The organism is Halorientalis pallida, assembly GCF_049605515.1.
Taxonomy (GTDB): Archaea; Halobacteriota; Halobacteria; order Halobacteriales; family Haloarculaceae; genus Halorientalis; species Halorientalis pallida_A.
In genome coordinates this window covers 1,638,478-2,091,419 of the sequence record NZ_CP187158.1, presented here as the reverse complement: position 1 = coordinate 2,091,419, position 452,942 = coordinate 1,638,478, and the positions used below count along the sequence as shown (strand labels likewise).

Here is a 452,942-nt window from a genome sequence, read left to right as displayed (position 1 = left end):
GATAGACGGGATCGAGACGGCCGCGCTCGCGGACGTCTCCGTCGCGGTCGCGCCCCTGCGGACGGCAATCGAGGCGATCAGCGATCAGACGAACCTGTTCGGGGACCTCGTCGGTATAATGCGACCCTATTTCGAGGGGACCGTGCTGTTCCTCGACGGGCTGGAATCGTACCAGAACGGACAGTTCGGGACGGCTGCGTCGGTGCTGTCACGTGCGGAAGCGAAGTTCCAGACCGCCTCGTCGCGGGCCGACGCCATCGAGGCCTCGGAACTGGATCTGGACGCGGCGCAGGGGCTCTCGGAGATTCGCTGTCAGGTCGACGCGTTCACCGCCGCGGCCGACTACTTCGAGCGCAGTGCCGACGCCTTCGCAGCCGGAACCGACCAGCGTGGGGAGGACCTGGCCCAGCAGGGGGAGGCGGCGCTGGAACGATGCGAGTCGACCGATTCGGGCGGCTCCGCCATCTGAGGATTCAAACGGCTGGCCGCCGAACGCCCGCCATGGACCCCGAGGACCTGCGCGACGAGATTCCTGCCGTCGACGACACCGTCTACCTGAACACCGGCGCGAGCGGCCCCAGCCCGCGCCCGGTGGTCGAGGCCGCGACCGACTTCCTCGAACGCCACGAGTACGACGCCCACGCCGCCGGCGAACCCTACGGGATGGCCTACGACGAACTCGGGGCCGCCCGCGAGCATATCGCCGAGTTCGTCGGCGCGGACCCCGACAACCTCGCGTTGACCAACAGCACCGCCGACGGACTCTCCCGGATCGCCGCCGCCGTCGACTTCGAAGCCGGCGACACCGTGGCGTACACCGACCTCGAACATCCGGCGGGTATCCTGCCGTGGGAGCGGGCCGCCGACGTGTACGGCCTCGACACCCACGTCCTCGAAACCGAGGCCGGCCGCGTCGAGATGGACGCGGTGAAGGACGCGGTTTCGGAAGCCAGTCTGCTCTGTCTGAGTTCGCTCTCCTGGAACTACGGGACGCGCCTCCCAGTTTCGGAAATCGTCGACGTGGCCCACGACGCCGGGGCGCGGGTGGTCGTCGACGCGGTCCAGTCGCCCGGCCAGCACCCCGTCGACGTGACCGAGTGGGGGGCCGACGCCGTCGCGGGTGCCGGCCACAAGTGGTTGCTCGGACTCTGGGGCGCGGGCTTTCTGCACGTCGATCCCGCGTTCGCCGCGGAACTGGAGCCTCGGCGGGCCAGTTACCGGAGCGTCGACGACCCGAGCGCACCGGGCTGTGACCTGTCGGCCGGTGCCCAGAAACTGGAGATCGGCACCGTCTCGCCCGCGCCCCACGTCGCGCTCGGGACGGCCATCGACCGAATTCGGGCCGTGGGGCTGGACACCGTCCAGGCACGGATCGAGCGGCTCACCGACCGGCTCAAGGCGGGGCTGGGCGACCGCTGCCTCTCACCCCGCGAGTACGAGTCGGGGCTCGTCACGTTCCGCGCCGACGACCCCGAAGCGCTGGTCGAGTGCCTCGGCGAGGACGGCGTCGTCATCCGGTCGCTACCCGACGGGACCGTCCGGGCGTCGATCCACGTGTTCAACACGGCGGCCGACGTGGACCGGCTTCTCGGGGCGCTCTGACTGGGTGATCGGAACTGATAATTCGTACCGAATGTTTAATTCCCTCCTGACGCTGAATCAGGTAGAGCGTACCGGCGGGCGGCTCGCGGGGCACGCGGGGGTGGCCCGCCGGCGACGATATTCACTATGGCATCCGACGCGGAGACGGCTTCACGCGAGCGGGCACGCACGGCGGTCGCCCTCTTGGCCATCGCCGGGTTCGTTCTGGTCGCCCTCGTCTTGCCGGCGGTGGGGGCCGACGCGCCCGGGCGGTCGTTGCTGCCAGGCAACGCGTCCGGCGAGGCGGAACCGGCCGACGGGAGCGGCGCACTCGGCGAAGTTCTCGCCGGTCGGGCCGGCGGGTCCGCGGGCGGTGGCGCCGGCGGGCAGGCCTCGCTGGTCGACGGCCTGATGGGCTCGCTCTCGGGGGCCGGCGCGTCGCAAGGGGCGGGGACCGGCAGACGGAGCCCCGGAACGAGCGGCGGGAGCGGCTTCGGCGCGCTCGACCCCGGCCAGCGGACCGGCGTCGGCTCGCAGGGGTCACCGCTGTCGGACAGCCTCCGGAGCCAGTCCTCCGAACCGCACTTTCTCGTGCGGAGTTCCGCCGCGACCTACTGGCGGACCGGGGCCTACGCACGGTACACTGGAACCGGCTGGACTGACCAGGGACGGGCGACTCGCGCCTACTGGCCGCGTAGCCCGGGGGTCGCCGCGGACGACCGTCGCACGATCACCCAGGAGTACCGCCTCCTCCAGTCGGCCTCGGCGCTCCCGGCGGCCTGGGAACCGGTCGACGTGGACGGCCCACGCACCGAGAACGTCCGGCTGACCGGCCAGGGCGGCCTGCAGTACAGGGGCGACCGACTCCCGGCGAACTCGACCTACACGGTGACCAGCGCGGCACCGCCCCGGGACCCCGCCCGACTCCGGGCCGCCGGGACCGACTACCCCGACGGCATCGCAGAGCGGTACACTGCCCTCCCCGACTCGACGCCCGACCGCCTCCGGTCGTTCACCGACGACCTGACGGCCGACGCCGAGTCGCCCTACGGCGCGGCCGTCGCCATCGAGCGCTGGCTCGAGGCCAACAAGGAGTACTCGTTGAACGCCAGCCACGAGGGCGGGAACGTGGCCGACCAGTTCGTCTTCGAGATGGACCGGGGCTACTGCGAGTACTTCGCCAGCACGATGGCGGTCATGCTCCGGACCCAGGACATCCCGGCGCGCTACGTCGTGGGCTACTCGACGGGCGAACCGCGCGCCAACGGGACGTACCTCGTGCGCGCGATGAACGCCCACGCCTGGGTCGAGGTGTACGTCCCCGACACTGGCTGGGTACGGTTCGACCCCACGCCCGGCCGGAGCCGACTGGCCAGCGAGTTCCGCGCCTACCAGCGCGCCGCCGAGAACGGGAACGCCGAGGCCGCCGCCCGCCGCTTCCTCGAATCCGCCAGCCGCGAGGACGGTGGCAACCCCTTCCGCCCGAACGAGGGCGGGGGATCACCCGGCGGCCGGTCGCCCTCGGACGGTCAGTCCGGGACCGGCGACGGTGGCAACGGGACCGACGCGAACGCCACGGAACTGGCCGAGACCTACAACCACACCGAGTCGGGCAGTCCGGGCGAGACCTTCGACGTGGACGGCGCGTCGAGCGTGCAGGTGTCGCTGGTGTCCGATCCCGTCCCCGGGCAGCCCGTCGCCGTCCGCGTCGAGCGTGACGGTGAACCGCTGGCCGACGTGGCAGTCGCGTTCGACGGCCGGCGGATCGGCACGACCAACGCGTCGGGGCTGGTCACGGGGACGGTGCCCTTCTCGGCGACACTGGACGTGACGGTCACGGTGCCCAACGAGACGGCCGCGCCCGCCGGGAGCGCCGCGCTCGCCCTCGCGGACCCGACGGGAACGCCCCGCCAGCGCGCCGTGGAAAACGAGACCAACACGACCCGTTCGTTCGACGTGCCCACGGACATCCGCGTGGGGATCGACGGCGAGTCCGGGCCGGGCGAGACGGTGACGGTCAACGCCACCATCGCCGGCCGCCCGGTCGCCGGGGCCGACGTGTCCGTCAACGGGAGCGCGGCGGGAACCACCGACGCCGACGGCCGCCTCGACGTGTCGCTCCCGGTGAGCGAACACGCGTCGGTTCGGGTCGAACGCGGCGAGGCCGCGGGCAACCGGACGCTCGAACTCGCCAACCTCAGCGTCGCCGTGTCGGGCTTTGCCCTCCCCGGACTCGCGGTCACCGTCTCGGTCACCGACGGCGGTGAGCCGGTTTCGGGCGCGACGGTCGGCGTCGGTGGCTCGTCCGTCGAAACAGGTGAAGACGGCACAGCGACGGTCTCGCTCCCCCTCGCGACCGGGGCCACGGTGACCGTCGAGACGCCCGCCGGTCTCACCGAGACCCGGCCCGTGCGAATGCAGTTCCTGACGGCCGCGCTCGTCTCCCTCCTCGCGCTCGCGGTCCTCGTCGGAGCCTACCTGCTCCGCCGACGCGCGGTCGCGGCCGGGCGGTCCCTGCGTGAACAGGTCCGGGTCGCCCTCTACTGGCTCTCGGGTGCGTTCGTCTCGGCGCTGGTCGCGCTCGCCGTCCGCGGCGAGGCGCTCCTGGCCGCACTGCCCGCCGTCCTGCGCCGTGTCCGCGACGCGCTCGCGACGCTGGCGCACGAACTCGCGGCCGCCGTCCGTGCCCGTCGGTTCGACCTCGCTCGTCTCCCCGGACCGCAGACCCTCCTCGCCCGACTGCTGGCCGCGCTCCGGGGGCTGCTCGCCGGGGTTCGTGACTCACTGCCCGGCGGTGACGGGGCGACCGAGCCCGGCGGGGCGACGGCGACGACGGCCGACACGACGCCGGACGAACCGGCGGCCCGCGAACGGGTCCGGCGCGCCTGGCGGGAGTTCCGCGCGCAGGTGCCCGTCGCCGATCACCGGACGAAGACGCCCGGCGAACTCGCCCGGGCGGGCGTCGACGCCGGCTTCCCCCGAACCGCCGTCCGGACGCTTCGGGACGCGATCCGGGACGTTGAGTACGGCCGGCGCGACCCAGCCGAGTACGTCGACGACGTGGACGACGCCCGGCGGGAACTGCCGCCCGCGTCCGACGACGACCCCGAGAGTGCGACGGCGACCGACGGTGGAGCGCCGGGGGAGGCGAGTGACGCGAGCGAACCCGACGGAGGTGAGCGGTCGTGATTTCCCGGACGCGCCTGCTGGTCGGAGCGGCGGGGGTCGTGTTGCTCACTGCGGCCGTCCTCGTCCTCGCGCCCGGCCTCCTGCCGATCCCGCGTTCGCAGTTGACGGCCGCGATGGACGCGCTGACCGGGGCGGTCGGGCTGGCCGGCCTCGCGGTCGTCGCCGGGCTGATCGCCGTCGTCCAGGGGCTGTGGTCCTCGACGACGGCTTCTCGCCCGCCGCCACTCCCCGTGGACGGTGACCCCACGGCGCGAGACGTGCCGGGGCCGGTCGTCGGCGAGACCTTCGACGGGCGACTCGCGGCGGTCCAGCAGGTCGACGGTCGCTCGGCCGACAGCGAGGCGGTCGTCCGCGAGGACCTCCGCCGGCTGGCGACAGACACGTACCAGCGCACCCACCGGTGTGACTGGGAGACGGCCGCCCGCGCCGTGGAGACGGGGGCCTGGACCGACGACCCCGCCGCCGCGGCATTCGTCGGTGGTGCCGACGCGCCCGACGTGCCGCTCCGGCTCTGGTTCAACGACATGCTCAGCGAACACGGTGCCTTCCACCGCCAGACGATCCGGACGCTCCGGGCGATCTACGCGCTCGAAGCCGCGACCGAGGGCGATGTCGAACCGGCGACCGAGCGGACCTGGACGGCCGACGAGACGACCCCCGACGCGGCCGCCGAGCGGGCCGGCGCGGGTCATGACGAGGTGACCGACGCGTGATGCGCGTCGCCCGCTGGCACGGCGCGCTGGTCGGCGCGCTCTTTGCCAGTGCCCTCGGCCTCTACGTCGGCGACCACGTCTTCTTCCTGGTCGCCACCATCCCGCTCGCGTACGTCGTCTACGGCCACGTCACCGGTCTCGGGCCGCCCTCGCTGGCCATCGAGCGGACGTTCGACGCCGAGCAGGTCGACCCCGGCGACACCGTGACCGTCGAACTCACGGTCGAGAACACCGGCGACCGTCCGATTCCCGACCTCCGGTTGGTCGACGGCGTCCCCGAAGACGTGGCGGTCGCCGACGGGTCGCCGGCCGGGGCCGTCGCGCTCCGCCCCGACGAGTCGGCCACCGTCTCCTACGCGGTCCGACCACCGCGGGGGGCCCACGAGTTCGGGACCGTCGCGGTCCGGGGGCGCAGTCTCGCCGGCACCGTCACGGGGACGACGACGCTCGCGCCCGACGGCGACGAGACCCTGCGGTGTACGACGCTCCTCGACGAGTTCCCGTTGCAGGACCTGACGACCCCCTTCGCGGGCCAGGCCCCGACCGACACCGGCGGCGACGGCATCGAGTTCCACGCCATCCGGGAGTACCGGCGGGGCGACCCTCTCTCACACGTCGACTGGCGACGCCTGGCTCGCACGGGCGAACTCGCGACCGTGACCTACCGACAGGAGCGGGCCGCCGCCGTCGTATTCGTCGTCGACGACCGGCCGGCCGCGCGGTGTCAGCCGCCCCAGGGCGGTCCGTCGGCGCTCGATTACGTCCTCTACGCCGCCTCCCAGGGCCTGGTGACGCTCACGGCCGAGGGCCACCGAGTCGGCGTCACGACGCTCTCGCCCGGCAACGACCGCGACTGGGTCTCGCCGGGCCGGGGGGCCGCCACGGAGTCGGCGGCGGACGACCTCTTCGACCGGGTGCAGGGCGACGGCACCGAGGCGGCCGCGACCGACGCCGCGCGGACGCCCGTGGCCACCGACGGTGCCGGCGCGGAGACCACTCGGGAGGGGCCCGAGGACGCCGCCGACGAGGCCGGCGCGACCGGCGACCCCGAGGCCACGGCGCTGGGGCTTCGACTCGCGGAGTGGTTGCCCGCGCACGCGCAGGTCGTCCTCTGCACGCCGCTGGTCGACGACGTACCGGTCGACGTGGTCGAAACGCTGCTGTCGAACCGTCACGCCGTGACCGTCCTCAGCCCGAACGTCACCGGGGCCGGCGACGGCCACCATCCCACGCCGGGGCAGGCGGTGGTCGACGTACAGCGCCGGCTTCGGCTGACCGACCTCGAACGGCTGGGCGTCTCGGCCGCCGACTGGCAACCAGGCACGCCGCTCCAGGTGGCACTCGCGGACGTGCTGACGACCACGCGCGGGTGGGACCGATGAGCGACGAGCGAGCCACCGACGGCGGCTCTCGCGCCCGCGACGAGGCGGTGTTGCCGCGCCTCGGCACCGGCGACGGGGTGGTCGCGACGCTCGCCGAGACCGCCGCGGGAATACAGCTCTCGGCGCTTGCCGGTGGCGTCGTCGCCGTCCTCGCCGCGCTGGTCGTCGGCTGGCAGTTGCTCGGCGTTCGGCTCACGGTAGTCTCGTCCGTGTCGGGCGTCCTGCTGGCGGCCGGGCTGTACGCGCTCCGGAGCGAGCGCGTCTCGGTCCTGTTCGCCGCCGGCGCGCTCCTGACCCCCGCGTCGATGGGGCTGGCCATCGCGCTCGGCGTCGGCGTCGCGTTCGGACTCGACGTGGGCCAACCCGCGGGTCACCTCGCGAGCGTGACCGTCCTCCTGCTCGTGGGAAGCGGGTTCGGTGCGGTGCTGACCGCCGTCCCCCTCGACGAGGGGGAGGTTCTGGCGGGGTCGTTCATGCGGTTCGTCGGCATGCTCGTCCCGCTGACCGTCGCGCAGGTCGTCGTCGTCGCCATCGCCGCCTGGGAGTCCGTGGTCCGCTCGCTGGCCCGACTGGTCGTCGACAGCCCCGAGCCACTGCTCGCGCTCGGGCGCTCGCTGCTGGCCCCGACCGGCAGCGCGGCCCTGCTGACCCTCCTGCTGTACGGCCTCTTGCTGCTCTTTCTGTTCCGGCTGGTCCTGCGGTCGATCCCCATCGTGAAACTGTTCCCGCCGCGCCAGCGGCCGATGGCGACGGCCAGACTCGACCGACTCGTGGGTCGGCTCGGGTGGGCCCTGCTGGCGGCAACCGCCGGTGCGATCGTCCTGTTCGCCGTCGCGGTCGTCGCCGGCGTGGCCACGCCCGCGGCGCTGGCCGACCGGTTCGGAGCGGTCGCGACCCCCGTCGTCTGGCTGTTGACGACCGTCTGGGTCCGCGCCCTGCTCGTCCTCGCCATCGGGGCGATGGCGGCAATCCTCGTCAGCGAGCGCCTCCGGCGGCGCGTCCGCCGGCTCTCCGAAGCAGACCTGCTCCGGCAGGGGACGCCGCCGCTGGGCGCGTTCGTGACCGCGCTCCTGTTCGGTGTGGTCGCCGACCTGCTGCTCAGCAGCGACGAACTGCTCGCGCGTGCCCCCGCGACCCTCCGCCCGACCGTCGAGTCACTGCTGGGCGGGGGCGTCGTCACGGCCGTGCTGGTGGTCGCGTTCGGCGCGCTCATCCTCGCCGGAATCGCCTTCGTCTCCCTGTCCGTGCTGGTGAGTTCGCCGATCCTCCCCGAGCGGGCGCTCGGTCCCACCGTCGCGAGTGCCGCCGTGTTCGCGCTGGCCCTGTTGCTCGTCCTCTTTGGCGGCTCGTCGCTGGTCGCCTTCCTCGCGGTCGCGGCCGCACTGATCGTCTGGGACACCGGCGAGTTCGCGACCAGTCTCCGCGAAGAATTACCGAGCGGTGCGGCGACGACGCGGGGCGAACTCGTCCACGTCGGCGCGAGTCTGGTCGTCGGCCTGCTGGCGGTCGTCGGTGCCCTCCTGCTCGCACTGCTGGTCGCCAGCGACCTGCTCGTGCCGTCGGTCCCGGACACCACGCTCGCGGCCGGCGCGGTGATCCTCGCCTTCGGCACGACCATCGTCCTGCTGTCGTCGCTCCGGGAGTAATCAGTCCTCGACGGTCGGCACCGGCACCCGGTCGAGCACGTCCTGCAACACCGCGCGCTTCGAGACCGACCGGACGCTCGATTCGGCGGTCAACACGAGCCGGTGGGCGAACACCGCGTCGGCCACCTGCTTCACGTCGTCGGGCACCACGTAGTCCCGGCCGGCGATGGTCGCGTACGCGCGGACGGCCTCGAACAACCGCTGGATGCCCCGCGGCGAGACGCCCACCTCCACGCGCTCGTCCGTCCGCGTCGCCCGACCGAGATCGACCACGTACTCCCTGACCTTTTGCTCGACGGTCACCGACTCGGGGACCTCCTGTAGCTCCCGCACCGTCGCCGGATCGACCACCGGCCCGACGCTCGGTGCCTGCGCGGTGCGACTCGCCCGCCGATCCAACAGTTCGAGTTCGCCGTCCCGCTCGGGGTAGCCCATCGAACTCTTGATCATGAAGCGGTCGCGCTGGGCCTCCGGCAGGGCGAACGTCCCCTCCTGTTCGACGGGGTTCTGCGTCGCCATCACGAAGAACGGCTCCGGGAGCTGGTAGGTCTCGCCGTCGACGGTAACCTGCCGTTCCTCCATCGCCTCCAGCAGGGCGGCCTGAGTCTTGGGCGGCGCGCGGTTGATCTCGTCCGCGAGGACGACGTTGGCGAAGATCGGCCCCTCGGCGAACTCGAAGCTCCCGTCGCCCTCGTTGTAGACGTTCGTCCCGGTCACGTCCGAAGGGAGGAGGTCGGGCGTGAACTGCACGCGCGAGAACTCCAGGCCCAGCGCCGTCGCGAGACTGCGCGCCGTGAGCGTCTTCCCCACGCCCGGCACGTCCTCGAACAGCACGTGTCCCCGTGCCAGAATCCCCGTCAACACCCGCTCCAGAAAGGTTCGGTCCGTGATGACCGCCGACTGTACCTCGTCGAGTACCGCCGTACACTCCCCGGCGGCGTCTGTCACGTCCATGCTATCAAGTGTAAACTCGTCACCATGAATGTTCGTGCTGTGTCCGAACGACGGCCGCCCCGACCCCGATCACGATTCGCCGACGACGACCTCGTCGTCACGGACGCGCTCCAGCCGACCGACCAACTCGTCGATACCCTCGTTGACGCGTTCGAGTCGCTCACCGATGTCCTCGGCCGGCACCGCGCCCTCCGGCGTCGGCTCGATGAACCCGTCGTTTTCCAGCATCCGCAACGAGTACCGCACCTTGTGCTCGGGGACATCCGTCCGATCCGATAGCTTGACGATCCCGATCGGTCCGTCCGCGATGACCGCCTGCAGGATCGTCAGATCTCGGCGCTCCTTCTCCACTTGGTTCCTGAGTCGCTCGTCCATACTGGGGTGTCTTCACAGGGGTACCCACGCGCGACATATAATTCTTGTATCTCCCTCGAATCCGGAACGTCACTGTCTGGCACACTTGCAGGCCCTACCGACGACAGGCGTCCCGGCGACCCGCTCGCTCGTTCGGCGGCCTCCCTTCTGTCGGCCGCCTGCTACTCGTCCACCGGCGTCCGCCGCAACTCGTCGATCTGGTCGCGCAAGGCCCCCAGCTCCGACTCCAGTTCCTCCCGGCGGTCGATCAGCGCGCTCAACTCCTCGGTGTTCACAGGTTGATCGCTCTCCAGCGCCACGTCCAGCGCGTCCGTCGTCGCCCGCACCAGGAAGTGCGCGATCTGGAGGATCTCCTCGGGCGACTCCCGGCCCTCGTACAGTTCCATCTCGCCCGACAGGGGCGTGTACTCGACCAGCGGCACCTCCTCCTCGCCCTGATAGGTCGTCGCCGTACTCAGACTCGTCACCGGGTTGTGCCGCTCCTTGGTCTGTTCCGAGCGGACGATGCTGAACTCGTCGGCCAGGTTTCCGTAGGTCTCTTTCAGGTCCCGGAGCTTCCCACCCGTCTCCACGTCCATCTGGGCCTCGACGTCCGCGAAGAACTGCGCCGATCCCCCGAGACTCAACGCCACCGCGAAGAACGCTCCCTGAGAGTGCTCGGCGAACTCGCGCAACCGCTCGCGGACCGTCTCGTGTCGCCCCTCGGCCGCCAGCTTCTGCAGATCGTCGAGAAACGCGCGGGTCCCCGCCTCCTGCTGGAGGAAGTCCTCGACCAGCGCCTTCGGCATCTCCCGCGGCGCGTCGTCCCGGCTGTTCATACCCGACGTATCGTCGCCCAGCACTATACGCTTTGGTCCGTGTTCTCAGCCGTGGGAACGGGGGTGCAAGTCATGCAGAGGGAATCGTTCCGTCGAACTCGTACTCTTCGGCCCAGTTGATCGACGGATGGTCGATGTCCGCCTCGAACCGCAACTCCATCTTCTGTGTCGTCGCCTCGGTGATGTCGATCCAGTACAGTGTCTCGTTCGGTGGATACCGAACGAGGAATGCGTCGATCCGATCCTGATACGTCTGCTCGTGGTACTGACCGTTCGCCGTCGTCTGGGAGTGCGTATTGAACCGGATCGTCCGCTCCTTGTTTGACCAAGCCGTCTTGCACTGCACACGATACAACTGCTCCCCGTCGTCGACGATCAGATCGTATTTGTCGTTGTCTCCGAACGGAATCGAGACGCTGTAGCCGGCCGCGAGCAACTCGTGAATGATCCGCGCCTCGGACTCGTCTCCCGTGGACTTCGTGGCACCCATTGGGATCACTTCTGCTCGTTTTGGGTAATAAACAGTTGGCCGTGTAGGCCTGGAACAGTGGCTCGAACAGCGGCGTCAGCAGAAAGCACCCGGAGCGGGCGTGCGCGGTTCCACCGCGCACGCCGACCGACGGAGTCGGTCGGAATTTGAACCGGGTGAAGACCCGCTTCGCTCGTCTTCCAGGGTTCAAATCCCACAGACCGTTTTCCGAACACGGCTCACTCGTCGCTCCGCTCCTCGTTTCGTGTGCCCCGAAAAACGCCCGGAGCGGGATTTGAACCCGTGCGGAGACGGTCCCGCTCACTCACCACGTTCGCTCGCGGGCGTGCGACTCCTTGTTTTCAAATCCCGCGTGGGGTATTTTCCGCTCACGGTGGCGAGAACACGCTACGCGGTTCTCGCCGGGTAGTTCGCGGGAAAAGTACGCCCGGAGCGGGATTTGAACCCGCGTCACAACCGTGACAGGGTTGTATGATGGGCCACTACACCATCCGGGCGAACGCATCTCATCGTATCCGGGTTGCAGTATTAAGGCTTTCCAATGCGACCGGCGTCGTCACCCGTTCCCACGACCCATCGCCGCCCGACGGCGTGTGAACGATCCACAATAACCCAAACTCCTATGTGCGCAGTTCCCGTACTGTGTGGTGAGCACGCTCGCGCCGCCACCGGCGGCGGGAGGTCGCATAGCGGCGCTCGGCGGATTTTGACAAGTCTTAAATGCTCCCCACCGCAAGGACGCTGTAGTATCTCGTGACAGCAACCTTCTCCAGCCAGTCAGGCCACACATGGTAGACGTAAGCGAACACGAACTCGTACCGGACCACAGCGTCCTCGCAGAGGAGGAACTCGAGGACGTGCTTCAGGAGTACAACATCGACCGAACAGACCTGCCGAAGATCAAGCGTGCGGACCCGGCCCTCCCCGACGAGGCCGACGTGGGCGACGTCATCGAGATCGTCCGCGACTCCCGCACCACGGATCAGGCAGTCGTATACCGTCTCGTGGTGGAATAAATGAGAATCGACGACAGACGCGCGATTTCGCGTGAGTACTTTTCGAGAGAACGGCTCGCAGAACACCACTTCCGGTCGTTCAACGCCTTCCTCGACCGGGGGATGCAGGAGGTCGTCGACGAGAAGGCGACCATCGAAACCGACATCGGCGACAAGGAGGGTGAGGAGCCGGTCTACGTCGAACTCGGCGACGTGCGCGTCGTCACGCCCCGCGTTCGGGAGGCCGACGGGAGCGAGGAACTGCTCTATCCCCAGGAAGCCCGGCTCCGGAACATCACCTACGCCGCGCCGGTGTTCATGGAGATGCGGATCATCAAGGGCGGCAAGGAGGAAGAAGAACACGTCGTCGACCAGACCGAGACAAAGATCGGCCGGATGCCGATCATGGTCGGGTCGAACAAGTGTAACATCTCCGGGTTCACCGAGAACGAACTGATCGACATCGGCGAGGACCCGGCCGACCCCGGGGGCTACTTCTGTGTCAACGGCTCCGAGCGGGTCCTGATGACCAGCGAGGACCTCGCCCCCAACAAGATCCTCGCCGAGTACGACACCAAGTACGGCGACGAGATTCAGGTCGCCAAGACCTTCTCCCAGCGGCGGGGGTACCGCGCCCTCGTGCTCTGTGAGCGGACCCGGAACGGCATCCTGGAAGTCTCCTTCCCGTCGGTCTCGGGGAGCATCAACTTCGTCACGCTCGTGCGTGCGCTCGGTCTCGAATCCGACGAGGAGATCGTCCACCGGGTCAGCGACGACCCCGAGATCGTGAAGTTCATGCTCGAAAACCTGGAGGCCGCCGAGGTCCAGACGACCGAGGAGGCCATCGAGACGCTCGGGAAACGCGTCGCCAGCGGCCAGGGCAAGAACTACCAGCTGAAACGCGCCAACTACGTCATCGACCGGTACCTCCTGCCCCACCTCCACGAGGACGGGGTCGACGAGGAGGAGGTCCGGATCAACAAGGCGTACTACCTCTGCCGGATGGCCGAGGCCTGCTTCGAGCTGGCGCTCGGTCGGCGCGAATCCGACGACAAGGACCACTACGCCAACAAGCGCCTCAAGGTCAGCGGCGACCTGATGAAGGACCTGTTCCGGACGGCGCTGAACAAGCTGGCACGGGACGTGAAGTACCAGCTCGAACGTGCGAACATGCGGAACCGGCAGTTGTCGGTTTCCACCGTGGTTCGCTCGGACGTGCTGACCGAGCGGCTCGAACACCCCATCGCGACGGGCAACTGGGTGGGTGGCCGATCCGGCGTGTCCCAACTCGTGGACCGGACGGACTACATGGGGGTGCTCTCCCACCTGCGCCGCCTGCGCTCGCCGCTCTCGCGCAGTCAGCCCCACTTCGAGGCGCGTGACCTGCACGCGACCCAGTGGGGGCGGATCTGTCCCTCCGAGACGCCGGAGGGGCCCAACTGTGGGCTGGTGAAGAACTTCGCCCAGGCCATGGAGCTGTCACAGAACATCGAGGACGAACAGGAGCTGAAACACGAACTCGCGTCGATGGGCGTCGAAGGCATTCCGGGCATCGAGTCCATCGAACAGCAGCCAGCGGACGACTAATATGAGTCAAGGACGAGACGCGAAAGTATACGTCAACGGCAGTCTGGTCGGGACACACCCCGAACCGGAGAAGCTCGCAGAGGACATCCGACAGGCCCGACGGCGGGGCGACGTCAGCGAGATGGTCAACGTCTCGGTGAAGGATCGCACCGACGAGGTCATCGTCAACGCCGACGCCGGCCGGGCGCGCCGCCCGCTGATCGTCGTCGAGGACGGCGAACCCCTCATCTCCGACGAGGAGGTCGCCGCGGTCAAGGCCGGTGAACTCGGCTTCGACGAACTGGTCGACCGGGGCTACATCGAGTTCATCGACGCCGAGGAGGAGGAAGACATCCTCGTCGCCGTCGACGAGGACGACGTGACCGAGGACCACACCCACCTCGAGGTGGACCCCCAGCTGATCTTCGGGATCGGTGCAGGGATGATTCCCTACCCCGAACACAACGCCAGCCCGCGGATTACCATGGGGTCGGGGATGATCAAGCAGTCGCTGGGACTGCCCAGCGCGAACTACCGGATTCGGCCGGACACGCGCCAGCACCTCCTGCACTACCCCCAGCTCTCGATGGTCAAGACACAGACCACCGAACAGATCGGGTACGACGACCGGCCCGCGGCCCAGAACTTCGTCGTCGCCGTGATGAGCTACGAGGGGTTCAACATCGAGGACGCACTCGTGCTCAACGGTGGCTCCGTGGACCGGGCGCTCGCCCGCTCTCACTTCTTCCGGACCTACGAGGGCGAGGAACGCCGCTACCCCGGCGGCCAGGAGGACCGCTTCGAGGTCCCGGAGGACGACGTGCGCGGCGCGCGCGGGGAGGAAGCCTACACGCACCTCGACGAGGACGGTCTCGTCAACCCCGAGACGCAGGTCGGCGAGAACGACGTGCTGCTCGGGAAGACCTCGCCGCCCCGATTCCTGGAGGAACCGGACGACATGGGTGGGCTCTCACCGCAGAAGCGCCGGGAGACCTCCGTCACCATGCGCTCCGGGGAGTCCGGGGTCGTCGACACCGTCACGCTCATGGAGGGCGAGGACGGTTCGAAGCTCTCGAAGGTCAAGGTGCGCGACGAGCGGATCCCCGAACTCGGGGACAAGTTCGCGTCGCGACACGGCCAGAAGGGTGTCGTGGGCCACATCGCACCCCAGGAGGACATGCCCTTCACCGAACAGGGCGTCGTGCCGGACCTGATCCTCAACCCGCACGCACTGCCCTCCCGGATGACGGTGGGCCACGTGCTGGAGATGCTCGGCGGGAAGGTCGGCTCGCTGGAAGGGCGACGAGTGGACGGGACGCCCTTCACCGGCGAGGACGAGGAGGAACTCCGCGACTCGCTGGAGGAACACGGCTTCAAGTCCAGCGGCAAGGAGATCATGTACTCCGGCGTCACCGGGGAACAGATCGAGGCCGACATCTTCGTCGGGACCATCTTCTACCAGAAGCTCTACCACATGGTCTCGAACAAGCTGCACGCCCGTTCGCGCGGGCCGGTGCAGGTCCTGACCCGCCAGCCCACCGAGGGGCGCGCCCGCGAGGGCGGGCTCCGTATCGGTGAGATGGAACGGGACGTGTTCATCGGACACGGCGCGGCCATGACGCTGAAAGAGCGCCTGCTCGACGAGTCCGACCGCGAGTGGATCTACGTCTGTGCCGAGTGTGGCATGACCGCCGTCGAGAACGTCGAGCAACGGCGCGTCTACTGTCCGAACTGTGAGGAGGAGACCGACATCCACGAGGTGGAGATGTCCTACGCGTTCAAGCTCCTGCTCGACGAGATGAAAGCGCTCGGGATCGCACCCCGGATCGAACTGGAGGACGCAGTATGAGTCAGCACGCACCCAAAGAGATCGGCGAACTCAGCTTCGGGCTGATGGACCCCGAGGAGTATCGGGACATGAGCGCCACGAAGGTCATCACGGCCGACACCTACGACGACGACGGGTTCCCCATCGACATGGGCCTGATGGACCCGCGCCTGGGCGTGATCGACCCCGGACTGGAGTGCAAGACCTGCGGGAAACACTCCGGGTCCTGTAACGGCCACTTCGGCCACATCGAACTCGCGGCCCCGGTCATCCACGTCGGGTTCGCGAAGCTCATCCGTCGGCTCCTGCGCGGGACCTGTCGGGACTGTTCGCGGCTCTGTCTCAACGACGAGGAACGCGAGGAGTTCACGAGTCGCCTGCGCCGCGCCCGCGAACTGGGCAACGACCTCAACGACGTGACCAAGGCGGCCATCCGGCAGGCCCGCAAGAAGGACCACTGCCCGTTCTGTGGCGGCCAGCAGTACGACATCAACCACGAGAAGCCGACGACCTACTACGAGGTCCAGCAGGTGCTGACCTCGGAGTACCCCGACCGGATCGCGGAGGCGATGGAGCCCGACCCCGACGACGAGGACGACCGTGGGACCTCCCCGGTCGAACTCGCCGACGAGACCGGGATCGACCAGAGCCGGATTCAGGAGATCCTCTCGGGCGAGTTCCGGCCGCGCGAGGAGGACCGCAAGGCCATCGAGCGCGCGCTGGACGTGGACCTCACCGAGGAGGACATGAACAAGCTGATGCCCAGCGACATCCGGGACTGGTTCGAGGACATCCCGGACGAGGACATTCAGGTCCTCGGCATCAACGCCGAGCGCTCCCGACCCGAGTGGATGATCCTGACCGTCCTGCCGGTGCCGCCGGTGACCGCGCGGCCCTCGATCACGCTGGACAACGGCCAGCGCTCCGAGGACGACCTGACCCACAAGCTGGTCGACATCATCCGGATCAACCAGCGGTTCATGGAGAACCGCGAGGCCGGTGCGCCACAGCTGATCATCGAGGACCTCTGGGAACTGCTCCAGTACCACGTCACCACCTTCATGGACAACGAGATCAGCGGGACGCCGCCAGCCCGGCACCGTTCGGGCCGCCCCCTGAAGACCCTCAGCCAGCGGCTGAAGGGCAAGGAAGGTCGATTCCGTGGCTCGCTGTCCGGGAAGCGTGTCAACTTCTCCGCGCGGACCGTCATCTCGCCGGACCCCACCCTCTCGCTGAACGAGGTCGGTGTGCCCGACCGGGTCGCGACCGAGATGACCCAGACGATGAACGTCAACGAGCGGAACCTGGAGGAGGCCCGTCGCTACGTCTCCAACGGGCCGGAGTCACACCCCGGCGCGAACTACGTGAAACGGCCGGACGGCCGTCGCCTCAAGGTGACCGAGAAGAACTGCGAGGAACTGGCCGAGAAGGTCCAGCCCGAGTGGGAAGTCTCCCGACACCTGGTCGACGGGGACATCATCATCTTCAACCGGCAGCCGTCGCTGCACCGGATGTCGATCATGGCACACGAAGTCGTCGTGATGCCGTACAAGACGTTCCGGCTGAACACGACGGTGTGTCCGCCGTACAACGCGGACTTCGACGGCGACGAGATGAACATGCACGCCCTCCAGAACGAGGAAGCCCGCGCGGAGGCTCGCGTCCTCATGCGCGTGCAGGAACAGATGCTCTCGCCGCGGTTCGGTGAGAACATCATCGGCGCGATCCAGGACCACATCAGCGGGACCTACCTGCTCACCAACCAGAACCCACGCTTCAACGAGACGCAGGCGCTGGACCTGCTCCGGGCGACCCGGATCGACGAACTGCCCGAGCCCGACGGCACCGACGACGCCGGCAACGAGTACTGGACCGGCCGGACGGTGTTCTCGGAGCTGTTGCCCGACGAACTCAACCTCGAGTTCACGTCATCGGCCGGCGACGACGTGATCATCGAGGACGGCCAGCTCCTGGAGGGGACCATCGACGAGGACGCCGTCGGGGCGTTCGGCGGAGAGATCGTCGACACCATCGCCAAGGTGTACTCCAAGACCCGGGCCCGCATCTTCGTCAACGAGGTCGCCTCGCTGGCGATGCGCTCGATCATGCACTTTGGCTTCTCCATCGGGATCGACGACGAGTCGATCTCGCCGGAAGCCGAAGAGCAGATCGACGAAGCCATCGGGAACGCCTACGACCGCGTGCAGGAACTCATCGAGACCTACGACCGGGGCGAACTCGAATCCCTGCCGGGTCGGACGGTCGACGAGACTCTGGAGATGAAGATCATGCAGACCCTGGGCAAAGCGCGTGACAGCGCGGGTGACATCGCCGAAGAACACTTCGACGACGACAACCCCGCCGTGGTCATGGCCGAGTCCGGTGCGCGTGGGTCGATGCTGAACCTGACCCAGATGGCCGGCTGTGTCGGCCAGCAGGCGGTCCGTGGCGAGCGGATCAACCGTGGCTACGAGGACCGCACCCTCAGCCACTACAAGCCCGACGACCTCTCGGCGGAGGCCCACGGCTTCGTGGAACACTCCTACCGGGGCGGCCTGAACCCGCGGGAGTTCTTCTTCCACGCGATGGGTGGCCGCGAAGGGCTGGTCGACACGGCCGTTCGTACCTCGAAGTCCGGCTACCTCCAGCGGCGGCTGATCAACGCCCTCTCCGAGCTGGAAACGCAGTACGACGGCACCGTCCGGGACACCTCGGACACCATCGTCCAGTTCGAGTTCGGCGAGGACGGCACCAGTCCGGTGAAGGTGTCCTCGGACGAGGACAACGACATCGACGTGGATCAGATCGCCGACCGCGTGCTCGACACGGAGTTCGAGAGCGACGAAGCCAAACAGCAGTTCCTCGGCCAGGAGCGTTCCCCGACGAACCTCTCGGAACACGCCGACGACTGGTGGATGGCCCAGAGTGACGACTAACCATGAGTGAAATAGACTACGACCCACAGCAGAAGTTCGACGGCGTCGACGACGACATCGAGGCCGTCGTCGAGGACACGGAACTGCCCCGGCGGCTGAAGACGAAGGTCTACCGCTCGGTCGACGAGCGCGGCGCGGACGTCGAGGCCGCGGACCAGATCGCCAAGGCCGTCGAGAACCGCTATCTCGACACCCGCGTCGATCCGCTCGACCCCGTGGGAACCGTCTCGGCCCAGTCCATCGGGGAGCCCGGGACGCAGATGACGATGAACACGTTCCACTACGCGGGCGTCGCGGAGATCGACGTGACCCAGGGCCTGCCCCGGCTCATCGAGCTGGTGGACGCCCGAAAGGAGCCGGACACGCCGATGATGACGGTCCACCTCGAAGACGAGTTCGCCGAGAATCGGGAGCGCGCCCACGAGGTCGTCTGGAAGATCGAGGCCACGCGCATCCTCGCGCTGGGTGACATCTCCACGGACGTGGCCGACATGCTCGTCCGCGTCGACCTCAACCCCGATACCTTGCAGGAGCGCTGGCCGACGGTGGACAACCTCGCCGAGATCGTCCAGGAAATCTCCGAGACCATCGAGTCGAAGCTCGGCGTCGACGTGGTCCAGCTCGACGAGACGGTCATCGAGTTCGGCCCCGACGAACCCAGCTACCGGGAACTCCTCCAGCTCGTGGAGGACCTCCGGGAGATCGTCTTCAAGGGGATCGAGGACATCGACCGGGTCGTCATCCGCCGCGAGGAGACCGAGGAGAGCGAGGACGGCGAGTTCGTCCTCTACACGGAAGGGTCGGAACTGGGTAACGTCCTCGGGATCGAGGGCGTGGACGCCAGTCGGACCACCTGTAACAACATCCACGAGATCCACCGCAACCTCGGCATCGAGGCCGCCCGGGAGTCGATCATCGAGGAGACGATGAACACGCTCGAAGAGCAGGGGCTCGACGACGTGAACATCCGTCACCTGATGCTGGTCGCGGACATCATGACCAACGGCGGTGGCATCCAGTCCATCGGTCGCCACGGGATCTCCGGGAGCAAGGAGTCCGTCCTCGCACGGGCGGCGTTCGAGGTCACGGTCAACCACCTGCTCGACGCCGCGATCCACGGCGAGGTCGACGACCTCAACGGCGTCACCGAGAACGTCATCGTCGGGAAGCCGATCAAACTCGGCACCGGCGACGTGAACCTGCGGATGGGGTCGGAACCGGCTCGCACCGACGGCACTGGCGAAGGGGCCGACTGACCGCGATGACCATCTCGCTCTCGGACCGTGAACGCCAGTTCCTCGCCCGCTTCGAGGACGAGGTCGGCGTCACCGTCCGGGACTGCGTGGTCGACGAGGACTACGACCGCGTCCTCTTCGTCGTCGAGGCCGGAGAGATGGCCGAAGCTATCGGTCCGGGCGGCCGCAACGTCGAACGAATCGAGGAGGACCTGGGCCGCAACGTCGAGTTGATCGAGGACGCCGACACCGCCGAGGCGTTCGTGGCCAACGCGCTGGCCCCGGCGGCGGTGTACAACGTCACGATCAGCGAGAACGAGGACACGGTCGCCTACGCAGAAGTCGACCACGACGACACCGGCGTCGCCATCGGCAAGGACGGCAAGAACATCGAAGCCGCCCGCCGGATGGCCGAGCGGCACTTCGACGTGGACGATATCCAATTAACGTGACGGCGTCGTGGTACGCCGTGACGCGTTTTTTCGGGACGAAAGAAGATGCTTAAGTAGCTCCGCTTGATATTCGACGGTACTATGGCGAACGGCAAATACGCCGCGCGCAAGCTCCGGAAGGACCGCCAGAAGCATCGGTGGTCCGACTCGAAGTACGCGCGCCGAGAGCGGGGACTTCGGGAGAAGTCCGACCCCCTGGAGGGCGCACCTCAGGGTCGCGGTATCGTGCTCGAAAAGACAGCTGTCGAGGCCAAACAGCCCAACTCCGCGGTCCGGAAGTGCGTCCGCGTTCAGCTGATCAAGAACGGCAAACAGGTGACTGCATTCTGTCCGGGTGACGGTGCTATCTCCTTTATCGACGAACACGACGAGGTCACCATCGCCGGGATCGGTGGCGCGAAGGGTCGCGCGATGGGTGACCTTTCGGGTGTCAACTACAAGGTCGAGAAGGTCAACGGCGTGTCGCTGATCGAACTCGTCCGCGGGAACGCGGAGAAACCGGTCCGCTAACCATGAGTGAGGCACCCGAGCCGGAGTCCCCTGCCGGCACCGACGACGAGGAGAGCGCGCCCGCGAAGCTGTTCGGGCAGTGGGAGGTCACGGACATCGAGTACTACGACCCCTCCACCGAACGCTACATCACGGTCACGCCCATCGCCCACACGATGGGTCGCCACGCCGGCAAGCAGTTCAAGAAAAGCGAGATCTCCATCGTGGAGCGGCTGATCAACCGGCTGATGCAGACCGACGAGAACACGGGCAAGAAACAGCAGGCCACGCGCATCACGCGTGAGGCCTTCGAGATCGTCAACGACCGGACCGAGGAGAACCCGGTCCAGATCCTCGTCCAGGCCGTCGAGAACAGCGCGCCCCGGGAGGAGACCGTCCGCCTGAAGTACGGTGGCATCTCCGTCCCGAAGGCCGTCGACGTGTCGCCCCAGCGCCGGGTCGACCAGGCACTGAAGTTCCTCGCGGAAGGCGTCTATCAGGACTCGTTCAAGACGCCGACCGACGTGGAGGAGGCACTGGCCAACCAGCTCGTCGGCGCGGCCAACGACGACGTGAGCACCTACGCCGTCAACCAGAAAGAAGAGAAAGAGCGCGTCGCGGCAGCCGCTCGCTGACCACGCGGTTCCGTCTTTCCGACGCCGTCACGAATTCGGGACGTGTCCGGATGCCTTCTTGCAAGCAAATTCTCCACACTCGAGAGCCATCTGTAATAAACAGCCGTCTATATCCGGGGAAATTGTAAGCATCCTGTCTCTATCCAGTATCGAGGTAGTGGCAGCGACGCCAGGACGAAGTGTGGTGTGTTACGCGTACGCGTCAGGGGACGCGCGCGAGAGGGAACGAGAGTAACTCGCAGGTAGTGGGGCCTGCGGACGGGACTGCGCTTCAGTCCCACTGTTGGGGGTCGTGCCACCGCGCTGACAGTCAGCGTGTGAACAGACGGAGCAAACTATGGGATTTGACAAGGGAACAATACCTAACGCGACGGTCGTAACGGTCTCCCTGTTAGCCGTCGTCGGGCTACTCTTGGTGGGTGCCACACCGGCAGCCGCCCAGTCCGACGACCCCGGATTCTCCTTCGACGACGACGGAGGCGACTTCGGGTTCAGTAACGGGGACGACGACAGTGATTCTCCCGGGTTCGACTTCGGTGACGACGGTGACGGACCCGACTTCGGGGGCGACGACGGTGACGATGGCCCCGGATTCGACTTCGGTGACGACGGTGACGAGCCCGACTTCGGGGGCGACGACGGTGACGATGGCCCCGGATTCGACTTCGGTGACGACGGTGACGGACCCGACTTCGGGGGCGGTGACGGCGACGATGACGGCCCTGACTTCGGGGGCGGTGACGATGGCGACGACGGGGACGACCAGCCTAACGTCACGTTCGTCCCGACGGTCGACAGCACGAACTCGCCGGTGACGGAAGGCGAGACGCTGACGGTCGACGCGACGGTCGAGAACACCGGCTCGGGCGACGGCCTTCAGACGGTGACGCTCACCGTCGATGGCCAGGTTCGTGACAGTCAGCAGGTCAGCCTCTCGGGCGGCGAGAGCACGAGCGTCTCCCTCTCCTGGCAGACTCAGGACGGCGACGCCGGTGATTACACGGCATCGGTCAACACGGCGACGCAGGTCGCACAGACCAGTGTCACTGTCGACCCGGCTCCGAGCGCGGACCCGGCGAACTTCCAGGTGTCGAACCTGCAAGCGCCGTCCGACGCGACGGTGGGTGACACGATCACGGTCTCTGCTGACGTCCAGAACACGGGCGACCAGCAGGGGACCCAGACTGTCGCCTTCGGCGTAGACACGAACGACGATGGGGCGCTCGAAACACTCGCGTCCCAGGACGAGACGCTGGCCAGCGGGGCCAGTACGACGGTGACGTTCGACGTGAACACCAGTGCGCTATCGGCAGGCACCTACACGCACGGTGTGTCGACGGCCAACGACACGGCGACGGCGGAGATCACGCTGACCGCGCCGCCGGTCGAACAGCCGCCGAACTTCCAGGTGCAGAACCTGGACACGAACTCGCCGGTGACGGAAGGCGAGACGCTGACGGTCGACGCGACCGTCGCGAACACGGGCGACCAGCAGGGTACGCAGACGGTGACGCTGTCGGTGCTGGGCACGTCGGACGACCAGCAGGTGACGCTGGCCGGCGGTGCGAGCCAGATCGTCACGCTGTCGGTGCCCACCGAGACCGGTGACGCCGGCTCGGGTACTGCGACGGTGACGACCGAGAACGACACCATCTCGACGAGCGTGCAGGTCAACGCGCCCGACGCGCCCGCGAACTTCCAGGTTTCGGGTGTCAACAGCAACTCGCCGGTCAACGAGACCGAGACGCTGGACGTGACCGCGACCGTCCAGAACACCGGTCAACAGCAGGGCACCCAGACGGTGACCCTGGACGTTGCCGGCGCACAGCGGGACAGTCAGACTGTCCAGCTGGCCGCCGGCACGAGTCAGGACGTGACGCTGTCCTGGACGACCCAGAGCGGTGACGCGGGCGATTACACCGCGACGGTCGCGAGCGCGAACGACACCGGCACGACCAGCGTGTCGGTGAACGAGCCGGCCACGCCGGCCAACTTCGCGGTCTCGAACGTCGGCAGTAACTCGCCGGTCAACGAGACCGAGACGCTGGACGTGACCGCAACCGTCCAGAACACCGGTGATCTCGAGGGCACTCAGACGGTGACTCTCGATGTCGCCGGTGCACAGCGTGATAGCCAGAGCGTCCAGCTGGCGGGCGGTGCCAGTACGACGGTCACGCTGTCGTGGACGACGCAGAGCGGTGACGCGGGCGACTACACCGCGACGGTCGCCAGTGTGGATGACAGCGGCACGACCAGCGTGTCGGTGAACACGGAGCCGGAACCGCCGGCGGAGCCGATTCCGTTCACGTCGTACGTGCGCGGTGACGAGAGTTACCTGCACACGGGGACGCCGGACAACGACCGGGCGATCACGTACCCGGTCTGTCGGGACGGTCAGCCCCAGCCGGCCGACCAGCAGCCGTTCTACCTGCCGACGCCGGACTGTATCACGGTCGACGGGACGCTGTTCCCCTCGAACAACACCTGGGAGGGCGACATCCAGTTCCCGCCCGCGCGGGACTCGGTCAACGGCACCTCCCTGGGGACCATCTACTTCGAGGCCGACATCACGCAAGTCGGCGAAGCCGGTGGGACCCTCAACCGGGACACCGGCAAGATCACGCTGAACACGACGGTCGACATCGGCGTGACCATCTGGAACGTCGACAACGCCCAGGTCGGCTGGGAGAACCGCGGCGATCCGGTCTCCGAGCCGAGTTGTACCATCCCGTCGGTGACGCTCTCGCTGTCGACGGAGAAGAGCTTCCAGACCGGCTCGCCGTTCCCGAGCACCAGCACGGTGTCGGGCGAACGGCTCGACGACAACAACGTCGCCAAGCTGGTCTCGGACGACTTCGACGTCGGGAGTGCCAACGGCTGTGGGACCGTCCTCGGATTCATCCCACTCAACGGTCAGATCAACGGCGAACAGGGCATCCCCGCCGGTCCGGGTGACAACGAAGTCGCCTACGACATCGAGTACGACTTCGGTAGCTAGAGCATCGAGCCGCAACCACGACCCTATTTTTTCGCGGTGTGCAGTTCGGATCGAGCGGACGCACTGCCTCTACCGGGACTCGTCGCGACGGACACGACGGCCCGTCAGTCGGTCTGCAGCCGACCCCACCAGTCGTTCGTGTTCCTCCGGGGCACCTCACGTTCTCCGCGGGCACTCGGGAGCTGTCTGGCATTTTTGGTAACCTGATATCAGGTTAAATTATGACACCTGCATAAGCTGTAATAAATAACCGTCCATATCCGGGGAAATCCTAAGCATGATGTCCGTATCCAGTATCCCCGTAGTGGCCACGACGCCAGGACGAAGTGTGGTGTGTCACGCGCACGCGTCACGAGACGTGCGCGCAACGAGGGAACGAGAGACGGCCCGCAGGTAGTGGGGCCTGTGGTCGGGACTGCCCTCCAGTCCCACTGTTGGGGGTCGTGCCACAGCGCTGACAGTCAGCGTGTGAACAGACGGAGCAAACTATGGGATTTGACAAGGGAACAATACCTAACGCGACGGTCGTAACGGTCTCCCTGTTAGCCGTCGTTGGACTACTTCTCGCGGGTGCCACACCGGCAGCCGCCCAGTCCGACGACCCCGGATTCGCCTTCGACGACGATGGAGGCGACTTCGGGTTCAATAGCGGGGACGACGACAGTGATTCTCCCGGGTTCGATTTCGGCGGCGGTGACGACGCCGGTGAGCCTGGATTCAGTTTCGGTGGCGGTGACGATACCGGCGGGCCTGGGTTCGACTTCGGCGGCGGCGACGACGCCGGTGAGCCTGGATTCGACTTCGGCGACGGCGACGATGGCCCCGGGTTCGACTTCGGTGACGGCGACGATAGTCCCGGGTTCGACTTCGGTGACGACGGTGACGAACCCGACTTCGGCGGCGGCGACGACGGTGACGACGACCAGCCCAACGTCACGTTCGTCCCGACGATCACCGGCACGAACTCGCCGGTGACGGAGGGTGAGACGCTGACGGTCGACGCGACGATCGAAAACGTCGGTACGGGCGATGGGTTCCAGACGGTGACGCTCACCGTCGACGGGCAGGTCGAAGACAGCACGCAGTTCACCCTCTCGGGCGGCGAGAGTACGGATGTCACCTTCGAGTGGCAGACGACTGCGGGCGATGCGGGCGACCGGACGGTCTCGGTCAACACGGCGACCCAGGACGCACAGACCACCGTCACTGTCGACTCGGCTCCGAGCGCGGACCCGGCGAACTTCCAGGTGTCGAACCTGCAAGCGCCGTCCGACGCGACGGTGGGTGACACGATCACCGTGTCGGCCGACGTCGAGAACACGGGCGACCAGCAGGGGACCCAGACCGTCGCCTTCGGCGTCGATACGGACGACGACGGCACCCTGGAGACGCTGGCGTCCAAGGACGAGACGCTGGCCAGCGGAGCCAGTACGACGGTGACGTTCGACGTGAACACGGGTGCGTTGTCGGCAGGCACCTACACGCACGGTGTGTCGACGGCCAACGACACGGCGACGGCGCAGATCACGCTGACCGCGCCGCCGGTCGAACAGCCGCCGAACTTCCAGGTCCAGACTCTGGACACGAACTCGCCGGTGACGGAAGGCGAGACGCTGACGGTCGACGCGACCGTCGCGAACACTGGTGATCGCGAGGGGACCCAGACGGTGACGCTGTCGGTGCTGGGCACGTCGGCCGACCAGCAGGTGACGCTGGCGGGCGGTGCGAGCCAGATCGTCACGCTGTCGGTCGCCACCGAGACCGGTGACGCTGGCCAGTACTCCGCGAGTGTCACGACCGAGAACGACACGGCGTCGACGAGCGTGCAGGTCAACGCGCCCGACGCGCCCGCGAACTTCCAGCTCTCTGGAACCAACAGCAACTCGCCGGTCAACGAGACCGAGACGCTGGACGTGACGACGACGGTCCAGAACACCGGTCAACAGCAGGGCTCGCAGACGGTGACCCTCGATGTCGCCGGCGCACAGCGTGACAGCCAGACTGTCCAGCTGGCCGCCGGCACGAGTCAGGACGTGACGCTGTCGTGGACGACCCAGAGCGGTGACGCGGGCGACTACACGGCGACGGTCGCCAGCGCCAACGACACTGGCACGACCAGCGTGACAGTCAACGCGGAATCGGAGCCGCCGGCGGAACCGATTCCGTTCACGTCGTACGTGCGCGGTGACGAGAGTTACCTGCACACGGGGACGCCGAACAACAGTCGGCCGATCACGTACCCGAGCTGTCGTGACGGCCAGCCCCAGCCGGCCGAGCAGAAACCGGACTATCTGCCGACGCCGGACTGTATCACGGTCGACGGGACGCTGTTCCCCTCGAACAACACCTGGGAGGGTGACATCGACTTCCCGCCCGCGCGGGACTCGGTCAACGACACCGCGCTCGGTACCATCTACTTCGAGGCCAACTTCACGCAGGTTGGCGAAGCCGGCGGGACCTTCAACCGGGACACCGGTGAGATCACGCTGAACGCGACCATCGACATCGGCGTGACCATCTGGAACATCGACAACGCCCAGGTCGGCTGGGAGAACCGCGGCGATCCGGTCTCACAGCCGTCCTGTACGATCCCGTCGGTGAGCATCTCGCTGTCGACGGAGAAGAGCTTCCAGACCGGCTCGCCGTTCCCGAGTACCAGCACGGTGTCGGGCGAACGGCTCGACGACAACAACGTCGCCAAGCTGGTCTCGGACGACTTCGACGTCGGCAGTGCCAACGGCTGTGGCCAAGTCTACGGCTACATCTCCCTCGACAACCAGATCAACGCCGAACAGGGCATTCCCGCTGGTCCGGGTGACAACGAAGTCGCCTACGACATCGAGTTCAATCCGGAATCCGGGAACTGAGACAGCGACTCCGAAACCGCTCTTTTTTTCCGGCAGTTCGGGCCGATAGGACGGACTGACTCCACCGGACCGTTGTGACGACCACGCTGATCGGCCAGCCGGTGTCGGCCGAGCATCGTCAGTCGTTCATGTTCGTTCGGGATACATCTTCTTCTCTGCCCAGACTCGGGTGCTGTCTGGCAGTTTTCGGCACCCCGCTCGTCGATTAAATCGCACGAGCTGAATATCATGTAATAAATGCCCGTCTATATCCGGGGAAATACTCAGGGTCGATACAGTATGTGTGTTGCAATGACGTGGTAGCAACGGATGAGGCGGTGACCTCTCCCGCTACGTCGCCTGCGTTCTCGTGGGGAGAAGTCGCAGGCGGCGTACTCCCGTGGTGTTGGGGCCCGGTGCCTGCATACGTGCCGGGTTATCTGGGGGGAGATCGATGAAACGTCGCACGCCACGCGTCACATACGAACGAGAGTGAGAATACAACATGTACGATAAAAGCATACTCGCAAAGAGTACGGGTGCATCGCTTGGGGTGGTTGCCATCGTTGGCATGCTCTTCCTCAGCACAGGCACCGCATTCGCAGCGCCAGTCGCAGGTATCGGTGGGTTCACGATCGAAGCGAACTCGATTACGGGTGACAACCTGATCCTCTATCCGGGTACCTCCCAGGCGGAGAACACGACCGACATCTCCGGGAGCCAGTCGCCCCAGTTCCAGGATCAGTACCCTGTCGGCATCGTCGAGCTGACGAACACCGAGATCGACGGCCTCGAACTCACGAAGGTGTTCGACCTGCAGAACTTCACGAAGCCGAAGAACGTCAACCAGCCGCTCCTGCCTGGCAAGGCTCGGATCAAGATTATCTCCGACTCCAGCCAGAACGTGACGACGAACTCCATCATCATCAAGACGCCGCAGATCGCCGCTGACAAGGCGAAGTTCTCCGGACTGGAAGTCAAGGAGAACACGGTCGACAACCCGACCGAAGTCACGAGCTGGCTCGAACTGCGCACGCAGGAAGAAGCCGAGAGCCCGATTCCGGAAGGACAGGGCCTCCAGTTCGATAGCCGCTACAACTACTCCGGTGGCTCGAGCCCCGGTCTGGTCCTGCAGGATCCGTTCATCCGTGCGACCTACCTCGCCACGGACTCGATTACGATCCCCAACCTGCGTCTCGAAGTCCAGTACAACCCGGACAACGACGACGTCTACGAGTGGGCCAGCTAACGACAGCCAACTAACCAACCAACCGTTTTTTATAACGCAGTAGCCGCGAGATTTTAGTGCGACAACACGAAAGAGATAGAAACAATGTCTGTTCGAGCAAAACTCTGGCACACGGTTCCGGGTCCGATCCGCCGTCGTATCGACGACCGTCGAAGTCGGTTCAGCGAGTGGCGGGATGGCCGCCCGTTCATGGGCGCACTCCTGTTGATGATCGGGGGACTGATCATCGGGTGGGTCCCGATCCAGTTCGCGACCGAACTGGCTATCATCGGGGGCTCGTTCACCGTCATCGGACTCGTGTTCGCCGTCATGGTCTTCCTGACCGGTGCCTTCGTGATGGCCCGGCCACAGATGTCGACAGTCTTCGGCGTGATCGGAATCGCGCTCTCGATCCTCTCGCTCATCGGTGCGCTCGGGGGGCTGTTCGTCGGCATGCTCATCGGGATCGCTGGGGGTAACCTCTGCGTCGCCTGGCGTCACCCCGACCCGGACCAGAGCACGACCACCAGTACGGGAACCGGCAGCCCGGACGCGGGTGCCAACGAGGACGTGCAGTTCAGCTGGCAGGGCGACCAGTAACCAGATGGACTCGCCGGGCGTCGATTTCGGCCGTTTCGCCGATGTCGGAACCCGTCGCCGGGACTATTATTAAGGCCCGTCCATATCCGGGGTAAGGTTCAGCATGGAATCTTGTATTGATTGGAGCAACGCGCCTTTGAGCGGGCGAGGGGGTTGGGGACTGCCCGTGGGACGGCACACAACGAGCGATTGTTAACTATGTACAACCGGAAACGCATCGCGCGGGGGGCTGGAACCGCCGTTGCGACATGGGCACTGATCGGACTGTTGATAATGTCGACTGGCGTCGCGTACGCGCTACCGCTGGCCGGCGTGGGTGGGTTCAACATCACGGCGTCGGAGATCACTGCGGACGATCTGGTGTTGTACCCCGGCGTCGGGAACACTGACTCGGAGGAGAACTTCCCGCAGACGGTGGTTCGGCTTTCGAACACGGACATCCAGCAGTTCGCGTTGACCAAGGACCTCGATCTGGGATCGGTACAGATGTTCCCGCTCCCGGGGACGTTACGGATAAAGTTCCTGTCGCCGGGTGGGACCGACGGCGGGAACGTGCTCGTGAAATCCACCGCACTGGGTGCCGACAAGGCGACGTTCAACGGCTTTCTGACCAACGACACCAACGCCTCCGACGCGCGTGGCCGCTGGCGCATCAGATCGAACGGTCCGGTCACGCTCGAGGGCACGGACCGTAGCGGTGTCCGGATCCGGGCGCACTATCTGGCGGCCGACCGTATCTCCATCACGGATCTCCGGTTTTTCGCCTGTTACGACGCCGACAACGACGGGACGTTCGAGTGGGGGCCGTGTAGCGCCGATACGAGTTCGGGCGGCGGCAGCGGCAACACCGCACCGAACGCCGACGCGACTGCCAGTTCGACGACGGTCGGTACCGGTGACACGGTCTCGTTCAACGGGTCGGGATCGAGCGATCCGGACGGGTCGATCGAGTCCTACGAGTGGGACTTCGGCGATGGCACGTCCGCCACGGGTCAGCAGGCCGACCACACCTACGACGAGCCGGGTGCGTACACGGCGCGGCTGACGGTGACCGACGACGACGGCGCGACGACGATCGACTCGGTGACCATCGTCGTCGAGGGCAACGATCCGCCGATGGCGAGTCCGACCGCGTCCTCGACGACGGTCGAACCGGGGCAGTCGATCACCTTCGACGGCTCGGGGTCGAGCGATCCGGACGGTACGATCATATCCTACGAGTGGGACTTCGGCGACGGGACGACCGCGACGGGTCAGCAGGTCACGCACACGTACGCCGACTCGGGCAGTTACGCGGCGACGCTGACGGTGACCGACGACGACGGCGCGACGGCCTCGAACTCGGTCAGCATCACCGTGCAGGGCAACGACTCGCTGATCGCCAGCGCCTCGGGGAGTCCGAGCGAGGTGCTGACCGGCGAGCCCGTCACCTTCGACGGCTCCGGGTCCTCGGCCAGTAACAGCACGATCACGTCCTACGAGTGGGACTTCGGCGACGGGACGACCGCCACGGGCCAGCAGGTCACGCACACGTACGACACGGGCGGTGAGTTCACGGCGACGCTGACGGTGACTGCCGACGACGGCGACACCGCGACCGACACCGTGACCACGACCGTCACCGACAACGACTCGCCGACCGCCGTCCCGTCGGTCGAGAGCACCACGACCGAGGTCGGCGTCGCACTCGCGTTCAACGGCTCGGGGTCGAGCGATCCGGACGGGTCGATTGCGTCCTACGAGTGGGACTTCGGCGATGGCGGGACGGGCACCGGCGCGTTCACGACCCACGCCTACAGCGCACCCGGTGAGTACACGGCGACGCTGACGGTGACCGACGACGACGGTGCGACCGACACGTCGAGCGTCACCATCACGGTCGACGAAAACGACGCGCCGACCGCGAGCGCGTCGGCGAGTTCGACGGACGTTTCGACCGACGACACGGTCACCTTCGACGGGTCGGGATCGAGCGATCCGGACGGGTCGATTGCGTCCTACGAGTGGGACTTCGACGGTGACGGCACCGTCGACGCGACGGGCCAGCAGGTCGACAAGTCGTTCTCGTCGACCGGCGACAAGACGGTGACGCTGACGGTGACCGACGACGACGGTGCGACCGCGACCGACACCGTGACCGTCACCGTCGACTGTCCGTGGTACAACCCGCTCTGTGACGCGTTCTAACCGCCGACCATTCGTTTCCGTGTATGATCTTCCCGAAAGACAAAAGCGGATCCAGGGTGCAGTTCCGCTGGCATGGTAACGTCGTCGGGGGGCGGATCGTCGGTGCGGGACTGGCTGGCTGATCCACGGGGTGAGTTTCGCCGCTGGCGACAGCCGCGACCGATACTCGGGAGCGTGCTGTTGTTGCTGGGGGCCGCGATCATCGGGTGGGTCCCGATCCAGTTCGCCGCCGAGTTGCTGTTCATCGGCGGTGCGTTCACCGTCGTCGGCCTGTTTTTCGCCTCGATCGTGGCGTTTTGCGGGCTCGCGGCCCTCGCGAAGCCGGAGTTCGCGTCGATCTTCGGCGTGTTCGGCATCGCCTTCGCCACGCTCTCGCTCGTCGGGGCGCTCGGTGGGTTCTTCATCGGCATGATCATCGCCACCGCCGGGGGCGTCCTCTGTTACGCCTGGGAACCGCCGGCGGAGTTCGGCATCGACGTGAAGACGGTCTCCGAGGCCTCGGAGTTCATCTGGGGCGGGACCTCCGAGTTCATCTGGGGCGGCACGTCGGGGTTCATCTGGGGGAAGACCTCCGAATTCATCTGGCAGACCGACGACGAGAGCGACGACGGGAGCGAGACCGAGGACAAAGACGGGGCGGAGGACGATCTGGGGCTCGGACTCGATCTCGCCGAGGCCGACGGCGCGTCGACGGCAGAGACTGCCGACGCGGACGACGATATCGAGACCGGCGATCTCGACGACCGGTTCAAATTCTAGGACAACTGTTTTCACGCCGTCACTGCCAGGGCGTCTATGGACGACGGTCGGGGTGGCGGGCGGCGGGAAACCGCGCGCGAACTGTGGGTGGCGTTCGATGGCTGGCGTCGCCAGCGACCGTTCTGGGGTGGAACCTTGTTGATCGTCGCCGGGCTCCTGACGGCGTATCTGCCTGCGGCCTACGACGAGTTTCTGCTCTTTGCCGCCGGCTCGTTCACGGGGTCGGCGCTCCTGTTCGGTGGGTCGCTCGTCGTCTGTGGCCTGCTCGTGTTCGCCGTGCCGTCGCTGTCGTCGGTGCTCGGTGGGCTGGGCATCCTCGTCGCGACGGTGTCGCTGTTCGGTGCGCTCGGGGGGTTCGTCGTCGGGTCGGTGCTGGGTGGACTCGGCGGTGTCCTCGCGTTCGCCTGGACGCCGCCCGGCGAGCGTGACGCCAGCGACGACCGGTAGGCGATCAGTCGGCCGCCTGCGGTTCGTCGATGGCGTACTCCCGGGTCACGTCGACGAGGGCCTTGCGGTACTCGCTCTCGCCGGGGTCGTCGGCGAGCGAGCGGAACCGCTCTTTGAAGCGCTCGAAGCGGATGCCCGGCGCGTCCTGCGCGGCCGCGTGCGCGAGGTCGTACAGCCGGTGGTCGCGGGAGACGAGGCCGTGGCGCTCGACCAGTGCCAGGGCGAAGGCGGCGTTGACGGCGGTGATCTCGGGGTCGGCCGCCGGGGTGAGCCGGGTCCAGTTCGTCGGGTCGGCCGGGCGGTCGGCCAGCGCCGTCGCCAGGCTCGATTCGAGGAAGGCCACCAGTTTGTCCGCCGGAGCGACCGACAGGGTCAGGTCGTCGGCGTAGATGTCCTTCATGTGGTTGGCGATCTGGTAGCAGTGGGTGAGCTTCCGGCGCTCGACGCTTCGGCCCGAGAGGGCGAGATAGAGCGCTTCCTCGGTCGACTGGGTGTGGGAGGGGTGGGCCTGTTCGTTGCGGTGCATGTGCGCGAACTCGTGGAGAGCGAGTTCGCGGGCCATGGCACTGCTGGCGGCCTGTTGAGAGATCGAGAGGTCGTGCCCCTCGGCGTCGTGGCTCGTCCAGGTGCGTTCGTCGGGGTCCTCGCGCACGTAGACCCAGACCGGGCGGTCGAGATCGTACTCGGTCTCGAAGAGGTCACGTGCGCTGAGAAACGGCTCCGTCGGCCCAGTACCCTGCACGCGAACGTCCATGTCTTCCCGTGGTACGGGAGCGACGCGTATCACTTTTGCGGGCGGTCCGATGCCTGCGGGCGGTTTCGCGGCCCTGCCGTCTCCATCCCCGTGACGCCGCCCGGTTTCGGGTGGAACGGTCGCTCCGCGGGGAGTTTCCGGCGGGTTCGGCCGCTGGGGCAAACCACTTCACTTTTGACCCTGCTTCCGATACGGTTGGGTATAATGGGCCGACGCAAGAAGATCGTACAGGAGTGCGAACGGCTGATGGACGAGCCGGAGAACATCCGGAACATCGCCATCGCCGCGCACGTCGACCACGGGAAGACGACACTGACGGACAACCTGCTGGCCGGTGCGGGGATGATCTCCGACGAGACGGCCGGCGAACAGCTCGCGATGGACACCGAGGAGGACGAGCAGGAACGTGGGATCACCATCGACGCGGCGAACGTCTCGATGACCCACGAGTACGAGGACACCAACCACCTCATCAACCTGATCGACACGCCCGGCCACGTCGACTTCGGGGGCGACGTGACCCGCGCGATGCGTGCCGTCGACGGCGCGCTCGTCGTGGTGGACGCCGTCGAGGGTGCCATGCCCCAGACCGAGACGGTCCTGCGGCAGGCACTCCGCGAGGGCGTCAAGCCCGCACTGTTCATCAACAAGGTCGACCGCCTCATCTCGGAACTCGAAGAAGGTCCCCAGGAGATGCAGGAACGGCTGACCGCGGTCATCCGCGACGTGAACGACCTCATCCGCGGCATGACCGAGGAGATGGACGACATCGACGACTGGACCGTCTCCGTCGAAGACGGGACCGTCGGCTTCGGCTCTGCGCTCTACAAGTGGGGGGTCTCCATGCCGTCGATGCAGCGCACCGGCATGGACTTCGGCGACATCATCGACCTCGAACAGGCCGACAAGCGCCAGGAACTCCACGAGCGGACGCCCCTGGCCGACGTCGTCCTCGACATGGTCTGTGAGCACTTCCCCAACCCCATCGACGCCCAGCCGATGCGTATCCCGCGTGTCTGGCGTGGCGACGACGAGTCCGACATCGCCGAGGGCATGCGCCTGGTCGACGAAGACGGCGAAGTCGTCCTGATGGTTACCGACATCGGCGTCGACCCCCACGCCGGGGAGATCGCCGCCGGTCGTGTCTTCTCCGGGACCCTGGAGAAGGGCCAGGAGCTGTACGTCTCCGGGACTGCGGGCACAAACCGTATCCAGAGCGTCGGCATCTACATGGGCGGCGAACGTGAGGAAGTCGACGAGGTTCCCGCCGGGAACATCGCCGCCGTCACCGGTCTCAAGGACGCCATCGCCGGTTCGACAGTTTCGAGCGTGGAGATGACGCCGTTCGAGTCCATCGAACACATCTCCGAGCCGGTGATCACGAAGTCCGTCGAGGCCCAGCGCATGGACGACCTGCCCAAGCTCATCGAGACGCTCCAGCAGGTCTCGAAGGAAGACCCGACGATCCAGATCGAGATCAACGAGGACACCGGCGAACACCTGATCTCCGGGCAGGGTGAACTCCACCTCGAAGTCATCACCCAGCGGATCGAGCGCAACCAGGGCATCCCGGTCCACACCGGCGAACCCATCGTCGTCTTCCGCGAGGCACCACAGCAGCAGTCCCGCGAAGTCGAGGGCATCTCGCCCAACCGTCACAACCGGTTCTACATCTCCATCGAACCGCTCGACGAGGACGTCGTCGAGACGATCAAGCTCGGCGACGCCTCGATGGACATGCCCGAACTCGAGCGCCGTGAAGCCCTGATGGAGGCCGGCCTCGACAAGGACGCCGCCCAGGAAGTCGAGCACATCCACAACACCAACATCCTCATCGACGACACGAAGGGGATCCAGCACCTCAACGAGACGATGGAACTCGTCATCGAGGGCCTTGAGGAGGCCCTCGACGACGGGCCGCTGGCCGCCGAGCCCGTGCAGGGCGCACTGATCCGCCTGCACGACGCCCGGCTCCACGAGGACGCCATCCACCGCGGTCCGGCACAGGTCATCCCCGCCGTTCGGGAGGCCGTCCACAACGCCCTGATCGACGCCGAGATCCGCCTGCTGGAGCCGATCCAGGAGGTCCGGATCGACGTGCCCAACGACCACATGGGTGCCGCGTCCGGCGAGATCCAGGGTCGTCGTGGCCGCGTCGACGACATGTACCAGGAAGGCGACCTGATGGTCGTCGAGGGCGTCGCGCCCGTCGAGGAGATGATCGGCTTCTCCAGCGACATCCGGAGCGCCACCGAGGGTCGTGCCTCCTGGAACACCGAGAACGCCGGCTTCCAGGTCATGGCCGACAACCTCCAGCCGGACCAGATTCAGGAGATCCGCGAGCGGAAGGGCATGAAGACGGAACTGCCCGAGGCTATCGACTACTTCTAGCCCACTTTTTACGTCGGGGGGTTCGCCGGGCGAACCCCCCATCGCAAAAACTTGGGGAAAAACTGCCGCGAGCGCGGCTCTGCCGCGCTCGCGGATGCTGCGCTCGTCGCTCTTCCGCACCGCACCGCAACTGCGACCGCACCGCTCAGCAACTGCCACTGCACTTGACCAACTTTACCCCGTCGCGGCCCCTATCTCGTGGTATGTCGCTGCTCCATCAGGTGCTGGACATCCTCATCGGCGGACTGATCGCCGGGCTCACACACTTCATGCTGAGTTTCGTCATCGCCGATCCGAACCTCCCAGTGACTATCGGCGTCATCCTCGCGAGCATGTACTACTTCTCGCGGAATCCGTGGGGAGCGAGTCGCGAGCAGGGAAAACAGTGGAACGAGCGGATCGACGCGATGTACGAGAAAGTCCTGCCGTGACAATTTCGGATTCGAGGGGGTTCGTGGTGCCGATTTTTTGGAACTCCATCAGGAAACCGGATCGCGGTTCTCGGCGTCCTGCCGATGTGTTGCGTTCGCACTGACGCGATAGCGATACGATTGTGTGAACCAGTCGGCGTGAGCACTGGTTGCGGTTGCGTTTGCTGGGGAATCCGAGTAGCCTGTACACGTGACGATTGCCTCGTACCCCCACTGCCGCTGTTCCAAACTGTCGACGCGACAGTTGACGACCACGTCAGTGTCCTCGCCCATCCACAGTGAGTTGTAGACGTAGCGAGACTCGTGGGTTTCGACGTACTCTCGAACGGCCGCTTCTGTGGCCGGTGACGGTGGTTCGGGTCGCTCTTTCGTCCCTTCGGGAAAGTCGACCTCCCCTGCTGGAAGCGGCGTACCGGTCTCCGAAGAGTGTCCGAGACAACCAGCGACCGAAATCATACCCGTACAGAGCGCAGAGAGAAGCGTCCGCCGTTGCATGCTGCTATCATTACGATTGCTGGACAAGTGCTTTGTGTGGAGTCACGCCACCCCGCGCGACCCGCCGGTGAAAAAGGGGGGTCTTATGTCGATCCGTGTGTCAGATGGTGGTATGACCAGTGACGGGACCGGAGACCGGTCGCGGCGGTATCTACCAGACGACGGACTGTGCGGAGCGGGGGTGACCGGAACATGAACGACGCACACGGCGACGAGGTCCACGCCTACACGATTCGGCTGGAACTCGTCGACGAACCGGGCGAACTGCTGCGGGCGCTCGGCCCCATCGCCAACAACGGGGGGAACCTCCTCTCGATCTTCCACGAACGGGGGAACCTGACACCGCGGGGGCACATCCCGGTCGAGGTCGATCTGGAGGCGACGCCCGAGCGGTTCGACGACATCGTCGAGGCGCTGCGGGAGGCCGGCGTCAACGTGATCCAGGCCGGTGCCGAACAGTACAGCGAGGAACTCACGGTGATAATCGTCGGCCAGCTCGTCCAGACGGATCTGTCCGATACGCTCTCTGCGATTCAGGACGGGACCGACGCCTCCGTGACCGACGTGTCGCTGTCCGCGCCGGAGGGAACGGAGAACGGTGCGAGCGCCCGGCTCCGGCTGGCGACCCAGAGCGGCGAGACCGACAGCGTCCTCTCGGCGGTCCGGTCGGTCGCGAGCGAGAAGGACCTCCGTGTCATCGAGCCGCTCACGGGAGGTGGTGAAGCGTGAGACTCGCCATCGTCGGTGCCGGGGCCGTGGGGCGCTCGGTCGCGGAACTCGCGGGCGGGTACGGACACACCGTCGCCGCCCTGGCGGACTCGGGGAGCGCCGCGGTCGACGCCGACGGGATCGACGTGGCCGCCGCGCTGGAGCGCAAACGCGAGGACGGACAGGTCGGGACGGCCGACCCCGAGGACGCACTCGACGGCGAGTACGACGCTCTCGTGGAGGCGACGCCGACGACGCTGGGTGACGCCCAGCCCGGCTTCGGCCACGTTCGGACGGCGCTGGAGCGGGACCGCCACGTCGTGCTGGCCAACAAGGGCCCGGTCGCCGAGCGCTACGACGAGGTCCGCGAACTGGAAGCCGAGAGCGCGGGCGCGGTCCGGTTCGAGGCGGCCGTCGGCGGGGCGATCCCCGTACTCTCGACGGTCGAGGACTTCGGCCCGGACAACATCGTCGCCGCGCGCGGGGTCCTCAACGGCACGGCGAACTTCGTCCTGACCCGGATGGCCGCCGAGGGACTGGACTACGAACACGTCCTCGCGGAGGCCCAGGACATGGGCGTCGCCGAGGCCGACCCCTCCTTCGACGTGGAAGGGACGGATGCGGCGCTGAAGTGCGTGATCCTCGCCAACGTCCTCGCACAGGGCGAGCGGACCTACCGGCTCGAAGACGCCGAGGTCGACGGGATCACGGACGTACCCGGGAGCGCGCTGGAACTGGCTCACGAGGACGGCCGGACGGTCCGGCTCATCGGCGAAGTCAGTGGGGACGGCGTGCGCGTGGGACCGCGCCTCGTCTCGGAACACGGCGACCTCGCGGTCGGCGGGACGACCAACATCGTCCAGCTGGAGACCGACCACGCCGGCCGGCTGAACCTCAGCGGCCGCGGTGCGGGCGGCCCCGAGACCGCGACCGCGGTCCTCTCGGACGTCGGGCGACTGCCCGAACTGTGAGCGATCAGGCCCCCGATTCGAGGGCCGATTTCCTTCCCAGTCGTGTGACAGTCTCCCAAAACGCAAGACGGCGGCGGGACGGCGAACGTCACCTATCGAAATCGTTTTAACTGCCTCCACCAAAAGAGTCCGATATAGCGCCTCTGCGCGTGAGATAATCAATGAGCGACAAACCGCACCAGAACCTGGCCATCATCGGCCACGTGGACCACGGGAAGAGTACGCTGGTCGGACGACTCCTCTACGAGACGGGGAGCGTACCCGAGCACGTCATCGAACAGCACAAGGAAGAAGCCGAAGAGAAGGGCAAGGGTGGCTTCGAGTTCGCCTACGTCATGGACAACCTCGCCGAGGAGCGTGAGCGCGGGGTCACCATCGACATCGCCCACCAGGAGTTCGACACGGACGAGTACTTCTTCACCATCGTCGACTGTCCGGGTCACCGCGACTTCGTGAAGAACATGATCACGGGCGCGAGCCAGGCCGACAACGCCGTGCTCGTCTGTGCGGCGGACGACGGCGTCCAGCCCCAGACACGCGAGCACGTCTTCCTGGCCCGCACCCTGGGTATCGACGAGCTCATCATCGGCATCAACAAGATGGACCTCGTCGACTACGAGGAAGGTCGCTACCGCGACGCCGTCGACGAAGTGACGGAACTGCTCAAGCAGGTCCAGTTCAACGTCGACGACGCGAAGTTCATCCCGATCTCGGCGTTCGAGGGCGACAACGTCGCCGAGGACTCGGACAACACGCCGTGGTACGACGGCCCGAACCTGCTCGAGGCACTCAACGACCTGCCCGAGCCAAAGCCGCCGACGGACGCCGACCTCCGGCTTCCGATCCAGGACGTCTACACGATCTCCGGGATCGGTACCGTGCCGGTCGGCCGCGTCGAGACGGGGACCCTCAACACGGGCGACAACGTGTCGTTCCAGCCCTCCGACGTGAGTGGCGAGGTCAAGACCATCGAGATGCACCACGAGGAAGTGCCCAAGGCCGAACCCGGTGACAACGTCGGGTTCAACGTCCGCGGCATCGGCAAGGACGACATCCGCCGTGGCGACGTCTGTGGCCCGGCCTCGGACCCGCCGAGCGTCGCCGAGACGTTCCAGGCACAGATCGTCGTGATGCAGCACCCGAGCGTCATCACCGCGGGCTACACCCCGGTCTTCCACGCGCACACGGCACAGGTCGCCTGTACCATCGAGTCCATCGACAAGAAGATCGACCCCTCGACCGGCGAGACGGCCGAGGAAGATCCGGACTTCATCCAGTCGGGCGACGCGGCGGTCGTCACCGTCCGTCCCCAGAAGCCCCTCAGCATCGAGCCGTCCTCCGAGATCGAGGAACTCGGCTCCTTCGCCATCCGTGACATGGGTCAGACCATCGCGGCGGGCAAGGTCCTGAGCGTCCAGGAGCCCTAACGCATGCAGCAGGCTCGCGTCAGGCTCGCAGGCACGAGTCCCGAGGATCTGGACGACATCTGCGACGACGTCCGAGAGATCGCCTCGAAGACGGGCGTCAAGCTCAGCGGCCCGGTGCCGCTCCCGACCAAGACGCTGGAAGTTCCCGCCCGGAAGTCCCCCGACGGTGAGGGGACCGCCACGTGGGAACACTGGGAGATGCGCGTCCACAAGCGGCTGATCGACATCGACGCCGACGAACGCGCACTGCGGCAGCTGATGCGGATTCAGGTGCCCAACGACGTCTCCATCGAGATCGTCCTCGAGGACTGACGAACCGGATCGCCCGCGTTCGTTCCGGTGGACCGGCCACCGTCTCACGCGCGAGGCTCTCGCGCTTTCGAGGACCGGAACGTATAACGGCGTCGCCGCGCAACTCACGACTGCGGGCTCGTAGATCAGCGGTAGATCGCTTCCTTCGCAAGGAAGAGGCCCTGGGTTCAAATCCCAGCGAGTCCATCCCACTTTTTACTTCGTCGGGTCGCGGCGAAGCCGCGACCGCTCCTCGCAAAAACGTGGGGAAAAACGACCTTCTCGCTCGCTTCGCTCGCGAGAAGTGAACCGCCTCGCTCCGCTCGGCGGATGCTTGTTCAACAGCCAGCAAACTCGTTTCTGGCGAGTCCACTCAACATTTCACATCGTCGCTGGCGGTTAGCACTGGCCGCCAGCGAGGCCATCGGCCCCGCCCGGCAGATGTTCGCTGACCGCCAGTCGACTCGTTTCCAGCGAGCCAATTCGTTGCTGTGCCAGGTCCCGCTCTCCGACGCACTGGCTTGCTTCGACGGCCACGGCCGACTTCGGTCACTATGTGATTTGCAAACACTGCACTTAATTTACCAGGGGTTCACAGTTGGAGGCATGTCATCCGACGCCGATCAGGGGGAGCGGGCGGCGGGCGAGGCGACAGGGACGAGGACACCGGCGAACGCGCCGCTCGCGCCGTATCCGCCGAATCTCGATCCGCCGTGGTTGCACTTCAAGGGAATGATGGCGGATCTGATCGACTTCGGTGAGCGGGCGCTGGCCACGCGTGATGTCTGTCGCGTGCGGATGCTCGGTCGTGGCGACCAGTACGCCGTGGGGCATCCCGATCACATCAAACGCGTCCTCGTCACGGAACGGGAGAAGTTCCGCAAATCGCAGGACTTCCGCATCGCCTTCGGAGAGGGGTTGTTGACGGTCGAGGGCGAGGAGTGGCGGGCACAGCGGGACGCGATGCAGCCGCTGTTTACCCGGGATAGCGTGCTGGGCTACGCGGACGGCATCGTCGAACAGGTCCAGCGGCGGGTCGACCGCTGGTCGGACGGGCAGCGGCTGGACCTCCAGCGGGAGTTCACCGACCTGGCGCTGGATGTCCTCTTTGCGACGGTGCTGGGGCGGGAACTCGACCTGGACGGTGACCGGCGGTTGCGCGAGAGTGCGGAACACCTCCACGAGTGGTTCCAGCCCACGTCGTATCTCCTGCCCGAGTGGATGCCGACGCCCGCACGCCGTCGGTTCAAGCGGGCAAAGCGGACGCTCGAAGCGGAGGCCGAGCGCCTCCTCGACGAACGGGCCGGAGAGGCACCGGCCGATCCCACCCAGGCCGAGGACCTGCTGTCCCTGCTGGTCGGGTTGCGTGAGGCCGGGGTCGCGGATTCGGGGATGCTGACCGACGAGCGGTTGCGAGATCAGATGGTGACCATCGTCTTCGCCGGTCACGACACCACGACGACGACGCTGACGTTCAGCTTCTGGGCGCTGGCGAACCATCCCGAAATTCGCGAGCGGTTCCACGCCGAGATCGACGCGCTGGACGGGCCGCCGACGGTCGACGACCTGGACGACCTGCCGGTCACCGAACGGGTCGTCACGGAGACGTTGCGACTGTATCCGCCGGTGTACCAACTGCCCCGGATGACCAACGAACCGGTCGTCTTCGACGGGTACCGGGTGCCCGAAGACGAAATGATCGGGCTGGCGATCCGGCACGTCCAGCGCGATCCGCGGTTCTACGACGACCCCGATACGTTCCGGCCGTCGCGGTGGGACGGGGACCTCCGATCCGAACTCCACGACTTCGCGTACGCGCCGTTCGGCGGTGGCCCGCGCATCTGTATCGGTCGGCAGTTCGCGCTGCTGGAGGCGAAACTGACGCTGGCGACCATCGGGCGACAGTACGACCTGGGCTGGCTGGGTGAGAACGACGCCGACGGCGAACCCCCGGTCTCGCCGGAGATGACTCTCCGGATGGAACCGGGCCAGGAGTTCCTGGTGACCGAGCGCTGACTACTGTTTCTCGAAGCGGTGCATCACGATCTCGGAGTCGTCGTCCCACTCGAAGTTGTCGTGGGCGCGTTCGAGGATCTGTTTGTAGTGATCGAGGTCGCGTGCGCCCTCGGCCCGGGCGTCTTCGTCGGTCATGTCGCCGAGCGTCCGGTCGTCGACGGCGACGACCTCGAAGGTCGTGCCCTCGATCTCGAAGGTGTCGCCAACCTCGGCGTACTGCTGGCCGCGGTGGATCTGGGTCACCTCGCCGTCGAGGGCCTGGCTCTGCATTCGGTCGCTGGGGAGCAGCGTAGTGGGTTCGAGTTCGGACACACAGAGGAGAGGGGCTGGCGACCCAAAACGGTTCAGCTTGCGGCACCGGGTTCGATCAGTCGACCAGGCCGTACCCGCGCCGGAACAGCTCCACGTCGAGGGCGACGACGGCCAGGGTCAGCACGGAGAGGACGGCCAGGGACTCGTTGGGCGGGAGTTCGGCCGCGCCGAAGAAGCCGTAGCGCACCCCGTTGACCATGTAGACCATCGGGTTGAACAGCGAGACGGTGTAGGCGATGCCCTCCAGCGCGTCCAGCGAGTAGAAGACGCCGCCGAAGAACACGAGCGGGCGCAGGATGAACTGGTTGAGGACGGTGAGGTAGTCGAAGTCACGCGCCCACAGCCCGCCGACGACGCCGAAACTCGCAAAGAGCAGGCAGATGACGAGCATGAACGCCACCAGGTAGAGCGGGCGGGCGACGGGCACGCTGGTGAACAGTAGACCGATGAGGCCGATGATGATCCCGACGACGAGGCCGCGCAGCGCCGACGAGAGGATGTAGGCCAGCACCATCGAGGTGTAGGGCAACGGCGAGGTCAGCACTTCGTGGATGTACTCGTTCCATCTGCCGTGGAAGATCGAGAACGACGAGTTCTCGAAGGCGTTCGAGATGGCACCGAGGACGATGAGGCCGGGGAGGATGAACGCGATGTACTCGATCTCCCGGCCGTCGAGGACGAACGAGTCGATCCGGCCGCCGAGGATGACGCCGAACACCGAGAAGTAGAGGACGTTCGTGATCGCCGGCGGGAGGAACGTGTTCCGGGGCCGCCGGACGAACCGCAACACCTCGCGGTGGAACAGCGTCCGGAAGCCGGTCGGGAGCAGGCGGTCGAGGAGGCCAGGGCTGGCGGCTGATTCGCCCGCGGTTACTCCACCGTCGCTCGCCACCCCGACGTCGTCGTCCCCGCTCATGCTTCCACCGTGCTCTCGGTGCGTGTCATGTCGACGAACACTTCTTCGAGCGAGGCACGCTCGATGTCGACCTCGGTGACGGTGTAACCCGCCGCCTCCAGCTGGCGGAGCAGGTCGGGAACGACGGAACTCCCGCGGGCGGCGGTGACGACGAGGTCGCCGTCCTCGATCCGGGCGTCGTGAACGTCGGGCAGGTCCAGTTCGGGCGCGGTCGTGGGCGTCGAGCGCAGCGAGACGCTGATGCGGTCGGTGCCCCGGTCCATCAGTTCGTCGGGGCTGGCCTCCTCGACCTTGCGGCCCTCGTCCATGATCGCCACGCGGTCACAGAGGCGTTCGGCCTCCTCGATGTAGTGGGTGGTCAGCAGGATGGTCGTCCCGGCGTCGTTCATGCGGTTGATCACGTCCCAGAGGTCCCGGCGCAACTGCACGTCGACGCCGGCGGTCGGTTCGTCGAGGATCAACAGGTCGGGATCGGACACCAGTGCCCGAGCGAGCATGAACCGGCGCTTCATCCCGCCGGAGAGCCAGTCGAATCGCGTGTCCCGTTTCTCGTAGATACCGACGGTCTTGAGCGCCTCCTCGGCCCGACGGGTGGCCTCGCCCGAGGGGATGCCGTGGTAACCGGCCTTGTGTTCGAGGACCTCCTGGATGGGGAAGAACCGATCCACGTTGTACTCCTGGGGGGCCAGGCCGATGGCGTCGCGGGCCTGCTGGTACTCCTCGCCCACGTCGTGGCCGAACACGGCCGCCTCGCCGTCGGTCCGGTGGGCCAGACCCACGAGGATGTTGATGAAGGTGGTCTTGCCTGCGCCGTTGGGTCCGAGGAGTCCGAAGAACTCCCCGGCCTCGACCGAGATGTCGAGACCGTCGAGCGCCCGCACGTCGTCGTACTCCTTGACGAGGTCGCGGGCTCGAATGGCCAGTGTCATTACCCACTGTCAGCGGTTCTGGCCGGGTAAGCCCCACGTTCTCGGGTCGCCGCCCGGCCGCGAGGATCGCCGCCGAACGGCAAGTAACGTGCATCGAATCCGGTTCCGAAGGCCGGAACATTGATAAGACTTGGCAGATATTGAGAGACCAAGAGACCGAACCGAGTCAGCACCGGCCACACTGCTGGGCCGTCGCGTTGCTGGCCACAAGGGGGGACGGCACCATATCGACAGCGTGCACAGTGTGCGCTGGCGGACGCGACGACGGAGGGGATCCGTCGACGACCAGGGGATGGTCGGGGGGCTCGTGTCGGTCGGACGGTAGAACAATGTACGATACCAAACGGCTAGCCAGCGGCGTTGGCGTGTTGCTTACGTTGTGGGCCTTGGTCGGGCTGTTGATACTGAGTACGGGGGTGGGCGTCTCGGTGCCGCTGAGCAGCACTGGGGGATTCAACGTATCGGCCGACTACCTGACAGCGTCCGAGGCGACCGTCGTGCCCGCCAAGACCAAGATCGTCACGCCATCGGTGTTGTTCGAGGTAGAGCGCAGTTACATCCGCGATCTGAACTTACAGAAGACGCTGAACGTCAGCGACGTGCCGGGACTCACGGGACGGTTACAGATACAGATCCGGAGCGAGGAAGCGACGGCGGAAGGCGTCGCGTTCAAGACCGACCGGATCACCGCACAGACCGCGACCTGGCGCGGGTTCGTCCTCGACGAACGGACGGGGCCGAAGATCTTCGACCGGTTCAAAGCCTACGCCGGGCCGAATCCGAACCAGGCACCCAACACGAACGACCCGCTCCAGATCGAGGGCAGCGACGCGGGTGCCATCAGGCCGAGCGACGGCGACCCGGCCTTCGAGTTACGCGGGGCGAAGATCACGACCTCGACGCTCTCGGCGGATCAGATCCAGCTCTCGGATCTCTCCCTGCGAGTGCGCTACGACTTCAACAACGACGGTGAGTTCGAATATGGCGCGTGACGACACGACCGACGGCGAGGGGGCGACGACCGACAGCGATCCGTCGTCCGGGCGTCCTGACGGGCCTCGCGCCCGCTTCGACCGGTGGACTGCGACCAGACCGACGCTCGGCGCGACGCTTCTGGGGCTCGGGAGCGCCGTCCTCGGCTGGCGCGTCCTCGCCCAGCTGTCGGCGGTCCCGCTGGGACGTATCACACCGGTCGGCTTCGCCGGCGGCACCGCACCGTTCGTCGGCGTCGTCCTCGGGCTGTTCGTCCTCGCGAGGCCCGAGAAGGCCCGCCTCGCCGGCGGTGCCGGCTTCGGGCTGGTCGGGTTCACGTTCGCCGGCCTCCTGCTCTCGGGCGTTCCGCTCGCCCACCCGGAACTGGCCTTCACCGGGTTCGTGATCGGCGGGATCGGCGCGGTGATCTGTCTGGCCTGGGACCGAACCAGTACCGTCCGCATCGAGCGGGGGCCGGCCTTCCGTGCCGGCCGCGCCGCGCTGGTCTGTGGCCTCGTGCTGGCGCTGGCGTTCACCGCCGCACCGGCCGTCTCCGGTGACACGTTCCCCGCCCAGTCGGACACGCTGGACGGATTCGTCGTGAGTCAGTCGTCGCTCGACGCCGGCCTGTATAGCTACCAGACCGACTGTGACACCGATCCCGGCTTCGCCATCGGCGGCGAGGACTGTCTCGACATCACCGTCGACAGCACGAGCCAGGAGAACATCGACCGGGCCGCACGCCAGCAACTCGACAGCACGAGCGTCGCCGACGTGGAGATCAACGACTTCCTCATCTACGAGAACCTCTTTACGGACCTGCGTGGCGGCCGGAACGTCTACTTCGAGCTGACGGCCTCACAGGCCGTCGCGTCGAGTGAGACCGACAACGGTCGCGCCATCGACGTGTACATCTCGGAGTTCCGCTCGGAGAAGCTGACCGCCCGGCTGGACCTGATCGAGTTCCCCGGGACGCCCGGCATCCCGGCGGACAACATCGCGTACTGGAGCTGTACGCCCCACAACGACAGCGGCTTCGGGACGATCAACGACATCCGGCTCGGGCTGGACACCAACCCGCGGCTGACCGACGGGCGCGACGTGTCGCTGCTGGCCCACCAGCTGGGCAGTTCCGAGACGGTGCTGACCGACTTCAAGCTCAAGATCGGCGCCGAACTGGGTAACAAGAGCGGGGTCCGCGAGCCCATCCCGGCCGACGACGGGCCGACCACCGCACCCTCGAACTGCCTGTGACGCCCGACGGCTCGGAACTCGATGGCTCCGACGGCGTTTTGACCGCCGCGGACGACGACGCCGACGTGGAGACGATCACGTTCACGGAGTGGCGTCGGGCCCGCCCGTTCGCCGGGGCCATCTTGCTCGTGGCCGGCGGGTTGCTCGTCGCCTGGCCGTCGCTCCAGGTCGTGTTGAGTACCCAGCCGTACGACGCCTACCCGACCTCCAGTCTCGGGACCGTCGTCGGCGCGGGGATCGTCTTCGTCGGCGTGGCGGTGCTGTTGCGGCCCGAGCGGGCGCGGGAACTCGGAATCGCAGGGCTCGTGCTCGCGTCGGTATCCTTCCTGGTCGCGTTCGGCGGGTATCTGATCGGAATGCTGGTCGCGAGCGCGGGCGGGGTCCTCTGTTTCGCCTGGCGACCGACCGAGGAGTACGAGCGGCTGATTCTGGACGCGGAGAACGACAAAGAGACGTAGCTCAGCGGCCGAGTTTCTCGCGGCTGATCTTGACGCCGCGGGGCGTGATGATGATCTGATCCTCGTCTTTCTGGACGATGTCGCCGCCGACGCCGCGGGCGACCTGCTGGAGTTCGTCCGTGATCTGCTCCATCGTGCGGTCCTGCGTCGTGTGTCGCGTGATGTCGGCGACGACGATGTCCCCCGCGTACACCGCGTCCTTGATGTCGATGACGTCTTGCTTCTCGCTGATCTTGGCGATGTGCATCTGCGTGTCGGCCTGTGCCTCCGGCGCCTGGACGCCGTCGAGTTCGACGTAATCGTCGGTGCGACGCGTCGACCCCGACTCACCCAGGAGTTTGTTCATGAAGCCCATACCCGCGAAACCGGCGCGCAAAAGTATAGGTTTTTCGTCAGACATACCTACGCGAACTAGCATTTCCGGCCGTCTGGGCCGTCAGACCCGAGAAACGACGGTTCCGGGTGTCGGTCACTCGTCAGACGGGACGCTCCCGATACCCGCTCAGACGGAGAACTCGTACAGATCGTCGCCGACGTGGTGGATACTGTCGACGACCTTGCCCTCGTCGCCGACCATGTCGTCGCCGTCGGTGCGGGCCCGGCCGACCGCCAGCACCTTCCCGTGGTTCTCCTCGGCGATGGCGACCAGGTCGCCGGCCGCGATGCTGGAGTCGGCTTCGGTGATCCCGGGGCGCATCACGTCGGCACCGTCGCTGACGAACGAGATGGCGCCGGCGTCGACCGTGACGACGTTGCGCTCGGGCGGGTACTCGTTCGCGCCGCGGACGGTCAGGAACGGTTCCTGCTCGCCGTGCTCGTCTTCGATGTAGACGACCGCGGGCTCGCCGTCGACCAGCACGAGATCGTAGTCGGTCCCCTCCAGTTCGACCTTCTCGTGGGTGTCGGCGTCCATGGTGACGCCGAGTTTCGCCTCCAGCGCGGACTCCAGTTCGTCCACCGCGTCGGCACGGAGGTGGTGCCGTGATTTCACCTGCATACCCCCCACGTCGCCCGCTCGCCGCATAAATCGCCCGCTCTCCCCGCCGTGGTTATCATGCATGATATTGGGTAGCAAAGCCTTTTATTTGTGTTCGAGTTAGCTAAAATTGGATGGCACGCTGGTCGCAACCGAGTCACGTCGGGCGAGTACGGAGCGTCGAGTCGCGTGAATCGCCGGCCAGGAGCCGTGCCACCGAGGTGAGCCAGGAATGAGTGTCGTCGATAGAGCCGCACAAACCGACGAGGGCCAGTTCGACCAACTACCGGAGTTCGAGTTGGAGTGTATGTACGACGACTGGGACGAGCCGACGGAGGTGACGATCTTCTCGACCGCCGACGAGGACAGTCTCTACACGGCCTGGCTCACAGCGGACCGGGACCACGCCGTGTCGCTCGCCGACCTGCGGTAAGCGACTCGTTCTCCCACTCGAAAAGGGCTAAGTACTCACCGGCCGAACGGGCGTGCATGTGGGGTTCCCGGCGGAACCGGGACGGCGCGCAGGTCACCTGCATCGCCTGCGGTGACTCGGTCGCCCGGAGCGACGCACGCGAGTACGACAAACACGGCGACCGCTGGAACCGCGAGGACAAGGAGTTCGAGTTCCTCTGTAAACACTGTTATCGCGACCTCTGTCACCAGCCACGCGACGGGCTGGAGTCACTGCTCGTCGAGAGCCGCGCCGGCCACAGCGACCGGGAGGAGTTCATCGCGACGTTCTACGACCTGCTGGCCGACCGCGGTGACTCCCCCGAAGGCCGGGAGTCCTAGCGACGGGCGTCGACACGACTAACTACCGGGTTCCCCTACCGGGCCCCATGAGCGACCAAGCAGAGGCCGGCACTGCGGAAGGCCAGGGCCCCGTCGAGATCGACGAGGAGCTGGCCCGCCACCTCGCCAACAAGCGCGAGGAGTTGTTCGAGAAGTTCGACATCCGCGACGACTTCCCGCCAGCCGTCCGCCAGGAGGCCGAGGAACTGACCGACGACGTGCAAAGCGAGGTCGAGGCCGAACTCGACGACCGACAGGACCTCCGGGAGATGACCACCTGGACGACCGACCCCGTCGACGCCCAGGACTTCGACGACGCCATCTCCATCGACGTGCGCGACGACGAGATCGTCCTCTGGGTCCACATCGCCGACGTGACCCACTACGTCAACCCCGAAACCGAGATGTGGTCGGAGGCACTCAAGCGTGCCAACACCGTCTACCTGCCCGCCTACACCATCCACATGCTCCCGCCGGTGCTGGCCGAGACCGTCTGCTCGCTGGTCCCCCACGAGGACCGCCTGGCCCACACCGTCGAGATGCACCTCGATCCCGAGACGCTCTCCTACGAGACCATCGACATCTACAAGTCCGTCATCCGCAGTGACGCCCGGCTGACCTACGCCCAGGCCGAGTCCCTGCTCGACGACCCCGAGAGCGCCGACGACCTGCTTGAAGACCCCGAGGTCGACCTCGCGACCAAGTGCGAACAGGTCTGGGACCTGGCCGACCGGCTCCACGAACAGCGCAAAGAGGACGGCTCCCTCGTTCTCAACCCCCGGCGGGACCGCGCCCACACCATCATCGAGGAGTGCATGCTCAAGGCCAACAAGGCCGTCACACACACCCTCCAGTGGGACCGTGGCCTCGAAGCGATGTACCGGGTTCACCCACAGCCCACGCCCGACCAGTGGAACGAGGCACTGCAGGAGATTCAGGATCTGAACGGCGTCTCGGTGTCGGCCAGCCACGAGGACCCCCGCAAGGCCGTCAACGAGACCCTGGAAGAAGCGCCCGAACGCCAGCTCAACCAGATTCAACGGGCCGTCATGAAGGTCATGCCCCGCGCGAAGTACATGAGCGATCCCTTCGGCGGCCACCACGCGCTGAACTTCGAGATCTACGGTCACTTCACCAGCCCCATCCGCCGGCTCTCGGACCTGGTGAACCACTGGATCGTCTACACCGACGAGGTGGTCGCCGACCTCGGGGACCTCTGTTCACACGCCTCGGACAAGCAGAAAGACGCCGAACAGTGCGAACGCGAGTACCGCCAGTTCCTCGAAGAAGTCGGGCTCGACCCCGCGGCGGTCAACAACCGCGGGCTGGAAGTCGTGGAGGAAGACGACTAACCCAGCCACCCGACGGCGTCCAGCGCGAGTACGAGCGCCGCCAGAAAGACGTGTTCGCCGTCGATCACGAACCCGTAGAACAGCGGCCCGCGGTCCCGGGTCGCCAGCGGGACGTACGCCCCGACGTAGGCGTTGAACGCCAGCAAGAGCAGAAATCGGTGGGGGAGCAGGGACGTCCAGACGAGCGCGACGACCGCCGCCGCGGCCGCGAGGTTCACCAGTTGCGCGACCCGTCGCGTCGTCGCCGGGCCGTACCGCACCGGAACGGTGCTGATCCCCTCACGGCGGTCGCCGGGGATGTCTTTGATGTCGAAGACGACCGCCGCGGTCGTCAGCATGACCGTCACGTAGCCGGCGAAAAACACGAGCGTGGGCTGGAGCCGCCCGACGTAGACGCCGACGCCCAGCGGGACGATGCCCCACGAGACACCGACGAGCAGGTTCTTCACGAGGAACAGTCGCTTCAGCCGACCCAGCGAGTACAGACCCACGACGGCCGCGGGGAGCCAGAGGAACGGCGCGCCCGGCAGGCCCCGGACGAACGCCAGCCCGATGGCCCCGAGATACAGCGCCGCGCCGACCGCGGCCAGGGGCCGGCCGTACCGTCGGGTGAACGCCGCCCGACCGGGGACGTTGCGCTCGTCCTCCGCGAGGTCGGTGAGCCGGTTCCAGCTGTAGACGAACAGCGTGGCCGCGAAGACGATACAGATCGGCACGGGGTCCAGCGGGTACCGACAGAGCCGGCTGGCGGTCACGGCGACGCTCGCGGCCGCGAGCGCGATGAACACGTTGCTGTGGACGACGACGGCGATCGCACGGCTCACCGCCGGCCACACCGGCCCGAACCCCACGGTGTCACTCGTCATCGTCGGTCGAGAGGGGCCACGACGCGCGTGCCACGTGTGTTCGGGGGTCGCGACCAAACTCTCTCAGCCGAACGGATTCGGGACGCAGCTCGGCGGGAAACGACCGGCAAGCACCGGAACTAAATTATCGTATATAGAGCCGAAAATTAATTACGTGCGGCCCCGAGTGGACAGTCTACGATGGGGACGAGTAGCATGGGGGCGTCGCGGATCGAGGAGTACTACACGGAGAGCCACTTCGATTACAAGTTGCTCTGGGCGCTGGAGGACAGTCACGGGCTCCACGCGGGGTACCACGACGGGCGCGACCAGTCACACGCCGAGGCCATCGAGAACATGAACCGGGAACTGGCCGACCGGGCGGGGATCGGCGCGGACGATCACGTCCTCGACTGTGGCTGTGGCGTCGGCGGGAGCAGCGTCTGGTTGGCGACCGAACGGGGCGCGACGGTCACGGGCGTCGACATCGTCCCGTTGCAACTCCGGGAAGCTCGCAAACTGGCCGCCGAGGAGGGCGTCGCGGATCGGGCCACGTTCACACGCGGGGACTTCACCGACCTGCCGCTGGCCGACGACTCGGTCGACGTGGTCTGGGGTATCGAGGCGATCTGCCACGCAGATGATAAGACCGAGTTCATCGAGGAGGCCGCGCGCGTCCTCCGACCGGGCGGGCGTCTGATCGTCGCCGACGGGTTCCGCGCGGTCGATGCGATGACGCCCGGCGAACGCGAGTCGATGAACCGGTGGCTCGACGGCTGGGCGGTGCCGAACCTGGCGACGCTGGACGGCTTCGGTACGGCGCTGTCCGATGCCGGGTTCGAGACCGTCGAGACCGCCGACGAGACCGAACAGGTGCTGCCGTCCTCGCGGCGGCTCTACTGGGCCAGCCGGCTCCTCCGGCCGTTCGGCCGCGTCGCGAGCGCGGTCGGCCTGCGCAACGAGACGCAGGAAGACAACCGGCGCGCCGCCCGCTACCAGCACGAGACGCTCACGGACGGACTCTGGCAGTACGGGATCGTCTCGGCAAAACGGTAGGACCTCAGACGTTGTCGGGGGTTTCGGCGTCGTCTTCGACGGAGCGTTTCATCGAGTCACGCCGGCTCTTGGCGTCCCGACCCGTACACTCCTCGAGGAAGTCGTTTTTCGCGTCGACCGCGTCGGCCGCGGCGTCGGCCTTGCCCTCCGCGATGACGTCTTCGGCGGGCCGTTCCTCGAAGTCCACACCCAGCTTGTCCTTCTTGCCGTCGTACTCGACGGTGCCAGCGGTGATACGCTCGAAGACCGGGTTGTCCGGATCTTCGACGACGTAGAGGTCGCTGCCCTTGTACTCCTCGGTCCCCGACACCTCACCGAAGAAGTCCTCGATCTTGGCCTTCATATCCGGTACTCGCTCTTCGAGGTGCTCGCCCCGACGCATCTTGTACTCCCGCATGAGAGAACGTTTGGACAGGGTTCGGTTTACTCTTTTCGCGTCGCGTCCTCGGCCCGATGTTCGAGACTCCCCCGGTGACAGGACGGACAGAAGTCGCCCGCACGCAGCGAGGACTCCTCGACGAGCGTCGTGAACTCACACTCCGGACAGTAGAACTCGCCCTCCGGGACGGTGACCGTCGCCGCCCCCGCCGGTTCCACGTCGCTGTCGATCCGCTGGGTCAGGCTCTCGCCCGGTTCCCAGTCCTCACCGTCGCCCTCGTCCTCCTCGGGCCAGTCCACCTCCGGTGCCGTCGCGGATTCTTCCTCGTAGCCGTACTCGTCGGGCCACTCCTCGGTCTCCGGTTGCTCGGCCGCCGGCTCCGGTTCCTCGCTGTCCTCGACCGCCTCCGTGGCGGCCTGCTCGATCTCCGCCGGGTCCGGTTCGGCCTCCTCGGGCGCGGCCTCGTCCTCGGGCCACTCCCCGGGTTCGCGCTCCGGTTCCTCGTCGTCGTCGAGGATGACCGCGCCGTCGTCCTCGGCCGCCGACTCGTCCTCGACCCCCGTCTCGCCCGCGGTGGCGATGTCCGGTTCGGGCTCGGGTTCCGGTTCGGGCTCGTCGTCCGTCGCCGTGCCGTCACTGTCGCCGCCGGCGTCGAGCAGTTCCGCGTCGTCCTCGGCCGCGCTCATGTCCGGGCCGGGCGGGGGTGCCTGGGCGTCCGTTTCGGCCGCTTCGGGCTCGTCCGGTTCCGGCTCCGGGGTCGACGCCGGCGCTGGTTCGGCCTCGGTGTCGTCCTCGTCCGAGGCCGCCAGCGAGGTCACCTCCTTGTTCTCCGAGACGACCCGCCGCTTGCCACACCGCTCACAGACCTCGACTTCCTCGATGGTGATGACGACTTCGCTACCCTGTTCCTCGCGTTCCTCCTCGACCTCCGTCCCGCTGAACTTGTGCCCGAGTAGCGAACACTTGATAGCCATTGACACGATACTGGTCGCCCGCCAATCTTAAGCCTACTGCTTGGGTGTCTGACACCTGTCACTGCCGGCGAATCACGCCAGCAGTGACCGGACCGCGAATGATGGGCCGCTGGCACGTCTGTCCTGGCTCCCGCGGCGTCTCGAAGTCTTAAGACCCACCCGGCCGAACGGGTCCATATGAGAGCCAAGCGGGAGTACCGCGACCGTGACGAGACCCAGGTCGCGATACTCGACGCTCTCGCGGACCGCCGCGACGACGGGATGACGGTGTTCGAACTCCGGTCTCGGGTGGACGCGGACATCGACGAACTGGAGACGGCCCTCGCCGACCTCAAATCCGACGGGCTGATCGAGGCCACCGAGGAGGACGACCGCACCGTCATCCTCCCCGAGAACCACGCCATCGGCCAGTACGACCCCGACGACGAGCCCTCCCTGCTCGACCGGATCCGGTCCTGGCTCGGGCGCTGACGAATCCGGCAATTTAACGCCGCCGAGCGTCCATCGTCTCACAATGACTGTTCTCGAGGCCGTCCACGAGGCCCACGGTGCGACCTTCCGCGAGCAGGGAGGCCGTCGCGTCGTCGATCACTACGGTCGTCCGGAGCGAACCCACGCCGCCGTCCGCCGCGTCGTCGGCGTCTGTGAGTTCGGCTACGGCGTCGTCACCGTCACCGGCGACGACCGGATCGACTTCGTCGACAACGCCGTCTCCAACCGCGTCCCGTCGACCGACGGCCGGGGCGTCTACGCCCTCCTGCTCGACCCCCAGGGCAAGATTACGACCGACATGTACGTCTACAACGCCGGCGAGCGCCTGCTCGTGTTCACGCCGCCGGCCCGCGCCGACCCCATCGCCGAGGACTGGGCCGAGAAGACCTTCATCCAGGACGTGGAGATCGAAGTCGCCACCGACGACTTCGCCACGTTCGGCGTCCACGGCCCCAAGGCCACCGAGAAGATCGCCAGCGTCCTCAACGGTGCAGCCTCGCCCGACGAGGGCCTCGCGTTCGTCCGTGGCTCGATGGCCGACACCGGCGTCACCGTCATCCGTGACGACGGCCTGGCCGGCGAGGAGGGCTACACCGTCGTCTGCACCGCCGACGCCGCCGAAGACGTCTTCGACACGCTGGAGAACCGCGGCATGAACGCCGCGCCCTTCGGCTACCGCACCTGGGAGTCGCTGACGCTGGAAGCCGGCACGCCGCTGTTCGACACCGAACTCGAGGGCGAGATCCCCAACGTCGTCGGCGTCCGCAACGCACTGGACTTCGAGAAGGGCTGTTACGTCGGCCAGGAAGTCGTCTCCCGCGTCGAGAACCGCGGCCAGCCCAGCCGTCGCCTCGTCGGCCTGACCGCCGATGCGGTCCCCGAGTCCGGCGCGGCGGTCTTTGCCGGCGACAGCGCGGTCGGGGAAGTCACTCGCGCCGTCGACAGCCCGACCCGCGAGGAACCCGTCGCGCTCGCACTGGTCGACTACGACACCGCGGGCGACCTCACAGTCAGAATCGACGGCGAGGAACGGGCCGCCACCGTCGTCGACCTGCCCTTCGTCGAGGGCTCCGACGAGTCCGCCCGACTCCCGACCTACCCCGACGCCTGACGAACCGTTCGGCACAGCGACACGACGCCGGAACGTACTTGTCGAGTGACAGTGAATGTCTACCAATGGCTGGTCGCACCGACGGTCGCGGTGTCGTCGACGACTTCCGGGAGATCATCGACGTGGCCGGTGTTCCGGTGTACACGCTTGATCCGGACGGCTACCTCACGTTCGTCAACGCGACGCTGTGTGCCGAGTCGGGCTACACTCGCTCGTCGCTGATCGGGACGCACGTCTCCGAGTTTCTCCCCGAGCGCGACGTGAATCGGTGTCAGCGGGCGATCCGCGATCTGCTGGAGACCGGGGGCCGGACCCGCGAAGTCACCGTCGCGGTCGAGACCCAGGACGGCGGGTGGGTGACGGCGACGCTGGTCCTCTCCTTGCTCCCGCTCTCCAACGGGTTCCGTGGGACCGTCGGCGTCGTCCGCGACCTCGAACCCGGCCGCCCCGGCTAGCGCGAGAGGAGTGCCCGCAGTTGCTCGGTCGAAAAGAGCGTCGTCGGTCGATCCATGTGGACGGCGATCTCGCCCGAGAGCGCCCGCATGCCGGCGCGCTGGATCGGCTCCGGCACCGAGTAGCCCGCCCGGACCAGCTTCCCCAGTCGAATCTCGGTCCGCAGGTCCGCCCGCCAGGCGTCCTCGTAGTCGCCCAGCGTCCCCGGATCGGCGGGGTCGATCTCCCGGGCGGCGTGGTCGGCGGCCGTCATGCCGTAGAGGATGCCGCCGCCGGTGAACGGCTTGGTCTGGGCGGCCGCGTCGCCCAGCAGGAAACTCCGTCGGCCGGTGACTCGCGGTGGCGGGCCGATGGGGATCAGTCCCGAACACCGGCGGTCGGTCTCGACGCCGTAGGCGTCGGTGAACTCCTCGAACCGTGCCCGCACGTCGGCGCCCGGTGGCGTCGCGAGGCCGTACTCGACGCCGGCCTCGCCGCGGGGGATGCGCCACGCGAAGAACTCGGGGACGGTGAGATGCACGTCGACGAAGTCGTCGTGGTCGGGGTCGTCGGTGAACCCGAGGACGCCGTGGAGTAACTCCTCGGGATCGGGGAGGTCGAGTTCCGACCGCACGCGGGACTTCGGGCCGTCCGCGCCCGCGACCATGCGCGCCTCGTAGGTGTCGGTGCCGTTCGGCCCGCGCGCCCGAACCCGCACCGCGTCCCGTCCCTCGGTCACGTCGACCACCGTGTGTTCCTCCCGGAGGTCCGCGCCGGCGTCCCGCGCCGCCTCGGCCAGCGTCCGGTCCAGCCCGACCCGGTCGATGACGTTCGAGACGACCTCGTCCTTGTAGAAGGGGTGACCCTCGCTGTCGGGGCCGCCCGTGTGGAACCGCGCGCCGTACACCTCGTTCTGGAGGAGGTCGTCGCGAGCGCCAGCTGGGGTGTAGTCCCAGATGTCCGTACTGACGTGGCCCGAGCAGGCCAGGGGTTCGCCGACCCGCCCCTGCTCGAAGACGAGTACGTCGGCCCCGTCCGCGGCGGCCCGGCGCGCGAACCGCGAGCCCGCCGGTCCGGCCCCCACCACCACGAAATCGTACATACCTATTCGATGCCCGGCGACGCCCATATACCTTCTCGGTCGCGTCCGAGGCTTTATAGCCGGAAACGGAACCAGCCCTGGCCATGGTCTGACGTTCGCCGTGGCACGGTCCGCCGTCGCGCGACCGCCCGTGTCACGACCCGCCGCGGTCGCCTGTTCGCTACTCACCGTCGGAGACGGCTGTGTCGACGTTGCCGAAGACGAACCGCGTCCCCTGGTCGTACTCGCGATCCAGCGTGACGGTCCAGCCGTGGGATTCGGCCATCGTCCGGACGATGGAGAGTCCCAGGCCCGTGCCGTCGCCGCTGGTCGTGTAGCCGTACTCGAAGATGTCGTCGGCGTGTTCCTCGGGGATGCCGGGCCCGTCGTCGGCGACGTAGAAGCCGTCCGCGGTCGCCCCGACCTCGACTGTCACGTCGGGTGGGCCGTGTTCGACAGCATTCCGGACGACGTTCTCGAAGATCGTCAGGAGCTTCGAGCGGTCAGCCTGGAGCCGGCGGTCGTCGGTCACGGTCAGCGTCGCGCCGTCGGTGTCGACGTTCGCCCAGGCGTCGCAAGCGGTGGCTTCGAGGTCGACGGCCCCGGTCTCGTCGACGGTTTTGCCCTCGCGGGCGAGCGTGAGGATGTCGTCGACGATGTCTTCCATCCTGTCCAGCGAGTCCTGTGTCGAGGTGATCCGGCCCTCGGCGCGGTCGCGGTGTTCGGGTGTCACGTCCCACTCCTCGAGTTCCAGCGCCAGCGCCTCCGTCTGGCCACTGGCGACCGTGATCGGGTTGCGCAGGTCGTGAGAGATGGTCGTCGCCACCTGATCGAGACGTTCGTTCTGCTTCTGGAGTTGCCAGCGCGACTGTTCGAGATCCGTCACGTCGCGAAACAGGATCGCGTACCAGCCGACTGCTCCCGACCGACCGCGGGTGATCGGCGTCGTCGTGACCGAGTAGTGGTGTTCGGTCCCGCCACGAGCGAGCGTGATGCGGTCGGTCGTCCCCGCTTTGCCGCCTGCCGGCAGTTCGATCCGGTCGGCGAGCGAGGGGAACGCCGCGGCGAAGGGTGCACCCTTCTTCTCGGGGAGGGCCGGCCAGGTGTCCAGCGCCGCGGCGTTGTAGTCGACGAGGCGACGGTCGTCGTCCAGGACGAGCACCGGGTCCGTGAGGTGTTCGACGACTGCGTTGCGTGCGACGGGCAACACGTCGAGCAGGTCGAACCGGAACAGTCCGAACGTAGAGAAGACGACGTAGGGCAGTGCGCCGAACGTGGCGTGGTGTAAGCCGTCGGCAGGCAGGAGACCTGCCTGGCCCAGCAGTTCCGCGACGCCGATGGACAGCCCACCGAGCAGGATCAACAGGACCTGGGTTCCCGAGCCAGTGCCCGTCGCCAGCAGATAGTTCGTCAGGACGAACCAGCTGTACCCGATCAACCCCAGCAAGACGGTGAGGATGACGACCAGGCCGACACCGTGTTCGATGACGACGTACGGGAAGGGGTCGGTCACGACGACGAGATCGGTCCACAGCAGGTTCGTGACGCCGAGGAAGTTCAGTGGTGCCAGCACGAACAGGCTCCCCATCACCCCGACCAACGTGGCCTGGACGCTCCGTCGCTCGTGGAACTCCCGGCCGGTGTAGATCGAGACGAAGACGATGTACGCCGCGAACGACGCGAACAGCAACAGCGCCTCGACGATGGCGACGAGCCGCTGGAGCTGGGGGTCTCGAAGCAGGAGGTGGAGGAAGGTGCTGGCCATCCAGAACGCGCCGACGCCGAGGACGCCGGCGAACCACCTGGCACCGCGGCGCTCCCAGCGGTTCGAGTAAATCCAGTAGAGCAGCGACGACCCCGTGACAAGCGTCACTATCGGCCAGGCGAGATACGCGAGCCACACCACCGACGATCCCACAGTGTCTGAACGTCGGTGATCCGCTACATGAAACCTCGACCGATATCAGCACGTGATAACGTGGGTCACGGTCGGATTCACGGCTCAGTCGCTCGGTTCCGCCATCGCCGGTCCGCTCCACCACTCACCGTCGAACCCCGTGAAAACGAGCCGGGTCCCCCGCTCGTACTCGCGATCCAGTGTGACGGTCCAGCCGTGGGATTCTGCCATCGTCTTGACGATGGAGAGACCCAGCCCCGTCCCACCGTCACTGGTGGTGTAGCCGTACTCGAAGACGTCGTCGGCGTGTTCCTCGGGGATGCCGGGACCGTCGTCGGCGACGTAGAAGCCGTCGACGGTCGGGCCGACCTCGACGGTCACGTCGGCGGGCCCGTGATCGAGTGCGTTGCGGAAGCAGTTCTCGAAGATCGTCAGGAGCTTCGAGCGGTCGGCCTGGAGCCGGCGGTCGTCGGCGACGGTCAGCGTGGCGTCGTCGGTGTCGACGTTCGCCCAGGCGTCGCGGGCGGTGGCAGCCAGCGCGACGGGTTCGGTCTCGTCGACGGTCTTGCCCTCGCGGGCGATGGTGAGGATGTCGTCGATGATGTCTTCCATCCGGTCTGTGGCGTCCTCGACGCTCTCGATTTCGTCGTGGAGTTGCTCGCGCTCCGTGGCCTCGATGTCCAGGGCGTCGATACGGGTCTCGATCAGTTCGAGGCGACCCGTCGTCACGCTGATCGGGTTGCGGAGGTCGTGGGAGATCGTCGATGCGACCTGATCGAGGCGTTCGTTCTGTTTCCGGAGTTGCCAGCGGGACTGTTCGAGTTCCGTGATGTCCCGCAGGAGGATCGAGTACCAGCCGGTCTCCTCCCGGCTACCCTTCGAGACGGCCGAGACGGTGATCGAGTAGTGACGGTCCTGCCCGTCGTAGGTCAGCGAGAGTTGCTGTGTCGTATCCTCCGCCCCGGGCGGGACGGTGACGGTCTCGCACAGCGCCGGACAGACCCGCTCGAAGGCCGCCGGCACCTCCTCGGCGACCCCGGGCCAGACGTGCGTGGCCGCCTCGTTGAAGTCGACGACGCGCCGACGGTCGTCGACGACCAGCATGGGGTCCCTGAGGTCCTCGATGACGGTGTTGCGCGCCACCGGCTTCACGTCGAGCAAGCCAAAACGGAACAGCGAGACGGCGGTCAGCAGGTAGAAGGGGAGCAGGCCAAACGCCGCGTGGCTGAACCGGAGCGGGAGAGCGGATGTGTATTGACTGATGGCGTCGAGCGTCATGATCGACAGCGCACCGATGATGAACAACGTCAGTTGCACGCTGGACTGGCGACGCGTGGCCAGCAGATGATTCACCATCAGGTAGATACCGTACGCCGCCGGCACCTGAATGAGGACGATAATCGCCGCGAACACCGGCCCACGCTCGACCACGAGGTAGGGGAACGGCTCGGCAACCATCTCGAAGTGTGCGAACAGGAGCTGATGCGATCCGTTCGTCGGTGCGAGCACCAGATACACCACGACCGCCGCACCGAACAACCCCTGGACGGCTCGCTTCCGGTGGAGGTCGTTCCCGGTGTACGTCGAGACGAACACGACGAACGCCCCGACGGTCAGGATGGCGCTGAACGCGCCGAGCACGTAACTTACCCGTCTGCCCGCTGGTCCGACGGGGAGCAGGAAGACGACGATAGTCAGTGCCCAGGCCAGGCCCGTCCCGAGCATGAGCAGGAACCACCGGGCCCCGTCCCGATCCCACTGCCGGGTGTACACCCAGTAGCCGACGGCTGTCTGGGTCACCGCAGTCACAACGAGGACCCCGACGTAGATCGCCCACAGCCCGACCCGACTCTCCGCCATGGGCCCCATTCAGGACTGTAGTATTTCAAGTGTTGTCCCGGTTCTCAGTGCTGAAAGACGAGCAGGCCGAACCCGGCCGCTCGCGGGTCGTCCCTCTCACGGACTCTGCCCGTTCGAGTCGCGGTCGAAGACCGCGCACTCCCCGCTCGCGTGTTCGGGAATCCTCACTTCGTTCGGATTCCCTAATCGTCCCCAGCCCCAGTCGCTTCCGCGTCGCCCTCTGCGACCGCCGGCTCCCGGTCGCTTCGGGGCCCCTCCAGTTCGACCGCGGGCAACAGGTCACGCAGGTATCGCCCGGTGTGGGACGCCTCGGTACGGGCGACCTGTTCCGGCGTCCCCGTGGCGACGACTTCGCCGCCGTTCTCCCCGCCCTCGGGCCCGAGGTCGACGATGTGGTCGGCGTTCTTCACGAGGTCGAGTTCGTGTTCGATCACGACCACCGTGTTGCCGTCGTCGGTCAACCGGTGGAGTACGTCGATCAAGCGCCGCTCGTCTTCGGGGTGGAGGCCCGTCGTGGGTTCGTCCAGCAGGTACAGCGTCTCGCCGCTGTCTTTCTTCCCGAGTTCCTCGGCCAGTTTCACGCGCTGGGCCTCCCCGCCGGAGAGCGTCGTCGAGGGCTGGCCCAGCCGCATGTAGCCCAGGCCAACGTCTTTCAGGAGTTTCAGCCGCCGGCGGATCTGCGGGTGACTCTCGAAGAAGTCGTAGGCCTCGGCGACGCTCATCTCCAGCACGTCGGCGATGGTCTCGCCCTTGTAGGTCACGTCCAGGGTCTCGTCGTTGTAGCGGGCCCCGCCACACTCCTCGCAGGGCACCTGCACGTCGCTGAGGAAGTTCATGTCGATCTTGACGGTGCCCTGCCCGCCACACTCCTCACACCGGCCGCCCTTGACGTTGAACGAGAACCGCCCTTTCTCGTAGCCGCGCTGTTTGGCCAGCTTGGTGTCGGCGAACAGCTCCCGGATGTGGTCGAAGACGTTGGTGTACGTCGCCGGGTTCGAGCGCGGGGTCCGCCCGATGGGCGACTGGTCGATCAGCCGGACGGTCTCGATCTGGTCCAGCCCCTCGATGTCGTCGTGGTCGCCGGGATCGACGGACGTGTTGTCGTTCATCCGGCGGGCCAGTCCCTTGTAGAGTACGTCGTGCATCAGCGTGGACTTGCCCGACCCGGAGACGCCCGTGATGGCCGTGAAACAGCCGACGGGGAGGTCGACGTCCACGTCGTCGAGATTGTGCTGGCGCGCGCCACGGATCGTAACCGTCCCGTCGGGGTCGCGCCGTTCCCCGGGCACGTCGATGAACCGGTCGCCGTCGAGGTAGTCGCCGGTGATCGACTCCTCGCAGTCCTTGACTTCCTCGACGGAGCCGTTGACGACGACCTCGCCGCCCTGCTTGCCCGGGCCCGGCCCCATGTCGATGATGTTGTCGGCCCGCCGCATCGTCTCGGTGTCGTGTTCGACGACGAGCAGGGTGTTCCCGAGGTCCCGCAACTCCTCGAGCGTGTTCAGCAGGCGGTCGTTGTCCCGCTGGTGGAGGCCGATGGATGGCTCGTCCAGCACGTACAGCACGCCGACCAGCCCGGACCCGATCTGTGTCGCCAGTCGGATGCGCTGGCTCTCGCCGCCCGACAGGGTCGAGGCCTCCCGGTCGAGCGTCAGGTACTCCAGGCCGACCTCGCACATGAACCCGAGGCGGGCGCGGATCTCCTTGAGGATCTCCTCGGCGATCTTGGTGTCGCGCTCGTCCAGCCCGTCTTCCATCCCCTCGAAGTGGTCGAGGGCGTCGCCGATGGACATGCGGTTGACTTCGGTGATGCTCGTGTCGGCCACCAGCACCGCGCGGGACTCGGCCTTGAGTCGGGTCCCCTCACAGGCCGGGCAGGTGGTGACGGCCATGTACTCCTCGATGTGCTCGCGGGCGCGGTCGCTGTCGGTCTCGACGTGGCGACGCTCCAGGTTGTTGATGACGCCCTCGAACCGCTCGGTCTTCTCGCGGGTGCCGTTCTTGGTCGTCCACTCGAAGTGCACGAGGTCGTCGGTGCCGTAGAGGAACTGCCGCTGGATCGACTCGTCGAGGTCCGCCCACGGTGTGTCCAGGTCGACCCCGAAGTGTTCGGCCACGTTGTCCAGTTGCCGGGAGTAGTAGGTCCGGTTGTAGCTCCATGGCTCGAAGACGTTCTTCAGGGGCTTTTCCGGGTCCTGGATCACCAGGTCCTCGCTGACCTCCTTGGTCGAGCCGATCCCCTCACACTCCGGACACGCACCGTGGGGCGAGTTAAAGGAGAAGCTCCGGGTCTCGATCTCGGAGATGTCGATGCCGCAGTGCGTGCAGGCCAGATCCTCGGAGAACTCGACGACGAGGCGGTCCTCGGCGGCGTCCTCGCCGTCTTCGTCGGCATCGGCGAGGTCCCCCGTCGAGCGTGCGCTCGCGCCGCCCAGTTCGGCGTCCTCGGGCGGGTCCGGCAGGATCACCTTCAGAACCCCCTCGCCCTCGTCGAGGGCGGTCTCGACGGAGTCGGTGATCCGCGAGCGCGCGTCGTCGCTGACCTTCACGCGGTCGACCACCACGTCGACGGTGTGGTCGTAGTTCTCGTCGAGGTCGGGTCGGTCCATCGTCAGGTCGTAGCTCTCGCCGTCGACCTCGACGCGGGCGTACCCCTCGCTCACTAGTCCTTCGAACAGGTCCTCGAAGGCTCCCTTCTGGTCGCGGACGACGGGCGCGGCGATCTTCGCGCGGGTGCCCTCCGGCAGGTCGAGAATCCGGGAGACCATGTTCTGGGCGCTCTGCTCGCCGACTTCCCGACCACACTCGGGACAGTGGGGCGTGCCGACGCGGGCGTAGAGGAGGCGCAGATAGTCGTGGAGTTCGGTGACGGTGCCGACCGTCGAGCGCGGGTTGTTGGCGGCGTTTTTCTGGTCGATGGAGATGGCGGGGGAGAGCCCCTCGACGTTCTCGACCTGGGGTTTGTCCATCTGGCCCAGGAAGTTGCGGGCGTAGGCGCTGAGCGATTCGATGTAGCGCCGCTGGCCCTCCGCGTAGACCGTCTCGAACGCCAGCGAGGACTTCCCCGACCCCGACAGCCCCGTCACGACCGTCAACTCCTCGCGTGGAATCGTCACGTCGACGTCCTTGAGGTTGTGTTCCTCGGCCCCGCGGACCTCGATGTGCTCTCTGGTCATTGTACGCGGTCAGGGCCCGGTCCAGTGAAACCCTGTCGGTTCCCGCCAGCGGGGGGTTCGAGGAAAAGGCTCATGCAGACGGGATTTGACGGCCAGGTATGGCGACCGCGAGCGAGTACGACATCGAGGGGCTGGCCCTCACCGACGACAGCTACACCGTCGAACAGAGCCTGATCCGCAACAAGTACAAGGCGATGGATTCGAGCGGTGGCGTCGTCCTCCGGGGCAAACAGAAGCTGTTCAAGCTCAAGGAGAAGTTCCCGTTCGTCGACGACCAGGGCGAGGACGTCTTCGAGGTCGAGGCCACCGGCATGCTCGACGTGGCCGGCAACTACGTCCTGCGTGACTCCCGGACGGACGAGGACCTCGTCGTGCTGGACAACGACTTCTCGATCTTTCAGGACACCTGGACCATTCGGGACGCCGAGGACGGACACGAACTCGCTCGCATCGACTCCCGGGGTGCCGTGGTCACCCTCGCGCGGAACCTCCTCCCCTTCGGCTGGCTGATCCCCCACAAGTACGAGATCACCGACGCGTCCGGGGCCCACGTCGGCACCATCGAGGGCCAAATCTCGTTCCGGGACCGCTACGAGATCACCATCGACGACGCGAGCGCGGTCCCGAAAGAGCCCATCGTCGCCGCCGCGATGGTGATCGACGCGATCCAGGGGAACTGACGCCCGTCCGCCGTTATCGCTCGTGGAAATCGGGATCGGCTGGTAGTGGCCGTCTCCTCCGGAATATCATCGGTGAAAACACGTTCTCACTGCCTGTAGCACCCTTTCCGTGCGCGAACGGTAGCCCTGCTTTATTGTGGCCCGTCTCGTTCTCGACGATAATGCCAGCGACAGTCTATGCAGTTGCCGGCGGCAAGGGCGGTGTCGGCAAGACGACCACGGCGGCGAACCTCGCGGCGACGTTGCGGGCGACGGGCCGGGAGGTCGTCCTCGTGGACGCTGACCTGGCGATGTCGAACCTCCAGGGAATCATCGGCATCGACCACGAACCGACGTTACACGACGTGCTCGGCGGGAACGCCGACCTGGAAGACGCCATCGTCGGCGAGTCGGCCGACGCGCTCGACGCGGCCGGCAGACTCGACGTGTTACCCGGGGCCAGCGAACTCGACGCCTTCGCGGCCGCCGATCCCAGCGGGATCACGGAGGTCGTCGACGTACTGGCCGGTCGGTACGACGCCATCGTCCTCGACACCGCCAGCGGCGTCTCCCGGGAGAGCGCCATCCCCATCGAGGCGGCCGACGAGACCATCGTGATGACCACGCCGGATCGCGCCGCAGTGCTGGACGCGAAGAAGACCGCCGATTTCGTCCGCGGGCTCGACTGCTCGGTCGCCGGCCTCGTCGTCTCCCGGACCTGTCAGGGGCTGACCGACGAGGAGATCGTCGACATCGTCGGCACCGACCATCTCGCGACGATCCCCGACCTCGACGTACCCGGTGCCGACCCGCTGATGCCCTACCGCACGCTGGTCGTCCGGTTGCTCATCGGCCACGACGTGGCGACCGATCCCGCTGCAGTGCTGGACATCGAACCCGGGCAGACGCCCCGGATCACCAGTACGCTGGAACCGACGCCCGAGAAATCGGCGACGAGCGTCGAAGTGAGTACCCCGGCGGCCTCTGCCGGTGGCGACGACGTGCCGGAGGAGCCCCCCGTCGACGGCGGCGACGAGTCGGCCGCTGCCGGAGGGTCGACCGACGACGCCGAGAGCGAGGAGCAGGAGGGTCGCTTCGGTCGGTTCGTCGACGCGATCGGTCGGTAACCGTCCCTATTCTCCGCTGACTGCGCCGATTACCGCCTGGCCACACAGGCTCCCGCCGACGCCACAGAGCAGGCCGTAACAGAGGAGGTACACCAGCGTCCCGGCGCGGGACGGCTGGTAGAGGATGTTGTCGACCTGCAGGGAGAACGCGAAGGTGCCGGCCAGTGCGATCAGGACGTACCCCGTGGCGATGGCCATCCCGGTCGCGAGTGTGGCCCCCATACTCCGCCGGATCGGGACCCGGAAGAACGTAAACAGCGCGCTCGCGACGGTGAGCACGATTGCGGGGTAGAACCGCAAGAGCAGTGTGTGCTCGACCATCGGCAGGTAGTTCTTCGTCAGCGGGATGCTGTCGGGCAGCGCCGTCGTCAGGCCGGTCACGACGACGTTGTGCGCGTTGTAAAACAGGAAGCCGACCCGGACCGGCAGGTTCCCCTCGGGCAGCGACAGCGACCCCGCGACTGCCACCGCGAACAACCCGAGGTAGCCGAGTACGAACGCCCCGAACCCGGCGCTGAAGGCTGGGAACCAGGGAAACATCTCGAACCAGAACTCGACGCGCACGTCCAGCGGTAGCTCCTCCCGGTCGACGCCAGCCTCCCCAACTGGCACGGCGACCCGCTCCTCCTCCGTGGCCCTCGGTTCTTTGACCGTCACATTGTCTCACATTCACGTAATCGGAAAAAAGAGTTCCGCCGTCAGACGCGTTCCGGCAACCACCCGCCCGACACCTCGACGTTCGCGCCGCTGCAGTAGTCGCTGTCCGGTGCGAGGAAAAAGAGCGTCGGCTGGATCAGGTCGGCAAACGCCGCAGGGCGGCCCCGCGGAAGGTCGTCGGGGAACTCGTCGGAGTTCTCGACGACGTACGGCGAGACCGCGTTGACCGTGATCCCGTCGTCGGCCGTGTCGGCCGCCAGCATCCGCGTGAACATCAACACGCCCGTCTTCGCCACGAAGTACGGGAAGTTCTTCGGACTCACCAGCGCCCGCTCGGCGCTGGCGTACCCGATATTGACGATCCGCCCGTCTCCCGCCTCGCGCATCCCCGGTAGCGCCCGCTTCGAGCAGAGGTAGGTCCCGTCGAGATTCGTCTCCAGCACGGTCCGCCAGGTGTCGAAAGCCATCTCCTCCCAGTGGACCGGCGCGAACGCGCCCACGTTGTTCACAAGCACGTCCACCGTCCCGAGACGCTCCTCGACCGCCGAAAAGAGCGCGTCCACCTCGTCGGGGTCGGTCACGTCGGCCTGCACCGTCGCCGCGTCGACGCCGTCCTCGCGGGCGCGCTCGGCGACTGCCTCGGCGGCCGCGTCGCTCGTCCGGTAGTGAACCGCCACGTCGGCCCCGCAGGCCGCGATGGCGAGCAACAGTTCCCGCCCGACGCCTTTGGCGCTCCCCGTCACGAGTGCCGTCCGCCCCGAGAGATCGGGTGTGAGCATACCCCCGATAGGGCCGCCGGGCGCTTAATCGGCCCGCCCCGCGGCCGCCGCCGGTCAGTCCTCGGCGGTCGAGTCCGCGTCGGCAGTCGGCTCCGTGGGCTCTGCCTCGGTCTCGTCCGGGCTGTCTTCGCCCGCCGACTCCGCATCGCCGTCGGCGGTGGTCGCGTCACCGTTCCCGCTGGCCGTCGCACCGCCGTTGGCCGCGGCGTCCGTTCCGTCGTCCGACGAACCGATTCCCAGCAGGGATTCGGTCAGTGACGTGTCCTCGGCCGATGCGGCCACGTCGGGGTTGGGCGTCCCGGTAGCGGGTTCGGGCCCCAGATCCGGCGAGGGGCCGCCCCCGCCCGTGGTCGCCGCCGCCCCCTCGTCGTAGCCGACGAAGCGGTCCCACAGCACCAGCGCCGCCGGGAGGACGAAGATCGACGTGAGGAACGAGTAGACGATGCTCACCGCGGTCAGGATGCCGAACTGTCCGATGGCGGGGAACAGCGCCAGGCCCAGCACGCCGATGCCGAAGACGGTGGTGAGCATACTGCCCAGCAACGCACCGCCGGTCCCCCGGACCGTCCGGTCCAGGGCCGTCACGAGGTCGTGTTCCCGGCGCTCGTCGGCGAAGCGGTGGGTCACGTGGACGGAGTAGTCGATCCCGAGCCCGATGGTGATCGCCAGCATCGTCGCCGTGATGGCGTTGAACGGAATCGCGGCGAAGCGCATCGTCGCCGCCACCAGCGACACCGTCGTGATGATCGGGATGACGTTCGCGATGCCGAGCGTCGCCCGTCCTTCGAGGACGTAGTAGACGAGCAACAGGAACAGCGTCGCCCCGAGCAGGGCCAGCGCCAGGCTCTCTACGGCCGACATGAAGATCACGTCCGAGACCGCCTGGAAGACGACGGTCTGGCCGGTCGCCACGGCGTGGAACCGGAAGCCGTCCGCCATCTCGCGGGCGTCGGCGGTGATCTCGCCCTGTTCCGCGCCGGACTCGACCGTGTAGACGACGCGCGTGGCCCGGCGGTCCTCGGTCATGTAGTTCAGCGCCTGCCCGCGGGCCGGCGAGGACAGCAGGGCGTCGTACACGTCACCGAGGTTCTGGTCGGGAATCCCGTTGTCGTTGCGGTCGTTGCGGTCGACCAGCCGGGCGAACGACTCGTTGCGCTGGGCGCGGTCCTGGATCACCGTGACGATGCTCGTCGAGTCGGCGTGGCGGCCGTCGTCAGTGATGATGGTGTCGGGCGGGTCGTCGCCGGCCCTGTGGATACTCTCCAGGGCTGTGGGTTTCTCTAACCGCCCTTCGACGTACATGGTCACCGAGTCCGACTGGGTGGAGTCGAACTTGTCTTCGAGGAAGTTCGTCGTCTCCGTGACGGTGTACTCGTGGGGGCGGAACGGCTCGGGCAACTCCATCACCCAGTCGGGGTTGTCCTCCGGCGGGAGGAAGTCCTCCTGGGCGAAGGAGGTGGAGACGCCGGTGGCGTAGTAGCCCGCGCCGGCGGTCCCGAGCAGGATCAGGATCAGGAAGATGGCGGGCGCGCGGTTGGCGATGACGACGCCGATCCGGAGGACGCTCCCGAGCGCCGACCCCTCGGAGCCCATCGGCGTCTGGCTGAACGTGGGGATCGGGTACTTCTCGCGTTTCCGGTCCATCCACACCTTCGCCGCCGGGAGGAAGATCCCGAAGATCAGGAAGGTGAAGACGATGCCGACGCTGGCGACGACCCCGAAGTCACGGATGGGGCCGAGGTCGCTGATGAGGTTGGCGGCGAAGCCGATGACCGTCGTCCCGGTGACGATGAAGAAGGCCACGATCAACTGGTCGGTCGTGACCCGCATCGACTCCTCGATGGAGTAGTCGTGGGCCCGCTCCTCGCGGTAGCGGTTGATGGCGTGGATGCCGAAGTCGATCCCGACCGCCAGCAACAGCGGCGGCACGGCGATCAGCATCTGGCTGAACGGGATGCCAGCGAGGCCCATGAACCCGAACGTCCAGATGATCCCCATCACCAGCGAGACGACGCCCAGCAGGAGGTCCATCAGGTCCCGGTACGCGATGATCAGGAAGAACGTGATGAAGATCACCGCGGCGGGCACGACGATCAGCAGCGAGTCGAGGATGACGTTCGAGAACTCGCTGGCCAGCACGCCCGACCCGAACACCTGGATCGACCCCTCGACGGTCGACACGACGAAGATCGACTGCTCCTGGATCGGCGTCAGCGGACTGGTGCCGCCCTGACCCGACCCGGAGGAGAGTCCGGCGGGGACCTCGTGGCTCACCGAGCCGATAGTCGCGGTCGCGGTCGCGGACTCGGGGTTGAAGTCGTTGCTCAGAAGGCCCGAAAACTGCGGGCTCCGCTCGGCCGCCCGCGCGACCGCCCGGTCGATCTCACCGGCGGTCGCGCCCTCGACGGCGTCGATCTGTTCGTCCAGCGTCGTCGCCGTCGGATCGAGCTGTGTGGCGACGATGCGGGCCGCCCCGCCGGTCGAGATCACGCGCAAGGAGTCCCGTTCCTGGAGTCGCTCCTGGGCGCGCAACATGTTCAGCAGCGACTCCCTGTCGAGGACGTTCCGGTTGTGCTGGATGAGCGACGTACTCCCGGTGTCGGCGGCGAACGTGGGGGAGAACTTCTCGTTGACCTGGGTGAAGGCCTCCTCGGCCGGGAGGCCGGTGGTGAACTGCGAGGTCCCGGCAGAGGTCCCGACGCTACCCAGCCCCATCGCGAACACGGCTGTCACGAGGAGGAACGCGAGGATGATCCGGCCGGGCCGTTCGACGATGGTCTCGTCGATCCGGTCGATGACGCGCTGGTGATCCATGTTAGCGGAAGCGCATGTAACCGCCGATAGCGACGACGAGGACGACGCCGACGCCGACGAGCGTCAGCGGGAAGCCGCCGCCGCCACCGCTCCGTTCGCGCACGTCGATCGGGACGCGGTAGCGGTCCGAGAGCAGCGTGTCACCGTCCGCATCGTCGTACTCGAAGTCGATCGACAGCGGGTACTGCTTGGGCAGTGCGCCGCTGGCCCCGACGTTGAAGCTGATCGTCGTCGACTCGCCCGGGCCGAGTTCGTCGATGTACGCCTCCGAGTCGGAGACGCTGATCGGGCTGTCGGCGAACATCTTCGCCGAGATGGCCGACAGCGTCTCGTTGGCCGTGTTGGTGACCTCGACGCCGATAGTCGTCGAGCCGCCGTTCTCGACCGAACCGTTGACGATACTGACGGCGAAGGCGTCGGAACCGGGGGCCACGTCGACGCGGGTCGGCAGGTCGTCGCTCGTGCGCGCGTCACCGTCGCCGTCGCGGTACTCGGCGACGAAGACGAACTGCTTGGGGCCGCTCGTGGCGGCGTCGCTGACCTCGATGTCGAGGTCGAACTCCGCCGACTGGCCGGGTTCGAGCGTCCCGACGGAGTACTCCTTGTCGGTGGGGCTGAGGTTCTGGAGCTGGCTGGTCAGCCGGACGACCACGTCGTCGGCGACCAGATCGCCGTCGTTGCGGATCGTCCCCGAGAGCGTGCCGTCCTCACCGACGCGGAGCGAGGACTCGACGTTCGACAGCTCGAAGTTCGTCTCGGGTAGCGGGACGACACCCATCGAGAGTCCGTCGGACTGGTGGGCCACGCCGTCGCTGTCGTCGTAGCTGGCGGTCGCGCGGAAGGCGTAGCGCTGCTGTTCGGCGTCGGACGAGGCCTTGACCTGGTACTGGATGGTCTTCCGTTCGCCGGGTGCCCACTCGCCGGCGTAGCGGGTGGCCGAACTCGACTGGCCGAAGGTGAGGTCGCTGTTCAGCGATTCGAGTTTGACGCTCGTGTCACTGGCCGTCTCCGTCCCGGTGTTCTCCATGGTCACGCCGACCGTGCCGCTGGAGCCGACCTGCACGTCGGACTCGGTGTCGACGATCTCGAACCGGGCGCTGTCCTCGATCCGGAGCGTGACCTGGAACGTATCGGTCTCGCTTTTCTCGTTGTAGCTCCGCAGGCCCGTGTCGGACTGGGTGATCCGTGAGTAGTACTCGTAGTCGACCTCCGCCGTCAGGGTGTAGGTCCCCGGTTCGGCGTCCTCGGCGACGGCGATGTCGAACGGCACTTCGGTGGAGGCTTCACCGGGCAACTGCCCGACGGTCTGCCGGTCCGTCTCGATGGACACCGGTGCCTTCCCGGACTGCAGGTCGACCGTCATCCCGCGGGCCTTGGTGACCTGTGACTCCAATCCACTGGCCGAGCCGTAGTCGACCTCTCCCTGGTTGTTGATCTGGAGGGAAAGCGTCGTGTCTTCCCCGGAGACGACGGTGTTGTCCCCGATAGACGCCGACAGCTCCGGATTCCCCGACACGACGAATCCGCCAAGCGCCGGCATCGGTACCAGAAACAGTGCGACGACTCCGAGAACCGCGAGTTGTGTTCCTCTCATGCTTGATTGAACGTTCAGTCAGTTCGCGTACTTGATTGAACGTTCATTCAACACAAGTATCTTTCCATTCGGTACCAGCCTCGTTGCTCGATGGGGAGAGTCGAAAGGCTATTAGTCGGTGATTGAATATTCAGTCAACAATGCCGAACCGGACGGACCTGTTCGAGCCGGACCCCGACGACACGCGCGAGGCCATCATGAAGGCCACGTACGATGCACTCTCGAAGCACGGGTACGCGGACCTGACGATCCAGCGCATCGGCGACGAGTTCGACAAGAGCAAGTCCCTGCTGTACCACCACTACGATAGCAAAGACGCACTGCTGGTCGACTTCATGGCCTTCATGCTGGAACGGATGGAGGGAACGATTCCGCTGGAGGAGGCCGACGCCGCCGACGACCGGCTCCAGATCGGGTTCGACCACGTGTTCACCGACTTTCTCGCCGGGGACAACGAGGAGTTTCACCGCGCCATGACGGAACTGCGGGCACAGTCGGCCCACGACGACGCCTTCCGGCAGCAGTTCACGAGAAACGACCAGTTCTTCAAATCGCGGGTCGAGGACGTGCTGGAGGAGGGCATCGAGCAGGGAATCTTCCACGACGTCGACACCGAGCAGGTCGCGACGATGATCGTCACGATCATGCAGGGAGCGATGTTTCGGGCGACGACGAGCACGGAACCCGACCTCGACGCGGTTCGTGCGGAACTGGAAGCCTACGTCGAGACACGTCTCCTCGCCGACGGGTCCTGAACGGCGATCACCGGGTTACTCCGGTCGCTCCCGCCCGGCCCTCTCTTTCCACGTCCGCTCCTGTGCCCGCTCGGCGGCGTGACGCTGGCCGTCGGCGACCACGTCGCGGGCCTCCCGCTCGAACCCCTCGATCTCGTCGAGAAACCCCTCCTGGAAGCTCTCCAGCACGTCGTAGGACCACCGGTCGTCGTCGATGACGCCGTGGGGCAGATACCGGTCCCGCACTGCGTCGGCCAGATCGTCGTAGCCACACTCCCGAAGGAGTGGTTCGGCCTCCGCGAGGTGGTCCATCGCGTGCCCGGTATTGTGGTGAAACTCGACCAGATGCCCGTGGGCCCGGTGGAGCCACTCCAGCCCGAGTTCGACCTGGTGTAACGCCGCCCGTTCGTCCTCGGTCAGGTCCGCCGGTGCCGTCGATCCGTCCGGTGCCATGTGTTATGATACCACACCACGCGTGTTGAACCTGTCGCGGCGAGTGGCCACCACAACCCATAGGTGTCGGTGCCCCCAGGTTCGGCTATGCGCCGCCGCCAGTTCCTCGCCGCGACGGCCGGTGTCGGGATGGCTCCGGCCGCCACCGGTCGCCCCCGCCCGCAATCGTCGTCCTCGTTCGCACCGCTCGGGACGCTCGAACTCCCGGGTCTCGCCGAAACCGTCGTCACCGACGACGGCACCACGGCCGTCGCGGCCGTCTCCGACGGGTTCGCGACCGTCGATCTCGCCGACCCGACCGCCCCCAGCCTGCTGGCCGAGCGCCGCGACATCCTCGCCGACCGCGCGGACGGCCCCCTGCGCAACGTCTGGGACGTGAAATGCGACGGCGACACGCTCGCCGTCGTCGGCCCCGCCAACGCCAGCCGGGACGCCATCGAGGCCGCCGTCTTCTACGACGTGAGTGATCCCGCCGACCCCGAGCGACTGGGCGTCCACGAGACGCGGTATCCGATCCACAACTGCGACATCGCCGACGGCGTGGCCTACCTCACCGCCAACAGCGCCGGCAGCGTCGGCCTCGCGACGGTCTCGGTCGGGGCCGACCCGGAACGACTGGGCGGCTGGGCGCTCACCGACCACGACCAGCGGTGGGCCGACGTGCGATACGCGCTCGCGAACCTCCACGACGTGTACGTGCAGGACGGCTTGGCCTACCTGGCCCACTGGGACGCCGGCACCTGGATCGTCGACGTGAGCGACCCGGCGACACCCTCGCTGGTCTCCCGGGTCCGCGGCCGGTCGGTCGAAGACCTCCGGGAGTACGGGCGCAACGCCGCCCGGCGAGACGGGTTCCGACGGCCGGGGAACGACCACTACGTCGCCGTGAACGACACCGGCGACCTGCTCGGCATCGGGATCGAGGCGTGGTTCCAGCCCGGCCCCGGTGGCATCGTCCTCTACGACGTGTCCGACGTGGCGAACCCCCAGCGGCTCACCCGGATCGACCCGCCGCCGGTCCCCGAGGGGGAGAGCGCCGGCTACTCGAACGGCGTCTGGACGACCGCCCACAACTTCGGGTTCGCCGGCGACCGACTCTACACCGCCTGGTACCAGGGCGGCGTCAAGGTCTTCGACGTGAGCGACCCCGCGAACCCCACCGAAGTCGCCGCCTGGCGCGACACCGACGACGCCTGCTTCTGGACCGCGTGTCCGGCGGGCGATTTTCTGGTCGCTCCCAGCGTCGACCAGCCGCCCGGAGTCGACATCACCGAACGGCTCTACACGTTCCCCGATCCCGGGTCCGGCCTGACGCCCGCGGACGGGAGCGAATCCCCGACCGCGGGCGCGACCGACACGGCGTCGGGGACCGGAACTGCGACCACGACCGACGCGAGCGGCCCCGGATTCGGCGTGCTGGCGGGGCTGGCTGGCCTCGGACTGGGTGCGTGGCGGGCGACCCGAGACCGAACGGAGTGAGGGATCGGGTCCGGACGAACGGCGAGTGAAACGAGCCGTGAGCCACGCGCTGGAACGACCACCGACTGAGCCCTACAAGGCGTTCTCGACCGCGCTGGCCACGCTCCGGGCTTTCTCGGCCAGGTCCTCTGGCACGTCCCCCGATTCGACGGCGGCGTCGAGTTCGTCGTCGTCGACGCGCTCGACCCGGCCGTCGCCGTGTTTCACCACGTCGACGTGCAGGTCGACGTAGCGCACGGTGTCGGGGAACACCTCCACGGGCGTGCAGACGTTGACGTAGGTGCCTTTCCGGCGGTCCTCGGCGTCCCGGTAGACCGTCGCGTACCACCAGCGGCCCTCCTTGAACTTCGTGACGGCCACGTCGCCGGCCTCGATGGGTTCGCCGATGGCGTCTAGCCGCCCGCCGGGCGAGAGTTCCCGCGAGACCGTCACGGTCCCGTCGGGGTCGGACGCGGCCACGTCGCCCCGGCCGAGGCTGATGTAGCGGCCGTCGGGCTTGCCGTGGCCGATCTCGACCGAATCGCCCTCGTGGGGGCCGAACTGCCGGGTCACGACGCCGAAGGGGAAGTCGAGTCCGTCGCCGTCCCCGCCGTCCGTCGAGCCACAGATCGCCTCCGCGAAGTCGACGGCGGCGCTCGCGCGGTCGTCGCCGGCCTTGATGCGGTGGTGGCCGGGCATCGTCGGCACCACGTCGCGCCGGCGTTCGTCCAGCGCGAAGCGGGACTCACGGCCGAACCAGACCCACCGTGTCGCCGTCCCGTCCCAGCGTCGCCCGACCGTCTCCCCGGGATCGGGGGCGTCGGCCAGCGCCTCATCCAGCGATTCGGCGCGCTCGTTGTGGGCCTGCAGGGCGTCGGCGAGCGCGTCGAACTCCGCGTCGTCGGACAGGTGTCCCCAGCGGACGCCCCAGCCGTCCCGGGGGTCCGCCGAGATGAGGTCGACGATGTCCGCCGGGCCGCCGCCGCGGGTGGTCGAGCCGCCCCGGACCAGTTCGGCCAGCGCGCCCGCGAACCCGAGTTCCGTGTCGAGGACGGGTCTGTTCGAACCCCAGGGCGGGGCGGGTTCACGCACCTGCACGCGAACCCGGTCGTCGGTCTCCACGCGGTCGTCGGCGCGTTCGTAGGGCAGGAAGCCCTCCGCGTCGTCGCCGAGGCGGACGACCGCGCCACTCCCGAGCGTCTCGGTTACGCGGCCGTCGAACACCGCGTCGCGCGGCGCGGGGTCGGTCCAGACGAGGGTGTCCCGCCCCACGTCGGCGAGCAGATCCGCCAGCGTCGCCACCGCCTCGGGGTCGCCGGCGACGCCGACGCCCTGTCGGTCGCCCGTCGTTTCGACGCTCGCGTCGGCGTGAATCGGCGGGAACGAGCCCTCGAAGCGGTCGGCGATGGCGTCGGAGGCCTGGACCACCGACAGGTCCCCGCGGTCGGCGAACGTCCCGGTCAGGGCCGTGCTGTAGATGCCGCGGACGCGGACGTTCATAGCGCGTCGGGATCGGTCGTGAACCGCACCCGGTCGTGGACGGTCGGGCCCAGACTCAACTCGACGGTCTCGTCGGTGAGGATGCGGCCGCCCTCGACGTAGACGCCCCAGCCGTCGAACTTCAGGTAGCCCCGCAGGTCGTCGGCGTGGGTGTAGAGGTCGACGTACTCCACGTCGTGTTCGACGACGTCGCTGGCGCTGTGGGCGATGTCCATGTCCGAGTGGACGGTGTCCAGTCCGTCGAAGAAGTCCTCGATGGCCTCGGCCGTCTCGGCCGTCGCCTCGACGACGCGCTCGGAGGCCGCGCCGATCTCCTCGGTCGACAGGCCGGCCTCGCGGAGCGCCTGCTGTGTCCGCTGATCGAAGTGCATGCCCGGCCGTTGGCGGGCCGGGGTCCTAAAGAATCAGGTTCAGGATCTGCACGAGGACGCCGAAGAAGGCGCCGAAGGCGACGACAGTCTTCGGATCGATCCGGATCGCGTTGTTGTCCTCGGCGTCGAAGTACCGGACCAGCCCGGCACTCGACATCAGCCCCCCGCCGTCGTTGCTGCTCATACCCGACAGTGACCGGTCACCCGGGGTAAGTGTTTCGCCTCGATCCGACTTTATGAACTACCCCAATTGACCGGCTACTTAAAATAGTTCAGATACGGCAGAGAACGCTCACCCTCTGACATACGTTACTGTGTGTCACTGGGGGAAGCGATGACAGACGAGACCACTCACCAGGACGAACAGGATCGGGACTCGGGACTGAACCGGCGGAGCGTGCTGAAGGCCACGTCGGCGGCGGCGGTCGGGACGGTCGGGTTCGGCGCGGCCAGCGGGACGGCCACGGCCGCGGAGGCAGAGGAGGAGTTCCTCGGAAACTGTCTGGCCGACCTGCCGGCGGCACCCGAGGACGCACCCATCGTCGACCTGACCGGCGACGGACTGGCGACGCGTGGCGCGATGCCGTCGGGCGAAGACGAAGTGCTGTTTTACATCCACGGCTGGCTCGAAGACGCCTCGGGCGGCGGCGAGAACCAGGGGCAGGCGCTGGCGAACGCGCTCGACGCGAACGGGTACGGCGCGCCGGTCGTCTCGGTCCTGTGGGACTCGAACACGCTGAACTGGTGGGGCGGCAAGGACGCCGCCGAAGCCGCCGGCGAGGGGTTCGCGGGCTGGCTCGACGGCTACATGAGCGACAACCCCGACACCACGGTTCGGGTCGTCGGCCACTCGCTGGGCGGCCGCGCCGCCTACGCGATGCTCGACGCACTGGACGGCTCGGTCGCGTCGGTGTCGGCCATCGGTGCGGCGAACGACCCCGAGACCGTCTGTGCGGACGGCCGGTTCGGCGACGGCATCGCAGGGTCGGCCGACGCGGTGTACAACTTCCACTCGAAGAACGACGACATCGTCTGTAGCGCCTACAAGCTCCTGGAGATGACCGAGGGCGTCGGCTGTGTCGGCGCGGAGTGTGACGGCGGCTGGTTCGACGACGGATCGACACCGGACACCTACGCCGACGTGGACGTCAGCGACGCCGTCTTGAACCACTGTGACTACTTCCGGCCCGACAGGGGCTGTGTCCCGGAGATCGTCGACCGGTTCGACGACGGGACGGCGGCGGAGAGCGACGACGAAGACGACGGCTGGTGGTAGGCGGGCTATCGGCCGTCTGCAGAACCGGCGTCACCGTATCTCGGCGAGCGTGTCGCGGAACTCACCCATCGCGCGGTCCGAGACCGTCGCGTCGACGAGTTCGCTCTCGATCCGGCGGAGGTGTTTGCCGACCGCGCTGGCCGAACAGTCCAGATCGGCCGCGATGTCGTCGTAGGTCGCTTCGCGCGGCGACTCGTAGTAGCCCTTCTCGACGGCGACCAGCAACACCTCCCGCTGGCGCTCGGTGAGGCCCGCGAACCGCCGGTCGGTCCCCGGATCGTAGTCGCCGATGCGCTCGATGGTCACGTCGATCTCCTCGCGCGTCGCCGCGATCTGTTCCTGGAGTTGCTCTTTCGCGCCGATCACGGACACCCGGAGACTCGAGATCGACGGGTCGACGAACTCCAGCGGGAAATCGAGGTGGGTCGCGTAGGAGTCGTGGAGTTCGAGCAGGTTCCTGATGAGGTCGCTGGGGTGGTAGTGGACCTGGAGCATCACGTGGTCGCCGGCGTCGGACACCTGATAGTCGATCACCTTGTCGCCAGCGCGTGCGAGACTCTCGTCGATCTGGTCGCGGGTCGCCTCCGCCTCGTACAGCATCACTGCCGTCCCGTCGGTCAACAGGCTCAGCTCCTGTATCGACCGGAGAACGACCCCGCACTCCCGGAACACCACCTCCCCGGGGTCGAAATACCCCCGCTCCGGCGTCAGCGCGTACGTGACGTATCTCACACTCCGTGTAGTGGGAACCGCTTCAATAGTGATTGTCCTCGTTTCGAGGCTCAATACGTCCCCCGTCGGCGACCGACGCCTGATAAAAAAGTTCACGTGAAAAGCAGAAAATTAAGGATAAATACGAGCTGATAAAATACTGTGGTGTGTCACACGGGCGTCCGCCAGCGATGCGGGATCGTCCGGCGACCGGTGTCCTGAATCCCCTACCGGCTCGTCGGTGCGACCCAGCGAGCGCGTCCGTTCGTGCGACCGGCTCCGCGGTGCGATCACGGGACCTGCCGCGGTGTCGGGTGCTGACACCACGTCGCGTCTGTTCCCCACGCAGGCGTCCCGACTCTCACTTTTCGGGCGCGACGGTGCCGATCAGTTCGCGCCGTCGGCGTCGGCTTCGACGCCGGTTTCGGGGACGACGCCCGTCAGGAGTTCGCTCTCGATGCGCCGGAGGTGCTGGCCGACGGCACCCGCCGAACAGTCCAGATCGGCGGCGATGTCCTCGTAGGTCACCTTCCGTGGCACGTCGTAGTAGCCCTTCTCGACGGCGGTCTGTAACACTTCGCGCTGGCGTTCGGTGAGCGTCCCGAACTCGCGGCTGGCCGCCGGTTCGTAACTGCTCACCTGTTCGATCGTCACGTCGATGGCCTCACGGGTCGCCGTGATCTGGTCTTGCAGTTCCGATTCGGGCCCCAGAAGCGAGATTCGCAGGCTCGACGTGTCCGTGCGGACGAACTCCAGGGGATACTCCAGATGGGTCGCGTGCGACCGGTGGAGATCGAAGAGACTCCTGATGGCATCGCTCGGATAGTAGTGGACCTGGAGTCGCCGCGTCCCCTCCCCACCCGCGGTGTCGTAGCCGATCACCTTCTCCCCGGCCTGGGACATGCTCTCGTGGATGTCCTCAACGTCGGCCGACACTTCGTAGAGCGCCACGAACGACCCGTCGGTGAGGATACTGACGTCCTCGATGGTGCGGAGAATCACCCCGTGATCCCTGAATACCTCCTCCCCTGGATCGAAGTACCCCCGATTCGGCGTGATGATGTAGGACGCGAACCGCATACGCGCCACTTTCGTGACCCGTCGAATAAATGTTCTGTCGTGCCAGTCGCGTTCACGGGCGCAGTCCGGCGGCTCTCCCCTCGTCCGGGTCGCCTCGGCAGTGAAAACGCTTATCGGGAACCGTGGGTTACATTCGCCGTAGATCTATGACAGTCACGCTCAAGGACTTCTACGCGGACTGGTGCGGTCCGTGTAAGACCCAGGACCCCATCCTGGAGGAGCTGGAGACGGAGTGGGAAAGCGTCGAGTTCGAGAAGGTAAACGTCGACGAGGAGCAGGACGTGGCCAACGAGTACCAGGTCCGGTCCCTGCCCACGCTCATCGTCGAGAACGACGACGGCATCGTCGACCGGTTCGTGGGCGTCACGCAGGCCGACGACATCGAGGACGCCCTCGAGAAAGCCGGCGCATAAACTGACGACGATCCGATTTTCCGGGTCCCCGCCTAGAGGACCTGTCGCTGACAGGTGCCACAGAGGTTCTCCTCTTTCACGTCGACCTCCCGAACGGTCGGCGAGAAGTTCATGACACAGCGTTTGTTGTCGCAGTGTTCCAGGCCGAGCGTGTGGCCGATCTCGTGGACGACCTCTTTGCGGACCCGATCACTGAAGATGTCCTCCGCGGAGCGATTCGAGAAGCCGCCGTCCGAGGAGGTCTGGAGCCGATACGTCGAGATGACGCTGCCATTTCCGTCGAGATAGGCGAGCCCGAAGACGTAGTTGCGCCGCCGATAGAACAGGTCTTTCGGGGTGATGGCGATGTTTTTCTCCCCCGAGCCGACGTGGCTGGCGAGTTCGATGAACTCCTCTGCGCGGAACTGGTCCCGATTGGCGTCGTAGGACCCGTCAGGCACCGGCTGGGCGTCGTGGACCGTGACCTCGCAGTCGTAGACGGTCCGCAATCCGGCGGAGGCTTCCCGCTTGACCGGGGCGTCCACCTCGCCGACCGGCACGATGTCGACGTGCATGCCAACGCATATGACCGGGCCGCCCATAAACATCCCGCCGTGTCCGACGCTCGTCACGCCGCCCTCGTCGACAGGTTGGCCACCGACGACACCCTCGTTGAGGTGGGAATCGGCAACCGTCCCGCCGTCGCCGCCGCGCTCGCCGACCGGGGCTGTACCGTGACCGCCACCGACGTGTCCGACCGCGAGGTGCCCGCGAGCGTCGAGTTCGTCCGCGACGACGTGACCGACCCCGACCCCGCCGTCTACGCCGACGCCGACGCGATCTACGCGCTGAACTGCCCGCCGGAACTCCACCGGCCGGTTCGTGACGTGGCCCGTCGGGCCGACGCGGACTTCCGCTTTACCACGCTGGGCGGCGACCCGCCGCTGGTACCGGTCACCCGCGAGTCCCTCCCCGGGACCGGCGAGACGCTGTTTCTCGCCGAGGACAACCGACCCGGCTGATCGTGTGGTGTGATGGCATACGACGCCCTTCGTGGCTCGACAGGTCAGAAGCGGTTTTCAAGGCGGCCCCTCTTGGAACGGGTATGCAGGTAGACGCGGTCGTGCTCGACATCGACGGGGTACTCGTCGACGTCGCCGACTCCTACCGCCGGGCCATCGTCGAGTCTATCGAACACGTCTACGGGGACACGGTCGACCGGGCGGCCATCCAGCAGTTCAAGGACGCCGGGGGCTTCAACAACGACTGGGAACTCACCTACGCGGCGGCGCTGTACGTGCTGGCCACCCAGTACGGGCTGGACCGCGATCTGGAGTCGTTCACCGACATGATCGCCGCGACCGGCGGCGGCCTCGACGCCGCCGAGACGGTCGTGGTCAACGCCGTCGGCCCGGCCGAGCGCGAGCGCATCTACGACGCCTGGGACTGTGAGCGCCTGCGCGAGGTCTTCCAGCAACTCTATCTCGGGAGCGACCTGTACCGCGACCTCGAAGGCGGGGACCCCGACATGGACACCGAGGGGTTCATCAACGACGAACCGAAGCTCGTCGACCCCGAGGCGCTCTCCCGCCTCCAGCGCAACTTCGACGTGGGCGTGCTGACGGGTCGCCCCGCCGCCGAGGCCGACATCGCGCTGGAGCGCGTGGGCCTGGACGTGCCCGACGACCACCGCTTCACGATGGACGACTGGGAGGAGGGGAAACCCCATCCGCGCGCGCTGACGACGCTCGCCGAGCGGTTCGGGGCCGACGCCGTCGCCTTCGCCGGCGACACGCTCGACGACGTGCGCACCGCCGTGAACGCCGCCGAGGCCGACCCCGACCGGAGCTACTACGGCGTGGGCGTCCTCACCGGCGGCCTCACCGGCGAGTCCGGCCGCGAGAAGTACGAACGCGCGGGGGCTGACCTGGTGATCGACTCCATCAACGATCTGCCCGGTCGGCTGGCGGACTGACGGCGGCAACGTCGGCCGCTCGCGCAACGCTTTTCGGGGTATCGCCGTACCTACGAGTATGCAAATCGCACTGCTTGGCGGCACTGGCGACATCGGGGAGGGACTGGCGCTTCGCTTTGCCTACGACACCGACCACGACGTGTTGATCGGCTCCCGCGAGGCGAGCCGCGCCGAGACCAAGGCCCGGGAGTACGAGACCGAACTCGACAGCCGCGGCGTCGAGGTCGACGTGGCTGGCCACGACAACGCCGCCGCCGCCGCGGCCGCGGACGTGGTCGTCCTCGCGGTCCCGGCCTACCACCTCGCCGACACCGTCGACGCCATCGAGGACGAGATCGACGAGGAGACCGTCCTCGTCACCCCCGCCGTCGGGATGAAACGCGACGAGGACGGCTTCCACTACAACCGCCCCGGCGCGGGTAGCGTGACCGCGCTGGCCGCCGAGGCCGCCCCCGAGGACGTGCCCGTCGTCGGCGCGTACCACAACCTGCCGGCGGCCCGACTGGCGAACCTGGACGCCGATCTCGGCATCGACACGGCCATCGTCGGCGACGACGCCGACGCCGTCGACACTGTGACCCGCCTGACCGAGGAGGTCGAGGGCCTGCGCGCCGTCGACGCCGGCCCGCTGGCAAACGCCGCCGAGATCGAGGCGATCACGCCGCTCCTGATCAACGTCGCCAAGAACAACGACGGGCTGCACGACCTGGGCGTGCGGTTCCGGTAGCCGCTCCGGTCGATTCGAATCAGTCGGGGTCGAGCGCCGTACTCACTCCGATAATTTCATACCAAACGAAATAAAATTATCTGCCAGCGAGCCATGGCCGTTCCGTGTTCGGCGTGTGGGCGAGGCGTCGATGCGTGCCACAGCTGTCCGGACTGTGGCGAGGAGTACTGCACAGAGTGTCTGCTCCCGGACGAGCACGGCTGTCCTGGGTACCAGGGTTCGGTGTCGTCGAACGCGGCCCACGACTCACCGACCGGCGAGAGCGGCACCGACGGAAACGGGACGGCCCGCCCAGCGGGAAACGGGTCGAGTCGAGTCGACGGGAACGGGCCGGTTGGAGCTGATCCGGACGAATCACCCCTCGGATGCCCGGCCTGTGGCGTGGTCGACGCTTTTCTCTACGAGTGCCCCGCGTGTGGCGTGAGCCACTGCGCGGACTGCCATCCCACCGAGGCCCACGGCTGTGCCCCGACGGAAATAGACAGCATCTGAGCGGGGACAGCGCGGGACGAACTAGATGTCCAACACCACTGGCTGGAGGTTCCGTCTGTCGAGATACCGCTCGATGTGCGGGTGACGTTCGCCGATCTCCGCTGGCTGGTGGGCGTCCGAGCCCACCGTGATCGGAATGTCGTACTCGGCCAGCACGTCCAGGAAGGCGGGCGACGGGTGGAACTCGCCGTACTCGTCGAGCGCGCGGCCGGCGTTGAGCTCCGGGATCGTCCGCGAGTCGGCGAAGGCTTCGGCGACCCGTCGGTAGTCGGCCTCGGTCGCGAGGTCCCGGAGCGCGGGGTTTCGCTCCACGAGGTCGACGTGGGCCGCCACGTCGAACAGTTCCGACTCGATCAGGGCCACGAGGTAGTCGAAGTAGCGGTCGACGGCGGCCTGCCGGTCCGTCGCGGACTGGTCGGCGAAGTAGGGTTCGACGTGGACGTTGACGCCGTCCAGGTAGTGGACGCTGCCGATGGTGTACTGGAAGTCGGCCTCGTCGAGGAACGCCCGGATCGCGTCTTCTTCCTCGGGGTGGTAGTCCATCTCGACGCCGTCGTAGATTTCGATCTCTGACTCCTCGCGGAGCCGCTGGATCGCCTCCCGACGGCGTTCGTAGGTCTCGTCGAGGTTGAACCCGAGCAGGTGTTTCTGCTCGGCGATCTCCTCGCGGTCCGAGACGTTGCAGTGGTCGGCGATCCCCACGCCCGCGAGCCCGGCCTCGGCGGCCGCCCGGACCATCTGGAACAGGAAGCGCCCGTCGGAGTACGTCGAGTGGACGTGGTAATCCCGATCCATCTGACGTGTGTGCTACCGCCGCCCGCTCCATAACCCCCCGTTGCGTTTCAGCGTTCGATGTAGGCCGTATCCGTGCCGGTTGGGTCCGCGTGCTGGACGGCCGAGACCACCACGCCTTTTTGACAGGTCCGACAAAGGCCGCCCGTGAACGCGCTCGAACTGTGGATTCGACTGGCGGCGGGCCTCGCGTTGATCCTCGCGAACGGCTTTTTCGTCGCCATCGAGTTCGCCCTGACTCGCGTCCGACAGTACTCCGAAGCGGAGTTCGACAAGCCCGGCTTGCGCCGCGCCTGGGAGATGACCGACGACCTGGAGATCTACCTGACCAGCTGTCAGGTGGGGATCACCGCCTCCTCCATCGCGGTCGGGATCGTCGCCGAACCGGCGCTGGCGGCCATCTTCGAGCCGTACTTCGCCAACACCGCGCTGGCCTCCATCGGGGCCGGCGGGATCATCGCCTTCCTGATCATCAACCTCCTGCACCTGACCCACGGCGAACAGACGCCGACGTACCTCGGCGTCGAGCGGACGAAGTTCGTCACCCGCTGGGGCGCGACGCCGCTGTACTGGTTCGCCTGGCTCATCTCGCCGATCATCAAGGTCGGCGACGGCATCGCCAAGTGGACCCTGAAGCTGTTCGGCGTCGAGATGACCGGCGCGTGGCTCGAAGCCGAGGAGGAGATCATCGAGTCCCGCGCGGACCTGCGCAACCGGCTGGACTACCTGCTCGAACAGGGGGACCTCTCCGAGGAACGCCGCGAGGAGATCCGCAACGCCCTCCGGGTCGGCGAGGAACCCATCAGCGAAGTCATGACGCCCGTCGACGACGTGGTCTTCCTCTCGACCGACGCGTCCGTCGCGGAGAACCTGGACCGGATCGGGTCCAGCCCACACACTCGCTTCCCGCTGATCGGCGAGGGCCCGGAGGACTTCCTCGGCATCGTCTACGTCCCCTCCGTCGTCGACCGGATCGACGACCTCCAGGCCGGTGACACCTCCTTCGAGGAGATCGCCGCGCCGCCGATGACGATGGCCCCCGAGACGATCATCAGCGACGCCGTCGACCAGTTCCAGGCCGAGAGCCAGGAACTCGCACTGGTCCTCTCGGAGGGCGAAGTCGTCGGCCTGCTCACCGCGACCGACGCCCTCGAAGCCGTGATGGGCGACATCGAGGACCCCCTCGACGAGGCGGCGGACCTCTCGGCCGAAGACCGACGGCTGGACTAGTCCAGTCGCCGCCCGTCCCGCGGACAGAACTCGTACGCGTCGGCGGTCGTCCGGAACCCACACTCCGGGCACTCCCGGACGCGCTCGGCGTCGTCGCCTCCCCCGCCGTCGCGGAACAGGAACGGGACGAAGGGGAGAAACAGGAAGAACACGAACGACTCGAAGTACCACCAGAGCGCGACACTGACGACGAGGCTCACCGCGACGCCGACCGCCGCCGTCACCGTCCGCGACCCGACCATACCCTGGCCTACGCACGTCACGGCGAAAAGGTGGCGGTGGGCGACGGTCGATCCCGGTGTGCCAGCTCCAGCGTGTCTCCGTTCGAACTCGTCCCAATTAATATGTAATTCCGGTCGACATCTCCCACCGTGACTCTCTGCGAGCGCGTCTGGGACGAACTGGTGGGGCGGTACGGGGCCGACCTCCGTGCGGTGATCCGGTACCACCCGATGGAGTACGAGACACACATGCGCGACGACGTTCGGGCGCAGTACACCGACAGCGACGTGCAGGCGTTCGTCGACGAGGCCATCGTCAACCAGCTGAGTCTGGAGTCGAAAGTCGACGAAGTCGACCTCGGGCCCTTCCACGGCCTCGTCCGGATCTTCGACGACGCGTGGGTCTTCATCTGGCCGGACAGTCTCGACGAGAAGTCGGGCTTTCTCGTCACGCTCCAGCGCGAGGGCTCGGCCGTCGGAATCGACGCTATCGAGGAGATCGATACGTACCTGACCGAGGAGATCGAACCGCGGATTCCGCCCGTTCAGTCGGTATAGTAGTACTCGCCGTCGTTTTTCTGCTGGCGGTCGAGTTGACTGCCGGGCTTGTTGACGCGGGGCCGTGAGGTCCGTTCGTCGCGGCGGAAGGTCACGTCGAGGTTGGCGAGGAACTCGTTCATCCCCTCGCGCATCCCCTTGGGCGCCGAGGCCCGGCCGTGTTCGGCGGGTTCGCCGTCGAAGACGAGCAGGCGGTCGGCCAGCAGGTCGATCATGTAGATGTCGTGGTCGATGACCAGCGCCGTGGCGTCGTGAATCTCGGTGTACCGCCGGATGGCGTCGGTCGCCAGCACGCGCTGTTCCACGTCCAGGTGGGCCGAGGGTTCGTCCAGCAGGTAGAGATCGGCGTCCTTCGAGAGACAGGCCGCGATGGCGACCCGCTGGCGCTCCCCGCCCGAGAGGTCGGTGAGGTTCTGCTCCATCACCCGTTCGAGCTGGAGCGGCTGGGCGATCTCGGTCTGCCAGTAGGACGACCCGAAGTCGTCGGTGATCGAGCGGAGGAACGCGTCGACCCGCATGTGCTGGTCGATCTCGATGTACTGGGGCTTGTAGGAGATGTCCAGCTGTGCGTCGACCTCGCCCGAATCCGGTTCGAGCCGGCCGGCGAGCAACTGGGCGAACGTCGACTTCCCGATCCCGTTGGGACCGACGACGCCCAGCACTTCGCCCTCGTGGATCTGGCCGGACTCGGCTTCGAGGCTGAACTCGCCGTCGCCGTAGGACTTGGTGAGTTCGGGGTACTCGGCGACCACCTGGCCGCTGGTGACGGTCCGGGGCGCGTGTTCCTCGAACTCGATGGCCTCCTGGCGGATGCGCATGTTCTCGTTCTCCAGGTAGCCCGAGAGGTACTCGTTGATGCCGTTGCGCACCGATTTGGGCGGCGTGATGATACCGAACGCGCCGGGACTCCCGTAGGCGAGGTGGATGTTGTCCGCGAGCAGGTCGAGGATCGCGAGGTCGTGTTCGACGACCAGCATCGAGCGGTCCTCCTCCTCGGCGAGTTCCCGGACGATCCGGGCGGCGGTCACGCGCTGGCCGATGTCGAGGTAGGGGGTGATCTCGTCGAGGAAGTAGAAGTCGGCGTCCCGGGCCAGCGTGGCGGTCATGGCCACGCGCTGGAGTTCGCCCCCGGAGATGGAGTCGATGTCCTGATCCAGTACCGCCTCGATACCGAACCGCTCGACCAGATCGTCCAGGGCACCGCGCTCGTCGGTCCGCTCGAGGAGTTCGCGGGTCTTCCCGTCGAACTGGTCGGGAATCTGGTCGACGTACTGGGGCTTGCGCGCGACGGTCACGTCGTCGTCACGGAGGTCTTCGAGGTAGTCCTGAAGTTCGGTGCCCCGGTACTCGTCCATGATGGTGTCCCAGTCGGGCTCCTGGTTGAACTCGCCGAGGTTGGGCTGCATCTCGCCGGCGAGGATGTGGACGGCGGTGGTCTTCCCGATGCCGTTCGGGCCGAGGATGCCGGTGACCTGCCCTTCCTCGGGGGCGGGGAGGCCGTAGAGGGCGAAGGCGTTCTCGCCGTAGCGGTGGACGGGTTCCTCGTCGAGTTCCTGGGGGAGGTTGATGATCTCGATGGCGTCGAACGGGCACTTCTCGACGCAGATGCCACAGGACTCGCCGAGACAGAGCTCCTCGCTGATCGAGATCTGGTCGGGGCCGCCCTCGTAGAGGTCGTCGTCCTCGTAGCGCTCGTCGCGGGTGACGATACACTCCTCCCCGGTCCGGTTCGGCGGACAGAAGTTCGCACACTCGTAGTTACACCGGTCGGGCTGGCACCTGTCGAGGTCGACGACGGCGATGCTGTCTTCGGCCATGTTAGAAGGGGAGCGATGTGTTCGCGGTCAGCAGGACGCCCCAGGAGACGAACCAGAGCGAGAAGGTCATGAAGCCGACGTAGAGGTAGTCTTTCGCTCCGAAGTCGTCGACGTCGATGCCCAGCAGTTTCAGAATCGGGAACTGGACGAGGATCGCCCCGAGGACGACCAGCAGCGCGGTGTCGTTGGTCGCGGCCACGGCGGGGTCCATCCCGGCAGTCGCTGCCGAGGAGGCGACGGCCGCCCCGATCCCCGCAATCGAGGCCAGCGTCGTCACTTTCAGCCCGCGGACGTGGGCTGCCCGCCGTTCGGCCGTGTCCGTTGCCATACCAACGTCTCCGCCATCGGGCCCCAAAAACCGTTCGTTGTCGGGTCGCTCTCCCCGGGCGGTCCCGGTCGGCGTCGCGGTTCGGCGCGCACCGACACATGCCGAACGGCCGCGATGGGGCTGGATTCGGACTGTTCGGTCAGTCTGTGCATCAATCTTTATGGACCAGGCGCGCCACCGTCTACGCGATGGCAGAATCCGATGGGGAGACTATCGCGGACCTTCCGCCGAGCGCGAAGCTCGTGTACAAGGTGCTGGAGTACAACGGGCCGCTCACCCAGAAGGGGATCGTCGAAGAGTCCATGTTGTCCGCGCGGACCGTCCGGTACGCCCTGGAACGGCTCGAGGAGGTGGGGGCTGTCGACGAGGACGTCTACTTCGCCGACGCCCGGCAGAACCTCTACGAGATCGTTGACGACGTCGAGGAACAGCCCTCCGAAAGTACTGAATCGGCCGTCTCCGACTGACTCACTCGTTGCAGTCTCCCGACGGGACGCCCGGCACCTGTTTTCCGGTGCCCGTCCCGTCAGGTTCCCGCCTGCCCCGTGAGCCACTGGTACTGCGTCGCCGCCCGCGCCAGATAGTTGTAGTACGCGAGATAGAGCCCGGCGACGATCAGTCCAATCGCGCCGGCCGACGCACCCAGCAACACGAACAGCGCGGCCACCACGAACCCGGCGACCAGCGCCTCGCGCGCCGCCTGCTCGACGCCGTACCAGAGCGCACCGAACGCCCCGACGACGAGCAGACCCGTCCCCACGCCGCCGAACAGCACCCGCGTCGCGATGGCCCCGAAGACGAACACCAGCCCGACCAGATCGTTCGCACTCGTCGTCGCGGGATCGCCCGCGACCATCCCGAGGAGGACGATCAGCGCGATGAACAACCCGACGCCGCGGTAGAAGTTCGAGAGCTTGCGCCGGTACCGCTCCGAGGCCGGGAGCGTCCGCCCGCTCTCGGCGGTCCCGTCACTCGGGGCCGCTCCGCCCCCGCCACTGCTGGCCTCGGCACTCCGGAACCCCTCGACGAAATTCGCCGCCGTTCCCCCGAGCAGGTAGCAGAGCCCGCCGACGACGGTCCCGGCCGTACCGCCCATGAACAGCCAGATCGACTGATCGGCGGTGAGCCCGATGGTGATCGGCACCGACAGGTCCGACGCCGACGTATTGACGTACCCGATACCGCCGACGACCAGCGCGACGAACGACACGAGGACGATCACGGACCCGAGCAACGCGATCCCGCGGGAGACTTGCTGGAACACGTGCTTCCAGTCGTCCATGCCACTAACTACCAATGAACAGAACATAACGTCCCGGCGCGTTTCGACGCGCGCCATCGACCGCCCGACGCCGCCTCGTTGCAGGGTGTCTCTGCCCTATTTTTACGCTCTCACGGGCGCGTCGCTCCCTCAATCGGCGTCGGCCGTCGCCTGTTCGCCTCTCTCCTTGACTCGCTCGACGACGGCGTCGACGTCCTGCCGTTTCTCGCCGAGCGCCGCCCCGAGCAAGGCACCCATCGCGGCCCCCGTACTCGCCGCGTTCCGACTGATCAATCCCCCGACTGCGCCGCCCACGGCACCGCCGATAGCTGCGTACCGGGCACGACCGAGTGCGCGTTTGATGCGTCCCATATCACTACAGACGACGCTCCAGCGGATAAAACTCGCGGCCCCCTTTTTTCGGGTGCCTCGCGTCGCTCGGCACCGCTCGTCGAAAAAGCTGGAGCAAAGAGCCGGACCCTCGGCCTCGCGCCGGTCCGACGACGTGGCGGCGATCCGCAACTGCACCGTCCTACGACGGAATGACCGCAATCCACCTTTTACTGCGTCGGGTTGCTCCCGCTGGTCGCAACCACTCCTTGTAAAACGTGGGCGAAAACTGCCGGACGCTCGGCCTCCGGCCTCGCGCCGGTCCGGCGACGTGGCGGCGATCCGCAACCGCACCGTCCTACGACGGAATGACCGCAATCCACCTTTTACTGCGTCGGGTTGCTCCCGCTGGTCGCAACCACTCCTTGTAAAACGTGGGCGAAAACTGCCGGACGCTCCCTGCGGTCGCGTCCGGTTCGACGACCTCACTCTACGACGGAATGACCGTGATCGTCTTCCCGCGGTCGATAGCCTGCTCCAGTTCCTCGGCGATGGCGCTCCCTCGCGAGACCTGGATCTCTCCGCCCCGGGAGACCGTGGCGGTGAACAGGTACTTCCCGTCGGCCTGGACCTCGACGGTCTCGCCGGCGTGGCCCTCCATCGGGACGATCACGTGCCGGGACGTGACTTCGGGGGTGACGATCTGGCCGGGCTGGCCGCCGCCACCGCCCCCGCCGCCACTGCCGGCACCGCCCGACGCGCCGCCGGGTTTCTCCGAGAGCGTCCGCACGTCGATGTCGATCCCCAGCCGGTTCTCGATGTCGGAGATGCGACCGCCGCCCTTGCCGATGACCTGTGAGATGTCGTCGTCCTCGACCCAGACGACGGCGGTGTTCGGTCCCTTGAGGTCGACCTCGACGTGGCCGTGCGCGACGGAGCGGATCTCCCGTTCGACCTCCTGTTTGGCGATGCGGTCGACGCCGGAGTCCTGCCCACCGCCCTCGCCGTCCTCGCCGAGCGGGACGGTGACGACCTGCCGGTTGAACGTGTAGATCTCGTACTCGGGCTGACCCGTCTCGAAGTCCCGGATCATGATGACCGGGCGCGCGAGGTCTTCCTCCATCAGCCCTTCCGGTACTTTCACCTCCGTCGTCACGTCGTAGACCTTCTCGACGCGGCCCTCCTCGATGTAGACGACGGTGTCGACGACCTGGGGGATCATCCCCAGTTCCACGCGGCCCACCAGCCGCTGGAGCGAGTCGATGGCCCGCGTCGCGTGGACGACGCCGATCATCCCCACACCTGCGAGGCGCATATCGGCGAAGACCTCGAAGTCGTCGGTCTTGCGCACCTCGTCGTAGATGGTGTAGTCGGGCCGGACCATCAGCAGGGAGTCGGCGGTCTTGGCCATCTCGCCGCCCAGTTCCGTGTACTGGGTGATGTTCGGGCCGACCTGCAGGTCCCGCGGCTTCTCCATGGTCTTGACGGCGAAGTCGGCGTCGGCGAGGAACTCGGCGACCGCCTGGGCGAACGTGGACTTCCCGGCCCCGGGTGCGCCGGAGATCAGGACGCCGCGCTGGTGGTCGGTGAGCCGCTCGCGGAGTTCGTCGGCGAACTCGTAGTCGTCGAGGTCGGTCTTGACGATGGGCCGGACCGCGGTGATCTCGTGGCCGTCGGCGAACGGCGGGCTGGCGATGGCGATCCGCATGTCCCGGAACTGGACGATGGTCATGCCGGGTTCCGAGAGTTCGATGAACCCGTCCGGGCTGGCGCGGGCGCTGTTCTCTATCTCCTGGGCCCACTCCTTGAGCTGGGCCTCCGTCGAGGGCTCGTCGCGGATCTCCTCGTAGTGCATCTCGCCGAGTTCGCCCCGCTTGGCCATCGGCGCCACTCCGGTCTTCAGGTGGACGCTCATCGTCGTCTCGTCGAGGAACTGCTCGATGGAGAGGGTCTCGACGGCGGTCTCCTCGACGATGGGCTCGACGTACTTGACGGCGATGCCTTTCGCCGTGGCCACCTCGCTCTGGACGATGTCGGAGGTGAACAGCGTCGCGTCGTGTTCGGCGGCGGTGTCGCGGATGATCGCGTCGATCTCGCCTTCTCCGGCGTCACCGATCTCGTCGGCGTCGGGGCGGCGACCGACGTATTCGAGGTCGATCTCGCCCGCGTCGGCCAGGTCAGCCAGCGCCTGGAGTTCGGTCAGTCCGTCCCAGCCGCTGTCGCGGCCCTCGTTGGCCTGTGACTCCAGTTCGCCGACGACGGCTTCCGGCACGTAGATCGTCGCGCCGGCGAAATCGCCGGCTTCGACGTGGTCGGACACGCGGCCGTCGATGACGACGCTGGTGTCCGGTACAACGTTCATACCCACAATAGGAGCGGGTCGCCTCATAAGGGTCGTGATGCTGTCGGCCGAGCGGGCGGCCGGGCACAATACTGATTCGACTGGGGTCGTGAGAGAAGGTAATGCCCAGCGAGGACGACGACGGGCCACCCGTCGACGACGCCATCGACGCCGCCGAGGACGCAGTCACGACCGCTGCGCAGGGTGCCGAGGAAGCGGGCGAGACGATCTACGACAAACTCCGCCAGTGGTTCGTCACCGGTGCGGCGCTGATCGTCCCGCTGGTCGTCACGCTGCTGGTGATCGCGTTCGTCCTGAACTTCATCTCGAACACGCTGGACCCGCTCGTGGACGCGGCCCGGTTCGTCGGCGTCGGCCCCCAGTTGCAGGAACTCGTGCTGGAAGCGGCCGCGATCTTCGTCCTCGTCGCGCTGGTGGTCCTCCTCGGATTCCTCGCCGACATCACCGAGCGGAACTTCGCGACGGTCTTTCACACGGCCATCGAGGTCGTTCCGGGTGTGGGCGGCCTCTACCGGAGCTTCCGGCGGATGAGCGACGTGTTCGTCGAGAGCAACACCGAGAGCTTCCAGGAAGTGAAACTCGTCGAGTTCCCCAGCGAGGGGTCGTACTCGCTGGCCTTTCTGACCGCGGACACGCCCGACGTGATCCAGGACTCGGCCGGCGAACTGGAGATGCAGACGCTGTTCATGCCGCTGGCACCGAATCCCGTCATGGGTGGCTTTCTCATCCACCTCCCGCCCGACCGCGTCCACGAGATCGGCATGACCGTCGAGGAGGCCGTCGAGGCCATCGTCACGAGCGGCGTCTCCGTCGACATCAGCGACCGGAACCGCGGCCGGGACCACTCGCTGACGATGGACGAACTGGGATCGCTGGGCGAGGCCGACCCCGTCGACGAGTCGTTCGACGGCGACGACGACATCCCGGACGAACACCGGCCCTGAGCTAGATCTCCTCGATCTCGAAGTCGGCGGCGTAGTAGTCCAGCGCGAGGACGACGACCGCACCGACGACGGAGACGCCGAGGAAGGTGATCGCCACGTCGACCGTGAAGCCGACCTCCCCCCGGACCGTCGCGACGGGCGCTCGGAGCGCCCCCACGACGAGCGCGACGAGGAAGGCCAGCGTCACCTCGCGGTTGCGATCCAGCGCGTACCTCACGGCCCGCGAGATGGTGAACAGCCCGATCAGTCCGCCGGCGATGAACGTCACGACCACGGTCCCCGGCTCGACGAGCGCGTCCACCGACCCGCCCGTCGCGAGCCCGGCGAGTCCGTCGACGAACGCCGAGAGCGTCTCGGACAGCCTGGCGTGTTGCCCGAGGATGACGAGAATCAACGACCCCGAGAGCCCGGGGAGAATCATCGCGCTCACGGCCACCGTCCCGGCCACGAAGACCAGCGGGAGGCCGCCCCCGAACAGTTCCTCTGCTTGCCCGGACATCAGGAAGGCCAGCAGGAAGCCCGCGACGGCGGCGACGCCGGCGCTCACGGTCCGGATCGAGATGGCTCGCAGGAGGACGACCGCGGAGGCCGCGATCAGCCCGAAGAAAAAGCCGTAGAGGACGACCGGATTGGTCCGGTTGAGGACCGTGACGATCCGGGTGACGATCACGACGGCGGTGAGGATGCCCAGCAGCAGGATGAGCAGGAACCAGCCGTCCACGTCGTCGAAGATCGCCTCGGCCCGGCGGACGGAGATCCCCCCGTCGAGGGGGGTGAGCGCCTTCAAAAAGCCAAGCACCGCCCGCGGCGTGACGGCGGTGATGGCTGTGATGAGTCGTTCGTAGATCCCCACGATCAGCGCGATGGTCCCGCCAGAAACCCCCGGGACGGCGTCGGCACTCCCCATGAAGATCCCGATCAGGTACGTCGACGCCCACTCGCGAAGCGGCGGCACCGACGCCCCGAGCCGCGGGGTCTCGTCGGTCGCGTGGTCCGGCGATGACGGCATTCACTCGCAGTTCCACGAACAGCGTCTTGTCTCTTGGGAAACGGGTCGCGGCGCGCCGCGCTTATGCCCCGGCCGCCCGCACCGACGGGTATGGACGCCATCGAGTTGACCCGGGACCTGGTCGCCATCCCGAGCCACGACTCCGAAGCCGCCGCCGGCGACTACATCGCGGACTGGCTCCGCGACCACACCGACGCCGATGTCCGCCGCGACGACGCCGGCGCGGACGAGAAACGCGGCGGCAATGTGATCGCTCGCAAGGGCTCGGGCGAGCCCACGCTCGCGCTGGTCGGCCACCACGACGTGGTGCCGCCGGACGACTCACAGGTCGACGGGGACGAGTACGTGATCGAAGAACGCGACGGCCGCATCTACGGCCGCGGCACCGCCGACATGAAAGGAGCCCTCGCGGCGGCGATGGTGGCCTTCCGTGACGCGGACCCGGCCTGCGAACTCGTCTTCGCCTCCTTCGTCGGCGAGGAGGTCGGCGGCGTCGGCGCACGTCACGCCATCGAGAACGGCTTCGCGCCCGACTACGCCGTCGTCACGGAGGGGTCGACGGGCTACTCCGGGCCACAGACCACGGACGTGGCGGTCGCGCACAAGGGCCGCCGCGGGAGTACGATCACGGCCCGCGGGGAGGCCGCCCACGCCAGCGAGGTCGAGCAGGGCGCGAACGCCATCTACCGCGCGACCGACGCGGTCGACGTGGTGCGGGACCTCGATTTCCCGTCGACCGACGTGCTGGGCCACTCGATGTCCGGCTCGGTCGCTGTCACCGAGATCGAGGGTGGCTCGGCGATGAACGTGATTCCCGAGCGCTGTGAATTCACCGTGGACGAGCGCACGGTTCCGGGCGAGCGCGCGCCACTTTCGCGGGTCGAGGATGTCGAGGGCGTCGAGTGGACCGTCGAGCAGGACCTGCCGCCGATGGCCTGTGGCGACGCCCAGTTCGCCGACGCCGTGCTCTACGCGGCCGACGACGCGCAGGAGAACACGCCCGAACACGTCGTCAAGCCCCACGCGACGGACGCGGGATGGTTGTCCGACGCAGGGACCGACTGCGTGATCTGTGGCATCGCCGAACCCGGCGAGGCCCACACCGCGACGGAGAGCGCGTCGCTGGCGGTGATCGAACGCTGTGAACGGATCTACCGCGGGCTGGCGGACTCGTTCACGGGGTAGAAGACATTTATTCGTTGCCGCGGAAGGGCGGATCGATGACACGGCGCAGGGCCGTCCTCCGGTCGCTCGCGCTCGCCGGGACCGGCACGTTCGCGGGCTGTGGCGGGCTCGGCGGTGAGGCGACGCCGACGCCGTCGGAGCGGGTGGAACGCGGCGCGGCCGAACCCGTGTCGATCAGCCGAACGTACGACCGGGGCCGGTACGCCTACCTCGACGCACAGCACGCGGTGCGGTACCCGGCGACCGCCAGCGCCGGGACGCCGATCCCGACGGGGACGCCCGCGTATCCGGAGCAGTACGCGACGACGCCGTTCGAGCGATGGGGGCGACTCCGGACGGCTGCGATCAGCGCCGGACGCGTCGCGACCGCGCTGGAGACCCGGTTCTCGGGAACGATCGAGACGGGCTCCGGAGCCGCACCCCACGGGGACGAAATCGTCGCGTACGTGTCCCTCACGACGGTGCTGGATCGTGGCGGCCGGGTCGATTTCACCCCCGAACAGGAGTTCGGGCCGGTCGTCGACGCGACCCCCGAATCGGTCCACGCGACCGTGCGGCTAGCCGATCAGGAGTACTCGCGGACGGTGCCCGTGTGGGTCGAAGAACGGACCATCCGCCAGACGAGCTAGAACAGATCGCTCGGATCGGCGTCGGTTTGGTCCTTCCGCTCGACCGCCAGCGCCTCCAGTGCCGCGCCGAGGTCGGCCTCGTCGGGCAGGGCGTGGATCTCGCAGGTGAACTCCACGTCGTCGGTCTGGAGCGTCGACTCGATGGTGAAGGCGTGGGTCTGGAACGGCCCCAGTTGCTCGGTGATGATCTCGACGAAGGCCATGTTCATGTCGCCGACGTACTCGGGCGGGGTGTGTTCGACGCCGGTTTCGAGGACGTTCGCCCAGCCGTCGATGAAGCCGCTGGTCATGATGTTCCCTAACTCCTCGATGGCGCTCTCGTGCATGCCGGTGAGCCCGTCCTCGTCGGGATCGACGGGCATCATCTCCTCGGCGATGTTCTCGGCGGATGCCTCGTCGAACAGGATGACCAGCGATCCGCTGGGCGTGCCGTCGAACTCGACGGTCGTGCCGACGTAGTCGCCGTCCTCCAGCTGGGCGGCGATGTCGTCGATGGGGGTGAACGTGATCCCGGCGATCTCCGTGCTGGTCTCGATGCCTGTCATCTGGGTCACGCGCTCGGCCGCCGCCTCGGTGCCCTCCTTGGTCAGGTCGCTGAACACCGACAGCTTCTCCAGCGGGATCTCGTCGGCCCCTTCGGCTCCGTCGTCGAAGCCGAACAGGTCGTCCTCGTCCCCGGGATCGAACGAGCCGGAGTCGTCACCCGTCGCGTCGTCGGTGCCGAAGCCACCGGCGTCGTCGCTCGCGCCGAACGCACCCTCGGTGCTCCCGCCGAAGGGGTCGTCGTCCGCCGTCGCGTCGGCCCCCTCGCCCTCGACCGTCTCGTCTACGGTCGCCGGTTCGGGTGTCGCGGTGTCGGCGTCCGCGCTGACCGATCCCTCGTCTCCGCCGGGGACGATCAGTTCGTCGGTGTCGGCGTCCTGACCGTCGATCTCGTCGCGCTCGGCCTCGGAGAACACGGGGTCGAGCGCCGAGCGGTCGGGCGCGAGGTAGATGTCGATGCGGCCCTCGCCCGACCGCCAGGTGATCGAACTCTGGAAGACGAGCGTGCTGTCGGTTTCGGGGCCGGTGGGGTCGAGCTGGAGGGCGTCGGCGTCCGGATCGTCGAGGTACGTCGGCGCGGTCATCGAGAGGCCGGCACCGAGGTGGTCGCCCCAGTCGGTCGTGAACGACCCCATCATGATGTTGGCCATCTCCTTGAGCCCCGCAGAGGCCATCGAATCGTCGGCTTCGCCGGGGACCAGCGCCTCGACGACGGCCTCCGTCGCCGGCTGGTCGAACAGCAGGAGGGCCGTCCCGGAGAGTTTCCCCTCGATGTCGAAGCGCACGACCTCGTAGCCGCCGCTGTCGATCCGCTCGATGACGTCCTCGTGGTTCACCAGCAGGATCTTCGTCGTCCCGATGGCGGTGCTGGCGGCCGTCATGTCCGTGAGCGCACCGTTGGCTCGCTCCGTGCCGTCACGCGTGAGCAGATTCAGTTCCTCCAACGCGTCGATGTCGATTTTCATCGTTGTCCCCAGCGGCCGGGTCCCGCCGACACTCCATCGACCGGGCCTGTCACTCTATCTCACGAACCGCCTTGAATAGCTGTTACGCCGTGATTATCAAGTCTGGAACTGGTGTGGGGGTGCCTGCCGGGGAACCAACCCTTTTGCCGCGTCGGCCGAAGGTCCGCGCATGGCAACGGATCAAACCGAACAGTCGGACGTGTACGAGTCCCTCACGGCGCACGTCCGCCGGATGACCAACGTCGGCAACGCCGCCGGGGTCCTCAACTGGGATCAGCAGGTGATGATGCCCGAGGGCGGCACGCCCGCCCGCTCACAGCAGACCGCCGCGCTGTCGGCGCTCCACCACGAACTGCTCACCGACGACGACCTGGCAGAGTATCTGGAGACGCTGGACGGCCGGGACCTGGACGGCGACCGGGCCGCCGTCGTCCGCGAGGTCCGCCGCGAACACGAGCGCGCGACCCGGGTCGACGGCGACCTGGTCGAGGAGATCTCCGAGACCACGTCCAACGCCCTCCCGAAGTGGGAGCAGGCGAAGGCCGAGGACGACTGGGACGAGTTCGCCCCCACCCTCGAACGGATCGTCGAGTTGAAACGCGAGTACGCCACCCAGATCGACCCCGACCGCGACCCCTACGAGGTGCTGTTCGAGGAGTACGAGCCCTACCTCGGGATCGACACGGCCGAGCGCATCCTCGAACGCCTGCGCGAGGAACTGGTGCCGCTGATCGACGAGATCGAGGCCAGCGACGCCGACCTCGCCGATCCCTTCGAAGGCACCTATCCCGAAGAAGACCAGGAGGCCCTCGTCCGCGAGGCACTGGACACCCTCGGATACGACTGGGATCGGGGGCGACTCGACACCGCCGCCCACCCGTTCTCGATGGGGACGCAGTTCGACGCCCGCGTGACGACGCGGTTCAAACCCGACGATCCGCTCGACGCGCTGGGCTCGACCATCCACGAGTTCGGCCACGCGACGTACACCCTCGGTCTGCCACAGGACGAGTACGGGACGCCGCTGGGCCAGTCCCGGGACCTCTCGGTCCACGAGTCCCAGTCCCGGCTCTGGGAGAACCACGTCGGCCGCTCCCGACCGTTCTGGGACCTGTTCGGGCCGACGGTGAACGACCACCTCGGGACCGACGTGTCGCCCCGCGAGCTGTACGAGGCGGCCAACCAGATCTACCCGGACAACCTCATTCGGGTGGAAGCGGACGAACTCACCTACCACCTCCACATCATCCTCCGGTTCGAGATCGAGCGCGACCTCGTCCGCGGTGATCTGGAAGTCGACGAGATTCCGGGGGTCTGGAACGACAAGATGGACGAGTACCTCGGCATCCGGCCCGACACCGACGCCGAGGGTTGTCTGCAGGACATCCACTGGACCCACGGCAACTTCGGCTACTTCCCCACCTACTCGCTGGGGAGCGTGCTGGCCGCCCAGCTCTTTGCGGCCGCGGAAGACGACCTCGGCGATCTGGACGAGGACATCCGGAACGGGGAGTTCGACGACCTCCACGACTGGCTCACCGAGAACGTCCACCGGCACGGCTGTCGGTACACGACCGACGACCTGATCGAGGAGGCCACCGGCGAGGCGTTCACCGCCGACTACTTCGTCGACTACGCTCGCGAGAAGTTCGGCGACCTCTACGGGCTCTGAGCGCGACACCCGCCGGGCCGTCTCGGGCCGCGCCGATATCCCGATTCCGGGCTACGTACGCCCGTCGAGCGCGTTTGTGGTCGAGTCGGTCCGGCATCTTTTCAGGCTCGGTCACTTACTATGGGTAATGTACACTGTGCGCGCTGACGGGCCGAGACCGAACATCGCGCCCCCCGAAGACGTCCTCGATACCCTCGACGAGGTCTACTACTATTTGTCACCGGACGGCCAACTGCGACAGTGGAACGAGCGCCTCTCCGAAGTCACCGGGTACAGCGACGCGGAGATCGCGGAGAAGTCCGCCATGGAGTTTTTCGGTCCCGACGACGCCGAGACCATCGCCGACGCCATCGGGACGGTCGTCTCCGAACAGCGACAGGTGATCGTGGAAGCCGACTACCGGACCAAAGACGGCGAGTTCGTGCCCTACGAGTTCTCGGGCAAACCCGTCGTCGAGGACGGCGAAGTGACCGGCGTCATCGGTATCGGTCGGGAGATAACCGAACGCCGCCAGCGCCAGCGGCGCCTGGAGACGATCACCGACAACATCCCGATCGTCCTGTTCGCGATCGACGGCGACGGCGAGATCGTCCTCTCCCGCGGGAAAGGGCTCGCCACTCTCGGCCTCGAACCCGACGCCGTCGTCGGCGAGTCGGCGTTCGACGTCTACGCCGACAACCCAGCGCTACTCGCGGATATCGAGCGGGCACTCGGTGGCGAGGCGTTCCGCTCGACCGTCGACGTCGACGGCGCCGTCTTCGAGACGTGGTACCAGCCGATAACGGAACGGGGAGAAGTCACCAGAGTCGTCGGCGTCGCACGGGACATCACCGCGAACAAGAACTACGAGAACCGGCTCGAACGGCAGCGGGACGGTCTGAAACTGCTGAACCGGATGGTCCGCCACGACATCCGCAACGACCTGCAACTGATCCTGCTGCACCTCGAACGACTCGAAACCAACGTCGAACCGGCCCACGGCGACCGCGTCGGGACCGCCATCGAATCGACGCAGAACGCCATCGCACTCACGCGGACCGCCCGTGACCTGGCGGACGTGATGCTACAGTCCGAGTCGTCCCTCGAACGGGTTGACTTAGCCGAGGCCGTCGAGACGCCGCTCGCCGACGTCCGCGCGTCGTACCCGGAGGCGACCCTCGCGATCGAGGGGACGCTCCCGAACACGGCCGTCCTCGCGGACGACATGTTACACTCCGTCGTCCGCAACCTGCTGACCAACGCCGTCCAGCACAACGACACGGACGCCCCGACGGTGACTGCCTCGGCCACCGAAACGGACGAGGAGGTCGTCCTGCGGGTCGCCGACGATGGGCCGGGCATCCCCGACGGCCGGAAAGACGAGGTGTTCGCCCGTGGCGAGAAGGGCCTCGAGAGCGAGGGGACGGGGATTGGTCTCTATCTCGTCCGGGAACTCGTCGACCGGTACGGCGCCCAGGTAGCGATCGAGGACAACGACCCCGAGGGAACGGTGTTCTCGGTCACTCTCCGGCGGGCGGACTGACTCCAGTTCGCCATCTGTGACTGTTCGACCGCACGCTTAACCGCCCCGCCCGCCAAACCCGGATATGAGCGACCTCAATCTCGACCCCACGCAACTGGACCGGTACTCCCGGCACATCATCATGGACGACGTTGGGCCCGAGGGCCAGAAGGCGCTGCTGGACGCCGACGTACTCGTCCTCGGGGCCGGCGGCCTGGGCTCGCCGATCATCCAGTATCTGGCGGCCGCGGGCGTCGGCAGGCTGGGAATCGCCGACGACGACGTGGTCGAACGCTCCAACCTCCAGCGCCAGATCGTCCACGCCGACGCCGACGTGGGCCGGCCGAAAGTCGAGAGCGCCGCCGAGTTCGTCGCCGACCTCAACCCCGACGTGACCGTCGACGCCCACGAGACCCGCGTGACCGCCGACAACGTCGACGAGTTGATCGCCGACTACGACTTCGTCGTCGACGGCAGCGACAACTTCGAGACGCGCTTTCTCGTCAACGACGCCTGCACGCTCGCGGGTGTCCCCTTCACCCACGGCGCGATCTACCGCTTCGAGGGCCAGATCACCTCCTTCACCGAGGGCCGCCCCTGTTACCGCTGTCTGTTCCCCGAAGCGCCGCCGGCCGGCGAGATTCCCGACTGCTCGGAGGCTGGAGTACTGGGCGTCCTCCCCGGAACCGTGGGCTGTATCCAGGCCACCGAGACCGTCAAGTGGATTCTGCAGGACGCCGGCCTCGCCCCCGAGGCCGACACGCTCGACGGCCGGATGATATTCTACGACGCGATGGACATGACCTTCGAGGAAGTCCCGGTCCAGCCCAACCCCGACTGCCCGGTCTGCAGTGACGACCCCGCCATCTCCTCCGTCCAGGACGTGGAGTACGTCGAGACCTGCGCCATCGGCGCGGACTGAGCCAGCGACGGGGCCGTCGGAACGACCCACCTGCATCTAGTTTTCATTTTCTATAACTGGGCGCGTATATTTATCATGCATTTCCGGCAACCTGTAGGCAGTCAGGTGGTCCCCCTCGATGTCAATCTCATCACTCGAAACTGAACTGCCGGCGTTCGGACTCGAAAAGCCCGGCTACGTCGAGTCGGTGTTCGCACTGGTGTTCGTCTGGGGTTTCGGCGACGCCGTCTCGACGCTGATCGCGCTGGCCTTCACCGGCGACGTCGGGATGGAGGCCAACCCCTTCGTGCGGCAGTTGCTCGCCCACCACCCCCTGCTGATGCTCGCGATGAAGGCCGCCGTCGCGCTGATCGTCGGCGTCACGCTGTTGACCTACCGCGACACCATCGAGCGAGTGCCGCTGTGGCGCTCCTGGATCCTCACCGTCACGGGTCTCGGGACCCTTATCGTCGTCACGAACGTCTACGTCGGGCTGTCGGCCATCTGAACCGCCACCACTTCCTGCTCGAAGCCCTCGCCCGTCCAGCGCCACGACCCGACGAACGGTTCCGCGCCGCCCAGCGCGACGATCACGTACGAGTAGCCCGCCCAGGTCGCCTGCCGCTCGTCCGTCCGACTCGGTGCCGGCGGCCCCGCCGGGTGCGAGTGGACGAACCCGACCACTTCCCGGCCCGCGTCCTCGATGGCCTGCATGTGTGCCAGCTGTTCTTCGGGATCGAGTTCGTAGGCCGTCCGCGGGGCCTCGGCGACGTTTGCGGCCCGCCGGTAGCGGTCGGCGTGGCTCGCGGGCGCGGCGCGCCCGCTCGCTCGTTCCGAGGGCTCCTTCCAGTCGCCCTCGCGTGCGCCCCCGAGCACCCCACAGCACTCCTCGGGGTCGCGCTCCCGAGCGTGCGCGATGATCTCGTCGTACACCCCGCGGGTCAGTTCGAGCATCTCAGGCCAGCACGCCCGGGAACGGTCGGACGACCGAACTCGGCGGCACGTCGAACAGATCCGGGTGTACGCACGCCGCCAGGTGTTCGAGCGTGTCGACCAGCCGCGGCCCGGGCCGGTTCACGTAGTGGTGCCCGTCCATCGCGAAGGCCCGCCCGTTCTCCACCGCGGTCAGGTCAGCCCACCCGTCGCGGTCGAGCAGGTCGTCGCGGTTGCGCTCGGTCTGGTCCAACTCGAACCCACAGGGCGCGGCCACCAGCACCTCGGGGTCGTACTCCCGAACCTCCTCGAACTCCCGGGGCTCGGACCGCGCGCCCGGGTCGGCCATGCCGTACGCGCCGCCCGCCAGCTCGACCATCTCCGGAATCCAGTGGCCCGCGACCATCACGGGATCGAGCCAGTCCAGCACCGCCACGCGCGGGCGCTCGTCGGCGGCCGCCGCCGTTCGCTCGACCGCCGTGACGCGCTCGCGCAGGTCCGCGACGAGTTCCGCGGCGCGCTCGCTCGTCCCCGTCGCGTCCCCGATCCGGCGGATGTCAGCAAACACGTCGTCGAGACTGTGGGGGTCGGTCGTGAGGACGGCGGCGTCCAGATCCAGCCGTTCGACGGCGTCACGGACCAGCACCTCGTCGACGGCACACACGTCACAGATACCCTGTGAGACGATCAGATCGGGGTCCAGTCGTTCCAGGGTGTCGAGGTCGATCTCGTAGACGCCGTCGCCACTCGCCTCGGCGTCGGCGACCTGCTGGTTTATCTCCCGACTGCTCGCCTCGGGGTCGACCCGCGAGCGGTTGACGGCGGGCACGTCGGCGGCGGCTGGCGGGTGGTCACACTCGTGGGAGACGCCGACGGGTTCCAGCCCCAGGGCGTAGACGATCTCCGTCGCCGAGGGGAGCAGCGAGACGATGCGCATGGGGCGGCTACGGCCCCCGTCCTGAAAAAATCAGAGATCCCGGGGCTTGTCGATGGGGTCGTCGACCTCGTCGGCGTGGCCGATCACCCACTCCAGCGGGACCAGCTTGGTTCGCTTGCCAACGTCGAGACGGATCTTGTCCGGTTCGTTCTCGCGGTGCTGGTGTTCGATGGGCGGCGCTTCCGCGACGATGCCTTCGGTCGTGTAGCCGTAGACCGTGCTGTCCTGCCCGCCCTCGTAGTAGAGCAGGTGGTCGCCTTCGACGTACCGCGAGGCTCTGGCCACCGCTTCCGCCGACGGCTGTTCGGTGGAGACGTCCCGGTCCGACGGGTCGACCAGCAACGCCTCGTCCCCGGCGTCCGGTCGCTCGCCGCCGCGACGCGCGAGCTGTTCCTCGACGACGGTGAACCCGACCACCTCCGCAATGTCGCGTTCGTCGGCCCACTCGGTCAGTGCCGCCGACACCGCGTCGGTCGTCAGCTCCGAACGGGACTCGGCGGCCAGCGTCGACCGCTCGACGAACCGGTCTCCGCCCGCAGTCTCGTACTCGACGACGAGCCGAAACGTAACCTGTTCGCCACGCGAGACGACTCCGATCTCGAACTCACTCCCGGCTATTGAAACCTTGCCCATGCGCGTTCACTCTGCCTCTCCGCAAGATTTTGCGTTCTGGTTAATATGGTTCCGGATTGTATCACATCCACGAAGCTAAATGCCCGGCAGGGCAAGTCCCGGTGATGACGGCGACCGAATCCGGGACCTATCGGGTCTACGGGAGCGACCGCGGCGAGGGGGAGTTGAGCTTCGTCGAGCAGGGGACCGAACAGCCGACCTACGTCCGCACCGACGGGTACGACGACCCCCTGGCCGACGCCGTCGCCGACCTCCGCCCGGGCAACCTCGTCGAGGCCACGCTCGACTGGAGCCAGGAACCGGCCGCCATCACCGACCTGACCCTCCTGAACCGCACGCTGCTGTTCGTCGCCGACGACACGCCGGACATCTTCGAGCGTGCCAGGGAGGCCTTCCAGCAGGCTCGCACCGAGGAGATGCCGATCTACCCGACACAGACGTTCGACACCGACGGCGAACCCAACGGCGTCCTCTACGTCGTCGCCAGACAGGCCGGCGAGCGCGACCTGTTCGCCGAGTTCTGTGACGGCCGCAAGACCATCGAGCCGATGCTCGGAAAGATCGAGGCCGGCGGCGTCGACCCGCCCTACGAGGTGTTCTGCATCCGCCCCGCGACCGAACCCTTCTTCGTGATCTACATCGCGCTGGACGCCGGCGGCCTGCTCGCCGAGACGCTCCACGACGAGTACGATCCCGAACACCCCTGACCGCGCCCCAAGAGCCAAACATCGTTCGGCGCTAGGTGGGCTATGTCCACCCCCGAGGAGATCTACGAGCGCATCGAGAACCGCCTCGTGAGCCACGGCATCTACGTGACCGACTTCGAGCGGGGCGACCCCCTCGAAATCACCTACGAGACCGTCCACGCCGGGGCAGACGGGACCGTCCCCGACCGGGACATCGGTCGCCTCTGTAACGTCCTCCGGGAGTTCCGCGAGGAGGGCTGGGAGCCGGTCGACCTCCGGGCGGTCGTCACCGACCTCGACGGCGAACGGCTGGGGTCGTGGGAGGCCGAGGCCGCCTGGTTCCGAAAGCTGGGGCGCGACGAGATCAGCGAAACCGAGTTCTCACAGCGGGTGCTGGAGACCGTCGACACGGCCTGACCGCTCCACCGAAAGGAGTAACTGCCGGGCGCTCGCCTCCCTCTGGCATGAACGTCCCCGTCGTCTGGGAGAACCGCGTGCGCTTCGAGGAGACCGACATGCAGGGCGTCGTCTTCTACGCCAACTACGTCACGTTTCAGGACGAGACCTTCTCCGCGTTCCTCCGGGAAATCGGATACAGTTACCAGGACGTGGAGACGGCCGGGTGGGACGTCCACGTCGTCAACGTCGACATGGACTACCGCGGGCAGGCCACCTTCGCCGACGAACTGGTCCACGGCTACCGCATCGAGCGCCTCGGCGAGTCGAGCATGACCGGCGAGTACGTCGCCCGCCGGGCCGACGACGAGGAACTCCTCGCCGAGGGGACCGTCACCCACGTCGCCGTCGACAGTGAAACCGGCGAGCCGACCCGCATCCCCGACGCCTTCCGCGAGGCCGTCGCCGCGTTCCAGGACACCCCGCCGGAAGAGAGCTAACACACCGGTTTCGGGTCGATTCCCATGTCGTCCAGCGTCGCCACGTAGTCGTCGTACGCCGCCGCGACGGCCGCCTCGGCCGCCGTCGCGGCCCGTTCCCACTCGTCGTCGGACTCGCAGAGATCCGCCAGCAGCGCCAGCCCCGCGTCACGGCGGTCGTCGGCCTCGCTTCGGACCGCACGGATCAGATCGGCCCGTCGCTCGTCGGCCTCGTTGACGAAGAAGTTGACCGCCTGCAAGAGGATGCGGTCCAGCACGAGCGAGGCGCCGACGAGGCCGGCCGCCGCTCGCTCGCCGTCGCCGTCCTGCCCGCCGACCCCCGTTTCGACGCCACTTTCGTCGGGCACCGCATCCAGGTCCGCGTCGAGGCGGTCGGCGTGGTCGCCCGCGGTCTCGGCGGCCGTCGCGAACGCCTCGGCGACCCGTTCGTCGTCGGTTTCCTCGCTCCACCGCCGGAACGCGTCGGCGTGGAACAGTTCGGTGGCGGCCAGCACGCCCAGCACGGTGTCGGTGTCGAGGTCGGCCCCGGTCGCGGCCAGCAGGGCCTTGTCGGAGCCGAGCCGTTCGAGGGCCGTCCGCTCGTTCTCCCGCACTCGGTCGAGAAACTGCTGTCCGTCCATACCCTCCGTTGGACAGCCGGCGGTTTAGCTTTCCGGGCCCCGTCACGATCGTTCGTCGCCCCCCAGTCCCGGGCCGTTTATTCACCACGGCGGCCTACCCACGGCCATGAGCGACTACCCCGAACCCGACGTGGCCGTCGAGTCGCGGTCGCCGGAGTGGCTGGCCGACCGACTGGCCGCTGGCGACCCCGTCCGCCTGCTCGACGTGCGCAACCGCGACGCGTTCGACGACTGGCAGATCGCGGGGCCGTCGGTCGAGGCCACGCTCGTCCCGTACATGCAGTGGCTCCAGGCCGAGGTGCAGGACAGCGTCGCCGACCGCGCCGCCGAAATCGACGGTGAGGGCCCGATCACCGTCGTCTGTGGCAAGGGCGAGGCGAGCGCCTACGTCGCCGGCCTGCTCACCGAGGCCGGACTCGACGCCCACAACCTCGCCGAAGGGATGCAGGGCTGGGCCCGCGTCGCCCGCACCGTCGAACTGGCCGGCGATACCGCGACGGTCGTCCAGTTCCAGCGGCCCGCGAGTGGCTGTCTCTCCTACCTGATCGTCGCCGGCGACGAGGCCGCCGTGATCGACCCGCTCCGGGCGTTCACCGACCGCTACGTCGACGCGGCCGCCCAGCGGGACGCCGAGATCACGACCGTCGTCGACACGCACATCCACGCCGACCACGTCAGCGGCCTCCGCGAACTCGCCGCCGAGACCGGGGCGACGCCAGTCCTGCCCCGGCTGAGCGTCCAGCGCGGCGTCGAGTACGAGACCGAGACGATCATCGACGGCGAGGAACTCGCGGTCGGCGACGCGACGCTCCGGGCGGTCCACCTGCCCGGCCACACCACGGGGATGACCGCGTTCGCCGTCGGCGACCGCCTGCTCTCGGGGGACAGTCTCTTTCTCCAATCGGTTGCTCGCCCGGACCTCCAGCGCGGCGAGGGTGGCACGGAGGCGCTGGCGGCCCAGCTCTACGAGTCCCTGACCGAGCGCCTGGCCGACTTCGACGACGACACGCTGGTCGCACCGGGCCACTACAGCGAGGGGACCGACCCCGCCGCGGACGGTGCGTACGCCGCCAGTCTCGGGGACCTGCGCGAGCGCCTGCCGGTCTTCGGGATGGAGCGGACGGCGTTCACCGCCCGGATCATGCGGGACATACCGCCCCAGCCCGACAACTTCGAGCGCATCGTCGCCGCAAATCTCGGCCTGGAGGAACTGGACGACGACGCGGCCTTCGAGGTGGAACTCGGGCCGAACAACTGCGCCGCGACTCCCTCGCTCGGGGAGTGACCGACGGGAAGATATTTAGGACGAGCGACAGTTTCTCCGACAACTGGTGGTCGACCGGGTGTCGATCACGGCCCTCCACGGATGTCACTGGAACGAACGAACCGCCTGCTCGTCGGTGTACTGCTCGCCGTAGCCCTGTTCTCGGTATCGTCAGCCGCCGTCGCCGGAACGCCCGCAACCGAACTGGCACAGACGACGGACGAAACCACGAACGACTCGACTGCGAACGCGACAGTCGGGAACCTTACGGTCTGGACCGCGCCGACGGGTGCGTTCGCGGAACTGACCTCCCCGGCGGCAATCGACGAGGCGAGACGCGAGGGCCGGTTGACGCGGGTCCGACCGGAACCGGTGACTCCGAACACACCGTGGTCGACACGGGACAACCGGAGTGAAGTCGCAGTGAACGACACGGTCGTGTTCTCGGTCCACGTGCCGGGTCTGGCCGAGGCCGTCGCGGCGGCGAACGACACCGACTCGGCGGCTCCGGTGCTACCTCGGGTGCTGAATCGCTCCCCCTACGAGTTCCGGATGCAACAGACCTGGGACACGACGCGAAGCCACGGCCGGCCGAAACTGCTGAACCTGTCGGCGACGCTGGCTGCCGACGGCCTCGGGACGGTCGCCGACGACCGCGACGGCACGCTGTACGTCGTACTCCGGCCGGACCGTGCTGTTCTGGAAACGGAGTCCCGGGATGGCGTCTCGCTCCGCGACGGGCAGGCGTATCGCGTGGCCGTCACGGCCGGCACCGGCGACGGCGCGACCACCGTCACGGCCGAGTGGCGGGCCGTCGAGCGAGCGGTATCGTACGACACAGTGGTCGGCGGCGAGATCGTCGCACGGGGCGGACACCGAGAGTGTGCGCCGGTCGCGGGCGAAACGTCGGTCGCGCCGGGCACCGATCTCCGGGTCGACCTGTATCCGACCGACCCGAAATACGGCTGGTGGTCGACCTACACGACCGTCGACCGTTCCGGTCGGTTTTTCGCCTGCGTGGATACCTCGAAGGTCCCCTCGAACGTTTCGCTGAACGTGTCCATCGAGGGCGTCCCGGACTCCAATGGGGTGATCGTGGGCGGCGCGTACGAGTCTACCACCCTCGACGCCGAGCGAACGGCCAACGGCAACGTGACGGTGGCGGGAACGATCTGGACAGAGAGCTTCGTGGCGCTGTACGCGGTTCCAGACGACGCCATCGGCCTCCTCGAGCGGGGCCAGCCCCCGAACTGCACGGGGCGCGGTATCCTGTCCACAGTCGCGAACTGGTCTCGGGTTGGGACCAGTGACCGCCTCCAGGGCGGCCAGCAGACGGTCCGGCTCGACCCGCCGACCGACGCCGGCACGTCCGGGCGGCTCGTTGCGGTGGTCCACCCGAGCCGCGACCGCGACGACCGACTGGACTTCCCCGGGAGCGACTTCCCGGTGTGTACGGCGGGGACGCTGGAGGGGAGCATCGTGGCCCCCGCAGCCGGGAACGGATCGAGGCCTGCCAAGAACGCGACGGCGGTCTCGACGACCGAGAGATCACCGATCCCGGACGGCACGCACGCTACTGCGACCAGTTCGACCACTGCCGCGAACGGCCCCGGTTTCAACCCCATCGCGGCTGTCCTCGCACTGCTCGTCGTCGCTCTAATGACAGGCCGCCAGCGATGACCGACGGGAAGATATTTAGGACGAGCGACAGCTTCTCCGACAACTGGTGATCGACCGGGTGTCGATCACGGCCCTCCACGGATGTCACTGGAACGAACGAACCGCCTGCTCGTCGGTGTACTGCTCGCCGTAGCCCTGTTCTCGGTGTCCGCGACTGTGGTTTCGGGAGCGCCCGCGGCCGAACGGGGGCAGACGGCGGACGAAACCACGAACGCGACGCCGACCGATTCGACTGCGAACGCGACAGTCGGCAACCTCACGGTCTGGACCGCGCCGGGGGACGACTTCGCGAATCTGACCTCGCCTGCGGCCGTAGAAGCGGCCACACGCGAGGGCTGGCTGACCAGGAGTCGGACGGTCGCCGAGGACGATACCGTCGTGTTCGAACTGCCTGCACCGGGCCTGGTGGAGGCGGTCGCGGCGGCGAACGGCACCGACTCGGACGCGGCGGCGTTCGTGCGGCACCTGGCGGATTCCGAGACCGACCAGTTGCGGGTGCGACAGACGCCCGCAACATCGGGAACGATGGTCGTTGAAAAAGTCCTCAACCTGTCGGCGACGCTGGCTGCCGACGGGCTTCGAGTAGTGCCCGACACGCGGAACGGAACGCTGTACGTCGCACTCCGGACGGATCGTGCCGTCCTCGGCCGCGACGGTAGCCACAGGCTGTCGCTCCAGGACGCCGAGGACTACCGCGTGAACCTCACCGTCACGGACGGGAACACCACGACCAGTTCGTCGGTCGTGTGGGGTATCGTCGAACGGCGGCTCGCCTTCGACACCGGTGGCAGCAAGGGGTGGGTCGTCGTCCGTCTCGGCCAGCCGTGCACGGTCGTCTCGGGCGAGACCGCGGCCGCGCCCGGCACGGACATCGAGTTGCGCCTGCGCTCGACGGAGACCCACCGTCTCCAGGCGACCGCGCGGGCGACCGTCGATTCGGCCGGTGAGTTCGCCACCTGCATCGACACGACCGGCATCGACCGGAACGCGACGCTCGCCCTGGGAGCCGCGACGTTCGACTCCGATTACGACCATCCCGTCCAGCACAATTCCTCCGCCCCGCCCGCGACCCCGGACGGAGACCCAGCGGTCTGGATCGCACCGACCGAGCGATTCGGGGACATCACTTCGCCTGCGGCCGTCCAGACGGCCAGACGGAGCGACTGGCTGACCCGGACGCGAACGGTCGCCGAGGGCGATACCGTCGTGTTCGGCCTGCCCGCGCCCGGACTGGTCGAGGCCGTCGGTGCGGCGAACGGTACTGATTCCGACGCGGCGGCACTCGTCCAGGTCCTGAACCGGTCGGACACCTACGATTTCCGGGTGGCACAGACCGACGATACCACGACGACGATGGCCGCACCCAAGGAACTGAACCTCTCGGCGACACTCGCGGCCGATGGGCTCCGGGTCGTCCCCGACGAACGGAACGGGATGCTGTACGTCGCACTCCGGACGGATCGGGCCGTCGTCGACCGCGGTAATGGCTATCCGTTGGCGTTCGAGGACGGTGAGGACTACCGGGTGAACCTCACTGCCACCGCCGACAACACCACGACCAGTTCGACGGCGGAGTGGTCGGTCGTCGTCCACTCTATCGATTTCGACGGCGAAATCGAGGGCGAAGACCCGTTCGACGAACCGCACCTCGCCCGTTTCGGCCAGCGATGCACGGTCGTCTCCGGCGAAACGCCCCTCGCGCCCGGGACCACAATCCCGCTCGTCCTGCGCTCGAACGAGAGCGGTCCCGTTCGGGCGTCCGCTCGGGCGACCGTCGCCCCGTCCGGCGAGTTCGCCACCTGCGTCGACACGACCGGGATCGACCGGACTGCGACGCTCGTCCTGGGGGCCGCCGGATTCGACGACGACTACAACGTCACCGTCGTCGACAGACAGTTCGATCCGGCCGCCGATGCGGCGGGTATTCGGAGTGTCTGGATCGCGCCCACGGAGCGATTCGGGGACCTGACCTCGACAGCCGCGGTCGACGATGGCAAGCAGTACGGGTGGTTGACCCGGAATCGAACGGTCGCGGTGAACGACACCGTGGTGTTCGCGGTACATGCGCCGGAACTGACGGACCGGATCGAACTGGCCCGCGGGAACGACTCGGCCACCGAGCGGTTCGTGGAGCTGGTGAACCGGTCGTCTGTCTATCACTTCGGGATGGAGCAGACTCCGGATACGTCGATGGCATCCAACCGAGAGAACGTCCTGAACCTCTCGGCGACGCTGGCCGCCGATGCGATCCGGGCCGTCCCCGACGACGCGAACGGCACGCTGTACGTCGCGCTTCGGACTGACCGAATCGTCCTCGATCACAACACGGTGGGCACGGGACCGGTTGACCATGGCGAGGAGTACGAGGTGAAATTCACCATCGGGTCCGACCGTAATTCGACCTCGTCGGTGGTCGAGTGGTCGGTCGTCGAACGGGCAATAACCTTCGACGACGAGCGGTCGGTGGGCATCGTCGTCGACGACCTCGGAGAAGCGTGTACGCTTCTCTCGGGAATCACGACGGTCGCACCAGGAACGCCACTCCGGATCACGCTCGGCTCAAGAGACGGTGCGGTCCGGACGACCCATGGCACGACGGTCGGCCAGTCCCGACAGTTCTCTGCCTGTGCCCACACGACCGGGATTCCGGCCGATGCGGTGCTGGACCTGCGCGCCGACGAGATACCTCACCTGCGGACCGTCCTCGTCGAGAACCGGACTGGACCGCTGGCGGTGACCATCGACGACGTGGACGAGTCGTCCCTTTCCGGGTACCGCACCTCGCGCAACAGCAGTGGATTCGTCACATTGTACGCAGTTCCCAACTCTACCGACCGCGGCGAATCAACGTGGCTGTCCTGCCGAGACCGCCGGGTCGATGAAATCCTGTCGAACTGGACCCGATTCACGGTGAGTGATCTCCTCGAACCGGGACAGGAGTCCATCTATCTCGACATCGACGACACGGATATCGAATCTGGACCAAAGCTACTGGTCGCCGTCGCGCACCCTGATCGGGACGGCGACGGGGAGTTCGATTTCCTCGACGGTGACGACCCGGCCTGTGTTCAGGGCTCACTCGTGGCCGATGTCGTGACCACGCCCCCACCGGACGCGGGCGGCTCCGAGAACTCTTCGCAGACGACCGAACCTTCGACTTCGGTGACGACCGACGGTTCGCCGACGACGGCCGTGACGACGACTTCCAATCGGGACGGCCCCGGGTTCGGCCCCGTCGCCGCCACGCTCGCACTCCTCGCGGTCGCCCTGCTCGCACACCGCCGCTCCTGACCGTCGTTCCCGAAACCGGGCGTTTTCGTTTCCACCTAGTGCTGAAAAGCCGATCTGGGCTAACTCTGGAAACCCGAGACGACGCACTGCAAATTCTGGTAGGTTTATGACGGTGGAGCCAATCGTTCGGGCCATGCGACTGGAAGACAAGACGGTGTTCATCACCGGTGCCGGGTCCGGTATCGGGCAGGCCACCTCCCTGCGCTGTGCGGAGGAGGGTGCCTACGTGATCGCGACGGACGTCGACGAGGAGAGCGCCGAGGAGACCGCCGAGAAGGTCGAGGAACTCGACACGGGCGGGGCGGAAGCCCACCGCGTCGACGTGACCCAGGCCGACGAGTTCCAGGCGGCCGTCGAGGCCGTCCACGAGGACCACGGGCTGGACGTGATAATCAACAACGCCGGGACGGGCCACCCGCCCGCCGTCATGGAGGACATCAACGAGTCGATGCGTGACTTCGTGATCGACGTGAACCTCAAGGGTGTCTGGAACGGCTGTCACGCGGCCCTCCCGCTCATGAAAGAGCAGGGTCACGGCGCAATCGTCAACGTCGGCTCGCTGGCCTCCGTGTTCGGCCTGCCGCGCAACGCCGCCTACTCGATGACCAAGGGCGCGGTGCTGAACTTCACGCGCGCTATCGCCTCCGAAGCGGGTCGGGACGGCGTCCGGGCCAACACGGTCTGCCCCGGCTTCACCGACACGCCGCTGGTCGAGCAGATGCTGGCCACCTCGGACGACCCCGAGGCCGCCCGCGAGAAGATGGAGGAGGGCTACCCGCTCGGTCGCCTGGGCGAACCCGAGGAGATCGCCGACGCCATCGTCTTCCTCGCCTCCGACGAGGCCTCCTGGATCACCGGCGAGGGCCTGCTCGTCGACGGCGGCTACCGGGCCTCCGGCGGCGGATAGTCTTCTCACCCGTTCGGGTCGAACTCTTTGCCGAACACGAGGAACACGCCGGTCCCGACCAGCCCGATAGCCGTCGCCACGCCGAAGGCCAGTTCCGGCGAGACGGCGTCGTAGAGGTAGCCGCCGACCAGCGCGCTCGGGATCGTGAGCGTGTTCCGCAGGAGGTAGTACGCGCCCGTGACCCGGCCGCCCGCATTCTGTTCGGCCGGGCCGACGATCAGCGCCTTGTGCGCCGGCAGGCCCGCGAACCTGAGTCCCGAGAACGCAAAGAGCAGGCCCACAACCCACGGGTCGGCGGGCGCGTTGATCAGCAGGATCGGGAAGCTCGCGTAGACGGCGAAGCCGAGCGCGACGACGGGTTTCAGGCCCACGCGGTCGGCGAGTCTCGCCATCGGGACCATCGACGCCAGCGCGACGACCATCTCCACGGCCAGGAGAACGCCGAACAGCGCGTCCGGCGAGAGATAGCCCACCACCGGGAGCGTCGCGTCCACCGCCAGCAACTCCGTGACGACGATGACGAAGAAGACGTACACCATGCCGTTGGCGAAGCGCACGAGCGTATCGCCCGCCAGCAGTGGCGGGAGCGCGGACGGCATCGACCGGAGGTCGTCGGCGACCGCCGAGATTCCCTCGAAGGACTTCCCGATGCTGTCGTCGCTGGCGTCGTAGAGGACGTGCTGGGCGACCGTCGCGACCAGTCCGAACGCCGCGGCCACCAGGAGGACCGCCCGGAACCCGAGGTCGAACCCGTAGACGGCGATCAGGGCGGCCGCGAACAGCGGCCCGACGAGGAAGGCCAGCCGACGGACGGTCTCGGTACTCGCGAACCCGGTCGCCAGTCGCTCGGGCGGGACGGCCTGTTTGACCACCGCGAAGGTCGCGCCCAGCCCGAACGACTTCCAGGCCTGCGCGAGGAACAGTCCGAGGAAGATACCCACGGGGAGGACGACCGCCTCGACGGTCACGAGCGGGATGACTGAGGGATCGACGGTGACGGTGCCGACGAGGGGTGCGGCCAGCCACACCAGGAAGCCGACCGTCGAGGCCAGCCCGAACGCCGTCAGCGCCAGCCGCGATCCGATCCGGTCGGAGAGAGCGCCGCCGGGGTAGGGATAGACCGCGCTGATGAGGTTGCCGACGGTGCCGTACAGCCCGATAGCCAGTCCGCCCGCGCCCAGCAGGCTCATGTAGCGAGGCACGTACCGGCCGGTCATCTGGAAGCCCAGGCTAAAGGCGAACATCGCCACCGAGAGGACCAGCACGTCCCGTTCCAGCGCGAAGAAGGCCCGGAGCGTCCCCAGCACGCTCTCCCCGTCGTCTGCGATGGGGTCCCCCTCCGTGGCGTCGGCCATACCACCACTTGGGAGCTAGCCGAGTTAAATCGCGGTTCCGACGGCTCCCGTGTATAACGTTCCCAAACCAAAAGCGCGTCCGGCAGTCGATGGCGACAGACGCGTGGTCGGCGTCGGGCCGATCAGGCGCGTCGCCGCAGGACGAGGACGGCCAGCAGGGCGGCCACGACGGCGGCTACGGGCGTGAAGCCGGGCCCGATCCCGCTGGAGGTCGTCGACTCGTCTTCGGTCGTCTCGACTTCGGTGGCGGTGTCCTCGGGCGTGCCCTCGTCGGGGCTGAACCCTTCGACGGTCGCGCTGTCTTCGAGGTCGTCCGACTCGACGCGGATCGTGTTGACGCCGGAATTCTGGATACTGAACGTGAGTTCGCCCTGTTCGTTGGTCTCGCCCACGGACTCGCCGTCGACGGTGACCGTCGCCCCCTCGACGACCGTCCCGTACTCGTTTTCCACGTCGACGGTGACGTTCTCGCCGACGATGACCTGCGAGTTCGAGACGGTGAGGCTGATCGACTCTTCACGCTGAATGGTGGCGCTCAGCGTCGTCTGTTCCTCGTCGACGTCCAGTTGCTCCGTCACCGTCTCGTACCCCTCCTTCGTGATCTCGACCTCGAAGTTGGTGTTGACGGGGACGCTGGTGGTCGCTTCGCCGTCGGCGAGCGTCTGTGAGGTGTCACCGAGCTTGGGGATGGAGACGGTCGCGCTCTCGACCGGCCGGGCGGGGTCGAAGTGGTCGTCCTTCACGTCGAAGGTCACGAGTACGGACCCCGTCTCGATGCGGGTCGAGACGGACGTATTGTCGCCCACCTCGAAGGTGGTGCCGTTGGTGTAGTACCGCTCTTTGAGTGCCCGGAGCGTGTACTCGCCCTGTTCGATGGCGCCGGTCTGGTAGATCCCGTTCGCGTTCGTCCGGGTGTTGACGACGGTTTCGCCGTCGTGGAACAGCTGGACAGCGGCCTTGTTGACCGGCACGCCGCTCCGGTCGAGGACTCTGATGGTCGCGAAGCCCTTCTCGGCGACGGTGATCGTCACCGATTCCTGGCCGGCGTTGTCGACCTCGTACGGGGTGTTTCGTACGTAACTGTCACTCTGGACGGCGATGTCCACGTCCGCGCCCCGTGGCACGTCGATCAGTGCCTGGCCGTTCGAGGCGGTCGTCGCCGTCCGGTTCCCACCGTCCCAGGTCGCGGTCAACTCGGCACCGCCGACGGCCATGCCCACTTCGTTCTCGACCGTGACAGTGACCGTGACGAGGTCGCTCTGTGTTCGTTCTGCGGTCGTTACCGCCGGAACGGCGGCCACCACGACGACGACCGCGAGAAGCACCGTCGTTGTCCGGTTCATGTCCGATGAGTCGGAACACTCTCATATACGTTTGTCGGCTGTCACCGACCGACGCCGGCCCGAAACGATTTCTGCGAGGGCGGTATCGACGCTCTCGGCGCGTGTCGTGTTATCTGAGTGGGCCGCCACTTCCGCCCGGAGACCCGTCCTCCAGGTCCGCGATGACGTGCTCGACCTCCGCGGGGTCGATGGTCGGGACCGGCCCGTGGATCGTCCGGGTCAGCGCCGCTGCGGCCACCCCGTGTGCCAGCGCGTCGCCCACGTCGTCGCCCGCCAGCCGGCGGCCCAGGAACGCCCCGACGAAGGCGTCGTGTTGCCCGGTCACGTCGACCGCGTCGGTCTCGACGGCGTCGCGCTCGTGGATCGTCGCGTCGTGCCAGACCAGCGCCCCGTGTTCCCCGCGAGTCATCACGACCGTCTCGAAGTCGCCCTCGTTGGCGAGCTGGTGGGCCATCTCCGGCGGCTTCCCGGTCTGTTTCAGCACCCGCTGGGCCTCCTCGGTGTTGGTGACGAACACGTCGACGGCCGGAAACAGCTCCGCGATCGTCTCGCGTGCCTCCTCGCTGGACCACAGGTCGGGCCGATGGTCCAGCCCGAGGACCGACTTGCCGCCAGCGGCCCGCAACACCGCCTGTGTCGTCTCGACCACGTCCTCCGAGAGCGCCAGCGACTCGCCGCTGGCGAACACCGCCTCGGCGTCCTGGACCGTGTCCATCGGCAACCCACCCGGCTCGATGGTCTCCAGAGCCGTCCTGTCGCGGTCGTCGATGGTCGTACTCTCCCGGGGCGTCGTGCCGTGTTCGTAGAAAGTCAGTCCCTGTCGGCTCTCGTCGGCGTCGACCCACGATACGTCCGTCGTCAACCCGTGCCCGCGCAGCGTCGCGACCGCTCGCCGCCCCAGCGGCGTGTCCGACAGCTTCGACATCCAGGTCACGTCGGTCCCCAGTCTGCTCGCCGCGACCGCGACGTTGCTCGCCGCCCCCGTCGTCCACACGTCGAACTGTTCGGCCGTCTCCAGTCGTGCCGTCGGCGGCGGCGACAACCGCAACACCGCCTCCCCGAACGTCACCAGCTGTGTCATACAGGCAACATCGGAGTCGGGGGGTTTAGTTCGTGTGGTGGGTTCGCACGCTGACACCAGTACGCGCGCCGTCTCCGAATCTCGGCACGCTCAGCCGCCGTGCCCGGGGTAGTCCCGCTCGAACCGGTTCTCGATCTCCTCGTGGTCGAACTCGATGACGACCGGCCGCCCGTGCGGGCAGGCCCACGGGTTCTCACACTCGTCCAGCGCCGACAGCAGCGACACGACCGAGCCCTCCGTCAGCGACGTATTGCCCGTGATCGAGGGGTAGCAGGCCAGGTCCGCTAGCAGGTCGTCCGCCACCGCGTCGACGGTCTCGGCGGCCGCCGACTCTCCCGTGACGAAGGCCGACAGCACCTCCCGGATCAACTCCGGCCCGGCCGCCTGCGCGACCAGTTCCGGGACGGTCCGGACTTCGACGGTTCTCTCGTCTCGTCGTTCGGCCCGGAACCCCAGCCGTCGCAACGCCGGCTCGTACTCCTCGAACAGCGCCGCCTCCCGGGCCGTCAGCGACAACTCGACGGGATCGGCCAGCGCCTGACTCGTCGCGCCCTCGGCGAACCGGTCGCGCAACCGCTCGTAGTTGACCCGCTCGTCGGCGGCGTGCTGGTCGATCAACACCAGCCCGTCGTCGGTCTCGGCCACGAGGTAGGTGTCGCGGTACTGGCCCAGCACCCGCATCGACGGCAGGCGGTCGAACGACTCGCGCTCGCCGGTCGCGGGCTCGCCGTCGCCGAGCCGTGCCTGGTCCGTCCCTGGCCGGAACCGCCCGGCGCTCTCGCGGTCGTGCGGGGCCGCTGGCTCGCCCTCGCTTACAGTCCCGTCGCTCCGCCCTGTCCCGGTGTCGCCGGCGGGTCCCGGTTCGCTGTCCGTCCCGCCGGTCGCCCGCTCGCCACCCTCGTTTCGGGTCCGCTCGGTCTCTCGCCCCTCGTCCGCGCTGGCGTCGACTTCGGCGCTGGCATCGGCCCCTGACTCGGCCGTCCGGTCGGTCCCGCCCGACTGCTCCGGGTCGGCGTCCCGCACGTCGCCCGGCCCGATGGGCGAGCGGGCCGTCGTCTCGGGCGGTTCGGGCGTCTCGCCGCCCCCGGTTTCCCGTGCGTCTCGGTCCGCCGACTCGGCCGGATCGGACTCCTCGCCTGCACTGCCGCCGCGGTCGGGCGCGATCTCGGTCTGTTCGGGTGCGCTCCGGCCGCGGGGGGCCGACGAGCGGATCAGCCCCTCCCGGAGCAGGGCGTCCTCGACGGCGGCCCGGACCTGCTCGGCGACGCCCTCGGCGTCGGCGAAGCGGACCTCCATCTTCCGGGGATGGACGTTCACGTCCACGGTGTCGGCCGGCAGGGAGAGATCGAGGACGGCGAAGGGGTAGCGGTCGGGCGCGAGCTGGTTGCCGTAGGCCTCGACCACCGCATCCCGGACCGTCGACGAGCGGACGTACCGGCCGTTGACGTAGGTCGTGACGTACTCGCGGCTGGCCCGGTTGGTCTCGGGGTGGCTCACCAGTCCGGCCACGCCGTCGAGGGGTCCCTCCGGGAGGGCGTCCGTTTCGTCGTCGCTGTCCCCGTCGTCTCCCTCGCCCGTCTCGCCCCGGTCGACTTCGACCATCCCCGTGGCCACGTCGCGGCCGTAGACCGACAGCACGGCGCTCTGGAGGTCGCCCTGGCCGGTCGTGGCGAAGGTCTCGCGGCCGTCGTGGGAAAGCGAGACGGCCACGTCCGGGTTCGCCAGCGCGTAGCTCGTGACGATAGTGTTGACGTGCGCGAACTCCGTCCCGTCCTGTTTGAGGTACTTCCGGCGGGCCGGGACGTTGAAGAACAGGTCCTCGATCTCGATGGTCGTGCCCTCCGGACAGCCGGTCGGTTCGACGGTGGTGACCTCGCCGCCCTCGACGCGGAGTTTCGTCCCCGTTCCACCGCCGCGCGGCCGCGTCTCGATGGTCAGCCGCGAGACCGCGCCGATGGCGTGCAGTGCCTCACCCCGGAAGCCCAGCGTCGTGACGCCGGCTTCGAGGTCCTCGATGTCGCTGATCTTCGAGGTCGTGTGTTCCTGGACGGCCTTGCGGACCTCCGATTCGGTCATGCCGATCCCGTCGTCGCTGACGCGGATGCCGTCCTTCCCGCCGGACTCGACGGCGACCGAGACTCTGGAGGCGTCGGCGTCGAGGCTGTTCTCGACGAGTTCCTTCACCACCGAGGCCGGGCGCTCGACGACCTCGCCGGCCGCGATCCGCTCGACGGTCTGTCCGTCGAGTTCCCTGATCGTCCCGTCCTCGCTCATTAGAGTGGAGTGGCAGTCTCACGTACTTGAGTATTCGGACGGCCGGTCAGCGGCCGGAGTCGCAGTCACACGTCGCCAAGCGCCGCGCCGACGACGACCGCGACGACGCCGCCCCCGACCAGCACGCCGAACCCGGGGACGTACGAGCCCGTCAGGTCGTGGAGCGTCCCAACGAGGACGGGACCGAGGAAGCCGCCGATCTCGCCGACCGCGAAGACGAGGCCGACGGCGACGCCGGTCAACTCCGCCCCGATCCCGTCGAGATTCGGCGGAATCGCCCGGATCAGCGGCGAGAGTCCGCCGACGCCGAGCCCGGCGATCACGATGCCAAGCGCCGCGACGGCCGTGGCACCGCCCGCGATGACGCCGGCGACGCCGACCGCGGCGAGGCCGCCACAGCCGATCACCGCCCCGCGCCGGGCGTCCACCCGGTCGGCCAGCGTCGGGATCGCGAGGACGCCGACGACCTTCGCACCGACGAGCAGGGTCGTCGTCTGGCCCGCCCGGTCGGCCGACAGGCCGCGCGCTTCCAGCACCGTCGGGAGCCAGCCCTGCAACCCGTGGACCAGCGCGAGATACACGACGCCGAGGACGACCATCAGCCGCAGGTCGCGGTGGCCCAGCACCCGCCGGAGGTCCGTCCGGACCGAGGTCGACGCGCGCTCCCGGTCGCCGTCCGCGGCTCCGTTCCCACCGCTAATTGGCACGAGCCGGACGACCGCCAGCCAGACCACGGCGTACCCGAGCGCGGCGACGCCGCTCCAGAGAAAGAGCGGTCGCCACCCGCCCAGCAGGGGACCGACGACGGGCCGACCCAGCCCGAACGCGCTGGCCGTCCCGACGGCCGCGCCGACCATGTACAGCGACGACGGCAGGCCGGTCTCGGCGGGCGGAAAGAGCACGGAGACGAGTTTCGGGAGGCCGAAGGTGATCGCCGTCGCGCCGACGCCCAGGAGCAGGGTGGCGGCGAGCAGAGTCGGGAACCCGCCCGCGACGCTCCGGACGATCTGTGCGATCCCGGTCACGACGAGGCCGACCGCGAGACTCCGGGTCGGCCCGATCCGGTCGACCGCGAGGCCCGAGAACAGCGCGATGGGGATGTACGTCAGCGGCACCGCGCCGGCCAGCAGGCCCGCCTCCGTCCCACTGAGCCCGACCTCGGCGATGATCGTCGCCAGATAGGCCGGCAGGCTGAACCAGACGAAGGTGAGGCTGGTGTAACAGAGCGCCCCGGCGACGACGAGGCCGTAGCGCCGCGACGCGACCGACGAAGCCATTCGACGGAGGGTCGAGTCGGCGGTACTAAAGACCGTCCTCTCGGTTGCTCTGGAGTCGCTCGGCCAACAGGTCCAGCAGTGCCTGGAGTGCGCCCGTGTGTACCCGCCACGGATCGCCGGAATCATCAACCAATGTGAAAAAGACGGCGTATGCCACAGTCTATCGGGGACGGTGTCGTCGGAGTCGTCGGTGGGATCGCACTGCTGGCCGGTCTCTGGCTCGTCGTCATGGTGGTCTCGACCGACCAAATCGGGGTTCAGGCCGTGGGCTTTGGCGTCGGACTGGTGTTGCTCGTTCAGTCCGCCCTTTCATTCCACGCGGCCAGTCAGTGATCGGTACCGCGTGCCGGCCTGTCCCCGCCGCTTAAGTCCCATCCGCGACAGGCAGGGGTATGCGACTCGAAGGCAAAACGGCGTTCATCACTGGTGCTGGCTCGGGACTCGGCCGCGCGGCGGCGGAACGGTTCGCCGAGGAAGGCGCGACCATCGTCGCCGCCGACGTGGACGAGGACGGACTCGACGAGACCGCCAAGCTCGTCGAAGATCTGGGCGGCGAAGTCGCGACACACGAACTCGACGTGCGCGACGGCGACGCCTTCCGGGCGGCGGTCGACGCCGCCGCCGAGGAGTTCGGCCTCGACATCCTCCTGAACAACGCCGGCGTCTCCCACGACCGGATGGAGTTCGAGGCCATCGACGACGACGTGCGCGACCGCGTCCTCGACGTGAACGTCAAGGGCGTCTGGAACGGCTGTCAGGCGGTCCTGCCCCACTTCAAGGAACAGGGGTCGGGAGCCATCGTCAACACGGCGTCGCTGGCGGGCGTCATCGGCGCGCCCCAGTTGACGGGCTACTCGCTGTCGAAGGGCGCGGTCGTGAACTTCACGCGGGCCATCGCCGGGGAGGTCGGTCCCGCCGGCGTCCGGGTCAACGCGGTCTGTCCCGGCGTGACCGACACCCCGATGCCCCGGAAAGGTCAGACACAGGAAGAGTGGGAGGCCCGAAAAGAGGAGATGTCGCGGCACTACCCGCTGAAGCGGCTGGGTGAACCCGAGGACGTGGCCAACGCGATGTTGTTCCTGGCGTCGGACGAGGCCGACTGGATCACCGGCCAGGCGCTGGTGATCGACGGCGGCTTCTCCTGCTGTTAGAATTCGGTTTCGAGTTCCGCTTCACGCTCGCCCGCGGTGACTTTCACCTCGAACTCCTCGGCGTCGGCCGGCACGGCCACCGTGACGCGGCCGTCGGCGTCGGTGGTGCCGACCCGCTCGCCGTCGACGGTCACCGTCGCGTTCGCCACCGCCGACCCGTTGGCCGTCACCGAGATCGTCGCGTTCCCGCCCGGCGCGACCTCGCCGACGAACGTCGCGTTCAGGGACCGCTCGTCGTCGGAATCCGTCTCGTTCTCGTCGTCCTCGCGTTCCCCGTCGGTCTCGTCCTCGTCGTCGGACTCCGTTTCGTTCTCCTCGCGCTCGTCCTCGTCTCGCTCGTCCTCCCGCTCGTCCTCTTTCTCGTCGCTATCGTCCTCCTCACGTTCGTCTTCGTCTTCCTCGGCCTCCATCTCGCGCTCGTCGCCCTCGGACTCGAATTTCACGCGGAGGTCGGCCACGTCGTCGCCGGCTTTCACCACGAGCTCGAACTTCGTCTCGTCGGGAATCGCGACGGTAACCCGGCCGTCGGCGTCGGTGGTGCCGACCCGCTCGCCGTCGATCTCGACCGTGGCGTTTTCGACGGGTTCGTCGTCACGGGTCACGTCGAGGGTGGCGTTCCCGCCGCGGGCAACCGAGTCCTCGTCGGCGAACTCGACCTCCAGGTCCGCGTCGACGGGGTCGATGGGCACGTCGGTACCGGACTGGCTGACGACCGGCCGGAGGATGTACTTCCCGCTGTTGCCGGCCTTGTGGACCGCGATGTCGAACACGAAGTCGGTCGACGTGTTCGCGCCGACGGTGAACTCCGAGTTCAACTGCAACTTCTCGCTGGGCAGTTTCACGCGGACCTGTTCCCCGGTGGTCAGCGTCGCGTTCACGTCGCTGACGTAGGCGAACACCTTCGTGTACGTGCCGTTCTCGGGCTGGACCGTGGTCAGCCGCGTCGCGTTCGCGCCCTGCAGCCGGGTCAGGTCCACCGTTCGGTCGTCGACGGCGTGTTCGGACCAGCCGCCTTCGGCCCGCTGGAAGCCGATCTCCGAGATGGTGACGTTCAGGTGCTCGAAGTCCGCGATGGCGTTCTCCTGGTCGCTGACGTAGAAGTTCACGCCAGTCTGTGCCGCCTGCGTGATCACGACACGACTCGTCTGTGTCGGTTCGCCGTCCGCCGTGGTCGGTGCGCCGTCCGTGGCGGTCGGTGTCCCGTCGCCGACGCCGCCGGAACAGCCCGCGAGGACGAGCATGCCGGCGAGCGCCAGCGCTGTGAGTGCTTTCCGTTTCATACCCGGTAGTTGCCGATGCCGGGAATATCTCTTGTGGCCGTCACGAGAACCAGTGACGTGGTTCCGGCCGGTCAGTGCCGTCGGAAAGCGGCCCGAGTTCCTTCGACCGGGTCCCGCCCCGAAAGCCACCGGTAGAATCATTTCGCTCCCGTGCGCCCATCCGCCGATGCACGAAGCAGACTTCGGCGTGGCCGGCGAGACGGCCATCGTCACCGGTGCGAGTCAGGGAATCGGCCGATCGATCGCGGAGACGCTCGCGGCAGGCGGTGCCGACGTAGGCATCTGCTCCCGGGAGATGGATCGGGTCGGCCCCGTCGCCGACGAGATCAACGACAGCGACCGCGAGGGCGAGGCGCTGGCCGTGGAGTGTAACGTCCGCGAGCGCGAGCAGATGGAGGCCTTCGTCGCGGAGGTCGTCGACGAGTTCGGCGGTCTCGACATCATGGTCAACAACGCCGGCGGGGAGTTCGTCGCGCCCTTCGAGGACATCTCGCCTAACGGCTTCGACTCCATCCTCGACCTGAACGTGATGGGCACCGTCCACGGGATGCAGGTCGCGGGCGAACACATGCGCGAGGACGGGGGCGGCAAGATCGTCAACATGGCCAGCGTCAACGGCCAGCACCCCGCGCCCAACGAGAGCCACTACGCGACGGCGAAGGCGGGAATCATCCAGCTGACCGAGACCGTCGCGACCGAGTGGGCCGACGACGGCATCCGGATCAACTGCGTCGCGCCCGGCCTGATCCAGACGCCGGGCGTCGCCGAGACGCTGGGTATCGACAGCGAGGACATGCCACCGCGCGAGCAGACCGACCGCCGCATCGGCTACGGCGAGGACATCGCCGACGTGGTGCAGTTTTTGGTCTCGCCCGCCGCCGCGTTCATGACCGGCGAGACGGTCACCGTCAAGGGCGTTCCCCGTCCCGGCAACTCGATGCAACACGACCTGGGCCTGCAGTAGCGCGGCCCCGCTCAGGGCCGGGACACTGCCCCGACGCGCACTATTATGTCGTCCCCGCGTGAACCCCTTCTCGAATCGTGGGTGGCGGACCGACCCGCCGCCCGGCGGATCGACGGGGACGAACGATGGACTGGTACACCGAACCGGAAGACGATGTTACCGAGCGACTGGAGACGACCGAATCGGGGCTCTCGGCGACCGAAGCCGCCGACCGCCTCGAACGCGAGGGGCGCAACGAACTCACCGCCGACCAGCGCCGGAGCCCGCTGTGGATCTTCCTCGCGCAGTTCTCCAGCGCGCTCATCTGGGTGCTGATCGGCGCGGTGATCCTCTCCGTGGCCGTCGGCCACCTCGTCGACGCCGTGTTGATCGCCGTCATCCTGCTGGCCAACGGGATCTTCGGCTTCGTCCAGGAGTACCGCGCCGAGCAGAGCCTCGCGGCGTTGCAGGAACTGGCCGCGCCCGAAGTGACCGTCCGCCGGGACGGCACCGAGGGGACCGTCGACGCGACGACCCTGGTGCCCGGCGACGTGGTGGTCTTCTCCCAGGGCGACGTGGTACCCGCGGACTGTCGCCTGCTCGGCACCGACTCGCTGGAGGTCGACGAGGCCGCCCTGACCGGTGAGAGCGTCCCCGTGGCGAAAGCCCCCGAGCCCGTCGAAGCCGGGACGCCCATGGCCGAACGCACCAGCATGGTGTACAAGGGAACGAACGTCACCCGCGGCCGGGGCGTCGCGGTCGTCGTCGAGACCGGTATGGAGACTGCGATGGGCGAAATCGCGACCTCGCTACTCTCCGCCAAAGACGAGGGGACGCCGCTCCAGCGCGACCTGGACTCGCTGGGTCGGAAACTCGGGGCCGGCGTGGCCGTGCTGTCGGCGGTCGTCGTCGGCCTCCTGCTCGCCGGCGGCACGGAACCGATCCAGGCCGCCCTGACCGCCATCTCGCTGGCCGTGGCGGCCGTTCCGGAGGGATTGCCCGCCGTCGTCACGCTCACGCTGGCGCTGGGCGTCCGCCGGATGGCCGACGAGAACGCGCTGGTCCGGACCCTGCCGGCCGTCGAGGGCCTCGGCTCGGTCGACGTGGTCTGTACCGACAAGACCGGCACGCTCACCGAGGGCGAGATGCACGCCCGGCGGGCGTGGGTCCACGACGAGACCGTCGATCTGGACGGTCTCGATGGAGCCGCGGGCGAGCGCGTCGGCGACTTGCTGGAGATCGGCGCGCTCTGTAACGACGCGACGACCGAGGACGGCGACCCGACCGAGGTGGCACTCGTCAGGGCCGCCGTCGACTGCGGGCTGGACGTGGACGAACTGCGCGAGACCAGACCCCGAACCGACGAACGCCCCTTCTCGGCCGAGCGCAAGCGGATGGCGACCGTCCACGACGACGTGGTCTACGTCAAGGGCGCACCGCAGGTAATCCTCGACCGGGCCGACCGCGTCCAGACCGCCGACGGCCCCGAACCGCTCGACGACGCCGACCGCGAGCGGATTCGGGAACGCATCGAGACCTTTGCCGGCGACGCGCTCCGGGTGCTGGCCTTCGCACGCAAAGACGAGACCGCCGGTGACATCGAGGACGACCTGGTGTTCGTCGGTCTCGTCGGGATGATCGACCCTGCCCGCGAGGAGGTCGCCGAGGCTATCGCGGACACCCACCGCGCCGGCATCGACGTGACGATGATCACCGGCGACAACGCCCTCACGGCGGGGGCCATCGCCGAGCGCATCGGTATCGACTCGCCGGTCCTGACCGGCGCGGAGGTCGAGGCGATGGACGACGCCACGCTCCGGGAACGCGTCGAAGACGTGAGCGTCTTCGCCCGCGCGGAGCCGTCCCACAAGGTACGCATCCTCGAAGCACTGCAGGAGGCGGGCCATACGGTGGCGATGACTGGCGACGGCGTCAACGACGCGCCCGCGCTGAAACACGCCGACATCGGCATCGCCATGGGGATCCGGGGGACCGACGTGGCCAAGCAGGCCAGCGATGTAATCTTGCTGGACGACAACTACGCGACCATCCGCTCCGCGATCCGCCGGGGCCGGGTCATCTTCGACAACGTCTGGAAGTTCGTCGCGTACCTGCTCAGTGCCAACGCCGCCGAGGTGGCTATCGTCCTCGGGGCCTCGCTGTACGGCTATCTCATCCTGCCGCCGGTCCAGTTGCTCTGGATCAACCTGCTGACCGACGGCCTGCCGGCGCTGGCGCTGGGCACCGATCCGGGCGGGGACGTGATGGCCCGCGAGCCACGCGACAAGGACGCCGGCATCGTCGACCGGTCGATGCTCACCTTCGTCGGCGGCGCGGGGCTGACCATGACGGCGCTGATGTTCGGGTTGATGCTCTGGGCCCTGGGCGGCGCGGCGAGTCGGACGCCCTACGCCATGACGATGGTGTTCACCGGGTTCGTCGTCTTCGAGTTCGCCAAACTGTACGTGGTGCGCTGGACGCGGGACACACCCCTGCTGTCGAACCGGTGGCTGGCGCTGGCGGTCGGGGCCTCCCTCGCGCTCCACCTCGCGATCCTGTACACGCCCCTCTCACAGTATTTCGGGACGGTCCCGCTCGCGCTGACCGACTGGGCTATCCTCGCCGGCGTCGTCGCCGTGGGCACGCCCGTCCTGCTGGTCGTCGGGTGGCTGTCGAAGCGGATGGTCGGCGCGGCGGTCGTCGAGGCCTGACCGCCCGGCTACCCCGGCAAGACGATATTGAGCAGGGCGACGACCAGCCCTCTCTCGACGGTCGATCGACCGTTCCTCACGCGTCACACCGATCGGAAAAACGTGGTCGACGCCACTCAGAGGTAGTGGATCGACCGGTCGTCCTCGTCTCGTCCTTCGAGATGTGCGTCCACAGCTTTGACAACATCGCCGATCTTCCGGCCCGCTTGCTGGACATAGAGCAACCCAGCGTGTTCCAGGCCCTCGCCTTCGACGAGCGACAGGAAGTCGTCGTCGAACGTGACGAGTATCCAGTCGTTGTCCACAGCGTGGGCCAGTTGTCGCCTGTCGGGGTCCCCCAGCGTCCCCTCGTCTTTCGCGGTGTGTACTGTCCAACCGCGGCGGCGGAGGCCGTCAGCCACCGGAATCCAGATACTCTCGTCGCAGTACAGCGGCCGCGTCATGCCGGTGCCGACTCGGAGGACGCGGATCGGAAGTCGTCGATGTGGTCGTAGTAGTACGCCAGTGCTCGGTGTACGTCCGCCAGCGTCAGGTCGGGATACAGTTGCGTGATTTCGTCCGGTTCGTAGCCGCTGTGTTCGTACGCCTCGGCGACATCTTTCACTCGAATGCCGGTCCCCTCGATAGTCGGCGCACCGTCGCTGTGCTCGTCGCTCCGGACGATTCCCATAGCTACCTGTAGTGCGTAATCGGACTTGAAGGCTCGGTTCACCCCGGCAAGACGAGGTTGAGCAGGGCGACGACCAGCCCGGCCAGTCCCATCCGGGCCGCGGAGACGTACCATCGCTGGCCCGAGATCGAACCCATGTACGCGCCGAAGACGCTCAACACGCCGACGCCGAGGACGACGGCCGCGATGGCCGCCTCGACCATCGTCAGGAGGTTCTCCGTCCCCGCGACGACGAACGGGGAGAGCGGGACGAGGACCCCGATCAGCGGGCCGAGGCCGCTCGCGGTCGCGTGGAGCAGGCGCGCGCCCCGCTGTTGGCTCTCGACCCGCGTGTCGTCGAGGTCGGTCAGCATCGCGCGCTCGATCCGTCTGATCTCCGCGCGCGTCTCGGCGCGTTCGATCTCCCAGACGCTCCAGACCGCCGACGTGCCCAGGCCCACCGCCGCGCCCAGGCCGATCTTGACGACGGTGAACCCCTCCGTGACGCCCGAGAGGACCGCGCCGATGACGACCCCGATGCAGGTCAGGGTGCCGTCGAACCCGTTCGAGACGAAGTATCGCCGCGAGATCGACAGCACGTCCTCCTTGCCCAGCAGGCGACGGACGCGCTGGCCCAGCCCCACCGCGATCACCCGTCCTGGTGGGTCGGTCGTTCCTCGACGAGCCGTTCGCCACAGCCCACCTCGTCGACGGAGTGGACGGTCCCGCCGAGTTCCTCGACGGTCGATTCGAGGTCGTCGAAGTCCAGATCCGTCCCCTCGACGGTGATCTTGACGTTCTGGACCTCCTGATCGAGTTCGATCAGCGAGCCGGTCGCGCCCTCGACGCTGTCGACGGCGGCGACCTGCTCGGTGAACGCGAGCAGGGACGGTTCGTGCGGTTTCAACACGTCGATGACGAGTCTGCGGACGGCGACCATATCCCGACTGGCACCCCGACGCACCTAAAGCCTCGACCCGTCGCGGCGGAGAACGCCGGCAGGTCCGGGCCACACCTATACCCCCGCCCGTCGATAGAGGAAGCATGTTCGAACGGATTCTGGTGCCGACCGACCGCAGCGACCCGGCGCGGCGGGCGCTCGAACAGGCCGCCGACCTCGCGACCCGGTACGGCGCGACCCTCACCGCACTCCACGTCGTCGACACGCGCGAACTCGACGGTGACGCCGCGCTCGACGAGCGCACGGAGGCGGCCCGGGCGGACCTGGACCACGCTATCGAGGACCTCGACATCGACCCGACGCCCGAGGGGGTCGTCCGGGCCGGTATCCCGAGCGAGGAGATTCTGGACTACGCCGCGGAAACGGGGACCGACCTGCTCGTGATGGGGACCCACGGCCGGACCGGCGTGCGCCGCTACCTCTTGGGGAGCGTCGCCGAGAAAGTCGTCCGGCTGTCGGACGTACCGGTTCTCAGCGTCCACCCCGCGGAGGTCGACGTTGGAAGCGTCCCCTACGAGCGCATCCTCGTCCCGACCGACGGGAGCGACGGGGCCGGTGTGGCCGTCGACTGCGCGACCGACCTCGCGACGACCTACGGGGCGGAACTGCACGCGGTGTCGGTCGTCGACACCGGCGCGATGGCCCCCGACGTGCAGTTCGACGTGATCAAGGACCAGCTCCAGAACCGGGCCCGGACCGCCGTCGAGACGGTCGCCGAGACCGCGCGCGAGGCCGGTATCGACGACACGCAGACGGCCGTGCTGGAGGGGCGAGCGCACGACGCGATCAGATCCTACGCCGACGAGGAGCGGATCGACCTGATCGTGATGGGGACCCACGGCCGGAGCGGGCTGGACCGGTATCTGCTGGGGAGCGTCGCCGAGAAGCTCGTCCGGACGGCGTCGGTCCCCGTGCTGACCGTCCGGATGCCCGAGGCGTCCGAGTGACCCGACGGCCGAAACTGCAATTGGTCCTCGCCGCGCAGGGCGGGTATGGTAGGCCGAGACGCGCTCGACGGGCGCGACGAACCGGCACGGGGGCCCGACGATCACGCCGAACTGCTCTCGGAACTGGACTCTCACGACCTGGCCTTCGCCGTCGCCACCGAGGAGACCGGCGAGAGCGACCCCTTCGAGGTCGATCCCGACGCCGATCCCGACGACACCTTCCCCCAGTCGGTCGCCAGCGGCGGTCCCACCTCCGAGGGCGTCATCTGCTGGACCCGCGTCGCGCCGGATCGGTTCGACCCCGACCGCACGCTGGCCGTCGAAGTCGCGGAAGACCCCGAGTTCACCGACCCCGTCTACCGCGGCCTGATCGACGACGCCGAGTCGATCCTCGCCCACGACTACACCGTCAAGGTCGACCTCGACGGCCACCTCGACCCCGACAGCGAGTACCACTACCGGTTCGTCTACGACGGCGTCGCCAGCCGGACCGGTCGGTGCCGGACCCTGCCCGCGCCCGACGCCTCGCCCGACTCCCTCCGGATCGCCGTCCTCACGTGCCAGAACTACCTCAACGGCTACTTCCCGGCCTACCACTACGTCGCCGAGGCGGACCTGGACTTTCTCGTCCACCTCGGTGACTTCATCTACGAGTCCGACGCGGGCGATTTCAAGGGGCTGGGCTCGCCCGAGTTCGAGGGTCGCGACCTCGACCTCCCGAGCGGCTACGACCGCGTGCGCACCCTCGAAGACTACCGCTATCTCTACCGGACCTACCGCGCCGACGACTTCCTGCAGGAAGCCCTGGAGTCCCACACGCTGATCGCCGGCTGGGACGACCACGAGATGGTCAACGACATCTACTGGGACGCCCGGACCGACGCGCCGGCCGGCGATCATCCCCGCGGCGACGACCCCGAGTTCATGGCCCAGCTCACCGCGGACGCGATGCACGCCTGGTGGGAGTTCATGCCCGCCCGCATCGACTACGACCCCGCCGGCGACTCCCTGCAGGACCGCTTCCAGCTCTGGCGGGACTTCCAGTTCGGCGATCTCGTGACCCTCGTGATGACCGACGAGCGGCTCTTTCGGGACCCACCCCGTGAGGCCATCCCGACGCCCGACAACGTCGGCCCCCACCGCGAACCGCCCGGCCGGACCATGCTCGGCGAGGAACAGCGCGAGTGGCTGATCGACACCATCACCGGATCGGAGACCACCTGGACGGTCTGGGCCGACGAGGTCCTCACGGTACCCTTCCGGATCGGGTCCGGTCCGCTCTCGGTCTATCCCGTCCAGGGTGGCTGGGACGGCTACACCCGCGAACGCCAGACCATCTCCGAGGCCATCGCGGCGGCCGACGTGGACAACTACGTCACCCTCACTGGCGACATGCACTGCTACGTCGCCGCCTACGTGCAGGCTTCCTACCCGGGCCGAGTCACCGGCGGCACCGGCGTCGCGCAGGGCGACCCCATCGGCGTCGAGTTCATGACGCCCGCGCTGACCTCGCTCAACGCCGCCGAAGCGCTCCACCTCACCGACGGCTGGCGCGGGACGATTACGGAACCGCTGATCTCCGAGCTCGTCACCGGCATGAACCCCCACATCGAGTTCTTCGACAGTCACAACTGGGGCTACTCCGTCGTCGAGTTCACGCCCGACGAGTGCACGTACGTCGGCTACTCGGTGGACAAGACCGTCGACTCGCCCGACGCCGACCGCGAGGTCGTCACGGCCTACCGGGTCCCCGAGGGCGTCGTCAACCTCGTCGACGTGACCGACGAGTATCGGTGACGGTCTCCGTCACGGACCGCGGCGAGTCCGGCCGCCGTCGGCCCGGTTTTGTCGACGCCGACCCAATCCGCGGACGCAGCTCGATCACTACCCGAGAGCGCCTTTTTCTGCTACGTAGCGTCCAGCTCGTCGCCCAGTCTCTCCAGCACGTCGGCCAGTTCGACCCCCTCCCGCTCGAACCGCCGTAGCTCCGCCAGCACGTCCGGATCGACCGTCGGCCCGAGGACGAACGCGGCCCCGCCGGTCGCGGTCGCCCGGAGGACCCACCGCGCCAGCGACGCGACCGGCGGGAACCCCACGTCCGTGAGGACCACGGCGACCCGCCAGGCCTGCTCGCGCCCCTCCCTGAGTCCGAGCAGGGAGAGTCGTTCGTCCAGTCGCCCGAGCGCCGCGTCCACGTCCGCAACCCCGGCCGCGTACACCTCGGCCAGCGCGGTCTGCTGGGCGTCGATCAACCGGGCCAGCACCTCGTTCACCGCACGGTGGTCCGCCAGCTTGGCCGCCCTGTCGGCGTCGATCCCTACGTCCCGCAGCGTGAGCGCCAGGTCGTAGTTGATGTGGGCGTTGATTCCCAGGAAGGCATCCTGCATCACGAGGGCGTCACCGCCGGTTGCGGTGCCGAACGCGATCCGCCAGGGATCGGGGACGGCCCCGAGTTCGCCGCGCTCGAAGGCCAGGAACGCCCGCCGGTAGTAGTTCGCGAACGTCGTCGTGTAGGCGCGCATCCACTCGGCGTCCGCGAAGCCGCCGTCGGCGATGCGGGCGTGGATGCGCTCGGTCATGCGCGTGTAAATCGTCAGGAAGACGGCCCGACGGTCCTCGCGCTCCCGGAGCAGGTCTTCCAGTGTACGCAGGCGCTCGGCGGCGTCCGCGACGGACTCGAACGCGCCCTGCGCGACGGCGACGAGTTCGGCGTCGGGCGTGTCGGGCGGGTCGTACTGCTCCACGTCGTGACGGAGCGCACGGGCCATCCCCCGGACACGGCGGGCGTCGAGCAGGCGGGCGGCGTCCCCGTACGCCGACAGCGTGCGAAGCGGCGCGGTCATCGTCGGGACCACGAAGCGACGACTGATAGCTGTAGGGGGCTGGACAGTTCCTCAGGCGTCCTGTTCGTGGACCCGCTCCAGCACCGCCGACTCCGCCACCGAGACGACGCCGGCCGAGTCGAGCGTCTCGGCGAATTCCTCGCTGTCGTAGTAGGCCAGCGCCTCCTCCAGCCGGTCGTCGGCGACCTCCTGCAGGACGACCACGGTGTTCTCGTCGTCGGTCGGACGGAACGCCTGCGTCCCGAGCGACCCGTGGGCCGCTCGCGCCTCGGCGTTTGCCTCGTGGTGGCGCTCCCACCGCTCGTAGTCCTCGATCTCGTGTTTCGCGTAGATGTAGGCCATACCGACCGTGCGGGCGGGAGGGAGAAAGGATCGGGGGTGCGATTCGCCACTCAGTCGCCGGGCTCGGAGACGGCTCCGTCCGCCGTGTCACTGGCCCGCCCGAGTTCGAAGCCGTCGTAGTCGTCGCGGGCGACCCGGGCACAGATCTCCCGGTAGTTGTCGAGGCCGCCGGGGAAGGGCGTGAACACCTGCGTCTTCCCGGGGACGTTCGCGCCGCGATACCAGGACTTGGCCTGTGAGAACAGCATGTTCTCGGCCAGCATGTTGGTGTTCCGGACCCACTGGTCCTCCGAGTCCTCGCTGGCCTCGATCCGGTCGTAGCCGTGCTCGTCCATGTACGCGATGCAGTCGGCGATCCACTCGACGTGTTGCTCGATGGCCAGCGGCATGTTCGTCAGCACGGAGGGGCTCTGGGGCCCCGTGATCGTGAACAGGTTCGGGAACCCGCTGGTCATGAGGCCGAGGTACGTTCGCGGTCCGGCTTCCCACTTCTCCTCGAGCGTCTGGCCACCCCGACCCTCGATGTCCATCGCGAGGATCGCGCCCGTCATCGCGTCGAACCCGGTCGCGAACACGAGCATGTCGAGGTCGTAGTGGTCGGCGGTGGTCCGAATCCCGTCGGCCGTCACCCGTTCGATGGGGTTCTCGTCCACGTCGACGAGACTCACGTCGTCGCGGTTGTAGGTCCCGTAGTAGTCGTTGTAGTCCATCGGCGGGCGCTTCGAGCCGTAGGGATGGTCCGTCGGGACGAGCTTTTCGGCGGTCTCGGGGTCGTCGACTTTCTCCCGGATCTTCTCGCGGATGAACTCCGAGACCACCTCGTTCAGCTCGGGGTTCGACAGGATCGACCCCGGCTCGAAGCTGTGGAGAAAGCGGAAGCCGCCCTGTTGCCAGCGTTCTTCGAGTACCTCGCGGATGTCGTCTTCCGAGAGGCCGTAGTCAGTTTCGTGTTCGTGTTCGAACGGCATCCCGAGCCGGGAGTCTCGCGCCCGCTCCCAGATGTCGTCGTAGTTCTCGCGGATCTCCTCGTACTCGTCCTCGGCCAGCGGGCGGTTCCGGGCCGGCACCGCGTAGTTGGGCGTCCGCTGGAAGACCGTCAGGTGATCGGCCCGGCCGCCGACCTCCGAGATGAACTGGATGCCGGTCGAGCCGGTGCCGATCACGCCGACGTGGTCGTCGCCGAAGTCGACTTCCTCGTCCGGCCACCGGGCCGTGTGGTACCACTCGCCCTCGAACTCGTCGAGGCCGTCGAAGTCCGGCAGGAACGGCTCGGAGAGACAGCCGACGGCAGTGACGAAGTACCGGGTCGTGACGCGCTCACCGTCGGCCAGCTCGACGGTCCAGGTCGCCGTCTCGTCGTCGTAGGTCGCTGTCGTGACCTCCCGCTCGAAGGCGATATTCCGGTGCAGGTCCAGCCGGTCGGCCACCCACTGCAGATAGTCGAGGATCTCGGGCTGTTCCGGGTAGCGCTCGCTCCAGGTCCACTCCCGGTGGAGGCCCTCGTCGAAGGAGAAGCAATAGATGTGACTCTCGCTGTCACAGCGGGCACCCGGGTACGTGTTCCAGTACCACGTCCCGCCGACCTCGTCGCCTTTCTCGTAGACGCGAACGTCGAGCCCCTGTTCGCGCAGTTTGTGCAGCATGTACAGCCCGGAGAAGCCCGCGCCGATCACGACGGCGTCGACGTCCACGTCGGTCTCCCCACTCCCCCCGGTCGCGTCCACGGCAACGTCCGCGTCAGACACTGTGTATCACTGGCCATATCCAACGGTCGGTCCCAATTAAAGCCACTCCTCCAGAACATCGGGCATATATCAGTGGCCCCCGGTCCGCGGTGTCGGGGTGCCGTCCGCTACCGGCCCTCGAACTCGGGCTCGCGGCCCTCGATGCGCGCGGTGAATCCCTCGGTGTAGTCGTCGGTTTCGGTGAGCGGCTCCGAGAGCGCCTTCTCGTAGTCCAGCGACTCCTCGACGGACATCTGGAGCGTCGCGTTGAGTACCTGCCGGGCCCGCTGCATGCCGAGGGGGGCGTTCTCCGCGAGCCGGTCGGCCAGCGCCCGGGCGCGCTCGTCGACGTCCTCGGCGTCACAGACCTCGTTGACGAGACCGATCCGTTCGGCCTCCTCGGGGTCGATGAACTCCCCCGAGAGGACGAACTCCTTGGCCTTCGCCAGACCGACCAGCCGCGCGAGCCGCGTCGGCGCGCCGCCGCTGGGAAACATCCCGAGCCGTACCTCGATCACGCCGTACTTCGCGTCCTCCGAGATGACCCGGAAGTCCGCGGGCAGTGTCAGCTCGAACGCGCCCGCCGGCGCGGCGCGTTTGATCCCGGCGACGACCGGGACCCGCGCGTCCGCGACGGCCTCGGTGACATCGCTGAGGCCGACCTCGAGTTCGCCGCCCTCCTCGGCACGGCCGGCCATCATCTCCAGATCCATCCCGGCCGAAAACACCGGCCCTTCGCCCAGGAGCGCGATCACACGCACGTCGTCGTCGGCGTCGACCTCCTCGAAGGCCTGCCTGAGGTCGCGCAGGACGTCCTGATTCATCGCGTTGCGTTTGTCCGGTCGATTCAGCACGACATCGGCGCGGTGCCCGTCGATGTCGACCTTGACGTGTCCCGTACCTACTTCTCGCATGACACAGAGACGGGGACCGCACCGGCCTTAACAGTACCCGCTCGACCGGACTGGTGGCCGTCCATGCCGTGGGTATCGCGGGACGCCCCTCTCGCCGCCGGCGCTACGGTTCCGAATCGTCCAGCTGTGCCTGCCACTCCTGGACCGTCGACAGCAACTCCACAGGGGGCGTCTCGTTCACTTCGAGATCGCGCGGCCCTGCCCCCCGCTCGAGGTGAACCGTGGCCAAATATCACCTTTTCCAGTAATATTATGTCACGGAATCCCTATTTGTTGGGGTGTGACAGGTGAGCAATCCGTACACCTTGAGCCGCACAAATCGTTCGTTTGGGCGGTCAATAGGCTTCGACGAGTGGCGGCTGTAAAAAACGAGAGCAAGTATCAACTACGGCAGAAACACCAAATTACTGAACAATACAGTATTTAATAACTGATGTTTTTTGCGCTGAAACTCATCCGGTTCGTCTTTCGCCTCTTACTGAAGCTGGTACTATTTCCGTTCAAGATCGTCAAGCGACTCCTGGGCTCCGGGCAGTCGACCGAGCAGTGGCCGGCACCGGGAGAGACGGAGACTGAGACGATGGAGGCCACCTCGGAGACGCTGACGGATTCTCCAGAGGGTCTCAGCGTGGCAGCGGCACAGGCGACGAACAACATCCAGTGGTTCCGAAAGGGGCTGATTGCAGTTGGTGTGGTGCAACTGCTGGTCGGTCTATTTGCGGTTTTCAATATCGCACAGTCACCGATTGGTGGGCTCCGACCCGCACTGGTCGACGGACTCCTTCTCACAGTCGTCGTCTTCAGCCTTGCACCGATTGGAATTGGATTTGGACTGACGAGGTGGACGACGGCCTCGTGGTATCTCGGAATTGCGTTTTGTGGCCTCCAAATCGTCCTCTCGTTGTTCGCTCTGCCTGGCGGTTTCCTCACGATTGCTATCTACGGCATCCTCGGCTATCTCGGATACACGGGGCGACCAGCACTGGTGACACTCTCGAACGCTGGCGGCCCCCCGACGGAAGATGAATCCGGCGAACCGGCATCACTCGAGCAACAGTCTCACCACGCAGAGACGGCAGTCGACCACGAAGACACCCCCTCGTCAAATTCTGAACCGGCAGCTGACGGACCAATTGACAGCACGGTATCGTCACCCACGGAACAAACGGACGCTCCCCCCGCGGACACCACCCCAACGGAACCTGCTCCCGAACCGTCTGCGAACGACGAACCCGAAGATACGGGCGACGGTGGTCGGAGTGATCGACAATCTGACCCCTCGGAAACGGACGCAGGGGAGACGGACAGTGCAGAACCCGAAACGGCTGCTGATGCGGTCGAGGAAGATCCGGTCGAGGAGTACCGAGAGGAGCTACACGCTGACTCGGCATCGGTCCGACAATCAGCGGTCGAGGACCTCGTCGCTGCAACCCGTTCGGACACCGTTCCCACGCAGGCCGCCATCGACGCACTCTCGGAGCGACTGGAAGACGAGGATCCGGAGGTCCGGGCTGTGGCCTGTCGCGGACTGGGCCAGCTCGGTGCGGAACAGGTCAAACCGAAACTCGAGGACCTTCGAATCGACACCGACCCGGACGTGAGTCGTGCAGCGAGTCAGGCACTTCGGAACATAGAATGAGTACGATGTATCAACCAGTTACCGGCTGTATCGAACGTCGAATCGATCTCGGAGACCAGTTGCGGGTCCCTGCACCCAACGAGGAGTGGTCGGGATGCGTCTGACCGATGTCGTTCGCGAGGCCGACCGTCCAGTGGCGGAAGACAGAGCTCGCGCACTCGCGATCAACGAAGCGCTTCGGGAACCGCTTTCGGAGTTCCTCGACGAGAAACAAACCAAGTTGCGATACGCGGTTGGAATCGGTGCTGCCACTGCGGTGCTGGGTATCCTCACGCTCGGGATGGTAGATGGGGCTCTGGTCGGTGGCGGGCTGTTTCTCCTCGGTCTGGCCATCGCTGGCGGTGGCTATGCCTACCTCAACGGCCAGTCTCCGGACGTAACGGTTCGCTCGGTCCAGAAAGGATACTGGACAGCACACAGTCTCCCCGTGCAGGATGGCTCGATACTCTACGACGCCACCCAGTCTATCGAAACGGCGAGTTTCGATCTGGAACAGCTGACCGATCACGGCAAGATCGCAGCGGCCAACGAGACGCTCGCGAATGTCAGTGAGTACCCGGTCGTGATGGCACAGGACGAAAATGTCGAGGACACGCTGACAGAGACGCTCGACGAGATTACGACGGAGATCGAAACTGCAGAGCAACACACCGTCGAAGCGCCGATCGTCCCTGCGACGGGCCCCGAACGAGCGGCTATCGAGACGGTGCTCGAGATGGGCGATCCGGACGACACCGTCGATGCGGACTTCGATATTCCAGTGGACCAGGCCCGAGCCGACATTCAGGAACTCGACGAACTCGAACAAATGGCGGCCTCGGACGGTGCCGAGAGTGAGTTAGAAGAACTGTCCGATACGAGTCGGACGCTCGTCGATGACCTATCCGGAATGCAGGAGACTGCCGTCGACCTGTTGAACGACCACATCGGGACCGCTGCAGATGCGTTTGGTCTGGTGAGTTACAACTTCTACTGCCCGGAATGTCAGACCGACGACATCGACTCGGGGGTCGAACTCACAGACCCGCAGGATGGGAGCTGGTACTGTGACACGTGCCGAACGACTCACGATACGTCGGCCGTCATTCCCAGACACCGCCTCAAAGACGATCTCGTGAACCCCGTCTGGGATCAGCTGTGGATCGAGAAAGACGACCAACGTCGCGAGGTGTACGAGAACATCGAGGACCAGAAAGCCGAGTTACAGGAGCGGGAGTTCGAACAGCGCAGCGAGGAAATCCGGTCGACGACCGACCGGATTCGTGACCTCCGCTCCCGTATCCGAGACCTCAAGACGGAAGCCAAAGCCGCGGAGGGGAAAGTCTCGGAGATCGGGGACCTGATGGTCAAGTACGAACGGATCCACGACGAGCGAAAGCAGGCGTTCGAGCAAGAAGTCGAGTCGTCGTTCGCCGAAATCGACGCGGAGACGGAGGAAATTCTCGAACAGACCCGGAACGAGGAGCAGGAACGAATCGAGGCGGCCGAACAGGCGGCCAAGGAGAAAGCCGAGATGATGCGCGAAGACAAACGGCGGCGAGAGATCGAGAAATTCGTCGCCGAGCAACAGATGGAGAACCAACGGACGCGTGCGGCACTCGCACAACAAGCGGACCTTCACGACGAGGAAATGAAGATGGAACGGCGCCAACACCGGGAGGAGTGGATGCTAGAGACGCGCGGACGAACCTCGTTCTCCGGGCGTATCGACAAGGCACGGATGAAGAAAGACCGTCTCCTCGGTGCGTCTTCCGGAGGTGATTCCTGATGTCGAACGACGACCTTCACAAGCCGCTCAGAGCCATCAACGAGACGATAGCGAACCTCCGCCAGGACGTCCAGAAGCTCACGGGCGAAGCGAAGAAGATCAAGGAGGCGATCACGAACGCGGCCGAAACCATCCGCGACGCCATACAGGAGAACATCCAGGCACAGGCCGAACTCAAGCTGATGGAGTACGTCATGGAGGTGAAGTCGGTCAAGCCACAGATCGACGCCGAGTACGAACAGATCAAGACGGAACGGAACGAACTCGAGGGCCGACTCGAGAGCATCGGCGAGCGATACGAGCGAAAGCAAGCCGAGTTAGACGAGAAAGCCCAGGACCGTATCCGGGACCTCGGCTCCCACATCTTCGAGATCGAAGAAGAGCAGTTCGAAGACGGGATCGAAGACCCCTTCACCGAGCAGGTGACCACGGCGTGGCAGTCACTCCAGGCCCACAACGCCGATATCGGTGAGCAACGGGAAACAGCGGTCACGGAGACGACGAGTGAGGCCATTCAGCGGATCTACGACTTCATCGACCGGCAGGAACAGCTGCTCGAATCGATTCGGAATCACCGATACGACTCCACCGAGAACACACTCCCGGCGGAGGAACCGGACCAGATACAGGTCCCGTACTACGTCGTCGAGTACGAGAACGACGGTGTGGTCGACAGGCAAATCATCGTCCCATCGTCGGTATCCGAGGGCGGGACCGAGTGGTGTAGTGCGACCCTCGAAGCGAGCGACGGCATGGCGACGCTGCTTGGCAACGTCGGCCCAGTTACCGATCCAGCGACGACCGACACGCTATCCGAGCAGACGTTACGGGAAACGCTTTCCGAGTACAGTTCGTCCTCTCCCCTGGGGTTGTCCTACGCCGATGCTGTCGCGGACGCCGTTCCGGAGAGCGGACGCGTCGAAGTGCCACAGGAGGTCGCGGAATAATGGCGGAGATCGAACCGAGTCGTGCGGTCGTCGAGGCCGAAGAAACGTTCGACGGACGAATCATTCCCGACGAACAGGCGGAACTCGGACGGCCCGTTCGGTTACGTGATGGGGCTGTGGTTCAGGGAAGTGTTTACGGCGGCACGGTCGAAGCCGACGAAGACGTCACCGTCGAAGGGTCGGTCATGGCGGCCGAAGGCATCGAACTCGACGGCGCACACGTCGGTGGCGAAGTCGGATCACCCGACAAGGTCCTCGCGACCGACACGCACATCGACGGGACCGTAACCGGTCAGCGTGTTCGTCTCGTCGACTGTGTCGTCCGTGGGAACGTCGTCGGTGCCAACGTCATCCTCGAAGATTGCATCGTCCTCGGCATCGCCACTGCCGAACGTGAACTCGCTATCGAGGAGTCTCTCTGCTATACGTTCCGAAGCCAGGGGGAGACCACACTCGAAAACACCACGCTGGTCCTGCCACAGGCAATCGCCGAGGGGCCTTTGGAACTGACGACTCCCGTAGCAGTGGCCGGACTCGGGCAGATCGAAGTCGACGATAACGACGACGGCCCTGCGGAACGACTGCCGGAGATGGGTGCGGACGACCTCTACGAACAGGACGATACGACCTATCTCACGCTCGCTCCTCGCATCCTGAATCTCGAAAAGATCACCGAACGATTGGAGAAACTGGAAGACGCAGTCATGGCCGCTGTCGACGACACGAGCGGCGACGACGGGACCGACATGAGCGTCGACGACGTTCTCTCACTGTTCGACATCGACCTTCGAGACGAAACGACACCAAAGTAACCGAGCATTCGCCTGCAGACGGCAACAACGGCGCTACCCGAACGAGGCGCGGCAGGACCGGACTGGGCGACTCAGTCTTCGTCGATTCGTTTTTGCCACTCCTGGACCGTCGACAGCAACTCCACAGGGGGCGTCTCGTTCACGTCGAGATCGCGCAACTGGTCGAGGACCGCCTCGGCCTCCGGATCGAGCGCCGCTCCGTCCGCGTCCGCCTCGGCCGCTGCCCCCCCGTCGGCCGTGGCCCGCTCGCCCCCGCTCTCGCCGCCTTGCTGGAAGCTCCCCGAGGAGAGATCGAAGACGGCCTGGACCGGTTCGCCGCCGCCGCTTCCCTTCGCCTCGATGGCCTTCTCCTCGCGGAGCCGTTCGAGCACGTCCCGCGAGCGGTCGACGACTGGATCGGGGACGCCGGCCAGGTCCGCGACGTGAATCCCGTAGGAGCGATCCGTCGGCCCCTCCCGAACCGTCCGGAGGAAGGTCACGTCGCCGTCCGACTCGTCTGCGGCCACGTGGACGTTGGCCACCCGCTCCAGATGGTCGGCCAGCCCGGTCAACTCGTGGTAGTGGGTGGCAAAGAGCGTCTTCGCGCGGACCTGGTTGTGGATGTACTCCGTCGCGGCCCACGCGATGCTGATGCCGTCGTAGGTCGCCGTCCCGCGGCCCACCTCGTCGAGGATCACCAGCGACTCGTCGGTCGCCGAGTGCAGGATGTTCGAGAGTTCCTGCATCTCGACCATGAACGTCGACCGGCCCTGGGCCAACTCGTCCAGCGCACCGACGCGCGTGAAGATGCCGTCGACCAGCCCCACCCGCGCCGACTCGGCGGGGACGAAACTCCCGATCTGCGCGAGCAGCGTGATCAGCGCCGCCTGGCGCATGTAGGTGGACTTCCCGCTCATGTTCGGTCCCGTCACGATCAGGAAGCGCCGGTCGTCGTCCATCGCGAGGTCGTTGGGGACGAACGAGGTGGTCTGTTCGACGACGGGGTGGCGACCCTGCCGGATGTTCAGGTCCCGGCCCTCGACCAGTTCCGGCCGGGTCCAGTCGTTGCGGACGGCGTGGGTCGCGAGACTCCCGAGCGCGTCGAGTTCCGCCAGCGCCCGGCCCACGTCCTGCAAAAGCGTCGCCCGCTCGGCCACCCGCTCCCGGAGGTCCCGGAACAGTTCGTACTCCAGGTCCCCCCGTTGCTCCTCCAGTCGCAGGATCTCACGTTCTTTCGCCTCCAGTTCGGGAATGGTGAACCGCTCGGAGTTCTTCAGCGTCTTGATCGCCTCGTACTCCTCGGGCACGTCGTCGGCCTCGCTCTTGCCGACCTGAATGTAGTAGCCATCCGTCTTGTTCCGGTCGACCTGCAGGTGGGTGATTCCATGCCGCTCCTTCTCGCGCTGATCGAGCGTCTCGATCCACTCCTTGGCGGCCTCGTGTTGCTCGATGATCTCGTCCAACTCGTCGTCGTATCCTCGACGGAAGAGGCCACCCTGCGTGACCGTCCCGGGCGGGTCCTCGGTCAGGGCCGCGTCCAGTTCGGCGGCGAGGTCGGCGGCGGCCTCGCGGTCGGCCCCGGCGACGATCTCGGACAGCGGCGATTCCGCTAGCCGCTCTGTCCCGTCGATCACCTCGGCGGCGCGGGGCAGGAGTGCCAGCGTCTCGGCGACCCGCAGGAGGTCGCCCGCGTCGGCACTGCCAGAGGCCGCCCGACTCGCCAGCCGTTCGAGGTCGTACGCGCCGTCGAGGACTTCCCGGAGTTCTTCGCGGGCCATCGCGGCTTCGGCCAGCGCGGCGACCGCGGACTGGCGGCGCTGTAGTTCCGCGCGGGACCGCCGCGGGCGGACGAGCCACTGCTGGAGGAGCCGCCCGCCCGCGCTCGTGACGGTGTGGTCGATGGTCGCGAACAGAGAGCCCGACCGGTCACCCTGCATGGTCTCAGTCAGTTCGAGGTTGCGCTGGGTGGTCGCGTCCAGCTCGACGTGATCGCTCCCGCTGTAGGTCTGCAGGCGGGTCACCGACGCCAGCGCGCCCTGGCCGGTTTCCTCGACGTAGGCGAGCACCGCCCCGGCCGCCCGGATCGCCGCCTCGTCGTCGTCGATGCCGACGCTCTCGGCCGTGTCGTCGCCGAACTGTTCGCGGACCGTGTGCCGCGCCCGCCCCGGCGCGAACGACTCCGCGGCGTGCAGGGTCAGCGTCGCCGTCGTCCGCTCGCGGATCCGGTCGAGCAGGGCCTCGTCGGCCCGCACGTCCGGGCCGGGCAGGACCTCCGCGGGATCGAACTTGTACAACTCGGTCAGGAGCGCCCCCTCGCTGTCATCGTCCTCGACACTGGTCACGAAGAACTGGCCGGTCGTCACGTCCGCGGCGGCGACGCCGTAGCCGTCGCCCTCGCGGACGACCGCCGCCAGGTACTGTGCGTCGTCGTCGGTCGTCTCGATCAGCGTCCCCGGCGTCACGACGCGGGTGATCGCCCGCTCGTGGCCGTCCGCCGTCTCGTGCTGGTCCGCGACCGCCACCCGGTAGCCGCGCTCGACCAGCGCCGTCAGGTAGGGCGTGAGATCGTCCACCGGCACGCCCGCCATCGGGTACGACGAGCCGTGCGAGGACTTCTGTGACACCTTCAGATCTAGCTCGTCCGCGACCGTCTCGGCGTCCTCGTCGAAGAACTCGTAGAAGTCGCCACACTGCATCGCCAGCAGATCCGCGTCGGTCTCCTCCTTGAGGGCGAGAAACTCCCCGACGATGCCCGTCGCCTCTGTCATACCCCTGACTGGGAGCGACACCGGATAAAACGCTGTGGGTCCGGCCGCAATCACGGGATAATTTCGGACGAAAGAAGCAGTAATAAACAACCGTCAATAGACGGCAGACGACGTACCGGGGTGGGGTGTCTCGGCCCGAACGGAGTGCATGAGGGGGGAAGACTACGACGCACGGGGGAATCGGATCGGACGACGCGGCTTCCTGCAGTCGACGGGGGCGGCGACGGCGGCGCTCGCGTTCGGCGTGGGGTCGGCGTCCGCAGCACAGTCGGGTTCGGGAGTCACGTCGAAAGACTACACCATCGAATCGTGGGACGGGACGCCGCTGGCGACGACGCTGTTCACACCGGCCGAGCGCGGCCCGAGTCCCGCAGTCCTGATGACACACGGCTGGGGGAGCAGTCGTGGGGCCGCCGAGGGGAAAGCCAGGATGTACGCCGAGAACGGCTACACCGTCCTGACCTACGACTCGCGGGGCTTCGGCGACTCCAGCGGGACGGTCGGTCTCGACGGCCCGAAGGAAATCAAGGACGGCCAGCACCTGATCGACTGGCTGGCCCGCCGCGACGAGGTGGCGCTCGAAGACACGGGGAACCCACGGATCGGCATGGACGGCCGGTCGTACGCGGGCGGCATCCAGCTGAACCTCGCCTTCGCGGACGACCGGCTCGACGCCATCGTCCCGCGGATCACCTGGAGCGATCTGGTCTACTCGCTGGCCCCGAACGGCGTCGTCAAGACGGCCTGGATCGCCGCACTGCTGGGCCTCGGGGAGGTCGCCACCTGGGACTTCGACCCGAACTCGAACGTGAGGCCCGACGCCTTCGACTGGTACGCCGAGGCGCTGAAGACCAACGAACAGCCGCCCAGCGCGGTCCGTGACGGCAAGAAGCGGTCGGTCGTCCACAACGCCGAGACCTTCGACACGCCGACGCTGATGCTGAACGCCTGGAACGACACGCTGTTCAACCCGCTGGAGGCGACGCGAGTCGACCGCATCCTCCAGGGGAAAGGCGTCGAGTCCCGTCTCGCGTTCTACACCGGCGGCCACGGTATCGAGATGGCGACGGTGCCGGAGTCGTCCCGGACGCGCATGGACGGCATGGCCGTCGACTGGCTCGACCGCCACGTCAGGGGTGCGGACGTTGACGTACCGCGCCTGTCGCTGTGGGAGACACAGACGGGCGAGTGGACCACCGAAGACTCGTTCCCGCTGGCCGACACCCACCCGGTGACCTACGACCTCGGGGCGGCCAGCCGGTCGGGCAGCAAGCGCCTCAGAAAGTGGAGTCTCTTCGACGACACGGAAGCGATCTACAGCTGGACGGTCGGGCGCGACGTGGAACTCGTCGGCACCCCGCAGTTCGACATCGCGGTCGAGGTCGGCGGCGAGACGGCTCACCTCTTTTTCGACCTCCGGCACGAGGGGGAGACGATGAGCACGATGACACCCTACCGCGTGGAGGGGTCGGGCCGGCACCGGATCTCCTTCGAGTACCCGACGCTCCAGCAGTCCCTCTCGGCCGGCGACCGGCTCGAACTCCGCATCTACATCTCCGACTGGATGTATCTCGACGCGGACGGCCGCGGCGAGGTCACGGTCGACCCCGCCGCCTCACGGATCACGATCCCACAGCGCCCACAGTAGTCCGACCCGGACCCGGCGGCCCCCACTGGTCTCCGGGTTCGACCGGGCGGCTCCGTCTGCGCTCGCGCTGTTCTCGCGGACCCCCGGCTGCGGCGACTCCGACATTCTTTCGCGAGAAAGTATATAAAATACCGAAAATAGCAGGCAGATATAAACACTTAATTGAATTCGTTTGTGAAGCTTGTTGGTACGCATCATGGGAGCGGACCACAATGCGGACGAACGGGGTACAGATGCGGGGCGGGTGGACCGACGACGATTCCTCGGGGCCTCGGGGGCGGCCCTGACTGCGCTCGCGACCGGTGTGGGGACGGCGACGGCGTCGTTCGGGTCCGGCGTCACCGAGACGGACTACACCATCGAGTCCTGGGACGGGACGGAACTGCCGGCGACGCTGTACACGCCCGACGCCAACGAGCCACAACCGGCCGTCCTGATGACTCACGGCTGGGGGGCGTTCCGGGACTCGCCGCTGACGGCACCGAAGGCGAAATACCACGCGAAGCAGGGCTACAACGTCCTGACGTACGACTCGCGCGGGTTCGGCGGCGCGGAGGGGACCGTCGGCCTCGACGGCCCCAACGAGATCAAGGACGCCCAGCGGATGGTCGACTGGCTGGCCAACCGGCCGGAGGTGGCGCTCGACGCCACCGACGACCCGAAAGTGGGGATGGACGGCGTCTCCTACGCCGGCGGCATCCAGCTGTCCGCGGCGGCGGCCGACGACCGGATCGACGCGGTCGCGCCGCGGATCACCTGGAACGACCTGCAGTACTCGCTGGCACCGAACGGCGTCATCAAGATCGGCTGGCTGTCGATCCTGCTCGGACTCGGGACCATCAGTTCGAGCCTGATCGGGCCGGACACGGAGCTCGACCCACGGCTGTACGACTGGTACGAACAGGCATTGAAGACCAACGACCTGCCGCCGGGCATCCTCGAAGCCAACGAACTCCGATCCTTCCCGTACTTCGAGGACTACAACACGCCGACCTTCCTCGTGCAGGGGTGGGACGATTCGCTGTTCAAGCCCATCGAGGCCGTCCGGACCTACCGGACCCTGCAGGACCGGGGCGTCGAGTCACGGCTGGCCTTCTACGAGGGCGGGCACGCCCCCGAGGAGATCACCGTCCCGTTCGACCAGCGCGGGTACATGAACGGACTGGTGAACACGTGGTTCGACCGCCACCTCCGGGGCGAGAGTACCGACATCCCGCAGTCGAACACCTACCTCAAACAGCGCGAGGAGTTCCGGACCGAGGACCAGTTCCCGCCGGACGACACCGAGTTCGTCACGTACAATCTCGGCGACGCCGAGGCCAACGGCGGCGACCGCATCGAGCAGTGGAGCTTCTGGTACGACTCGAACGTCACCTACACCTGGGACGTACGCGACCGCGCCGAGTGGTACGGCACGCCCCAGATCGACCTCTCGCTGGACGTGCACGGTCCGGAGGCGCGTATCTTCATCAACATGCTCCGGAACGGCGAGCCGATCAACGGCATCGGCGAGGCCTACCGGATCGAGGGCTCGGGTGTCTCCCGCATCAGTTTCGAGTTCCCGACGCTCCAGCGGTTCGTCTCGCCCAGCGACACCCTGGGGCTCCAGGTCGAGGTCTCCAGTCCGTACTACCTCGACTCCCGCGAGTCCGAGGGCGTCACGATCCGGCCCGGCGAATCGAGCGTGAACCTGCCACAGCGACCGCGGTAACCGCCCGGCACTGTTCTTTCGGCGTCACTGCTCGCGAACGGTGACGCCGGTAATCTCGAAGCGTGCGCCCGCTCCGTCCGCGCCGTCCGCGACGCGAATCCGCCAGCCGTGGGCGTCGACGATGTCCTTGACGATGGCCAGCCCCAGCCCCATCCCGCCGTCGCTTCCCGCGGTTCCGTACTCGAAAAGGTGGTCGCGCTGGTCGGCGGGAATGCCGGGCCCGTCGTCTTCGACGTAGAACCCGTCGGGCTGTCCGTCGTCGTCGAGGACGAGGCCGACGCGGACGGCGACCGATGGCGTCGAGCCGTCGTGGCCGCCGTGTTCCACGGAATCGTCGGACACCGTCCGATTGCTCGTGGAGCCGTGCTCCACGGCGTTCCGGAAGCAGTTCTCGAACAGTTGCTGGAGGCGGCTCCCGTCGGCGCGGACGGTGCAGTCGGTCGCGACCGTCAGCGTGGCGTCGCCCGTGTCGACGACCTCCCAGGCCGACCGGGCGATCCGGTCGAGTCGGACCAGTTTGGTATCCTGGACGGCGGTCCCCTGGCGGGCCAGCGCGAGCAGGTCGTCGACGATGGTCTCCATCCGGTCGATGGCACTGTCGACGTGTTCGAGGTGGCGGTCGTCGCCGCGCTCCCGGGCGAGTTCCAGCCGGCCGCGTGCGACTTCGAGCGGGTTGCGGAGGTCGTGGGAGACGACGCTGGCGAACCGTTCGAGTCGTTCGTTCTGGCGTTCGAGTTCCGCCTGTCGGCGCGTCCGTTCGGTGATGTCGCGCATGACGCCGACGGTGCCACGGAACTCACCGTCGACCGACCGGAGCGTGACGTGAACCTCGTAGGTGCGCTCCCGGCCGTCCGGCGTCGTCAGCGTGACCTCGAACCGCCCCGGCGCGTCGGTGTCGGCGTCGAGGAGCCGCGCGACCGTCTCTAGGTAGCGGTCGACCGCCTCCCGGCCGAACACGTCCGCGTCGAGCAGGTCGGTGTAGGACCGCCCGATCAGCTCCGCCCGGTCGATCCCGAACACGTCGGTCGCGCGCTCGTTGGTCGTCTCGACGACCCCGTCGGCGTCGAACACGAAGATCACGTCCGGGACCGTCTCGAAGATCCGCTTGTAGCGTTCGAGTTCGCGCTCGCGCGCCCGCCGGTCGGTGATGTCGCGAACGACGCCGACCGACCCGGCGAAGGCCCCGTCGTCGTCCCGGACGGGGGCGAGCGACACCTCACAGGGGACCCGCTCGTCGGCCGCGGTCAGCAGCTCGATCTCGACGGTCTCGTGGGTGCCGCCGCCGTTGGCGAGCAGGCGCTCGATGGCCGCGTCGGCGGTTGCCACCGAGTCGGCCGTCGTGAACCGCTCGACGCTCTCGCCGACGAGATCGGTGTCCTCGTAGCCCACCCGCTCGGCCATTGCCTCGTTGTACATCTGGAGATTCCCGTCCGCGTCCAGCACGTACATCGGATCGCCGGCGGTCTCGACGAGCGTTCGGTAGTAGTCCGTTGGGCGAGCCCGTTCGGCGTCGGAGCCGCGCGGCGCAGGACGGTCGCTCGAACCCTGCTTGACGGCCCCCTCGACCGCCGTTGCGAGCCGACCGCTCGGGTTCGACGCCGTCGCGAGGTTGACGTACGCGGCCACGTCGGCCTCGACCGCCGCGGCCGCCAGTCGCTCGCTCCCCTCCGGCGCGACCAGGACGACGGGCAGTGTGGCGTCGACAGCACGAACGGCGTCCACGCACCGTCGCCACGACCCGTCCGGCGACTTGCCGGTCACGACGATGCAATCCGGCGCGGTGTCCGCTATCGCCCGCCGAAGCGCCGAGACCGTCGCTACCCGTTCGACCTCGTATCCGTTCAGGGGAGTCCCGAGGTCGAGTACGGCGTCCGCGAGGTCGGCCGTCACCACCGCTGGAACTGTGTCGTCGGTCGTCACCAGTCTTGCTTGCCAGTCTTGCCGACCCCGTTGAATGTTTTCCGGATTCGTGTCGTGGAAAAAATACCGGATGTATCAGCCTACTCGGTCTCGATCCCGTCCCGGACCGCCAGCGTCCGCTCGGCCAGCGCCGCGGCGTCGTCTGCCAGCAGTTTCACCATCGGTTCCCGTCCGACGCCGCCCCGGTCGACGACCGCGACGGGCGACTCGTCGGCCCGCTCGAACGCGCTCTCTGCCAGCCGCCGCTGGATCGACTCAGGCGCGTCGGGTGTGTCGTCGACCCTGACGACCTCGCCGTCCAGATCGGACAGCGCCGCCGTCACGTCGTCGTCGCACCGGCAGTTCACCGCGAACCGCCGGGCAGCGTCGAACTCCCGGCAGGCGGTGAGGAAGCGCGCGACGTGACTCGACGCGCCGAAGCGAACCCCGCGGTTCGGCTGGACGCCCGAGAGCGTCCGCGTAATTCTGCCCTCGACGGCAGCGATCTCGTCCGGGCGTTCGGCGTAGGGGGTCGCACCGACGACGTTCATCCCGACTTCGGGAACCAGCGGCGACACGTCGCGGTCGACGAACCGTTCGACGACCTCGGTGACGCGCTCGGCGGTCGGTTCGCGGGCGGCGCGGTTCCGCGATTCGACCGTGTGGTGGACGCTGCCCGGCCCCTCGCCCACGTCCAGTGGGTAGCGGACGGCCCGCGCGAGGAGGTCGACGCCGGCCTCGACGGCCGCCGAGAGGTCGGCCCCGTGAGCCAGGTGAGCCGCGATGGCGCTGGAGAGAGTACACCCCGACCCGTGGGTCGCGTCGGTCTCGACGCGGGGATGACGGAACGTCTCGACGGTTTCCTCGGTCACCAGCACGTCCACGACCTCGTCGGCGCGGTCGTCGTCGGCGAACTCGACGTGGCCGCCCTTGACCAGCGCGGCGGTCGCGCCGAGGTCGCGCAGTTGCTCGCCCACTGCCCGCATCTCCTCCTCGGTCTCGGGTTCGATCCCGGTCAGGACCGCCGCCTCGTCGGCGTTGGGCGTCACGAGCGTCGCCGTGCCGATCAGGTCCTCATAGGCCGCCTCCGCCTCGGGTTCGAGCAGGCGGTCGCCCGAGGCCGCGACCATCACCGGGTCGACCACGAGATTCGGGAGGCGGTCGGCGTACGTCGTGACCGTCTCGACGACCTCGGCGGTCCCGAGCATCCCCGTCTTCACTGCGCCCACGTCGAAGTCGTCGAGGACGGCGTCCAGTTGTGCCTCTATCTCCGCTGTCGGGAGCAGGTGGGTCCCCTCGACGCCGCGGGTGTTCTGTGCCGTGACGCTCGTGATCGCGCTGGTCCCGAACGCCCCGCAGGCTTCCATCGTCTTCAGGTCCGCCTGGATGCCCGCACCGCCGCCGGAATCGCTGCCGGCGACGGTCAGCGCGACCGGCCGGGACTCCGGTGCCGCTCGTCGTTTCATACCCCGAAGTCCGGCCGGGACACACTAAGTTGCTGGCGGTGCGGTCCGTCGACCGCGAGCGAGCGTCACTCCCTTATGCGTCCTAGTATGCTAACAATATTCCATACAACATTCAGCACAATACTTATATTTGCCAACGGCTCCCATACGGGTGAGACGCGACGGGCGTGGTGTGGTGACACGGCGCGACCGCGCGTGAACACAACAATGGCAGAACCAGCAGAACGGATCGACACCGAGATCGACGAGAAGTACGGCGAGTTCGAGACCGACGACGGCGACCTGATCGTCTACGACCGCGACGACAAGGCGGCGTGGATCCAGTCCAACACAGTCACGCCGGTCGAGCAGTAGTCATTCTTCGAGTTCGGCCGCCAGCGAGCGGAGGCGCTCGATCCGCCGGCCGGTGTCTGGGTGGGTTCGCACGTCGAGTGTGAAACCCGCGTCCTCGTTTTCCGACCCGGCCTCCTGGGGCAACAGACAGAGGTGTACCACGGCCTCGCTTCGCCGGGCGTCGGTGGATGGCCGCTCACCACCGTCGAGTCGTTCCAGCGCCAGAGCCAGCGACGCCGGATCGCCCGTCAACAGCGCTCCGGCGCGGTCCGCGGCGAACTCGCGGGCGCGAGCGAGTCGCCCGGCCAGCACCGTCGCGGGCAGGGCAAGAATCCCGACGACGATGCCACCGAGCAGGAGACAGGCGAGTACCAGCCCGACGTATGCGGCCGTGTACGACGCGCTGAACGGCGGAGCGTCCACGACCGCGGCCGCCAGCGGATAGCCGACCACGAGACAGACGGTCCAGGTCGCGACTCCCGTCGCGGTCCGCGGGCGGACCAGCGCGGTCCGGTCCTCGACCAGCGCCGGGAGGAAGGTGGCGAGCGTCAGCACCGCCGCGTCACGGTTGGCGACGTGTGCGAGTTCGTGGGCCAGCACGGCGTCCAGTCGGTCGCCGTCGAGTTCCGCCAGCAACGCCGTCGTGACCACCAGTGTCGACCCGGTGAGGCCACCGACAGTGAAGGTGTTGGGCGCGTCGCTGTCGACGACCGCCACTTCGGGCGGCCGCACGTCGGCCAGCGTTGCCAGTCGCCGGACCCGCGCCAGCAGGTCGGAGTGACCCTCCTCGGTCGCGGGCGTCGCGTCGACGCTGGCCAGCAGTCGCCGCCGCGCGTACCACAACTGGGCCGCCGCCAGAACGGCGACCCCCGGCACGAGGACGGCGAGCCACCGGAGCGCCGGCGGGAGCGGGACGCCCAGCGCGGCCGCGGCCGTCCCGAGCGGTGCCAGCCACGGCACCAGCAACGCGGCGAGCAGGCCGGCTACCAGCAGGTCGACGAGCAGAATCGCCGCGAGGGTCGTCCCGATCCGGCGGGTCAGCGTGCGGTCCGTGCTGGAGGGCACATCCCAAACCATATGATCGAGTGACAAGTACTTCCCGGTAACAGTGGTCCCCGACGCAGACCGGGTGGGGCCAGTCGCCCTCGCGGCCCTCGCCGTTTTCCTCGCCGCCGCCCTCCTGCCCGCGGCCGGGTTCGGGAGCGTCCCGTCCCCCACGCCCAGCGAGGCCAGCAGCGACGCAGGGGCGGACCCACTCGTCGAGTTCCTCGGCGACCTCGGGGACCGTCCCGCACCGAACGCCGACCCCCCTCCGGAACCGCCAGCCGGTCCGTCGACGCCCACACCGACCCCGACGCCCACGCCCGAAGACTCGACCGCGGCCGCCGACCCGCCCGACGGCGACGGCGGCGGTCCGCTCGCACTCGTCGCCGGCACGTTCCTCGCCACGATTTCGGTCGTCCTCCTCGCCCTCGAAGGGAAAGCCCGCAACTGGCCGGGCCTGGGCTGGTTGCCCATCCCGGCAGTGTCCGTGTTCTCGATCCCTCGGGCTGTCTCTCAGGGGACGGTCGCGTTCCTCGTGCGCGTCTCGACCGGCGTCCCGCGCGTACTCGCCGACCTCGGAGCCGTGACCGACGCGTTCACGCGCGGGACGGGGAGCGCCCTCGCCGGCATCGGGCGGACGCTCGCGGACGCGACCGCCGCCGTCTCGCGGGGCCTGGCCGCCGTCGTCGTGGCGGTCCCACGGGGTCTGGTCGGCGTGTTCGCCGGTGCGAGCGACAGCGACGCGACGGCCCCGGACCCGACGCCCGATCAGACCGACGACGCCGAGGCCGGAACGGAGGACGGCCCCTCGCCGGCCACCGTCGAGGCGGCCTGGCTCGCGATGGTCGAGGCCGTCCCGGTCGAGCGGCCGGAGACGAAGACGCCCGGCGAACTCGCCGCGGCGGCCGTCGAGGCCGGTCTCCCGGCGGCCCCGGTCGAACGGCTCACCCGGGCTTTCCGCCGCGTGGCCTACGGTGGATACCGCCGCACGGAGGACCGGACCGAGCGGGCGCTGGCCGCCGCCCGGCGGATCAGACGCGCGCTGGAGGGTGACCGATGACCCGGCGTCGACTCCTGTTCGCGGCTGGCACGCTCGCGCTCGTACTGGCCGTCCTCGTCGCCGTCGTGCCGGCTCCCGCGGCAACTCGGCAGGCCGTGGCGAGCGTGTCGGCGGCGACGGTCGTCCTCGGGACCGCCGCGTTGCTCGCCATCCTCGGTGTGGCCGGGATCGTGTCGACGGACTGGGTGGCACGGTTCCGCCCGCTGAGTGGCCGCGACGACGCCGACCGCGGTCGGTTCGACGTGAACGCCGGGCCGATCAACGTGCCGTCGTCGGCCCGGCTCGACGCGACCGAGATTGCCGACCGACTCGACGGCCCGTCGACCTCGTCCGACACGACCGGGAGTGCCGGGACGGACGATGCCGACGACGAGCACGCGCAGGACCACGACGTTCGGGTCGCCGGCGAGTCGGTCGACGAGGCGCTCTCGCGGTTGTCGGGGCCCACTCGCCGCGAATCGTGGTCGATCAACGACGACCGGTGGGAGGTCCGCAGCCGTGTTCGGGACGTGGCCGAGACGGTACTGGTCGAACACGACAGGTTGGACCCCAAGACGGCGAGCGCCCGTCTCGACGACGGGTCCTGGACCGACGACCCGCGGGCCGCCGCGTTCCTCGGCGACGCGACGCCGCCGCCGACCGTCCGCGTCGTGGACTGGCTGAGCGGCCGCCCCTTCGAGCGCCGCGCCCGGGCCGCCGTCTCGGAACTGGCCGCCCGGGCGGACGCCGACACGGAGGTCGAGCGCCCGTGAGTGACGCGTCCGGCGACGAGCCATCCGGGTTCGACCCGCTCTCGGTCGCCGTCCCGGTGGCGCTGGTCGTCACCGCGGTCGGCGTCGCCCTCGGCAGCGTCACCGTTCTGCTGGCCGCCGTCGTCCCGCTGGGCTACGCGGCGGCCGCTCGCCTGCCCGCGCTCCCCGAATCCGACCTCGCCGTCGAGCGGTCGGTGTCCGACGAACGGCCCCGGCCCGGCGAGACCGTCGCGGTGACGCTCTCGGTCGCGAACGTCGGCGAGGCGGCGCTTCCCGAAGTCCGGATCGCCGACGGCGTGCCCGAGGACCTGACCGTCGCCGACGGCGACACCGCCTGCTGTACCGGCCTCCGGCCGGGTGAGGAGACGACGCTCACCTACACCGTCCGCGCGCGGCGGGGCGAGTTCGCGTTCGACGGGCCCGCGGTCACGGTCCGGTCGGTCGGGGGCGGTCGCGAGCGCCGCGTCGACGCCGACGCCGAGACGACGCTGACCTGCGAGACGACCGCCGACGCGCTCCCCCTGACCGAGGCGGCGACCGCCGCCACCGGGCGCGTCGAGACCGACGCCCGCGGCGAGGGCGTGACCTTCGCCGCGACCCGGCCCTACCGGCCCGGCGATCCCGTCGGGCGGGTCGACTGGAAGCGCTTCGCCGCGACCGGTGAGCTGACGACCGTCGACTTCCGCGAGACGCGGGCGGCGACCGTGCTGTTCGTCGTCGACACCAGCGAATCGGCCCGCACCGTCCCCCGCCCCGGCGACCCGACGGGACTGTCGCTGTCGACCGAGGCGATCACCAGGCTCGCGGGGACACTGCTCGACGGACGCAACCACGTCGGCGTCGCGACCCTCGGGAACCGGACCAACTACCTCCCGCCAGCGGCCGGCCGCGAGCAGGCCGTCGCGGTCGAGCGGTTCCTCGCCGACAGCGATGGGGTCGACGCCGTGTCCCTCGCGACCGGGTCGACGCTGGGTGACGAGGCCGTCGATCGGGCGCTCGACCGCGCGCTGGCCGACCTCACCGAGCGGATTCCCCCGGAGACGCAGGTGGTGTTCTGTTCGCCGCTGTTGACCGACGACGCCGTCGACGTGGCCGAGCACTTCCTGGCGCGCGACCACTCCGTCCTCGTCGTCAGTCCGGACGCGACTGCGAGCGCGTCGACCGGTGGCACTCTCGAACGCCTCGACCGGGACGTGCGACTCCGGCGACTCCAGCGGGCCGGCGTCCGGACGGTGGACTGGTCGCGCGACGACGCACTCGAAGCCGCGTTAGAGCGGGCCGCCGCGGGGTGGTCGGGGTGACCGATCACGCCACGCGGTTCGGCCGACGGGTCGCGCTCGCGGTCGCCGTGGTCGCCGCGCTGGGACTCGGGGCCGCGGTCGGCTCCCCGCTGTCGGCGCTGGTCGGCGTCGGCGGCGCGTTGCTGGTGGCCCGGAGCGCCGCGGCACTCGGGAGCGACGCGACGGCGATCCGGACCGCCGGGAGCCTCGGCCTCGCCGTCGGCGGCCTCGCCCTCCTGTGGCCGCTGGGGTACGGGCTCTTCGAAGGGGGGCTGGCGGTCACGGTCTGTGTCTCGCTGGCCGTGCTGGCCGTCGGGGTCGACGCCGTCGCCGGCGACGTGACCGCGCTGGGCCGGCACCTGTTCAGGACGACGGTCCACTCGGGGATCGTCCTCTTTCTGGTCGCGATGGTGGGCCTGCTGGTCACGGCCGGTCTCGTTCCGGCGACCGGCCGCGCGGTCGCGGCCGTCCTGCCCCTCTCGGCCTGGCCGTCGCTTGCACTCCTCGTCGCGCTCCAGCTGCAGGCGCTCGCCGTCGTCCTCGCGCTCGACCTGGCGACGGCGATCCTGGAGTCGTGGGTCGGCGACACGACCGACAGGGTCGAGGGGGTCCTCGCCGACCTGGCCGACCTCGGGGTGTCCGTCACCGACGTATCGCGGCGGTACTGGTGGGCGCTGGCCGGACAGTTACTGCTCCTGTCGCTCGTCCCCCGGCAGTTCGACGCCGCGCTCGCCGCGCTCCCGGTTCTGGGCGAGGCCGTCCGGGTCGCGCTCGCGTCCGGCGTGTTGCACCTCCCGCTGGCGGCTGTCGCGTGTCTCGTCCTCGCCGTTCTCGCCGCCGAGGTCGGGCGACGACTCCTCGCCGAGTGGCTGGCACCGAGTCCGCCCCACACGCTCGCGTACGCCGCCGGTGGGGTCGCCGTCTCGCTGGTGACGGTCGTCGTCGCCGCCGTCCCGGGGGCGCTCGCTCGCTTCGGCGTTGCGGTTGCGCCGCCGGCGGTGGCCGCCGTCGTCCCCCTGGTCGTGCTGGCGGCGCTGGTCGCCGTCCTGCTCGTCTACGGCGCGATGGCGGTGCTGGTCAGGCTCCGGAGCGTCCCCGACGGTGCCCCCGGATTCGCGCTGGGGGCGGCGTTGCTGGTGGGCGGGGCGCTCCTGGCCGCGCGGACCGTCTTTCCGCCGGTCGCGTTCGCCGCGGTGGCCGCCGCGTTCGTCGTCTGGGACGTGGGCGCGACCGCGGCCGACCTCGGGCGGACCGTCGGGCCCGACGCGCCGACCCAGCGCGGGGAGTTCGTCCACGCCGCCGCGTCGGTGCTGGTCGGAGCCGTCGCCGTCGGCCTCGCGTGGGTCGCCCTGTTCGCCGTCGGGCCGCTGACCGCCGCGATCCCGCGCTGGCGGGCGACGCTCTCGCTCGCCCTCGCACTCGGCGCGCTGGTCGCGTTCGGCCTGGCGCTGTCGGACTAGATTTTCTCGGCGTACTCCTCCATGGCCGCCCAGAAGGGGTCCCGTCCCGGGTGGTCCTGCTCGTCCCCGTCGACGGCCAGTCCGGACCCCGCGACCACCTCGCCCACGTCGGCGGCCGGAATCCCCTCGTCGTCGAGGGCCGCGAGTACGTCGTCCACGCCCGCTGGATCGACCGTCGCGAGCAACGTCCCCTCGCTGATCGAGATCCAGGGGTCGATGTCGAAGAAGTCGCAGGCCTCGACGACGCCGGGCTGGACCGGCACCGCGTCCCGTTCGATCTCGATGCGGACCTCCGCGGCCCGCGCCATCTCGAACAGGCCGCCGTAGATGCCACATTCGGTGGCGTCGTGCATCGCCGTCACCGGCCCCGCCGCGGCGGCCGTCAGCGCGTCCCTGACCGGACTCATGTCGTAGAAGCGGTCCTGGGCGGCCTGCAGCGTCTCGGCATCGACGGCCTCGGCCAGCAGGGGTTCGTACTGGATCGACAGCAGGCCGGTGGCCTCGACGGCCGGTCCCTTCGTGACGATCACGCGGTCGCCCTCGCGGGCCCCGTCGGGTCGCACGAGGTCGTCGGGGTCGCCGACGGCGAGCGGCGTCGCCCCGCCGACCATCGGGTAGTTACAGCCGGCGTACCGGCCGGTGTGGCCCGTGACGACCGAGACGCCCAACTCCGTGGCCTCCTCGTCGAAGGTGGTCCAGACGGTCTCGAACTCCTCGTCAGTGATCTCCGGTGGGAGGTTGAAGTCGACGCTGAGGTGGGTCGGCGGGATGCCCGAGACGGCCACGTCGCTCATGAGGATGTGGAAGGCGAACCAGGCCGCCCGCTCGAAGCCCAGCGAGGGCATGACGAACACGGGGTCGGTCGCCAGCGCGACGACCTGCTCGCCGATCCGGATGGCCCCGAAGTCCACGCCGTGTTGCGGGCCGAGGATCTCGTCGTCGCGGTCGGCTCCCAGGTGCGGGTAGATGTGCGCGTCGAAGAACTCCCGGTCGACTTTGCCGAGGTCGGTCATACTCGGTGGTATAACCCGGTGAACTTAGCGATGACGGTGGCCCCCATCCTCCCCTGCCGTGGCGCAACTACTATATTTCACCCCGAAACAGGTAACAGGTAGTAGCGATGTCACGTTACTTCGAGTTCTCGTCGTACACGGACGACACCGCACCGGACTACGACGGCAAGGTGGCCGTCGTGATCGTCGGCCTGTCGCTGGTGCCGGCACTGGGGACCGTCGCCATCGCGGCCGGCTTCGACCTGCTGGCCGGCGATCTCGTCGACGCGTTCTGGTACGGCGGCGTCGGCGGGACCCGGGCGGGCGCGCTCGTCCTCCTCCCCCTCGTGGGACTGCTCCTGGCGACCGTCGCGCGACGCATCGCAGTTCCCGTGGTCGACACTGGCGAGTGGAACAAGACCGCGCCACTGGTCGGCGTGTTCGCCGTCCTCTCGGGGGTCTTCCTCGGGTCCTTCCTCGAACTGCTCGGCGCGACGACCCTCTCGACCTATCTCGTCGTCGGCGGTGCGGTCGTCCTGCTCGTGTTCCTCGTGAACGCGCTGGTGCTGGGGACGGGAATCGACTTCTCGTGGGTGGGAAGTATCGCCACGGTCGTCGCCGTTCTCTCGGCTGCCGTCCTGCTCGCGCTCCCGCTCATCTGGTGGTTCTCGACCGACGGACCGTTCTGGGCGCTGTACCAGACGCTCGTCCGTGCGCTGTTCCAGGGCCTGCTTCCGCTCGTCTTTCTGACCTCCTACCTGTACGACGTGTGGCGCAACGCCGAGGCCGGGATGACGCCCGCGGTCAACGCGATGGCTGGCTTCGTGTCGCTGGTGACCGTCGCGCCCGTCGCGCTCGAACGTGTCGTCGTCCGACTCGGCACGGTACTCAAATTCCTCGGCGAGGAGGGCGAATCGAGCGCCTGACCACCGGTGACGCGTCGTCGCCGCCCGCTCGGTCCCGAACCGTGCGCCTTTCCCGTTTCAAGGTCCTCGAACGGCTATATGTCCGACACCACCGGCGACGAGCGAATCACCGTCTACTCCGACTACGTCTGTCCGTTCTGCTATCTCGGCCGGCACTCGCTGGCCCAGTACCAGGACGAGCGCGAGGACGACCTCGTGATCGACTGGCACCCCTTCGACCTCCGGGCGGGCAAGCGCAACCCCGACGGGAGCATCGACCACGACGTGGACGACGGTAAAGACGAGGACTACTACGAACAGGCCAAAGAGAACGTCCGCCGCCTCCAAGAGCAGTACGACGTGGAGATGGAACTGGACCTCTCCCGCGACATCGACTCGCTGAACGCTCAAATCGCCTCGGTCCGCGTGCGCGACGAGTACGACTACGACACGTGGCTGGACTTCGACTGGGCCATCTTCGAGGCGCTCTGGACCGAGGGCCGTGACATCGGCGATCCCGACGTGCTGACCGACCTTGCCGAGGAGGCCGGCGTCGATCCCGACGACGTTCGCGCGGCCCTCGACGACGAGGCCCTCCGCGAGCGCGTCCGCACGCTGTTCGACGACGCGAAGCGACAGGGCGTCACTGGCGTGCCGACGTTCGGCTACGACGGGTACGCCGCCCGCGGGGCCGTCCCGCCCGAGCAGTTGCGACGGCTGGTCGAGGGCAGTTAGGTATCCCTCGTGTACAGTGTGCCCGTTCGGTCCCTACAGATGCCTACCCGACGACAGACCGGACGCGAATTCGGGAGTGATGGTTCTGATCCCATAGTTCAAGGTGATGGGGGTTATACCATAGTACGAGATGGGCCACGAGGTCATCGAGGATGTCGAGGACCGCGACGGTAACCTGGTCGTCCGGCGGAAAATCTACCGGACGGACGACTCGAAGTTCCCGAGTGGGTATCGGTACGCGCTCCATTACGGGTACACCGACGGCCGTGGCACCATCCTCCGATACGACAACGAGAACCGGACGCCGGGTCGTCACGAGCGACACACGCCCGACGGTATCGAGGAGATCGAGTTCCCCGGTATGCTGGCACTCCGGGACCGTTTCACGACCGAAATCGAGGATCTACCATGACCACGGACACGCTGAAAATCACGTTTGGACAGGCCGACGAACACGCCGATGCGGCCCGGGACCGCCTGCGAAAAGCGGAGGCCGGCGAGCGCGGCGAGGAGATCGAACAGGATGCCCGGTTCATCCTGAACTTCGAGGACTTCGGCGAGGTCGAACGCCTCATGCGAACGTCGAACCTGACGCTGCTAGAAGCGATCGTGAACGAGCAACCCGAGAGCATCCGGCAGACTGCCGAGGTTGTCGATCGCGACTACAGGGAAGTCCATCGGAACCTGAAAGAACTGGAGTCACTGGGTGTGATCGAGTTCGAGGACGACGGGACGAGCAAACGACCGGTCCTCAGGGGTGGTGCAGAGACCGTCGATATCTCGTTCAGTATCGGTACCGGAACCGTCGGTAGCCACTCCGGTGCCTCCGCGTGACGCCCGGAACGAAATTCGCCGGAAACTGTTCCGACTACAGGTCCTCGTCCTCGGAGCGAAGCGGTTCGCTCAGTCGATCTTCCGTCTCCTCCTCTAGCTTGTACCGCTGGACCTTCTGGGTGGCACTCCGTGGGAGTTCGTCCACGAAGAACACCCGGCGCGGGTGGGCGTAGGACGGCACGTAATCCAGCGTGAACTCCCGGAGTCCCTGTTCGCTCACCTCGGCCCCCTCCGCGAGGACGACGTACGCGACGGGGGCTTCACCCTTCACCTCGTGAGGTGCGCCGACCACGGCGGCCTCCTCCACGTCGGGGTGTTCGTAGAGGGCGTCCTCGACCTCCGCGGGGTAGATGTTCTCCCCGCCGGCGATGATCATGTCGTCGGCGCGGTCGACGATCCAGAAGTAGCCGTCCTCGTCGACGCGGGCGATGTCTTTCGTGTAGAAGTAGCCCTCGTCGTCGAACACCTGTTCGTTCTTCTCGGGGCGGTTGTAGTAGCCCTCGAAGACGTTGGGGCCCCGGATCGCGATCTCGCCGGTGACCGATTCCTCGTCCTCGAAGTCGATGTCGTCGTCCGGGAACGGCTCCAGCTGGTCGGTCGTGAGTTTCGTCTCCCTCGTGTCGGGATCGACGAGTTTGATCTCCACGTCGTCCAGCACGGGCCCGACACAGCCGGCGGCCTTCCGGACGCCACGCGAGGGTTCGACCGTGCCGGCGGGTGCCGTCTCTGTCATCCCCCAGCCCTCGACCATCGGTACGTCCCACTCCGCCATGATCTCCCGGCGGGTCGCGTCCGCGAGCGGGGCGGCCGCGCAGGTGACCGAGTCGAGACTGGAGAGGTCGTACTCCCCGGGGTTCTCGCGGTACTCCCGGAACATCATCGTGTACATCGCGGGCACGCCCGCGAAGTTGGTCACGTCGTTGTTCTGGATCGCGTTCAACATCGGCTCCGGTTCGGGCTGGGCGACCAGCACCATCTTCGAGCCGCTGTACAGGCCGGACCCGAGCAGGGCGTTCAGCCCGTAGATGTGGAACAGTGGCAAGACGAGCAGGAAGGTGTCGTCCGGATCGAGCGGGAGGCCGCCGTTGTCGTAGGCCGCGATGGTCGACAGCAGGTTCTCGTGGGTCAACTGGACGCCCTTTGGCTTGCCCGTCGTCCCGCTGGTGTAGGGCTGGACCGCCACGTCCTCGAACTCGCGGTCGACGCCCTCGGCCTCGCGGTCGAACGTCTCCCCGTGGTCGGCGATGGCGTGGGAGTAGTTGACCACGCCGTCGTTGGAGACGCCCGGCAGGAACAGCGTCCCGACCTCGGCGGCCGCCGCCAGCTCTTGGACCTCGTCGGCGAGGAAGGGCGAGCCGAATAGTACGTCGATACCCGCGTCCTGAATGACGAAGGCCAGCGTCTCCGGGTCCATCCGGAGGTTCAGCGGGACCGGGATCGCGCCGGCCTTGATCGCCCCGAAGTAGCTCTTGGGGAATCGCGGCGTGTTCGGGATGAACAGCCCGACGCGGTCGCCCGCCTCGACGCCGTGGTCGACGAGCATGTTCGCGACCTGATTGGCTTCGGCCTCTACCTCCGCGAAACTCGTCTCCAGTCCCTGGAAGACGAACGCCGTTTGCTCCCCGTACCTGTCCGCCGCCATCGACGGCAGGTCGCCCATGTGTGCCAGTTGGTCACCGTTGTAATACTCCATGCCTGTCATCATCTCTCTCACACACCATAAGCGAGGGGGGCCACTCACACGGCCGAAGGTCACTGTTCCAGGTCGGCGGCCGCCGCCCGTAGATCCTCGCGAGTGTTGACGTTCCGGAGCGAATCCAGCGTGGCGTGGATCTCGATCTCGGCCTCGGGAACGAACACCCAGTCGAGGTCGTTCAGGGCGGCGAAGACCGCCCGCTGGTCCCGGGCGAGTGCGGCCTCGCAGGCCGCGACGGTCGCGTCGGTCCGGTAGACCGCCTGCAGGGGTTGATCACGCCCGTCGACGCGTGGGACCGCGGCCTCGTGGCCCTGCGCCCGCTCGGCGAGGTGTTCGATCAGTGCGGGCGCGACGAAGGGCATGTCACAGGCCACGACGGCGGCGAACTCGGTCTCGACCGCACGGAGTCCGGTCAAGATGCCCGTCATCGGCCCCCGGTCGGGATCGTCGTCCTCGGCGACGGTCACCGGGTGGTCGTAGCCCGCCAGCGCGTCCGCGATGGCCGCTCGCTGGTCGGGGCGGCAGTTGACGACCAGTCGGTCGATTACGGGCGCGAGGCGGTCGGCGACCCGCCGGAGCATGGGGGTGCCCGCGAGGTCGGCGACGGCCTTGTCGCCGTCCTTGAACCGCGTGGAGTACCCCCCCGCGACGATCACGCCCGTTCGCATGGCCGGCGGTACGAACCCGGCCTACAAGAAGGCCGCCCCGAACGGTCGACGGTGCCCGCTGGCCATCCGGAGGGCATATGCCGCCCGCGACACTGCGGTCGCCCATGGACGCGGCGCTTGGCCCACCCGAGACGATGCAGGACAGGGCCGACGAGCTGACGCCGATGATGTCGCAGTACTTCGAGCTGTGTTCGGCCTACGAGGACTCCCTGGTCCTCTTTCAGGTGGGGGATTTCTACGAAGCCTTCTGTGACGCTGCCGAGCGGGTGTCCCGACTCTGTGAGATCACGCTCACCAAGCGGGAGGACTCGACCGGCGAGTACCCGATGGCCGGTATCCCCATCGAGAACGCCGAGAGCTACATCGAGACGCTGCTGGACGCGGGCTACCGCGTGGCCGTCGCCGATCAGGTGCAAGACCCCGACGAGACCACCGGCGTCGTCGACCGCGCGGTCACCCGCATCGTCACGCCCGGCACGCTCACCGAAGACGAACTCCTCCGGACCGACGACAACAACTTCGTCGCCTGTCTCGCTCGCTCCGGGGACCGATACGGCCTCGCCCTGCTTGACGTGTCCACCGGCGATTTCTACGTCACCAGCACGACCGACGAGTCCGCCGTCGCCGACGAACTCGGCCGCTTTTCCCCCGCCGAGGCTGTCGTCGGCCCCGACGCGCCGACCGGTCCCTTCGACGACGACTGCATGGTGACACCCCACGACCGTTCTGCCTTCGAGGGCGAGAGTCCCCGACGACTCGTCGGGTCGTACTTCGGCGACCCAGGGACCGTCCTCGGGAACGCGGCGGAGGTCCGGGCCTGCGGAGCCCTGCTGGACTACGCGGAGTACACACGGGGAAGCGAGGGCGACGACACCGACGGCGAGCGCGGCCGACTGGACTACCTCAACCACGTCACGCGCTACGACCCGCGCGAGTACATGCTGCTGGATCGGGTGGCCCTTGAGAGTCTGGAACTGTTCGAGCGCCGTGCGGTCCACGGCCGCGCCGGGGCGACGCTCGTGGAGGTGCTGGACGAGACCGCCTGCGCGCTGGGGAGCCGCGAGCTGAAAGACTGGCTCCGGCGACCGCTGATCGAGCGCGAGGCCATCGAGGCCCGCCAGGACGCCGTCGGCGAACTCGCCGGCGACGTACGGACCCGCGAGCGCCTCCACGATCTCCTGCGGGACGTGTACGACGTGGAGCGGCTGATATCGCGGGTCTCGCGCGCCCGGGCCAACGCCCGCGACCTCCGGTCGCTGAAAGACACCCTCGACGTGGTGCCCGAAATCGAGGCCGCGCTGGCCGACGCCGACTGCGCCACGCTCCGGGAGATCCGGGCCGACCTCGACGCGCTCGACGAGGTCCGGGACCTGATCGGGCGGGCGATTCGCGCGGAACCACCCATCGAGGTCACCGAGGGCGGCGTCATCGCCGAGGGGTACGACGAGCGACTGGACGACCTCAGAGAGACCGAACGCTCCGGCAAGGAGTGGATCGACTCGCTGGAGGCACAGGAACGCGAACGGACGGGGATCGACTCGCTGAAGGTGGGCCACAACTCCGTCCACGGTTACTACATCGAGGTGACCAACGCCAACCTCGATTCGGTGCCCGACGACTACACGCGCCGCCAGACGCTGAAGAACTCCGAACGGTTCTACACGCCCGAACTCAAAGCCCGCGAGGACGAGATCATCCAGGCCGAACAGCGGGCCGACGACCTCGAATACGACCTGTTTCGGGAGGTCCGGGACACGGTCGCCGCCGAGTCCGAGCGCGTCCAGGCGCTGGCCGACACGCTCGCCCGACTGGACGTGCTGGTTTCGTTCGCCACCGTCGCCGCCGAGTACGACTACGCCCGCCCCGCGTTCGTCGACGACCCGAAACGAACCGAGATCGAGGGCGGTCGCCACCCCGTCGTCGAGCGCACGCAGGAGTCGTTCGTCCCGAACGACACCAGCCTCGACGCCGAGAACTGCTTCGCCGTTCTCACCGGCCCCAACATGAGCGGGAAGTCCACCTACATGCGCCAGGTGGCGCTGATCCAGCTCCTGGCCCAGGCCGGGAGCTTCGTCCCTGCCGCCGACGCCCGCCTCTCGCTGGTCGACCGGGTGTTCACTCGCGTCGGGGCCAGCGACGACATCGCCGGCGGGAAGTCGACGTTCATGGTCGAGATGACCGAACTCGCCGAGATTCTGGACAGTGCCACCGACCGCTCGCTGATCCTGCTGGACGAGGTGGGCCGGGGGACCAGCACCACCGACGGCCTCGCTATCGCCCGCGCCGTGACCGAGCACATTCACGACGAGATCGGCGCACGGACACTGTTCGCCACCCACCACCACGAACTCACCGACGCCGCCGACGACCTCGACGGCGTGTTCAACCTGCACTTCGCGGCGGATCAGGACGGGCGAGATGTCGTGTTCGACCACGAGATCCGTGAGGGGCCCGCCGCCGCCTCCTACGGCGTCGAGGTCGCCCGCGAGGCCGGGATTCCGGACGCCGTCGTCGACCGATCCCGGGAACTGCTCGACGCGGACGAGTCGAAAGATGCCCACGGCGGAAAGAAGGCGACGAACGGGCATCGGCCGACCGCGACGAGCGGGGAGAACGGCGGTGCACCGAGCGCGGGCGACCCGGACGCCGGGCTGGCCGAGACGATCCGGGAGCAGAACCTCGCGACGACGACGCCGATGGAGGCGCTGGCGCTGTTACAGGAGCTACAGGAACAGGTCGAGGACGAGTAATCGAGGGGGCTGTCGGAACACCGCTCAGCGTTCGGGATCGGGTTCCAGCGCCACGAACTCCATGCCCTGCTCGGCGAGCAGTCGCCGCGCCCGGTCGGTCACCGAGGGCGCGACCAGTATCCCGCGCACGTCGGCGTCGGCGTGGAGGTCCCGCTCCAGGGCGTCGACGTAGCGGCCGAGTTGCCCCACCGCGTCCGGCCCGACCCGCCTGCGTTTCAACTCCACGACGACCCGCCGCCCCTGGTCGTCCTCGCCGAAGATGTCCACCGCGCCCGCGGGCGTCTCCCGCTCGGTCGCCAGCGGACTGAAACCAGTCTCGACGAGTCCGGGGTCGTCGAGGATGCGCTCCCGGAGGTCTTCCTCGGTGCCTTCGAGGGCAAGTTCCCGCTCGTCGGTCACGTCGTAGGCGGTGACCTGCAGGATCTCCTCGAAGCGGACCAGCAACTCCTCCTCGGGCGTCGAGCGCAGGCTGTGGAGCTCGAGGCGGCCGTCGGTCAGCCGGGCCGCCTGGGTCGAGCCCGGCGGTTGCCAGTTCACGGGCTGGTGGCCCTCGTCGGTGTGGACCAGCGTCGTCCCGTCGGGCTTGCAGACGACGAGCCGGTCGCCCGGGCCGAGGTGGCTCGACGCCCGGCCCTCGTACTCCACCGTACAGGTGCCGAAGACCGAGATTACGTCCTCGCGCTCGATGGCCGCGGCGATGGCGTGCCGCGCGTCGGCGGGCGTCGGACTCGCGAGTGTCGTCACTGCGGCCGCGTCCTCGGCGTCCACACTCCCGTCACCCGTGTCTGTCACTGCCCGACTGTAGTCGCGGTCGGCGGATAAGCGCGTCGAGACTGAACCCTGTCAGTCGTCCCACCCCGTCGGATCAGCGTCCGGCCCGAGGTGGACCGTCCGGCCCTCGGCGTGCCAGGATCGGACCTCGCTGGCCAGAAACGAGCGGGCCGTCGGGAGCGACAGGCGGTCGTCCCGGACCATCGCGAGCGTGGCGGCTTTCAGCCCGGCGACGCGGCCCCGCAGGAACTCCCCGTCCCGTTCCACGCGCTCGGGGTCGACGCCGACCAGTGCGCCGTCCCGGGGACGGACCGTATCGTGACCCGGCAGGCCGAACCACGCCGCGAGATACGGCTGGACGCTTCCGTCGGTCGCGACGACGTAGCAGGCGTCGTAGGTCTGCCAGTCGACGTGGCTGGCCAGGAGGTCCTCGAAGGAGCGGTCGGTCGCCAGCGGGTCCGGATCGACGCCGGTGAGCGAGCCGCTCCCGTCGGTGGGATCGAACCGGTTCCCCGGCCGGATAGCGGCGAGCGACGCCGCCAGGAGCCACTCGTGGGCGCCCCAGTGTGCGTAGTGGAGGTCGTACCGACCGTTCGTCCGTTCGTAGGCGACGAGTGCGCGCTGTCCCACGGTGGTCACGGGCCGGGCTGGTCCCGCTTTCGGACAAAAAGGTCAGGGCTCGACCAGTTCGAGGTCGGCGACGGCCTCGCGCGCGCGCTCCCGGAGGTCGTCGGGTTCCAGCTCGCGGAGTCGGTCCAGTCGTGCGTTGGTCTCGGCCTGGACGGGCGCGAAGCGGTTACAGCCCGCCGGAATCGTCGAGTCGGTGAACGTTCCGATCTCCTTGGCCCGTTCGGTGATGACGTTCTTGTCCATCGTCAGGAGGGGGCGGAACACGGGCAGGTCGGTGATCGGATCGGTGACGCTGAGGTTCTGCGTGGTCTGGCTCGACTTCTGCCCGATGGCCTCGCCGGTGACGATCCCGGCCGCGCCCGCGTCGAGGGCGATCTCCTCGGCGACCGCGAGACAGAACCGGCGGAAGGCCAGCATCCGCCCCTGTTCGAGTTCGTCGGCGAGCAGTTCGACCGTCTCGCCGCCGGGGACGACTCGAAGGGATTCCCGGAAGTTCGGCGCGTACGAGCCGAGCGTTCGGACCGTCTCGACGGCCCGAGCGCGGTGGTCCTGGCCGCCGTACTCCCCGAGGTCGACGTACACGGGGACGACGGGACAGCCCTTCCGCATGATCTCGTAGGCCGCCACGGGCGAGTCGATCCCGCCGCTGACCAGCGCGACGACCGGGCGCTGGCTCCCCAGCGGGAGGCCGCCCGGCCCCGGAATCTCGTCGAGGTACAGGAAGGCCGCGTCCTCGCGGACCTCCACGTTGACGGTGAAGTCCGGATCGTCCAGGTCCACTTCCGGCTCGAAGTCGCTTTCGACGGCGTCCCAGATCGCCTGCCCCCCCTCGCGGCCGAGGTCCTCGCTGTCCATCGGGAAGGTGTCGCCCGCGCGCCGCGCGTTGACGGCGAAACTCCCGCCGTCGTAGTGGGCCTGTGCGGCCTCGGCCATGGCGTCGAGGATCGGGTCGGGTTCGGGCGGGAGCGACCGGGCCGGGCTGGTCGAGACGACACCGAACGCGTCGGCGGCGACCGCGGCGGCCGCCGTTGGCTCGTCGGTCCACACGAGCGGTCTGGTGGGCCGCCGCTCCACGTCGCCGTCGACGCCGCGGTCGGCCAGCAGGGCCTCGATGTTCTCGACCAGGCGTTTTTCCATCCCGCGACGGACGCGACTGCTCTTCGTACTCATGTCTCCGTAGCGGACGACGACCGTCTCAGCGCCCGGCGGCTCCATACCCGGGCAGAGACGGTTGGGGGTTAAATTCCTGTTGTCGTCGGTGTGCCCGAGGCTGTGCGGCGGGGACTCAGCGCAGGGCCGCGTAGACGACGCCGAGGACGCCGCCGTACACGACGTGCCACACGAGACTCGGGATCGCGAAGTTGGGCAGCGGCGGTGCCTTCGGGAACCCGACCGCACCCAGCCACACCGGCATCACGAGCGCCGCGAGGGCGATCCACGTCACGACACCCCAGGCCAGCCCCGTCCCGACAACGGCGGCCGCCGAGTCGTCGGGAATCGGCGCGAACCGCAGGAGCGCCGCGAACGCGACGCCCAGCACCGCTCCGTGTGCGACGTGGACGGTAACGCCCGCGATGCCACCCGAGAGTCCGTACAGCGCCGGGATCGCCGCCGTGATCGTCGGCGGGTTCATCGCGACGATCAGCGCCGCCATCACCGCCGCACCGACGACGCCACCCGCGACGCCGGCCTGCCAATCTTCCAGCCCCGTTCCACGTTCGATCACCGTATCTGTTTCAGTCGCCATCGCATCCGAAGCGTCCACGGCCGAGTACGTAACACCACCTCGCGTCTGTGTCTGTGTTACAGGCGCGCACAGGCGGCGAAATACACCCGTACTCGGCGAGGACGAACCACGCACGGACGCTGACAGGGGTCTAGCTTCGGTCATCCAGTGGTCCCCCGTCGTGGGCCGGTCGTGTGCCGGTCGGCACGGACACGCCGAGTCGATGGCAACACGGCTGTCGATCTATTCTTGCCGCTCGGGTTCGGAACAATGCCCGCTTCTCTATTTTCAGACTCTCTACTCCGCAACCCCAACTGGTTGGGCAAGGATGTTTTAACTATCTAAATCTAATTATACAGTGCATCATGCCACAACCTGGTCCGGAGAGCGTTTGGCTGTGGATTGGTACCGCACTGATGGCGCTGGGTACGTTGGCGTTTATCGGCATGGGTTGGAACGAAACGGACGAACAGAAACAGGAGTTCTATATAATAACGATATTTATCCCGGCCATCGCAGCCGTGTCGTACTTTTCGATGGCCATGGGATACGGCCTGACGGAGGTGACAGTGGCCGGTGAGGTGCTCGACATCTACTGGGCTCGGTACGCCGACTGGCTGTTCACCACGCCGCTGCTGTTGATCGACCTGGCACTGCTCGCCGGGGCCGACCGCAACACGATCGCGACGCTCGTCGGACTGGACGTTGGGATGATCATCACTGGCCTCGTCGCCGCGCTGACCACCGCGAGCCAGGCGATGCGGATCGCCTGGTGGGGTATCAGCTGTGGCTTCTTCCTGGTCCTGCTGTACATCCTCGTCAGCAGACTGACCGCCCAGGCATCGGACATGCCTGGTGACGTGGGCAACCTGTTCAGCACGCTCAGGAACGTGGTGATCCTGCTGTGGCTGGCCTATCCCGTCGTGTGGATCGTCGGGACCGAAGGCCTCGGCCTCGTCCCGCTGTACTACGAGACGGCCGCGTTCATGGTGCTCGACGTGCTGGCCAAGGTCGGCTTCGGCTTCCTGCTGCTCCGGAGCCGGGGCGTCCTCGACCAGGCCACGACCGGCACCGCCGAACCCGAAGCGGCCGCCGCCGACTAACCACCGACCGCGGTGCGGTTTTTTCGTACACGGCACCGACCGATACCACACAAACCACTAACCGATCCGCCCTGGATACCACCACTATGACTCGATCCGACAGCCCGTCCCGGGGAGGCCGGCCCCGATGAGTGCCGGGGTCGCCCTCGCCGCGCTCACGTATCTGGAGTTTCATCTCCTGTTCGTCCTGCCGCCACTCGTCGCCTTGCTCGTCCTCGCCGGGCCCGTCGAGCGCCCCTACGCCGGCCCGCTGGGCGTCGCCGTACTCGCGGTCGTCGCCGTCGTCTACACGACGCCGTGGGACAACCACCTCATCGCCACCGGCGTCTGGGCCTACGGCGAGGGGACCGTCGCCTTCCGGATCTGGCACGCCCCCATCGAGGAGTACCTCTTTTTCGTCCTCCAGCCCGTGCTGACGAGTCTCTGGCTCGCGCGGCTCCCGACCGCGAGCGACTACGAGTTCGGGATCTCCGTCCCCCAGCGCGCGCTGGGCCTGCTCGGCGGCGGCCTCGTCGCCGCCCTCGGGCTGTTCTTTCTCGCCGAGTCGACCTACTACCTCGGAACCCTGTTGCTGTGGGCCAGTCCGGTCCTGGCCATCCAGTGGGCCTTCGGCTGGCCCGTCCTCTGGGAGCGTCGCCGCACGCTCGCCCTCGGCGTCGGCGTCCCCACCGCCTACCTCGCGGCCGTCGACCGCATCGCCATCGAACTCGGCATCTGGACGTTCGACGACGCGTTCATGACCGGGCTGGCGATCTTCGGCCTCCCCATCGAGGAACTGCTCTTTTTCGCCCTGACGAACGTCTTCCTCGTCCAGGGCCTCCTGCTGTTCTGGTGGGTGACCGACCGCTGGGAGCAGGTCCGGACGGTCTGGAACCGCCGCACACCGACTGGCTCATGATCCGATCCGTCCCCGGCGTCGACCTCGACGACTCGGTTCGAGCCACGCTGACCCGGGGCGTCCTCTGGCCCTCCTGGGTCGTCACTGCCGCCCTGATCGTCCCGTTCGGCTTCGGCGTCACCGTCCCGCCGGTCGTCCAGTACGTCCCGCTGGTCGCCAGCGTCCTCGTCCTCGGGTTGCCACACGGCGCGATCGACCACCTCGCGCTCCCCCGCGTCCGCGGACGGGACCCCACGCTCCGGGCCATCGCCGGCGTGTTCGCCCTCTACGGCGTCCTCGGGGTCGCGTACGCCGCGGTCTGGTTTCTCGCCCCCGCGGCCGCGTTCGGCTTCTTCATCCTGCTGACCTGGGCGCACTGGGGGCAGGGCGACCTCTACGCACTGCTGGCCGTCCTCGACGCCGAGTACCTCTCGACCCGCGCCGAGTGCGCGCTCGCGGTAATCGTCCGCGGCGGGTTGCCGATGCTCGTGCCGCTCCTCTTTTTCCCGGACTGGTACCGCCGGGTCGCCGACGCGCTGATCTCGCTGTTCGCACTGGGTTCGACCGCCAGCCTCGCCTGGGTGTTTCACCTCGACACCCGACTCGCACTCGGCGTTGGCTACGCCGCGGTGATCGTCGGGTACCTCGTGCTGACGGGCGTCCGCGCCCGGGACCCGTCGGTCTGGTTCGTCGACGCCGGCGAGATCGCGTTGCTCGTCGTCTTCTTCGCCCTCGTCCCGCCCGTGCTCGCCGTCGGCGTCTACTTCTGTGTCTGGCACGCCTACCGCCACATCGCCCGGCTACTCCCGCTGGAACCGACTTCCCGGGCCGCGCTCGACGACCACCACCTTCGTCCCGCGCTGGCCCGTTTCGCCAGGGAAGCCACGCCGCTGACGCTGGCGTCGATCGCGTTGCTGGGGGGGTTCTCCCTGCTGGTCCCGAACCCACCCGCCGACATCCTGGGCTGGGTCGGGCTCTATCTCGTCCTCATCGCCGTGCTGACGCTGCCACACGTCGCCGTCGTGACACTCATGGACCGCGAGCAGGGGGTGTGGACTACCGGTCGGTGACCGCCCGCAACTGCGCCCGGGCGTACTGTTCGGACGCGTTCAGCGGCACGGTCCCGGTCACCTGCACGTACACGTTCGCCTGCTGTGCGTTGACGGCCGTCTCGGTCAGCGACGTGACCCCGAACGCCCGGTCCCCGACGCTCACGTTCGTCGCGTTGATCCCGTCTTCCCGGTAGGTCTCGCGCTGGGCGGCCAGGAAGGCCCGCGCGTCCGCGGGCGACTCGAACACCAGCAGCGCGATCTGGAGGTTCGAACTCCCGTTTCGCAGTTCGAGGACCCGCCCGGACTCCATCCCCGCGGGCGTCGCCCCCGGCGCGCGCGTGCCGTTCCCCTCCCAGTTGGTGAACTCCGCCGCCGTCAGCAGGTACTCGCTCGCCGGTTCGTGATACCCCGAGGCGTCCGGCGTCGGCGTCGCGTCGCCAGGGACACCGCTACAGCCCGCGAGGACGAGGAGCACGGCCACGGCTCCGACGACCGCGACGGACCGACTTCGACTCTCCATAGGCCACCCGTAGCCGTCCACTTCGTAAAAACGTGGTCGCCGTTTCGTCCGCCGTGGCACCGAACCGACTCACGCCCGCCACAGCCGGCCGGCGATACCACCGGCGACCCCCGCCAGCGCCGCGAGGACGCCCAGCCCCGGCCCCGTGCCAGCTGTCGCGTCCGGTGCCGAACCGTTCCGCGCGGTCGTCCCTGCCCGCCTCGCCGTCTCGGTCGCCGTCGCGGTCCCGACCGACGCCGACGCCGCGAGCGCGAACGTCCCGACGACGCCGGCGTGATCCGAGGGCCAGACCCGTATCGTCTCCCCCTCGGCCCGGTAGGCGATCCGATCCGACGCGCGGTGCCCGACGCGGCTGGCCGCCGTCGCGGACACGTCGCCGCGGACGAGGAGGCCGTCGATGCGACTGTCCAGCCGCGACTCGGCGTTCCGAAGCCCCGCCGCCTGACAGCAGGTGAACCCGTCCCGGTCGGGATGGCGCGCGGCGTAGGCATCGGTCAGTTCGGCCGTCAGCCGCTCGTAGGCCGCCGTGTCCGAGCCGGGGCCGCTGTTGAAGTCGCCGCCGACGATCACCGGCCGGTCGGTCGGCAACTGGGCGAGCAACTCCGCCGCCTGCTGGCCGCGGAGTGACGACGAGACCGACGAGAGATGCGTCGAGACGACGGTGACCGTCTCGCCGGCCACCGTCACGTCCGCGGCACAGAACCCGCGTCGGACCGCCAGCCCACCGAGGCCGGGAATCAGCGCTGGCACGCTAAACGCCGCCTCGAAGGTCCCGCTCGCGGTCGCCGTGGCGTCCAGATCACTCCGGACCAGCACGGCGTCGCGGTCGGTGAGGCGCACGTCGGCCGTCCCGTCGTCGGTGTCCGCGGGGAGTTCCACGTCCGTCGTGACGGTCGAGGCGGCCACCTCGTACGCCAGCCCGCGCTCGGACAGTGCCGACTGGACCGCAGCCAAGAGGTCGACGACGACGGTCTCGGCGGGCTCCGAGGAGTCCGTCCCGAAGTCGCTCGGGCGCTGGACACGGAGCGTGGCGGCCTCCTGGAGGGCCACGGCGTCCGCGCCGGCGGCCTCGATCTCGGCCGCGATGGCGTCGGCCCGCGCCCTGACGAGTCCGGGATCGACCTCGTCCAGCAACTCCCCGGCGATCCGTCGCACGTCGTCGAGCGAGCGCGCGTCGAACAGGCGAAAGAGGTCGACGCCGAGGTAGACGTTGCGCGTCAGGACCGTCAGTTCGGGTGTCGACTGGGTAGTCGTCAGCCCGCTGGCCGCCGAGGCGCCGGTCGTGGCGGCCGCGCCTGCGCTCAGGCCGGCGATCCCGGCCAGCACCGCACGTCGACCGACCGACCTGTCGTCTGCCGGTGGTTCCATTACCGACAGATTCGGTTCCTGCCACCTGAATGTAGGGGGTGTATTGCGGTGCGTGGGCGACCGTGACAGTGTCAACCGTTAAGTCGGCTCGGCGACACGTCAGGCCGATGGATCGGCGCAGCGTTCTGCAGTCGCTCGCGCTCGCGGGACTGGGCGGACTCGCCGGCTGTTCCGGACTCGGTGGGTCCGACGACGAGCAGGGCTGGCGCCGCGCTCAGAACCGGAAGGCTGCGGAGCCGCGCGGCTACCGCGTCGACTTTCACGACCGGGCCGGGACGCTCGGGCAGGTGCCACGGTCCGGACGGACGGGCAACGACTTCGACACCGTCACCTGCTCGCGCTCGGCGGCCGAGTGGGATCGGATGAAGCGCAACGACATGGACTACGCCCGGCAGCTGATGGACGAGAACCGGACCAGCGTCGAGAAGTTGCGCCCCTACGTCGAGCGGGCGCTGGAGTCGGACCATCCGAAGGCCGAGCCATGGCCACACGCCATCGCCTGGGGAATCGGGAACGGGCTGCACGACCACTCCGGGGTCGCCAACAGCTACGACGCGGCGCTGATCACCGTCCCGCTGGTCGATCACTTCGCCGACCAGCTGTTCGACCGGCGGGACCGGATCGAGACGTGGATCGTCGCCGCGGTCGAACCGCCCACGCTCGGGGAGTTCAGACACCTCGCCGCCGCGATGGCCTACGAGACCGACGACGGGTCCTGGACGGTGCAGTACCTGGAACCGACGCTTGGCTGTTACGGCGACTGTGGTACCCCGGACTTCTTCGAGTCGTCGCTGCGCCCGCCCGAGGAGAGCCTCTACGCCCGCCGGGGCGCGACCGACTTCGTGACCGGTCCGGAGTTCCGGAAGGCCCAGCGGCTGGCCGACCGCGGCTACATCCAGGAGGAAGACGAGGCCAGCCGCGGCGACTGGAACCAGAAGGCCATCTCCGGAGCCGTCTGTTCGTCGATGACGAACCTCGTCGACACCGCCGAGAACGACATGGACATGGGCGAAGCCCCACCGGCCGGGATCAAGACCGTCACGACCCGCTCGTTCGGCCGGTCGCTCGAAGACGCCTTCGACAGGTTCGACTACGACACCATGCGCCGGATGGAGTTCGTCGGCCGCGCGATCACCCTGACATTCGAGCAACGGCGGTGGTACCAGCCCCTCGGGATCGACGGCACACTTGCCGAACCCGAAATCTACGTGCTGAACCAGGAGGAGATCCGCTACGCCTGGAACAACTACGACGAGTGGGCCCACGTGCCCGAAGTCATCGACGCGGCGAGCGAGGCGGCGTGAGGGTTACGGACGGTCAAAACAGGCCGTAGCGGTGCTGTGCGGTCGCTGTGCCGGGGCGGTCGCGGTTGTTGTGCGGGACGGGGCTGTGGCGGATGCTGTGCGGTATGCACCAGCGCAGCACCTCCGAGCGAGCGCGTGCGCTCGCTCGGAGCAGTTTTTCCCCAAGTTTTTGCAAGGGGGGTTCGCGAAGCGAACCCCCTGCAGTAAAAAGTGGGAGCTGAAAAGTGGGTGCGGAGTTATTTAGCGCGGCCCTGACCGCCGTTGTTGCTCGGGCGGTTGTGTTCGGTGCCCTTGCCCTTCTTGTCGAGACCGCGGTTGGACTGTCCGGCGCTGGTCAGGCCGCGGTAGGCCCGGCCGCGCTGGGAGTCGTCACAGATCCAGTTGAGGTCGTCGTCGTTCTCGATGGCGGGGTGGTGCGGGTCGAGCAGGATCACTTCGAACCACTTCTGGCGGCCGTCCTGGCCGACCGAGTAGGAGTTGAGCACGCGAAGGTTCCGATATTTGCGGGTGGCACGCTCCTCGGCGACGCGCTGGAGGTTCTTCCGGCGGGTGATCCGGGTCACACCCTGGCGCTTCGAGCGCCGGCCGGCGGTGAAGCGCTGTTTGCGTGCGCCGCCTTTGCGGATGCTGGCGCGCACGACGACCACGCCCTGCTTGGCCTTGTAGCCGAGCGAGCGGGCCTTGTCCAGTCGGGTCGGACGCTCGATGCGTTCGAGCGCGCCCTGGTCGCGCCACTCCTGCTGGCGCTGCCACTGCAGTTCTGCGAGCTGTCCGTCGTCGGGGTCTTCCCACGCCTCTCGGATGTGGGAGTAGAAGCTCCGTGTCATGGGCTATCACCACGGGCGTCGAGTGGTTCAATCCTCCGGCGGCCGGACGGCCCGGCCGCCTGCCCGGGGTCAGAGACCCCGCCGATCACATCCCGTCCTGTGGAGATCGAGCGACTCGATCTCGGCAGGTGCCCGCTGGTGCCCGTCGACCAGCGAGTTACCGATCCTTCCCCACTGGCGCGGTTAAACACTTCGAACTCTCCCCGGCCCCACCACCGACCCTCCCGTGGTACCTATTCGAAGTAGGTGAGCAGTCGCTCGCGGTTCAGAACTCCCCACGCCGACCCGACGAGCAGGACCAGCAGCGTCACCGCCGCCAATCGGAGGTCGCCGCTGGCCAGCCCCGACCCGGAGACGTTCACCAGCACGTAGGCCGGCAGGCGGCCGACAAACGAGATCGCGACGAGTTTCGGGAGGTCGATGTCGGTCAGCCCGCCGACGAAACAGAGCACGTCGTCGGGCAGTCCCGGGACGAGAAAGATCACGAACAGACTCACCGTCCCGGCTTCGGCCACGAAGGCGTCGAAGCGAGCCAGCAGGTCGTCCCGGACGACGCTCGCAACGAAGGGGCGGCCGTACCGACGCGACAGCCAGAACGCGACGGCGCTCCCGATGGTGACACCGACGAGACTGTAGATGGTCCCGCGGACGCTCCCGAACAGGTAGCCGCTGGCGAAGGCCGTCACCTGCCCCGGGATCGGCGCGACGACGACCTGGATCGCCTGGAGAGCGACGAACACGAGTGGCGCGAGGACGCCGTAGCCGTCGACGAACCGGCGCAGTGCGACCCCGTCGGCGAGCATCGGCAGGTACGCCCGGACGAACAGCCAGAGGCCGACGACTGCGGTGACGACGACCACCGCCGCCACGACGAACCGCCGGCGGGCCGCTCGTGACTCGAACACCCTCATCGGTCGGGCCGCTCCCCTGTCATCGTCGACACGTCGACTCAAGGCCACTTACCTCCGCCGGTCGCTCCCACCGACCGGGAGCGGACGCGGGAGTTAACAGGACCGGTTTCGTCCATTCGAGCGTCGATGTCTGTGTCGAGGCTCTCGGAACTGCGGTCCCGGTACGGACTCGGGACGCGGCTCATGCAGGTCGCCGTGCTGGGGATTCTGCTCGTCGGCCTCCACACGCGTAACGTCGGGGTGGTCGTCAACGCCGCGCTGGCGCTCGGGACGACCGTCCTGCCGGCGGTGCTCGAACGGGACTACCGGATCGAACTGGACGCACGCTTTACCCTGTGGATCACGCTCGCGGTCTTCCTGCACACGCTGGGGATGCTCTGGTTCTACGGCGAGGTCTGGTGGTACGACCGGCTCACACACACGGTCTCGGCGGCGGTCGTCGCCACGCTCGGCTACGTCGTGGCCCGGGCCATCGACGAGCACAGCGCGGCCGTCTCCCTCCCCGACCGGTTCCTGTTCGTCTACGTCCTCGTGTTCACGCTCGGCCTGGGCGTCTTCTGGGAGATCCTCGAGTTCGGGACGACACTGGGTGCCAGCGCGCTCGGGTTCGAGCCGGTCCTCACGCAGTACGGGCTGGCGGACACGCTGGGCGACCTCCTGTTCGACACGGTCGGGGCCGTCCTGGCCGCGACGGTCGCGACCGAGCGGGTCGCGGACGCCGTCGACACGCTCCGGCGACGACTCGACCGCCACGACGGTGACGACGACAGCCCGCTCCGCTCCGTCGCGCACGAACGAGCTGGCGTCGTCAGCCTCGACGCGGTCGTGAGCCACGACCGGACGAACGCGCGCCGGTCGTGGACGGTCGTCGGTTTCCTCGCGCTCGTCGCCGTCGGCGGGGTGCTGGCCGGGTCGATCCTGCTGGCGACGCTCGTCGCGACCGTCGTCGCGCTCGCGCTCGTTCCGCCGGTCGCCTACCGGGACCGCCGGGCGACGCTCCCGTGGGAACTCCTCCTGATTGCAGCGCTCCCCGTCTTCGGTGACGTGTTCGCCCAGCCGTGGCTCGCGGCCACGCCGCTGATCTACGTCGCCGTGGCCGCCGTTGCCCTCGTCGTCGCCGTCGAACTCCACATCTTCACGACCGTCCGGATGCCGCCGACGTTCGCCGTCCTGTTCGTCGTCGTCACCACGATGGCCGTGGCGGGCGTCTGGGCCGTCGGCCGCTGGCTCGTCGATCTGACGCTGGGCACCCACTTCCTGCTCGATCCGGCGCTGACCGGCGACGAAATCGAGACTCGACTCATGTGGGAGTTCGTCCACGCCGCCGCCGCGGGGCTGTTCGCCGGCGTCCTGTTCGAGTGGCGGTTCCGACGGGGCTGAACGGCCGTCTCGGTCACTCTCCTCGCCGAACAGTGCCGCGTCCGTCTCGCTCGCCCCCTCCAATTTGATATAGCGATATACAGTTTATATCGGGATTTCAGCGTGGCCACTCTCACGAGCGGGGCTGTCGATACAGGGCTGCTACGGTCGGAACACGGGAAAAAGGGGGCCAGTGCCGGCGATCACTCGCGGTGATCGTCGACGGTCCCGAAGGTGCCGTCGGCGACGGCGGCCGCGACGGCGTCGGTGACCACACTGTCCACGTGTTTCGGGTACTTCCGGCGGAAGTAGCCGACGATGTTCTCCACGTCGCGGGCGAGCAGTTCGCGGCTGTTCTCGTGGTCTGTCGGGACGGCCTGGGGCCAGTCGAAGACGGTCACGCCCTCGCTCCCGACGAAGACGTTGTACTCGCTCATGTCGGCGTGGACGTACCCCTCGTCGTAGGCTGTCGCCAGCTCCGCGAGGATCAGATCCAGGATCGGCACCACCTGTTCGGGTTCGAGTCTCGTGCGGGAGAGTTCGGTCGCGTCGATCTTCTCCATCAGGATGGCGTGGCGGTTCTGATCCACCGGTCGGGGGACGCTCACGTCGGGATAGAGCGTTTCGAGGGCGTCGTACTCCCGTTCGGCGGCCTTGCGAGCGGTGTACTGCCAGGAGACGTGGTCGCGATCCGACGTGTAGTCGCGCTCTTTCATCACTTCCCGGAAGTTCGTGTACCCCTCGCGGTGGTACTTCAGGGCCAGGGGCTTGTAGGAGCGGACCTCGTACACGTCGCTCTCCTTGCCCACGCCCAGGGGCGCGCCGAACTCCTCGACGCTGCCGCGTTCGATGAAGGTGTGCAGGGCCAGCGCGTCGTAGCCCTCGAAGGTGAGCTTGAACCCCTGGTACTGGATCGTCTTTCGCTCGACCAGGCCACGGTCCTCACACCGGTCGAGCCGGTAATCGACGTTCTCCGGCGAGAGCCGCGAGAACTCGGGCAACTTGCCCCGGGCCACCCACTCCGAGAACCGCATCCCCTGCTCGATCCCCGAGAGCAGGTGGAAATCCTCGGGTTCGAGCTCCCGCATGAGCGGCGCGACGTTTTCGACCATTGGACGCCCGTAGCGGGCCGGTCGGTAAAAGCCCGACGCGTCCGACCGCTGGCGGACGTAAATTAGATATCGCTATATCGAATTGGATGGCTGGGAGCTGAGCCTCAGCGGGTACAGCGGGAATGTGTGGTTCGGCTGATTCAGTGAGGAGAAACTGACACAGATTACTCTCCTACCGGCTTGAACCGACAACCAAATACTCGAATTTCGCGACTTTCGACGGCGAAGCCACCTAGACGCCGCGCTACCACGGAGAGTGTCCCATCCCTATCCCATCCGGTTTTCTTCAACAGCGTCAGGGTATTGTCGCTGTCACAACCGGTAATTGGGAGTATTCATCAGTCAACTGGACCTGCGCAAACATTACCGCCGGCCAGGTCGAGTACAATAGGCAGGTGAACGCGAAGTAGAAGAACCGCAGGCCCAAGTGTTCGAGGCTGTCGTGGTTATGAACTGCTTGATCGACTTGTAGCACCCATCTGTACCCGTATTAGGAGCTACCTCTTCCGATCCGTCATAAGCACTGAGTATTGCCGATGATCGGTGAGTTCGGAATTCTCTTTTCTGCGGTAGATCAGTGTCGTCGAGTGTCACTCGTTGTCGCCACGGCGTAGATTCAGATTGGTCCGTACGGATCAGCTACTGCAACTCTTCGACGAGGGCAGCGACTGCGTCGTCGACAAGCTCACTCTCTACCCGTCCCTGCCAGAAGTCGATATCCTCGTGGTCGATCGATTGAACGCCCCAAGGAACGATTCGACTCTCGTCAGGCGTCCCACCACGCAGCCAACTCTCTTCAGGAATATCGATGAGGCCGTCCGTCCAGGATTTCGTTGTCAACGTCAGCGCGACGTACTGCTCACCGTGGAACGGTCGGTCTTCGTGATTCGAGAGAACGAGCCACGGTCGGGCATCATCCTTCCCTTTGAACGGGTCGTCACCGTAGACCACGTCGCCCCGCTCGAAAATCGGGGTTGCGTTCTCGTCTGTCACTGCTCGTTCTCCACGCTCGGATGCGGCTCGCTGGGGGCGTGTTCGCGCCACGACTCCTCGTCTTCGTCACCGAGTTGCTCGTTGAACAGAGCGGTCGCCCGTTCGTAGCCGCTATACCCGTCGAGTCGCTCGGCGTCGTCAGTTACGGCCCAGTACGTTGCCTTGTGTTCGACCAAGTCGCGGTCCTTCAGCCGCGAGAGCGCAGTGCTGACTGCACCCTCGTCGAGGCCTACTTGGGATGCAATTTCGCGAGCCTTGAACGCACGATCGTCGCGAGCAGCGAGAAACCCGAGTACCTGATCAGGAACAGAAAGGTCTTCGAGTTCGTCCTCGCTCGTGTTCTCGAAGGTGTCTCGGTCGATGGACATCTTGGACGAAGTTACGCCACCCACTGTGAAGAGTGTTAGGGCTGAAACCATCGAAAATGCTGAAAGCGATGATACTATACTGTTCAGCGGGTAGAAATCACCCCTGACGGAGAAATTTGAGGGGCTATGTGCATTGAAATGATATTCCTCAACTACAGCCGGACCGTCGGCCGACACAACCGCTTTCCTGCCCCGGGGCCAAGGGCGGCTATGACCGACCTCGCCGACCGGGAGTGGCGGCTGATCCGCGAGGAGGCCTGGGACGGGCCGATGAACATGGCTCTCGACGAGATCGCGGCCGAGACCGTCGCCGCCGGCGGTCCGCGCACGCTCCGAGTCTACCGGTGGGAACCGAGCACGCTCTCGCTGGGGTACAACCAGGACGCTGAAACCGTGGACTGGGACTACTGCGACCGCGAGGGAATCACCGTCACCCGCCGGCCGACCGGCGGTGGCGGCATCTACCACGACACCCACGGCGACATCTCCTACTCGATCATCGCCCCGGCCGACGAATTGCCGGGCGATCTGATGGACAGTTACGATCTCCTCTGTACGCCGATCATGGACGCCTTCGCGGACATGGACGTGCCGGCGACGTTCGCCGACGAGAAACGACCCGCGGTCTACCAGCCGGCGTGTTACCTCCGGGAACTCCACCCGGCCCACGACGTCGTGTCGGCGACCGACGGGCGCAAACTCAGCGGCAACGCCCAGTACCGCCGGAAAGACAGCGTCATCCAGCACGGATCGCTGACGTACGCCGGGCGGCCGGAACGGCACCTGGCGGTCTTTTCGGGCCACGACGTGACCGTCGACGCGTTCGAGGAGCGAGTGGGAGCCATCGAGGACTACGCCGACCGCTCCCGGACCGCGGCCGTCGAATCGCTGACGGACGCGCTGGCGACGTGGGCCGACGCCGATCAGGGGGCCTGGACCGAGGCCGAACTCACGAGAGCGCGTGCTCGCGCCGAGCAGAAGTACGCCGCCGAGTCGTGGACGCGCGACCGCGAGGATCCGACCTAGGCCGGGCCGAAGTCCGCGGCGCCGTCCTGCAGTCTCTCGACGATTGCCTCGTGGATCTCCCTGACGGGCGGGGTGTCACGGGTCGGGTCGAGCCAGTGATTCGAGAGCCACTTGTACTGGATTCGGCGCTCGCTGTCGACGAGAAACGTCGACCGGCGGGCACGACTGCTGATCTTGAACGCCCGGTACCGGACGTCGAAAGCCTCGGCGATGTCGAGGTCGGGGTCGGCAAAGAGCGGAAATCCGAGGTCGAGATAGTCGATGAACCGCTTGTGGAGGGCGGCCCCGGACTTGCTGACGCCGACGACCTGCACCTGATCGCCCGTGGCGAACCAGTCGAAATCGCGAAAGTCACACCACTCGTCGATACAGTCCGGGCTGAAATCGGCCGTGTAGAAGTTGACGAGGACCGGTTTGTCCTCGAGCAGTTCCGACAGCGTCGCCGTCCGCTCGGTCCCGTCGGGATCGACCAGCTGGCCGGAAAAATCCGGAACACGCTCGCCGACGGCGAGTCCCGTCGATTCGGTCATCCTCGGCGCTACGGCCGAGGCCGGTAATACCCTTGGCCCGGTTTCGAGACGTGTACCGCCAACTAGTTCACTAATGCTGTCACTATCGTGGGGCCCCGAGAATATCGAGTGATAATTTGCTCTTTACATCTTTACGTGTGGCCGTTCGAGTTCACAGATATGAGACTGAGTGTGTTGGCTACAGATCACTTCGGCCGGAACGGTGGCGCGACGCGGCGCCGTGGCTGTCGTGACCGATGAGTGACGAACCGCCATCCACCAGGGACGACGTGGACGCGCCGGAGGCGTCCGACGAGTCGGTCGAGTCAGCGACGTCGGACGGCGCGGATCGGTCGGACGAACGAACCGAGGCGGATGGTGTGGCCGAGGCAGACGAGGCTAACGAGGCGGCCACGACAGACGAGGCGGCCGAGACTGGTAGCTCCATCGACCGGCGGACCGTTCTCAAGGCCGGTGCCTTGACCACCGTGACCGCACTCGGTGCCAGCGGATTCCTGCTCGCTGGCGACGCCGACTCGACGGACGATGTCCAGTACGGATACGGTGGCACGCCGATCGAGACGACCGAGGTACCCACCGAATCAACTCGGACGGAACGGAGTGCACCGACCGGCGCGACGACTACCACGGCCGCGGGTGTGACGGCGACCGAGACGCGAAACACGACGACCGAACGCGGCGGTACCGAGACTGGGGACAACGCCGTTGCGAGCGGCGACGACGGTGAGTCAACCACGTCGACCGACGGTTCCACTGCGACCACGACCACAACGACCACGACCGAACGGACGACCACTGCGGCAGGGACCACCACGACGACGGACACGGCGACAACGACGACAACGACGACAACGACCGCGACGACGACCACCGAACTCGATCCCGAGACGTACGGCGTTCAGGGCTACGGCGAGTACGGCTACGGTGGCGTCGAACCGGACGGATAATTTATACGTCCGGTCTGTCATCGTCTATCCTGACATAATTATCAATGGAATCATAAATTACTTTAGCAACTAGTTAGTCACAATTATGTGACGAGGGTGAACACGGTGGGCCGATATCCGAAAGCGGTTAGAGCGGCTAGCATCAAGTGTATCGACTGTAACGCGCCGGTTGTCGAGACGGTCGACAGTGCGTACGTCTGTGCGGAGTGTGGTGGGTCGCCGATCCGATCGCGCGTCGGAACCGACGGCGGAGAGCCCACGGAGTGATGGCGACGGACTCGAACAGCGGAATCGACGGATCCGGTTCCGCACCTGGGGTGGACGAGTCCGTCGGTGGTTCGTCGGACGGTTCGTCACGCGCTGACCACTCCGGCGACGACCTGCTGGTACAGCGCGACAGCGACCAGGAGCCGAGCCTGACGATCGTCATGCCGACCCTCAACGAGGAAGAGGGCATCACCGAGTGCATGGATCGGGCCAAGACGGCCATCGCCGAACTCGGCGTGGTCGCGGAGATCATCGTCAGCGACAGCTCGACGGATCGCACGCCCGAGATCGCCCGCGAACTCGGGGCTATCGTCGTCGAACCGGACGAGGGCGGCTACGGCAACGCCTACAAGTACGCCTTCGAGCGTGCCCGCGGCGAGTACATCGCCATCGGCGACGCCGACACGACCTACGACTTCGAGGAGTTGCCCAAACTGGTCAAGCTGGCGAACCAGGACGACGTAGACATCGCCATGGGGAGCCGCCTCGACGGCGAGATCAAGTCCGGCGCGATGCCGCCGCTCCACCAGTACGTCGGCAACCCGCTCCTGACGGCGTTTCTGAACACGTTCTACGACGCCGGCGTGAGCGACGCCCACAGCGGCCTCCGTGTACTGGACGCAGACGCGCTGGACCGGCTTGATCTGGAGACGACCGGCATGGAGTTCGCCAGCGAGATGATCATGGACGCCGCGGCCAAGGACATGACCATCGCCGAGAAGCCGATCACCTACCACGAGCGCGAGGGCGAAGCCACCCTCGACAGCTTCCAGGACGGGTGGCGCCACGTCAAGTTCATGCTCGTGAACGCCCCGGGCTACCTGTTCTCGCTGCCGGCCGCGCTGCTCACGCTGGCCGGAATCGCTGTGATGGGCCTGTCGCTGTTCGGCGCCCAGCTCGGGAGCCTGACCTTCGGTCTCCAGACCATGATCGGTGGGAGTCTGGTCACGGTCGTGGGCTACCAGATCGGCACGCTCGCGATGTTCAGTTCGCTGGCGACCGACCCGATCCGCGAGCCCCGGGACCCGATCACGAGCCGCATCCGCGGGAACTTCAAACTCGAACACGGCGCGTCGCTGGGCCTTCTGCTGTTCGCCGCCGGCGCGCTCGTGTTGAGCTACGGCGTCGTCGGCTGGACGATCACCGGCTACGCGGCCGTGCCCAGCGCGACCGTGAACCTGCTGGCTTCCACCGTCACGCTGCTCGGGGTCCAGACCGTGTTCTGTTCCTTTTTCCTGAGCATGCTGGCGACGGCGGAGAACTGATCACCCCGCACATTGCGACGCCTTCGCGACGCTTTCGCGACTTGACTCCTCCGGGCCTTTGTGTCACACCGACTGGTCCGCGAAGACTTCCACTAGCTCGTCGAGGCGGGCGAGCGACTGTGGACGCGTCGCCCGGCGAATGGAACACGCGTCCGCGACTGTGCCACAGTCCTCGAGGTGGGTTCGCTGGGCCGCCGTATCGGTCTCGTCGTAGAGGCTGTAGGACGCCTGCAGGAGTTCGAAGACGGCAGGCTGTGCGGACAGTTCCGTCGCCGATACCGTCTCACCTCGACCGAGCAGACAAATCGCGTCCAGTCGCCGCTCGTCGCGAACGAACCGATCCGACACGTCGAGGCTCGTCTTTCCCGCGCTCGTGCCGGCCGCACGGTCCGACAGGCCGAGCGCACGCACGACCCGCTCGTCGACTCGCAGTCGTGGGTAGCCCGCGGTGACGGTTGGGACGCCAGACTCATCGACGCCCACGGCAGTCAGGTCGTCGGTGACGATATCGTGGCCCTGCGCGTAACACGCTGCTGCCGCCGTCGACTTCCCGGCACCCGACTCGCCGGTGATGGCCACCGTGACGCCGTCGACGGTGACCGTGCTTGCGTGGAACACGAGGAAACCGCGCTGGACCAGCGCGCCACAGAGGCCGGCCCCGAGAACGAGGCGCCCGAGGGTCCCGTCAGCGACCGTCGGTGCGGGGTTGACGTCGACTCGACGGCCGTCGCTGACCGCTAGGGTTCCGACACCGTCGTAGAACCAGTAGAGTTTCCGCTGGGAGCGAAAGACCGAGAACTGGCCGGCCGGATCCTCGTAGACACAGGTTCCGTCACCGAGTGAATCGGGACTCGTGGGGAGCGACCCGCGGTGAACCACGAGGTCCGGCGTTACGTTCCCGTCGCTTGTCAGTTCCGAAAGCTCCGGCAGTGGAATCGACGACGCGACGCGTAGTCCGTACACTTCGTACGCACGTCCGGTCGCGGATGACACTCGTTACCCTGCTATCAGGGACCGTTGACACCGCCGTTGCCGTTGCCGTTGTTCCCGGTTGTCCCGGAGTTGCCGTCGACACGCGAGAAGTGTCGACCCTCCGTGACCGTTTCCACTGCACCGAGTTCCGTGACTTCCGGAGCCTCGTAATCGCCCATCTCTTTTCTTCGTCGTGTCTATGGAATAATGAATGTTGTGGGCGTGACAGAATCTGCCACGGACTGTCGTGGCGTCGATTACGCCGTCTGTGTCCGGAGCCATCGTTCGAGTGTCGTCGCCATCAGGAGATCCCGTGCAGCCGACACGTCGCCCTCCGTTCGGAGCCTGTCATGCGACGCGCGCAGCCCGTCCGTGTCCAGATACTTCGCCACCGCGGCGTCCCCCTCGAACAGCGTCGATTCGATCCGATCCAGCGCGGTCGTTCGCGTGCCGTGGACGACGTTCGGTGAGAACTCCATCTTGTCCGTCCGGGTCCGGACGGCTTCGGGGAGGATCGACGAGAGTCCGTTTCGAACGAGCGTCCGGTCGAGTCCGCCCTGGACGTTCACGCCCGGCGGGAGCGCGACGGCGAACTCCACGAGCCGTTTGTCGAGGTACGGGTACCGCGGCTCGACGCCGTGGGCCGCCGCCGCGTGGTGGTTTAGTTCGAGGTTGAACGTCGTCTCGCCACTGGTGAGCGACCGCCGAACGAGCGCCCGCTGTGACCGTGGCGCCCCTCGGACCGCGTCCGCCCGCAACCGGTCGAGGAGGCCACTCTCCCGAGCGAAGGAGTGATCCAGTGACGCAAGGGTCCCGTCGAGGTAGTGGTCGTCGTCGAACAGCCGGTGTCTGAGTCTTCGGAGCGGTTCCGGTGCGAGCGGCCTGAGTACGTCCCGCCAGAGCACGCCCCGCGTCGAGAGGCCCGGGTACCGACGCCCGTACCCCCGGAGTTCCCGCGCCAGCGTCGGGAGTCGGCCACGGCGCGCGAGCCCTTGAAAGTAGCCCCGCACGTCCGATCCCATCGTCTGGTCGCCGCCGTAGCCGTGCAGGACGACCGTGACGCCCTGGCGCTCGATCTCGCGATACAGCGCCAGGATCAGCATGATCAGAGAGGGGTAGTAGGGTGCCATCCGCCGTGCGAGATGGGTGTCGAGATTCGTGAGCGGATCGACCCGATCCCCGTGGATGAAGTGCGGTTCGAAGTGACCCGAATCTAGCACCGCGTCGATGTACGGCCGCTCGTCACAGTCCGTGATCTCCTCGAAGACCGCCGAGAACGTGTGGAGTGGCGGGTCGCCCCGCTCTCGCAGTATCTCTGATGCCATGCTGGCGATGGACGACGAGTCGAGCCCGCCGCTCAGAAAGGAGCCGACCTGCCCTGGGGTGCGGAGCCGACACCGGACGGCGTCGGCGAACAGTTCGCGAAACCGCTGTTCGTAGTCGATGTTCGCGTCCTGCGGGAACGGTTCGATGTCTTCGAGTGTCCAGTAGCGGCGTACTCTGAGATCGTCCTCTGTGACGGTCATGTAGTGGCCCGGCGGCAGTCGCGCAATGTCTTCGTAGAATGTCTCGGACTCGTCACCGTACATTCCGGCGAGGAAGTCGCCGATTCGCTTCTCACTCGGTGTTCGGGTGATTCCCGGTAGTTCGAAGAGCGGCCCGGGTTCCGACGCGGCCGCGAAGTGTTCGTCGGTGTGAGCGTAATAGAGGGGTTTGACACCCATGTGATCCCGGGCACAGAAGAGTCGTTCACGCTCGGCGTCCCAGATGGCGAACGCGAAGGCGCCGAGGAGGTGGTCCACACAATCGGTTCCCCACTCCTCGTAGGCTTCGAGGAGGAGGCGGCTGTCGGGGATGGTGCCAGTGTTCGAGTTGAGCGACAGGCTGGTTTTCAGGACCTCTCGGTCGTCAAGCCGTGTGTCCGTAACGGCAGTTCGTTGATCCAAGTGCCGCGGCTGGTGATCCTGTCTGGATTCGAGTGATATCGGGTACTCGCGGTGAGCGAGCTTGGCGTGTTCTGAACTCCAAGTGTTTGTTTCCCCGGGACCACTGTGAGCAGGTGAAGCAATCAATTCATTTACGCGGCCCGAATCGATCGAACCGCACCTGGTAGCATATGCTACCAGCACGATATCCACAAGTACCGTTCACGACGAAGTGTCTTTCCCTCACCACTCACCTTCCAAATGTCGGATCCATTGCCAGCGCAGGGGCCACAAACATTCTGGGATTCATATATTGTCCCCGGTTGGTAGTTAGAGATCGAACGGGGAACAACGCCGGGTTTCCGAGACGAACCTCTCATTCTGTCTCTACAATCCGTAGTTTGTCGCGAGATACAGTAAATCCAACTAATCGGCAGACAAACAATTTTTACATAAAAAATTTGAATTTAAACAATGGTGAAAAAGATTCCATAGCCAATACACCCAACCATCACCTACTGGAAAGTATTACTGTAGAAGACCAGTTCTTGTTCGAACTTTTAGAGTCGTTGACCTGTGAACGTGGCACGAGGCACTTATAAAAATCTTACGACATAAGCAATAAATCACCAGTTGCTGCGTACGTTAAGTGTTTGTCACTTACCCCGTGCGCTTATAAAATTCTGTATAAAAAAGTTGGGTTGATGACTGATTTCCACAACCTGAATACGCCCCAGGAAGGATCAACGGACTGGCACCAGCCGCTCAACGAGAACTTCAGACTGCTTGACGAAGCAATCGAAGTCCGGGACGTGGAGTCGAACAGGTCAAATTACCAGCCGAAGCAGGGAGCGAAGTTCTTCTCGACCGACTCCGGCCGTATCTACTTGGGCGACGGTCAGGAGTGGCAGGTCATTGGGACTGTCGCTTCGGGTGATGGGTCCGTATCGGGATCCGGGTTGTTGCGGGCCAATTCGCCGGACGACATCAACACTCAACTCCAAAATCTTCCGAACTATGGCGGAATCGTGCGGCTCGAACCGGACTTCTACAACGATGACGATTGGACAAAACCGATCGTACTCCCAAACAAGGAGGGCGCGGCGACGACGTATACGATCGATATGCGTGGGTCCCGGATTACGCTGTCGGATTTCAGTCCTGACAGGCCATACATTGACCGGACCGTCTCCGATTTCCAACCCCTCCGGCTCCAGTTGTTTGGGCCGACCAGATGGGATGTAAAAAACGTCACGAACCCGCCATCGGCAGTCAGGCTCTACGACATCTCGATGTCCGATGTCTGGCTCCCAGCGTTGATCGGTCCGTTTGAATGGGCCGTTGAGAAGCGTGCAGAACAGGCGTCAGGTCACTTCAATCGAATCCGTGTCCAGGGATGGGACGTCAAAAGCGGGTTCAAGATAGGAGACCAGAGCGACTCGCAGACGTCTGACCGGTCTTTCTACGTCGGCCAGTTCAGCAAAGTCACTGACTACGGCGCAAAAATCGAGAAGGGGAAACTAAACACCTTGTACGCACAGGTTGAGAGCACCGACGGCGAAGGATTCGGATACGGCTACCACATCAAAGCAGATGCCGGCACTGATACGGACGGTAACCGACTCAAGATTCAGGAGCGAGGAGCAGACATCCCGTTCCACATCATGGCGCCCAGAACACAGATCGACCTCGTGGGAGGGTTGAGCGCGGATGCATGGGCGAGATCGAATCACGTTGTGTCTCCCAGTAACGTGAGCGACTCCAAGTTCGGATCCGAGAACTTCGATTGGTCGCTGGACCGACGCTCGGAGTTCAAGATTGGTGGCTCGGTCGGCGCGACCACAATCCTCGATTATGGTGCCCTACGTCTCAAGGCCGGATCTAGCAACGGTGGGAATACATATATTGAGACGGTTGCGAACGCGACCAAGGAGGGTGGCAAGTTCAGCCGCGTATGGGGAATATTCTACCCCAGTTCACAGAACAGCGCCGTTCATAGGTACGGTATCTGGGAAGATAGGAACAACCACGTCCTTGCAGAAGCGGATATGACTTCCGGGGGGGAGTGGCGACTCGTGGCAAGGGTGGGCGGCAGCACCGTCGTCAACCAAGGCACCGGCGTGCAGGCGACGGACGGATACCCAGTGAGACTCTCGCTCTGTGACGATGGTGAACATCAGTCACTCTCGGTTCTCAGAAGTGGAAACTTAGGAACAGGGATTGCGAGGGGACAGGCATCTACCTCATCGCTCGGATTTACCGATATGCGCGCCGAAACGACCGTTTCCGGGTCACCGGGCGGCGATCGGACTTTCGACATTGTGGAACTCGGATACGAGTGGATTTAGCTAATTCGTTTTGTGATATCATTGAATAGATGAGAACACGTCGTGTGCGTCGTCGGCGAACTCCTCGAACGAGTGTGCTTCCGCTAGTTCGCGCCCAGATACCGCTACGGGTCGAATCTGCTCGGGATCGGAGGTTAGATCGAGGATGAGGTTGGCGAACGCTCTGTGATCGTCCACGGGGGCCAGAAAGCCCGTCTCTCCATGTTCGATGTACTCGTTGATGCCGTACGTATCCGAACCGATGACGGGGGTTCCAGATGCCATAGATTCGAGCCCGGTCGTCGCGTACCCTTCCATCTTTGACGGAAGAACCAGCAACGATGCGTCCCGGAGTAGTTCGATTTTCTTTGCCTCGTCGACGTACCCCAGAAACTGGACCGAATCGAGACCGAGATTATTCGCGAGTCGCCGGAGTTCAGACCCTTTCGGGCCAGAACCTGCGATTTTGAGTGTTGGATGGTTTTCGCTCCGCTCGACTAGACGCCAGGCTTTCAGTAAAGTCGAGACGTTCTTTTGTACGTCCAGCCGGCCAAGAAACAGTATCGAATCGGAGTTTGGTGTAATCTCGTACTCATACTCGTCAATTTGAATGCATGGATGCAGGACGGTTGTGTCCCAGTAATCAAGTTCGGTGTTGATCCTGGATTCCGTCCCCTCGCCCGCACAGACGATTTCCGGGTCATTGAGATACGGGAGAGTTCGGTCAATTGCGTGGACCACACGACCTTTTACCGGTCCCACGTACTCCGTCGCACTCCCGAAAAACGCCATATGCATGAACAGAGCGTTGGTCGTCTGCTTTGGCTTGATGAAATGCATTGGATAGAATGGGTAGTGGGAAACGTCGTCGAGTACGACATCATACATTCCTGCTTCGAGTGCCGAACGGCACCGATCGGTACCGCGAAACATGTTGAGAAACCGCTCAACGGAGGACGTGGGATCGGTGTAGTCGAACTCAATAAAGTCAATTGGCGTGTCAGTGTGGGTCGCCTCTGAGCCGGGTCTCGGACAGAGGATATCGACCCTCCACCCACGTTTGGCGAGTGCGTGTCCGATGTTCTGCATCAGGCGCTCGGCCCCACCGGCAATTCCTTCCTTCCGGAGGGCTCTGTGTGAACGGATCAGTATATCGGGCATTGTGCTTGTGCTTACTCCAACCTGTTAGTATGTGTGTATAAAACCGACTCGTTCTCCAGTTTGGGGAACATTGCGACGCGTATTATAAAGCTCTGTTAGGGGGGTCGGCAGGAAACAGCCAGACAGAATGATTTATCAACTTCGCATCAGGCAATTACTATGAACGGAATGACGTCAATACGACTGGTGGCACCCCCACCGGACAAGTCTTCCGGGGTCGGCAAATACAGTGAGGAAATCCGGCAGGGGCTCGCCAAAGAGGAGGCTGTTACGATGCAGTATTTCCCCGCCGAGCAACTTCGGCCGATCGCATTCGCAAAACACGCGATCAAGGCTGGACAAGCTTCCGAAGACGTGGTCCACGTTCAGTTTGATTACGTCCTCTTTGGTAGATTTACTCTGATGTCGTGGATTTTCTTTCCCACCCTGTTTCTGACCTCTCGCGTGACTGGGACTGATGTCTTCGTGACGATGCACGAAGTCATCACGCCCGACCTGATCCGAGGGCGTCTCAGTGTTCTTAAATCCGTATACATCAAGATACTGAACCAGGTCATCGTCACCACGGCGATGCACATCGTGTTCCTCTCGGAGTTCGCGGAACGAAATTTTGTCGCCTCAACGGGAATCGAAGACTATTCTCAGATCCCACATGGCGTCCCGAGATCGGACCCTGAATCCAGACTAGACACGGCTCGGTCAGCGTTCGGCTATGACCCTGATGAGACCGTTATTGCAGCGCCCGGCTACGTGAGTCCGAGGAAAGGGAGTGATATATTCAAATCTATCGCAGAGTCAATGCCGGACTACCAGTTCCTGCTCGCAGGCGGGAGCCCAAGGGAAAAGTACGACGACTTTTTCAACAGGATACAGCGGACCGCACCACCGAACCTCTGCATGACCGGCGTGCTGGACGACGGTGAATTTAAGCAATCGTTCGTCTCGGCCGACATCGCAGTCCTCCCGTATCAGGAGGTTTACCAGAACGGGATCAAAAACACCGTGGCACAGAGCGGGATTTTCAATCAGTGTGTCGCACACGAGCTCCCGGTCGTCGCGTCAGATTGTCCGTATTTCGATGACATTGAATCAGAGTGGGGCTGTGTGCGTACTTTCGAGACGGTTGAAGAGGCGACAAGCATCATCCGGGAGTTGTTGAATGACGATGAAGAGCGCGAGCGTGTGAAAGAATCGATGCAGAATTTCAAGAACTATAACAGGATAGAGAATGTCATTCACAAGCATCTGGATGTCTACACCACGGTGCGGGAGGCGACCTAAGTTCCGGCTGGTCCGGCCGGCACGAGCCGGGCCCACGGTCATCTATTCAGCCCATTTGACCGTCGCTGTCGTTTCAATTCTGAAAAATAGACCGCGGTCTCAGCACAATATCAAAACAGTCAAATATACATAATTTAAAAATAGCACTGTGCCCGACACCGGTGATGCATTAAACAAGCTCGCCAGAAGTAGTTCCATCGTTTTTACTGGGACAATTATAGGTCAGGGAATCGGGCTGTTTGGCGAGATAATTATTGTCCGCTCGCTCTCGCCGAAAGTATATGGCCAGCTCGCACTCGCGTATACGTTCGCCATTATTGGGTCGAGTTTGCTCGTCTTCGGGGCTCCGAAAGGTATAACTAGAATGATGTCTGCTGATGTCCCGGAGCCGGAACAGATACAAATCATCCGTAGCGGTGGCATGATTGTTGTCGGCATGATGGTCGTCACGACCATCGGATTGCTGGTATCGCGAGAATGGATCGCCTCGTATCTTGAACAACCAAGCCTCTCAAAGGATCTACTCCTGTTCATACCGATTCTAATCTTTTTTCCCCTGGGAAAAGTCGTAATCGGCGTACTCAGAGCCCGTGGACGGTCGTTCGGTGCGGTCATAGCCCGGTACGTCGGGTCACGGGTGTTTGCACTCTCCCTCCTCGGAGCCGGCATCACGTTCGGTACACCAGTGTTAGGTGCGATCGGGTACTGGGTGGCATTTCCGATCCTCTTGCTGGTCATCTCAATCTATTTCCTTCAGCAAGAGTTCGCCCTCGGAGATCTAATCGGCCGTCCGAATGGCGAACAACTCAGTCGGGTCTGGGCGTTCTCATGGCCGATCGCGATCACGTCATCGTTTGTTATGTTGCTCTCGAACGTGGATATCGTGATGATTAGTTATTTTCTGCCGTCAGAACAGATCGGGTTCTACCGGTCGCTCCAGCCACTCAGGAAAATCACAACGTTCGTCCTCACGTCCTTCGTGTTCATGTACACGCCGCTGGCCACACAGTATTTCGCGAATGGCGAGGAAGGTTCGCTCAACGAACTATATCGTGTGTCTTCAAAATGGATTACGCTTGTGACGTTTCCATTTGTACTTGTGTTCGTTGTGTTCTCCAGTGATGTTATCAGGGTGTTTTTTAGTGCGGAGTATGTACCCGCAGCCCCCGCCCTCAGCGTACTGATCGCGGGCCTCTTTATCAAAGCGTTTCTTGGGCCAAACGGTGCGACCGTGAAGGCAATCAACCGTCCTCGAATGGAACTGCTTGCAGCTGGTATCGGGCTTCTGGTAAACGTTGTTTTAAATGCGACACTGATTCCGCTGTACGGAATTGTGGGTGCAGCAGCTGCCACAGCAGCCGGATTCATTGTATATAATGTTTCCGAAGTCGTAGTAATATACGCAATCACCGGTGGGCACCCATTTTCGATAAACACGATCAAACCACTTCTGCCGACTGCCCTAGCGGCCATCGTATTCCACCGTGCGTTCCTTTGGTTTCAGCAAACGTTGGTGTCGCTGGTGGCCATCGGAATCTTGATTTCAATCGTACAGCTGTCTGCAGTGTTTTTAACCAAGAGTCTCGAACCGGCTGATATCGTGATTATCGAGGCAATCGAGGAGCGTGTGGGGGTCAACCTTTCATCAATCAAAGACCAGGTGTAGAGTCCTTTGATCAGACGTATCCGAGTTGTCCGAGCCGGTCTTGGACCTCATCGTCAACTTCACTGTCGTCGTCAAAGACGAGATCTGGAATCCGCTCCTTCTCGGTTTCGAGAAGCGACTCAAGCCGCGCCTCATCCCCGCCTCCAGTAAACGAAAGACCGTCCATCGTTTCATAGACGTACGATGACCCACTCGCCACGCCATACTTAGGGGTATCGTAGCGCTGGATCTGTTCCGCGTTGAAACCCATCTCGTGGAGCATCTCAATCCGCTCTTGATGAGTGATCCCATGATACTCGGTCCGGACGGGATCACCCAGTGACTCGGCGAGCAACGGAGTTCCATCAGAGTCAGCGTTAATGCCCGCCATGTCTGCCACTGTCTCATATACGTCCCGAATACTGACTGGCTCGTTGACCACACGATCCGTGTCATTGACCGCCGATCCAGAGATCACAACGGGTACGTGAGTCAGGGCAGGAGACACACCATAAACGTGTTCGACGGTGCCGTTCCGGCCGAAGGCTTCGCCGTGGTCCGAGAGGGTAATTATATAATCGAAGTGTTTGAGCTGTTTATAAAGGCGCCGATACTCATCGGAGAGGTACCTCACTGCACCTCGGTAGGCGGCACGCTCTGCCTCGTAGTCGGTGTCGTCATCGGCGAACATCTGATGCCACTCTTGTGTAACATCTGCTCTTGAAAACCGCCGCTCCTGATACTCCTTGGGATGGAGATACGGTGCGTGGGCCTCCATCAGATTCATGAATACGAACGTGTCTTTCTCCAAAGACCGATCTTCGAGACAGCGCCGTACATTCGGCGTGCTGGTATTATTGGCACCAAGTAAGGATGGGTATCTGCATTCGAGTCCATGACGGAGGTTATCTAATGATAGCGTGGTATCGTACGGGCCAGCCAGCGTCTTGAACAGGGCAATTGGCGCAGCAACTGGCCACGGGAGCGCCCCTTCTTCAATGTACTGTTTCCACGGGAAAGCAGTTTCTGAGCGGGCCCGTCCGTGTTGAATGAACTCCTGGAACCCTCTGTCGAACTGGAACTCCGGCGTCACGTGCATATTTGAGCTGAATCCTAAAGTATCGAAACCGGCCTCCGACAGGAGCTCCACGATTGTTGGTTTCGAGGTGTCCAGGTGGTGTGACCGGGCGTGGACGCCAGCCTCTGAGGCATATTGGCCGGTGAACATTGATGCGTGTGCTGGTACTGTCCAGTGTGCTGTCGACCACGCATTTTCGTATCGGATACCTGGGAGCCAATCGAAGTACTCGTCAAATAAATCCTTCCGAAGAGTGTCCAAAACGACCAGAGCTATGCGTGTCATTGTTAATATTTTCTCAATTCAACTATTTATAATATTCTCTTTTCCGAAAGTAGATCCCTGACAACTCATAGATGATGCTGGGCAGGCAACGGTAATGTGCGACCCCGAACGACTGCCGTCAGAAGCAGAACACTGGAAACCGGAATTTCACAAGATTGAATAGTCGGACCTATAAAATGTACTTTAGTGAACACGTGGGCAAAGCTGAGTATCGTCCTTTCCTGCCTCGCCTTCACTGGTGGGATCATCCATACACACACGACAGGTACGCTTTACCCCGGATTGACCGGCGGCCTGGCCGTAGCCGGGATTGTACTCTTAGTTACTGTTCTCAGGACTGACGCGAATTACGATATCAGTCTAACTTTTTTGATCACGCTAGGATTGCTGTCCCGTGTTTATGCGTTCCTGTTTGTCAGTGGGTTGGTGAGGTATGACCCTGGACGTGAAGCTGTAAAGAGCCAAGTTGTTATCGCGACCGGCGGCATTAATGAACTTGCCGGAACGTTCTATACACAGGCCGCGGGCTACAATCTTATCGGGGCGGAGGCGGCTATCGTTAGCGGCTTGCCGGTCCAAGACGCCTACGTCATTTTCCCGATTGCAGTCGCGTTGACGCTCCCAGTATTCGCTGCAGTCATGGCCGACAGAATCTCGGAAAGCAAAGATGGTGGCTTCATATCCGCGTCGATCGTCACTCTCGGCGGCGTTGCAATACAGTTCTCGGTTGCACCGATACCGATGACGATTGGCAGTCTGTTCCTCGCCAGTGCCATCCTTGTGCTAATCTCAAATGAGGTCAATTACGATCTCCGCACCATAATACTGCTTGTCGCGTTCACTGTGGCAGCAGGAATCACACATAAGGTCCCAATTCTTCTACTTACAGCAATCGCGGGTGCCTTTATTGTGTACTCGTCAGCGGCACGGTTTCTTGATGACTCCGTTTCTATCAGGGCGGGGGTGTTCTTGTTCGGATTCAGTGTGATATCCCTTGTCCTGCAATGGCTGTACTACACCGATTATGTTACACGAGCACTGCTTCTGATTTTTCAGACGAGCAGTGGGGTCCCAGGGGGAGGCGAAGCGGCGGGCGGAATACTGGCTGCGTCGTCGGGACAAGGGGCACCGTTTAGGATCCCGCGGCTTCAGCGAGCCGTCTATCTCATGTACTATTTTCTACCCGTGACGGTCGGTGCAATAGCGGGCCTGTGGCTCTTCCGATCGTTTAGAAAAGATAATATCCGATTTCTACAAGTAGTGGCACTTATTACGGTTGGGTTTTCTGTTCCTGGAATCGTCATAGGGAGTGCTCCGAGGTTCCGGCGAGTCTATATTTACGGGACGGTGTTCGCCGCTACGCTCATCGGGGTCGGTGTAGTGAGCTTCCGCAGGAGCAACTTCCCAGGTGCGAAAGTTGCGAGCGTAGCCGTCGTGGGTCTGATCCTTATTTCTGGACCACTGTCGCCGATAGTCGCCCCGGACGGACCGAAGAAGGCCGACAGATATCTGACCGAACAGGAAATCAGCGGACAGTTGTTCGTCAACGAGCACATCTCACGAACGGTCTACATGGACGTATTCTATCAGGAAAAGCGGGCGAACTTTTCAAGAGCCGCTGCCGGACCGGATTACGAACAGACCGGAATTCCCGTTTGGGGCTACCACCGATTCGGATACTTACATGATTCGCTTCTGAACGGGTCCCTTGCGGAAATGAATTACACGTACGTCGCACTCCGGACCGATGTCCAAATCTATCGTCTGCTGGGTGGCCAGTACGTCCTATACTGGGACCCCGAAGGAGCGATGAACAGAAGTTATAACCGCATATACTCGAATGGTGAAGTCGCCGTCTACCGAGAATAGTCTCCGCGTGTGACGCTATGGTCAATGGCTACGCGCCAAGATACTAATTGTCACTTAACCACTGAATTAAATCCCTTCCAGCAGAGTCGACCAGTCCGGATGAGTGAGTACAGCGGTAGGAGGATGAACGGAAGTGAGATCATTTCTATCTCCTTCTGTGTCGGCTTGAAAAGCCACTTGAGCCACAGCGCCGCTTGATCACGCCGTCGATCTAACAGTTGTGACTGCAAGAATTTGTCGTCCGATTTCCAGTCATCGCTAAAGAGTCCATCCCTATACCGCTCACAGAGCGATTCGAGTTTTGGATCGGCAGCTGCCTGTCGTTCGAGCGCGGATGATATCGGCGTCCCGTATATTCGATTCGCCAGCAACGGGCCGAGCGCAAACATCCGTCGACAGTTTTGTTCGCGGGCCCACCGCAGCACAGTTGACCAGTCGACGGAATCGGTTCTTAGCAATTCCGCGATGTCGACGATCCATTGCAGTCGTGTCCAGTTGTGGCGCGACCCGTGGATACTGAGCATAAATAGCCTATCTTCAGTCGATAATGTGTGTATATCCTGGCCTCCAATCTGGGCATTCTCTCGGCGGTCCCAGACCGATCCCAGGGTGACGTTAGTCGGAAAATCGGTCGAGAGTACTTTCCAGTGCAGTTCGATCATAACCGATCCCGTTTCGTTCCGGAACCGGTAATCGCGACAGAACTTCGTGTACGCCCACTCCTGGGTCCGCGAAAGCGTCTCGGTTGACGAAAGCCAGTAGAATGGAGCGTATCCTTTTTTATGCAACAACCGTTTTATATCGTCGATATCGTCGCGCCTGACCAATAGGTCAATGTCTCCGAACGTCCGATACGACACATCGTCGTACGTCATATGCGAGAGAACTGGTCCACGGTACGGGATCACTGGGATCCCATTCTCGGATAACATACTGCATACGTCGATCAGAGACTGGGAGTACTCTAGGTTCTGTCTGGCGGTTCGGTGTCGGTCGGCGGCGAGTTTACTCTTGATTCGGTCAGGCGTGAACCCAGCACAGTGTTCCTCAATCGTGCGAGCGGTCAGTTGTGCGGTTCCGTGTTGCTGAACGGTTTCGATAAATCGATCCCAGTCTACGCTGTCCCTCGCGATGTCTACCAATGCATCCGGGTTGACTACCTCGGACTGTGCACACCTGACGACGAACTCCTCTGTGGCGCTCCACCTAGAGGACATCCGGGACGGTTCCGGAACGCGACGTTCTCGCACTACCTTAATTCAAATACATATACACCATATTTATACCTGCCTATAATAACTTCAGTAAGATTAACAAGGCCAGTGTCGAGTTATACCTACAGCCGACGCGTGGCCGGAACCAGAACCTGCAGGCGCCCAGTGGCCACTGTTTAACCCGGACATGACGGCCGACCGTGGTCTGACAAGTGCCTACACTTCCATTCCAGGCCGCGCTTGGAGGGCAAATAATATGAATGACGACAATAGGCGGAAACTAGTATTAGTAGCCGTAGGTTTACAGGGGGTGATCATCACCCTGTTACACCTCTTCGACGCGTTCACGCTCGATCTATTCTACATTCTGTCATTTTTCATGTTTTGGGTCGCTGTGGAACTGTACTCAACGCCAAACCTCTTGACACCGTACCAGTTAGACCTTAGATGGATGATCCGTGGGGGATTCGTGGTGTTCGTCATCGTCGTCAGCAATCGGGCACTCGGGGTGATAATGGGCGGATGAACGAGACTGTTCGTCAACGAGAACCGACAGATTCCTTATCGCCCGTCCAAAGGTGTCGGTTGGAGATAAATTCAGGTCACAATTATGATGATCGGTGGCACGAATGACCGACCTTGACGGGTCTCCGAACCCAGACGCCGAGCAGTCGGTGGTAGGGACGTATCGATCGACTGACCTCGTGTTCACCGTCCTGCTCGGACTTGCGTCAGTCATCGTGTCCGTGGCCCCAGGTATCCAAGATACGCTTCTTCGTCCGATCATCACTCTTCCATTCCTGACTGTATCGCCCGGCTACGCCGTAATCTCGGCTCTCTATCCGATGGGACAGGAAACTGAGGAGACGTCGTTTGAGTTCGATTATTACAGCGGAGGGAATATTCGGACACCGGCCCGAATCGGCCTGTCGGTGAGTATGAGTCTGGCTCTTTTAGCAGTGTTCGGAGTCCTGCTGAGCTTTTCCCCGTTCCAGATTGACCTCACCACTGTTCTGGTGCTGACTGTCGGCTGTACTACCTTGTGTTCCGCCATTGCGATCCGCCGGCGTCGATCACTTCCGGTTCGGTCCCGGTACAGTTTTCCACTGGGTTCTACGATCAGGTCTGCACTGCAGGGAGTTAGTTCACCAGGGTCCTGGCAAAAAGGAGTGGTCAATGTTGCAGTAATCGTGAGCATCCTGCTCTTGATCGGGGCCGTCGGGTACACGTTAGCCGTCCCACCACAGGACGAGAGGTTTTCCGAATTCTACCTACTTACGGGTGCGGAAGGAGAGGAACTGAGTGCGGACGGGTATCCGACTATGATCGGAGAAAACGGCACGGACTCAATAGTAGTCGCAATTGGGAATCAGGAATATGAAACGACCGACTACACCGTGGTAGTGCAACTTCAGCGCGTACGCGATGGAGGGCCGAACAGCACAGACACTGACGGAGAAGACACGAGACCATCTGCGCTATCCGTTATCGAAACTGAGACTCTCGATAGGTACACCACTCGACTGGCCCACGGCGAGTCAACGAATCGGCGAGTTACCCTCGCACCAACTATGACCGGAGAAGACCTTCGCCTCGCTTTCCTTCTCTATCGGGGGGCGCCACCGGATGGTCCCACCATCGCGAACGCGTACCGCGTGACACACCTGTGGGTCGACGTGCCGGACGAGTCGACGGGCTCCGATACTACGAAGGCAGAGTGACGCAATCCGGTGTCTTAGTCAATCCAACTGTGGCTTCCGGGGGGTCAACTTGGGTGACGGACGAACGTTGAAAACTACAACATATTTATACTCAACAGCAACATTATAAAAATTGATTAAGATCCTGCTCACAACCGACAGCCTCAGACACGATGTCTGTGACGAAGATTCGGGGGCTAAATTCACGCCAAACATCCAGCGCCTCAGGGGTGACGGTCTATACTTTCCGGTTGCCATCGCACCAGGCCCACGGACGACCTATTCAGTCTCTTCCTGTCTGACGGGTGAATTGTAACCGTCTCGGAAACATCAATGCTGAACCGACGAGCAGGCCCCGTCGCCACGTATTGCTCAATGAAACGATTCTGGAACGACTGAGCGGGGCAGGATATAATACAGTCGCGTTTTCGGCCAATTCCTTGGATTACCTCGGGCAATGGATTCAACGAGCTGTTAGACGAAAATATACACATGCCACTGTTCGCACACCACCCCGACCTTTCGGGCGCGGTCTCGGAACAGGTGTCATTCCTCCAACTCCCCGACATCGTTCACGGCCTCACGGTAGAATGTGAGTTCGATCGCTCATCGGTGGGTCAACAGTTTGTGCCAGCCGTTTCGGAGAGTGAACAGGTAGGGCTGTTCGGGCGAACGATGTTGGGTACACGCCACACGAGCGAGCGCTCCGGGGCCCCTGGCTGGAAATTCATCGAAACAGCAGACGGTGATCTGTTGTTCGACACGCGTGCGGATCCCGGTGAACGAACCGATGTCGCTGAGGAGTACCCTGCGGTTGTGCAGGCAAGTCGTGACTACCTCAACCGTCTCTGCGAACGACGAGAAGAGGAACGACGGATCGTTGAGGCAGCTGAAGCGATCGCTCCACAGATGTGATAACACGGCTCTAGGGTTGCGGTTCGATCAGGATGAGTGCAGAAATCGGGCCCGATAAAGCCACGGACCACATAACGTTACTGATCAAGGTATCCGAGCGACTTGAGGCGGTTCTTCACGTCCTCTTCGTCGGTCGTTGTTTCGATAGACTCTACCTCCGCAAGCACTGCGGTTAGTATCTGTTCAACGTATTCGTCGACATCCTCGTATCCGGTTGCTTCAGCACGCTCACGGAGGTCCGTGACCAGTTCTGACGGGAGAGATACCGACGAAGACTCCTCGGAATCCATTATTCCATTGAAAGCTAGCCCCCTGCCATTTTGCTCTCTTGATTTCCCACTGATCAATCCAGAGTAGAGACCAAGCTACGGCGGCGCGGTGCGGGACTGGATGTCGAAATAGATATCATTATGCAACAACCAGAGTTAGACGTGAACGTCGCGTTCGTCTCGAATGTCGTCTACCCGTTTGTGAAGGGGGGCGCGGAGAAGCGGATCCACGAGATCGGGAAGCGACTCGTGGAGAACGGCCACGAAGTGACCGTGTACGGGCGGCATTTCTGGGACGGACCGGAACTGATCGAACAAGGCGGAATGACATTACAGGCAGTCGCACCGAGCGCGGAAATCTACGAGGGCGAACGCCGCTCGATCACCGAAGCGATCGACTTCTCGGTTCGGCTGCTACGCCCGCTCCGGACAGCACTCGCCGAACGGGACCACGACGTTGTGGTCGCGTCCGTGTTTCCATATTTTCCCGTCCTGTCGTCACGGCTCGCCAGTATCGGCCAGGATACGCCGCTCGTGACGACCTGGCACGAGGTCTGGCGGTCGTACTGGAAGGAGTACTTGGGGTACCTGTGGCCGTTCGGAGCGGGTGTGGAGGCCGTCACTGCGCGAACGCCACAATATCCCGTCGCAATATCGGACGTGACTGCGGATCGGCTCGCCGAGATCGGGCCAGACCGCGAGAACATAGAGACCGTCCCGAACGGGATCGACGTCAAGCAGGTCCGAACGGCCCCCGAACCCGCCGATGGATACGACGTGTTGTTCGCGGGTCGCCTGATCGAACACAAGAATGTTGATGTCCTGCTCTCGGCGTTCGACAGGGTCGTAGCCGGTCGAGACGTTCGACTTGGAATCATCGGTGACGGGCCCGAAACAGAGAATTTGCAACAGCAGGCGGATGGAATCGACCACGCCGATCAAATCGACTTCCTTGGCTTCCTCGACGATTACGAAGACGTGCTTGGTCACATGCGCGCGGCCGACGTGTTTGTGTCACCGTCTACCCGTGAGGGATTCGGAATCACGTTCATCGAGGCGATGGCCGCGGACTGTACGGTGATCGCAGCGGACCATCCGAACTCCGCCGCATCGACCGTTATCGGGGATCACGGCAGACTCGTGGAGCCAACGGTCGACGGGGTCGCGGCTGCACTCAACGATGCGCTGACCGAGGACGACAGCGGGGCCGACCCGGTAGCACGCGCGAGACAGTACGACTGGGATCAGGTCGCGGTTCGAGCCGAGGAGGTCTACAGGCGTGCTGCCGTTCAGGAGTGGTGAGTACACCGCCGCTTCGATATTCCACTTACAACGACGGACTACCACCATGACACCGGAAAGGAGGTGACTGATGTGAGTGACTTTCTCGCGCTCGTGGACCGGAACGGGAGAAAAATAGACACTAGCCTGCTCATCGAAACACGGGATGGGCTCTTTTATCGGGGGAGGAAGGCGGCGTGTGGTCAGACCGGCGCGTCGCGCTCGCTTGGCCTGTCCACGCGCGGCCGTGGGACGTATGTATTATAAGGACAAGCCGCCGGTGTTCGTACTCGTTAACCGAGGCAGTGGAGGTGACGTACGGTCACTCGGCGAAAGTCGCCGAGGAATCGACCATTCGACTCCTGCTCGGCGATCGCCAGCAGAAGTCGATGACTGTCTATACCGAAGGTTTTCGCGCATGCGAACCACTCGATGGGGACGACGCCTTCGATTGGCAGTATGTGGTCCACGGCGAGGGTGAATACACTGATGGAAACGTACACATCAACACGTGCGAGAGCGACATATGGCTCTCGCCCCATCGAGGCGTCTCCAAAGACAAACCCGCACTTTATTTTAAAAGAATTAAAATATGGAAGAAAGTCTGCCGGAAACCCTGCGACGAAGCACTCAAAACCATCCTCGAAATTGCGCTCTGATGCTACCAACAACCCTCTACCCGTGAGCGCTCCACCGTCACTGACTCTGCGGATCCGTGGCCGAAGGCGGAGTTCCACTGTCGGTAGCAAACACACGCGCGAGTACTTCGCGGCCTTCCCGCCGTGACTCGACCCGCCGGAACGACAGGTCCAGCGGTCGGAGCACTCGATCGACCGTCTCGATCCGCTCGTCGACCTCGCGGAGGATGGTCGCGCGAGCGTTCTCGCCCGAGCCCATCAGGCCCGACAGGGGACCGCCCTGTCTGAGACGGTCGACGAAGCCATCGGTCCCTGCGATCCCGTGATCCAGTCGCGTCACGACGTAGTACTCACGTTCGGCAGCCGCGTCTGCACTGGCGTCGGCGATCACCTCACGGCACTCAGATAGCGCGACCGTGATCGGATCCGCGTCGTCGGCCTCTACAACCCCGTCCTCTGAAATCCGGGGGGCTGGGTCCGTCACACTCGCGGGCACCTCGACGATCTCGGTGTCGAAATCCAGTCCTGACAGAAACGGCTGGATGTAGCTCCGGAGTGAGCGACGATTCTCGTCCGCGACCGAATCCATCGATTCCGTTCCGAGCCGAGCTATCGCCAGATAGTGTTCGTCGTCGACGACGACCAGTCCTGTACCATCGACGCCGTCCGGCACCGACTCATCCGGATCGAACAGGAACTCACACCGATCAACGTCGATGGGTTCGACATCCGGCCCGTCGTCCTCGGCGCAGTCCCGATCAGCACTGTCGGATGCCGCCGAACCGTTCCGGTCAGGATCGCCTGCCCGGCCGAAGATGCCCGTCGAGCGGACGTTGACCGGGACCGACTGGTCGTACTCGGAGACACGTGGCTCCTCGTCCGTCCAGCTCGACGGCTCCAGCACTTCGATGTCGACGGACTCGCGACCGCCGATCTCGACGTGGTAGTCGCCAGGCGCGTCGAACCAGAGTGTGTACGAGATCTCCCCGGTCTCCCCGCCGTCGAGGACGGCGTCGACCTCGTGGACGAGTTCGTCGTCGACGACGAGTCGCACTGGCCGTTCGTCCTGGTACCCACTCAGGTTGTGCAGTTGCACGTCGAGATCGAGTTTCTCCCCGACGGCGATACAGCCGTCCTGTGCGTCGAGCGGTTCGACGACGACATCGCTCGCCGCGGCCGGCGAGGGTTCCGGATCGTCGACCGTCGCCTCGTCCGGACGAAAGTCGGCCTTTGCCACCTCGAACCCGTGTTTGCGTGCGAGGCGTACCAGCGCTTCGAGCCGGCGGTCGTCCGCTTCTCGCTCGTGCATCCGTGTCCCGTATTCGACGATCGCCGCTCGTGCATCCTCGCCCGTGTGCGAGTCAACGAGCCGCTGGACGCGCTCCCCGATCGGAACGCTCTCGTCGTCGAGCACCGCCACCCCACCGTCGACCGTTCTGTCGTGTGTTTTGCTCATTGTGTTGGAACTGGCGTACTGACCGGACTGGCCGGGCCGCCGACCGATTCCGTGTCGACCACGTACCCACCCGAGTCAGGATCCGCCGGATCGACCGAGAACCCCACCCTCGGCCGACCGACGTGGCGGCGACGGTCCGATCACGCCATCCTCGTTTCACGAACCTACGGCCGAATCTATCTTGATAGTTTCGAATGAGATGAATTTGCGATCCGAACGCACGGACACTGCACTGTCTGGGATGGATGATCGTCGGACGGCGACCGCATCACTCGGTCGCTGGCTCTGCGGTTGGGCTGGCCTCACTGGTGTCGGCTGGCTCGTCGTGCCAGCCGAAGGTAATCAGGGGCGTGCCGTCGTCGGTCGCGGCGTGGACTTCGACGGGGCCGTCGACGACGGTCGCCAGGCCGACGCCGATCAGCGACGTGATCGGGTGGTCGATCCCCGTCACGTCGCCGACGGCGCTCCCGGTGATCTCGACGGTCGCCTGGTTCCCGCCGGCGACGGCCGACTCGCCGTAGTTGACCGTCTCGACGGTGTCGGCGAGCTCGAACAGGTCGGTGACGGCCTCGAACAGCATGGGGAGCGCCGCGTCGACCTCGTCGGGCAGGTCGCCCGAGGTTCGTTCGAGTTCGGCGACCAGATCGCGACCCGTCGGTTCGAGTGCGAGCCCGTAGTACTCGGCCTCGTCGACGACCGTCGCGGTGAGGGCGTCCGACGGCGGCACGCCATCGTACGCGGCCGCGGCCACGTACAGGCGGACGAGTCCCGGGTCCGTCGGCACGTACCTGATCGGGCCGTCCGCGCCGAGGCTGTGCGCGATGGCGGCCCGGTTCCGACTCGTCGTGTCACAGACGGCCTCCGTCACCCGCGCCGGCAGGAGCCGTTCGGCCGTGAGAGTGACCAGCAAGATCGCGCCGAACGTCCCGGTGCCCGCGAGCGCGATCAGCACGTCTTGTTCGGCAGGAAACACCTGTGTCGCGGCGAGAAACGCTGCGGCCGCGGCGAGCAACAGTGCGGCGCTCCGCCGATAGGTGACTCGCGTGTCGAGCTTCGAGCGGAGCCGCTCGTTCTCGGCTCGCAACTGTTCCAGTTTGGTTCGGCCGGGAGCGCTCTCGGCGTCGTCGGTGGACGATCCCTGTCCCGCGTTCCGGCTCACGGTACCCCTCCCCCACAGCCGACTCGGGCACTGGCCGTCTCGATGTCTCCACCCACACACGCGGAACCCACCGTGTCGGCGTCCCCAGACACCGCCGCGACCACCGACCTCATTTGTATAGGGCTTACTTCCAGTACAGTTGTAATTAATGCTTTCCCGGCCCGCTCTCCCGTCGGCCACGGGGTATTTTCTGAAAAAGTAAAGTCGAAAATATATAGTGTCGGTCATGGAAAACGGGTTCCCGTAACCGGATGAAGCGGACGGGACAGACACGTAGTGGGGGACGTGCGGCCATCCATTCGCTTCGCTCGATCAGATAGCTATGGGATTCGACGGCAGTTTCGAGGGCGAGGACGGGTCCGAGCTTCCGTTCGAGGAGTGGGATACCATCGCGGAACTCGACGGAGACAGTGCCGACGACGGGGACGACGCCGAGGCCGAACTCGACGAAACCGCCGAGACGGTGCCGTTCGAGAACTGGGACTCGCCCGCGGAACCCGGTGGCGAGGAAGACCGCGACGCAGGACCGGAGGCGTTGCTCCCGGATCTGTCCCGGCGGTCGGTGCTGAAGTTCGGGTCCGTCGTGATGGGTTCGGTCGCGCTCGTGCCGTTCCTCGACGATACCGAGGACCGAACCCGTGAGAGCACGGCGACGACCGACCGGACCTTCGGCTACGGTGGCACACCGGTCGACACCGGCCAGTCGGCTCCGACGGCGACCGAATCTGCCGACGCGCCCGCGTCGACGACTGGGACACCGACGACGACTCGGGTGCCCGAGCGGTCGACCGCCACCGCCGAAACGCCGACCGCAGACACGGTTGCGGTCGTCACGACCGACGAGATTCCGACGACGGAAGTGCCGACCGTGACACCCGTGGAGACGACGGTCGGGACGACGGATAGTGGCGCGAGTGACAGCGGTGCCACGAATGAGGACCTCGCTGGCGGTGGAGGTGGTTCGACCGGCGGTGGAGGTGGTTCGACTGGCGGGACCACGAGTGGGTCGACGACTGTCACAGCGACGGAGACGGTGACGGTAGCGACGTCGTTCACGCCGACGACCGACGGGGCCACACAGTCGTCCCCGGCGAGCGAACACGGGCTCGGTCGACAGGGTTACGGTCAGTACGGCTACGGTGGCGTCGCCACCGAGTGACCGACAGAGGCGGATCGTGGCACGGTTCACGTCCGGCGTTCGTACCAATTAACAACAAATATCGCTAATATATCAGTACTTATAGTGGCTGGACTCGTTGGTTCACGTATTCGGTGGGGACTGTGAACGAATCGACGCGAATCGAGGCCGCGGAGAACTGCTTGTCGACGACGCTCGAGGGTGAGTCCGTCATCCTGCACGTCGACGCTGGAAAGTACTACGGATTCAACGAGGTGGGTACGAGAGTCTGGGAGCAGGTACAGGAGCCACAGACCATCGAGTCGGTCTGTGAGACGATCACCGACGAGTACGACGTGTCCACAGAGCAGTGCCGGGAGGACGTCGACGAACTGGTCACGGAGCTGATCGAGAAGGATCTGGTTCACGTCGTTGACGATGGGTAAGTTAGGTGCATTTGTTAGGATATCGACTGGTGATCGCGTACGGCTCCTAACAGCGGCCGTACTGTTGCCAGTCGTCCGCGTCGCTCTGGCCGTAATTTCGTTTGCACGGCTTCGAGCCGGGCTGGTCCGAGTCGCCGATAGCACGGCAAGTTTCATTCCGGGCTCGCCGAGACCCGAACGGATCGCTTGGGCGGTGGACGCAGCCGACCGAACCGTTCCAGGGGACCGTACATGTCTCGTGCGCTCGCTGACGACCGAAGCACTGTTACGAGCATACGGACACGACCCGGTTCACCGGATCGGTGTCGACCGAAGCGAGGACGGTGCGGTGGAGGCACACAGCTGGATCGAGTACGACGGGGACGTGTTGATCGGCCAGCTCGACGACCTGGCGAGGTACGAACCGTTACCGCCACTGGCCGGGGGTGACCAGCCGTGAGCGGACTCGTTGCCCTGTTGAACCGCGAACGCGGGGACTTCGACGACGGCCGCCTCGACCGGATGCTGTCGACCATCGACCACCGCGGGCCGGACGGACGCGGTGCCTGGGTTGACGACGCTGTCGGACTGGGCCACCAGCACCTCCGGACGACACCCCAGGCAGTGGCCGACGACCAGCCCGAGACCGAGAACGGGACCGTCGTCACCGCCGACTGCCGGCTGGACAACCGGGCGGAACTGTTCGGCCGGCTCCCGATCGACCGGGACGACGGACCAGTCCCGGACAGCCACCTCCTGCTCGCGGCCTACGACGAGTGGGGGACCGACTGTGTCGAGCACCTCGTCGGCGCGTTCGCGTTCGCCATCTGGGACGGCGACGCCGAGCGGCTGTTCTGTGCACGGGATCACTTCGGCGTCAAGCCGCTGTACTACCACCGGACCGACGACCTGTTCGGGGTCGCCTCGGAGATCAAGGCCCTGGTGTCGCTCCCGTCGGTGTCGACGACGGTCGACGAGACGCGGGTCGGCGACTACCTCACGGGGATGCTAGAGGACAAGACGAACACGTTCTACCGGGACGTGCGTCGTCTCGCGCCCGCGCACGCGATGACGATATCCATCGACGCGGTGTCGACGTGGCAGTACTGGGACCTCGATCCGACGCGGACGATCGAAATGGAGTCCGAGGAAGCGTACGCCGAGCGGTTCCGTGACCTGCTCGAACAGGCCGTCGAGAGTCGTCTGCGGACGACCGACCGGATCGGCACGACGCTGAGCGGCGGGCTGGACTCCTCGTCGATCACGGTCCTGGCCCGGGAGCTGTTGCCCGACGACGAGCCGCTGGCGACGTTCTCCGGCGTGTTCGAGGACGTGCCCGCGTGTGACGAGCGGGAGTACATCGAGACGATCACGCGTCGTGACGGGATCGCCTCGACCTACGTGACCGTCGACGAACTGGGGTTGCTGGACGACATCGAGGAGATGCTGGCCTACCACGACGAACCCCTCACCAACACGATGCACTTCATGAAGTGGGAGATCGCCAAACGGGCGCGAGCGGACGGCGTCGGCGTCATGCTGGAGGGGGCCCACGGTGACAACGCCGTCGACTACGGACTCGGCCTGCTCCCGGAACTGGTCCGAACGGGGCGGTGGTACCACCTCGTCAGGGAACTCCGGGCGATGGGTGACGTACTCGACCGCCCGGCCCACCGGCTGTTCACGCTGTTCGTCCTCCCGACGCTGATCCCGCGGTTGATCCGGCGGCAGTACTGGACACTCAGGGGAGTTCCCGTCGGGCCGAAGCGCTCGAACCCGTTGCTCGACGATACGTTCGTAGAGCGACTGGATCTGCAAGGGCGCAAGGACCGACTTGATCCCGAAGGTGCGATCCGCAAGCGGAGCGCACGCCGCTGGCAGTACCGCTCGCTGATGACAGGGAGTATGACGGAGTTTCTGGAGGCCAACGACGTGTTACACGCGGCCTTCGGCATCGAACCGCGGTACCCGTTCATCGACGTGCGCCTGATCGAGTACTCGCTGGCGATCCCCGGGACGATGAAACTCAAAGACGGCTGGACGCGCTATGTCATCCGGGAAGCGCTCGCGGACTCGCTCCCCGACGAGATCCGGTGGCGACCCTGGAAGACGACGCTCAACCAGGGGTTCGCCGACAGGCTCGGCGAGGAGATGGACCGACTCGACGCCCTCGCCGCGAACCCCGGTGACCTAGACCGCTATCTGGACATCGAGGCCCTGCGAGAGGCCCGGGCGGAGTTCGCCGACGACCCGATGTCCGGCGGAGCCAGCGCACTCTGGAAAGCACTGTCGCTCTCGTACTGGCTCGACGCCACCGAGACCACCCCGTCGAGCGAGCCACGCGTCCCACAGAGATAATAAATAAATTTGATATTAGCGTCCAAGAAACCGTCCCCTCTCGGCGCAGATCGGCGAAATATGGGTCTGCAAATAATGTAAACAAATTATTACTTCGTCAGTTGGATTCGCCGAACGTTTGGTTCTGGCCACCAATCACTGTCATTTATGTTAGCAGGGCAAGCTTTAATCGTTAGTATATAATAATTTAGGCCGATGGCAGAGAAAGAAACGGGTGGGTACGAAGCCCCGTCTGTCACGGAATACGGTTCAGTCGAATCGATCACGGAAGCGAAGAACAAGTACCAGCTCGGGAAAGACACGGACATCGACGCGATCAACCTGAAAGGGTCGGTCGGTTTCAAGTAACGAGCGTCGATCCGCTCGCCATTTTCTCGACACGCCGTTTCGAGCCGCAGCCACGACTATGACGCATGGCGCGGTTTACAGCTGTGTCTCGGCATCACCGAACAGGGAACTGCAGGGCGTGGTGACGACCGTTCGCGTTCGTTCGAAATCAGCGTCACTAAACACTATCTTGTTAGTAGGGCAAGCTTTAATCGGTAGTGTCGAGTAATTTAGACTGATGTCAGGGAAAGAAACGGGTGGGTACGAAGCCCCGTCTGTCACGGAATACGGTTCAGTCGAATCGATCACGGAAGCGAAGAACAAGTACGAAATCGGGACCGACACGGACATCAAGGCAATCAACCTGAAAGGGTCAGTCGGCTTCAAGTAAGGTCCGTTCGCACGATCATTTTTCGACGCGCAGTCGCCCGTGGCTACGACTGTGACGCGTACAGGTCGGCGTACAGCCCGCCGCTGTCGATCAGTTCTTGGTGGGTCCCGACTTCGGTAACCCGTCCGTCGACCAGCGTGTAGATCCGGTCGGCCTCGCTGACGGTCGAGAGCCGGTGGGCGATGCTGATCGTGGCGTACTCGTCGTCGGTGCCGCCGATTCCGGTGTGCACGTCTTGTTCGATGTTCGAGTCGAGGTCGCTGGTGGCTTCGTCAAGCACCAGCACGTCGGCGTCTTTCAACAGCGCCCGCGCGATCGCGACGCGCTGTTTCTGGCCGCCCGACAGCCGGACGCCGTCTTCGCCGACCAACGTGTCGTAGCCCTCGGGGAGTTCGTCGAGGAACTCGGTGACCTGGGCGATCTCACAGGCGCGTTCGACCTCTGTGGCCGTGGCGTTGCGGTTTCCGACCGTCACGTTCTCCCGGAGCGTCTGGTCGAAGATGAACGGGTCCTGGCGAACGACGGCCAGTCGCTCGCGCCACTGGTTCGCGTCGAGTTCGTCGATCGGGGTGCCGTCCGCGTAGATGCGGCCGGCGTCGGGGTCTTGGAGCCGCCCGAGCAGGGAGACAATCGTCGACTTGCCGGCCCCGGACTGGCCGACGAACGCGATGTGTTCGCCGCGTTCGACCGAGAACGAGATGTCCCGAAGCACCGGTTCGTCCTCGTCATAGGCGAAGGACACGTCCTCGAAGGTGACGCGGTCGACGCGGTCGACGGGCTGGTCGCCGCTGGACGCGGGGGCGGCCGTGGCTTCCAGGTCTTCGATGCGCTGTCGGACACGGACGAGATGGGGCAACATGCCGTCCAGCGAGTAGAGCATGTCGTTGACCTGGGTGATCGTCGGGGAGAGGCGGAACACGGCGAAGAGGAAGACGCCGATCTCGCCCGTCGAGAGGGCGGTGTAGCTGAACCCGACGTAGACGAGTCCGAACACGACCATCGCGTTCGTGAACTGGTTCAGGTTGCTCATCGCCGCCTGGTTGCGCTCCAGTCTGACGCCGAACGCGAAGTAATCGTCCAGGGCGTCGTGCATCTGGTCGACGAGTCGGTCCCGCATGTTGTACAGGCGGGCGTCCCGCGCGCCCTGGAGGGCGGTCTGGGAGATGGTCTGGAGCCGGCTGTTGACCTCGGCCACGTCGTCCCCGACGGTGTAGGCGGGTTCGAGGACGTACCGGACGAACAGCGTGCTCGCTCCCAGGCCGACGAGTGCGACGAGCGTCAACAGCGGCGAGAGGACCGCGGCCAAGACGAGGTACACGACACCGCGGAGGACGGAGTCGACGATCCGGACGACGACCGTCACGGCCGTGCCGGCCCGGGTGGCCTCCGTGACGAGGCTGTTGAGCAGGTCGTCGGTCCCCACCTCGTCGATGTAGTCGATCGGGGCGTTCGAGAGGGCATCGAACAGTTGCCGGCGGAGTTCGCGCTGGTAGCCAGTGTTCAACATCGCGCGTAGCCACCCGGTGAAGAAACTCGCCGTGAACCGCAACGTCATCACCAGTGCGACGCCGGCGATCAGCGTCTCCAGCGTGAACGGCACGCCGACGAACGCGTACACGTCGACGAACGCCCCGAGCAGTCCGTCGGCTTCGGTCGGCGCTGACGACGACTGCGTGAACTCGATGATGGGCAGGAGAAAGCCGACGCCGATCCCTTCGAGCAAGGCGGTGAGGAAACTGAGGCCGACGATGGCTACGCCGATTTTCGGCCTGAACAGTGCGGCGTCGCGAACTGCGCTGAGTTTCTCGCGATCCGGAATCACGTGTTCGCTCTCCTGGGCCCTTCGCCGTCGGCCCGAACGTCCTCGACGACCGTCTCGACCAGGTCCGGCAGTGCGGTCAGTCGCTGGGGTCGCCTGAGTTCCCTGAGCGGCGTCGTCTCTATGAGTCGCGCACACCGTCGGAAGTGTTCAGGCATCGCCTCCGTCTCGTCGAGCAGGCTCGCGGTGTAGGTGTTGTCCACGAGCACGACGAACCGATCCCGGGGCGGGACCGGCCGAACCGACAGCTCCGGTCCCTTCGTGAGGACGAAACAACACCGGAGCGGCACCCAGTCGCGGCCGGTGGCCGAGTCGACCCGGACGTACAGCTTTCCGTCGTCTCTGGGCTCACCCGCCACGTCCACGTCGAGAGTGTCGGCCACCTCCGGGCTCAGCTTCAACTGCGGGATGCCGGGCGCGACGACCGGCGTCTCCTCCCGGAACCGGATCGGGACGATGTCGTCGTCGAGTAGTCTGTGCCCTGCCGCTTCGAACGCGGTCGCGGTCGTCGACTTCCCTGCCCCAACGTCGCCGAGGAACACGACGGCACCGTCGTCCGTCGCGACCGCGCTCGCGTGTAACAAGAGCGTCCCGCGGAGGTGAAGCAAGACGCCGAGTATCTGGCCCTCCAGCACCCGCCGGAATGCGACCGTCTCCGGAACGGTCCCGGCGTCGACGTCGACGAGGACGCGCTCTCCGTCCTCGATCCGAAACGTGCCGAGGTCCGCGTAGGAGATCCGGCAACTCGACGGGCCGGCGTCGATCCGGCGCTCCCGCCCCGGCTGGTCACCCGCCGGTTTGACGGGCGTGAGGTCGCCCTCCCGGATCACCACGTCGGGGGCCGTCACGTCCTGAGCGGGTGTGGCCAGTTCCGGCAACTGGAACACCGACTCGATCGTCAACCCGTACGCTTCGTAGTGATGCATGTGGAACTGTCTGCGTTTGCCGTTCGTTTCCCTTTGATAACAATTTACGTTTTCGACTCATACTTGCGGTAAGAAACGCGACGGGCCGCCGATCCGAGGGCTTACTACAGCCGGAGTGTCATAGAACGAAACGAAGATGTTGCCCTGGTCTCACCTCGGTGTCGGCTATCTCGTCTACTCCCTGCTGGTTCGGGTCGGAACTGGCGAGTCGCCCCGGGGTGGACCGGTGCTGGCGATGGTGCTGGGAACGCAGTTTCCGGATCTGCTCGACAAGCCGCTGAACTGGTGGTTCAGCGTGCTGGACGGGCGGGGCATCGGCCACTCGCTCCTGACGATGGTTCCGCTCTGTGTCGCGGTCTATCTGTTCGCCCGCCGGTACGACCGGGGGCCACTCGGCGCGGCGTTCGGGGTCGGCGTCCTGACCCACCTCCCCGGCGACGCGTGGGTCGCCCTGCTCTCCGGCGAGTTCCCGGCCGAAGCGTCCTATCTGCTCTGGCCGCTGCTCCCCGCGCCGACGTATCCGAAAGACAGTCTGGCCGACCACGTCGCCGCGATCGTGGCGAGTCTCCAGGAACCGATCCGGGTCGCGATGGGTGTTGACTCCGTGCTGGACCTCGTCGGCCTCCTCCTCGGCCTCTCCCTCCGGTTCGTGTTCGTCCTAGTTCCCCTCCTGGTCTGGCGAGCGGACGGGTACCCGGGGCTCCGGACCGTCTGGACGGTGACCACCCGGTCGGGTCCGGGTCGGGGCCCCGATCGACACGACTGATCGCGCTCGCCGTGCGTGAAACGTCGATGGTCCGTGTTTCGTTCACCGCTCGAGTCGGATCGTTTCGAACGAAACGAACACCACCGTGAGTGTCCGGCACCGCGTCGGCACTCGAAAATAGACGCGCACTCGTTTCGGACTCGGCGAAGACGGTGCGAAACCGGACGACGAAACGACCGAACGGTGACCGAGTACGCCCTGTTGCCCACGGAACGAGACGAATACGAAATTTTATTTCCGTTGTTCGTGTTGTAGGTATTATGAGTCAGCTCGACGAAGAGTACGAACCGCCGGCGCTCACGGAGTACGGAGCCATCGAATCGGTCACCGAGTTCGGGGACACGAACAAGGACGGCTGGGGGAAAGACACCGACCTCTGTGTCATGCCGCTGAAGGGGTCGTTCTGACCGGACCGGCGGCATCTACCCCGTATCGAGCGCCGACACGACGGCCTCGACGGCGTCGGGAAGCGCGTCGTGGTCGACCGGTCGGACGAGTCGCTCGACGGTGGCCCGTTCGAGGACGGCCGAACACGCCTCGAAGTTCCGCGAGGTGGCGTCCGTCTCCGAGAGTAACCCCGCCGTGTACGTTGCCAGAACTAGTTCGATGAGCTGTCGGCGGGCTGGCACGGGTTCGATGGCGACCGAGTCGCCGTCGGTCAGGATGTAACACCGTTTTAGCGGCGACGCACCGACGGGGTCGTCGGCCCCTGTCCGGTGAAACACCTTGCCGTCGAAGGCATCGATTCCGCCGTCGGAGACGGTGTCGATACCGAGCGTCGCCGCCGTCTCCGGATCGAGTTTCAACTGCGGAACGCCGGGTGAGATGGTCGGTTCGCCGTCCGTGAACCGGAGTACGACGACGTCGTCGTCGAGGAGCCGGTAGCCGGCGCCGTAACAGGCCGCCGCCATGGTCGACTTTCCGGTACCCGAACTACCGAGGAAGACGACGGCGTCGCCGTCGACACCGACCGCGCTCCCGTGTAGGACCAGATCGCCCCGCTGGTGACAGACGACACCGAGGACCTGCCCCTCCAGCAGGCGTCTGCACACGGGTGTCGACGTGCCGTCCGGCCCCACGGGATCGACGAGGACTCGCTCCCCGTCCGTCACGAGAAACGTTCCGACGCCCTCATAGGTGAGACGACAGCGGCCGGGCTCGGCGTCGATGCGGCGGTCCGGGCCGGCCGCTCCCGTTCCCGGCGGGACGGGGTCGAGTGACTCACGGCGGAGCAGGACGTCGGGATCACCAGCGGCGTCGGCAGCACGCAGTTCCGGCAGGGGAAACGGTGATCGAACGGTGAGTCCGTACACGGAGTAGTCGCGCATGGCCGTCGAACTGATACAGGTACGTGCCTGCTCGTAATATCTGTTAGCACCGTAACGTGATCTCCGACGGCGCTCGCCCCGCGGTACGACTGGACCCGCTGGGCGTCTGCGTCGTCGACCGGTTTCCAGGTCTGAAAACTGGCGTGGAACTGGTCACCCGGGGACGACTGGTCGAGAAAGAGTCGGTGTGATCAGGGTCGAGACGACGTCTTCGGTCGCGACTGTGACCGCCCGACGAGTCTGCTACCGGCCGCTCGAATCCGGTGCAGTTGCCGGGCGACCGTGGTCGCGAGTGTACCGACCGTCAGCACGACGACGTAGACGGCGAGCAACACCAGGATCTTGACCACGTCGTAGCTGTACCCCAGCACACCGGATTGCTCCCTCATACCACGCAAGAATCGTGGCCGCACACATAAACACTCGGCTCCAATTATCATTATTTGAACTGGTCGGCGGCCGTATATTGCCCGTCGCCGGTCCGCATCGAAGCCGCTTTGACGCGGACACACTCAGTGTCGATATGCTCAGAGTCGGTGCACACACCTCTATCGCCGGCGGCGTCGACAACGCCGTCGAGGAGCAACTCGACTACGGCGGCAACTGCGGGCAGATCTTCTCGCACTCCCCGCAGGTCTGGCAGGAGCCGAACATCGATGCCGACAACGCCGCGAAGTTCCGGGATCGCTCCGAGACCGAAGACGTCGGGCCGTGGGTGATCCACTCCTCGTACCTGGTCAACCTCTGTACGCCCAAGGAGGACCTCCGGGCGAAGTCCATCGACTCGATGCAACGGGAAGTCGACGCCGCGGCCGAACTCGACATCGAGTACGTCAACGTCCACCTCGGAGCCCACACTGGAGCCGGCGTCGATCAGGGCCTCGACAACGCCGCGAGCGCGCTGGACGAACTCGACGTCCCCGACGGTGTCACGGTGCTGATCGAGAGCGACGCGGGTAGCGGGACGAAACTCGGGGGCCAGTTCGAGCACCTGGCGACCGTCCGGGAGCGCACGGAACAGGACATCGAGTTCTGTCTCGACACCGCCCACGCCTTCGCGGCGGGGTACGACCTCTCGACGCCCGAGGGGGTCGACGACACGCTCGCCGAGTTCGACGACGTGGTCGGCCTGGCGGACCTGGCCTGCGTCCACCTCAACGACTCCAAACACGAGTGCGGGACGAACAAGGACGAACATGCCCACGTAGGCGAAGGCCTGATCGGCGAGGACGGCATGCGCGCGTTCGTCAACCACGAGGCCATCCGGGACGTGCCCCTGGTGCTGGAAACGCCGACCGAAGACGGCCGCGGCTTCGCCTGGAACATCGACCGCGTCCACGAACTGCGGGACGGCGAATAATTTTACACGAGGGTATCTTTTCGGATGGTTTCGGACAGCCGAATCGAGCCAACGGGTTAGTACGTGGCGACTTGGATGGTGGGTATGCCCAACTTCTGCGCGCTGGTGATCACGAATCGTCTTCCGGGGGTGACCGAGTCGTGAGATACGTGTTGTGGGCGGTGGGTGCGATGGTGAGTTACTCCGCCGTCTTCCTGCTGGTGAAACTGGCCCAGCGGGAACTGCCGGCCTTTACCGTCATGACGATCGCCATTCCGATACTGTTGGTGACGACGACGCTCGTGACGGTTCTGACCGGTGAGTGGGAGCCCGCGTCGCTCACGAATAGACACACGTTGTACGCGGTCGCCGCGGGGTTGGGGCTGGCCGGTGCGGTCGTCGGGTACTTCCGTGCGCTCGCGACCGGGCCGGTCAGCGTCGTCGTCCCGATCTACGGACTCTTCATCGTCGGCGGTGCCGCGCTCGGGATCGTCCTACTGAACGAACCCCTCACCGCCCGGAAGGGACTCGGCATCGGTTTCGCCGTCCTCAGCGTCGTCCTGATCGCGACCTAACTCCCGGCCGTTTTTATCGGGTAGCCACCAACCTCGGGTGTGCGCGAGTTCAGCGCCGAGTACTTGGAGACGACGCGGGCAGGGATGTGGGCCGACTCCCGTGAGGCACTCGCCGACCTCGACCTCTCGGGCCGGGAGCGCGTCCTCGACGTGGGCTGTGGGACGGGCGAACTCACGCGTGTGCTCCGCGAGGAGAGTCCCGCCGAAGTCATCGGCCTCGACGCCGACCGGGGACTGCTCGCGAGCGTCGACCCGCCGCGACTGCAGGGGGACGCGCTCTCCCTGCCGGTCGCCGACGACAGCTTCGACCTGGTGGTCTGTCAGGCGCTGCTGGTGAACCTGCCCGATCCGGCCGCGGCGGTCGCGGAGTTCGCTCGCGTCTCGACGGAGCTGGTCGCGGCCATCGAGCCGAACAACGCCGCGGTGTCGGTGACCTCCTCGGCCGACCCGGAGGCACACCTCGCGCGCCGCGCGCGCGAACTCTACCTGCAGGGGATTTCGACCGACGCCACGCTCGGCGCTGACGCGGCGGGCGTCTTCGAGGCGGCCGGCCTGACCGACGTGACCACGGCGCGGTACGATCACGAGCGACGGATCGACCCGCCCTACTCCGAACACGCCGTCGAGGCGGCCCGCCGGAAGGCCAGCGGCGAGGGTCTGGAGGCCGACCGCGAGACCATGCTCGCCGGCGACGCCACGCCCGAGGAGGTCGACGACCTCCGGGAAGCCTGGCGCGCGATGGGCCGGGACGTGATCGCTCAGATGCAGGCCGACGAGTACCACCGACGCGAGGTCGTCCCGTTCTTCGTCACCGCCGGCTCCGTCCCCGAGTAACTACCAGAAAAAGTATATTTGTCTGCCGGCCGGCTGACGGTTTTAGATAAGAAATCTGGTACGTATTATATCGGATTCCGTATGTTTCTGGGGCCGTAATACAGTCTCGGCGGGCGTGCAATCCCGTGGTTCTCGCCGCGCCGCGGAGGTCCGTCTCGGCGCGTCCCTCACCGTTCGCGTCGTCACCGAACCGACTCGCTCACCCGTCCTCACCGCCGTTCTCACCGTCTTCTTCGCCGCCGTTCTCACCGTCTCCCGCACCTCCTTCTCCGTCCTCTCTCTCGTCCCCGTCGTTCTCCTCACCCTCGTCGTTACCCTCTCCCTCGGGGCCGGCACACCCCGCCAGTCCGAACAGCCCGAGCGCACCGAACTGAGCGAACCGTCGCCTGGACAGTCGCATACGCTGAGGGTCCACGGGAACGTACTTAGTCGGTGGTGCCGACAGGTGCAGGGTGTGCTGCCAGGGGCATCCGAATACATACAGTGATGCCTACGCTCTGTTGGAATATGCCGACCGTCGACTCGAAGGGTCGAGTTTTCATCCCGAAGGAGGTGCGCGAGTCACTCGGGATCCATCCCGGTACCGAGGTCGAGATCAAAGAAGTGGACGGGAAAGCAGTCGTCGAACCGGTGGCCGATCCCGAACGAGTCATCGAGCGAATGCCGGAACTCGCTACGGAGATCGAAGACAGAGATCCCACGCCGTACGACGAACTCCACCCGCAGTCGAAAGCGCAGGTCGATACGATTCGCCGGCAGGCCGTCCAGTCGGACGAAGCGCAACGGATCGGGTCGACAGCGGAGCAACTGCGTTGCTCACTCGGTGCGTCGACCGGCGATCAGACCACGTCTCCCCGAACCGTCGCCCCCTCCGCCTCGGCGCGGTACTGTTTCACCGCGTCGGCCGCCTCCTCGGCCTCGTCGGCGTCGAGGCCCAGCATCTCCAGCGCGCCCGAGAGCGGCGGGAAGGCGAACTCGCTCTCCCGGAGTTTCCGGAAGGCTTCGTCGCTGCGCCGTCCCTCGACCCACAGACAGACGCCCCGCGGATCGAGAATCTGCGTGTAATCTTCGCGGGCCATCGCGCCCTCCAGTCGCTGTCTGACGTTGTCCTCGAAGGAGGCGTTACAGACCTCCAGGTGGATCGGTTCGTCGTCGTCCACGAGGTGGGCGGCCAGGCACTGCTCCGGTGCGGCGTGGCCGTTGGCGTTGGCGCGCAGGTACTCCGGGTACGCGTCGGCCCAGTCGGCGTCGACGGTCTCCCCGACGCCTTCGATCCCGTGGGACTCGCGGAACTCCTCGGCCCGGTCGGAGTCGCGCCCGAAGAGCATGTCCTTGGTGACGTAGACGTCCAGCCGTTCGACGGGGTCGAGGCCGAGCGCCACGTCGCCGTAGACCCACACCTCGCGAACGGGCACGGGCATCGGCTCGGTGGCGACGGTCTCGACGAGGTCGGCCACGCGGTCGACGGCCGCCCGGCGCTCGAAGTCGGTCATCGCTTTCCCTACCGACGCGACGGGCAAAACGGTTCCGTGGCTCGACGGCCGTGTCGGCACGGGGATACTTACCACAGGCCGCCGACGCGCTGGTATGCGCCGCGAACTGTTCGGCCCCGAGGACGGCCGCGACCTCGTGGTCGTCCTCGGCTGGGGCAACGAGTTCGAGTTCGAGACCGTCCAGTGGCTGCTCGACCAGCTCACCGACGCGGGCCATCGCGTCCACGGCTTCCAGATCCCGACGGTCGTCACCGACTTCGAGGACGAGTGGCTCGACCCCGTCGCCGAGTACGTCGCCGGGTTCGAGGACTACCGCCTGCTCACCCACTCGACGGGCGGCCTCATCGGCGAGTTCCTCGACGATCCCGCGCCCGTCCACAAAGTCCATCTGAGTCCCTGGTGGGGATTCCACGACGACCTCGACAACCCCGTCGTGAATCTGGCGATGAAACTCCCGCTCGCCAAACCCATCCTCCCAGCGGGCATCGACAAGGAGTCGCTGGGCATCCACACCACGGACCACCAGATCGAGGCCACCCCCAGCAAGGCGGCCCCGACCTTCCTCCGGGAAGCCCGGTGGGGGCAGCAACGATTGCCACCGTTCGACGACGACACCGTCGTCTTCTACACGCCCCAGGACCCCGTCGTCAGCGCCGACGCCATCGAGGCCCGGACGCCCGAGCGCAACCGGATCAGCTACGAGGGTGGCCACGAACTGTTCGGCTCCGCCAGCCGCGAGGACCACATCGACACCGTCCTCGCCGCCCTCGACACTGGCGTCGACGCCCTCGAGTAGTCAGGCCCGCTTTTCGTCGTCGGTGCTGACGTGGAGTGTCTTCTCGACCGTCGCGTGGACCACGCCCTCCTCGTCGACGAGATCCACCGTGTACTCGCGGTCGATGGACTCCTCGTCTTCGAGCGCCCGCTCGATCTCGGCGATCTCCGCGTCGGACACCTCGAACGTGGCGTAGAGGTCCGACTCGCCCGGCTTCTTGAACCGGATCTCGGCGGCCTTGTCCCAGACCACGTAGTCGTCGCCGAGGCAGTTGATCAGCATGAGCATGTAGATGGGGTCGACCGCGCCGTACATCGACCCGCCGAAGATGGTGCCGACGTAGTTGCGCGTCCGCAGGTTCCGGGGCACTTTGACGTGTACCTCGGACCAGTCAGGTTCGATGTGTGTGACGCGCCCGCCGGTCCCGCGATAGGCGGGGAACAGTCGGAAGGCCAGCTTCCAGAGCCGTACCCGCAGTCGGTCGAACATACCGGTTCGAGCAGGCACTGGGGGAAGTACGTTTCCGAAACGGTCAACCGCACCCATCGGCAAGGGTTCGCCAATGGACTGTGACAAGTGCGGCGACGAGGCGGTGATGCACGCCGCCTATTCCGGCCTGCACATGTGTGCCGACCACTTCTGTCGGTCCGTGGAGACCCGGCTCCGTCGGCGCGTCCGCGAGGACAACCTGCTCCCCGACGACGCCAGTCCCGACGACCCCGAGACCTGGCTGATCGGCCTCTCGGGCGGCAAAGACAGCGTCGTCCTCACGCAGATCCTCCACGACACCTTCGCCGAGGACCCGCGAGTCGAACTGGTCGCGCTGACCATCCACGAGGGGATCGAGGGCTACCGCGACGAGTCCCTGGCCGCCTGTCTCGACCTGACCGACGACCTCGACGTGCGCCACGAACTCGTCACCTACGAGGAGGAGTTCGACCTCCGGATGGACGACGTGGCCGTCGAGGACCCGATGGACATGGCCCCCTGTGCCTACTGCGGGGTCTTCCGCCGCGATCTCCTCTCGAAGTACGCCGACGAGTACGACGCCGACAAACTGCTGACCGGCCACAACCTGGACGACGAGGCCCAGACCGCCCTGATGAACTTCTTCGAGGGCGACGTGGAACAGATGGCCAAACACTTCGACGCGAGTCTCGGCGCGTTCCCCGGTGCGGACGACGACGGCGGCGACCGCGACGGCACGCCCGTCCGCGTCAGCACCGACGGCCCGTTCGTGCCCAGGGCCAAGCCCCTCCGGGACGTGCCCGAGAAGGAAGTCGCCCTCTACGCCCAGTTGCAAGGTCTCCCCGCCCACATCACCGAGTGCCCTCACGCCAGCGAGGCCTACCGCGGGGAGATCCAACAGCTCCTGTTCGACATGGAGGAGAATCATCCGGGCGTCCGACACTCGATCATGGCCGGCTACGAGGACCTGGCCGCGATGGCCGCCCGCGCCTACCGGGACGGCGGCGGTCCCGAGTACGGCGAGTGTGAACGCTGTGGCGCGACGACGACCCGCGCAGTCTGCCGGAAGTGCTCGCTGGTCGAGGCGGTGCAGGCGGCGGACTAATCGCTTCGCTCGTGGATCGATCCCGATATCGTTTTATCAGCTCGTTTCAGACTCGTCCGCCGAGCGTCAGACGCACGTCACACGAGAAACCGACGGCTGACTGGATGTAAACGTACGTTTTCGCGAGAAAAGCGGAAAGTTAGTGGGACGGTTCGCGACTGGGCCGGTCGCTCAGTTCGTCCGGATGACGTCGAGACCGTTCTTCGTCTCGCTGGTCTCGTCCTGGCCGCCGTCGGCCCAGCCGTCACTCTGGGCACCGGAGGCGTTGCCCATGCCGTTCTCGACGTTCTCGCTCGCGTCGAACGTGCCCTCGAACTCGGCCTCGTCCGCGTCCATGGCCTGCTTGGACTTGTCGGCCTGCTTCTGGGCCGTCGGACCGAGGATCTGGGCGCTCTGGACGCCGGTCATGATGGCCATGACCCGCACCTTGCCCTTGTACTCCTCCTGGATGCGCGCGCCCCAGATGACGTTGGCGTCGGCTTCCAGGCGGTCGGTGATGTTCTGGGCGATGCCCTCGGCCTCCTTCAGCGTGAGGTCGGGGCCGCCGGTGATGTGGACCAGGCCACCCGAGGCACCGCGGTAGTCCACGTCCAGCAGCGGGTGGTTCATCGCGTCCTTGACGACCTCCTCGGTCTTGTTCTTGTCCTGGGTCTCGCCGACCAGCATGACCGCCACGCCACCCTTGTTCATGATGGCGGACATGTCGGCGTAGTCCAGGTTGATCAGCGAGGGCTGGGTGATCGTCTCGGAGATGCCCTTGACGGTCTCGGCGATGATCTGGTCCATCACCGAGAAGGCCTTGCCGATGGGCAGGTTCGGGACGTAGTCGAGCAGGCGGTTGTTGTCCAGCACGATGATCGAGTCGGCCTCGTTACGGAGTTTCTCGAGGCCTTCCTCTGCCTTCACCGTGCGGGCACGCTCGACGTTGAACGGCGTCGAGACCATGCCGACGACGATCGCGCCCTGCTCTTTGGCGATCTTCGAGACCACGGGGGCCGCACCGGTCCCGGTGCCACCACCCATGCCGGCGGTGACGAACACGAGGTCCGCCTCGCCCAGCACTTCCTTGATCGTGCCCTGTGCCATCTCGGTCGCGCGCTCGCCCATGCTGGGGTCGCCACCCGCGCCGAGCCCGTTGGTGAGGCTCTTGCCGACCAGGATCTTCGTGTCGGCCTCGATCATCTCGAGGTGCTGGCGGTCGGTGTTGATCGCGACGGTCTCGGCACCGTCGACGCCGATGTTGTACAGCCGGTTGACCGTGTTGTTCCCGGCACCGCCCGCGCCGACGATGACGATCCGGGGGTCACCGAAGCCTTCTGCGCCAGCGTTGTCCTGCTGTTTCTTCTCTTTCTCGTCGTTTTCGAGTGCCGACTTTACGAGGTCCTGCATCGTCTACACCTTGGCCCAGGACCGCTTGCGTTTGTCAGAGGAGTCCCGGGAGTCCTCCTGTTCGTTTAGCATGTCGCGGACGGCCGACCGTATGGCCTCGCTCCGGTTCGGGTACTCCCCGGAATCGACCATTCGTTCGACCTCTTCGATCTGCTGTTTCGGAATCCGTAGTGTCACACGCTCCATTTTTGGTTCCCCTGTTAGGGTAAGACGGTGGGGGTATGTCACCGCGCCCCAGTGTTTTACACACCGGAAATCGCACCACGGCAGCCGATTGTTGTGCACCGCGCCCGGTGTGTAAGACGCACCGTCTTACGCAGGGTTTACATCAGACTGTTGGGTTATAAAGGTTTCCCCTACCGTAAGACAAGTGCGTATTAACGGAGTAAACGCCATCCTAACCACTGTTTACGGCGGGTTACGGTTGGTCTAACACGTCCGCTGCCGGGGTCCGGCGGCCACAGCCGGGGCAGAACGCCCAGTCCGAGCGCAGCTCGTCGCCGCACTCACAGAAGACGCGGCGGGCCGCCTTCTCACCGCAGTTCGGGCAGTAAACGTGGTTAGCGCCCAGGTCTTCGCCGCATTGCTGGCACGTGTTACGCTCGTCCGCGGCCGCGTCTGACACGTCCTCGCTCTCCTCGGCGGGCGTCTTACGCTCCTCGACGCTCACGTCGTCGGATTCGGTGGAATCGCCGTCGAGAGCGATGTTTACGTTGATATCCTGTGGCTGGCGCGGCGTAAACGCCGTCTCCAGCCGGTCGGCGATCATCGCGTCCACACGTTCCGCCACGAGGTCGTCGAGGCTGTCTTCCGTCGGCGTCGCCGACGCGCTCGACGTCGAAGCCTCGGGGGCGGTGTCGGTCTCCCCGTCGAGGTACGTCCGGAGAGCCTCCCGCATGACCTCGCTTTTCGACGCGTCGAACTCCTCGAGTTGCTCGATGAGTTCGTCGTCCGCGCGGAACGTTATCTTGCTCATTCGGCCTGTCATACACAAATCAGCCAAGGTATTTCAATCTTCCCGACCGTCTGACGGTCGTCAGTCGCTGGGACGACGAGCCTCGGGCCCGCGGGCGATTCTCGAATGATAACGGTTAAGTCCGACAGTGGTCCTACGTTGTGATGCGTCCGCCCTTAGCTCAGACTGGTAGAGCAGTCGACTGTAGATCGACTTGCCCCCCGTTCAAATCGGGGAGGGCGGATTCTTCTCGCGGCACTCACTCCAGAAGCGCCTTCAGAATCCGAAGCTCCTCGTCCTCCGAGATCGTCTCGGCGTTCAGACACGCGTGCACGACCTTGTGGACGAGGTCCGGATCGTCGAACGCGGCGGCCTCGCCCCCGTCGTCGCGGGCCGCTTCGAGGGCCGCGATCCGTTTCCGGAGGTCGTCGAGAGCGGTCTCTATCTCGGCTCTCGGCGGGTCGTCGTCCGCTGCCTCGGGCGGTGTCGGCTCACCCGTATCCGTCGCGGGTGTCTCGGTCGCGGAGCCGCCGTCCGTCGTCACGCCGGGCGCTGGCGGGTCGTCGAAGACGGCGTCGACGAACGACTCGCGTTCGCTCCACTCGAAGCCCTCGATTCCGTTCACGCGCTTGTTCACGGTCGCGCGCGACACGCCCACGCGCTCGCCGATCTCCTGCTGTGTCGCCGTCGGCTCGGCCGCGACGACCGCGAGTACCGCTCGCTGTTTCTCCGAGAGATCGCTCGGCTCGGGGTAGCCGTCGGACGCCGTTTCAGCGCTCGGCTCGTCGGCCGCGTCGGTCGTCTCGTGGTCGTCCGACGAGTCCGTGTCGTCGGCTGTCCCGGTCTCCTCGCCGGTCGACGCGTCCGAGGGGTCGGTGTCGGCGGCGGGATCACCGTGTTCCTCGAAGACGTGTTCGACCAGATCCGGTGTCGCGCTCGGGACCATCGACGCGAGGTCGTCGACCGACGCCTCGGGATTCTGCCGCGCAACGTCCAGGATTCGCCTGTGCCGCATCGAACTGGGGAGTGACCCACCCGTGTCTTCGGTTCCCATCCGTGTGTCCACTACAGTTCTTCTGACATGATAACTCTTATTCGAGTTGCAATTTTCGCCATCCGTCCCGTCCGGCGGTGGCGGTGTCTGACCGAAGAACGACATATTAAATAGCCCGGTGGACAACCTCGGAACGAGAGGATTCTGTCGTCGCGTGGCGCCCCCAGAACCAGCTAGATCCGCTATGACACCCCCTGACGACAGGGAGGTCACGTACGATTCGGAGACCGGAACGTACCGGACCTCCTACGACCCGACGACGCAGAACCCGAGCATCCGCGTTCTCGAAGCCGTCGGAACGGTCAGAGACGCCGAACCCACGGCGCTCGATCCGCTCGACGAGTACGTCGATCCGGACGCGCTCGACCACGTGTTCGGGCCGACGACCGAGCAGTCGGGGGTCCACGGCTCGCTCTCTTTCAACTACGAGGGGCTGCTCGTCGTCGTCCACAGCGACGGCGAGATCGAACTCAGGGAACAGGTCTGAACTACGCGCGCTTCTCGGGTGGCCGGCCACCGCTGTCCAGCCACTCCGTCGACCGGATGTCGTAGCCGCCACAGTCCGGGCAGACCTGTGGTTGTCGCTCGAACGTCGCGTGACAGGCGAGACACTCGTACTTGGACCCCTCCGACTGCTCGCGGGACAGGTACTCCTTCAACCGCAGTAGCGTACCCATCCGGATCACCTCGTGTCCCGCGAGGGGTGTGTACGAGACCGCACTGTCGTCGTGGGGGTGGGGGGATACCGGCCTCGGGCCTCAGTCATATCACGGGATGACGGACCTCGCACTATTGAATGCACCCGACCGTTCAACCGGGGGACGGCGCTGGTATCCCGGCAGTCTGTGGCCCCGGGTACAGATACCGAATCCGAGAGGTTTTCTCGGCGACGTTCGCACCGGTAGGTCGTCACTTCGTCACTGGTAGTCGTCGGATGACCGCGCCGTTGAAGTAACTGCCGCGGGTGGATTCGCGCGTGGCAGTTTCGTTCGATCTCTTCGGGACGCTGGTCGACGTCGACCGGTCCTCAGACCCGGCGGCAGCGGTCGCGACGGCGCTGTCAGACAGGGGCGTCGCCGTGCCCGACGACTGGGCGAGCGCCTACCGTGAGCGACACATCGACGCGCCCGACGGCGCGGCGGTGCCACTGCCCGCTCACGTCAGCGCCGCCCTCGCCAGCCGCGGCGTCGACGCGCCCGGAACGGCCATCAGACGCGCCGTCGTCGCCGCGTTCGACCCCGGCGTCGAGACGCGGGACGGCGCGGCCGAAGCCGTCCGCGCGGCCGCGGCTCACGGCCCGGTCGGCGTCCTCTCGAACTGCAGCGTCCCCCATCTGGTCTCGCGCGTCCTCACGCGCTCGGCCGTCGATCGGGACCTGCTGGACGCCACGGTCACGAGCGTCGGCTGTGGCTGGCGCAAGCCCGACCGCCGAGCCTTCACGGCGGCGGCGACGGCGCTGGACGTGCCCCTCGACGACCTCTGGCACGTCGGCGACGACCCGCGGACGGACGGGCGGGTTCTCGACCGCGAGTCGGCGGCCGACACGCCCGACGCGGCGGGCCCGAACCACGTCCTCTTGGCGGACGTGTCCCTCGCCGAGTTCACCGAATACATGGAGGGTCGGGCGTGGGACTGACGGGGGTGGGCGGGCCGTGCTGAGCGCCGGCGCGGTCGGGCTGGCGCTCGCCCTGGACGCCGCGGTCGCCGAACTCCCGACGCCCGTCCATCCGGTCGCCTGGTTCGGCCGCGCGGTCGGGCCGCTGGACCGGGACTGGCCCGCGCCGCGGCTGGTCGGCATCCTCGGTGTGCTGGCGCTCCCGCTGGCCGCGGCGGCGCTCGTCTGGGCCGTCGTCGCGGCTGCGACGGCGCTGGCCCCGCTCCTGGGCGCGGCCGTCGCGGGACTGGTGCTGTTCGTCACCACGAGCCTGCGCCGGTTGCTGTCTGCCGTCAGAGACGTGAGCGAGGCGACCGAGCGCGACCTCACGCTCGCACGCGAGGAACTGCGGGCGCTCGCGGGCCGTGACGCGTCGGCGCTGTCGGCCGGGCAGGTCCGGAGCGCGGCCGTTGAGAGCGCCGCCGAGAACCTCGCCGACGGGCTGGTCGCGCCGCTGCTGGCGTTCGCCGTCGGCGCACAGCTCTCCCCGGCGGTCGGCGCGGCCGCGGCCGCCTGGGTGAAGGCGGTCAACACGATGGACTCGATGCTGGGGTATCGCTCGAAACCCGTCGGCTGGGGGCCGGCGCGACTCGACGACGCGGTGATGTGGGTCCCCGCCCGCGCGAGTGCGCTGTTGCTCGCGGCCGCGGCGGGCGCACCGACCGCGACTCGCCGCGCGTCGCGCTGGGTCGGGTCGGTCCCCTCGCCGAACTCCGGCTGGCCGATGGGGGCGCTCGCGGCGAGTCTCGACGTGCGGCTGGAAAAACCGGACGTGTACGTCCTCAACGCCGACGCGCACCTGCCCACGGTCGAGGACGCCCGGGCGGCCGTCCGGACCGTCGCCGTCGCGGGCGGGCTCGCGTACGCGCTCACGGCCGCGCTGGTCGTCCTCCCGGAGGTGCGCTGACGTGTCCGACGACAGTGTGACGCGTGACGACACGTCCGACGACACCGCGTCGGACTCGTCACACGACGGTCCCTCGGCGGGAACGGGGGCGACCGCCGAGCCGACCGACCCGCCCGATTCGTCCCCCGCTCGGGTCGTCGCCGCTGGCCGCGGGTCGCTGGGCTTTCTCACGCAGCTGCCGGTCGGCACCGACCGGCGGGCCTGGGACGCCTTCCGGCGGACGCCCGCGGCGTTCGTCCCTGTCGGCTACCTCGTCGGCGCGCTCGCCGCTGTCCCCGTCTTGCTCCCGCTTCCGGTCGCGACAGCGGCCGTCCTCTTTCCGCTCGGCCTGGTCGCACTCACGGGGATCAACCACGCAGACGGCGTGGCGGACGTGGGGGACGCCGCCGTCGTCCACGGCGGCGAGGACCCCATCGCGGCCCGGCGGCGGGTCCTGAAAGACAGCGCGGTCGGCGTCGGCGGGACGCTCGCGCTCGCTCTCCTCGTGGCGGCGCTGGTCGCCGCCGGGGCCGCGCTCGCGGGTCTGCCGGCGCTCGCGGCGCTCGGCGTCGTCGTCGCCGCCGAGGTGGGCGCGAAACTCGGGATGGCCCTGCTCGCCGGTCTCGGGACCGCGCCCGCCGACGGCCTCGGCGCACAGCTGACCCGCGTCTCCGGCGGCCGGGACCTGCTCGTGCCAGTCCTGCTGGCCGCGCCCGCCGCGGTCCTGACTCTCCCGTCGCCGGCCGCCGCAGTCGCGCTGGGCGCGGGCGTCCTCACGACGCTCGCGTGCTGGCGCTGGGCCGAGGCTCGCCTCGGCGGGGTCAACGGCGACGTGTTCGGCGCGGCCAACGAACTCGCGCGCGTCGTCGCGCTCCACGCGGGGGTGATCGCGTGGACGCTCTCCTGATGTGTGGCGGCCGCGGAACCCGCCTCGACGCGCCGGTCGAGAAACCCATGTACCGGGTCGCCGGCCGGCCCATGGTCGACCGCGCCCACGACGCGCTCGCGGGAAGCGAAGTCGAGTCGGTCGTCGCGGCAGTGTCGCCACACACGCCCGAGACGGCGGCCCACCTCCGCGAGTGCGGCGTCGCCGTCGTCGAGACGCCCGGCGAGGGGTACGTCGCGGATCTGGACGCGGCACTCTCGACGCTCTCCCGCCCGGCGGTGACCTGCGTGGCCGACCTCCCCCTGCTCTCGCCCGCGCTGGTCGACGAGGCCTGCGAGGCCGCCCGGAACTCCTCGGCGGACTCGCTGACCGTCGCGGTTCCCGCGGACCTGAAACGGCGACTGGGGGTGAGCGTCGACACGACCTTCGACGAACGGGGTCGAGAACTCGCGCCGACGGGGCTGAACGTCGTGGGTGGCGACGATGGGACGGTGTGGGTCACGTCGGCGGCGCGGCTGGCGGTCAACGTCAACCGCCGGGGCGACGGGGCCGTGGCGGGGTGGTTGGCTGCACGGCTCGGCCAGCCGAAAGAATGAAAAGTATATTTCGACCGGAGACACTGGGTACTGGCGATGGATCCCGACGCGGTAGACTCCCTGCTCTCGGGCGGGTCCGACGACGACGACCCGGTCGCGGACGATGCGCGGGTCCCACACGGGAGTTCGGACGACCGGCAGGTACTCGATTTCAGCGCCAACACCAACCCCCGGTACCCCGAGGCCGTCCCGCGGATCTACGAGACCGCACTCCCGACCGCACGCGAGTACCCCGCCGACGACTACTCCGCGTTCCGCGTGCCTGCGGGCGAGTACGTCGGCTGTGAGCCCGAGTCCGTGATCCCGACTGCGGGCGGACTCGCGGCCATCCGACTCGCCATGGGCACGGTCGTCCACTCCGGCGAGTCGGTCCTCGTACCCGCGCCGTCGTTCAGCGAGTACGCCCGCGAGGTTCGCCTCCAGGGCGGCGAGCCCGAGTTCGTCCCCCACGACGAACTGCTCGACGCCGACCCGGCCGACCACGCGATGGTCGCAGTCTGTAACCCGAACAATCCCACGGGCGAGGCCTACGACCCCGCCCGCCTCCGCGAGTACGCCGACCGCTGTCGCCGGGCGGAGACCGTCTTGCTCGTCGACGAAGCCTTCCTCGATTTCACCGACCACCCGTCGCTCGCGGGGGCCGAGGGCGTGATCGTCGCCCGTTCGCTCACCAAGATGTTCGGCCTCCCCGGCCTTCGCGCCGGGTTCGCGGTCGCGACGGGCCAGCTCCGCGAACGGCTCGCGGCCGCGCGGCTCACCTGGTCGCTGTCCGAACCCGCCGCCGCCGTCGGTGCCTACTGCATGCGACAGACCGAATTCGTCGCCGAGACGCGCCAGCGGATCGCCCGCGAACGCCCCAGGATGGCCGCGCGACTCGGCGACCGCTTCGACGTGTTCGAGTCGGACGCCCCCTTCCTCCTCTGTGACGCCGGGTCGAGCGAGGCCGTCGACGCGGCCATCGCCGAGGCCCGCGACCACGACATCGCGATCCGGGACGCCCGGACCTTCCGCGGCCTGGACTCGCACTTCCGGGTGGCCGTGCGGATGCCCGCCGAGAACGACCGCCTGCTCGCCGCGCTCGGTATATGAACACGATCGTTGCCGACGGCGTCCTCCGGGTCTCGGGCCCGGACCGCTGGCTCGCCACGGGACCTGGCGGTGGCTTTCGAACTGCACCGGCCGCCTACAATGTCTCCGTCCCCGAGGGATTCGACCGAACCGATCTCGATAGCTACGTCACCGAGCGTCGCGAGCGGGCCGGATTCGAGCGCGAGGGGCCAGCCCTGCTGACCGGCGTCGACCTCGGACACGCCCGCGGTGCCCGCGCTGGGCCCGTGACCGTCGTCGCCACGGCGGGACTCTCGAACCCGGCCGCGCTCCGGATGGACCCGGACGCGGCGGCGAGCGACGACGAGGCCGGGGCCACGACCGCCGACCGCGAAACCGGGACGGTCAACCTGCTCGTGGGGACCACACGCGCGCTCGACCGCGGCGCGCTGGCGACCCTGCTCGCGACCGCCGTCGAGGCCAAGACTGCGACCCTCCAGTCCCTGACGGGCTTTACTGGTACTACCTCCGACGCCGTGGTGGTGGGTTGCCACCGGGACGGCGAATCAGCCGACTTCGCGGGCAGTGGGACGCCCGTCGGCGCGGCGACCCGGGCCTGCGTCCGCGACGCCGTCCGGGCGAGCCTCGACTCACGATACACCGACCGCGAGATCCCCGGGGACGTGGCCGACGCCGACCACGGCGTCCGGACCGACCAGCGAGCCACCGTCTTCGAGCCGACGGACCGGGAGTGATACAGTCCCCGCGTCCGGAGGACGGGTATGACAGACGAGACGGATGCGACCGACGACCCGCTCGGCCCTCAGGAGATCGAGCCGAGCGCGCCCGAGGAGTTCGGCCTCGTACAGGTCTGGTGGGGCGACGGCAAGGGCAAGACCACCGCGGCGCTCGGGATGGCCTTCCGGGCCGCCGGCCACGGCTACCGCGTCCACGTCCTCCAGTTCATGAAAGGCGGGACTGGCACAGTCGAAGACGTGCGCGGCGAGTACAACGCGATGGCCGCGATGCCCGGCCTCTCCTACGAGAACGCCGGTCACTACGGCTGGCACGGGTTCATGGACGGCAGCGACGACGACGAACACGACGCCCGCGCGAAGGGCGCACTCGCACGGGCCCGGGAGTTGATCGAGGGTGCCGGCGAGGCCGACCTGGACGAACCGCTCCCGCTCGACGGCGACCCCGCGGCGGGCGTCCACATGCTCGTCCTCGACGAAGTGCTGTACGCAGCCAACAGGGGCCTGATCGACCCCGAGGACGTGATCGGACTGATCGAGGACAAACCCGGGGATCTGGAACTCGTCCTGACGGGTGGCCACGACCGGCCCGAGTACATCACCGAGCGCGCCGACCTGGTCACCGAGGTCGGGAAGGAGCGCCACCCCATCGAGGCGGGCCAGGGGGCCCGGAAGGGGACGGAGTTCTGAAAACCGACGGACGGCTGTCTGACGCGCGGCGAACGACCACCACAAGACACATTACCCGCCCCCTCCGCTCCAGTGTCGTGGCGGACGGGCGCGACACGCGCTCCCCACCACAGTCACACGCTCCTCAGACGAGATCAACGATCCACTTGGCGACGGCTACGAGGACCAGCGGGACCCCCTCACCACGCGAGAGTTCGCCCCCGGTCGCGAACAGCGCGATCACGAGGACACAGAGGCCGATCAACCAGAGGACGCTCGTCGCGGCCGCCGCCGCGACGGTGAGTGGCACGAGCAAGCCGGCCAGGCCGAGGATTCCAAGCGCGTTGAACACGCAACTGCCCAGCAGGTTGCCGGCGGCCACGTCACCCAGGCCGCGGCGGGCGGCCACGAGCGACGCCACGAACTCCGGTGTCGAGGTTCCCACGGCGACGATAGTCTCGCCGATCACCCACTCGCTGAGGCCGGCCACCCGCGCGAGGTCGGCCGCCGACCCGACCAGCAGGTTCGCGCCGAGGACGATCAGCGCGAGACCGACGGCCGCGGTCAGCACGAGCCGAACCGTCACCGTCTCGACCGCCGCCGCGACGGTCTCGCCGGGCTCGTCGCCGCGAACGACCGCGAGCATGTAGCCGAGAAACGCCGCGACCAGCAGGGCTCCCTCGACCCGCGTCACCGTCAGATCCCGGCACACCAGCCCACAGAGAACCGCACTCGCGACGACGACGGTCCCGTCCCGTCGGACGAGTGTCCGCGAGGCGACGACCGGTCCGAGCAGTGCCACGCCACCCAGGACGAACCCCAGGTTGACGATGTTCGAGCCAATGACGTTCGCGACCGCGATGTCGGCCCGGCCGACGACCGCCGCGTCGAGCGTCACCGCGATCTCCGGGAGGGATGTCCCGAAGCCGACGACCGTCAGTCCGATCACGAGGTCGGAGACGCCCAGCCGTCGAGCGAGGGTCGAGGCGGACTCGACGAACCGGAGACCGCCGACCCACAGCGCGACGACGGCAACACCGACGAGCAGGAAGTCGATGGCTACAGCAGCGACAGCCATCCCCTCCTCTCTGGGCGGCGCTCCCGAACGCTCGCGTGTGTCATCGTCGGACCCGACGGGACCTGTCGACATGTAGGCGGCGGTCCGCAGCCAGTACTGGCCCGGAAGACTCGTGTGCCGGCCCGCCCAAGCACGGCCGAATGGCGCGGACGATCCTCGTCGCCGGCACCGCCAGCCACGTCGGCAAGAGTACCGTCGCCGCGGGCCTGTGCCGACTACTCGCGGACCGCGGCGTCGACGTGGCTCCCTACAAGGCCCAGAACATGAGCAACAACGCCCGGGCGGTGGCCGACCCCGACGGCACGACCGGCGAGATCGGCGTCTCCCAGTACGTCCAGGCCCGCGCCGCACGCATCCCCGCGACGACCGACCACAATCCCGTCCTCCTGAAGCCCCGCGGCGACGGCGAGTCCCAGTTGATCCTGCAGGGCGAGGCCGTCGCCCACTACAGCGCCGGCGAGTACTACGACGACCACTGGGACGACGCGCTCGCGGCCGCCCGCGAGTCCCACGCCAGGCTCGCCGCCGACCACGACGTGATCGTCGCCGAGGGGGCGGGCTCCGTCGCCGAACCGAACCTCCGGGACCGGGATCTGGCAAACGTCGAGACGGCCCGGTTCGCCTCCGCCGACATACTCCTCGTCGCGGACATCGAACGCGGCGGCGTGTTCGCTTCCCTCGTGGGCACCATCGAGCTGATGCCCGCGGACCTGCGCGAGCAGGTAATCGGCGCGGTGATCACGAAGTTCCGTGGCGACCGCTCGCTGCTCGACCCGGGCATCGCCGAGTTCGAGGAGCGGACCGGCGTGCCGATCCTCGGCGTCCTCCCGTACGACGACCCGGGCCTGCCCGAGGAGGACAGCGTGTCGCTCCCGCCGGTCGGCGAGCGGGCCGTCCACGGCGACGACGGGGTTCCCGACGAGCAGTCCGTGACCGTCGGGGTCCCGCGGCTCCCCCGGGCCTCGAACATGACCGACCTGGAGCCGCTGACCCGCGAGCCGGGCGTCCGGGTGGCGTACCTGCCACTCGACGCCGCCCTCCAGGCGGTAGATGCCGTCGTCCTGCCGGGGACGAAGAACACGGTCGACGACCTGCGCGCGCTCCGCGAGGCCGGCTTCGGCGCGGAACTGTCGGCGTTCGACGGGCCGGTCGTCGGCCTCTGTGGCGGCTACCAGCTCCTCGGCGAGCGGATCACGAACGCGAGCGTCGAGAGCACCGACGACCTCGACGCGCTGGACGGGTTCGGTCTGTTGCCGGTCGAGACGCGGTTCGAGGCCGACAAGCAGGTCGAGCCGGTGACACGGGCGCTGCGCGGCGTCGGCCCGCTTTCGGGAGCTTCGGGCCGGGTCACGGGCTACGAGATCCACATGGGACGGACGCGGCTGACCGGCGCGGCCGAGCGTCCCTTCCCCGGCGAGGAGGGTCGCGAACCCGACGGTGCCGCGACCGACCGCGTGCTTGGAACCTACCTCCACGGTCTGTTCGAGAACCCGACTGCGCGGGAGGCGTTCGTCGAGTCGGTGTTCGCGGCCGCGGATCGAGACCGGCCGAGCGGGGACGGGAGCGCGACCGGGACCGCCGGCACTGCTCCGGGCGGCATCGACGCGGCCGCGGACCGGGCGGCGGCGCTGCTCGGTGAGTACGTCGATCTGTCGTCGCTCGATCTCTAGGCGCGGTCGTCGTCGCTGGCCTCGAAGAATGCCGAGATGAGCGTCTGTTCGGCCTTCCGGAGGTGGTTGTGGAAGGTCGCGGAGGTGATGTCCATGCGCTCTGCGACCTCCTCGGCGTTGTGCTCGCGGGGCCACTCGAAGTAACCGGCCCGGTATGCGACTTCCAGTGCCTGGGCCTGCCGGTCGGTCAGGTCGGGGTCCAGACCGTCGCCGCCGTGTTCGTCCAGCGGCTGATCGAGTTCGCGCTTGGCCACCAGGTCGGCGTCGGGCTGGACGCTCTGGACGCGGTCGACGACTGACCGCACGTCCACGTCGGGGGCGACTTCGGCGGCGACCCGGACGCCGTCCTCGGCGCGGGCGAAGCGGACGTTCGCGCCGTGTTTGACCAGCGGGACCAGCAGTGACTCGGCGGCGACCGTACACTCGACGACCCCGCCGTCGTCGCCGCGTTCGAGTACCTCGGCGTCGGCGATGCCGGATTCGTCGGCGAGCAAGGCCGCGGCGTCTGCGGGGTCTTCGCCGTCGATTCGCTGGTAGACGACGAGCCGATCGGCCGCCGCGAGGACGATGCCGTCGAGGGTAACCGTACAGTCGCGCTCGGCGGCGGGGACGAAGGCGGGGTCGCGGCTCGCGACGAACTCCAGTTCGATGACGCCGTCGGCGGTCAGGAGTCGGCGGCTGGCGGTCGCGTCGATGGCGTGGCCGACGATCTCGCCGAGTTCGTCGAGCACGTCCAGTTCCCGCTCGTCGAAGCCGTCCTCGCGGTCGGTCGTCAGCGCCAGCGCGCCGTAGACGGTCCGCTCGAACGAGAGGGGGACGACGGTGCCGTGGCGCGCGTCGGCGGCGTCGCCGTCGGTCCAGGCCGTCGCCGCGGGCGTGGCCGCGTCCGGCCCGTCGGGCAGGATATCCGGGTGCCCGTCCTCGTCGGTCGATGCGCCGTCGGGCCCGGCATCGGCCTCCTCGACCGGTCTGCCGCCGTCGGTCGCGTGATACGTGTACAGTTCGTCGGGCGCGTCGGCCGGGCGGTCACCCATCCAGACGCCCCCGTACTGGTCGCCCTCGACGAGTCGGCCACAGACGGCGCTGGCGATCTCCTCGCGGGTGGTCGCGCCGACCAGCGCCTGATTCACGTCGCGGATGAGCGCGTTGATCCGGTCCAGTTCTTCGAGTTCGTCGCGCTGGCGACGGAGCCGTTCCTCGCGGGCTTTCCGCCCCGTGATGTCAGAGAAGATCACGGTGTGCCCGATATCCCGTCCCTCGCGGTCGGTGATGGGTGAGGTGCGAACCTCGTAGGTGCTGTCGCCCAGCTGGAGTTCGCCCAGTGCGTCCTCGGTGTCGAAGTCGACCGCGTCGGTGTCGACCAGCCGGTCGATGTGGTCGCCCAGCGCCGCACGCGGTTCACAGTCGAACAGGTCGCCGCCCGCGGGGTTGCAGTAGACCACGCGCCGCTGGGCGTCGAGGATGACGACCGCGTCCTCGAAGTCGCTCAGCGCGGCCTTTCGGCCCAGCTGTCGCGTCGCGGGCACGATGTCGAACAGCCGGTGGCGAAAGAGCGCGTAGCCGAACGTGGCACCGGTGATGCCGCCGGCGTAGGGCACCAGGTCGAGCCGTGGGCCGGGCAGCGGCGACGCCGCAGTGGTCGAGAGGACGCCCGCCAGTACCAGTGCGGCGATGCCGACGACAAGCAGGGCCGACTGGTCGGCATAGAGGTAATCCGAGCGGACGACGAGGCGGAGCAAGAGGAGCGCGCCGATGCCGGTCAGACCGAAGACGTAGGCCTCGATGACGTGGAAGCCGGGACCGAACTGCTGGTCCATCAGCGACAGTCCCTGCGTGACGACGACCTCGTTGGCCGGCCAGACCAGACCGTGGACGCCGTTCGTCCAGATCAGCAGGCTCGCGGCGACCGGGAACACAGCCAGCGTGCCGACCGAGCGAGGCGTGACGAACTCCTCGTAGCCGGTGTACGCGAGCGCGAAGACGAGCCAGCAGACCGGAGCCGACAGCGTCGCGATCCACTGGACGTTCTCCATCGCGATCCGGAGCCCCCGGTCGGTGACGAGCAGTCCCACTCCGTGCGTGACGGTATAGGCCGTCAGGACGCCCATCAGCGCGGTGAACTCGCGAGCGCCCGGCTCGGCCCGGCGACCCCAGGCGTACACCGCGAGCCCACCGGTCGTGGCTCCCGAGAGAGCGAGCAAGCCGAAATGGAGGACGACGGCGGTGAGCACACTACTCACCCCGCCGCGGCACCTGCTGCCGTGTCATTCGTCAGATCATCTCTGTCCTACAGTATTAATTTTCCGTCACCAAGAGTGCGAAACGAGATCGAGAAAACTCGGAGACTGCGATACGGCCGCCCGGGGCCGCGTGGTCGGGATACTCCGGACTCGCCCGCTGGGTCGACGGTCGACCCGTAAATTTAAGGGCGAAACCGCGACCATCCTCGCGTAATGGTCGAGGCGTTCGCGGTCGCGAGCGGGAAAGGGGGGACGGGCAAGACCACCAGTACGCTCGCGCTGGGGATGGCGCTGGCTGAGGAGTACGACGTGACGGTGATCGACGCGGACACGGGCATGGCGAACCTGCTCTTTCACGCCGGGCTCTCGTCGGTCGACACGACGCTGCACGACGTACTGGTCGAGGGCGGCGCACCGGTCGAGGACGCCGTCTACGACCGGTTCGGGATGTCCGTCGTCCCCTGCGGGACGAGTCTGGCGGGCTTCGAGGCGGCCGAACCGGAGCGCCTGCGCGACGTGGTCGCGACGCTGGCGGTCGACACCGACGTAATCTTGCTCGACTCGCCCGCGACGCTGGGCTCGAAGTCCGCCGTCCTGCCCATCGTCCTGGCCGACCGGGTGGTGGTCGTCCTCCAGCCCACCATCCCCGCGCTCTCGGACGGCCTCAAAGTTCAGGAGTACGCCCACTCCTACGGGACCGAGACGGCGGGGACGATCTTCAACAAGGTGACCGACCCCGACGACGTGCAGTCGGTCGCCGAGAAGTCCCGGCGGTACTTCGACGGGCCGACGCTGGCGACCGTGCCCGACAGCGACGCGGCCCGGGAGGCTCGGCGTGCTGGCGAGCCGCTGCTCGCGTACGCGCCTGCCGCCGAGGCCGCCGAGGCCTACCGCGGGGCCGCCCGCGACCTCGACGTGCGCTCGGGCGCGGCCGACGACGTGGCCGACCGCTTTCGTAGCGCCGTCATCCCGGAGCCACGATGAAACTCCCCAGCGGTCGGCTGGTCCACTCGCGGGTCGTCGACGACCCCGGGTCGGCGCTCGCGGCCGCCCTCGACCGCGATCTCACCGGCTACGCCGTGCTGGAGCCACAGGAGACGCTGCTTCTGGCCGCCGACGCACGCGGCGTCCTCACCTTCGCCGACGGCGTGCCGGTGCTGGCCTACCACACCGAGACCGACCGGGGCGGTCCACCCGCGCTCGCCGATCTGGCGGTTCCCGGCCCCTACCGGCTGGAACTGGTCTCACTCCCGGCCGCCGTCCTCGCCGACCTCCACGACACGCCCGCGCTCCGCGTGCCGCCCGGGATGCCCGCCGAGCGCCTCGCGGGCGACCCCGACCTCGCGGCCCGGACGCGGACTCGCGCCCCCGACGACCGCGTTCGGGAGGCACCCGGTGGTGGGTCCGACGGCGACGAACCGGCCCAGCAGAGCGCCGTCGAGGCCTTCCTGGAGGACGAGGGAAAGATCGAGGCGATCCGCGAGCAGGCCCGCGAGGAAGCCCGGGAACGCGCGGCCGAGTGGGGCCTCGACGACGTGTGTGAGTGAGCGTGCCGTACCGTACAAACAATTAATACGTTTCGTATCGTTTGTCACCTCGTATGGCGACACGCCAACACTCGATGGCCTACCACTCGTGTGGCTGTGGTGAGCAGTTCGACACCACGGAAGAACTGCTGGAGCACGCCCGGAGTGACCACGGACTCTGGGTGCACTGAGACGGGCGCGGACGCCGGTGCCGATTTCTAGTCGTCGACGTGAACCGGAATCCACCAGACGCGGCTCCGACCACCGACCTTCTTGCTCGTCACGTCGGTCTTCTCCGACAGGGCGTGGAGCTTGTTCAGTGCCGTCCGGCGCGAACAGCCGAGTCGGTCGGCGATCTCCGTCGCCGTCAGTGGCTCCGCGTAGTCCTCGCGTGACGTGAACACGTCGAGCACGTTCGATTCGGTGTACTCCGTCTCGCGGCCTGCGTCGGGCATATGCGGGACCACTCCGCCGGGGAACTTATTTCCTTCGTGGAAACGTGGGTTCGGTCGCTTCCATCCGGGGAAACGGTCAATACCCACCGGTACGATAACGGATGTCATGCCACGGCTCACGGACGACGACGAGCGTCGACTGCGGGCGGTCTTCGACCGGCATCTGTCGGTCGGACTTCACGATGGGGCACAGCTTGCGGTGTACGTCGACGGTGACCTCGCAGTCGACTTCGCCGGTGGGACGGATCCGGACGGGCAGGAGACGACACCGACCCGACGCCACGTCCTGTTTTCCTGCACGAAACCGTACGTCGGCGTCGCACTTCACCGGCTGGTCGAGGACGGTGCGTTGGACTACGACGACCGCGTCGTCGATCACTGGCCCGAGTTCGCCGAGGCCGGGAGCGAGAAAGCGGCGATCACCGTTCGGCACGTACTCAGCCATCAGTCGGGCATCCCGTTCGGTGAGTTCGACGAGCGGCCGGATCTCTGGGGCGACTGGGACGAAGTGGTCAGGGCGATGGAGGAGATCGATCCGGTCTTTCCACCGGGCGAGCGGGCCGCCTATCACTCGCTCAACTACGGCTGGCTGGTCGGCGAACTGATTCGCCGCGTCAGCGGTGACCCGGTCGCCGAGTTCGTCGAAACGGAGCTTTTCGAACCGCTGGGCATGACCGACACGAGCATCGGCCTCCGTGACGGCGAGGCCCCGGATTCGGTCGCAACGCTGTCGGGATTTTCCGTCTTCGACCGCTGTCGCGATCCGGCGGAAGGGCTCGGTGACCCGCCAGCCGAGGCGGCCGCCGCGTTCAACGACCCGGCCATCAGACGGGCGGTGGTACCCGCAGCGACCGGGATGGGGACGGCCCGGGATATGGCGCGATTCTACGCGACCATCGCGAACGGCGGCGAACTCGACGGGACGCGCATCCTCGATGCCGAGACGGTCGAGGACGCGCTGGCAGTGCAGGCCGAGACCGAAGACGACGGCACGCTCGGGCGACCGATGCGGTACGCCCTGGGGTTCTGGAAGGGTGGCCACCCGGCAGACATGTTCGGGACGATCAGCGACGAGCGACTGTTCGGACACGCCGGTCTCGGGAGCGTCTTCGGCTGGGGTGATCCCGACACCGGCGTCGGCTTCGCGTACGTTACCAACGGTATCCGCGAGGAATCCTACGAGCACGCCGCTCGTGTGAACGCCATGACCGACGCCGTTCGGACCGTGCTCCGGGAGTGACCGTCAGGACCGGCGGTCGGTCGCGGAGCCGTCACGTCGGTGGCTGAGTTTCTCCCCGACGATACCCGGGACCGACGTTCCACAGTACGTACAGGACCACGACCGGCCGGCTGTCCCGTCCTGCCGGTCGAGTTCGTCGACGGACTGGAGCAGTGCACCGCAACCGCCACACCGATGTGCGGGTGAACTCACGGCTACTCGCTAGTAGGACGGCCCCCGATATGAACGTCCCCGTCGTTTCGGTCGCCCGACGGGCCAGTGAGCCGCTCAGGTCGGCCGGACCGGCGTCTCGCAGTCCGGACACGCCGCGTACCGCGCGTGTCCGTCGCCCCGCTCGTACCGGATGAGCAGGTTGCGCGACGGGATCGACGTGCCACAGCGGGGGCAGTTGCCGAGGGACTCGTGGGTGGCGGGTCGTGACATCGAAAGGAGCGTGTGACAGGGGAGGGCTGGTCGCCCTCTACTACAGGGTACTCACTGGAGGATTATGTACCCGAGCCACGCGGAGTGAAAGTGAAACTGCCGGACGTGAACACCCTCTCTCAGAACATTACTATCGCTGATTTGCACTGGGTTCCAGGAACTGGCCCCGCCCGAATTCGAGTTCGGTGCGTATTCGTCCGAATCCCCGTCGCCGATACCTCATTCGGCGTTGATCTGGACCGCAAACACGATCCGTTCGTGGACGATGACGTGGAGCGGTGTGTCGGCATCGGTCCACATCCGTGTCTTGTCCGTCCCGTACATCTCGCTGGTTCCCTCGGTGACCTGAATCCGGACGCGATAGTCGCTTTGCTCCGTCACCTGATTGTTGAACCGGTGACGCGTGTGCGGGCTCATCTTGACGCTGCTCTCGATCGCCGTCGTCTCGTCGGCGCGGTCGACGACGCGAATCTCGATCGTTCGCTGCTCGGTCGCTTCGTTGTGAATGATCACGTCCGTTGCGCCGAGACCGCTCGTCTCCGAGGCGAAACACCCGGCCGAGAGCGAGACTATCCCCGTCGCGACGCCACCGAGGAACGATCGCTTGCTTATCACTGGTATCGAACGATACGTGTCGTTCACTGATGGCTATTTTGTCCATTTCATATGGTGTGTTCAGATCGATGGTATCGGGTCCGAGTGGCCCGACCGTGTGCGCCGGACGCGTTCCGACCGGTTCCCGCTCGCCGCGACCTGGCTGGCGACCGGTCACACCCGTCCGCGCAGTTGTTCCCGACTGCATCCGCTCGCTCCCGTTTCCGATCCGGTCGGCTCCGGACGACACCGGCGTACCCACAGGGTAGCTACCGGTGGTGTGTCCTCGCTGGCGAGTCGCGGCCCCTTGCTTGCCCGTGAGAGCCAGGTTCATACGGGGGATCGTCGAACGGGCCCGCGCACCGATGCAACGGAGAACGCTGCTCCGGCACGCGGCTGCCGGTGCGCTTTCGCTCGGGGTCGTGAACGGCGTGACAGGGACCGCGCTGGCCGGTGGCTTCGACGTGTCGTTCCACGTCGACGATCGCGAGGTCGGCGAGGACGACGAGTCAGCCGACGTCGACTGTGGGACGCCCACTACCGTCGAGGGCCGGATCGTCGGCGACGAGTCCTGTCTCACCGCGGAACTCGTCGATTACGGCCGGGAGGACGGTGACCTCCAGTTCCGGATCGAGACCGTCGAGGACGCCGGCGACTGCACCGACCACCACGTCGCTATCGAGTACACGATCCGCGCGTCGGATCTCGACGACCCGCCGGCCGGGGTCTGGGTGTTCCACGACGGCGACCGCGTGGCTCGCGTCGACTGCACCGACGACGGCGACGGACACGACGACGACACCGACGAAGACGACGAACGCCCGGAGTTCGAGTTCGAAGACGACGACGAGCACCTCGAATTCGGCTTCGAGGACGGGGAACAGCCCGAGTTCGACTTCGGGAACGAGGCCGATGAACTCCCGGACTTCGAGTTCGGCAACGAGGCAGACGAGGGGCCGGAGTTCGACTTCGGGAACGAGGCCGATGAACTCCCGGACTTCGAGTTCGGCAACGAGGCAGACGGTGGTCCCGAATTCTCGTTTCCGGAATAACTGCTGGAAGGCTCGATGTGGATTGGTGTGGGACTACTCTCCGGGGCTGTCGTCGTCCGTGTGATTCTGACCGGCGGCGGGTGTCGAGGCGTCCGGCTCACCGCCGTCGGCCACGGCGGGGAGGCCGTCGCGGCCGAACCACTTCCACTCGCGGCTCTTCTGGCCCGTCGCTTCGAGGTCCCAGGGGTCGCCGTCGGTCACCCGCGGGCCTTCGAGCCACGACTGGACGATGTTCCAGAGGAAGATCAGCTGGCCGACCGCGAGGACGAACGCCCCGACCGTCGCGGCCTGGTGGAGCGCGGTGAACAGGTCGATCGGGCCGATCCCCACGTCGTAGGTCGCGTACCGCCGCGGCATGCCCGCGTACCCGAGGATCACCATCGGGAAGAACGTGAGGTTCGTGCCGATCAGGGTGAGCCAGAAGTGCCACTTCGCCAGCGTCCGCTGGTAGAGCCGCCCGGTCACCAGCGGGAACCAGTAGTAGATACCGGCGAACACCGCGAACGCGATGGCTCCCATGATGACGTAGTGGAAGTGCGCGACGACGTGGTACGTGTCGTGGAGGATCATGTCGATGGGGATCGAGGCCTCGAAGACGCCGGTGACGCCGCCGATGATGAAGTTGAACACGAATCCGACACAGAACAGGAACGGGGCGGTCAGCCGGAGGCTCCCGTTCCACATCGTCGCGATCCAGTTGAACGTCTTCACCGCGCTCGGGATCGCGATGGCGATGGAGACGGCCATGAACGAGGCCCGCAGTCGCGGGTCCATCCCGGTCGCGAACATGTGGTGGGCCCAGACGCCGAACGAGAGTACACCGAGCGCGAGCGTCGAGTAGACGACGAACTTGAAACCAAAGAGCTTCCGCCCGGTGAACTTCGGCAGGATGTAGCTCACCAGCCCCATCGGCGGGAGCACGAGGATGTACACTTCGGGGTGGCCGAAGAACCAGAACAGGTGTTGCCACAGCATCGTCCCGCCGCCCTCGATGGCGAAAAACGTCGTCCCGAAGTTCCGGTCGAGCAGGAGCATGATCAGCGCCGACCCCAGCAACGGGAAGGCAAAGAGGATCTGGGCGGACTGGACGAGGACGGTCCAGGAGAAGATATCGAGGTTCGCCCAGGACACCTCCTCGCCGCGCTCGGTGACGATGGTCGCGACGAAGTTGATCGCACCCATGGTCGCCGAGACCCCGGTCAGGTGCAGGCCGAGCATCATCAGGTCGACGCCGGGGTTCGTCTGTTCGATGGACAGCGGCGTGTACATCGTCCAGGCGGTCTGTGCCGGGTCGATGCTCGGGAGGAAGAAACCGCCCCAGATGAGAAGGGCACCGGGCGGGAGCAGCCAGAACGCGATGGCGTTGATCCGGGGGAAGGCCATGTCGTCGGCCCCGATCAGAATCGGGATCAGGTAGTTCGAGAACGCCGCCAGCATGGGCGTCCCGAACAGGAACAGCATGGTGATCCCGTGGCTGGTGAGGAAGGCGTTGTACAGCGCCGGGTCCATGACGTCGGCGGTCGGGCCGAGCAACTCGACGCGCATCAGCAGGACCGCGATGCCGCCCCAGGCGAAGGATAGGACGGCGAAGGCCCCGTACATGAGCCCGATGTCCTTGTGGTCGACGGTGGTGAGCCACCGGACGATCCCGCCCGGTTTCTCGCGGTGGCCGTAGCCCGATTTCCCGAACAGGCCGTCGCCGTCACCCGATCCGACGGGCGAGTACGACCGCCAGTCCTCCAGCCGGCTCAGCCACGCCACCGTTCCGATCAGCAGTACACCCATCAGTGCGACGCTCGTCCACGACGGTATCGCCATGTTACGGCGGCCTTCCCCCGATATCTCCATGGGGATTGTCGCGAATATCTTCGCGTCCGATCGTGGCTCGGTACCACTGATCGGACGGCTTACTTTTTCGGCAGCGTCGCGACGAACTCGTTCGGCCCCACCCTGTCGACGGTGTAGGCCTCGGCGTCGAACGATTCGACTTCGGCGGCCATCTGGTGGTACAGCGGCGTCGGTTCGTGGTCGTTGACGAGCGTCAGCCGCTCGCCGCTGTCCAGTTGCTCGAAGGCTTCGAATATCTTCGGGTGGCGCTCCGGTGGCGGCACGTCTCGCAGGTCGAGTCGCGTTTCCGGCATACACCCGTCAGTTTCCGTTCACCTCCCCAGGCGGTTTCCCCGAACGTGTTCTCTCACCGCCCCGCGGCGAAGGTACGCGCGGCGCTCCGGAGCGACTTCCCGAGGAAAAAGCCGATCAATCCACCGAGAGCGGCGCCTTCGATCCCGCCGACGGCGACCCCGAGGGCCAGACCGACCGTGCCCAAGGCGACGGCGGGGCGGGCGCCCAGTCGTGCGAGCGGGGGCATACCCATCGGGAACCGTCCCGTCCGGATGTGTGCTGTGGCGAACGGGTTCGGCCGACATGTTCGGGACGGCCCCTTTCGTCGACGAGAGCGAACGAGTGGTCGATGGACCGAACCGCGGAGTTGCGCCAGCTAGCAGCCGACCTCCGCGAGCGCGAGGTGGTCGCGGACGCCTGGCTCGCGAAGAGTTTCACCGACCGCCTGTTCGTCGTGGACCTGACGACCGACGCCGGCGTCCCCGAGGAAATCCGCGAGCGCCTGCACGAACACGACCTGTACGGGGCCAACGACGTGTACGACACCGGCGAGCGCGACGCCTCCTTCGCCGGCGCGGTCGGCGACGCGACCCGCCACCAGTTCGTCGACGTGCAGACGCGGGGCGACCACCAATCGTACGTGGTGGAATAGGTCGGCCGCCTGCACTTTTGCCGCTGGCCGACGAACGACGATCCGTGACACGGTTCGACGCCGACACCCCTGACCAGCGACGCGACCTGTTCGCCGACGCCGTCGAGGCACACCGCGAGCGTGGCAGCCCCTTCATCACTATCGAACCGGAGCCGACGCCAGCCGAGGAAGCGGCCGACGAGGAGGACCTGCCCGAGGACGCGCCGGAACATACGATCCCCTGGATCCAACTCGCCGAGGCCACCGTGAACCTCGACTGTACGGACGCGGAACTGGAGCGACTGACGGATCTCCTCGACGAGTTCCCCGAGTTCCGGATCGACGAACTGACGAGTCCGGACGACGCCCACGGCACGAACGTCCGGATCACGGCTCGCACCGACCCGGACCGGCTGGGGGCCTTCTTCGACCGCGTGTTCCAGTCGGTCTACGGCCGCGACGAGGACTACCGGGCCTGGGTCGTCGAGATCTGAGCGCGACAGCAGTGGTCGGCGGTCATTGCTCGTCGGCGATGTCCTCCCCGGTCAGGTGGAACAGAAACTGAAACACCGAGAGGACGGCGAGGCCGAGGAAGAAACCGCTGAACAGACCGAACGGGATGCCGACCGATTCGAGCGGGCCGACCAGGAGGTCCCGCGTGTACAGCGACAGGACGAAGACGAACACCGACACGGCCCCAACGTTACTCCACGTCTGCCAGTGCGCCAGCGACGGGGCGGTAGGCATCACCCGTGATGTGGGTCTGCCAGCAGGATAGTGTTTGTCCGGCTGGTCACACCGTGGCGCTCGCTCACCGTCTCGTGGCGACGACGAGGAAGGTCTCCGGTCGCGTCGCCCGGAACTCGATCTCGAACCCGGCGTCTTCGAGCGCCGTGGCCGCTTCGTCCGCGGTGAACCGCTCGGCCAGCGGCGGGCCGTCCTCGCCAGTCCCGTCGGCCGACCAGTCGGCCACGACGAGGGGCCCACCGGACGCGAGAACCCGCCGGATTTCTGCGAGCGCGTCGTCCGTGGCGAACTCGTGGTATGTCATCGTCGAGACGGCCGCGTCGAGTTCGCCGCCGTCGAACGGCAAGTCCTCGATTCCGGAGGTGACGAGGTCGACGTTCGCCGGCACGCCCTTCTCCCGGTAGTGGTCGTGCATCGCGTCCTGGATGTCGACCGCGTACACACGGTCGGCGTGGGGCGCGACATCGTCGGTGTAGAAGCCGGTCCCGCTCCCGAGGTCGACCACCGTCTCCGTCCCCGTCAGGTCGAGTCCCCAGAGGAGTTCCTCGCGGGAGACCGAGCGATAGCGCGCCGCGGCGTCTTCGAGTTTCGCCGCTTTCCCCGCGTCGAACGTGTGGTGTCCCATGTGGCTGTAGTTGTGTACGTGTCGTGAAATAATTGCCGGGTTCCGCCGGTTCGAGCCCGTCCCGAACTCCTGGTCGTATCGGCAGCCTCGAAGCGAACCTCGAACCGGATGTCTGGGGCAATCGACTCCTGTAGCTCGTTTCGGTTTCAACATATTTAAGCACGAACTCTCCTTTGGTATTGGACGAGATGAGCAATACCGACATCGAGGCTGCCGAAGTCGCACGTCGGCTCGGGACGGACGACGCCACGGATCTGTTCGTCTTGGACGTTCGCAAGGAGCGTGACTACGCACGGCGGCGGATCCCCGAGAGTACGAACGTTCCCGTCTACGAGGATCTACTCCAGTACGACTACTCGGGGCTGGAGGACCATCTCGACGAACTCCCCGAGAACGAGGAGATCGCGGTCGTCTGCAAGGCCGGCGTCACGTCCGCCCGGGCCGCCGAGTTCCTCCGGGCGCACGGTTTCGAGGCGAAGTCCGTCCGAAACGGGATGCACGCCTGGGGGCGTGTCGACCACGATCTGCAGTAAGTCGGCCGGACGACGTGGAAATACTGTCGCGGGGTTCGCGGTCTCGCCGTGTCGAGTGACCGACGGATGGATCACTCGGCCGTCACGGCGTCAGCATCCGTCGCCGCCTCGTCGGATTCGAGTCGTCGACGGAGCGTCCTGGCCTTCCTGGTCGCGAGTGCGGTCGCGGGTTCCGTCCGGTAGTGCAGGATCGACTCGACATCGTCGGCCGCGGCCTGTGGTGTGTGGACGACGGCGACGAGCGCGCCGCCGGTCGTCCTGATCTTGGTGCCGACGGGTGTCGCCGTCGCGTGGAGTCCCTTCACGGCGTCGTGGATTTCATCGAGTGCGTCGTCGCCGTCGACGGTCAGCGCGAGCGTCGCGAACTCCGGGTCGGTGAACGTACGATCCGCGGTCGCTGAAGTCTCGGGCTGGTCGGTCATGGGTGTGCCTCCGTTGCCCCCTCCGACGTTCGATCCGAACCGAATTAATCGTCCCGGCCGTGCCGCCACGGTCACCGACGCACGGCTACCCGGATTCGACGACCAGCGTCACCCGTCGCTCGCCGCGCTCGGTCGTCACCGTCACGTCGAGCGCGACCGCGAGGACGTGTGTCTTGCCGACGCGTTCCTGCACCACGACGCCATCTTCGGCCACGCAGTCGCCGAAATCCCGATTCGGGCCGCCCGGACAGCGGTTGGTCGCCCAGTCCTCGGCAGCCGACTGGTTGTACGAGGTCGCGTAGGCCGTCCCGGACTCGATTCGGGCGGTCGCGAGCGTCGACAGGTGTGGATCGAGTCGGTCCCGAACCCTCCGAACGGTCTCGTCGCGCTCGCTCCATGATCGTCCGGTCGCGTTCGTCCCGACCTCGTGGACGGCCCGCTCCAGCAGTCGCTCGGCGTTCGCGACGGGGGCGTCGTACTCCGTGCTGGCCGCCACGTCGGCGTGGTAGCCGAGCTGGAGATACGCGAGGACGACCGGCGCGAGCGCGACCGCGAGGACCGCGGCCGCGGCGAGGACGAGTTGGCCGCGCTCGCCGTCCCGTCGTCCCGTCGGGCGTTCGATCCCAGTCACGCGTACCACACCCAGATTGTCACGCCGCCGTTGACCGTCGTGACGGTCGCCCGCCCCACTGGAGCGCCGGCGGGTTTCTCGAACCCGACCGCTCCGTGTGGCGTCTCGACGCGGTACATGAGGTTGTCCGGGAGGATGCGCTCGACCCGGCGGTCCAGCGCCGCTCGCTCCCGCTCGAAACTCGACTCCGTGGCGACGACCTCCGCGAGCCGCGTCGTCCCCTGGTGGCGCGGCGCTTCGCCACGCAGGACGGTCGCGGCGTCCTCGGCGTACACGTCGAGTTGTGGTTCCCGCGTGTCGGGCTGGGGGACGCCCAGCGCGAACCCCATCGCTACTGTCAGCAGGAAGACGATGCCGACGCCCACCTCGATCAGCGACAGCGAGAGCTGGCCGCGATCACCGAGCATCCACGGTCACCTCCAGGATCGCCTTCGTCTCCCGGGCCGGGAAGTACGCCACGCGCACGTCGCCGGTCGAGAGGGTCCGGTTGGCCGAGAACGCCAACTGCGTGGTCTCGAAGCGGGACAGATCGGCGGCGAACGTCCCACGGAGTCCCGACGCGTTGTGGAGAACGACTCGGCCGTTCGCACGGACGGTGTGAATAGCGGTCCGCGGTGGCGGATCGAGCGTCAGGCGAACGCGGTCGGTCCGGCGCGGGATCGTCGTCGTGTTCCCGATGTCGAGAGCGGGCTCGTAGCTCCGGGTCTGGGTCGTCCGGACGAGGACGATCCGCCGAATCGTCGTGCCGCCGCCGGGCGTCCCGGTCTCGACGAGCGTGCGGTCGTCGAGCCGGACGCGGACGGCACGGTCACCGACGACGGGATACGCTGCCCGGAGCCGTGCCGCAGTGAGGTTCCCCACCGCCGTCGCGTTCAGGACGCTCGCCCGTGTCGTCAGCGGTCCCGTGGGACCGACCAGCCGCTCCGACAGCGCGATTGCGACCCGTCGTTCACCGGCGTCGCGCTTGGCGCTGGCGAACGCGCCGTCGGCCAGCGCCATCCCGAGCCCGGCGGTCGTCGTCAACACCAGCAGGGCGACGGCGAGCGCCGGGAGGTTCGTCTGGGCCCTCATGGCACCCCCGTTTCCAGTCGAACGACCAGCCCCGCGTCCACGCGACGAACGCGGACGACCGTCGTCTCGCCGCTGCCCCAGCGTCCTTCGACCCGGACGACCGACTCGGGAAGCGCGAGTCGCGCCCGTTCGTCGAGCCGGTCCCGCGGGTGGTCGAGGACGAGTGATCGGTTCTCGGCGCGGATCTCGTAGCCTGCGCCCCGAATCGTCGGTGGCAGGTCGACCCGCACCCGTACGTCCGCCGCTGTCGCGTTCGGCGGGACGGCCTGCTGGACTCGCTCGGCGGCCGTCGCAAGCGTTCGCTCGCTCAGCTGTTCGCCCGCGGCCGTCCGGGCGTCGGGGACGACACCGCCGTAGACGGTGACCGAGACGAGGCTGACGAACAGCGTCACAAGCCCGATGGCCAGTATCTTCTCGACGACGGTGCTGAAGGCTCTGTCGTCCTGTCGAAACGTTTCGATCATCCGCCGTTCACCTCCGCGTGCATGTCGTGGACGACGAGATATCCCGTCCGGCTCCCCGGGAAGCGCCCGATCACGCTCTCCGTTCCGTCACCGTCGAAGTCCCGGCGGGAGACCGTCGCGCCGCGCTCGCGGAACCAGCGTTCGAGCGGTCCCGGCGTGGCCGTCTCGATGGCGACGCCGAAGGTCCCCGTCCCGAGCGCCGTCCGGTTGTGCCTGACGCGGGTGCGAACGGTGGCCGTGGTCTCCCCGGTGCCGCCGACGCCACCGCCGCTCGCGTTGAGCCGCGCGACGCTCGCGACGAACACGTCGCCACGGGCTGTGGCGGTGATCGGTGGCCCGTCGTGGAGCCACGCGCTTCCCCCTGATCGACGGACGATAGCGTCGCCCACGTAGGAAACGCGGTGATCTCCGGCCTCGAAGACGAGTCCGCCGACTTCGACGGTGGCGCGGACGCCCGAGGCGTCGAGGACTCTGATCTCGCGGTCGACAGTCGAGAGGTGGCCGCTGGTGAACCGGACGGTGTCGCTGTGCTGGCCGGTCGTCTCGACGGGTTCGAGTGCGTCGTCGAGTGCGGTCGCCACCCGAGTGGCGTCGGCGCTGGCCGCGTTGTGCTGGACCAGCGCCCCGACGGCGGCGGTGAGCGCGGCCATCGAGATGACGGCGATGCCGAGCAGGAGCGCGACGCCGACGACGTTCGACTGGGCGCGGGTCATACCATCCCCGCCCCCGTGAAGACGACGTAGGCGACGCCGACAAGCGCCGCCGAGTGGAGCAGGGCCTCGTAGCGACCGCGCGAGGCGGTGCCGGCGAACCAGCCACACGCCAGCATCGTCGCCTGCGTGACGACGTAGAACCGCCAGCGGTCCCGCGCCGGGTCGATGGCGTCCGGACTGATCGCCAGCCCTGCACTCGACCCGGCGACCGAGGAGAGCTGGGTGAACCCGTCGAGGACGTAGCCGTTGACTGCGACCATGATCGCCACGACCAGGAGGGCCGTCGTCCAGCCGACCGCGACGTACACCAGCAGTGAGGAGCGCAACTGCTTGCGGGCGTGGTAGAGGCGCCCAATCTCGGTCTGGAGCGTCTCGAACACGTCCTCGGAGTCGCTGCCCGCGTCGAGTGCCCCGGTCACGAGCCCGATAGTCTGTTCGGCCATCGGCGTCCCGACCTGCTCGACGAATCTTGCGAGTGCGGCCGCCTGCACGTCGGTCCTGTCCCCGTTTCGGTCGCCACCGGTCGTCAGGTTCATCGTGAACGCCAGGTCGTCCACGTCGTTCTGGAGCGCGCCGAGGTCGACTTCGCGGGCGACCCGCTCGACGGCGTCGGGGAACGGTCGGCCGAGGCTGACGTGCCCCGAGACGGCGTGGACGAAGTCCTTGATCTCCCGATCCTTCGCGTCGTCGATGCGCGCCCGCCGAACGGCGACGATCCCTACCGGCAGGCCGAACGCCACGTATCCGAGGAGGATGGCGTTCAGGGGCCGATAGCTCCAGGTCCACAGCAGGACGGCGATTGCGCCGGCCAGTGGGGCGGTCACGACGGCCGCGCTGGCGGGGTTCGACGGCACGCTCTCCAGCAGGGCGAGGACTCCGTCGGGCAGGTCGTACCGGCTCGTCGAGTGTTCGGCCGGCCGGAGCGATTCCACGAGCAGTGCCGAGCCGGCACCGACCGCGAGGACGAACGCACCGCTTCCGTAGACGAGGATCGTCCTGGTCGCCACCGGTCCGACGGGCGTCGCGACCGGTTCGGACAGCCCGGGCGCGAGGACGCTCATCACCGTCAGGATGAGGACGAACAGCGCGGGGAGGACGAGCAAGACGACGAACAGCTCGGAGAGGAGTTCGAGGAAGCCGCTGGTGCGCTCGCGGGCGCGTGCCTCCCGGTTCGAGAGCATCCGGCCCTCCAGCTGGAGGTAGTTCGCCAGCGCGTCCCCGCCCTGGTTGGCGTGTTCGCGGAACTTCAGCAGGAAGGGCGCGAGCAGGTCCGTGGAGGGGGTGTCGCGAGCGACCATCTCCAGACCCTCGTCGACGCTGCCGGTCAACTCGGCCTTGTTCAGCGCGGTCCTGAAGGCGACCGCCGTCTCGCCGTAGGCGTCCTGATCGGCGACGGTCCGCAGCATCGTGCGCTGGTCGCTACTCCCCGTCGCGAGGACCCGCAGGTAGCGGACCGCGCCCGGCAGGGTGCGCTCGATGCTCGACCGGCGTGCGCTGGCGACCCACCTGAGGTAGAGCCCGCCGGTCCGGACGGCGAGTCGCTTGCCGACCAGCCCCGTCGCCAGCCCGACGCCGAGCGCGACGTACGGCCGGGGAATCGCGGGCAGGCCGATCCGGTTGACGACCGGCAGCCCCGACCCCAGGAAGCCGACGATCCCGTCGACCAGCGCCGGCGGCAGGGCGGCCGTGACCGTCCCGGTCAGCACCGTGAGTGCGGCCAACACGACCCAGGAGACGCCGTAGACCCGCGCGAGGTACACGTCGAACCCGGTCGGGAGGTTCGCGGCCCGGTACCGTTTGCGGTCGCGTTCGTGTCGCGACCGGTCGGCGTGGCGGGAGAACAGCGCGTACAGGCCACGGTCGAGGACGGACAGCGAGCGGGTCCCGGTGGCCGGACTCACGGCGTCCCGGTCAGTCGTCGCCATCGGTCCCTCCGAGTTCCATCTCGATGTCCGGTTCGTAGCTGGCACCGCCGTCGCGGTCGGCGAGCGACTGGCTCGCCCGCTCGACCGTCGCCGCCTCGTCGGTCCGCAGGTCCGCGAGGAACTCGAATAGCGCCTCGAAGTCGGTGACCCCTTCGCGTTCGAGGTACTCCACGTACCGGTGCTTCCGATGGAACTCGTCCTCGACGGCGCCGACTGGTCTGTCGGTTCGCTCGGCGAGGCGGTCGAACACGCGCGTCTCCATCGACCGCTCGTCGTCGCCCAGTTGCGGGTGGTCGTAGGCCAGTCGGAACTCGCCGTCGTGACCGCGCTCGACGACGGTGTTGTAGTAGATCGTCGTCCCGTCCTTGCGGATCGTGCCACAGGCGTCGGCCTCCCGGTCGAGTTCGCGGAACGCGGACTCGTCCAGCAGTTCGACGACCCGGCCGACGTAGCGGTCGCCGTCGATGTGGCGGGGGAACACGACCAGATCGAGTTCCTTCAGCAGGTACGGCGGGAGTCCCTGCTCGACGATCCGGTTGACCAGCGTCCGCACGTCCTCGGCGTGTGTCGTCCCGATGATACCGTGCCCCGTGTTGAGGCTCTCGGCGAACGTCTCGAAGGAGGCCGGCGTGTTGATCTCGGCGATCATCTCGATGTCGGGATTGAGGTAGTTGGCCTCGGTCATGAGGTCCGACATCGTGACGCGCTTGTAGTCGCTCTCGTGGTCGCGGGTAGTGAGCGAGACGCCGGTCTCGTGGGGCAACTGGACCTCCCGGGACCCCTCGTCGATGCTGATCGGCCGGTCGTCGTACCGGACGAAGGGCATGTGGGCGTTCATCAGCGTCGTCTTCCCCACGCCGGTCGGGCCGGAAAAGAGGACGACGCCGCGGTGTTCGTACAGCAACCACAGCAGGGCGACCAGTTCCGTGGAGACGCTGTCCCGCTGGAGCAGGTCGACGGGCGTCAGCACGTCGGGGGCCTGCTTGCGAATCGAGATGTGGGGGCCGTCCTCGCTGATCGTCGGGAGCGCGACGGCACACCGAATGGTCTCGTCGACGCCGTCGGGCTGGAGGTTCACCTTCGCGCTGGGCGTGCTGGCGTTCAGCTCCGTCCCGTCGGCCGCGGCCAGCTGGGTGACGACGTTGACGAACGTCTTCTCGTCCTCGAAGGTCAGGTTGGTCGGGATGCGCTCGTTGTGACCTACGTCCGTGCGTGGAACGACCTTCACCCGCTCACCCACTCTGTTGGCCTCGATATCTTCGAGTGTCGGATCGCGGATCGGGATGGTCAGTTTCCCGTGGCCCACGTAGTCCCGGAGGACGTAGTAGACCAGATCGGAGAGGCGGTCGTCGGCGAACCGGCGGTCGACGGGCGGCACGGCCAGGTCGTACTCGGCCAGCGCTGTGCGGACCCGGTAGGAGAGGGCGTCGAACCACGCGCGGGTGTTCCGGGCAGTCAGCTGTCGGGAGAGGAGTTCGCGGGCGCGCTCGTCGACGAACGCGGCGGCGTCCTCGACGAGGCCGTCGGTGCTGGTCTCCCAGATGCGCTCTTTGCAGTCCTCGATGAGTTGTTCGTCGCCCGGCAGGAGGTCGGGTTCCTGCACGGCGTACTTGGTGGTGAACGGATCGTTGCCCAGTACGTTCTCCCGGTAGATGACGACGGGAATCTCGAAGCCGTGGAAAGTGACGGTGTGGCGTTCGAGCCGGTCGCTGGCGAACCGTTCGAGGTGGTCGGGATCGGCCGGTAACTCCGTGATCGCGGGCGCGTAGTCCTCGGTGTGGACGACCAGTCGGTCCTCGGCGGCGTCGGCCACGTCGATGCGCTCGTCCAGCGCGTATGGCGTGAGTTCCTCCAGGCAGCGCAACTCGGCGAGCGTGTGGTAGTCCAGTCGACGGCGACCGGCGGGCGTGCAGTCGGTCAGCCGGCCGATCACGCGCCGGGACTTCGGCGCGAACCCATCGGCCATCCGTTCGATGGCACCCTCGCGGGTGAGCGGGCGGGCGAAGCCGGCGTCCGCGAAGTGGTCGCGCACGCGGTCGAAGTCGCCGCGCTCGGCGGGTGTCATGCTCGGTTCCCGGACCTCGTAGGCGAACCCGTCCGGGCGTTCGCGGATCGTCGCGACCACGCCGGGATGCACCTCCCGCTGGTCGCACACGTCGGGCGCGTACCAGGCGTCGGGATCGTCCGGCGGCACCGGCGCTGGCACCTGTTCCCCAACCTGTTGACTCATGTGCCGGGCTTGGTCGCGTGTTCCGACTTAAAATTACGTCCGCAGGTGGTGTTCGGCCGAACCGGCCGTAGTAGTGATCACAGGTCCCTGTCGGGACGGTCACTGTCGGCCGGCCGACGGACGCTCCACTCGGCTTCACTGACCCGGCACCCGTTGACTGGTCTCCGTGCGCCGATCAGACTCGTTCACGGGTCCCAAGGACGTACCCGAGAAAGACCGTGGCCGCGGTGCCAGCGAACGTCTCGATGCTCGCCACTACGCCCGCGACTGTCGTCCTCGGGGGGGTTGGCGGTGACGCAGTGAACGTCACGATACTGTAATAGAGGCTCCGTCCGGGTGCCATTCCCTCGATCACGTACACCACAGTGGACAGCAGGTACAGGACCAGCATCGTCCCGACGATCCAGCGGAGCTGCACTCCATAGCCCGTGACGACCTTCGAGAGGAGCGACCACAACCAGTCGGCAGTCCCGCGCCACCCCGCCCTGGACTTGGCCGCCCGCCGGCGCGCCCTGCGTTCCCGGACCTGGGCTCTCCGGGCACGGCTCGACAGACCGTTCCGGCTGTACGCGTTCTTGAGTTCGTGGAACGTCCGTGCGACCTGGTCGTAGTCGTCCGCTGACAGTCCGGCCGCATCGGTCTCTCCGCTGTCTCCCGTCGACCGCCCCATCGTAGCGGCCCGCAATCGCTCGTTCGCCTGTCCGATCACTCCGGTCCCCCGGTCGGCTCCCGTGTCCGGATCGATCGTCGTCGCAGGTGACAGCGACACGCCGTCGAAGGAACTCTCTTTCAGCACCACGTCGGTCAGCGTCGCACCGCGCAGGTCGCCATCGGAGAGATCCGCCCTCGAGCAGACGGCACCCGAGAGGTCGGCTCTCGAAAGATCGGCATCCGAGAGGTCGGCACCAGCAATATCCGCCTCTGAGAGGTCGGCGTGAGCCAGGACCGCCTCGGAGAGGTCAGCACTGTCCCGGAACGACAGGTCCGCCTCGCTCAATTGAGACGCCGATAGGTCGGCGTGACGGAGAGTGGCCGCAGAGAGGTCGGCGTCGCTCAGGTTCGCTCCCGAGAGATCGGCCTCACTCAGTTCGGCCTCCGCGAGGTTCGCCCCGATCAGACGGGCCTCCGAGAGGTCGGCGGTCCCCAAGGTGGCCGCCGAAAGATCGGCATCGTTCAGGAACGCCTCCGCGAGGTTCGCCCCGATCAGATCGGCCCCAGAGAGGTCGGCATCACCGAGGTTCGCTTCCGAGAGATCGACACCTGAGAGGTCGGTCCCCGAGAGATCGACACCTGAGAGGTCGGCCCCCGAGAGATCGGCCCCGGGCTCGATATCACTCGGTGTGAGGTCTTCGTCGGGAATCTCCATACCTGACTTTGTGACGACGAAAGAATAAATCCGGAACCTCGTATTCGACCCACGGACCCATCGTCCGAACGACCCCACAGGTCACAGGGAGCCGGTCCGGCCGACCGCAACTCCGACTCGACGCCGTCGGGCAGGCCCCAGCGGACGCCCGATCGAGTCACGCCACGTCGAGGTCCGCGGCGACCCCCTCCAGCGTCTCTAGGCCCGTGACTTCTCCGGGTCGGTCGGCGACGCGCTGGACGTCGAGGTCCGGGAGCTGTGCGCGGAGGTCCTCGATGGCGTCCTCCTGGACGGCCTTGTTCGCCTGACAGCGTTCGCAATCGCCGGGGTCCTCGATGACCTTGTTGACGACGAGTTCGCCCACGGGCACCTCGAACTCGCGGAGTTGCTCGACGAGGCGGACGGACTCCTCGACGGCCATCGTCTCGGGGAGCGTGACCACGCGGAAGGCCGTCTGGTCGGGGTCACGCAGGACGGACTCGACCCGGTTCATGCGGTCGCGCATCTCGGTGATCGCGGCGGGGTCGTCGGTGTGGCGGCTCGCCAACACGCCCAGCATCAGCGTCTTCTGGACGTTGACCTTCCGCTGGACCTGGTCGTGGACCTCCGCGGCCGTCGAGAGCGTGTCTGCCATGATGCCGGGCAGGTCGAGCAGTCGGAGCGTGTGGCCGGTCGGCGCGGTGTCGAAGACGACGTACTCGTAGTCGTCGCTGTCGACGTAGGTCGCCAGGCCGTCGAGCGCGGCGAGTTCGTCGCTGCCGGGAACGATGCCGGAACTGAACAGGTCGGCGGCGTTACCGATACCGTCTTCCTGGCTCTCGAAATCGACGCCGGCCTCCTCGAGGACGTCCTCCATCGTCTCGAACAGTTCCTGATACCTGTCCAGCCCCTCGTCGGGATCGACCTCGACGCCGAACAACCCCTCGCGGATCTCGGTCGGCTCGTCCCCGACCTCGGTCCCGACGGAGTCCGACAGCGAGTGTGCCGGGTCGGTCGAGACGACGAGGGTCTCGTGACCGGCGCGGGCCAGCGCCAGCCCGGACGCCGCCGCGACGGTCGTCTTCCCCACACCGCCTTTGCCACCGTAGAGGACGAACTCGGTCACGACCGCCTCTCGGGCCTCGGCGAACTTAATTCCGTTCGAGGCGGTAACGGACGGAACCGTCACCCCTCGCCGACGGCGGCTGGAAAACCAGGCACTGCGTTCGTGACTCGAGTGAGCCTCGCTCAGTTTCGCGTCACTGGAATCCGATGTTCGCGGGATCGGTTTGCCGGTCGAGCGTGACTTCGAGAACGCCGTTGTTGAAACTCGTCTCCGCGGACTCGTCGTCGACGTACGCTGGCAGATCGACGCGCTTGACGACCGGACGAGGATCGCGCGCCACACGGATCGCCAGGATCCGCCCGTCGCACTGTGTATCGATCTCTTCCTGGCTGGCGTCCGGAATATCCGCGACGACACGGATCTCGTCGTCGTACTTGTGGACATCGACGGGCTCCGTGTCCTCGCCAGCCATCCCGGATAGCATCTCGCCGATTCCGCCGAAGGCGTCGCCGAACGGATCGTCGTCGTCCGGATTCCGTCTCATCACTACTTTTAGGGCAGTAACGCGGATAAGACTTCGGTGTGTGTTCGCTGACTCCCGTCGTCAGCGCCCGTCATACGCCCACGATACCGACCGGATACCCCGCTCGCTCGCCTGCCGACGGGGTCGTCGATCGAACGGCTGGAGCCTCGTCGTACACGGTCCGTTCGAGTTCGCCGTCCGGAGAGGTTCCGGAGCCCGTCCGGATCGTCCGGCGTCCTCGCCTCACTCCAGCTGGTGGTAATCGAGTTCGTGGCCCTCGTCGAGAGCGGTCTGGACGGCCTCGCTCGGCTCGTCGACGGGTTCGGTGTGCGTGGTCAGCCCGCCGAGGTCCGCACGCTCGAAGTAGATGTTGCGCTGCCAGCTCTCGTCGGTCTCGGGGTAGTCGGTGCGGTAGTGGGCACCCCTGGACTCGGTGCGTTCGAGTGCGCCACGCAGGACGGCCTCGGCGGCGGTCAGCATGAATCCCACGTCGAGCGCGAGCTCGAAGGATCGGCTCGTGACCGGACCGACGGCCATGTCCGCCGCCATCTCGCGCACGTCGTCGAGCGCGTCGAGCCCGTCCCGGAGTGATTCCTCGTCGCGGAGCAGCCCGGCGTGTTCCCAGGTGAACTCCTGCACCGCCTCGAAGACGGTTTCGACGGCGTATCCGCCGTCGCTGTCGGCCGTCGCCGCGAGGTCGCGGAAGTGGGGTTCGACGAGGGTCTCGACGAGCCGGTCGGGCACCTCGCCGGGGCCGTCGACCCGTGGCGCGATCCGCTCGCCGGCCACGACGCCGTAGGCGACCGTCTCGGCCAGCGAGTTGCCGCCGAGGCGGTTGGCCCCGTGGACGCCGGCCATGGTCTCGCCGATGGCGAACAGGCCGTCGACGTCGGTCTCGCCGTACTCGTCCACGGCGACGCCGCCCATCCCGTAGTGTGAGGTCGGCGCGACCTCGACCGGTTCCTCGGCCATGTCCACGCCGAGGTCCTGGAACCGCTCGTACATCCGGGGGAGCCGTTCCTTGATGAACTCGGCGTCGCGGTGGCTGATGTCGAGGTAGACGCCGCCGTTCTCGGTGCCACGGCCCTCGGAGACTTCCTGTGCGATTGCCCGCGCGACCACGTCACGCGCGTCCAGTTCCATCTGGTCGGGCGAGTACCGCTCCATGAACCGCTCGCCAGCTGTGTTGAACAGCCGCCCGCCCTCGCCCCGGACGGCCTCGGTGACGAGGCGGCCGCTCCAGGGCTCCCACTCGGGGTCGTCCTCGTCGACGGCCATGCCGGTCGGGTGGAACTGGACGAACTCCATGTCCATCAGTGACGCCCCGGCGTCGACGGCCAGGGCCGGCCCGTCGCCGTTGTTCTCGTCGTCGCGAGAGGTGTGACGGCCGTAGATCGCCGCGTAGCCGCCGGCCGCGAGGACGACGGTCCCGGTGTTGAACAGGACGAACTCGCCCGTGTCCATGTCGTACCCGATGGCCCCGTGGAGCGTCTCGCCGTCCGAGACCAGCTTCGTGATCATCACGTTCTCGCGGTAGGGAATCGACCGGTCCTGGGCCTGCTCGACGAGCGTCTCGAGCAGTGACTCGCCGGTGTGGTCACCGGCGAAGGCGGTCCGACGGAACGACTGGGCGCCGAAAAAGCGCTGGTCGATCTCGCCGTCGTCGGTCCGGGAGTAGTCCATCCCCCACTCGTCGAGTTCACGGAGGCGCTCGGGCATCTGCCTGGCCACCGTCTCGACTTTCTCGGGGTCGTTGACGAAGTGTCCCTCGTTGAGCGTGTCCGCAGCGTGGATGGTCCAGTCGTCCTCCGGATCGTGGGTCCCGAGCGCGCCGTTGATGCCGCCCCGTGCCCAGGTCGTGTGGGCGTCGCCGTGGTCGCGCTTGCCGAGCACGAGGACGTCCTCGACGCCACGGTCGTCGAGTTCGATCGCCGTTCGGGCTCCGGCCGCGCCAGCACCGACGACGAGGACCGACACGTCGACTCGATCGTACGCCGGCACCGGCTCACCGTCGGTTCCCGTATCGGATCTGCTCACAACACGTATTGGGGCTGGAGACGTTTCAACCCGTCGCGCGCGTGCGCGAAGATAAAATGAAATCCTATAAGCCGCCGTTCGTCTCGCCGGTGATCCCGGCGACGACGACGTACAGCCCGAACGTCGAGACGAACGTTCCGGCCAGCTGGACCCCCGCAGTCGGCAGGAATCCGGTGTCCGCGTACAGCAGGGGTGCGAGCATGAACCAGCCGCCGAAGATCGTCGTCAGGACGGCCGCTGGCAGACTCGGGCGGCCGGTCGCGCGGAGCAACTGGACGCTCCGGACGGTGAACACCAGTCCGAGCAGTCCACTCGACGTGACACTACCCGTGAACGCACGCGAGGCACCCGTCGCGAGCGGAACGACGGCAGCGGCCGCACACGCGAGGACACACACGACCGCCGATACCAGCAGGAACCGTGATGGTACTGTCTCTGACACGGACCACTGTTGGGCGCTGCCGGATTAAATCTCCCGTCGGTACGCGCCGGCCGAGTCGCCACTGTCGGGCTGGCCCCCGACGCGGCCTTCCGAGCATCGACGCACCCGGAGAAACCCTGCTCTCGATCTATCCGCCGGTGTGACTCACCGCGACGGGCGTCGTTCTCGGCGCTTTCGCCGCCGTATTCTTCCGGATCGATGACCATGGCGACGCCGGGACCGTCTGGTTCCCGTGGATAATTACCCTCGTGAGAACCGATGCACAACTCGGGTGGATCCAGCTCCTGCTGTGAGCGATCCCCGGGTCGATCACTTCGCCGGGAGCGGCTCGTCGATATCGAGCAGGGCGGCGCTCTCGGTCCAGAGTCGTCGCTGGGCCTCCGTGTCGCGGGCGGCCGCCGACGGGGTCGACGGCGTCTGCTGGTCGAAGTACCGGCCGGAGACGTCGGCGGTCCACTCGGCGGCGGCGAGGGACACGAGCGCGGCCGCACCGTCGTCCACGTCGGTCACGAACGGGAGGCTACCGAGCAGTCCCACCAGACGGGGGAGCGGCCCGGGGAGGAAGCGGGCGAAGTTCGAGCCCGGTATCGCGCCAGGGTGGACGGCGTTGGCGGTGACCTCGCGGCCGAGTCGGTCGAGGCGGCGGTCGAGTTCGAAGGCGAACAGTACGTTCGCCAGCTTCGACCGGCTGTAGGCCGACATCGCGGAGTAGCCGGCGGTGGCTCTGACGGCACCGAGATCGAGACTTCCGGCGCGGTGGGCCCCAGAGGCCGTGGTCACGATCCGCCCGCCGTCGGGGACCAGCTCCACAAGTTCCGCCGTCAGCAGGTACGGCGAGAGGTGGTTCACGTGGAACGTGTACTCGACGCCGAGGTCGGTCGTCGCACCGTCCCGGAAGAATCCGCCCGCGTTGTTCAGGAGCAAATCGAGCGTGTCCGTCCGCTCGCGGACCGTCTCGGCCAGGTCTTCCACGGCATCGACGCTGGCGAAGTCCGCGCGGACGAAGGTCCCTTCGGCGCCGTGGGATGCGAGGTCGTCGACGACGCGCCGGCCGGCCGCCTCGTCTCGACCGTGGACGATCACGTCGGCACCGAGCGCGCCCAGCGCGAGCGCCGCCCGCCGACCGATCCCGCTCGTCGATCCGGTCACCAGCGCGGTCGATCCCGTCAGGTCGCGGTCGGTGACCCCGGCCCGTTCGAGCACTGTATGTGCCATCGTCACGGGTTAGGTCTCCAGCCGCAAAAACCGCTCTCCGTCGATTTTCTCTCTCACGCCGGTCCGACGACAGCACGCCAGTCGCCGGGGAGCTCGCGATGGCCGCCCTCTCGCTGTACCCGGTACTCGAGGCGTATCGACTCGACGCACCGCGCCGAACGCTCGCGTGGATGTCGCGCTGGTCGCGATCTCCTGTCCTTGGCGTCGACGACGGCCGCATCGACCTGCGTCTCCGAGACGGCCCCGGTCATCGTTGCCGGTTACCCCCCACGTCCTATGGGGGCTGTGCCTGCGAGCGAAACCCGGCGGCCCTAGTCGCGTTCGTCGGGGTCCGGGCGGAGAGTGGTCTCGATCAACTCGCCGTGGCCGCGGCGGATCCGTTCGGAGAGGGCCTGATGAGAGATTTCCCGGTCCTCGGCGAGGTCGGTGAGACTGGCCTCGCGGGGGATGTCGTAGTAGCCGGCCTCGTAGGCGTCGAGCAGGGCCTCGTACTGGTCTTCGGTGAGCCCGTACTTCCCGCGGCGGAGAGATTCGGAGAGTTCGTAGATGCTGTCGAACGTGAGGTCGATGTCGTACTCGTCACAGAACTCGTGGGTCGTCGACACGGAGTCGTGTTCGGGAAAGAGGATGCGAAACTGCCACTCGCGGCCCTTGCCGTAGGCGCTGAGGATCGACGCGTTCTCTTCGAGCAGGATGTAGAGGATGACCCGGATGTGGGCGACCCACTCCATCCGGACGAGCGATTCGTCCTCCAGTTCGGTGAGAAGCTCGACGTTCTGCGTGCTCGGGTCCGCCTTCAACAGGTCCGGCAGTTCGTCCAGATCGTCCGCGCTCGCCCACAGGAACGGCATGGCGCGGTCGGTTCCGTCCTCGACGACCCGCACCACCTCGAACTCGACATCCTCCCCCTCTTCGAGCGTCCGATGAAGGGCGAACTCCGCGGCCGGAATCGTGGCTTCCACGATGGTACTCATCGAGTGCCCGTTGAACGGAGACTCATATTAGGACTCGCCTTCGACAGTCCACAGGTCACCTGCCAGGCGGGGCCCTGAAAAACGGGGTGCGAGGGCAAGCACGACGCCGACCCACGTCACGCGGAAAGACACGTCCGCGATGGAAACAGTTCAGATCACGGAGGACGACGTTGGCAAGACGGTCGTCGACGAGAACGGCGACGAAGTCGGCATCGTGAGCGCAGTCAGACACGGCACGGCCTACGTCGACCCCGACCCCGGCATCACCACGCGCATCAAGACCGCGCTGGGCTGGGAGGAGATCGACGACGAGGACGGCTACCCGCTGCAAGAGGAGACCGTCGACGACGTGACGGACGACGAGATCCGGCTGACGGATCTGTAGGCCGGCGACCCGTCGCACCGGGACGCGACTGACTCGGACGTATTCGCCGTCTCGATCACTCTTCCGTCACCGGCCACACGACGACCGTCATCACCACCGATCCGACCAGCACCACGCCACCGCCACCGACCACGAGCGTCTCGGCGGCTCGCGGGAACCGGTCGATGACGGGGACGAACACGCCGACCTCGAAGCCGACGATCAGCAGTGCGCCGACCACGTCGAAGAGGAGGTCGTAGGCGGTGTCGCGCCAGCCGTAGTGGACCAGCACGGGCTCCACGTCGAAGCGGTCGCCGACCTCGCGGGCGACGAGTTCGATCAACTCCCAGAACACGCCGACGGCGAAGGTAAACAGGACGGTGGCGACCGCGAGGACGGCCGTCGAGGGGGCGAAGGCGACGACGAGTGCGGCGTACAGCAGGGCGGCGACCAGCGCGGCGGAGACGGTGTGGGTGAGGTGGTCCCACCACCAGACCGACTCGTAGAGGCCGAGCATCCCGAGCGAGTGGAGGAAGCCGGCCAGCGCGATCCACAGCGGGACCGTCGGGTCGATCACGACCGAGGGCACGACGACGCCGACCACCGCTGGAAGCAGGGCGACGGCGAGGGCGAACAGCGCGTTCACCGCCGCGGCGACGTTCCGGCGGCGGGCGGCCTCGCCGAGGGTTCCGAGGACGGCGAGCTGGAGGACCAGCGCGAGGCCGGCGACGGCGTCGGTCACGCTCGCCCTCCGCCCCGGACGCCCGCACTCACGCGTTGCATCTCACTCTGCTCCAGCACCGCTGGCCACGAGAAACTAGTGGTCTTCGAGCCCCGTCCCCTGCTGGTAGCGCGTCGGAAGCTGTGCCAGTACCACGGCCGGCAGGACCGCGCCGAACTCGTCGACGAGGCGTTCGGCCAGCGTCGGGAGGGCGCGCCGGACGGTGGCGTAGACGACTGCGACGGCCAGACCGGCGAGGACGGCCAGCCGGAACGGGCCGTCGACGGTCACCAGCAGCGGGACGGCCAGCAGGCTCGACAGCAGGAGGTCGCCGGGCGACCCGTCGTAGCCGACCCACCGTCGCGGCGCGAGCCACTGCCCGCGGTAGTGGTCGTAGACGGCCCGGTCGGAGGTCCCCTCCCAGGGGCGCAACTCCAGGCCGCCGCCGAACACGTCGGTGACGCTGTGGAGGGCCGCGCCCAGCAGCAGGAAGGCCAGCCCCACAGTCAGGGCGGTCGGCACCGCCAGCGCGAGCGCGAGCGCCCCGGCCGCGAGCGCGGAGAAGTACACCGGGTAGTGCAGCGTCTTCCGGTGACCGACGTACATGTCCAGGTCCGGGAGGACGCCGCCAGCGAACCCCGACGCGAGCGCGACGGGTGCGAACTCCGGCGCCACGACTGCGACCGGGAGTGCGAGCGCCATCCCCGCCAGGGCGTGGGTCGGAAGCATCATCGTGTCGGATCGAAAGAGACAGAACGCTATGAGTGTGTCGGTGGATCGTGTGGAGAAATCACACGCCTGCCCGACTCAGCCCGCGAGTTCGGCGGTCTCGAACAGGGGGTCGAAGCTCTCGGGGAGGTGGTCGCGGACGCGGCGGAGTTCGTCGTCGCCGCCGTGGGCGGCGATGGTGGCGATGGCGGCCCGGGTGTGGATCACGGCGTCCTCGGGGCTGACGCCGATGCCCTCGCGGTCGGCGACCAGCACGACGAACTCGTCGGCGGTCCGTTCCTCGTGGGTGTCGCGGTGTTCGGTGATCGCGTCCCCGAGTGCGCCCGGGAGGACGACGCCGAGTGCGTCGGCCTCGGCCGTCGGGATGGACTCCCCGAGCGTGAGCAGCGTCTCGATGGCGGCCCGCTCGGCGTTGGCCATGTTCTCGATCCCGGCCCGGCTCCCGAAGTCGTCCATGAGCGCGTCGTAGTCGGTTCGCATCGAACGAGGACTGGTCGCGTCGCTGACGGCTTGAATATTCGGGCCAGTTCGACCGTCGACTCGTCGGGCCAAGCCGCTCGGTCCGGCCGGATTAAATACGCGGCGACCGTGAGTGACAGTATGCAGGTCGGGTCACGCCGGTGCATCCTCAACCCCGTGAGCGGGACGGGCGATCACGCCGAGTACGTCACGCGCCTGCTTCGCGGTCGCGGGTTCGAGGTCGACCACACCGAGGGCGAGGGTGACGCGCTGGCGCTGGCCCGCGAAGCCGGCGAAGCCGGCGTGTCCGAACTCGCGGTCTGTGGCGGCGACGGGACGATCAACGAGGTCCTCCGGGGACTCGACGCCGCCGACCACCTCGCCGACGTGACGCTGTCGGTGATCCCGACCGGAACGGCCAACATCCTCGCACGCACCGTCGGAATCGAGGGCGTCGAGGCGGCGGTCGACATCGCGGACACGGGCGAGGTCGCCACCGTCGACGTGGGGATGGCCGGCGACGAGCCGTTTCTGGTCTCCTGTATCGCGGGCTTTCCCGCGGAGGCCAGCGTCGCGACCTCCAGCGAACTGAAGGCTCGCTTCGGGACACTCGCGTTCCTGCTCACCGGTGCCCAACAGGCCCGATCCTTCGACGGACTGGACGTGCGCCTCGAAACCGAGACCGAGACCTGGGCGGGCGAGGCGCTGTGCCTGCTGGTGGGCAACGCGCGCCGGTTCGTCGAGGAAGGGGGCCAGGCCGACATGACCGACGGGCTGTTCGACGTGGCAGTCGTGGAGCGCATGCCGGCGGGCGATCTGGTGTCGGAGGCGATCCGCCACCGCGTCCTCGGTCAGGGGACCGAGGGCGTCACGCACATCCAGGCCGCACAGATCACCGTCACGGGGCGTGACGGCCCGATCACGTTCAGTCGGGACGGCGAGGTCAGCACACACGAGACCGTGACGATGGCGATTCGACCGCGAGAACTGAATCTACGGGTGGGATCGGGCTACGAGCCCTCGCCGGAGTGACCGGCGAGCGAAACCGCGCTGCTCACGTCGGGCCGCCGGTGGGCCGGTCGCGATCCGTGGCACCGCCGGTGATGGCGTCGCCCGCCGCTTCGTCGTCGGTCGCGAACGACGGTGTCTGCTCGGTCGTCGTCTCAGTCTCGGCCTGTTCTTTCGCTTCCTCCAGCAGTTCCTCCGCGATCTCGTCGCGCAGGATGAATCCGGGTGCGAGTCCGTGACACATACACACGTCCCAGGGACTGGACGCTGATAAATCCCGGCCTGCACTCAGGCCGTCGCCGTCTCGGCCGTGTGACGCAGGATGTCCGTCGTGGTCAACATCCCCACCACGTCGTCGTCGACGACCGGAATGTGGTTGAACCCGCTGTCCAGCAGGTGCGCGGACGCCTCGCTGACCGTGGTGTCGGGCGTGACCGTCTCGACGGGTGCGGTCATGCGTTCCTCGACGGTGGTTTCGGTCGGGTCCGCGTCGTCGGCGGCTACCTGCACGAAGTCCGTCGACGTGAGGATGCCCACCGGGTCACAGTCCGCGTCGATGACGGCCACGGACTTGATCTCGGTGTCGCGCATCGCCCACGCCGCGTCGGACAGCGTCTCGTCCGGGGCGACGGTCAACACCGGCGTCGTCATGATCTCGCTGACTGCAGTCTCGGTCATAGTTCCCACACCGTCCCCGCGAACAAAACCGTTCGTTTCCCGGCGAGTGTTGACAGCCCACATATCCAGTGATCGACGAACACGAGCCACGGAAATCGGCGGACGAGCGGAAAACAGGCCGCGCCGTCAGTAGTAGAAGATGGCGGTGGTGAGCGTGATCGCGGTCACGATGTAGGTGACCGGCCCCCAGTCGATGGCGGTCAGGTCGGCCGCGTACAGCAGACTACCGAAGGTCGGCAGGATGCCGCCGAACAGGAACAGCTGGGTCTGGCGGAGTCGCCGGCCATCGACTTTCGGCCACTGGGCGGCGAACAGCCCCGCGGCGACGAACGACACGCCCAGCGAGTAGAGCGCGTGGATGTAGTACCACGGGCCGTACGTGACCGAGAGCCGCTCGATGCCGCCCTGCGTGACCATCTCGGCGTCGACGCGGATCAACTGGTGCAGGCCGAAGTGGTTCGTCCACACGAGGACGATGGTGAGCGTCGGAATCGCCGCCAGCAGGGCGACGTTACGCCGTGTCAACAGCTCCGACCGATCCGTGAACTGGAAGGCAAAGAGCAGGAAGGCGAGCGACGCGAACGCGGGACCGATGAATCGGACCGTGTTCCACAGCAACGCCTGATCGAGAGTCGTACTCGCCAACTGGAGCGCGTAACTGATCGACCACACGACGATGGGCGTAAACAGCGCGATCATGAGATACGCCCCCTTCTGTTGCCGTTTCGTGATCGTGACCGCGAGCAACGCACCGACGATCACGGCCGAAAGCGCCAGGGGAATAGTGTACGGTGTCGCCTGAAATGCCATTGTACTCGTCTCCGACATATCGGTGTAATAAAATACTTTGGTGGAAATCACGACCTGATTTCCGTGTCCGACCGCGCCTGCCACGGGTGACGCCCGTCGAACGGGTCTGTCACCGACCTTCGGCCTGGTCGGGGTCGGGGTCCGCGAGGTAGTCGTAGCGGAGGCCGCTCTGCCCCTCGCCGCGGCCGATGGTCGCGTGACGACCGCTCCAGAGGTGAGTGGTGCCGCCGATCCAGCGCGCGTACTGATACCTGCGGGTCACCTCCAGCCCGGCCCGCGTCAACTCCTCGTCGTGCAGGCTGACCTCGTGATGGAGGATCTCCCCGTGTGGTTCGGCGACGCCGGGGTCCGCGTCCAGCAGACGCGCCAGCTCGAACCGCAGGTCGCCGATGGTGAAGTCGCTGGTCGCGCCGGTGGGTTCCATCCGGAGCGGGAACCAGTAGTCCGCCACGTCGCTGACCAGCCGGTAGTCGGGCAGGTCGGGGTTCGCGGGATCGCCGATGAACGTGTTCCTGACGATGGTCCCATCCCGGTTCCTGATCGTCAACTCGCTGCTCTCCCCCCAGACCGGGCTGGCCTTCCCCCAGAACAGCGCGCCGGGTTCGGCGTCGGTGCCCTGCCCGGTGTACAGCGTGAGCGACTCGGTCCCGTCGAGCGTGGTGTCGCCGGTGTCCGTCGGGAACGTGTAGGTCTCGCCGGTGTCGCTCTCGACGGTCCACCCGCCAACGTCGACGGTCCCCTCGCCGGGGTTGGTGAAGCGGACCCGTTCGTCGCCGGCCGTCGACGCCGTCTGGACCATATCGACCGCCAGCGTCGCCGGCGTGTACTCGCGCCACTTCAGCGGGTCGCCCACGGCGTCCTCCGTGATCAGTTCGATGCCGAAGGCCATGTTGGCCATCTCGTCGCGGGCGAACAGCACGCGCTCGACGGGGTCGCTCGCGTGGTTCGCGCCGAGGACCGGCGGGTAGAACAGCCCGGGCCGGTCGTGGTCGGGCAGGTCCGGGTGCATGAAGACGTTCCACCCGCCGCTTCTCGCCACCGCGCCGCCGTAGTTCCCCTCGTCGGCCTCCTCGCTCCGATCGGTCTCCTCGGCGGTCGTCGTCTCGCCGGCCGGCGTCACCGGATCGACCGCCGTGACCTGCCCGAACGTGTCCGTGACCAGCAGGTGTTCGATCCGGGTCAGCGACCCCACCGGCACGTCGACTGGCAGGGAGAACCAGTCGTTGCCGTACAGCGTGGCGAACTCCGCCAGCAGGAGTTTGCCGACCTCGCCCGGCCCCACCTGCATCGTGTCGAGGTTCACGTTGCCGTCCTCGAACTCCCACCAGCGCGCGGACGGCATCCCCGGGAACGATACCTTCGAGGGAACCATGGTCAGGTCCGGTTCGTCTCGGTCGATCCCGAGCCCGTCGAGCGGCAGTTCGTCGCTCACGGCGGTCGTGACGCCGGTCCCGGCCCCGGAAGCGGTCTGTCGGTCGGTCTGTGCGTCGGCTTGGCCGCTGTCGGGGGCGAGCGTGCGGTCGGGATCGACGCTGAACGCGTCCCAGTCGAGGCGGCCGCCCTCGTACTCGTCGGCCGCGAAGGCGGTCTCGTCGCCGCCCGAACCGGTCGCCACGGCGAACTCGTACTCCATACGGTCGCGGTTCCAGGCTCGTTCCTCGCCGGGTTCGTCGTAGAGGTCGGCGTACCAGTCGACGTACGCCTTCGCGGCCTGCTTGTATCCGTCCGGCACCGACCCCGATCCGGGATAGGCGTGGTCGACGGTGCCCCAGGAGACCGAGTGCCAGTCGCTCGCCCCCGCGAGGTCTCCGCTCGCGGTCAGTCGCTCGTAGAGGGTCACGCCGTCGAGCGTGCGGCCGCCGACGACGGACAGGAATCGCTCGCCGCCCGCGTCCAGCGGCCCGTCGGCCGACTCGACCAGCAGGTCGTCGGCGAAGTCGTCGGCCCGCACCCCGCGATCGTCGATCTGAACGCCCTGCGCGTCCAGCCGGGCGAGGAAGTTCCGGCCGGTCTCGACCGCCGTCTCCCGTCCCGGGCCGTCGTCCAGCACTGCCTCGCGTTCGACCATCGTTTCGAGGGGGCCGTCGCTCGTCACGTCGTAGTCGCGGGCGGTCGCGGCCTCGCTCTCGGGGTCGAGGTCGACCCGCGTCAGCGGATCGTGTTCGTGCCAGCACTCGACCTTGACGGGCGACCCGGCGTCCTCGCCGGCGAGTTCGCCCACCTGCCACTGCCGGCCGAGCAACCAGAGCGGATCGGCCACCTTCGCGCGCAGTCCCTCGGTCGTCCCCTCGTTGCGCGTCGTCGGGGAGAGCCGGTGCCACTCCGTGATCGACTCGTCGCCGTAGGGGTTCACTGGCCGTCACCTCCCTGCTCGCCGTTTCCGGTGTACAACTGCGCGTTCAGCGTGATTTTGGGCAGTTTCACCTGCGTACTCCACTCCGGCCGGGCCGCCTGGAAGGTCCGAATCCGGTCGACATCGACCGACGGGGCGTCCGGCCGGAGCCGGTCGTTGCGCGGGAAGCTGAGCAGAGGCAGGAGCGTCCCGAACTCGTCGATGTCCTCCAGATCGACCATCCGGTAGCGCGCCAGTTCCATCGTGTCGGTCACCACGTCCACCAGATGGTCGGTCGTCCAGCCACCCTCCGCCGGCGGGAGCGCGAGCAGGATGCTGTTGGGGGCCATCGCGTCGGGGTCGTCGTAGTTGAGCGCGACGCCGGTCGTCTCGGTCTCGCCCGGGACGTTCTCGACGAGTTCGTCCACGAACAGCCCCGCGACGCGGCCGTAGTCGCCGTCGAAGTCGGCCGCGTGTTGCATCACCAGTGACAGCCGGCCGGGTTCGGGGTCCTGGCCGTCGAGACCGACCCAGCGCTCGCCCTGCCGGTGGGGGAGTTGCCCGACCTGCAGGTCGCGGTGGCGCTCGCCGGTGACCGCCTCGGCGTAGGACAGCCCACGGCGGAACCGCGCCGACTCGTCGCGGACGCGGGCGACCCGCTGGAACCACGTCTCCGCGGCCATCGGATCGCCCGCCTGCAGGTCGTCGCTCCGGCCGAACGTCGCGGTGAGTTCCGCACCGTTCGTCGGTTCGACCGTCGGCAACACCTGGAACTCGTCGCCGAAGACGGCCTCCAGCCGGGCGATCTGCTCGTCGACGCTCGTCGCCGGCTCGCCCTCTGGCGGGTCGGGCCGCGTCGCTGGGTCGTATCCCGTCGACGTCTCGTACCGCTCGGCGACCGCCTCGCTGACGGTCCGGGCCTGGGTCACCAGCACCGTCTCGTCGTCGGGCTGGCCGCCGGTCGGCGACCGCGGGACGCTGCCGTAGACGCCGAAGTACGACGCCCGCAACAGCGCCCGCCGGAGCGTCTCCAGCACGCCCGTCCGGAGCGCGTCGTGGAACGCGCCCGCCTCGCGGGCCGCGTCGACGTGGCCGCGCTGTTCCTCGACGACTCGCCCCAGCGTCGAGAGCCGGGTCGTGACCGTCTCCGAGAACCGCTGTCGCGACGCCGACGTACTCGGCAGGAGGGTCTGTGCATCGAGGCCGTCGAGATACGCCGGCAGGACGGCCCGCCGGAACCCCTCAAGCAGGAAGCGGCAGTCGGTCACCGGCGTCCCCGGCGGCGTCGCCCTCGGGTCGAGCGCCCGGAGACCGTCCGTCCAGACGAGCGCGTCCCCCTCGAACTCGTCGCGGGCCGCCGCGGTCACCTCCTCGACGAATTCCTCGCGCTCGCGTTCCAGTTCGCGCTCCTCGCGCTCGCGTTCCGCCTCCTCGCGGCCGCCTCGCTTTCGCTTCCGTCTGTCCAGCAACTGCCGGTCGCGGTTGTAGAACGGCGGGTCGGCCTCGGCCGCCTCGAAGGCGTCGTCGATCCCCGTGATCCCGCCGAGTACCGGCTGGCGGACGAACGTCCGGAAATCGTCGAGGAACGTGCTCCGTTCGGTCCCGCTCGGGAGCGCGTCGGGTTCGTACAGGAGCGCCCGGAAGTGCCGGACGAACGCCTCGGGGTCGGCGAGCGCCCCGAGTGCGGGATCGTCGACGGCCGTCGGCAGGAAGGCCGCGAGCGCCCGGAGGTAGCGAGCGAGCCGTTCCACGTCGTCGTCACCCTCGGGATAGACGCCCACTCCCGCCCGGCCGAGGACGGTCTCCAGCTCAGCCGCGAACGCGAACCCGGCCACGTCGTCCTCGACGGCCCGGGCAGGGTGGTCGAGCAGGGACGAGAGCCGGGCCTGGGCGTCCTCGTCTTCGATGGCCCGCCGGATCGGCCAGAAGTCGGTCCCGCCGCTCCGGTCGGGGCGGCCGGTCACGTCGAAGAAGTCGGCGATGCCGAGCGCGTCGGCGACGGCCGTGACGCTCGCGACTGCCGCATCGACCGCCGTCAGGTCCAGCGACTCCAGTGCTGGCTCGTCGCCTTCTTCGACGAGCGCCGCCACCGCGTCGATGGCCGACTGGGGCGGGGTCCCGTCCTCGCCGCCCCCGGTCTTCCCGTTCAGGTCCCGCAGTGTGGTCAGCTCGGCACGGATCGCGCCCCAGTCGGTCCCCTCGCGGACGGCGGCGTCGAGGTCGGCCGTCGCGCCGTCGCCGAAGGGCTCGAACGCGTCGGCCCGGGCGTCGATCCACAGCAGGGCCGCGAGCAGGTCGCTGTCCTCGACGACCCCCGCGGGGTCTGGCCGGACCGACGCCAGCCCCTCGTGGACCGTCGTCCCGTCGTCGACCGCCTCGACCGCGAACAGGGTCCAGGGCGCGTGTCCGCTGGCGTCGACGGTGATCGTGAACCGGCCGACTGCGTCCGTGTCGACCTGCGTGGTCGCGAGCGGCGACGACGCGCCGACCTCGCCGACGGTCACGTCGAGTGTCGTCGCCTCGCTCACGTCGGCCTCGCCGGGGACGATCTGGCCCGGCGCAGCGTCGATCTCCGTCGCGTCCTCGGGGACGAGGACCGCACCCTCCAGGACGCGCTCGACGCTCGTCCCGTCGCCGAGGACGGCGACGAACCCGGTCCCGGGTCTGACGCCCGAGAAGTCGAGCGTCGCGGCGAACTCGCCGTCCCCGTCGGTCTCGACCCGCGTCGACCGCGTGACCCACTCGGCGTTCGAGGTACTCCAGACCGACAGCGAGAGCGTGGCGTTCGGAGCGAGACCCTCGCCGGCGATCTCCTGTTCCGGCGCGGGTGCGACTGCCACGTCGAACGCACGTGCCTCGCGGTCGGTCGATCCGGCCGGGAGGTGACTTCGGAGGTCTTCCAGTGCGGTCGCCAGCGCGTCGGCGTCGGCCGCGAGCGCGTCCGTGATCCCGTCCGCCGCGGAGACGAGCCCGTCGAAGGGCACCTCGCGGGTGAACGTCCGGACGCTGGCGTGCAGGTCGTCGACCTGTTCGGTGATCGAGCGTGCGCCCTCCGTAGCAGGGTCGAGCAGGCCGATCCGGTCGTCGAGGACGCGCCGGACGGCCGCCAGCCGCGCCTGTGCCGTGTCGGCCCGGCCCCGCAACTCCGTGACCGAGTAGTCGGTGTAACCCGCGCCGTCGGTCTCGCTGGGGTGGCCGAGGTCCTCGCCGGTCATCGGCCGACCCTCCTGGATCACCTCCCGGAGCCCGGCGACGACTTCGAGGAAGGCACCGACCGAGAGCGGGTCCTCGCCGCTGGCGTCGGGAGCCGTCGCGTCGAACTCCAGATTCACGGTGGCCGTGTCGGGTACCGGCGGGTCGTGACTCGGCGGGTTTCGTGCGAGGTGGTAGCCCATCCGGGTCTCCAATTGGGAGGCCCCCGCTTTCTGGTTCTGCTGGGTGAGGTAGGTCGCGTCGAGCGGCGACAGGTCCAGCTCCGAGAGGGTGACGCCGGTCTCGGCGACGTGGGTCACCGACTCGGGCTCGGCGGGCCAGGCCCGCCAGGCGACGACCTGATCGCCGTCGGCCACCGTCGGATAGGTTAGGGTGAACCCCGACTCCGAGAGGCCAGTCACGCGCACCGCGTCGGTGCCGCCGACGCTTCCATCCGGAGTGAGTCCGGGGAGTTCGATGGCGTCGCCGCCCGTCTCGGCACCGACGCCGACCGGCTCCTCGCCGTCGGCCCGCACCACGTGGCGGACCACCTGCTGGTCGCCCACGCCGGTCGCGGCACCCGTCGCGAGGCCGCCGACCGTCACCGCGCCGTCGCTGTCGACGCTCGCGGTGCCGGGGAGCGCGAGGAGTTCGACCTGTCCCGGCTCGAAGCCCGTCCGGATCGTCTCCGTGTCGCCCGCCGCCCGGGTGCCGTCGAGGGTCCCGACCGCCGGCGTCGGCGCGTCGTCGCTCCCGAGCGCCACGTAGGTCACGACGCGGCTGGCGTCGCTCGCCGCGCCCGCGTGCGTCGAGGTATAGCTCAGATCCAGCGACTCGCCGAGGCCCGTGACCTCGACGCTGGTCGTCCCGGCGACCGAGCCGCCGGCCGCGAACGGGAGGTGGAGCGCCCGGTCGTCGCGGACGCCCGCGACGTGATCGCCGCTCGACGGGTCGACGCTGGTCCCGACCGCGTGCTGGGTCACGCCGTCGCGGGCGACGGCCATCCCCTCCGAGACGCCCGCCGCGCCGGTCGTGGTGACCGTCCCGCCCGTCTTCGTCGCCAGCGTGGTCCCGAACAGGCGCACCTGCTCGGCGTCCACGCCCAGCGAGATCGAGTCGCTCCCGGTCCCGTCGGGGGTCGTGAACGTGCCGACCTCGACGTTGTCGGGGTTCGACAGCGCGAACGCGCGGTAGGTGACGACCAGTCCGTCCGCGGCGGGCCCGCGCGTCGCCACGTCGTCGAAAGTCACCTCGAACCCGTCGTCGGTGAAGCGGACGGCACCGCGGAGTCGACCGTGATCGCCGTCGCCCTCGTGGAGGTGCGCGTGGAGCGCGTGGTCCTCGTCGACCACGCCGCCCGCGTCCGAGCCCGTCAGGTCGGTCGCCACGCTGGTCGAACACTGGTCGGCACTGCTCGGCGTGCGCACGGCGACGCCGTTGGTGACGCCGTAGTGGCTCGCCGCACCATCTGCGCCGCCCTTCGGGACGCCGTGGGCGAGTCCCAGCACGACGAGATCCGGCTGGAAGTCCAGGTCCGCGACGGAGACGATGCCCTCGCTGGTCGGCGTCACGAAGGTCCCGCTGGCGGCCGCTCTGGTCTCGTCCCACTCCAGGGCCGCCCGGCAGGAGATCCGGTCGGGCGCGGGCAACAGGTCGTCGAGCCAGGCGTTCAGGTTCGGCTCCGCCTCGGGACGCGTCTGCAACGACAGCGACACGTCCGGCCCCGTCGATTCGTCCCCGCCCGGGAGTCCGTCGGGATCGAGGACGCCCGAGTCGGCCGTCCACTCGGTCGCCGCGCCCGCGTTCGCCGGATCGCCGAACGCGACGCCCAGTCGGTGGGTGACGCCCACGTCGTCCCGTGGCGTCTGGGCCACCTCCGGATCGGCCACCGGCTTCCCCTTCACGAGGTCGTCGATGCCGCCGCCCGCTCGCGCGAAGTTGCCCTTCCCCAGCTGGTGGACGTTCTCCGCGATCAGCAGGTCCGTCGTGGCGTCGACGATGGCTTCGATCTCCTCGAGAATTTCCTCGAGCGCCGACTGCTCGGCGCTCGTCGTTGCCGCCGCGAGCGTCGACGCGTTCTCACCGTCGTAGGAAATATCGCGGAAGAACTGGTCTTTCTGGTCGTCGCCGTACTCCTGCCACTTCGTGAACAGCCGGTAGCCGTCGAGTACGTCGCTGGCGGCGGCCGCGGTTCCCACGTCGAGTTGCTCGTCGCCGTCCTCGCCCTCGCCGTGGTCGAGTTGCCCCTCGACGCCGGGGAACGCGCGCCGGAGCGTGAACTTGAACTGGGGGAGTGCGATGGTTCCGGCGTTGGCCTCGTTGTACGCCTTGCTGCGCTCCAGCAGGCGGCGCTCGAACCGGTAGCCGAGCAGGTCGCCGAGCATCTGGCCCTGCCGGATGCCGTCGAGGATCCGCCGGGCCGCCCGCACGCGCCCCGGCGAGAGGTCGATGTCGAGCAGTTCGGCCAGCTCGCCGTCCCCGGACTCGTCGGTGTGGTTCTTCCGGCCGCTCCGGAGGACGGCCGCCGTCGTCGCGTGCTGGGGCGACGGCGCGTGAATGTACTCCGCGTCCTCGGGCTCGGCTCCGTCGGCCAGGGCGTCCGAGCGAAGGTCCTCGACGTAGCCGTACGCGCCGACGTAGGTGACCGGCGAGTCCGTCGCCGGCTCGCTCGTCTCCTCGCTGGCTTGTTCGACCGTCTCCCCGCCGTCGGTCTCGGTGTCGTCGTCCTCCGTCGACTCGCCCGTCGAGCCACCGAACGAGAACGTTCCGAACTGCTTCGAGACCGACTGGATGTTCTCGACGGACCCGAACTGAGTCTTCCCGCCGACGCCGAACCGCGTCCCGGTGCTGGACTGCGCGCCGTCTTCGGCGTCGGACTCGGGTTCGGGCTCGGGCAGGGTCTCGGTGTCCTCGCCGCGGTCGAACTGGTCGCCGACGAACGCGAACTCCGCGCCGTCGTAGAAGTCGGTCTCCCGCGTCTCGCGGTGCTCGAACAGGCGCCGCGTCGCCAGCGAGGTCCACCACGCGTCGAGGCGGTGGCTCGCCAGGTCCAGCGTCTCGGTGAACAGCCGCCCCAGGTCCTCCGTGTCGCGGTCTTCGAGGTACGCCGCGGCGTCCAGAATCTCCTGCAACCGGGGATCGAGCGACGGCTCGTCGTACCGGGGCGAACAGGTATCGAACAACTCGCTCGCGTACGACCCAGCGTAGTTGTCGTCGTACCGGTCGAGCCGTTCGGCCGGCACCGATTCGTCCAGGAACTCCCAGACGGTCCTCGTGTCGCCGTCGACCACCGAGGGATCGGGAACCGGTTGCTGGGTGTAGTCGGGAGCGACGACGTGGTCCTTCCCGGTCTCTGCTTTGATCTCCTCGACCTCGTCTGCCGACCGGGCGTTCGGGTTGCGGTCGGGCGAGAGGAAGGCGTTGTCGCTGGGCAGGTCCAGGTCGTCCCACTTCAGCCCCAGGCGGATCCGGCCGCCGACGTAGCCCTGGAGGACCGAGAAGCGGGTGATCTGCTTGAACAGCGTGTTCTGCAGGCTCGCGCCGCCCGTCCGGTAGAGGTTGTATCGCTTGTCGCGGTAGACGTTGGCTTCCTCGCTGGAGGCCTCGTAGGTGATCGGCGTGTCGCCGGCGTAGGCGGCGATCTCGCTGAACTTCCCGTGTTCGGGCTCGGTGAGCCAGACGTGCATGAACAGCTGGCGGTCGCTCAGTACGTCGATCTCGTCGCCCCAGCCAAGGATCTCCTTGACGCGCTCGCGGTCGAACGAGATGGCGTCGAGTCCGACGGGAAGCCCCATGTCCCGGAGGAAGCCGAACGGCTCGTGGTACAGGTAGCGCAGGTAGTCCGACTCGCGGCCGTCGGTCACGTCCGACACCGGCCGGTCGCCGGACAACTGTAACCGCTCGCCGCGCGTGTCCTCGTCGAACAGCGACCGCACCGGCGGATGCATCCACGCGATCCGCGGATCGAGCGACTGCATGTCGTTGTCGATCAGCATCTGCCGGACCCGCGCTCTGGTCTCCTCGGTCAGGCGCTCGGCCTTGGCCTCGTCGATGTCCGGGTCCGTCAGCAGTGCGTCGTACCCCTCCAGCACCTCCCGCACGAAGTCGTCGGCGTTGGCCTCCCGGCCGAGGATGCGCTCGACCACGTCCGACCCGACCGAGGGCCCGCCGACCCGCTCGACGTTCTCCGCGCCGTCGTCCCAGGCGTCGGTCAGCTTGCCGAGCCAGGTCGCCAGCCGCCCGGGGAACTCGTCGTCGGTCCTGAAGGCTCGCTGGCGCGTCCGCGTCGCGACGCCCGACCCGCCGTCGGGGAGTTTGAAACCGGTCGAGATCGATTTCGTTCGTGTCGGCGTCGCCGGATCGAAACTCGACCCGTAGAGGTCCTGCTCGACCTGCGTCGTACTCTCGGGCATCGTCACCGAGTAGCCCGACGAACTCACCTCGCCGACCGACGGACTCGTCGTTCCGCCGGTGTCGGCCGCCGTCTCTCCGGCGGCCGTCTCGGTCGTGTCAGTGGTCGTGCCGGTCTCGTCGGCGGTCGTCTCGACGGACTCCTCGGGGGTCGACACGTCCGCGTCGACCGACCCCTCGGAGTCAGCGGGGTCGACGGCCCCGCCACCCTCCGATGGGCCGGACGACCCGCCGGTCACCTTCTCCGAGAGCCTGACCTTGCTCGTGTCGAGCCGGAACTGCCCCTCGGGCGTCCGGATCCGATCGTCGACCCGCTCGAACTGCTGTCGCTCGTCGATCTTGTCGGCCAGATTCTCCGTGCCGAGCAGGGGGCTGTCCCCGGGCTCCTCGGGCAGTGTCTGCGCGGGGAGGATTCCGTAGGGAACGGTTCCGACCCGGAGCGGCGGGAAGGGGCCGCCCGCGCGGACGTATCTGACGAAGTGTCGCCGCCAGGCGTCGACTTCTTTGAGCGTCTCCCCGAGTTCCGTCGCCGGGTTCCGGTGGGGGAACGACTTCGCCGTCCCCTGCTCCGAACCGGATCGACCCTTCCAGATGCTGTCGCGGTTGGTCCAGCGATTGTCGATCAGCAGGTTTCGGAGGGAGTAGCCGATGGTGCCCGACCACAGCAACGAGTTCATGTGGCGAGCGTCGGCCTGCGAGCGGCCGTCCGCGCCCTCGACGTGAGCGAAGACGTGATCCATCCCCTCGCCGGGAGCGGCGATGCCGAGCGCGCGGGCCAGCAGGTCGCCGTCGCTGAAGTCGCCGAACTCCGTGCGGAGGGGGCCACACTCCTCGTCGACGGATTCGGCCGGGTCGTCTTTCGGCGTGTAGCCGGCGTCGCCCGCCTCGCTGTTGTTCGAGGGCGTCCCGCGCTCCAGCAGTTCCAGCCCGTCGGTGTAGTGGTGGGCCTCGAACAGCGATGCGAGGGCGTCGGTGGTAGCGTCGCCGGACTGGGACGCCCGGACGCCGACGACGATCAGTTCCTCGAAGACCGCCTCGCCGGGGTTCGTCCCGTTCAGGTCATCGCTGGTGATCGTCAGCCCCATGCCCGCCCTCTCCGCGGCCGGCCAGTCGGTCATCCACTCCATCCCCGGCGGGGCGTCGCCGGGCGTCTCCTCCAGGGTCTCGCTGCCGACCCGTTCGGGACTGGGCCCGACCGGGAGCGGCTGCTGGATGGCGTCGCCCGTCACCGTCACCGTCGTCGTGTCACCTTCCTCGTCGTCCGCGCCCCGCCAGCGCCCGACCGCGATCCAGCGGTCGGGGAGCAGACTCGCGACGGGCGGCTGTGACCACGATCCGGACCGGAGGTCGACCTCGGGGAATTCGAGTGGCGGGACCCGCTCGTCCGAGCCGGTGTCCTCGGTGCCGTTGCCGTCGTCGGTGGCCGGCGGTCCCGACACCGTGCCCGGGATGTCGAAGGGGTTCCCGCCCTCGGCGTAGCCGGTCAGCATCGCCTGAGCGTGGGATTTCGGTGCCGTCGCGTGGACCACGTACGCGCCGCGCTCGCGGCCGAACCGCTCGACCACCTGGTTCCAGGCGCGTTCCTTGATGTCGCGGTAGAAGGCTTCGTCCTCCGTCGAAAATCGCTCCTGCCAGTTCTCGCTCAGGTCGTCGAGCATCGGTCGCAGGTCCGCGGGGACCTTCTCCCGGGCGTAGTCGTGGACCGGGGCCTGTGTGGGCTGGCCGTCGACGGTGTGGACGGTCGTGGTCGGCGGCTGACAGGCGAACCACACCTGCGCCCAGAAGTTTCGCCCCCACTGTTCTTCCTGTACCGTGAGTTCGTCCTCGTGGGTGTCGACGTGGATCTGGTCGGGATAGACCCGCACCCGTAACTCCTGTTCGGCCGGGTCCGTCCGGTTGTGATCGAGCAGGGTCGCCGCCGTCCCGTCCAGTTGGTCCGCACGCGGCGAGTCGTCGTTCGGATAGACGAAGCGCGTCTCCAGCCGCACCGGGAGCATGGCGATTGGCTCGTCCGCGAACGGCGCGAGGTCGTCGTCCAGGCCGTCCAGCAGGGCCTGGAGCTTCCCGGCCCCACCGGACTGGCCGTCGGTGTCGGGCCCGTTCAGCTTCGTCTTCCGGTCGTCGCGGTAGCCACGCGCCGCGGCGACGACGTGTTCGAAAAGGTCGACCAGCGCCTCGCAGTCCTCGGCGGTGCCGTCGGTCACGAGCGCCCCGAAGTCGTCGGTCAGCGCCGCCGGATCGACGGCCCCGCCCTCGACGTAGGTCCGAAGGTCGCGGACGAACCCGTCGACCGCGCTCGTCGTCGGCGAGCGTGGAGCGTCCAGCGCAGACCCGTACTCGCCGTCGGTCTCGACGTAGTTCCCGGTCAGATACGCGAGCGTGTCCGGCCGGTTCTCGCCGCGGAGGAACCGTCCGAACGCGGTCGCGACCCGGTCGGCGTCGCCGGCGTCGCTCCCGCGGCGAACGCGATCCGCACGCGTCTCCAGCAGGGACGACACCGCCGCCGCACGCGTGATCTCGGCCTGTGCCCGCCCGAGTTCCGTCCGGAGCCGTTCGACCGTCTCGCGGGGACCCTCACTCATCGAGCGTCACCTCCGGCAGGTCGGCGGCGATCCTGTAGCGACCGCCGCCCCCGGACATCTCCGGGAGGATGTCGTCCCCGTGGATGCAGATCCGAACCGGTAGTTGCCAGGCGATGCGTGCCATGTGCGCCGAGTTTTTCCCCCACTCGGCCGCGTCGTCGTGGTGCCATTCGTCGTCGTTCACCTCGTTCCACTCCGTGCCCTCGGTGACCGCCCACGGCGCGTCGTTCCCGCCCGCCGGCGCGTCCCCGGTTACGTTCACGTACTTCTTGCCTTCGAGGGCGTCTTCGCTCTCGACGAGGTGGCCCCACGAGAGCCCGTTCCAGCCCTTCTCGGCCCCCTCGCCGTGTGCGTCCTCGCCCATGGTGTTCGTCGAGCGGTTCCCCTCGGGGCCGTAGTCGATACCGTACGGTTTCGATCCGTAGTCGCCGCGGCTCGCCACGTCGTAGCCGAATCGCGTCTCCCCGACCCGTTCTTCGAGGACGAAGAACCACCCCAGATCTTCGTCGTCGGTCCCCTCCGCGATGGTGCCGCCCTCCGCTTCTGTGGTCGTCAGGTCGAACCCGAAGAACGTGATGTCGGGGTCGAGTGTGCCGCTGAACACCGGTTCCTTGGGGTCCCAGGCCGACTGGTTCAGTTCCGATTTCGAGTACTCGCCCAGCACGCGCTCGTCCTCGCCGATGTCGTCGTCCTCGATCTCCTCGACGGCCTGGGCCCGGAGCGAGGAGAGCAGGGGAACCCGGTCCCACTCGGTGTCGTCGCCCTCGCCTTTGTCCTCCTTGACGGCTTTCACGGCGTAGATGCGCGTGTTCGGGTACGCCCGCAGGAGGTCGCCACGGATCAGCAGGACCACCCGGTCGTCCTGGATGCCCGCCGCGCGGTTCTCCCCCAGCGCCGAGTCGCCCCAGGTGTGGAGCTTCGTCACGTCTTTCTGCTCTTTGCCGAGGTACTTCCAGAACTGGCGGAAGTAGGTGCCTCGCCGGTCGGTCGGGTACCGCCGCCACCGGAGTTCGCGAGCCATCTCGTGGTTCAGTCCGCACATGAACGACTCGACGAACTCCGAGTTGGTCTGGAGCGCCCCGACGGTATTCTTGGGGATCTTCCCGACCCCCGGCAGGAGGTACTGCTGGTCGAGCGCCTTCAGCCACCTGTACATCGGTTGCTCGAACTCCGGCGCGGCCAGGATCGGCCCGAGTTCCACCTCCCGGTCCGTCATGCCGGGGTGGATGTCCCACGCCGCCCGCTGTTTCGCCCAGGACCCGGCGTCGAGCAGTCCCGGATACTGGCTGGTCCCGGAGAGCAGGGTCTCTTTCTGGACCGCCGTGAACTCCTCCAGTATCCGTCGCTGATCGACCGCTGCGCTCGTCCCGGCCGAACTCGCAACCTGCTCGGCCGTGCCCTCCGCCTCCTGTATCGCCGACACCTCGGTCGACATCGCCTGCGTCCGCGTCGCACTTGGCGGAATTCCGCTGTCGACCGCGCCAGCGAGGGCGTCCAGTCCGTCCTCGATGTCGTCGATGGCCGCCAGCGCCTCGTCGATCTTCTCGCGGACGGCCGCCGGCTCGTCCGACCCCGACGTGATGGCGTCGGTGACGTACTCCGCGGCGGCGGCGAGTCGGCCGTGAGCCTTGCGGATACCCTCCAGTTCGGCCGTCTTGGCCTCGGTCGTGAAGTCCGACGACAGCGCCGGCGGGTCGGCCGCCAGCAGTTTCCGGAACTGCCGGTCCAGCGTGTCGAACGTGTTGCGCTTGATCGCGTCACAGTGGTCCTCGACGGTCGGCCGCTCGGTCACTGCCGCGACTGCTGCGGTCGAGAACTCCGTCTCGCTATCCGCCAGCGCCGAATCGAGGTCGTCGAGTCGCTGGCGTGCCGTGGTGCAGTGCTCCCGCGTACTCTCGACGGCCAGCAGTGCCTTCGGGACCGTCGCCGCCTTCCCGTCGAGTTCCTCGACGGCCTCGGACAGCGACAGCACCTGCCCCTGCGGGCCGAGCCGCCAGTCGGTCGGTTCGTCGGCGGACTCGCCGTCCGTCGACGCCGGTTCCGTGGCTTCCTTCGTGGTCCCGGCCGCGGTCGTCTCCACCGCTTCCGTCGTCTCCGCCGCCGATTCCGCCGTCTCGACGCTGGCCTCGCTCGCCCCCTCCCGCTCGGGGAGGGTGTCGCTCACACGCGCGAACCGTCCGCCGAGCTTTCGCTCCGTGTCGAAACTGAACGACTCGCCCATCCGTTCGGTGGCGGTCGCCTTCTTCGCGTCCGTCGACACCCCCTTGTCGAGTTTGCCCTTCGACCGGGTGAGTCGCCGGAAGGTCGGCGAGGCGAGTTTCGTCGCCCGGTTCAGTACGTCGGGGTCCGCGAGCGCGCCGCTGGCCGCGCCGAGTGCGCCCCCGCCGTCGCCCCGCATCGGCCCGCCGCTCGCGCCCAGTCGCAGTTCGTTCAGTTTCCGCTGGCCCCGCGTCGACGTGATCGACTTCGTCTCCTCGCTCACGGCGAGTTTCCCCTGACGTGCGAGCGCGTCTGCGAACTGTTGCTCGCCCAGCCTCCTCCGGAGGTCCCCGCCCTGGTCGACCGCCTCGCCGACCGCCGGGTCCGGATCGTGGTCGCCCAGCGCGCCCTCGTCGCGGAGGCGGCCGGCGGCGGTGATCTCGCGGTGGAGGTCTTCGAGGTCCCGGATGCGACTGTCGACGCCGACGAGGTGATCGCCGGCCCGCTGGAACCGGTCGCGGACGTTCGAGCCGGCGAGGTCGCCCAGTTGGCTCCGTCCAGTCCGCTCGTTTGCCAGTTCCAGGTCGCCGAACTTCTCCCAGGCGGCCTCCATCAGTCGCTCCTGGTTCTCCTGGATCACTTCGGTCCCGTAGCCGGCGGGGATGCGCCAGCGCGGGTCGACGTTGAGTTCGCGGAGCCAGGCGTCGACGTACGGACCGGCCGTCGGCACGTCCGGCGGCGTCGGCCGTCCGTCGTCCAGCCCCCAGCCCGCGTCGCCGGGCAGGTACCACTGCCCGTAGATCGGTGGACCGACCACGGGGAGGTCTGCCTGCGGGTCGCTCTCCGACTCCTCGCTCCCGTCGGTGTCGGTGCTGTCGGGGTCGTTGAGCAGTCGCCGCATCGTCTCGCGCTTCTCGGTCGCCAGGGGTTGCTGGTCCAGTCCCGGCGACATCAGCGCGCCGCCGACCTCGAAGGTGCTGTCCTTGTCTTCCAGCTGTGGCGGGCCGGGATCGCTCAGGTCCACCTCGCGTTTCCCGACGCCGGCCTCCGAGAGCTGGCGCGGTTCGAGCTTGCGCGCCAGCGACTCGAAGTCGCCTTCGTTGGCGGTCGCGAACTCCCACTGGTGGTAGATCGGCAGTGTCGTCGTCGACTCCGTCTCGGCGTCCCAGGCGGGCTTGACCGTCGGTTGTTCGGCGTCGCTCTCGTACGGTTGCTTGCCGAGGCCGACGCGCCGCCCCGGCTCGAAGGTCGGGACGACGGCGGCGACGTACCGCGTGTTCGGATCGAGGTTGCGGGGACAGAGCAGTCGCGCGACGGCCTGATCCGACGGACCGGTGAACGCCGCCGCCAGCTCCTGGTCGGTGAGCTTGCCCGTCACCTGGACGTGGGCCCACGCCCAGACCTCCGCGACGGGCGGGAGTTCGTTCTGTGGCACCGACAGCGCGGGGAGGGGCTTGCGACCGTCGGCCTCGACGCTGACGGCCTCGTTCGCCTTCTCGACGACGACCAGCGCCATCCACGGCCTGACCTTCGCGTCGTCGTCCGGGTTGGCTCGCTCGGGACTGAACAGCCACGGGAGGTCCACCCGGTCGAACTCGACGAGGGGGAAGTAGTTCGGCGGCATGGTCGACGTGTCGGGTTCGGGTTCGACCCGGACCACCTGTCGCTCGTCGATGCCCGCCACGTCGCCCGGCCCGTACAGCCGGATGTCCGTCGAGGGCTGGTCGTCGGCCCCCTCCCAGTCGCCGCCCTTCTGTTTGCCCTCCACAGTGAGGTCGACGCCGAAGGCCGGCCGCTGCAGTGGTTCCGTGCCGTACCGCTGGCTCGGTCGATACCCCGCCCGAACGCTCGGGACGAATTCGTAGTGCGTACCCAGTCCTGACTGATCGTTGCCGCTCATCGAGACCCTCCGAGATTGATGACGCCCGCACCCTGTTCGCGCAACAGTTCACCCTGTTCGGCCACGGCGCTCTCGCCGAGGACCACCCGTTCGTCGACCGCTTTCCCGCCGACGGCATCGACACCCGATCCGTCGTCGCTCATCGTGCCGTCCTGTCCACCGCCGGCGACGGTGCTGTCACCGCCCCCACCGCTGACCGTCTCCGTCGGCTGGACCACCTCGACGGTCCCGTCGGGCAGGGTCCGGTCGGCCCGCTCGCCGATGACCTTCCCGCCCGGGAGCCCGTACACGTCGGCCTCGGGCGTGGCGAACTCCTGCCGGAGGTCGTTCCGGGCCAGCGCCGTCTCGTCCAGCAGTTTCGGCACCTCGACCAGCGGAATCCCGAAGCGGGCCCGCTCGGGACGGACGCCCGAGAACCGCCCCAGCGACGACAGCGGCGCGGCGTGTTGCTCCTCCTGCTCGTCGACGACCGACGTTTCGTACTCCAGTTTCGTCGTCCGCCGGAGTTCCTGCGCCCGACCGCTCGTCGCTTCGTCGTTCCCGGCGAAGTAACACGCGTCACTGCCGGCGGCCCGGCCCGCCTCGCGCTCGACGAAGGAGGGACTGTTCAGCTTCTCGCTGTCTTTCATCCGCTTGTACTTCGCGGGCGCGAACCGCTCGCGCTTCGCGTCGGTGTCCAGCGACGTGCCGTCGACCCGCACGTCCGCGATGCGGAACTCCTCGTAGTCCCGTGGCACCATGTTCCCGAACTTCTCGATGCGGGACTGCAACGGCACGACCGTCTGGCGCACGTCGATGCCACCCAGCGGGTGGGCCAGCACCTCGTCGCTCCCTTCCTCGCTCTGGCTCTGACCCTCGCTCTGGCTCTGCCCCCCGCTCTCGCTCTCGGAGTCGCTACCGAGTCCGTCCCGGATCGTCACCAGCGAGTCGGCGCTGTCGGGGACCTGCGCAGCCCAGTTGGCGGACTTGCCGAGTTCGGTCGTCAGTTTCGGCATCACCGTCGCCCGCGGGAGTTTCTCTTTCTCGCCGCCCGACCCCAGTTTCACGTCGACCTTCGTTTTGACCGAGATGAACAGAATCTCGATCTTGACGGTGCCCTTGATCCGCATCGGACCGGGCCCCATCATCGTCCCGTCGACCTTGATGCTGAGACCGTGGCCCTTGATCTGGACTTTCAGTTTCGCCAGGAAGTCGATGACGAACCCGAACGGATCGAACTCGAACAGCGCGTCGAACGCCAGCGCCCCGTCGACCGTCGCCGGCCCGGCCTCGGCGTGGAGGTAGACCCCAGCGCCGACCTGGAAGGTGTTTGGCGTCGTCGCGAGGTACCCCTTGAGCTCGATCCGTGGGTTGCCGCTGGGTGCGCCCAGACTCGCCTTCACGCGGTCGAGTTCCGGGAAGCCCTTCGGCGGTTCGTACCGGGGGTGGAAGCCGCCGACCGAGAGCATGAACTTCCCGTCGTCGCCCCACCGGAGCCGCATCGCCATGTCGCCCGAGACCGTCCACATGACGATCCGGGAGTCGTAGAGGCTCGCAGTGACGGCCATGCGCTCGTCGGGGATGTCGAGCACGCCCAGCACCGCGAGGTTGATCGTGATCAGCGGCGCGTCCTCGTCGGGCAGGTTCAGGTGGAACGCGCCGACGATGGCGATCTCGAACGTCGGGAGTTCGAGGATCACGCCGACCTCCATCGTCAGCAGGGTGGGCGACCCCCACCCCATCTTGACCATCGGGCCGACGACGTGGACGTCCTTCTTGGGCGGGAAGATCGCACGCAGGTCCGAGACGATCTGCTGGGCGTTCTCGATCACGTTCTCGGGGAACAGGACCGAATCGACGTTGCCCGTCCGGACCTTCTTGCCAAGCACGTCGGTCTTCATCCCGCGGTGGAGGCCGAACAGGCCGCCGACGCCGTTGAGCGTGAAGCCAAAGCCCAGCTGGACCGGCGGGAACTCGGCGGTGATGAGCAGGAGAAACGAGTAGCCGTCGCCACCGCCGGGCAGTTTCGTCTTCAGCAGGCCGATGGCCGTCAGCGACAGCGGGCCGACCGACAGTTGCAGGGCACCGGAGTAGCGGTGTTGCTCCGGGAAGAACCGGAGCATGCCGCCGCCGCTGACTGGCCCCGCGTCGACCGACAGGGCCAGTCCCTGCGGTGGCTTGAACCCGAGATCGAGGTTCGCGGGGCCGAGGTTCCCGTCCGTGCCGCCCGGGACCGAGAGGTCCGCCTTGATGCCGGTCCGCATGACCTCCGCGGTCAGGAAGCCGATGTCGAGTTTCGGCGTGGCACTGAAGACGGTCGGCAGGGTGGGGGCGCTGGGACCGTCACCACCCCCGCCGCCGAGTTCGCCCAGATCCAGCCCGAGGAACGTCTCCTTGATCTGGAGCGGCCCCAGCGGGATGTTGTCGGCCAGCGAGATCATCAGCGTCCCGCCGTTCTGGAGGTAGAAGCCCTGTTTCGTGGACCAGCCCAGCGTCACCTCGAAGTCGTACTCGATGGGTTTCGGGATGACCTTGTCCAGAAAGCCCCCTTTCGGGTCGACGGAGATGATCCCGGTCGTCGTGAACTCCGCCACGAACTGGAACCGGTCGTTGGCGTACTCGAACCGCGAGGAGACGGTCAGCCCGTCCATGCTGATCTTGCCGACGACCGTCCCCACGATGGGTTTCTGCATCCGGTCGCCCGACCCGCCGGTCGAGGCCTGGGCGCTCTCGCCGCTCCCGACGTATTCGAGGTCGGCGGTGAACACCAGTTGATCCTCGGACTTGCCGCCCGGCGTCCCCGCGCTACTCCCCTCGGTGTTGACGAATGTGAAGTTCAGCCCGCTGTCGATCCCGGGGTTGATCGCGACCCCGCGGTTGGCGAGGTGGCCGTCCCCTTCGACGGAAGCCCTCCACTCGTCGCCGAGTTTGCCGGACATATCGGAGTCGAGCTGGCCGTAGGTCACGACGGCGACCCCGGGGAGGAACTGCCCCTCTTTGGGCGGGAGCGGGACGAGCTTCAGCCCCGTCTCGAACTGTCCGCCGTCGTAGGACGCGCCGAACAGCGGGAGCATGAGTTTCTGGCCCCAGCCGTCCATCGCGTCGCTGTTTTGCGTGTCGCCGGGCTGGAGGTTCGCGATCTCACTCTGTGACTTGTGGGTCGCGCCGGCCAGCGTGTCCTCGCCGGCCTTCGAGAGCTTCGCCGGGACGTGTGTCCCCCAGAACGTCTGGAGCAACCGCTGGAGCAGGAGCGTCGCCAGGAAGGGTTCGTTCTGCTTCGCCCAGTTGAACAGGTCCTTGGGGATGTCGTTGGGGTCCTCGACGGCCTCGACGACCGCGCCGAGGTCGATGTTCTCGGGGTTCCCGTGGTCGCCCTTCCGGGAGGTGATGACGCCGAAGGTCTTCAGGAAACCGTACAGCTCCCCGTGGTGGGTCTCCAGATAGTTGACGATGAGGTAGTCGAACACCTGATCACCCAGCGTCCCCATGTCCGGGTCCTGCACGTCGATCTCCTGGAGCATCTGGACGGTCCCGTAGATGGCCTTGACGGAACTGACGATGCTCTTGAGACTTTTCAGCAGATCCTGGGGGTCGAGTTCCTCGTAGACCTTCGCCCAGTCCACCTCGTCCAGGTCCTCGATGCCGTCGATGTCCGGGACCGACTGGACCTGACTGACGATGGTGGTGATGGCCTTCTCGATCTTGGCTCCGTTGGTCGTCACGTCGCTCTCGACGGTCTCGTAGAGCTTCGCGGCGTCCTGGCCGATCAACTCCTCGCTGACGCCCATGTCGTCGAGCAACATGGCGATTCCCAGTGGGCCGCGTTTGGTCGCGCTGACGACCGGTTCGACCACCTTCAGGAGTTCGACGATGGCCTGGGCCTCGGAGTTTTTCTCGTTGCTCTCGCCGTCGGAGCCGTTACTCATCGCCCTGTCCCCCTCGCGTCGGTCGGCCGCTGGTTCCTGTCGCTGTCATAGGTCGCTCAGCCCCTCGATGAGTGCGTGGATGAAGCCGGGCCCCTTGTCCGGTCGCCGGTAGTGATCCAGTTCCGGGATGTCCTCGCCCGACTGGCGCATGGCCTTCCGGACCGCCGGATTGCCGAAGTCGATGATGTCCTCACAGGCCGACGTGATCGTGACGCCGCCGCTGAGTTCGATCTGGGCACCCGTCGCGAGGCCGGCCCCGACGCCCGCTCCGTGCCAGCCCCGGTCCGGCACGTCCCACGTCAGGATGCCGTACTCGGGTTTCTCGAAGTCCGTCGCGCTGGTGAAGTAGGCCGTCACGTCGAGCTGGGCACCCGCGCCGAGCGCCGCGGTCCCCTCTACGTCGACGGAGACGACGCCGCCGCCCCAGCTCTGCCGGGAGATGTGTTCCGCGCCGCCCCAGTGGTCGGCGAAGACGACCTGTGCGTCGACGCCGGCACTCCCCCCGAGCGTGCCGCCCACGTCGACGCCGACGCTGGTGAACAGATACCAGTGTGGCGCGTCCTCGATCGGGTGTTTCTCGTCGGGCTCCGGCTCGTACTCCGACCAGAGCGGAAAGAGAACCGAGACGCCGGTCGCCGCCTCGCCGCCGATCACCGCGCCGCCACCGCCCGAGACCGAGAATTCGATGGCGATAGCGTCCAGCCCCGACAGCGAGAGGGCGTACCGCATCGTACTCCCGAGCCAGCTCTCGTACCCGGTGACCTTGTCCTCGAGGTCGTCCCAGTCCAGCTGTGACCCCTCGACGTAGGTCCTGGCCTCCGACTTGCTGACCGGATGGATGCCACCCCGCGTCGTGTCCTCGGTCTCGTCCTCGTCGTCGGCGAACTGCCCGAACAGCTCCTGGTCAGCCATCGCCGCGACCACTCCGTGACCCGTCCCGCGACGGCGGCGTCACCGTGTCACCCCGACCGCGTGACACGCTGGCGGCGGTCGCGCCACGTCGGTCGCGCTCCTGACAGCTCGTGTCATAGCGTTCCCATCTCGTGACGTGTATAAATAGCCCGTCTCTAGATGGTTTTACTCGCCCGCTCGAACGGTCGAACGTCCGGCCGCTATCCGGTGGTTCTGTGACTCCGAGTCGGCTGGCCCCGGGGACGTGAGGACTTAAACAACCCCGTCGAGCGCTCCATCCGCGCCCGGTCGCCGGGGGTAAGTTTCCGGGGTGTATGCAGTGAATATTTATGAGGCACGACTGGGATTGTTGATTCATCGACTGGTCCGGTGAAGGACACGACGACCCACCGGACAGCCGCGGAAGCGCGATGTCGCTTCCGCCACCGCACACATGCACGGACTCCGATCCACGACCGACGACCGCTCGTCCCGCCGTCCGGCGCTGTCGGCGATACTGGCCCTGCTCGCGCTGGCGGGGATGGGGACCGTCGGGGTCGCCAGCGGTGCCGCCAGCCAGCCGGTCGCGGACGCGGGGGCCGCGAACGCGACGTTCCAGACCGCCCAGCCGACCGCGAGCTGTACGCTCTCGGACACGGAAGCGCCGCCGGGCTCGGATATCACGCTCACCGCCTACGAGGCCGAGGACGCCGACAGCTACCGCTGGGACAAACAGGGCGACGGGACGCTCGACACCGACACGTACGACCGGGCCTACTTCACGTTCACCTACGACGAGACCGGCACCTACGAGCCGGCCGTCCGGGTCAGGAACGCCTCCTCGGGCGCGACGGACACCGCGACCTGTGGGACGCTGACCATCGACCCCAACGAGGACCCGAACCCGCGGCTCTCCTACACCCCGTCGAGCCCGGCCGTCGGCGAACGGATGACGTTCGACCCCGCCGAGACGACCGATCCCGACGGGGACGACATCTTCACCTGGGAGTACGACTGGGACGACGACGGGAGCTACGAGGAGATCACCGAGACGCCGTCACAGGTCACCCACACCTACGACACCCGCGGTTCGAAGACGGTCACCCTCCGCGTCGAGGACGAGCACGGCGGGTCGGCAACGACGACCGTCGACTTCTTCGTCGGGACCCGCGAGCCGACGGCCCGCTGTGCCCTCGAAACCGACTCGGCCCGGGTCGGCGAGTCGATCACTATCGACGCGACCGCCTCGGAGAACGCCTCCGTGGCGGATTTCGACGTGGACGGCGACGGGTCCGACGAGTACACCGGCCGGGAGACGCTGGAACAGAGCCACGTCTACGAGGAAGCCGGCACCTACGAGGTGTCGGTCCGGGTCAGGAACGGCGACCGCACGGACGAAGCGGCCTGTGGGACCGTGACCGTCACGAGCAACCAGTCGCCCGACGCCGTCCTCGACGTTCGGCCGTCGAACCCGCGGGCCGGCGAGTCGGTCACCTTCGACGCCTCGGGCTCGTCGGACCCCGACGGGACCATCGAGACCTACGAGTGGGACTTCGACGGGGACAACGTCGACGACCGCACCACGACCTCGCCACAGGCCGAGTACAGCTACGATGCGGCGGGCAGTTACGTCCCGTCGGTGACCGTCATCGACGACGACGGGGCCCGGGACGTGACCTCGCGCGACGTGTCCGTCGGCGAGCGCCTGCCGCCGCCGACCACGGTCTGTACCGTCGAGGAGACCACGATCACGGTCGGCGAGTCGACGACCGTCGACGCCTCCGGCTCCGACGGCCCGACGACCGTCGAGTTCGACGTGGACGGCGACGAGCGCTACGAGCGAACGGACGAGGACGACTTCGTGATTACCGTCGCCTACGACACGGCTGGCGAGTACACCGTCCTCGCTCGCGGCACCAACGAGGGCGGCTCCGACGTGGTCGAGTGCGGGACGATCACGGTCCGGGACCCCGGCACGGAGACGCGGATCACCGAGCGGTTCCCCCGGACCACCGAACCCGACGACTTCGCGGAGACGCCCGGCGGATTCGACGGGACGCCCGGTGCTGAGCGGACGCCCGGCGGCGCGGAGACGCCGACGGTGACCACCGACGAGAACGACCCCGGCGGCTTCGTCCCCGAAGTCCCGGACGAGGCGGCCCCGATCGTCGGCGGCCTGCTCGCCCTGGCGGGGCTGGGCGGACTGGGGTACTACCTCTACCCGTCAGGCGGCGGTGGTGGCGGTGGCGGCAAGGGCGCGCCGCCGAAGCCGCCGACGGTGCCGCCGTCTTCGAAGGCCGCGCGGTTCGAGACCGGGACCTTCCTCACGCCGCCCGAATCGGGGCCGGTGACGGTGTCGGGCCTCGGGTTCGAACCGGACCTGCTCACTTTCGCCGCGACGACGAACGTGCGCTCGACCGACGACGGCGAATCGGACCGCTCGGACGGCTGGAGCCACGGCCGGGCGGTGCGGGGCGCGGACGGGTCGATCCCGCAGACGGTCGTCTCGCTGACCGACGACGCGGGGAACCTCGACGCGGCGATGGGCGCGTCCTCGGACGGCCACGCGCTGGAACTCGACGTACACAACGACGCGCCGCCCGAGCGCGTGGCGGGGCAGGTGACGGGGATCACCGACGACGGGTTCGAGATGACCGTCGACGTGGAGGGGCTGCGCGGGGACCGGGCGGGCGACCAGTACGTCGTCCACTACCAGGCGTTCGCCTTCGGCGAGGGGAGCGAGGTCGAGATCGGCCACTTCCGGACGCCGGAGTTCCCCGGCTCCCAGTCCATCCCGCTCTCGGTCGACGCCGATCACGTCACGCTCACGGCGACGAACACGCTCGGCACGGTCGACAACCGGCGGATGACCGACCTCCCCATCGGGTTCTCCCACGGCGAGGTCGTCGGCCGGGCGAACCCGGGCCAGCTGGTCCGCAACGTCACCGTCGAGCCTTCGGGGCCGGGCGGCACGGCACAGGCCGCCTTCGACGACCGCGCCCTGCACCTCCTGTACGCCTACGAGGGGGAGATCCGCGGGCGGACGACCGCCGAAGTGACGAGTCTGGGCGAGAGCATCGACCTCGAATACGAGACGGTCTACAGCGGGCCGGCGAAAGTCGGCTCCGTCGAGTCGAAACTGGTCACCTACGTCGCCGTCGACACCGGCGGCCGCCGGCCGACCGTCGGCTACTTCCAGTTGCCCGAATCCGGAACCAACGACCTGCTCTCGGTCGATCTCGGCTTCGAGCCGCGCCTGATCGAGTTCACGACGCTGGGGGTCGGTTCCCTCAACACCGACGAACTGACGCCGGCCTCGCCGCTGGGCTTCGGCTGGTCCCACGGCACCGCCATCGGCGGCCGCGAGGGGAGTTACGGCATCCGCCAGTACGTCCTCAACGACGCCACCGATCCCGAGCGCTCGACGTACGAACCACACACCGGACCGCGCCACGACGGCGTCGCCGCCGCCGTCCGCTCGCTGGCCGACGGCGGCCGAATCGTCGGCCGCGACGAACTCACGATCACCGGCTTCACCGACAGCGGGTTCCAGGTGGCCGTGACCGACGTGGGAACCGGCGCGACCGACGACGCCGGTACCCGCCCGTACGTCTTCTACAAGGCCTGGCCCAGCCCCGACGCCGACCTGACGAACGGCGGCGGTGGAACCACCGGACAGGAGCGACGGGGCGAGAACGAGAGTCAGCGCGGCCAGGGCGACGGCGAGGACACGAGCGGCGGTCAGCGCTGACTCAGTGCCGCAGGAGGACGTACGTCTGCTCGACGACCTTCGCCAGCACCAGCGCGTACACCGTCTGTGCGCCGACGCCGACCGGGCCCTGGAAGACGCCGCGGCGGACGCCGACCACGACGACGACTGCCGAGGCGGCCAGTAGCGTGCAGACCTTCAGGTACGTCGTCGGCGCGAACAGGTCGTCGGTCCGCTGCCAGAGCGCGAGCGCGCCGACTTTCACGCTCAGGCCGACGCCGACGGTGGCGACCAGCACCTGCAACGGCGGCGCGAGCGCGTCGAGGCCGACGGTGCGGACGAGGTCGTCGACGACCATCACAGGAACTGCGTGAGGAGCGCGGGGTCGAAAACCAGCGCGGCGACACCACCGCCGGCGGCGAAGGCCATGAGCGCGTACCACGGCTCCATCCGGATGGTCTTGAACGCCTTGGACTTGTAGCGCTTGTAGCCCAGCGAGCCGCCGACGAACACCAGCGCCAGCCCGAACCCGGCGTCGCGCCGACCGATGTGGAGCAACCAGACGGTGACGAACCCGACGATGGCCCCCAGTTCCAGCGCGTGGACCTCGTTGGTCGTCACCTCCCGGATGCCCTTCGAGACGGGCAGGAAGGCGGGGAGGGTGAACGCGACCGACTGCCCGAAGCCGGACTTGCCGTGGCCGTTCGCGCCGCCGGACTCCGAGCCGACGGTCGTCGCGCCGGTGTTGACCTGGCTCGCCTCCTGGTTCACCGTCGGTGCCGGCCCCTTGCCCGAGCGGAACCGGCCGACGAGTTTCTTCGCGCCGGCGACGCCGAACACGCCCCAGGCGGCGTAAAAGAGGACACCGACCGGCGTCGTCGGGTTCGGGAGCGCCCCGACGAGTTCGGCCACGTTCCCCGGGAGCTGTCCGGTGAGCTGTAGCACTGCCGACGAGGTGAGGACCGCGGCGACCAGCCCGGAGGTCATTCTCCCACCCCACTCGCTCGGTCCTGTCGTCCGTCCACCCGATCTCGTGTGTTTCGAATCATGGTATCGCCACTCGCGTGTGTGGACGCCCGTGTCCACCGTTCGATACCGGTGACTCTCGGAGTCAGTAGTATGAAACCAGTCTCTAGACACGTTGTGTCCCGCCGGAAGGGCCGTCAGCGCCGGAAAACTGTCCGAGCGGTCAGTACCGTCGTGCGAACGCACCGACGACGGGGAACTCGAACCACTCGCCGCTGTAGGCCTGGTACATCGCGTACACCCACACCCCGAAGCCGGCGAGCCCGACCAGCAGGTAGACGATGGCCAACAGCGCCACGAACAGGCCGCCGATCACGGGCACGAACGCGAACACCGTCGTGACCACGCCGAGGACGACGTACACCCCGATGGCCGCGACGGTGAGCGCGATGCTCTGGACGGCGTGGAAGCGCACGAACTCGTCGTCTTCGAGAACGAGCATCAGCACGCCCGTAATCGCGCCGAAGACGTACGCGACCGCCGCCCCCTGGTTCGGGTCCAGCCCGGTTCCGGTCGAGGCACCCACCTCCTCGGTCCGGGCCTGTCCGGTCGTCGGCTCGTCCGGTTCGCTGGTCGCCATCTCACTCACCCTCCGCGGGCCACCCTGTGCGCCGCTCTACGGTTGGAGTCTGTCGGTGACTCATAGGACCCTCTCGCGCCCGGAGGATATGAAGTTCGCTGCACGTGACGGTCGGGAATCACGTCTGGGCGCTCACTCCACCCAGACCTCGCCGAAGGTGTCGAAGAAGTCCGCGCCGCTGTCGACGGCGACGTGGCGCGCGCCCAGGCGGTCCCCGACGGCCTCGATCTCGTCGAGGTGGGACTGGAGGCGGTCGCGGTAGCGGCGTTCGACGTTCGCGCCGAAGTACGTCCGCAGTTTCGTGTCGGCCTCCGGATCGCGGAAGATCGTGTCGCCACGCGCCGGCGGGTCCCGCTCGTCGGGCGCGAGGACGTGCGCCAGCGTCAGGTCGTTGCGCTGGAGGGCCGCCAGTCCCGCCTCGATCTCGGCGGGATCGTCGAGGAAGTCACTCGCCACGAGGACCAGCGACTTCGAGTCGATGGTCGCGGCGTAGTCCGCACAGGCCGTCCGGAAGTCCGTCTGGCCCGACGGATCGGTTTCGTTCAGCCGTTCGATCAACCGCAGGACTTCGCCCTGTGTCGAGCGGTTGCGGTCGATCCGCTCGAACGTCTCGCCGAGCAGTGAGAAGCGGAAATCGTTCCCCTCGGCCGCCGCGAGTGCGGCGAAGCCCAGGCCCAGTTTGGCCGCGTACTCGAACTTGTGGGGGGTCGCCGATTCGTCCCTGTGGCCCCCGAAGTCCATCGACGTGCTGGCGTCGAGCAGGACGTGGACGGTGAGGTTGCGTTCGGCCTCGTACTGCTTGACGTACAGTTCCTCGGTGCGGGCGTACACCCGCCAGTCGACCAGCCGGGTGTCGTCGCCGGGCGTGTACTTCCGGTGGTCGCTGAAGGTCAGCCCCTCCCCGACCTCCGTGGAGCGCTGTTCGCCCTGCCTGACGGCGTCGACCCGTCGCTGGACGGAGGGGTCGAACCGCGCCAGTTCGTCGAGGAAGGTGGGTTCGATCACAGCAGGGCTCCGATCACGTCGTCGGCCGTCACGCCGTCCCGTTCGGCCCGGAAGTCCACGACGACACGGTGTCTGAGGACCGGGCGCGCCATCGCCTCCACGTCCTCGCCGGTGACGTGGGCGCGACCGGCCATGAACGCGCGAGCCTTCGCGAGGACGACCAGCCCCATGCTCGCCCGCGGACTCGCGCCGTACTCGAGCTGGTCGGCCGTGCGGGTCGCCCGGACCAGTTCGACCACGCGGTCCCGAATGTCGTCGGCGATGGGGACCTGCCGGACGAGTTCCTGGGCGCGCAGGAGGTCGGCGGTCGCCAACTGCTGTTCGACCGGGATGGTGTCGTCCAGTCGGCCGGTGTAGCGGTCGACGATCTCCCGCTCGGACGCCTCGTCGGGGTAGTCGACGAGGACTTTCGCCAGGAAGCGGTCCTTCTGTGCCTCCGGGAGCGGGTAGGTCCCGTCCTGCTCGACCGGGTTCTGTGTCGCCAGCACGAAAAAGGGGTCGGGCAGGTGCCGGGTCTCGCCGCCGGCGGTGACCTGTCGCTCCTGCATCGCCTCCAGCAGTGCGGCCTGGGTCTTCGGCGTCGCGCGGTTGATCTCGTCGGCCAGCACCACGTTGGCGAAGATGGGGCCGGGCTCGAAGGTGAACTCCCGGCCGTCGCGGGTCTCCCGGATGATCTCGGTGCCCGTGATGTCGCTCGGCATCAGGTCCGGCGTGTTCTGGACGCGCGAGAACGAACAGTCGGTCACCTCGGCGATGGTCCGGACGAGCATCGTCTTGCCCAGTCCGGGGACGCTCTCTAGCAGTGCGTTCCCGTCGGCGAGCAGGCAGGCGAGTACCTGATCCAGTACGGCCTCCTGGCCGACGAGGCGCTTTCGCACCTCCGTCCGCACCGCCGCGAGTCGGTCCTGAATCCTGTCCACCTCGTCGTCGTCGAGTGTGTCGTCAGTCATCGGTATCACGCTGGACGCGCAGGTTGTATTCCCGCACCAGATCCGCGTCTTCGAGGTTCCGTTCGGCGGCGAAGCCGGCCTGCCGGGCCGCCACGGCGTCGCCGCCGGCCGACAGCCCGCTGTCCTCGTAGCTGTCGACCTGCTCGCCGGCCCCGCCACCGCTGCTCTGTGAGAAGTTCACGTCGATCTCCTCCCGACCGCCGGCGGCCTCCTTGCGCTCGCCGAGCACGTCGTCGGGGTTCTGGAGTTCGGACACGCCGTTGTCCGGCCCGCCGAACGACTCCGGCCCTCGCTGTTCGTCGGTCGTGTTCGTCGTCGGCGCGAAGGTGACGCCCGCGACGGCCGCCTGGACCGTCAGGGCGCTCGCCAGGACGACCACGACGGCGCTGACCGTCAGCCAGCGGGTGTGGAGGAAGCCGCCGGCGCTGGTCTCGGAGAGTCGGTCGGTCACGTCCCGGTAGAGCCGCCGGGCCATCTGGGTCTCGGCCCCGTCGGTCGCGGCGTCGCGGGCGGTCCGGAGCGCGTCCGCGACGACCGGATTGGCCGCCTCGAACCGCTCGACCGTGTAGTAGCGGACCCGGAGGCCGAACTCGACGCCGCCGGCCAGCAGGGCGACGCCGACGGCCGCGACCGTCCCGCCCCGGACCGGGCCGACTGCCGGCAAGGGGGCCGCGACGACCCGCGTCAGCAGGTTCACCACGAGGAAGACGGCCACGGCGTCGACCACCGCGTGGAGGGCGGCCGCCTTGTACCCCTCGCGCCTGATCGCCCGGACCGCGCGCTCGATCCCGGTGCGTTCCGCGCTGGGTTCGGGTTCGGATTCCTCGCGCATGTCAGTCACACTCCGGATACTGCGAACTGTTGTCGATCTTTCCACAGAGGTCGTCGAGATCGTTCTGTAAGGCCTTCCTGTCGTCTTTCAGGTCGTCGATCCGGTCGTCCTGATCGTCGATGGTCCCGTTCAACTCGTCGGTCAGGTCCTGGAGGTTCGTGTTGCGGGACTGGAGGTCGGCGTTCTCCTCGAGGAGTTCGTCCCGGCGCTGTTCGAGTTCGTCCACCCGATCACGGAGGTCCGCCCGCTCGTTCAGGAGGTCGTCGACCTCGCGCTGGAGCTCCTGCTTGTCGCTTTCGAGCCGGTCGATCCGGTCGCGGGCCGAGGACAGATTGCGTTCGGCCGCCGCCAGTTGCTCGGTGAGGTCCTGTACGTCGGTCTGGCGGGTTTCGAGGCTCTCGTTGATCCGTTCGAGCCGGTCGCGGGTCTCGTCGAGTTCGCTGCGAACGGTGGCGAGTTCTTCCTCGGCGGTCGCTTTCTGCTGGGCGAGCCGTTCCGCCCGGTCGGTCACGTCGCCGACGCTGTACTCGTAGTAGACGGTGACGCCGCCGACGCCGAGGACTGTCAGCCCGACCACGGCGAGCAAGACGACGTTGAGTCTGGTTCCGATCATAGTTGTCTGATGCGAACGAGTCGCCGCGTGCCGACCTCGACGAGGTACAGCACGAGCGCGACGACGAGGACGAGCCACGTCCACTCCCTGGTGACTGTCTCTACAGTTCGGGCCTCCTGACGGACCTGCTCTGCGATGGCCGCGGCCTGATCCGGCTCGAACACGCGCCCGCCCGAGCGCTCGACGGCGGTCCTGACGGCCCGCGACTGGCCGAAGGCGGCGAACTCCCGGGGGTAGTTCACGGCGTATTCGGCGGCCAGCAGCGACTGGTAGCCCGGCGACGCCGGCACGAACGTCGTCTCGTACTGGCCGGTGTCGACCTGGGTGAACCGGTAGCCGTCGGCCGACGGCCGGCTCGATCCCTCGTAGGTGGCCGTCGCGGGACTGCCGACGCGGGCGTCCGAGATGGACGTGATGCCGGTCGCCAGCCGCTCGGGGTCGCCGATGGCCCAGTTGACGGACTTGGTGATGCCCAGCGAGTCCGGGGCCGAGAGCAGGCCGTCGAGCCCGCCGTTCTCGCCGTAGGCGGTGATCGCGACGGTGCGCCCCAGCCCGTACCGCCAGGCCGTGATCGCCGGCGCACCGTCCGATCCCGCGACCAGCAGGTCCGCCCCTCTGGCCGCGGCGACCGAGTGGGTCCGGGCCGGCCGGGCGGTGAACTCGACGCCGCTCGTGATGAAGTGGGTCCGGTCCAGTACGGTGAGGCCGCTGCCCTGGAAATCGCGGGTCTCGCCCCCGAACTCGATCCGGAGCTTGTTGGACTCGTCGGCCAGGAGGAAGACGCCGCCGCCGGCGTCGGCCACTTGCTGGAGGTAGTCGACGGCGACTTCACTGCCGACGCCGACCGGGATCACTTCGATGCCGCGCTCGCTGGCCCGGGCGGCCGCGCCCGGTGCGTCCCCGCCCTGCGCGCGCCCGTCGGTCAGCAGGATGATCGTCCCGCTCCCCCCGAGCATCTGGGTCGCGCCCTCGATCCCGGCGCTCACGTCCGTACTCCCCGAACTCTCCAGCCGGCGGATGCGGTCTTCGAGGAAGGATCGGGAACTCCCCAGCCCGGTGAGGCCGGCGATCCGGTAGACCTGGTTGTTGAACGCGACGATACCGACCCGGTTCTCGTCGCCCAGCTGGTTCAGTACGTCCAGCGCCAGCGCCTGCTGGGCCGACATCGACCCGCTCGTGCTGCCGGAGATGTCGACCGCGACGACCACCCGCGAGGTCTCGCCGCCCTCGCCGATGGTGACCGGCAGGAGGTCGGTCAGCAGCGACTCCCGGTAATCCCCCCGCTCGAAGGCGTTGGGGCCGCCGACGGTGACCAGCCCCGTGCCGTCGATGACGGCCCGCTGGAGCGCGCTCACGTTGCCCAGGTCGCCCGCGGCGACGTTCTGGACCACGACCGCGTAGTACCCCGAGAGGTTCGCCGGGATCGACTCCGCGGTGTCCACGTCGTAGACCTCCCGGAGGAACCCCTCGAAGGCGTAGTCGCCCCGCGAGACGTAGAGGATCTTCGGCGGTTCGACCACTCGCACGGTCTTGCGGAACACGTCGTTGCGGTCGTACACGTCGCCGCCCTCGATCCGGGCGGTCACCCGGTGGCTTCCGGTCGAACTGAAGTTGTACGTGAACGTGAGCCCGCCCGCCTCCGCGACGGTCTCCTCGCGGATCTGCTGGCCGTCGACGCTGACGGACAGCGTCGTCTCGGTGTCGCCGAGGGCGGTGCCGTCGACGGTCACGCGGAACTGGTTGGCGACACCCGTACTGGTCTTGGCCGGGCCGCTGACCGCGACGGCCCGCTCGGTCCGGTTCGAGTCGAGCGAGACGGCGTGAATCGAGGCGTTCACCTGCTGGGCGACGCCCGCAGCCGCGTCCAGCGAACGCCCGCTGGTCACGCGCCCGTCCGAGACCAGCAGGACGCTCCCGTTCGGAGCGAGCGCGCTCGTCACCGCGTCCCCGACCGGCGAGTCGGACTCACTGCCGACGGTTCGGGTCCTGACGGCGACCCCCTCGTTCTCGATGGCAGTCGCGAGGTCGCCGGGCGCGGCGTCGGTCGTCGCCATGCTGGCCGAGCGGTCCACGAGCATCGTCACCGTGGGCTGGCCCGTCGAATCCGTCGTCGCCAGCGTGTAGGGGCCGGCGGCCGCCACCACCAGCAACGTCACGAGCACGAGCCGGGAAGCCAGGAACAGCGTCCGCGAGCGTCCCGTGAACACCGCCCGCTCGCGCCGGCGAAAGGCGAGGCCCACCAGGACCGCCGCGACCGGCAGCGCGACCAGCACGAGCGGTCGCTGGAGACCGATCCGGAGCCCCGCCAGCGTGGTCTCGACGGGCATCAGATGTCACCCCGTCGACGGAGATACCCCAGCTCGGCCCCGAGCAGGACGAGCAGGCCGAGCAGAACCAGCGGCGTGAGGTCCTGCCGTACCTGCTGGCCGGTCGTGGGGCCGCCACTCCCGGCTCCCTCACCACTGGCGTCGACCGGGGCGGCGCTCACGTTCGACTCGGCCGGGGAGAGCAGGGCGGCGCTGGTCCGCCGGTCCGTCGTCCGGTAGGTGCCAACCCGATCTAGCTGGACTGCCGCGGTCGTCCGCTGACCCGTCGGCGTCTCGACGGTCGTCTCGTTGGCCAGCTGGAGCGTCGTTCCCGTCTCGCGGTTCAGGTCCGACAGCGAGGGCCGGCCGGCAAGCCAGTGGATCGCCCGCTTCCAGAACACCGGATAGCGGTAGTCGTAGCGGAAGGCGGTCTGGTTGGGGAGGTAGCCGTAGTACATCGTCCGGCCGCCCGCCCGCCCGTCGGTGGCCAGCAGTGGCGACCCGTCCGAGAGCGTCACCAGCGCGGTCCCGGTCGCCGTGGCCCCGAGGTGGTAGTCGGGGGCCGGGAAGTCGAAGCCGGTGGTCACGGGGTGGCTGGTGACGTTGTCGATGCCGCCGGACTGCTCGATTCCGCCCGGCGTGACCGGGAGGAGGTCGCCGTACCCAACGTCGTCGACGTTGCGCTGGGCCTGGATCAGGACGCCGCCGCCGTCGGCGGTGGTCGCCCGGGCGGTCTCGACGGTCGAACCCAGCACGCGCTCGGCGACCACGTCGGCGAACACCACGGCGTCGTAGTCGCCGGTCGTCGAGACCGGCGGTCGCTTCACGGTCACGTTCACCGTCGGAATCACTTCGAGCGCGGTCCGGAGGTTCCGGTTGTTCCCGTTGGTCAACAGCAGGGTGTCCTCGGCCTGCTCGTCGGGGACGGCGACTGGCACGCTGTCGTCGACCGGGAACGCGTCACCGCCCGCCAGTCGGGCGGTCGCCGACGACGCCGGGAGCGGGAAGACCACCGAGCGCCGGTCGCCAGGCTGGAGCGACACCGTCCGCGACTGGCCGGCGAAGGTCAGGGTCCGCTCGGCCGCCGTCGCGCCCGTGTTGGCGACGCGGAGGACGACGTTGCGGTTCTCGAACGACCGGCCGACGATGCCGACGTTCTCGGTCCGACCGCCGCCGAACTGTTGGAGGGTGAGTGTCGCCCCGCTGGCTCGCACCGCGTCGGCGGCCTGTCTCCAGCCCGCCTCGCCCTGCCCCGACCCGCCCGCGAAGTCGCTGAACACGAGGACGCGGCTCTCGGAGCCGGCGAGTTCGCGGGCGCGTTCGATGGCCCCGCGGAGGTCGCCGGGCGCGTGCGTGACACGGAGTCCGTCGAGCGCCGACCGCGCGTCCTCCGGGTCGGCCTCCGTGACGGGTGTCCGGACGGAGCCGCCGGCGACGACGACGGTCGTCGGCGTCCCGACGGCCTCTCTGGCGGCCGCGACGGCTTCGGCGAAGCGTGTCCCGTCGCCCGTCTCCGTGGCCATACTGGCGGAAGCGTCGACCACGAGGACCGTTGGCTGGGCGCTCACCTCCCGGGTCGTCGTCACGTAGGGGGCGGCGAGCCCGACCGCGAGCAGGAGGATGGCGAGGACCTGCAACAGGAGCAGGAGGTTCCGGCGCAGTCGCTCCAGCACCGGGTTCGACCCCCCTTCGTCAGGGTCGGACTGGAGAAACGCGACCGTGGGCAGGGGGAGTTCCCGCGGGTCCGGCTGGATCAGGTACAGCACGACGAGCGGGACGAGGGCGGCGAGCGCGGCCAGGCCGAGCGGGGCGGCGAAGACGTCACCGAGCGCCATGTGTTGGAGGGACCACTGCAGTCACGCTTCCCTTGTGCGACGGGTACTATAAGCCTCGTGGAAACTTCAGCCGAAATTTGTGTCTCTCCGGTGGTTCGCGTTCGGGACGACGGCGAGAACCGGCCGCTCAGACTCCGGGACGGCTCTCGACGGCCGAATTAAATTGTTTAGCCACAACACACAACACGCTGGCAACGCATCCTTCGACAATCAGCGATGTCCGGGAACGCGTCCGTCCAACAGGGGCACGCCGTCGTGGAAGTCGAGTTTTCGGTCCGCAACGCCTCGTATCCGTTCGTCTCGGTGACAGACGCCGAATCCTGCGTCTTCGAACTCGCGGAGATGGTGCCGCGGGGTGACGGCGAGTACGCCGAGTTCTTCAACGTGTCCGGCATCGACCCGGACCGGATCGTCTCGCTCGCCGCCGACCGGGAGGCCCTGGACGTGTCGCTGCTCGAATCCTACGACCAGGGTGGGATGTTCGAGTTCGTCGCGGGCGCGGACTGCCCGGCAGTCCAGCTGGCGGAACTCGGGGCCCTGCCCCGGGAGGCGACGGCCGTCGACGGTGAGGGCCGGATCGTCGCGGAGATTCCGCCCCGGTTCGAATCGGCGGCGGTCGTCGAAACCTTCCTCGACGCGACCTCGGACATCGAACTCGTGTCCAAGCGGGGCAAGGAGTCGTTCTCGCCGCTGTTCTCGGAGTCGGCGTTCCGGCAGGTCCTCGAGACGGAACTCACCGAGCGACAGCGCGAGGTCCTTCGTGCGGCCTACGACGCCGGGTACTACGAGTGGCCCCAGGAGTGTACGGGGGCCGATGTCGCCGACGATCTGGGTATCACCTCGGCCACGTTCTCCGAACACATTCACGCGGCCGAGCGAAAGCTACTGGGGTTGCTGTTCGACACCGGAGCCGGATCGTGAGTGAGACGGCACACGGATCGACGAGCGGATCACCGCTGGTCGTGACTCGGTTCGGCGACGACGATTCGTCCGTCCGCGTGGACCGTCACCGCACACCCTTCGTACCGAAACGAGACGGTGAGCGGCCCGTCCCGTTCGCCTCCGTCGCGCTCCGTGTCGAACAGGCGGTCGAGCGCGTCCGGATCGACGACCTCGAACAGGGGTGAGATAGTCGCCGGATCCGACCCGGTCACCGTGGCCACCGAGTCGATGACGGCCGCCGAGGGCGCTCGCTCGCCCGCGGGATCGAACTGTGCTGTGAACGTGTCCCGCTCGTGGGCTGGCCTGTCGTCAGGGGGGGAGTGGTTTGTTCTGAACATATCTCAACGGGAGGAGAGCCCTCCGCTATCGGTGCCCATGTGACCGGTAGCTGTAGTCCGTCTCCCTACATATCGAGGGTGTGTCCGGACGACACGGCTCGTGTTCTCTGTCGCCGATATTCGGGCGTCACTCCTCCGTCGCTGTCCCGTCGTGGTCTGCCGCTCCCGACTCGTACTCTGCGCCGTCGACGCCGACGACGGGGAAGCTGACGGTCGCGGTCGTCCCTGCGTCGGTCACGTCGAAGTCGATCTCGCCGCCGGCCGCGGCCACGCTCCAGGCGACCAGCCAGAGGCCGAGGCCGCTCCCGTGTTCGAGGTCGGTCTCGTCGCCGTCCTCGATGACGGCCAGTTCGTGATCGGGCACCCCCGGTCCGCGGTCGCGGACCGTCACGGTCACCGCGTCGTCGTCGGCCCCCACCGAGACGGTCACGTCCGGTGAATCCGACCCATCGCCGGTCCGCCCGTGTTCCAGCGCGTTCTCGACGAGGTTTCGGACGACGACCCGGAGCAAGGCGGGATTGATCCGGAGCAGGGCGGCGTCGGTCCCTTCGATCTCGACGGTCGCCTCGGGGAACTCCTCGCGGAGTTCGGCCACCACTTCGCCCACCAGGTCTCGGGCGGCCACCAGCGACTCGGTGTCGTCCTCGATGACGCGCTCGAAGCGCCGGGCCTTCTCGCTGAGCGCGACCAACCCCTGGGTCTTCTCGCGGGCGGGTTCGAGCAACTCGGCCACGTCGTCCTCGGCGCGGTCGGCGGCGGCGTCCAGGTTCATGTCGACGACGGTGAGGTCGTTGCGGAGGTTGTGCCGGAGGACGCGGTTCAGGACCGCCAGGCGCTGTTCGCGCTGGCGCTCGGCGGTGATGTCCTGGAAGACGAGCGTGTAGCCCAGGTGCGCGCCGGTCCCGTCGTCGAGATCCGTCGAGGTGACCTTGAACGTCCGCCTGCCCGCGTCGGTCCGGATCGTGGCGTCCTGCTCGGTCTCGGTGGGGTCGATCTCGTCACCCTCGTAGCAGGCGGTGAACGGTTCGGTCAGCACGTCACGGGCCGCCAGCCCGAGCGTCGACTCGGCGGCGGGGTTGTAGTTGACGACGCGGTGGCGTTCGTCGACGATCACGACCGGGTTCCCGAGGTCGGCGATGGCCGCCCGGTTGCCGGCCCGGCGGGTCGCGGGGTGGAAGTCGAACATGCCGCTCCCGACGAAGGCGTAGGCGTCGAAGACGACGTGGGCGAGAAAGAGGACGGGCGCGACGTTGATCCCCGGCGCGGGGACGATGCCGAACGTCCAGGCGATCAGGCCGACGCCCGGCGGGAGCGGGGAGAGTGCGACCGCGAGTGCCTCGCCCCGGTAGAGGTCGCCGTAGCTGATGATCGTGTCCACCAGCAGGAGCGTCCCGACGGCGGTGCCGATGCTGGTGACACCAAGGATCAGGAACGCGCCGCCGTGGCGGGTGAACGACGCCGTCGCCAGTCCCCACGTCGACCGGACCGTGAAGTCAGCCCAGACGAGTTCGTGCAGCGGGTTGGTCACGACCAGCAGGGTCAGCAGGACGGTGAGCCCGGCCAGCAGTTTGAACCACGGCGAGCGGATGACGTGGCCGCGGCCGGTGTAGGCCAGCGCGAACGCGATGAACAGCGCACCGAGCCAGATGTAGGCCACCCAGAACAGCACCTCGACGGCCCAGCGGACCCAGTAATCCGAGACGAGGTAGCCGACGCCGTAGCCGGCGGTCAGCGCGAACTGCACGCCCAGAACTACAAGTAGCCACGTCGCGCCCGGGCGGTCCCGGACCGACCAGAGGTAGTAACCGAGCGCGAGCGTGCCGGCGGCCGCGGCGAACGAGCCGACCACGGGCCAGAGCGTGGTCGGAGACACGTCGGAGGACACGGTCCCCCGAAGGACGTACCTTTCGGTCGGCTCACGCCGACGAACGCCGGTGTGTACATTCAAAAAGGAAGACGCGACCACTGGGGGTATGATCGCCATCGCTGGCGCGAAGGGAGGATGCGGCAAGACGACGGCGACGCTGGGGCTGGCCCAGGCCTTCGCACGGGCCGGGACGCCGGCGCTCGCCGTCGACGCCGACCGACAGCTACCGAACCTCCACGTCACCGCCGACGTGGAGCGCGAACCGACCGCCTCGGCTCTGGACGAGGGGACCGACGTGACCGCCCTGGCACAGCAGACCGCCGGCTCGCCCAGCGTGGGCGTCCTGCCGGCCCCGAAACCCGCCGACACGGTGGACCTGGGGACCGCCCTCGGGAGCATCGAGCAGGACTCGACGGCGGTGTTCGTCGACTGCCCATCCGGGGCCGGGCCGGACATCGTCGAACCACTGTCGGCCGCCGACGGCGTCGTCGTGGTCTCCACGCCCACGGAGCGGAGTCTGACCGCCGCCGAGACGACCATCGACATCGCGCGCCGACTGGAAGTGCCCGTCGAGGGGCTCCTGCTCAACCAGTGTGACTCTGTGCCCGCGGCGGTGGAGTCGGACTTCGACGTGCCGGTGCTGGGGGCCGTCCCCGAGCGCGAGCCGCCCCTGCCTGCCGAGGAGGCCCGGACGGCCTTCGACCGCGCGGCGGCCCACCTGCTGGACTCGGCGACCGACCCCGAACCGGTCGCGACCGCGCCCGACGCCGAGAACCGACTCTCGACCGGCGTGGACGCCCTCGACCGGGCCTTCGGTGGCGGGTTCCGGCCGGGGACCGTCGTCGCGCTGACCGCCGCGCCCGCGAGCCAGTCGGAGCTGTTGCTGTACGAGTCGACGACCGAGCGCGGCACGCTGTACCTCTCGACCGAGCGCAGCGAGGACACCGTCCGGTACGCCATCGAGGAGTCGATGGCCAGCGCCGGCAGTCCGACGGTCCGCCACCTCGACGCGGGGAACCCGCTGGTGAAAGCCGAACAGCTCATCAGCAACCTCCCCGAGGGGGCGAACCTGATCGTCGATCCCGTCGACGCGCTGGAGCGGGGCGACCGCGCCGACTACGTGAGCTTCCTGAACGCGCTGGTCGAACACACCCGCGCCACGGGAAGTATCGCCGTCCTCCACGGTCTCGACCCCGCGCCGGCCAACCGCTCGGCGACGGCGCAGTTCGCCGACGTGGTGGTCCGGGTCGACGCCGACTTCGAGGACGGACTGACACACGAACTTCGCGTCGAGAAGTCACGCCGAGACGAGCTCCCGACCGATCCCGTCGAGATCGACCTCACGACCGAAGCCACGCTCGGCCGCGGCGGCGACACGTAATCAGGCGTCGACGCGCGTTCCGACCCGGCTCTCGCAGGCCTCGATCCGGCGGGCCAAACGCTCGAAGCTGTCGACGGCGGCACAGTCCGGAGCGTACTCTCGGACCGGCTCCCAGTCGGCCTGTGCCTGCGCGACCGCCCGGTGTTTCGGGACGACCGTCGTCGGCGCGCCGAACTTCGCCTCGATCCGCTCGGCGATGGCCGCCGTCTTGGTTTTCTCGCCGCCGTCCCCGTCGTCGCTCCCGCCCAGCGTGTAGTCCCCGACCGAGAATCCCTCGTCGCCGTCGCTCGCGCCGGGCGCGTTCCGGGCCATGTTGAGCGCGACGCTGGCCAGCGGCGTGTCGACGTTGAGCGAGAGTTCCCGCGTCCGGTAGGCGTTCAGCAGCGCCGGTTTCTTCGCGGTCGTCACGATCACCGACACGTCGGCGCTGTGGAGTTGCATCCCAACGTCGCGGGCCAGTCCGGCCGGGCAGTCGATCACGACCGTGCCGTACTGGCGCTCGACGGCCCCGACGGTCTCCACGATCCCGTCGAGCCGGGACGCGCGGGCCCCCTCCAGCGTCCGGCCACAGGGGAGGACCTTGATCGACCCGAACTCCGCGACGGCGTCGACGGGATCGGTCCGGCCCGCCAGCACGTCGTGGAGGTCCGGGCCGGTCCCACGGGGCAGGTCCGCGGTCGCCAGGTCGCCGTCCACGACGACGGCGTCGAGTTCCCGCCCGAGGTTCAGCGAGACGGTCGACTTGCCGACGCCGCCTTTCCCGCCGGTGACGGCGACGATCATGGGTCCTCGGCCAGGAGGTCGCTCGGCGGCGACCACGCCGCCAGGTCGGCGAGCACTTCCTCGGTCCCGGCCCGGCCGCCCTCGGCGCGCGTGACCGAGACGACTTCGAGTGGGGTCTCGACCGGCTCGGCGGGGCTGGCGAACCCGATGCCACGCCGCCGATCCGGCTGGATCGTCGCTTCCCACACGTCGTCCGACCACTCCGGGGCCGTCCGGTCGCCCAGGCCCGGCGACCAGACCGGCCCGTCGATGCGACTGCGCAGCCGGACGACCTGCGGCGTCGACCGGTCGTTCGCCACGGTCGCGCTCACGAACGTCACCCCGGCACGCCGTCGCACGTCCGTGTCGTCGATCCACTCCTCGTCCATATCCCCGTTGGCCTCGCTATCGCGTATAAAGTTCAACACGGCAGGAGGCGACAGTCGCCGATCCCGTCAGTCGTCGCCGGCCGCCGCGTCCGCAACGGTGCCGTCGGCCGTCGTCGCCTCGCCCTCGCCGGATCGCTGTCGGTCGCGGTCGCGCTCGTACTCGGCCAACTCCCGGAGCTGGCCGGGCGTCCCGAGGACGTAGGCGGTATCGCCCGCCTGCAACGGGTCGCGGTCGTCGGGGAACGGGATCGTCTCGCCGTCGCGGTCGACCACCAGCACGTCGGCGGGGAGCCAGCCGGCGAATTCGCCGTCCAGCGCCCCGCCCTGCTCGACGCTCACGGAAGTCACCGTCTCGCCGGCCACCCGGACGACCGAGACGAGTTCGTTCACGTCGTCGGGGTCGGCCGGCTGGGTCACCAGCCGGTAGCGCGCGGCCGCGTCCAGGTCGTCGGCGTCGTCGGCGGCCACCTGCAGGGTCGTCACGTCGCCGACGCTCGCCCGAAATTCGCCGGTCGCGACCAGTTCCGCTTCCCCGGCGTCGTCCGTCCACACCTCGACGGGGTCGCCCGTGCTGGCGTCGGCGGGCGGGTCGCCCCGAACCGCGACCGCGACGGTCTCGGGCGGGAGCGACGGGCCGATCCCCGCCGGCCGCGTTCCGACGGCGAGGTAGGTCACCTCGCCCTCGTCGGTGACCGAGACCGACACGTGATCGACGGGGAAGTCCCGCTCGATCCGGGCGACCAGCCGCGACTCCAGTTCCTCGACCGAGAGCCGGCGGGGAAAGAGCATCCGTCGGCCCGCCAGGTCTCGCTTGACGGACTCGTCGACCGACGGGTAGCCCTCGGCGTCGGCGACCGACGCGGGCAACTCGACGGCGATGACGAGGCCGGCCGAGCGGACCAGCCGCGCGACCTCGCCGTGGGCGTCGAGTCGCGTGATTCCGAAGACCTCGCAGGCGAGGTGGTCGCCGATCCAGCGACCGCCCGCGGACGCGATGGCGCTGACGAAAAAGGCACCCAGCAGGTACGCGCCGGTGCCGTAGTGGAGCAACGGTGTGGGCTGGACGATCACGTCGCGAAGCAGCCCCACGAGGTTCAGCCAGATCGCCGGGAACACGGTGCCGACGATGACGCTCGCCCCGATGGGGAGCGGGTAGGTCGTGTACTTCCGGTAGACGAACGCGACGCCCGTCGCGACCACGCCGGCGTACAGCCCGAACCCGAGGATGTGCAACAGCGACCGTTTGGTCCAGTCCTGGGCCAGCGACTGGAGGAGGATGGGATCGATCATCGCTCGCCCTCCGTTCGGTCGTCCAGTCGACGCAGGACGGCGCTCTCGCCGACCACGAACGCCTCGTCGGCCCGTTCGAGCGCCGCCTGCTCCGGCCCGAACGCCCAGCCGTGTCGCGCCCCGCGCTCGGCGGGGTCGGCGTCCGGCGTCTCGTCGGTGTCGACGGTTTCGTCCGCGCCGTCGTCGTCCTCTGTCACGCCGTCACGGACGGCGAGCGGCTGGATCTCGTCGTCGGCCAGCGCCTCGCGGACCGCCGGCGTCAGCGTGAGCCGCCGAATCGTCCGGTCCGCGCCGTCGAGCAACGAGAACGCCTCGAAGTCGTGGCGACGGCCGCGCGGTTCGACGACGATCCGCCCCCGTTCGGCGTCGAGTAGTGTGCCGGCCGCCGACGCAGGGACGGCCACCGTGACACGGCCCGCCCCCGATGCAGTTGCGGACCCGCCGTCGGGCACCATCCCGTCGGAATCGCCCGTCGCCCGGTCGATACCGAGTACCGTGCCCGCGACCGATCCCTCGCCGGTCCGGACGGTCACCTTGTCTTCGGCCGTCAGCCCGGCCGGGAGCAGCGCCGAAACCGAGACGGCCCGCCAGCCGTCGGGGACCCGGCTGGCGACGCCGGTCGTCGGGGGCGCGGCGGTGATCGTCGCCCGACCGCGCCCGTCGATGGAGACCGAGACCTCCCCGAGGTCGTGGTCGGTCCGCAACTGGTCTTCGAGTCGCCGCTCCAGCTCCGGCAGCGGGAGGTCGGCGGGGAGCCGCCAGGCGCCCTCCTCCAGCGCGGTCCGAACGTCGGGCGACAGCGACGGGTAGCCGTCGATCTCCCGGATCTCGCCGGCCGTCCGGATCGTCACCTGTCCGAGACCGTCCACGGCGTCGACCGCCTCGGCCGACAGCGTGCGCTTGCGCTCGGTCGGCTGTGTCGTCTCGCGGGGTAGTTCGGCCGCGATCTTCTGGCCCTGGCTGTTGGCGTACAGCGCGATCATGATGATCACGAGCAGGCCGATCAACAGCCGCGGGACCTGCTGGACGCTGGATCCGATGATCCCGACGTACAGCGCGTCGACCGCCACCAGCGGCAGGATGAGCAGGACGACGGCGATCTGGGAGAGTTCCTGGTCCCAGTAGTAGCTGATCGTGAAGCTGAACACCCCGACGGCGAACGAGACGACGATCCCGATCAGGACGCCAAAAGAGATGCCCAGCAGCACTTCGACCGGAAGCGACGGTGCTGCCATCAGTTGTCCTCCTTCCCTTCGAACATGTGTATCTGGTTTTGGTTTGAATTTCCGAGTGTCTGGACCTGACGAGACGGAGTCGTCCCCGTTACGCGATCAAAACGAAGGGGGAGCGCCCAACCCGTTACTTGACGACTTTGATCTCGGAGTTGTCGTTTTTGTCCTTGTAATTGCTGTCGGACGGCGGTTCGAGATTGATCGTCAGCGTCCCGGTGTCCTGGTCGGACCGGAAATCGACACAGAGCGTCGTCGCGCTCGGCGACGAGCCGCAGTTACTCGCGGCTTTCACCGTGAACTCCACCTGATGCGGGCCCGCGTTCGCACCTTTCGTCGACAGTGCGACCGGTTCGTTCTCCAGGTCGAGGCTCCCGCTTTTGACGATCATCTGCCCGTTCGTAATTTCGTCACCGTCCTCGCTGACGGCCGAAACAGTGACCGTCGCAGGCGTCGAACTGCTCGACATCGACTGTGTGGTGACGATCTCGTTGTCCAGGTTCACCTGCGCCTCGGTCTGCCCGACGCTCCCGATCCCGCCGAGCAACTGCATCATGATTGCGAGACTGGCCACACCCACGACGAGCGCGATCACGAGGCGGATCGGGAGCCCCTCGATCGCCCGCTCGTCCCCGAGGAACGATTGCTTTCGAGTCACACCCCCCTTGGACGCGTCTTCTGTCTTAAACCTTGGAGCCAAGGTTGAAGTACGAAGGCCGGGCCAGAGCGGAGTGTGACTGGCCAGGAGTTCGTCATCGGGCGCGGGAAGGACCTCGACGCGGGCCCGTCGGGCCGGCTGGGTGCCTACCGGGCGCTGGACGGGAGCGAGGGGGCACCGCTGTATCTGGACCTGGACGGCCCACACGCCATGCTGATCGTCGGCAAGCGTGGCTACGGGAAGTCCTACACGCTCGGGGTCATCGCGGAGTCGCTGGCGCGGGCTCGCGGCGTCGCGCCCGTCATCGTCGACCCGATGGACGTGTTCACGACGCTCGATCAGCCGACGCGGGGCGACGCGGACCCGGTGCTGGCCGACGTGATCGAGGACCCGGCGGTCGCGCCCTCGGCGCTGGACCCGCGGTCGTGGTGTGCGTTGCTCGGCCTCCCGGCCGAGAGCGGGGCCGGGAGCCTCCTCTGGCAGGCCGCGGGCGAGGCCGACACGCTCGACGGGATGCGCGACCACATCGCGGCGACGGACGCGCCGGAGGCGGACACACGGGCGGCGATCAACCACGTAGACATGGCCGAGGCGTGGGGCGTGTTCGACGCCGACGGGCTGACGGCGCAGGACCTGGCGGGGCCGGAGATCACGGTGATCAACGTCGCGGGGATGGACACCGACCCGATGAACGCCGTGGCGCGGGGCATCGGCGAGGCGCTGTATCGGGCCCGCGAGACCGAGACCATCGACCGGCTCCCTTGGCTGTTGATCGACGAGGCCCACACGTTCTTCCAGGGGGTCGCCGAGTCGACGCTGGAGACGATCCTCACGCGTGGGCGTGCGCCCGGTGTGAGTCTCGTCATGGCGACCCAGCGCCCGAGCGCGGTGCCGGAGGTGGGCATCTCCCAGTCGGACGTGCTGATCTCCCACCGGCTGACCTCGGAGGCCGACCTCGACGCCCTGCAGGCGGCCCAGCCGACCTACATGAACTCCTCGCTGGCCGACGAGGACCGGATGCCCACCGACACCGGGGAGGTCGTCATCATCGACGACTCGACGGAGACCATCCACGCGGCACAGGTCCGGCGGCGGGACACGCCCCACGGCGGGGACAGCCCCAACGCCAGCGACGTGGTGGTCGACGGCGAGGAAGCCACAGGCGACGACTGAGCTGACGAGCGACGGACACCCTCACCCGTTCTAGGTTTAAGTACCAAGAGGCGGCCAAACGGGGCATGACCGACATCGAGCGAATCGAACAGCGGCTCGCCGCCGTCGAGCGGACGGTCGTCGACGGGGACTTCGAGCTGGACGAACTCGCCGACGTGGCGGCGCTGGCCGAGGACGTCGAGCGCATCGAGTCGCGGCTCGAAGAACTCGAACGCCGGGTCGCGGATCTGGAGGGGTCGGCCCAGGCGGTCGAGGGGTACGTCTCGAACATCGAGTCCGTCAACGAGGACGTGGAGCGGCGGGCCGACGCCGCGGTCGCGGCCGTCGACCGCCTGGAGCGTCGCGTCGACGAACTCGACGCGGCCACGGCCGCCGGCCGTGACGGTGCGGCGGCGCAGTCGGCGAACGGGACTGGCGGCGACGACGCCGTGGGGGCGGCGGTCGACGGTTCCGCCCAGTCCGGCGAGTCACATCCGGCCGCCGACGGACCGGCAGGGAGCAACGGCGATATGTTCGACGACCCGAGCGAGGTCGAGCGCGCGGTCGACGACGTGATCGGGGCCGACGGGTCGGACCGACGGGCCAGCGGTGACACACAGTCGACCAGTGGGAACGGGCAGTCCGGCACGGCGCGGGCGGCCAACGGAAGCCAGCCCGCAGGCGCACGGTCGTCCACCGGGCACGGGCAGGCTGGCGGGTCCGGGCCGACCACCGGCACGCGAGGGGCGCAGAACACCCGGTCGAACGGCACTGCAGACTCGGGGTCGGTCGAGTCGGCCGATCAGGAGAGCGTCGAGCGGAGTCTCGCCGGCGCTGACGGGGGGCAGGCGGAGTCGTCCGACACCGGCGGCCAGCCGACCGACCAGTCCGGCGAGTCCGACGACTCGGGCGGACTCTTGGCCTCGCTCCGCTCGAAGCTGTCGTGATCCGGTACGTGCTGGCCGTGCTGCTCACGGTCGCGATTCTGGGGATCGCGATGCCGGCCGTCGAGGACACGGCCGGCAAGCAGAGCGACCAGCAGGTGGCCAACCAGGTCGCCAAGATCGAGGGGGCCGCCGTCTCGCTCGTCGAGAACGAGGAACTCCCGCCGGAGGGGGAAAGCGGCGCACGGCGCTCGATCACGCTCGAGTTCCCGGGGGACTCGTTGCTCTCGCGGCCCGTCACGGACTTCGAGATCGAGCGCGTCCGGTCGAACCTGAGCGTCGTCCGGTACAGTATCGAGGGACGGCCCGAACAGCAACTGTTCATCGACGCGCCGGTGGCCAGCGCCGCCGACGGGACGATCCAACTCGGTGGGTCGGGCGAGAAGGAGTTCGTCCTGACCTACGAGCGCAACGAGACGGGTGCGCCGACGGTGTTCCTGCGGCGGCGCTGAGGTGGCTAATTTTAAACCGGATCACGCGGCCACTCACGGCATGTCACAGAACGCGTCCGGTTTCTCCATCGAGTCGCTGCTTTCCGACGCGGGACTCGGGGGGCTGTTCGGACTGGGGTCCGACGGGCCGGACCAGACGTGTTCCTGCCGGATGCAGTTCGAGGACCGACTGTTAGCGGTCGACGCGACGGACTGCGACGGCGACCTCTCGCAGTCGACGGTCTGCCGGGAGGCCGTGGTCGAGCGACTCGTCGACCGGGACGCCGGGGGCATCGTCGTCGAATCGAACGGCCGGGAGTACCGCTACGACGACGCCACCGTCGCGCTGTTGTCGGCGGCCGGCCGGTTCGTCGACCTGCTGGGCGACCGCGACGAGCGCCTGGCCGACGCCGCGGCGACCGATCCGCTCGACGTGGCCGCGGAACTGGAGACGCGGGTCGGCCCCGTCGCGGACGTGGGCGTCGAGTCGGGACTGCTCGACGCCGCGGCGACCATCCCGGACTACGACGCGCTGGCCCCGGACGTGGGCCTGCGGATCGCGGACTACTACGTCGATCAGGAGGTCACCGAGGACGCCCGGCTGGAAGGCGTCACGTCGCTGTCGACGGGCAGCGAGGCCCGAATCTACCGGCGGGCCGACAGCGTGCCGCTGTACGCGCTCGATCCCGTCGACCTGACGCTGTCCCCGGCGGAACGCGAGATCCTGCTCGACGCCTACGAGGCCATCGCCAACGGCCTCGTCGACGGCGAGCGGGCGGCCTCGCGGGCCATCGAACACGTCACCGACGACGCGGTCGACCCGCTCCTGACCGCGATCCTGGCGAAACACACGAGCGGCTACGGCGTCCTCGAAGACCTGTTCGCCGACGACCGCGTGACCGACGTGTACGTCACCTCGCCGGTCTCCTCCAATCCCGTCAGGGTCGTCGTCGACGGGCAGTCGATGACGACGAACGTCCACATGACGGAAAGCGGCGCGGAGGCGCTGGCCTCGCGCATCCGGCGGACCAGCGGCCGCGCGTTCTCCCGGGCGAGTCCGACCGTCGACGCGACCGCGGGACTGGACAACGGGATCGACCTCCGGATCGCCGGGATCACCGACCCGGTCGCGGAGGGCGTCGCCTTCGCATTCCGGGAGCAGGCCGACGACCAGTTCACGCTCCCGTCGCTGGTGGCCAACGACACGATGTCCGCGGAGGTCGCGGCGTTTCTCTCGGTCGCCATCGAGCGCAACGCCGCGGCGCTGATCGCCGGGACCCGCGGGGCCGGGAAGACGACACTGCTGGGCACCCTGCTGTACGAGTTGACGCCGGACACCAGAACTGTCGTCATCGAGGACACGCCCGAGTTACCAGTGAAACCGCTCCAGTCGGTGGACCGGGACGTGCAGGCCCTGCGGACCGGGACCGGCGAGGGTCCCGAGATCACCGCGACCGACGCCCTGCGGACGGCCCTGCGCCTGGGTGACGGGGCGCTGGTGGTCGGCGAGATCCGCGGCGAGGAGGCACAGGTCCTCTACGAGGCGATGCGGGTCGGGGCCAACGCCAACGCGGTGCTGGGGACGATCCACGGCGACGGGGCCGACGAGGTGTACGAGCGGGTCGTCTCGGACCTCGGTGTCCCGCCGTCGTCGTTCGGCGCGACCGACCTCGTGGTGACGGTGCAGGCCTACCGGACGCCACAGGGGCGGAAACGCCGACTGGCCCGCATCGAGGAGGTGATGGTCAGCGGCGAGGACATCTGGTTCGAGCCGCTGTACGAGATCGAGGGCGACCAGGCCCGGTCGACGGGCCGGATCGACCGCGGTGAGAGCCGCTTTATCGACCGGCTGACCGGGCCGGGCGAGACCTACGCCGACATCAGGGCGGCCATCGACCGGCGGAGTCGGTTGCTCGCGGAACTGGCCGACGACGGCCGGACGAGCCCCCGGGAGGTGGCGGCGGCCTACGCGGGCCGGGAGGACGCATGAGTTCGCCGACGGCGGCCGACGCCGACGAGTCCGACGAGGACGGCCTCGGCAGCCGCGTCCAGGGTCTACTGACGGGACAGGAGGCAGACGCCGCCGGCGCCTCGGGGGCCGCGTCCCGGCGCGAGCGCCGTCGCCAGCGGCGGGCCGAGCGGTCCCGCGACCCCATCGTCGAACTCTCGACTATCGTCCACGGGCTGGCGAGCCTCTACCCCTACGAGGTCGGGACCAGCGACGAGCTGGCCGACTCGCTGTCCTTTCTCCAGTCCGAGTACCGCGCGGAGACGGTGGTGCGGGCGGGGTACGGCGCGGGGATGCTCTCGCTGTTCGCGCTCGTGCCCCTGATCATGTCGCCGCTGCCCCTGCTCGCCGTCGGTTTTCTGATGCTCTCGCTCCCGCTGGGGGTCATCCACGGGGTCCACTCCGCGCCGCACGTGCTGGCCGACCTCCGGCGGACGCGGGCGCTGGGTGACACGCCGAACCTGATCGGGCGGGCGGTCCTGCGGATGCAGATCCAGCCCGCTACCGAGAACGCCGTCCGGTTCGCCGCCGAGACGGGCCGGGGGCCGCTGGCCGAGAGCCTCTCGGCGCACATCGACCGCTCCATCGGGACGCCCCGGACCGGGCTGACTTCCTTCGCCGACGAGTGGGCCGAGGAGTTCCCGGCGATCCGGCGGTCGGCCGCCCTGCTCGTGACCGCACAGGACGCGCCGGAGGGCGAGCGCGGGCGGACGCTGGACCGGGCGCTCAGCGCGATTCTCGACGGGACCCGCAACCAGATGGCGGAGTTCACCTCCGCGATCCAGGGGCCGACGACGGCGCTGTACGCCTTCGGCGTCATGCTCCCGATGGCGCTGGTCGCGCTGATCCCGGCGGCCACGCTCGCGGGCTATCCCGTCTCCATCTGGGTGTTCGTCGTCCTCTACAACCTCACCCTGCCGCTGATCCTGCTGGCGGCCAGCGCGTGGTTGCTCACCCGGCGACCGGTCGCGTTCCCGCCGCCGCAGGTCACCCGCGCTCACCCGGACGTGCCCGACCGGGTGACCAAACCGCTCCTGATCGGCCTCGGGATCGGTGGGTTCGCCTTCGGCCTGCTCCACTTCGCCGGGCTGGTCGGGAGTATCCCACTGCTCGCCCCGGTCGCGTCCGTCCTCGGCCCGGTGAGCCACCTGGCCTCTATCGTCGGTATCGGGCTCGGACTCGGGGCCTTCCTGCTCGCGGCCTACCAGCCGATCAAGGACGTTCGGGACTACGTCCGGGACGTGGAGGAACACCTCGTCGACGCGCTCTATCTCGTCGGGCGGCAGGTCGACGAGGACGAGGCCGTCGAGTCGGCCATCGCCCACGCCGGTGACCGGGTGCCCGAGGAGACCGGCGAGGTCTTCGCGGACGCGGCGGGCATCCAGCGCCGACTCCGAACGAGCGTCCACGAGGCGTTCCTCGGCGACTACGGGGCGCTCGAGGACATCCCGAGCCCGCGTGCGGAGGGGACCGCCTCCCTGCTCTCCATCGCCGCCGACGAGGGCCAGCCCGCGGGCCGGGCCATCGTCTCGATGGCCGACCACCTCGAAGAACTCCAGGAGGTCGAGGGCGAGACCAAGCGGGCGCTGGCGACGGTGACGAACACGCTCGAACACACGGCGTCGTTTTTCGGCCCGATGGTCGGCGGCGCCACCGTCGGACTGGCCGGCGGGATGGTCGGCGAGGGCGCGGCGGCCGCCGACGTGGAACCGATGCCGGTCGAACCGCTGGGCATCGTCGTCGGCGTCTACGTCATCACGCTGTGTTTCATCCTGACGGCGCTGTCCATCGGCCTCCGGCACGGCCTGGACCGCTCGCTGGTCGGGTACAAGATCGGCCAGTCGCTCGTGTTCGCCGTCCCCATCTACGCGATGACGCTCTACATCGTCGGCTCGATCATGTAAGTCATGACAACTCGCTGACTATCGCTTCGGTTTAAATACGATCACGGGGCCAAGGGAGGTATGGACTTCGAGGCGCCAGCGGACGCCTGGTACGTGTTTCTCGGCGTCGCGTTGGTCAGTGTCGCCATGGCCGGTGTGGCACTGGGGCTTCCGTCGGCGGCCCCGCCGGACGCCAACGCGGCGGCGAACACCATCGACCGGGTGGCCGCCAGCACGCAGAACGCCAGCGCGAGCTACGAGCACGACGCCGACCGGCTCTGGGTCGGGACGAAACGCGTCCGACTGGAAAACGACGGCGGCGGCAGTGCCGAGGCGAGCATCGCGTTCGGGCGGATGGTCTTCGTCCGCCACGACGCCGACGAGAAACTTGACGAGGTCCTCCACGGAGCCTCGCCCGCGGCGGTTTACTCGGGTGCCTCGCCGAGCCCGAGGGCCGCGTTCCGGGCCGACATCCAGCATGCCAGAGACGAGATGAACGACGAAGCGAGAAACGACGAGCCGGACTGGTGGACCGCCAACGGACAACTCCGCGTGCGGAAGGTCGAATGGAGGGGTGTCAGTGTCACGCTCGTCGACGGGTGACCGGGGCCAGACCGAACCGCTCGCCGCGCTGGTGGCCGTCTCGGTCATGGCGCTGGGACTGGCGCTGTACGGCGGCTACCTCTCGGACGTGTTGCCCGGCAACAGCGACCGACACGTCGAGGGCGCGACCCAGGATCGGGTCTGGAACGAGATCCAGACCAACGGCGTGTTCGACGAGAGTACCGACATCGAGACCGTCCTGGTCGCCGGGAGTACCGGGAGCAACGAGGCGACCGACCTCCCGGAGGGATACAACGTCTACGTCGCGGTGACGCGGGTCGGCGACGACGGCCGGACCGAGGTGGTCGACTCCCACTACTTCGCGTCCGACAGTTCGCCGGCCGGCGACACCCCGTCGGACGGCGTGCCCGACGCCGCGAACAACGCGACCCGGCCGGTGCCGGTCCGCGAGTCTCCCGGTGACGTGGAGGGCGGCCGGCTCGTCGTGTCCGTCTGGACGTGAGACCGGCCTGTCCAGTCAAAGTTTAAGTAGCATAACCGGAGCAAAGGCGGCATGTTCCCACTGACTTCGTTTCGGTCTGCGCTCTTCTCTGGACCGCATCGCGTCGCTGCCGAGCTTTCGGTGCGGGGGTGACCGACGTGTCGCATGGGCCCTCCGGACGGCGAACGCGCGCGATCAGCACGGTGATGGACGTGTCGCTGGCGCTGCTGTTGATCAGTGCCAGCGTCGTGTTGATCGCCACGTCGCTGGACGGGGACGGCGAGGCGACGACGCCCGACGCGGTGGCGGCCGACCAGACCGCCGAGACGCTAGCGGCCACCTCGATGTCGGTCGAGTACTCCATCGAACCGGTCACGTCCCAGTCCGAGTGGGACGGGGAGAACGTCGCGACGGACTTCGCTGACGAGTCGTTCAGGCGAGTCAGTCAAGGGTCGGCCGCCGGCTTGCTCGCGGAAGCGGCGGTGGCCAACGTCGAGATCGACGGCACGCGGCTGACCAAGGAAGGCCAGAACTTCGAGCCCGCCGTCGAGACGAAGGTCCTGAACACGTTCCTCGGGGCGAACCAGAGCGTCTACGTCGAGGCCGTCTGGCGGCCGTATCCCGAGTCCTCCATCGAGGGAATCGCCTCGGCCGGTGACCGACCGCCCCGTGACGCCTCGGTCAACACGGCCGTCCTCCGGGTCACGAGCGACGTGCCGTCGGTCGGGTCCGGAACTGTGGAACGCGGCTACCGACTGAACGGCTTCGAGGGGGCGGCCAGACCGATCGCCGCCGCGGTCGTTCGGGGCCTGTACCCGCCGACGGAGATGCAACTCCTGCTCGAACGGCAGGGGTTCAACCGTGCGCTGGGGAAGTACCGGTACCTGCGGATGGCGACGGCCATCGAGGCATCCGAGGCCGCGACCGACGACTTCGAGTACCGGGACGCGGCGAACGTCTACTTCGGCGACGCGACGGTCATCAGCCGCAACGGGGCCGACGCCCGGGCGGCCAACGCACAGCTCACCGACCAGCTCACGCGGATCGTCGCCGCGGACATGGACGAAAAATACGACGACGACGTGACCGCCGACGAACTCGGCGCTGACGTGGCGACCGGCGACGTGCAGATCATCGTCAAGACCTGGTAACATGACACGCAGAGACCACACCGTCTCGATTGCATCGGACGAGAGAGCGCGGGTCCCGTTCGCCGTGATCGGCGTCATCGTACTGATCAGCAGCGTCGCCGTCGTCGGGACGCTCCAGACCCGGCCGGAACCCCAGCCCGACACCGACCCGTCGCTGGCGATGGATCGGGCGGTCTCGACCTCCCAGACGGCGATCAAAGACGCCGTCAGGACGGCGATGAAGGACGCGGCGGCCGAACCGCTGACGACGACCGCGGACACGCCGGTCGGGAACGCCATCGCCGACAGCGGTGGTGACACGTTCGAGGAGTACGTGAAGTTGCGGATCTACCTCGAAACGGCAGCGGCGCTCCGGGACTCCGGCCAGCGGGTGGATACGAAGATGCGGACCGACCTGTCGCTGCCGCGGGTGGACTACACCGAGTCGAGTATCGAGGACGCCATCGACCGGGTCGACCTGACCGTGGGTCACGAGTCCGGGTCGCTGGCGGCCGGGAAGGTCACCGCCGAGATCAGCGGGATCGACGTGACCGTCCGCGAGAACGGCTCGCAGGTCGCCAGCCGGACCGAGACCATCGCGGTGACGGTGAGTTCGACGACGTTCGCGCTGGACGAGAAGGTCACCGAGTACGAGAACCGGCTCCAGCGCGGATTCTTCGAGGGCGACCTCAACCCGACGAACCTCGACGGCTTCGGCCAGCAGTTCGCCGCACGCCTGTATCCGATGGCCTACGCGAAGGCGTACTACGAGCGAGTGTTTGGCTCGCCACTGCCGCCCTCACCCAGTGGATCCACGGGGGCTGACGTGTTCGAGCGGATCAACAAGAACAAACACTCGGAAGTGCTGGCCAACGACGCGATATTCGGCATTCAAAAGAAGACGTTCGACGCGACCGATCCGTACGCAGCCCGGACGATGAAAGGCCAGTGGGCCTGTATGGGTGCGAAGATTGTCGAGGATCTGGGTGGCGGACGAGCTTCCGACAAGATTTCGAGTAGCATCTCTGGCATTCCCGGGCCGCTCTCAGCCAGCACCTTCTGTCAGGGTGCCAAGGCGATGTTCGGCGACGCCAACGGGAACCTTCCGGAGATCCCCACACCCGGTGAGTTCGTCGACCGTCGGATCAACGCCCTCTTCGGGCCATCGACGGGCGTCTCTACCGAACACGAAGTTGCCATCGACCGCTTCGCGGAAGCGGCCTACGAGGACATGACCGGCGGTGGAATGAGCGGTGACAGATGGCTGGCGAAACCAGACATCATCGACGAGGTGAAGGGCAAAGACAAGATGCCCGACATCGAGGAAGAGTTGCCAGAGGACATGGGTGACGGGCGTATCGAGACCGCGATCGACCGCACCTACGAGGTCAAATCGTGGGCGGAGACGACCGACGAGAGCTCGAGTATCTCCATCCCGAGCGTGAGCAGTCCGGACGACGACGACCTCGGCGGCTGTAGCGCCGACAGCACCGACTACTCGATCGACAGCGTCGACAGCGTCAGTGCGACGCGGAACGACGTCTGGGACACCGACGCCGACGGGAGTAAGAAGCCGATCGTTCGGTTCGGCGTCGACGCCGACGTGACGGTCGAGACCTCGGTCGACTTCTCCTGTAGCTCGCACGACGAGAAAAACGACAGCAATGCACCGTTCTCCGGGTCCGGGTCCGACACGTCGTCGGGAACTGTCAGCTTCGACGTCGAGATCGACGGGAAACACAGCACGGGAACCGGCGTCCTCCGCAACGGCGTCGACAGCGATTACGGCTCCGACAGCAACTTCAAGGCCGCGCTGGACAAGGCTGTCTCGGCCCACATCGCGGACGACGGAGAGAGTTCGCTCGAAGGTGACGTGGGCGGTGCCGCCGGGACCGATCTCGGTTCCACTACCTCGGCATCGGAGGTCAGGGACGAAGTGGTCGGCGCGGTCAGCCTCGACGGGTCACAGAAGACACACGACCTCAGCCCGCCCAGCGGCCTCGAAGGGTCCATCGAGAGCGACATCGAGAACTTCCGGAGCGTCGTCAAATCGGAGGTCAGTAACGCGAGCTTCTCACGGATCGGCATGGCGACGGGGAAAGGCCCCTTCGAGCAACTCAAGAACAACATCGACCAGCGGGCGCTGGTCCATCACGACCGGACGCCGACGAGCGATTACAGCAGCGCACGGCGGAAGGCGAAAATCGAGGCGCGGCGGATCTACGTCAACCGGATGCGCCACTGGATCGACGAGATCAACAGCACCCGGAACGAGGCCCGCAACAAGGCCGACAACGAGATCACCGACGCGCTCGGCGGCGCGATGGACGGGCTCTCGGGTGGAATCGACGTTCTCAACAAAGGACTCGGCTTCGCACAGGAGGCGCTCAGCGGCGACACGTCGTTGTCGATGGCCAACCGGGGGACGGTCGAAGACACGCCGCTGACAGAGGATATCACGTATTCCGTCCACGGATCGCCGACCTACCTGACGAAATCGCCGCTGACGCGGGCGACGGTCCCGGCGGTGCGGCCCGGGTACGCCAACCTGACCGAGCCAATGGACACGATGCACTCGTCCATGGCGGTCCGGAACCACGATCTGATCGCGTATCCGGGGCTGCCGATCATCCCGTGGCCGACGTTCTGGTACCTGTCGGTGGACGCCTGGCAGGTCAACGTCCAGGGTGAGTATGCCCGATTCGCAGTGAGTGCGAACAAGGGCGATCCGTCCAGCACTGGCGGGACGACGTATGTACGCCAAAAGCAACCGGTTACGGTCGAAATTGCTGGACGCGACCGACGGGCCGGGACGGTCGATCCGATCACCTTCGAGAGTAACACGCTCGTTGTCATTCCGGTCCCTGGTGGGACGGTCATGCCCGGGAAAGGGAACATGGGCGTCGGCGACCGAATCAGAGCGACCGGGGTCGTCAAAAAGAAATGCTCGAAGACGTGGGACTACACGGGCCCGGGCTTCCGGCCGAGCAAGGCACACCAGGGGGATGATTGCACCAGAGGCGGGTCGATAACCATCGATAGCGGCTGGCTCCCGGGCGATAGTGACGCCGAGTTCGAGTACGACAGCGACGGCGTCGAAGTCGCGGCCGGTGGTGTCGAGTTGAGCTCCGACGGCGACATCGACTACGAGGGCGGTGGGGAAGCTGGCTGTGACGCCGAGGACCTGTACGAGGAACTGAACGGCCAGCCCGAGAACCGGTACGACGATGCAGAAGATATCGACGACAAGGTCTGGCGAACGTACTGTCGCCTCCGTCTGGACCCGTACAAAATACAGTATGCGGAGTTCCTCGGAAGTGACGACGAGCAGGTCCACGAGAGCTGGGAAGACGTGATCGAAACCGAGACCATCCGGCTCGACCACGTCATCGAGACGCTCAGCTTCGTCGTCGACGATCAAGGCGGGCCACTCGACGAAAAGCACGACATTCAGGAGTTCATGACGGCCTACGAAGCCAACGACGACCACACTGCGCCGTGGAGCGCGAGTAGTGACGACGACGGCTTCTATACGGTTCCAGCCCACGAAGAGCCCGGGATCGCGTTCGACTTCGAGACGGAGGATGCTGCTGCATTTTATCGGGTCTACGATAACAGCTCCAACTACGGCCCAAGTGGAAGTTGGGTCGCGAGGTACCACGCCGTCGCCGGGAAAGACGAACACGGGATCATCAACAGCTTTGGCCTCTGGGACAACAGGACCGTCGACATCGATACCTACGACCCGGACCGATACGGCTGGGGGCGATACGACTGCCTGGCGAAGTTCGTCGTTCCATCTACCGAAGAATACGAGATCCGTGTCAGTACGCTCGGTAGCTTCGATGCCCGTCTGTACGAACCGCTGATCAACGAGCGGGTCCGGGAGATCAATCCCGATAGCGAGCCGCGGCTCGACGGCGGGATCAAACAGTTCGAGATTCGGGAAAACCTGGCTGGAATCGACTCGGATCAGTGGGTACCACTCGGGGAAATCGAGGAGTTCGCGGACAACCCCGACGAATTGAGAGATACGTTCGAGGATGCGGATCAGGGCGACAACCTCGCTTCGGACGGCCCCTGTGGGTAAGGAAGCGACTGTTGCGTGCTCTGGGTGCCGGATTCTAAACAACGGACACTCAACGGAGCGCCTGTTATTTTCGAGTATGTGGACCGTGACAGTAGCCGGGCGAGAGCTGGCGGTTGAAAACGAGGGTGAAATCAGGAGTGCCGACAGAGCGATAACGCTTCCACGACGATGCAAACTGCTGGAGACGCTCGACGATATGCTACTCGTGCTGGTCTATCCGGAGCCAAACGAGATCGATGGGCCGGATATCGAGGTTCCAGAGGACCGAAACGTCGTCGGGATCGACCCTGATTGCACCCACGCGTGGACGGTGGAGCAACTGCGTGACCCGGAGACCGAACAGTACTACCAGCGGTCGTATCTGCTGGGTTCGCGCGTGATCTTGCGATCAAAGCCCGGCCACTTCTACGAGATCGACCCCGAGACGGGGGAGATACTCGCGGACTGGCCGGAGACGGCGTTCCGGTTCGAGGATCGGACCGTCTCGTTCGCCCCGGCGGAAGTGGGGCCACCGGAGTGGTACGACGGGAAGATCATCTTCCGCACGTCGGACTCGATGATGTACGGGTTCGAGCCGGACGGGACGAAACTCTGGGAGCGGGAAACGGAGGCCGACTGGCACCTGGAGTCGGATGGCGAGGAGTTCGGGCTCTGGATCGAACCGCGGATGGGGATGAAAATGGAGTTTCGGCTAGACACCGAGACGGGAAAGATCGTCGAACAGACATACGGCGCAGGTGTCGGCGAAAAATACGTCGACGAGTGAGGCGGCCGGTCGTGAGTGGCCGCCGGATACGGCCGTCGTCCAGTATCCTGGATAACTGACGGCAGTCGCTCAGGCCGGTTCGAGGACCGCCAAACCGGACCCGCGCGGGTAGAGGAGCAGATCTTCGAGTACAACGGGTGTGCTTCCAGTTCCACCGGTCATCGTCGTTTGCCAGCGGACATCGAGAGAGTCGGCGTCGACCGCGTACAATCGTGTATCGGCGTCAAGATCCGGGAACATCGAGAAGTAGACCGTGCCGCTGGCGACGGCCGGATGGCCGGTGTAGCCGTCGACCTCGATCGTCCCAAGGTTGTCGCCCGTCGTGCCGTCGATACGGTACGGGCCACCTTTGCCCAGTGACTGGGCGTAGACGACACCGTCGGCAACCGCCGGGACGGTCTCCTCGGCGGTGCCGTCGCTCCACCGCCATTCGAGCGCACCGTCGTCGATCGAGCGGGCTTCGATGTTGCCGTCGGCCATGAAGTAGGCGGTGCCGTCTGCGATCGCGACGCCAGCGTCACCGAGCGCTCCGGCGTGTTCGACGGCCCATTGCCGATCACCAGTTCCGGCATCGTAGGCCTTGAACTGCTCCCGGTCCTTCATGAACACCGATCCGTCGGCGACCGCCAGATTACTGAGTCCGTCCGGAACGGTCGTCGTCCAGACCTCATCACCGGTCTCGACATCGCGGGCGAACAGTCGCTCCTGACCTCTGGCGTAGACGGTTCCGTCGGCGACGAGCAGATCGAGGACGAACTCTCCGAGTGAGCGTTCCCAGGTGACGGTATTGTCGGGCGTGACAGCGGTTATCCCGCCACCCCAGCCGATGTAGACCCTGTCTTCGCCCGCTGCGAGGCTGAATATGGTTTCGGGACTCAGATCGTGCACCCACCGTTGTTCGCCCGAGAGCAGGTCGTGAGCGTAGCAACTACCCTCGTCGGTAGCGACGTACACCGATTCACCGACGACGAGGGGCGCGTCGGCCCACTCGCCGGTAATCTCCGCTGACCACCGTTCCTGCACGGCGACGGGTGGACCGCTGGCAGTCGTCGACCGTGTATTGGCAGCGTCGTAGTGTGTGACCGGCCACTCGCCGTCGGCGGTCACCGGCCCCTCGAAGGACTGCTCGTTCGTATCACCGTCGGAATTGGACGTGTCGCCGTTGCCGTCGTTCCCGGCGGGGGTGCTGGCGTCGTCACCGGGACCAGTGCCGTCGCCATCGTCGGAACTGGAGCAGCCTGCGAGGGCGAGCGTGGCGGTACTGCTGGCGGCCGCGAGCCAACGGCGGCGGCTCCACTGTCGCTGGTCTGTCATGCTACTGCTCGCTGCGGAGCGGCGTAAAATAAACGCCGGGGGATCGTGATCCGAACGTCGGGCGCAAGGGGGACGCTCGCCCGAATCGGTCCGGAAGCCCCGACCATCTCTCCGGCGGAATCGACACGGGAAGCGCTCAGTGGCGATACGTCGCTGTCGATGGCCAACCGGGGAACCGTCGAAGACACGCCGTTGACCGAGGGCCCCACCGACTCGGTCACGGGTCGCCGACCCACCTGCCGAAACCGATGCGTTGCTCGCGGGCCACCTCGGTCGAGCAGCCAGCGGGTGCCGGGACCCGACACCGGGGCAGGGATCCCAGGGACGGACCCGGAACGATTCGAACGACGACGGTCGACGGGACCGCGACCGATGGTAAAAATATCCGCATCGAAACGACGGCCGATTTGAGTGCGGCAGTACGCCCACCGCGATAATTGTCGAATTGTGACATGATGATCGCGTCTCCGCGAGACTTCCGGTCGGTATCGGTGGTCGAGAACCTCCGGCTGGAGACGGCTATCTCAGGCAGTGAAGGCCGATATACACTGGCTTAACTACGGCGTGTCACCCGGTTATACACGCTTTATTAAACCGAGGCTGATATTCTACTCTCAGAACAAGTAGTAACGTTTATACTTCAAATCTCCCGCTATGGATATGTCGCGATTCGGTGGACTACAAATGGGTGGTGTAAACGACGGTGTTTCCTGCACCGAGTGTGGCGGATCGGTACGGCGTACGGGCACGGAGACAGTCTGTGACGACTGTGGGCTAGTCGTCGACGAGGACGCGATCGACCGCGGACCGGAGTGGCGCTCGCTTGACGAGGAGAACGACGAGCGCCGGACCGGCGCGCCGTTGACGCGAGCGCGCCACGACAAGGGGCTGTCGACGGAGATCGGGTACGGCACGGGAGCCGAGGTCTCGGGCCGGCGACAGCGCCAGCTCGTCCGGATGCGCCGCCAGCACAACCGGGCACGACTCTCCTCGAAACGGGAGCGCAACCGGCTGTACGCGTTCACCGAGATCAGGCGGATCGTGTCGGTCCTGGGACTGCCGACGGCGATCCGCGAGCAGGCGTGTTCGCTGTTCGAGTCCGCCCAGTCCGAGGACCTGCTCTGTGGTCGCTCGCTCGAAGGGTTCGCGGCGGCGGGCGTGTACGCGACCTGCCGGACCAACTCCATCGCCCGGACGATGGACGAGATCGTCGATATCGCCCGCGCCGACCGGAGCGAACTCAAGGCCGCCTACGACGCCCTGAACCGCGAACTCGGCCTGCCCGTCGGCCCCATCGACCCGACGGACTACCTGCCCCGGTACGCCTCGGAACTGGACCTGGAGGCCGACGTGGAGAGCCGGGCGCGGGAGTACGCCGTCCTGCTCGTCGAGACCGGTCGTCTGGGCGGGAAGAATCCAAGCGGCGTCGCGGCCGCCTGCCTCTACAAGGCGGCCTACGACCACGGCGTCGAGGTGACCCAGACCCGGGCGGCCGACCTGGCCGACGTGTCCCGGATGACGATTCGCTCGACGGTGACGGACCTGAAGAACCTCCGGCAGGCCGAGGACGTGGAGTTACCGTTCGAGTGAAACCGTCCGGCACCGGTTTCCACCGGAAGCCGTACCTGCCCGGTGGGCTTCCCGCAAGGACGCCTATGTTCGCGGCCGGTGTGCTACCAGTCGGCCCCGATGTTCCGGTCATTCCCTCGCACGGACGCAGACGCGAGTCTCCGTACAGGTGCGGTCTCGGGTTGCGTTCGGCGGTCGCCCGCCGTCGCCGGTGTGGCCCCGGTGCTGACGGTCGCGTCCGCCCGTCCGACACTGCTGGTCGGCGGCCTGCTCGTGGTCGTCCTCCTGGCCGGTGTGCTGGTTTTCGCGACGGTCCGAACGCGGACGACCACGGAGTCCGCCGAGACCGACGAGGCTGACGCGCCGGCACATCCCGACGCCTGGCGAGTCCGCCGCCTGCTGGACGAACACGGCGGGCGGCTCCCCCAGTCCGAGATCGTCGAGCGGACCGGCTGGTCGAAATCGAAAGTGAGCCGCGTCCTCTCGGCGATGGCCGAGGACGAACAGGTCCGCAAGATCCGGATCGGGCGGGAGAACCTCGTCACGCGGCCCGGCGACGTGCCGGAACACGCCGGCAGCCCGTTCGACGACGACACCCCGAAGGGTTAGGTGAGTCGGGTGTCATTGGACGGGTATGTTCGGGCTGGGGAGTGATTCGTACGAAGACGTCGAAGACGTGGTGGTCGAGGACGCGGACGATCTGGTCATCTCGAACCCCGAGGACGTGTCCGTCGAGCGCCGCGCCGTCGCCGGCGAGTGTCGCATCGAGTCCGTCGGGGACGTGTACCTGACCGACTCGAACGACGATCTCGCGGACCCGTACCGCGACTGTGTCGTCTCCGGGGGTGACGACACCCGGATCGAGACCTGCGAGGACGTGCTGATCACACGCGGCGCGGTCGACGGCGACCTCGTGATCGAGGACACCATCGACGACGTGTTCACCGCCGTCACCGACGCCGTCGTTCTCGATGCCGTCGACGACGTGTACGTCCGGGGCGGCGTCAGCCACGGGGATTCAGTTCGGGTCGAACACGCAGAGGACGTCCGCATCGAGTCCGACGCACGCGTCCCGGCGGTGACCGCCGACGACACCGAGGACGTCCTCGTCGCCGGCCCCTCAGCTGTCGCCGACGGCGTCGACGAGCGGGCCTATCACGAGCGCGCGCCCGTCCACCTCGGCGACGTGGAGGACGTACTGATCGAGGCTCGCGCCGTCGAGGGGCAACTAGTCGCAGCCGATCCCGGCGATGTCGACGAGGACGCGGTCCTCTGAGCGAGGCGTGACCGGTGTGTGAACCCGTCTGGAAATTCCGGAAGCGACACGCCACCAGTTAAGCCGCTGGCACCACAGGGTGCTGACATGATCGAGGACGCCCGAGTGTTGCGTGCGGAGTTCGTCCCGCACGAACTCGAACACCGGGACGGCGAGGTGACACACCTGTCACAGGTCCTCGAACCGGTGACGCGGGGCGAGCCCGCGGGGCCGGCCATCATCACCGGTCCGTCGGGGGTGGGCAAGACCTGCGTGGCCCGCTACACCGTCGAGCAGTTGCGCGAACAGCACCTGGACGTGGCCTCCCAGTACGTCAACTGCTGGCAGAACTACTCGCGCTTTCGCGCGCTCTATCGCGTCCTCGAAGGGCTGGGCAAGACCGTCGACATCCACCGGCAGTCGACGCCCCACGACGAACTCCTCGAACGGCTCCGGCAGTACGACGGCCCGCCCTGTGTGGTCGTGCTGGACGAGGCCGACCAGCTGGAGTCGGCGGACGTACTCTACGACCTGCACGCGCTGTCTGCCTTCTCGCTGGTGTTGATCGCCAACCGCGAGGCGGACCTGTTCGCCGGGGCCGACGACCGACTGCGCAGTCGCCTCCGGGGGAGCGAGCGGATCGGCTTCGACCGCTACGGAATCGACCAGCTCACGTCCATCCTGCAGGCGCGTGCCCGCTGGGGGCTGACCGAGGGGGCCGTGACGACCGATCAGTTGCGCGACATCGCCGACGCCGCCGCGGGGGACGCCCGTGTGGCCATCAGTATCCTCCGGAGCGCCGCCCGGCGCGCCCAGCGGACGACGGCCGCGACGATCACCGACGAGATCGTGACGGAAGCGGTCCCGGCCGGCCGGTCGGCGGTCCACCGGCGCACGCTCGACACTCTCACACCTCACCAGCGGGCCGTCTACGAGATCGTCGAGGACGCTGGCCGGATCGACCCCTCGACGCTGTACCGGCGCTACCGCGAGGCCGTGGACGACCCCAAGACCGACCGGACCGTCAGGAACTACCTCGGGAAGATGGTCCAGTACGACCTGCTGGCCGCCGAGGGGACGAGCCGCGACCGCCGGTACCGGGTCGTCGAACCCACGGCCGACGAGGGCTGACGCCGCCGCGACCGACCGGTTTTCCGCCACGAACAGGTTTATTCCGCTCTCGGCCAACTAGAACGCGCTCCCATGAGCGACTCCGAGTACGCGTTGCTGGCACGACTCGAAGCCAAGGACGGCAAGGAATCCGAGGTCCAGGAGTTCCTGGAGTCGGCGCTCCCGATGGCCGAGGACGAACCCGACACGACGACCTGGTTCGCCCTCCGGATGGGCGAGTCGACGTTCGGCATCTTCGACACGTTCCCCGACGAGGACGGCCGGCAGGCCCACCTCGACGGCGAGATCGCCGCCGCGCTGATGGAGCAGGCCGACGACCTGCTCGCCGAAGACCCGCAGATCGAAGAGGTCGACGTACTCGCGGCCAAACACGCCTGAGCCACCGGCGACCGCGACGGCGACCCGGACCCGTGACAACCCTTCTGGAAATCCCCGAAACCAGCCGTTCGGAGCCGTGAGTTTCTCGCTCGTGCCCGAACTGCGTTTTCCGGAAATTCCGGAAACGACGCGCCAGCGCCCTTCTGGATGGCCCCACTCGGTCCGGGTATGGATCGCACTCGACTCCCCGAACTCCCGACGCTCGACCCCGGCGTCCAGTTGCTCGCGACCGACGGCCAGCGGGCCGGCGAACCGCTCCGTGCGCTCGTCCTCGACCACGCGCTCGGCGACGGCGGGCAGGTCCGCTGGGTCGACAGCCGCGGGTACGCTCGTATCGACCGGCTGGCCCGGCTGGCCCCGGACCCGCGGGCGCTCGACCGCATCCGGATCGCCCGGGGATTCACCGCGCATCAGCACGTCGCGCTGGTGCGCCGACTGCCCGACGTGGTGACCGACGACACCGCGCTGGTCGTCCTGCCGGCGATGGACGCGCCCTACCGCGCCGACGACGTGTCCCGGGGTCGGGACCTCCTGCTCCGGAGCCTCGCCACCGTCTCCCGGGTCGCCCGCGACCACGGGGTCCCGGTGCTGGTGACCCGGACCGACCCCGGGGGCCTCGGCGAACCCCTCGCGGCGGCCGCCGACCGCACCGTGGAGTGCCGGCAGACGGCACAGGGGCCGCGGTTCGTCACCGACGACTTCGAGACGCAGGTCTACCCGCAGGGCGACGGGATCGTCCAGACGACGCTCGCGTTCTGGCGGCGCGTGCTGGCCGCCCGAGCGCCGGCCGCCGGAAGCGAGAGCGGTCACGACGACCGCCCCAGCCCAGCGGAGGTGACCGCCGATGGGGCGTACTAACCCGACTTTCCGGGACCGGCTGGAGCGACTGCGCGCCGACTGGAGCGACTACCGGCGCGCGCTCCGGCGACGCGACGAGCCACACTTCGACCGGCTGTTCGAGCACGCTCGCGCTCACGCCGACGCCTGTGGCTACCTGAACCACGACTCGCCCATCGTCCCTGTCCTGCTGTCGGTGGCGCTGGAACAGCAGGCCGAAATCGCCGCCCTCGAGGAGCGGATCGCCGCGCTGGAGGGCGCCGAGGGCGACGGCGAGCGCCAGGTCGACGCCTGCCAGACCGTGATCGAGCGCCCCTGGCCGGGCGCGGGCGACGAATGACCCTGACCGTCGACTTCGAGGACAGCGAGGCACGAAGCGCCGCTGGCAGCCGGACGCGGTCCGGCGACGGCGACCCCGTGGTCTGGGAGTGTACCGACGACGGCGCGGCGGCGACCCGGGACACCGACTACGCGCCGACGGTGTGGGTCACCCGCGAGAGCGGTCCCGTCGCGGCCGTCCGCGAAACGGTCGCCGACATGGTCGACGTGCGGGGCGCGACCGTCGAGCGCCGCCGTCGCGAGTGGCGCGCCGACCCCGAACCCGTCCTCCGGGTCACCGTCGACCGGGTGGACCGAATACGACCCGTGGCGACGACACTCACCGACCTCGGCCGGCCCGGCGAGTACCGTTGCTACGGCGTCGACCTCACGCCGGGCTTTCGGTACTGTCTGGACCGGGGTCTGTCGCCGGTCCCCGACCGCGAGTTGCGGACGCTCGAACTCGGAACGACCGAGGCGGCCCGCAACGGCGAGCCGCTCGATTCGGTGACCGTCGACGGTGATACCTTCGAGGGAAATACCGGTGAACTGGTGGCTCGGGTCGCCGATACCGTGGCCGAGACCGACCCCGACGTGCTGGTCCTCGACGCGGGCGCGACGATCCCGACGCTGTACGAGGCGGCGGCGACGGCTGGCCAGCGCCTGCAACTGGGGCGTCGGCCGGGCTGGAAGCGGCTGGCCGGGGCATCGACCTACGAGAGCTACGGGCAGGTCCACCACTCGCCTGCTCGCTACACCGTCCCGGGTCGGGCGGTCGTCGACCGCTCGAACACCTTCTTCTACCGGCAGGCCGGGCTGGACGGCTGTCTCGACCTGATCGAGCGATCATGGAAACCCCTGCAGGAACTCGCCTGGGCCTCCATCGGCAACGTGCTGACGGCCATCCAGATCCGCGAGGCCCGCGACCGGGGCGTGCTGGTGCCCTGGCGCTCGTACCGCCACGAGCGGTTCAAGTCCGCCCGCACGCTCGCCGACGCCGACCGCGGCGGCCACACCCTCGAACCCGCGGTCGGCGTCCACGAGGACGTCCACGAACTCGACTTCGGGAGCCTCTACCCGTCGATCATGATCGAGTACAACCTGAGTCCGGAGACGGTCCGCTGTGACTGTCACGACCGCGCGGACGTGCCCGGGCTGGGCTACAGCGTCTGTGACGACCGGGGCTACCTCCCTGACGTGCTCGACCCGCTCGTGACGGATCGGCGGGCGATGAAACGCGAGCGGGCGGCGACCGACGACCCCGAGCGCCGGCGTGCACTCGACCGACGCATCGAGGCGATCAAGTGGATTCTCGTCTCCTCGTTCGGCTACCAGGGCTTCTCCAACGCCAAGTTCGGCCGGATCGAGTGCCACGAGGCGATCAACGCCTACGCCCGCGAGATCCTGCTGGACGCGAAGGCCGAACTCGAAGCCGGTGGCTGGCGCGTGCTCCACGGCATCGTCGACAGTCTCTGGGTGACCGCCGCGCCGGACGTGCCCGACCGCGAGCGGACGCCCCTCGACGAGCTGGCCGAGCGGATCACCGAGCAGGCTCGCGTCCCGCTGGAGTACGAGGCGGCCTACGACTGGATCGCGTTCGTGCCCCGGGCCGACAGCGACGCCGGCGCGCTGACGAAGTACTTCGGGAGCGTCGCCGACCCCTCCGACGATCCCTACACCTACCGCGGGATCGAGTGCCGGCAGGACAGCACGCCGCCGTTCGTCGCGGACTGCCAGCGCGAGTTGATCCGGACGTTCGACGCGCACCGCGACCCCGAATCGGTCTGTGATCGGCTCGCCGGCCAACTGCAGACCCTCCGAGCTGGCGCGGTCGACCCCGCGGATCTGATCGTCGAGAAGCGCGTCTCGAAGGGGCGGGAAGACTACGACCAGCGAACTCGCTCCGTCGCCGCGCTGGATCGGCTCGCCGACGCTGGACTCGACCGCGAGCCCGGCCAGCGCGTGCGCTACGTCGTCACGGACGACGGGCGTAACTCCCGCGAGCGGGTCCGTCTGGCACGCGAGTCGCCGGCCGACTACGACGCCGAGTTCTACGCCGACCGGCTCGTCCGGGCCGCAGCGAGCGTCTGCGCACCGCTGGGCTGGCGTCGCGGCGACATCGAGAACTACCTCGCGGATCGGACGGACGCGTCGCTGTCGGCGTTCGGTCGATAACGGAGAATTCGGCGGTCGATCAGTTCTTGGCGATACCGGGCTGCCAGTCGCGGAGTCGGGTGACGCCGGCGCCGACGAGTCCGGCGGGGATCGCCATGACGATGGAGCCGACGATGAAGTCACCGAGACCGCCACCGCCGCCACCGCCGCCGCCACCGCCAGCGCCGATGGAGATGAAAATCGCCACCAGAATCCCCATCACGAGAAAGCCCGCGGCGTTGCTGACGAACGCGAGGACGTACGTCTGGGTGTCGACCTCGCCGATCTGGAGGAAGTCCTGGAGCCCGACGACTGCCGCCAGGATGCTCCCGCCGAAGATCGCGACGCCGAACGCCATCAGCGTGATACCGAGGCTGATGAAGCTCGCGGCGCTGGTCGCGCCCCCGCCACCGAGAAGCGAATCGGCGAGGATGGCGGTGAGACCGATGCCCACGCCGACGATGGCGAAGATTCCGACCACGTACTTGATGACCGACTGGCCGGCCGGCCGACTTAGCACGTCGGTCGCGCTCGGCCCGGTCTGGACCTGCTGTGCTCGCCCCTGTCCGGGCTGGGCCTGTCCGCCCTGGCCGGGTTGGCCCTGCCCCGGTTGCCCACCGGCCTGCCCGGATTGACTCCCGGTCTGTCCCGGTTGCCCACCGGCCTGCCCGGGTTGCCCGCCTGTCTGTCCCCCGGTCTGACCGCCCTGTCCTGACTGTCCGCCCTCGTTCTGACCCGTCGGATCGTCCTCCGAACTCATGAGTGTAACATTAAACAGACAGGTAATAAAGGTGAACGTTGACAGGAGTTCGCGCGACCGGCATCGTCGCCCCGTCGTCGGCCCGACTGGCGGGACACGGCCGGAGACGACCGCGCCCTTGGACTGGGTGTCGGCGTCGGCGGGACCTTCACCGACGTGGTGGTACTGGTCGGCGCGGGGCCGACGACGGCGAACGTACCGACGACCGACGATCAGAGCCGGGGCGGCCTCGACGGAATCGAGACCGCCCGGGAGGCCGCCGGAGTCGATCCCGACGATCTCGGACAGTTCCGCCACGCCACGACGGTCGCGGTCACCTCCCCAGTCGGTCGCGACCAGTGTCGTATACCATGTGATACGATGTATACACCCGGACATCCCGTCGAGGCACTGGAGGCGGGCGGGGGGCACGGCGAGTCCGAGGCCGGCGCGTGGAGTCGCGCCGCTTTTGCGCGTCGGCCGGCAAGGGCGTGTATGGAGAGTCTCGAAGCCGAACTCGACCGGGCGCGCGACCTCGACGTGGCGGCTCTCGCCGACGCCATCGTCGAGATCGGTTTCGAGTGTACCCGCTGTGGTGCCTGTTGCAAGGCCGAAACCTGTGCGGGTAGCGACGACGGCGACGGCAACGCCGAGCCCGAATCCCACACGGCGACGGTCTTCCCGGACGAGATCCGGCGGGTGCAGGACGCCGGCGACCAGGAGTACGACTTCCGGGACGTGGCCCGTCCGATGCCCTACGGCCTCGAAGACGGTCCCGAGGGTCCCGAGGGCGAGACCTTCGAGTGGGCGCTCCAGACCGACGACTGCGGGGACTGCACGTTCTATTCGGAGGACGAGTCGGGGACCGGGGCCTGCACGGTCCACGAGGATCGGCCACTGATCTGTCGGACCTACCCGTTCTCCGTCGCACTCGGCGGGACCAGTCAACCGATGGGCGAGGCCGTCGATTCGGCAGGGATGGTCCGGGCCCACGAGTGCGAGGGGCTGGGCCGCGACATCTCCCGGGCCGAGGCCGAGGAGCTGGCCGCGGCGCTGAAAGAGCGGGCGGTCCGGGAGGTCGAGGAGGCCATCGCGGTCCGGGACGCGTACGAACCGGTCGAGACGGGCCCGGGTGAGGTGGTCGTCCACGACTCGGAGGGACAGAAGCGACCGGACGGGACGCCGCTGGACTGAGGACGGAGCGCCCGTCAGGGGCCGAGTCACGGGCAAAGTCTTTACTATAGGCCTCCCACATGCCCATGGAGGTCTAACCTTGGAGATATCTGATAAACTCCTGTGTTTGTTCAGCGCCGAAGTCGAGCGGAGTGAGGACGGGTACGTGATCGAGGTACCACAGCGCGAACTCGATACCGGCTCGGTCGAGGCCGGCGACACCTACCGGGTGGCGCTCATCGAGAGCGAGCGCGAGGAGGTGTCCGAGGAGGAACCCGAAACGCCATCCTCAGAACCCCAGCCCCCGGTCGAGGCCGGCGAGATCCGCTACGTCGAGATCGAGGACATCGGCAAGCAGGGCGACGGGATCGCCCGCGTCGAACGCGGCTACGTCATCATCGTCCCCGGTGCCGAGATCGGGGAACGCGTGAAAGTCGAGATCACCGAGGTCAAGTCCAACTTCGCGGTCGGCGAGATCATCGAAGAGGACATCTGAGCGTTACCCACCTGTACCAACGTACCCGTCTCGGCTTCGATCCCGGACCGTTCTCTCTCCGACCAGTCCGAAAAACCGCACGACAGCGGCCGGTTAACCGTCTGTACCAAACCCGCTAAAGGGAACCTTACCGTACACGTTGGTATGAGCGCAACCGCGACCGCGACGGCCCAGGCACAGACCAGCCTCTCCGAAAAGCAGTCCCGCATCCTCGAGTACCTCCGGGAGAACGCCGACACACAGACCTACTTCAAGTCACGCCTCATCGGCGACGCGCTCGACATGTCCGCCAAGGAAGTCGGCACCAACATGCCCGCCATCCAGAACGGCGACTTCGAGGTCGACGTGGAGAAGTGGGGGTACTCCTCCTCGACGACCTGGAAAGTCACGTCCTGAAACCCACGTTCGCGTTCGCTCGTTTTCTTCAGCCGTCGTAACTGAGTAGCGTATCGGCCTCGGCCGCCAGCGCCGCGGCGTCGGAGCCGAACGAGTCGGCGTAGCGCACGAGCAAGAGCATGATCGTCTCCGGCCGCTCGACGGCGTAGCCGTCCGTCCGCGAGAGCAGGCCCGCCGTCTCGAGTTCGCTCCCGTACTTGCTGATCGTCGGCGTCGAGACGCCCAGTCGGTCGGCGAGGCCACCCGCAGTCAACGCCGGATCGCGCAACAGCGCCACGAGCATCCCCCGCGGGGTCTCCCGGCGCAGGTAACCCAGGGCTACCTGTTCGAAATCGGAAAAGCGGTCGGCCGGGAAGTACCGGCGATAGTCGCCGTCCTTCCGGCTCTCGACGACACCCGCACGGACCAGTCGGCGGAGGTGGTGCTGGGCCTCGCCGGTGCCCAGTTGCAGGTCGTCGCGGAGTTTCGAGAAGTGTGCGCCGGGGGTGGCGGCGACGTAGCCCGCGATGGCGTCGGGGGCGTCGCTGTCACTCGTCCCGTCGGACTGGAAGCGAGCGAGGGGGCTGGCCGCGCCGATGGCTGCGAACCGGCGCAGTGTCGACCGCTTGGACTCGTCCACCCCCTCCTCAGGCATGGCTATGGGTTGGTAAGACGAGGATAAAACGCCTTCGACTACTCTCCGAACCGACTACTTGCCGTCCGATTGCGAGTCGTCGTCGCTGGTGGCCCCGCTCCCGCCGTCGCCGCCGGCGAACTCGTCGTCCATCTCGTCGATGACCTCGTCGGGGTCTTTGATCTCGGCGGGGTTGTCGCCGTGTTTGACGGCCTGGGCCTGCTCCTCCATGGCCTCCACGTCGACCTCGGCCTCCTCGTCGATCTGGCCGAGAATCTCCTCGATGTCGTCGAGGCCGAGCATCTCGCGGGTCTCGTCGTCGAAGTCGAGGCTGTCCAGCGTCCCCTCGCCGTTGGTCTGTACGTCGCTGCCGGTGAGGTGCTTGCCGTAGCGACCGACCAGCGAGGAGAGTTCCTGGGGCAGGACGAAGGTCGTCGACTCGCCCTGGCCGATGTTCTCCAGGGTCTCCATCCCCTTCTCGATGACGGCGCGTTCGCCCATCGACTCGGCGGATTTCGCCCGGAGGACGGTCGAGATCGCGTCACCCTGTGCTTCGAGGATCTGGCTCTGCTTTTCACCCTGTGCGCGGATGATGTTGGACTGCTTGTCACCTTCGGCCTTCTCGACGGCGGAGCGGCGTTCACCCTGCGCTTCGAGGATCATCGCGCGGCGGCGGCGCTCGGCGGAGGTCTGCTGTTCCATGGCCTGCTGGACGTCCTGGGAGGGGTTGACCTCGCGGACCTCGACGGACTCGACGCGGATCCCCCACTCGTCGGTGGGTTCGTCGAGCTCGCGGCGGATCTTCGCGTTGATCTCCTGGCGCTTGTTCAGGGTGTCGTCCAGTTCCATGTCGCCCAGCACGGCACGGAGGGTGGTCTGGGCGAGGTTCGAGACGGCGCGTTTGTAGTCGTCGACTTCGAGGAACGCCTTCTTCGCGTCCATCACCTTGATGTAGACCACGGCGTCGGCGGTCACCGGCGAGTTGTCACGGGTGATCGCCTCCTGCCGGGGTACGTCCAGCGTCTGGGTCCGCATGTCGAAGGCGTACGTGCGGGAGACGAACGGGGGCACGAAGTTGATCCCCGGTTCGAGGAGTTTCCGGTACTCACCGAAGACCGTCAGCGCGCGCTTCTCGTAGGCGTTGACGATCTCCACCATCTGGTAGACGGTGACCACGGCGATCAGCAACACCAGTATCAGGACGATGCTGACTACACCACCGCCGAGTTGTAGCACTGTCGCGGGGAGCATTGCTTCGACCTTCGGACGAACAACAGAAAAGGGTTCGGTCCCCTGGGGTCCGGTGGTCTCGCTGGTGGTTGGGCATCGCGAACGACACCGGACGGGAACGCAGAAGGGTTCGGTACGGTCGGGTAAGTGGCTCCGTGATGGTTGGGTTGGGGGGAGCGAAACCGGAGAGAAGCGAGCCGACGTGGGGGCTCGCCACGCTCGTGGACAACGGAACCACTGACACCAGTGGTGACCAGCCACGTCGTCGCTGACAGCGCACTATGACGGGTGACTATCTCGCCGACCACCTCCTGGTGCCGGTCGCGCCGGCGGCCCCTCTCGCCACACGGGAACTGCACGAACGTGCGGCGTGTCTCCCGTTCCTGTACGCCCGTCGTCGTCTGAACATTACATCTACACGCATGTCCGGGGAAGGTAATAAAGATTGGGTATAAGGGGAATAATACGCGATTCTACTTCGGGGTACTGTCGAATGTGGGCTGTATTTCTGTACGAACTTAAAATAGTCTCGGGCAGGCTGGACGGGAGTCCAGTCGGGGCTGGCCCAGGCCAGCCGAAACTGGCCGCGTTTCAGTTTCGAGGGGTCCCGTCCCGTCTGGGGATTGACCGGCCTACCCGGGTGAACGACGGGCGGCATTTATCTGGCCGGTCGTGGTACGGACTGCCCGCTCCCGTAGGGAGTGGACGGCTGAAACACTATGTCACAACAGCTTCAGAACCCACAGCGACCGGCGACGACCGAGCGCGGTTCCCGACAGCGCGGGGAGCCAGCACGGGAATACCAGCACCCTGTACAGGAGTATCAGCACCCGCCGGTCCAGCCCGTCCAGGGACAGCAACCGCCGGCCGGCGTCGATCCGCAGGCGTGGGGCTGGCTGAAGAAAGTCGGGCGCGCGCTCAAGAAAGTCGGAAAGAAAGTGGTCAAGGGCGTCAAGACGGTCGGTAGTCTGGTCGGCACCATCGCCGAGATCGCCAGCACCGTCAGGGGATTCTCCGGGATGGCACCCCAGCAGCTGGCACAGACGAACGCCCAGGGGTTCGGCTTCGACTTCAGTCGGTACATCCTGACGACCGTTCCGCAACTCGTCTCGGTCGTGGATGATGTGATCCGTTCGACCCGACAAGAACTCAATCAGGCGATGCGCGAGGAGTTCGGCGATCCGTCGGCACAACCGTTCGGTCAGCCGGCGGTCCCGCAGTTCTAGCGCCGCCACTGGTCCCGACAGTGACTGCCCGCCGGTTGATGCCGACCGGGCGTCACCCTCGCCGGCCCCGCGTTCCCACGACGGCGGGTCCGGTTGCCCCAATCCCGGCCGGAACTGTTGTGCCGGCCGGTAATCTCTGCACAAATCCGGATAAGGGAGTTGTTCCGACGATGAACGACCGTCGCGGTTTATCCCTTTCATCGGTGTAGGAAATGCCCCCCGCGGCGGGGGAGCCACGAACCGGAGTGAAATCCAATGTCACAACAGCTACAGCCACAGCAGTCGGCGTCGACCGGATCGTCCCAGCAGTACGGATCGTCGATCCCGGTCCCACAGAGCGGAGCACAGGCCTACGGACAACAGCAGGGGTCCCAGCAGGGCCGTCTCCAGCAGGGCGGCCAGCAGTACCCGTCCCAGCAACAGGGCGGCCAGCAGCTGCCGACCCAGCAACAGGGCGGTCAACAACCGCCGACCCAGCAGCAGGGCGGGCAGCACCAGCAGGTACCGACGGTGCCACAGACCGGCGACCAGCAGGGCTTTGGTTGGCTGAGCCTCGTCAGTCTGATTCCCACCGTGGTCGATACGGTCGGGAAGATCGCCAACGCCGTCAGGGGCTTTTCCGGGATGGAACCCCACCAGCTAGAGCAGACGGGCGCACAGGGCTGGGGCTTCAACATCGGCCGCACGCTCTCGAACCTCGCGCCGAAGCTCATCGAACTGGTCGACGGGATCATCCGGTCGGCCCAACAGGGGTTCGCCCCGCAGGGAATGGGCCAGCAGGGGATGAGCCAGCAGGGAATGGGCCAGCAAGGGTTCGCACAGCCGGCCCACCCGCAGTACTGAGACGCGCCGGACGACCGGCCCCGTCGTGACGGATCGCCGCGGTCGCGGTGACCGTTCACGGGGTCGCTCCCGAACGCGCCGTCGGGGCACTGCTTTTCGAACGCACCGGTCCACCCCACAGCATGAGTCTCTGGGACGTTATCAGAATCCCGTTCGCCGACCTCCGTACGACGTACTTCCAGCTGCGAAAACACCTGTTTCAGGCGCCACGACCGAGCGGTCCCTACTACGTCGTCGACGCACCGCTCGGGGAGGTCGAGGCGGCGCTGGGGCGGGCGTACTTCGCCCCGAACTGGGAGTTCTCCTACTACAAGCGCGGCGAGGTCCTGAACCTGGCCCGCGTCGAGTACGACCGGGAGGTCGTCGGCGACCGACTGTTCGTCTGGTGGCAGACCCACGTCCGGGGCTGGCAGGCCCCCGATGGGGCCGTCGAACTCCAGGCCCACCGCGAACTCGAACCGACGGAGAACGGCAACGAACACATCGACGGCGTCGGGTACTCGCTCGAACGCGGGATGGAGGCCCTCGGGACCGTCCTGACCGACGCCGGCCTCGACTACCGCGAAATAGATCGCCCGACCGAGATGGTCGTGCCGACGGGCTGAGCCGTCTCAGGCCGTCGGCGTTTCCTCGATGAGTCGCCGCTCCCGGTCGGTGATGTCCGTGCCCGTAAAGTCGATCATGTCCGTCCTGACCGGCCGCGCGGGGTACCGCTGTGCGTTCCCGAACCGGTAGGCGTAGCCGTCGGCACAGCACAGCCAGTAGCCGTTCCCGTTGGGCGTCACGGCCACGTCGACGACCGGCGTGTACGGCGGGCCCTGTGGCTGGCCCAGGTTGACCGCACCGCCGAAGGTGATCACGGTCCCGTCCTCGTACGCGAGAAAGAGCCCGCGACCGCTGGGGAGGGCCGCCATCGCCGACAGCGGCGCGGACGGCGTGCCGGTCACGCTGTCGACCGCCGGGGCGGTCCCCGCCGACAGGACGGTGCCACTGGCGTCCACCAGCCAGTAGCCGCCACCGTCCGGCGTCGGTTCCATGTCCACGACGGACCCGTCCGCGACCTGGTCGGACACGGACGGCGGCGACACGGCCTGCCCGTACGCGTGCACGTCGCCGTTCTCGGTCGCCAGCCAGTAGCCGCTGTCGTCGGGCGTCGCGCCGAACGCGACGACCGAGCCGTCGAACGGCCGGTTCGACTGGGGCGCGAACGCGGTCGCGTCACCGAACGGGTAGACGGAGCCGTCGGCACCCGCGAGCCAGTAGCCGTCGTCGGTGTTCGTCCCGGCGATGTCGACGACCGGGGCCGGAATCTCGTACCCGCCGGCCCAGCCGTGGAAGGCCGCGTCGCCGTAGCGGTAGACGCCACCCTCGCCGTCGACGTACCAGTACCCCGTCCCGCTCTCCAGCGGCGCCATCGCCACGATCCCGTCCTCGGTCTCGTAGTGGTCCGCCGCGATACCCGACAGCTGTGCCCCGTTCGAGCTGGCCAGTGGTCCCATCCCGAACTTCGCGAACGCGGCCCAGAGCCCCCGGCGGACGGCGTAGGCCACCACCGGCGAGAGGTCGCCCGAGGCGGCCAGGTCCTCCAGCGCCGTGACGAACGCGTCGCGCAGATCGAGCATGCTGGGGTTTTCCGGCGCGATCTTGCAGGCGTCGACGAACAGTTGCATGGCGAGTTCGTGCCCCACGTTCCGGTTGACCTCCAGCAACGTCGCACACCAGATCTCGCCGATGTTGTGTTCGCTCCCGGTCGTGTACCGCCCGGTTCCCAGGTCGCCGAAGTCGTCGGGGAACGACTCGTCGTAGCGGTACTTGCGCATGCCGTCGGCGTCGTCGAGGACCCAGGACCCGGCGACCACCTCGTCCATGAACGTACAGGCCACGTAGTCGCTACACCCCTCGGCGAGACCGCGGCTCTGCGGTGCGTCGAGCGCCCCGATCAGCCGCCGGGTCAGGCCGTGTGCCCACTCGTGGCCCACGACGCTCAGGTCGAGCGCCGTGTGCCGGCCGGTGTGGGTCACTTCCCCCAGTTGCATGATCGGCCCGTGCCCGTCGGCCACCTCCGTCCGCATGTTCGCCGTTCCCCAGACCCGTCCCGGGAAGATACGGGTCCGGACGTGATCCCCGGGGACACCCCGGCCCTGCCGGTTTCGCTGCTGGAAGTTGCCGTCTTCCTCCCGGAACCCGAGCAGGTAGAAGTAGTCGTGCATGAGGTTACACCAGTAGAAGGCGTTGACGGCGTACTGCTCGCTACTCGAGGGATCGTCCGGATCGAACGTCAGAACGCCGTCGCGCTCGGTCCCGCTCGCGCGCTCCCAGTCGCCGTCCACCGCGACCTGCACGTCGACGTTGTTGCCCGCCGTCACGTCGTCGTCGACCCAATCGAACGGGAAGTCACTGGGGAGGTCGTCCGGTAACACGTCGGTCGGAACGCGCCCGAACTCCTCCGGGAACGGCCGGAGTTCCCGACTCTGCCCGCCGTCTTCCGGGTAGACGTTCCCGCGGGCCCCGACTTCCCAGTGGAGCGGCTTGCAGTACAACACCCGCTCGTCGGCCGCGTCCACGATGGCCCGGTACTGTTCGACCCCGTTGGGCATCGTCACGCGGACCTCCCAGGCCAGCCTGAGCTCCCCGTCGAGGTCGAACCACAGGAGTTTGCACTTGAACGGGTCGTCGAACGGCCCAGCAGTGACGACCGTCGGCCGTGATCGAATCTCGTCGAACGTCGCCAGTGCCATCGGTTCGAGCGCCGCCAGGTCGATGTCCGGCGGCGCCGTCGTCTCCCCGAACTCGTCGGTCCGCTCGCCCTGCTGTTCGCGCGCCCTGACGACGTGTCGGACCGCCGCCTCGACCGCCGTTTCGACGCTCACCGACGGCGTGTCGGGCACCTCGCCGACCGGCGTCGTCACGAAGCGGCCGGACATCGCCGCCAGCTGTCCGCGCCCGTCGAACTGGACGGTCTTCGCCGAGTCGAACACCGGTAGATCCCTGAACTCCTGGCGTACCGTCACCAGCGTCCGGTCGCCGCTGGTCCGCGTCGGCTGGAACTCGGGCGCGAGTTCGGCCTCCTGGGCCGGGTCCGCCGTCATGCCCAGGAGGCCGTAGTCGTCGAGTTCCCGGAGCGCGTCGAGAGCCCGGGCCACGAAGCGCTGTCGTTCCGGGTGGCCCGTCGACGTGAACCCGGCCGTCGAGACGCCCCCTTCGAAGGTGAGCCGCTTCGGGTTGCCCGTGAGGTTGTCCACGGCGTCGATCAGGACGCGCTGGCCCGAGGGCAACTGTCTGGACGCATCGGCGGCCTGGTTGGCCAGAAAGTGCATCCGATCGGTCGGGATCGGCCTGTCGTGGGTGCGGCGGTCCACGTCGAGCGCGAATTCGCTACTCATACTCCCCTCCAGTCGCCGCGACAGTCAGAACACGGTCGTGGTGTCGGACGGTGGCTCGGCTGTCCACCGGTCTGTTGGAACACATGGTTCGACCACGACCACACTAGCCACGATTCGGGCTGTTAGTATTCTTGCGGACCGCTCGTCGAATGGCCCATCGCTGTCCAGCGGTTCCGGCGTGGTTACCGACCAGCTGTTCCCCCTCTCGCGCCACTCCGTGGCACGATCCTCACCACCGCCGGCCGCCGTCGGTCAGGCCGCGTCCGGGTCCGCGTCCGGTTCGCCGGCCTCGGCGTCTCGCTTGCTGGCCTCCTGTGCGAGTTCGCGGTCGATGTCGTCCGAGATATCGTCGATGGCTTCGACCGTAACGACGTTCCCGCCTCCGGGGTCGATGACGATGACCTCGGTGCCCTCGGCGATCTCGCCGTCGACCGACCGGGCCCGGTAGAGCGGGTTGAACCCGCCGTCGTCGAGCTTCACCTCGCCGCCCGTCTCGGTGACCCGCTCGGTGACGCGGCCGGTCTGGCCACGCAGGTCGTCCGAGGAACTCGTCTGGCCGGTGCCTTTCCCGCCGTAGAAGTCGAACTGCCGGTAGCCGTAGAGCGTGATCCCGCCGACGACCAGCACCAGCGCCGCCAGGACCAGCGGCGCGAAGATGCCGATACTCGTCGGCAAGAGGAGGCCGGCGATGCCGGCGACCAGGAGGGCGACGCCCAGGACGATGAAGTGGGCACCGGGGGCCAGCGCCTCGGCGATCACCAGCCCCGCCCCCGCGACCACGAGGAGCAAGGCGAGGTCCTGTCCCAGGACCGAGGCCTGTGCGAGTAACCAGGATACCATACCCGCGGGTAGGGCTGCCCAGGGGTTAAGCTTCGGGGTCGGCGGGTCAGATCACGCCGAGTACCATGAGGAAAAACAGGACGGTACACAGCGCGCCGAGCAGGACGAACACCGTGTTCTCCATCGACGGCGACCCCGGTTCGAGCGGCTGGTCGAGGACCATCGACCCGGCGACGTTCCCCTCGTCACCGTCGCCCGCCTCGCCGGCTTCGTCCTCGCCGCTGTCGGCCCCTGCTGCCCCGTCGCTCTCGTCCTCGGGCAGGTCCTCCAGTTCGAATTTCCAGCCACTCTCGTCGTCCGCCTCGGACATACACGACCGTACTACCCTCACGACCAAAAGCACACGGTCCGCGTCCGCAGTCGGTCCGTCGACCGCGCTACTGGACCTTCGACCCGAGCGGCGCGTCGTCGTGGGTCGTCAGCAGGTCGGCCTCGTCGCCGGCCGCCAGGATCATCCCGTTGGACTCGACGCCGAACAGTTCGGCCTGCTCCATGTTCGCCAGCAGGATACACCGCTCGCCCGGCAACTCGTCGAGATCGTGGAGTTGCTTGATGCCGGCGACGACCTGTCTGGTCTCGACGCCGATGTCGACCTCCAGCCGCGCGAGGTCGTCGGCCCCCTCGATGGGCTCGGCCACCTCGATCTGCCCGACGCGCATGTCGAGATCGCCGAAGTCCTCGAAGCCGATCCGCTCGTCGGCCAGCGCCTCGGGTTCGAAGTCGGTAGTGTCGCCGTCGGCCTCGTCGTCCTCTGTCGCTTCCTCGACGCGCTCCTGGAGTTTCTCGTTCAACTCGGCGATGCGCTCGTCCTCGATCTTGCCGAACAGTTCGTCGGGCTCGCCGAATTCGGCCGGGGGCGTGGCCAGCGCGTCGTCGAGCGCCGTCTCGTGGACGGAGCCGTCCTCGCCGAGCTGGCTCCAGAGGTCGGCGGCCTTCTCGGGCATGACCGGCTGCATCAACACGGCACAGGCCTTCGTGAGTTGCACGCAGTCCCGGATGACCTGCGCGGCCCGCTCGGGGTCGTCGTCGGTGAGCTTCCAGGGCTCGTTGCGCTGGATGTACTCGTTACCGAAGTCCGCGAGTTCGACCGCGGCCGCGCCCACGTCACGGATGCGGTAGTCGTTGAGCGCCGCCTCGAACGCCTCGACGGACTCCTCGATCCGCTCGCGCACGTCGTCGCTCACGGCCACGTCGGGCGTGCCGTCGTAGTTGCGGTGAGCGAACAGCAGCGACCGGTACGCGAAGTTCCCGAGGTTCCCGACCAGTTCGCCGTTGACCCGTTCGGCGAAGCGGTCCCAGGAGAAGTCCACGTCCGTCTCCATCCCGCTCCCGTTTATCATGTAGTAGCGGAACAGGTCGGGGTGGAACCCCTCGTCGAGGTACTCGTCGGCCCAGACCGCGCGATTGCGCGAGGTCGAGAGGGCCTTCCCGTCGATGCCGACGAAGCCCGTCGCCAGGATCGCCCGGGGCTCGTTGTAGCCCGCGCCCCGGAGCATGGCGGGCCAGAACACGGCGTGGTGCTGGATGATGTCCCGGCCGATGACGTGGACGATCTCGCCGTTGTCCGCGCCGGTGAGTTCGCCCTCGTCCTCGACTTTCCAGACTTCCTCCCAGTCGTACTCCTCGGCGCCGACTCGCTCGGTGTACTGCTTGGTCGAGGAGACGTACTCGATGGGTGCGTCGACCCAGACGTACAGCACGAGGTCTTCGGACTCCCCGTCCTCGCCCGGATAGTCGATCCCCCAGTCCATGTCCCGCGTGATACAGAGGTCCTGCAGGTCGCCCTCGATCCACTCCCGGGGCTGGTTCTTCGCGTTGTCGGTGCCCTCGACGCGGTCGATGAACGCCTGGAGGTAGTCCTGGAAGTCCGAGAGGCGCAGGAACTTGTGGTCGCGCTCGCGGTACTCGGCGGGGTTGCCGGTGAGCGTCGAGACGGGGTCTTCGACCTCGCCGGGTTCGAGGTGGCGCTGGCACCCCTCGTCACACTCGTCGCCGCGAGCGTGTTCGCCACAGTAGGGGCAGGTCCCCTCGACCAGTCGGTCCGGGAGCCACTGGTCGGCGTCGGGGTCGTAGGCGACCTGGATCGCCTTCTCGAAGACGTGGTCGTCGTCGATCCACGAGCGGACGAACTCCCGGGTCGTCTCGACGTTCGTCTCGTCGTGGGTGTGCCCGTAGTTGTCGAAGTCGACGTTGAACTTCGGGAAGGTCTCCGCGTACTCCTCGTGGTACTCCATGGCGAACTCCTCCGGCGAGACGCCCTCCTCGGCGGCGTTGACGGCGATGGGTGTCCCGTGCATGTCCGACCCGCAGACGAAGGCGGTCTGCTGGCCGACGCGACGGAGCGCGCGGGCGACCGTGTCACCGGTGACGTACCCTCGGAGGTGGCCGACGTGCAGGTCGCCGTTGGCGTAGGGCAACCCGACGGTCACCACCGCGGGATTGTCGGTGGGGAATGCCTCGTGGCTCATATCCCTACGGTCCCGACAAACGGCCTAAAACCCGCCGGTTCGCGGGCGGGTCGACGCTACTGCTGGACGGTCCAGCCCTCGCCGTCCTCGCGGCGGACGACGGTGTCGAACAGCGTCGCGATGGTCGCCACCGTCTGCTCGTCCTGTGTCGCGGGGTCGAGGTGGGCGTGGACGGACGCGTCGACCGCCAGACACCGGCTGGTGATCGTGTGCAGGAAGCGGAACACGCGGTCGCGGTCGGCGTACTGGAGCAACGAGGTCAGCGAGTTCAGACAGACCGTGATGGGCTCGCCGTCGCCGTCCCAGCGGTCCAGATACCGCGAGATGGCGATGCTCGCGCCCGTGAGGTCGCTGGCCGGGACGTGTGTCGTGTGGACCCCCTCCGGCGGGTCCCCGTCGGCGCGGGACTCCGGGCAGACGATGGCCATCGACGCCGGCAGTGCGTCGTGGGTCGCTCGCCAGTGGTCGACGAGTCGCGTCGGCCGGCGCGTGTACGACAGCGACAGCACGCGCTGGCGCTCGGGACTGTCACTCGAAAGCAGGTCGACACAGAGGTCGTTCGCCGCCACGTCGGCCGACGACGCCAGTACGAGCGCCCGCGGACGATCCCGGACCGACTGGGCTGTGGGCTGTGATTCCATCCCCCGATCTGGTTGTCATTTCTACGGGGACGGTCGAATAGCTTTCGGTCGTTTCGGCACGAACCAAAGTCAGATGATCGCGAACGCGGCCGCCCCGAAGGAGATGGTCACGAGCAGGCGGCCCACACTGCCCGCGAACGTCGCCAGCGCGAACTTGACGTAGTCCTCCTCCAGCACGGTGAAGGCGTAGATAGAGAGCGTGTCGGGGAAGCCGGGGACACAGAGGGCCAGCGCAAGCCCCACGTACCCCCACTTCTGGGCGAGCTGGACGGTCTTGCTCTCGGACCACTCCACCACGTCGAACCGCGACCGGCGCAAAAAGCGGATCACCGGACCGGACTGTTTGGCCTCCTGCCCGAGGTGGAACGCGAAGACGCTCCCGGCCGCCTTCCCGAGGCCGCTGACGAGGACGATGAGGCCGATCTCGACCGAGTACGGGAGGCCGAGGTTGAGCGGCGTCGCGAGGACGACTTCGCTGGGCAGCGGGAGGATAAAGGCGATCAGAAACGAGTAGACGGCGATGATGCCCAGTCCGGCCGGACCCGTCGCTGTCCGGATCGCCTGTTCGACGATCTCGAACTGGAGGAACCACTCCAGGACCGCGAGCGTGGCGGCGGGCACTACGCGGCGATTTTTGTGCCGCTGGTGTAAGCTTTCATATTTGTTCTCCGGAGCGCTCGGGAAATTTCGGGGCCGCACTCGCCCGTCAGAACCAGTCGAGTTCGGCCACGAACGACCGCAGCATCGACCGCGTGACGTGGGGCATACAGACCACCCGCATCTCGCCCGCGCCGGTCTTGGTGACCCGCCAGCCGCGGCGGCGCAGGTCCTCCGTGACGGGCATCGACATGTCGGCGGCGACGATTGGCAGTTCCGGTTCGACCACGTCGTGGCCCCGGGCGGCCAGCCGGTCGGCCAGCCACTCGGCGTTGGCCATCGACTCGTGGTACTGCTCGCGGTAGCCGACCGGCCACAGCGCGTCCATCGCGGCGACGGCGCTGGCGACGCCCGCCCCGCTCCGGGTCCCGGTCAGCGTCGCCTGCGATTTCGACTCCAGATACGGCGTCTCGACGGCGAGTTCGTCCAGCAGGGACTTCGAGTGCGTGACCAGCCCGCCGGAGGGGATGGCGGCCTGTCCCATCTTGTGCGGGTCGATGGTCATCGTGTCGACGTCCGCGTGGCCGAAGTGCCACCGGTGGTCGGTGAAGGGCAGGACGAACCCGCCCCAGGCGGCGTCGACGTGACAGAGCGCGTCGACCTCGTTGGCGATATCGGCCAGCTCCGGGATCGGATCGACGCGGCCGTACTCCGTGGAGCCGGCGACGCCGACCACGACGACCGTGTCCTCGTCGACGGCCTGGGCGACGGCGTCGGGATCGGCGCGGTGGTCCGCGTCGGTCGGCGTCGTCCGCAACTCGACGTTGAGGATGTCCGCGGCCTTGTTGAACGAGAAGTGGGCGCTGTCGGGCGCGACCATGTTCGGCCGGTCGGTGTCGGCCCGGTTGCGGGCGATGCGAACCGCCTGGATGTTGGCTTCCGTCCCGCCGGAGGTGATGTACCCCGCGGGATTCGGGAGGCCGGTGACCGTCCCGAGCATGTCGACGGCCTCTTTTTCGAGTTCCGAGACCGTCTCGTAGGTGCCCGGGTCGCCGGGATTCGTCGCCAGAAACTCCTCGGCGGCCTCGCGGGCCGCTGGATGTGGCTTGGTACACATCGAGGAGAGAACGCGGCTGAAGTCCTGCGGTTCGACCCGCTGCATACTGGTCACAAGTGATGGCACCGGCTTAGGGGTTGCGCTCTGTTCACCACTCGCCACCGCAGTATATACGCTGTTTACCGCGACGGCACGAACGGTTAACAACTGCCCCGCCGTAGCCGTGAGCGATGCTACGGAGTTCACTCGACGGCGACACCGCGGTCGTCACCGGCGCGAGCGCGGGCATCGGTCGCGCGACCGCTCACGCACTCGCTCGGGAGGGCGCGAACGTCGTCCTCGCCGCCCGGAGCGAGGACAGACTCGACGATATCGCCGCGACCGTCCGCGAGGAGTACGACACCGCCGCGCTGGCCGTCCCGACCGACGTGACCGACGAGGACGCCGTGGCGGCCCTCGTCGACGCCACGGTCGAGGAGTTCGGCGGCCTCGACGTGCTGGTCAACAACGCCGGGCTCGCCCGCGGCGGCCCCATCGAGGACATGACCACCGAACAGTACCGGACGATGATGGACACCAACGTCGACGGGATGTTCTTCGCCGCCCGCGCCGCCATCCCGTACCTCCGGGACTCGGGCGGGACGATGGTTTTCCTGGGGAGTTTCGCCGGCGAGTACCCGCGCCCGTCCAATCCCGTCTACGCCGCCAGCAAGTGGTGGACCCGCGGGTTCGCCAAGAGCCTCTCCGCGCAGGTCGGCGACGACTTCGCCGTGACCGTCGTCAACCCCGCGGAAGTCCGCACGGAGTTCGGCTACGAGGAAGGCACGCCGTTCAAAGAGCGGTTCGACGAGGGCGAGGCCAGCGAACCCGCCGAGATCGCCGCGGCGATCGTCTTCGCGGCGAAACAGTCACCCTCGATGGCCGCGGAGATCGACCTCTACCGGCGGGACAAGTTCGAGCTGTTCTGAAAACGGGCGAAAGTCGAGTTCGCGGCTGGCTGTCTACCGCACCGAGTCGAGCAGGAGTTTCTGCTCGACGCGCTTGACCTCGTGCTGGACGTCGCGAACGGCGTCGATGTTGGCCGAGATGGAGGTCGCACCCTCGTTGACGAGGTGTTTGACCATCCGGGGCTTGGAGCCGGCCTGGCCACAGATCGAGGTGTTCACGTCGTGGTCGCGGCAGGTCTCGATGGTCTGGCTGATGAGATCGAGGACGGCGGGGTGGAGTTCGTCGAACCGGTCGGCGACGTTGCCGTTGTTGCGGTCGACGGCGAGCGTGTACTGGGTCAGGTCGTTCGTGCCGAAGGAGGCGAAGTCGATGCCCGCTTCGGCCATCTTCTCGACGCCCAGGGCCGCGGCGGGCGTCTCGATCATCACACCCCAGGAGCGCTTCTCGGGGTCGATGCCGGCCTCCTCCATGAGGCGCTTGGCCCGCAGCACGTCCTCGGCGTCGTTGACGAGGGGGAACATGATCTCGACGTTGTCGTAGCCCATCTCGAACAGCTGGCGGAAGGCTTCGAGTTCGTGTTTGAACACCGCCGGCGTGTCGAGGCTCCGACGGATGCCCCGGTACCCGAGCATGGGATTGTGTTCCTCGGGCTCGTTCTCGCCGCCTTCGAGCTGGCGGAACTCGTCGGTCGGGGCGTCCAGCGTGCGGACCCGGACCGGGCGCGGGTAGAACTCGTCTGCGACCCCGCGGACGCCGTCGACGATCTCCTGGATGTAGGCGCGTTCGCCGTGGTCCTCGATGTAGCGCTCGGGGGTCTTGTTCGTCGAGAGGATCATGTGCTCGATCCGGAGCAGGCCGACGCCGTCGGCACCGGTCGCCGCGGCGCGTTCTGCGGCCTCGGGGATCGACACGTTGACCTTGACCTCCGTCGCCGTCATGGGCTTGACGGGGGCCTGCGGCCGGACCTCCTCGACGGGTTCGGTCTCGTCTTCGGTCTCGACGCCCTCGCGGATGGTCCCCTTGTCACCGTCCAGGGTGACCAGCTGATCGTCTTCGAGCGCGTCGGTCGCCCCGCCGGTCCCGACGACGGCGGGCGCGCCGAGTTCGCGCGCGACGATGGCGGCGTGGGAAGTCATCCCACCCTCGCTGGTGACGATGCCGGCGGCGCGTTTCATCGCGGGCACCATGTCCGGCGTCGTCATCTCGGTGACGATGATGTCGCCCTCGCCGACCTTGTCGAGCTGGTCGAGCTTGTCGACGATCCGCACCGCGCCCGAGGCGATGCCCGGACTCGCGCCCAGACCCGAGAGCAGCACGTCCTCCTCCTCGGCCGTGGCGGCCGCCGCGCCGGAGCCGTCGGCGGTGGCGGCCGACTCGCCGCCCTCGGAGATCGTGGTGATGGGCCGGGACTGGAGCATGTACACTTCGCCCTCGAAGATGGCCCACTCCACGTCCTGTGGGGTGTCGTAGTGGTCCTCGACGCGCTCGCCGAGTTCGACGAGGCGTTCGATCTCGGCCTCGTCGATGACCCGTTCGTTGCGCTTCTCGTCGGGCACGGGCCGTTCGTTGGTCTCGCCGGTCTCGGGGTCCTTGGCGTACATCGTCTTCTTGTCGGCGACCTCCACGTCGGTCACCGCGCCGCTCTCCCGGTCGATCACGTAGTTGTCCGGCGTGACCGAACCCGAGACGACGCCCTCGCCCAGGCCCCAGGCGGCCTCGATGATGACCTTGGGTTCGCCGGTCGAGGGGTGGGACGTGAACATCACGCCCGACTTCTCGGCCTCGACCATCTGCTGGACGACGACCGCGATGTCGACCTTGTCGTGGGCGAAGCCCTGCTCCTGCCGGTAGTAGGTGGCCCGCTGGGTAAAGAGCGAGGCCCAGCAGCGCTTGACCCGGTCGAGCAGGTCCTGCCCGGTGACGTTCAGGAACGTCTCCTGCTGGCCCGCGAACGAGGCGTCGGGCAGGTCCTCGGCGGTCGCCGAGGAACGCACCGCGACGAACGCCTCGTCGTCGCCGATCTCCTCGTAGGAGGCCAGAATCTCCTCGCGCAGGTCCTCGGGCATCTCCGTCTCCAGAATGAGTTCCTGTGCGCGCGCCTCGGCCTCGGCCAGCGCCTTCGAGTCCTCGGCGTCCACGTCGACCGCCTCGAACAGTTCTTCGTCGATGCCTGTCTCCTCGATGAATCGTCGGTAGGTCCCCGCTGTGACGACGAACCCCGGGGGAACCGGCAGGCCTGCGGCCGTCAGTTCCCCTAACGAGGCCGCCTTCCCGCCGACCGACTCGAGGTCGTCTGCCCCGATTTCGTCCAGCCAGAGTACAGCCATGTCCTCACCTGGGAAGTACAGAACACCGATAAAGAAGGTTCCGAACCGCGGCTTGGGTGCAACGCTTGCCACCCGACGAAGGTCGAAACAGGAGATAGAAGTCCCAGAACGCCGGAATTCAGACCTCGATGATGTCGTCGTCTTCGGTCTCCGGAACCACCAGATCGCCGTCCATCGCGGTCACCGCCCACCCGCCGACCTCGACCTCCGCGCCGACCCGGACGTACACCGTCCCCGGCCGGTCGACGAAGTGTCCCTGCTCGAAGATCATCTCGTCGGGCAGATCGTCGAAGGCCTGGAACTCCCGCAGGTAGGCCCCGACCGCGCCGCTGGCGGTCCCCGTCACGGGGTCCTCGGGCACGCCCGCCTTCGGCGCGAACATCCGCCCGTGTAGCGTCGACTCCTGTTCGAGCGTGTCGAAGGTGAAGGCGTAGACGCCGGCGGTGTCGACCTCGCGGCTCAACTCGGCGATGGCCGCCATGTCCGGGTCGAGGTCGCTCAGGTGTTCCAGGAAGTTCACCGGGATCACCAGGAAGGGCAGACCGGTCGTGCTGCGGGCCAGCGGGAGGTCCGCGCCCACGTCCTCCAGCGCCGCCACGTCGACGCCGAGCGCGTCGGCTATCCGGTCGTAGTCCAGATCGACCCGGCGGATCTCCGGCTGGTTCTGGGTCATCCAGACGCCGCCGTCCTCGGTGACCTCGATATCGAGGACGCCGGCCTCGGTTTCGAGGGTGTGGTCGCCGGCGTCGATCTCGTCGCGTTCGTAGAGATACGCGTGGCTCGCGATGGTCGCGTGTCCGCACATGTCCACTTCGGTCTCGGGCGTGAAGTAGCGGACCGCCCGGTCTGCATCCTCGGAGGACCGCAGGAACGCGGTCTCGCTCGCGCCCAGTTCCGACGCGATGGCCTGCATCTGTTCGTCGTCGAGGCCGTCGCCGTCGGGCACGACGCCCGCGGGGTTGCCCGCCAGGGGCTCGTCGGTGAACGCGTCGACCAGAAGCGCCTGTCGCGTGTCCATGCCTCCGGGTTCGGAGAGGGGTCGGATCAAGCTACCGGCGGTACGCGACGCGGTCTCACGCCACCCGACCGATCCAGTCCGCCAGGTCCGACACGACCCCCTCGGCCACGTTGTCCGGTTCGTCGTAGTCGGCCGGCCGCGACGGACCCTCGCCCGGCATGAACAGGTGATCCAGACGCGGGTACTCCGCGAACCGGACGGACTCGCGCCCGCCGAGGGCGTCCCGCCAGCGCCCGAAGTCCGCCTCGGCGTCGACCTGGTAGTCCCGACCACCCTGGAGGACGAACGTCGGACGGGACAGGCCAGCGGCCGTCTCGACCTGATCGTACGCGCCGAGACTCTCCCACCAGGCCCGCCCGCCGCCGAGGATCGTCTCGTCGGCCGCCATCTCGCCCGACTGTGCGCGCTCGACCTGTTCGCGGAGTTCCGCCAGCCGTGCCCGCTCCGCGTCGGTCACGGTACCGTCGAGTTCCACGAGGTACTCCGTCTGTGCGACGAACAGCGTCCCGAACGAGCGCGCCGGAGCCGCGAGCATCGCGATGCCGGCCAGCCCGTCGACCCGGGTCGCGATCCGCGGTGCGACCATCCCGCCGAGACTGTGGCCGACGACGAACACGTCGTCGTCGCGCACGCGGTCGGCATTCCGGAGCGTCTCCACCGCGGCCACGGCGTCGTCGGTGACCACACTGTCCAGTGTCGCCTCGGTCGGATCGACCGGACAGGCCGCGGTCCGCTTGTCGTACCGGAGGACTGCGATCCCCCGGCTCGCGAGGCCCCACGCGAGATCTTTGAGCGGTTTGTTCGGGCCGATGGTCGAATCCCGATCCTGCGGGCCCGAACCGTGGACGAGGACGACGCCCGGAACCGAGCCCTCACCGTCGGGTACCGAGAACGTCGCGCCAAGCGAGCAGTCGTCGGTGGCTCGGATCGTGACCGACCGCTCCGCAAACGTCGACTGGTCGGCGTAGGCGGGTGGACTGTACGCCTCGGTGGTCCGTACCGGCCGGAGGCCGATCACCGAACCGGCGTCGTCGAAGACGACGCTGAACCGCTGTTGGCCGCCGCGGAACCGGACCGTGACCACCACCACGTCGTAGCCCCGACTGGTCGTGGCGCTGGTGTCGGCGACCGACACGAACGCGCCGGTCTCGTCGGTGATCGTCGCCCAGTCACGGCGCAACTGCTCGGCCGAGACCTGCTCGCGCACCGACGCGGCGAACTGCGCGCGCATCGCCTCGTACTCACCGTCTGCCCACCGTGTCACCAGCGTCCGCGCCGCCGACGCCAGCGCCTCGGTGCCGGTCCCGTCACCGTCGGATGGCTCGCCGTCTGCCGTCTCGGTCCCCACGGACGTGTCCGTCCCCGGTGTCTCATCGGGATCGGTCGTCTCGGGGGCTGTCGACTCACCGCCGTCACTGGAACAGCCGGCCAGGCCGAGTGCGCTGGCGGCCGCGAGCGCTTCCAGAAGCGTCCGTCTGTCGGGTTTGGAGGGCGACATCTACCCCTCGGGACGGATCGTCGAAAGATAAAATCCGGGTGTTTCCCGGTCACACACCGACCAGCCGCTTGCCGCCCCGCGTCACCGGCCCAGGGGATTACCGGTGTCCGTCGTCGCGGACGTACTGGAGCGCCTGGAGGAACCGCTCGGTGTCGACCCGGCCTTCGGTCTCGGCCAGTCGCTCCTGGAATTTGGTCGGTGTCATGTTCACCGTTACCATACAACACGAACGATCATAGCTCTTTCGCCGGGTCGCTCGGAATCGAAGAAAGGTCGCAGTTACCGCGTCTCGGTCGCGCCGTACTCCTCCTCGGAGGCGGTCGGGTCGTTGCCGTACCAGAGCAGGATCGCGCCCGCGGCCGCCAGGAGCGCGACTGCGCCGGTCACGGCGAGTGACACTGGCCACTCCGCGATACCCCACGCGTCGACGACGTACAACAGACTCAGGATGACGAAGCCCGCGGCCGAGAACCAACCGAACGGGCCGAAGTCGTGTTCTGCCATCCCGCTCGGGGGTACCACGTCGAGACGGTTAACCACCCGTTCTTGGCGGGTTGAGATGACGAGCGCGACGAATAACGGTCGCCGAAGGTCCGGCGTGACGACCGGTCGGCTACAGTTCGTTTTCGCCCTCACGCTCGTCCAGCTTCGCTTTGATTTCCCGGAGGCTGTTGATGCCGTACAGGCCCAGGACCAGCCACGCGACCGAGAAGACCACGCCGAGGACGGCGAAGGTCAGTCCGAGGGTCGTTTCGTTGATTGGGACCATGCTCGGAGGGAGGCGGGCCATGGATATAAGCCGCCAGCCTCGGTTTCAGCGAGTGAAGTCGTGCAACCGCGTTGATACTCGGTCCCCGAGTGGTGGTACTGTGGATGCAGACAGCGATGTCGAGGCCATCGCGACGCTGCTGGCCGACGACTGCGCGCGGACGATCCTCGAAGCGACCGCCGCACAACCCCTGTCGGCCGACGCGCTCAGCGACCGCTGTGGCGTGTCCACGCCGACGATCTACCGCCGACTCGAGGACCTGCGAGCGCACGATCTGGTCACCGAACAGACCCGCGCCGACGCCGACGGCCACCACTACAAGGTCTACACCGCCAGCCTCGACCGCGTCGTCGTCGATCTCTCCGCGGACGGCCTCACGATCCGACTGTCCCGACGGGACCGCATGGCCGACCGCTTCACCCAGTTCGTGGAGGATCTCCGATGACTGACCCGATACTCCAGTTCGCGGCCCGGACGAGTGGTCCCGTCTCGTCGGCGTTCACCGTCGCCATCGCCGCCCTCGGCCTGCTGGTCGGTTACATCGCCTTCCGGGGGTACCGGCGCAACGAGAGTCTGCCGATGCTGTTCGTCGCGACCGGCTTCCTGCTCACCTTCTGGACCCGTGGCGTCCTGCTCGCCGTCTATCTCGTCCTCGACCGCGCCGGCTCGTTCGCACCCGGGATGCGGTCGACTCTCGGCGTCGCGCTGTCGCTGGCCGCGGACGTGAGTACGGTCGTCGGACTGCTCTGTCTCCTCTACGGGCTCTGGATGCCCCGTCGCGAAAACTAGTCTGCGATGGCTTCTTCCGAACCCTGGGCCGCGTTGGGGTCCTGGATCCAGAGGTCGCCGAACAGGTCGTCCTGCTGGAGGTAGACCTGCCCGCGGTGGGACAGAAAGAGCAGGCCGAGGAAGGTTTCGACCCGGGAGCCGCCCGCCCCCTCGATCTCGGCGTAGAGGACCTCCTCGCGGCCGGCTTCCCACTGTTCGAGGCAGGCCCCGTACACGTCGTCGATGATCGCGTCGATGTCCTCGCCGTGAGCCGTTCCGGTCACGTCCGCGGCCGTCGGCTCGTCGTCCATCCGGAACTCGTCCCCGCTCCGGTAGTCCAGTTCCTGTGTCCCGCGCTGGTACGTGCTGGGACTGTCGCTCGTGTCGTACTCCCTGGACTCTTTCCACCAGGTGTCCCGCTCGGCCTCCCGGAGGTCCCGCACGAGTTCGTCCAGCGTCTGTGGCATCCCCCGGGCCCGTTTCCGGTCGAGCCGCCGGTCCATCTCCTTCTCCAGCGACGCGAAGGGATCGGCCTCCGGGTCGATGGGTGTGTCCTCGCCCATCGCCGCCGCCTCCCAGGGCTCGGGTTCGGGCTCCTCGTCCTCGTCGTCGTTGAGCATCGCGTCGCTTTTCATCCGCAGGAGGACGCTCGCGTAGAACAGTGCGCGACCCGACGTTCGGAGGTCCGCCTCGTCCAGCCGGTCGAGGAACTTGTCCGTCACCGTCACGATGTCGATGTCCCACGGCTCGATCTCGTCGTCCTTGGCGAGCTGGACCAGCACTTCGACCGGTTGCACGTCGTCCTCGTCTTCCTCGCCCGGCGGTTTCGGTCGGTCGACGGCGGGGGCGTCGGCTTCGCTCTCGCGATCCTCGCTCTCGCTTCCGTCGTCACCGCCGAGCATCGACGACGCGCCGTCGGGTCGCTCCCGATCTTCGTGCCCGGCGATGTTCAGCGGGATATCGTCCCCCTCGTCCGATCCGTCATCTTCTCCGCTAGTCATCCGCGGGCACCTCCTCGTCGCCGTCGCCGCCGATCTCGCTCAGGTCGATGCCGGTCACGGCGGAGATGTTGTCCTCTTGCATCGTGACGCCGATAGCCCGCTCGGACCGCTCCAGCAGTGCCGAGCGGTGTGAGACGACGACGAACTGCGCGTCGCCCGCGAGTTCGTCGACCATCTCGCCGACCATCTCGGCGTTGGCGGCGTCGAGGAAGGCGTCCACCTCGTCCAGCGCGTAGAACGGCGCGGGGTTGTACCGCTGGATGGCGAAGATGAACGCCAGCGCCGTCAGGGACTTCTCCCCGCCGGACATCGCCGCCAGCCGCTGGATCGGCTTGTCCTTGGGCTGGGCCTTCATCGTCAGCCCGCCGTCGAACGGGTCGTCCTCGTCTTCGAGGTGCAGCGTCCCGGTCCCGTTCGAGAGCCGCTGGAAGATGTCCTCGAACTGCTCGTTGATGCCTTCGTAGGCATCCATGAACGTCTCCTTCTTCCGGGCCTCGTAGGTCTCGATCCGGTCGCGGATGCCGTCGGCCTCCTCGACGAGAGTCTCCTTCTTGCCTTCGAGGTCGTCGAGATCGTCGGCCACCTCGTCGTACTCCTCGATTGCGAGCATGTTGACGGGTTCGAGCTTCTCCATCTCGGTTTCGAGGCGGTCGATCTCGCGTTCCACCTCGTCGTGGTCGGGCACGTCTTCGGGGTCGTAGTCGCCGACCTGCCCTTCGAGTTCGTCGACTTCCCACTCGAGTCGGTCTTCCTCCTCGCGGCAGTCCGCGAGGTCGTCCTCGACGCTGGTGACCTTCGACTGCTGTTCGTCTCGGGCCTGTTTCGCCTCCTTGAGGTCGTCTTTCAGCTCCTCACGCTCCGCCTTGAGGTCTGCCAGCTCTTCTTCGAGGTCGGCGACCGCTGCCTCTTTCTCCTCGAGCAGTTCCTCCTGCTCGTCGATCTTCCCCTCTAGCTCCTCGATCCGCTCCTCCTGCTCGGCCTTGCGGTTCTGGGCCGCCTCGATGTCGTCGTGGAGCTCCTCGATGGCGTCCTCGGCGTACTGCTTTTCCAGTTGCAGTTCGTTCAGGTCGCCGTCGAGATCGTCGCGGCGGGCTTCGAGGTCGGCGATCTCCTCGCGCACCTCGTCGGCCTGACTCGTCAGCTTCGGCAGTTCCGAGTCCTCGATCTCGCTCTCCAGTTCGGCGATCTCGTCCTCGATGGCCTCGATACGGGCCGTCCGTTCCTCGATCTCGCCTTCGAGTTCGTCCATCCGGTCGGAGACCTCTTCCCGATCTTTCTCGATCTCGTCGAGTTCGGCCTCCAGCCGCTCGATCTTCGTCTCGGTCTCCTCGCGCTCGGTTTCGAGGGCCTCGATCTCGCTTTCGATCTCTCTGACCTGATCCGCCGCGTCTGACTTCCGGTCGCGGGCGTCGTCCAGCCGGTTCTCCACGTCCCGCAGGTCCGACCGGATCGACTTGCGCTCGTCTTCGAGGTCGTTGATCCGCGCGGCGACGCGTTCGAGCTGGCCCTGCCCACCCGAGAAGGAGTAGCGCGTCCCCTTCGAGGAGCCGCCGGTCATCGCACCGGACTTCTCGACCAGATCGCCTTCGAGGGTAACCATCCGGTAGTCGCCCATCAGGTCCCGGGCGGTCTCCATGTCGTCGACGATCAGCGTGTCGCCCAGCACGTACGAGAAGATGCCCGCGTACTCGCTGTCGAAGTCGACGAGGTTGTACGCGAAGTCGACCACGCCGTCGTGGCTCGGCAGGCTCGGGCGCGACCGTCGCTGCATCTTCGTGATCGGCAGGAAGGTCGCCCGCCCCGCGTTGCGGGATTTCAGGTACTCGATGCAGTGTTGCCCGATGCCGTCGTCGTCGACGACGACGTGGGCCAACCGGCCCCCGGCCGCCGTCTCACACGCCGTCGCGTACTCGGGATCGACGCCACCCAGCTGGCCGACCGTGCCGTGGACGCCGTCGATCCCGCCGTTGAGGATCGTCGTCACCGCCCGGCCGTACGAGGAGTCGCCGTCCTGTCCGGCCTTGGCTTCGAGTTCGGCGTACTCCTGCTGTTTGGCCGAGATCTCGTCCTCGATGTCGTCGAGGTCGGACTGCAGTTCGCGTTTCTCCTGTTTGAGGTCCTCGACGACGCCCGAGATGGTCGAGCGGTTCTCCGCGGCCTTCTCCAGTTCGTCCTCCAGATCGGAGATCTCGGCGTCGATCTCGGGGAGCCGGGCCTCGGCCTCCTCGATGGCCTCCTCTTTCTCGCGTTGCTGGTTCGAGCGCCGACGCGCCTCGTCCAGCAACCGGTCCTGCTCGCGCTGGAGGTCGTTTTTCTCGCTTTTCTCGTCCTCGAGGGCGGCCCGCTTCTCGTCGAGTTCGTCTTTGACCTCCTCGAACTCCGCGCCGACCTCCTCGATGCGCTCCTCCAGTCCGGCGAGTTCGTCCTCTTTCTCCTGAATGTCGGCTTTGACGCCGGACTTGGCGACCTTCGTCTCGCGGATGTCGCCCTCCAGCTCGTCGATCTCCTCCTGTTTCCGGTCGATCTGGACGAACGCCTGGCGGCGCTCGTTCTCGGCGTCCTCGATCTTTTCCTCGGCGCTCTCGACGGCGTCTTCCAGCCGCGAGATCTCCCCTTTGACCTCCTCGATCTCGCGTTTGATCCGTAACTGCTCGTCCTCGCCTTTGCGTTCGATCTCGGCGTTGAGGTCTTCGAGGTCCTCTTCGAGACGGACGACTTTGCCCTGGCGCTCGTCGAGTTCGCGCTGGAGGTCCTCGAGTTCGTCCTCCAGTTCCTCGATTTCCTCGCGCACGGCGTCGAGTTCGTCGCGTTTGTCCTCGAGTTCGGCGGCTTTCCGGTAGGATTCGTACTCTTCCTTTTCGTCGCGGAGGTCCTGATACTCGAGGGCGGTCTCGCGTTCGTCTTCGAGCTGGTCGAGGCGGTCCCGTTTCTCCTCGATCCGGAGCTGGGCCTCCTCGATGCGTTCCTCGACGACTTCCAGTTCCTCGAAGGCGTCTTCCTTCTTGGCGTCGAACTGGGCGACCCCGGCGATCTCGTCGATGATCTCCCTGCGCGCGTGCGGGGTCATGTTGATAATTTCGGTCACGTCGCCCTGCATGACGACGTTGTACCCCTCGGGCGTGACGCCGGCCTGGGCCAGCAGGTCCTGGATGTCCGAGAGGTTGACCGAACGGCCGTTGATGTAGTAGTACGAGTAGTAGTTGTCCTCGGTCTCTTTGACGCGGCGCTTGATGGAAATCTCCGAACAGTCGCCCACGTCTTCGGTGCCGGCGGCGTTGACGACGGTCCCTCGTTCGAGGGTCCCGTCGGCGTTGTCGAGGATGACTTCGACGCTGGCTTCGCGTTCCTCGTCGCCCTCACGCTCGCCGTCCTGGTGACCGGGATTGTAAATGAGGTCGGTCAGCTTCTCCGCGCGGATGCCCGACGTGCGGGCCAGACCCAGCGCGAACAGAATCGAGTCGATGATGTTGGATTTGCCCGAGCCGTTCGGGCCGCTCACGGTGGTGAAATCCTCGTAAAACGGGATTCGCGTCTTCCGGCCGAAACTCTTGAAATTGTCGAGGACGAGCTCTTTGATGTGCATGGGGGTGCTCGTGGCCGGAGCCCGTCAGGCGACGATGATGTCGCTGCCCTCGGACTCCGTCTCGTCTTCCGCCTCGGCGGCCTCGGATTTAGGCGCTTCGGCCGGCTCCGCGTCCGCGGCCGGCTCGGGCTCCGGTTCCGGCTCGGCCGCCGCGTCGTCGGCCTCGCGTTCCGCCGGGGGCGTCGACGACCCGACGCCGCTCCCGTCGATGGTGTCCAGTCCGACCTGGTCGTCGACGACGTTCTCCAGTTCGCGGATGCGGACCTTGCACTCGACGAGTTCGTCGGTCAGGCCGTCGACCGTCGCCTCAAGCTCGTTCACGCGCGATTCGAGTTCCTCGACGCGATTGCCGCTCGCCATAGAGACATAGCCCGTCCCTGACGGCATAAAGTTACGTCAGACATTCACATAGCTTCTGATAGGAACGGGGCTGGTGAAAACCGCTCGCCCCGGGTTCGAGGGCACCGTATGTGCCGCCGACGGTCACCACTCCGACCGGTCGGTGGCCTGCAGGTACTCCTCCAGCAGGGTCGGGAAGTCACGGCCCTTGAGGTAGCGCAGGCCGAAGTCCTCGGCCCAGTTGATGATGCCTTGATCTTCGGTGACGACGCCGGCGTCGAGTTCCCGCGCGAGGATCAGCAGGTCGAAGTCCTCCCGCGAGTCGAGGACGCCCTGCCGGAGCGTCGTGCGGTACTCGTCGCGCAGGTCCGAGATCACCTTGTCCACCTCGGTCATGTACTCGTGTTCCTCGATCTCGTCGGCGCGGGACTGCTCGGCCTTCCGGACGGCCTTCTCGGAGACGCGCAGGCCGCGATCCACGCGGTCGGACATCTCGTCGATGAACTCGTAGACGATCTCGGCGGGGATCATCACCTCGTAGCGCGCCGGGTTCTTCTTGATCACCCAGGTGTTGAGCTTCGAGAACACCTCGTCGTCGATCTCGCGGTCCTCGAGCATCAGGCGCAGTTCCTCGTAGATCGACGGCGGCATGTAACAGGAGATGTCCAGCCCGAGTTTCGCCTCCGCGATCAACTCCAGCAGTCGATTCACGGCGTCGTTCGCGTCTTCGCCATCGCGCCTGATCTCGTCGGTGAGGAAGGCGGAGGTGTCGACGACGAAGCGTTGTTTGAGCGGATGGCCTGCCATACCCGAACGCAGTACCTCCGGGGTAATATGTCCCCGGCGTAACGTGAGCCGGTCGCGGGCCCATCGCTCCCGGGGCGATTCCCGGAAACTGAGAGGTCGACGGAGTTTCTTTGGCCCGGCTGGCGTTGCTCCGGTATGGACTATCACGATCCCCTGCCGGTCTCGGCCGAGCGGTTCGCCGAGTTGCGGGAGCACTTCGAGACCCGATCCGTTCGCGGCCGGGAATACGAACACCTGCCGGACTACCGGAGCGACCTCAACCGCGGGGTCGTCCTGATCGAGGACACGGTGGTCGACGGGTTCCCGAAGATCCCGCGCACGCTGGTGATCGAGACCGGCGTTCCACGCCACTTCGACGACGAACTCGCCGTCGAGGAGAAACTCGACGGGTTCAACGTCCGCGTCGCGCGGGTCGGTGACGACCCGCCGGCCGAACCGCTCGCGTTCACCCGTAGCGGCATCGTCTGCCCGTTCACCACCTACAAGGCCCGCGAGTTGCTCCCCGTCGCCGAGTTCTTCGCCGACCACCCGGACCTGATGCTCTGTGGCGAGATGGTCGGCCCGGAGAACCCCTACACCGACCACGAGTACGCCGACGTGGACTCGCTGGCCTTCCGCGTGTTCGACGTGCGCGAGCGCGAGACGGGCGACTCCCTGCCGGTCCGCGAGCGCCGCGAACTGTGTGCCGACTACGACATCCCGCAGGTTCCCTTCCACGGCGTCTTCACGCCCGAGGACGCCGTCGACGAGCTTCCGGATATCGTCGAGGAACTGGACGCCGACGGCCGCGAGGGTGTCGTGATGAAGACGCGCTCGGTCGACCGGCAGTTGAAGTACACCACCTCGGCCGCCAATCAGGGGAATCTCGAATACGCCTTCTCGCTGCCGTTCGACTACGGCCAGGCGTTCATGTTCCGGCGGCTCATCCGCGAGGCGTTCCAGTCCGTCGAGTGGGACGAGGACGAACCGGCCCGGCGGGAGCGCGCTCACGAGCTCGGGGAAGCGATCCTCTGTTCGATGACCGACACGATCGAGCGGATCGACGGCGGCGCGACCGTCGGCGAGCGCCACACCGTCCGTGCGCCTCCGTCGGTCGTGGACGAACTGTTCGAACACTTCCGGAGCATGGGTCTGCAACTGGAGATCGAGACCGACGAGCGGGAGGCCGGCGAGCGGGTCGTCACGTTCACGAAGAAGACGCAGGCGACCAACGACAAGGTCCGGGCGTACCTCGACGGCCAGATCGTCCGGGAGTGAAGCCCTGAGGCGTCCCCGTCAGTCGTCGGTCTCGACGGTGATCGGTTCGTCCGGTTCCTCGACCGCCTCGGCCTCCTCGCCCTCGCTGGCCCGTTCTTCCAGCAGGAGGCCGACCCCGCCGGCTGCGAGCATCCCGATCCCTGCCGCGCGGACCGAGCGGACGTACCAGGGTTTCGGCTCCAGTTCGTCGGTGTTCTCGAAGGCCAGGCCCCACAGCTTGGCGTTGAGCTGGATACTCCGTTTCGGGCTGGCGGCGGCCAGTAGGCCCTGGACGAGCAGCCAGCCGTAACTCAGGCGGCGCAGTTTCTCGGTGACCATACCGGTACGTTGGCGAGGACGGACAAGAAAGGTGCGTCTGCGCCCGGCGGTCCGTCGACCGGCACAGCACTCGCCCGGGTCGTTAGCCTTTAGCCGTCCGCTCACGAACCGCGAGTAATGACTGCACAGGCTGCCGAAACGGGGGATCTCGTCGCCGTCATCGGGCTGGAAGTCCACGTCCAGCTGGAGACGGCGACGAAGATCTTCTGTGGCTGTTCGACCGACGTGGGCGACGACGAGCCGAACACCCACACCTGCCCCGTCTGTCTCGGTCTCCCCGGTGCCCTGCCGGTCCTCAACGAGGGGGCCGTCGAGGCCGCGGTCAAGGTTGGGAAGGCCATCGACGCCGAGATTCCCGAGGAGACGACGTTCCACCGGAAGAACTACTACTACCCCGACCTGCCCAAGAACTTCCAGATCACCCAGTACGACGCACCCATCTGCCAGGACGGGGAACTGGAGTTCAACGTCGACGGGACCCGTCGGAGCGTCGACATCCGGCGGGCCCACCTCGAAGAGGACCCCGGGAGCATCAAACACGTCCGTGAGGGCACCGAGGGGCTGGAGAGCCGCACCGTCTCCATCGAGCGCGCCGACTACACCCTGATCGACTACAACCGCGCCGGCACGCCGCTGATGGAGGTCGTCACGGAACCGGACTTCCGCGAACCCGCCGAGGTCCGGAAGTTCCTCGAAAAACTCGAGGAAGTCCTCGAGTACCTCGGCGTGTTCGACCCCGGCCGGGACGGGTCGCTCCGGATCGACGCCAACCTCTCGATGGTCCCCGCCGCGGAGGTCGACGAGGACGGCGAGATTCCCGAGGACGTGCTCGAAGACGCCAACCGCACCGAGGTCAAGAACATCTCCAGCCACAAGGGCGCGGAGAAGGCCCTGGCCTTCGAGAAGTCCCGCCAGAAGAAACTCGTCGAGTCGGGCCGCGCGGTCGAGCAGGAGACGCGCCACTTCAACGAGACCCACGGCAACACGGTCTCGATGCGCTCGAAGGAAGAGGAGAAAGACTACCGCTACTTCCGGGAGGCCGACCTCCCACCGCTCCAGGTCGCCGACTGGAAAGAGCGGATCGCCATCCCGGAACTGCCCGACGCCCGCCGCGAGCGCTTCGAGGCCGAGTACGGCCTCAGCGACGAGGCGGCCTCGAAACTCACCAGCACGAAACAGGTCGCGGACTTCTTCGAGGACGTGGCCCAGCAGTTCGACCCCGACCTCGCGGCGACGTGGGTCGCGGACAACCTGCTTGGCGAACTGAACTACCGCGACATGCAGATCACGGACATCGACGACCGATTCGACGAGGTCATGCGGCTGGTCGAACTCGTCGCCGAGGACGAGATCACCGCCAAGAACGCCCGCGAGACGGTCCTCCGGACGATGCTCGACGAGGGGAAAGCGCCCGACACCGTCGTCGAGGACGAGGACCTGGGCAAGACCAGCGGCGACGAGGTGGCCGCCGCGGTCACCGAGGCCATCGACGAGAACCCCGGTGCCGTCGAGGACTACCACGACGGCGACGACAACGCGATCAACTTCCTCGTCGGTCAGGTGATGCAGAAGACCGGGGGCAGTGCCGATCCGGGCGACGTGAACCAGCTGTTGCGGGAAGAACTAGAGGGGTAGAACCGCGAGCGACCGGCGGGAGCGAGCGTTTTTTGGTCCAGCTTTTTGGACGATGGGTGGCGAACGGAGTGAGCCACCCGAGGAGAAAAAGGTGGTCGTGGAGCAGCTGTTGCGGGAAGAACTAGAGGGGTAGAACCGCGAGCGACCGGCGGGAGCGAGCGTTTTTTGGTCCAGCTTTTTGGACGATGGGTGGCGAACGGCGTGAGCCACCCGAGGAGAAAAAGGTGGTCGTGGAGCAGCTGTTGCGGGAAAAAGGTGGGGACGGACAGGGCGGTGTCGTTCGAGTTGAGTGACCGACGGTGCCTCAGGCGCTCGGACCCTCGTCGATGGCGGGGATCGACGGCACGTCGTCGTGGGTGTCGAACGCTTCGTGGGCCTCGGCGATGTGGCGGTCGGCCAGCGTGTCGGCACCGTCGGCACTGGCGGCAGCAGCGTCCGCGAGTTCGTTACAGCCGACTTCGAGGACCTCGGTCGCACTCGTCATGCCTTCGACCGTCGCCGCGAAAGGCTCGGCGAGACTGAGTGACTCGAACTCCGCGACGGCAGTCCCGAACTCGTCTGCGGCGTCGCCGTACTCGGACATCGCGGTCGCGTATCGTCTCATCTCGTACCTCGCGGTGCCGTCGCGGAGCAGTTCGAGTCCGGTGAGCGCCGGGTCGAACGCGTCGTGGATCGCGTCGATGGCCGAGATCGCGGTTCGCATCTGGTCGAGCTTGTCGGACACGGCGGCCGCGTCGAGTGGCTCGAACGACCGTGCCGCCCGCGTGTCGACGTCCGACGGGAGGTCGTCCAGACTGGTTTCGACCCGCTCGGCGAACCAGACCGCGGCGTCGAGGCGGTCGGCGAGCGTCGCGGCCGAGCCGTCGAAAAAGAGGTCGGGAACGTGGTCGTCGAGCCGCCAGTGTGCCCGTGACATGTCTTTCTGTCCGCGGGCCATCGTTTCGAGGAACGTCGCCACCGTCGCCAGGTCTTCGACGGTTCCCCGCTGCTCGGCGGTGAGAACGTCTGCCTGCGCGGTTTCGACGTGAATCCGGGCGCGGTCGACGGCGGCCAGCACCTCGTCCGTCCGGACGGGATAGTTCGCCGCCGTCAGTCCCGTCAACCCGTCGCCGTCGCCCTGCGCGACGAGCCGACGGTGCGCGGTGGCGAGCGATTCGCGTGCCGACTCGATGCTCGAGTGTTCTCGCCCGCTCGCCTCGGCGTGTTCGTCCGCAGATTCGGTCTCGGTCGCGCTTTCCTCGGGTGTGTCGGTGGCTGTCGACCGGTCCGTCCCGGTCGCCGTCTCCGTCCCCGCTGTCGCCGCTCCGGACGTCGACGCTGTGGCGGCCGAGGCTGGATCACCGCTCGATCCCGCCGACTCGGTGCAACCCGCGAACGCGGCCACCGCCACACCCGCCAACCCGAGCATCTGTCGTCTCTCGATACCACCCTGCCCTGTGAACTTCGCTACCATCGGTTTTAGGCTAGCCTAAACAATTTAAATGGCTTTCGAACTTTAGGCCGACCTAAAATATTGCCGCGATCGACCCGTCGGTGGCCAGTCGTGTCGGTAGAACCGTCCTCCCGGGGACGAGGCCGTGTTCGTTCGCTCGATCAGCCGTCGAGCGCTTCGGCGGCGGCGTCCCGAACCCGCTCGTCGGCGTGACTCTCGCGGGCGTCCCGGAGCGCCGCGCGTGCCGTCTCGTTGTCGACGTGACCGAGCAGGGCCGCGGCCTGGCCGCTGACCGAGATCGTGTCGTCCAGCGCGTTGACGAGAATGTCCGTCCGCTCCGCGTCGAGGGACGCCAGATCACGCGTGGCCACACCCCGGGAGATCGCCGAGAGGAGATACTCCCGGGCCAGCTCGTCGTCCTCGGTGGCCGTCTCGTCCCCGTCGGTCGCGGCCGCTTCGAAGGCGTCGAACAGCGCCTCGACCTGTGCTGGCGCGAACTCGTAGGTGACCCGCGAGAGCGCGTGATACAGGCCGACTGCGCCGGCGGCGCGGACGCCGGAATCGTCGGCGAGTGCGTACGGCAGTACGTCGTCGACGACCGTCGCGTCGGTGGTGACCGTCAGTGCCTCGGCGGCCGCGAGCCGGACCGACCGCTCGGGGTCGTCCAGACGCTCGACCAGCGGATCGGCGGCGACGAGTTCGTGGTAGACCTCGACCGAGCCCAGCACCTCCGCGGCGGTGGTCCGCACGAGCGGGGACTCGTCGGACAGGGCCGCGAGGACCTCCTCGGTCGCGTCGTGGCCGTGGGCCAGCGGATCGCGCCCGATCTCGCGGAGGCGGTCGGCCCGGGTCTCGGGATCGTCCGGTCGGTCGTCGTCCGATCCCAGCCACGACAGCAGGCGGCGGAGCATCGGTGTACCCTGGCGGCCCCGAACCCATAAGCGTTGAACCCGCGCGTTCGGTGGCGCGCGAGCGCGCGGCCCCGCGCAGTCCGGCGATTCCTCGGTTCACTGGGACGAAAGCTTCAAAACCTGTGTGCGCTTAGGGCTTGGCGAATGACCACCCACGCACCGGGAGGTGGGCCGCCGTGGAGTTGATAATCACGGAGAAGGACAACGCCGCGCGGCGCATCGCCGAGATCCTCAGCGAGGACAGCGCCGAGGTCGAACGCCAGAACGGCGTCAACGTCTACCGCTGGGGCGACAAGCGCGTCGTCGGCCTGTCGGGCCACGTCGTCGGCGTCGACTTCCCGCCGGAGTACTCCGACTGGCGCGACGTGGAACCCGTCGAGCTAATCGACGCCGAGATCACCAAGTCCGCGACCAAGGAGAACATCGTCCGCACGCTCCGGGAGCTGGCGGGCCGGGCCGACGAGGCCGTCATCGCGACGGACTACGACCGCGAGGGCGAGCTGATCGGGAAGGAGGCCTACGAGATCATCCGCGACGAGACCGACGTGCCGATCAAGCGGGTGCGCTTCTCGTCGATCACCGAGCGCGAGGTCAAAGACGCCTTCGCGGACCCGGACGACCTGGACTTCGACCTGGCCGCGGCGGGTGAGGCCCGCCAGATCATCGACCTGATCTGGGGGGCGGCGCTCACGCGATTCCTCTCGCTGTCGGCCCGGCAACTGGGTGACGACTTCATCTCCGTCGGACGGGTGCAGTCGCCGACGCTGAAGCTGATCGTCGACCGCGAGCGCGAGATCGAGGCGTTCGAGCCCGACGACTACTGGGAACTGTTCGCCGACCTCACCGAGGACGGCCAGTCCTTCGAGGCCCAGTACTTCTACGACGACGACGGCAAGGAGGCCGAACGCGTCTGGGAGGAAGACGCCGCCGAGGACGCCCACGAGCGGTTGCTGGACGCCGCCAGCGCGACCGTCACCGAGGTCCGGCGGCGCACCCGGACCGACGACCCGCCCGCGCCGTTCAACACCACGCAGTTCATCAGCGCCGCGGGCTCGCTGGGCTACTCCGCCCAGCGCGCGATGAGCATCGCCGAGGAACTGTACACCGCGGGCTACGTCACGTACCCGCGGACGGACAACACGGTGTACCCCGAGGATCTGGACCCCGAGGAACTGCTCGCGGCCTTCACCGACACCGGTGCGTTCGGCGAGGACGCCGCCGGCCTGCTCAACCTCGACGAGATCGAACCCACGCGTGGTGACGAGGAGACGACCGACCACCCGCCGATCCACCCGACGGGCGAACTCCCCAACCGGAGCGAACTCGACGACGACGAGTGGGAGGTCTACGAGTTGATCGTCCGGCGCTTCTTCGCCACCGTCGCGGAACCCGCGACCTGGGAACACCTGCGCGTGGTCGCCGACGCCAACGGCTGCCAGTTGAAGGCCAACGGCAAGCGCCTCGTGGAACCGGGCTACCACGCTGTCTACCCCTACTCCAGCGCGAGCGAGAACTTCGTGCCCGACGTGGCGGAGGGCGCGGAACTGACCGTCTCGGACGTGGAACTGGAGGCCAAGCAGACCCAGCCGCCCCGTCGCTACGGCCAGTCGCGATTGATCGAGCGCATGGAGGACATGGGGATCGGGACGAAGGCGACCCGGCACAACGTGATCGAGAAGCTCTACGACCGGGGCTACATCGAGAACGACCCGCCGCGGCCGACGACGCTGGCCAAAGCCGTCGTCGAGGCCGCCGAGGAGTTCGCCGACCACGTCGTCAGCGAGGAGATGACCGCCGAACTCGAAGCCGACATGGCGGCCATCGCCAGCGGCGAGGCGACGCTGGACGACGTGACCGAGGAGTCACGGGAGATGCTCGAACGCGTGTTCGAGGAACTCCACGAGTCCCGCGAGGAGGTCGGCGACCACCTCCAGCAGTCGCTGAAGGCCGACCGGACGCTGGGCCCCTGCCCGGAGAGCGACCACGACCTGTTGATCCGAAAGAGTCGCCACGGCTCGCACTTCGTGGGCTGTGACGGCTTCCCGGACTGTCGGTACACCCTGCCCCTGCCGAGTACCGGCCAGCCGCAGGTGCTGGACGAGGAGTGCGAGGAACACGGGCTCCGCCACGTCAAGATGCTCGCGGGGCGGGACACCTTCGTCCACGGGTGTCCCCAGTGTGCGGCCGACGAGGCCGACGAGAGCGAGGACGAAGTGATCGGCGACTGTCCCGACTGCGGTGCCGACGACGGGGGCGACCTCGCGATCAAACAGCTCCGCAACGGCTCGCGGCTGGTCGGGTGTACGCGCTACCCCGACTGTGAGTACTCCCTGCCGCTCCCGCGCCGGGGCGAGATCGAGGTGACCGACGAGCGGTGTGACGAGCACGACCTGCCCGAACTGGTCGTCCACAACGGCGACGAACCGTGGGAACTGGGCTGTCCGATCTGTAACTACCAGGAGTACCAGGCCCGGCAGGCGGTCGACGATCTGGTCGATCTGGACGGGCTGGGCGAGCGCACGGCCGAGAAGCTGGCCGACGCGGACATCGAGACACTGGCGGACCTGGAGACCGTCGACCCGGAGGAGGTCGCGACGACGGTGCAGGGAGTCAGCGCCGATCAGATCCGCGAGTGGCAACAGCAGGCGGGCGCGGAAGCCGCGGACTGAGCGGGCTGCCTTTCCGAAGTAGTTTTCACGGTCGGTCGGAATGCCCCGGTATGAGCGGGCCATGGACGGAGTGGGATCACATCCTGAAGATCGACCCGGACAAGTCGCTGGTCGACGGTGAGACGTTCGAGGACGTGGCGGCGACCGGGACCGACGCCATCGAGGTGGGCGGCACCACCGGGATGACCGAGGAGAAGATGCAGCGGGTCGTCGAGGCCTGCGGCAAGTACGACATCCCGATGTACATCGAGCCGTCCAACCCGTCCTCGGTCGTCCACAGCGACGCCCACGACGGCTATCTCGTCCCGATCGTGATGAACGCCGGCGACGTGACGTGGACGACCGGCGCGCACAAGGAGTGGGTCCGACTGGACGACGACATCGACTGGTCGCGCACCTGGACGGAAGCGTACATCGTCCTCAACCCCGAGGCCTCCGTGGCCACCTACACCGGGGCCAACTGCGAGCAGGACGCCGACGACGTGGCCGCATACGCCGAGGTCGCAGAACAGATGTTCGGCCAGGAGATCGTCTACGTCGAGTACTCCGGCACGCTGGGCGACCCCTCGAAGGTCCGGGCGGCCCACGAGGCGCTGGACGAGGCCACGCTGTTCTACGGCGGCGGCATCCACGACTACGACTCGGCCCACCAGATGGCCCAGGAGTCCGACGTGGTGATCGTCGGCGACCTCGTCCACGACGAGGGGGTCGACGCCGTCCGCGAGACCGTCGAGGGCGCGAAAGACGCGAATTGATCACTCTCGCTGTCCGTCCGGCTCGCCCGTTTCGTTCCCGTCGTCCCCGTCGTCCAGCGGCCGTAGCGGCGTCACCTGCGGGCCGTGGTCGGTCGTCGCGACCGCGGCCTCGATCCCGAACACGTCGGCCAGCAAGTCTTCGGTGACGACCGACTCGGGCGGGCCGCGGGCGTAGATTTCCCCGTCTTCGAGCGCGACGACGTGGTCGGCGTACTGGGCCGCCTGTTCGATGTCGTGGAGCACGAGCACCACGGTCGTCTCGCTCTCGTCGCGCAGACGTTCGACGATCTCCATGACCTGCAACTGGTGGCGCAGGTCGAGGAACGTGGTCGGTTCGTCCAGGAGGAGCACGTCGGTCTCCTGGGCCAGCGCCATCGCGATCCAGGCCAACTGCTGTTGGCCGCCGCTGAGGCTCCCGACCTCGCGGTTCCGGAGGTGATCGACACCGGCCATCGAGATGGCGCGGTCGATGGCGTCCCGATCCGCGTCGGTCAGCGCCTCGAACGCGCCGCGGTGGGGGTAGCGACCGTGTGCGACGAGTTTCTCGACGGTGATGCTGTTGGGCGCGGTGCTGTCCTGAGAGAGCAGGCCGAGTTTCCGGGCGAGTCGCTTCGCGCCGAGGTCGTGAACCTCGGTGCCGTCGACCCGGACGGTGCCCCGGTCCAGCGACAACTGGTCGGCCAGCCCCTTCAGCAGGGTACTCTTGCCGCTCCCGTTCGGGCCGACGAGGGCGGTCACCTCGCCCGGCGGGACGCGGACCGACTCGTCGTCGATCACCGGCTCGTCGGTGTTGGGATAGCCGATCACGAGGTCGTCGCCGCTGAACTCGCTCGCGCCGGTCCCGTCGCTTTCGTCCGCGGGGCTGTCGTCGGCCCCGTCGTCCGCTGTGTCGTCGTCCCGGCCGAGGATCGAGCCCACGCCGCCGTCAGTGGCGAAGCCGCGCTCACCCATCAGATCTCACCCAGGCTCTCCTGCCTGCGCATCAGGTAGAGGAAGTACGGCCCGCCCACGAGGCCGGTGACGATGCCGACGGGGATCTGCGTGGGACTCAGCGCGAGTCGCGCGCCCACGTCGGCGGCGACCATCAGCGCCGGGCCCGCGAACAGACAGCCGATCATCAGTTTCCGGTAGTCGCTGCCGACGACGTTGCGGACGACGTGGGGCACGATCAGGCCGACGAAGCTGACGATGCCGGCGACGGCGATGCTCGCCGCGGCCAGCAGGACCGCGACGGCCGACAGGCCGAAGCGCACGCGCTCGACGCGCATCCCCAGAGATTTCGCCGTGCTCTCGCCCAGCAGGAGGACGTTCAGTTGCCTGGCACTCACGATTGCGAGCGCCAGCCCGAACACGGTCCAGGGGATCGCGATCCGGACCTGCTCCCAGTCCACGCCGGTCAGCGAGCCGGTCGTCCACTGGATCGCCGACTGGACGACGCCGATGTTGTCGGCGAAGAAGAACATCGCGGTCTGGAGCGAGCCGAAGACGGTGCTGACGATGACGCCCGCGAGGACCAGCCGCACGGGCGAGGTCCCGTTCTTCCAGGCGATGGCGTAGACCAGCAGGAAGGCGGCGATTCCGCCGAACGCCGCGATCAGCGGGAGCAAGGCCGAGAGGCCCAGCGTGATCTCGGTGACGACCAGCGGCACGACCAGCGTGACACCGGCGAAGGCCACGAGCGTCAGCAGGATCGCCAGCCCCGCGCCCGAGGACACGCCGAGGATGAACGGGCTCGCGAGTTCGTTCCGGGTCACCGCCTGGAAGATCGCGCCCGAGACTGCCAGGTTCATGCCGACCAGAACCGCGACCAGCACCCGTGGCAGTCGGATGTTCCAGACGATCAGGCTCTCGGTACTCATCTCCGGAACGGCCTCGCCGAGCAGGAACGCGTCCCAGGCCTGCGGATTGAACAGGACGTTCGGGTTGAACACCGCCGCCCAAGCCTGCCCGATGGTCATCTCGTAGGAGCCCAGGCTGACCTGCACGAGTCCCGCCCCGACGACGATGGCCGTACTCCCGAGGATCAGGGCGAGCAACGAGGTGTCGAGCCACGCGAACCGGCGGACGAGCCGGCCCGCGAGGCCGCCGCCAGCGTCACTGTCGCGCGCTCGCCACGGGCTGAACCGCTCGGCGAGGCTCCGATTCCCGTCCTCGCTCGCCAACTCGTCCTCCGTCATCGGGCGCAGTCACCTCCCCGATCGTGGCCCGTCGATCCCGGTGCCATCTCAGACCTCCCCGGCGACGATGTCGGCCACGCGGTCGCGGTCGAACAGCTCGCCGGAGAACCGATCCGGGTACAGGTCCTTCGCTCCGCGCTCGACGAGGAAGAGGTTGTAGATCGGCCCCTGGTAAGTCGGCCCCCCTCTGAACACGCGCCCGTTCTGGACCGCCGTCAGTTCACTCGCCACGTCGTGGTCGCGCATGAACTCGACGACGGTGTTCTCGAACTCCGTCGCCGTCTTGCTCTCGTGGCCTTTCAACAACAGCACGTCCGGGTCGATCTCGAGCAACTGCTCGTAGTCGATGCGCTTGCGGTTCGTCGAACTGAACCCTTCTACGTCGGTCCCGACGAGCGCGTCTTTCACGCCGAGGTCGCGCCAGTGTTTGACGCTCGTCCCGCCGGTGTCGAAGCGGTACGGCGAGAACACCTCCGGCTCGGTGCCGTTGGCGTGGGCGAACAGGCCGGTCGGTCGCTCGGACTCGGGCGGCAGGGCGTCGGCGACTCGACCCCGAACGTACTCGTCGTGCAGGGTCTCGAATGCCTCGTAGCGGTCCGTCGCCTGGAACACTTCCGCGACCTTCTCGAAGGCTTCGTACATCGAGTAGTAGCGATAGTCCTCGTGCCAGACGTCCGTCTGTCGGAAGATGAGGTTGCCGACGAACGGCCCGACGGTGTCGCGAATCTCGGTCACGTCGCTTCGCTCCCAGCCGTCGAAGTTGTTGATCAACCAGTTGGGGTCGATGACGTGTACGTCCGCGTCCATCTCGAAGAAGATCTCCTGGTCGATCCCACTCTGGTAGAGTTCGTAGAGCGAGCCCTTGTCGACGCTGACGCCGTCGAGTTCGTCGTACCAGCGGGTGTAGAAGCGGGGCTTGTAGCCGACGCTCTGCAGGCCGTCCGCCTGTCCGAGCGCGACGCCCATGTCCGCGTATCCGGGACAGTAGACGGCCCACGTCTCGGGCACGCTGTCGAAGTTGACCTCACCGACCGGTGCCATCTCGACCGTGTAGGTCCCGCCCGAATCCGTCCCGTTTGCGTCGCCGTCGTCTCCCTGGCCCACGATGTCCGAACAGCCCGCGAGCAGGCCGCCGGCCGCCAGCGCGCTTCCGCCTGTGATGTACTGTCGTCGTGTCGGCGCAGTGTGTGTCGTCTCCATCTTGGTTTAGGCATACCTAAACACGGGTTTAGTGGTTTCGGTTCGCCTAAAACAGGGGGTGGTCGGCGTGGCGCGAGGGGAATGGGCGGGGCTTAAGTCCCGGCCGCCGATACCGGACAGCATGGACGACCGCACGTACACTGCAGACGCCGAGCCGGGCGACACGGTCACCGTCGCCGGCTGGGTCCACGAGATTCGAGACCTCGGCGGCATCGCCTTCATCATCATCCGGGACACGACCGGGAAGATCCAGGTCAAGTTCGAGAAAGACGAGATGGACGACGACCTCGTGGAGACGGGGCTGGACGTGCATCGTGAGAGCGTCGTCGCCGTGACCGGCGACGTGGAGGAAGAGGAACGCGCGCCGACCGGCGTCGAGATCGTCCCCGACTCAGTCGACGTGATCGCCGAGGCCGACCCCGAACTGCCGCTGGACCCCTCCGGGAAGGTCGACGCGGAACTCCCGACCCGACTCGACAACCGGACGCTGGACCTGCGCAAGCCCGAGGTCAAGGCAATCTTCGAGATCCGCGCCGCGGCCCTGGAAGCGGTCCGGGACGCGTTCCGCGATCTGGGCTGTACGGAGATCAACACGCCCAAGATCGTCGCCACGGGGACCGAGGGCGGGACGGAACTGTTCCCGATCACCTACTTCGGGCAGGAGGCCTTCATGAACCAGAGCCCCCAGCTGTTCAAGCAGCTGATGGTCGGCTCCGGCCTCGAACGCGTCTTCGAGATCGGTCCGATCTTCCGCGCGGAGGAACACAACACGCCCCGGCACCTCAACGAGGCGACCTCCATCGACTTCGAGTCGGCCTTCTACGACCACACCGAGGCGATGGACGCCTGCGAGCAGATCGTCAAGGCCGCCTACGAGGGCGTCGCCGAGAACTGCCAGGACCAGCTCGAAGCGCTGGACATGACCGAGGAGTTCGAGGTCCCCGACGGTGACTTCCCGCGGCTCACCTACGAGGAGGCCCTCGAAAAGATCAACGCGACGGGCGAACTCGACGAAGTGCTCGTGTGGGGCGACGACCTCTCGACGGAGGCCGAACACGTGCTCGGCGACGAGGTGGGCGAACACTACTTCATCACTGACTGGCCCAGCGAGATCAAGCCCTTCTACATCAAGGATCACGACGACGACGCGGAGGTTTCGACGGGCTTCGACATGATGCACCCGTCGATGGAACTGGTCAGCGGCGGCCAGCGTGAACACCGCTACGACAAGCTGGTCGAGGGCTTCGAACAGCAGGGACTCGACCCCGAGGCCTTCGAGTACTACACCAAGATGTTCAAGTACGGCATGCCGCCCCACGCCGGCTGGGGGCTCGGCGGCGAGCGCCTCATCATGACGATGCTCGGGCTTGGCAACATCCGTGAAGCGGTTCTCTTCCCGCGAGACCGCCAGCGCCTGTCGCCGTAGGCGACGGCGACCCTGTCGAGCGGGAGCACGTCAGACTCGTCTGACGGAGTTCCCGCGAGATCACCAGAGACTGAGCCCGTAGGGCGACGTCTCTGGGAGCCCACGAGACGAGCGACGCGAGTCTCGTCAGACCGCCGGCGGCTGAGCCCCTGACGAAGCCGACGCGGCTTACTCCGCTTCCCCGACGGCCTGTTCGCGCAACTCCCCGGTGAGGTGCAGGCCGTGGCTGTCGATCCGGCGGACGACCCGCTTTGCCTGCGACTGCGAGAAGTACTTGTCCGAGACCGCCGCCCGGACGACGACGCCGAAGGTACCGGTCACAGTCGCGCCGAATCCCTCGGCGACGGTCCGGAGCCGCCGGTCGTCGGAGATGAGCCCGACTGTCGGGCCAGCGTCCCCGTCCTCGTCCGTCCGCGTGTCGGCATCGGCCGTCGCGTCGAGAATGCCCTCGATCACGCGGACGTCGCTGGTCGGCTCCGATGCGTCCAGCACGCGCATCGCGTCGTCGGTCCAGTCGGTCTCGACCGGGCCGGTCACGATATCGTCGTCGACGAACCGGTCGAGGTTCGTGCGCGCCGGTTCGGTCGTCACGTCCGAGCGAACGGCGTCCGGAACGGCGATGGTGCCGTCGAAGGCACCGAGCAGGTCGAGTTCGCCGACCGCTCCCAGGGCGGTCAACACGGTCGCGTCGACGTAGATGCGGCTCACAGCTCCCTCGCGTTGTCGGCATCCCGCCGGAGGTCCGCCGCGCGCAACTGGGTGGTGAGGTTGCGCTCCCGGGCGACCTCGAGCCACTCCGCGACCGAGAGCCCCGCGATCCGGGACGCCTCGGTGACGGCCACGTCGCCCTGCTGGTAGCGCCCGACGGCCTCGCGAATCCGCAACTCCGCCAGTCCCTCCTCGAGGGCCTTCCTGATCGTCGTACTGCGGTCGTCCTCCAGTAGCTCCGCGACCCGCTCCAGCTCTGCCAGTTCCTCCTCCGACAGCCGCGCGCTGATCGTCGGCATGTTTGCGTAGTAATACTACGTATACAAAGAGCTATCGCCCGTGGTCACTCGCTTTCCGGGCTGGGGGGTGCTATCACTCGTCTGCGGATACAGTTATACCGAATTCCGTCGTACTAGAGTCGTTATGTCAACGTTAGAGTCGACCGACCCGACCACGGACGAGTGGGTAGACATCCGGATGACCGACCCCGAGGAAGGCGAGTGGGAACTCGACGCCGTCGTCGTCGACGGCCGGACGGAACACGTCGAACTCCGGGTTCGAGAGGACCTCGTGGCCGCGTTCGTCGAGTGTCTGGCCGACGATCTGTCCCGGAGTCAGCGAGCGGCACTGCTCGACCGGCTCTCCGAGGACGCGGACGACGGGGCCGACGGGGACGACACGCCCGTCGCTTCCGACGCCGCTGACGCGACCGAGAACTAGGGTCGCAAACCTTCGTCTAGCACCTCCAACGTCCGCTCCCACGCCTGCGCGTCGGCGCGGGCGTACCCCGCTGGCGTCCCACCCATGTCGAGTGCGAGCGACCGACCAGGTACCGGAACCGGTCGCGTCGCACGCTCGGTGGTCGGATGGTAGGGAACCTTGATGTCGTGGCCGGCACCGGAAACGCTGAGGTGGTCGTAGGTGTGTGGATACGACCGCGCGTCCAGCCGTGCCATCGCTCGGGTAGCGAGCGTGTCGGCCGGCCAGACGCGGTCGTCGCCGCCGGTCACGAGCAACACGGGGCCGCCGATCTCCTCGACGGGAATCGTCGCCGCCCGGACACGTTTCTCGCTCGCGCGGACAAGTCCGCGCTCGAACAGCGGGCGAACCGAGAGCGGTCGGCCCCGGAGCCACCGGGCGACGATCCGTGATCGAAACCCGGTGGGTCGCGCCAGCGGTACGTACGGCACACCCTCGCCGTCGACCGTCCAGGCCGACCCGGGATCCGACAGCAGTCTATTACCCTGGAAGGAAACAGTACTGGGAGCGTAGCCGACGGCGGTTCGGAGCCGGTCACAGCGGGTGGCCGCGAGCAGTGCGAGTTCGCCGCCCCGCGACCAGCCGACGACCCCCAGCGGGTCGGGCCGAACGCGGTCACGGGCGGCGAGCCACTCGACCGCCGACTCGACGTACTCCAGCGGAACCTCGACGAGCCGGTCCGGAAGGTCGTCACGGCCGAAGTACGCCAGTGCCAGCACGGCGTAGCCACGCGAGGCCAGTAACGTGGCGACTCGCCGGGACGGAAAGCCGCCGCTGGAGCCACCGAGGAGGAGGATGCCGGGGCGCTGGCCGTCACCGTCCGTGGTCTCGTCGGGTGGGTCGTACAGTCGTGCGACGAGATCGCGGTGGTCGACCGGCTCGGCAGTGACGTCCGCGCGCTGAAAGCGTCGCTCGACGGTGGCACTGGCGACGCGTCGTCCGCCGACCGTGGCGGTGAGCGAGACGTTGCCGTCGGTGCGCGTGCGCTCGCGGGGTGCAGGGCGGTCGCCGATCCGCTCGGCCGACCAGACGAGCCCCATCGCGTCGGCCGTTCCGTAGGTGCCCGCGAGCGGTCGCTGGCTGTCGAGGTCGGCGGTCCCGTCGCCGTCGGTCCGGACCGTCGCGCGGGACTGCCAGAGCCCGCCGTCCAGTGGCATTCGCGCCCGGAGGGTCACCCGTCGCCGCGGCGGGAAACCGGCGAGCCGGACCGCGAACCGTTCGTCGACCAGCGGCCGAGCGGGGTCGACGACTATGCGGGGGCTGTCGGTCATTGCGCTGGACCTGCGAGGCCACGGTGAAAGCGGTGTCGACCGTCGGACCTGACGGGACCGACTGGACCGACCGCGACGACCACCTTTTATTCACACGGGGGCCCGACCGGGAGGCATGACTGAAGCCGAAGCGTTCGTCCCGGGCCACGTGACCGGCTTTTTCACCATCCACCGGGACGACGATCCGACGAAAGCGGGCTCGCAGGGCGCAGGGCTGACGTTGACCGACGGCGTGACCGTCACCGTCCGGCCGGCCGAGGAGACGAGCGTTCGCTGTAACGACGTGCCCGTCGAGATGGACGCGGTGGAGACGGTGCTGGACACCCTGCAGGCGACCGCTCGGGTCGACGGCCAGACGCCCCTCCCCATCGGGTCGGGTTTCGGCGTCTCCGGCGCGATGGCGCTGGGTACCGCGCTGGCGGTCAACGACGCGTTCGACCGCCGACTCTCCGAGAACGAACTCGTCACCATCGCCCACGGCGCGGAGGTGCAGGCCGGGACGGGGCTGGGCGACGTGGTGGCCCAGGCCCGCGGCGGCGTCCCGATCCGGCTGGAACCCGGCGGCCCGCAGGACAACCTGCTGGACGCCATCCCGGCACGCGGTCCCGTCGAGTACCACACGCTGGGCGAACTCTCGACCGAGGAGGTCATCTCCGGCGACACCGACCTGCTGGACCAGGCCGGCAAGCGAAGCCTCTCCCGGGTCGTCGAGGAACCCACGCTGTCGTCGTTCATGCGTGCGTCCCGGCAGTTCGCCCGCGAGGCCGAACTGCTCACGCCCGAGATCAGGGAGGTGATCCTGGACGTGAACGAGGCCGGCGGTGACGCGTCGATGGCGATGCTCGGCGAGACCGTGTTCTCCATCGACGGCGGCCTCTCGGCGGCCGGTTACGACCCGTCGACCTGTCGGATCGACCCGACGGGCGCGCGGTTGCTCGATTAGCCGTCTTTTCAGTCGCTGAGAGCCGTGTGAACCAACCCCACGTTTAAGGTATCGAGTGGTCCAACGTCGAACTGTACCAATGGCAACGGGATCGCAGCCGGACAGCGCTTTCTACGGATTCTACGACCAGTACATGGGGGAAGCGCGGACGAAACCGGAGGTGTACGGCTACTGGATACTGGTGATCGGGCTGGTGGCGATACTCGCCGGTGTGGGGGTGTTCGCGGCCGGTCGCACGGGCCTGCTCGGCCTCTCGCCTGCGGCGGTCACGGAACTCACGCTGATACTCGCCGCGGCCGGATTCCCCGTGTTCCTGCTGGGGACCGTCCTCCAGTTGCCCCTCCGCAGGCGGGCGGTCCCGGTGGCGGTGCTGGGTGCGCTCGTCTCCGTCGCGACGGTGGGGTACTTCCTGCAGATCTATCCCGGGCAGTGGGGCATCGGACGGACCGAGGGGCAACTCTTTCTCGCCGGCTACGGCGGTGGACTGGCACTCCTGGCACTGGTCGCCGCGCTGGTGCCCGTGGTGACCGGACGGCGGAGCTACTTCCTGACCGACGAGGACGCGGCCGCGATGGGGTGGGTCGTCGAAGACGAGACGGAGGCACGCGTCTCGGACGTGCTGGTCGGCGAGGCCGACCGCGACGGCGTGTTCGCGGTCTTCCCGGGCGAGTCGGGCTGGCACTGGTGGTTCGTCGAGCAAGCGGCCGTCGCCGACGGGACCCGGGCCTACGAGAGCCAGACCGACGCCGAGGCGGCGCTGGAGGAGATCAAGGCGAAAGTGGCTGGCGCGAGTCTGCTGGAGATCAACCACGCCGCCTTCCGGCTGTACCGCGAGGCGGGAGAAGACGGCGAGTCGACGGCCCGCTGGACGCTCGTCGACGAGGACGGCGTCGTGCTGGCCGACAGCGACGGCCGCTACGCCGACCGCGAGAAGGCCGAGAGCGCGGTGAACCTGCTGAAAGAACACGGCCCCGGTGCCTCGCTACTCGACGTCGACGACGGGGCGTTCGAGGTCTACGGCGACGGCTCGGACTGGCGCTGGCGACTGGTCGACGAGAACCGGGGCGTCCTCGGCGAAGGCCCACGGGCCTACGAGGACCGCGACGACGCCGAGGCCTCCGTCCGGTCGATCCGGGAGGCCGCTCGCGAGTCGCCGGTGATGGACGTCGAACAGGTCGGCGTCGAGTTGATCGAGGCCGACGGCACCTGGCGCTGGGAGCTACTCGACGCCGACGACGAGACCATCGCCGAGTCCAGCGACGAGTTCGACAGCCGGGAGGCAGTCGAGGCCTCGGTCCGCCGGATCATGGAGGGAGCCATCGACATGCCGTTCCTCGAATCCGGCTCGCCAGCCTACGAGATCGTCGAGGGCGACGAGGGTGGCTGGCGCTGGCGACTGGTCGACGCCGCCGACGACGTTGTCGCCCGCAGTGAGGGTGCAGTGCCCTCCGAGGAGAGCGGCCGCTCGGTCGTCGGCCGCGTCAAGGAGGTCGTCGCGGACGCGCCGGTCGTCGAACTCGACGACGCCGAGTACGAGATCTACCCCGAGGGGGACCGCTGGGCCTGGCGGCTGGTCACCGAGGACCGCGAGACCGTCGCGCGCAGTCCGGCCAGCGCGACGTTCGCGGACCCCGAGGAGGCGGCGGCCGCCGTCGAGCAACTGCGCGAGGAGATCGAGACCGCCGACCGGATCGAGTTCGACAGCGCCGCGTTCCACCTCTACGAGGCCGACGACGGCGGCTGGAACTGGCGGCTGGTCGACGCCGACGGGAGCGTCGTCTCCGACAGCGGGCAGGAACACGCCTCCCGCGAGGACGCCGCGGCGGCCATGAACACGATGAAACAGCACGCGCCCGAGGCCGATCTGGTCGAGATCGGCAGTGCCGCACTGGAGCTGTACGAGGCCGAGTCCGAGTGGCACTGGCGACTCGTCGACGCCAGCGGGGAGACGCTGGCGACCAGCCCCGGCCGCTACGACAGCGACGAGACCGCCCGCGAGGCGATGGACGCCCTCTCGCTTCTGGCCCCCGACGCCGAGACCCGGCAGATGGACGCCGCCCTCTTTCAGGTGTACGTCGGCGAGGGCGAGCGCCGGCAGTGGTGCTGGCGGTTGATCCACCCCGACGGCAGCACCATCGCCCGGAGCCTCGGCGGCTTCACCGACCGGGAGAGCGCCACCGAGGCCGCCGAGTCGGTCGCCGACTTCGCCGCCGACGCGGCCGTCCACACCGTCGAGGACATCGCGATCCGCTTTTCGGTCACCGAGGGCGAGGAGGGCGAGGCCTGGGAGTGGGAGATCGTCGACCGCGAGCGCGAGCCCCTGGCGGTCGGCACCGAACAGTTCCCGTCCCGGGACGCGGTGGCGACGACCGCGCGCCTGGTCCGGGACAACGCCGGCGGCGCGAGCGTCTTCGCGGTCGACCCCGCCGCGTTCCGCCTCGAAACGGTCACCGACGAGGACAGCGGGACCGACGAGTGGCGCTGGCGGCTGGTCGATCCCGACCGGTCGACGCTGGCCGTGGGGGCCCGGACTCACGAGAGCCGCGAGAGCGCGCGGGTAGACCTCTCGCGGGCCCGCGAACTCGCGGGCGGCGCGGGCCTGCTCGACTTCGACCTGGCGGCGTTCGAGGTCACCGAACGCCAGGACGGCTGGATCTGGCGGTTCGTCGATACCGCCGGCAACACCGTCGGTATCAGCGGTCCGACCTTCGAGTCCCGGAGCGGGGCCGAGCGCGCGCTCGCGTCTGTCCGGGACGTGTTGACGACGGCGAGCCTGCTGGAGATCGAGTCGCCGGCCTTCGAACTCCACGAGGGCGAGGAGGACGGCTGGCGCTGGCGGCTGGTCGACACCGACGGCAGCACCGTCGCCGAGAGCAAGCGGACCTACCCGACCCGCCGTGAGGCCCGGGAGGCACTGGGTGGGCTCCGGGAGTTCGGGCCCGACGCCGCCACCGAGACCCAGGCCTGAGTCGGGGCGGGCGGCGAGGAACGGTTGATTTCGCCGGCGCACCGGGCGATTTTTCACACCAGCGGAAACGTGTTCGAGTATGGACGAGATCGACGTGCCAGAGAGCCACCCCCGCTACGAGTCGCTGCTGACGCGACACCGGATCGAACACGGGGTCGATCTGGGGATCACCTCCCGGCAGGGACTGATCGCACAGGGCCGGGGTGAGGCCTACGACTACCTGCTCGGCGAGCGCACCACCGAGAGCGCCGACCGGGCCGAGCGCGCCGCCGCCGCCCACCTCCTGCGCGCCGACCATCCGGTCCTCTCGGTCAACGGCAACGCCGCCGCCCTCGTGCCCGGCGAACTGGTCGACCTCGCGGACGCGACCGGCGCGGACCTGGAGGTCAACCTGTTCAACCGCACCGCCGAACGCATGGAACGCATCGCCGACCACCTCCGCGAACACGGGGCCGAGGCGGTGAAAGGCCTGCAGGCCGACGGTCGGATTCCCGGCCTCGACCACGAGCGCGCGAAGGTCGACGCCGACGGCATCGGCGACGCCGACGTGGTGCTGGTCCCCCTCGAAGACGGCGACCGCGCCGAAGCCCTCGCCGAGATGGGCAAGACCGAACTCGTGATCGACCTGAACCCGCTCTCCCGGTCGGCCCAGACCGCGACGGTCCCCATCGTCGACAACATCATCCGCGCGGTCCCGGGCATCACCGAACACGCCAGGGACCTCCAGGGTGCCTCCAGCGACGAACTCGACCGGATCGTCGACGACTTCGACCGCGAGACGGCGCTGTCGGCGGCCGAGGACGCCATCCGAAGCGGTGATCTGTGATGTCGCTGCCGCCGTACATCTACGTGGACCACCGGCTCCCCGACGCCGATAACGTGCGGGACGTGCTGGACGACCGGACGCTCACGCCGTTCGACGAGGACGAACGCCTCGAACGCCTCCACCGCGTGTTCTACCCCGCGTTCCGGGTCACCGTCCGCTACGAGTCCGACAAGGGCCAGTGGTTCGGCACGGAGGAACGCGAGGACACCGTCTTCCTCGACGGGCTGTGGGCGGGCAACGACGCCCACGTCTCCCGGTACGCCGAGGACGCCGGGAAGTTGCTGAACGTCGCGACGGGCGACTACGACTTCGGCGACGGTCCCGGCCTCGGTCCCTCCGTCCTCCTCCAGTTTCAGGTGGACAACGACACCGCGGGCGACCTCATCCCCGAGCGGGTCGCGGACTGGGCGCGCCAGCGCGACGCCGGCCGGGGCGATCAGGCCGACGTGTTCCTCCGGAAACTCCGCGAGAACTACGGCCTCCCCGGCGAGTTCGATCCCGCCGGGTTCGACGAGGTGACCGAGGTCACGCGCGTCTACCTCCCCTTCTGGCTCGCGGAGTACCGCGGCGAGACGGCCGATCACTCGATCATGCTCGCCTTCCGCGAGCCCGACGCCAGCGAACGGGAGTTCAAGCGCCACGGCTGGCTCTCCGAGTTCATCGCCGACGACCCGACCCGGCTGGCCGAGTACGGCTACGACCTCTCGCTGGATCGGGTCCAGAGACAGCTCTCGGACGACGAGGGCGGGCGGGACCGGAGCGGCGACCGCGGCGCGACGGGCACCACGGACCGCTCGCCCGACCGGTCGTTCGGCGGCGAGGACACGGACGGCGAGGACGAGATCGTCCAGCCCGACGGCGTCGAGATGGACGCCGAATCGCTGGTCACGAAGCAGGTCGAACGCGGCTTCGGCGACGTGGGTGGGATGGACGACCTCAAGGAGACGCTCCGGCACAAGGTGATCCGCCCGCTCGAAGACCCCGCGGCCTTCGAGGAGTACGGTATCGGCGTCGTCAACGGCGTCCTCCTGCACGGCCCGCCGGGCTGTGGGAAGACCTACATCGCGGAGGCGCTGGCGGGCGAGGTCGGCCACGATTTCGTCGAGATCAGCCCCGCCGACCTGACGAGCAAGTACATGGGCGAGCCCGCCCAGAAGGTGAAGGAACTGTTCGAGATCGCACGCGCCAACCAGCCCTGCCTGCTCTTTATCGACGAGATCGACGCCATCGCGGGCACCCGGGACGGCGACGCGAACATGAACTCCAGCGAACAGCAGATGGTCAACCAGTTGCTGACCGAACTGGAGGACGCCAGCGAGGACGACGTGGTCGTGATGGGCGCGACCAACCTCGTCGACGACGTTGACGGTGCGATCCGGCGGTCGGGCCGGTTCGACGAGCGCGTCGAGGTGCCGCCGCCGGACACCGACGCCCGCCGCGAGATCGTCGAGGTCCACCTGGCGGGCCGCCCGACCGCCGAGGCAATCGAGCTGGAGGGCGTCGTCGAGAAGACCGCGGGCTACGCGGCCAGCGACCTGGAACTGATCGCGGAGAACGCCGCCCGGAAGGCCCTGCGCGCCGGCGAGGACATCGACGAGTCACACCTGCTCGCGGCCGCCGAGGAACTCGACTCCTCGATCCCGGACTGGAGCGGGCCGGAAGACGCCGAGGATCACGTCGAACAGCCCGACAGCGCGGACCTGAACGCCCGCTCGCTGGTCGACCCCGATCCCGGTATCGACTTCGACGACGTGGGCGGCATGGCCGACCTGAAGGCCCGCCTCGAGGAGACGGTGATCGACCCGCTGGACGACCCCGACCGCTTCGAGGATTACGGGCTGGACGTGCTGAACGGACTCCTGCTCCACGGGCCGCCGGGCTGTGGGAAGACGTACATGGCGACCGCGCTGGCCGGCGAACTCGGCCACAGCTTCCTCGACGTGACGCCGGCGGACCTCACGAGCAAGTGGATGGGCAAGCCGGCACAGAACGTCGCGGACCTGTTCGCCATCGCCGAGGCCAACGCCCCCTGTGTCCTCTTCATCGACGAGATCGACGCCATCGCCGGTAACCGCACCGGCGGCATGAACACCAGCGAACAGCAGATGGTCAACCAGTTGCTCGCCGAACTGGAGGACGTCGGCGAGGACGTGGTCGTCGTCGGCGCGACCAACCTGCTGGAAGACATCGACGGCGCGATCCGACGGTCGGGCCGGTTCGACGAGCGCATCGAGGTGCCGCCGCCGGACGCCGAGGCCCGCCGCGAGATTCTCGGCGTCCACCTCCGTGATCGGCCGCTGGCCGACGACCTCGACTGGGCGACGGTCGTCGAGCGGACCGAGGGATACGCGGCCAGCGACCTCGAACTCGTCGCGGAGAACGCCGCGCGAACGGCGATGCGGGCCGACGCGCACATCGACACCGACCACCTGACGGGGGCCGTCGAGCGGACCACGTCGAGCCTCGACGGCTGGGCTAACTGAAATCGAAGCCCACGTCGGTCTCGCCGATGGCCAGGCCCTGCGCGGTGGTGACGCCGGTCACCTCGAAGCGCGCGCCGCCGTACTCGTCCTGTTCGCGGGTGCTGGCGAGTTCGCCGTCGACGGCCCGGATCTCCCAGCCGTGGGCCTCGACGATCTCTTTGACGATGGCCAGTCCGAAGCCGGTCCCGTCCTCCTCGGTCGTGTGTCCGTAGTCGAAGACGTTGTCCCGCTCCTCGGCCGGGATGCCGGGCCCGTCGTCCTCGATGGCGAAGCCCGCGCGAGTCCGGTCCGAGTCGTCGCCACTGTCCCCGTTCGAGTCGGTCGAGCCCGAAGACACACCGTACTCGGCGTCGTACTCCAGCGGTTCGACGATCAGCGACACGTCCGTGCCGACGTGGTCGACGGCGTTGCGAAAGAGGTTCTCGAAGGCCTGCTGGAGGCGGTCCCGATCCGCCTCGACGTACATGTCGCTCTCGACTTGCAGGTCTGCCTCGGGGGCGTTCACCAGCGACCAGGCGTCGTCGGCCACCTGCTGGAGCGACACGCGTTCGGTCTCGTCGACGGTCTGGCCCTGCCGGGCGAGCTGGAGCAGGTCGTCGATCAGCCGGTCCATCCGGTCGGCCGCGCGGTCCAGCGCGTCGAAGTGTTCGGCTTCGCCGGTCTCGCGGGCCAGCTGTGAGCGCGCGCTGATGACGTTCAGCGGGTTCCGCAGGTCGTGGGAGACGACGCTCGCGAACTCCTCCAGCTGTTCGTTCTGCTGGCGGAGCCGACGTTCGCGGCGGACGCGCTCGGTGATATCCTGCAGGACGACCAGCTGGCCCATCACGACGCCGTCGTTGTCGGTCAGGGGTGTGCCGGTCCGCTGGTAGGAACGCCCGCTCTCGGGATTGGTCACGACCTCGCGGTCGCTCTCGGGATCGCCCGACCGGGGCGCGGGTGGCACCGCGAACGGGCGGAGGACTTCACCGACGGACCCGCCGATAGCCTCGTCGGCGTCGACGGTCAGGAACGGCTCGGCCTGTTCGTTCACGTTGACGACGAGCCCGCGGATGTCGATGACGACGACCGCGTCGTCCATCTGTTCGACGGCGGCCTGACTGGCGATGGGGATCAGCGTAAAGAGGCCGTGGCGGGCGACCGCCCAGCAGAACGAACCGGCAGTGACGGCCAGCGCGATCGTCATGACTTCGAGGCCGGGCAACGGATTACCCTCGGAGAAGTAGACGCCCGCGGCGACGACGGGGACCACCGTCCCGGCGACCAGCAACACCGCCTGCCGGCGGTAGATCCCGGCCGACGTGTACGCCCGCAACGACAGGAGGACGATACTGGCCCCGCCCAGAAGGACGCTGATCGCCACGTACGCGATGATCGCCCGTCCGTACTCGGGTCGTAACGCCACGAACGCCCCGTTGTCGATGGTCATCGGGTTCGCCCAGACCAGGTGATGCGTTTCGTTCGTGAACGCCAGTCCGATCATCGCCAGCGGGATGAGGAACAACAGCCCCACGCTCCACCACGTGATCCACTCGTCACGGCCCGTGTACTGCAACGTAAAGAGCAAGAGGAGTACGGGGACGGGCATGAACCCGATGTAGCCCAGCCTGTACCAGAACAGCTTCTGTGGGAGTTCCACGCTCCCGATCTGGAGCGCGTACGTGACGAGCACCCAGCAGATCGCAACCGACAGTATCACCGCCGTGTACCCACCCGGGACCGGCTCGTAGGCCCGCTGCTGACGGACCACGTAGAGCGCGGCGACGCCCACCAGCACGGCCGCGATGAGCGTGAGGGTGAGAAACGGGGTGTACTGCCAGGTCATTCCGGAGTTGCGATGTGTTGTCCGGCCGATGGCTTATGAGTTTTCGCTATTTCGACGCCGGACGCCGATCCGACGGCTGGCTCGGGACCGCCGATCCCGCAACTCCACCGATCAGAATCTCTTTGTATCACCGGGTGGTAGTACTGGTTACTATGTCCGACTTCGAGCAGTTCAGCGACGTGGGCGAGGCGGAAGTGACACGCGCCATCGGCCAGGAGTGGACCGAGGAGTTCATGGACTTCTCCGACAGCGACGTCATCATCGTCGGGGGCGGTCCCTCCGGGCTGATGGCCGCCAAAGAACTCTCCGAACGCGGCGTCCAGACGATGGTCGTCGAGAAGAACAACTACCTCGGCGGCGGCTTCTGGCTCGGCGGCTTCCTGATGAACAAGGTCACCGTGCGCGGCCCGGCCCACCACGTCCTCGACGACCTCGACGTGGACTACAAGGAGTCCCAGGACAGCGAGGGGCTGTTCGTCGCCAACGGGCCGGAGGCCTGTTCCGGCCTCATCAAGGCCGCCTGCGACGCCGGCGCGAAGATGCAGAACATGACGGAGTTCACCGACATCGTCATCCGCGAGGACCACCGCGTCGGCGGCATCGTGATGAACTGGACGCCCGTCCACGCCCTGCCCCGCGAGATCACCTGCGTCGACCCCATCGCGGTCGAGGCCGACCTCGTCATCGACGCGACCGGTCACGACGCCATGGCCGTCAAGAAACTCGACGAGCGCGGCGTCCTGAACGCCCCCGGTCTGGAGGAGGAAGCCAGCGGCATGGACCAGACCGGCGACGACTCCTACGGCGCACCCGGCCACGACTCGCCCGGCCACGACTCCATGTGGGTCGGCAAAAGCGAGGACGCCGTCGTCGAACACACCGGCCTCGCCCACGACGGTCTCGTCGTCACCGGCATGGCCACCGCGACCACCTACGGCCTCCCGCGCATGGGCCCGACCTTCGGCGCGATGCTCCTTTCGGGCAAGCGCGCCGCCCAGGCCGCCATCGACGAACTCGGCGTCGACGCCGAGGACGTGGACATGACGACGCGGGCGAGCCCTGCTGACGACTAACCACCTTTTTCGCGAGGGGGTCGCAGAGCGACCCCCTCGCCAAAAACGTGGGCGAAAAAGCCGCGAGCGCCACGGGCGCTCGCGGTTGCTGTGCCCGTGCCCGACCGCTACCGCACCCGCACAGCGACCGCACAGCCACCACTCCGCTACACCGACACCACCAGCATCTCCGTCACGTCCGGCAGGAACTCGTATGGCACCTCCCGGAACTCGACGGTGTGGCCCCGCTCACGGAGCGCTTCGACGACCGGTGCGACGAATTCCGAGCGTGTCATGTCGAGCGACGCCAGCGGGAACACGCGCACCTCCTCGCTGGCGACTCTGGCCAGTTCGGCCATCGCCGCCAGGTGGAACGCCAGATCGAGCCGGTCGTCGAACAGAAAGAGGAGGTGCGCCGAGAGGACACGGTCGAACGCGCTGTTCTCGAAGGGGAGGTCGGGTAAGGCGGCCGCGACGTACCGCGATGGATGGTCCGCGTAGTCGGCCAGAAACCGCTCTCCGGCCGCCCGGAGGTACCGACATCGGGTGTCGACGTCCTCGTAGTGGTCCCAGACGAACCGGTCGCGTTTCTCTCGGAGTTGGTCCTCGGTGTCGTCGACGGCCGCCTCACAGTCCGCCGCCATGGCCGTAACCGAGCGGGCGTACTGCGGATCGACTGCGTACGCCTCGACACCTATCGACCGTGCGACGGCGGTGAACGACGACGGCCCGCCCGGGCAGTCCAGCACCGGGCCCGACAGCGACGACGGATCGAGGTCGAACAGTCGCCGGTACTCCTCGAACGTCCGCCCCTGGAACCGGAACGACCCGTCGACCTCGAACTCGGTTTCGCTCATAATGGACACTGCTATACGATAGTGTATAACTTCTACCGACACCTCCGTCGACGTTCGCGTGGTCCAGCCCGCTGGTCGAACTGCCACCGGAACTAAGTTCGCGCTGTCCCTCGCTGTGACCGATGAGACGACGACGCGTGCTGGTATTCTGCCTGTTGTCGGTACTCGCGCTCGGCGTCGGTGTGACTGTGCCGGCGACCGCGGCGGTTGCGGACACGTCCGCCGCGAACGTGACGCTGGGCACCGCACAGGACGGCGGAACCTTGCAACTCACGAAGCGCGTGCGCCTGACGCCCGACCGACCGGGCGAGATCGAGGTCACGGCGCAGTTTTCCGAACCGGAGAATCTGGTCGAACTGGAGACGGAACTGCCCGCCAGAGCGACGGTGATCGAGACCGACGGGTTCTCGGCGTCCGACGGCCGGTACGCCTGGGACGGCTCGACGGACGCGCCGAGCCTGACCTACCGGCTGTCGGTCAACGAGACGCGCGAGTCGGAGGGCCCGCTGGCCGGACGGGGCGACTACACCTTCGTCGACGCGGGTCCGTGGGCGCTCGTCCGGACGCCGCAGGTCGGCGTCTCCTGGAGCTGGCGCGGCGAGAACGTCACGCTCGACCGGCGGACGCGGATCGACGGCGAGGGCGTCGCCAGCGACGCCATGCTGTTTCTCGGCCCGCACGCCGAGTACACCCGGCGAGCCCACGGCCAGCAGTTCAGGCTGGTCGTCCCCGCGGCGGCGACGCTGGCCGAACCCCGGAGTGAAATCTTCGAGTCTGTGATGGCCGCTTCGGGTGCGATACGGGTGGGCGACCGCGACGCGAGCGTCCTCATGATCGCCGGGCCGACGACGACCGTCGAGTGGTCCGTCCAGGGGCTCCAGACCGGCGGGAACTCCTTCTGGGTGCGGGACACCCAGCGGCTCGACGTGCCCGACAACGTCTGGATTCACGAGTACGTCCACACGCGACAGGCCTACGACCGCAACGACGGGACGCGCTGGTTCACCGAGGCCAGCGCCACGTACTACGCGGCGTTGCTGTCGCTCGAACAGGACCGGATCGCCTTCCCGGCGTTCAGAACCCGGCTCGAAGCCGGCGACATCCGCTCGAACCCCGGCGAGATACTGGCCGACCCCTCGACCTGGACCGGCCGGACGCCGTACCTGAAGGGCGCGCTCGTGGCGGGCGAACTCGACCGACAGATTCGGCTGGCGACCGACGGCCGCACGCTGCAGCGGGTCTTCCGGCGCATGAACGCGGCCGACGGCCCGCTGACCGCACCGGCGTTCGACGACATCGTGGCCGACGTCGCCGGCCCCGATGTGGGCCGGCTCGCTGATCGCTACACCACGACCAACGCCGTGCCCTCGATGTGGACTCGGACCGAACACCGGCGGGCCTTCGAGGGAGCGGCCCCGCGAATCGAGTACGCCCTCGCGCCGGCCGCCGAGCGCTACCGCGTCACCGGCCCCTACCGCAACGGCACGCTCGACACCGGCCAGCCGGTCGAACTCGCGACCGGCGAACGCCTCTCGCTCGACGTACTCGTCGAGAACACGGGCGACGCGGCCGGCGAGTTCGACGCCGTCTTCGCGGTCGACGACCGCCGCCTCGACGACCGGTCCGGGTCGCTCGATCCCGGCGAACAGCGGCGACTCACGTTCGCATACACGTTCGATAGCCCTGGCACGTACACCCTCGCGGCTGGCACCCGTTCGATCACGGTCACGGTCCAGGGGCCGTCGCCGCCGGCCGTCGTCGACCTGCGGGCCAACGCGTCCCGCGTGACCGCCGGCGATGCACTCGAACTGACGGCAGGGCTCCGCAACGACGCGGCCATCCCGGCCGCCGGAACGCTCACGCTCTACCGGAACGACACGGCGGTGTCGACCCGCGAGGTCGTCGTCCAGCCCGGAAGCGAGCGGGAAATCGCGTTCGTCACGGCACCCGCCGTCGGCGTCCATCGGTTCCGCCTCGGCAACGCCACGGCGACGGTGACGGTCGACGCACCGCCCACGGAACAGGACGCGACTCCGGCCACCGGGACGGCCGCGAACGGTGCCGGATTCGGCGTCGTCGTCGCCGTACTCGCGGTACTCGCCGGGACGCTCGCCGCCCGCCGTCGGTCGCGCTGACGGGCTCCTGTCTCATCAATGGAGTGAAATAACTGGCCGGAGAGAGGCCACGGTATGCGTGAGGACCACGCGCCGACGCGCCGTCGCTATCTACAGGCGGTGGGGGTCGCGAGTGCGGTCGCCGTCGCGGGGTGTAACAGCTCCGGGAGGGACCTGAACTGCACCCGACCGTCGGGATACGCCTCGACCATCGGCGTCGCGGCCGCGGACGAACTGGACGTGACCGACGCGGCACGCGACTGGCCACAGGGCGAGCGGGACTCGCGAAACACCGGCGCGACGGGCGATCCGGGCCCGCGAGAGAACGTGATCCGGGGCTGGCGGTTCGAGGTGACCGATACCGGGACCGAGGGACCGGTCGACGACTGCTACCCGGTCATCGCCGACGGCCGGGTCTACGTCGGCACCTTCGAGGGGGACGCGCTGGTCGCGCTGGACCCCGCGACGGGAGTCGTCGAATGGCGGTACGACCGCCTCAGCTCCGGGGGACAGGTCGCGGTACTCGACGCCGGGGACGACCCGCTGGTCGTCGCACCCGGCGCGAACGGGTTACATGGCGTCGACGCCGCCACCGGAACGCGTCGCTGGTTCTACGGCGATGGATCGTTCGATCACGACGGGAACGTCGTCGCCACGGACGGTGCGGTCTTCGCCAACGGTCGCAACGGCGTCCACGCCGTCGAGATCGCCTCGGGGGACCGGCGGTGGACCGCAGACGGCAATCAGGTCGGGGCCGCCACTGGGGAGACGCTGTTGCTCGGCGACAGCCCGTTCCGGGCGCTTTCCACGGCCGACGGGACCGAACGGTGGCGCGTCGAGGACACCACGCCCTACGGCTCGGTCGCGATCCGCGACGGGACGGCCTACATCGGCGAACTCGGGACCGTCGAGGCGTACGCGCTGGCCGACGGGACCGAGGAGTGGGTGTTCGAGGGCGCGACCGAGGACTTTCGCGTCCCGGCGGTCACGGCCGACCGGGTCGTCGTCGGCTCCGCACGGACGGAGGTCGCCGGCGGCAACCTCTACGTTCTCGACAGAGCCGACGGCGGCCTGCAGTGGTGTCGCTCGTACGGCGACCGTGACGTGCACGGGACTGCGGTCGCCGACGGGGCGGTCTACGTCGCGACCGACGATGTCGTGGAGGCGCTCACCACCGCTGGCGGCGGCCGGATCTGGGTCTACAGGGAGCAGTACGGGAACTACGCGACGCCCGCAGTGACGGGAAACCTGTTACTCGTCGGGACCGGCGACGGTGCTGTCACGGCGTTTTGCGAGGGGGAGTCCAGCGGTCCGGTCCCCACGCCGACGCCGGACCCCACGCCGCCCGAGACGCCGCCGGAGTAGCGCCGGACGCGGGCGGTCGGCCGCACCCAAAACCCGTAACTGGGGCGACGGCGGACTGTCGGGTATGCCCGACCGAGTCACGCTCTACCGCGCGCCGACGACGCCGGCCGACGCCGACGCCGTGGCCGACTGGCTCGCCGAGCGCGTCCCCGCGACCGTCGAGGTGCGGGACCGGTTTCTCGACCGCGAGGACGACGGCCTCGCCGAGGCCTTCGCCGAAGCCAGAGTCCTCAGTCCCTACGAACGTGAGACTGGCAACACCATGCTCGGCATCGTCCGCTACGAGGAGCGCGCCCTCAACCATCCCGAGCGCGCCGGCGGCGTCATCTACGACGGGCTGGCCGTCCAGGCGGCCCTGCGTGAGCGCCTGCCCGCCGACGAACGCTCGCTCGATCACCTGCACGTGCCACTGCTGGACCGCGTGCTGGGGACCTGGGGCGACCACGACGGCCGCTGGCACAAGCGCGTGAACGTCCTCGGCCAGCCGGCTCTCGTTTCGGTGCCCGGTCTCTACGAAGCGCCGGCCAAGCCCGAACAGTACTACAAGGAGAAACAGCGCACGGCGATGCTCAGCGGCGACACGCCACCGCGGGAGGTCCTCGAAGAACAGGTCGAGGGCGAGTTCCTGGTCGAGGACGACCCCCGGACGACCGAGGCGATCAAGGGGTACGTCCTGCAGGCCTACCACTACCTGGCGACCGGTGACGACTTCTGTGCGACCGAGGGCTGTCGGCTGGCGAACCCGCACCGCCAGCCCGGCGTGATCGAGGCCCAGTTACGCGACCCCGAGTTCTGCGAGGCGCACGCCCCGCGGTACGAGGCCTAGGATCCGATCTGTACTGTGACGTTCGCGGTCGTGCCCTCGACCGACGCGGCGTCGACGAAGGGTTCGGGGCCGATCACCAGCGCGGTCGTCTCGTCGCTGACCCGGACCGTCCGGAAGTCGCGGTCGCCGTCGGTCTGTCGCGCCACCTGGTAGTCGTCCAGCGCGGCGAACGCCTCGTCGGCCTCGCTGCTGTTGTCCCAGCGGTGGACCCAGACCCAGCCGCCCGTTCCGTCGGCCCGCTGGAACACGGTGAGCGTGTCCGACCCCCAGCCGGTGGCTGCGGCGGCGGCCCGGTCGGCGGACAGTTCGGTCCCCAGCGAGTGGCGGGTCGTCATCTCGCCGAGCGTGTTGTCCCCGCGATGCTGCCAGTCGGTCGCGGGCGCGGTCGCCGCGACCGAGAGGTTCGCTTCCGGTTCCTCGGCCCGAGTGTAATTGTGGATCAGTTGTTCGGTCGTTCGGGGATACCTCCGGTAGACAGCCGAGAGGTCCGCCGGCGAGTCGATCACGTGGGCCACGTACTGCTTGCCGAACAGGTACGGCGCGAGCGCGGACCGGTAGGTCGCGCCGCCCTGCTCGTACTGTCGGCGGACGAACGCCGAGTTCGTCTCGGTGTCGAGGTAGCGTTCGGTGTAGGCGTCGGCCACGTACACGGCACCGCCTTCCTGGAGGGAACGGTAGACCTTCGCCTGATCGGTCTCGATCCGCCGGGTCCGCAACCGGTCGAGCCAGGGGAGCATGTTCGCCTGGTACTGGATCGTGTGCGCGAACTCGTGGGCGAGAACGCGCTCGACGGTCGCGGCCGATCCCGCACCCGGATGGACGTAGACGTAGCCGGTGAGTCGCGTCAGACCCGACGGCTCGCTCCAGTTCACCGAGACGTTCTCGTACCCGAGCGCGTCGTTGAGCGGACTCGCCGCGACGCGGGGGAGAGTCCCTCGCCACTCGCTCAGATTCCTGATCTCGACCGGCCGTGGCTCCACGTCGGTCCCGATCAGCCCCTGCACGCGGGCGAAGGTCCGGTTCACGTCGAACGGGAGCGTTCCGTTTTCGACCTGGATGTCGTACGCAGTCGTCTCATCGCCGTCGTCGCTCTCGTCGCTCGGTGTCCCGTCGTCGGGCGTCGTGTCCGCGGGCGTGTCCAGTGGTTCCTGGTCGGATGTCCCCGCCTCTCCGGGCGTCGCGGTGTCGGTCGACGCCGGTGTGTCGGTCGCCGTCGACGCGTCCGTTTCGGGCGGTGCCGTCGTCGTGCCGTCGCTCGGGCCGGCCCCACATCCCGCCAACACCAGGAGGAGGGCGACCGCGAGCGGTGCGAGTCGCTGGGCGGACAGCATGTTAGTACGCACTGACACGAGCGGAAAAAACGTTCCTAAACGCGGCCGGAGAGGAGGCCGAGGTAGCCGCCGCCGAACGTCTCGTAGCGGCGGTCGTCGGTGCGGGCGGCCAGCGCGGTCCGGCCGGCGTCGACCCGCCGCTCGAAGGCCCCCGTCACGGGTTCCTCCGGCACTCCCCAGCCGGGCGAGCCGGCCCAGAGGAACGCCGCGAACGCGAGGTTGATCGGGGCGGCAAGCGGGTGGTCGCTGCGCTGGAAGTTCAGGACGGCGACGCGCCCGCCCGGCCGACACAGGGCCACCCAGTCCTCGACCACCGCCGCGGGCTCGCGAAACAGTCCGAGGACGAAGGTTCCGAGGACGGCGTCGACCGGCCCCGAGACCGGGGGCTGGGTCGCGTCGCCGACACAGAAGTGTGCGTTCGGCCAGCCCTGGTCCGTCGTGCGAGCGCGGGCGCGGTCGAGCAACGGGCGGGTCACGTCGATACCGACGATCCGACCGTCCGGGCCGACCTGTTCGCGCAGGAACGGGACGTTCGCGCCGGTGCCACACCCCATCTCGACGACGGTGTCGCCCGGCGAGAGATCGAGTGCCGCGGCGGCCCGGCGTCGCCAGGACCGGACGCCGGGTGCGGTCGCCAGTCGGTCGTAGATGTGGGCCCACTGGCCGTAGAACGCGCGCACCCGATCGAGGTCGGACATCAGCGGCAGTCCCGGAGCCGGCCCGCGACCGTCGGCGCGTCGGGGCCGAGGACGTAGATCACGGGTTCGATGCCGAAGCCACCGGTCTGGTAGAGGACCTCGGCGTCGGGATTCGCCGCCAGTGCGGTCGGGATGGCGTCGTCGATGCCCGCTTCGGCGTCGAACTCGACGGCCCTGTGCCCGTTGGATTCGAGCGCGTCGACGATGGTCGGATCGTACCGGACGTTGAGCGCGGCGCGGGCGTCGCTGCCGTGTTCGCGTGCAGTCAGGAGGACGCTGGCGACGTACTCGCTGACGCCGAACTCGGGTTCTGCGGGGATCTCCGGGCGGCCTTTCAGGTCGATGATCCGGCCGGGAACCGCCACCACGTCCTCGATGCCGGTCGCGTCGGGCAGGGCTTCGACGAGGTTCGTCCCCACCGCCGGGATGTGTCGGGCGAAGTCCGTCGTGTTCTCGATCACCGTCAGTCCTCGGCGGACCGAGGCCAGTGCCTGCTCGGCGACGCGCACGTCGCTGTCCGGGTCGTGTACGTCGAACGCGCCGCCGTAGTCGGCCAGTTCGGGCACCTCCTCCTGGTGTAACTGGGCCAGCACGTCCCCCTGTTCGAGTTGCCGGATGACGACCTCGGTCTCGACGAGTGCCTGCACGGGGCTCATCGCCCCGTCGGTCAGGCCGTCGCCCAGCCGCTCGACCAGATCCACCACCCGCTCGTCGGCCAGGAGCCGCTCGTTGCGCGCCACCTCACCGTGGACGTACTTCGAGACGGCGCTCTGGCTGATCCCGAGGAGGTCGGCCACCTCGCTCTGGGTCAACCCCCGCTCCCGTAACTCCTCGGCCAGCATCGATCTGAAGGTCGGGAGGAACTCCTCGACCACCACCTCCTCGATGAATCTCATTGCCCGCACCTGCGGGTCCCGCCATCATAAAAACCGTGCCGCCCGCTACCCCCGCAACCAACCCGCTACCGAACGGCATTATATACGAAAACAATCAAAAACTGAAATTTGATATGAATGAATCAAGAGGCCATTCAGAGCCAGTGAAAACACGTTCTACGACAATATGGCAAGCAAATAACCACCAAGAAATATTATAAATATCAAAAATAGTCGAGTAGAAAACAATATCTATCGGAGGTGTGCAACAGCGGGCACAGTCCCGTAGAGATGGTTGCAACATATCGGTGGTCGATGCTGGTCGGCGTCGTACTGTTCGTGAGTCTCCTGGTCGGCACGGCGACCGCTGCACCCGCTGGGTCGCTGGCCGCGGCCGAGAATCACACCGCGGCCGCAAACGAGTCGGCGGGCCATCCGCGCGTTCACGACGATCTGCTGGACGGTACGCGCGAGTCGGCTGCGAGGACGGGCCCGTCCGCACGAGGGGAGGACGGCCCGAGACCGGTCGAGGCGACGGTCGTGGCCCGGTCGGGCGACGCCGACGCGGCGGCCAGGGCCGTCCGCGCCGCGAACGGGGCGCTCGACTCCCGCTACGAGGGCGAACTGCAGGTCAGACTCCCCGCGCCGGCGCTCTCCCGGGTCGCGAACGACTCTGCGGTCCGGGTGATCCGGCCCCCGGTTCCCGTCGAACCCACGAGCGTCGAGGGGTTGCCCGCGATGAACGCGGGGCGCGTCCACGACCTCGGGTACGACGGGGCGAACGCGACCCTCGCCGTCGTCGACACCGGTGGGTACGACCTCGACAATCCTGCATTCGGCGATCAGGTCGTCGCGACGCGGGATTTCTCGGGGAACGGCATCGAGGGCGGCGCGGGTTCACACGGGACGAAGACGGCCGAGTTGGCCGCCCGGACCGCACCCGGGGCCGACGTGGTGCTGGTCCGCATCCGCACCACGACGGACCTGAAACGGGCCGTCGACTGGCTCCGATCCTCGACCGACGCCGACGTGGTGTCGATGTCGCTGGCGTGGCCCAACACCGCGGGGCCGCTCGACGGGACCGACGACACCGACCGGAAGATCGGCGAGTTCGTCGCCGACGGCGGCGTCTGGCTCACCTCCGCGGGCAACTACGCCAACGGTCGCCACTGGAACGGCTCCTGGCGGGACACGGACGGCGACGACGTGCTGGACCTGCCCGGCGGTGGCTCGGTCGCGGTCGAGCCACCGAGCAGTGGCTCGGCGGACGTCTTCGTCAGCTGGGACGACTGGAACACGCCCGACGAGGACTACGACGTGGTGCTGGTCGACGAGGACGGCACCGTGCTGGATCGCTCGACGAACACGCAGGACGGGTCGACCTTCGGGGCCTGGGAGCGAGTCACGGTCGACGCGGGCGACACGAACCCGCGACTCCGGATCGTCCACCGCTCGGGCGCGCGGGACGCCGAGTTCGACGCCTTCACCTTCGGTCGCGCGCGCTTCGACCCGAGCGACGCGACACGGAGCCTGCTCATCCCGGCGGCCAGTCCCGACGTAATCTCGGTCGGTGCCGTGGGCCACGACAGCCGTCGGGTCCGGGACTACTCCTCGCAGGGACCGACTATCGACGGCCGCCGCAAGCCCGACGTGGTCGCGCCGGACGGCGTCCGGACGGACGCAGGCTGTTGTTTCTACGGCACGTCGGCGGCCGCTCCCCACGCCGCCGGCGTCGCCGCACTGGCGCTGGCCGCGAACGCGACACTCTCACCGGCCGACCTCCGGGCGGTCCTGCGGTCGACGACCACCGCCGTCCGGAACGGCGAACCCACCTACGCGACCGGCTGGGGGCTGGTGAACGCGACCGGTGCGGTCGGGGCGGTCGAACGCGTCGCACCCACCGTCGCGAACGCGACGCTCACCCCGGAATCCGACGGCTGGCTGGGCGTCGGCGACGCGCTCGACGTGACGGCGACGGCGAGCGACACCTTCGGCGTGACTACCGTTCGGGCGAACGGTTCCGCGCTGGACGGCGGCACGGTCGCGCTGACCGACGGCGACGGCGACGGTACCTACGGCGGGACCCTCACGGTCGGTGCGAACGCGACCAGCGGCGAGCGGACGGTGACGATCACGGGAACCGACTTTGCGGGCAACACCGACGCCAACGCGACCGATTCCGTCCGCGTCGACGCCACCGCACCCACGGCGACCGTGCTCACCCTGACCGACGCCACCGACGGCGACGAGAGAGTCGGCGACGGTGACGCCCTCGCACTCGCGGCGACGGTCGCGGACGGCCACGCTGGCGTCGCCGATGTCACGGCCAACGCCTCGGCGTTCGGTGCCGGGACGGTCGCGCTGACCGATGGCGACGGCGACGGGACCTACGATACGACTGTTTCCGTCGACGGAAATAATGCGACGACGGACGGGAGCTACGCCGTCGGCATCACGACGACCGATGCGGCGGGCAACGACCGGTCGGTGGCGACCGGACCGCTCTCACTCGACACGCCGCCCGGTATCCGGAACCTCACCGTCGGGAACCCCGCGGGCCAGCGCGTCGAACTCGGCTTCGACGCCTCGGAGTCCCTGGCGTCGATCACGGCCAGCATCGACGGCCCCACGACCGCGACGTTGACCGAGACGAACTTCTCGGCCGCGGACGGCCGTTATACCGCGACGTGGGACGCCGAGACCGACGGAACCTACGCCGCGACACTCGATGCGGCGGTCGACGACGCCGGCAAGGACGGTGCCAGCGGCCAGTCCGGGCAGGTCGTCGTCGACACGACGGCACCCGCTCTGTCGACCCTCGTGCTCGTGGACGCGACCGACGCCGACGGGACCGTGAGTGACGGCGACGCGCTCGCGATCTCGGCGACCGTCTCGGACGCCACCGCTGGAATCGCGACCGTCACGGCCAACGCCTCGGCGTTCGGTGCCGGGACGGTCGCGCTGACCGACGGGAACGGCGATGGCACCTTCGAGACGACCGTTTCCATCGACGGAAACAACGCGACGACGGACGGGAGCTACGCCGTCGCGGTCGCGGCGACCGACGCGGTCGGGAACCAGGCTACCGCCGACACGGAACGGATCGCGCTGGACACCCCGCCCCGGATCACGAACGTCACAGTCGGGAACCCCGCGGGCCAGCGCGTCGAACTCGGCTTCGACGCCTCGGAGTCCCTGGCGTCGATCACGGCCAGCGTCGACGGCCCCACGACCGCGACGCTGACCGTGGCGGACTTCTCGAACACGGACGGGCGGTACACCGCGACGTGGGACGCCGAGACCGACGGAATCTACACCGTGACGCTCGACGGCGCGACTGACGTTGCGGGTCAGGAGGGTGCCAGCGGCCAGTCCGGACAGGTCGTCGTCGACACGACCGCGCCCGCGCTAACGGCCCCGACGCTCACGGATACGACGGACGGCGACGGAGTCGTCGGCGACGGTGATCGACTCGGGGTCAGTGCGACCGTCTCGGACGCGACGGCCGGGACCGCGAGTGTCGTGGCCGATGGCTCGGCCTTCGGTGCTGGGACGGTCACCTTGACCGACGAAGACGGCGACGGCACGTACGACGCGACGGTCGCCGTCGACGGGCGCGGGGTGGCCGCGGACGGGACGCACACGGCCGAGGTCACCGCGACCGACGCGGCCGGCAACGCCGCCGGCGCCACGACGGACGCGGCGACGCTCGACACGGCACCGCCGTCGCTGGCCGTCGGTCTGCGCGATCTCGCCGACGGCGACGGACGGGTCGAGGTCGGCGACCGCGTCGAGATCACCGCCACCGCGACCGACGCGACGACGGCAGTGACGAGTCTGCGCGCCGACGCGTCCGCGCTCGGCGCTGGCACCGTCTCCCTCACCGACGGCGACGGTGACGGCACCGCCGACGCCACCGTCGCAGTCGCGAGCCAGCAATCTGCTCCGGACGGCGACGCCACCGTTCGGGTGACCGCGACGGACGCGGCTGGCAACGAAAACCGCGCGACGACGCGCTCGCTTTCGGTCGACTCACCGCCGACGATCAGCGCGTTCTCGCTGTCGACGCGCTCGAACCAGCGCGTCGCCGTTACTGTCCGTGCCTCCGAGGCACTCGGGACGCTCCGTGTCCGCCTCGACGGCGAGGTCGGCGCGACGCTCACGACCGACGCGTTCACACGGATCGGGTCGACGCCCCCCTACACCTACCGCGCGGTCCAGTCGGTCGGGACCGCCGGCGAGGTCACGGCGACGCTCGACACTGCGACCGACGAGACCGGACACGACGGCGCGAGCGGCCAGGCGACGAGCGTCTCCCTCGCTCCGGTCAGTCGTGGCGGTGGCGGGAGCACTGGCGGCGGTGGAGGCGGGAGCAGTGGTGGCGGAGGCGGCGGTGGCGGTGCCGCTGGCGGCGGGTCGTCGGGTGGCGCGCCCCCCGATCCACCGGCGTCCGTGCGGGTCGGCACGACCGGTTCTTCGGGTGCAGCGGCGACCGTCACCCGCGCCGACGCCGGCGAGACGGTACCGCTCCCCCTCACGGTCGCCACCGCGGACGACCGGCTCAGACTGGACCGACTCTCGGTGACCGCGACGGAACGGGCCTACGACGTGGCGGTGACCGCCTCGACGAGCGCGCCCGACGGCGTCCCAGAACCCGGTGACTCGCTCGGCTTCCTGACGGTCGACCACTCCGTGCCCGACGCGAACATCTCCGACGTGGCGTTCCGGTTCGCCGTCGACGCGGCGACGCTCGCCGAGCGCGGCACGGACGCGGACGCGGTCACGCTCCTCCGTCGGACGAACGGCTCCTGGACCTCGCTGCTGACTGCCCACCGCGGTACCGAGAACGGGACCCACCGCTTCGCGGCGACCAGCCCGGGCCTCTCGGTGTTCGCCGTCGCAACGCCTGCGGCCGCCGACCTCTCGGTGACGAACGCGACGGTGAACCGCTCGACCGCCGCCCGGGCCGAGCCAGTCGGCGTGACGGTCACTGTGGAGAACGGCGGGCCAGTCAGTGCCACGCGGGAACTGGCCGTCACCGCCAACGGAACCCTGCTGGCCACCGAGAGCGTGACCGTACCGGCGGGCGACCGGCGGACCGTGACCGCCCCCGTCGAGTTCGCACGGGTCGGAATCTACACTCTCGCCGTCGAGAACGTGACCGCCGGGACGGTTTCGATCACCGTCCCCGTCGACACCCACGAGCCCGCGGGTCCGGCGACGGCTACAGCAACACCCACCACCGAACCGAGCGCCGGACCGAGCCGGGACCCCGATTCCCGGACGCCGACGCTCGACCGCCCCGCGACCACCACCGGCGCAGCCGGTCCGGGATTCTCACTGGTCGCGGCGCTGGTGGCAGTCGCGCTCGCGGGACTCGGACTCCGGCGACGGACCTAGCCCGGCAGCCCTGATCCCCTCCGAACTCTGCTCGTTCTCGCCGACGACGCCGGAGCGCGAAGCGGACCACGCTTCGCGCTCAGACCTGGTCGCCTCCGAACTCTGCTCGTTCTCGCGGATGCGGTCTAACGCGACGATTCCCGTCGCGTTAGACCTGATCCCCTCCGAACTCGTGATCCCCCTGAATCTTCGACGCCTGCGGCCCCTTCTGATCCTGATACTTCGAGCCGCGTTCCTCGCCGTAGGGCCGATCCGCGGCGGTCTTCAACTCGGTGAACGTCAGCTGGGAGATGCGCATGCCCGGGGTCAGCGCGACGGGTGCGGTCCCGAGATTCGACAGTTCAAGGGTTATCTGACCCTGGTACCCCGGATCGCACAGACCGGCAGTGGCGTGGACCACGATGGCCAGCCGACCGAGCGACGACCGACCCTCGACGTGGGCGATCAAGTCCGGGGGAATCTCGACGCGCTCGACCGTCGTCCCGAGGACGAAGTCGCCGGGGTGGAGGATGAACTCGTCGCCCTCCTCGACGTGGGTCTCGTCGACGTACTCGGCGACCTCCTGTTCGCTGTTGGGGTGGATACATGGGATGTTGGCGTGCTGGAACTCCAGGAACTCCCGGCCCAGCCGGAGATCGACGCTCGCGGGCTGGACCTGCAGGTCCACGTCCTCCAGCGGCTCGATGACGAGGTCGCCCTCGGCGAGACGGTCGAGAATATTCGTGTCCGAGAGGATCATATCCCTACCAGCGGAGTCGGTCGTCTAAAGTCATGGGGGTCCGCGACGGCCAACGGTCAGACCTATTGTCGCCGCCCCGTTCCCCGAAGACATGAAACAGGCAATCGTCGCACGTGCCGACGTGGGGATGGGACAGGGCAAACTCGCCGCCCAGGTCGCCCACGCGTCGCTGTCGGCCTACGAAGACACGCCCGACCGGACCCGCAAGGAGTGGAAAGGCGGCGGCCAGAAGAAGGTCGTCCTGAAAGGCGAGAGCGAACAGCAACTGTTCGAGCTGGCCGACAAGGCCGAACGCGAGGGCCTGCCCAACGCCGTCGTCCGGGACGCCGGCCACACCCAGCTGGAACCCGGCACGGTCACCGCGCTGGCGGTCGGGCCGGGCGACGAGGACGCCGTCGACCGCGTGACCGGCGAGCTCTCGCTGTTCTAGGTCGCCGCCGGAGTTTCGCACGCGACCGGCAACGATGGCGGGGTGAGTGGCGGGGAATCGGCACGGACGCCTTTGCACGTTGCTCTCGTCTGTCGAAGCGATGTTCGCCGACAGGATCGACGCGGGCGAGCAACTCGCCGACCGACTCGCGAGCGAGGACGTGGCCGTCGATCTCGTTCTGGCGATTCCGCGGGGTGGGCTCCCGCTCGGGCGCGCGGTCGCGGACGCGCTCGACGCGCCGCTGGACGTGGTTGTCGCGAAGAAACTCGGTGCGCCCGGCAACGAGGAGTTCGCCATCGGTGCCGTCGCCAGCGACGGGAGTACCTGGTACAACGAGGACGCCATCGACCGCCTCGACGTGCGCGGCGCGTACGTCCGCGAGGAGTGGCAGGAACAGACCGTCGCCGCACGACAGACGGCGGCGACATACCGGCAGGGCGAACGGCTCGGCGAGCTCGATGGACAGGCGGTCGTCGTGGTCGACGACGGTGTCGCGACGGGCTCGACTGCCCGGGCGTGCCTGCGACAGGTGCGTGAAGCCGGGGCCGACCCCCTCGTCTTCGCCGTCCCCGTCGGGCCGCCCGACACCATCGAGGCCCTGCGGGACGAAGCCGATCAGGTGATCTGCCTGGACACGCCACGGCATTTCCGTGCCGTGGGCCAGCACTACCGGAACTTCACGCAGGTCCCCGACGAGGAGGCGATGACGTACCTCGACCGGGACGACGAGGCGGCGTGAGTTCGGGGGGTCCGCCGTCGCGGATCTCCAGGCTTTTGTCGGAGCGAGTCCAACGCCGGACAATGACGACCGACTTCCGGGTGGGTGGCTGATGCGCGAGGCCGACCCCGTCGAGCGCGCCGTCGGGATGGAGTACTACGTGAGCGACGCCGCGGGCGTCGGCGGCCGCCTGCGCGCCGACCCCGAGGACTTCCGGGTCACCGAGATCGAGGCGTTCGAGCCCGAACCGGTCGACGCCGACCCCGGCGCGTATCCCCACGTCCTCCTGCGGGCCACACTCACCGGCTGGGACACCAACGACTTCGCGAGCGCCCTCTCGAACGCGCTGGAATCCAGCCGCGAACGCATCTCCTGGGCCGGCACGAAGGACAAACACGCCGTCACGACCCAGCTGTTCTCTGTCGCCGACGCCGACCCCGAGACCGTCGCCGACGTGGCCCTCTCGAACGCCGACATCGACGTGCTGGGCCGGACGGGGCGCCCCATCTTCTTCGGCGACCTGGCGGGCAACGCCTTCGAGGTCACCGTCCGCGATCCTGAACGGCCGGATCTGGTCGACGCCATCACCGACGACCTCCGGACGTTCGCGGGTGCGACTGGAGACGACGAGGGTGCCGACGCAGCCGCGGACGACCCCGTCACCGTGGGCGTGCCCAACTACTTCGGCCAGCAACGGTTCGGGAGCCACCGGCCGATCACCCACGAGGTCGGCCTCGAAGTCGTCCGCGGGAACTGGGAGGCGGCGGTGCTGGCCTACGTCGGCCGCCCCTCGGAACGCGAACCCGAGGAGACCCAGACGGCCCGCGAACGCGTCGAGGAAATCGCAGCCGGCTCCCGTGACTGGCAGGCCGCTCTCGACGCCCTGCCGGGCTATCTGAACTACGAGCGAGCAATGGTGCACGAACTGGTCGACCGCGATGCCGACGACCCGGCCGACTTCCGGGCGGCCCTGGAGACGATGCCGAGCAATCTCCAGCAACTGGTCGTCAACGCCGCCCAGTCGTACGTGTTCAACCGGATTCTGTCGGAGCGACTGGCCCGCGACCTGCCCTTCGACCGGCCGGTCGGGGGCGACGTGGTCTGCTTCACCGACAGCGACGCACCGGCCGAGTTGACGGTGCCCGACACCGACCGGCTCCAGCGCGTCGACGAGAACCGGGTCGACACCGTGACGCGCCACTGCGAGCGCGGGCGGGCGTTCGTCACCGCGCCGCTGGTAGGCACCGAGACGGAACTGGGCGACGGCGAACCCGGCGAGATCGAGCGCGAGGTGCTGGACGACGTGGGGATCGGCCCTGCAGATTTCGACCTGCCCGGGGAGTTCCACTCGACGGGGACTCGGCGGGCGGTGCTGGTGCGGACCGAACTGGAGACCGAGCGCGACCCGCTCTCGTTTTCCTTCGCACTGCCGAAGGGGAGTTACGCGACGGTTCTCCTGCGGGAGTACCTGAAGGTCGATCCCGCGGATCTGGGATAGCCGGCTCGGAACGGGGCTCCTGGCGACCCGAACCGTCTCGCTTATCCCGCCGACTCTCCGACACGGTGACATGGAGTGTCGGCAGTGCGCTAGCGAACTCGACCGACCGGGCGACTACTGCCTGGTCTGTCGGACGGCCAACGCCGACACGGTGGTGCTGGACCTCGAACGCGACCGCGCGACGGTCACGACACTGCTGGACGACGAGACCGTCAGCCAGCGGACGATCACCACGACGCCCGAGGACCCGGACGGCGAGGCCGACGTGATCGAGTTGCGCAACTTCGCCGGCCTGATCGCCGACGAGATCAGGCGCAAGCGGCCCGAGGAAGTGTACGCGACGGGCGACAGAACCGTGCTCCGGGCGGTTCGCGGGCAGGTCCACTACGAGTTCTACCGCGTGACCGGCGACGACCCCGTGACGGCCGTGGTCGAGCGAAAGGGCCGACCCGCGCTGGAGGTCGTCGAAGCCTCGACGGCCGACATCCTCGGCGGGTCACACACGACGCTCATCGGCGAGCGCGCGGGCAAGCAGGCCATCGAGACGGTCGCGGGCCACCCGCACGTCAAGAAGATCATCCCGGGCCCCATCGACGCGAGCGGGTCGGGGTCGCGGGGCGGCGTCCGCGCGAAGGCCACGCGGGCCGACGCCAACGGGAACGTTCGCCTGCTGATCCGGGACGGTTCCAGCGTGCAGGAGAACCGTGTCGTGACGACCGCGGGCGACCGCGAGCTGGGCGAGCAGGTCCGTGCGGACCTGAACGACGCGCTGGACGAGGCCGGGTTGCGGGAGTAGTTTCACCCGTGCCCGGCCGTCCGAACACGCAGGGTTTATGAGCGGCCTGTGCCGATACAACGGTACTATGGCCAAAGACAAGGCACGGACGGGGAGCGCCGGCCGGTTCGGCGCTCGCTACGGCCGCGTCGCACGACGCCGCGTCGCGGACATCGAGGACGACATGCGCGACGAACACGAGTGTCCCGAGTGCGGCAAGGAGTCCGTCGAGCGCCAGGGCACCGGTATCTGGCAGTGTGGCTACTGCGACTACAAGTTCGCGGGCGGCACGTACCGCCCCGAGACGCCCGGTGGCAAGACCGTCACGCGCTCGATCCGCGCGGCCCTGTCCGAAGACGACGAGTAATGAGCTACAAGTGTTCCCGCTGTAAGCGCGACGTGGAACTGGACGAGTACGGCGGCGTCCGCTGTCCGTACTGTGGCCACCGCGTCCTGCTGAAAGAGCGCAGCCGCGACGTGAAGGAAGTCGACGTCAACTAGCGTGGCGCGCGCCCACGACGCCGTTCTGGAGTTCACCTTCGAAGGCGAGCGTCGTGCCCGAACCGTCGAGCGAAGCGTCCGGCCAGAGGTCGGTGCCATCGCCGGCGACCGGACGGCGGCGACGCTGGACCGCGAGGGTGCGACCGTGACGGTGACCGTCGAGGCCGACGACCTGGTCGCGCTCCGGGCCGGGATCAACACCTGGTCGACGCTCGTCTCGGTCGGCGAGCGGGCCGACGCGGTCGCCTGTGGCAGTCTCTGACACCGCCGGTACGCTTATCAGACGCTTCGACTAGACCGGCATATGATCGAACAGCCGTCGCTACCAGGGCTGGCGACGTTCGTCTGGGGAGGGGGGCACGGATGAGTCGGGCGCTGGGGCACCAGGGCGACTGGTGGGTCGATCCGGACAGCCGCAGCGAGTGGCCGGACCCCGACGACGCGTCACAGACGATTCTCGACACGCTGACCGACCTGTTGTACGTGTTCGACCGGTCGGGTCGTCTCGTCGACTGGAACGAGAAGTTCGAGGCGGTCCTGGGGTACTCCGAGGGGGAACTCGCCGAGATGGACCCGCTGACGCTGGTCGCGGACCGCGACCGCGAACGGGCGGCGGACGCGCTCGACCGCGTCGCGGCCGGCGAGGAGGTGACCGAGGAGTTCCACCTCGAAACCGCGGACGGGCGGGAGATTCCACACGAGGTCACGGCCGCGCCGCTCTACGAGGACGGGGTGGTCTGGGGTCTCGCCGGCACAGCACGGGACGTGAGCGACCGCCGGGAGCGCGAACGGGACCTCTCGCGGTACAAGTCGCTCCTGGAGACGGTCGGTGACGGCGTGTACGTCCTCGACGACGACCTGCGGGTCGCGAAGGTCAACGACGCCATGACGGAACTGGCCGGGTACGACCGCGAGGAGATACTCGGCATGCACTTCTCGGAGTTCATGGATCCGGAGGCGGCCGACCGCAGCAGGAGACTCGCGGTCGCCCTGCAGGAGACCGACCGGACGGTCGAGACCGTCGAGTACGACCTCGTCCGGAAGGACGGCAGTTCGATTCCCGTCGAGGGGCGGTTCTCGCTGGTGGACGACGAGGGGTACGCGACCATCGGCCTCGTCCGCGACATCACCGAGCGCAAGGAACGCGAACGCGATCTCCGGCGGTACAAGTCGCTGTTGGACACCATCGGTGACGGGGTGTACGTGGCCGACGACGACCGCTACGTCCGGAAGGTCAACGACGCCATGGCGGAGCTGGTCGGTGCCGACCGCGAGGACATCCTGGGGCGACACGTCTCGGAGTTCACCGACATGGAGACGGCCGAAATCGCAGGTAGGCGGTCGGACGCGCTCAAGGCCGGCGAGGACGTGGCCACGACCATGGAGTTCGACCTGCACCGTGAAGACGGCACGCAGGTGCCGGTCGAGGGGCGGTTCGGGCTGGTCGACGACGAGGAGTACTCGACCATCGGGCTGATCCGGGACATCTCCGAACGCACGGAGCGCGAGCGCGAACTCGAACGCTACGAGACGATCCTCGAAACCGTCGGCGACGCCGTCTACGTCATGGGTGACGACCTGCGGCTGAAGGAAGCCAACGACACGCTCGCGGAGCTGTTCGGGCGCGACCCCGGGACGATCGTGGGCGCACACCTCGCCGAGTTCGTCACCGAGGAGACGGCCGAGAAGGGGATCAGAGCCCGCCAGGAACTGGTCGAGCGCGACGGGACGTCGGTCGCGACGATCCAGGGGACAGGCGTCGACGGCGACGGCGAGGAGTTCCCCATCGAGGTCCGGTTCACGCCGCTCGAGGGCGACCTCGCGGCGCTGGGGTTGATCCGGGACGTGAGCGACCGCCGGGAACGCGCGGAGTTGCTCGAACAGCTCCACTGCGGGACCCGGGACCTGATGGCCGCCGAGACCCACCGCGAGGTCGCGGAGACGGCCGCCGAAGTCTCACAGCGGCACTTCGCGTTCGCGACGACGGGCGTCCGAATGGTGACCGACGACGGTCGCCTCGAACCCGTCGCGGTTGCGACCGAGGACGACAGGCTAGACGAGATGCCGCCGACCTACGCGGTCGGCGAGGGGTTCGTCGGTGCGGCCTACGAGGGCGGTGAGCCGGTCGTCGTCGACGATATGCGCGACCTCGACACCGACTTCGACTACGACCCGGCCCGAAGCGCGCTCTTGCTCCCCATCGAGGGGTACGGGATGATCAGCATCGCCTCGACGGCGCCGGGATCGTTCGACGAGACCCACCGCGAACTCGGGCGGCTGTTCGCGGCGGACGTGGAGTCGGCGTTCAGGCGGGCCGACCGCGAGGAGCAACTCCGGGAGCGTACGGAGGAACTCCAGCGCTACGAGACGCTCGTCGAGACGATGAGCGACGGGGTCTACATGACCGACGAGAACCACGACGTGCGGATGGTCAACGGAGCGGCCGAGGAACAACTCGGGTTCGATCCCGCGGCCTTCGAGGGACTGGACGCGCGGTGGTTCGGTTCCGACGACGTCGTCACGGAAGCCCGCGAGCAACGCCAGGAGATGCTCGACGGCGAGCGGTCGGTCGGGACGGTCGAGGGGTCGCTCCGGACGGCCGAAGGCGATGAGATCCCCGTCGAGAACCGCTTTTCCCTGTTGCCGCTGGACGACGATGAGTTCGCCGGGACCGTCGGTGTCGTCCGTGACATCACCGAACGCAAAGAGAGCGAACGACGACTCCGGAACCAGCGCGACGAACTGGAGACGCTCAACCGGATCAACGAACTCGTCCAGGAGACCATCGGTGCGCTCGCGTCGGCCGCGACGGCCGAGGAGATCGAGGAGACGGTCTGTGAGCGGCTGGGCGGCTCCTCGCTGTATCGCTTCGCGTTCACGGGTGTGCGTCGCCCGGGCAAACCGTTCGTCGAGCCGAAGGCCTGGGCCGGCGAGGGCGCCCAGTACCTGGAGGAAGTCCAGATTCCGGCCGAGGCGGATCACGAGGACGCCGGGCCGGCCGCCAAGACGTTCGAGACCGGCGAAGTGACGGTCACACACGACGTGGAGTCGGACCCGCTGTTCGAACCGTTCCGGGAACCGGCGCTGGATCACGGGTTCCGGTCGGTCGCGGTCATCCCGTTCACCCACCGGACGGTGACCCACGGAATGCTGGCGGTGTACGCGGACCGACCCGGCGCGTTCAGCGACCGCGAGATCAAGGCCTTCGAGGTGCTGGGCGAGATGGTCGGGTTCGCGATCAGCGCCACGCAGAACCGCCAGCTCATCGAGTCCGACGTGCCCATCGAGATGACGCTCGAACTCGACGAGCCGGAGACGTTCTTCGGAACCGTCTCGGCGAACCTGGACTGCACCTGTCGACTGCTCGGGTCGGCGAAAGCGTCCGGCGAAGGCCGCCTCCACTACGTCGCCGTCACCGCACCGCCTGGGGACGTACAGGCACTGGCCGACGAGTCGGGGACACCGGACCCCGACTCGCTCCGATTGGTGACGGAGACCGACGACCACGCCGTCTTCGAGGCGCGGGTCAGACCGTCGATCACGTCCGTCCTGTTCGAGTCCGGCGTCAAACCCGTCGCGGTCGAGGCCGAGGCCGGCGAAGTGACAGTCGAAGCGGCCGCCCCCCGCGGGTTCGACCTCCGGGCGTTGACCGAGCGACTGGACGAACGGTTCGGCGGCGTCACGCTCGCGGCCAAACGCGAGGGCGACGGCTGGCCCGAGGCGTCCGAGGCACCGTGTGAAGGCGTCGACGACAAGCTCACCGACCGACAGCGAGCGGCGCTGTCGGCGGCGTACTTCGGTGGGTACTTCGACTGGCCGCGCGACAGCACCGCCGAGGACGTGGCCGAGTCGCTCGATATCTCATCGCCGACCTTCCACCAGCACCTCCGGCACGCCGAGCGGAAACTGCTCTCGACGTACTTCGACGACGGCCGCACCTAGACAGCTAGGTATCCATATCATGCGGCTGGACACACGAGTACGTGTGTAGCCTCCATGAGAGACGACCATCAGCCCGAACGATCAGTTCGGCCCCCGAACGCGACGAATCCGCTGGGCACGAACCGTGCGGTAGTGACACCACCCATCGACGACGTGTTCGAGTTGCTCTCGAACGACTGTCGACGCCGCGTCTGCCTGTTCCTGCGGCGGACGGGCATCGAGGTGGCGACGCTCTCGGACCTCGTCGACGCGCTCGCGCCAGACGCGAGCGACGAGGAACGCGAACGGCTCGCGATCAACCTCCACCACCGCCACCTGCCGAAACTCGACGAGGCGGGCATCGTCGACTACGACCCGCGGAGCAACACCGCACGCTACTGGGGCCAGCCGACCGTCGAGAAGTGGGCCGAACACGTCGAGGCCGTCGACGACGGTCCGCAGGCCGAATCCTGATCGCTCGGCCGTCCTCTCGCCGCTCGCCGCCCACCCCGCCGCCCTCCGTTCCTCGCTGACGCTTCGACCTGTGACCGACGGGTCCGCCCGCGCCGTCGCCGGAGTGGTGAGATGCGTGGGTTTTTCACTCCGGATGCCGAGAGTCCGGGTATGCAGGGTAATCTGCCGCCGGAAGCACAGGAGAAAATCGAGGAGCTACAGGACCTTCAGGAGACGGCACAGCAGGTCGCCGCCCAGAAACAGCAGGCCGAGACACAGCTCACGGAGTCCCAGAACGCGCTCGACGAACTCGACGACGTGGACGAGGACACCACGATGTACCGCGAGGTCGGCGAACTGCTCGTCAAGACCGAGTACGACGAAGCTAAAGACGACCTCGAGGAGTCCGTCGAGAGCCTCGAAGTGCGCGTCGACACGCTCGAAAAGCAGGAAGAGCGCGTCCAGGAGCAGTTCGAGGAACTCCAGCAGGAGCTCCAGCAGCTGCTCGGCGGCGCCGGCGGCGGTGGCGGCCCGATGGGTCCCGGTGCCGGCGGCGCATAGGATGGGCGAGCCGACCGACGAGGAAGTCGTCGAGACGGCCGCCGACGCGGCGGAGGGGGTCGTCTTCTCCCGTTACAAACAGTCCGAGGTCACCGACCTCGACGTGACCGTCACCTTCGAGGACGGGATTCTCGAAGTGGACGTGTACCTCAACGCACCCTCGGACACGCGCGACCCCGAACAGGTCGCCGACGACGCCGCGCTGACCGCGCGATCCGCCGTGGACGACCTGTTCGAGGAGTAATTCTTCAGGAGGCGCTCTCGCTGCCGCCGCGCCGGGCGACGACCGCCCGCGCGACCACGTACGCGAGGATCACGAACACCGTCGAGCCCAGCGTGTAGGGGACGACCGACGTGACGTAGCCGACGAGGCCGCCGAGCAGTGACCCCTCGTCCTCGCTCGGCGCGGAGGCGTTCGTCGTGGCGGTGGTCGTCGGACCGGGTGTCGCCGTCGCCGTCACCGTCCGCGTCGGGGGCGACGCCGGCGTGTCGTCCGATGTCGTGGTCGGCGGCCGAGCCGTACTCGGCGTATCGGGTTGGGCGGTGGTCGTCGGCTCGGGGGTCGCCCGCGGTTCGATCACGAGCGTGCCCGAGAGCGTCCGGTCCTTGCTGGCCAGTCTGACGGTGTAGGGGTACTCTCCTGGGGGGAGCGAGGGGTAGGAGCTGTCGAACCTGAGCGTTCGGTTCCCGTCCGGCGTGACGGTGACCGTTCGATTGCCCCAGAGGTCGCCGTCGATCCGCAGTCTGACGTTCGCGGTCCCGTCGGCGACGCCGGTGTTCTCGACCGTGGCGCTGAGTGCCGACAGCGACTCGCCCTCGGTGATCGTCACCGACGAGGTGGCCTCGACCAGCGCGAGTTCGGCCGGGTTGTCGGGGTCGTCGGCGATGACGACGGGGCGACGGTCGACGAGCCGGTCGCGCAGGAACAGTTCGGCTTCGACCGGGTACTCGGGGTCGAGTTCGCTGAAGCTGACGGCCGGCGTCCGGAAGTTGCCGTCGGCCGTGATGGACACGTCGTCGATCCGGATCTTCGTCGGCGGCGGGTCGTCCCGGGAGATGAGCTGGATCTCGACGTCGGTCCCGGGCGCGTACGTCGTCGTCCCGGTGAGCCGGTACTGGCCGCTCTCGCCGACGATCAAGGCCCCGTCGCTGGTCAACTGGTCCTGGCTGAACTCGATCCGGGGTTCGACGACGGTGAACGTCGTCGTCGACTCGACGGTCGTCTCATCGGTGTCGAAGTAGGGGTACTGTTCGCTACGGTCCGGATCGCCCGTCGCCTGGGCGGTGAACGGTCCCGGCAACCCGCTTCCGCCGGGGAAGCGATACTCCTTGCCGGCCGTCCCCTCGAACTCGTAGGTCACCCGGAACCGGTCGCCGGGGGCCGACCGGGTACCGAACCACGTCCCCGCAGACGTGTCGAGGACCATCGAGAACGACGACTCGCCGTCGGCGAAGTCGACGAACAGGTCCTGCGCGTTCGCGCTGTCGAACGTGACCTGTTCGGGTTCCTGGTTCGTCCCGGGATTGAGGTGTTCGATGGTGACGTTGACGCCTTCGGGGTAGTCGAGCAGGGTTCGGAGTTGGTCGAGGCCGTCGCCGTCGATGGTCGCGAGCGCCCCCCGGTATCCGGCGGTCGAGAAGCCGCTGATCCGCACGCGGTCGCCGGCCGCGACCCAGTCCCGGTCGGTCGCGGGTGCGAAGTCCTCGTCGGCCGCGCCTTCGGGCGCGATGCTCCGTTCGAGGTCCCCCTCGAAACTCGGTTTGGTCAGCCTGAGGTTCGACCGGTCGAGCGGCTCCTCCAGATAGGGCACGTCGTCGTCGCCGAGGACGAGCGTCTCGTTGGCTCCCGCCAGCAGACGGTAGCGGGCGGGCTGGACCGGCCGCGGGAGTCGCGTGATGCCGACCTGCTCGTTGAACTCTTCGAGGGTGTCGGCGATCTCCTCGCCGTCCTCGTTCACGAACTCGAACCCGTCGAACTCCGAGGTGTCTTCGGGTGCGGTGTCCGCGCCGTACTTCTGGGCGTAGCTGACGACGCCCCCGGAGTAGGCCGACTGGTCGGTACCCAGCAGGCGCGTGTTGACGGTGAACGTCGTCCCACCGGAGACGTACAGCAGGTCCAGAAAGTTCCGGTTCGACGAGGACTCGACCGTCTTGTCGCCGCCGACGAGGAGGTAGCCGCCGCAACTGGTCGATATCTCGACGGTGTCGCCGGCCACCCCCTCGAACGTGTCCGGCCCGAAACAGTCCGACTGGGCCAGTGGGGTGGTGCCACTCGCGGCGGCGGTGTCGACACCCGCGGCCGCGGCCGGACCGGAGACCGCGAGCAGACACAGGAACAGGCAGACGCCGTAGACGACCCAGCGCGCCGGTCGGCTGGTCGCGGCGCTCGTGTTCTCCGGTGCCAGTGGCGGTTGCATCGTCGGGTCCCCGGCGGTCGCCCGCCGTTTCCCGACGCTCGGACTGGCCGCGGCTTAAAACGTCCCGTCGGGTTATCAGATTCGGTAACTACGCGAGGGCAAAGAGGAAAATCGAGATGGTCAGGACGGCGACGATGACGGCCGCGGCCAGCGTCGCGCCCATCGAGATCATCGCGTTGGCGTGCGACGCGAGCGTCTCGGTCCGGTCGTTGCCGAAGACGGTCACCGCGGCGCGTTCGGAGGCCATGCCCGCCTCGACCGGTTCGAGGTCGTCGGTGGCCTGCTCGACGAGTTCGGTGACGATGGCCACCAGTTCGTCGTCGTCGATGGCCGCGCCGACCTGGTTGTCGGCCTCGACGGTGTTGACGATGTGCGTGTCGGTCGTCATCACCTCGGCGTGGTCGACGCCCTCGATGGCGTCGACGAGTTTGCCGCGCAGGCCCGGTTCCATGTTGTTGCCGTCGACCAGCACGTATGCGGTGCGGTGGTCGCCGACTTCGAGGACGGCCACCCGGACCCCGAGCGGGCCGATCCCGTCTTCGGGTTCCCAGGGCGTCTCGTCCCAGGCGACGCCCAGGTTCGGCTGGCCCCGCTCGGCGTCGACGAGTCGCTCCCCCACTTCGCCGGCACCGCTGATCATGTCGAACGAGCGCCTGCTCCCCGGCGTGACGTGGCCCAGGTCCTCGCCTTCGAGGCCGTTGTTGCTGTTGTGAGCGTCGACGAGCATCACGTCGTCGAGGCCGGCCGAGCGGGCTTCGGCGGCCGCCGAGAGGCCGACCGCGTACTCCACGTCGTCGGCGAACTCGGGAGCGTAGGTCGCCACGGCCAGGGCGTCGTCGCCGAAGGCCTGCCCGACGAGTTTCGCGTCGCCTTCGCTGGCCCGGACGGAGACGGTGGCCTCGTCGGTGAACTCGATCTCGCCGATGGCGCTGTCCGCGGCCTCGAGGATGGTGTCGACCTCCCGTTCGGTCACGAGGTTGAAGTCGTGGCCGGCGGTCGCGTGGGGCGGGAAGGCGAGGCCCTCGGCCCGGCGGGCGACGCGCTCGGGGAGGTTGCCGCCGCCGATATCGCCCATCGGGCCGGGGTGGATCATCGGCAGGACGAAGCGGGCTTTCTCCGCGCCGTTCTCGGTCCGGAAGACGAGGACGGTGACCGGGACCATCGCCTCCTCGCCGATCTCCTCGAAGAAGTCCTCCAGTTCGCGGGTCCCCTCGGCGATGTGGCCGATGAACCCGCGGACGAAATCCAGGACGGACACGTCGAGACTGCGCCGCCACGGGGAGTCGATGGCCCGGAGGAAGAGTGCGACGCCGCCGGCGTAGACGAGACAGACCACGCCCAGCAACACGAAGTCCCGCGGGATGACCACCGTCAGTTCCGGCGGGGCCGCCTGTGGCCGGGAGAGATAGGAGTTCAGGATCGGGCCACCGACCTCCAGGAACCGGAGCGTCCCGCTGTAGATGAAAAGCAAGACGGCGGCGGCGACGGTCTGGATGCTGGCGGGGATCGCCGCGACGGGCAGGGAGTGTCTGGAGACGGCGACGATCACGAACAGCCGGATCGCGAAGATCGAGGCCAGCGCCAGCAAGAGCGCGTCGAAGACGAACTGCTGGCCGAGCGTGCCGACGACGGGCTCTGTGAGTACCAGCTCCTGGACTGGCCCCGTGACGAGGACGAGTACGCCCGCGACCATCAGCACAGCGACGGTCACGAGTTCACAGGTCAGCGCCAGGAGCGACGCGCGGTTGGGCGTCAACTGCCCGCCGAGCCGACCGTCGACGTACGGCGTGAGGACGCTCGCGGCGATGGTCGGCAGGCCGACGAAGAAGATCCCTTCCCACGCGTCACCGAGGACGTACCGGCCGTCGAAGACGGCGACGCCGGTGACGGCGGCGATTACGAGGGCGAACGTCATGGTCGAGTACCAGTTGGGCGCGCGGAAGATGAACCGCGAGAGCCCGGCGAGATCGCCCTGAGTCTGGGTCATTGTTGCTGGTTCGATTCCCCTCCGCTATAGTTCTTGATGCCTTCCTGACTGTAGGGAACCGTTCACATACGGATCGGAAATGGGTCCTCTCAGGCCCGCTGTGCCGGCAAATGGCGGATCGACGGCCCAGAGACCGCTCACTCGCAGATTTCGAGGAAGTTCTCGAAGACGGCCTCCCCTTCTTCGGTGTGGGAGACCTCGGGGTGCCACTGGACGCCGTAGAGATTCCGCTCGGCGTCGCTCATGGCTTCGACGCCGCACACGTCGCTCTTTGCGGTCCGGGTGAACCCCTCGGGGACCTCCTTGACCTCGTCGGCGTGGCTGGCCCACACCCGCGTTTCGGGTGCGAGCGAGCCGATCAGGGGGTCGGTGTCGTCGGTGATCTCGACGGTCACGTCGGCGTAGCCGCCGTAGTCGCCGGCGTCGACCCGGCCGCCGAGTTCGGCCGCGATGATCTGCATGCCGAGACAGATGCCCAGCACCGGCACGTCCAGGTCGAGGTAGTCGGGACAGTTCCCGATGTCGTCGATGTCCGGGCCGCCCGAGAGGACGAGGCCGTCGGCGTCGACCTCCGCCGGCGGGGTGGTGTTGTCGATGAGTTCCACGTCCACGCCCAGGTCACGGAGCGCGCGGTGTTCCAGGTGGGTGAACTGGCCGTGGTTGTCGACCACGTCGATACGCGTCATTGCGAGGATACAGACCGACGGGACGGATAAGTCGCCCGGAACTCAGCCGTCGCGGTCGAACCGCTCGGCCGCCGACGAGAAGTCGAGTTCGTCCTGCTCGCGGGCGCGCCGGGATTCGGCCTCGGCGATGGCCTCGGCGTCGGGATTCACGTCGTCGTCGATGCGCGCCCACGAGTCGTGGACCTTCGAGTGACACCAGCGACAGAGGACGACGGTGATCTCGTGGCTCGGATCGCCGTCCGTCTCGGCCGAATCGGCGTACGAGAGGTGGTGTTCCTCCAGCAGGGGCCGCTCGTCGGAGTGGGCCAGCCGTCGGGCTTCCAGTCCACAGCGGGCACACTCCCGACTCGCGGTCGCGCCACCCTTGTCTCGGCGGCCGTGGTCCCGACAGCGGAAGTGGGGACAGTCGGCCCACTCCCAGGGACCGGTCAGCCCCTCCTCGTCGAGGTCGCCGGCGACCGGACACTGGAACGCCTCGGCGCTACGGGCGTCGGCGAAGGCCGGATCACGGTCGCCCTGTTCGACCGCGAACCGACACTTCCCCGCGTCGGTGAGGTGGTCACACCGGTCGACGTGTGCGTAGGGGTCGTCCACCCCGACGGTGGTGCCGGTCGGCGTCTTCTCCATACCACGCCTCTGGGCCGACAGCCGCTTCAATCGCCCGGCTCTCGATCCCGGTCGCCCGGGCGTCCGGCTTCGGGACCGACTCACGCCCCACGCAGATCTCAACGATGAATCCAATCCGACTGAAGTCCGTCTACTCTCTTTCTCTCTCCGTTTGAGATTTCACTCAGTGAGAATCGGGGGAGCGTTAAAACCCATCCACCGAGACGGTCGAAGTATATGGACGCAGTTCTCGACAGGTATCGGTCCCTGCTCTGGGGGACGATGGATCGGCTCGGCGTGACCGGCTCCGTCGAGCGGAAGGTCGTCGCCGCGGTGGCGATCCAGTTTGCGATCTCGCTGGCCCAGGCCGTCCTCCCGTTTCTGGTCTCCGGGCTGGTCCGCGTCGCGCTGGTCGGCGCGCTGGTCGCCGCGGCCGTCGTCGCCTTCCTGAACACGCTCCTGATCACCCGCGAAGATCTGGTCGCACCGATCAAAGACCTCGAACGGACCGTCGCGGCCGTGGCCGCCGGCGACCTCGACGTGAGTGCGCCCCGGTCGGACCAGCCCGACGAGGTGGGTTCGCTCACCAACGCCGTCGCCGACATGAGCGAGTACCTCACCACGGTCTCCCGGCAGGCCGACGCCCTGGCTCGCCAGGAGTTCGACGCACCGGCGCTGGACGAGACGGTTCCCGGCGAGTTCGGCGAGTCGCTGTCGACGATGGCCGAGGAACTCGAAGGCTACACGACGGAACTGGAGGCGATGACCGCCGAACTCCAGGAACGGTCGGCGAACCTAGAGGAGATGGCCGCGGCCTTCGCCGACGCGACCGAGCAGGCCCGTGAGGGTGACCTGACCGCGACGGTCGAACTGGACGCCGACGACGAGGGCCACGCGGTCGTCGTCGAGAACTACAACGATCTCCTGGGGACGCTGGCCGACACCATCGGCGACGTGGCGGCGTTCGCGGGCGCGGTCGCGGACACGAGCGACGACCTGCAGTCCTCGGTCGCCGAGATCGACCGCGCCAGCGACGAGATCGCCGGCTCGACCGAGGAGATCTCTCAGGGGGCGGCCACCCAGAGCGACCGGCTCCAGGAGATCGCGACGGAGATGAACACGCTCTCGGCGACGGTCGAGGAGATCGCGGCCTCGGCCGACGAGGTCGCAGACACCGCCGAGGAAGCCGCCCAGCGGGGGCGCTCGGGCCGGGAGGCCGCCGCGGACGCCATCGACGAACTCGACCGCGTCGAGGCACGCATCGACCGCACCGCCGAGGACGTGGCCGGCCTCGCGACCAAGATCGGCCGGATCGACGAGATCGTCGCCGACGTGGAGGCCATCGCCGAGGAGACGAACCTGCTCGCGCTGAACGCCTCCATCGAGGCCGCCCGGGCCGGCCAGGACAGCGAGGGGTTCGCCGTCGTCGCCGACGAAGTGAAGGCGCTGGCCGACGAGGCCCGCGACTCCGCCGACGAGATGTCCGAACTCATCGCCGAGGTCCAGCGCGAGGCCGACGACACCGCCGCGACCGCTCGCGAGATGAACGACCAGGTGACCGACAGCATCGCGACGGTCGAGGGAACGCTGTCGAACTTCGAGGACATCGTCGCGGTCGTCGGCGAGTTACACACGAGCGTCGCGGAGATCTCGACGGCGACCGACGACCAGGCCGAGACCACACAGGGTGTGGTCGACATGGTCGACGAGGTGGCCTCGATCAGCGAGGAGACCGCCGCGGAGGCCGAGACCGTCGCCGCGGCCGCCCGACAGCAGACCGCCTCGGTCTCGACGGTCGCCGACCAGACCGAATCCCTGTCGGCCGAAGCGACCGACCTGACCGACCTCCTGGGCCGGTTCCAGCTTCCGGACGCGTCCGACCAGCCCGACGCGGCCGCCACCGGTGGCGCGTCCCGCCCGGCCGACGACTGACCGAATCAGATCGCCGGCTGTGGATCCTGATCGTCGACGACCGGGCCACCGCCGACACCGGTGAAGACGAACCGCGTCCCCGTGGACGCCGCTTCGCCGCCCGGTGGCTCCAGTTCGACGGTCCAGCCGTGTGACTCGGCCATGGTCTCGACGATGGAGAGCCCCAGCCCGGTGCCGTCGTCGGTGGTGGTGTAGCCGTACTCGAAGACGCTGTCGGCGTGTTCCGCGGGGATGCCGGGGCCGTCGTCGGCGACGTAGAAGCCGTCCGCGGTCGCCCCGACCTCGACGGTCACGTCGTCGGGCCCGTGATCCAGTGCGTTCCGGAGGAGGTTCTCGAAGATCGTCAGCAGTTTCGAGCGGTCGGCCTGGAGCCGGCGGTCCTCGGTCACGGTCAGGGTCGCCGCGCCGGTATCGACGTTTTCCCAGGCGTCGCGGGCGACAGTCGAGAGGGCGACCCGTTCGGTCGATTCGACGGTCTTGCCCTCGCGCGCGATGGTGAGTACGTCATCGATGATCGCCTCCATACGGCTGTGGGTCTCGCTCGTCTTTCGCAGGCACTCCATTGCTTCGTCGGCGTCGGCGGCGTCCAGCCCGTCCGCGCCGACCATCTCGTCAAGCATCTCCACGTACCCGTCGGCCACCTGGATGGGGTTGCGCAGGTCGTGAGAGATGGTCGAGGCGACCTGATCGAGGCGCTCGTTCTGTGTCTGGAGTTGCCAGCGGGACCGCTCCAGTGCGGTCACGTCCCGCAACAGGACGGAGTACCAGCGCCGGTCGTCGCGGCCGCGGCTGACCCGCGAGACGTTGACCGAGTAGTGCCGCTCCGCGTCGTCGAACCGACGGGTGAGCCGGCCGGCGGTCTCCTCGCCCGACTCGGGGAACGAGACCACGTCGATCAGCTCCGGACAGGCCACGCCGAGCGGGTCGCCGACGTGGGCGTCGAGACCGTCCCACACGCGCGTGCTGGCCTCGTTGAAGTCGACGAGTCGGCCGTCCTCGTCGAGGACGAGGACGGGGTCCCGGAGGTTCTCGACGACGGCGTTGCGCGCCACCGGCTGGATGTCGAACAGGCGGAGCCGAAAGAGCGCCACAGTGGTCAGGACGTTGAACGGGAGCGCGCCGTAGGCGGCGTGGGCCAGCCCTTCGGCCGGGAAGACGCCCGTCTTCCCCAGGACCTGCGCGAGCGCGATGGCGAGTCCGCCCGCCAGCAGGAGGACCAACTGCACCTCCGACCGCTGGGAGGTCGAGAGCAGGTACTTCACCAGCACCGTCCAGGCGTAGCCGATCACCACCGCCAGCAGGACGATGAACACGATGAAGCCGGGTTCGTAGACGAACTCGTAATAAGTGAAGGGCGTCCGGTGGGGGACGAGCCGCTGGTAGAGCAGTCCGTGTGCCCAGTTGGTGAAGGAGAGGACGGTGACCCCGCCGACGAGGACGGCGAGCGCGACCTGCGCGACCGGATGCCGGTGGAATCCCGACCCGGTGTACTGGGAGACGAACACGGCGAACAGACCGTACGAGCCGAAGGCGGCGCTCGTCTCCAGCATCGCGGCCGTCCACTGGAGTGTCGGATCGGACACGACGATGTGGGCGACCAGCGACAGCACCCACACCTTCCCGACGAGCAAGAGCAGGACGAACGTCTTCGCGCCGGGCCGATCCCACTGTAACCGGTAGATCCAGTAGATCAACCCGACGCCGATGACGGCCGTCAGGACCGGCAGGCCGACGTACGCCAGATAGACCGCCGAGACGACCATGTCGATAGATAGCAATCGACAAATATAGATTCCCGTCCAGTTACAGGTCCCGAAAGCGGTCGGCCGGGTCCGCAGGTCCGCGCTCGGTCACTCCACGACGGCCGACTGCGCTTCGCCGATGGGTTCGCTGCTCCCCACACTGAACACGAAACGTGCGCCGTCGTCGAAGGCGGCGTCGTACTCGACGGTCCAGCCGTGGGATTCGGCCATGGTCTTGACGATAGACAGGCCGAGTCCGGTCCCCTCGTCGGTGGTGGTGTAGCCGTACTCGAAGACGTTGTCCGCGTGTTCCGCGGGAATACCGGGGCCGTCGTCGGCGACGTAGAAGCCGTCGTCGGTCGCCCCTACTTCGACAGTCACGTCGTCTGGGCCGTGATCGAGCGCGTTCCGGAGGAGGTTCTCGAGGATCGAGAGGAACTTCGAGCGGTCGGCCTGGAGCATCCGATCCTCGCTGACGGTGAGGGTGGCGGCTTTCGTGTCGACGTTGGCCCAGGCGTCCTCGGCGGCGGTGGCCAGCGAGACGCGTTCGGTCTCCTCGACGGTTTTGCCCTCGCGGGCGATGGTGAGGATGTCGTCGATGATCGCCTCCATCCGGTCGTGGCTGGTCTGAATCTCGCCGAGGTGGTCCAGCGCCTGTTCTGTCTCCTCGGGGTCGAGCCCGTCCTCGTCGATCATGCGCTGGAGGATCTCCGTGTAGCCGTCGGCGACGTTGATGGGGTTGCGCAGGTCGTGGGAGATGGTCGAGGCGACCTGATCGAGGCGTTCGTTCTGTTTCTGGAGTTGCCACCGGGACTGTTCGAGTGCCGTCACGTCCCGCAGGAGAACCGACAGCCACTCGTCGTCGCCGTCGCGCCGGGCGACTCGTGAGACGGTGACCGAGTAGTGGCGGTCGCGGCCGTCGGTCGGGAGGGTGAGTCGGTTCGCTTCCCCGTCCTCGTCGGCCGGGTCGACTTCCCCGGCGAGCGTTGGACAGGCGGCCTCGAAGGGCTCGCCGATGTGGTCGTCGAGGGCGGGCCAGATCAGGGTGCTGGCGGCGTTGAAGTCGACGACACGTCCCTCGTCGTCGAGGACGAGGACGGGGTCCCGGAGGTTCTCGACGACGGCGTTGCGCGCCACCGGCTGGACGTTCAGCAGATCGAATCGGAACAGGGCCAGTGTGGTCAACAGGATGAACGGAATCGTGGCGTAGGCGCCGTGATAGAAGTGTTCCGCGGGGAACAACCCCAGGTTACTCACTGTCGCGATGAGGACGATACTGAGCGAACCAGCCATCAGCAAGGCGAGTTGTTTCGTGGCGCGCTTCGAGGTCGACAGCAGATACACGACCAGTTTGTACAGGTTGTAGAACCCGACCACGTACGACAGGAATATGATGAACAGGAGTCCTGGCCCCGGTTCGAAGGCCAGATACCGGAACGGTTCGGTCTCGATCCAGACGTCGGTGATCCAGATATTCCCGGCCGTCTGGAAGGGAGCCATCACGAGGTAGCCCACCGGAATGCTCGCCAGGATGACGACGACCACTGGATGCCGGTGGTACTGCGTCTCCGTGTACGTCCCCGCGAAGCCAGCGAAGGCAACGTAGGACGTCAGGCCGAAGAATCCACCCATCGTCGTGAGAAGTACCTTCGCTTCCCGTGAGGGGAGAAATAGCTGGACGGACGTGATCGCGGTGTAGATGCCGCCGAGCGCGAGCATCCCCACGAACCACCTCGCACCGCGCTTGTCCCAGTGATTCCGGTATATCCAGTAGCCCAGTCCGACGTGTAGCAGTACCGCCACTGGCGGGAGTCCGTAATACGCCAGGGCCACGCCGGAGAGTTCACTGGCCATGGTTCGTTTTTCGGACACTCCAGTTTTAACTATCCGCTCCAGTTCTCACGGTTGAAACTTTGCCCTCGTGTGCGAGGATCGCGTCCCCGGGGCGTGGACGGACGATGCGACGGCTCCCGGTCGGGGCTGCGTCCGCACGTGGAAACGGACCAAAACGTTTTGTCGGCACCGGGCGAGCGAGGGGTATGCGCGTCGTGCACGAGGCCGATGGTGAACGGCGAGCGCTGGCGACGACCGTCGACCTCGCAGATTCGTTCGTCTCACAGACCGTCGGGTTGATGGGCCAGTCCACGGTGTCGGACGACTACGCGCTGGTCTTCGAGTTCGGCGATCCCGGGTTCGTCTATCGGTTGCTCGACACGGTTCCCCGGCGGGTGATCCACATGCTGTTCGTCCGGACACCCCTCGACGTTCTCTGGCTGCGGGACGAGGAAGTGGTCAAGGTTGCGACGCTCTCGCCCTGGACGGGCATCGGCGTCGCCAAGGCCGACACCATCGTCGAACTCGCCGCCGGTAGCGCCGAGGGCGTCGCGGTCGGTGACCGCGTGGTCGTCGAGCGCGAGGCGTCGTCCGGCGACGCGGAATCGACCGACGACGAGCAGTCGGCCGCAGGCGAACCGGCCCCCGACGCGGCCGAGTGAGTCGCGCGGTCGGCCGCTGTGTCGAATCCAATAGATTAAAGCGCGAGCATCGGCCTACTCTGGGGTACAATGTCGGACCATACACCGACGGAGGATAGAGGAAGTCGCCGCAAGGCGGCTGGGCGCGAAATTCTCGGTTCTGCCTGATGGTGGACACACTGTGACAGAGAGTAGCTTCTTCGGGAGCCACCCACAGCTCCGGGACCCGAGTGACGTCGACGACGTACAGTTCCTCGATACGACGCTTCGCGACGGCGAGCAAGCGCCGGGCGTGTCGCTGACGCCCGAGGAGAAAGCGCGCATCGCCCGCGGACTGGATCGAGCAGAGATCGACTTCATCGAGGCCGGCAGCGCCTGCACCGGGCCGGGCGAGCGCGAGACGATCAAGCGCGTGACCGACCTCGATCTCGACGCGACGATCACGAGTTTCTGCCGCGGGATCGAAAACGACGTCGACCTCGCACTCGACTGCGACGTGGACGGCGTGACCATCGTGGTCCCGGGCAGTGACAAGCACATCGAGACGAAAGTCGGGACGACCCACGAGGAGAACGTCCAGAACACGGAGGAACTGGTCGCCTACGCCAAAGACCACGACCTCTGGGTCGAAGTCATCGCGGAGGACGGCTCCCGTGCGCGCGTCGACTACCTCGAAGAACTCATGAGCGCGTCGATGGACGCCGGGGCCGACCGCATCTGTTACGCGGACACGGTCGGCCACGCCACGCCCGACGACACGCTCGAACGGATCAAGCCGATGACCGAACTCGGCCCGACGAGCACCCACACCCACGACGACCTCGGGCTGGCCGTGACGAACGCCCTCGTGTCCGTCGCCGCGGGTGCGGACCTCGTCCACGGCACGATCAACGGCATCGGCGAACGGGCCGGCAACGTCGCCCTCGAAGAGGTCGCCATCGCGCTGGACCACGGCTACGGCGTCGAGCCGATGGACCTGACCGAGGTGTACGACCTCGCACAGCTGATCTCCCGCTCGACGGGGGTCCCGCTGGCCCCGAACAAGGCCGTCATCGGCGAGAACGCCTTCACCCACGAGAGCGGCATCCACACCGACGGCACCCTCAAGGACGACGCCATGTACGAGCCCTACCCGCCCGAGAAGGTGGGTCGGGAGCGCCGGCTCGTCCTCGGGAAACACGCCGGCCGCGCCGGCGTCGAGGCCGCCCTCGCAGAACACGGCATCGACGCCGACGACGACGAGATCGACGAAGTCGTCGAGCGCGTCAAGGCCATCGGCGACCGCGGCAAGCGCGTCACCGACGCCGACCTGCTCACCATCGCCGAGGAGGTCGTCGGCCAGGATCGGGACCGCCGCGTCAAGCTCCTGGAGATGACCGCCGCCAGCGGCTCGGGCACCCCGACCGCCTCCGTGCGGGTCGAAGTCGACGGCGAAGAACGCGTCGCGTCGGGCCACGGCGACGGCCCCGTCGACGCCGCCGTCTCCGCCGTCCAGCAGGCGCTCGGCCACGCCGCCGACGCGAGTCTCGACTCCTACCACGTCGACGCCATCACCGGCGGCACCGACGCCGTCGTCACCGTCGAAGTGGAGATGTCCCGCGGCGACAACTCCGTCACCGTCGCCGTCTCCGACGCCGACATCACCAGAGCGTCCGTCGAGGCCATGGTCGAAGCCATCGACCGCCTGATCGAGAACGAACCCGAGCAGGTCCTCGCCGACGACTAGCCACCTTTTTACTGCGTCGGGTGCGCCTCCGGCGCACCGCTCCTTGTAAAAACGTGGGCGAAAAACTGCCGGACGCGAGCCGCCGGCTCGCGTCCGGGGAATCGCGCGCCTTCGGCGCGCGGATGCTAGTTTCGTGTGACTCCGAGTGAAACAGCCCAGAGGATGAATATGCGAATTGATCGCTAAGGAATATACCAATCAGGGGAGATTCTCAGATTGAGCTGCTGAATAGAGGGCGCTTATTGGTCGTCGATTTTTGTCAACTGTTGAATAGATAACTCGGTAGAGACAGGAAGAGCAGTGATTTGTGTGTTCTCGGTCCTCTACGGGGACATCGATGATGAGCTGGATAAAAGTAGTGCAGCTAATGAGTCTGGTCTGGTGGCGTGAGTCAAGAGCGGATATGCATCGCTACTACACACCCGCGGTATGTTTTTAATTACATGTTTTACTAGGTTGGGTTAAATGCGATTTGAGAACCAAGATGGCGCATCTGAGTCCCCGTCACGACGCGCAGTTCTTGCTGCTCTGGGTGGGGGTGTAGTCAGCGGATTGGCTGGATGTTCCAGCAACGGCGGGAGTACTGAAACACCCGCCTCAGGAGGCGGCGCGGCGACTGAGACAACGACTCCAGGAGACAGCGCTACCCCAACCCCATCTTCGAGGGTGGATTGCGGTAGAAATGTCTTAGCGGACATTCCTGGGAAAGTCGTCCACAACGGTGTTGATTCCCTTACAGTGCTTGCCCACGGCGTATGCAAGTTCACGGGGGGCGCGAATATATTAGTGAGAGTTAAAAACACCGGTGACCAAGCACTGACGCCTGAGCTGTCCGCGGGTGAAGCCGAGAACGATTTCTCGATAGCAGCGCGCGCACTGTCCAGTGAAGGGAATCGACTCGACAATGGCCAGATTATTGCAGGACCAGCGGAAATCAAGCCAGGAACCGAGGCGACCCTGACAAGCCGAGCCCCGATAAACGAGGACCTTGCAAACTACGAACTGTGTATACTTACTCGATCTCTGCTCGGTACCAGCGAGTGGGAGAAGAAGTGTGGCGGGTGAGCAGGATTACTGACCGTTTCCGTGAGTACCGCGCTACATACTGAATACAGCCGTCGTGCTGACTATATCCTCTGTATCTCGCACGCTGGCCTCGACAGTTACGGGTCAGATTGCGTTCGGCGTAATACGGCGGCCGACTGAGCCGACTGCGAGTCACCCGTACCGCTCGACCAGCGCCTCGTCGGGCGCGTTCACGCGGACGGGCTGGTTCTCGCGGGCGTACCGGACGGCCTCGTCGCGTTTCTCGGCGGTCTCGGCGTGGATCGTGAACAGCGTCTCGCCTTCCTCGACGGCGTCGCCGACCCGCGCGGCGAGGTCCAGCCCCGCACCCTTGTCCTTGGGTGCGCCGGCGCGGCGCGCACACTCGTTGACGAGGCGGTTGTTGGCGTGGCTGATGCGGCCGTCGCGTCGGGCTTCGACCGTGGCGGTGTGAGATCCCAGGGGGAGGTCGTCGGTCGTCACGTCCGGGTCGCCGTTCTGGGCGGCGACGATCTCCCGGAACCTCGCGAGCGCGCGGCCGTCGTCGAGGATGTCGGCGGCCGACTCGTCGCAATCGCACGACGACAGGAGTACGTCCGCGAGGGTGACGGCTTTCGACCGGAGGTCGTCGGGACCCTCGCCCTGGAGGACGGCGAGTACGTCCCGGGCTTCGAGGCCACAGCCGATGCCAGTGCCGATGGGCTGGTTGCCCCGGGTGATCGCGCAGTCGATCTGCATGTCGAGGGCGTCGCCGACGCGGTCGAAGTCCTCGGCCATCTCCCGGGCGGCGTCGAGACTCGACACCTTCGCCCCCTCGCCGTAGGGGATGTCGATGACGATCTCGGTCGAGCCCGCGCTCTTTTTCTTCGAGAGGACGGAGGCGATCATCTGTCCCGGCGGGTCCAGCGAGAGGGGCGTCTCGACGCGGATGATCTTGTCGTCGACCGGCGAGAGGTTGACGCCGCCGCCCCAGACCATACAGCCGTCGGTCTCGGCGACGATCCCGCGAATCTCGTCGAGGCCGAACTCCACGTCACAGAACACTTCCATCGTGTCGGCGGTACCGGCGGCGGAGGTAACTGCCCGCGAGGACGTTTTGGGGATCGTCACGCCCGCCGCGGCGACGATGGGGACGACGACGGGTGTCACGCGGTTGCCCGCGACGCCCCCGATGGAGTGTTTGTCCGCCACGACCTCGCGGTCCCAGTGCATGGTCTCGCCGGCGGCGACCATGCTCTCGGTGAGGTCGACGATCTCGGCCCGCGAGAGGCCGTTCGTGTAGATGCTCGTGACGAACGCGCTCAACTCCGCGTCACTGAGTCGGTCGTACTTGATGTCCGTGACGATGGCCTCGATCTCCCCGGCTTCGAGTTCGATGTCGTCCAGTTTCTTCCGGACGAACGACGCGGAACTCGGGCTTGGCGCGATGGTGACCGTGACCTCGCCCTCGATGTGGCCGAGCGGGCGCGTCACCGCCAGTTCGCCCTCGGCGACGAGTTCGTCGGTCAACTCGACGATCCCGACGACCGTGCCGCCGTCGTGGTCGATCTCGACGCGGTCGAGCGGGTGGGCACCGAGTTCGGCGGCGTCGTCGCCGTTGAGAATCACCGTCGGCGTCCGGGTGCCGATGTCGATCTCCCGGGCCTGCAGTTGCATGCCTGTGCCTGTCGGCGCGAGAATATAAGTGTCGGGAGGCTCAGTCGGCGGGTTCGTCGACTTCGATCATCACCGGTTCGGGCTCGCTCGTCTCCGTGACCGAATCGGGCTGATCCGCGCCGCCCAGTTCGTCGAGCAGGAGTTCGACGTTCCGCTTGTTGGACTTCCAGAACGCGTCGAAGACGGTCCCGACGAACGGGATGGCACCGCCACCCACGTCGATGGCGATGTTGGCGAGCATCCGCGCCAGCGTCGCGTACGAGACGCCGAGATACGCGGACTCGACGACGATGTACAGCGAGAGGCCGCCGCTGATCACGTCGCCCACCACGGGGACCGCGCTCACCAGCGGATCGAGTCCGATCCGGACCTCCGTGCCCGGGACGCGGACGCTCTCGTCCATGACGTAGGCGACGGCCTTGAGCCGGTCGAGCGCCGCCTCGTCGACGCTGTCCGGTACGTCCCCGTCGAACGTCTCGTCGAGTCGCGCCTCCAGATCCCAGCTCATACCCGACCGATTCGGCTCCGCGACGGATAAGACCGACGCCACTGGTGTCCGGGCGTTGATACCGACGCCGACTGTTCGGCGTGTCGGCTACCCGGGAACGGTCGGACCGCCACAAAACACATCCGACGGGCGACGCCACACCCGCCCGTATGCTCCAGGCAGAGTTCGAGGTGTGTACCGACTGTGGCAACCTGCACATGGAAGGCGGATCGGCACCCGAACACGTCGACGAGTGTGCGGTCTGTGGGGGGCGTCTCGCCGACGTGGAACTGGACGACCTCGTCGGACTGTAATCGCGCCCGAGCCACTGACTCCCGGTCGTCGCCGTTGAAGTATCTGGCGCGCGAAGGCTGGCTGTGACCGGAACTCGCGTCGCCGTCGCCGGAACCTTCGGCCCGCTCCACGACGGCCACCGGAACCTCCTGCGGACGGCACTGAAGTACGGGGACGAGGGGCTGATCGTCGGCCTGACCAGCGACGCGTTCGCGCAGGCGTCGCGGACGCGTGCGGTCCCGCCGTTCGAACGGCGGCGGGCCGCGCTTGCGGCCGCAATCGCGGACCTCGACGAGTGGGGCCGTGACGTGCAAATACGGGAGTTGACCGACGAACACGGCATCGTCAGCGACGAGCCCGAGATCGACGCGCTGGTCGTCTCACCGGAGACGGCCCCGGAGCTGGCGGCGATCAACGACGGCCGGCGCGAGAGGGGGTTCGAGCCCATCGAGGGAATCGTCGCACCATACGTCCTCGCCGCGGACGGCGAGCGCATCTCCTCGACGCGGATCGTCCGGGGCGAGATCGACGAACACGGTCGCCTCCGGGACTGATTAGGCCTCCTCGTCGGTCGGGCGGATCGTCATGACGGGGGCCGGAGAGGTCCGGACGACGCGCTCGGCGACGCTCCCGAGCAGAACGCGCTGGAGGCCCTGCCGACCGTGCGTTCCCATCACGACCAGGTCGATCCCCTCGTCCTCGACGTAGTCGACGATGGCCCGGTGGGGGACGCCCACGAGGATCGCCTCCTCGGTGTCGGGGACGATGGCTTCCTCGGTCTCGCGTCCCTCGGCCCTGGCCAGGCTCACGATCTCGTCGATGTCGGCCTGTGCCTGCGTTCGTAGCGTCGACTTCAGGTCGCCCAGATCGGTGTCGGTCGGCGTGGTCAGGGCCACGTCGTCCACGTCGACCACTGCGAGGACGTGGATCGTCGCGCCGTAGCGCTCGGCCAGCCCGATGGCGTGTTCGGCCGCTGCCAGCGCGCCGTCGCTCCCGTCGGTCGGCACCAGAATCGTGTCGTAGTCGCGGTCTACCATGGGTTCGTTTCGACGTTCTCGTCGTGCGGTAAAAAAGACGGTCGCCGTCTCTCAGTCGCTGGGAGTACCGTCCCGTCAGGTTCCCTCGACGTCGAACTCCTCGGGCGGGCGGCCGGCGGCGTCGAGGACTTCGTCGGAGACCATGATCGGGCAGTCCACCCGGAGACCGAGGGCGATGCCGTCGCTGGGGCGGGCGTCGAAGACCAGTTCCTTGCGCTCGCCGCCGTGGTACTGCTCGGCGTCGACCTTGGCGTAGAAGGTCCCGTCGGCGAGGTCGTCGATGCGGACCTTGTCGATAGCGCCACCGAACTCGGCGACCATCTCCACGAACAGGTCGTGTGTGAGCGGTCGGTCGAACGGCTCGCCTTCGATGGCCAGTTGCATCGACTGGGCCTGGTCGCTACTGACGAAAATCGGCAGGAGTTCGTCCCGCGCACGGAGGACGACGACCGGTGCGCCCGAGCCTTCGTCGCCGACGCCGACACCGACGCCCTCGACGGTGGCCTCGTTCATACCCACAGTACGACCGGCGGGTATGAAAAGATATCCCGCGCCCGGCCGCCGCACCGCAGTGTCGCCATCTGCCCTTCTCGGCCACTGTCACCGCCCCACCACGTCGGTCCGTGTTCAAGTAGGTGCGTGACGAACTAGCATGCATGCCTCGTGGTGACCCCTACTCCCCCGTCCGACCGTTCGTCTACGAGTGTGTGGGCTGTCGGCTCCGAATGCAGGCGGACCGCCAGCCCCAGGTCTGCCCCGAGTGCGGGTGCGTGATGGCCGATCTCAGCGTCCCGCGGGAGTGAGCGGGACGGGAAGCCACCCGTGAGATTCGAAGATGTCTTCAGTAACCTTCCCGTCGCACCCGCACGGTATGGGGGACGACCGGGGGCAGGCAGTCAGGACCGAACTGTGGGAAGCCGCGTCCGACATCGTGAGCCACGCGGTCCTCTTCGCGGCGTTTTTCTGGCTCGTGGTGGTCGCGAGTACGCTCACGTCCACCGATCCGTCGGTCGTGATCGCGCTGTACGTGATCGGACTGTACGTCTACGAATTCCGACGGCTCCCGTGGCAGTCATACGTCGGCGCGACGGCCCCGGCGACGGTACTGGATTTCAAGCGGCTCTCTGCGAAGTGGACAATCTTTCTCCCGCTGGCGGTTCTGGCCATCAATACCGTCGCGTTCTTCGGGCTCGTGGCGGTCCTGTCCCCGCCGTGGGCACAGCCCGTCCAGGTCCTCGCGAGTGATGCGACGGTGTGGGCCGGTCTGGCGTTTTCCGACCTGGCTGTCCACGTCCTGCGTTCGTTCCTGTGCTTTCTCGTGGTCGGGAACGTCGTGGCCATCGGTTTCTACTTCATCGGATTCACTCGCGGATAGCCGAGGGCCGACCGGTGCCGCCTGACACGCGAATTTCGCCCCCATTCGTCCCCACGAGGCGACTGCGAGTGGCCCGGACGAGTCCGCCCTCGGAACCCTGCTTTTTTGCGGTCCTCGGTCGAGTACGTTCCATGGAGGAAATCGGCTCCGGAACCGTCGCCGTCTCGTTCGAGGACCACCGCGCGGACGTGCTGCTGGATCGCCCCGAGAAACGCAACGCGATGGATCTGTCGGTCATCGACGATCTCCGGGCGGCCGTCGAGACCGTCGACGACCGCGACGACGTGCGCGTGATGACTCTACTGGGGAACGGCCCCGTCTTCTCCGCCGGGATGGATCTGGAACTCATGGCCGAGGCCGACATGGACGGCCACCAGGAGATCTACGACGGCCTGCGCGGCCTGTTCGACGGCATCGCCGACCTGTCGGTCCCCACCGTCGTCGGCATCGAGAAGGCCGCCATCGCCGGGGCCTTCGAGTTGACCCTGCCCTTCGACTTCCGGATCATCGGTGCCGACGCCGCCTACGGCCTCAAGGAGACGAAACTCGGCATCTTCCCGTTCGGCGGCGGTACCCAGCGCCTCCCCCGGCTGATCGGCCTCGCGAAAGCCACGGAACTGGTGATGAAATCGGATACGATCGACCCCGAGGCGGCCGAGCGGATCGGGCTGGTCAACGAGGTCGTCGAGCCGGGCACCGTCGACGAGGAGACCCGCGCGTACGCCGACGAACTCGCGACCCGAGCGCCCATGGGGATGACCCGTGCCAAGGAGTGTCTGCACAGCGCCTTCGACGTGACGCTGGAGGAGGGGCTGGACATGGAGTACGAACGCTCGCGGGAGGTCTGGGATACCCACGACCACCGCGAGGGGTTCGCGGCGATGCTGGAGGACCGGGAGCCCGAGTACGAGGGGGAGTAGGTTAGAGGTCCTCGGGTTTCAGTCGCGCCAGCCGCATCGCGTTGCCGGTGATGGCGCTGGTCATCCCCACGTCGCCGATCAGGACGGCGTGGATGACGCCGACGAGGCCGAAGGGAATCCCGAGCGCGAGGACGGCCTTGACGCCCAGCGAGCCCCAGATGTTCTGGCGGATGACGCCGTTGGCTCGCTTCGAGAGCTTCGAGAGGTAGGGTAGTCGCGAGAGGTCGTCGCCCAGGAGCGCAACGTCGGCGGTCTCGATGGCGGTGTCCGACCCGGCCGCGCCCATCGCGACGCCCACGTCGGCCGTGGCGAGGGCGGGCGCGTCGTTGATGCCGTCGCCGACCATCGCGACCTCGCCGTACTCCTCTTGCAGGGACTCGACGGCCGCCACCTTGTCCTCGGGGAGCAGGCCGGCCCGGAAGTCGTCGACGCCGACTTCCGCGGCGACGGCGCGGGCGGTCCCCTCGTTGTCGCCGGTCAGCATCACGGTGGTCAGTCCCTGTGCGCGCAGGGCCGCGACGGTGCGGGCCGCGTTCGGTCGGATCGTGTCGGAGACGGCGATCAGCCCCTCGACTTCCTCGTCCGTGCCGACGAGGATCACGGTCTTGCCCTCGCTCTGGAGTCGCGGGATGGTGTCCTCGACGAGGTCGAGACAGCCCGCGCGTTCACACCGGTCGCGGGCGTCGGCGGGCAACTCGCCCGCGTCGGTCGTGAAGTGGACGTGGCCGAGATCGAAGCCCAGGTCCTCGAACAGGGCGGGCTTGCCGGCGTAGTGGGTCGCCCCGCCGAGGTCGGCGCGGACGCCCTGCCCGGTCAGGCTCTCGAAGTCCGTGACTTCGCGGTCGCCGTCCGCGACGCCCTCGGCGCTGGCGTGGCCGACGATGGCCGCGGCGATGGGGTGTTCGCTCCGGGCCTCCAGTCCGCGGGCACAGCGGAGTACGTCGGCCTCGTCGTTCCCGTTGAGCGGGACCACGTCGGTCACGCCGAGGTCGCCCGTGGTAAGCGTCCCCGTCTTGTCCACGGCGACGGCGTCGACCTCGCCCATCGCTTCGAGGTGATCGCCACCCTTCACGAGGACGCCGTTGCGGGCCGCGCTCGTCACGCCCGAGACCACCGTGACCGGCGTCGAGATGACGAAGGCACAGGGGCAGGCGATGACGAGGAACGTGATGCCGTTGACGAGCCACTCGATCCCGGGCCACCCGAGGACCAGCGGCGGGACCGTCGCCGTGAGGATGGCCGCCGCGACCACGACGGGCGTGTAGTAGCTGGCGAAGCGGTCGACGAACTGCTCGCGGTCGGTCTTGCGCTCCTGAGCGCCCTCCACGAGGTCGATCACCCGCGAGAGCGTCGTGTCCTCTGCACCGGCAGTCACCTCGAATTCGAGGTAGCCGCTCTCGTTGATCGACCCGGCGTACACCTCGTCGCCGACGGTCTTGTCGACGGGCACGCTCTCGCCGGTGATCGGGGCCTCGTTGACCGCGCTCTCGCCCTCGATAACCTCTCCGTCCAGGGGCACCTTCTCGCCGGGTTCGACGACGACCGTCTCGCCGACCGCGACATCGCCGGCGCGAACCTCCGTCAGGTCGCCGTCCCGGCGGACCAGTGCCCGCTCGGGCGCGAGTTCCAGGAGTTCGGTCAGGGAGTTGCGCGCCCGGTCGACGGCGTGGCGCTCCAGCAACTCGGCGACGTTGAACAGGACTGCCAGCGAGGCCGCCTCGATCAGCAACCGCTCGGGCGTGAAAAGCGACACCGCCGTCGCGCCGAGTATCGCGACGGTCATCAGGAAGTCGATGTCCAGGCTCAGGTTCCGCGCCGAGTAGTAGCCGCTCCGCACGATCACCTCGCCGCCGACCGCGACGGCCACCAGCAAGAGTACGTCGGCGGCGAACAGCGGATGGCCGAAGGGCCGGGCGACCACCACGTCCAGTCCGAGCGGCAGGAACCGGACTGCGAGGGCGACCAGCAACAGCGCGCCGCTGGCGGCGGTCTTTCTGGCTCTGGCCGTCTGCCAGACCGGTTCCGCTGCGGCCGGTCCTGCCCGCTCCGTGCCGGCCTCGGACGCGTCGGTCACCTCGTAGCCGGCCGCTTCGACCGCCTCGACGGCCGCCTCCCGGGCATCGCTCGACGCCGCCGTCAGCGTCACCACGCCAGTCGCCGGACTGAACTCCCCCCCGGTCACGCCGTCGACGCCGTCGAGCGCGTTCTCGACTTTCCCGGCACACGACGGACAGTCCATCTCCGGCACTTCCAGCCGGAGCCGAACCCCGTCGCCCGCGTCCCGGTCGCCGTCCACTGTACCGTCGGTCATTACTCGACCGTAGCCGATCTGGACCTATTAATGGCGCTGTTACCTACCCGTCCCGTACTGTCTTTCCTTAATAATCGAGTCCGATTTGGTTAACAACTGTGTGTGGGTCGGGTGGGGCGGACAACGCGGTGCTTTTCACATCGAAAGCCCAACGTCGGGTATGGACGAACTGCTCTCCGGCGACGAGGGCGGGGTCAGCCGCAAGCGGGCGGCACTCTGGATCTTGCCCTTTCTCGCGCTCGGGATCGCGGACGTGGTTCTCCTCCTCGGATGGGGTCTCGACGGCCTCTGGGGGTTCATGATTCTGCCGCCGATCCTGTTCATCTGCGTCCTCGCCTACATCGCCTTCCGGACCGGGTTCGCGGCGGATCGGACGGGTGATGTGAAGGGCGGGGTTGAGTGAGCAGCGCGAACGAAACCGCGAAGCGGAACGGCGACCAGAGGGAGCCGTGGAGCAGGGTGAGGTCGAACAGAGTGAGGCCTCAGAAAGCGCGAGCGGGCCGTAGGCCCGCGAGCAGGGCGGGGTCGAGTGAGCAGCGCGAACGAAACCGCGAAGCGGAACGGCGACCAGAGGGAGCCGTGGAGCAGGGCGAGGTCGAACAGAGTGAGGCCTCGGAGAGAGCGAGCGGGGAGGCGGAGCCGACCCGCGAGCAGGGCGAGGCCGAACAGAGTGAGGCCTCGGAGAGAGCGAGCGGGGAGGCGAAGCCGACCCGCGAGCAGGGCGAGGCTGGCCGAACGAAGTGAGCGTCCTCAGCGGATCCGGGGCACCATCTCGACGGGCTCGGTCGGCGAGGCCGTCACGCCGGAGGTGAGGTCCAGCGGCCCGCCGTCGCCGACCAGTTCGAGTCGGAAGTTCCTGGCCAGCGTCGCGAGGATGAGCTGGGCCTCCAGTTTCGCGAAGCGCATCCCGATACAGCGCCGCGGCCCGCCGCCGAACGGGAAGTAGGCGTAGTCCGGGCGGTCCCGGTCCGCGGCCCACCGCTCGGGCCGGAACTCCAGGGGGTCGTCGTACCACCGCGCGTCCCGGTGGACGATCCACTGGGGCATCGTGAGGATCGACCCCTGCTCGACGGCCTGCCCGCGCAACTGCACGTCCTCGCTGGCCTCGCGGACGACCCGGTGGACCGGCGGGTAGTACCGCATCGCCTCGGTCACGACCTGCTCGGTGTACGGCAGATTTCCGAGGTCGGCCATCGTCGGCACCGCATCACCCAGCACGTCGTCGATTTCCGCGTGCAGTCGCTCCCGCACCTCCGGATTCTCCGCCAGCAGGTACCAGGTGTAGGTCAGCGCCAGCGAGGTCGTCTCGTGGCCCGCCAGCAGGAACGTGACGAGCTGATCCCGGAGCGTCCCCCGGCTGATCTCCCCCTCGTCGTGCGCTACCAGGAGCGTCGAGAGCAGGTCGTCCCGCCCTTCGGCGTCGCCCCGCCGGCGCTCGATCAGGTCCGCGATCACGCCGTCGATGGCGTCGACCCCGCGCTGGGCTCGCCGATCCCACGGCGTCGGCACCCACTCCGGGAGCAGGGCCGTCGCCGCCGGGGCCTCGGCCTGTGCGCCGATGTCCCCCATCGCGTCGGCGATGGTCTCGACGTGGTCGCTGATGTCGGTCCCGAACAGCGACCGCGCGAGTATCTGGACGGTGATGCGCCGCATCTCGTCGTCGACCGCGACCCGCCGCCCGTCCCACCAGCGCTCGCCGGCCTGCTGGGCGCAGTCGGTCATGATCTCGACGTAGGAGTCGATCTTCTCCGGCCCGAACGTGGGCTGGATCCGCTGGCGTTGCTCGCGCCACCGCTCGCCCTCGCTGGTCAGCAACCCCTCGCCGAGGACCCCGCTCAACTGCTCGCGCTGGAAGGCCCCCTTCTCGAACTTCCGATGTTCCGTCGAGAGAATCCGCTCGATATCCGCGGGATGGGTGACGAGGTAGAACGTCATCCCGCCGACCTCGTAGGGCACCACGTCCCCGAACTCCGCACACCGCTCGTAGAACGCGAACGGATCGCGCGCGAACTGGAAGGTGTTGCCCACAACCGGCCAGCCGTCCGGCCCCTCCGGCCCGCCCGCATCTGTCTCTGCCATGCTCTCACGTACACTCGCCGCCCCTTGATTACACTGCCTCCCTTCGTGGGTTTTTGAAAAGCAACGACACGACTCACCCGCTCCGCTCGCGCTGCGACTGGCCTCATTCAAATCTCCTGCCGGCGTCTCCACTCACCGTGTTGGTTCGTGGAGAACGCCGAGGAGGAGATTTGAACTCCTGAGTCCGTGAGGACAGTTGCTCTCGAAGCAACCGCCTTGGCCAGGCTAGGCTACCTCGGCTCACCCCAACGTTCCACCGGTTGGTCTTTATCCGTTTCGATTCGGAAGACGGGGCGATCTTTCAGGCACCCAACCACTAAATGCGGCGGCGTGGATGGACCGGACATGGAGATCCCCGAAGCGAGCTCCGCCCTGGAATCGGTTCGCGAGGAGGTCGGGTCGGCCGTCGTCGCCGACGACGAGTTCCTCGAAACAGTCCTCCTCGGCATCGTCGCCCGCGGCCACGTCCTCATGGAAGACGTGCCCGGCACCGGCAAGACCCTCACCGCCCGTAGCGTCGCGACGGCGCTCGGACTTTCCTTTTCCCGCGTGCAGTTCACGCCCGACCTCCTCCCCTCGGACGTGACCGGCACGAACGTCTACAACGAACGCGACCGCACCTTCGAGTTCGCCGACGGCCCCATCTTCGCCAACGTCGTCCTCGCGGACGAGATCAACCGCGCCCCGCCGAAAACCCAGTCGGCGCTGCTGGAAGCCATGGAGGAGGGGCAGGTCACCGTCGACGGCGAGACCCACCAGCTCCCACAACCGTTCTTCGTCATGGCGACCCAGAACCCCGTCGAGATGGAGGGCACCTTCGAGTTGCCCGAGGCTCAGGTCGACCGGTTCGCGGTCAAGACCGCCATCGGCTACCCCGACGAGGACGGTGAGGTGGAACTCCTCCAGCGCCGTCGCGGCCGAGACGCCCTCAGCCCGACCGTCGAGTCCGTCCTCGCGCCAGGTGACGTGGAGGCCGTCCGGCAAACGCCCGAGGCCGTCCGCGTCGAGGACGACCTGCTCGACTACATGGCGGCTATCGCCCGCGCGACCCGCGACGACCGCCGCGTCGAGGTTGGCGTCTCACCCCGCGGGACCCAGCGGCTGTTCGAGACCGCTCGCGCACGCGCCGTGATCGAGGGCCGCGAGTTCGTCACGCCCGACGACGTGAAGTGGGTCGCCGAACCGACGCTCGCCCACCGGCTGGTCCTCACACCCGACGCGCGCGTCGACGATGTCCAGAAAGCGAGCATCGTCCGGGAGATTCTCGACGAGATTCCGGTGCCCACAGTTTAGGGCTCGGCCCGCTCGCCGTCGAAGTCGAGGTCGCCCTCGACGGCCAGCTTCTGGAGGTGAGCGCGCACGGTCGCACGCGCGAGGTCGCGGACACCGGTGAGGTCCTTGTCGTAGGCCGCATCGAGAATCTCGTCGACCGTCCGGGCACCCTCGGCCACGGCCCGCCGGACCGTCCGCTCGCGGTCGAGCCGGTGGTCGATCAGCCTGGCGAGCGTCGCGTCGGGGTCGTCGATCACGGGACCGTGGCCCGGATAGATCGACTCGAAACCGCGGGCGCGGAGCCGGCGGAGGCTCGTCAGGTACGCGCGCATGTCGCCCTCCGGCGCGCCGACGACGACGCTCCCGGCCGCGACCGCGAGGTCGCCGACGACCGCGCCCCGATCCCACGTGAACGCGACGTGTTCCTGTGCGTGACCGGGCGTGTCGACGATCTCGACGTGGCCGTCGCCCGTCTCGATGCGGTCGCCCGGCCGAAACGTCCGGTCGGGCGCGACGCCGGTGGCGCGCTCGAAGGCGTCGACGCGGCCGGCACGGGCCCACAGGGTCGCGTCGCAGGCGTCGGCGTACTCCGCGACGGCACCGACGTGGTCGGGGTGGTGGTGTGTCACCGCGACGTGATCCACGCTGGTCGTGTCGACTGCCTCGTCGAGGTCGTTCGTTCGGGCCGCCGGATCGAGTAGAACGGCGCCGTCGCTACCGAGGAGATACGCGTTCGTCGCACCGCCGGGGCCGCGCGTGGCGGTGTCGACGGGGACCCGGGAAACGTCCATACCCCACCCCTGAGGTACGCCGGGCAAAAGAGCCTGCGGTCAGTGACTCAGGTAGTAGACCTGCTTGCGCGCGTCGTGGAAGCTGTAGCGCGACCCCACCAGGTCGGACTCCTCCAGGCGGTTCAGCGCGTAGCGTACCGTCCGATCGGGCAGCAGCGATTCCTCGGCGAGCTGCCCCTGCGAGAGCGGCGCGTCACCCTCCAGCACCTTCGCGACGAGCTTGGCGCTCGGCGGGAGTTCGCGCAACCGCTCGCGGAAATCCGGGTCTGCCAACGGGCTCTCCTCACTGTTCTCGGCGTGGGTACTTTCGTCCGGCGTCGTACTCATACTTGCACCTGGCCGAACACGACGGGTAAAACTTGGCTATATGTATGACAAAACAATAGGAACAAATAAGTGCGTATTATGCATCCTTATACAAAGTCTGCCGACACAAATTGCCGGAACCGATACCGTATCGGCGTCTGTCGGTTCCAGTCGTCAGGTTCCTATTCTGGGGCAGAGTTGTTCGAATAGGTATCATTGGGCGGTTTTCGGCGCCGTCGAGCGATGTGTTTCAGTATCGTTTTATGGACTGCGAGTCGCATTCAGGCACAAACCGTGAAGGGACAGGAGTGGTATCAGGAGGACGATATCGCCGAGGAGTACGAGGAAAAGCGGTTCTCTCGGGGGGGACGGCTCATCGATCGGCGGGAGAAACAGGCCGTGCTGGACGCCATCGGCCCGGTCGAGGACAGGGACGTGCTGGAGATCGCCTGCGGGACCGGCCGGTTCACGGTCATGCTGGCCGAGCGCGGGGCCAACGTCGTCGGCCTCGACATCTCGGGACCGATGCTCCAGCAGGGCCGTGAGAAGGCGCGACGCGCGGGGGTCTCGGAGAACATGGACCTGATGCGTGGCGACGCGGGGCGGCTCCCGTTCCCCGACGACAGTTTCGACTCGGTGATCGCGATGCGATTCTTCCATCTGGCCGACCAGCCCGCCTCGTTCCTGAGCGAGATGCGGCGGGTCTCGCGCAATCAGGTCTTTTTCGACACGTTCAACCGCTTCACCACGCGCTCGCTGTACAACTGGGCGCTCCCGATGGGGTCGCGCCTGTACTCGCGGTGGGAAGTGTCCCGGTTGCTCGACAGCGCCGGGCTCCACCTCGTGGACGACGACCACGACTTCGCGTTTCCGTACGGGCTCTACCGCGAGATTCCCAACGAGCTGGCCAGCGTGTTCCGGGACATAGACACCACGCTGATCAGTTCGCCGCTGGGCAAGCGCCTGGCGTCGGTCTCGTACTGGCACACCCGGGTCCCCTGACGGCGCGAGTTTTTTAGGGGTCCGGCGGAGAACGGGGAGTATGGATCTCTCGGTGGTCGTCCCGACACTCAACGGACGCGAGCGGCTGGCGGGCTGTCTGGACGCCCTCGCCGAGCACGCGTCCGACGCCGAGGTCGTCGTCGTCAACGGCCCCTCATCCGACGGGACGACGGGGATGGTTCGTGACCGCGACGACGTGGACCTGCTGGTCGAGATCGCCGACCGCCGGCTCAACGTGGCGCGCAACGCCGGCCTCGACCGGGCCAGCGGCGACGTCGTCGCCTTCGTCAACCACGAACTCGCCGTCGAACCCGACTGGCAGTCGGCCCTGGAAGCCGGCATCGAGACCGCCGACGTGGTCACCGGCCCGACCCACCAGGAACTCAAGGCGGGCATGACGACCGAGAGCGTCGAGTCCACGACGATCAAGGGCCGGACGGTCACGTACTTCAACGGCGACAACGCCGCCTTCACCCGAGCGGCGCTGGACGCCATCGACGGGTTCGACGAGTACCTCCAGACCGGCGGCGCGCGCGACGTGGCCCACCGCCTGGCCGGGCGGGATTACGAGGTGACCTGGCGTGGGGACATGTCTGTCCGGGGCGAGTACGGCACCGACGGCGGCGTGACCGATACGGACTGGCGCTGGAAGTACCGCTCGCTGGCCTACCGGCTGACGAAGAACTACGGCCTCCGGCCGACCGTCGTCCGCCGCCTCGTCGGCCACGCCGTCCGCGACGCTGGCGGCGGACTCCGGGCCGTCGCCGGCGGCTCCATCGAACCGTCACAGTGGTTCGGCAACGGGCGTGACGTACTCGCGGGCCTGGGTGTCGGCCTCAAAGACGGCGTTCAGGCGCGCTGGCGGGACCGAACGCCCGCGCGCAACCCCAACGGCCGGGCCGACCGCACCGACCGCGCCGTCTCCGTCTACGACTGGCGCTGAGTCCGGTTGGCCAGCAGGTAGACCTCGATACTCTCGTACTCGCGGTGGCGGACCACCTGCCGCCCGTCGCTCGCCACGTCCAGCATCCGCTGGCGCTCGCCCGGCAGGAACCAGAGGTGAGTCAGGACCAGCCACACCCGGTCGTGGCCGGCGGTCACGTTCCGGAGCGTCGCGTTGGGCGTGACGTAACTCCCGTTCGACCACCACCCGGCGTGGATCGGTCGAACAGTGATGTCGCCTCGCGTCCGGTAGTACTCGAACGCCGACAGTCCCGCCCGGTCGATCACGAGGACCAGATCGTCCGACCCCGCCGCCGCTTCGAGGTCCGGGACGGCCTCGTCCCACTGTTCCTTCTGATCGGTCGTGTGGTAGTGGACAGTGGCCGGCAGGATACCGACGACCAGCAGGCCGGCCAGCGCGTAGCCGACGTGGCGGCGTTCGAGGCCGAGGCCCAACCGGTCGCGGTCGAGGCTCGTGAACCCACGGGCCGCGAGCAGGGTCCACGCCGGCGCGGCGGTGATGGTGTACCGGTCCCAGAACAGCGGCGTCACCAGATACGATACCGCGACCAGTCCGAGGACGGGCACGAGCGCCCAGACGATCAGGAGACGGCGCTCGCGTCCGAGCGGCCGTGAGCGAAGCGCGAGGGCGACGCCGACCGCGACGAGCAGACCGACCACGAGTTCGGCCGGCCCGCCGGCGGTCGTGAAGTACTCGACCACGGTCCCGACGACCCGTCCGGGGCCCGGCGGCGAGATGAAGTTGAAGCCGGCGACGGCCGCGTCGAGTTTCAGGAGGCCGACCACCAGGACCGGAGCGAGCAGCGCCCAGCAGGTGGCCTGGGCGCGTTCGAGGGTCGTCAGGCCGTCGAGCGAGATGTCGTCGCCGGCTAGCAGACGGTCGGTCACGAGGACGAGCCCCTGGGTGACGACGACGAACAGGCCGAACGGGTGGACGGCGGCCGTCGCCAGGGTCGCGCCGACGTAGCTCAGGGCCAGCCGACGGGTCGGCCGTCGCCGGAGCCACAGGAAGGCGAGAAAGGAGAGCAGGGTCAACAGCGTCCACAGGCTGTACATCCGCGTCTCCTGCGCGTAGTAGAGCTGGAACGGGGCGACCGCGAACACGAGCGTCGCCACCAGTCCGGTCCGTCGGTCGAACAGCTCACGGCCCAACAGGTACAGCAGGGGCAACGAGAGAATACCGAAGACCGCGGAGGGGAAGCGGACGGCTGTCGCGCTCGTGCCGACGAGTTCGGTCCAGACGTCGAGGAAGACGTAGTACGGCGGGAGGTGGGGTTGCCTGCTCGGGATGACCCACAGGAGTTCGAGGGGGCCGTGGTTCGCGACGAACCGGAGGGTGATCGCCTCGTCGACCCAGATGCTCTCGACGCCGAGGCCGTACAGCCGGAGGGCGGCGCCGAGGAGGACGACCTCAGCCAGGGCTAGCACGGATCGGTTCCGCCAGTCGATGTTCCCACCCACTGTCACTCCCTCTGCGAGTGTCGGTGATAAACACTACGAGACGGAAAAACGGGTCACTCCCCGCCCGACGGGGACAGTTCCGGAATCACGCGCGAGGGGTTCTTCGAGAACACCTTCCGCATCGCGTCCTCGGGCACGTCCAGCGTCAGGATCTCCATGACGCCCACGTCCGGGTGGGTGGCCGGCGCGCCGCTGCCGAAACAGATCCGGTCGGGGTGTTCCATGATCGCCCGTTCCAGCGGCGTGCGAAAGCGGACGAAACTGGTGTCGAGATAGCAGGATTCCCAGCGGTCCAGCAGGGTGATACCGTCCGCGATCAACTCCCGGTCGAGCGGGTAGCCGCCGAAGTGTTCGACGATCACGGGGAACTCGTAGTCCAGCAGGTGATCGGCGATGGCCCGGGGCGGGAACGCTCGGCCGCCGTGGACCAGCACCGGGAGACCCACGTCTGCGAGTTGCTCCAGGACTTCCTCGTCGGGGAGCCCGTCGGCCGCGGGGTGGAGCTTGAACCCGGCAAAACGGTCGTCGTAGGCGTACTGTTCCACGTCCTCGGGCGAGGTGTGGTGCTCCTCGCGCGAACTGGCGAGGTTGCGCAGGCGCGCGCCCGGACTCGATCCGGCGTCGCGGGCTCCGTTGATCCGAGCGAACGCGACGAACGAACGCCCGACGCTCATCCGGGCGACCGCGTTGTTGACCTTGAGGTAGCTGCCGTCCCGGGGACCCGGGAACACGACCGACCGGACGACCCCGGCCTGGTGCATCTCCCGCTCGATGGTCTCGGGATCACCCGTGCGGGCGTCGGCTCGTCGCGACTCCTCGGGTTCCAGACGGACGTGAACGTCGACGACGCGGAACTCGTGTTCCAGCTCCAGCATCCACCGTGGTAACGAACGGCCCTGTAATAACGGTTGCCCGCCCGACGATCGGCACCCGTCGCCGAACCGGACTGTCCACCCCGCTGTCGCAGCCTCCGCAATTCGGTCGCCGTCTCTCCTTTTCCTCCGATAGTAACTTTTATATAGAACCGCTGACCACCTCATTAGTGACTATGAGCCAACAGCGACGGATGGGCGGCCAGCCCATGTTCATTCTCAACGAGGATTCCCAGCGGACGGAGGGGAAAGACGCACAGACATCCAACATCGCCGCGGGGAAGGCGATCTCCGAGGCGGTACGGACGACCCTGGGCCCTCGCGGGATGGACAAGATGCTCGTCTCCGATTCCGGCGACGTGGTCATCACCAACGACGGGGCGACCATCCTGAACGAGATGGAGATCGAGCACCCCGCCGCACAGATGATCGTCGAAGTCGCCCAGACACAGGAGGACGAGGTCGGTGACGGGACGACGACCGCCTCCGTCCTCGCGGGCGAACTCCTGAAGCAGGCCGAGGACCTGCTCGACGACGACGTCCACCCGACGACCATCGTCGAGGGGTACCACGAGGCCGCGCAGCTGGCCCAGGCGTCCATCGACGCCGAGACGCTCGACGCCGACGTGGACGAGGAGACCCTGCTCTCGGTCGCCGAGTCCTCGATGACCGGCAAGGGGACCGGCGACGTGAACGCCGCCGGCCTGGCCGAGACGGTCGTCGAGGCCGTCCAGCACGTCGACACCGACGCCGGCGTCGTCCGCGACAACATCACCGTCCGGACCCAGACCGGTGCCTCCTCCTCGGCGACCGAACTCGTCGAGGGTGTCATCGTCGACGAGGAGCCGGGCCACGAGAACATGCCCCGCTCGGTCGACGACGCCGCCATCGCCGTCCTCGACAACGACATCGACCTCAAGGAGTCGAGCATCGACGCCGAGTACAACATCACCGAGGTCGACCAGCTCGACCAGGCCATCGAGGCCGAGGAGAAGGAACTCAAAGGCTACGTCGACAAGATCGAGGACGTGGGCGCGAAGGTCGTGTTCGCCACCGGCGACATCGCCGACCGCGCGAAGGCCTTCCTCGCCAAGCGTGGCATCCTCGCCTTCGAGAGCGTCGGCGACGACGACGCCAAGTCCATCGCCTCCGCGACGGGCGGCTCGCGTGCCGGCTCCGTCGACGACCTCGAAGCCGACGACCTCGGCGAGGCCGAGGCGGTCCGCGTCGAGAAGTTCGACGACGACGACGTGGCCTTCATCGAGGGCGGCGCGGCCGCCGACGCCGTCACCGTCTTCGCCCGCGGTGGCACCGAACACGTCACCGACGAACTCGAACGCGCGCTCAACGACGCGCTCGACGTGGTGACCGCCGCGCTCGACGAGGGCGGCGTCGTCCCCGGTGCCGGTGCCGCCGAGATCGCCATCGCGGCCCACATCCGCGACGAGGCCGCGAGCATCGAGGGCCGCAAACAGCTGGCCGTCGAGGCCTTCGCCGACGCCGTCGACGTGCTCCCGCGCACGCTGGCGGCCAACACCGGCATGGACCCCATCGACGCGCTGGTCGACCTTCGCTCGGAGTTCGACAGCGAGGGTCGCGCCGGCATCATCTCCGAGGGCCAGACGGGCATCATCGGTGACCCCGTCGAGTACGGCGTCCTCGACCCCGCCGCGGTCAAGGAGGAAGCCGTCGAGTCCGCGACCGAGGCCGCGACCATGATCGTCCGCATCGACGACGTTATCGCTGCTGAATGATCGGTTGAGCGCGACTGCGAGGCAGTCGCGCGATCCTGCGGTCCGGCGCGCGAAGCGGCGACGTGATCGGATTCGGCGAATCGGAGAACCGACGGCTCGCCGACACGCAACCCCGTCCATTCTTCGAATCTCTCGACCGAGAGCCCGGTCCGTGATCCACTCGTGGCGAGCGCGAGACGACCGGTCGGCGTTCGGTGACCCGATCGAAAAAAGAGGGTCGAATCGTCCGGGACAGACTGCCAGTGGTTACTCTTCGACCACGACCTTGCCTTTCATCCCCGCCATCTCGTGGGGGACACAGTAGTACTCGTGGGTGCCGGTCGTCTCGAACGTGTGGGTGTACGACTGGCCGGACTGAACGGCACCCTTCCCGTTCTCCCAACCGGTCTCGGCGGCGGACTGGGACTCGAAGCCACCGGAGGCCCAGTACTCCGCGCCCTCGGGGATCTTGTCCTCGTACGCGACGACGTTGTGCGCCTCACCGGCGCGGTGTGCCCAGGCGACCGTGTCGCCGACGTTCACCGTGAGTTCGGCCGGCTCGAAGGCGACGGCCTGCATGTCCACGACGTGGTCGGCGTCTTCGGGCACGCCGTCCTGGACGTTGGGGCCGCCCTGGAGGCTCGTCTCCTCGCTCCCGCCGCCGGACTCGCCGCCGCTGCCCTCGCCGACGGGGGCCTCGTCGACGGCCCCGACGACGGCGAACTGCGCGCGGATCGAGGCGTCGGCGTAGGCCGTCGCGGCGCTCTCGACGCCGGATCCCGATTCGAGCGCGCTGATGTAGTCGTCCAGCGCGGCCTCGTAGCCCTCGTACGCGCCCGAGTCGGCGTCTTCGAGCATCTCGTGGACCTCCGCCCCCTCGAAGGCGGCGAAGGTGTCCTGCATCACCGGTGTGATGGCGCTGGCCTCGACGGTGGTGCCGCCCGACCCGACGACTGCGTAGGCGGCGTCGACGGCCTTCCCGTAGAAAGTCTTCGCGGTGCCGTACACGTCGCCGCCGTTGCCGGCCGCGGAGCCGACCGCCGAGAGGTCGCTCTCGAAGCTCTCGTACAGCTCGGCGTCGGCCTCCTCGATGGCCTCGTGGAAGCCGCCAGCGCCAGCCTCGAAGGCGGCGAAGGTCTCCTGGACGACGCTGTTTGCGCGCCCGGCCTTGCCGAGCGCGGCGACGCCCGCGGCGTCGAAGATCCGGGCGGCCATGTACGCGGCCTCGCCGGCACCGACCTGACCGGTCGAGCCGGCGGTCGTCTCGAAGCCGAGCAGTTCCTCCAGTACGGCCGTGGCGTGGGTCTCCACGCCGCTGTCGTTCGTGTTCTCGAAGGCCGTCTGCAGGGAGCCCAGGTGTGACTCGAAGGACTCGTAGGCCTCGGCGTCGGCCTCCTCGAAGGCCTCGTGGAAGCCCAGTTCGTTCTGCTCGAACGTCTGGAACAGCGACTGGGCGATCCCGGCGGCGGTGTTGTTGCCGCCGAGCCGGTAGATCTCCCGGGCGTCCTGGACGCGTGTCCGGAAGAACTCGGCTTCCAGAACCGCGGCCCCGGTGCCGCCGACCAGCGCCTCGATGCCGGCGACGAGGTTGTCGTCGACCGTCGCGAGCGCGTCGTCGATGCCAGAGGAGTTCCCGTTACCGATGGCCGAGATCAGCGAGTCCAGGCCGCTCTCGAAGCCCTCGTAGGCCTCGCCGTCGGCCTCCTCGAGCGCGTCGTGGGCCTTCGCGCCCTCGAAGTGGGCGAACACGTCCTGGGCCATCGTCTGGGCGGTGTCGGTCTCGCCGCGGGCGGCGACCCAGTGCGCGTCGTGGACGCGAGCGCGGTACGTCGTGAGGACGGCGGCGTGGGCCTGCGCCTCGCCGGCACCACCCATCGAGGCGAGCGTCGCGGCGTCCCAGCCCTGTGCCTGGTACGCGGCGAGTTGCCCAGCCCCGGCGACTTGCTCGCTGGCCGCGACGGCGTAGGCCCCGGTGGCCGACGCGCTCAGTGCGGTGGTCGTCGCGCTCCGGAGGGATTCCACGTTTCCGGACTGTGCGGCCGAGACGGCGGCCTCCATCGCGCCTTCGAGGCGCTCGTAGGCCTCGCTGTCGGCGCTCTCGACGGCGTCGTGGGCGGGCGAGGTCTCCCACCAGCCGAGCACCTCCTGACCGACCGCGGCCGCGCCCTCGGTGTCGCCGGCGGCGGCGAGCAGTTCGACGTTGTTGACGGCCGCGCCGAACCGGAGCACCTCCAGCGCGTTCGCGCCCGTCTCACCGATGCGGGTGATCGTCGCCTCGCGCAGGTTGGTGTTGGCAGTCTGCCAGCCGTCGCGGGCGGCTTCGACGTCTCCCGCCGTCAGCCCCTCGTTCATGACGACCAGTCCGTCCTCCTCGAAGCCGCTGTAGTTGGCCTCGTTGGTGGCTTCGAGGTACTCGTGTGCGCCGTACTCGCCGTTGGCACCCTCGAAGCGAGCGAAGACGCTCTGTCCGACGCTCGCGCCCGCGTCGGCGTGGCCCGCGACGCCGAGGGCGAACGCGTCGTCGAGTCGCGTTCGCATCGCCGTCCACTCGGCGGCGACGGCCGCCTCGGCACCGACGCTCGCCGAGGTCTCCGCCTCGCCGTCCTCGGTCGACGCCGGCGTGTCCGTGGGCGCGTCCGTCGCCGTATCCGTCGGCGTCCCGTCCTCGTTACTGCCGCTACACCCTGCGAGCCCCAGTCCGGCGGCCACCGCAGTGGCCGTCCGGAGCAACTGTCTCCTGTTCGGTCGCATCATTTTAGGCTAGCCTAATCCATACTTAACTCCGTCGAATTTTAGGCGAGCCGAAAAAGGCCGAATAATTTCGGCAGAGAACATGTTCGGGCCATTCGGGGGATTCAACACCATCGGCGTCGTGGGCAGATCCATGCACGAGTTCTCGGAGGAGCCACTGATCGAGACGCGGGTCGGCGAGGCGCTGGCGGAGCGTGGCGAGACACTGGCGGCCGCCGAGTCCTGTTCGGGCGGGCTGGTCGCCTCGCTCGTGACGGACGTTCCCGGGGCCAGCGAGTATTTCGACCGTTCGTACGTGACCTACAGCTACGAGGCCAAACAGCAGGTGCTGGGAGTCTCCCGTGAAGCCCTCGACGAGGCGAGTGCGGTCTCTGCACGCGTGGGCCGTGAGATGGCTCGGGGAGCGCGCGACACCGCCGACGCGACGTGGGGTGTCTCGACGACCGGCGTGGCCGGACCCGAACGCGACCGCGCCGACCACCCGGTCGGCACCGTCTTCGTCGGCGTCGCCGACGCCGCGCCGTGGGGGAGCGGTGCGTCGACGACCACCGTCGAACGGTACCAGTTCGACGGCTCCCGAACGGAAGTCAAAGAACGGGTGGCCAGACAGGCCCTCTCGGACCTGCTCGACCGGATTCGGGACTAGTCGAGATCGAGCGACACCGCATCGCCGACTGCCACGTCGAAGGCCGACTCGCCCCGGCCGCGGTTGACCGCTAACTCGACGTTCTCGTGGCTCCCGACGGTCACCAGCCGCTGGCCCGCCTCGACGGCGGCGTAGGTCGGTTCGACCGGCGCGCGCTCGCCGTTCACCGTGACTCGCCCGCCGTAGCGGCCGTCGAGGACCGCGCCGGGAACGTTCGTGATCGCGTTGCCGAACCCGTCGACGACCAGCACCTCGCCCTCGGCGCGGCCGTCTTCGACCGCCGGTTCCGGGAAGGTCAGATCGACCCAGTCCTCGACCGGCACGAACGCGTCACGACCCTCGAACGCCCCGACGCCTGCCTCGTGGACCAGCGCGGCCGCGGGCGCGAACACGTCTCGCCCGTGGAACGTCGAACTCGCGGGGTCGCCCAGGTCGATCTCGAAGACCTCGATCCCCTCGTCGTCCGCGAGTCGGCGAGCGGCCGGCAGGAGGACACCGTTGTCCGGGCCGACGAGCGCGTGGTCACCGGCGCGAACCACGACCGCGGCCCGGTCGGTGCCGACGCCAGGGTCGACGACGACCAGGTGGACGGCCGGGGGGAACCAGGGGAGCACTTCCCGCAACCAGAAGGCCGCAGTCCGCACGTCCTGGCGGGGGAAGTCGTGGGCCACGTCGACGAGGCGGGCCTCGGACGCCTGCAGGATGACGCCTTTCATCGCGGCCGGATACGGCGAGCCGAAGTCGGATGCGAGTGTGATCATGTCGGTCGGTGGGTCGGGGCGCTGGTCAGTGATCGTTCTCGGTCGCGTCGTCGCCGTCGTCGCCCGCGATCCGGCGGAGCCGCTCCAGCCCGTCGACCTCGTCGATCACGTCGACGACGGCGTCGGGGACCAGATGCGACCACTCTTTCCCTTCGATCATCCGCGACCGGATGCGCGAGCCCTTCAGGTCCCCGCGGTTGTACATCTCGGACTGGCGGACCTCGATACCGGCTTCCTCGAACAACCGGATCACGAGCGGGTTGTTCGAGTAGGCCACGTCGAAGTCCGGTGCCATGCTCTGGATGTGGCCCACCCAGACGGAGTTGCGGTCGATGTCCTCGATGGGGACGACGTACGTCTGGGTGTCGAACTCGTCGAGGACGCGCGAGAGCATCATGATGCGCTCGCCCGCGGTGAACGGATTCCGGACGGTGTGGCTGGCGTCGGCGCTGCCGATGCCCACCACTACCTCGTCGACCTCCTCGGCGATGCGGTCGGTCATCTCCCGGTGGCCGTCGTGGAACGGCTGGAACCGGCCGATGTAGAACCCCCGTGTCATACGAGTACGTACGCGGGCAGTTTCATAAAATCCGCGAGTCGACGGCGGCCACCCGACGCCGCGGACACGACGCCGCTGTCTTGCGGTTTTCCCGTTCTCACTGGTCGGAATAGGGGAGAAAGTATATCAGTCGACAGCCCTTCCCTTTCGCTAACAGCAACGGTTCTATGAGCAACGATACGGACACCGACGACGACCCCGAAGACGGGGGGCCCGACTCCGCCGAGGAGTCCCCGGCAGCGTTCGAGGACGCGGTCGACGACATCGACGACGTCGACGGCATCGAGAGCGTCCGCGATGGGGACGACGACGAGTCGGGTGTTCCCGACGGCAACGAGGGCACCATCGACGACCTGGGCAGTGAAGTCGAGATCGACGCCCCGGTCGACGAGGAAAACGCCGAGGACGACATCCTGGGCGGCCTCGAAATCGACTCGACCCACGACATCGAAGTCCCGGACCGACTGGTCGATCAGGTCATCGGGCAGGACCACGCCCGTGACGTGGTGAAGAAAGCCGCGAAGCAGCGCCGCCACGTCATGATGATCGGTTCGCCCGGGACCGGGAAGTCGATGCTCGCCAAGGCGATGAGCCAGTTGCTCCCCAAGGAGGAACTGCAGGACGTCCTCGTCTACCACAACCCCGACGACGGTAACGAGCCGAAAGTCCGGACCGTCCCCGCCGGGAAAGGGGACCAGATCGTCGACGCCCACAAGGAGGAAGCCCGCAAGCGCAACCAGATGCGCAGCTTCCTCATGTGGATCATCATCGCCATCGTCATCGGCTACTCGCTGCTGATCGTCCAGCAACCCCTGCTGGGCATCCTGGCGGCCGGTGTCATCTACCTCGCGTTCCGCTACGGCTCGCGGGGCAACGACGCGATGATCCCGAACCTGCTCGTCAACAACGCCGAGCAGAACACCGCGCCCTTCGAGGACGCGACCGGTGCCCACGCCGGTGCCCTGCTGGGCGACGTTCGCCACGACCCGTTCCAGTCCGGCGGCATGGAGACGCCCAGCCACGACCGCGTCGAACCCGGCGCGATCCACAAGGCCAACAAGGGCGTCCTGTTCGTCGACGAGATCAACACCCTCGACATCCGGAGTCAGCAGAAGCTGATGACGGCGATTCAGGAGGGCAAGTTCTCGATCACGGGCCAGTCCGAGCGCTCCTCGGGCGCGATGGTCCAGACCGAGCCCGTCCCGTGTGACTTCATCATGATCGCGGCCGGGAACCTCGACGCCATGGAGAACATGCACCCCGCCCTCCGCTCCCGGATCAAGGGCTACGGGTACGAGGTGTACATGGACGACACCATCGAGGACGACGCCGAGATGCGCCGGAAGTACGCCCGCTTCATCGCCCAGGAGGTCGAGAAGGACGGGCGGCTCCCCCACTTCGACGAGGAAGCCGTCGAGGAGGTCATCCTCGAAGCCCGCCGTCGCGCCGGTCGGAAGGGTCACCTGACCCTCAAACTGCGTGACCTGGGCGGGCTGGTGCGGGTCGCAGGCGACATCGCCCGCGCCGAGGACAAGGAGTACACCGAGCGCGAGGACGTGCTGCAGGCCAAGCGCCGCAGCCGCTCCATCGAGCAACAGCTCGCGGACAACTACATCGAGCGCCGCAAGGACTACGAGCTCACCGTCAACCAGGGCGACGTGGTCGGCCGCGTCAACGGGCTGGCCGTCATGGGCGAAGATTCGGGGATCGTCCTCCCCGTCATGGCCGAGGTCACGCCCTCGCAGGGCCCCGGCGAAGTGATCGCGACGGGTCAACTCAAGGAGATGGCCCAGGAGGCGGTCCAGAACGTCTCGGCGATCATCAAGAAGTTCAGCGACGAGGACATCACCGAGAAGGACGTCCACATCCAGTTCGTCCAGGCCGGTGAGGGCGGCGTCGACGGCGACTCCGCCTCCATCACGGTCGCCACGGCCGTCATCTCCGCGCTGGAGGACGTGCCCGTCGAGCAGAACATCGCCATGACCGGCTCGCTGTCGGTCCGGGGCGACGTGTTGCCCGTCGGCGGTGTCACGCACAAGATCGAGGCCGCGGCCAAGTCCGGCCTCGACAAGGTGATCATCCCCAAGGCCAACGAGCAGGACGTGATGATCGAGGAGGAGTACGAGGAGATGATCGAGATCATCCCCGTCTCCCACATCAGCGAGGTCCTGGAGGTCGCCCTCGCGGGCGAACCCGAGAAGGACGGCCTCGTCGACCGCCTGAAGAACATCACCGGCAAGGCGCTGGAACAGCGCGAAGTCGGTCGCGGTAGCGGCAGTCCCAGCCCGCAGTAACCGTGGCGCAGTGGGCGGCGTTCGTCGGCCTGACGGGCGTCGTCTGCACCCTTTTGCTCGCGCTCGCTCGCCTCTCCCAGCACGTCGTCCGCGGTGACGACGCGGACGCCACGGGGTCGAGCGACGCACCGCCGTCACCACCGGACCGCAGACGGACCGACGAGATTCCGCGGTTCGTCCCGCCGGAGGCCGGCGCTGACTCTACGGCGGAGCGACCGCTCCGGGCGGACGGCGAACTCGCGGCGACCGGCGCACCCGGCGGACACGATCCGCGTGCGGACCCCACCGCTGGCGACCTCTCGACCGGAACGCTGCTGGCCAACGTCGCGCTCACGCAGGGGCTGTTCGGCGGGCTCTTGCTCGCCGGTGCGTGGTACTTCGGCATTCCAGCGAGTGCGTTCGGCGTCACCGACGCGGGGCTCTCGACCGGCCTCCCGGCGCTCGCGGTCGGCGTCGTGCTGGGCGTCTCGCTGTACGCCGTGAACGAGATCGGCGCGGTCAGCGCCGACGCGGTGGGCGTCGAACACGACGAGCGCCTGCGGTCGATGCTCGCGCCCGATACGGGTTCGGGCTGGCTCGTCCTCCTGCTGGTGGTCCTGCCGATCATCGCGGGCGTCGAGGAGTTCATCTTCCGGGCGGCGGTGATCGGCGCGACCACCGCCGGGTTCGGGACCTCGGTGTGGGCGCTGGCGGTCGTCTCGTCGCTGGCGTTCGCGCTGGGTCACGGCGCGCAGGGACGGGCCGGGATCGTCGTCACCGGGTCGCTCGGGTTCGTCCTCGCGGCCGCGTTCATCCTCACCGGGAGCTTTCTCGTGGTGTTCGTCGCCCACTATCTGGTGAACGCGCTGGAGTTCGTGGTCCACGAACTGCTGGGGATCGAGTGGGCCGAGAAGGGAGTCGGTGGCTGAGTCTACTCGGGCTGGTCGTCGCTGTCGGCGGTCTCGACCGCCGGCTCGTCGCCGAGCGAGCGGTAGAGGTTCACGCCGAGGCCGGCCGCGAACGCGGCGAGTCCGGCGAGGACGATCCAGGTGAGGTTCGGGTGTTCCAGTCCGACGTGGAGTGGCAGTGCCATGTCTCGGCTCACGCCCCGGCACGTGTAAAACCAACCGGATTGGATCGTGGATGCCCCGGTCCGTTCGGAGCGGACGGTTGGGCATCGAGCGGTCCCCTGCCGGCAGTCAGAAGTACCGCTCGACGATCTTCTCGGCGGTCCGGGCCGCGAGCGCCTGCCCCGTGTTCGTCGGGTTGACGCCGCCCACCGAGTTCGCCAGCGCGCTGTGGTCGGCGACGAACAGCCGATCCACGTCGTAGGCCTCACACGCCCGGTCGACGACCTTCCCCATCCGCATCGTACTCTGAACGTGGAGGGCGGTCGGCGGCGAATCGGAGCGGTGGACGTGGGAGGCCCCGGCCTCGCGCAGGATCTCCGCGCCGATCTCGGCGAGGCGGTCACGACGTTTTTGATCGCCCTCGCTGGGTTCGTAGTTGACCAGCGGGATCGACCCGTTCTCGTCGGACACCCCGGGGACGACGGTGACGCCGTTGCGCTCGTGGGGCCGGTCGTCGGTCACGACGAGCAACTGGAGCATCCGGCGGTAGCCGCTGAGGAGTTCCTTCAGCCGGCCGCCGGCGAGTCGTCCCATCGTGTCCCAGGGGGCGTCGGCGGTGTCGTTCTGGAAGGTGAACCCGGAGGCGCTCGCGCCGAAGCCCAGGATCGCGCCGAGACCGGGCGTGGTGCCGACGGTCTGGAGCATCCCGATCCCGGGGTAGTCGAAGCGGGCGGCGATGTCCTGCCCCTGGTGCTGGTCGACGGTCGCCTTGCCGAGTCGCCCCTCCAGATCGTCCTCCTCGAACAGTCCCATCACGTTATCGCCGAAGTGGATGGTCATGCCACTGCCCACCCAGTCGTTCTCCGGGAGATCGGCGTTCTTCCAGAGCCGCGGGGTCTCGATGGCTCCTGCGGCGAGAACGACCACCTCGGCGTCGACCGACTCGGTCTCGCCGGACCAGGTGTCGCGGAACTCGACGCCGGTCGCCGAGGGGTCGTCACCGAGCCAGGTGTCGGTCTCGATGTCCGTGACGAAGGCGTTGGGCCGGATGGTCACGTTCCCGGTCCGCAGGGCCGGCGGGACGAAGCTGACGTTGCTGGCCCGTTTGGCCTTCTCCTCGAACGGCGCGCCGCGCGGGTGGGGGTTGCCGGCGATGTTTCCGAGCGCGAGGGTGTCGCCCTCGACCTCGGGATACGTGAAGTCGCCGTCGTAGTCCCCGTCGACGTGGAGTTTCTCGTCTGGCTGTTTGATGGCGTTGGGCTGGGGCCGGTAGCCGGGGTCGGTGACGTTTTTCACGTCCAGCAGGTCCCAGCCGGCGGCTTCGGCACCCCGGAAGAACAGCTCCTCCTTGGCGGTCACGGGCGCGGGCGCGACCTCGCACATCTCCTCGATCTCCTGGTAGTAGGGCACGAGATCGGCGTAGTCGATGGGCCAGTGGCCCTGCTCGTCGATGGACGCGGGGTAGGCCCGCGGGTGGTTGCCGGTGTAGTGCAGGGTGGTCCCGCCGACGCCCGAACACTGGAGGATCGCGCCGTCGCCGGGGAACTTCCGGAAGTAGAAGCCCCGCTCGTGGTCGGCGGGGCCGAAGATGAGCTTGTTCACCATCTCGAACTCGCGGGTGGTGAACTGCTCGTCGAGCAACTCGCCGCTGAGGTCCTCGACGGACGAGGAGGCTTCGCCGCCGGGGTCTTCGTGTGGCTCGGGCCATTTCTCGTTGCCGTGGAACGGGCCGGCTTCCAGCACCAGCACGGAGAGGCCGGCCTCGGCGAGTTTCCAGGCCGCGACTGGGCCGTCGCCGCCGGCACCGACGATCACGGCGTCGTACTCGTTCGCCACCATCTATGCACCCTCCGGGAACGGCTCCTCGTAGTCACTCGTGTCGTAGTCGTTCTCCCGGAATGCCCCGGCGTCGCGGGCGATGCGCACGTCGCCGTCGAGGTCCTTCCAGATCTCGCCGCCACCCAGTGGACTGTCCGGCTTGTCGGCGTAGCCTCTGAGTGCGGCGTAGCCGTCGGCGAATCCCGGATAGCCGGTCTGTCGCCAGCTCTGGACCGCGGCCGGGTCGTTCGGGTGCTCGCGCTGGCTCGGCGGCTGGGTGAACTCGTCGTAGCCCTGCCACTCGCTGTAGTAGATGACCTCGGCGAACCCGACCACCAGTTGCCCCACGAGGCCGGCGTCGGCCTCGAACAGGAACCCCGAGACGGGTGACAGCTCCAGTTCGTACCCGTCGAGCAGGCCGATGGCGCGCAACCGGTCCTGCCGAGAGAGCTTCGCGAAGGTCCCGGCGGCGAACCGGACGACCCACGGCGAGGCGTCGTCGGGTTCCAGCAGTGCCAGCGGCCGGTCGACGCTGGGGTCGTCCTCGTTGTCGCCGCGGTCGAGCAACTCTTTGGCGGCCAGGTCCAGCACCGCCGCCACTGGCCCCGCGATGGGGATGTTCCCGACCGCACCGATGTAGGGCAACCCGAACGTGAACAGGTCGTTCGCGTAGGTGATCAGGAACTCGTCGAGGCCGACCGCCAGCCCGCCGGGGACGTGTTCGTCACCCAGCGGCTCGGCCAGTTCCGGCGTCTCCGGGAGTACCGCATCCACGACGGCCCGGAACGTGATCTCGGTGTGTGTCTCGAAGGTCAGCGACGACCCCGAGGCCGACGCCCGCCCCGAGACCGCCACCGCTCCCCCGCCCGCCGCGACACCGCGCAGAACCGCTCGCCGCGATACGTCGGTCTTCTCCATGACCTGTTGTCTGTAAAACAGGTATAAATAAGTTCACGGTAGAACAACTCGAAATTTATGCGGGCCGTCGGTGGTCCGGGTTCAGATCCCTTCGACGGAGCGGAGTTTGTCGACGACGGCCGGCGGGGTCGCGCCGGGGCCGTCGCGGACGCGGTGGTCGGGGATGAGCAGAGGGGCGGGGTTCTCGGTGAGTGCTTCCCGCACTGCCCGGATGTCGTCGTCGCTCTCGTCGTCCAGTCCGGGGGTCATCCGCGCGAGTTGCGCGACCGAGGAGTCCTGCCCGTAGGGAATCTCGCGCACGGCTTCGAGGACTTTGCGCTGGTCGGTCGGGACCGTCAGCGCGACCTGTACGTCCTCGAAGCTCTCCTCGACGCCGTCGAAGTAGGCGCCGATCCGATCCAGGAGGTCGTGGTCGTCCTCGGCACCCTCGTCGGGCGACTCGGGAAAGGAGACGGAGATGACTCGACCCTGTGCGATCCCGACCTGCACGTAGCGGTCGAGGTACGCCGATTCGCGCGCGTAGATACCCGCAACGTCGCTCATGTTCGGTCGGACGGGCGACTGTGCCTTGAAACTGGCTACAGGTTGACCGCCCGCGCGTCCGCCAGCGTGGACGGGACGGTCAGGCGCACTGTCGAGGATGCCCCGCTTCCGGTCGTGACCTGGAGTGTCGCGTCCGCCTCGGGTTCCAGCGGTTCGCCGAACCCGTCCGCACCCGACACCTCGTCGTCCGTGCCGAGGTCCATGGACAGTTTCAGCCGGTCCTCCGGTTCGTTCAGCACCGGCGCGGAGTCGTCGGTGTCCTTGATCGGCGTGGTTCGGAAGGTTCCGTCGACGCCGGTAGCCGTCGACTCGCTTGACGCCGCGGCGACGACGTAGGTGCCGTTGTCGTCGACCCACTGGATCACCACGTCGCGGAGGTCGACGGGGTCGGCACCCGGCGCGAGCGCGACGATCAACTCGACCGCGGTGATCCGTTCCTCGGCGACGAGTCCGACCGTCGAGATCACGTTCAGCCGGTCGGTGACCTGCGGGTCGTCGGTCTCGCGCGACTCGTCCTCGGCGGGCCCTTCCTCAGTGACCGTATCGCTCTCGGTCTCGGTGGCCGTGCCTTCCGAGTCGTCTTCTTCGTCCTCGTCGTCCGTCTCCGCGGGATCGGTCGGGCCGTCCTGCCCGTTGCAACCGGCTACCGCCAGCGTCGCGGCGGTAGCGCCGGCCCCCAGGAGGATCTGTCGCCGGTACATACGTC

General features: G+C 67.5%; 414 protein-coding genes, 4 tRNA genes and 5 pseudogenes (1 of these 423 running past the window's edge). 211 read left to right on the top strand and 212 right to left on the bottom strand.

The window, feature by feature from the left end; translation table 11 throughout:
- The 6 genes from ACOZ4N_RS12215 to ACOZ4N_RS12190 all read left to right on the top strand — a co-directional run.
- Positions 1-469, top strand: partial view of a hypothetical protein gene (locus ACOZ4N_RS12215; protein ID WP_424016653.1) — the 3' portion only. It extends 521 nt beyond the left edge of the window; the window shows 469 of its 990 coding nt (coding positions 522-990); its start codon lies off the left edge, out of view; it ends in the stop codon at positions 467-469.
- Positions 470-501: 32 nt separating this feature from the next.
- On the top strand, positions 502-1,602 hold the full coding sequence (locus ACOZ4N_RS12210) for an aminotransferase class V-fold PLP-dependent enzyme (protein WP_424016652.1): 1,101 nt from the start codon (positions 502-504) through the stop codon (positions 1,600-1,602).
- Positions 1,603-1,728: 126 nt separating this feature from the next.
- Complete coding sequence (locus tag ACOZ4N_RS12205) at positions 1,729-4,770, top strand: transglutaminase domain-containing protein (RefSeq protein ID WP_424016651.1); 3,042 nt, start codon at positions 1,729-1,731, stop codon at positions 4,768-4,770.
- On the top strand, positions 4,767-5,483 hold the full coding sequence (locus tag ACOZ4N_RS12200) for a DUF7269 family protein (RefSeq protein ID WP_424016650.1): 717 nt from the start codon (positions 4,767-4,769) through the stop codon (positions 5,481-5,483). Before ACOZ4N_RS12205 ends, ACOZ4N_RS12200 begins: the two co-directional genes overlap by 4 nt.
- Complete coding sequence (locus ACOZ4N_RS12195; protein WP_424016649.1) at positions 5,483-6,865, top strand: DUF58 domain-containing protein; 1,383 nt, start codon at positions 5,483-5,485, stop codon at positions 6,863-6,865. The genes ACOZ4N_RS12200 and ACOZ4N_RS12195 overlap by 1 nt, the downstream gene beginning before the upstream one ends.
- Positions 6,862-8,511, top strand: a complete 1,650-nt coding sequence (locus tag ACOZ4N_RS12190) for a DUF7519 family protein (RefSeq protein ID WP_424016648.1) — start codon at positions 6,862-6,864, stop codon at positions 8,509-8,511. Before ACOZ4N_RS12195 ends, ACOZ4N_RS12190 begins: the two co-directional genes overlap by 4 nt.
- Here ACOZ4N_RS12190 and ACOZ4N_RS12185 read toward each other — a convergent pair whose 3' ends face one another.
- The 5 genes from ACOZ4N_RS12185 to ACOZ4N_RS12165 form a co-directional block, all read right to left on the bottom strand.
- Positions 8,512-9,465 carry an AAA family ATPase gene (locus ACOZ4N_RS12185; RefSeq protein ID WP_424016647.1) on the bottom strand — a complete coding sequence of 318 codons (954 nt, stop codon included), beginning with the start codon at positions 9,463-9,465 and terminating at the stop codon, positions 8,512-8,514.
- Positions 9,466-9,534: 69 nt separating this feature from the next.
- Positions 9,535-9,840 (bottom strand): winged helix-turn-helix transcriptional regulator, encoded by a 306-nt coding sequence (locus tag ACOZ4N_RS12180; RefSeq protein ID WP_424016646.1) that lies wholly within the window; start codon positions 9,838-9,840, stop codon positions 9,535-9,537.
- A gap of 161 nt (positions 9,841-10,001) precedes the next feature.
- On the bottom strand, positions 10,002-10,658 hold the full coding sequence (locus ACOZ4N_RS12175) for a hypothetical protein (RefSeq protein WP_424016645.1): 657 nt from the start codon (positions 10,656-10,658) through the stop codon (positions 10,002-10,004).
- A 70-nt stretch (positions 10,659-10,728) separates the two neighbouring features.
- The gene (locus ACOZ4N_RS12170; RefSeq protein WP_424016644.1) at positions 10,729-11,148 is read right to left on the bottom strand and encodes a group I intron-associated PD-(D/E)XK endonuclease; all 420 of its coding nucleotides are present in this window, start codon (positions 11,146-11,148) and stop codon (positions 10,729-10,731) included.
- Between the two features lie 424 nt (positions 11,149-11,572).
- Positions 11,573-11,645, bottom strand: a tRNA-Asp gene (locus tag ACOZ4N_RS12165).
- A gap of 291 nt (positions 11,646-11,936) precedes the next feature.
- Between ACOZ4N_RS12165 and ACOZ4N_RS12160 the strand changes: the two genes are divergently transcribed.
- The 15 genes from ACOZ4N_RS12160 to ACOZ4N_RS12090 all read left to right on the top strand — a co-directional run bounded on the left by ACOZ4N_RS12160 (position 11,937) and on the right by ACOZ4N_RS12090 (position 32,349).
- Positions 11,937-12,164, top strand: coding sequence for a DNA-directed RNA polymerase subunit H (locus ACOZ4N_RS12160; RefSeq protein WP_129067932.1), 228 nt, complete (start codon positions 11,937-11,939; stop codon positions 12,162-12,164).
- A complete protein-coding gene (locus ACOZ4N_RS12155) occupies positions 12,165-13,730 on the top strand; it encodes a DNA-directed RNA polymerase subunit B'' (protein WP_424016643.1) in 1,566 nt (521 codons plus the stop codon).
- 1 nt (position 13,731) lies between these two features.
- Positions 13,732-15,558 carry a DNA-directed RNA polymerase subunit B gene (gene rpoB / locus ACOZ4N_RS12150; RefSeq protein WP_424016642.1) on the top strand — a complete coding sequence of 609 codons (1,827 nt, stop codon included), beginning with the start codon at positions 13,732-13,734 and terminating at the stop codon, positions 15,556-15,558.
- Positions 15,555-18,473, top strand: coding sequence for a DNA-directed RNA polymerase subunit A' (locus ACOZ4N_RS12145; RefSeq protein WP_424016641.1), 2,919 nt, complete (start codon positions 15,555-15,557; stop codon positions 18,471-18,473). The genes rpoB and ACOZ4N_RS12145 overlap by 4 nt, the downstream gene beginning before the upstream one ends.
- A 2-nt stretch (positions 18,474-18,475) precedes the next feature.
- Complete coding sequence (rpoA2, locus tag ACOZ4N_RS12140) at positions 18,476-19,729, top strand: DNA-directed RNA polymerase subunit A'' (protein WP_424016640.1); 1,254 nt, start codon at positions 18,476-18,478, stop codon at positions 19,727-19,729.
- A gap of 5 nt (positions 19,730-19,734) precedes the next feature.
- Positions 19,735-20,160: a NusA-like transcription termination signal-binding factor gene (locus ACOZ4N_RS12135; protein WP_424016639.1), complete on the top strand. Its 426-nt coding sequence runs from the start codon at positions 19,735-19,737 to the stop codon at positions 20,158-20,160.
- An 81-nt stretch (positions 20,161-20,241) separates the two neighbouring features.
- Complete coding sequence (locus ACOZ4N_RS12130; RefSeq protein ID WP_077205875.1) at positions 20,242-20,670, top strand: 30S ribosomal protein S12; 429 nt, start codon at positions 20,242-20,244, stop codon at positions 20,668-20,670.
- A gap of 2 nt (positions 20,671-20,672) precedes the next feature.
- On the top strand, positions 20,673-21,284 hold the full coding sequence (locus tag ACOZ4N_RS12125) for a 30S ribosomal protein S7 (RefSeq protein ID WP_424016638.1): 612 nt from the start codon (positions 20,673-20,675) through the stop codon (positions 21,282-21,284).
- A 415-nt stretch (positions 21,285-21,699) separates the two neighbouring features.
- Complete coding sequence (locus ACOZ4N_RS12120; protein WP_424016637.1) at positions 21,700-24,282, top strand: CARDB domain-containing protein; 2,583 nt, start codon at positions 21,700-21,702, stop codon at positions 24,280-24,282.
- A 488-nt stretch (positions 24,283-24,770) separates the two neighbouring features.
- On the top strand, positions 24,771-27,149 hold the full coding sequence (locus tag ACOZ4N_RS12115) for a CARDB domain-containing protein (protein WP_424016636.1): 2,379 nt from the start codon (positions 24,771-24,773) through the stop codon (positions 27,147-27,149).
- Between the two features lie 484 nt (positions 27,150-27,633).
- Positions 27,634-28,377, top strand: coding sequence for a hypothetical protein (locus ACOZ4N_RS12110; RefSeq protein WP_424016635.1), 744 nt, complete (start codon positions 27,634-27,636; stop codon positions 28,375-28,377).
- Positions 28,378-28,461: 84 nt separating this feature from the next.
- Complete coding sequence (locus ACOZ4N_RS12105; RefSeq protein WP_424016634.1) at positions 28,462-28,956, top strand: DUF6114 domain-containing protein; 495 nt, start codon at positions 28,462-28,464, stop codon at positions 28,954-28,956.
- Between the two features lie 273 nt (positions 28,957-29,229).
- Complete coding sequence (locus ACOZ4N_RS12100; RefSeq protein WP_424016633.1) at positions 29,230-31,143, top strand: PKD domain-containing protein; 1,914 nt, start codon at positions 29,230-29,232, stop codon at positions 31,141-31,143.
- Positions 31,144-31,215: 72 nt separating this feature from the next.
- Positions 31,216-31,902 (top strand): DUF6114 domain-containing protein, encoded by a 687-nt coding sequence (locus tag ACOZ4N_RS12095; RefSeq protein ID WP_424016632.1) that lies wholly within the window; start codon positions 31,216-31,218, stop codon positions 31,900-31,902.
- A gap of 36 nt (positions 31,903-31,938) precedes the next feature.
- On the top strand, positions 31,939-32,349 hold the full coding sequence (locus ACOZ4N_RS12090) for a DUF6114 domain-containing protein (RefSeq protein WP_424016631.1): 411 nt from the start codon (positions 31,939-31,941) through the stop codon (positions 32,347-32,349).
- Positions 32,350-32,353: 4 nt separating this feature from the next.
- On the opposite strand, the gene ACOZ4N_RS12085 is transcribed toward ACOZ4N_RS12090, so the two are convergent.
- Positions 32,354-33,103: a DUF5781 family protein gene (locus ACOZ4N_RS12085; RefSeq protein ID WP_424016630.1), complete on the bottom strand. Its 750-nt coding sequence runs from the start codon at positions 33,101-33,103 to the stop codon at positions 32,354-32,356.
- A 204-nt stretch (positions 33,104-33,307) separates the two neighbouring features.
- Here ACOZ4N_RS12085 and ACOZ4N_RS12080 point away from each other — a divergent pair, with 204 nt between their 5' ends.
- Both ACOZ4N_RS12080 and ACOZ4N_RS12075 read left to right on the top strand, forming a co-directional pair.
- Positions 33,308-35,494, top strand: coding sequence for an elongation factor EF-2 (locus tag ACOZ4N_RS12080; RefSeq protein ID WP_424016629.1), 2,187 nt, complete (start codon positions 33,308-33,310; stop codon positions 35,492-35,494).
- A 203-nt stretch (positions 35,495-35,697) separates the two neighbouring features.
- Positions 35,698-35,925: a hypothetical protein gene (locus ACOZ4N_RS12075; RefSeq protein WP_424016628.1), complete on the top strand. Its 228-nt coding sequence runs from the start codon at positions 35,698-35,700 to the stop codon at positions 35,923-35,925.
- Positions 35,926-35,973: 48 nt separating this feature from the next.
- On the opposite strand, the gene ACOZ4N_RS12070 is transcribed toward ACOZ4N_RS12075, so the two are convergent.
- Positions 35,974-36,420 (bottom strand): hypothetical protein, encoded by a 447-nt coding sequence (locus ACOZ4N_RS12070; protein WP_424016627.1) that lies wholly within the window; start codon positions 36,418-36,420, stop codon positions 35,974-35,976.
- Positions 36,421-36,612: 192 nt separating this feature from the next.
- On the opposite strand from ACOZ4N_RS12070, the gene ACOZ4N_RS12065 reads away from it, so the two are divergent.
- The 6 genes from ACOZ4N_RS12065 to ACOZ4N_RS12040 all read left to right on the top strand — a co-directional run bounded on the left by ACOZ4N_RS12065 (position 36,613) and on the right by ACOZ4N_RS12040 (position 41,833).
- Positions 36,613-37,149, top strand: a complete 537-nt coding sequence (locus ACOZ4N_RS12065) for an amino acid-binding protein (protein ID WP_424016626.1) — start codon at positions 36,613-36,615, stop codon at positions 37,147-37,149.
- Complete coding sequence (locus ACOZ4N_RS12060; protein ID WP_424016625.1) at positions 37,146-38,099, top strand: homoserine dehydrogenase; 954 nt, start codon at positions 37,146-37,148, stop codon at positions 38,097-38,099. The genes ACOZ4N_RS12065 and ACOZ4N_RS12060 overlap by 4 nt, the downstream gene beginning before the upstream one ends.
- A 161-nt stretch (positions 38,100-38,260) precedes the next feature.
- The gene (gene tuf, locus ACOZ4N_RS12055) at positions 38,261-39,526 is read left to right on the top strand and encodes a translation elongation factor EF-1 subunit alpha (protein ID WP_424016624.1); all 1,266 of its coding nucleotides are present in this window, start codon (positions 38,261-38,263) and stop codon (positions 39,524-39,526) included.
- A 3-nt stretch (positions 39,527-39,529) separates the two neighbouring features.
- Entirely contained in the window at positions 39,530-39,838 is a 309-nt protein-coding gene (rpsJ, locus tag ACOZ4N_RS12050) for a 30S ribosomal protein S10 (RefSeq protein WP_092661954.1), read from the top strand.
- 114 nt (positions 39,839-39,952) lie between these two features.
- A tRNA-Ala gene (locus ACOZ4N_RS12045) sits at positions 39,953-40,024 on the top strand.
- A gap of 399 nt (positions 40,025-40,423) precedes the next feature.
- Positions 40,424-41,833 (top strand): cytochrome P450, encoded by a 1,410-nt coding sequence (locus tag ACOZ4N_RS12040; RefSeq protein WP_424016623.1) that lies wholly within the window; start codon positions 40,424-40,426, stop codon positions 41,831-41,833.
- Here the strand turns inward: ACOZ4N_RS12040 and ACOZ4N_RS12035 are convergent, their stop codons facing one another.
- From ACOZ4N_RS12035 to ACOZ4N_RS12025, 3 genes are read right to left on the bottom strand one after another with little or no spacing between them, the layout of a single operon-like run.
- Positions 41,834-42,145 carry an ASCH domain-containing protein gene (locus ACOZ4N_RS12035; protein ID WP_424016622.1) on the bottom strand — a complete coding sequence of 104 codons (312 nt, stop codon included), beginning with the start codon at positions 42,143-42,145 and terminating at the stop codon, positions 41,834-41,836.
- Positions 42,146-42,200: 55 nt separating this feature from the next.
- A complete protein-coding gene (locus ACOZ4N_RS12030; RefSeq protein WP_424016621.1) occupies positions 42,201-43,061 on the bottom strand; it encodes an ABC transporter permease in 861 nt (286 codons plus the stop codon).
- Positions 43,058-43,990: an ATP-binding cassette domain-containing protein gene (locus ACOZ4N_RS12025; RefSeq protein WP_424016620.1), complete on the bottom strand. Its 933-nt coding sequence runs from the start codon at positions 43,988-43,990 to the stop codon at positions 43,058-43,060. Before ACOZ4N_RS12025 ends, ACOZ4N_RS12030 begins: the two co-directional genes overlap by 4 nt.
- Before the next feature lie 428 nt (positions 43,991-44,418).
- Here ACOZ4N_RS12025 and ACOZ4N_RS12020 point away from each other — a divergent pair, with 428 nt between their 5' ends.
- From ACOZ4N_RS12020 to ACOZ4N_RS12010, 3 genes are read left to right on the top strand one after another with little or no spacing between them, the layout of a single operon-like run.
- Positions 44,419-44,982, top strand: coding sequence for a hypothetical protein (locus tag ACOZ4N_RS12020; protein WP_424016619.1), 564 nt, complete (start codon positions 44,419-44,421; stop codon positions 44,980-44,982).
- Positions 44,972-46,216: a hypothetical protein gene (locus tag ACOZ4N_RS12015; RefSeq protein ID WP_424016618.1), complete on the top strand. Its 1,245-nt coding sequence runs from the start codon at positions 44,972-44,974 to the stop codon at positions 46,214-46,216. Before ACOZ4N_RS12020 ends, ACOZ4N_RS12015 begins: the two co-directional genes overlap by 11 nt.
- The gene (locus tag ACOZ4N_RS12010) at positions 46,213-46,674 is read left to right on the top strand and encodes a DUF6114 domain-containing protein (protein WP_424016617.1); all 462 of its coding nucleotides are present in this window, start codon (positions 46,213-46,215) and stop codon (positions 46,672-46,674) included. The genes ACOZ4N_RS12015 and ACOZ4N_RS12010 overlap by 4 nt, the downstream gene beginning before the upstream one ends.
- Position 46,675: 1 nt before the next feature.
- Here ACOZ4N_RS12010 and ACOZ4N_RS12005 read toward each other — a convergent pair whose 3' ends face one another.
- Complete coding sequence (locus ACOZ4N_RS12005) at positions 46,676-47,029, bottom strand: cell division protein SepF (protein ID WP_077205851.1); 354 nt, start codon at positions 47,027-47,029, stop codon at positions 46,676-46,678.
- 147 nt (positions 47,030-47,176) lie between these two features.
- Complete coding sequence (locus ACOZ4N_RS12000; RefSeq protein WP_424016616.1) at positions 47,177-47,671, bottom strand: RNA-binding protein; 495 nt, start codon at positions 47,669-47,671, stop codon at positions 47,177-47,179.
- Between the two features lie 211 nt (positions 47,672-47,882).
- Between ACOZ4N_RS12000 and ACOZ4N_RS11995 the strand changes: the two genes are divergently transcribed.
- Genes ACOZ4N_RS11995 through ACOZ4N_RS11985 form a run of 3 tightly spaced genes read left to right on the top strand, consistent with a single transcriptional unit; the run spans position 47,883 to position 49,794 of the window.
- Positions 47,883-48,083: a DUF7511 domain-containing protein gene (locus ACOZ4N_RS11995; RefSeq protein ID WP_092693706.1), complete on the top strand. Its 201-nt coding sequence runs from the start codon at positions 47,883-47,885 to the stop codon at positions 48,081-48,083.
- A 56-nt stretch (positions 48,084-48,139) separates the two neighbouring features.
- Complete coding sequence (locus tag ACOZ4N_RS11990) at positions 48,140-48,442, top strand: DUF7562 family protein (protein ID WP_424016615.1); 303 nt, start codon at positions 48,140-48,142, stop codon at positions 48,440-48,442.
- Between the two features lie 47 nt (positions 48,443-48,489).
- Positions 48,490-49,794 (top strand): RNB domain-containing ribonuclease, encoded by a 1,305-nt coding sequence (locus ACOZ4N_RS11985; protein ID WP_424016614.1) that lies wholly within the window; start codon positions 48,490-48,492, stop codon positions 49,792-49,794.
- Here the strand turns inward: ACOZ4N_RS11985 and ACOZ4N_RS11980 are convergent.
- A complete protein-coding gene (locus tag ACOZ4N_RS11980) occupies positions 49,791-50,660 on the bottom strand; it encodes a UbiA family prenyltransferase (protein ID WP_424016613.1) in 870 nt (289 codons plus the stop codon). The genes ACOZ4N_RS11985 and ACOZ4N_RS11980 overlap by 4 nt on opposite strands.
- A gap of 180 nt (positions 50,661-50,840) precedes the next feature.
- Here ACOZ4N_RS11980 and ACOZ4N_RS11975 point away from each other — a divergent pair, with 180 nt between their 5' ends.
- Positions 50,841-51,695, top strand: a complete 855-nt coding sequence (locus tag ACOZ4N_RS11975; protein ID WP_424016612.1) for an SAM-dependent methyltransferase — start codon at positions 50,841-50,843, stop codon at positions 51,693-51,695.
- A 4-nt stretch (positions 51,696-51,699) separates the two neighbouring features.
- On the opposite strand, the gene ACOZ4N_RS11970 is transcribed toward ACOZ4N_RS11975, so the two are convergent.
- A complete protein-coding gene (locus tag ACOZ4N_RS11970) occupies positions 51,700-52,092 on the bottom strand; it encodes a DUF5611 family protein (protein ID WP_424016611.1) in 393 nt (130 codons plus the stop codon).
- A 26-nt stretch (positions 52,093-52,118) separates the two neighbouring features.
- On the bottom strand, positions 52,119-53,048 hold the full coding sequence (locus ACOZ4N_RS11965; RefSeq protein WP_424016610.1) for a DUF7093 family protein: 930 nt from the start codon (positions 53,046-53,048) through the stop codon (positions 52,119-52,121).
- A 177-nt stretch (positions 53,049-53,225) separates the two neighbouring features.
- On the opposite strand from ACOZ4N_RS11965, the gene ACOZ4N_RS11960 reads away from it, so the two are divergent.
- From ACOZ4N_RS11960 to ACOZ4N_RS11950, 3 genes are all read left to right on the top strand, one after another.
- A complete protein-coding gene (locus ACOZ4N_RS11960) occupies positions 53,226-53,519 on the top strand; it encodes a DUF6432 family protein (protein ID WP_424016609.1) in 294 nt (97 codons plus the stop codon).
- Between the two features lie 43 nt (positions 53,520-53,562).
- Complete coding sequence (locus ACOZ4N_RS11955) at positions 53,563-54,651, top strand: aminomethyltransferase family protein (protein ID WP_424016608.1); 1,089 nt, start codon at positions 53,563-53,565, stop codon at positions 54,649-54,651.
- Positions 54,652-54,716: 65 nt separating this feature from the next.
- Entirely contained in the window at positions 54,717-55,106 is a 390-nt protein-coding gene (locus ACOZ4N_RS11950) for a PAS domain-containing protein (protein ID WP_424016607.1), read from the top strand.
- On the opposite strand, the gene ACOZ4N_RS11945 is transcribed toward ACOZ4N_RS11950, so the two are convergent.
- From ACOZ4N_RS11945 to uvrA, 4 genes are all read right to left on the bottom strand, one after another.
- Entirely contained in the window at positions 55,103-56,185 is a 1,083-nt protein-coding gene (locus tag ACOZ4N_RS11945) for a geranylgeranyl reductase family protein (protein ID WP_424016606.1), read from the bottom strand. The two genes, ACOZ4N_RS11950 and ACOZ4N_RS11945, sit on opposite strands and share 4 nt — an antisense overlap.
- 160 nt (positions 56,186-56,345) lie before the next feature.
- Positions 56,346-58,082, bottom strand: coding sequence for an ATP-binding protein (locus tag ACOZ4N_RS11940; RefSeq protein ID WP_424016605.1), 1,737 nt, complete (start codon positions 58,080-58,082; stop codon positions 56,346-56,348).
- A gap of 84 nt (positions 58,083-58,166) precedes the next feature.
- Positions 58,167-59,921 carry a histidine kinase N-terminal 7TM domain-containing protein gene (locus tag ACOZ4N_RS11935; protein WP_424016604.1) on the bottom strand — a complete coding sequence of 585 codons (1,755 nt, stop codon included), beginning with the start codon at positions 59,919-59,921 and terminating at the stop codon, positions 58,167-58,169.
- A 182-nt stretch (positions 59,922-60,103) separates the two neighbouring features.
- A complete protein-coding gene (gene uvrA, locus ACOZ4N_RS11930) occupies positions 60,104-63,097 on the bottom strand; it encodes an excinuclease ABC subunit UvrA (RefSeq protein WP_424016603.1) in 2,994 nt (997 codons plus the stop codon).
- 98 nt (positions 63,098-63,195) lie between these two features.
- On the opposite strand from uvrA, the gene ACOZ4N_RS11925 reads away from it, so the two are divergent.
- Both ACOZ4N_RS11925 and ACOZ4N_RS11920 read left to right on the top strand, forming a co-directional pair.
- Positions 63,196-63,777 (top strand): LURP-one-related/scramblase family protein, encoded by a 582-nt coding sequence (locus ACOZ4N_RS11925; protein ID WP_424016602.1) that lies wholly within the window; start codon positions 63,196-63,198, stop codon positions 63,775-63,777.
- A gap of 161 nt (positions 63,778-63,938) precedes the next feature.
- Positions 63,939-64,883, top strand: a complete 945-nt coding sequence (locus tag ACOZ4N_RS11920) for a MinD/ParA family ATP-binding protein (protein ID WP_424016601.1) — start codon at positions 63,939-63,941, stop codon at positions 64,881-64,883.
- 6 nt (positions 64,884-64,889) lie between these two features.
- Here ACOZ4N_RS11920 and ACOZ4N_RS11915 read toward each other — a convergent pair whose 3' ends face one another.
- The 4 genes from ACOZ4N_RS11915 to ACOZ4N_RS11900 are packed head-to-tail and all read right to left on the bottom strand — an operon-like array spanning position 64,890 to position 70,727.
- On the bottom strand, positions 64,890-65,540 hold the full coding sequence (locus ACOZ4N_RS11915) for a hypothetical protein (protein ID WP_424016600.1): 651 nt from the start codon (positions 65,538-65,540) through the stop codon (positions 64,890-64,892).
- A 41-nt stretch (positions 65,541-65,581) separates the two neighbouring features.
- The gene (locus ACOZ4N_RS11910) at positions 65,582-66,319 is read right to left on the bottom strand and encodes an SDR family NAD(P)-dependent oxidoreductase (RefSeq protein ID WP_424016599.1); all 738 of its coding nucleotides are present in this window, start codon (positions 66,317-66,319) and stop codon (positions 65,582-65,584) included.
- A gap of 54 nt (positions 66,320-66,373) precedes the next feature.
- Positions 66,374-69,133 carry an efflux RND transporter permease subunit gene (locus ACOZ4N_RS11905; protein ID WP_424016598.1) on the bottom strand — a complete coding sequence of 920 codons (2,760 nt, stop codon included), beginning with the start codon at positions 69,131-69,133 and terminating at the stop codon, positions 66,374-66,376.
- A 1-nt stretch (position 69,134) separates the two neighbouring features.
- On the bottom strand, positions 69,135-70,727 hold the full coding sequence (locus ACOZ4N_RS11900) for a COG1361 S-layer family protein (protein ID WP_424016597.1): 1,593 nt from the start codon (positions 70,725-70,727) through the stop codon (positions 69,135-69,137).
- A gap of 140 nt (positions 70,728-70,867) precedes the next feature.
- Between ACOZ4N_RS11900 and ACOZ4N_RS11895 the strand changes: the two genes are divergently transcribed.
- Positions 70,868-71,482 carry a TetR/AcrR family transcriptional regulator gene (locus tag ACOZ4N_RS11895; protein ID WP_424016596.1) on the top strand — a complete coding sequence of 205 codons (615 nt, stop codon included), beginning with the start codon at positions 70,868-70,870 and terminating at the stop codon, positions 71,480-71,482.
- Between the two features lie 15 nt (positions 71,483-71,497).
- On the opposite strand, the gene ACOZ4N_RS11890 is transcribed toward ACOZ4N_RS11895, so the two are convergent.
- Positions 71,498-71,914 carry a hypothetical protein gene (locus tag ACOZ4N_RS11890; RefSeq protein WP_424016595.1) on the bottom strand — a complete coding sequence of 139 codons (417 nt, stop codon included), beginning with the start codon at positions 71,912-71,914 and terminating at the stop codon, positions 71,498-71,500.
- Between the two features lie 87 nt (positions 71,915-72,001).
- Here ACOZ4N_RS11890 and ACOZ4N_RS11885 point away from each other — a divergent pair, with 87 nt between their 5' ends.
- Positions 72,002-73,393: an LVIVD repeat-containing protein gene (locus ACOZ4N_RS11885; protein ID WP_424016594.1), complete on the top strand. Its 1,392-nt coding sequence runs from the start codon at positions 72,002-72,004 to the stop codon at positions 73,391-73,393.
- 72 nt (positions 73,394-73,465) lie between these two features.
- On the opposite strand, the gene ACOZ4N_RS11880 is transcribed toward ACOZ4N_RS11885, so the two are convergent.
- The 3 genes from ACOZ4N_RS11880 to ACOZ4N_RS11870 are packed head-to-tail and all read right to left on the bottom strand — an operon-like array spanning position 73,466 to position 75,427.
- Positions 73,466-74,872 carry a DUF402 domain-containing protein gene (locus ACOZ4N_RS11880; protein WP_424016593.1) on the bottom strand — a complete coding sequence of 469 codons (1,407 nt, stop codon included), beginning with the start codon at positions 74,870-74,872 and terminating at the stop codon, positions 73,466-73,468.
- Positions 74,869-75,243 (bottom strand): DUF7532 family protein, encoded by a 375-nt coding sequence (locus tag ACOZ4N_RS11875; protein WP_424016592.1) that lies wholly within the window; start codon positions 75,241-75,243, stop codon positions 74,869-74,871. Before ACOZ4N_RS11875 ends, ACOZ4N_RS11880 begins: the two co-directional genes overlap by 4 nt.
- Before the next feature lie 25 nt (positions 75,244-75,268).
- Positions 75,269-75,427: a preprotein translocase subunit Sec61beta gene (locus ACOZ4N_RS11870; RefSeq protein ID WP_092659525.1), complete on the bottom strand. Its 159-nt coding sequence runs from the start codon at positions 75,425-75,427 to the stop codon at positions 75,269-75,271.
- Positions 75,428-75,577: 150 nt separating this feature from the next.
- Here ACOZ4N_RS11870 and ACOZ4N_RS11865 point away from each other — a divergent pair, with 150 nt between their 5' ends.
- Positions 75,578-76,519, top strand: coding sequence for an alpha/beta hydrolase (locus ACOZ4N_RS11865; RefSeq protein ID WP_424016591.1), 942 nt, complete (start codon positions 75,578-75,580; stop codon positions 76,517-76,519).
- A gap of 30 nt (positions 76,520-76,549) precedes the next feature.
- Here ACOZ4N_RS11865 and ACOZ4N_RS11860 read toward each other — a convergent pair whose 3' ends face one another.
- Positions 76,550-77,251: a helix-turn-helix domain-containing protein gene (locus ACOZ4N_RS11860; RefSeq protein WP_424016590.1), complete on the bottom strand. Its 702-nt coding sequence runs from the start codon at positions 77,249-77,251 to the stop codon at positions 76,550-76,552.
- 366 nt (positions 77,252-77,617) lie between these two features.
- Positions 77,618-78,310, bottom strand: coding sequence for a helix-turn-helix domain-containing protein (locus tag ACOZ4N_RS11855; RefSeq protein WP_424016589.1), 693 nt, complete (start codon positions 78,308-78,310; stop codon positions 77,618-77,620).
- 146 nt (positions 78,311-78,456) lie between these two features.
- On the opposite strand from ACOZ4N_RS11855, the gene ACOZ4N_RS11850 reads away from it, so the two are divergent.
- Positions 78,457-78,723 carry a thioredoxin family protein gene (locus ACOZ4N_RS11850; protein ID WP_092659517.1) on the top strand — a complete coding sequence of 89 codons (267 nt, stop codon included), beginning with the start codon at positions 78,457-78,459 and terminating at the stop codon, positions 78,721-78,723.
- 32 nt (positions 78,724-78,755) lie between these two features.
- Here the strand turns inward: ACOZ4N_RS11850 and ACOZ4N_RS11845 are convergent, their stop codons facing one another.
- Positions 78,756-79,277, bottom strand: a complete 522-nt coding sequence (locus ACOZ4N_RS11845) for an archaemetzincin family Zn-dependent metalloprotease (RefSeq protein ID WP_092693651.1) — start codon at positions 79,275-79,277, stop codon at positions 78,756-78,758.
- 39 nt (positions 79,278-79,316) lie between these two features.
- On the opposite strand from ACOZ4N_RS11845, the gene ACOZ4N_RS11840 reads away from it, so the two are divergent.
- From ACOZ4N_RS11840 to npdG, 3 genes are all read left to right on the top strand, one after another.
- Positions 79,317-79,724, top strand: coding sequence for a UPF0146 family protein (locus ACOZ4N_RS11840; RefSeq protein WP_424016588.1), 408 nt, complete (start codon positions 79,317-79,319; stop codon positions 79,722-79,724).
- A gap of 83 nt (positions 79,725-79,807) precedes the next feature.
- Positions 79,808-80,677: a TIGR01548 family HAD-type hydrolase gene (locus tag ACOZ4N_RS11835; RefSeq protein WP_424016587.1), complete on the top strand. Its 870-nt coding sequence runs from the start codon at positions 79,808-79,810 to the stop codon at positions 80,675-80,677.
- Positions 80,678-80,735: 58 nt separating this feature from the next.
- Positions 80,736-81,404, top strand: a complete 669-nt coding sequence (gene npdG, locus ACOZ4N_RS11830; protein WP_424016586.1) for an NADPH-dependent F420 reductase — start codon at positions 80,736-80,738, stop codon at positions 81,402-81,404.
- 513 nt (positions 81,405-81,917) lie between these two features.
- Here the strand turns inward: npdG and ACOZ4N_RS11825 are convergent.
- Positions 81,918-82,691, bottom strand: coding sequence for a histidinol-phosphatase HisJ family protein (locus ACOZ4N_RS11825; RefSeq protein ID WP_424016585.1), 774 nt, complete (start codon positions 82,689-82,691; stop codon positions 81,918-81,920).
- 144 nt (positions 82,692-82,835) lie between these two features.
- Between ACOZ4N_RS11825 and ACOZ4N_RS11820 the strand changes: the two genes are divergently transcribed.
- Positions 82,836-83,918: a hemolysin family protein gene (locus ACOZ4N_RS11820; protein WP_424016584.1), complete on the top strand. Its 1,083-nt coding sequence runs from the start codon at positions 82,836-82,838 to the stop codon at positions 83,916-83,918.
- Here the strand turns inward: ACOZ4N_RS11820 and ACOZ4N_RS11815 are convergent.
- Entirely contained in the window at positions 83,915-84,160 is a 246-nt protein-coding gene (locus ACOZ4N_RS11815; RefSeq protein WP_424016582.1) for a hypothetical protein, read from the bottom strand. The two genes, ACOZ4N_RS11820 and ACOZ4N_RS11815, sit on opposite strands and share 4 nt — an antisense overlap.
- Before the next feature lie 129 nt (positions 84,161-84,289).
- Here ACOZ4N_RS11815 and ACOZ4N_RS11810 point away from each other — a divergent pair, with 129 nt between their 5' ends.
- Positions 84,290-84,697 (top strand): hypothetical protein, encoded by a 408-nt coding sequence (locus ACOZ4N_RS11810; RefSeq protein ID WP_424016581.1) that lies wholly within the window; start codon positions 84,290-84,292, stop codon positions 84,695-84,697.
- On the opposite strand, the gene ACOZ4N_RS11805 is transcribed toward ACOZ4N_RS11810, so the two are convergent.
- The gene (locus tag ACOZ4N_RS11805) at positions 84,685-86,514 is read right to left on the bottom strand and encodes a ribosome biogenesis/translation initiation ATPase RLI (RefSeq protein WP_424016580.1); all 1,830 of its coding nucleotides are present in this window, start codon (positions 86,512-86,514) and stop codon (positions 84,685-84,687) included. The genes ACOZ4N_RS11810 and ACOZ4N_RS11805 overlap by 13 nt on opposite strands.
- A 1-nt stretch (position 86,515) precedes the next feature.
- Positions 86,516-86,842 carry a hypothetical protein gene (locus ACOZ4N_RS11800; protein WP_424016579.1) on the bottom strand — a complete coding sequence of 109 codons (327 nt, stop codon included), beginning with the start codon at positions 86,840-86,842 and terminating at the stop codon, positions 86,516-86,518.
- 188 nt (positions 86,843-87,030) lie between these two features.
- On the opposite strand from ACOZ4N_RS11800, the gene ACOZ4N_RS11795 reads away from it, so the two are divergent.
- Positions 87,031-87,309: a MarR family transcriptional regulator gene (locus ACOZ4N_RS11795; protein WP_129070726.1), complete on the top strand. Its 279-nt coding sequence runs from the start codon at positions 87,031-87,033 to the stop codon at positions 87,307-87,309.
- A 59-nt stretch (positions 87,310-87,368) separates the two neighbouring features.
- Here ACOZ4N_RS11795 and ACOZ4N_RS11790 read toward each other — a convergent pair whose 3' ends face one another.
- From ACOZ4N_RS11790 to ACOZ4N_RS11780, 3 genes are all read right to left on the bottom strand, one after another.
- A complete protein-coding gene (locus ACOZ4N_RS11790) occupies positions 87,369-88,124 on the bottom strand; it encodes a hypothetical protein (protein WP_424016578.1) in 756 nt (251 codons plus the stop codon).
- Positions 88,125-88,253: 129 nt separating this feature from the next.
- The gene (locus ACOZ4N_RS11785; protein WP_424016577.1) at positions 88,254-88,475 is read right to left on the bottom strand and encodes a glycine zipper 2TM domain-containing protein; all 222 of its coding nucleotides are present in this window, start codon (positions 88,473-88,475) and stop codon (positions 88,254-88,256) included.
- 448 nt (positions 88,476-88,923) lie between these two features.
- The gene (locus ACOZ4N_RS11780; protein ID WP_424016576.1) at positions 88,924-90,795 is read right to left on the bottom strand and encodes a PINc/VapC family ATPase; all 1,872 of its coding nucleotides are present in this window, start codon (positions 90,793-90,795) and stop codon (positions 88,924-88,926) included.
- 101 nt (positions 90,796-90,896) lie between these two features.
- On the opposite strand from ACOZ4N_RS11780, the gene ACOZ4N_RS11775 reads away from it, so the two are divergent.
- Positions 90,897-91,739 carry a DUF502 domain-containing protein gene (locus ACOZ4N_RS11775; RefSeq protein WP_424016575.1) on the top strand — a complete coding sequence of 281 codons (843 nt, stop codon included), beginning with the start codon at positions 90,897-90,899 and terminating at the stop codon, positions 91,737-91,739.
- A 1-nt stretch (position 91,740) separates the two neighbouring features.
- On the opposite strand, the gene ACOZ4N_RS11770 is transcribed toward ACOZ4N_RS11775, so the two are convergent.
- A complete protein-coding gene (locus tag ACOZ4N_RS11770) occupies positions 91,741-92,748 on the bottom strand; it encodes a DUF368 domain-containing protein (protein ID WP_424016574.1) in 1,008 nt (335 codons plus the stop codon).
- A gap of 90 nt (positions 92,749-92,838) precedes the next feature.
- On the opposite strand from ACOZ4N_RS11770, the gene ACOZ4N_RS11765 reads away from it, so the two are divergent.
- Complete coding sequence (locus ACOZ4N_RS11765) at positions 92,839-93,933, top strand: M20 family metallopeptidase (protein ID WP_424016573.1); 1,095 nt, start codon at positions 92,839-92,841, stop codon at positions 93,931-93,933.
- 35 nt (positions 93,934-93,968) lie between these two features.
- Positions 93,969-94,562 carry a hypothetical protein gene (locus ACOZ4N_RS11760; RefSeq protein ID WP_424016572.1) on the top strand — a complete coding sequence of 198 codons (594 nt, stop codon included), beginning with the start codon at positions 93,969-93,971 and terminating at the stop codon, positions 94,560-94,562.
- Here ACOZ4N_RS11760 and ACOZ4N_RS11755 read toward each other — a convergent pair.
- The gene (locus ACOZ4N_RS11755; protein ID WP_424016571.1) at positions 94,559-96,070 is read right to left on the bottom strand and encodes a chemotaxis protein CheC; all 1,512 of its coding nucleotides are present in this window, start codon (positions 96,068-96,070) and stop codon (positions 94,559-94,561) included. The two genes, ACOZ4N_RS11760 and ACOZ4N_RS11755, sit on opposite strands and share 4 nt — an antisense overlap.
- Before the next feature lie 169 nt (positions 96,071-96,239).
- Between ACOZ4N_RS11755 and ACOZ4N_RS11750 the strand changes: the two genes are divergently transcribed.
- The 4 genes from ACOZ4N_RS11750 to ACOZ4N_RS11735 all read left to right on the top strand — a co-directional run bounded on the left by ACOZ4N_RS11750 (position 96,240) and on the right by ACOZ4N_RS11735 (position 100,652).
- Positions 96,240-97,742 carry a carboxypeptidase M32 gene (locus tag ACOZ4N_RS11750; RefSeq protein ID WP_424016570.1) on the top strand — a complete coding sequence of 501 codons (1,503 nt, stop codon included), beginning with the start codon at positions 96,240-96,242 and terminating at the stop codon, positions 97,740-97,742.
- A gap of 127 nt (positions 97,743-97,869) precedes the next feature.
- On the top strand, positions 97,870-99,264 hold the full coding sequence (locus ACOZ4N_RS11745) for a PAS domain-containing sensor histidine kinase (RefSeq protein WP_424016569.1): 1,395 nt from the start codon (positions 97,870-97,872) through the stop codon (positions 99,262-99,264).
- 64 nt (positions 99,265-99,328) lie between these two features.
- Positions 99,329-100,165 (top strand): SAMP-activating enzyme E1, encoded by an 837-nt coding sequence (ubaA, locus tag ACOZ4N_RS11740; RefSeq protein ID WP_424016567.1) that lies wholly within the window; start codon positions 99,329-99,331, stop codon positions 100,163-100,165.
- Positions 100,166-100,283: 118 nt separating this feature from the next.
- Positions 100,284-100,652, top strand: a complete 369-nt coding sequence (locus ACOZ4N_RS11735; protein WP_424016566.1) for a DUF5658 family protein — start codon at positions 100,284-100,286, stop codon at positions 100,650-100,652.
- Here ACOZ4N_RS11735 and ACOZ4N_RS11730 read toward each other — a convergent pair.
- Genes ACOZ4N_RS11730 through ACOZ4N_RS11720 form a run of 3 tightly spaced genes read right to left on the bottom strand, consistent with a single transcriptional unit; the run spans position 100,628 to position 102,647 of the window.
- Entirely contained in the window at positions 100,628-101,098 is a 471-nt protein-coding gene (locus tag ACOZ4N_RS11730; RefSeq protein WP_424016565.1) for a desampylase, read from the bottom strand. The genes ACOZ4N_RS11735 and ACOZ4N_RS11730 overlap by 25 nt on opposite strands.
- Position 101,099: 1 nt before the next feature.
- Entirely contained in the window at positions 101,100-102,014 is a 915-nt protein-coding gene (locus ACOZ4N_RS11725; RefSeq protein WP_424016564.1) for a cobalamin-binding protein, read from the bottom strand.
- A gap of 30 nt (positions 102,015-102,044) precedes the next feature.
- Entirely contained in the window at positions 102,045-102,647 is a 603-nt protein-coding gene (locus tag ACOZ4N_RS11720) for a hypothetical protein (protein ID WP_424016563.1), read from the bottom strand.
- A 104-nt stretch (positions 102,648-102,751) separates the two neighbouring features.
- On the opposite strand from ACOZ4N_RS11720, the gene ACOZ4N_RS11715 reads away from it, so the two are divergent.
- From ACOZ4N_RS11715 to ACOZ4N_RS11705, 3 genes are read left to right on the top strand one after another with little or no spacing between them, the layout of a single operon-like run.
- Positions 102,752-103,354, top strand: coding sequence for a DUF6663 family protein (locus ACOZ4N_RS11715; RefSeq protein WP_424016562.1), 603 nt, complete (start codon positions 102,752-102,754; stop codon positions 103,352-103,354).
- 42 nt (positions 103,355-103,396) lie between these two features.
- Positions 103,397-103,750, top strand: coding sequence for a hypothetical protein (locus ACOZ4N_RS11710; protein WP_424016561.1), 354 nt, complete (start codon positions 103,397-103,399; stop codon positions 103,748-103,750).
- A gap of 47 nt (positions 103,751-103,797) precedes the next feature.
- Positions 103,798-104,229 carry an acyl-CoA thioesterase gene (locus ACOZ4N_RS11705; RefSeq protein WP_424016560.1) on the top strand — a complete coding sequence of 144 codons (432 nt, stop codon included), beginning with the start codon at positions 103,798-103,800 and terminating at the stop codon, positions 104,227-104,229.
- Here the strand turns inward: ACOZ4N_RS11705 and ACOZ4N_RS11700 are convergent.
- Positions 104,226-104,849: a hypothetical protein gene (locus tag ACOZ4N_RS11700; RefSeq protein ID WP_424016559.1), complete on the bottom strand. Its 624-nt coding sequence runs from the start codon at positions 104,847-104,849 to the stop codon at positions 104,226-104,228. The two genes, ACOZ4N_RS11705 and ACOZ4N_RS11700, sit on opposite strands and share 4 nt — an antisense overlap.
- A 106-nt stretch (positions 104,850-104,955) precedes the next feature.
- Here ACOZ4N_RS11700 and ACOZ4N_RS11695 point away from each other — a divergent pair, with 106 nt between their 5' ends.
- From ACOZ4N_RS11695 to ACOZ4N_RS11680, 4 genes are all read left to right on the top strand, one after another.
- A complete protein-coding gene (locus tag ACOZ4N_RS11695) occupies positions 104,956-106,134 on the top strand; it encodes an MBL fold metallo-hydrolase (RefSeq protein WP_424016558.1) in 1,179 nt (392 codons plus the stop codon).
- An 81-nt stretch (positions 106,135-106,215) separates the two neighbouring features.
- Positions 106,216-107,793, top strand: a complete 1,578-nt coding sequence (locus ACOZ4N_RS11690) for a hypothetical protein (protein ID WP_424016557.1) — start codon at positions 106,216-106,218, stop codon at positions 107,791-107,793.
- Positions 107,794-107,874: 81 nt separating this feature from the next.
- Positions 107,875-111,084, top strand: a complete 3,210-nt coding sequence (locus tag ACOZ4N_RS11685) for a PGF-CTERM sorting domain-containing protein (RefSeq protein ID WP_424016556.1) — start codon at positions 107,875-107,877, stop codon at positions 111,082-111,084.
- Positions 111,085-111,217: 133 nt separating this feature from the next.
- Positions 111,218-111,991: an SDR family NAD(P)-dependent oxidoreductase gene (locus tag ACOZ4N_RS11680; RefSeq protein ID WP_424016555.1), complete on the top strand. Its 774-nt coding sequence runs from the start codon at positions 111,218-111,220 to the stop codon at positions 111,989-111,991.
- A 5-nt stretch (positions 111,992-111,996) separates the two neighbouring features.
- Here ACOZ4N_RS11680 and ACOZ4N_RS11675 read toward each other — a convergent pair whose 3' ends face one another.
- The 5 genes from ACOZ4N_RS11675 to ACOZ4N_RS11655 all read right to left on the bottom strand — a co-directional run bounded on the left by ACOZ4N_RS11675 (position 111,997) and on the right by ACOZ4N_RS11655 (position 119,321).
- On the bottom strand, positions 111,997-113,346 hold the full coding sequence (locus tag ACOZ4N_RS11675) for an MFS transporter (protein WP_424016554.1): 1,350 nt from the start codon (positions 113,344-113,346) through the stop codon (positions 111,997-111,999).
- A gap of 122 nt (positions 113,347-113,468) precedes the next feature.
- Complete coding sequence (locus ACOZ4N_RS11670; RefSeq protein WP_424016553.1) at positions 113,469-114,689, bottom strand: carboxypeptidase-like regulatory domain-containing protein; 1,221 nt, start codon at positions 114,687-114,689, stop codon at positions 113,469-113,471.
- Positions 114,690-114,798: 109 nt separating this feature from the next.
- Positions 114,799-115,770 (bottom strand): sugar kinase, encoded by a 972-nt coding sequence (locus ACOZ4N_RS11665; RefSeq protein WP_424016552.1) that lies wholly within the window; start codon positions 115,768-115,770, stop codon positions 114,799-114,801.
- Between the two features lie 90 nt (positions 115,771-115,860).
- Entirely contained in the window at positions 115,861-118,044 is a 2,184-nt protein-coding gene (mutL, locus tag ACOZ4N_RS11660) for a DNA mismatch repair endonuclease MutL (RefSeq protein ID WP_424016551.1), read from the bottom strand.
- A gap of 65 nt (positions 118,045-118,109) precedes the next feature.
- On the bottom strand, positions 118,110-119,321 hold the full coding sequence (locus ACOZ4N_RS11655) for a CynX/NimT family MFS transporter (protein WP_424016550.1): 1,212 nt from the start codon (positions 119,319-119,321) through the stop codon (positions 118,110-118,112).
- A 150-nt stretch (positions 119,322-119,471) separates the two neighbouring features.
- Between ACOZ4N_RS11655 and ACOZ4N_RS11650 the strand changes: the two genes are divergently transcribed.
- Entirely contained in the window at positions 119,472-119,654 is a 183-nt protein-coding gene (locus tag ACOZ4N_RS11650) for a hypothetical protein (RefSeq protein WP_424016549.1), read from the top strand.
- Positions 119,655-119,713: 59 nt separating this feature from the next.
- Positions 119,714-120,472 (top strand): SDR family NAD(P)-dependent oxidoreductase, encoded by a 759-nt coding sequence (locus ACOZ4N_RS11645; protein WP_424016548.1) that lies wholly within the window; start codon positions 119,714-119,716, stop codon positions 120,470-120,472.
- On the opposite strand, the gene ACOZ4N_RS11640 is transcribed toward ACOZ4N_RS11645, so the two are convergent.
- On the bottom strand, positions 120,469-121,752 hold the full coding sequence (locus tag ACOZ4N_RS11640) for a DUF4382 domain-containing protein (protein WP_424016547.1): 1,284 nt from the start codon (positions 121,750-121,752) through the stop codon (positions 120,469-120,471). The two genes, ACOZ4N_RS11645 and ACOZ4N_RS11640, sit on opposite strands and share 4 nt — an antisense overlap.
- Positions 121,753-121,918: 166 nt before the next feature.
- On the opposite strand from ACOZ4N_RS11640, the gene ACOZ4N_RS11635 reads away from it, so the two are divergent.
- Positions 121,919-122,716, top strand: a complete 798-nt coding sequence (locus ACOZ4N_RS11635) for an SDR family NAD(P)-dependent oxidoreductase (protein ID WP_424016546.1) — start codon at positions 121,919-121,921, stop codon at positions 122,714-122,716.
- A 125-nt stretch (positions 122,717-122,841) separates the two neighbouring features.
- Positions 122,842-125,406, top strand: a complete 2,565-nt coding sequence (locus ACOZ4N_RS11630) for a cation-translocating P-type ATPase (protein WP_424016545.1) — start codon at positions 122,842-122,844, stop codon at positions 125,404-125,406.
- 116 nt (positions 125,407-125,522) lie between these two features.
- On the opposite strand, the gene ACOZ4N_RS11625 is transcribed toward ACOZ4N_RS11630, so the two are convergent.
- The 4 genes from ACOZ4N_RS11625 to ACOZ4N_RS11610 are packed head-to-tail and all read right to left on the bottom strand — an operon-like array spanning position 125,523 to position 126,995.
- Positions 125,523-125,849, bottom strand: coding sequence for a DUF5615 family PIN-like protein (locus ACOZ4N_RS11625; RefSeq protein ID WP_424016544.1), 327 nt, complete (start codon positions 125,847-125,849; stop codon positions 125,523-125,525).
- Positions 125,846-126,076, bottom strand: coding sequence for a DUF433 domain-containing protein (locus ACOZ4N_RS11620; RefSeq protein WP_424016543.1), 231 nt, complete (start codon positions 126,074-126,076; stop codon positions 125,846-125,848). Before ACOZ4N_RS11620 ends, ACOZ4N_RS11625 begins: the two co-directional genes overlap by 4 nt.
- A gap of 38 nt (positions 126,077-126,114) precedes the next feature.
- Positions 126,115-126,699 (bottom strand): VIT1/CCC1 transporter family protein, encoded by a 585-nt coding sequence (locus tag ACOZ4N_RS11615; RefSeq protein WP_424019953.1) that lies wholly within the window; start codon positions 126,697-126,699, stop codon positions 126,115-126,117.
- Between the two features lie 5 nt (positions 126,700-126,704).
- Positions 126,705-126,995 carry a DUF211 domain-containing protein gene (locus ACOZ4N_RS11610; protein ID WP_424016542.1) on the bottom strand — a complete coding sequence of 97 codons (291 nt, stop codon included), beginning with the start codon at positions 126,993-126,995 and terminating at the stop codon, positions 126,705-126,707.
- Positions 126,996-127,099: 104 nt separating this feature from the next.
- On the opposite strand from ACOZ4N_RS11610, the gene ACOZ4N_RS11605 reads away from it, so the two are divergent.
- Positions 127,100-127,963, top strand: a complete 864-nt coding sequence (locus ACOZ4N_RS11605; protein WP_424016541.1) for a universal stress protein — start codon at positions 127,100-127,102, stop codon at positions 127,961-127,963.
- 45 nt (positions 127,964-128,008) lie between these two features.
- A complete protein-coding gene (locus tag ACOZ4N_RS11600) occupies positions 128,009-129,760 on the top strand; it encodes an alkaline phosphatase D family protein (protein WP_424016540.1) in 1,752 nt (583 codons plus the stop codon).
- Between the two features lie 110 nt (positions 129,761-129,870).
- Here the strand turns inward: ACOZ4N_RS11600 and ACOZ4N_RS11595 are convergent, their stop codons facing one another.
- The 4 genes from ACOZ4N_RS11595 to ACOZ4N_RS11580 all read right to left on the bottom strand — a co-directional run bounded on the left by ACOZ4N_RS11595 (position 129,871) and on the right by ACOZ4N_RS11580 (position 133,786).
- The gene (locus ACOZ4N_RS11595; protein ID WP_424016539.1) at positions 129,871-130,806 is read right to left on the bottom strand and encodes a DUF5995 family protein; all 936 of its coding nucleotides are present in this window, start codon (positions 130,804-130,806) and stop codon (positions 129,871-129,873) included.
- 51 nt (positions 130,807-130,857) lie between these two features.
- Positions 130,858-131,148, bottom strand: a complete 291-nt coding sequence (locus ACOZ4N_RS11590; protein WP_424016538.1) for a cyclase — start codon at positions 131,146-131,148, stop codon at positions 130,858-130,860.
- A gap of 50 nt (positions 131,149-131,198) precedes the next feature.
- Entirely contained in the window at positions 131,199-132,872 is a 1,674-nt protein-coding gene (locus ACOZ4N_RS11585; protein ID WP_424016537.1) for a flavin-containing monooxygenase, read from the bottom strand.
- Between the two features lie 128 nt (positions 132,873-133,000).
- A complete protein-coding gene (locus tag ACOZ4N_RS11580) occupies positions 133,001-133,786 on the bottom strand; it encodes an enoyl-CoA hydratase/isomerase family protein (RefSeq protein ID WP_424016536.1) in 786 nt (261 codons plus the stop codon).
- Between the two features lie 433 nt (positions 133,787-134,219).
- On the opposite strand from ACOZ4N_RS11580, the gene ACOZ4N_RS11575 reads away from it, so the two are divergent.
- From ACOZ4N_RS11575 to ACOZ4N_RS11560, 4 genes are all read left to right on the top strand, one after another.
- Positions 134,220-135,425: a HEAT repeat domain-containing protein gene (locus ACOZ4N_RS11575; RefSeq protein ID WP_424016535.1), complete on the top strand. Its 1,206-nt coding sequence runs from the start codon at positions 134,220-134,222 to the stop codon at positions 135,423-135,425.
- A 94-nt stretch (positions 135,426-135,519) separates the two neighbouring features.
- Positions 135,520-137,193 carry a hypothetical protein gene (locus ACOZ4N_RS11570; RefSeq protein ID WP_424016534.1) on the top strand — a complete coding sequence of 558 codons (1,674 nt, stop codon included), beginning with the start codon at positions 135,520-135,522 and terminating at the stop codon, positions 137,191-137,193.
- Positions 137,193-138,140, top strand: coding sequence for a hypothetical protein (locus ACOZ4N_RS11565; protein WP_424016533.1), 948 nt, complete (start codon positions 137,193-137,195; stop codon positions 138,138-138,140). The genes ACOZ4N_RS11570 and ACOZ4N_RS11565 overlap by 1 nt, the downstream gene beginning before the upstream one ends.
- Complete coding sequence (locus tag ACOZ4N_RS11560; RefSeq protein WP_424016532.1) at positions 138,140-138,952, top strand: hypothetical protein; 813 nt, start codon at positions 138,140-138,142, stop codon at positions 138,950-138,952. Before ACOZ4N_RS11565 ends, ACOZ4N_RS11560 begins: the two co-directional genes overlap by 1 nt.
- A 71-nt stretch (positions 138,953-139,023) precedes the next feature.
- On the opposite strand, the gene mutS (ACOZ4N_RS11555) is transcribed toward ACOZ4N_RS11560, so the two are convergent.
- The gene (gene mutS, locus ACOZ4N_RS11555; RefSeq protein ID WP_424016531.1) at positions 139,024-141,699 is read right to left on the bottom strand and encodes a DNA mismatch repair protein MutS; all 2,676 of its coding nucleotides are present in this window, start codon (positions 141,697-141,699) and stop codon (positions 139,024-139,026) included.
- A 148-nt stretch (positions 141,700-141,847) separates the two neighbouring features.
- Between mutS (ACOZ4N_RS11555) and ACOZ4N_RS11550 the strand changes: the two genes are divergently transcribed.
- Complete coding sequence (locus ACOZ4N_RS11550) at positions 141,848-143,347, top strand: CocE/NonD family hydrolase (RefSeq protein ID WP_424016530.1); 1,500 nt, start codon at positions 141,848-141,850, stop codon at positions 143,345-143,347.
- 244 nt (positions 143,348-143,591) lie between these two features.
- Positions 143,592-145,058 (top strand): alpha/beta hydrolase family protein, encoded by a 1,467-nt coding sequence (locus ACOZ4N_RS11545; RefSeq protein WP_424016529.1) that lies wholly within the window; start codon positions 143,592-143,594, stop codon positions 145,056-145,058.
- Positions 145,059-145,082: 24 nt separating this feature from the next.
- Here ACOZ4N_RS11545 and ACOZ4N_RS11540 read toward each other — a convergent pair whose 3' ends face one another.
- Both ACOZ4N_RS11540 and thiD read right to left on the bottom strand, forming a co-directional pair.
- Positions 145,083-146,978, bottom strand: coding sequence for a PAS domain S-box protein (locus ACOZ4N_RS11540; RefSeq protein WP_424016528.1), 1,896 nt, complete (start codon positions 146,976-146,978; stop codon positions 145,083-145,085).
- A gap of 80 nt (positions 146,979-147,058) precedes the next feature.
- Positions 147,059-148,423: a bifunctional hydroxymethylpyrimidine kinase/phosphomethylpyrimidine kinase gene (thiD, locus tag ACOZ4N_RS11535; RefSeq protein ID WP_424016527.1), complete on the bottom strand. Its 1,365-nt coding sequence runs from the start codon at positions 148,421-148,423 to the stop codon at positions 147,059-147,061.
- Between the two features lie 207 nt (positions 148,424-148,630).
- Here thiD and ACOZ4N_RS11530 point away from each other — a divergent pair, with 207 nt between their 5' ends.
- Positions 148,631-148,777, top strand: a complete 147-nt coding sequence (locus tag ACOZ4N_RS11530; protein ID WP_424016526.1) for a DUF7331 family protein — start codon at positions 148,631-148,633, stop codon at positions 148,775-148,777.
- Here ACOZ4N_RS11530 and ACOZ4N_RS11525 read toward each other — a convergent pair whose 3' ends face one another.
- Positions 148,778-149,821 (bottom strand): M48 family metalloprotease, encoded by a 1,044-nt coding sequence (locus ACOZ4N_RS11525; protein WP_424016525.1) that lies wholly within the window; start codon positions 149,819-149,821, stop codon positions 148,778-148,780.
- Positions 149,822-149,864: 43 nt separating this feature from the next.
- Here ACOZ4N_RS11525 and ACOZ4N_RS11520 point away from each other — a divergent pair, with 43 nt between their 5' ends.
- Genes ACOZ4N_RS11520 through ACOZ4N_RS11505 form a run of 4 tightly spaced genes read left to right on the top strand, consistent with a single transcriptional unit; the run spans position 149,865 to position 154,352 of the window.
- The gene (locus ACOZ4N_RS11520; RefSeq protein ID WP_424016524.1) at positions 149,865-150,860 is read left to right on the top strand and encodes a DUF4129 domain-containing protein; all 996 of its coding nucleotides are present in this window, start codon (positions 149,865-149,867) and stop codon (positions 150,858-150,860) included.
- Positions 150,857-151,612 carry a DUF7269 family protein gene (locus tag ACOZ4N_RS11515; protein WP_424016523.1) on the top strand — a complete coding sequence of 252 codons (756 nt, stop codon included), beginning with the start codon at positions 150,857-150,859 and terminating at the stop codon, positions 151,610-151,612. The genes ACOZ4N_RS11520 and ACOZ4N_RS11515 overlap by 4 nt, the downstream gene beginning before the upstream one ends.
- Positions 151,609-152,913, top strand: a complete 1,305-nt coding sequence (locus ACOZ4N_RS11510) for a DUF58 domain-containing protein (RefSeq protein WP_424016522.1) — start codon at positions 151,609-151,611, stop codon at positions 152,911-152,913. The genes ACOZ4N_RS11515 and ACOZ4N_RS11510 overlap by 4 nt, the downstream gene beginning before the upstream one ends.
- The gene (locus ACOZ4N_RS11505) at positions 152,910-154,352 is read left to right on the top strand and encodes a DUF7519 family protein (protein ID WP_424016521.1); all 1,443 of its coding nucleotides are present in this window, start codon (positions 152,910-152,912) and stop codon (positions 154,350-154,352) included. The genes ACOZ4N_RS11510 and ACOZ4N_RS11505 overlap by 4 nt, the downstream gene beginning before the upstream one ends.
- On the opposite strand, the gene ACOZ4N_RS11500 is transcribed toward ACOZ4N_RS11505, so the two are convergent.
- Positions 154,349-155,365: an AIR synthase family protein gene (locus ACOZ4N_RS11500; protein ID WP_424016520.1), complete on the bottom strand. Its 1,017-nt coding sequence runs from the start codon at positions 155,363-155,365 to the stop codon at positions 154,349-154,351. The two genes, ACOZ4N_RS11505 and ACOZ4N_RS11500, sit on opposite strands and share 4 nt — an antisense overlap.
- A 107-nt stretch (positions 155,366-155,472) precedes the next feature.
- Here ACOZ4N_RS11500 and ACOZ4N_RS11495 point away from each other — a divergent pair, with 107 nt between their 5' ends.
- The 4 genes from ACOZ4N_RS11495 to ACOZ4N_RS11480 all read left to right on the top strand — a co-directional run bounded on the left by ACOZ4N_RS11495 (position 155,473) and on the right by ACOZ4N_RS11480 (position 157,818).
- Positions 155,473-156,270 (top strand): hypothetical protein, encoded by a 798-nt coding sequence (locus ACOZ4N_RS11495; protein ID WP_424016519.1) that lies wholly within the window; start codon positions 155,473-155,475, stop codon positions 156,268-156,270.
- A 78-nt stretch (positions 156,271-156,348) separates the two neighbouring features.
- The gene (locus tag ACOZ4N_RS11490; RefSeq protein WP_424016518.1) at positions 156,349-156,984 is read left to right on the top strand and encodes a DsbA family oxidoreductase; all 636 of its coding nucleotides are present in this window, start codon (positions 156,349-156,351) and stop codon (positions 156,982-156,984) included.
- Between the two features lie 130 nt (positions 156,985-157,114).
- Entirely contained in the window at positions 157,115-157,396 is a 282-nt protein-coding gene (locus ACOZ4N_RS11485) for a toxin-antitoxin system TumE family protein (RefSeq protein WP_424016517.1), read from the top strand.
- The gene (locus ACOZ4N_RS11480; RefSeq protein ID WP_424016516.1) at positions 157,393-157,818 is read left to right on the top strand and encodes a transcriptional regulator; all 426 of its coding nucleotides are present in this window, start codon (positions 157,393-157,395) and stop codon (positions 157,816-157,818) included. The genes ACOZ4N_RS11485 and ACOZ4N_RS11480 overlap by 4 nt, the downstream gene beginning before the upstream one ends.
- A gap of 34 nt (positions 157,819-157,852) precedes the next feature.
- Here ACOZ4N_RS11480 and ACOZ4N_RS11475 read toward each other — a convergent pair whose 3' ends face one another.
- The gene (locus ACOZ4N_RS11475) at positions 157,853-159,511 is read right to left on the bottom strand and encodes a class I adenylate-forming enzyme family protein (protein ID WP_424016515.1); all 1,659 of its coding nucleotides are present in this window, start codon (positions 159,509-159,511) and stop codon (positions 157,853-157,855) included.
- Positions 159,512-159,570: 59 nt separating this feature from the next.
- Positions 159,571-160,182, bottom strand: a complete 612-nt coding sequence (mobA, locus tag ACOZ4N_RS11470; protein WP_424016514.1) for a molybdenum cofactor guanylyltransferase — start codon at positions 160,180-160,182, stop codon at positions 159,571-159,573.
- A gap of 104 nt (positions 160,183-160,286) precedes the next feature.
- On the opposite strand from mobA, the gene mutS (ACOZ4N_RS11465) reads away from it, so the two are divergent.
- On the top strand, positions 160,287-162,932 hold the full coding sequence (gene mutS / locus ACOZ4N_RS11465) for a DNA mismatch repair protein MutS (protein WP_424016513.1): 2,646 nt from the start codon (positions 160,287-160,289) through the stop codon (positions 162,930-162,932).
- Between the two features lie 24 nt (positions 162,933-162,956).
- Here the strand turns inward: mutS (ACOZ4N_RS11465) and nucS are convergent, their stop codons facing one another.
- The 4 genes from nucS to ACOZ4N_RS11445 all read right to left on the bottom strand — a co-directional run bounded on the left by nucS (position 162,957) and on the right by ACOZ4N_RS11445 (position 166,080).
- Positions 162,957-163,724, bottom strand: a complete 768-nt coding sequence (gene nucS, locus ACOZ4N_RS11460; RefSeq protein WP_424016512.1) for an endonuclease NucS — start codon at positions 163,722-163,724, stop codon at positions 162,957-162,959.
- A gap of 51 nt (positions 163,725-163,775) precedes the next feature.
- On the bottom strand, positions 163,776-164,342 hold the full coding sequence (locus tag ACOZ4N_RS11455) for a DUF6735 family protein (RefSeq protein WP_424016511.1): 567 nt from the start codon (positions 164,340-164,342) through the stop codon (positions 163,776-163,778).
- Between the two features lie 33 nt (positions 164,343-164,375).
- Positions 164,376-165,548, bottom strand: a complete 1,173-nt coding sequence (locus ACOZ4N_RS11450) for a tRNA sulfurtransferase (RefSeq protein WP_424016510.1) — start codon at positions 165,546-165,548, stop codon at positions 164,376-164,378.
- Between the two features lie 70 nt (positions 165,549-165,618).
- Positions 165,619-166,080 (bottom strand): DUF6789 family protein, encoded by a 462-nt coding sequence (locus ACOZ4N_RS11445; RefSeq protein ID WP_424016509.1) that lies wholly within the window; start codon positions 166,078-166,080, stop codon positions 165,619-165,621.
- A 344-nt stretch (positions 166,081-166,424) separates the two neighbouring features.
- On the opposite strand from ACOZ4N_RS11445, the gene ACOZ4N_RS11440 reads away from it, so the two are divergent.
- The 3 genes from ACOZ4N_RS11440 to ACOZ4N_RS11430 all read left to right on the top strand — a co-directional run bounded on the left by ACOZ4N_RS11440 (position 166,425) and on the right by ACOZ4N_RS11430 (position 169,109).
- Positions 166,425-167,162, top strand: a complete 738-nt coding sequence (locus tag ACOZ4N_RS11440; protein WP_424016508.1) for a bacteriorhodopsin — start codon at positions 166,425-166,427, stop codon at positions 167,160-167,162.
- Between the two features lie 127 nt (positions 167,163-167,289).
- A complete protein-coding gene (locus tag ACOZ4N_RS11435) occupies positions 167,290-168,060 on the top strand; it encodes a lycopene cyclase domain-containing protein (RefSeq protein ID WP_424016507.1) in 771 nt (256 codons plus the stop codon).
- Positions 167,994-169,109, top strand: coding sequence for a Brp/Blh family beta-carotene 15,15'-dioxygenase (locus tag ACOZ4N_RS11430; protein ID WP_424016506.1), 1,116 nt, complete (start codon positions 167,994-167,996; stop codon positions 169,107-169,109). Before ACOZ4N_RS11435 ends, ACOZ4N_RS11430 begins: the two co-directional genes overlap by 67 nt.
- On the opposite strand, the gene ACOZ4N_RS11425 is transcribed toward ACOZ4N_RS11430, so the two are convergent.
- Together ACOZ4N_RS11425 and ACOZ4N_RS11420 are read right to left on the bottom strand one after the other, a co-directional pair.
- Complete coding sequence (locus ACOZ4N_RS11425) at positions 169,096-169,611, bottom strand: hypothetical protein (protein ID WP_424016505.1); 516 nt, start codon at positions 169,609-169,611, stop codon at positions 169,096-169,098. The genes ACOZ4N_RS11430 and ACOZ4N_RS11425 overlap by 14 nt on opposite strands.
- Before the next feature lie 69 nt (positions 169,612-169,680).
- Entirely contained in the window at positions 169,681-170,979 is a 1,299-nt protein-coding gene (locus ACOZ4N_RS11420; RefSeq protein WP_424016504.1) for an endonuclease/exonuclease/phosphatase family protein, read from the bottom strand.
- A gap of 107 nt (positions 170,980-171,086) precedes the next feature.
- On the opposite strand from ACOZ4N_RS11420, the gene ACOZ4N_RS11415 reads away from it, so the two are divergent.
- The gene (locus tag ACOZ4N_RS11415; RefSeq protein ID WP_424016503.1) at positions 171,087-172,283 is read left to right on the top strand and encodes a hypothetical protein; all 1,197 of its coding nucleotides are present in this window, start codon (positions 171,087-171,089) and stop codon (positions 172,281-172,283) included.
- A 236-nt stretch (positions 172,284-172,519) separates the two neighbouring features.
- On the opposite strand, the gene ACOZ4N_RS11410 is transcribed toward ACOZ4N_RS11415, so the two are convergent.
- Both ACOZ4N_RS11410 and ACOZ4N_RS11405 read right to left on the bottom strand, forming a co-directional pair.
- Entirely contained in the window at positions 172,520-173,110 is a 591-nt protein-coding gene (locus tag ACOZ4N_RS11410; RefSeq protein ID WP_424016502.1) for a 50S ribosomal protein L15e, read from the bottom strand.
- A gap of 233 nt (positions 173,111-173,343) precedes the next feature.
- Entirely contained in the window at positions 173,344-174,021 is a 678-nt protein-coding gene (locus tag ACOZ4N_RS11405) for a TVP38/TMEM64 family protein (protein ID WP_424016501.1), read from the bottom strand.
- A gap of 126 nt (positions 174,022-174,147) precedes the next feature.
- Between ACOZ4N_RS11405 and ACOZ4N_RS11400 the strand changes: the two genes are divergently transcribed.
- Positions 174,148-175,401, top strand: coding sequence for a hypothetical protein (locus ACOZ4N_RS11400; RefSeq protein WP_424016500.1), 1,254 nt, complete (start codon positions 174,148-174,150; stop codon positions 175,399-175,401).
- Between the two features lie 182 nt (positions 175,402-175,583).
- Here the strand turns inward: ACOZ4N_RS11400 and ACOZ4N_RS11395 are convergent, their stop codons facing one another.
- The 4 genes and pseudogenes from ACOZ4N_RS11395 to ACOZ4N_RS11380 form a co-directional block, all read right to left on the bottom strand.
- Positions 175,584-176,492, bottom strand: a complete 909-nt coding sequence (locus ACOZ4N_RS11395; protein ID WP_424016499.1) for an RIO1 family regulatory kinase/ATPase — start codon at positions 176,490-176,492, stop codon at positions 175,584-175,586.
- A gap of 281 nt (positions 176,493-176,773) precedes the next feature.
- Positions 176,774-177,082: pseudogene (locus tag ACOZ4N_RS11390) on the bottom strand (transposase); the annotation flags it as partial.
- Between the two features lie 49 nt (positions 177,083-177,131).
- Positions 177,132-177,485, bottom strand: coding sequence for a type II toxin-antitoxin system PemK/MazF family toxin (locus tag ACOZ4N_RS11385; protein WP_424016498.1), 354 nt, complete (start codon positions 177,483-177,485; stop codon positions 177,132-177,134).
- Complete coding sequence (locus tag ACOZ4N_RS11380; RefSeq protein ID WP_424016497.1) at positions 177,482-177,853, bottom strand: MarR family transcriptional regulator; 372 nt, start codon at positions 177,851-177,853, stop codon at positions 177,482-177,484. Before ACOZ4N_RS11380 ends, ACOZ4N_RS11385 begins: the two co-directional genes overlap by 4 nt.
- Before the next feature lie 210 nt (positions 177,854-178,063).
- Here ACOZ4N_RS11380 and ACOZ4N_RS11375 point away from each other — a divergent pair, with 210 nt between their 5' ends.
- Entirely contained in the window at positions 178,064-178,879 is an 816-nt protein-coding gene (locus tag ACOZ4N_RS11375; protein ID WP_424016496.1) for a lipoate--protein ligase family protein, read from the top strand.
- Here ACOZ4N_RS11375 and ACOZ4N_RS11370 read toward each other — a convergent pair.
- Positions 178,876-179,409: a peroxiredoxin family protein gene (locus ACOZ4N_RS11370; protein WP_424016495.1), complete on the bottom strand. Its 534-nt coding sequence runs from the start codon at positions 179,407-179,409 to the stop codon at positions 178,876-178,878. The two genes, ACOZ4N_RS11375 and ACOZ4N_RS11370, sit on opposite strands and share 4 nt — an antisense overlap.
- 236 nt (positions 179,410-179,645) lie before the next feature.
- Between ACOZ4N_RS11370 and ACOZ4N_RS11365 the strand changes: the two genes are divergently transcribed.
- Both ACOZ4N_RS11365 and ACOZ4N_RS11360 read left to right on the top strand, forming a co-directional pair.
- Positions 179,646-180,356, top strand: a complete 711-nt coding sequence (locus ACOZ4N_RS11365; RefSeq protein WP_424016494.1) for a hypothetical protein — start codon at positions 179,646-179,648, stop codon at positions 180,354-180,356.
- A gap of 266 nt (positions 180,357-180,622) precedes the next feature.
- Positions 180,623-181,888, top strand: a complete 1,266-nt coding sequence (locus ACOZ4N_RS11360; RefSeq protein WP_424016493.1) for a glycosyltransferase family 2 protein — start codon at positions 180,623-180,625, stop codon at positions 181,886-181,888.
- A 63-nt stretch (positions 181,889-181,951) separates the two neighbouring features.
- Here the strand turns inward: ACOZ4N_RS11360 and ACOZ4N_RS11355 are convergent, their stop codons facing one another.
- The 3 genes from ACOZ4N_RS11355 to ACOZ4N_RS11345 all read right to left on the bottom strand — a co-directional run bounded on the left by ACOZ4N_RS11355 (position 181,952) and on the right by ACOZ4N_RS11345 (position 184,989).
- Entirely contained in the window at positions 181,952-182,851 is a 900-nt protein-coding gene (locus ACOZ4N_RS11355) for a hypothetical protein (protein WP_424016492.1), read from the bottom strand.
- 44 nt (positions 182,852-182,895) lie between these two features.
- Positions 182,896-183,039, bottom strand: a complete 144-nt coding sequence (locus ACOZ4N_RS11350) for a lasso RiPP family leader peptide-containing protein (RefSeq protein WP_424016491.1) — start codon at positions 183,037-183,039, stop codon at positions 182,896-182,898.
- A gap of 78 nt (positions 183,040-183,117) precedes the next feature.
- Positions 183,118-184,989 carry an asparagine synthase-related protein gene (locus tag ACOZ4N_RS11345; RefSeq protein ID WP_424019952.1) on the bottom strand — a complete coding sequence of 624 codons (1,872 nt, stop codon included), beginning with the start codon at positions 184,987-184,989 and terminating at the stop codon, positions 183,118-183,120.
- A 500-nt stretch (positions 184,990-185,489) separates the two neighbouring features.
- On the opposite strand from ACOZ4N_RS11345, the gene ACOZ4N_RS11340 reads away from it, so the two are divergent.
- Positions 185,490-187,133 carry a hypothetical protein gene (locus tag ACOZ4N_RS11340; protein ID WP_424016490.1) on the top strand — a complete coding sequence of 548 codons (1,644 nt, stop codon included), beginning with the start codon at positions 185,490-185,492 and terminating at the stop codon, positions 187,131-187,133.
- Between the two features lie 18 nt (positions 187,134-187,151).
- Here the strand turns inward: ACOZ4N_RS11340 and ACOZ4N_RS11335 are convergent, their stop codons facing one another.
- A complete protein-coding gene (locus ACOZ4N_RS11335) occupies positions 187,152-188,273 on the bottom strand; it encodes a glycosyltransferase family 4 protein (protein ID WP_424016489.1) in 1,122 nt (373 codons plus the stop codon).
- 186 nt (positions 188,274-188,459) lie between these two features.
- Between ACOZ4N_RS11335 and ACOZ4N_RS11330 the strand changes: the two genes are divergently transcribed.
- On the top strand, positions 188,460-189,554 hold the full coding sequence (locus ACOZ4N_RS11330; protein ID WP_424016488.1) for a glycosyltransferase family 4 protein: 1,095 nt from the start codon (positions 188,460-188,462) through the stop codon (positions 189,552-189,554).
- Between the two features lie 148 nt (positions 189,555-189,702).
- On the top strand, positions 189,703-191,220 hold the full coding sequence (locus ACOZ4N_RS11325) for a polysaccharide biosynthesis C-terminal domain-containing protein (protein ID WP_424016487.1): 1,518 nt from the start codon (positions 189,703-189,705) through the stop codon (positions 191,218-191,220).
- Between the two features lie 10 nt (positions 191,221-191,230).
- On the opposite strand, the gene ACOZ4N_RS11320 is transcribed toward ACOZ4N_RS11325, so the two are convergent.
- On the bottom strand, positions 191,231-192,562 hold the full coding sequence (locus tag ACOZ4N_RS11320) for a sulfatase-like hydrolase/transferase (RefSeq protein WP_424016486.1): 1,332 nt from the start codon (positions 192,560-192,562) through the stop codon (positions 191,231-191,233).
- Between the two features lie 186 nt (positions 192,563-192,748).
- Here ACOZ4N_RS11320 and ACOZ4N_RS11315 point away from each other — a divergent pair, with 186 nt between their 5' ends.
- Positions 192,749-194,431 (top strand): hypothetical protein, encoded by a 1,683-nt coding sequence (locus ACOZ4N_RS11315; protein WP_424016485.1) that lies wholly within the window; start codon positions 192,749-192,751, stop codon positions 194,429-194,431.
- Positions 194,432-194,481: 50 nt separating this feature from the next.
- Here ACOZ4N_RS11315 and ACOZ4N_RS11310 read toward each other — a convergent pair whose 3' ends face one another.
- Positions 194,482-195,681, bottom strand: coding sequence for a nucleotidyltransferase domain-containing protein (locus ACOZ4N_RS11310; protein ID WP_424016484.1), 1,200 nt, complete (start codon positions 195,679-195,681; stop codon positions 194,482-194,484).
- Between the two features lie 220 nt (positions 195,682-195,901).
- Between ACOZ4N_RS11310 and ACOZ4N_RS11305 the strand changes: the two genes are divergently transcribed.
- The 3 genes from ACOZ4N_RS11305 (at position 195,902) to ACOZ4N_RS11295 (ending at position 198,260) form a co-directional block, all read left to right on the top strand.
- Entirely contained in the window at positions 195,902-196,171 is a 270-nt protein-coding gene (locus ACOZ4N_RS11305) for a hypothetical protein (RefSeq protein ID WP_424016483.1), read from the top strand.
- 103 nt (positions 196,172-196,274) lie between these two features.
- Positions 196,275-197,366, top strand: coding sequence for a DUF1616 domain-containing protein (locus ACOZ4N_RS11300; protein WP_424016482.1), 1,092 nt, complete (start codon positions 196,275-196,277; stop codon positions 197,364-197,366).
- Between the two features lie 471 nt (positions 197,367-197,837).
- The gene (locus tag ACOZ4N_RS11295) at positions 197,838-198,260 is read left to right on the top strand and encodes a hypothetical protein (protein ID WP_424016481.1); all 423 of its coding nucleotides are present in this window, start codon (positions 197,838-197,840) and stop codon (positions 198,258-198,260) included.
- Between the two features lie 77 nt (positions 198,261-198,337).
- Here the strand turns inward: ACOZ4N_RS11295 and ACOZ4N_RS11290 are convergent, their stop codons facing one another.
- A complete protein-coding gene (locus ACOZ4N_RS11290; protein ID WP_424016480.1) occupies positions 198,338-198,550 on the bottom strand; it encodes a hypothetical protein in 213 nt (70 codons plus the stop codon).
- Positions 198,551-198,691: 141 nt separating this feature from the next.
- Here ACOZ4N_RS11290 and ACOZ4N_RS11285 point away from each other — a divergent pair, with 141 nt between their 5' ends.
- The gene (locus ACOZ4N_RS11285; protein WP_424016479.1) at positions 198,692-199,831 is read left to right on the top strand and encodes a glycosyltransferase family 4 protein; all 1,140 of its coding nucleotides are present in this window, start codon (positions 198,692-198,694) and stop codon (positions 199,829-199,831) included.
- A 195-nt stretch (positions 199,832-200,026) separates the two neighbouring features.
- Positions 200,027-200,469: pseudogene (locus ACOZ4N_RS11280) on the top strand (IS1595 family transposase); the annotation flags it as partial.
- A 37-nt stretch (positions 200,470-200,506) separates the two neighbouring features.
- On the opposite strand, the gene ACOZ4N_RS11275 reads toward ACOZ4N_RS11280, so the two are convergent.
- Positions 200,507-201,904, bottom strand: coding sequence for a hypothetical protein (locus ACOZ4N_RS11275; RefSeq protein ID WP_424016478.1), 1,398 nt, complete (start codon positions 201,902-201,904; stop codon positions 200,507-200,509).
- A gap of 268 nt (positions 201,905-202,172) precedes the next feature.
- Positions 202,173-203,063: a hypothetical protein gene (locus ACOZ4N_RS11270; RefSeq protein ID WP_424016477.1), complete on the bottom strand. Its 891-nt coding sequence runs from the start codon at positions 203,061-203,063 to the stop codon at positions 202,173-202,175.
- Positions 203,064-203,385: 322 nt separating this feature from the next.
- Here ACOZ4N_RS11270 and ACOZ4N_RS11265 point away from each other — a divergent pair, with 322 nt between their 5' ends.
- The 6 genes from ACOZ4N_RS11265 to ACOZ4N_RS11240 all read left to right on the top strand — a co-directional run bounded on the left by ACOZ4N_RS11265 (position 203,386) and on the right by ACOZ4N_RS11240 (position 207,681).
- Positions 203,386-204,222: a hypothetical protein gene (locus ACOZ4N_RS11265; RefSeq protein WP_424016476.1), complete on the top strand. Its 837-nt coding sequence runs from the start codon at positions 203,386-203,388 to the stop codon at positions 204,220-204,222.
- Positions 204,223-204,344: 122 nt separating this feature from the next.
- The gene (locus ACOZ4N_RS11260; RefSeq protein ID WP_424016475.1) at positions 204,345-204,626 is read left to right on the top strand and encodes a PqqD family protein; all 282 of its coding nucleotides are present in this window, start codon (positions 204,345-204,347) and stop codon (positions 204,624-204,626) included.
- On the top strand, positions 204,619-205,065 hold the full coding sequence (locus ACOZ4N_RS11255) for a lasso peptide biosynthesis B2 protein (protein WP_424016474.1): 447 nt from the start codon (positions 204,619-204,621) through the stop codon (positions 205,063-205,065). Before ACOZ4N_RS11260 ends, ACOZ4N_RS11255 begins: the two co-directional genes overlap by 8 nt.
- A complete protein-coding gene (gene asnB, locus ACOZ4N_RS11250) occupies positions 205,062-206,963 on the top strand; it encodes an asparagine synthase (glutamine-hydrolyzing) (protein WP_424016473.1) in 1,902 nt (633 codons plus the stop codon). The genes ACOZ4N_RS11255 and asnB overlap by 4 nt, the downstream gene beginning before the upstream one ends.
- A 195-nt stretch (positions 206,964-207,158) precedes the next feature.
- Positions 207,159-207,311: a lasso RiPP family leader peptide-containing protein gene (locus ACOZ4N_RS11245; protein WP_424016472.1), complete on the top strand. Its 153-nt coding sequence runs from the start codon at positions 207,159-207,161 to the stop codon at positions 207,309-207,311.
- A gap of 217 nt (positions 207,312-207,528) precedes the next feature.
- Entirely contained in the window at positions 207,529-207,681 is a 153-nt protein-coding gene (locus ACOZ4N_RS11240) for a lasso RiPP family leader peptide-containing protein (protein WP_424016471.1), read from the top strand.
- Positions 207,682-207,724: 43 nt separating this feature from the next.
- Here the strand turns inward: ACOZ4N_RS11240 and ACOZ4N_RS11235 are convergent, their stop codons facing one another.
- Together ACOZ4N_RS11235 and ACOZ4N_RS11230 are read right to left on the bottom strand one after the other, a co-directional pair.
- Positions 207,725-209,503, bottom strand: coding sequence for an ABC transporter ATP-binding protein (locus tag ACOZ4N_RS11235; RefSeq protein WP_424016470.1), 1,779 nt, complete (start codon positions 209,501-209,503; stop codon positions 207,725-207,727).
- Positions 209,500-210,426, bottom strand: coding sequence for a hypothetical protein (locus ACOZ4N_RS11230; RefSeq protein ID WP_424016469.1), 927 nt, complete (start codon positions 210,424-210,426; stop codon positions 209,500-209,502). Before ACOZ4N_RS11230 ends, ACOZ4N_RS11235 begins: the two co-directional genes overlap by 4 nt.
- A gap of 136 nt (positions 210,427-210,562) precedes the next feature.
- Here ACOZ4N_RS11230 and ACOZ4N_RS11225 point away from each other — a divergent pair, with 136 nt between their 5' ends.
- Both ACOZ4N_RS11225 and ACOZ4N_RS11220 read left to right on the top strand, forming a co-directional pair.
- Positions 210,563-211,192, top strand: coding sequence for a metal-dependent hydrolase (locus tag ACOZ4N_RS11225; RefSeq protein WP_424016468.1), 630 nt, complete (start codon positions 210,563-210,565; stop codon positions 211,190-211,192).
- A 260-nt stretch (positions 211,193-211,452) separates the two neighbouring features.
- Complete coding sequence (locus ACOZ4N_RS11220; protein ID WP_424016467.1) at positions 211,453-211,599, top strand: lasso RiPP family leader peptide-containing protein; 147 nt, start codon at positions 211,453-211,455, stop codon at positions 211,597-211,599.
- Between the two features lie 15 nt (positions 211,600-211,614).
- Here the strand turns inward: ACOZ4N_RS11220 and ACOZ4N_RS11215 are convergent, their stop codons facing one another.
- On the bottom strand, positions 211,615-212,520 hold the full coding sequence (locus tag ACOZ4N_RS11215; protein WP_424016466.1) for a hypothetical protein: 906 nt from the start codon (positions 212,518-212,520) through the stop codon (positions 211,615-211,617).
- 191 nt (positions 212,521-212,711) lie between these two features.
- Positions 212,712-212,909, bottom strand: coding sequence for a hypothetical protein (locus ACOZ4N_RS11210; RefSeq protein WP_424016465.1), 198 nt, complete (start codon positions 212,907-212,909; stop codon positions 212,712-212,714).
- A gap of 134 nt (positions 212,910-213,043) precedes the next feature.
- Here ACOZ4N_RS11210 and ACOZ4N_RS11205 point away from each other — a divergent pair, with 134 nt between their 5' ends.
- From ACOZ4N_RS11205 to ACOZ4N_RS11195, 3 genes are all read left to right on the top strand, one after another.
- Positions 213,044-213,880: a deoxyribonuclease IV gene (locus tag ACOZ4N_RS11205; RefSeq protein WP_424016464.1), complete on the top strand. Its 837-nt coding sequence runs from the start codon at positions 213,044-213,046 to the stop codon at positions 213,878-213,880.
- Between the two features lie 140 nt (positions 213,881-214,020).
- The gene (locus tag ACOZ4N_RS11200; RefSeq protein WP_424016463.1) at positions 214,021-214,434 is read left to right on the top strand and encodes an EamA family transporter; all 414 of its coding nucleotides are present in this window, start codon (positions 214,021-214,023) and stop codon (positions 214,432-214,434) included.
- Between the two features lie 39 nt (positions 214,435-214,473).
- Positions 214,474-215,268: a class I SAM-dependent methyltransferase gene (locus ACOZ4N_RS11195; RefSeq protein WP_424016462.1), complete on the top strand. Its 795-nt coding sequence runs from the start codon at positions 214,474-214,476 to the stop codon at positions 215,266-215,268.
- Between the two features lie 199 nt (positions 215,269-215,467).
- On the opposite strand, the gene ACOZ4N_RS11190 is transcribed toward ACOZ4N_RS11195, so the two are convergent.
- Entirely contained in the window at positions 215,468-215,668 is a 201-nt protein-coding gene (locus ACOZ4N_RS11190) for a hypothetical protein (RefSeq protein WP_424016461.1), read from the bottom strand.
- An 86-nt stretch (positions 215,669-215,754) separates the two neighbouring features.
- Here ACOZ4N_RS11190 and ACOZ4N_RS11185 point away from each other — a divergent pair.
- Positions 215,755-215,850: pseudogene (locus ACOZ4N_RS11185) on the top strand (AbrB/MazE/SpoVT family DNA-binding domain-containing protein); the annotation flags it as partial.
- On the opposite strand, the gene ACOZ4N_RS11180 reads toward ACOZ4N_RS11185, so the two are convergent.
- Together ACOZ4N_RS11180 and ACOZ4N_RS11175 are read right to left on the bottom strand one after the other, a co-directional pair.
- The gene (locus ACOZ4N_RS11180) at positions 215,830-215,988 is read right to left on the bottom strand and encodes a hypothetical protein (protein WP_424019976.1); all 159 of its coding nucleotides are present in this window, start codon (positions 215,986-215,988) and stop codon (positions 215,830-215,832) included. The pseudogene ACOZ4N_RS11185 and the gene ACOZ4N_RS11180 sit on opposite strands and share 21 nt — an antisense overlap.
- Positions 215,989-216,107: 119 nt before the next feature.
- Positions 216,108-216,761, bottom strand: coding sequence for a DUF7095 family protein (locus ACOZ4N_RS11175; RefSeq protein WP_424016460.1), 654 nt, complete (start codon positions 216,759-216,761; stop codon positions 216,108-216,110).
- A 94-nt stretch (positions 216,762-216,855) separates the two neighbouring features.
- Between ACOZ4N_RS11175 and ACOZ4N_RS11170 the strand changes: the two genes are divergently transcribed.
- The gene (locus ACOZ4N_RS11170; protein ID WP_424016459.1) at positions 216,856-217,557 is read left to right on the top strand and encodes an alpha/beta hydrolase; all 702 of its coding nucleotides are present in this window, start codon (positions 216,856-216,858) and stop codon (positions 217,555-217,557) included.
- Here ACOZ4N_RS11170 and ACOZ4N_RS11165 read toward each other — a convergent pair whose 3' ends face one another.
- Positions 217,558-218,025 carry a DUF4442 domain-containing protein gene (locus tag ACOZ4N_RS11165; RefSeq protein WP_424016458.1) on the bottom strand — a complete coding sequence of 156 codons (468 nt, stop codon included), beginning with the start codon at positions 218,023-218,025 and terminating at the stop codon, positions 217,558-217,560.
- Positions 218,026-218,098: 73 nt separating this feature from the next.
- Here ACOZ4N_RS11165 and ncsA point away from each other — a divergent pair, with 73 nt between their 5' ends.
- On the top strand, positions 218,099-219,109 hold the full coding sequence (gene ncsA, locus ACOZ4N_RS11160) for a tRNA 2-thiolation protein NcsA (protein ID WP_424016457.1): 1,011 nt from the start codon (positions 218,099-218,101) through the stop codon (positions 219,107-219,109).
- A 171-nt stretch (positions 219,110-219,280) separates the two neighbouring features.
- Here the strand turns inward: ncsA and ftsZ are convergent, their stop codons facing one another.
- The 3 genes from ftsZ to ACOZ4N_RS11145 form a co-directional block, all read right to left on the bottom strand.
- Positions 219,281-220,498 carry a cell division protein FtsZ gene (gene ftsZ / locus ACOZ4N_RS11155; protein WP_424016456.1) on the bottom strand — a complete coding sequence of 406 codons (1,218 nt, stop codon included), beginning with the start codon at positions 220,496-220,498 and terminating at the stop codon, positions 219,281-219,283.
- A gap of 3 nt (positions 220,499-220,501) precedes the next feature.
- Complete coding sequence (locus ACOZ4N_RS11150; protein ID WP_092662597.1) at positions 220,502-220,684, bottom strand: ribbon-helix-helix domain-containing protein; 183 nt, start codon at positions 220,682-220,684, stop codon at positions 220,502-220,504.
- Positions 220,685-220,916: 232 nt separating this feature from the next.
- Positions 220,917-221,474: a double zinc ribbon domain-containing protein gene (locus tag ACOZ4N_RS11145; RefSeq protein WP_424016455.1), complete on the bottom strand. Its 558-nt coding sequence runs from the start codon at positions 221,472-221,474 to the stop codon at positions 220,917-220,919.
- Positions 221,475-221,623: 149 nt separating this feature from the next.
- Between ACOZ4N_RS11145 and ACOZ4N_RS11140 the strand changes: the two genes are divergently transcribed.
- Positions 221,624-221,697, top strand: a tRNA-Tyr gene (locus tag ACOZ4N_RS11140).
- Between the two features lie 15 nt (positions 221,698-221,712).
- Here ACOZ4N_RS11140 and ACOZ4N_RS11135 read toward each other — a convergent pair.
- Positions 221,713-222,507, bottom strand: a complete 795-nt coding sequence (locus ACOZ4N_RS11135; RefSeq protein ID WP_424016454.1) for a winged helix-turn-helix transcriptional regulator — start codon at positions 222,505-222,507, stop codon at positions 221,713-221,715.
- Between the two features lie 184 nt (positions 222,508-222,691).
- Here ACOZ4N_RS11135 and ACOZ4N_RS11130 point away from each other — a divergent pair, with 184 nt between their 5' ends.
- The gene (locus tag ACOZ4N_RS11130) at positions 222,692-222,994 is read left to right on the top strand and encodes a HalOD1 output domain-containing protein (RefSeq protein WP_424016453.1); all 303 of its coding nucleotides are present in this window, start codon (positions 222,692-222,694) and stop codon (positions 222,992-222,994) included.
- Between the two features lies 1 nt (position 222,995).
- On the opposite strand, the gene ACOZ4N_RS11125 is transcribed toward ACOZ4N_RS11130, so the two are convergent.
- Complete coding sequence (locus ACOZ4N_RS11125; protein ID WP_424016452.1) at positions 222,996-223,184, bottom strand: hypothetical protein; 189 nt, start codon at positions 223,182-223,184, stop codon at positions 222,996-222,998.
- A 299-nt stretch (positions 223,185-223,483) separates the two neighbouring features.
- Between ACOZ4N_RS11125 and ACOZ4N_RS11120 the strand changes: the two genes are divergently transcribed.
- The 7 genes from ACOZ4N_RS11120 to ACOZ4N_RS11090 all read left to right on the top strand — a co-directional run bounded on the left by ACOZ4N_RS11120 (position 223,484) and on the right by ACOZ4N_RS11090 (position 229,021).
- Positions 223,484-224,143, top strand: coding sequence for an HAD family hydrolase (locus tag ACOZ4N_RS11120; RefSeq protein WP_424016451.1), 660 nt, complete (start codon positions 223,484-223,486; stop codon positions 224,141-224,143).
- Between the two features lie 16 nt (positions 224,144-224,159).
- Positions 224,160-225,068 (top strand): adenosylcobinamide-phosphate synthase CbiB, encoded by a 909-nt coding sequence (gene cbiB, locus ACOZ4N_RS11115; RefSeq protein WP_424016450.1) that lies wholly within the window; start codon positions 224,160-224,162, stop codon positions 225,066-225,068.
- A 157-nt stretch (positions 225,069-225,225) separates the two neighbouring features.
- Positions 225,226-225,954, top strand: a complete 729-nt coding sequence (cobS, locus tag ACOZ4N_RS11110; RefSeq protein WP_424019951.1) for an adenosylcobinamide-GDP ribazoletransferase — start codon at positions 225,226-225,228, stop codon at positions 225,952-225,954.
- Positions 225,954-226,529 (top strand): NTP transferase domain-containing protein, encoded by a 576-nt coding sequence (locus ACOZ4N_RS11105; RefSeq protein WP_424019950.1) that lies wholly within the window; start codon positions 225,954-225,956, stop codon positions 226,527-226,529. Before cobS ends, ACOZ4N_RS11105 begins: the two co-directional genes overlap by 1 nt.
- Positions 226,530-226,565: 36 nt before the next feature.
- Positions 226,566-227,618, top strand: a complete 1,053-nt coding sequence (gene cobD / locus ACOZ4N_RS11100) for a threonine-phosphate decarboxylase CobD (protein WP_424016449.1) — start codon at positions 226,566-226,568, stop codon at positions 227,616-227,618.
- Positions 227,615-228,331, top strand: coding sequence for an adenosylcobinamide amidohydrolase (locus tag ACOZ4N_RS11095; protein WP_424016448.1), 717 nt, complete (start codon positions 227,615-227,617; stop codon positions 228,329-228,331). Before cobD ends, ACOZ4N_RS11095 begins: the two co-directional genes overlap by 4 nt.
- 27 nt (positions 228,332-228,358) lie before the next feature.
- Positions 228,359-229,021 (top strand): cob(I)yrinic acid a,c-diamide adenosyltransferase, encoded by a 663-nt coding sequence (locus tag ACOZ4N_RS11090; protein WP_424016447.1) that lies wholly within the window; start codon positions 228,359-228,361, stop codon positions 229,019-229,021.
- A 124-nt stretch (positions 229,022-229,145) separates the two neighbouring features.
- On the opposite strand, the gene ACOZ4N_RS11085 is transcribed toward ACOZ4N_RS11090, so the two are convergent.
- Positions 229,146-230,150: a calcium/sodium antiporter gene (locus ACOZ4N_RS11085; RefSeq protein ID WP_424016446.1), complete on the bottom strand. Its 1,005-nt coding sequence runs from the start codon at positions 230,148-230,150 to the stop codon at positions 229,146-229,148.
- 68 nt (positions 230,151-230,218) lie between these two features.
- Between ACOZ4N_RS11085 and ACOZ4N_RS11080 the strand changes: the two genes are divergently transcribed.
- Positions 230,219-231,748: a cobyric acid synthase gene (locus tag ACOZ4N_RS11080; protein WP_424016445.1), complete on the top strand. Its 1,530-nt coding sequence runs from the start codon at positions 230,219-230,221 to the stop codon at positions 231,746-231,748.
- Here the strand turns inward: ACOZ4N_RS11080 and ACOZ4N_RS11075 are convergent.
- Positions 231,745-233,988, bottom strand: coding sequence for a histidine kinase N-terminal 7TM domain-containing protein (locus ACOZ4N_RS11075; RefSeq protein ID WP_424016444.1), 2,244 nt, complete (start codon positions 233,986-233,988; stop codon positions 231,745-231,747). The two genes, ACOZ4N_RS11080 and ACOZ4N_RS11075, sit on opposite strands and share 4 nt — an antisense overlap.
- A 213-nt stretch (positions 233,989-234,201) precedes the next feature.
- Between ACOZ4N_RS11075 and ACOZ4N_RS11070 the strand changes: the two genes are divergently transcribed.
- Together ACOZ4N_RS11070 and ACOZ4N_RS11065 are read left to right on the top strand one after the other, a co-directional pair.
- Positions 234,202-234,972, top strand: a complete 771-nt coding sequence (locus ACOZ4N_RS11070; protein WP_424016443.1) for an AAA family ATPase — start codon at positions 234,202-234,204, stop codon at positions 234,970-234,972.
- Complete coding sequence (locus ACOZ4N_RS11065) at positions 234,969-235,535, top strand: hypothetical protein (RefSeq protein WP_424016442.1); 567 nt, start codon at positions 234,969-234,971, stop codon at positions 235,533-235,535. The genes ACOZ4N_RS11070 and ACOZ4N_RS11065 overlap by 4 nt, the downstream gene beginning before the upstream one ends.
- Before the next feature lie 197 nt (positions 235,536-235,732).
- On the opposite strand, the gene ACOZ4N_RS11060 is transcribed toward ACOZ4N_RS11065, so the two are convergent.
- Complete coding sequence (locus ACOZ4N_RS11060) at positions 235,733-235,969, bottom strand: helix-turn-helix domain-containing protein (protein WP_424016441.1); 237 nt, start codon at positions 235,967-235,969, stop codon at positions 235,733-235,735.
- A gap of 106 nt (positions 235,970-236,075) precedes the next feature.
- Here ACOZ4N_RS11060 and ACOZ4N_RS11055 point away from each other — a divergent pair, with 106 nt between their 5' ends.
- A complete protein-coding gene (locus ACOZ4N_RS11055; RefSeq protein WP_424016440.1) occupies positions 236,076-237,209 on the top strand; it encodes a serine hydrolase domain-containing protein in 1,134 nt (377 codons plus the stop codon).
- Between the two features lie 3 nt (positions 237,210-237,212).
- On the opposite strand, the gene ACOZ4N_RS11050 is transcribed toward ACOZ4N_RS11055, so the two are convergent.
- From ACOZ4N_RS11050 to ACOZ4N_RS11040, 3 genes are all read right to left on the bottom strand, one after another.
- On the bottom strand, positions 237,213-237,401 hold the full coding sequence (locus ACOZ4N_RS11050) for a hypothetical protein (RefSeq protein ID WP_092695791.1): 189 nt from the start codon (positions 237,399-237,401) through the stop codon (positions 237,213-237,215).
- A gap of 75 nt (positions 237,402-237,476) precedes the next feature.
- A complete protein-coding gene (locus ACOZ4N_RS11045; protein ID WP_424016439.1) occupies positions 237,477-237,632 on the bottom strand; it encodes a hypothetical protein in 156 nt (51 codons plus the stop codon).
- Between the two features lie 219 nt (positions 237,633-237,851).
- Positions 237,852-238,247: a hypothetical protein gene (locus tag ACOZ4N_RS11040; RefSeq protein WP_424016438.1), complete on the bottom strand. Its 396-nt coding sequence runs from the start codon at positions 238,245-238,247 to the stop codon at positions 237,852-237,854.
- 344 nt (positions 238,248-238,591) lie between these two features.
- Here ACOZ4N_RS11040 and ACOZ4N_RS11035 point away from each other — a divergent pair, with 344 nt between their 5' ends.
- Positions 238,592-239,278, top strand: a complete 687-nt coding sequence (locus ACOZ4N_RS11035) for a hypothetical protein (protein ID WP_424016437.1) — start codon at positions 238,592-238,594, stop codon at positions 239,276-239,278.
- Between the two features lie 33 nt (positions 239,279-239,311).
- On the opposite strand, the gene ACOZ4N_RS11030 is transcribed toward ACOZ4N_RS11035, so the two are convergent.
- From ACOZ4N_RS11030 to ACOZ4N_RS11020, 3 genes are all read right to left on the bottom strand, one after another.
- Positions 239,312-241,096 carry a cbb3-type cytochrome c oxidase subunit I gene (locus ACOZ4N_RS11030; RefSeq protein ID WP_424016436.1) on the bottom strand — a complete coding sequence of 595 codons (1,785 nt, stop codon included), beginning with the start codon at positions 241,094-241,096 and terminating at the stop codon, positions 239,312-239,314.
- 89 nt (positions 241,097-241,185) lie between these two features.
- On the bottom strand, positions 241,186-241,419 hold the full coding sequence (locus tag ACOZ4N_RS11025; RefSeq protein ID WP_424016435.1) for a DUF2249 domain-containing protein: 234 nt from the start codon (positions 241,417-241,419) through the stop codon (positions 241,186-241,188).
- Between the two features lie 53 nt (positions 241,420-241,472).
- Positions 241,473-241,646 carry a hypothetical protein gene (locus ACOZ4N_RS11020; RefSeq protein WP_424016434.1) on the bottom strand — a complete coding sequence of 58 codons (174 nt, stop codon included), beginning with the start codon at positions 241,644-241,646 and terminating at the stop codon, positions 241,473-241,475.
- 102 nt (positions 241,647-241,748) lie between these two features.
- Between ACOZ4N_RS11020 and ACOZ4N_RS11015 the strand changes: the two genes are divergently transcribed.
- Positions 241,749-242,051 (top strand): hypothetical protein, encoded by a 303-nt coding sequence (locus ACOZ4N_RS11015; protein ID WP_424016433.1) that lies wholly within the window; start codon positions 241,749-241,751, stop codon positions 242,049-242,051.
- A gap of 44 nt (positions 242,052-242,095) precedes the next feature.
- A complete protein-coding gene (locus ACOZ4N_RS11010; protein ID WP_424016432.1) occupies positions 242,096-242,524 on the top strand; it encodes a hypothetical protein in 429 nt (142 codons plus the stop codon).
- Between the two features lie 22 nt (positions 242,525-242,546).
- Here ACOZ4N_RS11010 and ACOZ4N_RS11005 read toward each other — a convergent pair whose 3' ends face one another.
- Positions 242,547-242,777, bottom strand: coding sequence for a hypothetical protein (locus ACOZ4N_RS11005; protein WP_424016431.1), 231 nt, complete (start codon positions 242,775-242,777; stop codon positions 242,547-242,549).
- Positions 242,778-242,841: 64 nt separating this feature from the next.
- The gene (locus ACOZ4N_RS11000) at positions 242,842-243,402 is read right to left on the bottom strand and encodes a class I SAM-dependent methyltransferase (protein WP_424016430.1); all 561 of its coding nucleotides are present in this window, start codon (positions 243,400-243,402) and stop codon (positions 242,842-242,844) included.
- 188 nt (positions 243,403-243,590) lie between these two features.
- Between ACOZ4N_RS11000 and ACOZ4N_RS10995 the strand changes: the two are divergent.
- Positions 243,591-243,917, top strand: a pseudogene (locus tag ACOZ4N_RS10995) (rhodanese-like domain-containing protein); the annotation flags it as partial.
- An 89-nt stretch (positions 243,918-244,006) separates the two neighbouring features.
- On the opposite strand, the gene ACOZ4N_RS10990 reads toward ACOZ4N_RS10995, so the two are convergent.
- The 15 genes from ACOZ4N_RS10990 to ACOZ4N_RS10920 all read right to left on the bottom strand — a co-directional run bounded on the left by ACOZ4N_RS10990 (position 244,007) and on the right by ACOZ4N_RS10920 (position 258,993).
- Positions 244,007-244,357, bottom strand: coding sequence for a hypothetical protein (locus ACOZ4N_RS10990; protein ID WP_424016429.1), 351 nt, complete (start codon positions 244,355-244,357; stop codon positions 244,007-244,009).
- A gap of 85 nt (positions 244,358-244,442) precedes the next feature.
- Positions 244,443-244,988, bottom strand: coding sequence for a DUF7261 family protein (locus tag ACOZ4N_RS10985; RefSeq protein WP_424016428.1), 546 nt, complete (start codon positions 244,986-244,988; stop codon positions 244,443-244,445).
- Positions 244,985-245,395: a DUF7262 family protein gene (locus ACOZ4N_RS10980; protein WP_424016427.1), complete on the bottom strand. Its 411-nt coding sequence runs from the start codon at positions 245,393-245,395 to the stop codon at positions 244,985-244,987. Before ACOZ4N_RS10980 ends, ACOZ4N_RS10985 begins: the two co-directional genes overlap by 4 nt.
- Positions 245,385-246,059 (bottom strand): DUF7263 family protein, encoded by a 675-nt coding sequence (locus ACOZ4N_RS10975; protein WP_424016426.1) that lies wholly within the window; start codon positions 246,057-246,059, stop codon positions 245,385-245,387. The genes ACOZ4N_RS10980 and ACOZ4N_RS10975 overlap by 11 nt, the downstream gene beginning before the upstream one ends.
- A complete protein-coding gene (locus tag ACOZ4N_RS10970) occupies positions 246,056-246,523 on the bottom strand; it encodes a DUF7266 family protein (RefSeq protein WP_424016425.1) in 468 nt (155 codons plus the stop codon). Before ACOZ4N_RS10970 ends, ACOZ4N_RS10975 begins: the two co-directional genes overlap by 4 nt.
- On the bottom strand, positions 246,520-247,236 hold the full coding sequence (locus ACOZ4N_RS10965) for a DUF7289 family protein (RefSeq protein WP_424016424.1): 717 nt from the start codon (positions 247,234-247,236) through the stop codon (positions 246,520-246,522). The genes ACOZ4N_RS10970 and ACOZ4N_RS10965 overlap by 4 nt, the downstream gene beginning before the upstream one ends.
- Positions 247,233-249,161 carry a type II secretion system F family protein gene (locus ACOZ4N_RS10960; protein WP_424016423.1) on the bottom strand — a complete coding sequence of 643 codons (1,929 nt, stop codon included), beginning with the start codon at positions 249,159-249,161 and terminating at the stop codon, positions 247,233-247,235. Before ACOZ4N_RS10960 ends, ACOZ4N_RS10965 begins: the two co-directional genes overlap by 4 nt.
- Positions 249,148-251,391 (bottom strand): type II/IV secretion system ATPase subunit, encoded by a 2,244-nt coding sequence (locus tag ACOZ4N_RS10955; RefSeq protein WP_424016422.1) that lies wholly within the window; start codon positions 251,389-251,391, stop codon positions 249,148-249,150. Before ACOZ4N_RS10955 ends, ACOZ4N_RS10960 begins: the two co-directional genes overlap by 14 nt.
- Positions 251,392-251,566: 175 nt before the next feature.
- On the bottom strand, positions 251,567-252,835 hold the full coding sequence (locus ACOZ4N_RS10950) for a pentapeptide repeat-containing protein (RefSeq protein ID WP_424016421.1): 1,269 nt from the start codon (positions 252,833-252,835) through the stop codon (positions 251,567-251,569).
- A gap of 79 nt (positions 252,836-252,914) precedes the next feature.
- A complete protein-coding gene (locus ACOZ4N_RS10945; protein WP_424016420.1) occupies positions 252,915-253,862 on the bottom strand; it encodes an ArsA family ATPase in 948 nt (315 codons plus the stop codon).
- Positions 253,863-253,995: 133 nt separating this feature from the next.
- Positions 253,996-254,346 (bottom strand): Hsp20/alpha crystallin family protein, encoded by a 351-nt coding sequence (locus tag ACOZ4N_RS10940; RefSeq protein ID WP_424016419.1) that lies wholly within the window; start codon positions 254,344-254,346, stop codon positions 253,996-253,998.
- 222 nt (positions 254,347-254,568) lie between these two features.
- Positions 254,569-256,362, bottom strand: coding sequence for an L-aspartate oxidase (locus tag ACOZ4N_RS10935; protein ID WP_424016418.1), 1,794 nt, complete (start codon positions 256,360-256,362; stop codon positions 254,569-254,571).
- Between the two features lie 64 nt (positions 256,363-256,426).
- Positions 256,427-256,804: a hypothetical protein gene (locus tag ACOZ4N_RS10930; RefSeq protein ID WP_424016417.1), complete on the bottom strand. Its 378-nt coding sequence runs from the start codon at positions 256,802-256,804 to the stop codon at positions 256,427-256,429.
- Positions 256,805-257,113: 309 nt separating this feature from the next.
- Positions 257,114-258,019, bottom strand: coding sequence for an SDR family NAD(P)-dependent oxidoreductase (locus ACOZ4N_RS10925; protein ID WP_424016416.1), 906 nt, complete (start codon positions 258,017-258,019; stop codon positions 257,114-257,116).
- A gap of 311 nt (positions 258,020-258,330) precedes the next feature.
- Positions 258,331-258,993, bottom strand: a complete 663-nt coding sequence (locus ACOZ4N_RS10920) for a helix-turn-helix domain-containing protein (protein ID WP_424016415.1) — start codon at positions 258,991-258,993, stop codon at positions 258,331-258,333.
- A 139-nt stretch (positions 258,994-259,132) separates the two neighbouring features.
- On the opposite strand from ACOZ4N_RS10920, the gene ACOZ4N_RS10915 reads away from it, so the two are divergent.
- Positions 259,133-259,378 (top strand): PRC-barrel domain containing protein, encoded by a 246-nt coding sequence (locus ACOZ4N_RS10915; RefSeq protein ID WP_424016414.1) that lies wholly within the window; start codon positions 259,133-259,135, stop codon positions 259,376-259,378.
- 55 nt (positions 259,379-259,433) lie between these two features.
- On the opposite strand, the gene ACOZ4N_RS10910 is transcribed toward ACOZ4N_RS10915, so the two are convergent.
- From ACOZ4N_RS10910 to ACOZ4N_RS10900, 3 genes are all read right to left on the bottom strand, one after another.
- Positions 259,434-260,099 carry a hypothetical protein gene (locus ACOZ4N_RS10910; RefSeq protein WP_424016413.1) on the bottom strand — a complete coding sequence of 222 codons (666 nt, stop codon included), beginning with the start codon at positions 260,097-260,099 and terminating at the stop codon, positions 259,434-259,436.
- A 75-nt stretch (positions 260,100-260,174) separates the two neighbouring features.
- Positions 260,175-260,810 carry a metal-dependent hydrolase gene (locus ACOZ4N_RS10905; protein WP_424016412.1) on the bottom strand — a complete coding sequence of 212 codons (636 nt, stop codon included), beginning with the start codon at positions 260,808-260,810 and terminating at the stop codon, positions 260,175-260,177.
- Between the two features lie 75 nt (positions 260,811-260,885).
- Complete coding sequence (locus ACOZ4N_RS10900) at positions 260,886-261,287, bottom strand: DUF2267 domain-containing protein (protein ID WP_424016411.1); 402 nt, start codon at positions 261,285-261,287, stop codon at positions 260,886-260,888.
- 120 nt (positions 261,288-261,407) lie between these two features.
- Between ACOZ4N_RS10900 and ACOZ4N_RS10895 the strand changes: the two genes are divergently transcribed.
- On the top strand, positions 261,408-262,298 hold the full coding sequence (locus tag ACOZ4N_RS10895) for a diacylglycerol/lipid kinase family protein (RefSeq protein ID WP_424016410.1): 891 nt from the start codon (positions 261,408-261,410) through the stop codon (positions 262,296-262,298).
- Positions 262,299-262,320: 22 nt separating this feature from the next.
- Here the strand turns inward: ACOZ4N_RS10895 and ACOZ4N_RS10890 are convergent, their stop codons facing one another.
- The 8 genes from ACOZ4N_RS10890 to ACOZ4N_RS10855 form a co-directional block, all read right to left on the bottom strand.
- On the bottom strand, positions 262,321-262,518 hold the full coding sequence (locus tag ACOZ4N_RS10890; RefSeq protein ID WP_424016409.1) for a hypothetical protein: 198 nt from the start codon (positions 262,516-262,518) through the stop codon (positions 262,321-262,323).
- Between the two features lie 44 nt (positions 262,519-262,562).
- Positions 262,563-262,952, bottom strand: coding sequence for a cyclic nucleotide-binding/CBS domain-containing protein (locus ACOZ4N_RS10885; RefSeq protein WP_424016408.1), 390 nt, complete (start codon positions 262,950-262,952; stop codon positions 262,563-262,565).
- Between the two features lie 126 nt (positions 262,953-263,078).
- Positions 263,079-263,762 (bottom strand): histidine kinase N-terminal 7TM domain-containing protein, encoded by a 684-nt coding sequence (locus ACOZ4N_RS10880; protein ID WP_424016407.1) that lies wholly within the window; start codon positions 263,760-263,762, stop codon positions 263,079-263,081.
- A 109-nt stretch (positions 263,763-263,871) separates the two neighbouring features.
- On the bottom strand, positions 263,872-266,115 hold the full coding sequence (locus ACOZ4N_RS10875; protein WP_424016406.1) for a lamin tail domain-containing protein: 2,244 nt from the start codon (positions 266,113-266,115) through the stop codon (positions 263,872-263,874).
- Entirely contained in the window at positions 266,112-276,278 is a 10,167-nt protein-coding gene (locus ACOZ4N_RS10870) for a hypothetical protein (protein ID WP_424016405.1), read from the bottom strand. Before ACOZ4N_RS10870 ends, ACOZ4N_RS10875 begins: the two co-directional genes overlap by 4 nt.
- Positions 276,271-280,377 carry a hypothetical protein gene (locus ACOZ4N_RS10865; RefSeq protein WP_424016404.1) on the bottom strand — a complete coding sequence of 1,369 codons (4,107 nt, stop codon included), beginning with the start codon at positions 280,375-280,377 and terminating at the stop codon, positions 276,271-276,273. Before ACOZ4N_RS10865 ends, ACOZ4N_RS10870 begins: the two co-directional genes overlap by 8 nt.
- On the bottom strand, positions 280,374-284,282 hold the full coding sequence (locus tag ACOZ4N_RS10860) for a DUF6603 domain-containing protein (RefSeq protein ID WP_424016403.1): 3,909 nt from the start codon (positions 284,280-284,282) through the stop codon (positions 280,374-280,376). The genes ACOZ4N_RS10865 and ACOZ4N_RS10860 overlap by 4 nt, the downstream gene beginning before the upstream one ends.
- A 45-nt stretch (positions 284,283-284,327) precedes the next feature.
- Positions 284,328-285,194 carry a hypothetical protein gene (locus ACOZ4N_RS10855; protein WP_424016402.1) on the bottom strand — a complete coding sequence of 289 codons (867 nt, stop codon included), beginning with the start codon at positions 285,192-285,194 and terminating at the stop codon, positions 284,328-284,330.
- Between the two features lie 433 nt (positions 285,195-285,627).
- Between ACOZ4N_RS10855 and ACOZ4N_RS10850 the strand changes: the two genes are divergently transcribed.
- On the top strand, positions 285,628-288,924 hold the full coding sequence (locus ACOZ4N_RS10850; protein ID WP_424016401.1) for a PKD domain-containing protein: 3,297 nt from the start codon (positions 285,628-285,630) through the stop codon (positions 288,922-288,924).
- A gap of 1 nt (position 288,925) precedes the next feature.
- Here the strand turns inward: ACOZ4N_RS10850 and ACOZ4N_RS10845 are convergent, their stop codons facing one another.
- The 9 genes from ACOZ4N_RS10845 to ACOZ4N_RS10805 all read right to left on the bottom strand — a co-directional run bounded on the left by ACOZ4N_RS10845 (position 288,926) and on the right by ACOZ4N_RS10805 (position 298,029).
- Positions 288,926-289,240, bottom strand: coding sequence for a hypothetical protein (locus tag ACOZ4N_RS10845; RefSeq protein ID WP_424016400.1), 315 nt, complete (start codon positions 289,238-289,240; stop codon positions 288,926-288,928).
- Positions 289,240-289,869, bottom strand: a complete 630-nt coding sequence (locus tag ACOZ4N_RS10840; protein WP_424016399.1) for a hypothetical protein — start codon at positions 289,867-289,869, stop codon at positions 289,240-289,242. The genes ACOZ4N_RS10845 and ACOZ4N_RS10840 overlap by 1 nt, the downstream gene beginning before the upstream one ends.
- 202 nt (positions 289,870-290,071) lie before the next feature.
- Positions 290,072-290,488 carry a DUF4870 domain-containing protein gene (locus ACOZ4N_RS10835; RefSeq protein WP_424016398.1) on the bottom strand — a complete coding sequence of 139 codons (417 nt, stop codon included), beginning with the start codon at positions 290,486-290,488 and terminating at the stop codon, positions 290,072-290,074.
- A gap of 132 nt (positions 290,489-290,620) precedes the next feature.
- Positions 290,621-291,493, bottom strand: coding sequence for a DUF58 domain-containing protein (locus ACOZ4N_RS10830; RefSeq protein WP_424016397.1), 873 nt, complete (start codon positions 291,491-291,493; stop codon positions 290,621-290,623).
- On the bottom strand, positions 291,490-292,443 hold the full coding sequence (locus ACOZ4N_RS10825) for an AAA family ATPase (protein WP_424016396.1): 954 nt from the start codon (positions 292,441-292,443) through the stop codon (positions 291,490-291,492). Before ACOZ4N_RS10825 ends, ACOZ4N_RS10830 begins: the two co-directional genes overlap by 4 nt.
- Positions 292,436-293,275 carry a DUF7502 family protein gene (locus ACOZ4N_RS10820; protein WP_424016395.1) on the bottom strand — a complete coding sequence of 280 codons (840 nt, stop codon included), beginning with the start codon at positions 293,273-293,275 and terminating at the stop codon, positions 292,436-292,438. The genes ACOZ4N_RS10825 and ACOZ4N_RS10820 overlap by 8 nt, the downstream gene beginning before the upstream one ends.
- A 1-nt stretch (position 293,276) precedes the next feature.
- Positions 293,277-293,888 (bottom strand): hypothetical protein, encoded by a 612-nt coding sequence (locus tag ACOZ4N_RS10815; RefSeq protein WP_424016394.1) that lies wholly within the window; start codon positions 293,886-293,888, stop codon positions 293,277-293,279.
- Positions 293,885-296,215 carry a VWA domain-containing protein gene (locus ACOZ4N_RS10810; protein WP_424016393.1) on the bottom strand — a complete coding sequence of 777 codons (2,331 nt, stop codon included), beginning with the start codon at positions 296,213-296,215 and terminating at the stop codon, positions 293,885-293,887. The genes ACOZ4N_RS10815 and ACOZ4N_RS10810 overlap by 4 nt, the downstream gene beginning before the upstream one ends.
- Positions 296,215-298,029 (bottom strand): DUF7408 domain-containing protein, encoded by a 1,815-nt coding sequence (locus ACOZ4N_RS10805; RefSeq protein ID WP_424016392.1) that lies wholly within the window; start codon positions 298,027-298,029, stop codon positions 296,215-296,217. The genes ACOZ4N_RS10810 and ACOZ4N_RS10805 overlap by 1 nt, the downstream gene beginning before the upstream one ends.
- Positions 298,030-298,245: 216 nt before the next feature.
- Here ACOZ4N_RS10805 and ACOZ4N_RS10800 point away from each other — a divergent pair, with 216 nt between their 5' ends.
- Positions 298,246-298,950 carry a bacterio-opsin activator domain-containing protein gene (locus ACOZ4N_RS10800; RefSeq protein WP_424016391.1) on the top strand — a complete coding sequence of 235 codons (705 nt, stop codon included), beginning with the start codon at positions 298,246-298,248 and terminating at the stop codon, positions 298,948-298,950.
- Between the two features lie 29 nt (positions 298,951-298,979).
- On the opposite strand, the gene ACOZ4N_RS10795 is transcribed toward ACOZ4N_RS10800, so the two are convergent.
- A complete protein-coding gene (locus tag ACOZ4N_RS10795) occupies positions 298,980-299,309 on the bottom strand; it encodes a HalOD1 output domain-containing protein (protein ID WP_424016390.1) in 330 nt (109 codons plus the stop codon).
- Positions 299,310-299,436: 127 nt separating this feature from the next.
- Positions 299,437-301,182, bottom strand: coding sequence for a histidine kinase N-terminal 7TM domain-containing protein (locus ACOZ4N_RS10790; protein WP_424016389.1), 1,746 nt, complete (start codon positions 301,180-301,182; stop codon positions 299,437-299,439).
- 100 nt (positions 301,183-301,282) lie between these two features.
- Between ACOZ4N_RS10790 and ACOZ4N_RS10785 the strand changes: the two genes are divergently transcribed.
- Positions 301,283-302,557: a DUF7125 family protein gene (locus ACOZ4N_RS10785; RefSeq protein ID WP_424016388.1), complete on the top strand. Its 1,275-nt coding sequence runs from the start codon at positions 301,283-301,285 to the stop codon at positions 302,555-302,557.
- Here the strand turns inward: ACOZ4N_RS10785 and ACOZ4N_RS10780 are convergent, their stop codons facing one another.
- The 5 genes from ACOZ4N_RS10780 to ACOZ4N_RS10760 all read right to left on the bottom strand — a co-directional run bounded on the left by ACOZ4N_RS10780 (position 302,558) and on the right by ACOZ4N_RS10760 (position 306,885).
- Positions 302,558-303,340 carry a MinD/ParA family ATP-binding protein gene (locus tag ACOZ4N_RS10780; RefSeq protein WP_424016387.1) on the bottom strand — a complete coding sequence of 261 codons (783 nt, stop codon included), beginning with the start codon at positions 303,338-303,340 and terminating at the stop codon, positions 302,558-302,560. It lies immediately after the preceding gene.
- Positions 303,337-303,708, bottom strand: a complete 372-nt coding sequence (locus tag ACOZ4N_RS10775; RefSeq protein WP_424016386.1) for a hypothetical protein — start codon at positions 303,706-303,708, stop codon at positions 303,337-303,339. Before ACOZ4N_RS10775 ends, ACOZ4N_RS10780 begins: the two co-directional genes overlap by 4 nt.
- Positions 303,709-303,774: 66 nt before the next feature.
- Complete coding sequence (locus ACOZ4N_RS10770; RefSeq protein ID WP_424016385.1) at positions 303,775-304,998, bottom strand: hypothetical protein; 1,224 nt, start codon at positions 304,996-304,998, stop codon at positions 303,775-303,777.
- A complete protein-coding gene (locus ACOZ4N_RS10765) occupies positions 304,995-306,233 on the bottom strand; it encodes a potassium transporter TrkA (protein WP_424019927.1) in 1,239 nt (412 codons plus the stop codon). The genes ACOZ4N_RS10770 and ACOZ4N_RS10765 overlap by 4 nt, the downstream gene beginning before the upstream one ends.
- A gap of 124 nt (positions 306,234-306,357) precedes the next feature.
- The gene (locus ACOZ4N_RS10760) at positions 306,358-306,885 is read right to left on the bottom strand and encodes a DUF7382 domain-containing protein (protein ID WP_424019926.1); all 528 of its coding nucleotides are present in this window, start codon (positions 306,883-306,885) and stop codon (positions 306,358-306,360) included.
- Between the two features lie 75 nt (positions 306,886-306,960).
- Here ACOZ4N_RS10760 and ACOZ4N_RS10755 point away from each other — a divergent pair, with 75 nt between their 5' ends.
- The 10 genes from ACOZ4N_RS10755 (at position 306,961) to ACOZ4N_RS10710 (ending at position 320,334) form a co-directional block, all read left to right on the top strand.
- Positions 306,961-308,058 (top strand): ATP-binding protein, encoded by a 1,098-nt coding sequence (locus ACOZ4N_RS10755; protein WP_424019925.1) that lies wholly within the window; start codon positions 306,961-306,963, stop codon positions 308,056-308,058.
- A 65-nt stretch (positions 308,059-308,123) separates the two neighbouring features.
- The gene (locus ACOZ4N_RS10750) at positions 308,124-308,984 is read left to right on the top strand and encodes a DUF7310 family coiled-coil domain-containing protein (RefSeq protein ID WP_424019924.1); all 861 of its coding nucleotides are present in this window, start codon (positions 308,124-308,126) and stop codon (positions 308,982-308,984) included.
- Positions 308,981-309,433 (top strand): DUF7311 family protein, encoded by a 453-nt coding sequence (locus ACOZ4N_RS10745; protein ID WP_424019923.1) that lies wholly within the window; start codon positions 308,981-308,983, stop codon positions 309,431-309,433. Before ACOZ4N_RS10750 ends, ACOZ4N_RS10745 begins: the two co-directional genes overlap by 4 nt.
- Positions 309,434-309,473: 40 nt before the next feature.
- Positions 309,474-311,402 (top strand): ATPase, T2SS/T4P/T4SS family, encoded by a 1,929-nt coding sequence (locus ACOZ4N_RS10740; protein WP_424019922.1) that lies wholly within the window; start codon positions 309,474-309,476, stop codon positions 311,400-311,402.
- Positions 311,399-313,324 carry a secretion system protein gene (locus ACOZ4N_RS10735; protein ID WP_424019921.1) on the top strand — a complete coding sequence of 642 codons (1,926 nt, stop codon included), beginning with the start codon at positions 311,399-311,401 and terminating at the stop codon, positions 313,322-313,324. The genes ACOZ4N_RS10740 and ACOZ4N_RS10735 overlap by 4 nt, the downstream gene beginning before the upstream one ends.
- Positions 313,325-313,384: 60 nt before the next feature.
- Positions 313,385-313,906 (top strand): DUF7283 family protein, encoded by a 522-nt coding sequence (locus ACOZ4N_RS10730; protein WP_424019920.1) that lies wholly within the window; start codon positions 313,385-313,387, stop codon positions 313,904-313,906.
- Complete coding sequence (locus ACOZ4N_RS10725; protein WP_424019919.1) at positions 313,884-314,369, top strand: DUF7285 family protein; 486 nt, start codon at positions 313,884-313,886, stop codon at positions 314,367-314,369. The genes ACOZ4N_RS10730 and ACOZ4N_RS10725 overlap by 23 nt, the downstream gene beginning before the upstream one ends.
- Before the next feature lie 185 nt (positions 314,370-314,554).
- Positions 314,555-315,499, top strand: a complete 945-nt coding sequence (locus ACOZ4N_RS10720; protein WP_424019918.1) for a DUF7284 family protein — start codon at positions 314,555-314,557, stop codon at positions 315,497-315,499.
- Position 315,500: 1 nt separating this feature from the next.
- Complete coding sequence (locus ACOZ4N_RS10715; protein ID WP_424019917.1) at positions 315,501-319,568, top strand: DUF7286 family protein; 4,068 nt, start codon at positions 315,501-315,503, stop codon at positions 319,566-319,568.
- A 196-nt stretch (positions 319,569-319,764) separates the two neighbouring features.
- Positions 319,765-320,334 (top strand): hypothetical protein, encoded by a 570-nt coding sequence (locus tag ACOZ4N_RS10710; protein ID WP_424019916.1) that lies wholly within the window; start codon positions 319,765-319,767, stop codon positions 320,332-320,334.
- Positions 320,335-320,403: 69 nt separating this feature from the next.
- Here ACOZ4N_RS10710 and ACOZ4N_RS10705 read toward each other — a convergent pair whose 3' ends face one another.
- The gene (locus ACOZ4N_RS10705) at positions 320,404-321,648 is read right to left on the bottom strand and encodes a PQQ-binding-like beta-propeller repeat protein (RefSeq protein ID WP_424019915.1); all 1,245 of its coding nucleotides are present in this window, start codon (positions 321,646-321,648) and stop codon (positions 320,404-320,406) included.
- Between the two features lie 684 nt (positions 321,649-322,332).
- Between ACOZ4N_RS10705 and ACOZ4N_RS10700 the strand changes: the two genes are divergently transcribed.
- From ACOZ4N_RS10700 to ACOZ4N_RS10665, 8 genes are all read left to right on the top strand, one after another.
- The gene (locus tag ACOZ4N_RS10700; protein ID WP_424019914.1) at positions 322,333-323,238 is read left to right on the top strand and encodes a transcription initiation factor IIB; all 906 of its coding nucleotides are present in this window, start codon (positions 322,333-322,335) and stop codon (positions 323,236-323,238) included.
- Positions 323,239-323,430: 192 nt separating this feature from the next.
- Complete coding sequence (locus ACOZ4N_RS10695) at positions 323,431-323,826, top strand: helix-turn-helix transcriptional regulator (protein ID WP_424019913.1); 396 nt, start codon at positions 323,431-323,433, stop codon at positions 323,824-323,826.
- A gap of 25 nt (positions 323,827-323,851) precedes the next feature.
- Positions 323,852-324,493 carry a hypothetical protein gene (locus ACOZ4N_RS10690; RefSeq protein WP_424019912.1) on the top strand — a complete coding sequence of 214 codons (642 nt, stop codon included), beginning with the start codon at positions 323,852-323,854 and terminating at the stop codon, positions 324,491-324,493.
- Between the two features lie 87 nt (positions 324,494-324,580).
- Positions 324,581-325,603, top strand: coding sequence for a Cdc6/Cdc18 family protein (locus tag ACOZ4N_RS10685; protein WP_424019911.1), 1,023 nt, complete (start codon positions 324,581-324,583; stop codon positions 325,601-325,603).
- Positions 325,604-325,675: 72 nt separating this feature from the next.
- Positions 325,676-325,981 carry a putative quinol monooxygenase gene (locus ACOZ4N_RS10680; RefSeq protein WP_424019910.1) on the top strand — a complete coding sequence of 102 codons (306 nt, stop codon included), beginning with the start codon at positions 325,676-325,678 and terminating at the stop codon, positions 325,979-325,981.
- Between the two features lie 168 nt (positions 325,982-326,149).
- Positions 326,150-326,839, top strand: a complete 690-nt coding sequence (locus ACOZ4N_RS10675; RefSeq protein WP_424019909.1) for a hypothetical protein — start codon at positions 326,150-326,152, stop codon at positions 326,837-326,839.
- Positions 326,826-327,158, top strand: coding sequence for a hypothetical protein (locus ACOZ4N_RS10670; protein WP_424019908.1), 333 nt, complete (start codon positions 326,826-326,828; stop codon positions 327,156-327,158). The genes ACOZ4N_RS10675 and ACOZ4N_RS10670 overlap by 14 nt, the downstream gene beginning before the upstream one ends.
- Positions 327,155-329,311 carry a type B DNA-directed DNA polymerase gene (locus ACOZ4N_RS10665; protein ID WP_424019907.1) on the top strand — a complete coding sequence of 719 codons (2,157 nt, stop codon included), beginning with the start codon at positions 327,155-327,157 and terminating at the stop codon, positions 329,309-329,311. Before ACOZ4N_RS10670 ends, ACOZ4N_RS10665 begins: the two co-directional genes overlap by 4 nt.
- A 19-nt stretch (positions 329,312-329,330) precedes the next feature.
- On the opposite strand, the gene ACOZ4N_RS10660 is transcribed toward ACOZ4N_RS10665, so the two are convergent.
- On the bottom strand, positions 329,331-330,050 hold the full coding sequence (locus ACOZ4N_RS10660) for a hypothetical protein (protein WP_424019906.1): 720 nt from the start codon (positions 330,048-330,050) through the stop codon (positions 329,331-329,333).
- A gap of 123 nt (positions 330,051-330,173) precedes the next feature.
- Here ACOZ4N_RS10660 and ACOZ4N_RS10655 point away from each other — a divergent pair.
- From ACOZ4N_RS10655 to ACOZ4N_RS10640, 4 genes and pseudogenes are all read left to right on the top strand, one after another.
- Positions 330,174-330,377 (top strand): annotated as a pseudogene (locus ACOZ4N_RS10655) (hydantoinase/oxoprolinase N-terminal domain-containing protein); the annotation flags it as partial.
- Positions 330,378-330,524: 147 nt separating this feature from the next.
- Positions 330,525-331,223 (top strand): YkgJ family cysteine cluster protein, encoded by a 699-nt coding sequence (locus tag ACOZ4N_RS10650; protein WP_424019949.1) that lies wholly within the window; start codon positions 330,525-330,527, stop codon positions 331,221-331,223.
- Positions 331,224-331,302: 79 nt separating this feature from the next.
- Positions 331,303-331,698: a TRAM domain-containing protein gene (locus tag ACOZ4N_RS10645; protein ID WP_424019905.1), complete on the top strand. Its 396-nt coding sequence runs from the start codon at positions 331,303-331,305 to the stop codon at positions 331,696-331,698.
- A 144-nt stretch (positions 331,699-331,842) separates the two neighbouring features.
- Complete coding sequence (locus ACOZ4N_RS10640; RefSeq protein WP_424019904.1) at positions 331,843-332,094, top strand: DUF7123 family protein; 252 nt, start codon at positions 331,843-331,845, stop codon at positions 332,092-332,094.
- A 28-nt stretch (positions 332,095-332,122) separates the two neighbouring features.
- Here ACOZ4N_RS10640 and ACOZ4N_RS10635 read toward each other — a convergent pair whose 3' ends face one another.
- A complete protein-coding gene (locus ACOZ4N_RS10635; RefSeq protein ID WP_424019903.1) occupies positions 332,123-332,728 on the bottom strand; it encodes a winged helix-turn-helix transcriptional regulator in 606 nt (201 codons plus the stop codon).
- 54 nt (positions 332,729-332,782) lie between these two features.
- Entirely contained in the window at positions 332,783-333,958 is a 1,176-nt protein-coding gene (locus ACOZ4N_RS10630; RefSeq protein ID WP_424019902.1) for an SPFH domain-containing protein, read from the bottom strand.
- Between the two features lie 698 nt (positions 333,959-334,656).
- On the opposite strand from ACOZ4N_RS10630, the gene ACOZ4N_RS10625 reads away from it, so the two are divergent.
- From ACOZ4N_RS10625 to ACOZ4N_RS10615, 3 genes are all read left to right on the top strand, one after another.
- Entirely contained in the window at positions 334,657-335,163 is a 507-nt protein-coding gene (locus tag ACOZ4N_RS10625; protein ID WP_424019901.1) for a hypothetical protein, read from the top strand.
- A 255-nt stretch (positions 335,164-335,418) separates the two neighbouring features.
- Positions 335,419-336,006, top strand: a complete 588-nt coding sequence (locus ACOZ4N_RS10620; RefSeq protein WP_424019900.1) for a hypothetical protein — start codon at positions 335,419-335,421, stop codon at positions 336,004-336,006.
- Between the two features lie 122 nt (positions 336,007-336,128).
- Entirely contained in the window at positions 336,129-336,611 is a 483-nt protein-coding gene (locus tag ACOZ4N_RS10615; protein WP_424019899.1) for a hypothetical protein, read from the top strand.
- A 6-nt stretch (positions 336,612-336,617) separates the two neighbouring features.
- On the opposite strand, the gene ACOZ4N_RS10610 is transcribed toward ACOZ4N_RS10615, so the two are convergent.
- The 7 genes from ACOZ4N_RS10610 to mfnA all read right to left on the bottom strand — a co-directional run bounded on the left by ACOZ4N_RS10610 (position 336,618) and on the right by mfnA (position 345,097).
- The gene (locus ACOZ4N_RS10610) at positions 336,618-339,389 is read right to left on the bottom strand and encodes a M36 family metallopeptidase (protein ID WP_424019898.1); all 2,772 of its coding nucleotides are present in this window, start codon (positions 339,387-339,389) and stop codon (positions 336,618-336,620) included.
- 252 nt (positions 339,390-339,641) lie between these two features.
- Positions 339,642-340,229: an NfeD family protein gene (locus ACOZ4N_RS10605; RefSeq protein ID WP_424019897.1), complete on the bottom strand. Its 588-nt coding sequence runs from the start codon at positions 340,227-340,229 to the stop codon at positions 339,642-339,644.
- A 46-nt stretch (positions 340,230-340,275) separates the two neighbouring features.
- Positions 340,276-340,539, bottom strand: coding sequence for a DUF7312 domain-containing protein (locus ACOZ4N_RS10600; protein WP_424019896.1), 264 nt, complete (start codon positions 340,537-340,539; stop codon positions 340,276-340,278).
- A gap of 67 nt (positions 340,540-340,606) precedes the next feature.
- Positions 340,607-342,697, bottom strand: coding sequence for a methionine--tRNA ligase (gene metG, locus ACOZ4N_RS10595; protein WP_424019895.1), 2,091 nt, complete (start codon positions 342,695-342,697; stop codon positions 340,607-340,609).
- 56 nt (positions 342,698-342,753) lie between these two features.
- Positions 342,754-343,338 (bottom strand): DUF7504 family protein, encoded by a 585-nt coding sequence (locus ACOZ4N_RS10590; RefSeq protein ID WP_424019894.1) that lies wholly within the window; start codon positions 343,336-343,338, stop codon positions 342,754-342,756.
- Positions 343,339-343,407: 69 nt separating this feature from the next.
- Positions 343,408-343,959: a YqaA family protein gene (locus ACOZ4N_RS10585; protein WP_424019893.1), complete on the bottom strand. Its 552-nt coding sequence runs from the start codon at positions 343,957-343,959 to the stop codon at positions 343,408-343,410.
- An 85-nt stretch (positions 343,960-344,044) separates the two neighbouring features.
- Positions 344,045-345,097 carry a tyrosine decarboxylase MfnA gene (gene mfnA / locus ACOZ4N_RS10580; protein WP_424019892.1) on the bottom strand — a complete coding sequence of 351 codons (1,053 nt, stop codon included), beginning with the start codon at positions 345,095-345,097 and terminating at the stop codon, positions 344,045-344,047.
- Between the two features lie 125 nt (positions 345,098-345,222).
- Between mfnA and ACOZ4N_RS10575 the strand changes: the two genes are divergently transcribed.
- The gene (locus tag ACOZ4N_RS10575) at positions 345,223-345,960 is read left to right on the top strand and encodes an SDR family oxidoreductase (protein WP_424019891.1); all 738 of its coding nucleotides are present in this window, start codon (positions 345,223-345,225) and stop codon (positions 345,958-345,960) included.
- A 33-nt stretch (positions 345,961-345,993) separates the two neighbouring features.
- Here the strand turns inward: ACOZ4N_RS10575 and ppsA are convergent, their stop codons facing one another.
- From ppsA to ACOZ4N_RS10550, 5 genes are all read right to left on the bottom strand, one after another.
- Positions 345,994-348,267: a phosphoenolpyruvate synthase gene (gene ppsA, locus ACOZ4N_RS10570; RefSeq protein ID WP_424019890.1), complete on the bottom strand. Its 2,274-nt coding sequence runs from the start codon at positions 348,265-348,267 to the stop codon at positions 345,994-345,996.
- Between the two features lie 118 nt (positions 348,268-348,385).
- The gene (locus tag ACOZ4N_RS10565; protein WP_424019889.1) at positions 348,386-349,285 is read right to left on the bottom strand and encodes a PhzF family phenazine biosynthesis protein; all 900 of its coding nucleotides are present in this window, start codon (positions 349,283-349,285) and stop codon (positions 348,386-348,388) included.
- A gap of 55 nt (positions 349,286-349,340) precedes the next feature.
- A complete protein-coding gene (locus ACOZ4N_RS10560; RefSeq protein ID WP_424019888.1) occupies positions 349,341-350,783 on the bottom strand; it encodes an alpha/beta hydrolase in 1,443 nt (480 codons plus the stop codon).
- Between the two features lie 279 nt (positions 350,784-351,062).
- Complete coding sequence (locus ACOZ4N_RS10555) at positions 351,063-351,287, bottom strand: hypothetical protein (protein ID WP_424019887.1); 225 nt, start codon at positions 351,285-351,287, stop codon at positions 351,063-351,065.
- Positions 351,288-351,396: 109 nt separating this feature from the next.
- Positions 351,397-351,552, bottom strand: coding sequence for a hypothetical protein (locus tag ACOZ4N_RS10550; RefSeq protein ID WP_424019886.1), 156 nt, complete (start codon positions 351,550-351,552; stop codon positions 351,397-351,399).
- A gap of 100 nt (positions 351,553-351,652) precedes the next feature.
- Here ACOZ4N_RS10550 and ACOZ4N_RS10545 point away from each other — a divergent pair, with 100 nt between their 5' ends.
- A complete protein-coding gene (locus tag ACOZ4N_RS10545) occupies positions 351,653-351,997 on the top strand; it encodes an ArsR/SmtB family transcription factor (protein WP_424019885.1) in 345 nt (114 codons plus the stop codon).
- Positions 351,994-352,341: a hypothetical protein gene (locus ACOZ4N_RS10540; RefSeq protein WP_424019884.1), complete on the top strand. Its 348-nt coding sequence runs from the start codon at positions 351,994-351,996 to the stop codon at positions 352,339-352,341. Before ACOZ4N_RS10545 ends, ACOZ4N_RS10540 begins: the two co-directional genes overlap by 4 nt.
- Here ACOZ4N_RS10540 and ACOZ4N_RS10535 read toward each other — a convergent pair.
- From ACOZ4N_RS10535 to ACOZ4N_RS10520, 4 genes are all read right to left on the bottom strand, one after another.
- Positions 352,338-353,321 (bottom strand): segregation/condensation protein A, encoded by a 984-nt coding sequence (locus ACOZ4N_RS10535; protein WP_424019883.1) that lies wholly within the window; start codon positions 353,319-353,321, stop codon positions 352,338-352,340. The two genes, ACOZ4N_RS10540 and ACOZ4N_RS10535, sit on opposite strands and share 4 nt — an antisense overlap.
- Positions 353,314-356,904 carry a chromosome segregation protein SMC gene (gene smc, locus ACOZ4N_RS10530; RefSeq protein ID WP_424019882.1) on the bottom strand — a complete coding sequence of 1,197 codons (3,591 nt, stop codon included), beginning with the start codon at positions 356,902-356,904 and terminating at the stop codon, positions 353,314-353,316. The genes ACOZ4N_RS10535 and smc overlap by 8 nt, the downstream gene beginning before the upstream one ends.
- 24 nt (positions 356,905-356,928) lie before the next feature.
- A complete protein-coding gene (locus ACOZ4N_RS10525) occupies positions 356,929-357,264 on the bottom strand; it encodes a DUF7518 family protein (protein WP_424019881.1) in 336 nt (111 codons plus the stop codon).
- Positions 357,265-357,387: 123 nt separating this feature from the next.
- Positions 357,388-358,050: an RNA ligase partner protein gene (locus ACOZ4N_RS10520; RefSeq protein ID WP_424019880.1), complete on the bottom strand. Its 663-nt coding sequence runs from the start codon at positions 358,048-358,050 to the stop codon at positions 357,388-357,390.
- A 135-nt stretch (positions 358,051-358,185) separates the two neighbouring features.
- Here ACOZ4N_RS10520 and ACOZ4N_RS10515 point away from each other — a divergent pair, with 135 nt between their 5' ends.
- A complete protein-coding gene (locus ACOZ4N_RS10515) occupies positions 358,186-359,307 on the top strand; it encodes an RNA ligase (RefSeq protein WP_424019879.1) in 1,122 nt (373 codons plus the stop codon).
- Between the two features lie 18 nt (positions 359,308-359,325).
- Here ACOZ4N_RS10515 and ACOZ4N_RS10510 read toward each other — a convergent pair whose 3' ends face one another.
- Positions 359,326-359,625, bottom strand: a complete 300-nt coding sequence (locus tag ACOZ4N_RS10510; protein ID WP_424019878.1) for a hypothetical protein — start codon at positions 359,623-359,625, stop codon at positions 359,326-359,328.
- Between the two features lie 117 nt (positions 359,626-359,742).
- Between ACOZ4N_RS10510 and gatB the strand changes: the two genes are divergently transcribed.
- Positions 359,743-361,260 (top strand): Asp-tRNA(Asn)/Glu-tRNA(Gln) amidotransferase subunit GatB, encoded by a 1,518-nt coding sequence (gene gatB / locus ACOZ4N_RS10505; RefSeq protein WP_424019877.1) that lies wholly within the window; start codon positions 359,743-359,745, stop codon positions 361,258-361,260.
- A gap of 304 nt (positions 361,261-361,564) precedes the next feature.
- On the opposite strand, the gene ACOZ4N_RS10500 is transcribed toward gatB, so the two are convergent.
- The gene (locus ACOZ4N_RS10500; protein ID WP_424019876.1) at positions 361,565-362,713 is read right to left on the bottom strand and encodes a hypothetical protein; all 1,149 of its coding nucleotides are present in this window, start codon (positions 362,711-362,713) and stop codon (positions 361,565-361,567) included.
- Between the two features lie 140 nt (positions 362,714-362,853).
- Positions 362,854-363,603, bottom strand: a complete 750-nt coding sequence (locus tag ACOZ4N_RS10495) for a HEAT repeat domain-containing protein (protein WP_424019875.1) — start codon at positions 363,601-363,603, stop codon at positions 362,854-362,856.
- 176 nt (positions 363,604-363,779) lie between these two features.
- Here ACOZ4N_RS10495 and ACOZ4N_RS10490 point away from each other — a divergent pair, with 176 nt between their 5' ends.
- Together ACOZ4N_RS10490 and ACOZ4N_RS10485 are read left to right on the top strand one after the other, a co-directional pair.
- A complete protein-coding gene (locus ACOZ4N_RS10490) occupies positions 363,780-366,272 on the top strand; it encodes a DNA topoisomerase I (RefSeq protein WP_424019874.1) in 2,493 nt (830 codons plus the stop codon).
- 50 nt (positions 366,273-366,322) lie between these two features.
- Positions 366,323-367,027: a phosphoglycerol geranylgeranyltransferase gene (locus ACOZ4N_RS10485; RefSeq protein ID WP_424019873.1), complete on the top strand. Its 705-nt coding sequence runs from the start codon at positions 366,323-366,325 to the stop codon at positions 367,025-367,027.
- Here ACOZ4N_RS10485 and ACOZ4N_RS10480 read toward each other — a convergent pair whose 3' ends face one another.
- The 3 genes from ACOZ4N_RS10480 to ACOZ4N_RS10470 are packed head-to-tail and all read right to left on the bottom strand — an operon-like array spanning position 367,028 to position 370,404.
- Positions 367,028-367,978 (bottom strand): ABC transporter ATP-binding protein, encoded by a 951-nt coding sequence (locus ACOZ4N_RS10480; protein WP_424019872.1) that lies wholly within the window; start codon positions 367,976-367,978, stop codon positions 367,028-367,030. It lies immediately after the preceding gene.
- Positions 367,978-369,204, bottom strand: a complete 1,227-nt coding sequence (locus ACOZ4N_RS10475) for a FecCD family ABC transporter permease (RefSeq protein ID WP_424019871.1) — start codon at positions 369,202-369,204, stop codon at positions 367,978-367,980. The genes ACOZ4N_RS10480 and ACOZ4N_RS10475 overlap by 1 nt, the downstream gene beginning before the upstream one ends.
- Positions 369,205-369,252: 48 nt before the next feature.
- Entirely contained in the window at positions 369,253-370,404 is a 1,152-nt protein-coding gene (locus ACOZ4N_RS10470) for an ABC transporter substrate-binding protein (protein ID WP_424019870.1), read from the bottom strand.
- Positions 370,405-370,525: 121 nt separating this feature from the next.
- On the opposite strand from ACOZ4N_RS10470, the gene aspS reads away from it, so the two are divergent.
- Positions 370,526-371,830, top strand: a complete 1,305-nt coding sequence (gene aspS / locus ACOZ4N_RS10465; RefSeq protein ID WP_424019869.1) for an aspartate--tRNA(Asn) ligase — start codon at positions 370,526-370,528, stop codon at positions 371,828-371,830.
- Positions 371,831-371,998: 168 nt separating this feature from the next.
- On the opposite strand, the gene ACOZ4N_RS10460 is transcribed toward aspS, so the two are convergent.
- On the bottom strand, positions 371,999-372,538 hold the full coding sequence (locus tag ACOZ4N_RS10460) for a hypothetical protein (RefSeq protein ID WP_424019868.1): 540 nt from the start codon (positions 372,536-372,538) through the stop codon (positions 371,999-372,001).
- Complete coding sequence (locus ACOZ4N_RS10455) at positions 372,535-372,837, bottom strand: UPF0175 family protein (RefSeq protein ID WP_424019867.1); 303 nt, start codon at positions 372,835-372,837, stop codon at positions 372,535-372,537. Before ACOZ4N_RS10455 ends, ACOZ4N_RS10460 begins: the two co-directional genes overlap by 4 nt.
- Positions 372,838-372,961: 124 nt before the next feature.
- Here ACOZ4N_RS10455 and ACOZ4N_RS10450 point away from each other — a divergent pair, with 124 nt between their 5' ends.
- Positions 372,962-373,258 carry a hypothetical protein gene (locus ACOZ4N_RS10450; protein ID WP_424019866.1) on the top strand — a complete coding sequence of 99 codons (297 nt, stop codon included), beginning with the start codon at positions 372,962-372,964 and terminating at the stop codon, positions 373,256-373,258.
- Here ACOZ4N_RS10450 and ACOZ4N_RS10445 read toward each other — a convergent pair.
- Entirely contained in the window at positions 373,255-374,568 is a 1,314-nt protein-coding gene (locus ACOZ4N_RS10445; RefSeq protein WP_424019865.1) for an acyl-CoA thioester hydrolase/BAAT C-terminal domain-containing protein, read from the bottom strand. The genes ACOZ4N_RS10450 and ACOZ4N_RS10445 overlap by 4 nt on opposite strands.
- 115 nt (positions 374,569-374,683) lie before the next feature.
- Between ACOZ4N_RS10445 and ACOZ4N_RS10440 the strand changes: the two genes are divergently transcribed.
- From ACOZ4N_RS10440 to ACOZ4N_RS10425, 4 genes are all read left to right on the top strand, one after another.
- On the top strand, positions 374,684-375,511 hold the full coding sequence (locus tag ACOZ4N_RS10440) for a pantoate kinase (protein ID WP_424019864.1): 828 nt from the start codon (positions 374,684-374,686) through the stop codon (positions 375,509-375,511).
- Between the two features lie 79 nt (positions 375,512-375,590).
- A complete protein-coding gene (locus ACOZ4N_RS10435) occupies positions 375,591-378,479 on the top strand; it encodes a DUF1508 domain-containing protein (RefSeq protein WP_424019863.1) in 2,889 nt (962 codons plus the stop codon).
- A gap of 79 nt (positions 378,480-378,558) precedes the next feature.
- On the top strand, positions 378,559-379,305 hold the full coding sequence (locus ACOZ4N_RS10430) for a 4-phosphopantoate--beta-alanine ligase (protein WP_424019862.1): 747 nt from the start codon (positions 378,559-378,561) through the stop codon (positions 379,303-379,305).
- Positions 379,305-381,788 (top strand): AAA family ATPase, encoded by a 2,484-nt coding sequence (locus ACOZ4N_RS10425; protein WP_424019861.1) that lies wholly within the window; start codon positions 379,305-379,307, stop codon positions 381,786-381,788. The genes ACOZ4N_RS10430 and ACOZ4N_RS10425 overlap by 1 nt, the downstream gene beginning before the upstream one ends.
- On the opposite strand, the gene ACOZ4N_RS10420 is transcribed toward ACOZ4N_RS10425, so the two are convergent.
- Complete coding sequence (locus tag ACOZ4N_RS10420; protein WP_424019860.1) at positions 381,781-383,610, bottom strand: histidine kinase N-terminal 7TM domain-containing protein; 1,830 nt, start codon at positions 383,608-383,610, stop codon at positions 381,781-381,783. The two genes, ACOZ4N_RS10425 and ACOZ4N_RS10420, sit on opposite strands and share 8 nt — an antisense overlap.
- 152 nt (positions 383,611-383,762) lie before the next feature.
- Between ACOZ4N_RS10420 and ACOZ4N_RS10415 the strand changes: the two genes are divergently transcribed.
- Positions 383,763-384,683, top strand: a complete 921-nt coding sequence (locus tag ACOZ4N_RS10415; protein ID WP_424019859.1) for a sulfide-dependent adenosine diphosphate thiazole synthase — start codon at positions 383,763-383,765, stop codon at positions 384,681-384,683.
- A gap of 146 nt (positions 384,684-384,829) precedes the next feature.
- On the opposite strand, the gene ACOZ4N_RS10410 is transcribed toward ACOZ4N_RS10415, so the two are convergent.
- Positions 384,830-385,519: a class I SAM-dependent methyltransferase gene (locus ACOZ4N_RS10410; protein ID WP_424019858.1), complete on the bottom strand. Its 690-nt coding sequence runs from the start codon at positions 385,517-385,519 to the stop codon at positions 384,830-384,832.
- Positions 385,520-385,641: 122 nt separating this feature from the next.
- Here ACOZ4N_RS10410 and ACOZ4N_RS10405 point away from each other — a divergent pair, with 122 nt between their 5' ends.
- From ACOZ4N_RS10405 to ACOZ4N_RS10395, 3 genes are all read left to right on the top strand, one after another.
- On the top strand, positions 385,642-387,654 hold the full coding sequence (locus tag ACOZ4N_RS10405; protein ID WP_424019857.1) for a hypothetical protein: 2,013 nt from the start codon (positions 385,642-385,644) through the stop codon (positions 387,652-387,654).
- 54 nt (positions 387,655-387,708) lie between these two features.
- Complete coding sequence (locus tag ACOZ4N_RS10400) at positions 387,709-388,998, top strand: PQQ-binding-like beta-propeller repeat protein (RefSeq protein WP_424019856.1); 1,290 nt, start codon at positions 387,709-387,711, stop codon at positions 388,996-388,998.
- 64 nt (positions 388,999-389,062) lie between these two features.
- Positions 389,063-389,824 carry a DUF7001 family protein gene (locus ACOZ4N_RS10395; protein ID WP_424019855.1) on the top strand — a complete coding sequence of 254 codons (762 nt, stop codon included), beginning with the start codon at positions 389,063-389,065 and terminating at the stop codon, positions 389,822-389,824.
- Here the strand turns inward: ACOZ4N_RS10395 and ACOZ4N_RS10390 are convergent.
- Genes ACOZ4N_RS10390 through ACOZ4N_RS10380 form a run of 3 tightly spaced genes read right to left on the bottom strand, consistent with a single transcriptional unit; the run spans position 389,821 to position 392,749 of the window.
- Complete coding sequence (locus tag ACOZ4N_RS10390; RefSeq protein WP_424019854.1) at positions 389,821-391,155, bottom strand: hypothetical protein; 1,335 nt, start codon at positions 391,153-391,155, stop codon at positions 389,821-389,823. The two genes, ACOZ4N_RS10395 and ACOZ4N_RS10390, sit on opposite strands and share 4 nt — an antisense overlap.
- A 35-nt stretch (positions 391,156-391,190) precedes the next feature.
- Complete coding sequence (locus tag ACOZ4N_RS10385; RefSeq protein WP_424019853.1) at positions 391,191-391,853, bottom strand: methyltransferase domain-containing protein; 663 nt, start codon at positions 391,851-391,853, stop codon at positions 391,191-391,193.
- Entirely contained in the window at positions 391,853-392,749 is an 897-nt protein-coding gene (locus ACOZ4N_RS10380) for a thiamine-phosphate synthase family protein (RefSeq protein WP_424019852.1), read from the bottom strand. Before ACOZ4N_RS10380 ends, ACOZ4N_RS10385 begins: the two co-directional genes overlap by 1 nt.
- 294 nt (positions 392,750-393,043) lie before the next feature.
- Here ACOZ4N_RS10380 and ACOZ4N_RS10375 point away from each other — a divergent pair, with 294 nt between their 5' ends.
- A complete protein-coding gene (locus ACOZ4N_RS10375; RefSeq protein ID WP_424019851.1) occupies positions 393,044-398,128 on the top strand; it encodes a S8 family serine peptidase in 5,085 nt (1,694 codons plus the stop codon).
- A 148-nt stretch (positions 398,129-398,276) separates the two neighbouring features.
- Here the strand turns inward: ACOZ4N_RS10375 and dcd are convergent, their stop codons facing one another.
- Positions 398,277-398,867 carry a dCTP deaminase gene (gene dcd / locus ACOZ4N_RS10370; protein ID WP_424019850.1) on the bottom strand — a complete coding sequence of 197 codons (591 nt, stop codon included), beginning with the start codon at positions 398,865-398,867 and terminating at the stop codon, positions 398,277-398,279.
- A 91-nt stretch (positions 398,868-398,958) separates the two neighbouring features.
- Between dcd and pth2 the strand changes: the two genes are divergently transcribed.
- The 11 genes from pth2 (at position 398,959) to ACOZ4N_RS10315 (ending at position 407,968) form a co-directional block, all read left to right on the top strand.
- Positions 398,959-399,297, top strand: coding sequence for a peptidyl-tRNA hydrolase Pth2 (gene pth2 / locus ACOZ4N_RS10365; protein ID WP_092657598.1), 339 nt, complete (start codon positions 398,959-398,961; stop codon positions 399,295-399,297).
- 100 nt (positions 399,298-399,397) lie between these two features.
- Positions 399,398-400,036 carry a phosphoribosyltransferase gene (locus ACOZ4N_RS10360; protein WP_424019849.1) on the top strand — a complete coding sequence of 213 codons (639 nt, stop codon included), beginning with the start codon at positions 399,398-399,400 and terminating at the stop codon, positions 400,034-400,036.
- Positions 400,037-400,127: 91 nt separating this feature from the next.
- A complete protein-coding gene (gene truD / locus ACOZ4N_RS10355; protein WP_424019848.1) occupies positions 400,128-401,513 on the top strand; it encodes a tRNA pseudouridine(13) synthase TruD in 1,386 nt (461 codons plus the stop codon).
- Between the two features lie 70 nt (positions 401,514-401,583).
- A complete protein-coding gene (locus ACOZ4N_RS10350; RefSeq protein WP_424019847.1) occupies positions 401,584-402,309 on the top strand; it encodes a DUF2103 domain-containing protein in 726 nt (241 codons plus the stop codon).
- A 67-nt stretch (positions 402,310-402,376) separates the two neighbouring features.
- Positions 402,377-402,655, top strand: a complete 279-nt coding sequence (locus tag ACOZ4N_RS10345; RefSeq protein ID WP_424019846.1) for a 50S ribosomal protein L37ae — start codon at positions 402,377-402,379, stop codon at positions 402,653-402,655.
- Positions 402,655-402,789: a DNA-directed RNA polymerase subunit P gene (locus tag ACOZ4N_RS10340; protein ID WP_077205698.1), complete on the top strand. Its 135-nt coding sequence runs from the start codon at positions 402,655-402,657 to the stop codon at positions 402,787-402,789. The genes ACOZ4N_RS10345 and ACOZ4N_RS10340 overlap by 1 nt, the downstream gene beginning before the upstream one ends.
- A 1-nt stretch (position 402,790) precedes the next feature.
- Complete coding sequence (locus tag ACOZ4N_RS10335) at positions 402,791-403,051, top strand: KEOPS complex subunit Pcc1 (RefSeq protein WP_424019845.1); 261 nt, start codon at positions 402,791-402,793, stop codon at positions 403,049-403,051.
- Between the two features lie 101 nt (positions 403,052-403,152).
- The gene (locus ACOZ4N_RS10330; protein WP_424019844.1) at positions 403,153-406,731 is read left to right on the top strand and encodes a PAS domain S-box protein; all 3,579 of its coding nucleotides are present in this window, start codon (positions 403,153-403,155) and stop codon (positions 406,729-406,731) included.
- A 54-nt stretch (positions 406,732-406,785) separates the two neighbouring features.
- On the top strand, positions 406,786-407,184 hold the full coding sequence (locus ACOZ4N_RS10325; RefSeq protein ID WP_424019843.1) for a DUF7344 domain-containing protein: 399 nt from the start codon (positions 406,786-406,788) through the stop codon (positions 407,182-407,184).
- 150 nt (positions 407,185-407,334) lie between these two features.
- On the top strand, positions 407,335-407,724 hold the full coding sequence (locus ACOZ4N_RS10320; protein WP_424019842.1) for a prefoldin subunit beta: 390 nt from the start codon (positions 407,335-407,337) through the stop codon (positions 407,722-407,724).
- Between the two features lies 1 nt (position 407,725).
- Positions 407,726-407,968: a DUF3194 domain-containing protein gene (locus ACOZ4N_RS10315; RefSeq protein ID WP_424019841.1), complete on the top strand. Its 243-nt coding sequence runs from the start codon at positions 407,726-407,728 to the stop codon at positions 407,966-407,968.
- A 4-nt stretch (positions 407,969-407,972) separates the two neighbouring features.
- On the opposite strand, the gene ACOZ4N_RS10310 is transcribed toward ACOZ4N_RS10315, so the two are convergent.
- From ACOZ4N_RS10310 to ACOZ4N_RS10295, 4 genes are all read right to left on the bottom strand, one after another.
- Positions 407,973-410,141: a hypothetical protein gene (locus tag ACOZ4N_RS10310; protein WP_424019840.1), complete on the bottom strand. Its 2,169-nt coding sequence runs from the start codon at positions 410,139-410,141 to the stop codon at positions 407,973-407,975.
- Positions 410,142-410,229: 88 nt separating this feature from the next.
- Positions 410,230-412,128 (bottom strand): DUF2070 family protein, encoded by a 1,899-nt coding sequence (locus ACOZ4N_RS10305; RefSeq protein ID WP_424019839.1) that lies wholly within the window; start codon positions 412,126-412,128, stop codon positions 410,230-410,232.
- 137 nt (positions 412,129-412,265) lie between these two features.
- The gene (locus ACOZ4N_RS10300) at positions 412,266-412,814 is read right to left on the bottom strand and encodes a GMP synthase subunit A (RefSeq protein ID WP_424019838.1); all 549 of its coding nucleotides are present in this window, start codon (positions 412,812-412,814) and stop codon (positions 412,266-412,268) included.
- A 42-nt stretch (positions 412,815-412,856) separates the two neighbouring features.
- Positions 412,857-413,441: a DUF7097 family protein gene (locus ACOZ4N_RS10295; protein ID WP_424019837.1), complete on the bottom strand. Its 585-nt coding sequence runs from the start codon at positions 413,439-413,441 to the stop codon at positions 412,857-412,859.
- Between the two features lie 261 nt (positions 413,442-413,702).
- Here ACOZ4N_RS10295 and ACOZ4N_RS10290 point away from each other — a divergent pair, with 261 nt between their 5' ends.
- Entirely contained in the window at positions 413,703-415,352 is a 1,650-nt protein-coding gene (locus tag ACOZ4N_RS10290; protein ID WP_424019948.1) for a methyl-accepting chemotaxis protein, read from the top strand.
- A gap of 5 nt (positions 415,353-415,357) precedes the next feature.
- On the opposite strand, the gene ACOZ4N_RS10285 is transcribed toward ACOZ4N_RS10290, so the two are convergent.
- Entirely contained in the window at positions 415,358-417,115 is a 1,758-nt protein-coding gene (locus tag ACOZ4N_RS10285) for a histidine kinase N-terminal 7TM domain-containing protein (RefSeq protein WP_424019836.1), read from the bottom strand.
- 87 nt (positions 417,116-417,202) lie between these two features.
- On the bottom strand, positions 417,203-418,948 hold the full coding sequence (locus ACOZ4N_RS10280) for an ATP-binding protein (protein WP_424019835.1): 1,746 nt from the start codon (positions 418,946-418,948) through the stop codon (positions 417,203-417,205).
- A 185-nt stretch (positions 418,949-419,133) separates the two neighbouring features.
- Between ACOZ4N_RS10280 and ACOZ4N_RS10275 the strand changes: the two genes are divergently transcribed.
- Both ACOZ4N_RS10275 and ACOZ4N_RS10270 read left to right on the top strand, forming a co-directional pair.
- Positions 419,134-419,589 (top strand): DUF192 domain-containing protein, encoded by a 456-nt coding sequence (locus ACOZ4N_RS10275; RefSeq protein ID WP_424019834.1) that lies wholly within the window; start codon positions 419,134-419,136, stop codon positions 419,587-419,589.
- Between the two features lie 160 nt (positions 419,590-419,749).
- The gene (locus ACOZ4N_RS10270; RefSeq protein ID WP_424019833.1) at positions 419,750-421,294 is read left to right on the top strand and encodes a (R)-citramalate synthase; all 1,545 of its coding nucleotides are present in this window, start codon (positions 419,750-419,752) and stop codon (positions 421,292-421,294) included.
- 1,218 nt (positions 421,295-422,512) lie between these two features.
- Here ACOZ4N_RS10270 and ACOZ4N_RS10265 read toward each other — a convergent pair.
- The gene (locus ACOZ4N_RS10265; protein WP_424019832.1) at positions 422,513-423,994 is read right to left on the bottom strand and encodes an AMP phosphorylase; all 1,482 of its coding nucleotides are present in this window, start codon (positions 423,992-423,994) and stop codon (positions 422,513-422,515) included.
- Positions 423,995-424,034: 40 nt separating this feature from the next.
- A complete protein-coding gene (locus ACOZ4N_RS10260; protein WP_424019831.1) occupies positions 424,035-424,502 on the bottom strand; it encodes a DUF4112 domain-containing protein in 468 nt (155 codons plus the stop codon).
- Positions 424,503-424,651: 149 nt separating this feature from the next.
- Between ACOZ4N_RS10260 and ACOZ4N_RS10255 the strand changes: the two genes are divergently transcribed.
- Both ACOZ4N_RS10255 and ACOZ4N_RS10250 read left to right on the top strand, forming a co-directional pair.
- On the top strand, positions 424,652-424,795 hold the full coding sequence (locus ACOZ4N_RS10255; RefSeq protein ID WP_424019830.1) for a hypothetical protein: 144 nt from the start codon (positions 424,652-424,654) through the stop codon (positions 424,793-424,795).
- Between the two features lie 63 nt (positions 424,796-424,858).
- Positions 424,859-425,329, top strand: a complete 471-nt coding sequence (locus tag ACOZ4N_RS10250; protein ID WP_424019829.1) for a phosphopantetheine adenylyltransferase — start codon at positions 424,859-424,861, stop codon at positions 425,327-425,329.
- On the opposite strand, the gene ACOZ4N_RS10245 is transcribed toward ACOZ4N_RS10250, so the two are convergent.
- Positions 425,330-425,812 carry a universal stress protein gene (locus ACOZ4N_RS10245; RefSeq protein ID WP_424019828.1) on the bottom strand — a complete coding sequence of 161 codons (483 nt, stop codon included), beginning with the start codon at positions 425,810-425,812 and terminating at the stop codon, positions 425,330-425,332. It lies immediately after the preceding gene.
- A 75-nt stretch (positions 425,813-425,887) separates the two neighbouring features.
- Positions 425,888-426,325 (bottom strand): bifunctional nuclease family protein, encoded by a 438-nt coding sequence (locus ACOZ4N_RS10240; protein WP_424019827.1) that lies wholly within the window; start codon positions 426,323-426,325, stop codon positions 425,888-425,890.
- A gap of 143 nt (positions 426,326-426,468) precedes the next feature.
- Here ACOZ4N_RS10240 and ACOZ4N_RS10235 point away from each other — a divergent pair, with 143 nt between their 5' ends.
- The 3 genes from ACOZ4N_RS10235 to ACOZ4N_RS10225 all read left to right on the top strand — a co-directional run bounded on the left by ACOZ4N_RS10235 (position 426,469) and on the right by ACOZ4N_RS10225 (position 428,107).
- Entirely contained in the window at positions 426,469-426,615 is a 147-nt protein-coding gene (locus tag ACOZ4N_RS10235; protein WP_424019826.1) for a rubrerythrin-like domain-containing protein, read from the top strand.
- A 68-nt stretch (positions 426,616-426,683) separates the two neighbouring features.
- A complete protein-coding gene (locus ACOZ4N_RS10230; RefSeq protein WP_424019825.1) occupies positions 426,684-427,187 on the top strand; it encodes a hypothetical protein in 504 nt (167 codons plus the stop codon).
- 131 nt (positions 427,188-427,318) lie between these two features.
- A complete protein-coding gene (locus tag ACOZ4N_RS10225; RefSeq protein ID WP_424019824.1) occupies positions 427,319-428,107 on the top strand; it encodes an enoyl-CoA hydratase/isomerase family protein in 789 nt (262 codons plus the stop codon).
- Position 428,108: 1 nt separating this feature from the next.
- Here ACOZ4N_RS10225 and ACOZ4N_RS10220 read toward each other — a convergent pair whose 3' ends face one another.
- Positions 428,109-430,418, bottom strand: a complete 2,310-nt coding sequence (locus tag ACOZ4N_RS10220; protein WP_424019823.1) for a heavy metal translocating P-type ATPase — start codon at positions 430,416-430,418, stop codon at positions 428,109-428,111.
- Between the two features lie 160 nt (positions 430,419-430,578).
- Between ACOZ4N_RS10220 and ACOZ4N_RS10215 the strand changes: the two genes are divergently transcribed.
- Both ACOZ4N_RS10215 and ACOZ4N_RS10210 read left to right on the top strand, forming a co-directional pair.
- Positions 430,579-430,821, top strand: a complete 243-nt coding sequence (locus ACOZ4N_RS10215) for a hypothetical protein (RefSeq protein ID WP_424019822.1) — start codon at positions 430,579-430,581, stop codon at positions 430,819-430,821.
- Positions 430,822-430,997: 176 nt separating this feature from the next.
- Positions 430,998-431,162, top strand: a complete 165-nt coding sequence (locus ACOZ4N_RS10210; protein WP_424019821.1) for a hypothetical protein — start codon at positions 430,998-431,000, stop codon at positions 431,160-431,162.
- A gap of 6 nt (positions 431,163-431,168) precedes the next feature.
- On the opposite strand, the gene ACOZ4N_RS10205 is transcribed toward ACOZ4N_RS10210, so the two are convergent.
- Positions 431,169-432,497, bottom strand: a complete 1,329-nt coding sequence (locus ACOZ4N_RS10205) for a cytochrome P450 (protein ID WP_424019820.1) — start codon at positions 432,495-432,497, stop codon at positions 431,169-431,171.
- Between the two features lie 155 nt (positions 432,498-432,652).
- Positions 432,653-432,737 (bottom strand) — tRNA-Ser (locus ACOZ4N_RS10200).
- Positions 432,738-432,842: 105 nt separating this feature from the next.
- Here ACOZ4N_RS10200 and ACOZ4N_RS10195 point away from each other — a divergent pair.
- Complete coding sequence (locus tag ACOZ4N_RS10195; protein WP_424019819.1) at positions 432,843-433,790, top strand: AAA family ATPase; 948 nt, start codon at positions 432,843-432,845, stop codon at positions 433,788-433,790.
- Here the strand turns inward: ACOZ4N_RS10195 and ACOZ4N_RS10190 are convergent.
- Together ACOZ4N_RS10190 and ACOZ4N_RS10185 are read right to left on the bottom strand one after the other, a co-directional pair.
- Positions 433,787-434,560 carry an MBL fold metallo-hydrolase gene (locus ACOZ4N_RS10190; RefSeq protein ID WP_424019818.1) on the bottom strand — a complete coding sequence of 258 codons (774 nt, stop codon included), beginning with the start codon at positions 434,558-434,560 and terminating at the stop codon, positions 433,787-433,789. The genes ACOZ4N_RS10195 and ACOZ4N_RS10190 overlap by 4 nt on opposite strands.
- A 39-nt stretch (positions 434,561-434,599) precedes the next feature.
- The gene (locus tag ACOZ4N_RS10185) at positions 434,600-434,887 is read right to left on the bottom strand and encodes a MarR family transcriptional regulator (RefSeq protein WP_092657527.1); all 288 of its coding nucleotides are present in this window, start codon (positions 434,885-434,887) and stop codon (positions 434,600-434,602) included.
- Between the two features lie 273 nt (positions 434,888-435,160).
- Between ACOZ4N_RS10185 and ACOZ4N_RS10180 the strand changes: the two genes are divergently transcribed.
- Positions 435,161-435,868, top strand: coding sequence for a class I SAM-dependent methyltransferase (locus ACOZ4N_RS10180; protein WP_424019817.1), 708 nt, complete (start codon positions 435,161-435,163; stop codon positions 435,866-435,868).
- A 40-nt stretch (positions 435,869-435,908) separates the two neighbouring features.
- A complete protein-coding gene (locus tag ACOZ4N_RS10175; RefSeq protein ID WP_424019816.1) occupies positions 435,909-436,811 on the top strand; it encodes a glycosyltransferase family 2 protein in 903 nt (300 codons plus the stop codon).
- Here ACOZ4N_RS10175 and ACOZ4N_RS10170 read toward each other — a convergent pair.
- On the bottom strand, positions 436,796-438,292 hold the full coding sequence (locus ACOZ4N_RS10170; RefSeq protein ID WP_424019815.1) for a glycosyltransferase family 39 protein: 1,497 nt from the start codon (positions 438,290-438,292) through the stop codon (positions 436,796-436,798). The genes ACOZ4N_RS10175 and ACOZ4N_RS10170 overlap by 16 nt on opposite strands.
- Before the next feature lie 53 nt (positions 438,293-438,345).
- Positions 438,346-439,167: an amidohydrolase family protein gene (locus tag ACOZ4N_RS10165; protein ID WP_424019814.1), complete on the bottom strand. Its 822-nt coding sequence runs from the start codon at positions 439,165-439,167 to the stop codon at positions 438,346-438,348.
- Positions 439,168-439,358: 191 nt separating this feature from the next.
- Between ACOZ4N_RS10165 and thsA the strand changes: the two genes are divergently transcribed.
- A complete protein-coding gene (gene thsA, locus ACOZ4N_RS10160) occupies positions 439,359-440,918 on the top strand; it encodes a thermosome subunit alpha (protein WP_424019947.1) in 1,560 nt (519 codons plus the stop codon).
- 246 nt (positions 440,919-441,164) lie between these two features.
- Here thsA and ACOZ4N_RS10155 read toward each other — a convergent pair whose 3' ends face one another.
- Positions 441,165-443,648, bottom strand: a complete 2,484-nt coding sequence (locus ACOZ4N_RS10155) for a DUF5059 domain-containing protein (protein WP_424019813.1) — start codon at positions 443,646-443,648, stop codon at positions 441,165-441,167.
- 133 nt (positions 443,649-443,781) lie between these two features.
- Between ACOZ4N_RS10155 and ACOZ4N_RS10150 the strand changes: the two genes are divergently transcribed.
- Positions 443,782-444,294, top strand: a complete 513-nt coding sequence (locus ACOZ4N_RS10150) for a CinA family protein (RefSeq protein ID WP_424019812.1) — start codon at positions 443,782-443,784, stop codon at positions 444,292-444,294.
- Here ACOZ4N_RS10150 and ACOZ4N_RS10145 read toward each other — a convergent pair.
- A complete protein-coding gene (locus ACOZ4N_RS10145) occupies positions 444,291-445,055 on the bottom strand; it encodes an SAM hydrolase/SAM-dependent halogenase family protein (RefSeq protein WP_424019811.1) in 765 nt (254 codons plus the stop codon). The genes ACOZ4N_RS10150 and ACOZ4N_RS10145 overlap by 4 nt on opposite strands.
- A 25-nt stretch (positions 445,056-445,080) precedes the next feature.
- Entirely contained in the window at positions 445,081-445,614 is a 534-nt protein-coding gene (locus ACOZ4N_RS10140; RefSeq protein WP_424019810.1) for a nicotinamide-nucleotide adenylyltransferase, read from the bottom strand.
- A gap of 167 nt (positions 445,615-445,781) precedes the next feature.
- On the opposite strand from ACOZ4N_RS10140, the gene lonB reads away from it, so the two are divergent.
- Positions 445,782-447,908, top strand: coding sequence for an ATP-dependent protease LonB (gene lonB, locus ACOZ4N_RS10135; RefSeq protein WP_424019809.1), 2,127 nt, complete (start codon positions 445,782-445,784; stop codon positions 447,906-447,908).
- A gap of 2 nt (positions 447,909-447,910) precedes the next feature.
- Positions 447,911-448,816, top strand: coding sequence for a lysostaphin resistance A-like protein (locus ACOZ4N_RS10130; protein WP_424019808.1), 906 nt, complete (start codon positions 447,911-447,913; stop codon positions 448,814-448,816).
- 2 nt (positions 448,817-448,818) lie between these two features.
- On the opposite strand, the gene ACOZ4N_RS10125 is transcribed toward ACOZ4N_RS10130, so the two are convergent.
- The 5 genes from ACOZ4N_RS10125 to ACOZ4N_RS10105 all read right to left on the bottom strand — a co-directional run bounded on the left by ACOZ4N_RS10125 (position 448,819) and on the right by ACOZ4N_RS10105 (position 452,937).
- On the bottom strand, positions 448,819-448,980 hold the full coding sequence (locus ACOZ4N_RS10125) for a hypothetical protein (RefSeq protein WP_424019807.1): 162 nt from the start codon (positions 448,978-448,980) through the stop codon (positions 448,819-448,821).
- A gap of 106 nt (positions 448,981-449,086) precedes the next feature.
- Positions 449,087-450,796: a GMC oxidoreductase gene (locus tag ACOZ4N_RS10120; protein ID WP_424019806.1), complete on the bottom strand. Its 1,710-nt coding sequence runs from the start codon at positions 450,794-450,796 to the stop codon at positions 449,087-449,089.
- A complete protein-coding gene (locus ACOZ4N_RS10115; RefSeq protein ID WP_424019805.1) occupies positions 450,797-451,693 on the bottom strand; it encodes a hypothetical protein in 897 nt (298 codons plus the stop codon).
- 81 nt (positions 451,694-451,774) lie between these two features.
- Positions 451,775-452,236 (bottom strand): MGMT family protein, encoded by a 462-nt coding sequence (locus ACOZ4N_RS10110; protein ID WP_424019804.1) that lies wholly within the window; start codon positions 452,234-452,236, stop codon positions 451,775-451,777.
- Between the two features lie 35 nt (positions 452,237-452,271).
- Positions 452,272-452,937 (bottom strand): hypothetical protein, encoded by a 666-nt coding sequence (locus ACOZ4N_RS10105; RefSeq protein ID WP_424019803.1) that lies wholly within the window; start codon positions 452,935-452,937, stop codon positions 452,272-452,274.
- Positions 452,938-452,942 lie beyond the last annotated feature (5 nt).

Excerpts from the sequence above, each read along its gene's own strand:
- ACOZ4N_RS12210 (WP_424016652.1), top strand. The coding sequence starts at position 502 with ATGGACCCCGAGGACCTGCGCGACGAGATTCCTGCCGTCGACGACACC.
- ACOZ4N_RS12205 (WP_424016651.1), top strand. The coding sequence starts at position 1,729 with ATGGCATCCGACGCGGAGACGGCTTCACGCGAGCGGGCACGCACGGCG.
- ACOZ4N_RS12195 (WP_424016649.1), top strand. The coding sequence starts at position 5,483 with ATGCGCGTCGCCCGCTGGCACGGCGCGCTGGTCGGCGCGCTCTTTGCC.
- ACOZ4N_RS12190 (WP_424016648.1), top strand. The coding sequence starts at position 6,862 with ATGAGCGACGAGCGAGCCACCGACGGCGGCTCTCGCGCCCGCGACGAG.
- ACOZ4N_RS12185 (WP_424016647.1), bottom strand. The coding sequence starts at position 9,465 with ATGGACGTGACAGACGCCGCCGGGGAGTGTACGGCGGTACTCGACGAG.
- ACOZ4N_RS12180 (WP_424016646.1), bottom strand. The coding sequence starts at position 9,840 with ATGGACGAGCGACTCAGGAACCAAGTGGAGAAGGAGCGCCGAGATCTG.
- ACOZ4N_RS12175 (WP_424016645.1), bottom strand. The coding sequence starts at position 10,658 with ATGAACAGCCGGGACGACGCGCCGCGGGAGATGCCGAAGGCGCTGGTC.
- ACOZ4N_RS12170 (WP_424016644.1), bottom strand. The coding sequence starts at position 11,148 with ATGGGTGCCACGAAGTCCACGGGAGACGAGTCCGAGGCGCGGATCATT.
- ACOZ4N_RS12160 (WP_129067932.1), top strand. The coding sequence starts at position 11,937 with ATGGTAGACGTAAGCGAACACGAACTCGTACCGGACCACAGCGTCCTC.
- ACOZ4N_RS12155 (WP_424016643.1), top strand. The coding sequence starts at position 12,165 with ATGAGAATCGACGACAGACGCGCGATTTCGCGTGAGTACTTTTCGAGA.
- rpoB (WP_424016642.1), top strand. The coding sequence starts at position 13,732 with ATGAGTCAAGGACGAGACGCGAAAGTATACGTCAACGGCAGTCTGGTC.
- ACOZ4N_RS12145 (WP_424016641.1), top strand. The coding sequence starts at position 15,555 with ATGAGTCAGCACGCACCCAAAGAGATCGGCGAACTCAGCTTCGGGCTG.
- rpoA2 (WP_424016640.1), top strand. The coding sequence starts at position 18,476 with ATGAGTGAAATAGACTACGACCCACAGCAGAAGTTCGACGGCGTCGAC.
- ACOZ4N_RS12135 (WP_424016639.1), top strand. The coding sequence starts at position 19,735 with ATGACCATCTCGCTCTCGGACCGTGAACGCCAGTTCCTCGCCCGCTTC.
- ACOZ4N_RS12130 (WP_077205875.1), top strand. The coding sequence starts at position 20,242 with ATGGCGAACGGCAAATACGCCGCGCGCAAGCTCCGGAAGGACCGCCAG.
- ACOZ4N_RS12125 (WP_424016638.1), top strand. The coding sequence starts at position 20,673 with ATGAGTGAGGCACCCGAGCCGGAGTCCCCTGCCGGCACCGACGACGAG.
- ACOZ4N_RS12115 (WP_424016636.1), top strand. The coding sequence starts at position 24,771 with ATGGGATTTGACAAGGGAACAATACCTAACGCGACGGTCGTAACGGTC.
- ACOZ4N_RS12110 (WP_424016635.1), top strand. The coding sequence starts at position 27,634 with ATGTACGATAAAAGCATACTCGCAAAGAGTACGGGTGCATCGCTTGGG.
- ACOZ4N_RS12105 (WP_424016634.1), top strand. The coding sequence starts at position 28,462 with ATGTCTGTTCGAGCAAAACTCTGGCACACGGTTCCGGGTCCGATCCGC.
- ACOZ4N_RS12100 (WP_424016633.1), top strand. The coding sequence starts at position 29,230 with ATGTCGACTGGCGTCGCGTACGCGCTACCGCTGGCCGGCGTGGGTGGG.
- ACOZ4N_RS12095 (WP_424016632.1), top strand. The coding sequence starts at position 31,216 with ATGGTAACGTCGTCGGGGGGCGGATCGTCGGTGCGGGACTGGCTGGCT.
- ACOZ4N_RS12090 (WP_424016631.1), top strand. The coding sequence starts at position 31,939 with ATGGACGACGGTCGGGGTGGCGGGCGGCGGGAAACCGCGCGCGAACTG.
- ACOZ4N_RS12085 (WP_424016630.1), bottom strand. The coding sequence starts at position 33,103 with ATGGACGTTCGCGTGCAGGGTACTGGGCCGACGGAGCCGTTTCTCAGC.
- ACOZ4N_RS12080 (WP_424016629.1), top strand. The coding sequence starts at position 33,308 with ATGGGCCGACGCAAGAAGATCGTACAGGAGTGCGAACGGCTGATGGAC.
- ACOZ4N_RS12075 (WP_424016628.1), top strand. The coding sequence starts at position 35,698 with ATGTCGCTGCTCCATCAGGTGCTGGACATCCTCATCGGCGGACTGATC.
- ACOZ4N_RS12070 (WP_424016627.1), bottom strand. The coding sequence starts at position 36,420 with ATGCAACGGCGGACGCTTCTCTCTGCGCTCTGTACGGGTATGATTTCG.
- ACOZ4N_RS12065 (WP_424016626.1), top strand. The coding sequence starts at position 36,613 with ATGAACGACGCACACGGCGACGAGGTCCACGCCTACACGATTCGGCTG.
- tuf (WP_424016624.1), top strand. The coding sequence starts at position 38,261 with ATGAGCGACAAACCGCACCAGAACCTGGCCATCATCGGCCACGTGGAC.
- rpsJ (WP_092661954.1), top strand. The coding sequence starts at position 39,530 with ATGCAGCAGGCTCGCGTCAGGCTCGCAGGCACGAGTCCCGAGGATCTG.
- ACOZ4N_RS12040 (WP_424016623.1), top strand. The coding sequence starts at position 40,424 with ATGTCATCCGACGCCGATCAGGGGGAGCGGGCGGCGGGCGAGGCGACA.
- ACOZ4N_RS12030 (WP_424016621.1), bottom strand. The coding sequence starts at position 43,061 with ATGAGCGGGGACGACGACGTCGGGGTGGCGAGCGACGGTGGAGTAACC.
- ACOZ4N_RS12025 (WP_424016620.1), bottom strand. The coding sequence starts at position 43,990 with ATGACACTGGCCATTCGAGCCCGCGACCTCGTCAAGGAGTACGACGAC.
- ACOZ4N_RS12015 (WP_424016618.1), top strand. The coding sequence starts at position 44,972 with ATGGCGCGTGACGACACGACCGACGGCGAGGGGGCGACGACCGACAGC.
- ACOZ4N_RS12005 (WP_077205851.1), bottom strand. The coding sequence starts at position 47,029 with ATGGGCTTCATGAACAAACTCCTGGGTGAGTCGGGGTCGACGCGTCGC.
- ACOZ4N_RS12000 (WP_424016616.1), bottom strand. The coding sequence starts at position 47,671 with ATGCAGGTGAAATCACGGCACCACCTCCGTGCCGACGCGGTGGACGAA.
- ACOZ4N_RS11995 (WP_092693706.1), top strand. The coding sequence starts at position 47,883 with ATGAGTGTCGTCGATAGAGCCGCACAAACCGACGAGGGCCAGTTCGAC.
- ACOZ4N_RS11990 (WP_424016615.1), top strand. The coding sequence starts at position 48,140 with ATGTGGGGTTCCCGGCGGAACCGGGACGGCGCGCAGGTCACCTGCATC.
- ACOZ4N_RS11985 (WP_424016614.1), top strand. The coding sequence starts at position 48,490 with ATGAGCGACCAAGCAGAGGCCGGCACTGCGGAAGGCCAGGGCCCCGTC.
- ACOZ4N_RS11980 (WP_424016613.1), bottom strand. The coding sequence starts at position 50,660 with ATGACGAGTGACACCGTGGGGTTCGGGCCGGTGTGGCCGGCGGTGAGC.
- ACOZ4N_RS11975 (WP_424016612.1), top strand. The coding sequence starts at position 50,841 with ATGGGGACGAGTAGCATGGGGGCGTCGCGGATCGAGGAGTACTACACG.
- ACOZ4N_RS11970 (WP_424016611.1), bottom strand. The coding sequence starts at position 52,092 with ATGCGGGAGTACAAGATGCGTCGGGGCGAGCACCTCGAAGAGCGAGTA.
- ACOZ4N_RS11965 (WP_424016610.1), bottom strand. The coding sequence starts at position 53,048 with ATGGCTATCAAGTGTTCGCTACTCGGGCACAAGTTCAGCGGGACGGAG.
- ACOZ4N_RS11960 (WP_424016609.1), top strand. The coding sequence starts at position 53,226 with ATGAGAGCCAAGCGGGAGTACCGCGACCGTGACGAGACCCAGGTCGCG.
- ACOZ4N_RS11955 (WP_424016608.1), top strand. The coding sequence starts at position 53,563 with ATGACTGTTCTCGAGGCCGTCCACGAGGCCCACGGTGCGACCTTCCGC.
- ACOZ4N_RS11950 (WP_424016607.1), top strand. The coding sequence starts at position 54,717 with ATGGCTGGTCGCACCGACGGTCGCGGTGTCGTCGACGACTTCCGGGAG.
- ACOZ4N_RS11945 (WP_424016606.1), bottom strand. The coding sequence starts at position 56,185 with ATGTACGATTTCGTGGTGGTGGGGGCCGGACCGGCGGGCTCGCGGTTC.
- ACOZ4N_RS11935 (WP_424016604.1), bottom strand. The coding sequence starts at position 59,921 with ATGGCGGAGAGTCGGGTCGGGCTGTGGGCGATCTACGTCGGGGTCCTC.
- uvrA (WP_424016603.1), bottom strand. The coding sequence starts at position 63,097 with ATGACCAGAGAGCACATCGAGGTCCGCGGGGCCGAGGAACACAACCTC.
- ACOZ4N_RS11925 (WP_424016602.1), top strand. The coding sequence starts at position 63,196 with ATGGCGACCGCGAGCGAGTACGACATCGAGGGGCTGGCCCTCACCGAC.
- ACOZ4N_RS11920 (WP_424016601.1), top strand. The coding sequence starts at position 63,939 with ATGCCAGCGACAGTCTATGCAGTTGCCGGCGGCAAGGGCGGTGTCGGC.
- ACOZ4N_RS11910 (WP_424016599.1), bottom strand. The coding sequence starts at position 66,319 with ATGCTCACACCCGATCTCTCGGGGCGGACGGCACTCGTGACGGGGAGC.
- ACOZ4N_RS11905 (WP_424016598.1), bottom strand. The coding sequence starts at position 69,133 with ATGGATCACCAGCGCGTCATCGACCGGATCGACGAGACCATCGTCGAA.
- ACOZ4N_RS11900 (WP_424016597.1), bottom strand. The coding sequence starts at position 70,727 with ATGAGAGGAACACAACTCGCGGTTCTCGGAGTCGTCGCACTGTTTCTG.
- ACOZ4N_RS11895 (WP_424016596.1), top strand. The coding sequence starts at position 70,868 with ATGCCGAACCGGACGGACCTGTTCGAGCCGGACCCCGACGACACGCGC.
- ACOZ4N_RS11890 (WP_424016595.1), bottom strand. The coding sequence starts at position 71,914 with ATGGCACCGGACGGATCGACGGCACCGGCGGACCTGACCGAGGACGAA.
- ACOZ4N_RS11885 (WP_424016594.1), top strand. The coding sequence starts at position 72,002 with ATGCGCCGCCGCCAGTTCCTCGCCGCGACGGCCGGTGTCGGGATGGCT.
- ACOZ4N_RS11880 (WP_424016593.1), bottom strand. The coding sequence starts at position 74,872 with ATGAACGTCCGCGTCCGCGGCATCTACAGCACGGCCCTGACCGGGACG.
- ACOZ4N_RS11875 (WP_424016592.1), bottom strand. The coding sequence starts at position 75,243 with ATGCACTTCGATCAGCGGACACAGCAGGCGCTCCGCGAGGCCGGCCTG.
- ACOZ4N_RS11870 (WP_092659525.1), bottom strand. The coding sequence starts at position 75,427 with ATGAGCAGCAACGACGGCGGGGGGCTGATGTCGAGTGCCGGGCTGGTC.
- ACOZ4N_RS11865 (WP_424016591.1), top strand. The coding sequence starts at position 75,578 with ATGACAGACGAGACCACTCACCAGGACGAACAGGATCGGGACTCGGGA.
- ACOZ4N_RS11855 (WP_424016589.1), bottom strand. The coding sequence starts at position 78,310 with ATGCGGTTCGCGTCCTACATCATCACGCCGAATCGGGGGTACTTCGAT.
- ACOZ4N_RS11850 (WP_092659517.1), top strand. The coding sequence starts at position 78,457 with ATGACAGTCACGCTCAAGGACTTCTACGCGGACTGGTGCGGTCCGTGT.
- ACOZ4N_RS11845 (WP_092693651.1), bottom strand. The coding sequence starts at position 79,277 with ATGCACGTCGACATCGTGCCGGTCGGCGAGGTGGACGCCCCGGTCAAG.
- ACOZ4N_RS11835 (WP_424016587.1), top strand. The coding sequence starts at position 79,808 with ATGCAGGTAGACGCGGTCGTGCTCGACATCGACGGGGTACTCGTCGAC.
- npdG (WP_424016586.1), top strand. The coding sequence starts at position 80,736 with ATGCAAATCGCACTGCTTGGCGGCACTGGCGACATCGGGGAGGGACTG.
- ACOZ4N_RS11825 (WP_424016585.1), bottom strand. The coding sequence starts at position 82,691 with ATGGATCGGGATTACCACGTCCACTCGACGTACTCCGACGGGCGCTTC.
- ACOZ4N_RS11815 (WP_424016582.1), bottom strand. The coding sequence starts at position 84,160 with ATGGTCGGGTCGCGGACGGTGACGGCGGCGGTCGGCGTCGCGGTGAGC.
- ACOZ4N_RS11805 (WP_424016580.1), bottom strand. The coding sequence starts at position 86,514 with ATGGCCGAAGACAGCATCGCCGTCGTCGACCTCGACAGGTGCCAGCCC.
- ACOZ4N_RS11800 (WP_424016579.1), bottom strand. The coding sequence starts at position 86,842 with ATGGCAACGGACACGGCCGAACGGCGGGCAGCCCACGTCCGCGGGCTG.
- ACOZ4N_RS11795 (WP_129070726.1), top strand. The coding sequence starts at position 87,031 with ATGGCAGAATCCGATGGGGAGACTATCGCGGACCTTCCGCCGAGCGCG.
- ACOZ4N_RS11790 (WP_424016578.1), bottom strand. The coding sequence starts at position 88,124 with ATGGACGACTGGAAGCACGTGTTCCAGCAAGTCTCCCGCGGGATCGCG.
- ACOZ4N_RS11785 (WP_424016577.1), bottom strand. The coding sequence starts at position 88,475 with ATGGGACGCATCAAACGCGCACTCGGTCGTGCCCGGTACGCAGCTATC.
- ACOZ4N_RS11780 (WP_424016576.1), bottom strand. The coding sequence starts at position 90,795 with ATGAACGTTGTACCGGACACCAGCGTCGTCATCGACGGCCGCGTGTCC.
- ACOZ4N_RS11775 (WP_424016575.1), top strand. The coding sequence starts at position 90,897 with ATGCCCAGCGAGGACGACGACGGGCCACCCGTCGACGACGCCATCGAC.
- ACOZ4N_RS11770 (WP_424016574.1), bottom strand. The coding sequence starts at position 92,748 with ATGCCGTCATCGCCGGACCACGCGACCGACGAGACCCCGCGGCTCGGG.
- ACOZ4N_RS11765 (WP_424016573.1), top strand. The coding sequence starts at position 92,839 with ATGGACGCCATCGAGTTGACCCGGGACCTGGTCGCCATCCCGAGCCAC.
- ACOZ4N_RS11760 (WP_424016572.1), top strand. The coding sequence starts at position 93,969 with ATGACACGGCGCAGGGCCGTCCTCCGGTCGCTCGCGCTCGCCGGGACC.
- ACOZ4N_RS11755 (WP_424016571.1), bottom strand. The coding sequence starts at position 96,070 with ATGAAAATCGACATCGACGCGTTGGAGGAACTGAATCTGCTCACGCGT.
- ACOZ4N_RS11750 (WP_424016570.1), top strand. The coding sequence starts at position 96,240 with ATGGCAACGGATCAAACCGAACAGTCGGACGTGTACGAGTCCCTCACG.
- ACOZ4N_RS11745 (WP_424016569.1), top strand. The coding sequence starts at position 97,870 with ATGTACACTGTGCGCGCTGACGGGCCGAGACCGAACATCGCGCCCCCC.
- ubaA (WP_424016567.1), top strand. The coding sequence starts at position 99,329 with ATGAGCGACCTCAATCTCGACCCCACGCAACTGGACCGGTACTCCCGG.
- ACOZ4N_RS11735 (WP_424016566.1), top strand. The coding sequence starts at position 100,284 with ATGTCAATCTCATCACTCGAAACTGAACTGCCGGCGTTCGGACTCGAA.
- ACOZ4N_RS11730 (WP_424016565.1), bottom strand. The coding sequence starts at position 101,098 with ATGCTCGAACTGACCCGCGGGGTGTACGACGAGATCATCGCGCACGCT.
- ACOZ4N_RS11725 (WP_424016564.1), bottom strand. The coding sequence starts at position 102,014 with ATGCGCATCGTCTCGCTGCTCCCCTCGGCGACGGAGATCGTCTACGCC.
- ACOZ4N_RS11720 (WP_424016563.1), bottom strand. The coding sequence starts at position 102,647 with ATGGGCAAGGTTTCAATAGCCGGGAGTGAGTTCGAGATCGGAGTCGTC.
- ACOZ4N_RS11715 (WP_424016562.1), top strand. The coding sequence starts at position 102,752 with ATGACGGCGACCGAATCCGGGACCTATCGGGTCTACGGGAGCGACCGC.
- ACOZ4N_RS11710 (WP_424016561.1), top strand. The coding sequence starts at position 103,397 with ATGTCCACCCCCGAGGAGATCTACGAGCGCATCGAGAACCGCCTCGTG.
- ACOZ4N_RS11705 (WP_424016560.1), top strand. The coding sequence starts at position 103,798 with ATGAACGTCCCCGTCGTCTGGGAGAACCGCGTGCGCTTCGAGGAGACC.
- ACOZ4N_RS11700 (WP_424016559.1), bottom strand. The coding sequence starts at position 104,849 with ATGGACGGACAGCAGTTTCTCGACCGAGTGCGGGAGAACGAGCGGACG.
- ACOZ4N_RS11695 (WP_424016558.1), top strand. The coding sequence starts at position 104,956 with ATGAGCGACTACCCCGAACCCGACGTGGCCGTCGAGTCGCGGTCGCCG.
- ACOZ4N_RS11690 (WP_424016557.1), top strand. The coding sequence starts at position 106,216 with ATGTCACTGGAACGAACGAACCGCCTGCTCGTCGGTGTACTGCTCGCC.
- ACOZ4N_RS11685 (WP_424016556.1), top strand. The coding sequence starts at position 107,875 with ATGTCACTGGAACGAACGAACCGCCTGCTCGTCGGTGTACTGCTCGCC.
- ACOZ4N_RS11680 (WP_424016555.1), top strand. The coding sequence starts at position 111,218 with ATGCGACTGGAAGACAAGACGGTGTTCATCACCGGTGCCGGGTCCGGT.
- ACOZ4N_RS11675 (WP_424016554.1), bottom strand. The coding sequence starts at position 113,346 with ATGGCCGACGCCACGGAGGGGGACCCCATCGCAGACGACGGGGAGAGC.
- ACOZ4N_RS11670 (WP_424016553.1), bottom strand. The coding sequence starts at position 114,689 with ATGAACCGGACAACGACGGTGCTTCTCGCGGTCGTCGTCGTGGTGGCC.
- ACOZ4N_RS11665 (WP_424016552.1), bottom strand. The coding sequence starts at position 115,770 with ATGACACAGCTGGTGACGTTCGGGGAGGCGGTGTTGCGGTTGTCGCCG.
- mutL (WP_424016551.1), bottom strand. The coding sequence starts at position 118,044 with ATGAGCGAGGACGGGACGATCAGGGAACTCGACGGACAGACCGTCGAG.
- ACOZ4N_RS11655 (WP_424016550.1), bottom strand. The coding sequence starts at position 119,321 with ATGGCTTCGTCGGTCGCGTCGCGGCGCTACGGCCTCGTCGTCGCCGGG.
- ACOZ4N_RS11650 (WP_424016549.1), top strand. The coding sequence starts at position 119,472 with ATGCCACAGTCTATCGGGGACGGTGTCGTCGGAGTCGTCGGTGGGATC.
- ACOZ4N_RS11645 (WP_424016548.1), top strand. The coding sequence starts at position 119,714 with ATGCGACTCGAAGGCAAAACGGCGTTCATCACTGGTGCTGGCTCGGGA.
- ACOZ4N_RS11640 (WP_424016547.1), bottom strand. The coding sequence starts at position 121,752 with ATGAAACGGAAAGCACTCACAGCGCTGGCGCTCGCCGGCATGCTCGTC.
- ACOZ4N_RS11635 (WP_424016546.1), top strand. The coding sequence starts at position 121,919 with ATGCACGAAGCAGACTTCGGCGTGGCCGGCGAGACGGCCATCGTCACC.
- ACOZ4N_RS11630 (WP_424016545.1), top strand. The coding sequence starts at position 122,842 with ATGGACTGGTACACCGAACCGGAAGACGATGTTACCGAGCGACTGGAG.
- ACOZ4N_RS11625 (WP_424016544.1), bottom strand. The coding sequence starts at position 125,849 with ATGACGCGGCCGCTGTACTGCGACGAGAGTATCTGGATTCCGGTGGCT.
- ACOZ4N_RS11620 (WP_424016543.1), bottom strand. The coding sequence starts at position 126,076 with ATGGGAATCGTCCGGAGCGACGAGCACAGCGACGGTGCGCCGACTATC.
- ACOZ4N_RS11610 (WP_424016542.1), bottom strand. The coding sequence starts at position 126,995 with ATGGTCGCCGTCCGCAGACTCGTCATCGACGTGTTGAAACCGCACGAA.
- ACOZ4N_RS11605 (WP_424016541.1), top strand. The coding sequence starts at position 127,100 with ATGTTCGAACGGATTCTGGTGCCGACCGACCGCAGCGACCCGGCGCGG.
- ACOZ4N_RS11600 (WP_424016540.1), top strand. The coding sequence starts at position 128,009 with ATGGTAGGCCGAGACGCGCTCGACGGGCGCGACGAACCGGCACGGGGG.
- ACOZ4N_RS11595 (WP_424016539.1), bottom strand. The coding sequence starts at position 130,806 with ATGACCGCGCCGCTTCGCACGCTGTCGGCGTACGGGGACGCCGCCCGC.
- ACOZ4N_RS11590 (WP_424016538.1), bottom strand. The coding sequence starts at position 131,148 with ATGGCCTACATCTACGCGAAACACGAGATCGAGGACTACGAGCGGTGG.
- ACOZ4N_RS11580 (WP_424016536.1), bottom strand. The coding sequence starts at position 133,786 with ATGCGAGAAGTAGGTACGGGACACGTCAAGGTCGACATCGACGGGCAC.
- ACOZ4N_RS11575 (WP_424016535.1), top strand. The coding sequence starts at position 134,220 with ATGTTTTTTGCGCTGAAACTCATCCGGTTCGTCTTTCGCCTCTTACTG.
- ACOZ4N_RS11570 (WP_424016534.1), top strand. The coding sequence starts at position 135,520 with ATGCGTCTGACCGATGTCGTTCGCGAGGCCGACCGTCCAGTGGCGGAA.
- ACOZ4N_RS11565 (WP_424016533.1), top strand. The coding sequence starts at position 137,193 with ATGTCGAACGACGACCTTCACAAGCCGCTCAGAGCCATCAACGAGACG.
- ACOZ4N_RS11560 (WP_424016532.1), top strand. The coding sequence starts at position 138,140 with ATGGCGGAGATCGAACCGAGTCGTGCGGTCGTCGAGGCCGAAGAAACG.
- mutS (WP_424016531.1), bottom strand. The coding sequence starts at position 141,699 with ATGACAGAGGCGACGGGCATCGTCGGGGAGTTTCTCGCCCTCAAGGAG.
- ACOZ4N_RS11550 (WP_424016530.1), top strand. The coding sequence starts at position 141,848 with ATGAGGGGGGAAGACTACGACGCACGGGGGAATCGGATCGGACGACGC.
- thiD (WP_424016527.1), bottom strand. The coding sequence starts at position 148,423 with ATGAAACGACGAGCGGCACCGGAGTCCCGGCCGGTCGCGCTGACCGTC.
- ACOZ4N_RS11530 (WP_424016526.1), top strand. The coding sequence starts at position 148,631 with ATGGCAGAACCAGCAGAACGGATCGACACCGAGATCGACGAGAAGTAC.
- ACOZ4N_RS11515 (WP_424016523.1), top strand. The coding sequence starts at position 150,857 with ATGACCCGGCGTCGACTCCTGTTCGCGGCTGGCACGCTCGCGCTCGTA.
- ACOZ4N_RS11500 (WP_424016520.1), bottom strand. The coding sequence starts at position 155,365 with ATGACCGACCTCGGCAAAGTCGACCGGGAGTTCTTCGACGCGCACATC.
- ACOZ4N_RS11495 (WP_424016519.1), top strand. The coding sequence starts at position 155,473 with ATGTCACGTTACTTCGAGTTCTCGTCGTACACGGACGACACCGCACCG.
- ACOZ4N_RS11490 (WP_424016518.1), top strand. The coding sequence starts at position 156,349 with ATGTCCGACACCACCGGCGACGAGCGAATCACCGTCTACTCCGACTAC.
- ACOZ4N_RS11485 (WP_424016517.1), top strand. The coding sequence starts at position 157,115 with ATGGGCCACGAGGTCATCGAGGATGTCGAGGACCGCGACGGTAACCTG.
- ACOZ4N_RS11480 (WP_424016516.1), top strand. The coding sequence starts at position 157,393 with ATGACCACGGACACGCTGAAAATCACGTTTGGACAGGCCGACGAACAC.
- ACOZ4N_RS11475 (WP_424016515.1), bottom strand. The coding sequence starts at position 159,511 with ATGGAGTATTACAACGGTGACCAACTGGCACACATGGGCGACCTGCCG.
- mobA (WP_424016514.1), bottom strand. The coding sequence starts at position 160,182 with ATGCGAACGGGCGTGATCGTCGCGGGGGGGTACTCCACGCGGTTCAAG.
- mutS (WP_424016513.1), top strand. The coding sequence starts at position 160,287 with ATGGACGCGGCGCTTGGCCCACCCGAGACGATGCAGGACAGGGCCGAC.
- ACOZ4N_RS11450 (WP_424016510.1), bottom strand. The coding sequence starts at position 165,548 with ATGGAGCCGCCGGGCGCTGAGACGGTCGTCGTCCGCTACGGAGACATG.
- ACOZ4N_RS11445 (WP_424016509.1), bottom strand. The coding sequence starts at position 166,080 with ATGGCGACTGAAACAGATACGGTGATCGAACGTGGAACGGGGCTGGAA.
- ACOZ4N_RS11440 (WP_424016508.1), top strand. The coding sequence starts at position 166,425 with ATGCCACAACCTGGTCCGGAGAGCGTTTGGCTGTGGATTGGTACCGCA.
- ACOZ4N_RS11435 (WP_424016507.1), top strand. The coding sequence starts at position 167,290 with ATGAGTGCCGGGGTCGCCCTCGCCGCGCTCACGTATCTGGAGTTTCAT.
- ACOZ4N_RS11425 (WP_424016505.1), bottom strand. The coding sequence starts at position 169,611 with ATGGAGAGTCGAAGTCGGTCCGTCGCGGTCGTCGGAGCCGTGGCCGTG.
- ACOZ4N_RS11420 (WP_424016504.1), bottom strand. The coding sequence starts at position 170,979 with ATGGAACCACCGGCAGACGACAGGTCGGTCGGTCGACGTGCGGTGCTG.
- ACOZ4N_RS11415 (WP_424016503.1), top strand. The coding sequence starts at position 171,087 with ATGGATCGGCGCAGCGTTCTGCAGTCGCTCGCGCTCGCGGGACTGGGC.
- ACOZ4N_RS11410 (WP_424016502.1), bottom strand. The coding sequence starts at position 173,110 with ATGACACGGAGCTTCTACTCCCACATCCGAGAGGCGTGGGAAGACCCC.
- ACOZ4N_RS11405 (WP_424016501.1), bottom strand. The coding sequence starts at position 174,021 with ATGAGGGTGTTCGAGTCACGAGCGGCCCGCCGGCGGTTCGTCGTGGCG.
- ACOZ4N_RS11400 (WP_424016500.1), top strand. The coding sequence starts at position 174,148 with ATGTCTGTGTCGAGGCTCTCGGAACTGCGGTCCCGGTACGGACTCGGG.
- ACOZ4N_RS11395 (WP_424016499.1), bottom strand. The coding sequence starts at position 176,492 with ATGGTCGAAAACGTCGCGCCGCTCATGCGGGAGCTCGAACCCGAGGAT.
- ACOZ4N_RS11380 (WP_424016497.1), bottom strand. The coding sequence starts at position 177,853 with ATGTCCATCGACCGAGACACCTTCGAGAACACGAGCGAGGACGAACTC.
- ACOZ4N_RS11375 (WP_424016496.1), top strand. The coding sequence starts at position 178,064 with ATGACCGACCTCGCCGACCGGGAGTGGCGGCTGATCCGCGAGGAGGCC.
- ACOZ4N_RS11370 (WP_424016495.1), bottom strand. The coding sequence starts at position 179,409 with ATGACCGAATCGACGGGACTCGCCGTCGGCGAGCGTGTTCCGGATTTT.
- ACOZ4N_RS11365 (WP_424016494.1), top strand. The coding sequence starts at position 179,646 with ATGAGTGACGAACCGCCATCCACCAGGGACGACGTGGACGCGCCGGAG.
- ACOZ4N_RS11360 (WP_424016493.1), top strand. The coding sequence starts at position 180,623 with ATGGCGACGGACTCGAACAGCGGAATCGACGGATCCGGTTCCGCACCT.
- ACOZ4N_RS11350 (WP_424016491.1), bottom strand. The coding sequence starts at position 183,039 with ATGGGCGATTACGAGGCTCCGGAAGTCACGGAACTCGGTGCAGTGGAA.
- ACOZ4N_RS11340 (WP_424016490.1), top strand. The coding sequence starts at position 185,490 with ATGACTGATTTCCACAACCTGAATACGCCCCAGGAAGGATCAACGGAC.
- ACOZ4N_RS11335 (WP_424016489.1), bottom strand. The coding sequence starts at position 188,273 with ATGCCCGATATACTGATCCGTTCACACAGAGCCCTCCGGAAGGAAGGA.
- ACOZ4N_RS11320 (WP_424016486.1), bottom strand. The coding sequence starts at position 192,562 with ATGACACGCATAGCTCTGGTCGTTTTGGACACTCTTCGGAAGGATTTA.
- ACOZ4N_RS11305 (WP_424016483.1), top strand. The coding sequence starts at position 195,902 with ATGAATGACGACAATAGGCGGAAACTAGTATTAGTAGCCGTAGGTTTA.
- ACOZ4N_RS11300 (WP_424016482.1), top strand. The coding sequence starts at position 196,275 with ATGACCGACCTTGACGGGTCTCCGAACCCAGACGCCGAGCAGTCGGTG.
- ACOZ4N_RS11295 (WP_424016481.1), top strand. The coding sequence starts at position 197,838 with ATGCCACTGTTCGCACACCACCCCGACCTTTCGGGCGCGGTCTCGGAA.
- ACOZ4N_RS11290 (WP_424016480.1), bottom strand. The coding sequence starts at position 198,550 with ATGGATTCCGAGGAGTCTTCGTCGGTATCTCTCCCGTCAGAACTGGTC.
- ACOZ4N_RS11275 (WP_424016478.1), bottom strand. The coding sequence starts at position 201,904 with ATGAGCAAAACACACGACAGAACGGTCGACGGTGGGGTGGCGGTGCTC.
- ACOZ4N_RS11265 (WP_424016476.1), top strand. The coding sequence starts at position 203,386 with ATGGGATTCGACGGCAGTTTCGAGGGCGAGGACGGGTCCGAGCTTCCG.
- ACOZ4N_RS11255 (WP_424016474.1), top strand. The coding sequence starts at position 204,619 with ATGGGTAAGTTAGGTGCATTTGTTAGGATATCGACTGGTGATCGCGTA.
- ACOZ4N_RS11245 (WP_424016472.1), top strand. The coding sequence starts at position 207,159 with ATGGCAGAGAAAGAAACGGGTGGGTACGAAGCCCCGTCTGTCACGGAA.
- ACOZ4N_RS11240 (WP_424016471.1), top strand. The coding sequence starts at position 207,529 with ATGTCAGGGAAAGAAACGGGTGGGTACGAAGCCCCGTCTGTCACGGAA.
- ACOZ4N_RS11230 (WP_424016469.1), bottom strand. The coding sequence starts at position 210,426 with ATGCATCACTACGAAGCGTACGGGTTGACGATCGAGTCGGTGTTCCAG.
- ACOZ4N_RS11225 (WP_424016468.1), top strand. The coding sequence starts at position 210,563 with ATGTTGCCCTGGTCTCACCTCGGTGTCGGCTATCTCGTCTACTCCCTG.
- ACOZ4N_RS11220 (WP_424016467.1), top strand. The coding sequence starts at position 211,453 with ATGAGTCAGCTCGACGAAGAGTACGAACCGCCGGCGCTCACGGAGTAC.
- ACOZ4N_RS11215 (WP_424016466.1), bottom strand. The coding sequence starts at position 212,520 with ATGCGCGACTACTCCGTGTACGGACTCACCGTTCGATCACCGTTTCCC.
- ACOZ4N_RS11210 (WP_424016465.1), bottom strand. The coding sequence starts at position 212,909 with ATGAGGGAGCAATCCGGTGTGCTGGGGTACAGCTACGACGTGGTCAAG.
- ACOZ4N_RS11205 (WP_424016464.1), top strand. The coding sequence starts at position 213,044 with ATGCTCAGAGTCGGTGCACACACCTCTATCGCCGGCGGCGTCGACAAC.
- ACOZ4N_RS11190 (WP_424016461.1), bottom strand. The coding sequence starts at position 215,668 with ATGCGACTGTCCAGGCGACGGTTCGCTCAGTTCGGTGCGCTCGGGCTG.
- ACOZ4N_RS11175 (WP_424016460.1), bottom strand. The coding sequence starts at position 216,761 with ATGACCGACTTCGAGCGCCGGGCGGCCGTCGACCGCGTGGCCGACCTC.
- ACOZ4N_RS11170 (WP_424016459.1), top strand. The coding sequence starts at position 216,856 with ATGCGCCGCGAACTGTTCGGCCCCGAGGACGGCCGCGACCTCGTGGTC.
- ACOZ4N_RS11165 (WP_424016458.1), bottom strand. The coding sequence starts at position 218,025 with ATGTTCGACCGACTGCGGGTACGGCTCTGGAAGCTGGCCTTCCGACTG.
- ncsA (WP_424016457.1), top strand. The coding sequence starts at position 218,099 with ATGGACTGTGACAAGTGCGGCGACGAGGCGGTGATGCACGCCGCCTAT.
- ftsZ (WP_424016456.1), bottom strand. The coding sequence starts at position 220,498 with ATGCAGGACCTCGTAAAGTCGGCACTCGAAAACGACGAGAAAGAGAAG.
- ACOZ4N_RS11150 (WP_092662597.1), bottom strand. The coding sequence starts at position 220,684 with ATGGAGCGTGTGACACTACGGATTCCGAAACAGCAGATCGAAGAGGTC.
- ACOZ4N_RS11145 (WP_424016455.1), bottom strand. The coding sequence starts at position 221,474 with ATGAGCAAGATAACGTTCCGCGCGGACGACGAACTCATCGAGCAACTC.
- ACOZ4N_RS11135 (WP_424016454.1), bottom strand. The coding sequence starts at position 222,507 with ATGGGAACCGAAGACACGGGTGGGTCACTCCCCAGTTCGATGCGGCAC.
- ACOZ4N_RS11130 (WP_424016453.1), top strand. The coding sequence starts at position 222,692 with ATGACACCCCCTGACGACAGGGAGGTCACGTACGATTCGGAGACCGGA.
- ACOZ4N_RS11125 (WP_424016452.1), bottom strand. The coding sequence starts at position 223,184 with ATGGGTACGCTACTGCGGTTGAAGGAGTACCTGTCCCGCGAGCAGTCG.
- ACOZ4N_RS11105 (WP_424019950.1), top strand. The coding sequence starts at position 225,954 with ATGTGTGGCGGCCGCGGAACCCGCCTCGACGCGCCGGTCGAGAAACCC.
- cobD (WP_424016449.1), top strand. The coding sequence starts at position 226,566 with ATGGATCCCGACGCGGTAGACTCCCTGCTCTCGGGCGGGTCCGACGAC.
- ACOZ4N_RS11095 (WP_424016448.1), top strand. The coding sequence starts at position 227,615 with ATGAACACGATCGTTGCCGACGGCGTCCTCCGGGTCTCGGGCCCGGAC.
- ACOZ4N_RS11090 (WP_424016447.1), top strand. The coding sequence starts at position 228,359 with ATGACAGACGAGACGGATGCGACCGACGACCCGCTCGGCCCTCAGGAG.
- ACOZ4N_RS11085 (WP_424016446.1), bottom strand. The coding sequence starts at position 230,150 with ATGTCGACAGGTCCCGTCGGGTCCGACGATGACACACGCGAGCGTTCG.
- ACOZ4N_RS11080 (WP_424016445.1), top strand. The coding sequence starts at position 230,219 with ATGGCGCGGACGATCCTCGTCGCCGGCACCGCCAGCCACGTCGGCAAG.
- ACOZ4N_RS11070 (WP_424016443.1), top strand. The coding sequence starts at position 234,202 with ATGGTCGAGGCGTTCGCGGTCGCGAGCGGGAAAGGGGGGACGGGCAAG.
- ACOZ4N_RS11065 (WP_424016442.1), top strand. The coding sequence starts at position 234,969 with ATGAAACTCCCCAGCGGTCGGCTGGTCCACTCGCGGGTCGTCGACGAC.
- ACOZ4N_RS11060 (WP_424016441.1), bottom strand. The coding sequence starts at position 235,969 with ATGCCCGACGCAGGCCGCGAGACGGAGTACACCGAATCGAACGTGCTC.
- ACOZ4N_RS11055 (WP_424016440.1), top strand. The coding sequence starts at position 236,076 with ATGCCACGGCTCACGGACGACGACGAGCGTCGACTGCGGGCGGTCTTC.
- ACOZ4N_RS11045 (WP_424016439.1), bottom strand. The coding sequence starts at position 237,632 with ATGTCACGACCCGCCACCCACGAGTCCCTCGGCAACTGCCCCCGCTGT.
- ACOZ4N_RS11035 (WP_424016437.1), top strand. The coding sequence starts at position 238,592 with ATGCAACGGAGAACGCTGCTCCGGCACGCGGCTGCCGGTGCGCTTTCG.
- ACOZ4N_RS11030 (WP_424016436.1), bottom strand. The coding sequence starts at position 241,096 with ATGGCGATACCGTCGTGGACGAGCGTCGCACTGATGGGTGTACTGCTG.
- ACOZ4N_RS11025 (WP_424016435.1), bottom strand. The coding sequence starts at position 241,419 with ATGCCGGAAACGCGACTCGACCTGCGAGACGTGCCGCCACCGGAGCGC.
- ACOZ4N_RS11020 (WP_424016434.1), bottom strand. The coding sequence starts at position 241,646 with ATGCCCCCGCTCGCACGACTGGGCGCCCGCCCCGCCGTCGCCTTGGGC.
- ACOZ4N_RS11015 (WP_424016433.1), top strand. The coding sequence starts at position 241,749 with ATGGACCGAACCGCGGAGTTGCGCCAGCTAGCAGCCGACCTCCGCGAG.
- ACOZ4N_RS11005 (WP_424016431.1), bottom strand. The coding sequence starts at position 242,777 with ATGCCTACCGCCCCGTCGCTGGCGCACTGGCAGACGTGGAGTAACGTT.
- ACOZ4N_RS11000 (WP_424016430.1), bottom strand. The coding sequence starts at position 243,402 with ATGGGACACCACACGTTCGACGCGGGGAAAGCGGCGAAACTCGAAGAC.
- ACOZ4N_RS10990 (WP_424016429.1), bottom strand. The coding sequence starts at position 244,357 with ATGACCGACCAGCCCGAGACTTCAGCGACCGCGGATCGTACGTTCACC.
- ACOZ4N_RS10980 (WP_424016427.1), bottom strand. The coding sequence starts at position 245,395 with ATGCTCGGTGATCGCGGCCAGCTCTCGCTGTCGCTGATCGAGGTGGGC.
- ACOZ4N_RS10975 (WP_424016426.1), bottom strand. The coding sequence starts at position 246,059 with ATGAGGGCCCAGACGAACCTCCCGGCGCTCGCCGTCGCCCTGCTGGTG.
- ACOZ4N_RS10970 (WP_424016425.1), bottom strand. The coding sequence starts at position 246,523 with ATGATCGAAACGTTTCGACAGGACGACAGAGCCTTCAGCACCGTCGTC.
- ACOZ4N_RS10965 (WP_424016424.1), bottom strand. The coding sequence starts at position 247,236 with ATGACCCGCGCCCAGTCGAACGTCGTCGGCGTCGCGCTCCTGCTCGGC.
- ACOZ4N_RS10960 (WP_424016423.1), bottom strand. The coding sequence starts at position 249,161 with ATGGCGACGACTGACCGGGACGCCGTGAGTCCGGCCACCGGGACCCGC.
- ACOZ4N_RS10955 (WP_424016422.1), bottom strand. The coding sequence starts at position 251,391 with ATGAGTCAACAGGTTGGGGAACAGGTGCCAGCGCCGGTGCCGCCGGAC.
- ACOZ4N_RS10940 (WP_424016419.1), bottom strand. The coding sequence starts at position 254,346 with ATGAGACGGAATCCGGACGACGACGATCCGTTCGGCGACGCCTTCGGC.
- ACOZ4N_RS10925 (WP_424016416.1), bottom strand. The coding sequence starts at position 258,019 with ATGGCACATACAGTGCTCGAACGGGCCGGGGTCACCGACCGCGACCTG.
- ACOZ4N_RS10920 (WP_424016415.1), bottom strand. The coding sequence starts at position 258,993 with ATGAGTACCATCGTGGAAGCCACGATTCCGGCCGCGGAGTTCGCCCTT.
- ACOZ4N_RS10915 (WP_424016414.1), top strand. The coding sequence starts at position 259,133 with ATGGAAACAGTTCAGATCACGGAGGACGACGTTGGCAAGACGGTCGTC.
- ACOZ4N_RS10905 (WP_424016412.1), bottom strand. The coding sequence starts at position 260,810 with ATGATGCTTCCGACCCACGCCCTGGCGGGGATGGCGCTCGCACTCCCG.
- ACOZ4N_RS10900 (WP_424016411.1), bottom strand. The coding sequence starts at position 261,287 with ATGCGAACCGACTACGACGCGCTCATGGACGACTTCGGGAGCCGGGCC.
- ACOZ4N_RS10895 (WP_424016410.1), top strand. The coding sequence starts at position 261,408 with ATGCAGGTCGGGTCACGCCGGTGCATCCTCAACCCCGTGAGCGGGACG.
- ACOZ4N_RS10890 (WP_424016409.1), bottom strand. The coding sequence starts at position 262,518 with ATGTGTCACGGACTCGCACCCGGATTCATCCTGCGCGACGAGATCGCG.
- ACOZ4N_RS10885 (WP_424016408.1), bottom strand. The coding sequence starts at position 262,952 with ATGACCGAGACTGCAGTCAGCGAGATCATGACGACGCCGGTGTTGACC.
- ACOZ4N_RS10880 (WP_424016407.1), bottom strand. The coding sequence starts at position 263,762 with ATGGCATTTCAGGCGACACCGTACACTATTCCCCTGGCGCTTTCGGCC.
- ACOZ4N_RS10870 (WP_424016405.1), bottom strand. The coding sequence starts at position 276,278 with ATGAGTGAGGGTCCCCGCGAGACGGTCGAACGGCTCCGGACGGAACTC.
- ACOZ4N_RS10865 (WP_424016404.1), bottom strand. The coding sequence starts at position 280,377 with ATGAGCGGCAACGATCAGTCAGGACTGGGTACGCACTACGAATTCGTC.
- ACOZ4N_RS10860 (WP_424016403.1), bottom strand. The coding sequence starts at position 284,282 with ATGAGTAACGGCTCCGACGGCGAGAGCAACGAGAAAAACTCCGAGGCC.
- ACOZ4N_RS10855 (WP_424016402.1), bottom strand. The coding sequence starts at position 285,194 with ATGGCTGACCAGGAGCTGTTCGGGCAGTTCGCCGACGACGAGGACGAG.
- ACOZ4N_RS10850 (WP_424016401.1), top strand. The coding sequence starts at position 285,628 with ATGCACGGACTCCGATCCACGACCGACGACCGCTCGTCCCGCCGTCCG.
- ACOZ4N_RS10845 (WP_424016400.1), bottom strand. The coding sequence starts at position 289,240 with ATGGTCGTCGACGACCTCGTCCGCACCGTCGGCCTCGACGCGCTCGCG.
- ACOZ4N_RS10840 (WP_424016399.1), bottom strand. The coding sequence starts at position 289,869 with ATGACCTCCGGGCTGGTCGCCGCGGTCCTCACCTCGTCGGCAGTGCTA.
- ACOZ4N_RS10835 (WP_424016398.1), bottom strand. The coding sequence starts at position 290,488 with ATGGCGACCAGCGAACCGGACGAGCCGACGACCGGACAGGCCCGGACC.
- ACOZ4N_RS10825 (WP_424016396.1), bottom strand. The coding sequence starts at position 292,443 with ATGACTGACGACACACTCGACGACGACGAGGTGGACAGGATTCAGGAC.
- ACOZ4N_RS10820 (WP_424016395.1), bottom strand. The coding sequence starts at position 293,275 with ATGCGCGAGGAATCCGAACCCGAACCCAGCGCGGAACGCACCGGGATC.
- ACOZ4N_RS10815 (WP_424016394.1), bottom strand. The coding sequence starts at position 293,888 with ATGATCGGAACCAGACTCAACGTCGTCTTGCTCGCCGTGGTCGGGCTG.
- ACOZ4N_RS10810 (WP_424016393.1), bottom strand. The coding sequence starts at position 296,215 with ATGCCCGTCGAGACCACGCTGGCGGGGCTCCGGATCGGTCTCCAGCGA.
- ACOZ4N_RS10805 (WP_424016392.1), bottom strand. The coding sequence starts at position 298,029 with ATGGCGCTCGGTGACGTCTTCGCCGCCCCGCTCGGCCTGGCCGCGCTC.
- ACOZ4N_RS10800 (WP_424016391.1), top strand. The coding sequence starts at position 298,246 with ATGTCCGGGAACGCGTCCGTCCAACAGGGGCACGCCGTCGTGGAAGTC.
- ACOZ4N_RS10795 (WP_424016390.1), bottom strand. The coding sequence starts at position 299,309 with ATGTTCAGAACAAACCACTCCCCCCCTGACGACAGGCCAGCCCACGAG.
- ACOZ4N_RS10785 (WP_424016388.1), top strand. The coding sequence starts at position 301,283 with ATGATCGCCATCGCTGGCGCGAAGGGAGGATGCGGCAAGACGACGGCG.
- ACOZ4N_RS10780 (WP_424016387.1), bottom strand. The coding sequence starts at position 303,340 with ATGATCGTCGCCGTCACCGGCGGGAAAGGCGGCGTCGGCAAGTCGACC.
- ACOZ4N_RS10775 (WP_424016386.1), bottom strand. The coding sequence starts at position 303,708 with ATGGACGAGGAGTGGATCGACGACACGGACGTGCGACGGCGTGCCGGG.
- ACOZ4N_RS10770 (WP_424016385.1), bottom strand. The coding sequence starts at position 304,998 with ATGATCGATCCCATCCTCCTCCAGTCGCTGGCCCAGGACTGGACCAAA.
- ACOZ4N_RS10765 (WP_424019927.1), bottom strand. The coding sequence starts at position 306,233 with ATGGCAGCACCGTCGCTTCCGGTCGAAGTGCTGCTGGGCATCTCTTTT.
- ACOZ4N_RS10750 (WP_424019924.1), top strand. The coding sequence starts at position 308,124 with ATGACCGACATCGAGCGAATCGAACAGCGGCTCGCCGCCGTCGAGCGG.
- ACOZ4N_RS10740 (WP_424019922.1), top strand. The coding sequence starts at position 309,474 with ATGTCACAGAACGCGTCCGGTTTCTCCATCGAGTCGCTGCTTTCCGAC.
- ACOZ4N_RS10735 (WP_424019921.1), top strand. The coding sequence starts at position 311,399 with ATGAGTTCGCCGACGGCGGCCGACGCCGACGAGTCCGACGAGGACGGC.
- ACOZ4N_RS10730 (WP_424019920.1), top strand. The coding sequence starts at position 313,385 with ATGGACTTCGAGGCGCCAGCGGACGCCTGGTACGTGTTTCTCGGCGTC.
- ACOZ4N_RS10720 (WP_424019918.1), top strand. The coding sequence starts at position 314,555 with ATGGACGTGTCGCTGGCGCTGCTGTTGATCAGTGCCAGCGTCGTGTTG.
- ACOZ4N_RS10715 (WP_424019917.1), top strand. The coding sequence starts at position 315,501 with ATGACACGCAGAGACCACACCGTCTCGATTGCATCGGACGAGAGAGCG.
- ACOZ4N_RS10710 (WP_424019916.1), top strand. The coding sequence starts at position 319,765 with ATGCTACTCGTGCTGGTCTATCCGGAGCCAAACGAGATCGATGGGCCG.
- ACOZ4N_RS10705 (WP_424019915.1), bottom strand. The coding sequence starts at position 321,648 with ATGACAGACCAGCGACAGTGGAGCCGCCGCCGTTGGCTCGCGGCCGCC.
- ACOZ4N_RS10700 (WP_424019914.1), top strand. The coding sequence starts at position 322,333 with ATGGGTGGTGTAAACGACGGTGTTTCCTGCACCGAGTGTGGCGGATCG.
- ACOZ4N_RS10690 (WP_424019912.1), top strand. The coding sequence starts at position 323,852 with ATGTTCGGGCTGGGGAGTGATTCGTACGAAGACGTCGAAGACGTGGTG.
- ACOZ4N_RS10685 (WP_424019911.1), top strand. The coding sequence starts at position 324,581 with ATGATCGAGGACGCCCGAGTGTTGCGTGCGGAGTTCGTCCCGCACGAA.
- ACOZ4N_RS10680 (WP_424019910.1), top strand. The coding sequence starts at position 325,676 with ATGAGCGACTCCGAGTACGCGTTGCTGGCACGACTCGAAGCCAAGGAC.
- ACOZ4N_RS10675 (WP_424019909.1), top strand. The coding sequence starts at position 326,150 with ATGGATCGCACTCGACTCCCCGAACTCCCGACGCTCGACCCCGGCGTC.
- ACOZ4N_RS10670 (WP_424019908.1), top strand. The coding sequence starts at position 326,826 with ATGGGGCGTACTAACCCGACTTTCCGGGACCGGCTGGAGCGACTGCGC.
- ACOZ4N_RS10665 (WP_424019907.1), top strand. The coding sequence starts at position 327,155 with ATGACCCTGACCGTCGACTTCGAGGACAGCGAGGCACGAAGCGCCGCT.
- ACOZ4N_RS10660 (WP_424019906.1), bottom strand. The coding sequence starts at position 330,050 with ATGAGTTCGGAGGACGATCCGACGGGTCAGAACGAGGGCGGACAGTCA.
- ACOZ4N_RS10650 (WP_424019949.1), top strand. The coding sequence starts at position 330,525 with ATGGAGAGTCTCGAAGCCGAACTCGACCGGGCGCGCGACCTCGACGTG.
- ACOZ4N_RS10640 (WP_424019904.1), top strand. The coding sequence starts at position 331,843 with ATGAGCGCAACCGCGACCGCGACGGCCCAGGCACAGACCAGCCTCTCC.
- ACOZ4N_RS10635 (WP_424019903.1), bottom strand. The coding sequence starts at position 332,728 with ATGCCTGAGGAGGGGGTGGACGAGTCCAAGCGGTCGACACTGCGCCGG.
- ACOZ4N_RS10630 (WP_424019902.1), bottom strand. The coding sequence starts at position 333,958 with ATGCTCCCCGCGACAGTGCTACAACTCGGCGGTGGTGTAGTCAGCATC.
- ACOZ4N_RS10625 (WP_424019901.1), top strand. The coding sequence starts at position 334,657 with ATGTCACAACAGCTTCAGAACCCACAGCGACCGGCGACGACCGAGCGC.
- ACOZ4N_RS10620 (WP_424019900.1), top strand. The coding sequence starts at position 335,419 with ATGTCACAACAGCTACAGCCACAGCAGTCGGCGTCGACCGGATCGTCC.
- ACOZ4N_RS10615 (WP_424019899.1), top strand. The coding sequence starts at position 336,129 with ATGAGTCTCTGGGACGTTATCAGAATCCCGTTCGCCGACCTCCGTACG.
- ACOZ4N_RS10610 (WP_424019898.1), bottom strand. The coding sequence starts at position 339,389 with ATGAGTAGCGAATTCGCGCTCGACGTGGACCGCCGCACCCACGACAGG.
- ACOZ4N_RS10605 (WP_424019897.1), bottom strand. The coding sequence starts at position 340,229 with ATGGTATCCTGGTTACTCGCACAGGCCTCGGTCCTGGGACAGGACCTC.
- ACOZ4N_RS10600 (WP_424019896.1), bottom strand. The coding sequence starts at position 340,539 with ATGTCCGAGGCGGACGACGAGAGTGGCTGGAAATTCGAACTGGAGGAC.
- metG (WP_424019895.1), bottom strand. The coding sequence starts at position 342,697 with ATGAGCCACGAGGCATTCCCCACCGACAATCCCGCGGTGGTGACCGTC.
- ACOZ4N_RS10590 (WP_424019894.1), bottom strand. The coding sequence starts at position 343,338 with ATGGAATCACAGCCCACAGCCCAGTCGGTCCGGGATCGTCCGCGGGCG.
- mfnA (WP_424019892.1), bottom strand. The coding sequence starts at position 345,097 with ATGCAGCGGGTCGAACCGCAGGACTTCAGCCGCGTTCTCTCCTCGATG.
- ACOZ4N_RS10575 (WP_424019891.1), top strand. The coding sequence starts at position 345,223 with ATGCTACGGAGTTCACTCGACGGCGACACCGCGGTCGTCACCGGCGCG.
- ppsA (WP_424019890.1), bottom strand. The coding sequence starts at position 348,267 with ATGGCTGTACTCTGGCTGGACGAAATCGGGGCAGACGACCTCGAGTCG.
- ACOZ4N_RS10565 (WP_424019889.1), bottom strand. The coding sequence starts at position 349,285 with ATGGACACGCGACAGGCGCTTCTGGTCGACGCGTTCACCGACGAGCCC.
- ACOZ4N_RS10560 (WP_424019888.1), bottom strand. The coding sequence starts at position 350,783 with ATGTCGCCCTCCAAACCCGACAGACGGACGCTTCTGGAAGCGCTCGCG.
- ACOZ4N_RS10555 (WP_424019887.1), bottom strand. The coding sequence starts at position 351,287 with ATGGCAGAACACGACTTCGGCCCGTTCGGTTGGTTCTCGGCCGCGGGC.
- ACOZ4N_RS10550 (WP_424019886.1), bottom strand. The coding sequence starts at position 351,552 with ATGGTCCCAATCAACGAAACGACCCTCGGACTGACCTTCGCCGTCCTC.
- ACOZ4N_RS10540 (WP_424019884.1), top strand. The coding sequence starts at position 351,994 with ATGACTGACCCGATACTCCAGTTCGCGGCCCGGACGAGTGGTCCCGTC.
- ACOZ4N_RS10535 (WP_424019883.1), bottom strand. The coding sequence starts at position 353,321 with ATGACTAGCGGAGAAGATGACGGATCGGACGAGGGGGACGATATCCCG.
- smc (WP_424019882.1), bottom strand. The coding sequence starts at position 356,904 with ATGCACATCAAAGAGCTCGTCCTCGACAATTTCAAGAGTTTCGGCCGG.
- ACOZ4N_RS10525 (WP_424019881.1), bottom strand. The coding sequence starts at position 357,264 with ATGGCGAGCGGCAATCGCGTCGAGGAACTCGAATCGCGCGTGAACGAG.
- ACOZ4N_RS10520 (WP_424019880.1), bottom strand. The coding sequence starts at position 358,050 with ATGGCAGGCCATCCGCTCAAACAACGCTTCGTCGTCGACACCTCCGCC.
- ACOZ4N_RS10515 (WP_424019879.1), top strand. The coding sequence starts at position 358,186 with ATGGACTATCACGATCCCCTGCCGGTCTCGGCCGAGCGGTTCGCCGAG.
- ACOZ4N_RS10510 (WP_424019878.1), bottom strand. The coding sequence starts at position 359,625 with ATGGTCACCGAGAAACTGCGCCGCCTGAGTTACGGCTGGCTGCTCGTC.
- gatB (WP_424019877.1), top strand. The coding sequence starts at position 359,743 with ATGACTGCACAGGCTGCCGAAACGGGGGATCTCGTCGCCGTCATCGGG.
- ACOZ4N_RS10500 (WP_424019876.1), bottom strand. The coding sequence starts at position 362,713 with ATGGTAGCGAAGTTCACAGGGCAGGGTGGTATCGAGAGACGACAGATG.
- ACOZ4N_RS10495 (WP_424019875.1), bottom strand. The coding sequence starts at position 363,603 with ATGCTCCGCCGCCTGCTGTCGTGGCTGGGATCGGACGACGACCGACCG.
- ACOZ4N_RS10485 (WP_424019873.1), top strand. The coding sequence starts at position 366,323 with ATGAGCGGGCCATGGACGGAGTGGGATCACATCCTGAAGATCGACCCG.
- ACOZ4N_RS10480 (WP_424019872.1), bottom strand. The coding sequence starts at position 367,978 with ATGGGTGAGCGCGGCTTCGCCACTGACGGCGGCGTGGGCTCGATCCTC.
- ACOZ4N_RS10475 (WP_424019871.1), bottom strand. The coding sequence starts at position 369,204 with ATGACGGAGGACGAGTTGGCGAGCGAGGACGGGAATCGGAGCCTCGCC.
- ACOZ4N_RS10470 (WP_424019870.1), bottom strand. The coding sequence starts at position 370,404 with ATGGAGACGACACACACTGCGCCGACACGACGACAGTACATCACAGGC.
- aspS (WP_424019869.1), top strand. The coding sequence starts at position 370,526 with ATGGACGACCGCACGTACACTGCAGACGCCGAGCCGGGCGACACGGTC.
- ACOZ4N_RS10455 (WP_424019867.1), bottom strand. The coding sequence starts at position 372,837 with ATGCCGACGATCAGCGCGCGGCTGTCGGAGGAGGAACTGGCAGAGCTG.
- ACOZ4N_RS10450 (WP_424019866.1), top strand. The coding sequence starts at position 372,962 with ATGTCAACGTTAGAGTCGACCGACCCGACCACGGACGAGTGGGTAGAC.
- ACOZ4N_RS10445 (WP_424019865.1), bottom strand. The coding sequence starts at position 374,568 with ATGACCGACAGCCCCCGCATAGTCGTCGACCCCGCTCGGCCGCTGGTC.
- ACOZ4N_RS10440 (WP_424019864.1), top strand. The coding sequence starts at position 374,684 with ATGACTGAAGCCGAAGCGTTCGTCCCGGGCCACGTGACCGGCTTTTTC.
- ACOZ4N_RS10435 (WP_424019863.1), top strand. The coding sequence starts at position 375,591 with ATGGCAACGGGATCGCAGCCGGACAGCGCTTTCTACGGATTCTACGAC.
- ACOZ4N_RS10430 (WP_424019862.1), top strand. The coding sequence starts at position 378,559 with ATGGACGAGATCGACGTGCCAGAGAGCCACCCCCGCTACGAGTCGCTG.
- ACOZ4N_RS10425 (WP_424019861.1), top strand. The coding sequence starts at position 379,305 with ATGTCGCTGCCGCCGTACATCTACGTGGACCACCGGCTCCCCGACGCC.
- ACOZ4N_RS10420 (WP_424019860.1), bottom strand. The coding sequence starts at position 383,610 with ATGACCTGGCAGTACACCCCGTTTCTCACCCTCACGCTCATCGCGGCC.
- ACOZ4N_RS10415 (WP_424019859.1), top strand. The coding sequence starts at position 383,763 with ATGTCCGACTTCGAGCAGTTCAGCGACGTGGGCGAGGCGGAAGTGACA.
- ACOZ4N_RS10410 (WP_424019858.1), bottom strand. The coding sequence starts at position 385,519 with ATGAGCGAAACCGAGTTCGAGGTCGACGGGTCGTTCCGGTTCCAGGGG.
- ACOZ4N_RS10405 (WP_424019857.1), top strand. The coding sequence starts at position 385,642 with ATGAGACGACGACGCGTGCTGGTATTCTGCCTGTTGTCGGTACTCGCG.
- ACOZ4N_RS10400 (WP_424019856.1), top strand. The coding sequence starts at position 387,709 with ATGCGTGAGGACCACGCGCCGACGCGCCGTCGCTATCTACAGGCGGTG.
- ACOZ4N_RS10395 (WP_424019855.1), top strand. The coding sequence starts at position 389,063 with ATGCCCGACCGAGTCACGCTCTACCGCGCGCCGACGACGCCGGCCGAC.
- ACOZ4N_RS10390 (WP_424019854.1), bottom strand. The coding sequence starts at position 391,155 with ATGCTGTCCGCCCAGCGACTCGCACCGCTCGCGGTCGCCCTCCTCCTG.
- ACOZ4N_RS10385 (WP_424019853.1), bottom strand. The coding sequence starts at position 391,853 with ATGTCCGACCTCGATCGGGTGCGCGCGTTCTACGGCCAGTGGGCCCAC.
- ACOZ4N_RS10380 (WP_424019852.1), bottom strand. The coding sequence starts at position 392,749 with ATGAGATTCATCGAGGAGGTGGTGGTCGAGGAGTTCCTCCCGACCTTC.
- ACOZ4N_RS10375 (WP_424019851.1), top strand. The coding sequence starts at position 393,044 with ATGCTGGTCGGCGTCGTACTGTTCGTGAGTCTCCTGGTCGGCACGGCG.
- dcd (WP_424019850.1), bottom strand. The coding sequence starts at position 398,867 with ATGATCCTCTCGGACACGAATATTCTCGACCGTCTCGCCGAGGGCGAC.
- pth2 (WP_092657598.1), top strand. The coding sequence starts at position 398,959 with ATGAAACAGGCAATCGTCGCACGTGCCGACGTGGGGATGGGACAGGGC.
- ACOZ4N_RS10360 (WP_424019849.1), top strand. The coding sequence starts at position 399,398 with ATGTTCGCCGACAGGATCGACGCGGGCGAGCAACTCGCCGACCGACTC.
- truD (WP_424019848.1), top strand. The coding sequence starts at position 400,128 with ATGCGCGAGGCCGACCCCGTCGAGCGCGCCGTCGGGATGGAGTACTAC.
- ACOZ4N_RS10350 (WP_424019847.1), top strand. The coding sequence starts at position 401,584 with ATGGAGTGTCGGCAGTGCGCTAGCGAACTCGACCGACCGGGCGACTAC.
- ACOZ4N_RS10345 (WP_424019846.1), top strand. The coding sequence starts at position 402,377 with ATGGCCAAAGACAAGGCACGGACGGGGAGCGCCGGCCGGTTCGGCGCT.
- ACOZ4N_RS10340 (WP_077205698.1), top strand. The coding sequence starts at position 402,655 with ATGAGCTACAAGTGTTCCCGCTGTAAGCGCGACGTGGAACTGGACGAG.
- ACOZ4N_RS10330 (WP_424019844.1), top strand. The coding sequence starts at position 403,153 with ATGAGTCGGGCGCTGGGGCACCAGGGCGACTGGTGGGTCGATCCGGAC.
- ACOZ4N_RS10325 (WP_424019843.1), top strand. The coding sequence starts at position 406,786 with ATGAGAGACGACCATCAGCCCGAACGATCAGTTCGGCCCCCGAACGCG.
- ACOZ4N_RS10320 (WP_424019842.1), top strand. The coding sequence starts at position 407,335 with ATGCAGGGTAATCTGCCGCCGGAAGCACAGGAGAAAATCGAGGAGCTA.
- ACOZ4N_RS10315 (WP_424019841.1), top strand. The coding sequence starts at position 407,726 with ATGGGCGAGCCGACCGACGAGGAAGTCGTCGAGACGGCCGCCGACGCG.
- ACOZ4N_RS10310 (WP_424019840.1), bottom strand. The coding sequence starts at position 410,141 with ATGCAACCGCCACTGGCACCGGAGAACACGAGCGCCGCGACCAGCCGA.
- ACOZ4N_RS10305 (WP_424019839.1), bottom strand. The coding sequence starts at position 412,128 with ATGACCCAGACTCAGGGCGATCTCGCCGGGCTCTCGCGGTTCATCTTC.
- ACOZ4N_RS10300 (WP_424019838.1), bottom strand. The coding sequence starts at position 412,814 with ATGACGCGTATCGACGTGGTCGACAACCACGGCCAGTTCACCCACCTG.
- ACOZ4N_RS10295 (WP_424019837.1), bottom strand. The coding sequence starts at position 413,441 with ATGGAGAAGACGCCGACCGGCACCACCGTCGGGGTGGACGACCCCTAC.
- ACOZ4N_RS10290 (WP_424019948.1), top strand. The coding sequence starts at position 413,703 with ATGGATCGGCTCGGCGTGACCGGCTCCGTCGAGCGGAAGGTCGTCGCC.
- ACOZ4N_RS10285 (WP_424019836.1), bottom strand. The coding sequence starts at position 417,115 with ATGGTCGTCTCGGCGGTCTATCTGGCGTACGTCGGCCTGCCGGTCCTG.
- ACOZ4N_RS10280 (WP_424019835.1), bottom strand. The coding sequence starts at position 418,948 with ATGGCCAGTGAACTCTCCGGCGTGGCCCTGGCGTATTACGGACTCCCG.
- ACOZ4N_RS10275 (WP_424019834.1), top strand. The coding sequence starts at position 419,134 with ATGCGCGTCGTGCACGAGGCCGATGGTGAACGGCGAGCGCTGGCGACG.
- ACOZ4N_RS10265 (WP_424019832.1), bottom strand. The coding sequence starts at position 423,994 with ATGCAACTGCAGGCCCGGGAGATCGACATCGGCACCCGGACGCCGACG.
- ACOZ4N_RS10260 (WP_424019831.1), bottom strand. The coding sequence starts at position 424,502 with ATGAGCTGGGATCTGGAGGCGCGACTCGACGAGACGTTCGACGGGGAC.
- ACOZ4N_RS10255 (WP_424019830.1), top strand. The coding sequence starts at position 424,652 with ATGCTCCAGGCAGAGTTCGAGGTGTGTACCGACTGTGGCAACCTGCAC.
- ACOZ4N_RS10245 (WP_424019828.1), bottom strand. The coding sequence starts at position 425,812 with ATGGTAGACCGCGACTACGACACGATTCTGGTGCCGACCGACGGGAGC.
- ACOZ4N_RS10240 (WP_424019827.1), bottom strand. The coding sequence starts at position 426,325 with ATGAACGAGGCCACCGTCGAGGGCGTCGGTGTCGGCGTCGGCGACGAA.
- ACOZ4N_RS10235 (WP_424019826.1), top strand. The coding sequence starts at position 426,469 with ATGCCTCGTGGTGACCCCTACTCCCCCGTCCGACCGTTCGTCTACGAG.
- ACOZ4N_RS10230 (WP_424019825.1), top strand. The coding sequence starts at position 426,684 with ATGGGGGACGACCGGGGGCAGGCAGTCAGGACCGAACTGTGGGAAGCC.
- ACOZ4N_RS10225 (WP_424019824.1), top strand. The coding sequence starts at position 427,319 with ATGGAGGAAATCGGCTCCGGAACCGTCGCCGTCTCGTTCGAGGACCAC.
- ACOZ4N_RS10220 (WP_424019823.1), bottom strand. The coding sequence starts at position 430,418 with ATGACCGACGGTACAGTGGACGGCGACCGGGACGCGGGCGACGGGGTT.
- ACOZ4N_RS10215 (WP_424019822.1), top strand. The coding sequence starts at position 430,579 with ATGGACGAACTGCTCTCCGGCGACGAGGGCGGGGTCAGCCGCAAGCGG.
- ACOZ4N_RS10205 (WP_424019820.1), bottom strand. The coding sequence starts at position 432,497 with ATGGCAGAGACAGATGCGGGCGGGCCGGAGGGGCCGGACGGCTGGCCG.
- ACOZ4N_RS10195 (WP_424019819.1), top strand. The coding sequence starts at position 432,843 with ATGGAGATCCCCGAAGCGAGCTCCGCCCTGGAATCGGTTCGCGAGGAG.
- ACOZ4N_RS10190 (WP_424019818.1), bottom strand. The coding sequence starts at position 434,560 with ATGGACGTTTCCCGGGTCCCCGTCGACACCGCCACGCGCGGCCCCGGC.
- ACOZ4N_RS10185 (WP_092657527.1), bottom strand. The coding sequence starts at position 434,887 with ATGAGTACGACGCCGGACGAAAGTACCCACGCCGAGAACAGTGAGGAG.
- ACOZ4N_RS10175 (WP_424019816.1), top strand. The coding sequence starts at position 435,909 with ATGGATCTCTCGGTGGTCGTCCCGACACTCAACGGACGCGAGCGGCTG.
- ACOZ4N_RS10165 (WP_424019814.1), bottom strand. The coding sequence starts at position 439,167 with ATGCTGGAGCTGGAACACGAGTTCCGCGTCGTCGACGTTCACGTCCGT.
- thsA (WP_424019947.1), top strand. The coding sequence starts at position 439,359 with ATGGGCGGCCAGCCCATGTTCATTCTCAACGAGGATTCCCAGCGGACG.
- ACOZ4N_RS10155 (WP_424019813.1), bottom strand. The coding sequence starts at position 443,648 with ATGCGACCGAACAGGAGACAGTTGCTCCGGACGGCCACTGCGGTGGCC.
- ACOZ4N_RS10150 (WP_424019812.1), top strand. The coding sequence starts at position 443,782 with ATGCACGAGTTCTCGGAGGAGCCACTGATCGAGACGCGGGTCGGCGAG.
- ACOZ4N_RS10145 (WP_424019811.1), bottom strand. The coding sequence starts at position 445,055 with ATGATCACACTCGCATCCGACTTCGGCTCGCCGTATCCGGCCGCGATG.
- ACOZ4N_RS10140 (WP_424019810.1), bottom strand. The coding sequence starts at position 445,614 with ATGACACGGGGGTTCTACATCGGCCGGTTCCAGCCGTTCCACGACGGC.
- lonB (WP_424019809.1), top strand. The coding sequence starts at position 445,782 with ATGAGCAACGATACGGACACCGACGACGACCCCGAAGACGGGGGGCCC.
- ACOZ4N_RS10125 (WP_424019807.1), bottom strand. The coding sequence starts at position 448,980 with ATGGCACTGCCACTCCACGTCGGACTGGAACACCCGAACCTCACCTGG.
- ACOZ4N_RS10120 (WP_424019806.1), bottom strand. The coding sequence starts at position 450,796 with ATGGTGGCGAACGAGTACGACGCCGTGATCGTCGGTGCCGGCGGCGAC.
- ACOZ4N_RS10115 (WP_424019805.1), bottom strand. The coding sequence starts at position 451,693 with ATGGAGAAGACCGACGTATCGCGGCGAGCGGTTCTGCGCGGTGTCGCG.
- ACOZ4N_RS10110 (WP_424019804.1), bottom strand. The coding sequence starts at position 452,236 with ATGAGCGACGTTGCGGGTATCTACGCGCGCGAATCGGCGTACCTCGAC.
- ACOZ4N_RS10105 (WP_424019803.1), bottom strand. The coding sequence starts at position 452,937 with ATGTACCGGCGACAGATCCTCCTGGGGGCCGGCGCTACCGCCGCGACG.